This window comes from Streptomyces sp. NPDC093598, from assembly GCF_044764825.1.
GTDB lineage: Bacteria > Actinomycetota > Actinomycetes > Streptomycetales > Streptomycetaceae > Streptomyces.
This window is the reverse complement of the sequence record NZ_JBIWIV010000002.1, coordinates 561,691-1,012,791: the sequence shown is the minus strand read 5'-3', so window position 1 is coordinate 1,012,791 and position 451,101 is coordinate 561,691. Positions and strand designations below refer to the sequence as shown.

The window sequence follows — 451,101 nt, the reverse complement described above, 5'->3', positions numbered from 1 at the left end:
ACCGTGCCGCCACCCTTGCGATTCAGCGTGGGCCGGGCGGTACACGTGTCGGAGAACCGCCCGGCCACCGAGCGGTCTCAGGTGTTCGCCGTGACCTTCACGGGTTCATCGCTGACCGCACTGTGCCGCTCGGCCCAGTTCTCCAGGGCCGTGCGGCAGGCGTGGTCGAGGTGGTGCAGACCCGACAAGTCCAACTCGACCGGGCGGTCCTGGGGCAGCGTCTCCAGGCTGTCGAGGATCTTCGGCAGCCGCAGGAACGTCGCGTTGCCCGTCAGGTGGACCTGGATGGGACCCACGCCCTTGTCGACGATCTCCGTCCTGCTGTGCGAGGTCTCCCAGGCGGTCTTGACGACCGACAGGGCCAGACCGATGAGCACGCCCTCGAACATGTTCACCGCGACGATCGACACGGCCGTGACGACCAGGATCAGCGCCTCACCCTTGTGCGACCGCCACAGCACCACGACCTGACGGAACGGAATCAGCTTCCAGCCCGCGTGCACCAGGATGCCGGCCAGGGCGGGCAGCGGGATCAGCGCCAGGGCCCACGGCATCGCGGCGGCGAACAGCAGCAGCCACACGCCGTGCATCACCCGCGACGCCTTGGTCTTCGCACCCGCGTTGACGTTGGCGGAGCTGCGCACGATCACCGCGGTCATCGGCAGCGCGCCCAGCAGGCCGCACACGGTGTTGCCCGCGCCCTGGGCGATCATCTCCTTGTTGTACTGGGTGCGCGGACCGTCGTGCAGGCGGTCCACGGCCGCCGCGCTGAACAGGGACTCGGCGGAGGCGATCAGCGCGAACGCGATGATGGTGCCCCAGATGGCCGGGCCGGCCAGCTCGCCGAAGGCCTCGGACCCGGGTACCTGGATGACGCCGAGCAGACCCTCCACCTGGACGGTGGCGACGGGCAGGCTGAAGGCGAGCGTGGCGACCGTGGCCAGGACGACCGCAGCGAGGGCGCCGGGCACGGACTGCACGGCCTTCGGCAGTTTCTTCCACAGCACGATGACGGTGACGGTGCCCGCCCCGATGGCGAGGGAGGTCAGGGCCGTGGTGTTGCCGAGGGCGTCGGCGAACGCCCCGGGCAGGCCCGCGATCTTGCCGGTCCCGGACTCCGGTGCCTTCAGGCCCGCCGCCGCGTAGATCTGCCCGGCGATGATCACCAGGCCGATACCGCAGAGCATGCCCTCGACCACCGACACGGATATCGCCCGGAACCAGCGGCCTATCCTGAAGAAGCCCATGGCGAGCTGGAGCAGGCCGGCGAGCAGCACGATCACGCCGAGCGTGGCCACCCCGAACTGGCTGACGGCCTCGAAGACCAGCACGGTGAGGCCGGCGGCGGGTCCGGACACCTGCAGGCTGCTGCCGGGCATGAGCCCGGTGACGAGCCCGCCCACGATGCCGGTGATGAGGCCCAGCTCCGCGGGAACGCCGGAGGCGACCGCCACGCCGACGCACAGCGGCACGGCGACCAGGAAGACGACGATCGAGGCGAGGAAGTCCTGCCTCAGGTGAGGGAACTTGGACAGCATGGTCACCAGCCCCCTCGGAACATCTGGAACGTATCGGAGTAGCGGAGCATTCGAGGGCTGTCGATATGGGGTCGCATGAGTGTGGTGACTCCTCCTGACGCGCAGTGGGGGCGCGTCGGACCGGCATGACAGGGGTGGGGGGAACCGCTCTGCTCCTCAGCAGCGGAAGACCTGAAGCGCCGGTGGTTTGTGCGCGGTCGCGGATCTCGACGCACGGTGATGCGCGGTGGCGGGCGCGGACAGTGCCTGTGCGGCCGTCACGTGCTGCCGCGGCAAGAGCCGCCCTGATCCGCCGAGTGCGGCTGCGCTGCCGCGGAACCTGTCGCGAGCGCGCAGAGGACCGGTCGCATCTCCGGCATGGCCACCTTCGCGACAGGTGGCGACTTCGTTCGGGAGTACGTCGCGAAGTGCCTTGCCGGAGGGCTGGATCTCCAGCTGAGCCTTGGTCTCCGGGCGGCTGACGGCGTGTGCTGACGTGAAGAACGCCGTGAGTGCGAGGGCTTGGAAGCCCAGCAGGACGGCGACGAGGATCGCCGTCGCGGTCCGTGTCGTCCCACCGCGCAACTGACACCTCCTTCCGGCCATCGCCACGTCAAGTACGTACCTGTAATGGGCAAATGAATCGTCAAGGGCCGGCTAAGTGTGCATGGCTGTCTAAAGGGTTCGCTAAGCGCGGCAAGCTCCGGGGAGCCTCAAAACCGACGCGAGTTGACGCGAACCCGCTAGCCGGTCGAAACAACCGGCGGCCGGTCTCGTTTCGTTCCGATTCCGAGCAGGGGTGCCCGGTGGCGAAGTCGGACGGATCTCCCTCGGGCGCTTTGTGCTGACGTAACAGTCGGAGCTGTTGCCCGAACCGACCATCGCCGGCCGTGGCCGTTGATCGCGCCGATGAGGACGTCGAAGAGGATTCACAGCCGCACGGCCATGCCCACCGCCCGGCGGCCGAGGAGGTGTAGAGCGTCGCCTCACCGCCCCTGGAGGTGGGCAGGACGTACGCGCCGACGACCTCGCCCTCGCGGATCTGATCCTGCGCCTGGTCGAGCGAGGTGCTCGTGGTCAGTGGGAAGGCGGCCCCCGCGAAGTTCCACATCCGCTTGGACCGCACCGGGCCGCCGGACGTCGCGGGCCGGGGAGCATCGGGATCCTCGGCCCCGGCGCGTTGGAGATGGCGAGGCTGCCGGCCCGGTGAACGCTGTTATGTGACCGATGGGTTGGACCGCCCGGTGTGTCAGCTGCCTCAGGCGTCGGTGTCGTCGTGGCCGAGGTTGCCGCCCAGTTCGCGGGAGGCTTCGGCCTGGGCGAGGAGTTCCTTGGCCTTGGCCGTGGCGCCTTCGATGGCGTCGGCGCCGGCGAGGAAGCGCAGCGGCGGCTCGATCTGGTCGGCGATGGTCAGCAGGGCGTGGGCGAGCTTGGCGGGGTCGCCGGGCTGCTGACCGTTGATGCTCTTCCACGCCTCGACCGTCGTGGTGGTGCGCTCGGCGTAGTCGTCGATGGTCGGCTCGGGCCAGGTGGTGGAGGCGTCCACGAGCAGCTCGGTGCGGAAGAAGCCGGGCTCCACGATCGTGGTGCGGATGTTGTACGGGGCGATGTCCTGGTGCAGCGATTCCATCCAGCCCTCGACGCCGAACTTGGAGGCGGCGTAGGCGGCGTTGAACTCGGCGCCGACCAGGCCGGCGATCGAGGAGAGGGTGATGATGTGGCCGTCGCGCTGTGCGCGCATGACGGGCAGAACGGCGCGGGTGACGTTCATCGGCCCGTAGAGGTTGGTCTCGATCTGTCGGTGCATGTGCTCCGGGGAGATCTCCTCGAAGAAGCCGGCGTAGAAGTTCCCGGCGTTGTTGATCAGGACGTCGATGCGGCCGAACCGGCCGACAGCGGCCTGCGCGGCGGCCTGTGCGTCCTCGAGGCTGGTGACGTCCAGCTTGGTGGCGAGCAGGTTGTCCTGCGGGCCGCCCAGGGTCTTCTCGACCTCCTCGGGGCGACGGCCGGTGGCGACGACCTGGTGGCCGGCCGCGAGGGCCTGACGGGCGATGTCGGTACCCAGACCGCGTCCTGCACCGGTGACGAAAACGACCTTGCTCATGGGGGATTCCTTTCCGGGGCTGTATGCGGCCCGGGTGGATGGGGGACTTGATGCGTTGCCTTGGCCGGGGAGACCGGGCGTGGAGGTGCTCAGGCCTGCTCGGTGGGCATGATCCACAACTCGCCGACGGCGGCGTGGCGGGGACGGGTGACCATGTAGGCGACACCGTCGGCGATGTCCTCGGCGGCCAGGACCTCGGTCCCCTCGAAGAAGGGGTCGATCATCTCGCCGCGGACTTCGGGCTTGTTGTGCGTGCCCAGTTCGCTCTCCACGGCGCCCGGTTCAAGCACACCGACGCGCACGTGACGCTCGGTGACTTCCTGGCGCAAGGACTCGGTGAAGGCGTGCACGCCGAACTTGGTGGCGTTGTAGACGCCGAAGCCCTTGCTCGCCACGCGGCCGGCGTAGGAGCCGATATTGACGATGTCGGCGACCTGGCGCGGGCCCTGTTCGGCTGACTTCAGCAGGTGCGGCAGGGCGGCGCGGGTGGTGTAGAGCAGGCCCTGGACATTGACGGCGATCATGCGGTCCCACTCCTCGGCATCGGCGCCGAGGACGGGGCCCAGAAGCATCAGGCCGGCGTTGTTGACCAGGGTGTCCAGTCGTCCGAACCGCTCGATGACCTGCTGAAACGGCGTCCTCGGCCTGGACACGATCGGTGATGTCCGCTGCCACCACCAGCGCGGTGCCACCGGCCTGCTCGATCTCGGCCGCGAGAGCTTCCAGGCGGTCCTTGCGGCGGGCCACGAGCGCCACCGAGGCGCCCTGCTCGGCGAGCCGGCGGGCGGTGGCGGCACCGATACCGCTGCTCGCACCGGTGACGAGTGCGACCGTGCCGGTCAGGTTCAAAGCCATGGGGGTGTCCTCATCTCCAGACGTACGGTGTGAGGGCAGACTGCGGTCAGCGGCAACGACGATCTCCAACGTGCCGTTACGGCGCGTACCACTCGAACGATCAGTGCCGTGCAGCAGGCCCGCTGTCCAGGCAACCACCCGCCGGCCCCGCCCGGACCCCTGTACGGGGCACGGCTCTTCCGGGGGTCTGCCAGACCCCCTTCGCCGGCTCCGGCGAAGGGAGGCCCGCCGTACGGTGGACCTATGGACCGCAGCAGTGAGATCCGCGAGTTCCTGCGCACCCGACGGGCCCGGGTCACCCCCGAACAGGCGGGCCTCGCCCCCCATGGCGGCGCCCGCCGCGTGCCGGGGCTGCGCCGCGAGGAAGTCGCCCAGCTCGCCGGAGTCAGCGTCGACTACTACATCCGCCTGGAGCGGGGCCGCACCCAGGGCGTCTCCGAAAGCGTCCTGGAGGCCGTCGCCCGCGCCCTGCACCTGGACGACACCGAACGCGCCCACCTCTTCGACCTCGCCCAGCCCACCGCCACCCGGACACGCCGCAAGCGCCCCCTGGCCCCCCAAAGGGTTCACCCAGTCCTGTACCGAACCCTGGACTCACTCAGCGTCCCCGCGGTGGTCCAGGGGCGACGCACAGACGTCCTGGCGGCCAACCGGCTTGCCCACGCCCTCTACGCCGACTTCGAGGCCCGGCCCCGTCGCGAGCGCAACTTCGCCCGCTTCGTCTTCCTCGACGAGGCCGCCCGCAGCCTGTACGCCGACTGGAACCAGGTCGCCGGCGACTGCCTGGCCATGCTGCGCCTGTACGCCGGACGCCACCCTGACGACCCGCAGCTCACCGAGCTGATCGGCGAACTGTCCTTGCACAGCGACACCTTCCGCCGCATGTGGGCCGACCATGACGTCCAAGCCCACACCAGCGGCACCAAACGCCTCCACCACCCTCTCGTCGGCGATCTCACCCTCGACTACGTGGTCCTGGCCGTCGAAGGCGACCCCGAACAGACCCTGGTCATCTACACCCCGGAACCCGCGTCGCCCTCTGCCGAAGCCCTCAACATCCTCGACAGCTGGACCAGTACGTCCGCCGCCACGGAGCAGCCCGCCCCCGCACAGACACCCGATCCAGCCGACTGACGCCCGCGGACACCCGCAGCACGCACCATGGAATTCGCCAAGCAGCAGCCCACCGTCAAGGGGCCGACCGACTGGTGCACCGGTGACGTGCTTTGAGCCTTGCAGTGAAGGTGGGATTCCCCGGAAGGGAGCTGATGACGCGTCAGCAGAGTCGGCGAAGGGGCAGCAAGAGTACTGCGACACCTTTCCGCACGTCAGCGAACTCTTCCTCGTGGCTTCAGAGGGGTCACCGGCAGCTCGGGGGCCGGCAGCGGGGCACCGTCATACCCCTTCACCTCTCCGAACCGCGTCCCTTCCATCCAGTCCCGCCGCGCCTGCTCGATCTCCCCCTGCGACCGTCCGATCCAGTTCCAGAACATGATCAGCTCCTCCTCGAACGGTTCGCCGCCCAGAAGCATCAGGCCCGCGTCCGACTCCGCCCGCAGGGGCAGTTCGCTGCGGCCGCAGCCGAGGTAGAGCATGGAGCCGGGGAGCACCGGGACGCCGTCGACGTGGGCCTCGCCGGACATGGAGAGCACGGCGTACTCGAAGTCAGGCTCCAGGGGCAGGCGTACGTCCGCGCCTCGGGTCAGGGCCAGGTCGGCGCCGACGATCGGGGTGTACGCCGTGCCGGGTGAGGTCGCGCCGTCGAGGTCGCCGAGGAGCAGCGTGGCCGTGAGGCCGGGGGCCGTGACGACCGGCAGATCGGCGTGGTGTTCGAAGCGCGGGTCCGTGTGACGGTGGCTGTCGGGGAGGGCGACCCACAGTTGCGCGCCGTGCAGGAAGCGGGCGTGCGAGCGCGGGCTCTCCTCCGAGTGGCTGATCGCCCGGCCGGAGGTCATCAGGCCGAGTTCGCGCGGGCGGATCGTCTGGAGGCTGCCGGTGGAGTCGCGGTGCAGCACCTCGCCCTCGTGCAGCCAGCTCACCGTCTGCAGACCCATGTGGGGATGCGGCGGCACCTGCATGCCGGGCTCGTCGGCGATGTCGTCGGGACCGTAGTGGTCGACGAAGCACCAGGCCCCGACCATACGGCGGCCGAGGTTGGGCAGCAGCCGGCGGACCTCGCTGGACTCGCCCAGCTTGACCCGGCGCGGGCTGAGGAGTTCACGCACCGGCTCCGCCACCACGAAGCCACGGCCACCGCACGGGGAGGGGACCGCTTCGCGCTCAAGATTGCTCATGGCGCCCAACCTAGTCCGGCACGAGGCCTTGCGTCAGCGTCACGTTCGGGTCGCGCGGCAGGCGTCGCGAAAACAGTAGCCATGGACATAGTAGCCATGTACTGTATTTCCCATGAGCAACGGTTCCGAAGGCGCGACGCCCGGGTTCCTGGTGTGGCGGCTGTCGATGAAGTGGCGGGTCGCGGTCGACCGTGCGGTGGCCCCGCTGGGCCTCACCCACGCGCAGTACTCGCTGGTGGCCTCGCTGCACGGCATGCAGCGCTCCGGCGAGCGGCCCAGCCAGCGCCGCCTCGCCGACCGCACCGGACTCGAGCCGCTCTACGTGTCGAAGCTGGCCCGCGCGCTGGAGACCGCCGGTCTCCTGGAGCGCACCCGCGACCCGCGCGACCCACGCGCGGTGCAGCTCGCGCTCACCGAGCGGGGCCATGAGGTCACCCGGCGGGCGATCGAGGTCGTCCACGGCCTCCTTCAGCAGCTCCTCGACCCGCTCGGCGGCCTCGACAGCGCACGCACCCGGGAGTTCACGCGCGAGTTGACGACCCTGCTCGACGCGCCTCTTGAACCCTTCAGCGAGAACGAGACGGAGCAGTCATGACCACCACCCCCCTCGTCGACCCCCGGGTCATCGCCCTGGCCCACTACGCCGGCCGCGCTCTCCTCGAGCACGTGCTGGACCGGCACGGCATCACCTTCCAGCAGTCCGTCACCCTCCGCCTCGCCGCCCTGGCCGACGGCCCGGTCGGACGCGAGCAGCTCGTCGACGGCGTCACCGGCGCCCTGAAGATCGACGCGGCCGAGGTGCACGGCGTGCTCGACGAGCTGATCGCCGCGCGGTTGCTGACCCCGGACGGGGCGTCGAGCCTACGGATCACGGACGCCGGACGGAAGCTGTACGCCACGACCTCCGGCGAGACGACCCCCATCACCGCCCGGATCTACGACGGCATACCTGCGGAGGACCTGGCCGTCACGGGCCGGGTGCTGAGCCTGATCACCGACCGGGCCGGTGCCGAGCTGAGCGCCCTGAGCCGATAGTCCCGGGCCTCGTCCGGTCAGCGGAATATCCAACGGGCAGGCTCGGTTGTCGGCCTCGAAGGAGGCACCGAGTGAACACGACCCAGGACACGACGTACTACGCCCACGGAACCCCGGCCGAGCGCTGGGAGCGCGCGCAGCTGTTCTTCGACGCCAAGGACTACGCCGCCGCCGCGCGCGTCCTGGTCGGGCTGGTCGAGGAGGTGCCCGAGCAGACCGGGCCCCGGCTGCTCCTGGCGCGCTCCTACTACCACTCGGCCCAACTGCGTCGTGCCGAGGGCGAGTTGCGGACGATCGTCGAACGGGACCCGGTGGAGCAATACGCCCGGCTGATGCTCGGCCGCACCCTGCAACGGCAGAACCGGCACGAGGAGGCGGAGTCGCACCTGCGGATCGCCTCGGCGCTCGCCGGTGACTTCGAGCAGCGCTGACCCGCGCCGCACTTGAAGGTGCCCGGCTCCGTGTGGAGCCGGGCATCCGTGTGCCGGCGGGTCCGCTACGCGACCGGTGTGCCGTAGGACCGCCGCCCTCGCCGGTAGGCGATCTCCCCCAGCAGGACGTCGACGGCGAGGAAGGCCGCCAGCGGGATGCCGAACAGGGGCAGGAAGTACCCCAGTACGGCGACGCCCGCCAGCAGCGGTACGAGGATCTGGGGCGGGACCTGCTGCCAGGCGCCGCGCGGGACCGGACGGCCGAAGGCGGTGCCGCGGCCGCGCTGCCACCACATGCGGTACCCCCAGACGATCAGCAGGATCAGGGACAGCGCGAGCAGCATCAGGGCGATCTGGTTGGCCAGGCCGAACAGGATGCCGGTGTGCAGGTCGATGCCCCACCGGGTGAGCTTCGCGAGCACGGGATGGTCGGCGAAGCGCAGCACGTCCATGACCTTGCCGTCGGCCGGGTCGATCGCGGCGGCGTCCTGCTTCGAGGGCCAGCTGCGCTGCACCTGCTTGACGACGTACGCGGAGTTCGCGTCCGCGGGCGGCACGATCTCCACCGGGTCGCCGAGCCCCTCGGCCCGCGCCGCCGCCAGAACCTTGTCCAGGCCCACGCCGTGCGCGGCGTCGCCCGCCTGCCCGGCGGCGGAGCCGTGGCCGGAGTGTTCACCGCCGGCCGCCGCCGACACCGACGGGGTGGCCTGGCCCAGCGAGGTCCGCAGCTCGTCAATGGTGGCACCGGCGTAGGCCGACCAGGTCAGACCGGTCGCCGAGAGGAAGAAGAACCCGGCCGCCGCCCACACGCCGACCGTGCCGTGCAGGCCGAGCGTGCGCCGCCGCCCCTTCGTCCCCCGCACCTTGCGCAGGGCACGGCGGCGGGAGAACCACAGCACCAGCCCGCCCGCCGAGATCACCCACAGCCAGCTGGCCGCCAACTCGCTGTAGAGCCGCCCCGGCTCACCCAGGTGCAGGTCCCGGTGGAACTCGTCGATCCAGGTGCGCAGCGGCAGCGCGCCGGTCGAGCCGTACTGTTCGAGGGAGCCGCGCACCTCGGCGGTGTAAGGGTCGACGAACACGGCGAGCGCGTGGCCCTCGTCGACGCCCGGGACGCCGGTCAGCATCACCCTGGTCGTCGCGTCGGCCTCGGGTGAGGGGCGTACGGCCGAGATCGCGCCTTCGGGGTGGGCCTTGCGGGCGGCGGCCACCTGCTCGCTGATCGGCAGCTTCTCCTCGCCGACGGGAACGGTCAGTTCGTGGTCGTACACGAGCTTTTCGGCCTGGAACGAGCCGGCGTACAGCAGGCCCGTGACGGCAGCGACGAGGAGGAACGGCGCCACCAGCACCCCGGCGTAGAAGTGCAGGCGGAGGATCAGCGGGCGCAAGGGGGCCCAGCTGCTCTTCGACGGTGCCGGGGCGGCTGGCTGCGGGGCCTCGTCCGTGGTGGTCGAGGGAGCGGTGGTCATCGGCGGGCTTCTCCGGGGGACGTCTTCTGGGCCGTCGCGGTGTTGGCGGTGGCCGTGGCGGTCCAGTAGTCGGTGCGGCGGGGCGTTCAGTTCCCGGAGAACATGTGTGACGTGCGTCACGCGGTGGTGGGGGGTGCCGTGCCATCCTGACGCGATGGGAACACCGAGCGATCGCGCACCCCTGGCCGAGCGGGTCGAGCAACTCCTCGACCGTGGCTTGCCGTTGACCATCGTCGCGGCCGGCGACCCGGTGCTGCGGCACGGTACCGAGCCGTACGACGGTCAGCTGGAACCCGCCCTGCTGGCCCGGTTCGTCGAGGCGCTGCGGATCACCATGCGCGCGGCGCCCGGGGTCGGCCTGGCGGCTCCGCAGGTCGGGGTGCCGCTCAGGATCGCGGTGATCGAGGATCCGGCGCCGGTGCCGGAGGAGGTGCGGCTGGTGCGCGGGCGGGTGCCGCAGCCGTTCCGCGCGCTGGTCAATCCCGCCTACGAGCCCGTCGGCGACGCGCGGGCCGCGTTCTTCGAGGGCTGCCTGAGCGTGCCGGGCTGGCAGGCGGTGGTGGCGCGGCCCGCCGCGGTGCGGCTGATCGGGCAGGACGAGCAGGGGCGGGCGCTGGACGAGGTGTTCACGGGGTGGCCGGCACGGATCGTGCAGCACGAGACGGACCACCTCGACGGCGTCCTCTACCTGGACCGCGCCGAGTCGCGTTCCCTGTCGTCCAACCAGGCGATGGCGGAGCGCTGGACTCAGCCGACACCGCAGGAGGCAGCGCGGGCGCTCGGCTTCGAGCTGCCGTAGCGCGCGGAGCTCCGCCGAAAATCGCAGGCGCCGGGCAGGGGCGCCTCCGTTACGGTGACCGCATGTCCACGCCCCGAATTCCCTAGCCGAGGACCAAGCGGGTCGGCGTCCTGTCCGGCGGCGAGAAGACCCGGCTCGCCCTGGCGGGTCTGGTGCACTCGGGCGCGACCGCCATGGTCACGCACGACGAGGGCGCCGTCGACGCGCTGCCGCCGGACCTGGTGCTGCTGCTGCCGGAGGCGGAGGAGGTCGTGTGGGACGACGACCCCCGTGAGCCGGCCGTGCCCGCGCACACCTGGAGGGTGTCGCCCCTGCCTGACCCGGCCCGGACGGACCGCAGGTCACGCGTCGCGGTACGCCTCCAGCAGCCGCAGCCACACCTCGCTGATCGTCGGGTACGACGGGACGGCGTGCCACAGGCGGCTGATCGGGACCTGGCCGGCGACCGCGATGGTCGCGGAGTGGATGAGTTCGCCGACGCCGGGGCCGACGAGGGTGACGCCGCGCAGGGTCTCGTCATCGAGGTCGACGACCATGCGGGCGCGGCCCTGGTAGCCGTCGGCGTACAGGCCGGCCCCGGCGACGGAGGACAGATCCACGTCGACGGCCTTCACCCGGTGCCCCGCCTGTTCCGCCTCGGCCAGGGACAGGCCCACGGCCGCCGCCTCCGGGTCGGTGAAGACGACCTGGGGGACGGCGGCGTGGTCGGCCGTCGCGGCGTGGGCGCCCCAGGGCTCCGCCAGGAGGGTCTCGCCGGTGCCCCGCGCGGCGATGGCGGCACCCGCGATGCGGGCCTGGTACTTGCCCTGGTGGGTGAGGAGGGCGCGGTGGTTGACGTCGCCGACCGCGTACAGCCAGTCGTGGCCGGTCACGCGGAGGCTGTCGTCGACCGGCAGCCAGGAGCCGGGGTCGAGGCCGATCGTCTCCAGGCCGATGTCGTCGGTGCGCGGGGCGCGGCCGGTGGCGAAGAGGATCTCGTCGGCCTCGATGCGGTCGCCCGAGTCGGTGACGGCCACGACCGTCCCGTTCTCCCGGGTCACCGACTCCACCGACGTGCCGGTACGGACGTCGGCGCCGGCCTCCGTGAGCGCCTCGGCGATCAGTTCCCCGGCGAAGGGCTCCATCCGGGGGAGCAGGCCCTTGCCGCGGACCAGCAGCGTGACCTTCGAGCCGAGTGCCTGCCAGACGGTGGCCATCTCGGTGGCGACCACGCCGCCGCCGATCACGATCAGCCGGCCGGGCACGCTCTGCGAGCTGGTGGCCTCCCGGCTGGTCCACGGCTTGACCGCGTCGAGCCCGGGCAGGCCGGGCAGGGCGGCGCGGCTGCCGGTGCAGACGGCGACGGCCTGCCGGGCGGTCAGGACGCGCTCGCCGCCGTCCGGGCCGGTGACCGTCACGGTGCGGGGGCCGCTGAGGCGCCCGTGGCCGCGGTACAGGTCGGCGCCGATGGAGTCGAGCCACCCGACCTGACCGTCGTCCGTCCAGTTCGAGGTGTAGTAGTCCCGGTGGGCGAGGACCGCGGAGGCGTCGAGGGGGCCCTGCACCGACTGGCTCAGGCCCGGTACGCGGCGGGCGTCCGCGCGGGCGATGACCGGCCGCAGCAGGGCCTTGCTGGGCATGCACGCCCAGTAGGAGCACTCGCCGCCGACCAGTTCGCTCTCCACGACCGCGGTGGTGAGTCCAGCGGCGCGGGTGCGGTCGGCGACGTTCTCCCCCACGGGCCCGGCCCCGAGCACCACGACGTCGTACGCGTTGGTTTCCGTTTCCGTCATGGGGTCAGTCTGGTGGGTGGTGTGCGCCCTGGCCACATGGGTAGGGGCGCGGAATACGTGTCCGGTCGGCCGTGTTGTGCCGACGGCTTGACCCCACACCAGGAAGAGGGATTGACGCCATGAGCAGCACCGTGGAGCTCACCAAGGAGAACTTCGACCAGACGGTCACGGACAACGAGTTCGTCCTGATCGACTTCTGGGCGTCCTGGTGCGGGCCGTGCAAGCAGTTCGCCCCGGTCTACGAGAAGGCGGCGGAGGAGAACCCGGACCTGGTGTTCGGCAAGGTGGACACCGAGGCGCAGCCCGAGCTGGCCGCGGCCTTCGGCATCCAGTCCATTCCCACGCTGATGATCGTCCGGGATCAGGTCGCCGTGTTCGCCCAGCCGGGCGCCCTGCCCGAGGCCGCCCTGACGGACGTCATCGGGCAGGCCCGCAACCTCGACATGGAAGAGGTTCGCAAGGCGATCGCCGAGCAGCAGGCCCAGGAAGGCCGGCAGGCGGGCTAGAACGGATACGGAGCCACGTCTCCGCGTACCGTCGTCCAGCGCAGTTCGGTGAAGGCCTCCAGATTGGCTTCACCTCCGAAGCGGGCGCCGGTGCCGGAGGCGGCGACTCCGCCGAAGGGCGCCACGGCCTCGTCGTTGACCGTCTGGTCGTTGATGTGGACGATGCCGGTCGGTATGCGCTCGGCGAGGTCCAAGCCGCGGGCCGGGTCCCTGGTGATGATGCCCAGGGAGAGGCCGTACGGGCTCTGCGCGGCCAGCGCCGCCGCCTCGTCGGTGGTGGTGAAGGAGCGCACGGGCGCCACCGGGCCGAAGACCTCCTGCGCGTATGCGGGCGTGCGGTCGTCGACATGGGCGAGGACCGTCGGCCGGTAGAAGAGCCTGTCGTGGGTGCCGCCGGCGGCGAGCTTGGCACCCGCGCTCGTGCTGGCCTCGACCAGTCCGCTGATCTTGGTGAGCTGGCCCGAGTCGATGATGGGGCCCAGATGGACGTGGTCCCGATAGGGGTCGCCGACGGCGAGTGAGTCCGCCTTGGCGGCCAGCCGCTCGACGTACTCGTCGTACAGGGACGCGTGCACCAGATGGCGTCCGGTGGTCATGCAGATCTGGCCCTGGTGGAAGAACGAGCCCCAGGCGGCCGTGGAGATCACCGCGTCGAGGTCGGCGTCCTCCAGCACGATCATGGCGGAGTTGCCGCCCAGTTCCAGGTGGGCCCGCTTGAGGTGACGGCCGGCGGCCTCGCCCACGGCCCGCCCGGCGGCGGTGGAGCCGGTGAAGGAGATGACCGGCACCCGCGGGTCGGCGACCAGGGCCTGTCCGGCGTCCGGGCCGCCGGGCAGCACGTGCAGCAGGTCCTCCGGCAGCCCCGCGGCGGCGAAGACCGCGGCGAGTGACAGCCCTCCGCAGACGGCCGTGCGCGGGTCCGGCTTCAGCAGGACCGCGTTGCCCAGGGCCAGGGCCGGTGCGACGGAGCGGATGGACAGGATCAGCGGGGCGTTGAACGGGGAGATCACACCCACCACACCGGCCGGGACGCGGCGCGTGTACGACAGGCGCGGTGCCTCGCTGGGCAGGACCTGGCCGGCCGGGCGGGAGGCGAGGGCGGCGGCCTCGTAGCACTCCTGGGCGGCGACGTGCAGTTCGAAGTCGGCTTTGCCGGGGACGGAACCCGATTCGCGGACGAGCCATTCGCGCAGTTCGGCGGCGTGCTCGGTGAACAGGTCGCCCGCCTTGCGGAGGACGGCGGCGCGGGCGAAGTGCGGGGTGCGTGCCCACGCGTGCTGGGCGGTGGCCGCCCGCCCCGCGGCGGCACCGACGTCCTCGGGGCCGGCGAGGGCGATGGCGCCGAGGGCTTGGCCGGTGGCGGGCTCGGTGACGGTGTACCCGGGCCCGGTGAGGCTGCGGGGCTGCCAGCTCCTGGTGTCGAGCAACGGCATGACGGCTCTCCGATCGATCGGTCACCGGCGGACGGGATGGCGGAACTCCCGTGCGTGCGCGGCCGGTTCGGCGGTCACATGGCGGGACGCGCCGAGCGGGCGCAGCGGTGTGCCGCGGTCCGCGGGTGCACGCGCCCCCGTTTTGTTGAGCATGCAACATCCTAGCCGTGCCGCGGCACGAAAGCCGGGTCGCCGGCGCCTGTCGGCCACTCAAGTGCCCTTGCGTCAGGTCGATTCGCGCTGCAGCACCGTCGCGCCCAGCACCTTGTGCGTCTCGGGCTCGGTGGTGGGCTTGCGCACCGTGCGGTCGACCAGTTCGGCGAGTTCACGGCCGGAGGGCAGCTCCAGACGGACCGTGCTCAGCCGGGGCCGCAGCAGCCGCCCGAGCACCAGGTCGTCGGCGCCGATCACGGCCGTCTCCTCGGGGATGCGGATGCCCTCGTCCAGCAGGGCCCGCATCAGCAGCATCGCGTACTCGTCGTTGTAGGTGAACACGGCGTCCAGGCCGAGGCCGCGCCAGCGGGCGGCGAGGCGTGCCGCGGCCTGCTCGTCGTAGGCGAGGGGCAGTTCGGTCACCGTGGCGTCCGTGCCGCGCAGCGACTGGCGCACGCCGTCGAGGCGGGGTGCGGAGAACGCCTCGAGACCGGGTTCCTGCGGGACGACGACACCGATCCGGCGCCGGCCGCGGTCGTAGAGGTGGGCGCCCGCGCTGTGGCCGACGACGTCGTGGTCCATGAGCAGGGCGTGTGCGCCGTCGATGGTCTCGGGGCCGAGGGTGACCACGGCCCGCGCCCCCGAGCGCTTGAGCACCGCCACTCCGCGCGGGCCGAGCCCGGAGCCGGGCACGAGCACGGCCACGGGCCTCAACTCGGCCCAGGCGCGGGCGGCTTCGTCGCCGTGCGGGCCGCCGGTGCCGTACTGCACGACCGTGTAGTCCAGGCCGGCGAGCGAGTTCTGGAGATCGGTGAGGAACCGGCTGTAGAGCGGGCCGACGGGGAAGGTCGGTGCGGGGATCAGGACCATGCGGCTGTGCCCGGCGCGCAGGCTGCGGGCCGCCGCGTGCGGTACGTACCCGAGCTCCTTCGCCGCCTCGTGCACACGGCGGCGGGTGGGTTCGCTGATCCGTACGGCGCTGGTGTTGTTGAGGACGTAGGAGACGGTCGCGCGCGAGACGCCGGCCAGGCGGGCCACATCGGCGCTCGTGGGCACGGAGCGCGACGGTGCGGGGGACGGGGGCGCGGGCGTTTTCGGTATCTGCACCATGACGTACGGCATCTTGGCAGAAGCCTCAATGCGCCCTTCCGGCGGGGGAGTTGTGAGGGAGCCGTGAGCGGTCACGGGGATCCGCGAGCGGACCTCAGCGGGTCGGGGCCGTACCCGTCACCCGGTCGACCAGGTCGATCCACGCGTCCTCGAGGCGGGTCATGGGCAGCCCGCGCTGTTTGGTCAGGTGGTGGATCAGGGCCGGGTCGAGCTGACCCATCAGCGTGTGGGAGAGAAGCTCGCAGTCGGCGTCCGGGACCGCCTGCCGAAGCAGCATGACCACGTGGTGGCGCAGCACGCCGCGAGCCGGATTGGTGAAGCGGCGGGGCGCGCACGGCTCGGCGGCCAGCTGGAGCTCCAGGTCGTCGGCCGACCGGCGCAGCATCGCGCAACCGAAGGCCCGCAGCCGGTCCACGGGCGGCGCTCCGGGGCCGAGCGGCGGCGGGCCGCCGAGGAACGCGGCCTGGAACTTCTTCTCGGAGTGGTCGAGCAGCGCCGTCAGCAGACCGGTACGGTCGCCGAACCTGCGGAACACCGTGCCCTTGCCGACGCGGGCCTCGGCGGCCACCGCCTCCATCGTGACGGCCTCCGCGCCGCGCTCCGCCACCAGCCGTCCGGCGGCCTCCAGCAGCCGGGCGCGATTGCGCGCGGCATCGGCCCGCAGGCACGGTTCGGCGGCCTCGACGGCGGTGCCGAGCTGAAGCAGCTCGAGGTGGTCGACGGGCTCCTGGGGCGTCGGGAAGGGCGGCGGGGCGGTGGACATGAAGCCAGCGTAAAGCATCGGGAACAAAACTGGACCGCGGTCCGGTTAGGGTGCTAGAAACATAAACGGACCCCGGTCCGGATCGATACGCAGTACGTCAGAGCAGCGCCTCATACGTGGGAGTCAGCATGTCCGTTCGTATCCTCGCCCTCGTCGGCAGCCTTCGCGCCGGTTCGCACAACCGCCAGCTCGCCGAGGCGGCCGTCAAGCTCGCCCCCGAGGGTGCCGAGGTGGACCTGTTCGAGGGTCTGGCCGAGATCCCCTTCTACAACGAGGACATCGACGTGGAGGGCGGCGTCCCGGCCGCCGCCGCGCGACTGCGCGACGCCGCGAACGCCGCCGACGGCCTGATCCTCTTCACTCCCGAGTACAACGGCACCATCCCGGCCGTCCTGAAGAACGCCATCGACTGGCTGTCCCGCCCCTACGGCGCCGGTGCCCTCAGCGGCAAGCCGGTCGCCGTGGTCGGCACCGCCTTCGGCCAGTACGGCGGCGTCTGGGCGCACGACGAGACCCGCAAGTCCGTGGGCGTGGCCGGCGGCAAGGTCCTGGAGGACGTCAAGCTGTCCATCCCCGGCTCGATGACCCGCTTCGCCGAGACGCACCCGGCCGACGACGCCGAGGTCGCCGAGCAGCTGACCGAGGTCATCGCCCGCCTGCACGGTCACGCCTCGGAGCCCTCCGCGGCCTGATCGTCCGCACCTCGCGCCCACGGAGGGGCCGCGGCCCGCAACGGCCCCGGCCCCTGCGGCATGCCGCAGGGGCTGCGCCGGCCGGGCCGGCTGCGGGCTCGGGGCACGGCCGGGACGGACGGCCGCACCCCGGGCGAGCTCCGGACCGGCCCCGGGGCGAAGCACGCGGCCATTCGCCGGGCGGCCGGCCGACCCCGGGCATACGCGCGGCGCCTCGGCCCTCGCCCGACCGGTGGGGCTGCGGCAGCGGGCGGGCGGGGGCATTCACCGCCGGGTCATGACGACCCCGACCGGGCGCTGCGGGACGGTCGCGGCCATCAGGCGGGTCAGGGCCTCGGACCGCACAGGCCCCTCAGGCGATCGCCGTGGGTGCCAGGTCCCGCAGTTCCTCGAAGCGCCGCAGCCACCGCCGGTCGGGCGTGCCCCCCGTCCCGGGTGCAGGTCAGGAGCTTGCGGCTGGGGTTGCCGGTGCAGCGGACCCGGGTGATCGGCAGGTGCGGGGTCAGATGCCGTACGCGGGCAGCAGCCGCCGTACGCCCGGCCGTGAGCTCCGTCGCCTCGCGCCGTTACGCGCCGTGTCGCGCCGGTGAAAGTCGCACCCCATCGGCATCACCGCCCGCGAAACCACCCGTCGGCGTGATCCGGATCGCGTCGGCGGCCCGCCCCGACGTCCTCCCCCTGCGGCAGACTGTCCGAGCGCCCTCCGTACACGATTCGGGAGCTTGAGGCATGAGCGTGCAGCGGTATCCCCTGGCCGGGGTCACGGTGGTCAGTCTGGAGCAGGTCGTGGCCGCGCCCTACGCCACCCGGCAGCTCGCCGACCTCGGGGCCCGGGTGATCAAGGTGGAGCGACCGGGCGGGGGCGACTTCGCACGCCGGTACGACACGACCGTGCACGGCCACTCCAGCTATTTCGTCTGGCTCAACCGCTCCAAGGAGTCCCTCACGCTCGACCTGAAGGACCCGCGCGGCCACGAGATCCTGCACGACCTCCTCGACGGCGCCGACGTCTTCGTGCAGAATCTCGCCCCGGGCGCCGCCGCCCGGCTCGGCCTGGACACCGCCGGTGTCACCGGCCGTCGCCCCGGCCTGATCGCGTGCACGATATCCGGCTACGGCACGACCGGCCCCTGGGCCGACCGCAAGGCCTACGACCTGCTCGTGCAGTGCCAGACCGGGCTGGTGTCGCTGACCGGAACCCCTGAGGGAACCGCCCGGACCGGGATCTCGGTGGCCGACATCGCCGCCGGGATGTACGCCTACAGCGGCATCCTCACCGCCCTGTACACCCGTGCCACCACCGGCGAGGCGCACCCCGTGGAGGTGTCCCTGTTCGAGGCGCTCGCGGAGTGGATGGGTCAGCCCGCCTACTACACCCGGTACGGCGGCGCCCAGCCCCCGCGCCTGGGCACCCGGCACGCCACCATCGCGCCGTACGGGACGTACACCGCGGCCGACGGCAAGGAGGTGCTGTTCTCCATCCAGAACGAGCGGGAATGGGCGGCCCTGTGCGCCGAGTTCCTCGCCCGGCCGGAGCTGGTCGACGATCCGCGCTTCGCCACCGGATCCGACCGCGTCACCCACCGCGAGGAGCTCGACGCCGTCGTCGCCGAGCGTTTCGCCCGGTCCGGCTCCGACGAGATCCTCAAGGACCTGGAGCGCATCGGCATCGCCTGCGCCGGAGTCAACGACGTCGCCGCCTTCCTGGACCATCCCGTGCTGGCCGCCCGCGGCCGCTGGAGCGAGGTCGAGGTGCCGGGCGCCACCGTGGAGGCCCTGCTCCCGCCCGCCGACCTCGTCGGCGTGCCCGCGCGCATGGACCCGGTCCCGGCGGTGGGCGAGCACACCGAGGCCATCCTCACCGAACTGGGCCGCACGGCCGAGGAGGTGGCCGCCCTCCGGGCTGACGGAGTCGTCTGACGAGCCGGTCCTCCCCCGGTGCCTACCGGGACTCCGCGGCCGGCGGTGCCGCCGCCTCGGTCTGCTGCTTCTTCGACGCCCGCAGGCTCGTGAACGTCGTCACCGCCAGGACGAGCACGATGAAGCCGAGCGAGAAGGGGATGCTGATCTCGGGGACATGCACGCCCGACTCGTGCAGCGCGTGCAGCACCAGTTTGACGCCGATGAAGCCGAGGATGATCGACAGGCCGTAGGAGAGGTGGACCAGCTTCTTCAGCAGGCCGCCGATGAGGAAGTACAGCTGGCGCAGGCCCATGAGGGCGAAGGCGTTCGCGGTGAACACGATGTACGGGTCCTGCGTCAGGCCGTAGATGGCCGGGATGGAGTCGAGGGCGAACAGCACGTCGGTGGAGCCGATCGCGAGCATCACCACCAGCATCGGGGTCATGATCCGCTTGCCGTTCTCGGTGATGAACAGCTTGGTGCCGTGGTAGCGGTCGGCCACGCCGAAGCGCCGCTCCGCCATCTTCAGCAGCTTGTTCTCCTGGTACTCCTCCTCGTGGTCCTGCTTGCGCGCGTCCTGCACCAGCTTCCAGGCGGTCCAGATGAGGAAGGCGCCGAAGAGGTAGAAGACCCAGGAGAAGGTGGAGATGATCGCCGCGCCGGCGGCGATGAAGACGGCCCGCAGCACCAAGGCCATGATCACGCCGATCATCAGGACGCGCTGCTGGTACTGCGAGGGCACCGCGAACTTCGCCATGATCAGGACGAAGACGAAGAGGTTGTCGACGCTGAGCGACTTCTCGGTGATGTACCCGGCGAAGAACTCCCCCGTGGGCCCGCTCCCACCGAAGTACCACAGGCCGACACCGAACAGCACAGCCAGGACGACCCACACCACCGTCCATGTCCCGGCTTCTCTGAGGGACACGTCGTGCGGCTTGCGGCCGACGAAGAAGTCGACGGCGACGAGCACGCACAGGGCTGCCACGGTCAGCAGCCACACGGACAGCGAAACGTTCATCTGTTACTCCTGGTACAGGTGTGGGGAAGGCACATCCTTATCCGCAGTGGCTGATTTCCGCCACTCCTGCCAGGTGAACAATGGGTCAAAGCTGCACGTGAAGCGCCTCGAGGACGTCCTGGTCCGTCAGCTGGTCGAAGTTCTCGTACCAGAGGCCCACGGCCATGAACGCGGCCGGCCGGTGCAGGCAGATCACCTCGTCGGCCTCGGCGCGCATCAGGTCGGCCCCCTCGGGGGAGCACACGGGCGCGGCCAGCAGGACCCGTCCGGGCGCCTGACGGCGTACGAAGCGGAGTGCGGCACGGGCCGTGGAACCGGTCGCCAGGCCGTCGTCGACGACGATCACGGTCCGTCCGCGCAGGTCCGGGGCGGGTCGGCCCTGCCGGTACAGCCGCTCGCGGCGCCGCAGTTCGGCGCGTTCCCGCTCGATGACGGGAGCGAGGGCAGCCTCACGGATGCCGAGGTGACGCAGGGCGTCCTCGTCCAGGAGCGGCACCTCGTCCCCGGCCATGGCGCCGACGCCGAGCTCCTCCTGGTAGGGCGCCCCGATCTTGCGTACGACGAGCACGTCGAGCGGGGCGTCCAGCGCAGCGGCGACCTCGCGCGCCACGGCGACACCCCCGCGGGGCAGGGCGAGGACGAGGGGATCGGGCAGGGCGCCCTCGCGCTGCCGGGTGCGCAGTGTTTCGGCCAGTTCCTCACCGGCCTGCCGGCGATCACGGAACCGCATGACGGTCACCTCTGCTTCCCGCACGGACAGGGCCCTCCGCCGGTGCGGCTCCCGCGTACCCCGGGGCCCGCCGGACGATGCACGCCGGCCGGTCACCGGCCTGTGGCGGTCCGCAGCTGCTCGTCGCACCACTGCCGGGCCGTCTCGGTGACCTGGTCGAGTGCGCCCGGCTCCTCGAACAGATGGGTGGCGCCGGGCACCACATCGAGGGTGTGCGGACCGGGCAGCCGCCGGGCCGCCTCCTCGTTGAGCCGCAGCACGTGCGTGTCCCGGCCGCCCACGATCAGCAGCACCGGGGCCCGTACGGTGTCCAGGGCCTCGCCTGCCAGGTCGGGCCGTCCGCCGCGCGAGACGACCGCCCGCACCCGGTCGGGGCGTTGCGCGGCGGCGACCAGGGCCGCGCCCGCTCCGGTGCTGGCGCCGAACAGGATGACGGGCAGGTCCGAAATGCCCGGTTCCCGCGCCAGCCAGTCGAGGGCGGCGACCAGCCGGCGGCCCAGCAGGGGGATGTCGAAGCGCAGTTCGGCGGTGACGGCGTCCTGGCGTTCCTCCTCCTCGGTGAGCAGGTCGATGAGCAGGGTGCCGAGTCCGGCGGTGCGCAGACCGGCGGCGACCTCGCGGTTGCGGGGGCTGTGCCGGGAGCTGCCGCTGCCGTGCGCGAACAGCACGATCGCGCGGGCGTCCGGCGGCACGCTCAGATCGCCGGTGAGTCCGGCGCCGCCGACGGGCACGGTGACGGTCCGGGAGATCATCGTCAGCCTCCTCTCCCCCGGTTCCCGTGGTACCCACGCCGACGGGGACGTCCCATGGCGCGATCTGTGGGATGCGTGTCGTTGACGCCATGCGGCGGGCCGGTGGAACGTGAGGGGCGTGACCGATCGCCGTATCGTCTTCGTCGTCTTCGACGGCTTCCAGCCGCTCGACCTCACCGGGCCGCACGAGGTGTTCCACAGCGCGGGCGAGTACGCCTGCGAGGTCGTGGCGACCCGGGCGGGGCCGGTGCGGTCGGTCAGCGGGCTGGTCATCCATGCCGCCCACGGCGTGGCCGACCTCGACCCGGCCGGGACGGACACCCTCGTGGTGGTCGGCGGCCGGGGCGTCGACCGGGCCCGGGAGGACGAGGACCTGGTCGCGTGGGTCGCCGCCGCGGCGGCCGGTGCCCGGCGGGTGGCCTCGGTGTGCAGTGGGGTGTTCCTGCTGGCGGCCGCGGGGCTGCTGGAGGGGCGGCGGGTCACCACGCACTGGGCCCGCGAAGAGCAGTTGGTCCGGGAGCATCCCGAGGTACGCGTGGACTGCGACCCGATCTTCGTGCGGGACGGGCGGGTGTGGACGTCGGCCGGGGTGACCGCCGGGATGGATCTGGCGCTCGCCCTGGTGGAGGACGACCTCGGCCGGGACGTCGCGCACGAGGTGGCGCGCCGGCTGGTGCTGTTCCTGCGCCGCCCGGGCGGCCAGTCGCAGTTCAGCGTGGCGCTCTGGTCGCGGCAGCCGGCGACGGACCCGGTGCGGGCCGCCGTCGGCGCGATCCACGCCGATCCCGGTGCCCGGCACGACATCGCGGGTCTCGCCGCGCACGCCGGGCTGAGCCCGCGTCATCTTCAGCGCCGCTTCACCGCCGAACTCGGCGTGCCGCCGGCTGCCTACGTCGAGCGGGTGCGCGTCGAGGCGGCCCAGCGCGCGCTCACGGACGGGGACGAACCGGTCGAGGCCATCGCCCGTCGCTGCGGCTTCGCCACCGCCGAGACCCTGCGCCGCACGTTCCACCGACGGCTCGGTATCGCGCCGTCGGACTACCGCGCCAGGTTCCGCACCACCGCGGGACCCCTGGCAGATCCCGCAGAGGAAGGAAGAAGCGCGTGACGACCTACGGCCTGCTGGTCTTCGAGGACGCCGAGGAGCTCGACTTCGTGGGGCCCTGGGAGGTGTTCACCGTCTCGGCCCGGCTCCGGGACAGCGCCGACACCGCCGTGCTCATCGCCGAGCGCCCCGGGCCGGTGCGCTGCAACAAGGGCCTGCGCGTCCTGCCCGACCACACCTTCGACGACCATCCGCCGCTGGACGTGCTGCATGTGCCGGGCGGGCGGGGCGCGCGTGAGGACCAGCTGCGCAACCCGGTGGTCATCGACTGGATCGGGAAGACGGCGGAGCAGACCGCGTGGGTGCACGGCGTGTGCACCGGCACCTTCCTGCTGCATGCCGCCGGGCCCGCCCGGGGACGCCGGGTGGCCACGCACTGGAGCCAGGAGGACACGTTGGAGGCGCGGGGGGACGTGACCGTGGTCCGGGACGCCCGCTACGTCGTGGACGGCGACCTGGTCACCAGCCAGGGCGTCTCGGCCGGTATCGACAGTGCGTTGTGGCTGGTCGGGCGGCTGCACGGCCGTGAGCACGCACGGGCCGTACGGCGCTGCATCCAGTACGAGCCGGCGCCGCCGTACCTCGCGGACGAGCCCGTCTGATCGACATGCCGGTGCCGGGGCCGCATGGGTGGGCGTGCCTCGGGCAGGTGATGTTCATGGGCGGTGACACGGGCGACGGCGGGCAAGGGCGGCAGCCGGGCGAGTGCGGGCACCGGGCAGTGCCGCATGCAGGCGATATCCGGATCGAGGCGTGGGCGGCGTGCCGGGAGCATTGTCTGGCGGAGGCGGTCCTGGCGATGGTGGAGTCTTTCGCGGACGTATCCGGGGTGCGGCCCACGGCCGTGGACCGGGTGCGGCTGGCCGAGGCCAGCGACGACGACCTGCTCGCCTCGCTGCTGGACGAGATCATCTTCCGGCTGGAGGCGTACGGCCAGGTGCCCGTGGACGTGGAGGCGGACGAGGCCGACGGCGGCCTGGACGTACGGCTTGCGGTCACCGGTATCGCCGACGTGGAGATCACAGGGGCGGTTCCGACGGCGGTGGCGTGGAACGCGCTGCGGATCGGGCCGGATCCGTACGGGTGGTCGTGCGCGGTGACGGTCGACGCCTGACCCGGCGGGGTGAGCGTCAGCCCGCCCAGACCACCAGCCGTTCGCGGTTCTCCGGTTCCCGCAGCCGGGCGAGCGACTCCTTCTCGAGTTGGCGTACTCGCTCCCGCGTCAGGCCGACGCGCCGTGCGACCTCGTTCAGGGTGCGGGTGTGACCGTCGTGCAGCCCGTAGCGCAGGCTGAGGATCATGGCCTCGCGTGGCGCGAGCGTGCCGACGGCCTCGCGCAGTTCCTCGGCGAGTGCCCGGAACTCGGCCACCTCAGGGGCCTGGAGCACCTCGGTGTCGGCGATGAGGTCGCCGACGACGGTCTCGCCCTTCTCGTCCACCGGCGTGTCCAGGCTGACGGCGTCCCGTCCGACATGGCGCAGCCAGCCGATCCTGTCCTCGGCGAAGCCGCTCTCCCGGGCCACCTCCTCGACACTCGGCTCCCGCTCCAGGTCGAGGCGCAGCCGCCGCTCGACCTTGGCGATCTTCTGCAGCTGCTCCACGACGTGCATCGGCAGCCGCACCGAGCGCGCGTGTGCGGCCAGGCCCCGTTCGATGGCCTGGCGGATCCACCAGGTCGCGTAGGTGGAGAACTTGAAGCCCTTGGTGTGGTCGAACTTCTCCACGGCCCGGATCAACCCCAGGTTGCCCTCCTGGATGACGTCCAGCAGGGGCAGTCCGCGGTGGGCGTGCCGTTTGGCCATCGACACGACGAGCCGGAGGTTGGCCCGGACCATGTGGTCCTTGGCCGCCTGCCCGTCGCGGACGGCCTCCTCCAGTTCCCGGCGCCGCTGCGCCGTGAGGCCGTGTTCACCGGCGTCGGCGAGGTCCAGTTCCTCCAGCGCCCGTACACCGGTCTCCATCCGCCGGGCCAGCCGGACCTCGTCCTCCGCGGTGAGCAGCGGGGTCGCCGAGATCTGCGCGAGGTACTGGCCGAGGAGATCCGGCTCCTCGTCGGGCTCGGGGATGCGGCTGCGCAGCCGTGCGGTGCGGGCGGGGGCGCGCCGGTCCTCCCGGACGTCGTCCGCGGGGTCTTCTGCCAGGGGAGACATCGTCGGGTCCCTTCCTCCCCCGCCTCGTTCCGGCTCGCCCTGGCGGGTACCCGGGGGATTCCGTGCCGAACCGTGTGCCCCGGGATCCTCGGGGGTACCCCGGGGCACATGACCGGCATCGAACTCAGCAGCGACGCGTTCAACGACCACTCCTTCATCGCGCGCCGGTATTCGTACGAGGGACCGAACGTCTCTCCGCCGCTGACCTGGAGCGGTGTACCGGACGACGCGGCCGAACTGGTCCTGCTGTGCGAGGATCCCGACGCCCCGTCGGGGACCTTCGCGCACTGGGTCGTGGTCGGCATCGACCCGCACAGCGACGGCGTCGAGGCCGGGCAGAGCCCACCGGGCGGCACGGAACTCATCAACGGCTACGGGCAGCACGGCTGGGGCGGTCCGCATCCGCCGCCGGGTGACGACGCCCACCACTACTTCTTCCGGCTCTACGCCCTGTCCGAACCGTGTGTCCTGCCGGACGCCCCGCGCGCGGACCAGGTGCACGAGGAGGTCGAGAAGCGCCGTATCGCGGACGGGACGCTGGTGGGGCTGTACCAGCGCTGAGCCTCCGCCTCCTGCCGTGGCGTCACAACGGTCGGTTGTGGCGCGAGTGACGTGTGGTTGTTTGCCGACCTCCCCGCTTGTCGCTTGGATGACTCCCGGACAACACCGGGTTGTCCAGGAGAGCGGGGAGTGCGCCGTGGCGGGCAGACGGTCGCTGGGGCGGCGGTTCGGGTGGCTGTGGGGCGCGTACGCGGTCAGTACGGCCGGCACCTGGCTCGCGTTCGACGCGTTCGCCCTGATCGCGGTCCTGGCGCTGGACGCCGGGCCGGCACAGGTGGCGCTGCTGGCCGCCGTGGGACCGGCGGTCGGCGCGGCGGTGTCGGTACCGCTCGGGCCGTGGGTGGAGGTCCGCCGCAAACGGCCGGTGATGATCGCGACGGACCTGGTCCGGTGCGTGGTGCTGCTGAGCATCCCCGTGGCGTTCGCCCTCGGCCGGCTGAGCTTCGGCCAGTTGCTGCTGGTGTCGGTGGCCGTGGCGGCGGCCGACATCACCTTCAACGCGGCGGCCGGGGCATTCCTCAAGGACCTGCTGCCGCGGCAGGACCTGCTCGTGGCGAACGGACGGTTCGAGGCGACGACCTGGACCGCCAGCATGGTCGGCCCGCCGCTGGGCGGGGCAGCGATCGGCCTGTTCGGCCCGGTGACGACGGTGGTGGCCGACGCCGTGAGCTATCTGCTCTCGGCGATCGGCATCCGGGCCATCGGCGACGCCGAGAAGGACCCGGTACGGCCGCAACCCGCAATGACCCGGGCCGGTGACCTGCTCGACGGCTGGCGCCACATCCTGGCCGACCCGGCGCTGCGCCCGCTGTTCTTCAACACGCTCCTGGTGAACTCCCTGATCATGGCGGCGTCTCCACCGCTCCTGATCCTGATGGTCGACGACCTGCACTTCGCGCCGTGGCAGTACGCCCTGGCCTTCGCGGTGCCCTGCACCGGCGGCCTGCTCGGCTCCCGCCTGGCCCCGCGCCTCGTCGCGCGCCACGGCCGGCATCGCGTCCTGCTCACCGCGGGGATGCTCCGGGCCTGCTGGCCGATCGGCCTGGCCTGCACCGCCCCCGGGGCATCCGGCCTGGCCCTGGTCATGCTGGTCGAGTTCGGCCTGATCACCTGCTGCGGCGTGTTCAACCCGGTCCTCGCCACGCACCGCCTCGACCGCACCCCCAGGGACCGGGTCACCCGCACCCTCGCCGCCTGGTCGGCCACCGGCAAGGCCACCACCGCGGCGACGACCGCCCTGTGGGGTGTACTGGCCGCGTGGACCGGTCCCCGGACGGCCATCGCACTGGCCGGTGTACTGCTCCTCCCCACCCCGTTGCTGCTGCCCCGCCGGGAGCACGCCACGGGGGCCGGTCCTGAACCGGCCCCCGTGGCAGTGCAGTCGGACGGTGGCTGACCGGCCGGAGCCGGCTCAGACCGCCCCGGGCACGTCCTCCGTGACCCCGTTCAGCTCCGAGGCCGGGTCCGTTCCGTACGGGCGGGTGAGTATCTCCATGCCGTGGCCCGCCGGGTCGAGGAAGTAGACCCCCCGGCCGCCGTCGTTGCGGTTGATGCGGCGGGGATGGTTGCCGTGCGGGTCGGCCTGGATGGGGATCCGGGCCGCGACGAGGCGCGCCAATGCCTCGTCGAACTCTTCCTCGGAGACGAGGAACGCGTAGTGCTGCATCGGGATGTCGGCGTCGATGGTGAGGAAGTCCAGCGTGACACCGTTGGCGGTCGTCACCGGCAGGAACACCCCGGTGGGTGCCCCGACCTCCAGTCCCAGGATCTCCGCGAGGAAGTGAGCGGACTTCTCCCGGTCACGGGACAGGACAATGGTGTGGTTGAACTCGACTGACACGGTTGAATGCCTCCACGGGCATCTCCGCGGCGCCTCCATGCCTCACCCGGCCGGTGACCGGCACGCGATGCCGCGCGGTGGATCGTAGGCAGCGGCGGCAGCGGTCGTCGAGCGGTTTTCGGCCGTGTTCGCGTCACCGGCCGGGGGCTCCCCCGCCCCTGTTGTCGCGGCCGACGGCTGCGACCCGACCCTCACCGACGTCTGCATCTGGGCCACCGACGTCAACCTGCGCCAGCAGCCGACCACTGACTCCCCGCGGCTCGCGGTCCGCTCGCAGTGGTGGGCGGACGCCCTCTGCCAGAAGCAGGGCCAGACCGTGCACGACCCGGCCGTCGGCACCAACAACTGGTGGACCGCCGTGGTGGAGTTCTCGGGCAGTGACGTCGCCTGGGTGAACAACCTGTACATCCGGGGCGGCGAGAAGATCGCCGGAGTCCCGGACTGCTGACGCACCGTCCCCTGCACACGCCTGCGGCGGGCCACCGGGAGATCCGGTGGCCCGCCGCAGTCAGTTGCCGGTCAGCAGTAGCCCATCGGGCCCATGTCCGCCGCCGTTCCAGCAGGGCGCGGTGAACGTCTCGCGGTAGGTGCGGCTCAGTACCAGCCGGTCACGGCCAGATCGTGGCCGTCGCACGAGAGCAGGGCGCGCGAGACCCGGCCGTTGAGGTTGTTGCCCATCTGCGTGTAGGCGTAGTTGATGCCGGAGTCCACGGTCTCGGAGACCCAGCCGTCGTTCCGGCCCGAGCTGTTGTTGGAACGCTGCAGTACGGCAGCGCAGCCGGGCCGGGAGTTCTCGATCCGGGCGAACGAGCCGCACTTGTCGGAATAGAAGTACTTCAGGGCCATGCCCTCGGCGTACTGGGTGGGCCCGATCTGCCGGAACGTGCCCGTGCAGTACGAGGTGGTGGGGTACTGCCCCTCCATGCCGTAGAGGCCGTAGTTGCCGCCCGAGAACGCCTGGGCCTGGGCGGAGGTCGGAAGGAGCGCCATCACCGCGGCGGCGCCCCCCGCGGCCAGCAGTGTCGTGAGTGATCGGCGGCTCATGAGCCCTCTTTCGTTTCGTGTGGCGTGGGGTGGTCCGGTCATGCACGGCGACCGGCCCCCCGGGCCGGCCGTCGCTCGCTGGTCGTGACCGTACGGGGCGTCACCGCACCGCGACACCTGACACCTATCAGGGTCGAAGCCGCAGGCCGCCCGCTCTGCGGGAGCCCTGACATCCGTCAGGAGCGCCCGCCCCGCCAGGGCTCCTATCGTGGCGCCGCGGGCCGAGGTCCCGTCGGAAACCGGGCGATCCAGGAAGGGCAACCATGCGCATGCTCCTGCGCGGCGCCGCCGCGCTCGCGGCCGTCGTCACGGTCGCGTCAGTCACGAGCGGTGCTGCGGCGCATCCCCGGACGGAGAGGGCCGCCGGAACCGTCCAGACCTCCGCAGCCGCCCAGATCCCGCCCGGCGTCACCGCCGGCGTGGCCGTCTACGACCGCGAAGCCGGCATGTTCACCGAACAGGTCAACGAGAGCGCGCAGTTCCGGTCCGCCTCGGTCGTCAAGCTCCTGCTGGCCCTGGACTTCCTGTGGGACCGCGGGCCCGACTACACCATCCCCGCGGCCGACCGCGCCCGGCTGGAGCCGATGCTGCGCAGCAGCGACGACGACGCCGCGGACCACTACTGGTCGACGTACGGCGGCTCGGCGATCATCAAGCGGATGCTCGACCGGCCTTCGCTCGGTCTGCGTGACACGGCGCCACCGCCCGCCGAGTACGCGGGCTTCTGGGGCTACACCGCCCTTTCCGCGCGGGACACGGTGGCGATCTACCGGTACATCCTGGAGAAGGCGCCCGCGCCCGTGCGCACCTTCATCATGGACAACCTGCGCCGCTCCACGCGCTGCTCCTCCACCGACCACTTCGACCAGCACTTCGGCATCGCCGGAGCGTTCGACCGGCCCTGGGCGGTCAAGCAGGGCTGGTCCGGGAGGTACGGGGAGGGCACGTGCGGCACTCAGGCGGCGTCCTCGGGAACGCAGGCGGAAGCAGCCCCCGCACCCCGGGCCGCCGCAGCCGTGGACCTCACCCGCCCGGCACTGCACACCACCGGCACGGTGGGCGCGAACGACCGCACGATCGTGGCCGCGCTGACACTGCACCAGGTCGGCACGTCGTACGGCAAGGCGTACACCGACCTCGGCCGGCTGACCCGCTCGCTGAACGTGCCGGGCGGGGTACGTCCCGCCGGGAGCTGGTTCGGCACCTGGGGCGAGCTCGTGAGCGTCCGCAGGGGTCCGACCACGGGAGACGAGCGGATCACCCGGCTCCCCGCCGGGGTCGAGGTGCTGGTGAGCTGCCAGACCCGGGGCGAGGTGGTCGACGTGCCGCCCTACACCAACGATTGGTGGGCCTATCTGCCCCAGTACGGGGGCTACATGTCCAACATCTACATCAGCTCGCCGGACAACCGGCTGCCGAACGTCCCGGAGTGCGGCTCGCCGCGGCCGTGACGGGAACGGGGGACGAGCGGTGGGCGGGGCCGCGGCTCCGCCCACCGCTCGCGTTCGTGCGGTTCAGCGCTCGTACTCGGCGAGGTAGCGCATCACCTTGTCCACGTGCGGCTGTACCCGCTCCGGTACGCCGCGCTCCTCGATGACCGTGCGGTCACTGGTGCGGTAGCCGGCCGCGACCAGCGCGGGCAGGTCCTTCTTCGGCAGCCCGGCCTGCTTGAAGCGCTGGTCGAGCCAGCACACGTACAGGCTCATGGTGGAGATCGCGTCCGGCGGCGACATGTGGTCCTTGTCGCCGTCACCGTCCCCGTCCACCGCCCAGGCGCGGAACACCGACGGCGTCCACATGGCGATGCCGTACTCCTCGCTCTCCGGGCGGGAGGCCTTCGCGTCGAAGTTGCTCTCCGCTTTGAGCATCGCGGCGAGCAGGGCGGGCGTGATCTCCTCGTCGGTGCAGCGGTGGGCCGCGCGGGCGATGACGGGGCGCAGCGCCTCGGGTACGTCGGAGTCCTCGGGGATCTCACCGGCCGGCGGCGAGCCGGCCGTACCGGTGACGGCGGGGGTGTCACGGTCCTCGTCCTGGTTGCCGCCGCCCTCGCCTCCCCCGAGGAGGGCCGCCCCGGCGACCGCGGCGGCGGTCAGGACGACGAGCCCGGCCGCGGCAGCGGGCACCAGGCGTCTTCGGCGGCGGTGCGGGCCGCCCGTGACGGCCTCGACCCGGGCGGCGACGCCGGCGGCCGTGTGCGGGAGGCGGGCGGCGTGGTCCGGGGCCAGGCAGTCGGCGATCAGCCGGCGCATGTCCTCGTCGAGGCCGGCGTCGAGCCGCAGGGGCGCGGTGCCGCGGGCGTAGGTCTGGGCCGCGAGCGAGCGGGCCCGGGCCGTCGCTCCCGGGAAGGGATGGAGTCCGCCGGTGAGCACCTGGTGGGCGAGGACGCCGAAGGCCCAGATGTCGGCGGTGGGCCGGACGACGGCGCCCTGGGTGCCGGTGCGCTGGGACCACCACTCGGGCGGCAGATGGTCGAGGGTGCCGAGCGGGGGCAAGTGAGCGTGCGTGCCGTCGAGTTCGGTGGCGAGGCCGAAGTCCGCCAGCCACACCTCACCGCCGGGGCCCAGCAGGACGTTGGCGGGTTTGAGGTCGCCGTGCACCCAGCCGGCGTCGTGCATGTGGGCGAGTCCGGCGGCGACGCCGCGCAGGACACGGTCGGCGTCCGCGATCGGCCCGCCCGTCGCGGCGGCGTCCAGTACGTCCTTCAGGCTGGCCTCGGCCCGGTCCATGACCAGCGCGATCGCGCCGTCCAGGGCGGGCAGTTCCGGTGCCTCCACGGTGCACACGGCGTGGGTGCGGACGAGGTGGGGGTGGTCGGCCTCCGCGCTGAACCGGACCTCGCGGGCCACGAGTTCACCGAGGGCGGCGCGCTGCCCGGGGCCCAGGGCGCCGGTCGGCAGCACCTTCACCGCCGCGGGCGTGCCGTCGGCGACCGTACGGGCCTCGTACACGGTTCCCCAGCCGCCGGAGCCGATGACCGGGCCCACCTCCCAGCCGTCGATACGGAACCCCTCCGGGAGGCCGGGCGCGCGGGGCGCCTCCAGTTCGTCGTCCCGTTCCTCGGGCGTCGTCATGCGCCGGCCTCCTGCGGGTCGGTGAGGCGGCCGGCGCCGCGCGGCGGCAGCAGGCTGAGGTGTTCTTCGCGGACCAGGCCGAAGCGCAGGGCGACGGAGGCGAGCCGGGTGCGCTTGGCGCCGGTGCGGCCGCCGTCGGCCGCGGTCGTGGCCTCCTCGCCGAGGTCCAGGCGCAGTTTGGCGAAGGCGAGGTAGTCGATGTGGTAGTTGACCGCGGAGCGCGTGAGGTCCCGGCAGGACTCCAGCGGCCGCAGCCGCTCGACGATCTGCCCGACGCCGGGGAGTGCCGAGTCGGAGGGGTCGCGCAGCCGGGGTTCGCACAGGGCCACCAGGACGAGGAAGTACTTCGACGTCGGGTCCAGGGCGAAGGGGTGGACGGTCTGTTCACCGCCGCCCGGCATGGACTGCTCGCCGAGATAGGCGTGCTGGGGTGCGAACACCTTGAACGTGGCGGTGCCGGACAGGGCGGGCAGCACCACGCGGGAGAACTCGAAGGGCACGGGCGCCCCGAGCCGCCCGGGCGCGACGGTGAGGTACTCGCCGGCTCCCTCCAGGTTCTCCACCACGTACGACACGCTGCGGCTGAAGTTGGACAGCCGCCAGTAGTCCCCGGCCGCTTCCAGTTGCCCGGCCCGGCGGGAGATCCCGGGGTCGGTCAGGACGATGCGGACCCCTGCCCCGCCGCGTCCGAAGTCTGCGATGTCCCCCGGTCCCAGGTGGATCAGTTCGGGACTGCCCGTCTCCTCCGCACCCCACTGGGTGGTACCGGGCAACTGCACGATGATCGTTTCCACGCGGACTCCCCCGCTGATGTCGCCCCCGATTTGGTCGCGAGGATTGTACGGTCGGCTTCCGCTTGCCGCGGAGCCGGCGGGGCCGCCTCTGGGGGCGGTTTCCGGGCGTTGCGCGACGAGCTGGGAGACGGTCGTACGGGGCCTCGCGGTTCCGGTCCGGCAGGGCAACCGCGCGCGGCCACCGGTTGCCGGCGGCCGCGTGCCGTCAGCCGAGGCAGATGACGAGCAGGCAGAGCTCCTTGGGCTTGGAGTCGGAGGCAGACGTCTCGGGTGGGGTGGTCGCCGCGGGCGGGGGTGTGGAGGGGGAGGTCGGCTGCTGCGCGTCCGAGCCGCCATCGGCGGCCGGCGGTGTCGTCGGCTCGGTGGCCGTCGACCCGGACGAACCGGCGTTGCCGGTGACGGTGTCGACGGTGTTCTGGACCGTCTTGCGCTGCGGCGGGGTCGTCAGCGGCAGCTCGCGAGGCGCGGCGGCCGCGTCCGTCCGGGTGTCCGCCGGCGTGATGCGGGGGTCGGCGGCCCGGGACTGCTGGTGGCGCGACGCGCGGTCGGCGTGCGACGGAGCGGTGGGGGTGGGCGCGGAACGCGGGGTGTCGGCCTGGCTCGACGTCGGTTCGGTGTACGTGGGCGCTTCCCCCGCGGCGCCGCCCATGGTCGTGTCCTGCGGCGCCGTGGCCGCCTGCACACCGGGCTTGGCGTTCCCGTTCATCGCGGCGACGGTCAGACCGCCTCCGACGAGCGCGACCGCCGTCGCGACGACGGCCCGGCGCTGGTTCTTCTTCCAGCGGGCCATCTGACGACGCCGGGCCGCCCGTCCCTCCGGCCGGGCTTCGTAGTCCTCGGCCGTGTCGGCGTCAGGGGAGTCGTACGTGCCGTCGGGGGAGTCGTACCCGCCGGACGAGCCGGAGCCGGGGCCGTCCTGTGCAGGTACGGGGGTCTCGTCCCACACGGTGCCGTCGTGCCAGGTGCCGGTGGCGGCCGGGTGCTCCCAGGCCGCCGGTCCGACCGGGGCCATGACGGGGGCGGGGGCCGGGCCGGTACGGCCGTCGACGGCACGGGGGTCGATGTCCGGGGCGTAGGCGCCGCACCCCGGGCAGACCAAGGCGCCGTTGAGGTGCCGACGGCACGAGGAGCAGTAGTCCATGTGTGGTTTTCCCGATCTGGCTGTTCCGGCGGCTCGCCGGCCGCGACCTGTTCACGTTCGCACGTGGGATCGAGCCGTAACGCTAACGAGACTTTGGAGGGGCGGTGTGCAGTCTGTGTGATACCCCTGCACAGATCCTCTGGATCTCGCGTGTGCCACAGGCGACTCGCGAGTAAAAGGGACGAACTCTGGGAACGCTCGGGCACCCGCTGTCACGGCACGCGGCCTCCGCTCGCACTCACCCCCAACTCCCCTCGTTTTTCTGCGAACTGACGCACAACCCTTTGGACGGCCCGAGGGTCACACATGCAGGAGCAACCACCTCGAAGAGTTGCAAGGGGGAAATATGCGATTCACCCGTTCCGTCCTGGCCGCGTCCGCCGTGGCGGCACTGTCCGTGGGGACCATGACCGCCCTGGCGTCGCCGGCCTCGGCCGCGCCCAACACCACCCCGCAGAAGGTTTGCGGAAGTGGGTACAAGACGGTCAACTCGGCGAGCGTCGGCTCGCTGGGGACCGTCTACCTGACCTACAACGCCTCCAACGGCCGTAACTGCGTCGCGACCATCCGCAACAACCCGGGCACGGCCGTGAACATGTCCGCCTGGATCTACGTCCCGGACACCGAGGAGAGCCACTACGACGAGGGCGTGTTCACGTCGTACGCCGGACCGACGTACGTCTACGGCAAGGGCCACTGCGTGGACTGGGGCGGCAGCATCGCCAACACCTACGTGCAGGTGTACGGCTCCAACTGCGGTTCCCTGAAGGAGCACCGGGTCACCTTCACCCGCTGACCCCCTCCGGCCGGGCCCCACGGGCAACCGTGGTGGCCCGGCTTCTTCGTGCCGGTCCTACGTCCAGGCCGTCACCGGCACGAACGAACTGTCCTGCCGGAACAGGTCCGTTCCGTCGGAGCGCTCCACGCGCAGTTGGTAGGCGTAGTGGCGCAGGTAGTGGCCCGGGTAGTTGTACGACTCGAAGCGGACCGCACCCGAGGCCGTGCCGGTCCGGAGGATGAAGGTGGCGTCCTTGGCGAAGGTGCTCGTGCCGTCGTCGGGGTCGAAGCGGGCCCGGAAGTCCCAGTGGCGGAGGTAGTTGCCGGCCGCGTCCCGGAAGGAGCAGCCGCTGCTGTCGGCGAGGCCGGCGACGACCGTGAAGGTGGCGGCCCGCTTCTCGGCGGTGGTGCTGGAGGAGCTCACCACGGGCAGGTTGAGCAGTGAGGTCTGCTGCTGCCAGTAACGGGTGGAGTAGTTGGCCGAGCAGAAGGAACGCGTGACGTTCCGGGCCAGGGCCGGGCCGCCCGCGATCGTCTCCTTGACGACCGTGAAGTGCCGTGCCGTGCCGGAGATCGCGGGCAGCGCGGCCGGGGCCGACCAGGTGGCGAAGGTGTCGTAGCTGTCGCTGTAGTAGTAGTTCCCGTCGCCGTAGCCGTCGAAGAAGATTCGCCAGCCGCCGTTGTCGAGCCGCACCAGCGCCGGGCCCTCGCGGTAGCTGCCCCAGCCCGCCCAGTCGCCCGTCCGGCGGATCGTGTACGGGCCGGTGAGGTTCGAGGCGGTGGCGTACTCGATGTACTTCGTCGTCTCGTTCTTCGGGAAGGCGTGGTACGTCGAGCCGATCTTGACGATGAAGGTGTCGATGTGGTTGGCGCCGATACCCGAGAGGGCGACCGGCGAACTCCACGCCGTGAGCGCCGGGTTCGTGGCCCTCATGAGGTACGGCGTGAAGATCCACTCGTCGTCGGTGGTGGAGCAGGACACGACGATGTGCACGCTGCCGTCGCTGTCCACGAACCACTCGGGCGCCCAGGCGCGGGAGAGGCCCGCGATCGGGACGGTGTGGTCGTACAGGAACGTCCAGTTGACGCGGTCGGAGCTGCGGGCGAAGCCGATGGTCGTGCTGGGGTCCTGCCAGGTGTGGGTGGTGTAGGTGACGTAGTAGAAGCCGTCGGTGTGCCTGATGACACTGGCATCGCGGATCCGGTTCGCGGGCGGGGTGTACGCGGAGGAGCGCAACAGCCGGAAGTCGGTGGCGTCGTCCGACTGGTAGACGTTGACCGTGCCGTCGTCGCTGTTGAGGAACGGCACGATGGTGTAGCGGGTGGCCGAGCCGTTCGGGGGTGCGGCGGCCAGGGCGCTGCCGAGCAGCCCGGGGGTTGCGCCGAGCACGACCGCAGAGGCGGGCAGGGCGGCCAGGGCGCGCAGCAGGGTGCGGCGGGACGGTACGGCGGGGCGTGGAGTCACGGGCGGCTCTCCCTGGAACACCAGCGTTCGATATACCGAACAGAGTTCGGCAAATCGATCAGAAGTAGGGCTCAGAAGGTAAGGGCGAGGCAGAGGTGCGTCAATGGTTTGAACAGGTGCCGATGTGCCCAGTGAGGGAGATGTGGCCGATGGGTGAACTTCCACTCTCGTCGTCGGCATTCCCTCACCGGCCACCGGACGTTACCGTTCGGTAGACAAGCCGCTTCCGGAGGTGTCCGATGACGCTCGACCGTTCCGAAGGCCTGGCGGAGACCGCCCGTGCGCTGGCCGCCGGGGAGGTGACGTCGCGGGCGCTGGTCGAGCGGACGCTGGCGCGGATCGCGGCGACGCAGTCCGGCCTCAACGCCTTCCGGATCGTGCGGACCGAGGCCGCGCTCGCCGAGGCCGAGGCCGCCGACCGGGAGCTGGCCGCGGCCGCGGACCGGGGCCCGGCCTCGCACAGCGCCCACAAGCCGCTGCTCGGCGTCCCCGTCGCGGTGAAGGACGACATGGACGTGGCCGGGGAGCCGACCGCGTTCGGCTGCTGCGGGGAGTTCCCGCCGGTCCCCGAGGACGGCGAGGCGGTACGGCGGCTGCGCGCGGCCGGGGCCGTGATCATCGGCAAGACCAACACCTGCGAGTTCGGGCAGTGGCCCTTCACCGAAGGACCCGCCTTCGGCGCCACCCGCAATCCGTGGAGCGCCGAGCACACGCCCGGCGGTTCCTCGGGCGGCTCGGCCGCCGCGGTCGCCGCGGGCCTGGTGCCCGCCGCACTCGGCTCGGACGGTGCCGGTTCGGTGCGGATCCCGGCCGCCTGGACCCATCTGGTCGGGATCAAGCCGCAGCGCGGCCGTATCTCGACCTGGCCGCGGGGTGAGTCCTTCCAGGGCATCACCGTCAACGGCACCCTGGCCCGTACGGTCGCCGACGCGGCCCTGCTGCTGGACGCGGCGAGCGGCAACCACCCGCAGGACCCGCACAAGCCCCCGGCCCTCGACGTGTCCCGGGCCGTCGGCCGCGACCCCGGGCGGCTGCGCATCGCGCTCTCCCTCAAACCGCCCTTCACGGCCGTGCCCGCCCGGCTCCTGCCGGAGGTGCGGACCCGGGTGGTCGAACTGGCCGAGCGGCTCGCCGCGCTGGGGCACTTCGTCGAGGAGGCGGACCCGCCGTACGGGCAGATCGGGCTGACCTTCGTGCCGCGCGCCACGGCCGGGATCGCCGAGCGGGTGGGCGAGGCGCCCTTCCCGGCGCTGCTGGACCGGCGCACCCGGGACGCGGCCCGGCTGGGCCGGCTGCTCGGCGGTGCCCCGCTGCGGGCGGCCCGGCGTGCGGAGACCGTGCTGCACCGGCGTATCGGCTCCTTCTTCACCTCCTACGACGTCGTTCTCGCGCCGACGACCGCCGCTCCCCCGCCCCGGATCGGCGCCCTGCTCGAACTGAGCGGGTTCGCCACCGACCGGGCGATGATCGCCGCCTGCCCGTACGCCTGGCCGTGGAACGTGCTGGGCTGGCCCGGCGTCAACGTGCCCGCGGGTTTCACGCCGGACGGCCTGCCGGTCGGCGCGCAATTGCTGGGCCCGGCCCACAGCGAGCCGCTGCTCGTGCAGGTGGCCGCGCAGCTGGAGGCGGAGCTGCGCTGGGCCGAGAAATGGCCGTCGCCGCCGGTCACGGAACGTTCCGCCGCCGCCTGAGCGACCGTACGCTGTCCTCATGGCGGACGCGTCGATGGTCGGGCTCATGGGGCGGGTCACCGGAACGATCGGGCCCGGACTGGTCGGTGAGGTGATCGTCCGGGTGCGCGGCGGCGCCGAGCACTTCCTCGCCCACCCCGCCTCCGCGAGCGACCGCATCGAGACGGGCACGGTCGTGATGGTGGTCGAGTACCTGCCCCCGAGGACCGTCTACGTCACGGCGGCGTACGACAGTTGAGCCCGCTGCGACGCAGGTGAGAGCCGTACGCGTCAAGCTTCGGCCAAGGATGCGCCGGTGTCTGTACCCGGGCTCCGCGCAGGAGCACACTCCCCTTCGTTCGGTGCCGAGAGGGCACCATGCAAAGGGGGCGAATGCCGATGGTCGTCGGCGTCGTTGCGGGGGTGGCGGTTGCCGCCGTCCTCGTTCTGATCGGTCTGTTCAAGCTCATGTGGCGGGTCGCCGAACCCAACGAGGCACTGATCATCTCAGGGTCCAAACACCGCACGGAGGGCATCGAGGAGGGCCTGGGGTTCCGCATCGTCACCGGACGCGGCACGCTCGTGATGCCCGGGGTGCAGGCGGTTCGCAAGCTCTCGCTCGATCTCAACGAGACCGAACTCCAGGTGGACTGTGTGACCCACCAGGGCATCCCGTTGAAGGTGCGGGGCGTGGTCATCTTCAAGGTGGGCGACGACTTCGTGTCGATCGCGAACGCGGCCCGCCGGTTCCTCGACCAGCAGAAGCTGATGTCGGAGCGGGTGCACAACGTCTTCGCCGGTCATCTGCGCTCCATCGTGGGCGGGTTGACGGTCGAGGACATGATCCGGGACCGGGAGAAGCTCACCGGGCAGACCCGGGCCGCGTGCGGCACCGAGATGGAGAAGCTGGGCCTGATCGTGGACTCGCTCCAGATCCACGAGATCGAGGACCCGACCGGGTACATCCAGAACCTCGCCATGCCGCACGCGGCTGCCGTGCAGCGCGACGCGCGCATCGCGCAGGCCGAGGCGAACCGGCTGGCCACCGAGGCCGAGCAGCAGTCGTTCGCCCGGATGGCGGAGGCGACCCGGGACAGCGAGATCCTCCAGGCCGGCTACCAGGCCGAGCGCGACAAGGCGGCCGCCAAGGCCCGGCAGGCGGGGCCGCTCGCCGAGGCCGGCGCCCGGCAGGAGGTGGTCGTCCAGGAGACGCGGGTGGCGGAGCTGGAGGCGCACCGGCGCGAGCAGCAACTCCAGGCGGACGTGCGCAAACCCGCCGACGCGGCGGCCTACGAGACGCGCACCCTGGCCGAGGCCGACCGCGACGCGCGGATCTCGTCGGCCCAGGCGCAGGCGAAGGAGACGGAGCTGGCGGCGGCCGCCGAGGCGACCCGGGTCAAGACGGCCGCGGGCGCCGAGGCCGAGGCGACCAAGGCGCGGGGCGAGGCGGCCGCGCAGGCGACCCGGGCCACCGGTGAGGCCGAGGCGGCAGCGGCGCAGGCCAGGGGTCTCGCCGAGGCCGAGGCGGCCAAGGCCAAGGGCCTCGCGGAGGCGGAGGCCATCAAGGCCCGCGCCGCCGCCCTGGCCGAGAACCAGGAGGCCGTCGTCGCGCAGCAACTCGCCGAGAACTGGCCGGAGATCGTGAAGGCCGGCGCGTCCGCCTTCGGCAACGTCGACAACATGGTGCTGCTCAACGGCGCCGACGGCATGGCGGACATGTTCGCCAAGGCGCTCACCATGGGCGGCACGGGTCTGGGACTCGCCCGTCAGCTGCTGGCGTCGATGGACCGGAACGGGCAGGCACCGCAGGGCACCACGTCCCTCAACGGGCAGACTGGGAAGGTGCCGATGGACGACAAGTGACCCGGGCGGCGTGCTCACGGGGGCAGCCTCTAAGGTGCCCCCGTGAGCACGTCTGCCGACGAGAACGTCCCCGGCCGTCACGGCCCCTCCGCCACCGTCCAGGCCGACCCGCGCGCGGTGGGCCGGGTCCGCACGGAGTACTCGCCCGCCCACGACGGCGACCCGGACCCCGGGGAGATCGTCTGGACGTGGGTGCCCTACGAGGAGAACGACGGCCGCGGCAAGGACCGCCCGGTGCTGGTCGTCGCCCGCGAGCCGGGCGGGACGTTCCTCGCCGTGCGGTTGTCCAGCAAGCGGCATGACGGCGACCGGGAGTGGGTGCCGATCGGCAGCGGGCCCTGGGACCGGACGGGCCGGGACTCGTGGGTCGACGTGGACCGGGTGCTGCGCCTGCACGAGGACGGCATGCGCCGGGAGGCCTGCGCCCTCGACCGCATGCGCTTCAACCTGGTCAGGCGCCGCTTGCAGGAGCGCTACGGCTGGAGCTGAACGCCTGGTCGAAGGCGCCCAGCACCGCACGGTCCCGCGTCCGGTCCAGGATCCCGAACGCCACGTGCTCGAAGGCCTGCGCGAACCGGCCGCCGGGCTCCAGCAACGCCCGGAACGCCTCCGCCACCTGCGCTGGGTCGTTGCGGAACACCCCGCAGCCCCAGGCGCCCAGGACGACTCTGCGGTAGCCGTGGGCGACGGCCGTCTCCAGGACGCGTTCGGCGCGCACCGCCAGGGCCCGCGGCAGTTCGGCGGCCCGTTCGGGTGCCGTGCGCAGCACCACGCCCGCGTTGGGCGCGGGCGAGGTCAGGAAGCCGGCGGTGTACGGCTCGGCCAGCAGCCCGCCCCGGTCGTCACGGAAGACGGGCACGGCCGGTGAGTGGATGACGCGGTCCGTGTAGAACGGGTCGCGGTGGGCCCGGTGGTGGTCGTAGAACGGGCGGGCCTCGAGGAGGCAGGTGTACAGCGCGGAGGCGCGGCACAGGGCCTCCTCCTGGGCCTGGGCGCCGTTCAGGTAGCCGCCGCCGGGATTGCGTGCGGAGGCGAAGTTCAGCACGGCCACGTGCCCGCCGAGCCGGCGGGCGGCCTCCAGGCTGCTCTCGCCCGTGACCTCGATCAGCGTCTCCCGCGTCCCGGTCACCCGATCGGCGGGCACCGGAACCGGCTGCGGCCCGTACAGGCGGGTTCCCTCGCGCGCCGCCCGCAGCTCCGCCGCGATCGACACCTCGCGCCCGTCCGGCGCCCGGTAGGCCCCGGCCGCGACGATCTGCTCGGTCTGCTGGGCGATACCGCGCAGACGCGCGCTCACGGCGCCACCCCCGTACGCGCCGTGACCGCGCGCCGCGCGGCCCCTCTTGTCGTGCTCACGCAGGCATCGTGAGTGATGCCTGCTACCCGACGCAACGGAGTTTTCGCTGTCGGAGAACGCCGGGGAAATCGGCGGGAAACTCCGGGGCGGACCGTATGACCGCCCGGGAACGCCCCGCTTCGCCCCCTTGTGCCGAGCGACGTGAGCGTCTTGGGTGGACGGGTGATCCCGGCCCGGGCCACCGAAGAGCCCGGACCGGTGGCATGGTGGAATCTCAGGAGGATCCCGACATGTCCGATTCGGTAAGTGGCTGTACCCGGCCACGCACCTCACTGTCCGAAGCCGAGGTCGAGGCTCTCGTCCGCGGCATCTGTTTCAAGACCGGCCCGCCACGCCGCCTCGGTGTCGAGGTGGAATGGCTCGTCCACGAGCTGCGCGCACCGCAGCTCCCCGTCACACCCGAACGACTCGAAGCGGCCTACACCGCACTGCGGCCGCTGCCTCTGAGGTCGGCGCTCACCGTGGAGCCCGGCGGCCAGCTGGAGCTGAGCTCGCCCCCCGCCGCCTCGCTGACGGAAGTCATCGACACCGTCTCCGCCGACCTCGACGCCGTCCGCGCGGTTCTGCGCCAGGACGACCTCGTCCTTGTCGGCCTCGGTCAGGATCCCTGGCACGAGCCCCGCCGGTTCCTGCGCGAACCGCGCTACGACGCCATGGAGAAGTGCCTTGACCGCGCGGGCCCCGCCGGCCGCGCCATGATGTGCGCCTCCGCGTCCGTGCAGGTGTGCCTGGACGCCGGCCATGAGGAGCCCGGGCCGCAGGGCCTGGTGCGGCGCTGGTGGCTGGCCCACCATCTGGGCGCGGTCCTGGTGGCCGCGTTCGCCAACTCCCCGCTCGCCGGGCACCGGCCGACCGGCTGGCTGTCCTCCCGGCAGCTGACGTGGACCCGGATCGGCGCCGGCCGGGCGGGCGGACCGCGACTGGACACCGACCCGCGCGGCGCCTGGGCCCGGCACGTGCTGGACTCCCCCGTGATGTGCGTACGGCGGGACGGCGGGCCCTGGGACGTCCCCGAGGGGCTCACCTTCCGGGACTGGATCCGCACGGGCGCGCCCCGGCCACCCACCCGTCAGGACCTCGACTACCACGTCACGACGCTGTTCCCGCCGGTCAGACCGCGTGGCCATCTCGAACTCCGCATGATCGACGCGCAGCCCGGCGACGACGGCTGGATCGTGCCGCTCGCCGTGACGGCGGCGCTGTTCGACGACCCGGAGGCCACCGAGACCGCCTACCGGGCCGTGAAGCCGCTGGCCGAACGGACGCTGGGGCTGCCCGCGCCGCACAACCCGCTGTGGCTCGACGCGGCCCGCTGCGGCCTGGCCGACGCGGAACTGCGCGAGGTGGCCGTCACCTGCTTCACGACCGCGCTGGACGCCCTGCCCCGGCTCGGCGCCGCCCCCGAGGTCGTCGAGGCCGTCACGGCCTATCTGGACCGCTATGTCGTCCTGGGCCGCTGCCCCGCCGACGACCTGCTCGACCGACAGCGCGGCACGGACGGTCGCGCCCACGGGAAGGACTTCCGCCGATGACCGACACCGATCCCGCCGTCGACGCCGGGACCGTCGACCCCGAGGTGCTCCGCGAGCGGGCGGTCGCCTCACTGATCGTGGCCCGTGACCGCACCACCCTGCTGACGAGCTGCGTCGAGGATCCCGATCTGACCGCGCAGCACTCGCCACTGATGTCTCCGCTGGTGTGGGACCTCGCGCACATCGGCAACCAGGAGGAGCAGTGGCTGCTGCGGGCCGTCGCCGGGCACGAGGCGATACGCCCGGAGATCGACGGCCTCTACGACGCCTTCGAGCACCCGCGCGCCGAGCGGCCGAAGCTGCCGCTGCTGTCGCCGGCGGAGGCCCGCACCTACGCGGCCGACGTGCGCGGCCGGGCACTGGACGTGCTGGAGCGGCACACGTTCCACGGGACGCGGCTGACGGAGGCCGGGTTCGCCTTCGGGATGATCGCGCAGCATGAACAGCAGCACGACGAAACGATGCTGATCACCCATCAGCTCCGCACGGGGCCGCAGGCCCTGACGGCGCCCGACCCGGAGCCGGCACCGCTGTTCACCGGCCCGGCCGAAGTCCTGGTCCCGGGCGGCCCGTTCACGATGGGCACCTCCGATGAGCCGTGGGCGCTGGACAACGAACGCCCCGCGCACCGGCGCGAGGTGGCGCCCTTCCACATCGACACCACCCCGGTGACGAACGGCGCCTACCAGGCGTTCATCGAGGACGGCGGCTACGGCAACCCGCGCTGGTGGGCGGCCGACGGCTGGGCGCACATCCAGAAGCACGGCATCGACGCCCCGCTGTTCTGGCGGCGCGACGGGAAGCAGTTCCTCAGGCGCCGCTTCGGCGTCACCGAGGTCGTCCCGCCGGACGAGCCGGTGCTGCACGTGTGCTGGTACGAGGCCGACGCCTACGCCCGCTGGGCGGGACGCCGGCTGCCCACGGAGGCCGAGTGGGAGAAGGCCGCCCGGCACGACCCGGCCGGCGACCGCTCGATGCGCTACCCGTGGGGTGACGCCGACCCGGGGCCCGAGCACGCCAACCTCGGCCAGCGGCACCTGCGTCCGGCACCCGCCGGGAGCTACCCGGCCGGTGAGTCCCCGCTCGGCGTACGGCAGCTGATCGGTGACGTGTGGGAGTGGACGGCGAGCGACTTCCTGCCCTACCCGGGATTCAGGGCGTTCCCGTACAAGGAGTACTCGGAGGTCTTCTTCGGGCCCGAGTACAAGGTGCTGCGCGGCGGTTCGTTCGCGGTGGACGCGGTGGCCTGCCGGGGCACGTTCCGCAACTGGGACTACCCGATCCGGCGGCAGATCTTCTCCGGGTTCCGCACGGCCCGGTCGGAGGACGTCTGATGTGCCGTCATGTGGCGTACGTGGGACCGGAGGAGGCGCTGGGCCGGCTTCTCGTGGAGCCCCCGCACGGGCTCTACCGGCAGTCGTGGGCGCCCCGGCACCAGCGGTACGGGACGGTCAACGCCGACGGTTTCGGCGTGGGCTGGTACGCCGAGGGCGACCCGGTGCCGGCCCGCTACCGCCGGGCCGGGCCGATCTGGGCCGACCTGTCGTTCGCCGATCTCGCCCGGGTCGTACGGTCCACCGCGCTGCTCGCCGCGGTGCGGGACGCGACCCTCTCGGGCGCGGACGCGGAGGCCGCGGCGGCCCCCTTCGCCGCGGGAACCTGGCTGTTCAGCCACAACGGGGCGGTGAAGGGCTGGCCCGGCTCGCTCGCCCCGTTGTCCCGGAGCCTGCCGCCGGAGGACCTGCTGTCGCTGGAGGCCCGCAACGACTCGGCGCTGGTGTGGGCGCTGGTGCTGGCACGGCTGCGCGGCGGTGACGAGGAGGGCCAGGCGATGGCCGACACGGTCCTGGAGGTCGCCGCCGCGGCCCCCGGCTCCCGGCTCAACCTCCTGCTCACCAACGGCGACACCATCACCGCGACCGCCTGGGGCGACGCCCTCTGGTACCTCACCCGGCCCGGCGGCGGCACCGTCGTGGCCTCCGAGCCCTACGACGACGATCCGCACTGGCAGGAGGTCCCCGACCGCACCCTGCTCGCGGCGAGCCGCACCGACGTGCTGCTCACGCCGCTGAAGGAGCCGACCGACGCCTCCGTGCCCTCCCCATCGCCGAAGGAGCCCCGTACGTGAGCCCGTTCCACCTCACCCGCACCCTGCCCGAGGACGCCACGGACGCCGCGCTGCGCGCCGACGTCCACCGGGGTCTGACCGGCCGCCCCAAGACACTGCCGCCGAAGTGGTTCTACGACGCGCACGGCAGCGACCTGTTCGAGAAGATCACGGAACTGCCCGAGTACTACCCCACACGCGCCGAGCGGGAGATCCTCCTCGCGCACTCCGGCGACATCGCGGCGGCGACCGGGGCGCGCACCCTGGTCGAGCTCGGTTCCGGCTCCTCGGAGAAGACCCGGCATCTGCTCGACGCCCTCACCGGCCTGCACACCTACATCCCGGTCGACGTCAGCGGGAGCGCCCTCACCCAGGCCGGGCGGGCGCTCGCCGCCGAGCGGCCGGGGCTCGACGTGCACGCGCTGATCGCGGACTTCACCGCGGAAGTGACCCTGCCGGACACGCCGGGACCCCGGCTGGTGGCGTTCCTCGGCGGCACGATCGGCAACCTGCTGCCCGCCGAACGCGCCGCGTTCCTGGCGTCCGTACGCGCCCTGCTCGCCCCTGGCGACGCCCTGCTGCTGGGCACGGACCTGGTCAAGGACGAGGAGGTGCTGGTCCGGGCGTACGACGACGGGGCCGGGGTGACGGCCGCGTTCAACAAGAACGTCCTGACCGTGATCAACCGCGAGCTCGGCGCCGACTTCGAGCCCGCCGCGTTCGACCACGTGGCGCTGTGGGATGCCGAGCACGAGTGGATCGAGATGCGGCTGCGGTCCCGTACGGCGCAGACGGTCAAGGTCCCGGCGCTCGACCTCGCCGTCGACTTCGCGGCGGGCGAGGAGATGCGGACCGAGGTGTCGGCGAAGTTCCGGCAGGAGGGCGTGCGCGCGGAACTGTCCGCGGCGGGGCTGGACCTGGCCCACTGGTGGACGGATGGTGCGGGCCGGTTCGCGTTGTCGCTGAGCGTGGCGCGCTGACACCGGTAGGCCCCGGGGCGGCGGCGACGGCGGGAGACGACGTCTCGCGCTTCGCCGCCGCTTGGGGCACGGTGGAGTGACGCGTGACATACCCGTCACTGGAAGAGGAGCAGCGGCATGTCGAACCACACCTACCGGGTCACGGAGATCGTCGGCACCTCCCCCGACGGCGTCGACCAGGCCATTCGCAACGGCATCGGCCGGGCTTCGCAGACGCTGCGCCACCTGGACTGGTTCGAGGTGACACAGGTGCGCGGCCAGTTGGAGGAGGGGCGGATCGCGCACTGGCAGGTGGGCCTGAAGGTGGGCTTCCGGCTGGACGAGTCCGAGTAGACGGGGCGCGGCTCTCCCCGGCAGGCGCTCTCAGGTCCGGCCCTCGCGCTCCTGCGCCGCCTTCATCTCGGCGGACCGGGTCACCCAGTCGGCCCGCACGACGGCGAAGCCTGCCCGCCGGGCGTCCGCGCAGACCAGTTCGTCGTCGTCCACGAGGACGCGGACCTCGCGGGTGCGGGCGAGCCGCCGCAGGATCTCCAGCTTGGTGAACCGGGCGGGCCGGCGGTCGGCGTCCCGCCGCATGTACACACGGCCCTCGGGCAGCCCCTGGGCGGCGAGCCAGTCGAGCGTGTCGCGCCGGCAGCGCTCGGGCCGCCCGGTGAGGTAGACGATCTCGCACTCCCGCGCGCTCTCCTCGACCAGCGCGATGCCCTCCGGGACCGGCGGGTCCTGCGGGGCCGCCGAGAAGAATCCGTCCCAGTCCTTCGGCCTGCGTTCCAGGAACCTCTGCCGGTGCGTGGTGTCGGCGAGGGTGTTGTCCAGGTCGAACACGGCCAGCGGGGCCTTGCTGCGGTCGTCACTCACGCTGCCCAGCCTAAGCGCATTCAAGACAGCGCGAAGCCGGGAAACGGTCCGTACTATCCCCCCGATGGGCGTGAACGAGCCATGGGCACAGGCAGATTCACGTTCACAGTTGATGGCTCAAGCACAGCACTGACATACTCCGCTTTCAGCCTCGCCACCACCCGTGGCCGGGGCTGGTCGGGGACTCCACACAGAACCCCGAGGCCGTCCGCGTGAATCCGAACCATGGCTTTTTCGGATTCACGAAGCCCCCCACAGAGCCCGCACCCCACCGCGCGTCCGGCATCCCTTCACCCTGCCCGAAAACCGGACGCGTCCACCGACCCGACGGGGTCGAGTGCGGGGCACGATGCAGCGAAGAAGGTGCGCCTGTGCCCGAATTCCCACCGCGGCGGGATGACACTCCCGCATTCCCGCTTCCGCACATCGAACACACTCCGCCGTCTCGTATATCCGACCACCCCGAATTTCACTCTCTGCGTCGCGCGCAGCGCCGGTTCGGCATCCGGGCGACGATCCTGTCCGTCGGTGGATTCCTGCTGTATGTGCTGCTGTCGAGTTTTGCGCCCGCGGTGATGAACCAGCCACTGTTCGGCCGCCTCACGGTCGGACTCACCCTCGGCCTCGGGCAGTTCGTGATCATGGGCGTGACCGCGTGGTGCTACGTCCGGCACATGCGCACCCGGGTCGATCCGCTCGCCCGCGGCCTGAGGTCCCGGCTGCGCGAGACCGAGCACCGCCGCGCCCGTTCGGCGGCATCCCCGCAGGGGCCCGGGCAGCCGATCCAGCACGGAACGAGGGGGTTCCGCACGTGGTGACCGCCGCCGCCATCGACGACAGCAGCCTTCAGCTGACGTTCGTCCTGTTCCTGACCGTGGTCGTGATCACGCTGTTCACGGCTCTGCTGACGGCTCCTCAGCGCGACGAGATCAGTGAGTTCTACCTCGGCAACCGCGCCATGTCCCCGCTGCGCAACGGCCTCGCCATGTGCGGCGACTACCTGTCCGCCGCCACCCTGCTCGGCAGCACCGGTCTGGTGGCGCTCACCGGCTACGACGGGCTGATGTACCTCGGCGGCACCACCGTCGCCTGGATGATGGTGCTGCTGCTGATCGCCGAACCCCTGCACCGCACGGGCAAGTTCACGCTGGGCGACACCGTGGCGCTGCGCCTGCCGCGGCAGCAGCGGCCGGTGCGGGTCGCCCTGGCGGTCTGCATCCTGGCCATCGCCACTCTCTACCTGGTGGCCCAACTGGTCGGCAGCGTAGCCCTGCTGACCCAGTTCACCGGTGTGCCGAGCGGCACCACCCGCACCCTGTGCGTGGTCGTGATCGGCACCTTCGTGATCCTGTACGCCTCGCTCGGCGGCATGCCCGGCGCGACGGTCATCCAGATCATCAAGGCCGTGATGCTGGTGGTGGGCGTGCTGTTCACGGCGGGCTGGGTGCTGTACCACTTCGACTGGAACCCCGACGCGTTGCTGGCGCAGGCGTCCCAACGCAGCGGTTCGGGTCTGAGCTTCCTCGAACCCGGGCTGCGCTACGGCGGCACCGTCAGCAACAAGCTGGACTTCCTCAGCCTCGAACTGGCCATCGTCCTCGGCCTCGCGGCCCTTCCGCACGTGCTGATGCGGCTGCTCACCCCGCGCACCAGCGGCGTACTGCGTTCCTCCGTGCTGTGGGCCGTCGGGCTGGTCGGGGCGGTCTGCTTCGGCGCGGGCATCATGGGCCTGGGCGCCACGGCCCTGCTCGGCCGGGAGACCATCGAGAGCACGGACCGCACCGGCAACGCCTCCGTCCTGCTGCTCGCCCACGAACTGGGCGGCAGCGTCCTCACCGCGCTGCTGACCTGCCTGGCGTATCTGACGCTGCTCGCCGTGGCGGTCGGTCTCACCCTGGCCGCGGCCTCCTCCCTCGCGCACGACCTGTACAGCGAGGTGATCCGCAAGGGCCGGGCGAGCGAGACGGAGGAGCTGACCGTCGCCCGGCTGTCCGGGGCGGTCATCGGTGTCCTCGGCATCCTGCTGGCCCTCGTCGCCTGGGGGGCGAACACCGCGACGCTGGCCTTCCTGGCCTTCGCCATCGCGGCGTCCGCGATCCTGCCGACGATCATCTACACCCTCTTCTGGCGGCGCTTCTCGGCGAAGGGAGCCCTGCTCAGCCTCTACGGCGGACTGCTCTGCTCCGTCCTGCTGGCCGCCTTCTCCCCCGTCGTCTCCTCGGTCCCGGGCTCGTTCTACCCCGACGTCGACTTCGCCTGGTTCCCGCTGCAGAACCCCGGCATCGTGTCCATCCCCGTGGGCTTCCTCCTGGGCTGGCTCGGCACGGTGCTGGACCAGGGACCGGCGGAAGAGGCCGGCACTCACGAGGAGTTCGAGGTGCGGATGCTCGTGGGCGCCGACGACTGACGCACACCGCGGACGTCGGTCACCCGGCCCGAGGACGCGCATTGTTAATGGGATCCATTTTCATGTAGCGTCCTCGGTGCCTGCCCACCGAGGAGGAGTCACCATGGCTGTCCCCAAGCGGAAGATGTCCCGCAGCAACACCCGTCACCGTCGCGCCCAGTGGAAGGCGGCCACGCCGACGCTGGTCCCCGTCACCGTCGACGGCGTCCGGCACCTCGTACCGCAGAACCTGGTCAAGGCCTACGAGCGCGGCCTGCTACGCCCCGACGGCTGAGCAGGCCGCCTCCGAGTAGAAGTGCGCGCGGACCCGGCGCAGCCACGCCTCCACCGGCGCCTCGCCCGGCTCGTCCGGCAGTGCCGTGGGGCCCTCGTCGAAGGCGGCCTCGTAGCGTCTGAGCAGGGGCAGCGCGGCCGACGGGTCGGCGGCGACGCGCTCCCCGAAGGCGTGGTACTCCTCCGGGTCCTCCACGCGGATCGTCAACCGCCCGGTGGTGTACAGCTCCAGGCCCTGCGCGCACAGCCGCTTGAGGTGCCGGGCGTGCTTCGCGGTGCGCCCCCGGGTGTCCGCGGAGAACGAACCGTCGCCGCGTGCCTCGAGCCGCCGGAACTGCTGGGTGGCGTAGCCGAGGTAGGCGTCCCTGACGCGCCGGGCGCTCAGGAACTCGCCCCGGATGGCGATGAGTTCGTCGCCGAGCGGGGTGCGCACCTCGTACAGGTCGTCCGGGAGCCACACCAGCTCCATCGCGGTCGGGTTGCCGCCCAGGGCCAGCCGGCACCACTTGGCGGCCTCGTGCAGAGTGCGGTCCGGCGCCGTACTGACGTGCGACTCCTTCGGCCTGCGCAGACCGTGCAGTTCCTCGGTGGGCGCGGCGAAGAGGCCGAGGCGGTCGATGTCCGAGCCCGGGCGCGCGAGGCCGTAGGCGGTCGATCCGACGATGCCGGAGAGCAGGACGTTGGGCACGGTCACGGTCGGCCGCCTCTCGCTACTACGGGGTGCCGGACCATTGTCCTGACCTGCCCGGACGCGGTCACCCGGTTTTCCGGCGACGCTCCCGCCGCCGCGGCGGCGGAATACCGGCGGCCCCGCCCGGCGTAGAACCCGGTATGGAACCCGTGCGCCTGTCCGTCCTCGACCGCTCCCGCACTCGCGAGGGGCACACCCACCCCGAGGCGCTGCGTGACACCGTGCGGCTGGCGCGGGAGCTGGAGCAGCTCGGCTACCACCGGATCTGGGTCTCCGAGCACCACGGAGTGCCCGGGGTCGCCGGTTCCGCGCCGACCGTGCTGGCCGCCGCCGTCGCGGGCGCGACCCGGTCGATCCGGGTCGGCACCGGCGGGGTGATGCTGCCCAACCACCGTCCGCTGGTCGTGGCCGAGCAGTTCGGGGTGCTGGAGTCGCTGTTCCCCGGGCGGATCGACATGGGCCTCGGCCGGTCCGTCGGCTTCACGGACGGGGTGCGCAGGGCCCTGGGCCGTGACAAGGGCGACGCCGAGGACTTCGAGGCCCAGCTCGGGGAGCTGCTCGGCTGGTTCCGGGGCACCTCCCCCACCGGGGTGCACGCCCGGCCCGCCGAGGGCCTGAGTGTGCCGCCGTTCGTCCTGGCCATGGGCGAGGGCGCCGGTATCGCCGCGCGTGCGGGCCTGCCCATGGTCATCGGCGACCTCCGGAACCGGGACAGGATGCGGCGCGGCATCGACCACTACCGCGACCGGTTCCGCCCCTCCCCCTGGGCCGCGGAGCCCTACGTGGTCATCTCCGGCACGATCGCCGTGGCCGACACCCGCGACGAGGCCCGGCGGCTGCTGATCCCCGAGGCCTGGTCCATGGCGTACTCCCGCACTCACGGCACCTTCCCGCCCCTGCCGCCCGCCGAGCGCGTGGAGGCGCTCACGATGACCGGCAAGGAGCGCGGCTTCTACGAGTCCGGCCTGACCGGGCACATCGCCGGCACCGAGGAGCAGGTCGCGCACGAGCTGGCGACGGTGCTGAAGGAGACGGGCGCGCAGGAGGTACTCGTCACGACCAGCACGTACGACCGTGAGGCCCTGCTGGACTCCTACCGGCGGCTGGCCGCGATCACCTCCGGTTAGAGTCGTTTCCCATGCACGACCGCGACCCCCATGACCCGTTCGTCCGTGTCCGCGGCGCCCGCGAGCACAACCTCCGGGGCGTCGACGTCGACATCCCCCGGGACGTACTGGCCGTGTTCACCGGCGTGTCCGGCTCGGGGAAGTCGTCGCTGGCGTTCGGCACGGTCTACGCGGAGGCGCAGCGGCGCTACTTCGAGTCGGTCGCGCCGTACGCGCGCCGGCTGATCCACCAGGTCGGCGCCCCGAAGGTCGGGGAGATCACCGGTCTGCCCCCGGCCGTCTCGCTCCAGCAGCGCCGTGCGGCGCCCACCTCGCGTTCCTCCGTCGGCACGGTCACCAACCTGTCCAACTCGCTGCGGATGCTGTTCTCCCGGGCGGGCACCTACCCGCCCGGCGCCGAGCGGCTCGACTCCGACGCCTTCTCGCCGAACACGGCGGTGGGGGCCTGCCCGGAGTGCCACGGGCTCGGTCGGGTGCACCGTACGAGCGAGGAGCTGCTCGTTCCCGACCCGTCGCTGTCGATCCGCGACGGGGCGATCGCCGCGTGGCCGGGTGCCTGGCAGGGCAAGAACCTGCGGGACATCCTCGACGCGCTCGGCCACGACGTGGACCGGCCGTGGCGGGAGCTGCCGGCCGGCGAGCGGGAGTGGATCCTGTTCACCGACGAGCAGCCGGTGGTCACCGTGCACCCGGTGCGGGACGCCGACCGTATCCAGCGGCCGTACCAGGGCACCTACATGAGCGCCCACCGGTACGTGATGAAGACGTTCTCGGACTCCAAGAGCCCGGCCCTGCGGGCGAAGGCCGAGCGGTTCCTCACCAGTGCGCCCTGTCCTGCGTGCGGCGGCAGCCGGCTGCGCCCCGAGGCCCTGGCGGTCACCTTCGGCGGCCGGACCATCGCCGAGCTGGCGGCAGCGCCGCTGGTGGAACTGACCGCCGGTCTCGACGCGACCTCGGAGGCCGCCCGGGTCCTCACCGAGGACCTGAGGTCGCGTATCGCGCCGGTCGTCGAGCTGGGGCTCGGCTACCTCAGTCTCGACCGCCCCACTCCCACCCTCTCCGCGGGCGAACTGCAGCGCCTGCGCCTCGCCACCCAGCTGCGCTCCGGGCTGTTCGGTGTCGTCTACGTCCTCGACGAGCCGTCGGCCGGACTGCACCCGGCCGACACCGAGGCACTGCTCACGGTGCTGGAGCGACTGAAGGCGTCAGGGAACTCGGTGTTCGTGGTGGAGCACCACCTGGACGTGGTGCGCGGTGCCGACTGGCTGGTCGACGTGGGCCCGGACGCGGGCGAGCACGGCGGGCGCGTGCTGCACAGCGGCCCGGTGGCCGGGCTGGCCGGTGTCGAGGAGTCGGCGACGGCCCGCTACCTGTTCGGCCGCTCCCCCGTCCCGGCCCGGGACGTACGCGAGGCGACCGGATGGCTGAAGACCGGCCCGGTCACCCGGCACAACCTGCGTGGCGTGACCGCGGAGTTCCCGCTCGGCGTGTTCACCGCGGTCACCGGGGTGTCCGGCTCCGGCAAGTCCACGCTCATCGGCGAGATCTCGCAGGACACGGCCGGGGTGGGCCGGCTGGTCTCGGTCGACCAGAAGCCGATCGGCCGCACCCCGCGCTCCAACCTCGCCACCTACACGGGCCTCTTCGACGTCGTACGCAAGGTGTTCGCGGCCACCGACGGGGCCCGCGCACGCGGTTTCGGCGTCGGGCGGTTCTCCTTCAACGTGGCGGGCGGGCGCTGCGAGACCTGCCAGGGCGAGGGGTTCGTCAGCGTGGAGCTGCTGTTCCTGCCCAGCACGTACGCGCCCTGCCCGGACTGCGGCGGGGCCCGCTACAACCCAAAGACCCTGGAGGTGACGTACCGGGGGCGGAACATCGCGCAGGTGCTCGATCTGACGGTGGAGAGCGCGGCGGAGTTCTTCGCGGACACCCCGGCCGTCGCACGCAGCCTCGGCGCCCTGCTCGACGTGGGTCTGGGCTACCTCCGCCTCGGCCAGCCCGCGACCGAGCTCTCCGGCGGCGAGGCCCAGCGCATCAAACTGGCGAGCGAACTGCAGCGCGGCCGGCGCGGCCACACCCTCTATCTCCTCGACGAGCCCACGACCGGCCTCCACCCGGCCGACGTGGACGTCCTGATGCGCCAGTTGCACGGCCTCGTCGACGCCGGTCACACCGTGATCGTCGTCGAGCACGACATGTCCGTCGTCGCGCGCGCGGACTGGGTGATCGACCTCGGCCCGGGCGGCGGCGAGGCGGGCGGCCGGATCGTGGCCTCGGGACCGCCCGCGGACGTCGCGCGCTCGGCGGAGAGCCGGACGGCGCCGTATCTCGCGCGCACGCTGTCCGGCAGCCGTTGAAGCACGTCCGGTGTGGGCAGGGACGTCCCGCGTGGGCCCGGCCCCCGCGCGGGACGGGACGCCACCGCCCGGCCGGCGCACGTCCTACGCCACGAGCACCGTGTGCGTCCAGGACGGCGCCGTCGTCTCCGGTGACTGGGCGGCGCGGGCCAGAGCGCGGCGGTCGGGGCTGCCGCCCGGCGGGATGGGGGCCTGTACCTCGACCTCCGCGATCAGGCCGCGGGCCGTCGTCACCCGCCACAGGGAGGCCAGCAGCGTGTCCTCGCCGACGTACGCGGGGGCCGTGGTGGCCGTTCCGCCGCCGAGCCGGTAGCCGATGCGCACCGGCTGGACCGGAACCCCCGCGTCCAGGGCGGCCTGGAAGACGGCCCGGCGGAAGGTGCCCTGGGCGCGGCCGCACCAGGTGCTGCCCTCGGGGAAGGCCGCGACCGCGGCGCCCTCGCGCAGGGCCCCGGCGATCCGGGCGACCGTGACCGGGAGGGCCCGCAGCCGGTCCCGGTCGATGAACAGGGTCCCGCCGCGCGCGGCCAGCGCACCGGCGACGGGCCAGCGCCGTACCTCGGTCTTGGCCAGCATCCGCGCGGGGCGCACGGCGGCGAGCAGCGGGATGTCCAGCCAGGAGATGTGGTTGGCGACCAGCAGCAGTCCGCCCGTGGGGGCGGCGGCACCGGTGATGCGGACCCGGACCCCTGCGGCCCGCACGATCCACCGGCACCACCGCCGGACCAGCGACGCAGGTATCCGGGCGCCGAAGGGCGTCAGCGCGATCCCCGCGAGAAGGAGCAGGACGACCGCCGTGAGCCGCAGCACGGCACGCGGCACGGCCCGCACCCGCACGGCCGCCGACGCCTCGACACAGGCCTGCGGCGTGCAGGGCGCGGTGGGCAGCCAGGCGCTCATCAGGCCGGTACGAGGGAGAGGAAGTGCCGCAGGTAGCGCCCGTTGACGCGGCTCATCGGCAGCAGCACGTACAGGTCGGCGACGCCGAAGTCCGGGTCGTGGGCCGGTTCGCCGCACACCCAGGCACCCAGGCGCAGGTAGCCGCGCAGCAGGGCGGGCAGTTCGACGCGGGCGGCGGGGGCGGGGCCGGGCGTCCACGGCAGCAGCGGCCGCACCCGGAACTCCTCCGGCGAGAGGTGCTTGTCGCTGACCCGGTCCCAGGTGGCGGAGGCGAGGGTGCCGCCGTCGGCGAGGGGGATGGAGCAGCAGCCGGCGAGCCACTCGTGGCCTCGCTCGACCATGTAGCGGGCGATACCGGCCCAGATGAGGCTGATGACCGCGCCGTCCCGGTGGTCGGGGTGCACGCAGGAGCGGCCGACCTCGACGAGCTGCGGCCTGATCCCGTCGAGCGGGGTCAGATCGAACTCGCCCTCGGAGTACAGCCGCCCGGCGACCGACGCACGCTCCGGCGGCAGCAGCCGGTAGGTGCCGACGACCTGGCCGGTCGTCTCCTCCCGGACGAGCAGATGGTCGCAGTACGCGTCGAACGAGTCGACGTCGAGGCCCGGCTGGGGTCCGGTGAGCAGGGCTCCCATCTCCCCGGCGAAGACGTCGTGCCGCAGCCGCTGGGCGGCACGCACGTCCTCCTCGTCCCGGGCGAGGGCGACGGTGTAGCGGGTGGGGGCCGTGGGCTGCGCGGGACGGTCGACGGTCAGTACGCCGGTCATGGCTCTCTCCTGGTCACGGGCCGGAGGCGGCGAGCGGTGCCACCACTCACTGTTGTGCCCATGCCGACTGAAGCCCGCGTGACCGGTGCCAGGAGAGGGGATGTGCGGCTGTTGAACTACCGCTCGGCGGACTTCCGCGCAGCCCTCAGCCACTCCTTGTTCATGCTGGTGATGGACATGAGCGGGATGCCCTTGGGGCAGGCGGTGGCGCACTCCCCGGCGAGGGTGCAGCCACCGAACCCCTCCTCGTCCATCTGCTCCACCATGTCCAGCACCCGCGTCTCCCGCTCGGGCGCCCCCTGCGGCAGCACGTTCAGATGGTTGATCTTGGCGGAGGTGAACAGCATCGCCGCCCCGTTGGGGCAAGCCGCCACACACGCCCCGCACCCGATGCACTCGGCATGCTCGAAGGCGAGGTCGGCATCCGGCTTCGGCACCGGCGTGGCGTGCGCCTCGGGAGCCGCCCCCGTCGGCGCGGTGATGTACCCGCCGGCCTGGATGATCCGGTCGAACGCCGACCGGTCCACGACCAGGTCCTTGATCACCGGGAACGCCGAAGCCCGCCACGGCTCCACGTCGATCGTGTCGCCGTCCCGGAACGACCGCATGTGCAGCTGACAGGTCGTCGTCCGCTCGGGCCCGTGCGCGTCGCCGTTGATGACGAGCGAGCACGCCCCGCAGATGCCCTCGCGGCAGTCGTGGTCGAAGGCGACGGGGTCCTCGCCCTTGACGATGAGTTCCTCGTTGAGGGTGTCGAGCATCTCCAGGAAGGACATGTCGGGCGAGATCCCGTCCACCTCGTACGTGGACATCGTGCCGTCGGCGTCGGCGTTCCGCTGCCGCCAGACGCGCAGGGTGAGCTTCATGCGTAGCTCCGCTGGGTGGGGTGGACGTACTCGAAGACCAGGTCTTCCTTGTGCAGGACGGGAGCCTCGCCGGTGCCGGTGAACTCCCAGGCGGCCGCGTACCCGAACTCCTCGTCCTTGCGGGCGGCCTCGCCGTCGGGCGTCTGGGACTCCTCGCGGAAGTGGCCGCCGCAGGATTCCTCGCGGTGCAGCGCGTCGAGGCACATCAGCTCGGCGAGCTCCAGGTAGTCGACGACGCGGTTGGCCTTCTCCAGCGACTGGTTGAACTCCTCGCCGGTGCCGGGGACCTTGATCCGCCGCCAGAACTCCTCGCGGATCTGCGGGATGCGCTCCAGTGCCTTGCGCAGCCCCGCGTCGGTGCGGGCCATGCCGCAGAACTCCCACATGAGTTCGCCGACCTCGCGGTGGAAGGAGTCGGGGGTGCGGTCGCCGTCGACGGACAGCAGCAGGTTGAGCCGGTCCTGGGTGTCGGCCAGCACCTCCTGGACGACGGGGTGTTCGTCGGTCACCGCCTCGTGGTGGGGGTTGCGGGCCAGGTAGTCGTTGATGGTCGAGGGGAGGACGAAGTAGCCGTCCGCGAGTCCCTGCATCAGCGCGGAGGCGCCGAGCCGGTTGGCGCCGTGGTCGGAGAAGTTGGCCTCGCCGATCGCGAACAGTCCGGGGATCGTGGTCTGGAGGTCGTAGTCGACCCACAGGCCGCCCATCGTGTAGTGCACGGCGGGGTAGATCCGCATGGGCACCTGGTACGGATCCTCGTCGGTGATCCGCTGGTACATGTCGAAGAGGTTGCCGTACTTGGCCTCGACGGCCGCCCGGCCCATGCGTTCGATGGCGTCGGCGAAGTCGAGATAGACGCCCTGGCCGCCGGGCCCCACTCCCCTGCCCTCGTCGCAGACGTTCTTCGCGGCGCGGGAGGCGATGTCCCGGGGGACGAGGTTGCCGAAGGACGGGTAGATGCGCTCCAGGTAGTAGTCGCGCTCGTCCTCGGGGATGTCGTTCGGGGGCCGCTGGTCGCCCTTGGCCTTCGGCACCCAGATGCGCCCGTCGTTGCGCAGCGACTCGCTCATCAGCGTCAGTTTGGACTGGTGGTCGCCGGTGCGCGGGATGCAGGTGGGGTGGATCTGGGTGAAGCAGGGGTTGGCGAACCAGGCGCCGCGCCGGTGGGCCCGCCAGATCGCGGTGGCGTTGGAGTTCATGGCGTTCGTCGACAGGTAGAAGACGTTGCCGTAGCCCCCGGAGGCGAGCACGACGGCGTCCGCGAAGTACGTGTCGATGCGCCCGGTGACGAGATCCCGGGCCACGATGCCGCGCGCCCGCCCGTCGACCACGATCAGGTCGAGCATCTCGGTCCGCGGGTGCATCTCGATGTTCCCGGCGGCGATCTGCCGGCTGAGGGCCTGGTAGGCGCCGAGGAGCAGCTGCTGGCCCGTCTGGCCGCGGGCGTAGAACGTGCGCGAGACCTGCACACCGCCGAACGACCGGGTGTCGAGCAGCCCGCCGTACTCACGGGCGAAGGGCACGCCCTGGGCCACGCACTGGTCGATGATCTCGACGGAGATCTGTGCGAGCCGGTGCACGTTGGACTCGCGGGCCCGGAAGTCGCCGCCCTTGACGGTGTCGTAGAACAGGCGGTGGACGGAGTCACCGTCGTTGCGGTAGTTCTTCGCGGCGTTGATGCCTCCTTGCGCGGCGATGGAGTGAGCGCGGCGGGGCGAGTCCTGGTAGCAGAACTGGACGACGTGGTAGCCCTGTTCGGCGAGTGTGGCCCCGGCGGAGCCGCCGGCGAGGCCGGTGCCGACGACGATCACGGTGTGCTTGCGCCGGTTGGCGGGGTTGACCAGCCTGGCCTCGAAACGGCGCTTGTCCCAGCGCTCGTGGACCGGCCCGGACGGGGCCTTGGTGTCCGCGACCGGCTCACCGGTCGCGTAGCCCGTGTACTCGCTGTAGGAAGTCATCTTCAGCTCACCACTCCGGTCATGACGCCCACGGGTACGGCGATGAAGCCGGCCGTGAGCAGCAGCGCGAGGACGTCTGCGACGGTCTTCAGGGCGCGGTCGCGGGTGCGGCTGCCCACACCGAGGGTCTGGGCCGCGCTCCAGAAGCCGTGCCTGATGTGCAGGCCGAGCGCGAGCATCGCGACGATGTAGATGACGTTGCCGTACCAGGTGGAGAAGGTGTCCACGACGTTCTGGTAGGGGTGGCCCGCCTGGAAGCCACCGGAGTGCACGGTGCCGGTCGTCAGGTCGAGGATGTGCCAGACGATGAACAGCCCGAGGATGATGCCGCCCCACCGCATGGTGCGCGTCGCGTAGCTCGCCCGTGCCTTCTTGTGCACGTACTTGCTCGGCCTGGCCCTGATGTCGCGGCGGCTGAGCTGGTACGCCGAGGTGGCGTGCGCGACGACGGCGACGACCAGCACGATGCGGACGAGCCAGAGCGTCCACTCGTAGTGCATGAACGGCTCGCCGACGGTGCGCAGCCAGTGTGCGTAGTGGTTGAACTCGCCCGCCCCGAAAAAGATCTTCAGGTTCCCGATCATGTGGACGACCAGGTACAGCAGCATGATCAGACCGCTGACCGCCATCACGGTCTTCTTGCCGACGGTGGAGTCCCACACGGTGCGTGCGATGGACGGCCGCCGGTCCGTCCGCGTTGCCAGAGCCATGGAACAGCACGCTACGGACCTGCGGCCGATCGGTCCAAGACATGGTCCGGCTTGATTCCATAGGCAGGGGCTATCGTAGAGGGATGCAGTTCCAGCAGCTCCAGTACTTCGTGGCCGTCGCCGAGACCCGGCACTTCACCCGCGCCGCCGATCTGGTCCATGTCGCGCAGCCGTCTCTGTCGCAGCAGATCAAGGCGCTGGAGCGGGAGCTGGGGGCGGATCTGTTCCTGCGCGCCCGGGGCAACATCACGCTCACGGACGCCGGGGAGGCGCTGCTCCCGCTGGCCCGGCGCATCCTGGCCGACGCGGACACGGCCCGGCACGAGGTGCTGGAACTGGTCCAGCTGCGCAGCGGACGTGTGCGGCTGGGGGCGACGCCCAGTCTGTGCACGGGTCTGCTGCCGGATGTGCTGCGTGCCTTCCACGACCGCTACCCCGGCATCCGGCTGCTGATCGAGGAGGGCGGCTCGCACGATCTGGTGCGGGAGCTGGCGCGCGGGGCGCTGGATCTGGCGCTGGTGGTGCTGCCGCTGCCGACGCCCTCGCCGGCGCTGACCACGGTGGAGCTGCTGCGGGAGGATCTGGTCGTGGTCTCCTCACCGGATGCCCCGCGTCCCGGTCAGGGGCGCCGCACCGTGCGGGTCGCCGACCTGGAGGGTGAGCGGCTGGTGATGTTCCGGCACGGGTACGACCTGCGGGAGCTGACGGTGGCCGCGTGCCGTGCGGAGGGGTTCGAGCCGGACTTCGCGGTGGAGGGCGGGGAGATGGACGCGGTGCTGGGGTTCGTGCGAGCCGGGCTGGGGGTCGCTGTGGTGCCCCGGATGGTGGCGGCCAGGTCCGGGCGGGGACTGCGGGTGACTCCGCTGGCCCGGCCCGGACTGCATCGCGTGATCGCGCTGGCTCACCGTAGTGACGTGGCTCCGCCGCGGGCCGCTCGGGAGTTGCAGCGGATGCTGCTGGAGCGGTGACAGCCCGGCCTGATCGTGATGCCCCGTGGCAGGCGGCGGCTACGGCATCGAGAGGCCGTCGGCCGCGTGGCGGGAGGACGCCAGGTGCAGGAGTTCGTCCACCGGCCACTGGTCGTAGACGTGTTCGCCGTACTTGACGGCGAGGATCCGGCCGTCGGGTGCGATCAGGAAGTCGGCGGGCAGACCGAGCCGTCCGCCGGGCTGACGGGCCGCGGGAAGCCGCTCCCGGCCGCCCAGCACCTCCCTTGCCCCGCGCAGCACCGCCCGTACGACCGGCCCCCAGGCGTGCGGGCTGAGCAGCGCGCGGGGCGCCGACTCGACGCCGAACTCCACGTACAGCCGCTTGCCGGGATCCGCGACGACCGCGAACGGCAGGTCGGCGGTGTGGCGGCGCAGCTCCTCGGCGGACGAGTGGAACACCACGACCTCGCGGACGCCGGCGGCCTCGATCTCCGCATGCCTGCGGACCACCGACCGCAGATGCAGATGGCACACCGGGCACCCGGCGAACCGCCGGAACTGCAGATGCACCAGCCGCCCGGGATCGGGAACGGAGACCGGGCCCCCGGAGACGGTGGCGATCCGGCGTCGGGTGATGGTGGAACCGGGCTGTAACGGCCGTGCGGGCATGCGCATGAGCATGAGTGGACCCCTCGTAGGCGTACGGCGTACTCCTACGGATTGTAGGCGTATGCCGTACACCTAACAAGGTAGGTGTATGGCGTACGCTGAACCGGTCATGCCACGCCCCCGCTCACTCAGCCACGCCAAGCTGGCCTCGGCCGCCCTCGCCGTCATCGACCGCGACGGACTGGCCGGGCTGTCGATGCGCTCGGTCGCCGAGGAACTCGGCATGAGCACGATGGCGCTCTACCGGTACGTGAACGGCCGCGAGGAACTTGAAATGCTCGTCGTCGACCACGTCCTCGCCACCGTGGACACCGAGCCGCCCGGCCCCGAGGCGCCCTGGCAGGAGCGGATCGAGGTGCTGGTGAGGCGGTTGCGCGACGCCATGGGCGCCCATCCGGAGGTCGTGCGCCTGACCATCACCCACCGGCACCGTTCCCTCGCCGGGCTGCGCTGGTCGGAGTCCGTGCTCGGCGTGCTCGGCGAGGCGGGGTTCGAGGGCGAGCAGCGGGTGCTCGCCCTGCGGGGCCTGCTCGGCTACGTCATCGGCGCCATCCAGCTGGAGCACCTCGGGCCCTTGTCCGGCGAGGGCACGGTCGCCCTCACCGAACTGCCGTCCGACGCCTTCCCCCACATGACCGAGACCGCCCGGCACGCCCGATCGGTCAGTGTCGACCGGGAGTTCCTGGGCGGTCTCGCGCTGCTGCTGCGCGGGCTGGGCACCTGACCCGCGCTCCGCGCGGCGGTCCCCCGGCGCGTCAGCCCGTCGCGTCCACCAGGGCCAGTTCGTGCAGCCGCTCCGGCGGGCCCGGCCTCGCGTAGTACCAGCCCTGGGCCGTGTCGCAGCCGAGTATGCGCAGTTGTTCGGCCTGCGCCCCCGTCTCCACGCCCTCCACCGTCACCGCGAGATCCAGGCTGTGGGCCAGTGAGACGATCCCCTCGACGATCTTCAGGTCGACCGGGTCCGCCGGGAACTGCTGCATGCTCTGGGTGAAGGACCGGTCCAGCTTCAGGATGCTGACCGGCAGCCGGCGCAGGTTGGCGAGGTTGGAGTAGCCCGTACCGAAGTCGTCCAGGGCGATGTCGACACCCATCTCCGCCAGCCGCCGCAGCGGCTTCAGCAGATCGTCGTCGGCACCGATCAGCGCCGACTCCGTGACCTCCAGGCACAGGGCGTCCGGCTCGATGCCCGTGCGTTCCAGGACGTCGACCGTGTCCTGGACCAGCCCGGGGTGCGTCAACTGGCACGGCGACAGGTTCACGTTGATCCGCAGCGGTCCCACGGCCTCGACGCCGCCGTGCAGTTCCCGCCACTCGCGGGCCTGGCGCACCGACTGCTCCAGCACCCACCGCCCCAGCGGCACGATCAACCCGGTGTGCTCCGCGAGCGGGATGAACCGGTCCGGCCCGAGCACCCCGTGCTGCGGGTGCAGCCAGCGCACCAGGGCCTCGGCGCCCCGGACGCTGCCGTCCCCCAGATGCACCAGCGGCTGGTACTCGATGAAGAACTCGCCCCGCTCCAGCGCCGTCGGCAGCGCCGTGGTCAGTCCGTGCCGCGTGATGGCCCGGGCGTCCGCCTCCGGATCGGCGAGTTCGAAACGGTTGCCGCCCGCCGACTTGGCCCGGTACATCGTGATGTCCGCGCTGCGCAGCACCTCCGCCGGGCTGCGCTCCCCGGCCGGGCCCTCGACGATGCCGATGCTGCCGCGCACGGTCAGCTCCCGGCCGTCGACACTGATCGGGGCGAGCAACGCGTTCATGATGCGGGCGGCGAGTTCGTCCACCTCGCGCTGGGTGTCGGGTCCCGTGGTCAGCGCCACGAACTCGTCGCCGCCGAGCCGCGCGACCATCTCGCCGGGGGCGGTGGCGCAGGACTGGAGCCGGTCGGCGACCTCCACCAGCAGCCGGTCGCCGGCCGCGTGGCCGAGGCTGTCGTTGACGGTCTTGAAACCGTCGAGGTCCAGGTAGCACAGCCCGAACCGCTGGCCTTCCCCGGCGCCCAGTGCCTTCTCCAGCCGCTCGAAGAAGAACGTGCGGTTCGGCAGTCCGGTCAGCGCGTCGTGCGTGGCCTCGTAGCGCAGCCGGAGGTTGAGCAGTCGCCGCTCGGTGGTGTCCTCCATGAGGGCGAGCTGGTACTGCGGCTCACCGTCGGCGTCCCGCAGCAGGGAGACCGTCAGATTGGTCCACAGCACGGTCCCGTCCGGGCGGTAGAACGCCTTCTCCAGGTGGTAGTGCTCCCGCTCGCCCCGCACGAGTTCGTCGTAGAGCCGCCACGTCTGCGGAGCGTCGTCGGGGTGGGTCCACTCCCGGACGTTGCGACTGCGCAGCGCATGCTCGGAGACCCCGAACATGCGCAGCAGCGCGCCGTTGACCTGCAGTATGTTGCCCTCGAGGTCGGCCATGCCGATACCTATGGCCGCGCCCTCGAAGACCGCGCGGAAACGCGCCTCGCTCGCGTGCAGGGCCTGCGCCACCACGCCCTGAGCCTTGAGGGCGGCCTGTGCGATGGCCTCCTGCTCGGCCAGGGTCCGCTCGCGCAGGGCCCGGGCGAAACCGGCGGCCATCGCGTGCTGCAGCCGCGCGCACCGCGCCCGCAGGCCCTCCTGGTCGCCGTCGCCGCCGCAGTACAGGACCAGGTAGGCGTCGACGCAGTCCAGGGTGCGGCTGAGCGCCTCAGGGTCGGTGCAGTGCACGTCCACGAGAGCGGCACCGACCGCCCTGCCCGCGTCGGAGTCGAAGGTCCGGGCCAGCAGTGCCTCGCTCAGCCGCCGGGCCAGGGGCAGCAGTTGCGCCTCGAACTCGGGGCGGGTCGACGACGTCGAGGTCACCGGGAAGACGGCCCGGCTCCAGATCGTCGCGAACCGCCGCAGTCTGTCCTCCGGCCCGTCCGGTTCCGCGATCACGCCGTACGCCCCACGCCCGCGAACCCGGAGAACGCGTACGGATCCTCGTCCTCCGGTGCGGTGTCGGGCCGCCAGCGCGGCATCGCCACCAGTCCGGGTTCCACCATGTCGTACCCCTCGAAGAACCGCGCGATCTCCTCGCGCGAGCGCATGATCAGCGGGTTGCGGATGTCCTCGTACACGTCCACCGCACCCCCGGCCCGCTCGGGCGGCAGCGGGATCCCCTCGTAGGAGGCGTGGGTGAGCACGAGCAGGCTGCCGGGCGCGAGCGCCTCGCCCAGTTCGGCCACCGCCCCGTACGGGTCGTCCTCGTCTTCCACGAAGTGCAGTATGGCAACGAGGAGCAGCGCCACTGGCCGATTCAGGTCGATCAGCCGCTCCACCTCGGGGCTGCGCAGGATCTCCTGGGGCTTGCGCAGGTCGGCGGCGACGATGCCCGCGTGCTCGTTGCCCTCCAGGACCGCCTCGCTGTGCGCCACGGCCACCGGGTCGTGGTCGACGTACACCACGCGCGCTCCGGGCCGGGCGGCCTGTGCCACCTCGTGCACATTGCCGAAGGTGGGGATGCCGGATCCGACGTCGAGGAACTGGGAGATGCCCTGGTCGGCGGCGTAGCGCACGGCGCGGCGCATGAACGCGCGGTTCGCCTGCATGATCTTGGGGAGTCCCGGCATGAACTCCATGGCCCTGCGGGCCGCTTCCCGGTCGACCTCGAAGTTGTGCGATCCGCCCAGATAGTAGTCGTACATCCGGGAAACGCTGGGCACCGAGATGTCGATGCTCCGTGGGGCCCAGGCGGGACGCTCCATCTATCTCTCCAAGGCGTAGGCGATCCGGTGTTCGAGCAGAGGCTACTGATCGCCCGCCAATGGAGCGACCCGAAACGGAAATTGACCATCCGTTCCCGGTCACTGCCTGCGGCACGTGCCGAATTGATACCCCTCCGCATGCCCTTCGAACATATGACGAGTTCAGGTGAAGCACGGCAAAACGGTCCGCCCCTCCGTGGGGCACGGAGGGGCGGACCGGGTCTGCGCTTCGGGTGGACGAGATGATCAACCCTGGGGAGGTTTCTCTACTTCTCCGGCGCGCCGACCAGCTTTCCGTCGGGCCGCACGGCGTACCAGGTGCCGCCCACGCCCTGGCCGTTGGTGTCGCCGGGAGCCTTGTCGCCGGCGAAGGTGTAGATGGGCGAGCAGTTGATCGTCTGCTGCTTGCCCTTGCCGTCGGTCCGGTCGAAGATCATGTAGCCCTTCTTCTGGATGCCCTTGGTGTCGGCGAAGTCGACGGGCTCCACGAGCGGCCACTTCTCCAGGCACTCACCGCTGCAGTTGGAGACGGGCTTGGGCCAGGCCTCGTCCTTCTTGAACCGGTAGACGGTCATGCCGTTCTTGTCGACGACGATCTCGCCGAGCTCGGGGTCGTTGCGCGTGGACAGTCCGGCCTGGGCCACCTCGCCTCCGCCGCCGGCTCCGCCCCCCTGCGCCTTCTTGCCGTCGGGTGCCAGCGCGTACCACTTGCCGCCCACGCCCTGGCCCTTGACGTCACCCGCGTTGACGTCCTTGGCGTAGCGGTAGGCGGGCCAGCCGCCCACCGTGAGCTGCTTGGTGCCGTCGGCCCGGGTGACCGAGCCGAGCAGCGCCTTGTCGATGCCCTCGCCGGCCTCGGCGTCGTCGGCCGGGACCGGCGGCCAGGTCTTCGCGCAGTCGCCGTCGCAGTTCGACTTGGGCGGCTGCTCGGTGTCCTGGTCGAACCGGTACAGGGTGAGTCCGAGACTGTCGGTGACCACCTTGCCGACCTTCTCGGCGGTGGAGACGGACAGCTTGCCGGCGGGGTTGGACGGGCTGGAGGCGCTCGGTGCGGCCGGCTGGCCGGTCGGCGTGGCGCCGACTCCGCTCCCGGTGCCCGCGCCGATGCTTCCGTAGTCCCCGGGCGCGGCCGTGGCGCCCACGTTCTGGCTGGCCGCCGGTGGGCTGTCCTGACCGCACGCCGTCGTCAGCGCCAGGACCGCCGCGGCGCTCGCCACGAGTGAGGCGCTCCGCCAGGAGGTCTTCATCGTCAACTCCCCATAATCGCAAGGGTGTTGCAGCGCCCTGCTGCGCCGCCGCACGGCCATGAGTACGCATGGGGGCGGTGATTGTGTTCAACCGTCGGCCGAATTTCTTTCCGGAACTTGTGACGGGCGCCGCGCACCGCCGTACACACGTGCGCGTCGAGCACCCTGCGGGCTGCCGCCGATCAAACCGACGGCACCCGGGTTTCCCTCTTTCGGGGCAATCCCCTTGCACCCCGGCACGTCCTGGCGGCACAGGGCTCATGATCTTCGTCGTGCATGGACCCCTCTCGATTCAACCGGCCCTTGCCGCACGTGTCTTGGCGATGGCGACGCTGACCTGGGCGCTCGTCGGCGCACCGGCCGGCGTGGCGGTGGCCGACGCCTGCGCGTACGCCTCGACGGGGCCGGGCGGCACCGAGGCGGTGGCGTACGCCGGAAGCAGGAAGACCTGGCCGACCAAGCCGCCGTGCCCGCCTCCCGCGCCGACCCCCACGCCGACTCCGACCCCCACCCCGACTCCACCGCCGCCGAAGCCGACGCCCCCGCCGAAGCCGACACCGACACCGGATCCGCCGCCCTCATCGAAGCCCCCGCCCCCGCCGAAGCCGGCCCCCACGGCCAGGCCCGAGCCGCCGCCTCCACCGCCGCCGCCCGCGCCACGCCCAGCGCCGCCCCCGCCCCGGCAGGCCCCGAGGCCGGTGCCGCCACCGCCCGCTCCCCCGCCACCGCCCGCTCCCCCGGCACCGGCTCCGCCGGCCACACCCGCACCGCGTCCGTCCGCGACGCCCGTGCACTACCCGCGGTACCGCGCCGCGCCGCCGCGGCCACGGCCGGCGAACGGCACGATGTCGCCGCTCACCTTCGTCCTGCTCGTCACGGTGCCCGCGGTGGTGGCCGTCGCCGCGCTGCGCGCGCGCTGATTCCTGAAGCCCTGGAGGTACCTCTTGCCGGAATGGCTTGTTCTCACCCTCGCGATGCTGGCCGCCTGCGCCGTGGTGGTCGTCATCACCTTCGTACGCCACCGCACGGCGTCCGAGGACGAAGACCCCAGTGAGACCCCGGACGTCATCGAGTACATGACGATGTGGATCGGCGTGGTCTACGCCATCGTCCTGGGCCTGGCGATCGCCGGTGTCTGGGAGGGACGCAGCGCCGCCCAGGACCACGTGCAGGCCGAGGCCACCGCGCTGCACGAGATCTCGGAGCGGGTACGGGTCTACCCGGCCGGCGAGCGCGACCGCATCCGGGACGACATCCACGCCTATGTGAGCCACGTCGTCACCACCGAGTGGGACACCATGGCCGACAAGGGCGAGATGACCGAGCGCGGCACCGAGCGCTTCGAGCGGATCCGCCGGGACGTCACCGACTACGAGCCGGCGACGGACTTCGAGGCCCAGGCCTACCAGCCGCTGCTGGACCAGGTGACCGCGGCGAACCAGGCCCGGATCGCCCGGGCGGAGTCGACCGGGGAGACCATGCCGGGGGTGGTGTGGTTCGGACTGATCGCCGGGGCCGTCGTCACCATCGGGATGATCTTCGCGCTGCAGATCCGCAGAACGACACGGGAACTCGTCCTCGCCGGGCTCTTCTCGGCACTGATCGCCTTCCTGCTGTTCCTCATCTGGGACTTCGACTCGCCCTACAGCCGGGGCGTGACCGCGTCGGCGGACCCGTTCCTGAACCTCTTCCCGGGCGTCAAGGACTGACGGCGTCCCACAGCACGGATCCCGGCCGAGGGGCGCGCGACACACCGCCGCCGTCCCCCGGCCGCGCCGACGGCGTTCCCCCGGGCGGCCCACACGCGTGCCCCATTCGCGCTACTGCGATCGCGCCACCGCGCGCGTCTTTCTAGCGTTTCCGGCATCGAGGTGCATTTGTGACGTGAGCGGAACAGGTCCGCGATTGCTCCTCGGGGACCCGGAGGATTCACCATGCGCGCGATATGCGTCGCTTCGGCCGTACTGCTGGGCGCCGGCGCCCTCACCTCCTGTGTGCCCGCCGACGCGGCGATCCGTACCGACTTCGGCTTCAGCGTCGAGCCCTCGACCGTCGCGGCGGGGGGTGAGGTCACCCTGCGGGTGGAACGCAACCACGTGTGCCGGGGAAAGGCGGCGGTCAACTCACCGGTCTTCGACGTGGTCATCATTCCGCCGGGTGAGTCCTGGGCGACGGCCGTCGTCGACTGGGACGCCAGGCCCGGCGTGTACGACGTGTCGTTCGAGTGCGACAAGTCGAGCAGCACCGCCCGCCTGAAGATCACGGACGGGCGTCCGGCGCACCACCCCGCGCACCACGGCGCCCACCGCCCGACGCACCACCCCCAGAAGGGTGTGCACGCCGGTGAGGGCGGCACTCTCGCCGGCTTCGATCTCAAGGAGATCGGTCTGGGCGCGGCACTGATCGCCGGGTCGCTCGGCGTCGCCTACCACTTCTCGCGCCGCCCCGACGAGGACGCCGGCTGACGCGCCCCGCGGCCGCAGGCCTTCGCCCCGGCTCCCCTGGTGAGGGGAGCCGGGGCGAAGGCCGTTCACGTGCGAGGCTCGCAGAAGGATCGGGCCACGGGGCGTCAGATGCGCCGCTCGGCCCGGCGACGCATCCAGAACACACCGCCGCCGACGACCGCCGCGGCCACGAGACCGCCGCCGATGGCCATGTCCGTCGGAGTCGCACCGGTGGTGCTGCTGCCGCCGATGCCGCCGCGGACACCGCCGATGACGGTGAAGGCGTGCGGCTTGGTCATCCGCCGGCCGTTGCAGTCCACGGTGATGTCGTACGAGCCCGGTCGGGCGTTGTTGTGGATGGTGGCGGTGCCCCGCGCCGTCTCGTTGGCGCCGCGGACGGGCGAGAGTCTCGTCGGCGAGAACGCGTTGGACGTCGCCGTGCCGCCGTGGCGGCAGCCGTCGACCGTGATGGTCAGCTGGCCGCCACGGGCGATCACGCTGGGCAGGGCGACGATGTTGCGGGGCGAGTCCCACGCGGTGGCCGCGGGGGCGGAGAGGCCGAGGGCGGCGACCGCTGCGCCGGCGACCGCCAGGGCACGAGTGTTACGCATGTGAACCTCCGCGGAAGACGCCCCGGGACCCGTCCCCGGTCGATCGGCGAGAAAGCGCCTCCCAGAAAGACAGTCAGTTGCCCTGCCACGAGCCGCACTTCGGGGATGGTCCGTCCTGGTGAGAGAAGGCTGTGCGGGAAAACCGCACAATCGGATATCACCGCAGGTCACGGACTGTCAGAAATTTCCTCGCGGTGGCAACTCGGATGGCGCACCTCCTGTCCCCACTGCGCCCCTTCCGGCCCGCCGGGCCACCCGTTCGCCCCCGCCCCGTCGCCGGTTTCGTGCGTGCCGCTTAGCGTGCTGATATGCGCGATTGACACGGCGACGGCCGCGTCGAGAGGGGATGGCGAATGTCTGCGTCCGAGCTGGCCGAGGCGGAGGAGGAGGCGCGGCGGAAGAAGCGTGCCCCGTGGGGCGTGATAGCGCTTGTCCTGCTGACCGGCCTCGCGCTCATCCGGAATGGTTCGGGTGAGTTCGACGAGGGCCCGCCGCAGCCGGCGACGGCGGCCGCCGCGGACAGCAGGGTGCCCGGCGGCACCTCCGCCGCGACCGTGCCTCCCCTCCCCTACGCGCTCCCGGACCGGGTCAGGATCCCGGCGATCCAGGTCGACGCTCCGATCATCCCCGTGGGCCTGGACGCGGACGGCTGGGTCGGCGCGCCGCCGCCGGAGGATCCCAACCTGGCCGGCTGGTTCACCGGTGCCGTCACCCCCGGCGAGAAGGGCACCGCGGTCGTGGTCGGCCATGTCGACAACCAGCAGGGCCCCGCCGTGTTCTACGGACTCGGTGCCCTGAAGAAGGGACATCGCGTCGAGGTGGCCCGGCAGGACGGAAAGACCGCCGTGTTCGAGATCTATGGCATCGAGGTGTTCGAGAAGAACAACTTCCCCGGCGACCGTGTCTACGCTTCCAAGGGCGCGCCGGAACTGCGGGTCATCACCTGCGGGGGCGGATTCTCCGAGCAGGAGGGCTATGCGGGGAACGTCGTCGCCTTCGCCCGCTTGGTCGAGGTGCGCTGAGCGTTCCCGGCCGGGCGGGCGAAAGTCCCGACGGTCCTCCTTACGCGTAGTGCCGCCGGGGCACGGTGACGTGGTAGCCGGAATCGAGCAGTTCGGGCAGATAGCGCCGCAGGGCGCGCACGCTCTGCGAGCGGTCGCCCCCGGCGTCGTGGGCCAGCACCACGACGCCGGGGGCGGCGCCGTTCTCGACCCGCTCGACGATGGACCGGGTGCCGGGCGCGGTCCAGTCGAGGGTGTCGACCGTCCAGGCGAGCGGTTCCATGCCGAGTTCGGCGCCGAGCTGGAAGGCGGTGCGGTTCCAGGCGCCGTACGGGGCGCGGAACCACTCGGGGCGCTCCCCGTAGGCGTCCTCGATCACGTCGCAGGTGCGTTCCATCTCGCTGCGGATCTGCCGGCGGGTGAGACGGGTGAGCAACGGGTGGGACCAGGTGTGGTTCCCCACGACGTGGCCCTCGTCGGCCATCCGGGCCAGCAGGTTCTTGTTGCCGACGGCCATCTCGCCGCACACGAAGAACATCGCGCGCACGTCGTACTCGGCCAGGGTGTCCAGGATGTCCGGGGTGTAGCGGGGATCGGGGCCGTCGTCGAAGGTCAGCACCATGGTGCGGCCGCGGCCGGACACGCGCAGCAGCGGTTCGCGGCGTACCAGGGTCCGGCGGGGCGCGGCGTGCGGCGGGCCCCAGCCGGTCAAGGGCTGGAGGCGGTACGCGGAGGACGTGAGGGGGCGGCGGGCCTGGGAGCCCGCGGCCGGAGGGGAGGTGGCGGGTCCGTCCCCGGTGACCGCCGTGAGCACTCCGGCCGTCGCGGCCGCTCCCACGGCGCCGGCACCCGCGATCAACGCCCGGCGCCGGGTGAGCAGCCGGGAGAGCAACTGATCCTTCTTCATGACTCATCAGTCGCCCGGCGGACCGCCGACGCACCTGAGCAACACCGGTGCAGCGGCACGCATTCACCCGTTCGGCCCACGCAGGTGGGTCAACGGCGGCGCACCAGGGGGAAGGGCAGGGTCTCGCGGATGGTCAGTCCGGTGAGGAACATGACCAGCCGGTCGACGCCGATGCCGAGGCCACCGGTGGGCGGCATGGCGTATTCGAGGGCGTCGAGGAAGTCCTCGTCGAGTTCCATCGCCTCGGGGTCGCCACCGGCGGCGAGCAGTGACTGGGCGGTGAGACGGCGGCGCTGCTCCACGGGGTCGGTGAGCTCCGAGTAGGCGGTGCCGAGTTCGGTGCCGAAGGCGACGAGGTCCCAGCGTTCGGCGAGGCGCGGGTCGGTGCGGTGCTGCCGGGTGAGGGGGGAGACGTCGGTCGGGAAGTCCTTGTAGAAGGTGGGCAGCCGGGTCTTCTCCTCGACGAGCCGCTCGTACATCTCCAGGACGACGTCGCCGGGTCCGTCGTCGGCGGTGTACGGCACGCCGGCGCGGCCGCAGAGGCGGAGCAGCTCGGGCAGCTCCGTGCCGGGGTGGATCTCCTCCCCGAGGGCCTCGCTGATGGCGCCGTGGACGGTCTTGACGGGCCACCGGCCGGAGATGTCGTACTCCGTGCCGTCCTTGTGGGCGACGGGTCTGCCGAAGGCGGCGGTCGCGGCGCCCTGGACGAGTTCGCGGACGAGGTCGAGCATCACGTCGTAGTCGGCGAAGGCCTGGTAGGCCTCCAGCATCGTGAACTCGGGGTTGTGCTTGTAGGAGACGCCCTCGTTGCGGAAGGTACGGCCCAGTTCGAAGACCTTCTCCAGGCCGCCGACGCACAGCCGCTTCAGGTACAGCTCGGGGGCGATGCGCAGGTAGAGGTCGAGGTCGTAGGCGTTGATGTGGGTGGTGAAGGGGCGGGCGTTGGCGCCGCCGTGGATCTGCTGGAGCATCGGCGTCTCGACCTCGAGGTAGCCGCGTTCCAGCAGGCCCTGGCGCAGGGCCTGGACGGCGGTGGAGCGGGCGCGGATCACGTCGCGGGCGTCGGGGCTCGCGACCAGGTCGAGGTAGCGGCGACGGACCTTGGCCTCCGGGTCGGTGAGGCCCCGGCGCTTGTCGGGCAGGGGGCGCAGGCATTTGCCGGTGAGCTGCCAGGAGGTGACGAACACGGTCGGCTCGCCCTTGTCGCTGACGCCCGCACGGCCGGTGACGGTGATGTGGTCGCCGATGTCGGTGTCGGCGGTGAAGCGGTCCAGTGCGGGGCCGGAGCGGTCGCGGGTGAGGGCGAGTTGGTGGTCGCCGGACCAGTCGCGCAGGACGACGAAGACGATGCCGCCGAAGTCGCGGACCAGCATGATCCGGCCGGCGACGGTGACCTGCTCGCCCTGCCGGACCTCGGCGAGGGTGTGGGTGCGCGCCGGGATGCCCACCGGGTAGGGGTCGGTGCCGTCGGCGCGCAGCCGGTCGAGCTTGCGGTGCCGGAGCCGGACCTGGTCGGACAGGCCGGAGAGGGGGTCGGCGGGCTCGGCCCCGTCCCCTCCGGCGAGGCCGAGCGCCGCCAGCGACGGCAGCCCCTCCGTGGTGGCGGGCCGCCGTCCTCCCTTCGGGTGCCCCTTTCCCCACAACTTGCGCATCGACGGTACGGAGACGAAGCCCTCGGCGATGCCGGAGGCGAGGCCGACCCGGGCGAGGGAGGCGGCCTCCGCGTAACAGAGGAAGCGGGGGTACCACTCGGGGTGGTACTTGGCGTTGGAGCGGTACAGGGCCTCCAGCTGCCACCACTTGGAGAAGAACAGCAGCAGGCGGCGCCAGAGGCGGAGCACCGGTCCCGCGCCGATACGGGCGCCCTCCTCGAACACGGAGCGGAACACGGCGAAGTTCAGCGAGACCTTGCGCACGCCCAGTCCGGGAGCGGCGGCGCACAGTTCGGCGACCATGAACTCCATGACGCCGTTGGGGGCGGTGCGGTCACGGCGCATCAGGTCCAGGGAGACGCCGTCCCTGCCCCAGGGCACGAAGGACTGGACGGCGAGGAGCCGGCCGTCCCGGTCGAGGGCCTCGGCGAGGAGGCAGTCGCCGTCGGCCGGGTCGCCGAGGCGGTCCAGGGCCATGGAGAAGCCGCGCTCGGTCTCGGTGTCGCGCCAGGCGTCGGCCCGCTCGACGATCTGCCGCATCTCCTCCTCGGAGAGGGCGGCGTGGCGGCGGACCCGGCAGGTGACGCCGAGGCGGCGGACCCGGTTGACGGCCTGGCGGGTGACGCGCATGTCACGGCCGTCGAGGTCGAAGTCGAGGACGTGCAGGATCGCCTCGTCGCCGAGCTGGAGCGCGCCGAGCCCGGCGCGGACGAAGGCCCGGGCGCCCTCTTCGGAGGCGCCCATCACGGCCGGGACCCAGGCGTGGCGGCGGGCCACGTCCTGCCAGGCGGCGATCGCGTGCGGCCAGGCCTCCCGGTCGTCCACCGGGTCGCCGCCGGCCAGGCACACCCCGGCCTCGACGCGGTAGGTGACGGCGGCTTTGCCGCTGGGTGAGAAGACGGCGGCCTTGTCGCGGCGGGTGGCGAAGTAGCCGAGGGAGTCCTGGTCGCCGTAGCGGCCGAGGAGGGCGCGGATGCGGGCCTCCTCGTCGTCGTGCAGGGCGGCTTCGAGGCGCTGGGAGCGGAACAGGGTGGCGGCGGCGTTCAGCAGGGCGAGCGCGCCGAACAGGCCGAGCAGGAAGAACAGGGCGTGCGGCGGGCGCCCGTCGAAACTGCCCGCGGGCACGAGGCCACCGCAGACCCGGTTCGCGGCCCAGGCCAACCGCCGGCCGCTGGGCAGGGTCCCGGGGAAGGCCTCCACCAGGGCCCAGCCGACCAGGATCGCCACGACGAGGCCGGCGACCAGGACGGCGAGGGCCCGGCGTACGGCGGCGCGGCGGGAGGCGGCGTAGAACTCCCCGCGGGCGATGACCAGCAGGATCAGGGCCAGGCCGCACACCACGAAGGAGGGGACGGACCGGGCGAAGTCGCCGACGGCCATGCCGAGGATGTCGGTGAGGACCAGCAGGCCCAGGTAGACGACGACCAGCCACCAGGCGATCTTCTTGCGGGCGCCGGTCGCGGCGGCGAGCAGGAACAGGAAGACGGCGTAGGCGAGGTTGGCGCTGACCGGGACGAGCAGCAGGTCCAGGAAGCGGACGAGCGGGCGAAGGCCGGTGCGCAGCGGCGGGATGACGGCCAGCAGGGCGCAGAGCAGGCCCAGGGCGCCGAGGAAGACCGCGAAGCCCTCGGGTACCCGGCTGAGGAAGCCGTGCGCCCGGTGGGGCGGCCGTATCGGGCCTGCGGTGTCCTCGGCCGCCCCGGTGCCCGCGCTGACGCTCATGCTGTCGACTGTAGGAACCCGGGGGCCTCCCCGCCCGTCGAGCGCCCGGCGGGCCGGCGGGCCCATACGGTTCCGATAGCCTCGCGGCGTGAGCGAACAGCACTCCCATCGGTTCGAGCGCGGCACGGACGGGCCGAAGGTGATCGTGGCCGGGGTGGACGGCTCCGACTCCTCCCTGCGGGCCGCGGCCTACGCCGGTGGCCTGGCCCGGCGCCAGAACGCGCTGCTCGCCCTGGTGTACGTGCAGCCGGTGCTGGCGGCGGGCGCGGCGCTGGGTGCGCCGGTGGCCGAGACGACGGACGAGATCGCCGAGGACTTGGTGGCGCAGATCCGCGACGCGGCCGAGCGGCTGAAGGGGATATTCGAGGTCCGCTGGGAGTTCCACACGTTCCGCGGCGACCCGTACAACGGTCTGGTGAGGGCGGCCGACGAACTCAAGGCGGACGCGGTGGTCGTGGGCGCCTCGGAACAGGCGGGCCACCGCATCGTCGGCTCGGTGGCGGTCCGCCTGGTGAAGGCGGGCCGGTGGCCGGTCACGGTGGTGCCGTAGGGCGTCCCGGGGTTTCGTCCGATCCCTGCGAGCCGGTGTAGGCGCTACTCCCCCATCACCAGTCCGTCCTCGGCCGCGCCGCGGCTGAGCACGACGTCGCGGATGCGGTCGCGGACGGCCCGGACGTCGGCGCCCTGGGCGAGCGCCCGGTTGAGGTTGACGACCCGGCCCGCGTCGACGTCGAACAGCTGCGGGACGAACTCCGCCTTCGTCACCTCCCAGCGGTCGCCGGGCCGTGCGGGCGGGGCGAAGGTGAAGCGGCCGAGCGTGGACTGGTTGCCACGCGGGTCCTTGGCGCCCTCGTGGTTGGTCATCTCGCCGGCGATCTGGTCGCCCATGCCGTAGATCACCCAGGTGCCGTTGACCTTTTCGTAGGCCTGCGGGACGTGTGCGTGGGTGCCGAGGATCAGGTCGATGTCGGGGCGGCCCGCGGTGCGCGCGGCGGTGAGGTTCCGGGCCAGGGTCAGCTGCCGGTCGTCGGGGGCGTCCTGCCACTCGGTGCCCCAGTGCAGGGAGACCAGAACCACGTCGGCGCCCTCCCGGCGTGCGGCCCGGGCGTCCGCGAGGATCCTGGTCTCGTCGATGAGATTGACGGCCCAGGGCTGCCCGTCCGGGAGGGGGAGGCCGTTGGTGTCGTAGGTGTAGGCGAGGTGGGCGACCTTCGCCGGGCCCGCCCGGAGGACGGTCGCCGTGCGTGCCTCCTCCTCGGTGCGAGCCGAGCCGGAGTGCCGGACGCCCGCGCGGTCGAGGGCGTCGAGGGTGCGGCGGATGCCGTCGGCGCCGGCGTCCAGGGTGTGGTTGGAGGCGGTGGAGCAGCCGTCGTAGCCGGTGACGGCGAGGGCCTCGGCCACCTCGGGCGGGGAGGTGAAGGTGGGGTAGCCGGTGTAGACGCCGTCCGCGCCGTAGACGGTCTCCATGTGGCACAGGGACACGTCGGCGCGGGAGACGACGGAGCGGATCCCGGCGAGCATCGGCCGGAAGTCGTAGCCGGTGCCGCCGGCGTCGAAGCGGGCCCGGTCGATGATCGAGTCGTGCGGGAGGACGTCACCGGAGGCGACCAGCGTGAAGCCGCGGGGTTCGGCGGCGGCCGGTGCCGGGCGGCCGCGGTCGGGCTTCTCGTGGTCGCGGGCCTGGCAGGCGGCGCCTGCGGCGAGAACGACGGTCAGGGCCAGGGCGATCTGTCGACTGCGTGCGAGCATGCATTCACCCCACTGTGGGCGTTGTGGTCGTATTTACACGCAAATAGGAAAGAAGGCGCACGCCGCCCCATGCGGCTCCGACACGCTCATCAGCCCGTCCGGCACCCGCATGGCCGGGCACCTGACCGTTCGTCGAACCGTTCGTCGACGCGATCGACCGTCCGCCGCACAGCCGGGTACGTGCCCTGTCCCCCCGCCGTGCCCTGCGGTGGCATACGGCCATGACGGCCGGATCCACTCTCACGAACGGAACGACCGCCGAGCACGAGCTCGCCGCACTGCAGCGGGAGCACGGCCGGCCCCTCTTCGCGCTGCTGCTGCGGCTCTGCGACGGCGACCGGCAGCGCGCGGAGGACCTGGTCCAGGAGACGCTGGTGCGCGCCTGGCAGCATCCCGAGGCCCTGCGCGCCGACGACTTCGACTCCGTGCGGCCCTGGCTGATGACCGTCGGGCGGCGGCTCGCGATCGACGCCCGGCGGGCCCGCCAGGCCCGTCCGGCCGAGGTCGGCGACGCGGTGCTGGAGAACGCGCGGGTCATCTCCGACCACGCCGAACGGGCGGCGGCGATGCTGGATGTCCGCCAGGCTGTGAAGACACTCACTCCGGAGCACCGTGAAGTCCTGGTGCTCGTGTACTTCCAGGGGGCGAGTGTGGCGGAAGCAGCGGCGACCCTCGGGATCCCGCCCGGTACCGTGAAGTCCCGCGCGTACTACGCGCTGCGCGCCCTGCGCAGGGTGCTACCGGGATACGCCGCCGACCTGCGGTGAAACCAATGGATGGGTCAAGCCTCCGTAAAGCGCCTTGCCGATGACCCCGGTTGAGTAATCGGGTGTTCTCATCCGTGTTCCGCAGGGGGCCGTCAGCGTCCCCGGGGGCCCGGTGTCGGGCGACGCGCACGTACCGGAGGAAGGCAGGAAGGGATGCTGCACGAAGAGCAGGGGAGCACGGACGGTGCCGACGGCGAACTGACCGTTCCCATGGCGTGGTTGTACGCCGAGTACATCGCCGACGAGCTGCTGCGGACCGGCGATCTGATGCCGCCGACGTCCTTCGAGTTCCGCGCCGGACGCGATGCCCTGGCGCTGACCGTCTTCCTGTCCGACACCGACGGGGAGCTGTCCGGCATCCGGGTCGTCACGCAGCTGGAGACCTGGCTGTCGCTGACCGCCTACGACCAGCCGTGGCAGGAGTGGGTGCGCGAGCGGCTGGCCGAGCTCGCCACCGGCGCCGCGCGGTCGGGCCGGCCCGCGCCGGACCTGGACCTCGCGGAGGAGGCGTGGCGCTGGTTGCAGGAGACGGAGCTGCTCGCGCCCGATCTGAACGCGGTGCCGGGGGGCGCGCCGGTGGTCGGGGAGGACGACGGGCCGAAGGTCTGGACACCCGCGTGGCAGCTCGGACTGCCGTTGGGACACCTCGCGATCCATCTTTTTTAGATTTCCGCGGCCCTGGACCAATCCGGGGGCCGGAGGGCTCCGAATCCTTTGGTTGCGATTGTGTCACCGGCTTGAGTGATTCCGCTGCCTGGTCCGTACCGGTGGGAGCAAGGAGTAACCCCACCCGCACCCAACGGCACGAGGATTCGGCATGAGGTCCCTGGAGAGGCATCGCGACGTCGCGGCCTACGCGCTCGGCGTGCTGGACGAGGCGGAGGCCTTCCGCTTCGAGGACCACCTCATGGAGTGCCCTCGGTGCGCTGCAGAGGTGACGGAATTCGGCCCGACCACACGGCAGTTGATGCTGTACCGGCGGGCGACACCACGGTTCGTGCACCCGATGGCGCAGCCCGGGCCGCGCATGCTGGACGGGTTGCTGGCCGAGGTGGCGACCCGGCGCCGAACCGGACGCAGACGCCTGCTGTTCGCCCTCGCCGCCTCGGTGGTCTTCGCGGCGTCGGTGCCCGGCATCGCGATGATGGCCGAGGGCAGCGCGGAGGAGCCCCGGACGGTCGCGGCGACCGACGCGCGGACGGGCGTGTGGGCGCAGGTCACGACGGAGGACGAGGCCTCGGGCAGCCAGGTCGAGCTGAAAGTGAAGGACGCCTCGGGTCCGCGCGCCTGCCACCTGGTGATCGTCGGCCACGACGGCACCGAGGAGACCGCCACCAGCTGGCACGGGCCCGGCCACGGCGATGACCCCGACACCATGATGGCCAGCTCCTCCATGCATCCGGAGGACATCGCCCGCTACGAGATCCGCTCGGCGGCCGGCGAGCTCCTGTGGAGACTCCAGCCGAGCTGACCATCCGTCCGCCCCTGTCGCCGGGCGCTCCCCGCGCCCCGGTGTGAGACTGCTGGACGAGGCACCCGGACAGCGCGCGAGGGGAGACGAAGTGGCGACGGCGGAGACCGGCGACGGTCGTCTGGAGGAGTTCCTCGCCGACCCGCAGACCGCTGCGCTGGACCTGACCACCGCCGCGGCCCGCTGTACCAAGGCCCTCGGGATCCCCCACTCCGTGGTCTACCTGGCCGACATCCAGCAGCGCCGGCTCGTGCCGCTCACCGACGTCACCTCCTCGCTCCTCGTCGACGACTCGCTCGCGGGCTGGACCTACCGCACTCAGTCGCTGCGTGTGGCGGAGTCCGAGTCGGGCGGCATGACCGCCTGGCTGCCCCTGGTGGACGGCGCGGAACGCCTCGGCGTCCTCGCCGTGCACGTGCCCGCGCTGACGCCGGCCGTCCTGCGCAGCGCCCGGGCCCTCGCCACGCTGGTCGCCATGATGATCACCACCAGCCGGGCGTACGAGGACTCCTTCGTCCGGCGTACCCGCATGCACCGGATGCGCCTTCCCGCCGAGATGCTGCGGGCCTTCCTGCCGCCCCGCACGATCGGCACCGCGCACGTGGTGTCCACGGCCGTGCTGGAACCGGCCTACGAGCTCGGCGGCGACGCCTTCGACCACTCCCTCACCGAGACGACCCTGCACGCCACGGTCCTCGACGCCATGGGCCACGACCTGGCCAGCGGGCTCACCACGGCCGTTTCGCTGGCGGCGTGCCGCAACGCCCGGCGCTCCGGTGCGGACCTGCCGGAGCTGGTGGAGTGCGTCGACGACGCGCTGGCGCAGTGGCTTCCCGACCAGTTCTGCACGGGCGTCCTGGCCCAGCTGGACCTCGCCTCGGGAGTGCTGCAGTGGACCAACTGCGGTCATCCCACCCCGCTCGTGATCCGCGACCGGCGGCTGCTCGTCGACGCCATGCTGCGCGAGCCGGATCCGCCGATGGGCCTGCCGTCCCTGCTCGCCGGACGGAGGCGGCCGGTGCACGAGATCGCGCTGAAGCCCGGCGACCGGGTGCTGATGTACACCGACGGGGTCACCGAGGCGCGGTCGGAGGGCGGCGGGGAGTTCGGCCTGGAGCAGTTCGCCGACTACATCATCAGGGCGACGGCCGCCGGTGAGCTGGCGTCCGAGACCCTGCGGCGCCTCATCCACTCCATCCTCGACTCCTCCACCAGCCGGCTGCGGGACGACGCGACCATCCTGATGTTCGAGTGGACACCGCCGTCCCGGTGAGGCGGCCCCGGTCACTTCAGCAGGCGTGACATCCTGCGGTCCGCGAGCGGCTTGCCGCCCGTCTGGCAGGTCGGGCAGTACTGGAGCGAGGAATCGCTGAAGGACACCTCGCGGATGGTGTCGCCGCACACCGGGCAGGGCTCGCCGGTGCGGCCGTGGACGCGCAGCCCGCTCTTCTTCTCGGCCTTCAGCCGACCGGCCGCCACGCCCCGGGAGCGTTCGACCGCCTCGGTGAGCGTGTCGCGCAGAGCCGCGTACAGCCGCCGGGTCTCCTCCTCGCTCAGGGACGCCGCCAGTTTGAAGGGCGACATCTTCGCCGCGTGCAGGATCTCGTCGCTGTAGGCGTTGCCCACGCCCGCGATCAGGCTCTGGTCCCGCAACGCGCCCTTGAGCTGCCGCCGTTCACCGGCCAGGAGCTCCGCGAGGCGCCCCTCGTCGAAGTCGTCGGCGAGCGGATCCGGGCCGAGCCGGGCCACGCCAGGGACCTCCTGCGGATCGCCCACGACGTACACCGCGAGCCGCTTCTGGGTGCCGGCCTCGGTCAGATCGAATCCGGCGCCGGTCTCCAGGGCCACGCGCAGCGCGAGGGGCCCCTTGCCGGGGCGGGGCGGGCCGTCGGGGAGGCGGTCCTTCCAGTGCAGCCAGCCCGCACGGGCCAGGTGCGTCACGAAGTGGGGGCCGTCCGCGGTCTCCAGGTCGAGGAACTTGCCGTACCGGCGTACGGCGGTGACCTCGTGGCCCTCCAGCGCGGACAGGGGCGGTTCGTACGTCTTCAGGACGCTGATCGCGACGGGCAGCACCCGTACGATCTCGTGGCCGACGAGGTGCTCGGTCAGGAAGTCCTTGAGCGCCTCGACCTCGGGGAGTTCCGGCATAGGTCCAGAGTGCCACGTGGGGTCAGTCGTGGTCGGGCACCACGAACTCGCACCACACGGCCTTGCCGCCGCCCCGGGCCTCCACCCCCCACACGTCGGTGAGCAGCTCGACCAGGAGCAGGCCACGGCCGGAGACGCCCGACTCGCCCGCCTCGCGGCGGCGCGGCAGGGCGCTGGAGGAGTCCTCGACCTCGACGCGCAGCCGGCGCTCGGAGCCGGTGAAGGCCCGCAGGGTGACGACGGCGGAGCCCTCGGTGTGCATCAGGGCGTTGGTGATCAGCTCGTCGGCGACCAGTTCGATCTCGTCGGCGCGATCGCCCGCTCCCCAGGCGGCGACCGCGCTGCGGATCATGCGCCGGGCCTCGGTCAGGGCGGCCGGGTCGCCGGGGGCCACGTGGTGCTGGAGCCGGCGGCCGGACTGCGGGCTGTCGGGGCCGCGTCGGCGCAGCAGGAGCAGCGCCACGTCGTCGTCGCCGCCGCGCTCGGCTGCCACGTCGATGAGCCGCTCGGCGAGGTCCCGTACGTCGTCGGGGCCGGTGGCGACGAGCGCGCTCAGGGTGCGCATCCCGTCGTCGAGGTCGGCGCCGGGCTGCTCCACCAGGCCGTCGGTGCACAGCAGCAGGGTGTCGCCCGGGTCGAGCTCTATGGTGCCGACGGGGTACTCGAGGCGGCCGAACTCGGCGGACAGCCCGAGCGGCAGCCCGCCGGGGACGGTGACACGGAGGCAGGAGCCGTCGGTGTGGCGCACCAGCGGATCGATGTGGCCGGCCCGGACCATCTGGAGCACGCCCGTGGTCAGGTCGGCCTCGGCGTAGAGGCAGGTCGCCGAGCGGTCGGTGTCGAGTTCGTGCAGGAAGACGGAGGCCCGGGCCATGACGGTGGCCGGGGGGTGTCCCTCTGCGGCGTAGGCGCGCAGCACGATGCGCAACTGGCCCATGACGGCGGCCGCGTGGGTGTCGTGGCCCTGGACGTCGCCGATGACGGCGCCGACCCGGCCGCCGGGCAGCGGGATCAGGTCGTACCAGTCGCCGCCGATGTCCCGGCCGACGGAGCCGCCGATGGTGGCGGCGCGGTAGCGGACGGCGACGTCGGCGCCGGGCACGCTCGGGATGGTCCGGGGCAGCATGGCCTGCTGGAGGCCCTGCGCGAGGTCGCTCTCCTGCTCGAAGAACATGGCCCGCTGGAGGCTCTGCGCGATGCTGCTGCCGAGGGCGACGAGGATGTTGCGCTCCTCGGAGGTGAAGCCGTACCGGTCGCTGTAGAGCAGGCCCATCGCGCCGATCGGCCGGGCCTGGACGATGAGCGGCAGGTAGGCGGCCGAGGTGATGTTGAGGTCGGTGATGTGGGGCCACAGGATCGGGTAGCGCTCGGCGAACTCCTCCGGTGACTCGATGAAGCACGGGCCGAGGGTCCGTACGGCCTCGCTCATCGGGTAGGGCTCGTCGATCCGCGTGACGCGGGTGCCGGGCACGAAGCTGTCCGAGGGGCCCTCGGCGACCAGGCGGATACGGCCGGCCTCGACGAGGCCCATGACGAGGCTGGTGGCGCCCAGGTGGACGAGGCCGTGGGTGTCCTTGAGGACGTCGATGACGTCCTGGACGGTGCGGGCGTGGGCGAGGGCGGCCGTGGTCAGTTCGACCACGCTGGTCTGCTGCCGGCGCGCCTCGTCCTTGGCGGCCTGGTCGCGGCGGGCGTCGCTCTCGCCGAGCTCCTGGGTGGCGTCCCGGATGATGCCGATGATGCGGCGAGGGCGTCCGGTGTCGTCGCGTCGGATGTAGCCCTGGGTGTGGGTCCAGCGCAGGGTGCCGTCGCGACGGCGGATGCGGAAGTAGGCACCGTAGTTCTCGCTGCCGTTCTTCAGTGCCTGGGAGACCGCGGTGTCGAGGCGCCGGGATTCGTCGGGCGGGACGCGCTTGGCGAGGGTCTCGGGGTGGTCGTCGTACTCGTCGGGGCGCACGTCGAAGACCTCGTGGGCCTGGGCGTCCATCTGCATCAGCCCGGTGTCCAGATCCCAGTCGAAGCTGCCCATCCGGTTGAGCGCGAGGATCGGGTCCGGGTGGGCGGGCCAGTCGTCCGGGAGTGACAGAGCGCTCGCTCCCCGATCAGCCATGGGCCCACCTTGCCAGGATTCGTCCGATTCTTCGACCGGATGGATGTGCCGAGTGTACGAGCCGTTCCGCCGGATCGGCCCTCAGTTGGTGAAGACGCCTGTGGGGCTGCCGAGGATGCGGTCGACGGCCCGGTCGTCGGGAATCAGCCCGGCCCCGTCGGGCGGGTCGGGGTTGTCCGGCACTGCGTCGGGGCCGACCTCGTCGAGGCCGCCGGGGTCCTCCGGGGCGGCCGGCTGGTCGGGCGGCGGGGCGGTCTCACCGGCGGGTGGCACGGCAGTGCCCGGGCCCGTGTCCTGCTGACCCACGTCGGCCGGGGTGTCCCAGGGGGATGCGCTGCCCGGGCCCGGGTCCGCCTCCGGGTACGGGTCCGGCTCCGGCTCCGGCTCCGGCTCCGGGGGGACATGGGTCTGCTGCGGGGGTGGGAGCGGCTTTCCCGACGTCTCCGGGGGCGCCGTCGTCCAGACCGGTGGGGGCAGGACCCGGTCGTGGCGTACGTCGTGGCCGGTACGGCGTTCGATCCAGGTCCGCGTGGTGACGTCGATGATCGTGAAGCCGGTGACGAGCCGCGGGGCGGGCGTCACGACGATCACCTCGCCGGGGCCGTAGCCGGGCCAGGGGGTGCCCCTGGTGACCGGCGTGCGGGACTGCGCCGCCGGTGGGCGCAGCGGGTTGCCGCAGGCACAGCGGACACGCGGTACGCCACGGTCGTCGACCAGGACGGCGGTCCCGGCCTGGAGGACGGACTGGTGGCGGAGGACGCGTCCGGCCCGGAAGCCGTGACCGGTGACGCGGGTGTCGGCGCGCAGCACGACCGGGGTCAGCGCGCGCACGTAGTCGGGGACGGACGCCGGGGAGACGCCCGCCACCCCGGCGAAGGCACGGCCCCTGGCCCGGTCGCGGGTGAGGTGGCCGATCTGCCGGCCGATGTCACAGCTGCCGGTCCGCTCGATGCCGCCGTAGAGCCCGGGCGTTCCGCCGGAGAGGGAGCGCGGCCCGCTCCGGGCGGCGAGGGCCCGGCCGGTGCCGCCCGGCGTTCCGGGGGCGGGGGACGGGGTAGCCGCCCTGAGGGCCGTGGAGTCCGTGAAGGGGTCGGGCCCCGGGGCGGCGGCCGGCTGGAGGAGAAGTTCTTCCCGGGTGCCCGCGTCGTCGCCGTGGCCCCTGGTGCCGCAGCAGCCCGAGAGGAGGAGCGCCGCCGAGAGCACGCAGGCCAGGACGAAGGTCCCGGTGGGTGTCCGCACCTCGTCCTCCCGCTCACCTCGGCCCGTTTCAGGCGATTCATCACTATTGTTTGCTTCGCTCACTTGGGTTACGCAACCGGAGCGGCGGTACACGGAGGGTGACACCCGGGTCCGGCGCCGCACTGGGAGGAGGACCGCACGGCCGTGGACTGGTTCACCGCATCCGACTACTGGCTGACCCGGCTGGTCTTCCAGCGGGCACTGGCCGCCGTGTACCTGGTGGCGTTCCTGACGGCGGCGCTGCAGTTCCGCGCGCTGATCGGGCGGCGCGGCATGCTGCCGGTGCCGCGGTTCGTCGAGCGGGTGCCGTTCCGGCGGGCGCCGAGCCTGTTCCAGCTGCACTACTCGGACCGCTTCTTCGCGCTCTGCGCCTGGGCGGGCTGCGCTGTGTCGGCGGCGCTGCTGGCCGGGCTGGACTCGCTGCTGCCGCTGTGGGGCGGCATGCTGCTGTGGCTGGTGCCGTGGGTGCTGTACCTGTCGATCGTCAACGTCGGGCAGACCTGGTACTCGTTCGGCTGGGAGTCACTGCTGCTGGAGGTCGGCTTCCTCGCCGTGTTCCTCGGCAACGACGAGGTGGCGCCGCCGCTCGTGGCGCTGTTCCTGATGCGGTGGATCCTGTTCCGCGTGGAGTTCGGCGCGGGGCTGATCAAGATGCGCGGCGACGCGTGCTGGCGGAAGCTGACCTGTCTGGATTACCACCATGAGACGCAGCCGATGCCGGGCCCGCTGAGCTGGTTCTTCCACCATCTGCCCGCGCCCCTGCACCGCGTCGAGGTGGCCGCCAACCACGTCACGCAGCTCGTGGTGCCGTTCCTGCTGTTCACCCCGCAGCCCGTCGCCACGGCCGCCGCCTCGCTGATGATCGTCACCCAGCTGTGGCTGGTGCTGTCGGGCAACTTCTCCTGGCTGAACTGGATCACGATCGTGCTGGCGCTGTCGGCGGTGCGGTTCCCGGCCGATCCGCCGGACGTGCCCGCCGCCCCGCTCTGGTACGTCGTCGTGGTGCTCGCGGTGTCCGCGCTGCTGGTGGGTCTCAGCTACCGGCCGGTCCGCAACATGCTCTCCCGCCGCCAGGTCATGAACCGCTCCTTCGACCCGCTCCATCTCGTCAACACCTACGGGGCGTTCGGCAGCGTGAGCCGGGTGCGGTACGAGGTCGTCGTGGAGGGCACCGCCGACGACGTGCCGCGTGCGGACTCGGACTGGCGGGAGTACGAGTTCAGAGGCAAGCCCGGCGATCCGCGGCGCTGGCCGCGGCAGTTCGCGCCCTACCATCTGCGGCTCGACTGGCTGATGTGGTTCGCGGCCCTCTCCCCCGCCTACGCCGACTCCTGGTTCGGGACGCTGGTGGAGCGGCTGCTGGAGAACGACCGGGACACCCTGAAGCTGCTGCGCCGCTCGCCGTTCCCGCCGGACGAGCCCCCGCGGTACGTGCGCGCCCGTCTGTTCCGCTACCGCTACACGACGTGGCGCGAGCTGCGGGAGACGGGCGCGTGCTGGGAGCGGACGTACGTACGGGAGTTCCTGCCGCCGACGCGGCTGGCGGAGCCGGTTCAGAGGCCGTAGACGCGGGTGGCGGTGACTTCGAGGATCTGCGTGTGGTCGTGCGGGTCGGTCAGCCGGCGGGCGAGGTCCAGGGTGTCGCCGTACGGCACCGCCAGGGTGGACACCGGCCAGTCCGAGCCGTACATCAGCCGGCCGGGCCCGAAGGCCTCCAGGGCCACGTCGGCGTACGGGCGCAGGTCCTCGACGGTCCAGGAGGAGAGGTCGGTTTCGGTGACCAGTCCGGACAGTTTGGCGACCGTGTTCCGCAGGGCGGCGAGGGCGCGCAGGCCGGACGCCCAGGGTTCGAGGGAGCCGGAGGCGATGGGCGGTTTGCCGAGGTGGTCGAGGACGAAGGTGAGGCCGGGCAGGTCGTCGGCGGCCCTGACGCAGGCGGGCAGTTGGTGCGGGAGCACCACCAGGTCGTAGACGAGCCCGGCGTCGGCGACGGCGGCCAGTCCGCGGCGCACGTCAGGGCGCAGCAGCCACTCGGGGTCGGGTTCGCCCTGGACCTGGTGGCGGATGCCCTTGAGGTACCGGCCGCCGGGGAGGTCCCGCAGCCGGGCCAGTTCGTCGGCGACGTCGGGGCGTGTCAGGTCGGTCCAGCCGACGACGCCCGCGATCAGGTCGTGCTCGTCGGCCAGGGCCAGGAACTCGGGGGTCTCCTCGGGCACGGTGATCGTCTGAACGAGGACCGTGCGGCCCACTCCGGCGGTCCTCGCCTCGGGTTCCAGGTCCTTCATCGTGAAGTCGCGGCGGAGCGGGGCGAGTTCGGGGCCCGTGATCCAGTCCTGGTCCCGTACGGACAGGTCCCACACGTGGTGGTGGGCGTCGACGACGGTCATGCCGGCAGCTCCCAGACGACGGGCAGTCCGGCGTCCGCGCCCTCGCCGGAGTAGTCGTGCACGACGTCCAGGAGTTCCGCCATGCGGGCCTGCCAGGCGACGTTGACCGGCAGCTTCTCCAGTTCGGCGAGGAGACGGGCGTAGTCCTCGCACTCCAGGACGTGGAACAGGTCCGTGCCACTGCGATAGATCGTCCAGGAGGTGGCGCCGGCGGCGCGGATGGCGTCGGTGAGTTCCGCCGGGACCTCGCGGTGGGCCGCCTCGTACGGGGCGATGCGGTCGGCGCGGACCTTGGTGTGCAGGGCGACTCTCATGACGGCTCCTCGGGCGCCTCGCCGGGGACGGGTGCGTCGGCGGGCAGCAGGCCCTTGGCGCGCAGGTCCTGCCAGAACCCGGCGGGTACCCGGGCGGCGAACTGGTGGGCGCAGTCGCGCACTTCGTGCGCCGAGCGGGCCCCGACAAGGACGCTGGCGACGGCCGGGTGGGCGGCGCAGAAGGCCAGGGCGGCGGCGCGCAGGGTGGTGCCGTGGCGGTCGGCGACGGACTTCAGGCGCAGGGCACGGTCGACCAGCTCGGAGGGGGCGACCGTGTAGTTGTACGTCGCCCCGGGCTCGGGGTTGGCGAGCAGGCCGGAGTTGAAGGCGCCGCCGATGACGACGGACGTGCCGCGTTCGTGGGCAGCGGGCAGCAGGCGGCTGAGGGCGCTCTGGTCGAGCAGGGTGTAGCGGCCGGCGCACAGCACCACGTCGACGTCGGTGTCGCGGACGAAACGGGTGAGCATCTCCGACTGGTTCATCCCGGCGCCGATCGCACCGACCACGCCTTCGGAGCGGAGCTTCTCCAGCGCCGGGTAGCCCTCCCTGAAGGCCGCTTCGGCGTGTTCGTCGGGGTCGTGGAGGTAGACGACGTCGACCCGGTCGAGGCCGAGGCGTTCCAGGCTGGACTCCAGGGTGCGGCGGATGCCGTCGGCGGTGAAGTCCCAGACGCGGCGGTGGGTGGCGGGTACGGCGAAGCCGTTCGCGAGGTCGTCGCCGGTGCCGTCCGCGGGTTCCAGGCGGCGGCCCACCTTCGTGGAGATCGTGTACCGCTCGCGGGGGTGGTCGCGCAGGGCGGCGCCCAAGCGGCGTTCGGACAGGCCGAGGCCGTAGTGCGGGGCGGTGTCGAAGTAGCGGATGCCCCGCTGCCAGGCGGCCTCCACGGCCTCGTGCGCCTGCTGCCCGCCGACGTCGGTGTACAGGTTGCCGATGGCGGCGGCGCCGAAGGACAGGGCGCTGACCTCCACGCCGCTGCGGCCGAGCCGGTTCACCGGGTCACCGGGCGCAGCCGCAGGCCCTGCATGCCGCCGTCGACGGCGAGGGCGGTGCCGGTGGTGGCGCCCGACAAGGGGCTCGCCAGGTAGGCGATGGCGCCCGCGACCTCGGCCGGGGCGACCAGGCGGCCGGTGGGCTGGCGGGCCTCCAGGGCGGCGCGTTCGGCGGCCGGGTCGGGGGCGGCGTCGAGGAGACGGCCGACCCACGGGGTGTCGACGGTGCCGGGGTTGACGCAGTTGACGCGGATGCCCTCGCGGACGTGGTCGGCGGCCATGGCGAGGGTGAGGGAGTACACGGCGCCCTTGGTGGCGCTGTACAGGGCGCGTTGCGGCAGGCCGGCGGTGGCCGCGATGGAGCAGGTGTTGACGATCGCGGCGTGCGCGGAGGCGCGCAGGTGGGGCAGGCAGGCGCGGGTGGTGCGGACCATGCCGACGACGTTGACGTCGTAGACGCGGTGCCAGTCGTCGTCGGGGTTGTCCTCGACGGTGCCCTGCGCGCCGATACCGGCGTTGTTGATCAGCACGTCAAGACCGCCGAGGTCGGCGACCGCGACCCTCACGGCCTCGCGCACGGACGCGTCGTCGGTGACGTCCGCGCGGTGGCCGCGCAGCGGCTTGCCGACCGGCGACGGGTCCAGGTCGAGGACGGCGACCTGGGCACCGCGCTCGGCCAGGAGTTCGGCGGTGGCCCGGCCGATGCCGGAGGCGCCGCCGGTCACCAGGGCGCTCAGGCCCTCGAAGTCGCTCATTGAGCCTGCTCCTTCCGGAGGTCGGCGGCCCAGAACTCGCCGCCCGGGTAGGTGTACCGCGCCAGCGACTCGGGCCGCATGGCCGCCGAGAAGCCCGGCGCGGTGGGTGCCGTGTACCGACCTTCGCGGATCACCACCGGGTCGAGGAAGTGGTCGTGCAGATGGTCGACGTACTCGATGACACGGTTCTCGGTGGTGCCGGTGAGGGCCACGTAGTCGAACATCGACAGGTGCTGGACGAGTTCGCACAGGCCGACGCCACCGGCGTGCGGGCAGACCGGTACGCCGAACTTGCCGGCGAGCAGGAGGATCGCGAGGTTCTCGGGGACTCCGCCGACGCGGGCCGCGTCGATCTGGACGATGTCGAGCGCGCCGGCCTGGAGGAGCTGCTTGAAGACGATCCGGTTGTGCACGTGTTCGCCGGTGGCGACCTTCACGGGGGCGACGGCCCGGCGGATCGCCGCGTGGCCGAGGATGTCGTCGGGGCTGGTGGGCTCCTCGATCCAGTACGGGTCGAACTCGGCGAGGGCCTTGGTCCAGCGGATCGCCTCGTCGACGTCCCAGCGCTGGTTGGCGTCGACGGCCATGCGCACGTCCGGGCCGATGACCGAACGCGCCACGCGGCAGCGGCGGATGTCGTCGTCGAGGTCGGCGCCGACCTTGAGCTTGATCTGCCGGAACCCGTCGGCGACGGCCCGGGTCGCGAGCCGGGTGAGTTTCTCGTCGTCGTAGCCGAGCCAGCCGGGCGAGGTGGTGTAGGCGGGATAGCCGCGCTCCAGCAGGCGGGCTGTGCGCTCCTCGGCGCCTTGCCTGCCCCGGCGCAGGAGGGCCAGGGCCTCCTCGGGGGTCAGGGCGTCGGTGAGGTAGCGGAAGTCGACCTGGCGCACGATCCATTCGGGCTCGGCCTCGGCGAGCAGCCGCCACAGCGGCCGGCCGGCGCGCTTGGCGGCCAGGTCCCACACGGCGTTGACGACGGCGCCGATCGCCATGTGCATCACGCCCTTCTCGGGTCCGAGCCAGCGCAGCTGGCTGTCGCCGATCAGGTCGCGGTTCAGGGTGGAGGGGTCGGCGCACAGCTCGTCCACGTCGCGGCCGACCAGGTGTCCGCGCAGCGCCTCGATCGCGGCGACCTGGACCTCGTTGCCCCGCCCGATGGTGAAGGCGAATCCGTGCCCCTCGTGCCCGTCGGCCGCGTCGGTGCGCAGGACGACGTAGGCCGCCGAGTAGTCGGGGTCCGGGTTCATCGCGTCGGAGCCGTCGAGCTCGCGCGAGGTGGGGAAGCGGATGTCGTGGGTGTCGACCGCGGTGATGCGGGCGGGCGTCGGGGACACGGAGGTCCTTTCGGGTCGGGTGCAGGGGGCGGGGAGGTCAGTCCTGGGCGCGGCCGGTGGTGACCCGGGCGATCATGAGGGCGACCAGGATGATCCCGCCGTAGATGGCCTGGATCCAGAACGACGGCACCTGCGCGAGGGTGAGCAGGTTCTGCACGACACCCAGAAGGAGTACGCCGGTGAGGGCGCCGAACATGGTGCCCTTGCCGCCGTCGAGGGCGATGCCGCCGATCACCGCTGCCGCGAACACCGTGAAGATCATGTTCTGGCCCTGGTTGGCGCTGATCACCCCGACGTAGCCGGTCTGCATGATGCCGCCGACCGCGGCGAGGACGCCGGCGACGACGAACACGCCGAGCATGACGCGCTCCACGCGGATGCCCGCCGCCCGGGCCGCGTCCGCGTTGCCGCCGATGGCGTACAGGGCGCGTCCGACCCGGTGGTACCTCAGGACCAGCCCGGCGACCGCGAAGGCGATCGCCGCGAGCCACACCGACAGCGGGACGGTGAGGAAGGTGGTGGTGGCCAGGGAGTAGAAGCTGTCGGGCATGCCGAACAGCGTCTTGCCCTTGGTCGCGCCGACCAGCAGGCCGCGCAGCACGATCAGCATCGCCAGCGTCACGATGAACGCGTTGAGCTTGAACCTCACCACCAGGACGCCGTTGAAGGCGCCGACGGCCGCGCCCGCCACCAGGACCGCCGACAGGGCGACCGCGGCGGGGAACTCGGTGCCCCAGCCGGACTGGGCGGCGGGCAGCACGAGCAGCGCCCCGAGGGCGGGCGCGATACCGACGACCGATTCCAGGGACAGGTCGAACTTGCCGGTGATGAGGACGAGCGACTCGGCGAGCACGACCATCGCGAGTGCGGCGGAGGCGCCGAGGATCGAGATCAGATTGCGCTCGGTGAGGAACGAGTCGTCGACGATCGTGCCGAGCACCATGAGCAGCAGCAGGGCAGGCACGAGGGCGAGTTCGCGGGCCCGGCGCAACAGCACGGTCCGCGCCGACCCGGTGCCCGGCACGCTCACCGGCGTCACCGGCGCAGCCTTGGTGTCAGCCATGGTCCACTCCTTCGATGGAGGCGATGAGCTCGTGGTCGCGCCAGCCGGCCGGGTGCTCGGCGACGACACGGCCGTGGAAGAGAACGAGGACCCGGTCGCAGCGCCTGAGGTCGTCGAGTTCGTCGGAGACGACGAGCACGGCGGTGCCGTCCTCCCGGGCGCTGTCGACGCGGGCGAGCAGGGACTCCTTCGACTTCACGTCGACGCCCGCGGTCGGGTTGACGAGGACCAGGAGCCGGGGGTCGGAGGCGAGGGCCCGGGCCATGACGACCTTCTGCGCGTTGCCGCCGGACAGGTCCGAGACGGGCTGCTCGGGGCCCTCGGCGTGGATGTCGAGCCGTTCGATCAGCGCGGTGGCCACGCCGCGTTTGCGTTCGGTGCCGACGAAACCGAAGCGGCCGAGCCGGTCCAGGACGCTGAGGGTGGCGTTGTCGCCGATGGACATGCCGAAGACCAGGCCCTGCTCGTGCCGGTCGCGGGGCACGAAGCCGACTCCGGCTTCGAGGGTCCCCCGGACATCGCCGAAGGGCAGCGGCGCCCCGTCCAGCCGGGCCGAACCGCTGGTGGGCGTGTGCAGTCCGGTGAACGTCTCGGCCAGCTCGATCTTGCCACTGGCGCTGGACCCGGCGAGTCCGACGACCTCCCCGCGGCGGACGGTGAGGTCGACGTCCTCGTACGCCGTCGAGCCGAGGCCGCGGACGTCGAGGAGCACGGGGCCCGCGGCCTCGACTGCCCGCCGCCGCTCGGCCTGTTCGGCGATCGCCTCCCCCGCCATGGCCTCCACCAGTGCCTGGCGCGGGAGGTCGGCGACCGGTGCGGTGGTGATCCAGCGGGCGTCGCGCAGGACCGTGACGGTCTGGCAGACCTCGTACACCTCCTGGAGATGGTGGGAGATGAACAGGAAGGTGACGCCCGAGTCCTGGAGGGCCCGCATGCGGGTGAAGAGGCGCTCGATCTCCCGGTTGTCGAGCTGGGCGGTGGGTTCGTCGAGGACGATGAAGCGGGCGCCGAAGCTCAGCGCCCGGGCGATCTCCACCATCTGCCGGTCCTCGACCTTGAGGTCGGCGGTGCGGGCCTCGGGGTCGACGCGGACGTCCCAGGTGTCGAGGAGGGCGGCGGCCTCGGACTTCAGCCGGCGCCAGCTGATGAAACCCCGGTGCAGCGGCTGCCGGTTGATGAACAGGTTCTCGGCCACGGTCAGTTCGGGGACGACCGTGGGGTGCTGGTAGACGCAGGCGACCTTGCGGCGCCAGGCGTCCCGGTCGGTGAGCGGCGGCGCGGGCTCGCCGTCGAAGCGGACGGTGCCCTCGTCGGGGGCCTGGAGGCCGGTGAGGATGCGGACCAGGGTCGACTTGCCGGCCCCGTTGCGGCCGACGAGGGCGTGGGACTCGCCGGGCAGGACGGTGAGCCGTCCGTCGGCGAGGGCGGTGGTGGGGCCGTAGCGCTTGACGACGCCCTGTGCCTCGACAAGTGGGCTGCTCATTCGACCGTGTTGCCCCACAGCTCGGGGTCGTCGACGTTGTCCTTGGTGACCAGCGGCGCGGGCAGCTGGTCCTCCAGGATGCCGCTGGGCAGCTCGACGATGGTCGAGTCGTGGTCCGTCGGGCCGGGCTTGAACGTCTTCCCCTGCATCGCCGCCTTGATGTAGTACATGCCGTACTTGGCGTAGGCGTCGGCGGGCTGGGAGACGGTCGCGTCGATCTCGCCCTTGCGGATCGCGTCGAACTCCTGCGGGATGCCGTCGTTGGAGACGATGGCGATGTGGCCCTGCTGCCCGGCCTTCTTCAGCATGCCCTTGGACTTGAGGGTCTGGAGGGTCGGCGCGAGGTAGACACCGCCCGCCTGCAGGTAGATGCCCTTGATGTCGGGGTTGGCGTTGAGGAGGGTGTCCAGTTTGGAGGCCGCCGTGTCGGACTCCCACTTGGCCGGGATCTCCAGCACCTTCAGCTTCGGGAAGTTCTTCTTCACGCAGGCGCGGAACGCCTCGGAGCGGTCGCGGCCGTTGACCGAGGCGAGGTCGCCCATGATCTGCACGACCTTGCCGGAGGTGAGGTGCTCGCCGAGGTACCGGCAGGCCTTCTCGCCGTACGCCACGTTGTTCGCCCGGACCACCATGGCGACCTTGCCCTTGTCGGGCGCCACGTCCACGGCGACGACCGGCACGCCCTTGCGCTCGGCCTGGTCGAGTCCCGCCTCGATGGCGGCGCTGTCCAGCGGGGCGACCACGAGTCCCTCGACGCCCTGGTTGAGTTGGTTGTTGATGTCGGTGATCTGCTGCGAGGGATCGCTGTTGGAGTTGACGGTCTTCATCGCGTCCACGCCCTCGGACTTCGCCATCTTGGGCACGTAGTCGTTGTACGACTGCCAGAACGGCGAGGTCAGCAGGGGCAGCACCACCCCGACCTTGCCGGTGCCGTCACCGCCTCCGGACCCGGAGGCGCCGGTGTCCTTGGTGCTGCCGCAGGCGGCGAGCGCCAGGCAGGCTCCGGCGGCCACGGCCACCGCGCCGAGGATCCGTGATGTGTTCCGCTTCCGCACTGTGCTTCCGGGCATCTCAGGGGGCTCCCATCGACCGGTGGTCCAGCAGATGCCCGCATACTTATCAGACCACTCCCCCGCCGGAACACCCTTCGACCGCGAGTTTTCCCGCATCTGGCCCATAGTGGTCCGACCACCCTGCTGGTTAGACTGCGCCGGAACGCTTGATCGGAGGAGTGGCGTGGACGACGAGACAGCCCCGCAGAAGGGCACCGTGACGCAGCGCGCCATCGAGCGGATCAAGGCGATGATCGGCGAGGGGCGGCTGGAACCGGGCCAGCGGTTGCCGACCGAGCGTGATCTGGCCGCCCAGCTCGGCATGTCCCGCAGCTCGATGCGGGAGGCGATCCGCGCGCTCACGGTGCTGGGCGTGCTGGAGGCCCGGCACGGCTCGGGCATCTACGTCACCCGGCTGGAGGCCGGCGACCTGCTGGAGACCTTCGGTGTCGTGGCGGACCTGTCGCGCGGCCCGCAACTGGTGGAGCTGCTGGAGATCCGGCGGATCCTGGAGTCGACGGCGACGGCGCTGGCCGCCGCGCGGATCACCGCGGACCAGCTGGCCGAGGTGGAGAAGCACCTGACGGCGATGAACGCCACGGACGATCCGGAGGAGATCCTCGCCCACGACCTGGCCTTCCACCGGGAGATCGCGGCGGCCGCGGGCAACGAGACGATGGCGGCGATCCTGGAGGGCCTGTCGTCGCGGACGTTCCGCGCCCGCGTCTGGCGCGGATACCAGGAGGAGGGCGCCTTCGCCCGCACCCGCCGCGAGCACGCGGCGATCCACCGGGCCTTGGCGGCCCATGACCCGGAGGCGGCCCGCGCGGCGGCTGCCGCGCACGTCGGTGAGGTGGAGGAGTGGCTGCGAGCGCAGCTCGGGCCCTAGGGGGTGTCCCAGGGCCCGGTGCGTCGTGCTTACTTGAACTGGCCGGGCTGATAGTCGCCCGCCGGCTGCTCGAGGATCACGTTCAGCCGGTTCGCGGTGTTCATGAAGGCGATCAGGGTCACCAGCGCCATGAGCTGTTCCTCGTCGTAGTGCTTGGCGGCCCGCTCCCAGACCTCGTCGGGCACTCCGCCGGCGCCGTCCGCGATCCGGGTCCCCTGCTCGGCCAGCTCCAGCGCGGCGCGTTCGGCCTCGGTGAAGACCGTGGCCTCCCGCCACGCCGCGACCAGGTGGAGACGTACGGAGCTCTCACCCGCGGCGGTGGCCTCCTTGGTGTGCATGTCGATGCAGACCGCGCATCCGTTGATCTGGCTCACCCGCAGCGAGACCAGCTCCCGGGTGGCGGCCGGCAGCGGTGACTCCACCACCAGCCGCCCCACGGAGGTGAACTGCTTGATGAGCCTGCTCGCGCTCGGGGTGGCGAAGACGTCCAGTCGTGCGCTCATGATGAGCTCCTCTGCCGTTGTCGGTGCGTACACCCCTATGAGGCAGCGGCTCATCACGATGTGACATGGACGAATGTGACCTGCGTCTCCCGCCGCCGTCCAGGCGCGCCGGAGCCGGAGCGTCACCAGTTCGAACGGGCGCAGCCGCAGCGCGATCCCCCCGTCCCGGAGCCCCGGTGCCCCGCGTCGGCGAGCGGACGTTCCAGCAGGTCCGTCACGCATCGGCGGCCGACCCCCATCCGGCCGCGCCACCCACCTGTCCGGTCAGCACAGCTGGGCCGGACCTTCCGTCCCGTACCCGGCGGGGTCACACTGGACCGTATGCGGCTTCGGGGCACCGCCTGCGCGGCCGCCGGACTGCTGCTGGCCGTCGCGGTGGGCTGCACCGGCGGTGCGGAGGACGGCGCGCCCGGGACTTCCCCGGCGCCGACCCGCTCGACCGGCGAGAGCCCCCGCGCCACGCCCGCGCCCTCCCCGGCCGACCCCGTTTCCCTCGCGGCCCTGATGCGGCGCGAGCACACCGGCTCCGGACTGCGCCTCGGCGCGGTGCTCGACCGTACCTCCGCCTACACCCGCTACGCCGTCACGTACGAGGCGAACGGCCTGACGATCTCGGGGATCATGAACATCCCGGAGGGCGAGGGCCCCTTCCCGGCGCTGGTGCTGGCGCACGGCTACATCGACCCGGACGTCTACGTCAGCGGCCAGGGCATGCCCCGCGAGCAGGACCGCCTGGCCCGCGGCGGCTACGTCGTCCTGCACACCGACTACCGCAACCACGCCCGCTCCGACGAGGATCCGGACAACGACGTGAATCTGCGCCTCGGCTACACCGAGGACGTCATCGGCGCCGCCCTGGCCCTGCGCGACTCCGGGCGCCCCGAGATCGACGGCGACCGCATCGGGCTGTTCGGACGGTCCATGGGCGGCGGGGTCGTGTACAACACGCTGGTCGTGGCGCCCGGCCTGTTCGACGCGGCGGTGGCGTACGCCCCGGTCAGCGCACGGCCCGAGGAGAACATCGACCACTTCCAGCGGTCCGACGGCGACCCCGTCGTGTCCGAGATCGAGGAGAAGCACGGAACGCCCGAGGAGAACCCGGCCTTCTGGCGCGGGGTCACGCCCCTCAGCCACGTCGACCGGGCGCGTGAACCCCTGCTGATCCAGCACGGCACCGCGGACGACACCTGCCCCCTCGCCTGGTCACGGGAGGCCGCCGCCGCGTTCGAGGAGGCCGGCAAGGACGTCGAGCTGCGCACCGTCCCCGGCGAGGGGCACACGTTCGGGCCGAAGTGGGCGGCCTCGATGGACGTCACCGAGGCGTTCTTCGAGCGGCATCTGCGCTGAGCCCTCCGCCACAGGGACGCGAGGAAACGGTCGGTGACCTCGACGTGCGCCCCGGACCGGTGCACAGTTCTCCCTACGTACTCGTCAGTAAGTCCGCCCTCTCCCCTCCGAGGAGCCGCTGTGACCACGTGGGCCGGCCGCACCGCCGCCGAGATATCCGCCGCCGTACGCGAGAAGCGGGTGACGCCACGCGAGGTGGTCGCCGAGCACCTCGCCCGCATCGAGCGGCTCGACGGCCGGGTGGGGGCCTTCCGCGCGGTGCGCGCCGAGGCGGCCCTGGCCGAGGCCGACGAGGTGGCCGCGCGGGGCGACTTCGCCGAACTGCCGCTGGCGGGGGTGCCCGTGGCCGTCAAGGACAACCTGGCCGTGCGCGGCGAGTCCCGGCGTGTCGGCTCGGCCGCGACACCGGACACACCGGCCGCGCGGGACCATGTGACCGTGGCCCGGCTGCGGGCGGCGGGCGCGGTGGTCGTGGGGCTGACGAACGTGCCCGAGCTGTGCGTCTTCGGCACCACGGACGGTGTGCTGGGCATCGCCCGCAACCCCTGGGACCCGGCGCGCTCGGCGGGCGGTTCGTCGGGCGGCAGCGCGGCCGCCGTCGCCGCCGGGATGGTGCCGATCGCCCTCGGCAACGACGGCATGGGTTCCCTGCGCATACCGGCCGCCAACTGTGGCCTCGTCACCATCAAGCCGGGGCACGGCGTGGTCCCGACGGAGACCGGCGACAGCACCTGGTTCGGCATGGCGGAGAACGGGCCGCTCGCCACGACCGTCGAGGACGCCCGTCTGATGCTCTCGGTCCTCACCGGCGCCGAACAAGGCGCCGAACCCGGCCCCGTGTCCGCGCCCGGCGTCCTCAGGGTCGCAGTGTCGCTGCGCAGCCCCCTGGCCGGCGTCACCATCAGCCGCCCGTACGCGGCGGCCGCCCGGGACGCGGCCGGGCTGCTGATGCGGGCGGGCCACCAGGTCCGGCGCGCCGACCCGCCCTACCCGATGTCCCTCGCCGCGACCTCCCTGGCGCACTGGACGGCGGGCACCGCCGCGGACGCCCGGCCCCTCGACCCCCGGCTGCTGACCCGCCGCACCCGCGTCCACGCCAGACTCGGCCGGCCCTTCCTGCGCGCCGTGAGCTCCGGGGCGAGCCGGGAGCGGTTGCGCCGGCGGCTGGAGCCGTTCTTCGCCGAGCACGACGTGCTGCTCACGCCCGCGCTCGCCCGCCGCTCCCCGAAGGCCGGACCCTGGCACGAGCGGGGCTGGCTGAGCAATGTGCTGGCGAACACGAACTACTCGCCCCTGACGCCCTTGTGGAACCTGACCGGCTGGCCGGCCATGTCCGTCCCCTGCGGCACGCTCCCGTCCGGCGCCCCGTGCGCCGTGCAGCTGGTGGGCCGCCCCGGCACGGAGTCCCAACTCCTGGATCTGGCCGGGCAGCTGGAGGAGCGAAACCCGTGGCAGCGTACGGCGCCGATGAACTAGAGTCGGCCGGGTGACTGCCGGGTCGGCCGTAGGCCATGCACGAGTGAGGCGCCCGGCCTCGGCGTGAGCGCGGCGGGGGTGACCCCGCCCGGGCCGGTCCGAGAGCCGGAGAGGGCACGCGCCCCGCCTCTCGTCCTTGGTGTCTTCCATCCCTCGCGCCTCAGCGGCGCTTCACCACGGACCTCACGACCCGGAGACGAACCCACGCATGTCCCACACCCAGCACGCCCCCGAACTGCCGACCACGATCGCCCACCTGAACCACACCGCCGTCTACGCCTCCGACCGCCGCTTGTCCGCGGAGTTCCTGGCGGCCGTCCTGGGCCTGCGGGTGGGCGCCCCCTTCGGCCCGTTCCTCCCCGTCGACCTGGGCAACGGCGTGACCCTCGACTACTACGAGAAGACCGACGAGCCGATCCAGTCGCAGCACTACGCGTTCCTCGTGCCCGAGGAGCGGTTCGACGGCATGATCGACCGCCTGGAGGCGATCGGCGTCACGTACTACGCCGACCCGAACCACACCCGGCCCGGCCGGGTCAACGACCTCTTCGGCGGTCGCGGCGCCTACTTCGACGACCCGGACGGCCACAACATGGAGATCATGACCCGCCCGTACGCCCGGCCCTGACGGCCTCCCGAGCGACGTTCCGGGACACCACCCAGTGGCGCTTGCCGAGGCGCCGGATCCGCTCGAAGCCCTGACTCTCGAACAGCGTCATCGTGCCGCTGTAGAGGAACGACGCGGAGACCGACCGGTCGCCGGTGTCCTCCGGACAGCCCTCCACGGATCCGCCGCCGAGCCGCGCGATTTCGTAAAGGGCGCCTTCGAGGGCAGCGGCGGCCACGCCCCGGCGACGGTGGGCGCGATCGACGAAGAAGCAGGTGATCCGCCAGCAGCCGCCCCAGACGCCCTTGTGCCGCTCGACGAGTAAGGCGAAGTCCGGCCAGGTGGCCGCTTCCAGGGGCTTTGCCCGAAGACCGGCCATGGGATCCTCCTCGGCTCTACAGCGCCCGGTGCATGATGTGGAGCCCCACCCGGCCGTGCCGGGGGTGGTCGAACGCGTCGGGCACGGTGCCGAGGATCGTGAAGCCGAGGGAGGTCCACAGCCTCACGGCCGGGTTGGTCTCGACGACGGCGTTGAACACCATGCCCCGGTAACCCGCTGCCCTGGCCTCGGTCAGGAGGTGTTCGGCGAGGGCCCGTCCGTAGCCCCGGCCGCCCTGACCGGGGTCGACCATGAAGCCGGCGTTGGCGATGCGGGCGGCGGGGCCACCGTAGTTGGGGGTGAGGTAGGCGGAGGCGACGATGACGCCGCTGTCGTCCTCGACCACGTAGACGCGTTTCGCCGGGTTCATCCACAGGACCCGGGCCTCCTCCTCGGAGGTCCCCGGGTCCCATGCGTACGTCTCGCCCGCGGCGACGATGCGGTGCCAGAACGGCCAGATGCGAGGCCAGTCGTCAGCCGTCGCTTCCCTGATCAGCATGGTCATGAGTCTGGCACGTCCATGCGCTGCGATCGCGGTGGGGTCTGCCCGCTGTCAGTCGACGCTGGGCAGGATGTGGGGCTCCGCGAGGTCGTCCTCGTAGCCCGCGAGGCGGATCGGGGCCGAACGGGCCCACACGTCGAGGCTGCCGAGCTCGTCGGCCCGTCGGCCGGCGCGCTCGCTGCGTTCCTTGGGGCGCTGCTCGCGATTCGTCTTCTCCGGTGTCACCGCGCACTCCTTATGTGTCGGTCACCCTCGGGACGTACGCGCCGGTCTGCTGCGCCTGACGCCCGCTCGGGCCTCTATGCCAAATGCAGTTCGGACGCGGTGGCGCCGGTCGACTCACGGGAGAGCGGGCCGTGGTGAACCGGCTGGTCCCATGACGGACTGTGGGTGTGGGTAGGACCCCGTGTGGCTGTCCGTCCGCATCAGACTAACCAAATGAGCGGGGCCCCGCTCGATGGGGCTGAAAACAGCCGGTAACGATCGCGCGTCATCTGCCGTTCAACTCAAGTTTCTGTACCGATTTGTAGGCAAGAGGGCGTTGTCTGCATCACTCGAACGGCGTACGTCGACGACGGCGCTTTCCAGACGGTTGCGCAGTTCAAGTGCCGTTGGCTGAGTCGCAAGCTCGCCATGCTCTGCTGCCGTACGGCAACGGCTGTCTCGCAGGAGGACTGACGCATGGAGCTGCGCAGCGTCGAGGAGCTGATGGATCTGCTGTACGCCTGCCGGGGCACCTGGGACGCCCCGGACCGCGCCCGCCCGCCGGTCGACCTGCACGACCACGCGCTGCGCACCGCCGCACTGCTGCGCCGCGGCCGCCCGGCCGACAAGGAGCTGCAGGTCGCGGGTCTGGTGCAGCCCATCGGCGGGCTGCTGTGGCCGGGCGACTCCGCCGGGCGCGCGGACCACGCGGCTGACGCGGTGCGCACCCTGCTCGGTGAGCGGGTGGCGGGTCTCGTACGCCGCTGCCCCCGCCGGGCCGCACCGGCCGACGACGACCTCCTCACCCTGCGCCAGGCGTTGGAGGAGGGCCGCACGGCCGGTTTCGACGCCGGGGTCCTGGAGGACTGGCGCACGGTGCTGGAACTGCTGGCCGCACGCCATTCCCGCCTCGGAGCCGTCGACTGACGACCCGTCACGGAAGTCGGACGACTACCACTTCCCGGGCGCGTAGTCCTTCATGAAGACCCCGTACAGGTCCTCCCCCGCCTCACCCCGCACGATCGGGTCGTAGACCCGGGCCGCACCGTCGACCAGGTCGAGCGGCGCGTGGAACCCGGCCTCGGCCAGGCGCAGCTTGTCGTAGTGAGGCCGCTCGTCCGTGATCCAGCCCGTGTCGACCGAGGTCATCAAGATGCCGTCGGTCTGGAACATCTCCTGGGCGCTGGTGCGCGTGACCATGTTCATCGCGGCCTTCGCGGCGTTGGTGTTCGGATGCCCCGCACCCTTGTACCCGCGCCCGAAGACACCCTCCATGGCGGAGACGTTCACGACGTACGCGCGCCCGCTCGCCGCCTTCTTCGCGGCCTCGGCCATGGCCGGCCGCAGCTTGCTGATCAGGATGAACGGCGCCGTGTAGTTGCACAGCTGGGTCTCCAGCAGCTCCACGGGCGAGATCTGCTCGATCGTCTGCACCCAGGTGTTGGAGTCGACCACGTCGGGCACGAGCCCGCCCGCGTCGATCGCCGTGCCGTCGAGGTGCCGCTCGACGCTGGCGTTGCCCGCCACCAGGGCGAGGTCGGCGACCTGCTGGGCGTCGAGCCCGCTGGTCCCGAGGGGCAGCGCGGCGATGCCGTCGACCGCGCCGGAGTTGAAGGCGCCGATGACGTGATGGGCGGGCAGCTCACCGGCGGGAAGCGGGGCGCTCTCGCCGTCGACCAGGGCGGCGTAGGCGGAGGGCAGACGGCGCACGGTCTGCGTCGCGTTGTTGACGAGGATGTCGAGCGGGCCCGCCTCGGCGACCTGGTCGGCGAGCGCCACGGCCTGGGCCGGGTCGCGCAGGTCGATGCCGACGACCTCCAGGCGGTGCATCCAGTCCGCGGAGTCGTCCATGGCCTTGAAGCGGCGGATGGCGTCCTTCGGGAAGCGCGTGGTGATCGTGGTGTGCGCGCCGTCGCGCAGCAGCCTCAGCGCGATGTACATGCCGATCTTGGCGCGCCCCCCGGTGAGCAGGGCCCGCTTGCCGGTGAGGTCGGCCCGGACGTCGCGCTTCTCGCGGTTCACACGGGCGCAGTCGGGACAGAGCTGGTGGTAGAAGTAGTCGACTTCCACGTACCGGCTCTTGCAGGTGTAGCAGGAGCGCGGGCGCTGGAGTATCCCGGCGATCCTGCCCTCCTCGGTGTTCGACGACGGCAGCAGGCCCTCGGTCTCGTCGTCGATGCGCTGGGCGGAACCGGTCGCCGTGGCCTCCGTGACCGCCTTGTCGTGGGCGGTCTTGGCGGCCCGGCGCTCCTGGCGACGGCGCTGCTTGACCGTGCGGTAGACGCCGGCCGTGGCCCGGCGCACCGCGATGGCGTCCGGGTGGTCGACCTCCAGCTTGTCGAGTTCCTCGAGCACGCTGAGGCAGACGGCCAGCCGCTCCGGGTCGATGCCGGGTCCGTACGAGAGCCCGCTCGCCTCGTCCATGGCCTGCGGGCCGTCCTCTGTCACCGTCATCGCCGCTGTCGTTCCCTGCTCTGCCGTCGCGCGCGCCGGTCGCGCCCGCTTTCGAACGGCGAATTTTACGGAGCGCCGGGCCGCACCGCCAAACTCGCCTTGATCACGACCGGCAGGCCTTGATCAGCGTCGCCACCTCCTTCGAGACGGCGGTGGCGAACAGGTCGAGGTCAGGGACGGCCTCCCCGTCGGCGACGAGGCCGTAGTGGACGCTCCCCCGGTAGGTGGAGACCGCGACCGCCAGGGAGTGGCCGGGAGCCAGGGGGGCGAAGGGGAAGACGGCGGTGAGCGGGTGGCCGCCGAGCTTCAGGCCCAGGCTGGGCAGGGGCACGCTGGTCACCAGGATGTCGAACCAGAGCCGGGCCGCCTGGCCGACCAGGGGACCGCCGAGCCGGTGGGCCAGGGCGGGGACGTGGTCGGCGAGCAGGGCGACGGCGCCCGCGCCCCGGTTGGGGCCGGCGTCCTTGTTGCGGTCCATGGCGTCCCGGACCGAGGCGAGGCGGGCCAGCGGGTCCGGGTCGTGCACCGGAAGCCGTATCAGGTACCCGGAGAGCCGGTTGCCCTGTGGGTAGGCGGTGCGCGGGCGGCGCTTGGAGACGGGGATCAGGGCGCGGGGCGCGACGTGCTCGCTGCCGTCGCCGCGCTCGTCGAGCCAGCGGCGCAGGGCTCCCGCGACGACCGCGATGAGGACGTCGTTGACGGTGCCGCCGACGGTCTTGCGGACGCGGTGCACGTCGTCGAGGTCGAGCACCACTCCGGCGGTGCGGCGGGTGCCGCTCGGCTCGCAGGTGAGCGCGGGGGTGGAGCGCACGTCGAGCGAGGAGCGGGCCACGGAGGCGCCGATGTCCAGGGCACGGCTCACGTCGGACAGGGCGCCGCGCATCATCCCGGGCAGATCGCGCACGTCCGGCACGAGGCCGCGCGGGGGTTGGACGGGGCGGGGCCGCGGTGCGGGCATGTCCATCGGGTCCATGACGCCCGCGGCGAGAGTGAGCGCCCGCAGTCCGTCGGCGAGGGCGTGGTGGAACTTGAACAGCACCGCGAAGCAGACCCCGTCCTCGCCCGGCAGTACATGGGCCTCCCAGGGCGGCCGGCCGCGCTCCAGCGGACGTCCCATGAGCCGGCCGGCGACCGCCTGGAAGTCGGCGGTCGGGGCGTGCAGCCGCACGTGGTTCAAGGGGTCGAAGTCCGGGTCCGCCTCGCGGGCCGCGCCGCCGAAGGCGAGCGGCCGGCGAAGGGCGGAGGGCAGCGGCTGCCACACGTCGCGGATGCGCATCCGCAGTCCGGGGACACCGGCGGCCCGGGCCGCGAGCAGGTCCGCCGCGTGGGCGCCCGCGGCGGGCGAGTGAGCCGAGAAGATCCCGAGCGCACCGAGGTGCATCGGATGCTCGGCGGACTCGATGTTCCAGAACGCCAGGTCGAGAGGAGCGAGCAGGTCAGCAGTCAAGGGCTTGCCTCGCGTCGACGACGGGTGGGCCAGCAGTCAACCGCCCCCAGCCGATTACGGTCAAGTACGATCGAGCTACGCACAGTTAACAGCAGACTAAGTCCCGCCCCGGTGAAAGGGGCGGGACTTATGGTGCATGTGCGGCCAGTTCAGCACAGGTTGCGCCGCCGGGCACCCCGTGGGAGTCACCCGGGAGGCGTCATGGATCGACGCGGTGGTGGAAGATCACCCGCATGACGGCCGACGGGCCGGCGATGCGCTCGCCGATCCGCTTCATCTCGCGGGCATGTCAGGACAAACCGACCGGGCTGCCCCGTGTCAGGTGACCAACTGCCCCTTCCCGAGGGCGATGACCCCGCCCTTGGAGACCGTGTACAGCTCCGCGTCCCGCTCCGGGTTGACGCCGATGGTCGCGCCCGGCGGCACCTCGACGTTCTTGTCGAGAACGGCGCCGCGCACCACCGCGCCCCGGCCGATGTGCACGTTGTCGTGCAGCACCGAACCCTGCACCACGGCCCCCGGGTCGACCACCACACCCGGCGACAGCACGGACCGGGTGACCTGCCCGCGCACCAGGCAGCCGGCGCTGATGATCGACTCGCTGGCGATGCCGCCCGCGTTGAAGCGGGCCGGCGAGAGCTGGTACGAGTGCGTGTAGATGGGCCAGCTGCGGTTGTACAGGTTGAAGGCGGGGCGCTCGGCGATGAGGTCCATGTGGGCCTCGTAGTAGGCGTCCAGCGTCCCCACGTCCCGCCAGTAGCCCTGGTCGCGGGTGGTCTCACCGGGCACGTGGTTGGCGCTGAAGTCGTACAGCGCGGCCTCGCCCCGGTCGGTGAGCTGGGGCAGGATCGAGCCGCCCATGTCGTGCACGGAGGACTCGTCCTCCGCGTCCCGCTTGAGCGCCTCGATGAGGGCCTTGGTGGTGAAGATGTAGTTGCCCATCGAGGCGAAGACGCAGTCGGGGTCGTCCGCGAGACCCGGCGGGTCGGCCGGCTTCTCCAGGAAGCGCTCCACCGTCTGCCCGTCCGAGCCCGGCGTGATCACCCCGAAGGAGGAGGACTCGGTGCGCGGCACCCGGATCCCGGCGACCGTCACGCCGGCCCCGCTGTCGATGTGCTGGGCGAGCATCTGGCGCGGGTCCATGCGGTAGACGTGGTCGGCGCCGAAGACGGCGACGTACTCGGGGCGCTCGTCGTAGATCAGGTTCAGCGACTGCAGGATCGCGTCGGCGCTGCCCAGGTACCAGCGCGGGCCGAGGCGCTGCTGCGCGGGCACCGGTGTGACGTAGTTGCCCAGCAGGTTGGACATCCGCCAGGTCATGGTGATGTGCCGGTCCAGCGAGTGCGATTTGTACTGCGTCAGGACGCAGATGCGCAGGACGTCGGCGTTGACCAGGTTGGACAGGACGAAGTCGACAAGGCGGTAGGTGCCCCCGAAGGTCACCGCCGGTTTGGCACGGTCCGCGGTCAGGGGCATCAGCCGTTTGCCCTCGCCGCCCGCCAGTACGATCCCCAGGACCGAAGGACCACCACCACGCATGGCCGCTCCCCTCACGCCGATTTCCCGATGCCTGCCCCTGAGCAGCACGGACTAAGCCTGTTTGACGATCTCCTCGTAGAGCCGGACCGTGCGGCGGGCCACCGCGTCCCAGCCGAACTCCCCGACCGCGCGCTCCCGCCCGGCCTCGCCCATTCGCCCGGCGGCCTCCGGATCGCCCAGGACGGTGTCCATGGCCCGGGCGAGGCCCGCCTCGAAACCGTCGCCGGGCGCAACGAGCAGGCCGGTGGTGCCGTCGTCCACGACCTCCGGGATGCCGCCGACCGCCGAGGCCACCACGGGGGTGCCGCAGGCCATCGCCTCCAGGTTCACGATGCCGAGCGGCTCGTACACCGACGGGCAGACGAACAGGGCGGCATGCGTGAGCAGCTGGATCACCTCCGGACGCGGCAGCATCTTCGGGATCCAGAACACGCCGTCGCGGACCCCGCTCAGCTCCCCGAACAGCTCGCGGAACTCCTGGTCGATCTCCGGCGTGTCCGGGGCTCCCGCGCACAGCACGACCTGCGCGGCCGGGTCGATGTCCCGCACCGCGCGCAGCAGGTGGGGCACGCCCTTCTGGCGGGTGATCCGGCCGACGAACAGCACGTACGGGCGGGAGCGGTCGAGGCCGACGCGGTCCAGGGCGTCCGTGCCGTGGTCGGGCCGGTAGAGCGTGGTGTCGATGCCGTTGTGCACGACGTGGACCCGCTCGGGGTCCAGCGCCGGGTAACAGCCGAGGATGTCCTCGCGCATGGCGGCGGACACGGCGATCACCGCGTCGGCGGCCTCGATCGCGGTGCGTTCCGCCCAGCTGGACAGCTCGTAGCCCCCGCCGAGCTGCTCGGCCTTCCAGGGGCGCAGGGGCTCCAGGGAATGCGCGGTCATCACGTGGGGGATGCCGTACAGGAGCTTGGCGAGGTGGCCGCCGAGGTTGGCGTACCAGGTGTGGGAGTGGACCAGTTCGCGGCCTTCGAGGGCGGCGGCCATGGCGAGGTCGACGGAGAAGGTGCGCAGCGCGTCGTTGGCGCCGTCGAGCGCGGACCAGGGCCGGTGACGCAGCACGCCGTCGGCACGGCCCTCGCCCCAGCAGTGCACGTCCAGGTCGACGAGCGGTCTGAGCTCGCGGGCGAGGAACTCCACGTGGACGCCTGCACCGCCGTACACATCCGGCGGGTACTCCCGGGTCAGCAGTCCCACTCGCACCCGCAACTCCCTGCTCTCAGCGGCCTACCCCTTTCATGGTCACCCAGAAGGGGCGCGTGGGGAAGAGCGAGGCGGCCGTGTGAAGCAACAGTCGCCGCAGACGCCCCCGCCGGGCACCCGGTAGTACAGGCAGCAACTGCGGCGCCGGAAGGCGGTGCCGGCGAGGGTTCCGGTGCCGGCGAGCAGCGGGTGCGCGAGGAGTTCCGCGGCCAGGGAGCGGGCCCGGGAGGCGACGTCCTCGCGGCCGTGCCGGCGGGCCCAGCGGTCGAGTTCCCCGGCGGCGCCGGCCAGCGCGGAGGCGGCGTTGCCCCGCAGCAGGCCCGGCGCCAGGCGGTGGTCGGCGCGCAGGGCCGCGGCCAGCGGGACGAGGTGGCCGTGCAGGACGACGTCCGCGACGGTCGGCGCGTCCCCGGGAAGGGGCCGTACGTCCGTGAGCCACAGGTCGTCGGGGGCGCTGCCGTCGGCGTCCCATCGCAGCAGCCGGGCGTCGAGGTCGGGGACACCGCCGTACAGCGCGGCGCAGCCGAGAGCGACCGACCAGAGCCGGGCCGCGAGCCCCTGGTGAGTCACGGACGCGGCTACCCGCGCCTCGGGAGCGCGCAGGGCGGTCGCGACCTTCCGCACACGAAAAATCAGGGGATTTCCCGACACATCCGGTGACGCGGCGGCATAGGCCTGTGCGAGAGTGGGAAGGGCCCCGGCCGAAGCTCCTTCCGTGCGCAGCACGAAGAAGCCGCCGAGCGGGCGGAGCGCGGCAAGGCCGGGGTCGAGGTCCACGAAGAGCAGTAGTACCAAGGCCCCTAAGGGATGCGACCCGGTGACCCCCGACCGGAGCCGCCCACCCTGGGGATGACGGGGCTCCCCTCGTACTCCATCGGCAGTAGGACCCAATGAGTGCTCAGGGACGACGACGGGAAGACCTGGACACGGCAGGGTGTTGGTCATGAAAGCCCACCTTTCGCCGCGCCGGGCCGAGCGCCCCCGCCTGACGCAGAGGAGCAGCCGATGAGCGCCCTCGCGTTGTCCGTTCTGCTCTCCCTCGTCTCCGCGTTCGCCTACGCGGGCGGGGCGATCGTGCAGGAGCGGGTGGCGGAGTCCTCGCCGGGCGAGCAGTACGCGCCGCTGCGCCGGGCGGGCTGGTGGGCGGCGGTCGGGCTGAACGGCCTCGGTGGTCTGCTGCACGTGGTGGCGTTGGCCTACGGTCCGCTGAGCCTGGTGCAGCCGCTGGGCGCGCTGACCATCGTGGTGGCGCTGCCCATGGCGGCGCTGTTCGTCGGTCGCAAGGCCGGTGCCACGGCGTGGCGGGGCGCCATCATGGCGACGGTGGGGCTCGCCGGTCTGCTGTCCCTGGTCGCCGCGTCCGACGCGCGGTCGCTGGACACGACGCAGCGGGTGGCCGTCGCGGTCGTCACCGCGGGCGTCGTGGTGGCTCTCATGATCGCCGCCCGGGCTGCGCACCGGCACCCGGCGGTGCGCAGCATGCTGCTGGCGACCGCCTCCGGTATCGCGTTCGGCATGTCCTCGGTGTTCACCAAGACCGTCGCCGTCGACTGGGCCGGCGGTGTGTCGGCGGCGGACGCGCCGTCCCTCGCCGTGATCGGCGTCCTGGCCACGGCCGGCATGCTGCTGTCGCAGGCCGCCTACCGGGGTGCCGGCCTCGCGGCCCCGCTGGCCACGCTGACCGTCGTGAACCCGGTGGTGGCGGCAGCGGTCGGCATCACGATGTTCGGAGAAACCTTCCGCTACGGCACGACGGGCACGGCGCTCGCGCTGAGCTGTGGTGTGGTGGCGGCGGGCGGTCTGATCCTGCTGACGACGGAGCGGCTCGCGCACGGGGAGCCGGCGAGCGCGGAGGGCCTGCCGGCGGCGGGCCTTGCGTCAGAGGCCGTGGGCGGTGGTTCCGAGAAGGTGCCCGCACCGGTGGGCGGCGTCCCCGGGAGCCTGGGCGGCCGGCCCGAGCCGGTGGCCGCCGCAGCCGAGATCGTGCCCGCCGGTGGGCGACTGCCCGTGGCGAACCTGCTCGCAGCGGGGCAGGGGGCACCTACGGCGGTGCTCGTGCCGGGACCGAGGTCACCGGCGGCGGTGCTCGTACCGGGGTCGGAAACGCCAGGGCTCAAGGCCCGGCCGGAGGCACCGGCCGCGGTGCTTGTGCCCGGGCCGGACACGGCGGCCGCGGTGCCCGGGGCAGGGGCAGCCGTGGGGGATGCCTCGTACGAGAGCGGGGAGCCGGCGGTGGCGGTGGCCTCCGACGACGAACGCCCGCTCTCCTACGTGCCCTTCCACGGCATCCCGTACGTCCCGTTGCCCACGGTCGACCGGCACCGCATGCGTGTCAGATCCTGACGCCGCCGGCCCGGAGGTACGCCACCGGGTCGACGTCCGAGCCGAACCCGGGCCCCGTCCGCACCTCGAAGTGCAGATGCGGGCCCGAGCTGTTGCCGGTGGAGCCCGAGCGGCCGATGCGCTGGCCGGCGCTCACCGACTGCCCGTCCCGCACGGAGATCGCGGACAGGTGGGCGTACTGGCTGTAGCGGCCGTCGGCGTGCCGGACCACGACCTGGTAGCCGAACGAGCCGCCCCATCCCGCGCTGACGACACTGCCCGCCGCGACCGACTTGACCGACGTGCCCGTGGGCACGGGGAAGTCGATGCCGGTGTGGTAGCCCTTCGACCAGGAGGAGCCCGCCTTGCGGTAGGGCGTCCCGAGGGAGGCGCTGACGGGGGCGGAGAGGCCCTGCCGGGTGGCCGTGGACCGGTCGGCGCGCTCCTTGCTCTCGCCCTCGGACCGCTCCTTCGGCCGCTCCTTGGCGCGGTCCTGGGCCGGCTTCTTCGGCGAGGGCTTGGCCGACGGCGCCGGCCTGGGCGCGGGTCGCGTCTTCGTGGCGCCCTCGCCGCGCAGCGCGAGGCGCTGGCCGGGCACGATCAGATCGGGGTCGGACCCTATGGCCGAGCGGTTGGCCGCGTACAGGCCCCGCCAGCCGCCCCGGACGTCCTGGTCGTCCGCGATGCCGGAGAGCGTGTCGCCGCGCACCACGGTGTACATCTCGGCGTTGCCCGCCCGGGACTGCGGCGTGGACTGCGGCCGTACGTCCTCGATCGAGGTCTTCTTCGCGTCCTTCTGCTTCGTGCGCCCGGCGGCCGGCTTGATGTCGGGCTCGCCGCCACCCCGGGTCAGTCCGGCCCGTACCGAGCAGACCGGCCAGGCGCCCGGGCCCTGCCCGTCGAGCACCTTCTCCGCGACGGCGATCTGCTGGTCCTTGCTCGCCAGGTCCGCGCGGGCAGCGTAGGCCCGGCCACCGTAGGCCTCCCAGGTGGACTGGGTGAACTGCAGCCCGCCGTAGAAGCCGTTGCCGGTGTTGATGTTCCAGTTGTTGGTGGACTCGCAGGCGGCGACCTTGTTCCAGGTGTCGACGTCCGCCGCCTGGGCGGCGCCGGTGCCCATGAACGGCAGCGCCATACCCGCGCCGCCCGCCGTGACGGTGAGTGAGGCGCGGTTGATCCTGTTCGGCTGATACCGGCGGTGCCGGCCGCGTACGGCCATCGAAAGCCCCCCTAGACATGCGTCAGGAGGGGCAAAAGTAAGCGCTGCGAACCGGCCGGAACAAGACGGCTATCGGCCGCCCGGGAGCCCGAATGGCCGGTATGAGGCCCCTGTTGCGCGACGTGCGCCACGATGGTGCACCGTGGACGGCACTCGGTGCGCGGGTGCGACGTGCGCGGGGACGCGTACGTCGGCTGAGTGCGACGGGGGCTCTCGTGCGTATCAGCGTGCGCGACGTCGCACGACCCGCGCGTGCGGACGAAGTAGCGGCACGTCAGGATGGTCGCCGGGGGATGCCCGCGGGCACCGCCCACCGTCAGCACCGATACCGAGGTCTTCAGGAGCGAACCGAATGAGCAGTACAGCGCAGATCGGCGTCACGGGTCTCGCGGTCATGGGCCGCAACCTCGCCCGCAACTTCGCCCGCAACGGCTACACGGTCGCGGTGCACAACCGGACGCCCGCGCGCATGCACGCCTTGGTGGAGGAGTTCGGCGGCGAGGGGGAGTTCGTCGCATGCGAGAGCGCGAAGGACTTCGTGGCGGCGCTGGAGCGGCCGCGCCGTCTGGTCGTGATGGTGAAGGCCGGCGAGCCGACGGACGCGGTGATCCAGGAGTTCGCGCCGCTGCTGGAGCCCGGCGACATGATCATCGACGGTGGCAACGCGCACTTCGCCGACACCCGGCGCCGGGAGCGCGAGCTGCGTGAGCAGGGCATCCACTTCGTCGGCATGGGCGTCTCCGGCGGTGAGGAGGGCGCGCTGAACGGGCCGAGCATCATGCCGGGCGGCCCGAAGGAGTCCTACGACTCGCTGGGTCCGATGCTGGAGAAGATCTCGGCGAAGGCGGCCGACGGCTCGCCGTGCGTCTCCCATGTCGGTCCGGACGGTGCCGGGCACTTCGTGAAGATGGTGCACAACGGCATCGAGTACGCGGACATGCAGCTCATCGGCGAGGCGTACCAGCTGCTGCGGGACGTCGCCGGGTACTCCCCCGCCGAGATCGCGGAGATCTTCCGGACCTGGAACCAGGGCCGTCTCGACTCGTACCTGATCGAGATCACGGCCGAGGTGCTGTCGCACGTGGACGCGGAGACGGGCAAGCCGTTCGTGGACGTGGTGGTGGACCAGGCCGAGCAGAAGGGCACCGGCCGCTGGACCGTGCAGATCGCGCTGGACCTGGGTGTGCCGGTGTCCGGTATCGCCGAGGCGGTCTTCGCGCGCTCGCTGTCGGGCCACGCGGAGCTGCGGGAGGCCTCGCGGGGGCTGGCCGGCCCGAAGGCGCAGCCGCTGAGCGAGGCGGAGGCCCGAGCGTTCGCCGACCGGGTGGAGCAGGCGCTGTACGCGTCGAAGATCGTCTCGTACACGCAGGGCTTCCACGAGATCGACGCGGCCCGTGGTGAGTACGGCTGGGACATCGACCTGGGTGCGGTGTCCGCGCTGTGGCGGGGCGGCTGCATCATCCGCGCGGCGTTCCTGGACCGGATCCGCGCCGCGTACGACGCCCGGCCCGACCTGCCGAGCCTGCTGTCGGACGCGACGTTCGCGCAGGAGATCGCGGACGCCCAGGACGACTGGCGCGAGGTGCTGATCGCCGCGACCCGCCAGGGTGTGCCGACGCCCGGCTTCGCGGCTGCTCTCGCCTACTACGACGCCCTGCGCGCGGAGCGGCTGCCGGCGGCGCTGACGCAGGGACAGCGGGACTACTTCGGTGCGCACACGTACCGCAGGGTGGACCGTGACGGTTCGTTCCACACGCTGTGGGGCGGGGACCGGTCGGAGACCTCCGCGTAGGCGCTGCCGCTGAGGGACGTGCGCGGGGCGGTGGACGGCAGGATGTGCCGTCCACCGCCCCGTTCGCGTACGGGTCGAGATCGGGTCAGGACAGCGGCGGGCCGGGCTCCGGGTTGGGTACGGGATCCGGTCCCGGCGGGATCGGCGACGGGTCGGGGCCCGGCACGGGGTCGGGGCCCGGGGGCGCCGGCGGGGTCGGGCCCGGCGGCGGGGTGGGCGCGGGCGGCGGCGGGATCGGCTCCGGGCCCGGCGGCGGCTGCGGGTTCGGCACCGGGTCGGGGTGCGGGTCCGGGCGCTGGGGATCCGGGCCCGGTGTCGGCGCCGGCGGCACGGGGTCGGGAATCGGGTTCGTCATCAGGTCCTCCAGCCAGTGGGACGACTCCGGCTCTGGATCAATCCCCCGCCTACCCGGCACTCGCTTCCGCAGTCACTCCCCCGCAGGACGGGAGGGGACCAGGTGGGGGTAGGGGGTCGGGGCAGCGGGCGGAGGACGGGCCACGATGTGCCGGGGCAGCACGGGCTCCTGCCGGGCGCGCCCCGGCAGGAGGTGCACCGACACCTGTCGGCGATCGACCGGCGGGGGCCCGGCCACGGCCCGACAGCGCGCACCCGCCCGGACGGTGGGCACCGGACCGCAGCCCGCCCATGCCGCCCGTCGTCAGCAGCAGCCGCAGGGGGGCGCGGGGACGCGTCCCACCAGGAGGTGCGCCCCTCCTGCCGACGGCAGGCCGGCGCGATCGGCCCGGGCGGTGGGTCCGGGCCGCCGCCCGCTCCGCCGCCCGTCGTCAGAAGCGCCCGGGGTGGGCCCTCAGCCAGTCCTTCGCCGCCGCCAGCAGGTCCTGACCGGCGGGCGAGGCCTCGTCGGGGTGGCGTTCGGCCCACTTGGTGACGTAGGGGCAGAGCGAGGCGACCGCACGGTGCTCGCGGCCGGCGAGGGCGTACAGCTCGCGCGCGAGCGAACCGGCGATGCCCTTGCCCTCGTGAGCGGGCTCGACGACCGTGTGGACGGGCACGAGGGCGCGCTCGGGGCTCTCGAGCACGAAGTACTCGACGCGGCCGACGACTTCACCACCGGACACGGCCTCCAGCCGGCCCGCCGCCCGGTCGTCGCGGATCTCGGGGTCGCCGGTCTCCGGGTCGCTCATCGCCACGCTCCTCCTCTGCTTCGGTCAGGCCCCGACGGCCTGCGGGCTGCGCTGCTGGTCCGAGCCGGGCACCGGCTCGGACGGGTCGGCACCCAGGGCCACGATCCGGTTGTCGCCGTCGACGTGCACGACCCGGGGGGTGAGTGCCCGCGCCTCGGCGTCCGTCACCTGGGCGTAGCTGATGATGATCACGAGGTCGCCGGGGTGGACGAGATGGGCGGCGGCCCCGTTGATCCCGATCACGCCGGAACCGCGCTCGCCCTCGATGACGTACGTCTCCAGCCGGGCGCCGTTGGTGATGTCCACGATGTGCACGAGCTCGCCGGGCAGCAGATCGGCGGCGTCGAGCAGATCGGCGTCGATGGTCACGGATCCCACGTAGTGCAGGTCGGCCTGGGTGACGGTGGCTCGGTGGATCTTGGACTTGAACAGAGTACGCAGCACTTTGGACTCCTGGAAGACGGCTCCCTGCCAGCTTTCTGCAGGTCAAGGGCGGTCTTCACTTTACAACTGGCACGCACCCGACTCGAAGACTGTGAGGAACATCGCTTCACTCCGACAAGAAGCCTCCCGGCCTGCACTTTCACACGAACCAGGCTGTTGCAGGCCTCCGAACAGGCGCCTGATCACAGTTGCTCCTCAGATCCCCGGCTCGCACCTGACGTCAGTCGGACGCGGACGCGGGCTTCGCTCCGGGGCCCGGGACCGCCGAGACCTGGCCGTGGTCCGCGGGCCTTCCCGTCCCTGAAGGACCCCTCGTGGGAAAGCCGCTATCCGGGACGCACCACCATCGACATCGCGGGCCTGACCACCTGGTCGTTGTTCGAGCCGTACGCGGGAAGCGCGTGGATGCGCAGGGGCGCCGACTACGAGCGCCTCGAGGACAGGCTGACCGAGGAACTACTGGCCCAAGTATTCCGCTCCTGCCCCCAGTTGCAGGGCCGCATCGACCACACCGAACTGGCGACGCCGCTCAGCTTCAACCACTTCCTCGGCAGGGAGAGGGGCGACTTCATGTCTCTCGCCCACACCCCGCAGCGGTTCGCCCTGCGTGACCTCGGCGCCCACACCCACGTCCCCGGCCTCCTCCTCACCGGCCAGGACGTGGCGTCGGCCGGCGTCAGCGGCGCCGTCATGGGCGGCGTCGTCGCGGCCTCCGCCGCCATGGAACGCGACGCCCTGGAAGACCTCGCGACCGGATGAACGGCGGCGGTGAGGCAGCGCATGCGGCGCACGCGCGTGCCGGACCGGATCTCAACACCCGAGGACCGCTTCCGCGCCGCGCCTGACGGCAGGCACCACCACGCCCCTGAGGACACCGATTTCGCCACCCCGGTTCGCTGCCGCCGCCCTCCACGTACACCGGTGTAACGCACCCGGGCACTGCCCCGACGCTTTCACCGGCGCGCGGAGGTCCCGCCGGGTGGAGCAATGGCGGCGGACCTCCACCCGGCGCTATCGCACCCGTTGAAGTGATGTCGACCGTGTCCACCGCGTCGGAGCCGACCTTGCCGAACCTGGCCAACCTCGAGGAGATCTTCTCCGACGAGGGTGACGGCGCCTTCGGGCCCGTGCGGTCGCCCGGCTGGCACAGCAGCGTCTCGCCGCAGGGACTCGCGGTGACCTTGATCGCCGACTACACGTTCCCCGTCCGGGCGTGGTTGCCGTCGGCCGCGATCGTGGCATTGCTCGGTGAGTTCCAAGTGACCGCGGGCGCCGCCCGTACGACGATCAGCAGGCTGATGCGCCGAGGGGTGCTGGAGAGCAGCCGGCACGGGCGGTACAGCTCCTACCGGCTGACACCGGAGGCCGCCGTCGACCTGTGGAGCGGCGCCGGCTCGATCGCCACCTTCACCACTCAACCCGACTCATGGGACGGACAGTGGACACTGATCGCCTTCTCCGTCCCGGAACAGGAGAGCACCCGGCGGCGCGCGTTGCGCACCGCGCTGCGTTGGCGCGGATTCGCGCCACTGTACGACGCGCTCTGGGTGTCGCCGCACCCCCTGACCCCCAAGGGGCGGATCGAGGTGGCCGACCTGGCGCGGGGAGCGGTGACCGTGTTCCGCGCGCGGCAGGAGGATCTGGATACGGAGGCTGACCGCAACCCGGTCGAGGCGTGGGACCTGCCCGGCATCGCCGAGCACTACCGGGCTTTCATCAGCCGTTGGAGCGGCTTGCTTCCGCACATCAGCGCCGACGGCGTCACCGGTGCCGACGCGGTGCGCGCCCGGACCGAGGTCATGCACGCCTACCGGCACTTCCCCATCCTGGACCCGTTGCTCCCCATCGGGCTGCTGCCGCCCGGCTGGCCCCGGTCACGGGCACGGGAAGTCTGCGTCGCGGTGTACGACGGTCTCCTCCAGCCGGCCCAGGATCATGTCCGCGCTGTGGCGACCCGATTCGCGGAGGGACCGCACCTCGACATCAGGGCCCATACGATCGCCGGCATGAGCGCAGGTATCGGCCACGGCTGACGGCAGCGCCGCAACCGGCCGCTGGTCGTCGTGCACACGGAGGCGGACGGCCGCGAGCGTGATCGGGCGGTCCGCGGAGCGGCCACGCGACGCTCTCCCGCCCCGCGATCTGTCGAATGCGCGTCGAAGGCAACAGAGTTGGGCGTCAATGATTGACAGATCGGCACCCGATCGGGACTCTGACTGTTGCAAGACCATGTGGGAACGCTCCCAGAAGCGCAGCACGCGACGAGTGGGAAGGAGAGGCACTCCGCTGCGACGCTTCCGCCGAATTCCCACCTCCCCATCAGGGCGGGCAGGTGGGCGCGAAGGGCTTCTTCCCTGATCGAGTCACCGGTCGGCCGGTGTTGAGCGGCTCGCCGTGCCTGCTCGCAAGGCCCACACCGCACCGCTCACCACCACGGTCACCGCCCCACGGGCAGGACCGGAACGTCCTCCACCGTGCGCGATACGCCGACCTGACGACCCCCACGGCTGCCACCCCCACCACCTCGGTCAGCGTCACCGCCGCGGCATCGCCGATGCCTCTTCCCGGCACCTGACCGAGCAGCGCTCCGCACCCCCCACACCAGGAGTCCTCATGACCATGCAACGGCGTAGTTTCCTCACCCTGAGCGCAGCAGGAGCCGCGGGCGCAGGCATGTCCCTGCTCGGCACGGGACAAGCAGGTGCCACCGCGAGGGCCGGCGCTCCGACCCGGCGGTTCGCGGTCGGCGTGCGCCAGTACGCCTGGAGCCGCGGCAGCCGCCGGTGGACCACCTACGTCTACTACCCCGCCGCCGGCGCCCCCGGTGGTTCCCCGGTCGCCAACGCCCCCGTCGCCCAGGGCGTTTTCCCGGTCTGTGAGTTCATGCACGGCTTCAGCAGCAGCCCGCAGAAGTCCCTGGCGGTGATCCGCCCCCTGGCCGAGGCGGGGTTCATCGTCCCCGCCCCCCACTTCGCCAACCTCAGCGGCCAAGACGTCCGCGACGGCAACCAGTCCAAGGACGTCTCCGAGGTCATCACCCGGACCCTCGCCCTGAACACGGCCGGAGACCCGCTGGCCGGCCACATCAACACAGCGGTCGGAGTCGGCGTCTCCGGTCACTCGATGGGCGGCATGACCACCCACGGCCTGCTGACGGCCTGGCCGGACGCACGGATCACCGCCGCGGTCCCCATGTCCTGTGTGGACATGGGCAACCCGAGCCCGTCGGTCCGCGCCAAGGTCCTGTTCATGCACGGCGACCGGGACGGAACGTGCCCGATCTCCTCCGCGCGTCAGGCGTATCGGGAACTGCCCGCCGCCAAGGCGTTCCTCACCTTCCGCGGCGCCGGCCACAGCAACTACTTCGGCGACTCCCGCACCATCAACACGTTCGTGGACTGGATGCGGTGGAGTCTGTACGGCGACACCGCGGCCCGCGACCGCCTTCGCGCCGACGCCACCTCCAGCACCACCACCTGGGAATCCGTCCTCAGCTGAGGAGCGACCAGGCACTGCCCCGGGCGCGCGTCGGCCGTGTCGTGGCGCATCCGGGGCCGTGCGGGATGCGCGCCCCATCGACGCGCGACTGCGGGGCGCCCGGTCCCCGCCCCCAGCACGGGCGCGCCGCTGCTCCGGCCACTTCCCGGCCGCCCGCGAGGTCAGCCGCGCCCCTGGACTGTGTACGTTCTCAGAGAGAGAGGAAGCTCATGGTTTCACAAGCAGGGAAGATCAGAGCCGTTCTGCTTGCCGTCCTGCTGACGGTTGCCGCAACTGTGTACGGCGCGACGCATCAGGCATCGGCCGATACCGCTGCACGGTCGAGCGCTTCGCAGATCGTCGCCGACATGGGCGCGGGATGGAATCTGGGGAACCAACTCGAAGCCAACACCAACGGGTACCCCAGCGAAACGGCGTGGGGCCAGCCGACCGTCACGCAAGCCCTCATCGACAAAGTGCGGGCGTCAGGGTTCAGAACGATCCGGATCCCGGTCTCCTACCTGGGACACATAGGTCCCGGCCCGAATTACACGATCAATCCCTCCTGGCTGAACAGGGTCCAAGAAGTCGTCAACTACGCCTACAACAGGGGTATGCATGTCATGATCAACATGCATGGCGACGGCTACAAAACCATCAACGGCTCCTGGCTGATCTGCGATTCGCCCTCCCAAGCGACGATCAAGGCCAAGTATCAGAAGGCCTGGCAGCAGATCGCGAACAAGTTCAAGAACTACGACCAGCGCCTGATCCTGGAGTCCATGAACGAAGAGTTCGACGGACAGTACGGCCGCCCGACCCAACCGTGCTACTCGAACATCAACAGCTACAACCAGATCTTCGTGGACACCGTGCGCAAGACCGGCGGAAACAACAGCTCAAGGTGGCTCCTCGTTGCCGGCTGGAACACGAACATCGATTACACCGCGGGGAACTACGGCTTCACGCTTCCGTCCGACCAGTACCGGTCCCCCTCCATTCCCGCCAATGAGCGGCGGATCATGATCTCCGTTCACCACTACGCTCCTTGGGACTTCGCCGGGGAAGAGAACGGCACCATCACGCAATGGGGACGAGCGGCGACCAGTCCATCGAAAACGTCGACGTGGGGACAGGAAGACTATCTGGATGCGCAGCTGAAGCTGATGTACGACACATTCGCCACGAAGGGATATCCGGTGGTTGTCGGCGAATACGGTGCGATCGACAAGTCTGCTTTCGACGCGTCGAACAACCGGTATCGCGCGGACTTCGCACGGGCCGTCACGGCCACTGCCAAGAAGTACGGTGCAGCCACCATCTACTGGGACAACGGTGCGACCGATCGGTACGGGTTCGGGCTGTTCAACCGGCGCTCCCTCGCGGTGACCCAGCAGGGCATCATCAACGCCATCATGAGCGGCGTCAGCGGCGGTGTTGCCGTCAAGGGCCTTCCGTCCGGCGCATAGCAGGACCAGGGACGCGGCGACCGGCTACACACCTCGGGGGGCGCGCAGTTCAGTCGGGCTGCGCGCCGGCCAGCCGGAGAAGCTACGCTGCTTCGCATCTGCGATCACGTTTGACAAATGGAGGACAGTGATGTCTTCACATGTGGCGCCCGGTGACAAGGTGATAGCCGGACTTGACCGGCGCGCCGAGCTCAGGGAGTTCCTGCGTTCTCGCAGGGCCCGGCTCAAGCCCGAAGACATCGGTCTGCCCTCGTACGAGCGGCGGCGGGTACCCGGCTTGCGACGCGAGGAGCTGGCGCAGCTGGCGGGAGTGTCATACGCGTACTACGCGCGCCTGGAACAGGGGTACGGCGAAACCATGTCGGCCGAGGTGCTGGACGCCGTGGCCCACGTCCTGCGCATGACCGAGGAGGAACGGGACCATCTGATCCGGCTGGCCCAGCCCGACCGGAGCCGCACACCGCAGGCCGCGCCCCCGCCGCAGCGGCTACGGCCCACCGTCCAAAACCTCCTCGACACGCTCGGCGTACCCGCCTACGTCGTCAGCCGGCGCCTGGACATCCTCGGATGGAACCGGCTCGCCACCACCGTGTTCGGGGACTGGGCGCAACTGCCGCCCGAGGAGCGGAACGTGGCCCGGCTGATCTTCCTCTCGCCCGATGCGCGCGACCGGTTCGCCGAACCGGACCGCATGGCTGCGAGAGTCGCCGGCGTTCTGCGGAGAAACGCCGGCAAGAGTCCCGAGGACGCATATCTCTCGTCGCTGATCCGCGAGTTGACGCAGAGGAGCGAGCAGTTCCGGCGGCTGTGGGCACGGCACGAGGTGAGCTGTGGGAGTGTCGGCGAGGTCGTACGCATGCGGCACCCGCTGGCGGGAGAGTTCGACCTCGTCCATGAGCCCATGGCGCTGCCGGGGGGCGCCCCCATGCGGCTGAACACCTACCACGCGGAGCCGGGCTCACGGTCGGAGGAAGCCCTGCGCATGCTGGCCGGTTGGGACATGGAGCGGCAGGGCTGAGCCATGGGTCGGCCAGGTGACGGCGCTGCGCGCCGACCCGCTCGTCGTCGGTGAGCAGGCCGGGCCGGACCGTTCCTCGGTCTTCTCGATTCTCGTGGCTCGTCGCGAGCGGGCGGCGGCTCGGCGCGGGCCGTCATGCGGCCGGCACCGAGGCCGGTGCCATCGGGGCCACCGGGGCGGAACCGTGGACAGGGCCGGGGACGCGGGACAAGGGCAGACCGGTGCCGTTGTGGGTGTGGGCGATGATCTCGGCGGTGATGGAGATCGCTGTCTCCTCGGGGGTGTGGGCGCCGAGGTCGAGTCCGATCGGCGAGTGCAGGAATGACAGGTGTTCTTCGGGCACATCGGCCTCACGCAGACGCTCGAGGCGGTGCTCGTGGGTACGCCGGGAGCCCATCGCACCGATGTAGCCGACCGGGAGACCGAGGGCCAGGCGCAGCAGGGGGATGTCGAACTTGGCGTCGTGGGTGAGGACGCAGATCGCGGTACGGGCGTCGACTTCCGTGTGCTCCAGGTAGCGGTGGGGCCAGTCGACGACGACCTCGTCGGCGTGGGGGAAGCGCTCGGGTGTGGCGAAGGCGGGACGGGCGTCGCAGACGGTTACGTGGTAGCCGAGGAAGCGTCCCGCCTGACTGAGGGCGGCGGCGAAATCGACTGCGCCGAAGATCAGCATGCGGGGCCGGGGCGCTCGGGTGTGGACCAGAAGCGTCAGCTTCTCCGGACGGATGCCGGTGTCCCCGCCGATCTCGATGCGGGCGGTCCGGCCGGCTCGCAGCAGCGCGCGCACCTGCGTGGCCACCCTGCGGTCCTCCTTCCGGTCGCCCAGTGTCCCGTCGTAGGCGCTGCCGCCCCCGAGAACGGACAGGGTGCGGCCGAGAAGGCGCTGCGGACCGTCCACCACCTGGGCCACGGCGACGGGCATGCCTGCCAGCACGTCCTCCAGGGCGGTGGTGAGATGGGGCCGGCCGGCGGGATCGATCCGCTGAACCAGGACTTCCAGCTCGCCGCCGCAGGTGAGGCCCACGGCGATGGCGTCGTCGTCGGAGTAGCCGAAACGGCTGCGCACCGGGGGTTCGCCCGACTCCAGCACCTGTTGGCACAGTTCGTAGACGGCGCCTTCCACGCATCCTCCGGAGATGCTCCCGACTGCCGCGCCCGTGGTGTCCACGGCCAGTGCGGTGCCGGGTGGCAGGGGTGCGCTGCCGCTGACCTGGACGACGGTCGCGAGGGCGAAGGGGCGGTTCTCGCGGCACCAGCGGTACAACGTGTCCGCGATGTTCAGCATGAGTGGCTCTCCTGGAGGCGGTTGGAAGCCCGCCACCGTGCCGACCGGGGGATCAGGAGGCACGGTGGCGGGCCGATCAGCGGGACGGCGTTCAGGACCCGTCCACGTGGCGGGAGGGGGCCCCTGCCGCCCGGGTTCACAGCAGGGCTTCAGCGGTGATGGGCAGTTCGCGGACGCGGCGTCCGGTGGCGTGGAAGACCGCGTTGGCGATGGCGGGTGCCACACCGATCTGCACGAGTTCTCCGAGGCTCTTCACGCCGATGGGGGCGGCCTTGTAGTCCTCCCCGTCGAGGTAGACGGCCTTGAGGTCGGGGACGTCGGCGTTGACGGGCACGAGGTAGTCGGCGAGATTGGCGTTGACGATCCGGCCGTCGCGGTGGTCGGTGACCGTGTGCTCCAGCAGGGCCGAGCCGATGCCGCCCACCATGCCGCCGATGGCCTGGCTCTCGGCGAGTTTGGGGCTGATGACGCGCCCCGCGTCGTACACGCCGAGCATCCGCCGCACCCGGACCAGGCCGAGCCGGGCGTCGACGGCGACCTCGGCGAACATCGCGGCGTAGCCGTACATCGAGAACCGGCTTTCCGCTTCCGGGGTGTACGACCCACGCGCTTCCAAGTGGGTGCGGTTGTTGCGGGTGAGGAGCTGCCGGTAGGTCTCCCCGCGCGCGGCGTCGCCCTTGATGTGCAGCCGTCCGCCGCGGACCACGACGTCGTCGGCCTCGACCCCGTGCAGCGGTGAGCGCTCGTCCTCGACCGCGAGCCTGATGGCCTGCTGCCGCAGCTTGTCGCAGGTGTCCTGAACGGCGGATCCCACACTGAGCATGGTCTGTGAGGCGCCTTGGGCAGGGGCCGGCGGCATGGCGGAGTCGCCGAGCCGGAACTCGACGTTGTGTACGGCCAGGCCCAAGGCGTCGGCTGCGACCTGGGTCATGGAGGTGTATGTGCCCGTGCCGGTGTCGTGGGTCGCTGACTGGAGCACCGCGGTGCCGTCGGCGTCGAGCCTGACGTGGGCCTGGGCCTGGCCGCGGAAGACGTCGTAGCAGCCAGTGGCCACGCCCGTGCCGATGAGCCAGTCGCCGTCTTGTGTGGACCGTGGCCTGGGGTTGCGCCGGTGCCAGCCGAACTCACGGGCGCCGACACGGAAGCACTCACGCAGTCGCCGGGTGGAGAAGGGCTGCTGCGTGGACGGGTCTTCGCCGGGTTCGTTGCGCATCCGCAGCTCGATCGGATCGATGCCGAGCGTGTGGGCGAGTTCGTCCACCGCGGTCTCGATGACGAAGGCGGAGCCGCTGTAGCCGGGGCCGCGCATCCACTGTGGGGTGCTGACATCGAGCGGCACGATCTTGACCGTCTGGCTGACGTTGGGCACGGCGTAGAGCATCTGCCCGAGCGCCTGGTTGGCCTCCCAGAACTGCTCGTAGCGGGACGTCTCGTACTTCATCTCGTGCGTCATCGCGGTCAGCCGCCCGCGCCGGGTGCTGCCCAGCCGCAGCTTGTACTCGTACGCGGGCCGGTAGCCCACCGTGAAGTACATCTGCCTGCGGGTCAGCGCGAGTTTCACCGGGCGGTCGGTCTCGCGGGCGGCGAGGGCCGCGATGGTGACGTGCGGCCAGGCCCGCAGGGCGTTGCCGAAGGCACCGCCGATGAACGGCGAGAGGACGCGCACGTTCTCCTGCGGTATGCCGAACACGGCAGCCAGCTCGTTGCGCGTGCCGATCACGTGCTGGGTCTTGTCCCACAGTGTGAGCTTGTCACCGTCCCAGCGGGCGATGGTGGCCTGCGTCTCCATCGGATTGTGGTGGTTGCGCGAGAGCCGGTAGGTCATCTCCAGCCGGACGTCCGCGGCGCCCAGCGCATCCGTCGCGTTGCCCCGCGCGTAGGGCCGCGCGAAGGGCGCGGGCCCGTCCACGGCCGGGCTGCGGGTCAGGTCGGTCGACGGCTGCTCGACGTCATAGGAGACCTCGACCAGGCCGGCGGCGTGCTGCGCTGACTCAAGCGTGGTCGCCACCACGACCGCGACCGGCTGGCCGAAGAACCGGACGGCGTCGTCCTGGAAGACACGCAGCCGCCGGCCCGGAATGGGTCCCGGGTTGTCGCGGTAGGCCAGCGTGGGCTTGTCGAGGTGGCTGATCACGCCGATGACGCCGTGCTGGGCGTCGGCGGCGCGGGTGTCGATGCCGGTGATACGGCCGCGGCCGATGGTGCTGTCGATGATGACGGCGTGGACGACGCCGTCGATGTCGTGGTCGGCGGCGTACTTGGCCTGGCCGGTGACCTTCAGTCGTCCGTCGACCCGGGACAGCGGTGCTCCGACGGCTGCCTGCGGCTGCCGGCTCACCTGCCACCTCCCACGATGCGCAGCTGGCGCTCGACGGTTCGTTTGAGCAACTCGACTTTGAAGCGGTTGTGCTGGAGGGGCCGGGCCCCGTCGGCGGCCCGTGCGGCGGCCTGGGTCCACAGGGCGTCGGACGGCCGCTTCCCGATGAGCTGCCGCTCGACGGCGGTGAGTTTCCACGGCACGGTGCCCACGCCTCCGGCGGCCACCTTCGCTTCCTGGATGACTCCGCGGCGAATGTGCAGGGCGACGGCCGCCGAGGTGAGCGCGAACTCGTAGGACTGCCGGTCACGCACCTTCAGGTAGCCCGAGAGCAGCGGGCGAGGAAGGGGCGGAAGCTCGACTGCAGTAATCAACTCACCTTTGTGCAGCGCCTGTTCGTGGTGCGGTGTGCTGCCGGGCTTGAGCAGGAAGTCAGCGAAGGGCACGGTCCGCTCGCCGGCGGGCCCCTGCAGGTGCACGGTCGCCTCCAGGGCGGCGAAGGCCACCGCGACGTCGGACGGGTGGGTGGCCACGCAGTCGTCGGAGGTGCCGAGGATGGCGTGGGTGCGGTTGACGCCGTGCAGGGCGGCGCAGCCCGAGCCGGGTTCGCGCTTGTTGCAGGCGGCGCTCACGTCACGGAAGTACGTGCAGCGGGTGCGCTGCATGATGTTGCCGCCGATGGTCGCCATGTTGCGGAGCTGGGCGGACGCGCTCAGCTCCAGCGCCTGGGAGATCACCGGGTACAGGGCGCGCACCCCCCGGTGGGCGGCGGCCCCGGACATGCGTACCAGGGCGCCGATGCGCAGGCCCCCGCGCCGGGTGACCGTGATCTCGCGCAAGGGCAGGGCGCTGATGTCCACCAGTGCGCGAGGGCGTTCGACGGTCTCGCGCATCAGGTCGACCAGTGTGGTGCCGCCGGCGATGTAACGGCCCCCGGCGCGGCCCGCGTCGAGGGCTTGCCGCGTGCCGGCGGCCCTGGTGTAGGAGAAGGGATGCATGGGATCCGTGCCTCATTTCCGGCCGGCAGCGGTCTGCTCGACCGCGCGCACGATCTTCACGTAACAGCCGCAGCGGCAGATGTTGCCGCTCATGAACTCCCGGATCTCACTGGGTGAGCCGGTGTGTCCCTCGTCGATGCAGCCGACGCCGGACATGATCTGGCCGGAGGTGCAGTAGCCGCACTGGAAGGCGTCCTGGTCGATGAACGCCTGCTGCAGAGGGTGCAGTTGCTCTCCCTTGGCCAGGCCCTCGATGGTGGTGACCTCGGCGCCCTCCAGGCGGACCGCCAGGGTCAGGCAGGAGTTCACCCGGCGGCCGTCGACCAGGACGGTGCAGGCGCCGCAGGCACCGGCGTTGCAGCCCTTCTTCGAGCCGGTCAGGTTCAGGTGTTCGCGCAACAGGTCCAGCAGCGAGGTCCGGTTGTCGACCGTGACGGTGTGCCGCCCGCCGTTGACGGTCAGGGAGACGCGGCTGCCGGGTGGCGCCTCGGCGGCGTCCGCGGGCTCGGCGCCGAACACGGACGGCCCCGCTGCCAGACCGCCCGCGACGACAGCACCGCCGACGGCGGTGGACGCGATGAACGTACGCCGGGACGGCGCCGACGCGGATTCCCCGGGAGGCTGCTCGGGAGATCCCTCGGGTCGAGAAACAGGTGACTCGGGTGGCTCGGGGGACATGACCACTCCCTCGGTCGATGGAAGGCGGATGGCGGTACCGGCCATGTCTTCGCGCCCGCCGGTGCCTCGGTGCCCGTCCTGGTCGGGCCGCGTGGGGTGCGCCGTGCCGTGCCGCAGGTCGTCGACGTCGGGAAGCGGATGCTCCGGGAGTGAGGTCCACCGCTGCCCGCTGCAGGCGGGCAGCGGTGCCTGGCTGCCGAGGACCGGGTGAAGGCGGCGCGACAATGGGGGATCTCCCTGCTCGGTGCGTGGACGACTGCTGCGGGTGAGCAGTCCCGCCCGGCGTGGTGGTCTGCGTGTCCGGCAGTGCCGGTCGGGCCGACGCTGACCAGGACTTCGATGGGGCGCGACATCCACTGTGCGGCACCCGGCGCGATACAACGAGCCGACAGTTTTGAGACGTCTCCGCTATGTATCACTGCCGTTGGTACGACTGGCAGTAGCAGGCTGAGCGGTCCGGCGGCAATGGTTCTCATGACGCCGCAGCCGGCAGCCGTGCATGCCGAAACGGCGGCCGGCATGCACGATTTCGGTGCCGTCGTCGTAGCCGACCAGGCGAACGGCGCGCGGAGTTGAACTGTCGACTCCGGCCCCCGGCGGTGCGCGACCCGTCCAAGGCAGGCCGCATGACCCTCACCAGCTGTGGATGTCCACCCCCAGGACCCCTGCCTCGCCGGAACAGGACTCACTGAGCCGGACCGCGCCACCCGGCATGAGCGCGGCAGGACAGACGCCGTCGACGCGGACTGCGGGCCATCCGCGCGGTACTGTCCGGACCGCCAAGGCCTACTTCATTCCCGTGGTGGCGATTCCCTTGACGAGATAGCGCTGGCCGACGAGGAAGACGAGGAAGACCGGGATCAGCGTGATGACGGACATCGCGAACAGGGATCCCCATGACGCTCCGCTGGTGGCGTCGACGTAGTTGCGCAGGGCCACGGGCGCCGTCTGCAGTTCGGGTTTGGTCAGGTAGATCAACTGGCTCAGGAAGTCGTTCCACGTCCAGATGAAGGTGAAGATGGCGGTGGTGGCCAGAGCCGGCACCGAGATCGGCAGCAGGATGCGGAAGTAGATGCGCCAGTACCCCGCCCCGTCGATCTTGGCCGCCTCGTCCAGCTCGGTGGGAAGACCCCGGAAGAACTGGACCATCAGGAAGATGAAGAAGGCGTCCGTGGCCAGGAACTTGGGAACGATCAGCGGGAGGAACGTGTTGACCCACTCGATCTTCGAGAACATGACGTATTGCGGGATGATGAGCACGTAGACCGGCACCATGAGGGTCAGCATCATCATGCCGAAGAAGAAGGCCCGCCCGCGGAACTTCAGCCGGGCGAAGGCGTAGGCCGCCATGGAGCAGCTGACCAGGTTGCCGAGCAGCGCCCCCAGCACGACGATCGCCGAGTTCAGCAGGTACAGCCCGAACGGGTGCGAGAGGGCGTTCCAGCCGTCGGCGTAGTGGCTGAAGTCGGTCTTCGTGGGCAGCAGTGAGGGATCACGGAAGATCAGGGCGTCGGGTTTGATCGAGCTGGCGATCATCCACAGCAGCGGGTAGACCATCACGAGCCCGAAGGCGATCAGCACGACGTGCTTGAGCGTGGCGCGTATGCGGGCCGCCCGCCTGTATCGGTGCGCGGCGGGCGCGGGAGCGGGCGAAGGGGCGGCTTCGGCCTTCAGAGGTGTCATCTCACTTACCGTCACCGTAGAACACCCATCTCTTGCTGAAGTAGAAGTTGATCGCGGTCAGGACGCCGACGATCATCACGAGCAGCCATGCCATGGCGGAGGCGTAGCCCATGTGGAGCCGGCCGAAGCCCTCGTCGTACAGGTACAGCGAGTAGAAGAGGGTCGAGTCCGAGGGGCCTCCCGTCCCGCCGCTGACGACGAACGCCTGCGTGAAGGACTGGAAGGAGCTGATGACCTGCAGAACGAGGTTGAAGAAGATGATCGGGGTGAGCAGCGGCAGGGTGACGTGCCGGAACTGGTGCAGGCGGCCGGCGCCGTCGAGGGCGGCTGCTTCGTAGTACTGCTCGGGGATCTGCCGCAGTCCGGCCAGGAAGATCACCATGGAGGAGCCGAAGGTCCACACGTGCAGGACGACGAGGCTGTACAGCGCGGTGTCCGGGTTGGAGATCCAGCCGGGCCCGTGGACGCCGAACAGTCCGAGGAACTTGTTCACCAGGCCGTCGGTCCCGAAGACCTGTCGCCACAGGATGCCCACCGCCACCGAGGCGCCCAGGAGCGACGGCAGGTAGTAGACGGACCGGTAGAACGCCAGCCCCTTGATGCCCCGGTTGAGGACCATCGCCAGGGCGAGGGCGACCGCGAGCAGCAGCGGCACGCTGAGGGCGACGTAGATGAAGGTCACGCTGAGGGACTGGCGCAATCGTGGGTCGTCGAGCATCTTGCTGTAGTTCTCGAAGCCCACCCACTTCGGAGAGCTCAGCAGGTTGTAGTCCGTCATCGAGAAGTACAGCGAGGCGATCATCGGACCGAGCGTGACGCCGGCCATGCCGACGAACCAGGGCAGGAGGAACACCCATGCGGTCCGTTCTTCTTTTCTGGCCGCCCGGCTCAGGGGTCTGCGGAGCACAGTCATCGTCCTCGGGTTCTTGGAACGGGTGCGGGATTCAGGAGTCGCCCGACGGCGGCTCGGTGGGGGGCGACGAGGCCGCTGGGCTGCGCACGACGGCTACGTCCGCCGCGTCGAGGACGAGCGTTTCCCCGGCCTCGACGCGGCGCCCGGTGATCAGGTCGGTGCCGGAGCGGTCGAGCGTGACGTTCGCCTTGTCCTGCCGGTGGTTCAGCAGGAACAGGTACACGCTCGTCCGGGTCCGTCGCTCGGTGACCTCGACGCCCCGCGGTGCGGCGTGCACCGGTCGCACGCCGGCCAGGTCCAGCACGTGCCGCACCAGCGCCTCGAGGGCGTCGTCGTCCAGACGGGTGCCGATGTAGACGGCACGGCCCCGGCCGAGTTCGTGCTCGATCACCGCCGCCTTGCCGGCGAGATGGCCCTCGCGGTAGACGGCGAGCGGTCGGGCGGTTTCCGTTTCGAGGTCGTCCTGCCACACCGAGGCGGTCGCGAAGAATCCGCTGAGCCCGTCCTTCTCGGCCGCCGCCTGGACCGGTACCGCGGCCCCCACGGGCAGCGGGGAGAACTCCTGGACGTGCGCTCCGATGATCTCGCGCAGGGCGCCCGGATATCCGCCTTCGACGATCCGGTCGTCCTCGTCGACGATCCCGGAGAAGTACGAGACGACGAGATGGCCGCCGTCCTCCACGAACTTCCGCACAGCCGCGCTTTGTTCACGCGTCATCAGGTACTGGTTGGGGACGACCAGGACGCGGTAGGGCGACAGGTCGTCGTCGAGGGTGACGACGTCGACGGCGACCTGGCTGTTCCACAGGGCCCGGTGGTGCCGGGCCACGGTGTCGCGATAGTCGAAGGTGTTGTCGGGGTGGGCGCAGCCTTCCACGGCCCACCAGTTCTGCCAGTCCCACACGATCGCCACCCGGGCGCCGGTACGCGCCGTGGCGACCTCGTCCATGGCCCGCAGCTCGTTGCCGAGCGCCTTCACCTCCTGCCAGGTCCGGGTCTTCTCACCCCCGTGCGGGAGCATCGCCGAGTGGAACTTCTCCTGACCCTGGCGTGAGGCCCGCCACTGGAAGAACATCACCGCGTCGGAGCCGTGCGCGACGGCCTGGTAGGAGCCCAGGCGCATCCGGCCGGGCTGCTTGACCTGGTTGGTCTTCCACTGGCTCACCGCCCCGGCCGCCTGTTCCATCAGCATCCACGGCCGGCCGCCGCCCAGTGAGCGCATCAGGTCGTACTGGAAGGCGGCGACGGCCATCGAGTGGGGCTTTCCCGGGTCGGGGTAGCAGTCGAAGGCGATGACGTCGAGTTCCTTCGCCCACCGGTGGCTGTCGGTCAGCCGGCAGCCGAAGAAGTTCGTGGTCGCCGGCACATCGGGGGTGATCCCGTGCAGCAGGTCGCGTTCCTGTGTGACGAGTTCCAGCAAGTTGTCGGAGGTGAAGCGGGAGAAGTCCAGCTCACGGGAGGGGTTGCCCCAGCCGCGCACGGGCTGCGGCAGATGCACCTGTGACCAGTGGCTGTAGCGCTGGCTCCAGAACGCCGTACCCCACCGGTGGTTGAGCTCGTCCAGCGTGCCGTACCGCTGTCGCAGCCAGGTGCGGAAGCGGTCGTCGCACCGGTCGCAGAAGCAGTCGGAGTGGTACTCGTTGCCGATGTGCCACATGGCCAGAGCGGGATGCTTCCCGTACCGCTCGGCCAGCTTGGTGGCGATGCGGCGGCTGCGGTCCCGGTAGACCGGGGAGGACGGGCAGAAGTGCCCCCGGCTCCCGATGCCGTGCCGCACTCCTTGCCGGTCGACCGACAGGATCTCGGGGAATTCCGCGGCGAGCCACGGCGGCGGTGCGGCGTTCGGCGTCGCGAGGTTGACATGGATGCCGTTCGCCCACAGCAGGTCCATGATCTCGTCGAGCCACGAGAAGTCGAACCGGCCGTCGGCCGGCTCCAGCACGGCCCAGGAGAAGATGCCCAGGCTCACGAGCCGCACTCCTGCGGCCCGCATGAGCCGGACGTCCTCCTGCCACACCTCCCTCGGCCACTGCTCCGGGTTGTAGTCCCCGCCGTAGACGACTCCCGGCAGTCGACGGCGAAAGCTGGTCATGCGCGGATCGTTCCTGCGCGGATCGGACACGGCGGGGATTCCTTCCGGAAGCGGTACTACAAGTGGCTGCTCAGAGCTGGGACTTGATCTCGGAGATGAACTTCTCGGCTGCCGCCTTCGGCGACAGACGGTTGAACAGCACGTCCTCGTTGAGTCGCTGGAAGATCTCGGGGACAGCAGGGCCGGCCTCCGCGTTGGGGAGGTGCAGAGCGGTCGGCTTCAGGGCGTTGACACGGCCCAGGTAGTCGGCGATCCGCTTCTCCGTGGCTGACAGCTCGGGCATGATCGCCTTGAGCACGTCCGGGTTGTTGGGAACGCCGCGGTCGAACTTCTGGATCTTGGCCGCCTCGGGCGAGTTGACCAGGAAGTCGAGCAGCTCCGCGGCCTCCTTGGGGTGTTCGGTCCGCGCGGAGGCGCCGAAGAAGATGCCGGGCTTGCTGTAGGCGCCGACCTGGGAAGCCCCCTTCTCCCCGGGGAAGAGGAGCAGCTTGGCCTCGCGTCCGCTGGCGCCTTCGAGCGCACCGAGCTGCGTCACGGATATGTCGGTCATCGCCGCCTTGTGCTGGGCGACCAGGCTCTGCTCGACACCGGCTCCTGACGACAGCGCCTCGACCGCCGCGTCCGCGCTGGTCGTGCCGCCGCTGTCACGCAGCTTGACGACCCATTCCCAGTAGGCGGTCATGGTGCCCTCGGTGAAACCGATCTTGCTGCCGTCCTTGGTCCAGTAGTCCTCGCCGTGCTGCCGCAGCCACGGATACAGGTCGTTGGGGTAGAGCGGCATCACAGTGCCGACCAGGCCCTTGGTCTTGGAGATGGCCTTGGAGATCTTCACGTAGTCGTCCCACGACCACTTGGTGTCGTCCGGAAGGGGTACGCCGGCCTTCTTGAACGCCGCCGGGTCCGCGGCGATGCCGAAGGCGCTGTCGCCGGCAGGGACGCCGTACAGGCCGCCCTTCACGGTCGTCATCGCCATCGAGTTCGCGGGCAGCTTGTCGGTGTGCAGTACGTCCTCGACCTTCTTCAGGTCCATCAGCTGCCCGTTGTCGATGTAGGAGTACATGAACGGGTCGGTGATCTGCAGGACGTCGGGCATGTCACTGGCGGCCGCGCTGGTCGACAGCTTCTTCCAGTAGTCGTCCCAGTTGGAGTACTCGGGCTGGACGTCGATGTTCGGGTGCTCCTTCTCGAACACCGCGATCATCTGCTTGGTCATCTCGTGCCGGGAGTCCGATCCCCACCAGTTGAACCGGATGACGGTCTTGCCGCCTTCGCTCCCGGAGGAGTCTCCGGCGCAGCCCGCGGTCAGGACGAGGGCGAAGACCGAACAGGTCAGCCCGACCGCCCGAAGTCGGAAACGTCTGCTCGAACGGGACGAGTGGTTCATGGTGGAGCTCCTCTGCTGCCATCACTGGGCGATGCGCCCAGACGGGGGGAACGTCGTCTCAAGAAGCCGGCGTAAGACGCCGGCCGGCTCGCCGCGTGGCGGCGGACTGCACAACTCGTCTGCTTTGCGGACCGCGAAAGTTACTTGCGCTCCGGGTGCCGGCAGTCGGCCCGGCTCTTCGGGATCCCGGATGGGCTGCAGCGGCTCTGACAGGGGTTGTTGTGAACGTACGCTGGATCCTTGAGTCGGTGAGCCGAGCTGGTCCGCGGGGTTGGCCGCGAGCATCGCACCGAGTTGAGGGCTGTGTGCGTCAGCAATAGTGAACGTTCACGCGGCGAGCGTAGTAATCGACCACATCTCGGTCAAGGGTTCTGTACGTAACACTTCGGTGCTTGGTGAGACTTCACCGGTTCCGGGCCGGTACGGAACCGGCACGGACCGCGCGGGGACACGCCAGGTCAGCGCGTTGCGCCCAGTGCGGACGGGGCGTCGGGCGCTCGCGTCCGCCCGAATGCCCTATGCACGTCGGCTGGTTGGTGGGGCCGACGGACTAGAGGGTGTGGTTCGCCCTCGCCGGTCCGGACGACTCGCGCAGCACGAGGCGGCAGTCGAGGTCCAGATGCAGTTCCGGCTCGGTCTCCTCGCGGATGCGGGCGACGAGGGCCTGCATGGCCCGCCGGCCCATGGCCTCGCGGTCGAGATCCACGGTGGAGATGGAGGGGTTGAAGTACGCGGTGAACTCCTGGTTGTCCCAGCCGAAGACGCTCACGTCCTCCGGGACCCGCCACCCGCGGTCCTGGAAACCACGGATGACGCCCATGGCGACGTCGTCGTTGGCGGCGAGAACCGCCGTGACACCGGAGTCCGCCGACAGTCCCCGGGCCGCGTCGTATCCGGACCGCACGGACCAGTCACCGTCGATGACGGCGTAGTTCTCCAGGCCCCGCTCGGCGACCGTCCGCAGATAGACCTCGCGTCGCTTGCGTGCCGACATCCAGTCCGTACTGCCGGCGACATGGACGAAACGCCGGTGCCCCAGGGAGACGAGGTGATCGATGATCATGGCGGCAGGCTCGCCGTCAGCCGTGATGCCATGGGACCGCATCTGGTCGTCGTACTCACCTATGACGACGGTCGGAGTATGGTCCAGCCCCAGCTTCTCCAGGTCGCCGATGGGGGTGAAGGTCAGCACTCCGTCTGCCTGACCGGAGTCGAGCAGAGCGCGGACGCGGTCGCCCCTGACCCGTTCGTCGCCTTCCAGGCCGACGATGTCCAGCAGGTAGCCGGCCGCCTGCGCCTCGGCGGACGCTCCCCGCAGGATCTTCGAGGGCACGAAGGTCGTCATGGCCGGCAGGACCACGGTGACCCGGTTCGACTTGCGGGTGCGCATCGACCGCGCCACCAGGTTGGGCCGGTAGTCCAGGTCGGCCACGGCCTGCTCGATGCGGGCCACCGTCTGCGGCTTCATGCCTCCGTTGCCCCGCAGGAAGCGCGAGACGGTCTGATGCGACACTCCCGCGTGCGCCGCGACGTCGAGAATGGTGGGACGCTTTCCGGACGGCGGCTTCGGCCGTTTCACGTCCCGCTCCGAACTCTTCGGTCCCGGCTCCGCGTCCACCGTGCTGCCCCCCGCCGCATCTCCACGCCCCGCACGCTCATCGGTACTCTACTGTCGAGTACGCCATGGCGGGCCGGGCCCTTGACTCTTGCTGTCACGCCGGAGCCGACCGCATCGGCCGGTCGAGCCCGGCTGCCCTGCGGATCGTCCGGCCCGGCCGGCCGCATGGTCCCTGTCCGGGCCGTGCGGCGGGCCGCCGAGTCCGCCGTCACCGGGCGGCACGCGTTCCTCATGTCAGACCTGCAGAGTCCAGTGCTGGTTCGTGTGCTGCTCGTCGTTCCAGCAGGCGTACTGCAGCAGCCGGGCCCCGTCCGTCGTCAAGGCCCGGTCCACGTCGAGGCACTTGCCGGAGTGACGGGCGATGATCTCGACGTAGCCGGTGCCGGTGTCGCTCAGCCGCCACTGCTGGCTGGTGCGGCCGTCGCAGGTCTGCTGGACGATCGCGGCCTTGTCCGCCGTGGAGGAGCCGGTCACGTCCAGGCACAGTCCCGAGTGCCGGGAGAGGATCTGGTAGTAGCCCCCGCCGACTTCGTGCAGCTGCCACCGCTGGTCGTCGCCGCCCGAGCAGCCGGCCTGCTCAATTGCGGCCCCGGCCGCGGTCGAGGAGCCGACCGCCTCGGCGCACTTGCCCGAGTGCCGCGCCTTGAGCGTCGTCGTGTCGGCCAGCTGCGACAGTTCCGACGAGAGCACGGGGACGTAGAAGTCGGTGATCCCGGCGATGTTCGGATGGGTGCCGCTGCCGCCGCTGCCCGGGTAGCCGCCCACGAGTCCGTCGAAGGTGTACGCCACCCGCTGGGCGTCGACGCGCGTGTCGAGCGTCGCGTCTTCGAAGACGTCGGCCACCGTGACGCCCCACTTCTGGGCGGCCTGCAACTGCACTTGGCGCAGGGCGAGCTGGGTGTCCCAGTCGCGCGAGCCCATCTTGTGGGCGGCCACATACACCAGCTGGGCGGTCGGCCACTTCTGCCGCATCGTGTAGATGGTGGTTTCGAGCGCCCCGGCGTAGGTGCCGGGGTCGAGGGTGGCGGGGTCCTGGGAGCCGCTGACGGTGCCTACCTCGTAGGTGTGCGAGTCGTGGATCTCCATCGCGTCGTTCGTGCCGCCGTCGAAGACGACGAAGTCGGGCGCCTGCGAGCTCGCCGACTTCACCTGGTTCAGGATCTGTCCACCGCTGGCGGTGGGCGCCGGTCCCACGGTCGCGCCGTTGCGCGCGTACTTCGTCAGCGTCATGCCCTCGCGTTCGGCGACGAAGTTCACGAAGCTGCGCGCGTACTGGTGCCCGTAGACGATGCTGTCACCGAAGGCGTAGACGGACGAGCCGGCGAGGGATCCGTAGGCGGGGTTCGCGGGGCGGGTCAGGCGGAAGTCGTCGATCGACTGCACGCCGGTGCCGTAGTAGTTGCAGGCGACGAGCTTCGCCAGGTTCTGCCCCGTGATGCTCTGCGTGGCGGAGACCAGCACCTTCGGTGCGGATTCCTTGCTGGTGACCGTGTACTGGACCCTGCCGAGGGTGAAGTCCATGTGCAGATCGACCGTGTACCACTTGGCCCGGTCGAAGCTGATCTTGGTCCAGGTGGGGTTGAGCGAGTCCGGCGCCGAGGTGGAGTCCGAGTCGGGACCGGTCGCGGCGTAGCGGAACTCCGCGCTGGTCGCGGCGATGCCGAAGACAAGGCGTCCGGCGGTGTCGCGCAGTTCCAGACCGGTCTTCATCCCGGTGCTGGCGATGGCCGTCTTCCAGTCGAACCGCAGGTCGAGCGTCTTCTCCTGGACGATCGACGACGCGAACGGCCGCACGGACGTCGTGTAGTTGCCCATGCCCTTCGTGACATCCAGTACGCCGTTGCCGATGGCGGCCCCGACCGGGAAACCGAAGTTCGCGGGGGTCGTCTGAGCGTCGAACGTCTCGTTGATCATCGTCGCGGCCGGGGTTTCGGCGGCGGAGGCGGCCGGAGCCGTGAGGAAGGGCGCGAGGAGCAGGATGCCGGCGGCAAGGGAGCCGGCCCATCTTCGGGGCCGGCGGCCCGTTCTGCGTATGACCGTATACACGTGATCTCCCTTGATCTCTGGTGCTACCGACCGGTGCCGGCGGGGAGGGAAGGGGGCCCGGCCGTGGCTCAGCCCGAGGGCCGCACAGAAAAGCCACGAAGTACCGGGAAGGATGAGGTGTCCGACAACAGCAGGGGCAACGTAGTGATCGTTCACCCGGGCGGTCAAGAGGTCTGGGGGTGATCGTTCACTTCACGGTGGGCCCCGTCGGCACGGCCGGAGCCATTCGCCCTGAGCTGCGACGAAACTTCTCCCGTTCACGCCATTGACACACAAGCGTTTCAGCCAGTCTTATGTGCGCCATCGTTGGTTTCAGTCAACCTCTGATCGCCAGGGCCCCGCCATCGCCTGTCGGCTCGATCGCGCTGCGCGCCCGACGCCCCTGCTGCGAAGGTTCCTGACGGGTGCCATCGACCCTCAATCGTGATCGTTCACTATCCGGCAGAAGTTCACCTGACACGGAGGTAGTGCAATGCAGTCGAACACCGGCCATTGGTCACGCCGCAGATTTCTCGCCACGAGCGGGGCGGCAGCCCTCGGGGGCATGGCACTGAACCTCGTCGGCGGCCTCCCTCGGGCCGCCGCGGCCGGCACCGTGGTGTCCTACGTCGACACATCGAGGTCCACGTACGACAAGATCGTGCTGATGGCCGACGGGAAGCCCTTCTTCCACAGTGGTGTCCAGTTCCGGTACGAGAAGCACAAGTACACGTTCGGCTGGACGGACGCCCAGCTGAAGCCGGTGCTCGGGATGATCCGCGACGACGGGTTCAACGTGGTGAACATCCCGATCTGGTGGTCGAAGGTCGAGACCTCGAAGGATGTTTTCGACTGGACCGACATCGACCGGTACCTGGCCTGGTGCGGGGAGTACGGCCTCAAGCTGGAACTCCTGTGGTTCGGCCATGAATCGACCGGTTCGTCCATGGCGGCCCGGATGCCGGCCTACGTGATGAACGACTACCAGTGCGTGGTGAGGTCCGACGGCACCAAGCTGACCCTGAACGGCAACCCTCTCCTGGACAAGACCGATCCGAACCTGCTCGCCCGGGAGAAGTACGTACTCGGCCGGCTCATGGCCCACCTCGCGTCCGCCGACACCGCTCACACCGTCGTCGGCATCCAGGTGCTGAACGAACCGAACGTGGCCAAGCAGCAAGGCGGCTCGTCCATCGACCGGAGCTACAGCACCTACAGCACCAACAGGTGGAACAGTGGCGGGTACACCGACGCGTCGAAGTTCCGCAAGGACGTGCTGCTGGACTACCTGACCCAGCTGGGACAGGTGATCAAGCAGTCGGATTACTCGGTGTACACCCGGGTCAACATCGCCGGCAGCGGGGACACGGTGCCGGTCGCCGAGAACGAGGCCCTCAGGGCCCAAGGAACGTCGACCATCGACTTCTTCGGGAAGGACCCTTACACCACGGGCCTCGACACGCTCTACAACTACGGGAGGGACGCCGTCTGGGCCCAGGGGAAGAACTTCCCCATGATCATGGAGAACTTCGGAGGAACCGCGGCAGCGGACGTCGAGAAGTTCAACGGCATCGCCGGCAACACCGCCTTCAACCTGTACGCCGCCCTGGACCCGGACTCCAGCACGGGCAGCAGCAACTACGGCTTGTACGACTTCAACCCCACCACCAAGGTCGTCACCCGCAAGGCCGTCTCGGACAAGGTCGCCCGACTCAACCACGTGCTGAACAAGATCCAGCGGGACCTCGCCGGCAAGCTTCCGGTGGAACGCGGCGGAACCGACCTGCAGACGTTCAACCGGGGCGCGACCGCCGGCACCACCACCACCAAGCCCGTGGGCGGCGTCGACATCACGTTCACGACATCGAGCGGTGCGCAGGCATTCGGCGTCAGGCGCGGTGCGGCCGAGTTCGCTTTCGCCACCACGACCCAGGCCACGTTCACACTGCCGGGAACCATCGGCGTCGTACGGTCCGTCGAAACCGGCCAGTACGACGCGAACGACAACTGGGTGAAGTCCGGCACCAAGGCGTACGGCACAGGGTCCGGGGACACCGTCATCGCCCTGGCGGCCGGCGAATGCGTGCGGGTCACCTACCTCGTCAGCGGCGCGCGGTACAAGCTGAGGAACACCTCCTCGGGCAAGTACCTCGACACCGACGCCGAGGGTGCGGTCATCCTCTCGTCCGCGACCACGTACGACGACCAGGACTGGATCGTCGCCAAGGACTCATCCGGATCCTGGACCATCAAGAACGTGCGATCGGGACGCTTCTATCTGGAAGCCGGCGCCACCGACAACAACGTCGTCTGGAACACCGGCACCGTTTCGGACGCCTCGCTCTGGAACCTGGAAGGGGTCGCGGCCGGCGGGCTGCGCGTCAGGAACACCCACACGGGAAGGGCGTACCTGTACGGGAACTCCGCGGATGAGGCGAAGTGGAACACGGGAACGCAGGACGCGAACACGGTCTGGGAATTCCAGCCCAGGTAGCCGCCCTCCCGCCGCCCCTCCCCCGCGAGGCCGGAAAGCGGTACACGCGGGTGAAGACGGCGCAGGGTGCCTGTGTAATGATTGCTGAATGAGTCAGGCCGACGTGTTGCGGGCTCTGGACGCCAGGGCCGCCGGCCAATGGGGTCTGGTGACCACCGCCCAGGCGAAGCTGGACGGCGTGCAGGGGGTCCAGCTCCTGCGGCTGGAGCGGTCCGGGGCGCTGGAGAGCGTCGGCCACGGGGTGTACCGCCTGGCCGCCTCTCCCCCGCCGGAGCACCTCAGGATCAAGGTCGCGTGGTTGCGGCTGGATCCCGGGACCCCGGCGCGGGACCGCCGTACCGACGGGCCCGGGTCGGGCGTCGTCTCCCACACCTCCGCGTGTGCGGTGCACGGCCTGGGCGGCCGGCCCCACGACCCTGTGGAGCTGACGGTCTCGTCACGCCGTACCACGCGTGACGAGACCGTCGTGCTGCACCGCGCGCGCACGGACGCCGAGGACATCACCGTCGTCGACGGGCTGCCCGTCACGACCGTGCCGCGTACCGTCGTCGACCTGTTGGAAGACCGTGCCGACGCGGCCCGTACGGGCACGTTCGTCGCCGAGGCCGCCGCCCGTGGCCTGGTGCGCGTCGACGACCTCGCGCCGCGGGTCGCGGCCTTCGCCGGTGCCTACGGGCTGCCCGCGGAGGCATCCGGCGCGGAACTGCTGGAGTTTCTGTGCGAGCAGGCGGGGCGTCCTCTGCCGGTACGGAAGGCCGGTCGGCCCGCCGCGAAGGCCTCCGGCCCAGGGGCGGCCTCCACCCCGGAGAGGAAGCGGCCGACCATCTGGGAGGTCGCCGAGCGGGCCGGCGTGTCGCACCAGACCGTGTCCCGGTTCCTGAAGAACGACAGCGGCATGAAGCCGGCGACGCGGGCCAGGATCGAGCGGGCCGTCGCCGAACTGGGCTACCGGCCCAACCTCATGGCGCGGTCGATGCGCACGCAGCGGTCCCATCGGATCACCATCGTGCTGCCCGAGTTGAGTGGCTTTGTTCCGATCCCTCTCCTGAGGGGGGCCTCCGCTGCGGCGCACGAGGCCGGGTACATGACCGACGTCGTCGGGCTGGAGGGCGGCGAGTCGCGGCGCGCCCGCAGCGTGCTGTCCCTGCTGGAGACCCGGCAGGCGGACGGGGTGCTGTCGCTCGTGCCGCTGGGGGACCTCGCCGGCGGCCAGGGCGCCGGTCAGCGGCCCGTGGTGGTGCTGGGCGAGTACGACGACAACCTCCAGTCCCGGGGACGGCTGGCCGACGGACGGCCCGCCGAGGAGATCCTGCGTCACCTCGCCGACCAGGGACACCGCCGGTTCCTCCACGTCGCCGGCTCGCAGGACTGGGCTTCGGCACGCAACCGGCGGGCGGTCTACGTGGAGGCGATCGAGCGACTGGGCCTTGAGTCCTACGGTGTCGTCGACGGCGACTGGTCCGTGCGCTCCGGCTACGAGGCCGCGCGGGACCTGCCCGCCGATTCCGGCGTGACGGCCGTGCTGGCCGCCAACGACTATGTCGCCCTGGGAGTGCTCCGCGGCTTCCAGGACCGCGGTGTGCGAGTGCCCGAGGAGATGAGCGTCTTCGGCTGGGACGACGAGGAGTTCACCCGATACTTCTCTCCGAGCATCTCGACGGTGCACATCAACAAGGAAGAAGTCGGCCGCCAGTCGATGCTGTCGCTGCTCGCTCTTCTGCGCGGCGAGCCCGAGCCGGAGTCCGTGGTCACGGATCTGTTCCACCTCGTGCCGCGAGGGTCGAGCGGTCCGGTCTCCCCCCGCTGAATCCCGCCGTCCCCCGGTCTTCCCGGTAGGACGTCACGCAGAATGTGAACGATCACTGCGCAACTCTTGACCACAATGGTGATCGTTCACTACGTTCGGCCTGCCGCCTCGTTCATGTCGACGAGAGCCGTGTTCATCCGACAGTGCCGTTCCCCTCGACCGCACGGCCACGCGTGCACGCCTTGGGCAACAGCTCGAACCGACCTTCTTCGTCAGCGGTTTGCCGACCCCCAGTGCCGCGCCCAGGCACCGCCCGAGCTTCCACGAAAGAGCCAGATGACCGAGTACAGCCAGCCCGCGCGGGTGGTGATCGTCGGCGCCGGAAACATCGCCGACGGCTGCCACATGCCCGCCGTCCAGGCCCAGAGCGGCGAGGCGACCGTCATCGCCGTCGTCGACGTCGACCTGCGGCGCGCCGAGGCCTTCGCCGCCCGCTGGGGCATTCCAGCCTCCTACGACAGCCTCGACCGGATGCTCCAGGAGCAGCACCCGGACCTGGTCATCGTCTGCACGCCCCCGATCGCCCACGGCGAGGCCATCACAGCCTGTCTGGACGCCGGCGCGTCGGTGTGGTGCGAGAAGCCTCCGACCCTCTCGGTGGCCGAGTACGACGCCGTCGCCGCCCACGAGCGCGAGGGCGGCCCGTACGTCTCCTACGTCTTCCAGCACCGGTTCGGGTCCGCCGCCCGGGCCCTGCGGGAGCACATCCGCACCGGCCGCCTCGGCGCTCCCCTGGTCGGCGTCTGCCACACCCTGTGGTACCGCGACGACGCCTACTTCGAGGTCCCCTGGCGCGGCAGATGGGCGACCGAGGGCGGCGGGCCCACCATGGGCCATGGCATCCACCAGATGGACCTCATGCTGTCCCTGATGGGCGAATGGACCGAAGTCCGCGCCGCCATGGGCACGTTGGCCCGTGACGTGGAGACCGAGGACGTCTCCATGGCGATGGTCCGCTTCGCAAACGGCGCCATGGTGTCCATGGTCAACAGCCTCCTCTCCCCCCGCGAGACCAGCTACCTGCGCTTCGACTTCCCCGAGGCCACCGTCGAGCTGTCCCACCTCTACGGCTACGACAACTCCCACTGGACATGGACTCCCGCCCCGCACCGGGCCGGCGCGACCGCCGCCGAACTCGGGGCACCGCCCGACGACGAAGCCAGTTCCCACGCCGCGCAGTTGCGCGTACTGCTGGAGTCCCTGCGCGCCGGACAACGCCCCGAGGCCAGCGGCGACGACGGCCGCCGCGTCCTGGCCTTCATCGCGGCCCTGTACGAGTCGGCGCGGACCGGACGTCCCGTCACCCCGGACATGATCACCCCGGCAAGCCCCTACTACCACTCCATGAGCGGTCGCCCCAGCGCCGCCCGGGACAACGCCGCCAAGGAGAAGACCGGTGTCTGACACCCACTTCCGCATCGACCACGACGCCGCCGGAACCCAGTGCGTGGTCTCGGCCGCGGGCACGGACCTCGCCACGTACGTCTACCGGCCGGACAGTCCTGTCGAGGAATCCCCCAAGCCGTATCTCCACCCGCTGAAGACACTTTCCGGTGCGCCCGTGGGCGTCTACCGGCCCTGGGACCACCGCTGGCACAAGGGCCTGCAGATGACCTGGTCGCATCTGTCCGGCGACAACTTCTGGGGCGGCCCGACCTTCCAACGGGGCGCGCCCGGCCACGGCTACGTCTGGCGGGAGAACCACGGCCGGCAGGTCCACCGCGCCTTCGAGCCGCAGGACCTCGGCGGCAGCGAGGTGTCCCTCGTCCAGGGCCTGGACTGGATCTCCTCCCGGGACGAGGTGTGGATCGACGAGACGCGCACGCTCCGCTTCCACAGCGCAGACACCGGCGACGGCGTCTGGGCGCTTGATTTCACCACCGCCCTGATGAACGTGCACCACGAACCCCTGCAGATGGGCAGCCCCACCACACACGGCCGCCCCGATGCCGGCTACACAGGGCTCTTCTGGCGCGGGCCCCGGGCCTGGACCGGCGCGGACGTCATCGCCGACGGGGGCCACGAGGGCGACACCGTCATGGGCACCCGGGGCGCCTGGGCTGCCATCACCGGTGAGCACGACGAGCTCGACGGCGGCGCCACGGTCCTCGCGTATGCCGGCACCACCAGCGCCTCCACCCCGCTGACGTGGTTCGCCCGCACCAGCGCCTTCGCCTGCCTCAATCCCTCGCCCGCCTTCGACACGGAGATCAAGCTGGAACCCGGCGAGACGCTGCGCCTGAACCACCGCTTCGTGTTCCTCGACCGCATGGTGGACCGCCACGAACTCGAAGCGATCGCACAGGAGTTCGCGCTGTGACCTCACTCCCCGACTTCCCCGGAGCCGTGGGGCTCAGCCAGCTCGAGGTGTACCCCTGGCCGACAGCGGACGACGAACACGGCGGCTCGCCGCACATGCACCTCACCTGCGCGGAGTGCTACGTCGTCGTCAGCGGCCGCGGCCGACTGGAGACCCTCAACTACAAGGGCCATACGACGACCGAGCTGCATCCCGGAGACGTCGTCTGGTTCACCCCCGGCACGATTCACCGAGCCATCAACGACGGGGACCTGCGCGTGATCGTCGTCATGCAGAACAGCGGTCTCCCCGAGGCAGGCGACGCGGTCATGACGTTCCCGCCCGAGTACCTGTCGCCCGAGACCTACCCGGACGCGGCCTCACTCCTCGACGCCGACGGCAGCCCCGGCCACGAGCGCGCGCAAGCTCGCAGGGATCTGGCCATCGCGGGCTTCACCGAACTGAAGCGGCAGTGGCAGCGAGGAAACCGCTCGGCGTACGAGGACTTCTGCGCGTCGGCGGTGCGTCTCGTCCAACCCCGCCTGGACACCTGGGAGAAGACGGTCAGCGACGGGGCGCTGGCCGCCGCGCACACGGCATTGCGGCAGATCGACGCACTGCGGCAGCGCCGCTTCGACCACTTGTTCAGCGCGGAGATCTCGCGTATCGCCCAGCCTTCCCGACAGACGCTGGGCATGTGCGGTTTCCTCCGCGCCTACGACCCGGCCCGCCGGGCCGGCACATCGGCCGAGCAGCGGTGAGGCCCCACCAGGAGGACTCCGGCGTGGCGTCCCTGTTCTGCTCCGGGCGCCCAGCGACTCAGGCAGCCGCCAGCTTGCGGATGCGCGGGGGGTTCTCCAGTGCCCACCGCACGGTTCTGGGCGGGCGCCCGAGCAGGGTTTCCAGCTCGTCGGTGACGCCGCCGTATCCTCCACGGCCGATGATCCGGGTCAGGGTCTTCAGGTCCCGTGCATGTCCTTCAGCTCCGGGCCGGTGAGCGCGTAGGACTTGGAGATGTGCGGCGCCGGGTCGGCCAGGGTCTTCGCGCACAGTCCCGCGACGTCGTAACCGGCGATGGGTGCGAGCCGGTGGTCGCCGAAGGGCAGGCGCAGTTCACCGTCGGCCAGTGAGCTCGCCGAGTCACGCGCGCCGCTCCTCCTCCGGCGCGGTCATCTTGTCGAAGGTCATGAACGACTGCTCGTACTCGGAGATGTCGACGAACACCTGGATGTCGCCCTGAGCCCGCGCCGCCGCGGCCATCAGGCTGACGGCGTCGGTGCAGTACGGCGACAGGCTCATGCTCTGGGCGGCCACCGCCGTAGCCGTCTCCGGGTGAGTCTGTGCGTCAGCCGGCCAGGCGGTTGATCTTGCGGATCTGCTGGTCGAAGACCCGGGCGGGAACGAGCCGGCGCAGTGTGCTCACGCGTCCGGCCGTGGGGCCGGCCGTGTAGCGCAGCTTCGGCCTGGCGTCGGTTGCCGCCGCGACGATCGCCTCGGCGACGACGGCGGGCGCGTCGCCGTCCCTGATCGCCTGCGCCATGACGCGGTCGACGATCTGCCGCTGCTTCGCGTAGGCGTGCAGGGGTGTGTCCGGCTTCGCGCTGTTGGCCTCGAATCCGGTCCTGGTGTAGGCGGGTTGCACGAGAAGCGACCGGACGCCGTGCTCACGGACCTCGTGGTCCAGGGATTCGGAGTAGCCCTCGATCGCGTGCTTGGAGGCGGCGTACACGGCCATGTACGGCTGGGGCATGAATCCGAGTACGGACGAGATGTTGATGATGCGCCCGCGTTTCCGGGCGCGCATGTACGGCAGGACTCCCGTCACCATGCGCATGACCCCGAAGACGTTGGTATCGAAGACGGCCTGGGCCTGCTCGACGGAGGTTTCCTCCGCGGCACCCATCGAGCCGACGCCGGCGTTGTTGACCAGGACGTCGATCCGCCCGAACCGCTCGCTCACCTCTTGGACCGCGGCGGCGACCGAGGCGTCGTCGGCCACGTCGAGGTCGAGGAGCGTCACACCGTCGAGCGGGGTGACTCGGGCGGTGTCGCGACTTGTGCCGACCACGTCGAAACCCGCTGCGACCAGTGCGAGCGCGGATTCTTTCCCGATGCCGGATGACGCACCCGTCACGAGTGCCACCGGCCGTTCTGTCGTCATCATGCACTCCACATCGCTTGAAAAAACCGATCGGTTTCCGGCACTGTAAACCGATCGGTTTCCGGCATGCAAGCTCAGGCGGGGATAACGACGGCATGGGCAGGGTCAGTGCGCAGGAGAGGCGCGAGAGCGTCATACGCGCGGCGATCGCCAGGCGGGTCGGAGCATGGAGGACACTCGCCTGGCTTTCGAGGCAGCGGCCGACGGGGCGGAGGACGGCGAGCGGGCCCTCCAGTCCATGATGAACGCTTACATGCAGCTGATCTCGAGGCGTCCCGAAACGCTCCTGACGCCGATGCGCGGATACGTCACCGTGGCGGCCGCCGAGGCGAAGGGCGACCGCCTGATCGGCGAGGTCGTCCGGGCCGGTGGATGAGGATCTGGAAGACCGTGCACCCGCCGCTGGGTGCCGATGCCGACCGGACCGCGAGCTTCTTCGCCTGCTGCATGCCCGGCAACGCTCTTGCGGCTATGGGGCTTTCCCCGAACGACGGGCGGTGGGGAGGCGTTCCGGGGGCGATGCGTCAGCGCATGCCCGCCGCGTCGAGCAGGGTGATCACCGTGGGCGCGATGAGGCCCGTCAGTTTGTCCGCCCCGATGCCCGCGCGGGCGCTGGCGCCGTCGAAGACCAGGCTGAGCTGCCGGGCCAGCAGACCGGGATCGCTCGCTCCGCCCTGCTCGGCCTCGGCGCGGAAGAAGGCGGTCAGGTTCTCCTTGACGCCGTGGGCGACCCGGCTCGCGGGGTGGTTCTGGTCCTTGAGCTCGATCTGCGCGGCCAGGAAGGGGCAGCCGTAGAACTCGGGCGCGCCCGACAGCGATTCCACCTGCTCGAAGACGTGCAGGATCCGCTCCCGGGGTGAACGGTCGTCGTCCGCCGCGGGCAGGAGTGCCGACACGTAGGCGGACGTGCGCCGCTCCAGACTCGCCGCGAGCAGTTCGTCCTTGCTCTCGAACAGCTGGTACATGGAGCGCTTCGACACTCCCGCCGCCTTGCACAGCGCCTCGACGCCGATACCGACGCCGCCTCTGTAGGTGAGCGTGGCCGCCGCCTCCAGCAGCCGCTCCCTCGGGCTTGGCTTCACTTCTGTGGTCATGCTGCGAGATTAACTCGATCCCGGCACAATGAAAACTGATCGGTTTCCACGGTGGATCCCGGCTGATGGTGGGCAGCTGGATTCATCTCGCCGGAAAGGGCGGGCGCCGTCCGCTGGCCCTGCTGAACACTCCGGTCCAGTGGGGCGATGCCCCGCAGATGATCGACGTCGAACGGACCATCAACCGGCTCAAGAACTCCCGGGCTGTCGCGACCCGTCACAACAAGCGCGCCTACGTCGTCCACGGCACCAGAATCGGCACCCCGGCAGGGGGCGGAAACGCTCAGCGCGCGTCGAATACCGCCTGCAACGCCTCCGCCGTGGGAGCGATGACAACCGCGTCCCCCTGAAGCTCCGGAGAAAGATGCCGGCGCTCCTCCTCGTGAAAGATCATTGCGCCACCGCTCTGGGGGACGATCGAGGCTCCGAGCGCTGCCCCCAGCCGGGCAAGCACGCCGAGCATCGCGCCACGGGCAAAGTGCGTAGCCGTCACACACGACATCCCACGGTCGCCGTGGGCCTCGTGGTAGACATCCGCTTCACCCCCGTCCTCCGCGCGGAGCTGGGAGAAGCCCTCCTCAGGACCGCCCGCCACGACGTACGGCTCCGTCATCCGCCGGAACCGTTCGGCGTCCAACGCGACGACCTCACCGTCGACGAAGCGAAGCAGGAAGATGCTGTAACTCACGGACACACGCTGCCATGGTCATGATCTGCCGGACAGGGCGGGTCAGCATTGGCTCGCTCGGTGGAGGCGGGACGCTTCGCCGGGGGCTGCCAGCCGCCGGTGACTTCCTTGACGGGCTTGTGGGGGAAACGGCGCTGGGCGTACTCCTGCGCCTGCGAGCCCGGCAGGACGTACAGGGTTTCCTTCTTGTCCTGGAGCGGTCGCAGCACGGTGTCCATGAACGTCTTGCGGTCGTCCAGGTACGGGCCCAGGACGTCCTCGCCGCCGGGGCAGACGGCAAGGCAGTAGCCGGACTTGTAGCCGGGGGGCGAGCTCAGGCTCTGCCACATGGAGGCGCTCTCGGAATCGGTGACCCGGGAGCGGTAGTCGGCGGCGTCCTCGCTGTCGGCCACGGTCTGCGCCCAGTCGGTGAACCCGCTCATGAATTCGCGGTAGTTGTGCGTGGTGCAGGCCAGCGCGTCGAAGGCGCCGTCCTTGGCGATGGCGCCGACCGGGCAGGCGGCGACGCACAACTTGCAGTCGATACAGGGGTTGTAGTCCAGCGCCTGCCCGTACTCGCTCACCTCCGCGTCCACCAGGACGGTGACCAGCAGGATGAAGCTGCCGAACTTCGGGTGGATGACGTTGCGGTGCAGGCCCATCACGCCGAGCCCGGCGGCCACCGCGACCGTCTTGTGTGCCAGGACCCAGATGCGCTCACTGGGGAAGTGGTCCATCTCCTGGGGGAAGCCGACGGATGGATTGAGTGCGCGGTAGCCGGCGTCCTGGAGCGCCCGGGTGACACTGCGCGCGGCATGGTTGGCCTGTTCGTCGGTCTGGTGGAACTCCTGGTTGGCCACGCTGCGGGCCGGGGAGCGGCAGTTGTCACGGTTCATCCGGACCGCCATCGCGATCAGGGTGCGGGTGCCGGGCAGCGCGGACTGCGCATGCTCGCGCTCGCCGGCCAGGTCGGGGTGGTCCAGGCTCACCGCGGCCGCGTCGTCCGCACCGGCCGCCAGGCACAGCTCGCGCAGCCACGCCGCGTCGATCACCGCGGGCGGGCGCGCCGGGTCACCGGCCCCGCGCCGGGCGAGTACGGCCTGTACCGACGGGTGGGCGGCCAGCTTCGCCGGGAGCCGGGGACTCGACGGCTGCCCCTCGGCGTCGCGCGCGGAAGTCATCCGTGCTCCTAGTGGTTCGGGGTCGGGATTCGCCCGCCTCCATGACGAGAAACCGATCAGTTTCACCACTGTAAACCGATCGGTTTCCGCACGCAAGCCCGAGCTAGGGGCCTCCCGGTTCCACCCGTCATTGAGGCGTGGCGGCAGCCGGTACGCAGAGCAGGCCGAACTTGCGCCTGAAAACCGATCGGTTTACTGTCGTGGAAACCGATCGGTTTCCGACTTTTCGTGGAGGCAGTCATGACCGCTTTGAAAGGCGCGAACGTCTTCGTCACCGGCGGCAGCCGGGGCATCGGCAAGGCGCTGGTGGAAGAGCTGTACGCGCGTGGAGCCGCCAAGGTCTACGCCACGGCCCGCGACCCGCGCAGCGTGACGCACCCCGACGCGGTCCCGGTGGCGCTGGAGGTCACCGACCCGGCCTCCGTGGCGGCGGCCGCCGCACAGGCGCGGGACGTCACCGTGCTGATCAACAACGCCGGTGCCGCGGTCGGCGCTTCCTTCCTCGATTCCCCGGTCGACGACGTACGCCGGGAGTTCGAGACCAACTTCTACGGCCCGCTGCTTCTCTCCCGGGCCTTCGTGCCGGTCATCGAGCGCAACGGCGGCGGCCACATCCTCAACGTGCACTCAGTACTCTCCTGGCTGGCCCTCGGCGGCTCCTACAGTGCCTCCAAGGCCGCCCTGTGGTCGCAGACCAACTCCCTGCGCCTGGAGTTGCAGCCGCGCGGCATCGCCGTCACGGGACTGCACGTCGGATACGTCGACACGGACCTGGCGGCGGACGTCGACGCACCCAAGTCGGACCCTCGTGACGTCGCCGCACTCGCCCTCGACGGGGTCGAGTCGGGTGCGTACGAGGTGCTCGCCGACGACATCTCGCGGCAGGTCAAGGCGGGCCTGGCCGGCGACCTGGCAGGGCTGTACGCCCAGCTGGCCGAGTAAGACAGGACCAGGAGACAGCGAGATGCCCGGCCAGGAGTCACGTCCCACGATTCACATCCCGGGGACCACCAGCCACACCCTCGCGCCGCGCGCAGGACGACACAGCCGCGAGGGAACGCTGCGTTACCTCAGCAGGACCGGAGATGCCGGGCTGCTGGTCCCGCGAGCCGGCGGGCCGGTCTCCCGGCCCGGCCCGCCGGCGCCTCGGAACAGCCGGACGTCAGATCGCTACAGGTCGCGGCATTGCGCCGCCTTCGGCCCACTCACCGTGTTGGTCGATCCGTTGTTCACCGGTGGCTGAGCGTTTTCCCTGCACGTCAGCGGGCCGTTGATCGTGTTCCCGGCGATCACGTTCCACCAATGCGTCCGCGTCACCGTCACCGGGCCGGTGATCCTGTTCGAGGCACATCCCAGCACCGGGTTGCCGATCGTCACCGACGAGGTCCCGGACAACGTCACCGGGCCGGAAACCCGGCTGTCGCAGATCACCACCTTTGCCGCGCCGTCGGCCCGCACCGGGCCTGCGATCGTCGCACCGTCCACCTGGAGCGAGCCACCGGCACGCACCGACACCGGGCCCGACACCGTCGCTCCGTCCAGGCAGGTCACGCCCTCGGTCACCGTCAACGGCCCGGCATGCCGACCGGTGATCACCCGGTCACAGTCGAGGCCGGCATACGATGCGACCACGTCGATCAGCGCCGTCACCGGACCGTGCTCGGTCGAGCCGTGGACCGTGAGCCGGCCGGCCTTGTCGGTGGCGCCGTCCGGTACCGGGTCCCATTTCACCGGTACCGACTCGGTCGAACCATCGGCCATGGTCAGCACCCGCACTGAACCCGGCAGCACCACCTCGTCGCTGACCAGTGCGGACGTGTACACGGTGTCCTCCACTGCGTGGGACGCCCGGCTCTCGGTGAAGATGTCGATCGACGCGTTCGGCTCCCAGGTGCGCGGCATGCCCGGTACGGCGGTGAACAAGGACTGCCATCTCGCCGGCTCCCACGCCAGCACGCCCAAGCCCTGGTTGTTCGGGATGTCGTTGGCGATCCGGAACACGCGCTGGAGGGCGTCCGCCTGACCCTGAACGGTCCGCGGGTAGGTCGAGTCGGGCATCGGGGCCCCGCCGCCGCCCGACGCCGGGTACGAGGTCTCGGCGATCTCGATCTTGTACCCCGGGTGTGCCGCCGCCACCGCATTGATGTTGCGCTCGTAGTGGTCGGGCGACCCGTGGTACTGCGGGTAGTACGAGTGGGCGAGAACGTCCGGGGCGGCGCCTTTGGCCTTCACCCGGGTCAGGTACTGGTCCCAGAACTCGAGCGTCTTGGCGCCCCTGTCCTTGCCGATGATGATGTGCGTCTCGACGTCGATGTCCTCGCCCTGGTCGGCCGAGACGTCGCGGACCGCGCGGATCCCCGCAGCGGACAGCGTCGTGAACCGGTCCCACGCCTCCTCGTAGAGCCGCTGCTCCTCCGGGTCGTCGGAGCCCCAGTAGTTCCACAACAGGCCACCGCCGGGCTGTGACTGGTAGATCTCCGGCTTGTTCCGGAAGTACGCCGGATCAGTGGTGCCGATCAACGCCGCCTCACTGCCGTACATGAAGCCATTGACGATCTCGTTGCCGATCGCGACCTTGTCCGGCGTCGTGCCCTGCTCGATCAACCGTGCGACGTAGTCGTAGGTGTAGTCGTACACCGCCTGGGTCAGGTCGTCGAACTTCAGCTGGGCCCAGGCCCGCGGCTTCGGCTGCTTGGCCGGGTCGGCCCACGAGTCCGCGTAGTGCAAGTCGATCCCCAGGCCCAAGTCCCGTTCGGCCTTGACCCACTTGGAGACCTTGAGTGAACGCTCCGGGCCTTGGTACGGGACGTCCAGTACGTCGCCTGAGGACTCGCTGCGAGGCTCGTTGAAGACCCGCAGCCGGAGGTACTCGACTCCACGGTCCTGGAGCACGTCGAGCAGGTGAGGACCCGCGCCTGGGTCCTCCTCGGTCGGACTCACCCAGTATCTGCGTCCTTCGGCGACGTCGTTGTCCACCCAGGAGGCATCGGCGCCGAGGATCAGGTCGTCGCGCAGATAGTTGTAGACGCTGAGTTCGCTGATGCCCAAGGCTGCGCCGGGTGAGGCTCCCGTGAACGTCACCCGCACGAATCTCGTCCCCGGCCGGGTGAAGAGGTCGACCGAGCCGCGGGCGGGCCGGTGGTTGTCCGAGTGGTCGGCGATGACGTTCCAACTGTCGCCGTCCGCGGACGACTCGACCAAGTACTGGTAGGCAGCCCCCGTGCCCGGGAAGACGACCTCGACCTTCCTGACGTTGTCGTAGGCGCCGCCCAGATCGAGCGTCAGCCACTGGTTCGCGGACGTGCCATCCGCCAACCACGCGGTCTTGTCGTCCTGGTCGATCGCCAGGTCAGCGGTGGACGCCCCACTGCTGACATCGACGCTCGCCCAGGATTTCGCGCTGATGTCGCTCTCGATCGGCGAGATCTCGGCCTCGCCGAAGTATGCGGAGGCCGGGGCAACCGGTCCGAACGCTGCTGCGCCGCAAGCCAGAATGACCGCGGTCGTGATGCTGAGTGCCGTGCGGAAAGGGTGTCTTCGCATCCTTGCTCACTCCTCATCTACCGAACAGGTCGGTGACTTGGACACACGCCGTCAGAGGTGGATTCGGCGAGTCACGAGACCGGCACACGTCCCGACCGGGCGTGACAGGTGCCGGCGCGATGTCGTGCGGCTCGTCGCGACGCCAGAGCGGTCGTTGAGATTCTTCCGGTTCTGTTGACAATTGAGGACGGTACTCAGGCACCCGTCATACGGCAAGGCGTCAGCCCGCCAGGTTCCCATTCTCACCACAGGGCAGGAATGGGCCTGATCAGAGACTGCCTGTCCCCTCATTCCAGGTGGAGAACAGTCGGCACGCTGGCGTGAATCGGTCGCATGCCGGGATGACCAAGCGTGCCCCTGCGAGGAGAAATCCACTTGATCAAACAGATTGCCACACCTCGCCCGCCACTCCACTAAGGTTAGGCTAAGCTAACTCGAGCTCACCCCTGGCCCAGGCGTGCCCGGCCCCCGCCACGAAACGGAGTGACCGCGTGACCGTGACTGCCGCCCGTGACGGGGGTCCGCTCGACGGGACACTTCCCTGGCCCGAGGAGTTGCGGGGCAGTGTGGTCGTCGTCAAGCTCGGCGGCAACGCCATGGTGGACGCGAAGCTCCAACTCACCTTCGCCCAGGACGTCGTGGAGCTGTGGCACGCCGGCCTGCGCCCGGTCGTCGTGCACGGCGGCGGGCCGCAGATCAGCGCGATGCTCGACCGGCTCGGCCTGGAGACCCGCTTCGAGGCGGGGCTGCGGGTGACCACACCCGAGACCATGGACGTGGTGCGCATGGTGCTGACGGGGCGCGTCCAGCGGGACCTGGTCGGTCACATCAACGCCCATGGGCCCTTCGCGGTGGGCCTGACCGGGGAGGACGCGCACACCATGACGGCCGTGCGGCGGCCGGCCCGGGTGGACGGCCGGGCGGTGGACATCGGTCTTGTCGGCGACGTCGTGGACGTCAACCCGGTAATGGTGCGCGCGCTGCTGGAGCAGGACCACATCCCCGTCGTCTCCCCCGTGGCACGCGGCGCGGACGGGCAGGTCTACAACGTGAACGCCGATCTCGCGGCGGCGGCCCTCGCCGTCGCCCTCGACGCCGAGCGGCTGGTGATGCTCACCGATGTCGAGGGGCTGTACGCCGACTGGCCGCACAGCACCGAGGTGATCGGGCGTCTGACGGCCCGTGCGCTGGACGAACTGCTGCCAGGGCTGGCGAGCGGGATGCTGCCGAAGATGGAGGGGTGCCTGCGGGCCGTCCGCGGCGGGGTGCGCAAGGCACACGTGGTGGACGGGCGCGTGCCGCACGCGGTGCTGCGCAGTGTGCTCGCCGGGACCAGCCCCGGCACCACCGTGGTTCCCGACGTTGTCACCAGGTCCTGACCAGGACTTGCGCGTCGCGCCGCGGGTCCAGGGACTGAGCCCAGGGCCGCGGCGCGCGGTGCGCGGTCGTGGGTGTGAAGCCGTAGCGGAGGAACAGTCCGCCGCTCCCGGTGGTGGCCGTGAACAGGGCGTCGAGCGCCTGGGCGCGTGCCGTGGCGAGCACGGCGCGTAACAGTCCGGCTCCCGCTCCGCTCCCCTGCCGGTGCGCGGCCACGCAGAAGTTGTAGACCACGCCCGCGCGTTCGCAGCCCTCCCGCGTGTCCGCGGGGTACGCGCGCAGGCCCACGCAGCCGTCGAGAGTTCCGTCAGGGGCCTCCAGCACCAGGAAGTCGGCCGCGTGGGCGGCGTAAAGGGAGACGGGGCGTTCGCGCAGCGCGCCCGAGCGCACGAAGGGCCGGGACAGGGCGGCGAGGGCGTCGGCCTCGTCCGGGCGGGCGGTGCGCGCGGGGGGGCGCCGGTGCGACAAGTGCGCGCGGCAGCGACGCAGGGCGCGGCGTGGCCGTGGTCAAGGGGTTCCTTCCTCGGTTCCGGACCGGGGATCAGGCGCGCGGACGGCTCGGGCGGCCGTCGACGTACGTCTCCACGACCTCGATGTCGCCGATGCGCCAGGTGTCGACGCGCCGGGGGTCGTCGCCGAGGACGGCCAGGTCGGCGTGTTTGCCCGGGGTGAGGCTGCCCAGGCGGTCCTCCCAGTGGCAGGCGCGGGCGCCGGCGACGGTGTAGGCGTGCAGGGCCTGGTCGACGGTGACGGCCTCGTCCGGGCCGATGAGCTGCCCGGAGGTGGAGGCGCGCTCGGTCATGAACTGGACGGCGCGCAGGGGTGATCCGTCGGCGACCGGCCGGTCGGAGCTGCCCACCAGGGGAATGCCGTGGTCCAGGAAGGCCCGGCCCCGGTACATCCAGGGTGCCCGTTCCTCGCCCATGATCGAGGCGTAGTCGTCGCCGAAGCAGCGCAGGAAACTGGGCTGGACGACGGCGGTGACGCCGAGTCGAGCGAAGCGCGGGAGCTGGTCGGGCCGGATCAGACCGGCGTGTTCGATGCGGTGGCGGGCCTCCGGGCGGGGGCGCAGGCGCTGGGCGCGTTCGAGGGCGTCCAGGGCCACGTCGGCCGCGCGGTCGCCGATCGCGTGCACGGCGAGCTGCCAGCCGGCCAGGTGGCCGTCCACGATGAGGTCGGTGAGCACGTCCGGGTCGTCCTGCAACTGCCCGGCGTGGTCGAGCCCTTCGTACGGGCTGGTCAGTGCGGCCGTACGGGCCATCATGCCGCCGTCGGTGTAGATCTTCAGCGCGCCCACGGAGAGCCGGTCGTCGCCGAACCCGGTGCGCAGGCCGAGGTCGAGGGCGCGCGGGATGCCGTCGCTCTCGTGCGCGGTGACCGGGCGCAGCCGGTCCGCGGACACCATGAGCTGTACGCGCAGCGGCAGCAGGCCCTTGTCCCGGGCGAGTTGGTAGGCGCCGAGTTCGACGGGGCTGTGGCCGAAGAGGGTGCCGCCGATGCCCGCTTCGGCACAGGCGGTGACGCCCTCGGCCAGGCAGGTGCGGGCGGCGCGGCCGATCGCGTCGGCCAAGTCCTCCTGGGAGTGCGGCAGGCGCAGGGCGCGGGCGGCGCCCATGGCCTGCTCGGCGAGGAAGCCGTTCTCGTGCGGGATGTCGGCGGGGAGTTGGTCCAGGACGGCGGTGTTGACCACGCAGCCGTGCCCGGAGTCGTGCAGCAGGTAGAGCCTGCGTCCGTCGCTGACCCGGTCGAGGTCGGCGGCGGTCAGGTGGCGGCCCAGGGCCCGCTGGTCGTAGCCGGCGATGCTCACCCAGTCGCCTGGTGCGCGGGTGCGGGCGACGGCCTCGGCCACCACCGTGAGCACGTCGTCGATGCGGGTACGGCCCGCGATGCTCGGGGTGTTCTGCTTGAACCCGGTCCAGGCGAGGTGGACATGGGAGTCGATGAATCCCGGCAGCACCGTGGCGCCCTGCAGGTCGACGACCTCCCGGGCGGGCAGGGAGGTCACGGCCTCGTCGAGGCCCGCGATCCGGCCCTGCCAGATGCCCAGGTCATGAGCGACCGGACGGTCCGGATCCATGGTGAGGAAGCGGGCGTTGGTCAGCCTGGTGCACAGCATCGGCGGGATCAGGCGTCCTGGGACGCGGCGAGGGACCGGGGGCGCAGGTCCGTCCAGTGGGTCTCGACGTACTCCAGGCATGCCTCTCGGGTGTTCTCGGCGAAGGCGATCGTCCATCCCCCGGGCACCTCGGCGAAGGAGGGCCAGAGGGAGTGCTGGCCCTCGTCGTTCACCAGGACCAGGAAACGGCCTTCGTTGTCGTCGAAGGGGTTGGTGCTCATGTGCGGTGCCTCCTCGGAGGGCCAAGATTAGGTTAGGCTCGCCTAATTGACGGAGCTTAGCCTTTGGCCCTTCCCTCTCACAAGGAGACGTTCATGCGCGTGGCCGCGGCCGACAGTCAGGACGCGTTCGCCGGGTTCGGGCTGCCGGGCGAGCCCGGCAGTGACGCGTTCTGGGCCGTTGTGGGGGCGCCCTCATCGGTGCCCGCCGAGGGCGGCGGTTGGGTGACCCTGTTCCTGTGGCGCGGGTCGTCGCCGGTGACCATCGAGTTCGAGAGCTGGTCGGAGCCGGTTGCCCTGCGGCGCTGGAAGGACACGGACTGCTGGTACGCCGAGGTGCGCATGCCCGCGCGGCTGCGGGTGACGTATCGGTTCGTGGCGGGGGACGTCTCCCATGCCGACCCCTTCAACCCGGCAGGGGCGGGCGGCGAACGCTCCATCGCCGCGACGCCGGACGCCCCGGAGCAGCCGCACTGGCCCCTCCTCCGGGCCGATGCGGTGCTGCCCGTGCCGCGGGCGCGGATTCGTTGGGCCAGTGAGCGGCTGGGCGGCCGGCGCACGGTGCGGGTCCATCCGGCGGGGGGCGGCGGGCCGGTGGTGCTGCTGCTCGACGGGGATGACTGGCTGTATCTGCATCCGGCCGTGACCGCGTTCGACGCGGCCGTGGCCGCTGGTGACATGCCGCCGGTCACGCTGATCTTCCTGCCCGCCAAGGACCGGGCGGCGGAGTTCACGTGCCGGCCGGAGTTGTGGGAGGCGGTGCGCGACGAACTGATGCCGCTGGTGGCGGAGTCGGGCGTCACCGCCGACCTGGAGCGGCTGGTGGTCGCCGGGCAGAGTCTCGGGGGGCTGAGTGCGGTGTACGCGGCGCTGGAGTTCCCCGAGCTGGTGTCGCGGGTCGCCTGTCAGTCGGGGTCGTTCTGGTGGGCACCGGATGCCCAGGGGTCGGCCGATCCGCTGGGCGGGCCGGTCGGTGGCGCGGTTGCCGAGCGGCTGCGGGAGGGGGCCGATCTGTCGGGGCTATGGGTCGCGTTCGATGTCGGGGAGCACGAGGACCGGATGCTGCCTCACTGTGAGGTGACCGAGGGCTTGGTAAAGCGGGCCGGGGCGACCGTGCGGGTGTCCCGGTCCGCGTCGGGGCACGACCGGGCCGGGTGGCGTCATGCGCTGCTCAGGGATGTCGGTTGGGCGCTTCGCGGGTAGCGCCGTTGTCGGGTGCGGGGGCGTGCGGGCTGGTCGCGCAGTTCCCCGCGCCCCTGAGGGCATGTCCCCCTGGCCCCCCTAAGAGTTACCGTGCGACCGCCTGACAGTAGGCCTCGTCGTTCGCCAGCAAGTTGCGGTGGGTGTCCTCCACGGCGATGGCTCCGTCGTCCAGGATGAGGACCCGGTCCGCCGCGTCCAGGAACGCCGGGCTGCTGGTGATGACGATCGTCGTGCGGCCACGGCGCAGTTTCGCCACGTTGCGCGCGATGAGCTGCTCGGTGAGCGCGTCCACCGCCGTCGTCGGGTCGTGCAGGACGAGGACGTCGGTGTCGGCGGCCAGGGCGCGGGCCAGTGAGAGACGTTGGCGCTGGCCCCCGGAGAGGTTGGCGCCCCGGTCGCGGACCCCGTAGTCGAGGCCCTCGCGGTGCAGGGCCACGACGTCGGTCAGCAGGGAGGCCTCGACCGCGTCGGGGACCGTCCGGCTGGTACCCGACGGGTCGATGTTCGTGCGGAGGGTGCCGGCGAAGATCTCCCCGTCGTACGGGTTGACCAGCATGTGCTCGCGGACCGCCTCGACGGAGAGGTCCGCCAGTTCCTGGCCGCCGATCCGGACCGTTCCCTCGTACGCGGCGGGCGGGACGTGCACGGCCAGGACGGCGGCGAGGTCGGCCGCCGCACGGGGCTGGTAGGGGGCGATGGCGACGAACTCCCCTGCCTTCACCTGGAACTTCAGGTTGGTCAGGGTTCCGTGGCGGACGCAGTCGATCTCCAGGCCGCCGCCCGCGCAGGGGCGTTCGGAGCCCGGGGTCATCACCGGCGGGGCCGACAGCACTAGCGCCATCCGCTCGGCCGAGGCGCGCGCGATCATCACGTACTTGGGCATCTCCGAGAACAGTTTGAGCGGCTCCATGATGAACTGCGCCAGGCCCACGGCCATGACCAGTTCCCCGATGTTGATCCGGCCCTCGAACGCCAGCCAGCCCGCCGTCAGGGTCACGGCCCCGGCGAGGACCGCGTTGAGGGCCAGCGCGGTACCCGCGTAGGCGCCGTTCACCTTGGCGACGGTGATCGACTGGTGTTTCGCCTCGGTGCTGACCTTCCGGTAGGATCGGAACGCCGCGTGGTTGCCGCCGAAGCCGTGCAGCGGGCGCAGGCCGGTGATCAGATCGGCGACCTTCGCACCCGCCCGCGCCACCCGGGCCTGCTGCTCCTGGGTGCTGCTGCCGATCCGTTTGGACATCACACTGAGGATCGACAGGATCGCGACGGTGCCCGCGATGACCAGAAGTCCGAGCCGGATGTCGGCCAGGCCCAGTGCGACCGCCGCGACCAGCACCGCGACGAGCGAGCTGATCAGCAGCGGCACCACCTCGATGATGTCGGCGGTCTGGTCGGCGTCCTCGGTGGCGATGGTCAGCACCTCGCCGGACTTGAGGTCGACGTCCCTGGCCACGGGTTGCAGGCCGCAGGCGGCGACCTTCACCCGCCAGCGGTGCGCCTCGGTCGTATTGGCCTTCTGCAGGATCCGCATGCCGAACCGCCACGACAGCGACACCGTCGTGATGATCACGGCGAGCGCGCCGATCGACAGGGCGAGTGCCTCGAGGCTGCGGCCGTCCCGCATCGTGTGCTCGACGATCAGGCCGAGCGCGATGGGGAAGGCCGTCTCGCCGGCCTGGTAGAGGCCCATGAGGAGGGTGCCCCAGGCCATGGCGCCGATGTTGCGGCGCAGGGCGGTGCGGAGGATGGCGGCCCCTTCACGGGGCCGCTGCGTGTCAGTTGTCATCGAGGTGGCGGGCAATCGCTTCCGGGGTTCGCAGGGTGAACAGATCGCGGATCGTGATCACGGGACCGTACTCGCGGCGGAGCAGCCCGACGAGCCGTACCGCCAGCATGGAGTGTCCTCCGAGGGACACGAAGTCGCTCACCGCGCTCACCTCGTCGTCGTCAAGATCCAGTGCCTCGGCGAAGTACTCGCACACCACGGTCTCGGTCTCGGTCTGTGGGCCCCGCTCCCCCGCCGTGGTCAGCGCGCCCAGCGGCTTGGCCTCGGGCAGCGCCTTGGTGTCAGCCTTCCCGTTCACCGTCAGCGGGATGCTGTCGACCTGTGCGTAGTGCGTGGGCCGCAGGAAGTCCGGCAGCCCGGCGCCCACCTCGGCGGCGACGGCCGCCAGCTCCGCACCGTCCAGCACCAGGTAGGCGGCCAGCCGGTGGGCGCCGTCGACCTGCGGGTCGGGCTGGGCGACCGCGGCGGCGAACCGCACCGCCGGGTGGGCCGCGAACACGGCTTCCACCTCTCCGAGTTCGACCCGGTGACCGCGGATCTTGACCTGCTGGTCGGTGCGGCCCAGGTACATCAGGTTGCCGTCCGGCCGGCGGACCACCAGGTCCCCGGTGCGGTACATGCGCGTGCCGGGCCCGCCGAACGGGCAGGCGACGAAGCGGTGCGCGCTCTGGGCGGGCTGCCCGAGGTAGCCGCGCGCGATGCCGATGCCCGACACGTACAGCTCACCGGGAACGCCGTCCGGCAGGGGTCGCAGCCAGGGGTCCAGGACGTACACGTCCGTGTTGTCGATGGCAACGCCCACCACCGGGTCCTGGCACTCGAAGGTGCCGACGCCGAGGGTGTTGATGGTGTACTCGGTGGGTCCGTACAGGTTGTATCCGACCGTGCCCTCGGTGTCGGCGAGCCGCTGCCACAGCGTCGGCGTGACGGCCTCACCGCCGAGCAGCACCAGCGCGGGCCGTCGTGCCGGGTTGTCGAGCAGGCCTTCGGCCACCAGTTGCTGTGCGTAGGTCGGCGTCACGTTGATGACGTCGATGCCGTGCTCCAGGCAGTACGCGACCAGCCGGGGTGCGTCCCGGCGCAACTCCTCGTCACAGATGTGCACTTCGTGGCCGTCGGCGAGCCACAGCAGCTCCTCCCACGACATGTCGAACGCGAACGACACGGTGTGCGCGATCCGGAAGACCCGGTGGCCGTGCTCCGCCAGCACCGGCTCGAAGATCCGGCGCTGATGGTTGATCAGCATGTTGGTGAGCCCGGCGTACTCGGTCACCACGCCCTTGGGCTTCCCGGTCGAGCCGGAGGTGTAGATCGTGTACGCGGGGTGGCGCAGCCGGTCCGGGTCGTCCGGCGTGAACGTCCGATACGGCTCGGCCTCGGGAAGCGGCCGGTCGAGTTCGATCAGCTCGCCGGTCAGCCGGGGCGACACGGTGCTCACGGTGAGGATCACGTCCGGCCGGGCGTCCTCGACGATGGCGGCGATCCGCTCGTCGGGGTGGTCCAGCTCCAGCGGCACGTACGCGGCGCCGACCCGCAGGACGGCGAACAGGGCCGCGATCCAGTCGAGGGAGCGCGGGATCGCCAGGCCCACCGTCGTCTCCGGCCCGATGCCGCGCGCGGCGAGCACACCCGCCACGGCCCGGCTGCGGTCCCGGAGTTCGGCGAACGTCATCGTCGCGCCGTGGGCGACGAGTGCCACCCGCTGCGGGTCGCGGTCCGCCGCCTGGTCGAACCGGTCGACGACGGTGTCCGTGCCCACTTCGGTGCGTGCGGCCGGCTCGGGCACCGGGCCCAGTCCCCGCAGCGCGCCGACCGGCCCGGTCGCCCGGGCCAGGTCCTCCAGCACGCTCAGGTAGTCGTCGAGGAGACGGCGGGCGTTCCCGGTGTCGCCGTCGCGGTACTCCAGCTTGACCGTGAGCCGGTCGCCGGGGGTGACGACCCAGGTGAAGGGGTAGTGGGTGGAGTCGTCGGCCCTGACCGAGGTGATGCCGTGCCGGGCGTTCATCTCGGCGAAGGCGTCCATGTCCAGGAAGTTCTGGAGCACGAACAGGTTGTCGAACAGGGTGTCGTGCCCGCTGGCGCGCTGGATCTCGCCGAGCCCGAGGTGCTCGTGCTCCATCGCCTCGACCCGGGCCGCCTGGACGGCCGACAGGTAGTCGCGGACGGTGTCGTCCGGGCGGGCCCGGGTCCACATCGGCACGGTGTTGAGCAGCACGCCGACGATGTCGGACAGCGACTCGCCGTCGCGGCCGGAGACGGTCACGCCGAACACCGCGTCGCTGCGGCCGGTGTGCGCGCCGAGCAGCAGGCCGAACGCGCCGGTCAGCACCGAGTTCAGGGTGACGCCGTGCACCCGGGCCGCTTCCCGCACCAAGTCGGACTGCTCGGCGGTCAAGGTGTGCACGAGGGCCTTCGGCAGGTCGTCCGAGAAAGACGGCGCCGGTCCGGCGAGCAGCGTCGGGCCGGGCAGAGCGGTCAGGTGGTCCGCCCAGAAGCGCTCGGACACCGCCGGGTCCTTGGCGGCGAGCGCCCGGGCGTGCTCCTCGAAGCTCGGCGTGGCCGGCGTCGGATCGAGGGACTCGCCCGCGAGGACGGCACGGTAGGCGTCGAACAGGTCCCGCAGCACGATCTCGCGGGACCAGCCGTCCCACAGCAGCAGGTGGTAGCTGAGCAGCAGGCCGTCCCGGTCGCCGGGCAGATGCACGACGGTCAGGCGGATCAGCGGCGGCTCGCCCGGGTCGAAGCCCGTGTCACGGTCCCGGGCGCGCAGGGCGTCGACCTCCGCGTCCGTCGCCAGAGCGACCGTACGGACGTCGACCCGCCGGCCGGCCTTGAGGACCTGCACCGGGTTGCCGTCGTCGTCGGTGCTGAACCCGGCGCCGGCGACCGGGTGCCGCGCGATCACGTGGGCCATCGCCTCGGCCAGCGCGTCGGTGTCCAAGCGCCGGTCGAAGGTGAACCAGTTCTGCGCGACGTAGTGTCCCGCCGAGCCCGCCATCTGGGCCTGGAAGAACAGGCCGCGCTGGAGGGGGGTGACCGGTGCGGTGCGTTCGGCCGTCGTGGCGGCATCGGCGATGTGCCGGAGGGCGGCGCGCCAGTGCTCGGTGAGCTCGTCGGGTACGCCCTCGGCCAGGATGAACTCGGCGAACAGGCTGCCGGTGGCCTCGTCGGTCCACGCGTTGACCTCGACGGCGTACGGGCTGCCCTGGTCGCCGCCGGTGAGATGCAGCGCCTGGGACTCGCTGCCCCGGCCGAGGTAGTTGAACAGCACCTGCGGGCGGGCGGTCAGCAGCGGGGCCGTCTGCGGGTTGAGGTACCTGAGCCGGCCGTAGGCGACGTGTCCGTCCTCGTCGGGCTGGCGCTCGGCGACCTCGCGCGCGGCCGCGACGGGGTCGGTGTGCGGGGTGAGCCGTACGGGCGCGATGGAGGTGAACCAGCCGACCGTACGGGTGTAGTCGTGCTGTGCGCGGGCCGGGACCCGGCCGTGCCGCTCCAGGTCGATCGCGAGGTCGGTGGGTGACGGCTGGATCCGGGTCAGCGCGGTGCGCAGGGCGCCGCACAGCAGCTCGGTGAGGCCGACGCCGAGTGCGGCGGGCGCGGTGCGGGTGAGACTCTCGCTCACGTCGGGGGCGAGGACGACGGTGGTCTCGCGCAGAGCCCCGGGCGCGGGCAGCAGTTCGGGCGCCTGGAGTGTGGTGACCCAGCGGCCGAGGTCGCCGACGGACCACGCCGACTGGAGAGTGAGTGCTTCCGCGTACTCGGCGTAGGGCGTGGTCGGCGGGGCCAGGGGCTCCCCGCGCAGGGCCGTGGCCAGGTCGTCCAGCAGGATCAGCCAGGACACCGAGTCGACGGCGAGGTGGTGGACGGTGACGACGAGGGTCCTGCTCGACTCCAGCCACGCGAACGCGATGACGTCCCCGGACTCGGGGGCGAGCCGTCCGGCGGCTTCGTTCGCGACGGTTGTCGCGTCGGTGGTGTCCGGGCGTACGACGGTGATCTCGCGGGCGGGTTCGGTGCGCAGGGTCCACACGCCGTGCTCGGTGTGCAGCCGCAGTCGGAGGGCGGGGTGTGCGGCGACCACGGCGTTCGCGGCGCGTACGGCGTCGGCGTAACCGGTGCCTTCAGGAGCCTGGAGAGTCCTGGCCTGGGCGAAGCGGGCGAGGGAGCCGCCGAGTTCGCGTTGGCGGAGGATGATCGGGGTCGGGGGCAGCGGGCCGTCTTCGCGGTGGACGGTGTCCGGAACGGCCGGGGGTGTGTTGGTCGCCAGGTGTTGGGCGAGTGCGCGGGGGGTCTTGAGGAGGAAGACGTCCCGGGGTGAGATCGGCAGGCCCAGCGTCCGTGCCCTGTTCACCACCGTGATGGCGATGATGCTGTCGCCTCCGGCGCGGAAGAAGTCGGTGTCTGCGGTCACGGTGGTGCCGGGCAGTGTGTGAGTGAAGATCTCGACCAGTGTGGCAAGTGTTGTGTGTTCACCGGCGGGTGCGTTGTGGCTTGTCGCGCAGTTCCCCGCGCCCCTAAGGGCGCGCTCCACCAGGGCCTTTCGGTCCAACTTGCCGTTCACCGTGAGCGGCAGGGCATCGGTCGTCAGGACCCTGCCTGGGACCATGTGGACAGGCAGCTTCTCCGACAGCCTGCCCTCGAGATCGCCCGGCACGCTGCCCACCACGTGCGCGACCAGGTGGTCTCCGGTGTCCGCCACCGTCACGGCCACGTCGGTCACACCGTCGAGAGCCCTGATCGCGGACTCCACCTCGCCCAACTCGATTCGGAAGCCCTTGAGTTGGACCTGGTCGTCGGCGCGGCCGGTGAACTGCAGTTCGCCGTCGAGGGTGCGGATGGCGAGGTCGCCCGTGTGGTACATGCGGGAGCCGTCGCTCCTGAACGGGTTCGCCACGAAGCGGCCCGCGGTGAGCCCGGGCCTGCCCAGGTAGCCGAGCGACACCTGGTCGCCTGCGACGTAGATGGCGCCCTCCCGGCCCGGCGGCACCGGGCGGAGCCGGTCGTCGAGCAGGTAGGTGACCAGGCCGGGGATCGGGCCGCCGATGGGGCTGACGTCGTCGCCTGGGCCGAAGTCGGCCTCGGTCAGCACCCGGTGGGTGACGTGGACGGTGGTCTCGGTGATGCCGTACATGTTGACCAGCTCGGGGGCGGCCGTACCGTGCCGCTCGACCCAGCCGCGCAGCCGCCCGAGGTCCAGCGCCTCGCCGCCGAAGACGATCCGGCGCAGGGCGGGCAGCGGCTCGCCGGCGAGCCGGTCGGCCTCGATGAACTGGTAGAAGGCCGACGGGGTCTGGTTGAGAACGGTGACGCCGCGCTCGCGGACCAGCCGGTGGAAGTCGACCGGGGAGCGCGTCAGCCCGTACTCGGGCACCAGCAGCTCACCGCCGTGTGCCAGCGCGCCCCACAGCTCCCAGACGGCGAAGTCGAAGGAGAAGGAGTGGAACTGGACCCACACGTCGTCCGGGCCGAAATCCATGTCGGGCCGGGTGTGGGCGAGGAGCGACACCACGCTGGAGTGCGGGACGACGACGCCCTTGGGGCGGCCCGTGGATCCGGAGGTGTAGATCACGTAGGCGGGGGTGTGCCAGTCGGGTTCGGGAGCGGGGTCCGTGAGGGCGGCCGGGGGTTCTTCGCCCTGCACCAGCACACGCGCGGGCACGCCCGCCCGGGCCAGGAGTTCCGTGAAACGGTCGCGCTGGTCACGGTCCACGAGGACGACCTGCGGGGCCGCGTCGGCGAGGATGTACTCCAGGCGTTCGTCCGGGTACGCCAGGTCCAGCGGGACGTAGGCGCCGCCCGCACCGACGATCGCGACCAGGGCGACGACCTGCTCCAGGGAGCGCGGGACGGCCACGGCGACCCGCTTGCCCGGGCGGACTCCGGCGGCGCGCAGGGCGGAGGCCAGGTCGTTCTTCGCCTCGGACAGTTCGCCGTAGGTGAGGGACCGTGTGGAGCCGTCGAGGCCGCACTGGGTGACGGCGGTGGCCGCCGGGTCGCGCCGGGCGGCGGCGTCGAAGAGTCCGCCCAGGGTGGTCGGCGTGATCGGTGCGGGACGCCTCTCGCTCTCGGGCGTCAGGCCGTCGACCAGGGTGTCCGGGTGTGTGAGCAGGCAGGTCAGGGTTCGGGCGAAGGTGCGCAGGATCGCCTGGGCGGTCGGCTCGCGCAGGAGTTCGCCGTCGTAGATGAGGTTGAAGCGCGGGCGGCCGTCGGGTGCGCGCTCGACCACCAGCGTCAGCGGGTAGTGCGGGGCGCCCTCGTTGACGAGGTCCGTGATGGTCAGCGTGTCGCCGGGCCGTCGGAGCGACGTGACGTCGGTGGCCACGTCGAACACCACGAGGGTGTCGAAGAGGGCGCCGGCTCCGGTCTGGCGGCCGATGCGCGCCAGGGAGACGTGCTGGTGCGGCAGGACCGCGCTCTGGTGGTCGCGCACCGAGGTGAGCAGGCCGCCCGCCGTGGTGCCGGGGGCCCAACGGGCGCGCACCGGGATGGTGTTGATGAACAGGCCCACCATGTCCCCGATGCCGGGCACCTCGGCGTCGCGGCCGGAGACGGTGGAGCCGAACACCACGTCCCGGACCTGGAGGATGCCGCCCAGGGTGAGGGCCCAGGCGCTGTGCACGGCGACGCTCAGCGGCACGCCGGCCTCGCGGACGGCGGCGTCGATGTCGTTCTCGGGTTCCAGGGCGGTGTCGGCGAAGCGGTCGGAGGGGGTGTGTCCCTCGGCGACGAGCGAGGGGCCGGGCAGTTCGGCGAGTTCCTCGCGCCAGACGCGGTCGCTCTCGTCGGCGTCGCGTCCGGCGAGCCAGTGCACGTAGTCGGCGAAGCCGCCGGTCGGGTGGACGGTGCCCGGGGCGTGGTACTCGGTGAGCAGCGCGCGGAGCATGGGCGGTACGGACCAGCCGTCGGCGATGATGTGGTGCACGGTCTGCACCAGGATGCTCCGGGCGATGCCGGTGCGGATGAGCGTGTACCGCATGAGGGGGCCGGTGGCCAGGTCGAAGCCGGTGCGGCGGTCCCGCTCAACCAGGTCGCGTATCTCCTCGTCGGTGATGCCGGGGCGGTCCAGCGTGGTGAAGGGGGCCTCGGCGCCGTTCTCCAGCACGGAGACCACACGGCCGTCGGCAAGGGCCGTGAAGCGCGCGGCCAGGTTCGGGAAGAGGGTGAGCAGCCGGGTGGCGGCCGCCGCGAGCCGGTCGGCGTCCACTTCGCCGTGCAGCGTGAGCAGTTGCTGCTCGACGTAGGCGCCCGCGGAGTCGTCGTCGAAGACCGAGTGGAAGTAGAGGCCTTCCTGGAGCGGGGTCAGCGGCAGGATGTCCCGCAGCGACGGGCCGTCCAGGGCGTCGATGTCGCTCTGGGTGAGCGGTACCAGGGGGAAGTCGCTGGGCGAGTGGCCGCCCTGGTCGAGCGCGGCGATTCCGGCCAGGGCGGTGCGGAAGTAGTCGCCGAGTGTCGCGATGTCGGCGTCGGTGAACATGCCGTCGGGCCAGGAGATGGTCGTGACCAGCTCGTACGCGCCGGTGGCGGCGGGTTCGGCGATCGCGTTGAACTCCAGGGCGCGCGGCAGGCGCATCCGCGGGTCGCGCTTCTCACCCAGCTGGCCGGTGGTGCCCGCGAAGCGCCAGTCGCCGGGGGCGCCGGCGGCGAAGCGGCCGAGGTAGTTGAAGAGCACCTGGGGTGCGGGCGCGTCGAACTCGCTGTGGGTGAGGTAGCGCAGGGCGCCGTAGGAGACGCCGTTGTCCGGGACCCGGGCGAGGTCTTCCTTGACCGCCTTGAGGGCGGCGGTCAGATACGCGGGGGTGGTGAAGTCGGCTGCCGTGCCGGGGTCCACGGTCACCGGGAAGAGGGTGGTGAACCAGCCCACGGTCCTGGACAGTTCCGGTTCGAAGCCGGCCGAACCGGCGACGAACTGCCCCTCGCGGCCGTGGCCTTCGAGTTCGATGTGGGCGAAGGTCTGGTCCTGGCCGAGGTCGCGGCGCCGGCGGGCGAGGGCGACGGCGAGCGCGGTGAGCAGGACGTCGTTGACGCCGGCGTGGAACTTCGCGGGGATGTCGTTCAGCAGGGCGGCCGTGACCTCCGGGCCGACGGAGACGGTGCGCAGGCGCTCGCTCGCGACGGTGTCAGTCGCGGACAGGGCACGGCGGGCCAGCGGCTGGTCCTCGCCGGGCAGGGGACGCCGGTAGGAGGAGCTGTCGGCGTCGAACGCGGCGCGTTCCAGCAGCTGGGTCCAGCGCCGGAACGAAGTGCCCACCGGGGGCAGTTCGATGGGCTCGCCTGCGGAGAACTGCCGCCAGGCGGTGGCCAGGTCCTCCATCAGGACGCGCCAGGAGACGCCGTCTATGACCACGTGGTGGGCGACGAGGACGAGTTGGTGTGCCTCGGGGCGCCAGACGGCCCGGAGCATCACGCCGTCGGCGGGGTCCAGAGCGTCGGTGGCGAGGGCGATGCACTCATCGAGCGGACGGTCGCTGCGCTGCCAGGCGGGCTCGGCCCGGTCCGCCTCGGGGATGTCGAAGCTCCAGCGGCTGCCGCGCACCAGCCTGGCGCGGAGCATGTCGTGCCGGGCGACGAGGGCGGTGAGGATCGCGTCGAGGGCGTCGGCGGTCAGGTCCGCGGGGGTGTTGAGGACGACCGACTGGACGAAACCGTCGATGGCGTCCGTGGTCTCGCCGAGCCACTGCACGATGGGCGAGCCCACGACGGTGCCGGTGGCGACATCGGCGTGGTCGACGGTGGAGACGTCCTCGCGGCCGGCGACCGCCGCCAGCGCGCCCACGGTGCTGTGGGTGAAGATCTGCCGTGCCGTGACGTGCAGGCCCTGCTCGCGCAGTGCGCTCAGCAGGGAGATCGCCAGGATGCTGTCGCCGCCGAGCTGGAAGAAGTCCTGGTCGACACCGACCTCTTCGAGGCGCAGCACCTCCGCGACGGCGGCGCACACCGCGCGTTCGTCGTCGGTGGTGGGGCGGACGAGCGAGCCGGTCTCGACCGCGGGCTCGGGCAGCGCGTTGCGGTCGAGCTTGCCGTTGGCGGTGAGGGGGAACTCCTCCAGCACGACGATGTGGGCGGGCACCATGTACTCGACCATGTGCGCGCCGGCCCACGCCTTGACCTCGTCGGCCCGCAGGTCCTCGCTGCCGGCGGCGGGTATGACGTAGCCGACGAGGTAGGTGCCACCGGCGGCGTTCTTCCTGGCGACGACGCAGGTGTGCCGTACGCGGGGGTGTTCGGCGAGGCCGACCTCGACGTCCTCGATCTCCAGTCGCATGCCGCGGATCTTGATCTGGTTGTCGGCGCGGCCGAGGAAGTCCAGCGATCCGTCGGGGGCGAAGCGGGCGAGGTCGCCGGTGCGGTAGAGGCGGGAGCCGTCGTTCGCGAAGGGGTTGGCGACGAAGCGGGAGGCGGTCAGACCGGGTGCGCCCACGTAGCCGCGGCCCAGGAGGAAGCCGCCCACGTACAGTTCACCGCCGACGCCGACCGGGACCGGGCGCAGTTCGTCGTCCAGGACGTAGAGCTGGGTGTCGGGGTTGGCCTTGCCGATGGACGTCGACAGGCGTTCGGCGGCGCCCCGGTAGATGACGTGGGAGACGCCGATGGTCGTCTCGGCGGGGCCGTAGCCGTGGTACATGGGGACGCCGTCGAGCTTGGTGCGGAACCGCTCGTACAGCTCGGGGGTGAGAACCTCCCCGCCGCACCACACGTGCCGCAGGCTGTCCAGGCGGCCGGAGTCGCCGGCCATCTCCAGCAGCACGTCCAGCATGGACGACACCAGATACGTGAAGGTGACGCGCTGTTCGGCGATGACGCTCAACAGGTGGTGCGGGTCGCGTTCGCCGCCGGGCCTCAGGACGACGAGCCGGCCGCCGGAGACCAGCGGCAGGAAGATCTCGTTGATGGAGATGTCGAAGGACAGCGGTGCCTTGAACAGCGAGGCGTCGTCGTGGCCGAAGCCGAGGATCTCGTTCACCTGCCACAGCAGGCGCTCGCTGATCGCCTCGTGCCGGATCATCGCGCCCTTTGGGCGCCCGGTGGAACCGGACGTGAAGATCACGTAGGCCAGCGCGTCGCCGAGGACCGCGACGCCGGGCCCTTCCGCCGGGTACGAGCCGTACTGCCAGTCGCCGAGGTCGACGGCCACGGCGTCCGGTTCGGCCGGGTCGTGCTCGCCCGAGGCGTTGAGCTGGACGACTACCCGGGCGTCCTCGATGACGACGGCCCGGCGCGCGGCGGGCCACTGCGGATCGAGCGGTACGAAGGCGCACCCGGCCTGGAGCACCGCGAGCAGCCCGATGACCATGTCGGCGGAGCGGGTCAGGGAGATCCCCACGACCTGTTCGGAGCCGAGTCCGCGCGCGAGCAGGTGGTGGGCCAACTGCCCTGCGCGTTCGGCCGTTTCGCGGTAGGTCAGCGTCCGGTGCTCGTCGACGACGGCCACGGCGTCCGGTCTGGCGTCCGCCTGCTCGAGGAACATCTCCACGATGGTGGGGCGGACCCGGTCGGCCCGGTTGTCGTTCCACCCGGCCAGGGTCCGGAGCCTGGCCGCGACGCTGGACGGGCCGATGGTGCCGAGCGGCCGGTCCGGGAAGTCGGCCAGGTCGTCCAATGCGAGCTGCGCGTCTTCGGGTGTGACGCCGTCGGGGACGATGATGCCGTAGCCGTCCCGGGCGACCTCCCAACCACCGGGGGCGGTACCGCCGTTGTCGACCCAGCCGAGGACGTCCGCGAAGAGCGTGCCGGGGGTGAGGTCGATGCCCTCGGGGCTGCGGCCCGTCGCCCAGTACGACAGGCCGATGGCGCAGGCCTCGGTGATGGTCCGGTCCGGGTAGTCGCCGGTCCGCCGGCGCACATCGGCCAGGCGCCTGGGGGTAAGCAGTGCGAGACGAGCGCGCGGTTGCATCATCGAAGACTCAGCGTCCCTTCCAGAATGTGGAGTTAGGCTAACCTAAATAAGGGTTGCCTAACTACCCTCTCGCCAGGCCCGCCACAGTCGCGCGTACCGGCCGCCCAGAGCGACCAGTTCCTCGTGCGTCCCCTGCTCCACGACGCGTCCCGCGTCGAGCACGGCGATGCGGTCAGCGGCCATGGCCTGGGTCAGCCGGTGCGCCACGAACAGCGTGGTCCTGCCCGCACAGGCGGCCAGTACGGCCCGCTCCAGCTCGGCGGCGCCCTCGCTGCCGGCTTCCGCGGTCGACTCGTCGAGCACCACGACCGGCGCCCGGCCCAGCACCAGCCGCGCCAGGGCGATCTGCGCCACCTTGGTGACGTCCAGGCGCTCGCCGCCCTCGCCGACCGGGGTGTTCAGCCCGTCGGGCAGCGCGCGGACCCAGCCTTCCGCACCGACCGTGCGCAGCGCTTCCGTCAGCTCGGCGTCGGTCGCCCCCGGCGCGGACAGCCGCAGGTCGTCGGCGAGCGGGCCGGAGAACACGTGTGTCTCCTGCGTCAGGATGCTCACCAACGCCCGTGCCCCGGCCTCGTCCAGGTCGGAGAGGTCCGTCGTCCCGATGCGCACCGACCCGGCATCCGGGGTGCCGATACCGGCGATCAGCGCGGCCAGGGTCGTCTTGCCCGCGCCCGTGGCGCCCACCAGGGCGAGTGACCCGCCCGCCGGGATCGTCAGATCGACGTCCCGCAGCACCGGCTCCTCGGAGCCTGGGTAACGGAACGTCAGCCGCTCGACCGTCACCGGGTAGGCCCCGGCTGCCGCGACCGCGACGGATTCGTCGCCGACCAGCCGCTCCTCGGCGGACTCCCCGAGCACCCCGACCAGGCGGGTCAGGCTCGCGCCCGACTTCTGCGCCTCGTCGAAGGTGAACATGATGGCGCCCAGCGGGGTGAACAGCCGGTGGAACAGCAGCGGGGCCGCCGACACCTCGCCCAGGCTGGCCGCGTCGGCCTCCAGCAGGGCGTATCCCACCACGAGGATCAGGACCAGACCGATGAACTCGGCACGGTTCTCCCGGCCGACGAACCGGCCGAAGAAGCGGAACACCTCGATACCGAGCTCGCGCACCCGCCACGACTCGGTGGTGACCTTCTCGCGGAAGGCGCCCTCCAGACGGTAGGCGCGGACCGTGTCGATGCCGTTCAGGCCGCTGATGAACGCCTGGGCCCGGTCGGCCTGGGCCACGCGCTGCTTGCGGTAGAGCGGTGCGGACCGGGGCAGGTACCAGCGCAGCGCCAGGGCGTACGCGGGCAACGCGCCTGCGCCGGCCAGGCCCAGCCGCCAGTCCAGCCCGAACATGCCGAGGGTCGCGATGACGACCAGCACGCCCGCGGAGAACACGGTGGGTACGGCCGTGCGGATGCCCTTGGAGATGACGGCCACGTCGTCACCGACCCGGGAGAGCACATCCCCCCGGCCGACCTGCTCGATCCGCGCGCTCGGCATGCCGAGCACCGCCCGGACGGCGCCTTCGCGCAGCCGCGCGAGCAGATCCGCGCCCAGCCGTCCGATCAGGTAGGTGGACACCGCGGTGGCCGCCGCGCCGAGCAGCGCGGCGGCCCCGATCAGCACCCCGATCGTGACCAGGACCGAGCGGTCCTCGCCCCCGACGACCCCGTCGACCACCCGGCCGAGCAGGAGCACCGGGAGCACCTGGAGCGCCGCCCCCGCGACCGTGGTGAACACGGTGGCGACCGTGAGCCCGGGCATGGCACGGCAGTGTGCCGCGACCCAGCGGGCGGCCTCGCGTCCGGTCGTCGTGCGCAGGGTCGCCGGGGCGACGCGCGTGTCGGTGGTGCCCACTCCCTACTCGACCGACTTGACGAGCTCGTCGATCGCGTACGGCATGGACAGCAGAGTGCCCTGGGAGATGGCCGCGCCGACCGCCGGTCCCTCGCTGTCGAGCAGGTAGGACACGTTGCCCTTCTTCACGGCGTCCAGGTTGGCGAAGAGCTTGAACTTCTTGAGCGCTTCGGTGTCGGCCTTGTCGTTGATGACGAAGATGTGGTCGACGTCGACGAGGTCGATGCGCTCGGGCGAGAGCGTGGTGTAGAAGTTGCCGCCCGCGACCTTGTCGATCTCGGTCTGGTACTTGTAGCCGATGCCGGTGACGAGCCGGCCGCGTACGTCGGTGGAGGTGAAGGGTGCCACCGAGTCCTTGTACCAGGACAGCGCGACAGCGGTCTCCTTGCCGAGCTCCGGGTGCTCCTTCTTGGCCGTGTCCAGCTGACCCTGGATGTCGTCGACCATCTTCTGGCCCTCGTCGGCCTTGCCGAGGGCCTTGGCGATGTGCAGGGCGTTGTCCTGCCAGGGAGCGCTGAAGGGCTCCTTCTCGCCCTTGGTGCGGGCCACCGTCGGGGCGATCTTGGAGAGCTTGTCGTAGGCGGCCTGGTCGATCTCGGAGTAGACCGCGACGATCAGGTCGGGGCGAAGGGCCGCGATCTTCTCGTAGTTGGGGCCGGTGTCGCCGTTCTTCATGACGACCTCGGGCTTGGTGTCGCCCCACTTGTCCTTGACCCAGGGCCACTGGGTGTTGATGTCGGGGCTCTTGCCCGGCGGGTTCGGGTACTGGTCGACCATGCCGACGGGCTTGATGCCGAACGCCAGGATGGTCTGGTCGTCGGTGTAGCCGACGGAGACGACCCGCTGGGGTGCCTTCTCGACCTTCGTGGATCCGAACGCATGCTCCACGGTGACCGGGAACGCGCCGTCGGCCTCGGCCTGAGTGCCCTCGCTCTTCTTGTCCGCCGTGTCCGAGCCGGAACCGCATCCCGCGAGGAGACCGACGCCGAGGGTGACCGCGGACAGTGCCGCCGCCAGCCGCCGCCGTGGCTTCCCGGCCGTCGTTCGATGGAGGAGCATCCAAAACCCCTTGCTTTCGCGCTAGTTCGCTGCACCCTCGCCTAAGGGCAGGCAAACCTTATCGCGAGCTATGAGGTTAGCCTAGCCTTACTTGCGTTCGTTCATCGGGATGTGTCCCGGCCGCACATGCGTCCGCCCGATCGGCACGATCAGCGGCCGGTCCCCGACCGGGTCGTCGATCACATGGGCGCGCAGACCGAAGGCCTGGTGCAGCAGCTCGGCGGTGACGACGTCCCGCGGATGCCCCTGCGCCAGGATCGAACCCTCCTTCATCACCACGAGGTTGTCGCTGTAGCGCGTGGCGAGGTTGAGGTCGTGCAGGACCATGACGACGGTGCAGCCGGACTCGTGCAGGTCGTCGACGAGGTCGAGGACGTCGAGGGCGTGTGCCAGGTCCAGATAGGTCGTCGGCTCGTCCAGCAGCAGCAGATCGGTGCCCTGAGCCAGCGTCATGGAAATCCAGACGCGTTGCCGCTGCCCGCCGGACAGCGCGTCGACCGGGCGGTCGGCGAGGTCGGACACCCCGGTCATGGCGAGTGCGCGTTCCACCACGTCGGCGTCGTCGGACGACCACTGGCGCAGCCAACTCTGGTGCGGGTGACGGCCCCTGGCGACCAGGTCGGCCACGGTCAGCCCCTCCGGTGCGACCGGCGCCTGCGGGAGGAGGCCGAGTTTCTTCGCCACGTCCCGGGTCCTGAGCCTGCCGATGTCCTCGCCGTCCAGGACGACCGTCCCCCTGGCCGGCTTGAGCAGCCGCGACAGCGTCCGCAACAGGGTCGACTTCCCGCAGCCGTTGGGACCGATGATCGTGGTGATCACGCCGGGCGGTATCGCCACGTCGAGGTCGTCGATGACGGCCCGGGCGCCGTAGCCGACCGTGACGCCTCGGGCTGCCAGCCGCGAGGCGCCGCCGACCGCGGCCTCGGTGACGGACTGTGCGACCACGGGTCCCCCCTTGCTTAGGTTCACCTGACTCTTGTACATCTACCGGAGGTTCGCGCGCACCAGCAGGTACACGAGGAAGGGGCCGCCGATCGCGGCGGTGACCACGCCGACCGGGAGCGAGACCGGCAGCGCCGTACGCGCGATGAGGTCCGAGCCGATCAGCAGCAGCGCGCCCACCAGTCCCGAAGCCGTCATCGGCGGTGTGGGGCAGCGCGCCAGGCGCATCGCCACCTGCGGCGCCACCAGCGCGACGAACGGGACCGGGCCCGCCGCGCTCACCGCCACACCGGCCAGCAGCACCGCGCACAGCAGCAGGACCGCCCGCACCCTCCCGTACCGGACGCCCAGGCCCGCGGCGACCTCGTCACCGAAGTGCATCGGCTTGAACTGGAAGGCCACACCCGTCACGACGACCAGGAGGGCGAGCGCGCCCCAGAGCGCCACCCGGACCTCGCCCCACGACCGGTTGTCCAGGGAACCGACCAGCCACGTCTGGGCCTGGGCCACGTCCCTGATGTCGGCCGTGACCAGCAGCCAGGTCGTGAGGGCCTGCATCACGGCGCTCACCGAGATGCCGATGAGGATGAGCCGGAAGCCGTCGATGCCGCGCCGCCAGGCCAGGAAGTACACCAGCAGACCCGTGCCGAGGCCGCCCGCGAGCGCCGCGGCCGAGAGCCCGACGGAGTCGACGATCGCCGCGGCGGTCCCGCCCGACACCGTCACCAGGAACACCGCGACCGTGCCGGCGCCCGACGTGATGCCCAGAACGTCCGGGCTGGCCAGTGGATTCCGGGCGATGGACTGGGTGATCGCCCCGGACACCCCGAGCGCGACGCCCACGACGATCCCGGCCAGGGCACGCGGCATCCGCAGGTCCATGATGACGAACTGGTCGACCTGTTCGCCCCGCCCGAAGATCGTGGCGATCACCTGCGGGAGGCCGATCGGGAAGTCCCCGACGCCGATGGACACGCAGAACACCAGGAAGGTCGCCGCCGCGAGCAGCAGCGTGACGCCCACGATCCAGGGCCGCCAGACGAACGACACCCGGCCGAGCCGCACACCCGGCGGCAGCGACGGCTTCACATCGGTCACGTTCATGCTTTCCTGAACTTTCCGCGCCACACGAGAACCGCGAAGAAGGGGGCGCCGAGGAGCGCCACGAGAACGCCGGCGTCCAACTCGCCCGGGCGCACCACCAGTCGGCCGACGATGTCGCAGAGCAGCAGGACCACGGCTCCGAGCAGACCCGCGAACGGCACCAGCCAGCGGTAGTCCGGCCCGGTCAGGTAGCGGGCCACGTGGGCCACCATGAGCCCGAGGAAGGCGATGGGCCCGCACGCGGCCGTCGCCGCGCCGGCCAGCAGGGTGATGGCGGTGATGCCGACGGTCCGGCTCAGCGCGATGTTCACGCCCAGTCCGCGGGCCACGTCGTCACCCAGGTTGAGCAGATTGAGGGACGGCAGTGTGGTCAGGGCCAGCACCAGCCCGGCGCCGATGAACGCGGTCACCGGCCAGATGACGTCGAATCCGGTACCGGCGAGGGATCCCGCGTTCCAGAACCGCAGGGCGTTCAGCGCCGCCTGGTCCGACAGTGCGACGGCGGTGGTCATCGCCGCGAGGAACACCGTGACGCCCTGGCCCGCCAGGGCGAGGGTCAGCGGATTGCCCGCCCCTCGCCCGATGCTCGCAAGACCGAACACCACGAGACCGGCGACGGCCGCCCCGGCGAAGGCGAACCAGACGTACTGGAAGGGGTTGCCGAGGCCGAACACGGAGATCGCCACCACGACCGCGAAGGAGGCGCCGGAGTTCACGCCCAGCAGGCCCGTGTCGGCGATCGGGTTGCGCGTGAACCCCTGGATCAGCGCCCCGCCGACGCCGAGGGCGATGCCCGCGACGATCCCGAGGACCGTGCGGGGCACCCGCACGGTCTCGACGATGAGCCTGATCTCGGTGAGCCGCTGGCCGGAATCCGGGGCGCCGAACAGCCCGTGCCACACCTCGGCGGGGCTCAGGGCGCGTGCGCCGACGGCCAGCGACAGGACCGCGGCGGCCACGAGGACCGCCAGGAGGGTGCCCAAACCCATGACCCGTCGCCGGCGGGTCCGTGTCGAGACCCGGGGTGCGGGGCGCTCCACTGCAGCAGTCGTGCCCATGTCGTCGTACGTTATCCCTTGCGCGGTCGGCGACTTGACCGGACGGTGCCTCGGATGCCCGAAGGGCGCGGGAAATTGCGCGGCCGGCCACGACGGCGCCGCCGGTCGACGACCTCCGCCCCCCGCCGGAGCGTCTAGCGGGCCGTGCTGCCCGTGCCGTCGGCGAGCGTCCGCGTCCGGTCCGCGGCGGGCTCGGCCCCGCGGCCCAGGAGCGAGTCCAGGATCTCGCCCACCCTGATGGCGGTGTTGGAGAGCAGGGACGAGGTGATGCCGTGCGTGTGCTCCGTGCCGCCTTGCAGGTAGATGCCGCAGCGCAGGGCCGGGTCGGTCGTGATGCGCCAGTCGCGCTCGACACGGACGCGGCCCTCGTCGTCGCGCAGGCAGCGGTCGGCGACCTCACCGAGCAGGCTGGTGGGGTCGGCGGGACTGTAGCCGGTGGCGAAGACCACGACGTCCGCGTCGAGGTCGGTCTCCTCGCCGGTGACGAGGGAGGTCACGGTCGCCCGGACGCCGGACGGGGCCTCCTTGACGCCGGTGAGGCGGGAGACGTTGAGGAACCGCAGGCGCTCGGTGCCGAGGACCTTCTCCTGGTACGACTGCCGGTAGAGGTCGTCGATCAGGTCGATGTCCACCACGGAGTAGTTGGTGTTGCCGTGGTAGCCCATCAGCCGGCGCTTGACGTCCTCGGGCGCCGCGAAGTACTCGTCGACCGCCTGGGGGTCGAAGATCCGGTTGGCGAAGCTGCTGTCGTCGGCGGGGCTGTAGCCGTAGCGGGAGAAGACCGCGCAGACCTCGGCCCCGGGGAAGCGGCGGTGCAGGTAGGCGACGTTCTCGGCGGCGCTCTGGCCGGCTCCCACGACGACGAACCGGGAGGGCGAGGTGCCCTCCAACTCGTCGACTTTTGCGAGCAGTTCGGAGGTGTGCCAGACGCGTTCGCCGCGCTCCACACCCTCGGGCATGAGGGGGCGCAGGCCGGTGCCGATGACGAGGTTGCGGGCCCGGTGGACCTCGAGGCCGCCGCCGGAGCGGACGGTCACCTCCAGGTACTCCACGACGCCGTCCCGGGTCACGGGCGCGACGCCGACGACCTCGTGGCCGTAGGAGACCATGTCGTCGACCTGGGCCGCGGCCCACTCGAAGTAGTCGTGGAACTCCACGCGCAGCGGGAACAGGTTCTTGTGGTTGATGAAGTCGATCAGCCGGCCCTTGCTCTGCAGGTAGCACAGGAAGCTGTACTCGCTGGCAGGGTTTCGCAGCGTCACGAGGTCCTTGAGGAAGGAGACCTGCATGGTGGCGTCGTCGATGAGCATGCCGCGGTGCCAGCCGAAGCGGGGCTGCTGCTCGAAGAAGTGAGCGGTGACCGCCTCCTGCCTGCCGACGCGGGTGTTGTGCTCGCGGAGCGCGATCGCCATGGCCACATTCGACGGCCCGAAGCCGATACCGATCAGGTCGTGGACCGGTGGTGTGTCACCGGGAAGAGCCTGCGACATGTCACTCCCATCGTGCGGGGCAGCCGCGTGTCAGGTGTGGAGGGAACGAAAGACGGGCATGCCAACGGAGCGGCACCCCAAGGAACTTAGGTGAGCCTAAGCTAAACCCGTGGAGGTGTCGACAGGGCAAAACGGACACACCTTGGAGCTGCTCCCGTCAACTGGCGCATGGCGCGCGCCCGTTGCCAACTAAGGTAAGCCTTGCTTTACTGACGTCGGTCAACACCTTGCTCTGAGGAGGAACCCCATGCGGGTCGTCATGTTCGGTTACCAGACCTGGGGGCACCGCACCCTGCAAGCCCTCCTGGAGTCCGAGCACGACGTGGTGATGGTCGTCACCCACCCCAAGAGCGAGCACGCCTACGAGAAGATCTGGAGCGACTCCGTCGCCGACCTCGCCGAGGAACACGGCGTCCCGGTGCTGATCCGCAACCGCCCCGACGACGAGGAGCTGTTCGAGCGCCTCAAGGAGGCCGACCCGGACATCATCGTGGCCAACAACTGGCGCACGTGGATCCCCCCGCGCATCTTCGGCCTGCCCCGGCACGGCACCCTGAACGTGCACGACTCCCTGCTGCCCAAGTACGCCGGCTTCTCCCCGCTGATCTGGGCGCTCATCAATGGTGAGCCCGAAGTGGGCGTCACGGCGCACATGATGAACGACGAGCTCGACGCCGGCGACATCGTCCGGCAGGAGGCGGTGCCGGTCGGCCCGGCGGACACCGCGACCGACCTCTTCCACAAGACCGTCGACCTCATCGCCCCCGTCACCATCGGCGCGCTCGGCCTGATCGCCTCCGGGCAGACGGAGTTCACCGAGCAGGACCGCTCCCAGGCGTCCTTCTTCCACAAGCGGGCCGACGAGGACAGCCGCATCGACTGGAGCTGGCCGGCCGAGGACCTGGAGCGCCTGGTGCGCGCCCAGTCCGAGCCGTACCCCAGCGCCTACACCTTCCACAAGGGCAAGCGGCTCGACGTCCTGGCCTCGTTCGTGTCCGAGGGCCGCTACGGCGGCACGCCGGGCCGCATCTTCTACCGCGAGGGCGAGGGCGTGGTGATCGTCGCCGGTGCCGACGCCCGCACCGGACGTAACCACGGCCTGGCCATCACCCGCGTACGGACCGAGGACGGCCGGGAGTTGCCCGCGGCCGAGTACTTCACCTCCATGGGCGGCTACCTCACCAACCGCCCCTGACGCGGCGCCGGCGGCCCCGAGTGGTCGGCTCGCAACCGGCGTTCACAGTGAGGGAACAGCCGGGCCAACGTTCACGCATGACGCCGCCCAGCGTGCTGAACCTCAGCGCGTCCCTGATGTACGCGACGGGAAAGGCCGCCCGCCGCACCCTGTCGGAGAAGCTCAGCGCCAGGGGGCTGCGGTTGTGGCACCTGACCGTGCTGACCCTCGTAGCCGACCTCGGTCCGCAGCCCAAGGGCGTGCTGGCCGCGCGGCTGGACATGAACGCCAGTGACCTCGCGAAGATCGTGAAGGACCTGGCCGACGCGGGGCAGGTCGAGTGCGTCCGCAGCCTCACCGACCGCCGCCGCGTCGACGTCCGCATCACCCCGGAGGGCAGGAGGGCCCTCGACCATCTCAGCGCCGACATCGCGTCGGCGGACGACGACCTCCTGACGCCGCTGAGCGAGGCCGAACGGGAGCAACTCACCTCCCTGCTGCGGCGCGTGCAGACTCACCACGAGGGCACGGGTTCCTCGGCCGGGTTCCGGGTGGCGGCTCATGCCCGCCAGCCGTAACGGCGTTCGGGCCGCCCCGCGGCGCCGTAGCGCAGGGACACCTCCGCGCTGCCCGTGCCGTGGAAGTACTCCAGGTAGCGGCGTGCGCTGACCCGGGACACGCCGGTCAGGGCCGCGCACTCGGTGGCGGACAGGGTGCCCTCCGCCTCGCGCAGGGCCCGCTCGACGAGGTCGGCGGTCTCCACGCTCATGCCCTTGGGCAGGGTGGCCGCCGGCGCGGGCACGAACGCGCCGGCCAGGACGCGGTCCACGTCCGCCTGACCCCGGACCACCGTCGTGAGCAGCCGGCCCCGCTGTGCGGCGTAGCGCTCCAGGCGCAGCCGCAGATCGTCGAACTCGAAGGGCTTGAGGAGGTAGTCGACCACGCCGCGACGGACCGCGCCGCGCACGGTCTCGGCCTCCGTCGCCGCACTGATGACCATGACGTCGCAGTCGTGCCCGGCGGTGCGCAGCCGGGGGATGACGTCCAGTCCGAAGAGGTCGGGGAGGTACAGGTCGAGCAGGATGAGGTCGGGGCGCAGTTCGTCGACCGCCTCGATGGCACCTCCGCCGGTGTGGGCCGTACCGACGACGCGGAACGGCTCGACGCGTTCGACGAACGCCCGGTGGACCCTGGCCACCATGAAGTCGTCGTCGACCACGAGGACGTCGATCGTGCCCGCCTTGTCGCTCGCCGCGGTCATGGGGCCGCTCCTTCCGCCACCGTGCCGGTGAGGTGGCTGACGGTCATGCGTGCGGTGAACACGGCCCCTTCGGGGGTGTTGGCCACCGAGATCTCTCCCCCGTGCCGTTCGCAGACCAGCTTGGTCAGGGCCAGTCCGATGCCGCGCTCACCCTCGCGCGCGGCCTTGGTGGTGAAACCGTGGGAGAAGACCTCACGGGCCAGTTCGGGAGCCACGCCCGGCCCGGAGTCGCGGACCGCGATCTCCACGCTGGAGGCGTCCTGCCGCAGCGCGACCTCCACCCAGGCGTCGTCCTGTGCGCACGCGGCGTCGACGGCGTTGTCCACCAGGTTGCCCACCACGGTCGCCACGTCGGCCGCGTCCTCCGGGGCCAGCCGCTCCAGCGCGGTGTCGTCCGAGATCCGCAGGCTGACCTTCCGTTCGGCCGCGAGGGACGCCTTGGCCATCAGCAGCGCGGCCACCGCGGTGTCCCGGACGCGGCGGCTGAGGGTGACGTCCAGGGACTGGCGGTGCCGGCTCAACGCGCGGATGTAGCTGACGACTTCGTCCTGCTCGCCGATCTGGATCAGCCCGGAGATGGTGTGCAGCTGGTTGGCGAACTCGTGCGCCTGAGCGCGCAGCAGCTCCGAGGAGCTGCGGAAGGAGCCGATCTCCCGCTCCAGCCGGGCCAGTTCGGTGCGGTCGCGCAGGGTGGTGACCGAGCCGAGAGGCCGGCCGTCCTTGGTGACGGTCATCCGGTTCATCACCAGGACCCGGCCTCGGCGCACGACGACCTCGTCGCGCTCGCCGGCGGCGGTGCCGGACAGCACGTCGCGCAGCCGCCCGTCGATGCCGAGCCCCTCCAGGCTCTGGCCGACGCAGTCCTCGGGCAGGTCGAGCAGGCGGCGGCCCATGTCGTTGACGAGGGTGAGCCGGTGCTGCGGGTCCAGGGCGATCACGCCCTCGGCGATCCCGTACAGCATCGCCTCCCGGTGCTCGGCGAGCCCGGCGATCTCGCCCGGCTCCAGCCCGAGGGTCTGCCGTTTCACCCGCCGGGCCAGCAGCCAGGAGCCGGCCACGCCGAGTCCGCTGGCGATGCCCAGGTAGGCGAGCAGGTAGGAGGAGGCACCGTTGAGCCGCTGCCACACCGTCGGATCGGCCTCGCCGATCATCACCGTGCCGAGGATCCGGCCCAGGTTCTCCTCGGTGGCTCCGAGGACGGGGACCTGGGCGGCCAGCTCGCGGTTGCCGTCCAGGGTGAACTGCCCGGACCAGCCCCGCCCCCGGTCGGTGCCCGGCCCGAGCCGCATCCGCTCGCCGATCACCGTCGGGTTCGTGGAGCTGACGATCCGCCCGGCCCCGTCGGCCACCGTCACCGACGTCACCCCCGACTGCGCCTGCGTGGCGAGCACCAGCGGGGCGAGCGCCTCCCCCGGCGCGGGACGCACCAGTTGGCTGCGCACCAGCGGGTTGGCGGCCAGCTGCTCGGCGAGCGCGCTCACCCGGCGCCCCTCGACGCGGGCGAAGGTGGCCTGCGACTGGGCGAGGGAGACCGCGGCGACAGCCAGCAGCACCACCACGACGATGGCGAGCTGGAGCACCAGCATCTCGCCCGCGAGCGAGTGGCGACGAAAGGTGGCGACCACGACGAACTCAATCTCCGAGGCCGCCGCGAGGGGGCGGCTCATCTGCCGAGTCGCACCATCATGACGTCCACCAGCGGAAATCGAAAGGGAGATGCCGGGGGAAGGTCCGGACCGCGGTGACGTCAGGAGGCGTTCGCGCGCGGGCCGACGCCCGTCAGCTTCCGGACGGTGCCGCCGAGTTTCACCCGGAGCGGCTCCAGCATCCCGGGCTTGGCGCTGACCACCCAGCGCATGCCGACCAGGTACGTGCCCCCGTACACGCGGGCCGATTCCAGCCAGGTCTCCTTGAGCCTCTCCTCCGGGAAGGTGGTGATGAGGTAGTCGCCCTTCCGGGTGTGGCACACGCCCTCGCGCAGCTCGTCCGCCTCGGTGCGGATCTTCGCCTTGCAGCCGGTCAGACCGGCGATGACCTCCACCTTCGCCGGCGCGACCACCCCGGCGGCGGGAGCCGCGGACACGCTCGGCGTCGCCGCTGTCCCGCCGTCGTCACCGCCGCCGCAGGCTGTGAGAAGCGCAAGCACGGCCAGGACCCCGGCCGTGGCGGCGGCGCGACGCCGGGCACGGCACGGGGTCAAGCGGGTGGATCGTACGTGCGGTCGCTGCTGGAACACTTCACCTCTCCGGGTACGGCTGTCGGCAGGAGTACTCGGCAGGAGTACGGACAGGTCCCGGCAGGTGTTCACCGTTCTAGGCGGCCTCCTCCACCGCGGCCACCCGCGTCCCGCCGAACTGGGTGCGGTACAGCTCCGCGTACCGCTGCCCCGCCGCCAGCAGTTCCTCGTGCGTGCCCCGTTCCACGATCCGGCCGGCCTCCACCACCAGGATCTGGTCCGCCGCGCGGACGGTGGAGAGGCGGTGGGCGATCACGACGGCCGTGCGGCCTTCGAGAGCTTCGGTGAGAGCTTCCTGGACGGCGGCCTCGGAGGTGTTGTCGAGGTGGGCGGTGGCCTCGTCGAGGATGACGACGCGCTGGCGGGCGAGCAGCAGCCGGGCGATGGTCATGCGCTGGCGTTCGCCGCCGGAGAGGCGGTAGCCGCGTTCGCCGACGACGGTGTCGAGGCCGTCGGGCAGGGACCGTACGAGGTCGTCGAGGCGGGCCCGGCGCAGCGCGTCCCACAGCTCGTCCTCCGTGGCCCCGGGGCGGGCGAGCCGGAGGTTGGCGCGGACGGTGTCGTGGAAGAGGTGGCCGTCCTGGGTGACCATGCCCAGGGTCTCCCGCAGCGACTGCGCCGTGAGGTCGCGGACATCGACGCCGCCGATGCGTACGGCCCCCTCGTCGGTGTCGTACAGGCGCGGCATCAGCTGCGCGATGGTCGACTTGCCCGCGCCGGAGGAGCCGACGAGCGCCACCGTCTGGCCGGGTTCGGCGCGGAAGGACAGGCCGTGCAGGACCTCGTCGCCGCCTCGCTTGTCCAGGGACGCGACCTCCTCGAGGGAGGCCAGGGAGACCTTGTCGGCGGCGGGGTAGCCGAAACGGACCCGGTCGAACTCGACCGCCACGGGCCCGTCGGGCACCGGGCGCGCGTCCGGCTTCTCCTCGATGAGGGGCCTGAGGTCGAGCACCTCGAAGACCCGCTCGAAGCTGACCAGCGCGCTCATCACCTCGACGCGCGCCCCCGCGAGCACCGTCAGCGGCGCGTAGAGCCGGGTCAGGAGCAGCGCGAGCGACACGACAGCGCCCGGTTCCAGGGCACCGCGCAGGGCGAACCAGCCGCCGAGGCCGTAGACCAGGGCCAGGGCGAGGGCCGAGACCAGGGTCAGGGCCGTGATGAAGGCCGCCTGGGCGGTCGCCGTCCGGATCCCGATCTCCGCGACCCGGCGGGCCCGCTCGGCGAACTCCTCCGACTCCTCCTCCGGCCGCCCGAAGAGCTTGACCAGCGTGGCACCGGGAGCGGAGAACCGCTCGGTCATGCGGGTGCCCATCGCCGCGTTCAGCGTCGCCGCCTCCCGCTGCATCCGGGCCATCCGGCTGCCCATGCGCCGGGCCGGGATCACGAACACCGGCAGCAGCACCAGCGCGAGCAGCGTGATCTGCCAGGACAGCGTGAGCATCACCACGAGGGTGAGCAGCAGGGTGACCAGGTTGCTGACCACTCCGGACAGGGTGTTGCTGAACGCGCGCTGGGCGCCGATCACGTCGTTGTTGAGCCGGGAGACGAGGGCGCCCGTACGAGTGCGTGTGAAGAACGCGACCGGCATGCGCTGCACATGGTCGAAGACGGCGGTCCGCAGATCGAGGATGAGGTGTTCGCCCAGCGTCGCCGACAGCCTCCGGCCGAGGATGCCCAGCGCCGCCTCCGCCACCGCGATCAGCGCGATGAGCAGCGCGAGCCGTACGACCCTGCCCTCGTCGCCGCCCGACACGATCGTGTCCACGACCCATCCGGCCAGGACGGGGGTCGCCACGGCGAGCAGGGCGGTGCCCACGCCCAGCAGGACGAAGAGGGCGATGCGGCGCCGGTGGGGGCGGGCGAACGCGCCGATGCGGCGCAGGGTCGCCAGGGCGAAGGGGCGGCGCTCGCGTTCGGCGTTCATGACGCTGTGCAGCTGTGTCCACGCTGTGGTCTCCATACTCATGGGAACGACGGTAGAACCTCAAGCAATCTTGAGGTCAAGAAGCTCGCGCATCGCCCCGACATCCCGCACAATCAGCCCGATCCCCCTCTTCCCCGTCCCTTCGCGCAAAGGCCCCGATGACGCTCCCCACACAGCCGCTTCCCGCGCGCAATCCCCAGTCCCCGCTCCCGCAACCCGCAGTTGGCACGGCCTGGACAGCCTCAGGAGACGTGACAGCGGTACAACTCCCCGAACTCCGACCGGGACGACTCCCCCGTCGCGTCCCGGTCCGCCGACTGCGGCAGATCCTGTGTCTGCTCCCGCTCCTGCTCGTCACCGTGGTCGCGGTGCAGCACCGGTCGGTGCTGGCCGCGGGTTTCGCGCATCTGGGCACCGCCGAGTGGCCCTGGCTGCTGGCCGCGGCCGGGACGACCTGTCTGACCTGGGTCGCCGCTGCCTGCACCCGGCAGGGCGCGGTCGTCGAGCGGCTGCCCCGACGGCGGCTGCTGGCCACGCAGTTCGCGGCGGGCGCGGCCAACCACCTGCTGCCGACCGGGCTGGGCGCGAGCGCGGTCAACCTGCGGTTCATGACGGTGTGCGGGCTGCCGCTCGCCCGCTCCTCGGCCGCCCTCGGCCTGTACCTGCTGGCCGAGAGCGTCGGCCGGGTGGTGCTGCTGGGTGCCCTGCTCATCGCGTTCCCCGACGCGCTGCGGCTCGGCACGCTGGTGCCGGAGACGGCGTTCGGCCCGCTGCTGGCCGGCGTCGCAGTGGTGCTCATGATCGGGGCGGCCGTGCTCGCCCTCGTACAGCGGCTGCGCTCGGCCCTGGTGTCGTTCCTGCGGACGGCACTCGGCGAGGCGCGCTCGGTGCACACCCGCCCGGCGCGGGCCCTGGCGCTGTGGGGTGGCTCCTTCACCTTCCCGGCGCTCCAGGCGTCCGTCCTGGTGCTGGTGGGGCGGGCGCTGGGACTGGACATCCCGGCCGCGCACATGGCGGTGGCCTACCTGGCGGCGACGGTCGCCGTCGCGCTGGTGCCCACGCCGGGTGGGATCGGCTCGGTGGAGGCGGCGCTGGTCATGGCGCTGGTGGCGGCGGGAGGCCCGGCCGATGTGGCCACCGCCGTGGTCCTGGCCTTCCGGGTCATCACCGTCTGGCTGCCGCTGGTGCCGGGCGCGCTGACGCTGGGGGCGCTGGTACGGCTGAAGGTGATCTGACCCGGTGGCGCGCCGGCTCGGTCACGCGGCAGGGGCGCGCGTGACCGTGCGTCATGTGCACTAACTCACCCTCCCCCGACCCCCGTCCGCGGTTCGGAACCCCGTGCGGGATGCGGCAGGATGAACGATCGTGCCGACCGCAGGTCAGGGTGGTCGGGCACCTTCGAGCATCCCGGAGAACGAGCAGGTGACGACGTGACGAGAATGCACATCCGGCCGTTGACGACGGCGTTGGCCGTGGTTCCCCGCCCCGGAGGTGACCGGTGAACCGGGCACTCACCGTGGACGACCTGCTGTTCGCCGGCATCGCCCTCGGCTCGGGCCTGCTGGCGGCGTTCGCGCTGCGCATCCTGCTGCGCTGGCTGGGAAGGCACGCCGACCGCACCCGCTGGAGCGGGGACGACGTCATCGTGCACGCGCTGCGGGCCGTGGTGCCCTGGGCCGCGGTCGTGGGCGGCGTGGCGGGCGCGGCGGCGGTGCTGCCGCTGACCCGGGCGGTGCAGCACACCACCAACCAGGTGCTCACCGTGCTGCTCATCTTCGTCGCGACGGTGTCGGCGGCCCGGGTGGTGACCGGGCTGGTCCGTACGGTCACGCAGTCCCGCTCCGGGGTCGCCGGATCGGCCACGATCTTCGTCAACATCACCCGGATCCTGGTCCTGGCGATCGGCTTCCTGGTGGTGCTCCAGACCCTGGGCATCTCGATAGCGCCGATGCTCACCGCCCTGGGTGTGGGCGGTCTGGCGGTCGCGCTGGCGTTGCAGGACACCCTCGCCAACCTCTTCGCGGGCATCCACATCCTCGCCTCCAAGACCGTCCAGCCCGGTGACTACATCCGGCTCAGCAGCGGCGAGGAGGGCTACGTCGAGGACATCAACTGGCGGCAGACGACGATCCGCAACCTGTCCAACAACCTCATCGTGCTCCCCAACGGCCAGCTCGCGCAGGCGAACATGACCAACTTCATGCGCCCAGAGGAGCAGCTGACCATCCTGGTCCAGGTCGGGGTGGCCTACGACAGCGACCTGGACCACGTGGAGCGGGTGACCAACGAGGTCATCGCCGAGACGATGACCGAGGTCGAGGGCGCCGTGCCCGACCACGAGCCGATCATCCGGTTCCACACCTTCGGCGACTCCCGCATCGGCTTCACCGTCATCCTGGGCGTCGGCGAGTTCAGCGACCAGTACCGGATCAAGCACGAGTTCATCAAGCGCCTGCACAAGCGCTACCGCGCGGAGGGCATCCGCATACCCGCCCCGGCCCGGACGGTGGCGCTGCAGCAGGGCGCGGTCGTCATCCCCCAGCAGCGCACCGGCGCGATCGAGCCGGGCGAAGTGGCCTCCGTCCGGCTCGACTAGCGGCTCACGGCGTCACAGCGTCGCGGAGTTGTCGTGGTGCCCGCTGTCCCTCCGGTTGCGCGGCGCCGAGAGGGACGGCGCGACCGGCGTCACGGTCCAGTCGGGGTGGCCCGGCATCCGCGGCGTCTTCGTGCCGTACAGCCACTCCCGCAGGAATCCGGAGAGGTCCTGGCCGGAGATTTCCGAGGCGACCGCGATGTAGTCCTCGGTGGAGGCCGAGGAGTCGCGGTAGCGCTCCAGGAAGGCACGCTCGACGGCGCTGAAGGCCGCCTCGCCGATCTGCTGCCGCAGCGCGTAGAGGACGAGGACGCCACCCAGGTAGCGCTGGCTGTCGAACAGATTCGCCGCGTTGGGCGCGGCGACCGGCCCCGAGGTGCGGCGCCACTGGTCGCCCATGGCGTAGGTGTCCTTCATCCGGGCTTCCATGGTGGTCATGCCCTTGGAGTCGGGCCAGCCGCGCTCGTAGCGGTACAGCAGCCCGTAGAAGTCGGCGTGCCCCTCGTTCAGCCACAGGTCGGCCCAGGTGGCGGGGCTGACGCTGTTGCCGAAGTAGGAGTGGACCAGCTCGTGCATCATGTGCGAGCCGATCTTGCTCTCCTCCTGGAGGAGGTAGTTCGGCTTGTAGATCGTGAGGGTCTGGGTCTCCAGGCCCGTGAAGTCGAAGGCGTCCGGGGCGTCGTTGTTGCAGGGCAGCAGGCCGTACGTCTCGAAGGGGTAGGCGCCGAGCCGCTGCTCGACCCACGACACCAGGGCCGGGGTGAGCGCCAGGGCCGGTTCCAGGGCGGCGGCCCGGGCGACGGGGACGACGTCCCGCAGCGGCAGGCCGTGCGGGCCCTGCCGGTCCTTGATCACGTAGTCGCCGACGGTGATCTGCACCACCTCGGTGGCGATCGGCGAGCGGGAGCGGTACGTGTACGCGGTCCGATCGCCGGGAAGCTGTTCGGTGCGCTCGAGGCTGCCGCTCGCGACGCCCCGCAGTCCGGCGGGAACGGTGAGGCGGAAGGTGAAGTCGGCCTTGTCGGAGGGGTGGTCGTTGCAGGGGAAGACGGTGTGCGCCAGGTCCGGCTGACAGCACACCGCGAATCCGTCCGGGGTGGCCACCCAGCCGCCGGCGGGCGGCGGGGTACGGCGCGGGTCGGCGCCGTAGGCCACGCACACGGTGACCCGGGCCTTCGCCGCGAGCTTCCGTGCGGGGGTGATCCGCAGCTTCTCGGCCACCTGCTCGAAGGTGGCGGTGCGGCCGTCGATCCGGACGGAGCGTATGTCCAGGCCGCGCGCGTCCAGGGAGAAGCGGCTCAGGGCCTGGGTGGTGCGGATGGTCAGGGTCGCGGTGGCCTCGACGAGCCTGGTCGTGGCGTCGTACGCGAAGTCGAGGTGGTAGGCCGAGACGCGGTATCCGTCGTTGCCGAGGGCGGGGAAGACGGGGTCGCCGAGGGTCTCGGGGCCCGGGGCGGCGCCGGTCCTGCCGGCCGCCTGGGCCGGGATCCCCGTGGTCAGAGCCGCCGCCGTGCCGATGAGGGCGACCGCGGGGGCCGTCACTCTGGTGCGATATCTCATGGTCCGCTTTCGCTCGGACGGCCGGGTGGTCAAGTCCGGCCGTGGCTTGGAGTGAGTGATCTCTCTCCAGGACACGGGAACGGGCCGATCGGTTGCACGAAACTGGGCGCCGACCCCTGTCGAGACGAGGTCGATCACGAGATATCTTGATGTCGAGCAATGTTGCAGACGTGGAGCGGAGCACCCGGTGACTGACTCGACCATCATCTATACGCACACTGACGAGGCCCCCGCCCTGGCGACGTATTCCTTCCTGCCGGTGGTCCGGGCGTACGCGTCACAGGCGGGTGTCCCCGTGGAGACCCGCGACATCTCGCTGGCCGGACGCATCATCGCCCTGTTCCCGGAGTACCTGACCGAGGACCAGCGCATCCCGGACGCCCTCGCGGAGCTCGGTGAGCTGGCCAAGACGCCCGCCGCCAACATCATCAAGCTGCCGAACATCTCGGCGTCCATCCCGCAGCTCAAGGCCGCCGTGGCCGAGCTGCAGGGCCAGGGCTACGCGCTGCCGGACTACCCGGACGACCCGAAGACCGACGAGGAGCGCGAGATCCGCGCCCGCTACGACAAGGTCAAGGGCTCCGCCGTGAACCCTGTCCTGCGTGAGGGCAACTCCGACCGGCGCGCCCCCGCCTCGGTCAAGAACTACGCCAAGTCCCACCCGCACCGCATGGGCGCCTGGACCGCCGAGTCCAAGACGAACGTGGCGACCATGGGGCAGAACGACTTCCGCTCCACCGAGAAGTCCGTCGTGATCGCCGAGGACGGCGCGCTGCGCATCGAGCTGGTCGGCGACGACGGCACCACCACGGTGCTGCGCGAGTCCGTACCGGTGCTCGCCGGCGAGGTCGTCGACGCCTCCGTGATGCGCGTCGCCGCGCTGCGCGAGTTCCTGACCGCGCAGGTCGCCAAGGCCAAGTCCGAGGGCGTGCTGTTCTCGGTGCACCTGAAGGCGACGATGATGAAGGTCTCCGACCCGATCGTCTTCGGCCACGTGGTGCGCGCCTTCTTCCCGAAGACGTTCGCGCAGTACGGCGACAAGCTCGCCGCGGCCGGCCTCACCCCGAACGACGGTCTGGGCGGCATCTACAAGGGCCTGGAGTCCCTGCCGGAGGGCGCCGAGATCAAGGCCTCCTTCGACGCCGAGCTCGCCGAGGGCCCGGAGCTGGCGATGGTCGACTCCGACAAGGGCATCACCAACCTGCACGTCCCCTCGGACGTCATCGTCGACGCCTCCATGCCGGCCATGATCCGCACCTCCGGCCACATGTGGGGCCGGGACGGCCAGGAGCACGACACCCTCGCGGTGCTGCCGGACTCCTCCTACGCGGGCGTCTACCAGGCCGTGATCGACGACTGCCGGGCCAACGGCGCCTACGACCCCTCCACCATGGGTTCGGTGCCGAACGTCGGTCTGATGGCGCAGAAGGCCGAGGAGTACGGCAGCCACGACAAGACCTTCGAGATCGCCACCACGGGCACGGTCCGCCTGGTCGACCAGAACGGCACCGCCCTCATCGAGCAGAGCGTCTCGGCCGGCGACATCTTCCGCGCCTGCCAGACCAAGGACGCGCCGATCAAGGACTGGGTGAAGCTGGCCGTCACCCGCGCCCGCGCCACCGGCGACCCGGCGGTGTTCTGGCTGGACGAGACCCGCGCGCACGACGCCAACCTCATCGCCAAGGTCAACACGTACCTCGCGGAGCACGACACCGAGGGCCTGGACATCCGGATCCTCAACCCGGTCGAGGCGACGAAGCTGTCGGTGGAGCGCATCCGCCGCGGCGAGAACACGATCTCGGTCACCGGCAACGTCCTGCGTGACTACCTGACCGACCTGTTCCCGATCCTGGAGCTGGGCACCAGCGCCAAGATGCTGTCGGTCGTCCCGCTGATGGCGGGCGGCGGCCTGTTCGAGACGGGTGCGGGCGGCTCGGCGCCGAAGCACGTGCAGCAGCTGGTCAAGGAGAACTACCTGCGCTGGGACTCCCTGGGTGAGTTCTTCGCCCTGGTTCCGTCCTTCGAGCAGTTCGCGAAGGTGACGGGCAACGCCCGTGCCCAGGTCCTGGCCGACACCCTGGACCGCGCCACGGCGACCTTCCTCAACGAGGACAAGTCCCCGACCCGTCGCGTCGGCGGCATCGACAACCGCGGCAGCCACTTCTACCTGTCCCTGTACTGGGCGCAGGAGCTGGCCGGGCAGACCGACGACGCGGACCTGGCGAAGGCCTTCGCCCCGCTCGCCGAGACGCTCGCCGCGAACGAGCAGAAGATCGTCGAGGAGCTGATCGGCGCCCAGGGCAAGCCGGTGGAGATCGGCGGCTACTACCAGCCCGACCCGGCGAAGGCCGCGGCGGCCATGCGCCCGTCCACCACGTGGAACGAGGCCCTGGCGTCCCTGAGCTGACGCCCCGGCTCCGCCCCGGCCGGCACAGCGCCCGGCCGGGGCGGAGCCATGTGCGCTCCCGGCCCTCACCACTCCCGCGTGGCGATCAGCTCCTCCACGTCCGCGTCCGGGAAGCCGTACGCACGCGCGACAAAGCCGAAGTCCTCGGCTGTCTCCTCGCGGGCCACCGTCTCGATCACACTGCCCGCCGCCTCGAACGCGGGTTGCTGATCGGCATGGCGTCCTCGGCCTCGATGGTCGGGCGATGTGGCACCTTGATCCTGCCGGACACCACTGACAACGCCTGGGAGCCGCCCCGTGACCGACGCCCCGCCGCCCTTCGAACTGCTGCCGGGGACCACGGACTCCCCGGTGATCCTCCATGTGCCGCACGCCGCGCGGGAGATACCGGACGCCGTGCGGGCGGGGATCGGGCTCGGCGACGAGGAGCTGGCGCGCGAGCTGGACCTCATCACGGACGCGCACACGGACCGGATCGCCGAGGTGGCGGCCGGGCTGTCGGGCGTCACACCGTGGCGGTTCGTCAATCGGCTGTCGCGGCTGGTCGTCGATCCGGAACGGTTTCCGGACGAGCGGGAGGAGATGCTCGCCGTGGGGATGGGCGCGGTGTACACGCGGACCACGCACGGCGACGCGCTGCGGTCCGAGGGCGTCGATGCCGGGCCGCTCGTCGAACGGTACTTCCTGCCCTACGCACGGGCGATGACCGAGGCCGTGGCGGACCGCCTGGACTCCACCGGGCGGGCCGTGATCATCGACGTGCACTCGTACCCGAGCCTCAGGCTCCCGTACGAGCTGCACGGGGAGGGCCCCCGCCCGGCGGTCTGCCTCGGTACCGACTCCTTCCACACGCCTCCGACGCTGCTGGACGCCGCCCGGGAGGCGTTCGGGGAGACGGAGCTCGACACCCCGTTCAGCGGGACCTACGTCCCCCTGGAGTTCTACGGAACACGGCGCGAGGTGAGCGCGCTCATGGTGGAGATCCGCCGGGACACGTACATGACCGAGCCGGGCGGTCCCGCCGGACCCGGCGTGGAGCGGCTCGCCGCCGCGCTGGCCGGCCTGGTCGAGGCCGTGTCCCGCGGAACAGGCTCACGACCGGGCGTCTAGGCCCGCAGCCACTCCGTCACCACCACGTCCCCGCCGGTCCGCAACCGCAGGGCGAACGGGCCGGACAGCGGCACGTCGCCCGTGAAGCGGCCCAGGTCGTCGGCGGTGAGCGGGGAACCGGGCCGTGGCCCGCCGAGGACCTCGATCAGGGCCGGCTGCGGCGGCAGCACCTGCCCCATCAGCCCCTGCGCGGTCACCTCGACGTCGACGGTCACCTCACCCGCCCGGAAGGTCAGCATCCGGGGCACGTCGGTGACGCCCCGGACCGGGAGCGCGTCGACCAGCGAGTCGAAGGTCAGCTCGGCCACGCGCGCGTCGAGGTCGTGCAGCGCGTAGGCGTCGACGGCGATCTGCTGGAGCTCCGCCGGCACCGGGTCGAGGACGGCGGCGGCCTGGCGCAGCTCCTCCTCCAGCAAACCCGCGTCGAACTCCTCGTCGTCGAAGTCCTCTTCGCCGGACAGGTCGTCGTCCATGCCGCTGTTCATGTCGCTCACATCGCTCCCCGTGCCTCGAGCCGGGCCCGCAGACGCCGCAGACAGCGCTGGCGCAGCGGCCCGATGCTGCCCACCGCGATCCCCAGCGCGGCGGACACGTCCTGGTAGCTGGGCGGCGGCGTGGCCATCAGCACCCGCAGCAACTGCCTGCACCGCTCGCCCAGTTCCTCGAACTCCTGCCACAGCCGCCGGACACGTTCGCTCTGCGCGGCGGCCTCCTCGGAGTCGAGCAGCGACTGTTCCGGCGTGCCGTCCTCACTGACCCGGTCCAGCAGCTGCGGATCGTCCGTGAGGGTCAGCCGCTGGGAGTTCCTGATGACCTTGAGGCACTCGTGGCGGGCGGTGCTCGCCAGCCACGCGCCCGCCTTGCCGGGCTCGCGGATCCGCCCGAGGTGCTGGGCGAAGCGGAACCAGGCCGTCTGGTAGACCTCGTGGGCGTCGGCGTCGGAGAGCCGGTGGGCCCGGACGACGGACCACACCAGGGGGCTCAGCCCTTCCACGAGCGTCTTCCAGGCCGCCGCGTCACCGTCGGCGGCTGCCTGGACGAGCGCGCCGGCATCAGTACGGTCCACGGCAGCCCCACCCCTCGAGTACGGCACGTCATCGTACGCGGTGGCGGGGGCGGCTTCGGCCCTCACCGCCCGGGGCCGAGGCGCACGACCGGGACCGGGCGCCAGGTGGGCGGACGCAGCGCCGGGACGTGCGCGCCGCGCACTTCCGCGAACTCCGCGTCGGCGGCGAGGAGTTGCCGCCGGGCCGCGCGCGGGTCGGTCTCCTTGTGCGCCGTCATGTGGGCGGCGACCAGGCCCGCCGTCACGGGGGTGGCGAAGGAGGTGCCGCTCCACTGCGCGTACCCCTCGAACATCACCTGGTCCGGCTTGGCGGCGTTGCCCTCGTCGCTCAGCACGCCGCTGTGGCTGGGGTGCTGACAGGTGCAGCCGTACGAAGAGCCGTAGCGGCAGGCGTCGTACGTGGAGTGCTGGTACACGTACGGGACGGGCGAGTCGAAGCCGGTGAGGGCGCTGGTGAGGCGCTCGCCGGGGGCGTAGACCTTCACCCAGGGGCCGTGGTTGGTGAAGCAGGCGCCGTGTTCGCCGTCGCTGCGCAGGGCGCCGACCGACAGCACGGAGTCCTCCCAGCCGGGCAGATCGGCGTAGGCGGCGGGCCAGAACGGCGCGGCACCGGCGTTGTTGCCGGCGGCGGCGACCAGCAGGGTGCGCTGCTCGCGCAGTTCCCGCATGAAGTTCTCGACGCCGAGCAGGCCGTCGGTGCGGCCGTTGGAGGTGCCGGCGGAGAGGCTGAGGACGTCGGGCCAGCCGCCGGCGTCGACGGCCTCGAAGAGCTTCTCGCCGAACTCGGACTCGAGGATGGCGCCGGCGTCGTTGAGGGTGCCGCGCACGGTGATGTCGGTGTTGGGCGCGACGGCGGCGACGAGCCCGGCGATGAACGTGCCGTGTCCGACGTACTGCTGGAGGATCCCCTGGTCGTCGCACTCCTGGACCTGGGCGTCGCCGTCGGTGTGGGCCAGCAGGCCGCAGGAGCGGTAGTCGTGCATGAGGCCGGTGTCGACGACGAGGACGCCGACGGCGGTGTCCGGGTCGTGGGGAGTGTCGGCGGCAGCCGGGTTGGGCGGCTCGCTGAGCGGGGCGGGGACGGGCTCGTCGCCGGGGCAGGCGTTGACCGCGATGTGCACCACGTGGTTGCGGGCGACCATCCGGCGTCCGGCCCGGGACTCGTGCTCCCGTACCGAGCGCAGGGCGTGGGCGACGGCGCGGTCGGTGTCCCGGCGGCCCTCGCCGGGGTCGCCGACGCGGATCCGGGTGATGCCGCTGCGGTTGCTCTGCGGTCCCGCGCGGCGGACCTGCTCCTGGTCGAGGTCGGGTGCGGCCGTGAAGTGCGCCCGTACCGTGTCCTCGACGACCCGGGCCTCCTCGCCGTCGCGGACGAGGACCACGCCCTTCTCGTACATGAACTCCGCCGAGTCGTCCGGGCCCATCGCCAGGGGGACGTCCGGCATCGAGCGCTGGATCTGGTCGAACTGCTCGTGGAATCGCTGAGGTGCCATGGCGGGTCCTCCCGTTGGTGCGACGGCGTCGGCCGGTTCCGCTGAGCGGTCGTCAACAAGAGCCGTCTCGCCGTCTCTTGATACAGCTCGACACCTGTGTGGTGCGCTCCGGGGCCACTACCATCCGAGGAGTGACAGCGGGAAGCGACTCGGTTACGGAACTGCTGCCGATGGTGTTCGCCGACCCGGGCGAGGCTCTCGCGAGGGCCCGGGCGCTGCTCGACGCCGATCCGTCCCCGCTGGACGCCTCCGTCGCCCACCAGGTGATCGGCATCTGGCAGCGGGACTTCGGCGATCTGCGGCTCGCGCTGCGCCATCTGCGGCGGGCCCGGGAGTGCGCGGCGCGCGCGGACTCGGCCGACCGGGAGGCGGACGTGCTGGCCACGCTGGGCGTGGCGCTGGTGCACGCGGGCCGTACCCGGGAGGGCCTGGCGGCGTTCGAGCGGGGTGTGGCGCGGGGCGCGGGGCACACCAGGGCGCGGGTGCTGTACCGGCGGGCGTACGTGTGGTGGGTGCTCGGTCACCACCGCGAGGCGCTGGAGGACGTGCGCCGTGCGGTGCCCGTGCTGCGGCAGGCTGAGGACGTGATCTGGACGGCGCGGGCGCTGACCCTGCGCGCCACCGTGCATCTGGCGCTGGGGGCGGTGGATCGGGCCGAGGCGGACTTCACCGCGGCCGAGGCGCTGTGGGAGACCACCGGCCAGGAGCACGACAAGGCCGACGCGGTGGAGAGCCGGGGCCTGGCCGCGTTCCGGTCCGGGGACGTGCCGGCGGCGCTGCGGCTGCTGGACGAGGCGGAGGAGCGGTACGCCCGGCTCGGCACGCCGACGTTCATGCTGAACATCCGGCGCTGCGAGGTGCTGATGGCGGCCGGTCTCGCACCGGAGGCGCTGGCCGAGGCGGACGCGGCCATCGGGAAGCTGGACGGGATCGGCGGGCAGTCCACCCGCAAGGCGGAGCTGCTGCTGGCCGCCGCGCGGGCCGCCCGGCTGGCGGGCGATCCGCACACGGCGATCGCCCGCGCGGCGCTCGCGGTCCGGCTGTTCGCCGGGCAGCGGCGCACCTGGTGGGAGACGCACGCCCGGCTGGTGCTGATCGAGGCGCGGCACGCGGCCGGGCGCGGCTCGGGGCGGCTGGTCGCCGATGCCGCCTCGGTGGCCGGGAAGCTGGCGTCCTTCGGCGCCCCGGCCGCGCCGGAGGCGTCGCTGCTGGCGGGCCGGATCGCGCTGGGCCTGGGCTGGACGGCGGACGCGGAGCGGCACCTGGCCGTGGCCGCGCGCAGCCGGCGCAGCGGTCCCCCGCTGGCGCGGATGACGGGCTGGGCGGCGCAGGCGCTGCGGGCGCAGGCCGCCGGGTCGGCCCGCGGGGTGCTGGAGGCCTGCCGGCGCGGCCTGGACGTGCTGGACGACCACCGGATGACGCTGGGCGCCTCGGAGCTGAGGGCCCGCGCCACCGAACAGGGAGCGGAGCTGGCGGCGTTGGCGCAGCGGGCCAGCCTGGTCTCCGGCGGCCCCCGGCGGCTGCTGGTGTGGAGCGAGCGCTGGCGGGCCACCGTGCTGTCCACCCCGCCGACCCGGCCGCCCGCCGACCCGGAACTGCTCAGCGGCATGACCGCCTTCCGCGAGATCGCCTCCCGTGCGGAGGCCGCCCGGATGGAGGGCCGGCCGGTCCCGGCGCTGGAGCGCGAACAGCGGCGCCTGGAGCGGGAGATCCGCTCCCGCACCCTGCACATGCGGGGTGAGGCGCCCGGGGGCGGGGACCGGTTCGACGTCGGCCGGCTGCTGGAGCACCTGGGTGACGAGGTCCTGCTGGTGGAACTCGCCGTGCTCGACGGGCGGGTGCACGTGCTGTTGTGCGGGCGGGGGCGGGTGCGCCGGTTCGAGGCCGGGCTGCTGGCCGAGGCGGAGACCGAAGCCGAGCATGTGCAGGCCGGGCTGCGGCGGCTGGCCCACCCCGGGGCGGAGGCCCGGCTTCCCGTGGTGGAGGCGGCGGGGCGGCGGCTGGAGGAACTCCTCCTCGGACCGGCCGCGGCGCACCTGGGGGGCGGGCCGGTGGTGATCGTGCCGCCGGGGCGGCTGCACCGGGTGCCGTGGGCGCTGCTGCCCTCGCTGCGGGAGCGGGTGCTCAGCGTGTCGCCGTCGGCGGGCAGCTGGCTGCGGGCCCGGGAGACCGCGCCGCCACCGGACGGCTGCCATGTCCTGGTGCGCGGCCCGGGCCTGGCGACCGGTGGCGCCGAGGTGCCCGAGCTCGCCGCCCGGTACGGCTGCGCCACGGTCCTGGAGGACGGCGAGGCACGGGTGCCGCGTGTGCTGGAGGAGCTGGACGGGACGGCGCTGGCGCACATCGCCGCGCACGGCACGTTCCGCGCGGACAGCCCGCTGTTCTCGTCCCTGCGGATGGCCGACGGGCCGATCGTCGTGCACGACTTCGAGCGGCTGGACCGCAGCCCTTACCGGATCATCCTGTCCTGCTGCGACACCGCCCGGCTCGCGTCCGTCGGAGCCGACGAACTTCTCGGCCTGGTCACGGCGTTGCTGCCGCTCGGCACGGCCGGGGTGGTGGCGTGCAGCGCCCCCGTCAACGACGCCGCGGTGGTGCCTTTGATGCTCGCGCTGCACAAGGGCCTCGACGCCGGCCTGTCCTTGGCGGAGGCGCTGCGCGATGCCCGGGCCGCCCTGCCGGGCGACGCGCTGCACCAGGCCACGGGCTGGGCGTTCTCGGCGTTCGGGGCGGCCTGACCCGTCCCCTGTTCGGGTCAGGCCGCCGGTCCTGGTGCCGGCTCAGGCCGGTTGGGCCTCCGGCGTCCGGTCCAGCCACGGCAGGGCGCCGCGGTCGCTCGCGCCGAGCCGGGCGTAGGCGCTGTACAGGTGGTTGCCGACGGTGCGGATCGACAGGGTGAGACGTTCGGCGATCTGCCGGTTGGTCAGGCCGGCCGCGGCGAGGGTGACGATCTGCCGCTGCCGGGCGGTGAGTTGGCCGAGGGCCAGCCCGGACAGGGCGGGGGTGCGGGCTCCCTGGCAGCGCCGGGCCAGGGCGACGGCCCGGGTGCGGGAGTGCCGGGCGGCGCGCGGATCGCGGTGAGCGCCCACGGCCTGGGCGTACGCCTCGGCGGCGAACAGCAGGAAGCCCCGCCGCTCCAGTTCCCCGGCCACCTCGTCCAGGTCCGGTCCGTCGGCACGGGTGAGGGCGTCGGCGTGCCGGGCGAAGACGCCGCCCAGCCGGTCGACGACCTTCTCGGGGGCGCCGAGGCGGACGGCGTCGTAGGGGTCGGTGAGGGCCTCCGGGTCCAGGTCGCCCCGGCTGTCCACGGCCGCCGCCGCGCGGGCGAATTCCGCCCGGCACGACGCGTCCCCGGGGTCGCCCCGCAGGCCTTCCCGCGCCCAGGCCGCTGCCTGCCTCACCTCCCCGCGCAGCCGCGCGAACCGGGCGCGCACCGCGGCGTACCCGCCCGGCAGCGGTCCGCCCTCGGCGACCATCCACTCCCCCACCGGTGTGGGCATCGCCCGTACGTCGTGCTGGTCGATCCGGTGGGCCAGAGCGGCCGACTCGGCGTCGAGGGCGGCGGCACACTGGTCCGGCGTCCGGGCCAGTCGCCGCGCCCGCAGCCGGCCCGCCGCGGCCCTGAGCACCGGTCCGTACAGGGGGTGGGCGAGACGGACGGCACCTCGGTCGTCGACCTCGATCAGGCCGTCGGACTCCAGGACTTCCAGGGCGCCGACGTCCAGGGCGTCCAGGTCCGACGGCAGGGGTTCGGCGAAGGCGAGGCGGTCGAGGGTCTCACGTTCGAGTGGGCAGTCCCGGCCGAGGACGGGCGCGGTGCGCTCCCGCACGGCCGGGGTCAGCGGCACGGGACCCCGCCACGCGCGTTCGCCGGTGTCCGGAACGGGAGTCAGCAGCCCGCGCACCGCCCCCAGCAGGTCGCGCAGCAGCCGCAGGTCGCCCCGGCTCAGGCGGCGCAGCCGGTCGGCGGTGAGCGCGTCGAGAGGGCCTGCGCCGGCCGTGAGCAGCTGGGCGGTCTCCTCGTCGGGCAGTGGCTCCAGCGTGAGGCGCGGCAGGAGTTCACCGGTCCAGAGCCGGGCGACCGCGCCGGGCACCGGGCTGCCGTCCGTGGCGACGACCAGCAGCCGGGTGCGCCCGTGCACGGCGAGCTGATGGACCAGGGCTGCGGAGGCGTCGTCGAGAAGGTGCGCGTCGTCCACCAGCAGCGTACGGATGCCGGACAGCAGCTGGACCGCGCGGTGCAGTGTGACCGACTCGGGCAGCAGATGGGCGAACGCCGCGAAGGGGATGGCCCGGCTCTCGGGCGTACCGGCCGCCCGGGCGCAGTCGGTGCCGCGGATCGCCTCGGTGGCGAGGCGGGTCTTGCCGCAGCCGGCCGGGCCCGTCACCACGATGCCGCGCCGCACACCGGCCAAAGACCGGCGGACCAGCTCCCGTTCGTCCTCCCGCCCGGCGAACGGCCAGGGCAGTTCCAGCGTCGTCGCGTCCCTCTCGTAGGTCATCACACAGATATGAGCGCGGCTACTCACTCCTGATACAGGGTGACTTGAGTAGCCGCCGACTCAGGCGCCCGGGACGGGCCGCAGGGCAGGCTGTGGCCCATGACCGCACGCTACTGCTCGCTGGCACAGGCGCCGGCGCCCGCCTTCGCACCGGGGCTGGCGGCCGAGCGGCTGAACGTGCTCGCGAGCGGACGGCGGATGTGGGTCAACGGCACCGTCGTGCACTACTGGTTCTTCGACGGTGACACCGACGCGTCCGTCATCCCCGTGCCGGGGAGGGGGATGACGCGACGGGTGTCGTGGGCCGGCGCCGAGGAACAGCGGGACGTGGTGCGCGCGTGCTTCCGGGAGTGGCAGGACCTCGGCATCGGGATCACCTTCGCCGAGGTCGACGACCGCTCGGAGGCCGAACTGCGCATCGGATTCCAGGCCGGCGACGGCTCCTGGTCCGCGGTGGGCCGGGCGGCACTGCCGGCCGGCCGGCACGAACGCACCATGAACTTCGGCTGGGACCTGACCGCGCCCGGGGGACGCGCGACGGCCCTGCACCAGATCGGGCACGCACTCGGCCTGCTGCACGAGCACCAGAGCCCGTTCGCCGGGATCCACTGGGACGACGAGGCCGTGTACGCCGAGCTGGCGGGCCCGCCCCACCACTGGAGCCGGGAGCGGACGCACTACAACATCCTGCGCAAGCTCGGCTCCGACGAGGTCGGCGGCTCCGTCTGGGACCCGCAGTCGATCATGGAGTTCCCGTTCCCGCCGGGGCTGATCCTGGAGCCGGAGGAGTACCGGGGTGGCTTGAACCCGCCCGGCACCCTGTCCGCCGCCGACAAGGAGGCGGTGCTGCGCTGGTATCCGCCGGCGCATCCGCAGGGTGCGCCCGCGCTGGTGCCGTTCCGTTCGGCGCCGCTCGGGCTCGGCCCGGGCGAACAGGCGGACTTCGTGATCGACCCGCCCGAGACCCGCACGTACACGCTGGGCACCTTCGGCGACTGCGACGCCGTCGTCGTGCTCTTCGAGGAGCGGGGCGGAGAACCCCGCTACCTCGCCGGACAGGACGACGGGGGAACTCCGCACAACGCCACGATCGGCGCCCGGCTCGTCAAGGGCCGCCGCTACGCCGTCCGGGTACGCCTGTACTCCGCCTGGGGTTCCGGCGAGACGGCGGTGATGTGCTGGTGACGGCACGGATCCGCCGCGCGGACACCTGAGCCGCAGTCCGGCACCGGGGGAGCGGTCGAGGACGTCGCCCATGGGGGTGGGTGACGTCCTCGACCACGCCACACGGGCTCGCGTGCCCGAACCCGGGGCATGGCCACGCGGCCGGATTCACGCCCGGGGCTCGCTGCACACCCTGAGTTCCTCGATGTCCTCGTTCTGGTCCGTCACCTCCTGGACTTTTTTGACGCCGCCCAGGATGTCGTCGAGGTCCTCGTCGGACAGTCCGCCTCCGGCAACGGCGGCGACGGTCCGCAGCACCGCCTCGTGGAACGCGTCCCGCACGGCGGGCCGCATGACATCGGAGGCGTCGAGGCAGCGCGGCACCGCGGTCTGCCGGAACCGTCCGTAGATCGCGCGGGCGGTGGAGTCCACATCGCCGTGGTCGGCGATCTCCGTCATGACCGGGAGCATCGCCGAGTACATGGTGCCCTGCCCCGCCCACCTCTCCTGCCCGTCCTCGGAGAAGAGGGCGCGCAGCGCCTTGCGGGCAGGTTCCCGGTCGTTGAAGAGGGCGGCGAAATCGCCGGACACCTCGTAGGCCCGTGTCCGGTAGGGCCCGCCCGGGAGCAGTGGTGCGGCGTCCGTGAGGCGGGCGCCGTCGTCACCCTGCGCGAAGGAGCCCTGGTGTTCGAGGGCGCACCGGGGGGTGGTCTCGCGGAAGGCGGTGTTGCGCCGTTTCAGAGCGGCGGGGCCACGCCAGTCGGTGGTCAGTGCCTGCTCTGCCCGGCCGCGGTCCGTGGCGAGGAAGCGGGCCCACTGCCGCCATGCCTCCCGGACCGGTCCCTTCGTCCACACCGTGGAGGCGTTCTTGCCGCTGCCGCGGGCCCAGTCCGCGTAGACGCCCGGTCCGGCCCGCTGCAACACGATGTCCTCGATCCAGTCGGTGCCGGGCCAGCCGGCGGCGCCGTCCTCACCCATGCCGAGGCACCAGGAGGACAGGTTGCCGGGGTGGCCGACGGCGTCGCGGGACTGCCACACGATGCTCTTGAGGTTGGCGTTGACCGGCCACCAGTAGGTTTGCCCCTTGCCGTCCGGGCGCCAGGGGCCCGCGTATCGCAGCTCCTCGACCAGGTCGTCGAGCGGCTTCAGGTGCTTCTCGGCGCGGTACTCGGCCAGTTCCCCGATGCCGGGCATGATCGCGATGTCGGGCGGGTCACCGGCCTGGACCCGCGAGAGCAGCACCTCGCGCTGGGCGGGGGTGCCTTGATAGCTGACACGGATGCCGGCGGCTTCCATCAGGCCGCGGAAGCGCTGTTCCTCCTTGCCCGTCCACGGGCCGAGTACGGTGACGACGGGGTTGCGCTCCAGGAGTTGCGGGGTGGCGATCGCCGCCAGGACAGCCAACGCGGCCGCCGCGGCGATCCAGCGGCGCCCCCTCGTGCGGGTCGCCCGGTTCCACGAGCCGCGCGCCCACGACCAGTCGACCGGGCGCTCCGGGTAGTCGGTGGTGAGCCGGGCGACGAGGCCGGCGACGGCGGCGCAGATGCCGGCCAGACCCACGACGACGTAGACACCGTTCCACCAGCCGAAGGCGGACAGGTCGGGCAGGCCGGTGGCGGCGACCTGCTGCTGTGCGGCGGTCAGGGCCCGGGCGTTTCCCTGCAGCGAGTCCGTCAGGGCGATGTGCAGGATGTCCCTGAGATGGTCGCGTGCGGTGTTCAGGCCCTGGGCGGTACGCCACGCCAGGAAGGCCGGCACCGTGGCCAGGGCCATGGGAGCGGCGGCGCCGGCCAGGATCCAGGGGGCCAGCAGCCGACCACAGCGCCGGCTGATGACACGGCACGCGAGGCCCGCCACGGTGGCGGCGGCGGCCAGCGAGGCGGCTGCCACCACCCAGGCGGCCGTCAACAGCACGCCCGGCTCGGACAGTTCGCCGGCCCGGTGTCGTTCGGCGTTGGCGACCTTGTCGAGGCGGTCGAGCAGACCGGTGTCCGGGCGGTTCAGCAGGGCGTCGGCTTCGGCGAGTTTCTCGCTCCGCATCTCGCCGTCCGCCTGGTATTTGACCGTGGCGAGCGTGATGGCGTTGCTGTAGGCCTCCAGCAGGCCGTTGACTGCGGAGATGTCCTGGTCCATGCCGCTGCCGACGTGGTCCGCGAGCTGGGTCAGGCCCTGGTCCGCGGCGGCGAGCTGGCTCTGGGCCGTCTCGCCCGCCCCGACCGTACCGGCGACCTCCCGCTCGATCGAGTGCCGGGCCGCCTCGTCGGCACGCAGCACGGCGAGCCTGACGGCTGCCGAGCCACGTACGGACGGCGCGACATCGTCGCGCAACTCCCGCACGCGCGCATCCAGTTGTGGCACGGCCACGGCGGTGAGCAGACTGACGCCGACGGCGGCGCAGCCGAGGAAGGCCCACAGGTGACGCAGCAGCAGCCGTCGTGTGCTCACGCCGCGCCGGGCCGCGCCGGGCCGCTGCTCGCGCCCTCCCCTCACGACAGTTCCTTTCCGCAGCGCACGCAGTAGAAGGCCCCGGGGGCGGCCGGCTCCCGGCAGTCCGGGCGGGGGCAGGCGGTGCGCTGTCGGCCTGCCGTGCGGCCCGTGCTCCCGTTCGCCGACCGGGCGCCGAGGCGCAGCAGCGTGACACTGACCCGGTGGGCGTCGGCGGGCAGGCTCACGCTCACGGATCCGGCGGCGGCGTCGTGGATGTCGCCCCAGGCCTCGATCTCGTCGAGGACCCAGCGCACCCGCAGCCGGTGGGCCACCGCGGCGGCCTGACCCAGGTGCCGTTCCGCGTCCGCTCTTCGACCGGCTCCCAAGGAGGTGAGGCCCTTCTTGAGATGGGCGATCATCCGGTTCTGCGAGTCGAGGAAGCGGCTGCTGTCACCGGTCGTCTCGTCGCTCGCGTTCGAGGCGGTTCGTGCGGGTGGGAGGCCGGGATCACGCCAGCAGGCGGTGACGGCTTCGTGCCGGGGTCCCAGCGAGACCATGGCGAACTGGAGTACTTCGCCGAGCGGATCACCGGAGCCGTCGACGCGCAGGTCGAGCAGGAACTCGCTGCCGCTGCCCGCCGGGTCCCACGGCAGGGCATGGAACACGTGACGGTGCGGTCCCGACGACGGCTCGGCGGCGAGTTCCAGGTGCTGGGGCTTGAACTGGACGAACGACTCGACGCGCACGCCGGGGCGCACGGTGACCTCCAGCGGCAGCGCGGGGACGGCCCGGCGGCAGGCCCGGCGGACCGCCGCGGCGAGTTCGGCGGCGAAGTCCGGTCCCGCGGCGTCGGCCGTCCCCCGCAGACGGCTGACGATCCGCTCCAGCGGCTGGTAGTCCCAGTCCGCGCCGACGGCCACGACGTCGCAGGTGAACGCGGTGCCGCACGCCGTCAGTTCCTCGGTGAGCGAGGCGTTCTCGTATCCGGTGCTCCCGTCGGTGACGAGCAGCAGTCTGCACAGCGGCCGGTCGCACCCGGCGAACGTCCGCCGGGCCACGGCCAGCCATCCTTCGTAGCCGGAGGATGCCGGTGCGCCGTCGGCGGCCAGCGGGGCCGCGCCCATCGCGAAGGCCGCGTTGACCCGGTGCTTCCGGTCGGCCGACGCCCATGCACCGGGCTCCGCCGGGTAGTAGCGCACGGGCCCGCCTCCGCGCCCGTCGGCCGCCGTGAGCACGGCGAACGACACACCTGAGGGCATGGCGGCGAGCGCTGCCCGCATCGCCGTCACCATGCGCTCCCTGCGGTGTTCGGCGAGGTCGAGCGCGATGAGCAGGGCGAGCTGCCCGGGGTCCGCGTGGTCTCCCTCTGCCCGGTCGAGGACGGTCACCTTCACCTGCGCGAGCAGCCTGACCGACTCTCCCGGTATCCGCGGCACGAGCTCGGGCTCGTCGACGTCGACGACGAGGGTGGTGGCGTACGGCACCGCGGTCCCGCCGCCGCCCGAGGGGGGCGCCGTCGGGGCCTGCTCGGCCGGAGATCTCATCAGTGCCTCCTGACAGGTGCTGCGGTACGGCGGCAGGGCACCGGCGGCGTCTCATGTCAACGTCGTCGGGCGGACGGCGTGGGCGCGCTCCACCAGGGCCTCGCTGAGGTCCGGATCGGCGGCGGCGAGGTCCAGGTAGTCGCGCTCCAGTAGGACGCGGACCTCCACCGCCCGGCGTTCCTCGGGGGTCGGTTCGTGCGCGGGGCGCCACCAGCTGCGCAGGCGGTGCAGGCGGCGGCGCAAGGTGGCCTCGCCCGCGTCGGTGATGCCGTGCTTCAGGTGCAGCGCGGCGAGCTGCCACTCGTTGACCTCGATGCGCAGCCGGAGTTCGTCGAGCGGTGCGAGGACCAGCTCCCGTTCCTGTGAAGGGCGGTTCCGGTCCGCGACGTGTGCGGCGAGCACCGCCTCGGCGGCTTCCGGCGAGGGCAGATCCTCGGGGCCGTGACCCAGGCAGGCGGCCCGGATCCGGGTGGCGGCCCGCTGGGCGAGGGTGCGGCCACGGGTGCCACGCGGTACCCGTTCGAGGGCGGCCAGCGCCTTGTCACGGTCGTGCTCGTCGAGAGCGAGGCGGGCCAGGCCCAGGGCGGCGCCGCAGTGCGCCGGGTTGCGCAGATGCACCGCGTGGAACAGATCGCGGGCCCGGGCCCGTGCCGCGGCGGCGTCCGGTGCCCGTGCTTCCGCGTGGGCGGCGCACTCGTAGGCGTAGGCGAGGGCCAATTTCGGTGCGTACTCGCCCGGCAGGTCGGCGCGGACCAGCTCGAAGCTCCGGCACGCCTCGGCCAGGTCCGCCGCCCGGCCCGCGGGACGCCCCGACGCACCCGTGCCGAACCGGGCGAGCGCGATCAGCCCCCGGTGCCACTCCAGGCGCCAGCGCCGCACTTCCTCGGGCCCCGGGATGCCCTCGGCCAGGGCCAGTTCCGCTTCCGCCGCGTCCACGTCGGGCGGTGCGGGATCGGTGGCGAGGGCGACGCGGATGTTGTGCAGGCAGATCTCGGCGGAGGGCTCGTCGTCGGGGATCTGCTGGAGCCGCACCGTGCGGGCGTAGCCCCCGCTCACGCCGAACTCCGGGGTCCTCGGGTCCTTCGAGAACGGCTTGGGGACCGGGAGCCGTCGGGCGATCTCGACGGGCGTGGGCCGACCGTGGTCCAGGATCCGCAGGACGGGCGGGGCTCCGCGACGCGGGGGGTCCTCGTCAGGACGCGCGAGGTCGGACGTCGCCGGTACGTCGCCGAGCCGCTCACCCAGCCAGTCCGGCGACGGGTCGAAGTAGCCGGACGGCTCGGGTGAGCCACCCTTGCCGCGCAGCGCCCTGATCTCGCGCAGAGCGCCCCGGAGTTGGTCGGCCATCTCTTCCGCGTCCTTGAACCGCGGCCCTTCCTCCACCGTGCGTGTGGCACGGTCGATGACGGCGTCGAGCGAACCCGTGCCGAGGCCGGGCACGTCGTCGCGGACGGCGGGGGCGGCGAGGCAGCGCAGGGTCACGCCGACGGTGTGCAGGTCGTTGGCGAGGGTGAGTTCGCCGGCCAGCTCCGGCGCGTGGAAGCCGGGTGTCACATGGGGCGGCGGCTCGGTCTGGTGCAGCTTGCGCACACTGCCCATGTCGATGACCTTGACGTGGTCATCGACATGGACGACGTTCGACGGCTTCATGTCGCCATACAGAAGATCCTGCTGGTGCAGGTGGGAGAGCGCCGTCAGGATCTGGATGCCGTACGTGGCGACGTGCTCGATGTCGAGCGTCTCGTGTCCCCGGCGGACCTCGTCGATGATCGACTGAAGGGTGTGGTCACCGACGTCCTCCATGACGATGTGACCGCCCCGGACGCGGAGCTCGGGGTTCGGGACACTGTCCTCGCCCGATGTGGGGGCTCCGTAGGGGAGGAAGTCGCGGATCCGCACGATGTACGGGTGCCGGCTGGCCACGAGGGTGCGCCGCTCGAGGTCGGCGAGGGCGGCGCCGTGCGCGCCGTAGCGGTCCCTCAGGGTCTTCACGGCGACGAGGTCGTCGAGGTGGGTGTCCTCGGCGAGGTACACCCAGCCCTGACCGCCACGGGCGACAGGGCCCTTGATGTGGTACTGGCCGCTGAGCGTGGCGCCCCGTACGAAGTCGGGCCGCATGGCGTGCGGCTTGCCGCAGCGCGGGCAGTACTGCCGGTCGGGGCTGTCGGCGAGGACGGGGATCGTGGCGCCGCAGTCCGGTGTGCGGCAGCGCTGTGCCTGGTCCGCGATGTGCGCGCCGCCGTCGAGCCGCTCCTCGGGCGAGCGCGGCGTGCGGGCCGGCAGTGTCAGCAACTGCCGGGGGCCCCGTGGTCCGTCACCCGGCTCCGGCAGCGGCCGCGCGTCCCGTCGTCGGCCGCACCGATCGCAGTACCCGGTCGGCAGGATCTCCCCGCCGCAGGGCCCTCCACTGAGCCGTCGCTGACGGCACGGCTCCGTGCTCACGCGCATGGTCCTCCCCCGTCCTGCCCCACGGCCGTCGGCATCGCTGCCACGACGGCGGGCCGCGCCGTTCCCTCTGCGATGCATGCACGCCCGCGGCTCACCCGCCGGACTTCCCGAAACCCGGCGGTTCGCCCGTCCGGCGCACCGCCGACCCCGCACCCACTCACGTGCCCCCCGGATACGCCGCCCGCAGCCCGTCCACGAACTCCCGTAAGGCGCGCAGCCGTTCCGCCGGATCGGTCATGGCCGCGATCGCCTCTCTGCGCCTCATCAGGTCCGCGGTGGCAGCGGTGGCGTGGCGCAGGGACTCCGCGTCGACCATCCCGGCCTCGCGCGCGCGGCGGGCCTCCCACTCCTTCCCACGGGCCAGCAGGTCATCGGCGCAGGCGAGGAGGCCGGGCTCGAGCACCATGTCGCGCACCTCCCGCCATCCCGGGCCGCCGCTGTCGCGGAACACCAGCAGCAGCCGCACGCCGCACGTGACGAGCCGGGCGAGCAGCCCGGCGAGGCGGGCGGGGCTGCGGGCCTCGTCCACGCCGTCGACGAGGACGGTGATGCCGGGCTCGGCGGCGTACGGGGTGGTGCCGGCCGGGCGCACGCCCCGGCCCAGCAGCCACTCCCGGCACGCGGGGTAGCCGCCGGGGGCGAAGGTGAGTGCCCGGCCCAGGAGCCGGTCGACCAGCTCGGCCCGGGAAGCGTCGGCCGGCCGGTGCACGCAGGCGGCGAGGTGTTCCAGGTGGCGCAGGGTCCGCTCCCGGCCGCCCCCGCGCTCGACCACGCTGACCTTGACCGGGGGGCCGGACGGGTCGGCCAGCCAGCGCCGCGCCCGCTTGTCGAAGCCCCGGTCCCAGGCATCGGGACGCGCCAGCTCACGGACGACGGGGGAGAGTTCGGCCATGCGCGCGACAGGGATGAGGTACGAGTACGCCAGCACGTTGTCCTGCGGCAGCGGCTCGTCCAGGTCGCCCCGCCAGCTGACCACGATTCCCACCACGACCGGTTCTCCGTCCGCGGACACGGCCCATGCCCCGGCCCCGCTGAACCCGCGGCGCACCACTTCCCTGCGGTGCCGCGCATCGAACTGCACCCGGTGTCCCCTCAGGCCACGCACGGTCCCGGTGAGCACCATGCCGTCGTCGAAGCGCTCCGCGTACCCGGTGACGGTGACCTCGAGACCCGCGGTGAGCTCCGTCGACAGACTGGCCGGGAGGGCCTGCGGACGGGGGCTGTCCAGGCGCAGCACCGCGAGGTCCTCACCGTTCCCGTCCGGCAGGTCCGGCAGCCAGCCGCCGTCGGCGACGCGCGCGGCCACCGGCTCGACGCGCGCGTTCTCCACGAACTCGACCCACATCACCGCGTCCCGGTCCCGGACCACATGCGCGCACGTGAGGACGGTCCGCGCATCGATGAGGATGCCGGCGCCCCGTACCTCGCCCGCCGCTCCCCCCCACCGCAGGCGCACCCGCCAGTCCGCAGCCAGTTCCCCCATCCTCATCACGCTACGCATCAGGACCCGCCGGGACTAGACTCGTGCTCTTGCCGGATCAGCCAAAAGCCGTTCGGGGGAACAGACATGACGGGAAATCAGTCCGAACCGATCGGACTCGCGCAGGCGATCGACTCGATCCGCAAGGAACTGGCGCAGGCGGAGCGGGACGGCGCCGGCAGTGACTGGCGGTTCACCGTCGAACAGGTGAGCGTGGAGTTCTCGGTGCAGTTCCACCGGGCCGGTGAGGGCGGTGCGGGGCTGCGCCTGGGCGTCGTGGAGGCGCGCCTGGGCGGCGCGGTGAGCCACGACTCGGTGCACCGGGTGCAGGTGGACCTCAAGCCGGCGCCGACACCGAGTGGTGTCGAGCGGGTGGTGGGCCGGTAACCCGGCCGCGCCGTGACCGGCCCGGTTCGGCCCCCGTTCGGCCTCGAAAAGACCGCAAGGCCATTTCGGAGTGATCCGAAATGGCCTTGCGATCCGTACTTCACCCGTCGGGACGACAGGATTTGAACCTGCGACCCCTTGACCCCCAGTCAAGTGCGCTACCAAGCTGCGCCACGTCCCGATGCGTCTCGCGCGGTGAACCGCATGATCACGCAGGTCAACCCTACCGCATGTGGGGGGCGGGGCTCAGCCCCGCGACCCCTGGGGCGGCAGGGGCTCGGAGTGCGGGGCGCGGAGCGGGCAGGTGCCGAACATCTGCTCGCCGGGTTCCGTGGAGTCGCCCCGGGGCCGTCGCCCGCGACCGAGGTGGGCGTTGGTCCAGCCGGCGAGGCCCGCTGTCGAGACGGCGACGGCCAGGACCGCCCACCAGGGGAGCCCCGCCGTGGTGGCATGACCCGCGAAGGCCGCGACGGCCAGGAGCGCCGTGACGGCACCTCCGGTCGGTCCGGCTCGCCGGACGGGTCGGTGCCGCGTCTCGTCCACGTGCTGTCCCCCTTCGCCTGCGCATGCGCATGCCCGACGCATCTCAACAGGCGGGCATATGCCGCAAACAATACGCCAGTCGGCGGAAACTCCCGACCAGAGCAAAGGGGTTGAGACGGGTACCAGGACACCGGGAGCCGGTCAGGGTGCGCCTGTCAGCACCCTGCCCGTGCTGTCCCCTCCCACCCGCCGCGACCCTCGTACGGCGGCCAGGCCGATGAACACCATGTTGCCGGTGGGCAGCAACTTCCCCTCCCGGGGCGAATTCGACTGTCGCCGGGCGGCGGTGCCGGGCACGCCGGCGATCTCGGTGTCTCCGGCGAGGACGACCACCGGCACATTGAGCGCAGACGGACGCCGTCGCCGACGACAGGACGACGGAGTGTCCGCCCGCGCCCACCGGCACCCCACACTCTGTCGGGACCACTCCCCCGCTCACCGGGGCTAGGGTCGCCGCATGACGCACAGCTTCGTACTCCACATCCCCGACGCCGAGCTCGAACCCGAGCCCCTCGCGCCCGAGCAGATCGTCTCCGGGACGCCCGAGGTGACCGGGAAAGTGGTCTGGGAGTCGGAGGACGGCCGCCAGGTGCGGGGCGTCTGGCAGATCACCCCCGGCGTGGTCACCGACACCGAGGCCGACGAACTGTTCGTCGTGATCAGCGGGTCGGCGACGATCGAGGTCGAGGGCGGGCCGACGCTCGCCGTCGGGCCCGGCGACCTCGCCGTACTGCGCGAGGGCGACCGTACGACGTGGACGGTGCACGAGACCTTGCGAAAGGCCTACGCGATCAACCTCTGAACCTGGTGCGCGATCAGGGCGCCGGCGCCGTCGATCCCCGGATCTCCAGGGTGGGCGTGGCGAGTCGGACGCGGCCCTCGCCGCCGGCGCCTTCGAAGCGCTCCAGGAGGCAGCGGGCCGCGCGGCGGCCGACCTCGTGGCTCGTGTTGTCGACCGTCGTGAGCCACACGTGCCGCAGCCGGGCGATGCTCGTGTTGTCGTAGCCGACGACGGACAGGTCGCGCGGGACGCGCAGCCCCAGTTCCTCGGCCGCCGAGAGCACGCCGATGGCGGCGATGTCGTTGACGGCGAAGACGGCCGTGGGCCGGTCAGGACGGCTGAGCAGCCGGACGGTCGTGCGGTAGCCGCCCTCCTCGGTCATGTCGCTCGGCTCGGTCACCACCTGGTCCGCGAGGCCGTGCCCGCGCATCGTCGCCTCGAAGCTGCGGCGCCGCAGCTCGCCCACCGCGCCGTAGCCGGCGATGTGCGCGATACGGCGGTGGCCGAGGCCGATCAGGTGCTCGGTGGCCAGGCGGGCGCCCCGCTCGTCGTCGCCCGCCACGACGTCGACGCCCGGCGGTGCCGGTTCACGCGAGCCTGCCAGGACGACGGGGATGCGCTCGGCCACTGCCCCGAGGGCCGCCGGGTCGGGCAGCGTGCCGACCACGACCAGGCCGTCGACGCGCAGCTCCAGCAACGGGTCGGCCGGGTCCTGGCCGGTGCGGCGGTTGAGACGGGCGTCGGCGAGCAGCATCCGCAGGCCGTTGGCGTGCAGCAGGGAGTTCAGGCCGTCGAGGAGATCGACGAACCAGGGGTTGCGCAGGTCGTTGAGGAGGACGCCGACGGTGCGGGTGCGCTGCTCGCTGAGACTGCGGGCGGCGGCGTTGGGCCGGTAGCCGAGCTCCTGGGCGGCCCGGAGCACGGCGTCCCGCTTCTCGGGGCGCACCTGGTCGGAGCCGCGCAGCACCAGGGAGACGAGCGACTTGGAGACGCCGGCCCGGTCGGCCACGTCTCGGATCGTCGGCGGTCTCATGCGATGGACCGTTCCATGAGGCGCCACGGCTTGTCAAAAGGTTGACAGGGTCGGTGAACCCCGCTCAGGGTGGCCTGGACAGGTTCTGGAACGGTCCAAAGAGGGGCTCTCATGGTGGACACGCTCGGCGTCGCCGTCATCGGATTCGGCTGGATGGGGCGGGTGCACACCCAGGCGTACGCCCGCGTGCGGCACCACTATCCGCACCTCCCCCTCGTTCCGGAGCCGGTCACGGTCGCGGAGGAGGTGCCGGGCCGGGCGGAGGAGGCCGCCGCGCAGTTCGGGTTCGCCTCGACGACCCGGGACTGGCGCGAGGTGGCCGCCGACCCACGCGTGCAGGCGGTCAGCATCACCGCACCGAACTTCCTGCACCGCGAGATCGGTGTCGCCATGGCCGAGGCGGGCAAGCACATCTGGATCGAGAAGCCGGTGGGTCTGACCGCGGAGGACGCCGGCGCGGTCGCGGACGCGGTGGCCACAGCGGGCGTGCAGGGCACGGTCGGCTTCAACTACCGCAACGCGCCCGCCGTGGAGGAGGCCCGCGAGCTGATCGCCTCCGGGGAGATCGGCACGGTCACGCATGTCCGCATCCGGCTGTTCAGCGACTACGCGGCCCACCCCGAGGGGGCGCTGACGTGGCGGTACGAGCGGGAGCGGGGCGGCAGCGGCGTGCTGGGCGACCTGGCCTCGCACGGCGTGGACCTGGCCCGTCATCTGCTCGGCGACATCACGTCCCTGACCGCCGACACCGCGATCTTCCTCCCGGAGCGGGCCCGCCCGACCGGTGCCACGGCGGGGCACAGCCGCGCCGCCGGGGGTGACCTCGGCCCGGTCGAGAACGAGGACTATGTCAGCTGCCTGCTGCGCTTCGCCTCCGGGGCGCGCGGTGTGCTGGAGGCCTGCCGGGTCTCGGTCGGCGAGCAGAACAACTACGGCTTCGAGGTGCACGGCACGAAGGGTGCGGTGTTCTGGGACTTCCGCCGCATGAACGAGCTGGGGGTCAGCCGCGGCACGACGTACCAGGACCAGTCCGTCACCACGGTCCACGTCGGCCCGGGGCACGGCGAGTTCGCCGCGTTCCAGCCGGGCGCGGCCAACGCGATGGGGTACGACGACCTGAAGGTCATCGAGGCGTACCGCTTCCTGAAGTCGGTCGCCGAGGGCAGGCCGCACGGAGCGACGCTCACGGATGCCGTGCGCAGTGCGGCCGCGCTGGACGCGATGGCGCGGTCGGCGCGGAGCGGTACGTGGGCGGAGGTGGCAGGGCCGGTGTGATGCGGCTCCTCAGCCCGGGGTCTGGAGCCGCCGGCCCAGGTAGATCTTCGTCGGTACGAGGACGAGCCACAGCCACATGATCTCCGGTCCGGTGACGAAGACGAGCGGGACGGTGGCGAGGAAGACCACCACGATCGTGGCGCTGTCGAGGAGGTAGAGCGTGGTCGTCGCCTCGGTGGGCGTGCCGTGGCGCAGCCAGGGGCGCCTCGCCAGGACGGCGGCCACCGCCAGGTGGCAGGCGCCGAGCGCGGCGACGGCCCCCGCGTAGACGGCGACCGACACGGGCTGGTCGCCGTACTCGGCGAGCAGCCGGGTCGGGAAGGGCACGAGGGCCGCGACGCCGAAGCCGACGACGGACAGGCTGATCACCTGTCCGTCGACCTCGCGCACCCCGCGGAAGATCCTGCGGTGGTCGCGCCAGAAGCTGCCGAGCACGGCGACGCTGAGCGCGTAGGCCCCGAGGTCGGGGAGCACCCGGCGCAGGGCCTGCCGGTACTGGTCGGGCTCCAGGCCCCGTGGCACGTAGAGATCCAGGACGAGCAGTGTGATGGCGATGGCGAAGACGCCGTCGGCGAGTGTCAGCAACCGGTCCGGCCCACCGTCCGGGCGCGATGTCCACATGGGCCCGACGGTAGGGGCAGCGCAGGCTCCGCTTCCGGATCCACGCCCGGTCGTGCCGCCCGGATCACACGGCCGCCTGCGGCGGCATGTTGTACGGCGTCACCACCTGGATCGCCGAGGGCAGGGTCGGCCCCGCCGGCGGCAGCGCGCCGTGCGCGCGCATGACGGTGTGGCAGGCCTCGCGCACGTCCTGGCGAAGGTCGTGGTGGAGCACGGCGGACAGGCGGTGGTCGCGCAGCAGTCGGGTGTTGTCCTGGTCGAGGTCGTGCGCGACGAACACGGCGCATGCGCGGCCGAGGTCGTCGAAGGCCCGCAGCGTGGCGATGTTGCCGCCGCCGATGGAGTACACCGCGCGGATGTCCGGGTCGCGTTCCAGCGCGGCCCGGACGAGGTCGTACTGGGTGGCGTCAAGACCCTGCCCCTCGGCGATCTCGACCAGCGTGCGCTCCGGGTGGCGGGCGCGCATGGCGCTGCGGAAGCCCATCTCGCGCTCCTCCTCGTTGCGGAAGAAGCCGCTGCTGAGGCTGGTGAGGATGTTGCCCGGGCGGTCCCCCAGCCACTGGCCCATCAGATACGCGGCCGTCGCGCCCGCCGCCCGGTCGTCTATGCCGACGTAGGCGAGCCGGGCGCTGGCGGGCAGGTCGGTCACCAGCGTCACGACCGGGACGCCGGCGGCTTCGAGGCGGCCTACGGCGGCGGTGACCTCGGGCACGTCCGGGGCCTTGAGGATCACGCCCTGCGAGCCGCGCCGGGCGATGCGGTCCAGGATCCGCACCAGCTCCCCGGCGGGGCCGGTCTCGCGGAAGTGGAAGCGGGAGCGGAGCACCGCCGGATGCAGGGACGGCAGCTCGGCTTCCAGGGCGGCCCTGATCGCCGTGGTGAACCGCTCGGGTGCCTGCATCACGATGTCGACCATGAACGTCCGGCCGACGAGCCGGACCTGCGTGCGCTGCCGGTCGAGATCGGCGACGGCCTGGCGGACCTCCCGCGCGGTGCTCTCGCGCACCCCTCCCCTTCCGTTCAGCACCCGGTCGACGGTCGCCTCGCTCAGGCCCGCCTGACGTGCGATCTCCCGGATCGGGAACGGGTGGCCCATACGTCGGCTCCTTGAGGGGTTTTTGATGGCTCACTGCTGGTTGTTCGAGGGGTTTGTACTGACAAGAATGACAGGGCTGCGTCGCTCCAGTGACCCCCGAAGGGACGACGATGTCCATCACTTCCGTACGCCACCGTGCCTGGCTGTCCGAACAGGACTGCGACCTCGACGTGTTCCGCGCGCTGGTCGAGCAGGCGACCGACCCCGCCGACTATCCGCACGCCTCCGCCGTGGAGCGGAACGTGCCGGTCTACGACTGCGGGCTGCTGGAAGGCGACCGGGTGGTTCAAGCCGAACTCGTGCGGGCGCTCGCCGACGGGCCCGGCATCGTGGTCTTCCGCGGCGCCTTTCCCGACCTTCAGGTCGTGGACCGGGCCACCGACGTGTTCGAGGCGCTGATCGCCGAACAGCGCGCCTCGGGCGTGACGGCCGGTGACCACTTCGCCAGGCCGGGCGCCAACGACCGGGTGTGGAACGCGCTGGAGAAGGCGGCCCTGTACGACGCGGAGACATTCGCCGACTACTACGCCAACGAGATCCTCGCCCTGGTGTCCGCGGCCTGGCTGGGCCCCGGCTACCAGGTCACCTCCCAGCTCAACGTGGTCAACCCGGGCGGCGCCGCCCAGACCGCGCACCGCGACTACCACCTGGGCTTCCTGTCGAACGAGGTCGCCGCCGCCTATCCGGCGCACGTGCACCGCCTCTCCCCCGTGCTGACGCTCCAGGGCGCGGTCGCGCACTGCGACATGCCGGTGGAGTCCGGGCCGACGATGTACCTGCCGCACTCGCAGAAGTACGAGCCGGGCTATCTCGCCTGGCGGCTTCCCGAGTTCCGGGCGTACTTCGAGGCGCACCAGGTGCAACTGCCGCTCGCCAAGGGCGACGCGGTCTTCTTCAACCCGGCCCTCTTCCACGCGGCCGGCACCAACCGCTCGGCGGACATCCGGCGCATGGCCAACCTGCTCCAGGTGTCGTCCGCGTTCGGCCGCGCGATGGAGACGGTGGACCGAGTGGCCCTCGCGGGTGCGGTGTACCCGGTTCTCCTCAAGCGCAAGGCCGAGGGTGCCGACCAGGCGTGGCTGGACAACGTGGTCGCGGCGAGCGCCGAGGGCTACCCCTTCCCGACCAACCTCGACAGCGACCCTCCGGTCGACGGCCTCGCCCCGTCCTCGCAGGCGGATCTGATGCGGCGCGCACTGCGCGAGGAGTGGACGCCGGAGGCGTTCCGGGCGGAGCTGCGGGCCGGTGCCGGACGGCGAGAGAGCTGAGGAACTCGATGGAACATCTCGGACGTAGCGGACTTCTCGACGACAAGGTCGTTCTGGTCAACGGCGGCAGCCAGGGGGTCGGCGCGGCCATCGCGCGGGCCGCCGTGCGCGAGGGGGCGGTCGTGGCCGTCACCGGGCGGCGCGCGCAGCCCGGTGAGGCTCTGGTGGCCGAGCTGGCCGCGGGCGGGGGCAAGGCGCTGTTCGTACGGGCCGATCTCGCGGACGCGGAGCAGGCCAAGGGAGCCGTCGCGGAGGTCGTCGCCGCGTACGGGCGGATCGACTGCCTGGTCAACTCGGCGGGGCTGACGTCCCGGGGCACGCTGCTGGACACCACGCCCGAGCTGTTCGACCAGCACATCGCGATCAATCTGAAGGCGCCGTTCTTCGCGATGCAGGCGACTGTCGCGGACATGGTGGGGCGCGGGGCGCCCGGCACGATCGTCAACATCATCACGTCGTCGGCGCACGGCGGGCAGCCGTTCCTCGCGCCGTACGTCGCCGCCAAGGCGGGGCTGATCGGCCTGACGCGCAACGCCGCGCACGCGCACCGGTTCGACCGGGTCCGGATCAACGGCCTGAACATCGGCTGGACGGCGACCGAGGGCGAGGACGCCACGCAGAAGACCTTCCACGGGGCCGGTGACGACTGGCGCGAGGAGGCCGCCGCGAAGCTGCCCATGGGCAAGCTCGGCCAGCCGGACGAGATCGCCGACTTCGTGGTCTTCCTGCTGTCGGACCGGTCCGGGGTGGTCACCGGGTCGGTGATCGACTGGGACCAGAACGTCCTCGGCGGACTCGACTGAGCACTTCCCCCGCAAGAAACCCGCACTTCCTCCAGGAGCACACCCCCATGCGTATCGGAATCCTCGGCCTCGGCCGCATCGGCGCCTTCCACGCCGAGACCCTCTCCGGACTCGACGCCGTCGACTCCCTCGTCCTGACCGACCCGTTCGCGGACGCCGCCAAGGCCGCCGCCGAGCGGTTCGGGGCCGATGTCGTGGATTCGCCGGAGGCGCTGCTCGCCGCCGGCGTGGACGGCATCGTCGTCGCGGCCGCCACCGACGCCCACCCGGCGCTGATCCTGGCCGGTGTCGAGGCCGGTGTCCCCGTCTTCTGCGAGAAGCCCGTCGCCCGGACCATGGCCGAGGGCGTCGAGGTGCTCAAGGCCGTCCGCGGCCGGGACGTGCCGATCCAGATCGGCTACAACCGCCGTTTCGACGCCGGGTTCGTCAACGCCCGCGCCGCCGTGCGCAGCGGTGAGCTCGGCAAGCTGCACACGGTCCGCTCGACCACGCTGGACCCGGCGCCCCCGCCCGCCGCGTACATCGCCGCCTCCGGCGGCATCTTCCGCGACTGCTCGGTGCACGACTTCGACATCATCCGCTGGGTGACCGGCCGCGAGGTGACCGAGGTGTACGCCGTGGGCGGCAACCGGGGCGCCGAGTACATCAAGGCGGCGGGCGACGCCGACACCACCGGCGCGATCCTCACCCTCGACGACGGCACCATCGCGGTGGTCTCCAACTCCCGCCACAACGCCCGGGGTTACGACGTCCGCATGGAGATCCACGGCTTCCAGGACTCCATCGCCGTGGGCCTGGAGGACAAGCTGCCGCTGCGCTCGGTCGAGCCGGGCGCGACCTTCCCGGCGGGCACCCCGCACGACTTCTTCATGGACCGCTTCACCGCCGCCTACCGCGCCGAACTGACCGCGTTCACCGAGGTCGTCGCCGGCACCCGCCCCTCCCCCTGCACGATCGAGGACGCCCTGGAGGCGGGCTGGATCGCCGACGCGTGCACCCTGTCGCTGCGCGAGCACCGGCCGGTGACGATCGAGGAGGTACGGGCGGTCTGACGTGCCGCGGCGGGGCGGGGCCCGGCTCCCGCCCCGCCATCACCCCGACGGGCCACGGACGAGGGCGATCAGCCGGTGCGGCGCGGTCACCGCCCGCGGGGCGCGCAGGGCCGCACTCTCGGGACTCACGGGCCCGCGGGAGCGCGGGAGCGCGACGGTTCACGCGCCGCGCCAGACGTTGGCGAACGCCGCGTCCTCGACGGCCCGTCGCCGGCGCACGGCGTCCAGCTCCGTCACGGCGCCGACCACCGCGGCGAACACGGTCTGGGCGACGCCGGGGGGCACGGCGAGGTCCTCGGGCACGTCGTCGCGCGCTCCGACGGCGGCCGCGAGGGTGGTGAGCACCGGCTCGTCGGTCGCCCGGCGGTGCCTGGCGCGCTGCCGGGCAGGAGAGTCGACCGGCGTCGGCCCGGCGGCGCCGCGGAAGGGGATCCAGGAGGCGCGCGGCCGCGCGACCAGTCCCTCCTCGGCCAGGACGGTCAGGTACCGCTCGGCCAGTCCGCGGCCCCTGCGCCACAGCCAGTCCTCGACCGTCTCGTACGGCTTGTCACGCACGAGCCCGGCCGCGGCCTGTTCGAGCAGAGGGTCGTCGAGGGGCGGAGTGCGGCGGGGCACGATGCGGTCGTCGTCCAGCGTCACCGCTTCGACGCCGAGGAGGTCGAACACCTCCGCCCCGGCCAGTCCGAGCGACAGGTCACCCTGCGTCACCGGTCGGCTCGTCGCCCCGTCCATCGCCACGATCATCAGGTCGCGTGCCGTGCCCATCACCGCTCCCCTCTACGACACTGTTCACGCTACATGCGGCAAGGGGCCGGGGCAGCGGCCCGAACCCCTTGTCACACGTACAGCGCCGGCTTCTCCGCCAGTTCGATCTCCACCCGGCCACCGTCCTCCAGGGCCCGGACCCCGGCCTCGCACACCGCCGCCGCCGCGTAGCCGTCCCAGACGCTCGGGCCGGTGACCTCGCCGCGGCGGGTGGCGTCGATCCAGGCCTGGATCTCGTGGTCGTAGGCCGTCTCGAAGCGTTCGGTCCAGTCCTGGGCGATGGTGCCGCCCCAGCGGCCGGCCATGTGGGTGACCAGGGCGTGGCCGTCGCCGATGCGGGCGGTGCCGCGTTCGCAGACGACCTCGGCCTGGACCTGGTAGCCGAAGCCGCAGTTGACGAAGATCTCGACGTCGGAGAGAGCACCGCCGTCGGTCTCGAAGACGACGAACTGGGGATCCTGCAGTGCGTCCGGGGCACTGGCCGACGGGGTGGGGCGCAGCACCGTGACGGCGGTGATCTCGTGGCCCAGCAGCCAGCGGGTCGCGTCGGCCTCGTGGGCGACGGAGTCGCTGATGAGCATGGAGCTGGTGAAGAAGGGCGGGCTGGCGACGTTGCGGTGCCGGTTGTGCAGCATGAGCGGGCGGCCCAGCTGGCCCGTCGCCAGCAGGGCCTTCAGCTTCGCGTACTCGGGGTCGTAGCGGCGCATGAAGCCGACCTGGACCCGGCGGTGGCCGAGGCGCAGTTCGGCTTCGAGGACGCGCAGGGCGGAGGCCGCGTCGGGGGTGAGCGGCTTCTCGCACAGGACGGGCAGGTCCCGCTCGAAGGCGGCGAGCAGTGTGGCCTCGTGGGCCGGGCCCGGGGAGGCGATCAGGACGGCGTCGACGTCGGCCGCCGCCATCGCGGCTGACGGGTCGGTGTGGGCCGTGCAGCCGCCGACGCGGGCGGCGACGGCCTTCGCGCGCTCGGCGTCGACGTCGGCGACGGCGACCACCCGTGCTCCGCTGGTGACTTCGTGGATGCGGCGCACATGGTCGGCGCCCATCCTTCCGGTACCGATGACCGCTACACCCAGGACTGTGCGGGGGGCGCGCTCCGTCATGGCCGTCCTTTCGGGTCGTCAGGCGCCGCAGGACCTCAGGAACTTGCGGGTGCGCACCGCGATCGGCAGCGGCTTGTCCGGCTCACAGGGGTACATGTCCTGCTCGACGATGGCGAACAGGTCCACGCCCAGCTTCTGGGCGGCCGTGAGGACGGGACCCAACTCCGGGACACCGGCGGGCGGTTCGCACATCACACCGCGCGCGACGGCCGGGCCGAACGGGACCTCGTTCTTGACGACGTCGGCGAGGATCTCCGGGTCGACCTGCTTGAGGTGCAGATAGCCGATGCGCTCGCCGTACGTCTCGATCAGCTTGACGCTGTCGCCGCCGCAGTAGGCGTAGTGCCCGGTGTCCAGGCAGAGGTTGACGGCGTCGGAGTCGGTGGAGTCGAGGAACTGCTCGACGTGCTCCTCGGTGTCGATGTGGGTGTCGGCGTGCGGGTGGACGACGATGTCCAGGCCGTACCGGTCCTTCACCTCGCGGCCGAGGCGCTCCATGCCCGTGGTGAGGTTGCGCCACTGCTCGGTGGTCAGCTCCGGGGGCTCGAGGATCTCGGCGGTCTTGTCGTCGCGCCAGAAGGACGGGATGACGACCAGGTGCCCCGCGTCCATGGCCTGGGTGAGGGCGGCGACCCGGCTGACCTGCTCCCAGGTGGAGTCCCACTCGGAGGGGCCGCGGTGCAGCCCGCAGAAGATCGTGCCCGCGGAGACCTTGAGGTTCCGCTTGGTCACCTCGTCGGTGAGCCGGGCAGGGTCGGTCGGCAGGTAACCGTACGGGCCGAGTTCTATCCAGGAGTAGCCGGCCTCGGCGACCTCGTCGAGGAAGCGTTCCCAGGGCACCTGCCGGGGGTCGTCGGGGAACCAGACGCCCCAGGAGTCGGGGGCGGAGCCGACCCGGATGCGGTCGAGCGCGAAGGCCATGTCAGGACTTTCCTTCCGAAGACGTGGCTACGGGAGCGGTGAGGTCCCCCTCCTCGGGGAGCTCCTCGACGTCGACGCCGCGAACCTGTGCCAACTCGTGCTTGAGGGAGGCCAGTTCGGCACCGCCGGCCATGTGGTTCGTCAGCTCTTCGAGGCTGACGTCGCTGCGGGAGGCGGACAGCTCCATGGTGCCGAGGCGCAGCACGCTGAAGTGGTCGCCGACCATGTAGGCGTGGTGCGGGTTGTGGGTGATGAAGATGACGCCCAGGCCCTTCTCGCGGGCGGCGGCGATGTACTTCAGCACCACACCGGACTGCTTGACGCCGAGGGCGGCGGTCGGCTCGTCCAGGATGAGGACGCGGGCGCCGAAATAGACGGCGCGGGCGATGGCGACGCACTGGCGCTGGCCGCCGGAGAGCGTGCCGATGGGCTGCTCCAGGTCGTCCAGGACGATGCCCATGTTGCGCAGTTCCTCGTCCGCGGTCTTCTTCATCCGCTCGATGTCGAGACGGCGCACGGGCCAGGGTCCCTTGGTCATCTCGGAACCGAGGAAGAAGTTGCGCCACACCGGCATCAGCGGGACGACCGCGAGGTCCTGGTAGACCGTGGCGATGCCCTTGTCGAGGGCCTCGCGCGGGGTGGAGAAGCGCACCGGTTCACCGTCGACGAGGAACTCGCCCTCGGTGTGCTGGTGCAGACCCGAGATGATCTTGATGAGGGTGGACTTGCCGGCGCCGTTGTCGCCGAGGACGCAGGTCACCTTGCCGGGGTGGACGGTGAGGTCGACGCCGTGCAGGGCGCGGATGTTGCCGTAGGACTTGCCGGCACCGCGGAGTTCGACGAGGGGGCGGTCTCCGGCGGGCGGCTCGTCCTCGAGGACGGCGCCGTGGGTGCCGGTTGTGTTGCTGGTCATTGCGGTCACCTCCGGGTCACCGTGCGCTGGACCCACAGATTGATGAGGACGGCGCCGAGGAGCATCACGCCGAGGAAGGCCTTGAACCAGTCCGGGTTCCAGCCGGCGTAGACGATGCCCTGCTGCACCATGCCGAACATGAAGGCGCCGAAGACCGGGCCGATCGCGGAGCCGTAGCCACCGGTGAGCAGACAACCGCCGATGACGGCCGCGGCGATGTAGATGAGCTCCTGGCCCACGCCCTCGCCGGACTGCACGGTGTTGAAGGAGAACAGCTGGTGCATGCCGACGAACCAGGCGCCGAAGCCGACCAGCATGAACAGGGAGATCTTGGTGAAGGTCACGGGCACACCGACGGCCCGCGCGGAGTCCTTGTTGCCGCCGACGGCGAAGATCCAGTTGCCGTACTTGGTGCGCAGCAGCACCCAGGTCGCCAGGGCCGCGAAGACGAGCCACCACACGACGGTGATCTTGACGTTGACCCCGCCGACGGTGAAGGTCGAGGCGAAGAGCTTCTGCGCCTGGGTGAAGCCCTCCATGTCGCTGATGTCGTCGGTGGCGACATTGCCCGTGACCAGCTTGGTGATCGCGAGGTTCACGCCCTGGAGGATCAGGAACGTGCCCAGGGTGACCAGGAAGCTCGGCAGGCCGGTCTTGACCAGCAGCCAGCCGTTGAAGGCGCCGATCGCGAGCGACACCAGCAGGGCGACGATCACACCGACCCAGACGTTCATGGTCAGCTGGTAGCTGAGCATCGACGCGGTCAGCGCCGAGGTGACCACCGCGACACCGGCGGACAGGTCGAACTCGCCGCCGATCATCAGCAGGGCCACGGGCAGCGCCATGATCCCGATGGTCGACGACTGGTACAGGATGTTGGCCATCGAGCTGCCGTCGCGCACCGGCGGCGCGGCGAACAGGAAGAACACGAGCACGGCGACGGCGCCGAGGAAGACACCGACCTCGGGCCGGGCGAGCAGCCGCAGCGCCGGCGGGCGCTGCCGAGTCCGGCCGTCGGACTGCTTCGGGCCGGGGGCCGGCGGTGTTCCCACCGCCGGCGTGGCCTGCTGGGTCATGCTCATCACCGGGTGCCCTTCGCGGCGAACTCCCCGATCTTGTCGACGTTGGACTTGTCGACGAAGGCCGGGCCGGTCAGCACGGGCTGCTCGCCGCCGCCGCTGTAGTTGCCGTTGTTCTTGTAGAGCCACAGGCCGTCGACGGCCAGGTAGCCCTGGAGGTAGGGCTGCTGGTCGACGGCGAACTGGATGTCGCCGGCCTTGATGGACTTGATGAGGTCCTTGTTGAGGTCGAAGGTGGCGATCTTCGCCTTGCTGCCGGCGTCGCCGACCGACTGCACGGCGGTCAGCGCGAAGGGCGCGCCGAGCGTGACGACGTAGTCGATGGACGGGTCCTGCTTCAGCTTGGCGGTGATCGTCGACTTCACGGACGGCATGTCGGTGCCGTTGACGTTCTGCGGGTCGACCTTGCCGTCGAAGGTCTTGGCGACGCCGTCGCAGCGCTGGGTCAGGCCGACGTTGCCCTGCTCCTGCATGACGCACAGGACGTGCTTGGCGCCGACCTCGTTGAGCTTCTTGCCGAAGGCCTCGCCCGCGACGGACTCGTCCTGGCCGAAGAACTCCAGCAGGTTGAGCTTCTTCCAGTCGCTCAGGCCGGAGTTGAGGCCGACGACCGGTATGCCGGCGCTCTCGGCCTTGCCTATGACGCCCTTGAGGGCGTCCGGCTTGGCGAGGGTGACGGCGATGCCGTCGACCTTCTGGTCGATCGCGTTCTGGACCAGGTTGGCCTGGTTGCCCGCGTTGGGGTCGGCCGAGTAGACGAGCTTGATGTTGTCCTTGGCGGCCGCGGCCTCGGCGCCCTTGCGGACGGTGTCCCAGAAGGTGTCGCCGGGCGCCTGGTGGGTGACGAGGGCGACGGTCATGCGGGGCGTGTTCGCCTTGCCGGCGGAGGCGTTCGCGCCGCCTTCCTCGGACTTCTTGCCCCCGGAACTGCTGGAGCAGCCGGCGAGGGTCAGGGCCGCTGCCGCGGCCACGGCGACGACGGGCGCGAACCTGCGAGAGCGGGGGTGAGAAGAGCGGTCCATCTTTCCTGGCACCTCACTGTGCTACTGCGGGGGAAAGGAAGGGATCACGAAGGGATCCGTGGTCCCGGAGCCTTACGGAGTCCGGATCATGATGCCGCAAACCGACTGTTGCGATGGCACGGGATACAAGTCCCTGCCGCGCCCGCTGTCAATACTTTGTTAAGACATCATTTCACAAGCAGGTCCGAATGTAAGTACAAACTATTGACAGTGCCGCCCTCCGAGACCTACACCTGGGAGGCGGCAGGTCCCGTCCCTCCACGCCCCCACCGTGTCAGGGCGCCTCGGGACCCGCATCCCCAGCTTCCCGAGGAGGTCGCGCATGGCCGAGCCAGCCCAGTATTTCGATGTGATCACGATGGGCCGCATCGGGGTCGACCTGTATCCCCTCCAGACCGGCGTCCCCCTGGCCCAGGTGGAGACGTTCGGGAAATTCCTGGGAGGTTCGGCGGCCAATGTGGCGGTCGCGGCGGCCCGCCTCGGACGCCGCACTGCGGTGATCACGCGCACCGGCGACGACCCCTTCGGCACCTATCTGCACGAGGAGCTCAAGGGCTTCGGCGTCGACGACCGCTGGGTCACCCCGGTCGCCGCGTATCCGACGCCGATCACGTTCTGCGAGATCTTCCCTCCGGACGACTTCCCGCTGTACTTCTACCGCCGCCCCAAGGCACCGGACCTGGAGATCCACACCGACGAGCTGGACTTCTTCGCCATCCGCGGAGCCCGTATCTTCTGGATCACCGGCACCGGCCTGAGCGAGGAGCCCAGCCGCTCCGCCACGCTCGCCGCCCTCAAGGCCCGCGACAAGTCGGGCACGACCGTCTTCGACCTCGACTGGCGGCCGATGTTCTGGCGCGACCCCGAGGAGGCCCGGCCGTACTACCGCGAGGCCCTGCGGCACGCCACGGTCGCGGTCGGCAACCTCGACGAGTGCGAGATCGCCACCGGCGTGCGCGAGCCGCAGGCCTGCGCGGACGCGCTGCTGGAGGCCGGAGTGGAACTGGCCGTCGTCAAGCAGGGCCCCAAGGGCGTCCTGGCCGTGCACCGCGACGGCACCCGGGCCGAGGTGCCGCCGGTGCCGGTCGAGGTGGTCAACGGCCTCGGCGCGGGCGACGCCTTCGGCGGCTCGCTCTGCCACGGTCTGCTCGCCGGCTGGGACCTGGAGCGGACCATGCGCCACGCCAACGCCGCCGGCGCCCTCGTCGCCTCGCGCCTCGCCTGCTCCTCCGCGATGCCCACCGAGTCCGAGGTCGAGGACCTCCTCGCCGGGGTGCCGTCGCCGAGCACGAGTCATTGAAACGGAGCCTTCCTTGAACATCGGCCTTCCCGACCTCACCACGATCAGGGCCCGGAACCCCGAGGCCGTCGCCGAGGCGGCGGCCCGCCGGACGCGGCGCCCGCTGCTCGGCGACAGCGGTCGCCTGATGATCGTGGCCGCCGACCACCCGGCGCGCGGCGCCCTCGGGGTCGGCGACCGGCGCCTGGCCATGGCCAACCGCGCGGACCTGCTTCAGCGGCTGTGCACCGCGCTGTCGCGGCCCGGCGTCGACGGGGTGCTCGCCACCGCCGACATCCTGGAGGACCTGCTCCTGCTCGGGGTGCTGGAGAACAAGGTGGTCATGGGCTCGATGAACCGCGGGGGCCTCGCCGGCGCCGCCTTCGAGATGGACGACCGCTTCACCGGCCACCGCGCCGAGGACATCGCCCGGCTCCGCTTCGACGCCGGCAAGCTCCTGGTCCGCATCGACCACGACGACCGGGGCTCGCTGACCACCCTGGAGTCCACCGCGCGGGCGATCGACGCCATGGCCGCCCACCAACTGCCCCTGTTCGTCGAACCGTTCCTCTCCCGGCGCATCGACGGCAAGGTCCACAACGACCTGTCCGCGGAAGCCGTCACCCGGTCCATCGCCATCGCGTCGGGCCTGGGCGGCACCTCCGCCTACACCTGGCTGAAGCTGCCCGTCACCGACGACCCGGACGACATGGCCGAAGTCCTGGAGACCTCCACCCTGCCGGTCGTCCTGCTCGGCGGCGAGGTCGGCGAGGACCAGGAGGGCGCCTACGAACGCTGGCGCAAGGCCCTGCGGCTGCCCACCGTCCAGGGCATGGTCGTCGGAAGGTCGCTGCTCTACCCGGCCGGGGGCAGCGTGGAAGAGGCCGTGGACACGGCCGTCGGTCTGCTGTGATCCGGAGGATGCCATGACGTACCACCTTCCCGCCGGCAAGGCCCTCGGCGGCCCCTACACCGTCGACATCACGCCCGAGAAGGCCGGCTGGGGCCACTCCAGCCTGCGGGTCCTGGAGCTGCCGCCGGGCGGCGCGCACTCCTTCGACACCGGCGACAGCGAGTGGATCGTCGTCCCGCTGAGCGGCGGCTGCACGGTGACCGCGGCGGACGACTTCGGCCAGGACAGCTTCGAACTCCAGGGCCGTGCCGACGTGTTCAGCGGCGTCAGCGACTTCGCGTACGCGCCGCGCGACGCCCGCGTCACCGTGACGTCCGCCGGCGGCGGCCGGTTCGCGCTGACCGGCGCGCGCTGCACCCGCCGGCTGCCCGCCCGCTACGGCCCGGCCTCCGAGGTGCCCGTGGAGCTGCGGGGCACCGGGAACTGCTCCCGGCAGGTCAACAACTTCGGCGCGGCCGGGGTCTTCGAGTGCGACAAGCTCATCGCGGTCGAGGTGATCACCCCGGGCGGCAACTGGTCGTCGTTCCCGCCGCACAAGCACGACGAGCACCGGCCGGGTGAGGAGTCGGTGCTGGAGGAGATCTACTACTTCGAGTTCGCCGGCCACGACGGCGTCCCCGGACTCGGCTACCAGCGCGTCTCCCCCTCCGGCCCCGGCCGGGACACCGACGTCCTCGCCGAGGTACGCGACGGCGACGTCGTCCTGATCCCGGACGGCTGGCACGGACCGTCCATGGCCACGCCCGGCCACCACATGTACTACCTCAACGTCATGGCGGGCCCGGAGGCCGAGCGCGCCTGGCTGATCTGCGACCACCCCGACCACGCCTGGGTCCGCGACACCTGGCCGGACCAGCCGGTCGACCCCCGGCTCCCCCTCTACACCGCCCCGGAGACCTCCGCATGAGCGCCCCCACCCGCCGACTGACGACCGCCCAGGCCCTGGTGCGGTTCCTGTCCGCCCAGTACACCGAGCGGGACGGCGAGCGCCGCCGGCTGATCGCCGGGACCTGGGGCATCTTCGGCCATGGCAACGTCGCCGGGGTCGGCCAGGCGCTGATGGAGGCAGGCATCGGGCCAGGCGCCGTCATGCCGTTCCACCAGGGCCGCAACGAGCAGTCCATGGTGCACGCGGCCGTCGGCTACGCCCGCCAGCTCAACCGCCTCTCCGCCCAGGCGGTGACGACCTCCATCGGCCCGGGCGCCACCAACCTGGTCACCGGCGCGGCCCTGGCGACGATCAACCGGCTGCCGGTGCTGCTCCTGCCCGGCGACTACTTCGCCTCGCACGCCCCCGACCCGCTGCTCCAGCAGCTGGAACACCCCGTCGAGGCCGATGTGTCGGTCAACGACAGCCTGCGCCCGGTGTCGCGCTACTTCGACCGGATCACCCGGCCCGAGGCGCTGATCCCCTCGGCACTCCAGGCGATGCGGGTGCTGGCCGACCCGGCCGAGACCGGCGCCGTCACCCTGGCCCTGCCGCAGGACGTGCAGGCGGAGGCGTACGACTGGCCGGAGGAATTCTTCGCCGAGCGCGTCTGGTACGTACGGCGTCCCGCGCCGGACCCGGTGGAACTGACCGCCGCGGTCGAGGCGATCCGGGCGGCGGAACGCCCGCTGATCGTGGCGGGCGGCGGCGTCCACCACAGCGAGGCCGAGGAGGCCCTCAGGGCCTTCGTGGAGGCCACCGGCATCCCGGTCGCCTCCACCCAGGCCGGCAAGGGCTCACTGCGCCACGACCACCCCGCCGACCTCGGCGGCATCGGCCACACCGGCACGGCCGTCAGCGACGAACTCGCCCGCACCGCCGACCTGGTGATCGGTGTCGGCACCCGCTACACGGACTTCACCACCGCCTCCGGCACGCTCTTCCAGAACCCGGACGTGCGGTTCCTCAACCTCAACATCACCGGCTTCGACGCGCACAAGCTGGCCGCGCGGACGCTGGTGTGCGACGCGCGGTCCGGTCTGGAGAAGCTGGCCGAGGGGCTGGCCGGGCACCGCGTGGCGGAGGCGTACGAGGCCGAGTACCGCGCCGGCACGGAGCGCTGGGACGAGGTCGTCGAGGCCGCCTACCGGGCCGACGACGAGAACGCGGTCCCGACCCAGACCCAGGTGCTCGGCGCGCTGGACGCGGCCGTCGGTGACGACGACGTGGTCATCAACGCGGCCGGCTCGCTCCCCGGCGACCTGCACAAGCTGTGGCGCTCGCGCAGCCCGCGCCAGTACCACCTGGAGTACGGCTACTCCTGCATGGGCTACGAGATCCCGGCCGGCATCGGCGTCCAGCAGGCCGCCCCGGGCACCCCGGTGTGGGCGCTGGTCGGCGACGGCACCTACCTGATGATGCCGACGGAGATCGTCACCGCCGTCCAGGAGGGCCTGCCGGTCAACATCGTCCTCCTCCAGAACCACGGCTACGCCTCCATCGGCGGACTGTCCGAGGAGACCGGCGGTGAACGGTTCGGCACCGCCTACCGCTTCCGGGCCGCCGACGGCACCTTCACCGGCGCCCCGCTCCCCGTCGACCTCGCCGCCAACGCGGCCAGCCTCGGCATGGACGTGCTGCGCGCCAAGACCGTGCGCGAGCTGCGCGATGCCCTGGCCGCGGCCCGCGCCTCCGACCGGCCGACGTGCGTCTACGTCGAGACCGACCCGGCCCCGACCGCTCCACCGGCCGAGGCCTGGTGGGACGTGCCGGTGGCCGAGACCGCCTCCCGTGAGGCGGCCGTCGAGGCCCGCGAGCGCTACGACCGCCAGGTGGCCGGACGCCGCCGCCACCTCTGACCCTCCCGCTGCTCTCGAACCCAGGCTCCACGAAAGGCCCTTGCGCACCATGAAGACCATCACCCACTGGATCGACGGCAAGCCCGTCGAGGGCACCTCCGGCCGGTTCGGCCCCGTCTACGACCCGGCGACCGGCGCCCAGGAGAAGCAGGTCGCGTTCGCGACGGTCGACGAGGTGGACGCCGCGGTCGCCTCCGCGAGGACCGCCTTCGAGAGCTGGGGCCAGTCCTCCCTGGCCAAGCGCACGGCGATCCTGTTCAAGTACCGCGAGCTGCTGGACGCCCATCGTGACGAGATCGCCGAGCTGATCACCGCCGAGCACGGCAAGGTGCACTCCGACGCCCTCGGCGAGGTCGCGCGCGGTATGGAGATCGCGGAGCTCGCCTGCGGGATCTCCGTCCAGCTCAAGGGCGAACTGTCCACCCAGGTGTCCAACCGGGTCGACGTCGCCTCGATCCGCCAGCCGCTGGGCGTGGTCGCGGGCATCACGCCGTTCAACTTCCCGGCGATGGTGCCGATGTGGATGTTCCCGCTGGCCATCGCCTGCGGCAACACGTTCGTGCTGAAGCCCAGCGAGAAGGACCCGTCGGCGTCCCTCAAGCTCGCCGAACTGGCCACCGAGGCCGGTCTGCCGGAGGGCGTCCTGAACATCGTGCAGGGCGACAAGACGGCCGTGGACCGCCTCCTGGAGCACCCGGACGTCGAGGCGGTGTCCTTCGTCGGCTCGACGCCGATCGCCAAGTACATCCAGCTGAAGGCCGTCGAGCACGGCAAGCGGGTGCAGGCCCTGGGCGGCGCCAAGAACCACATGCTGGTGCTGCCCGACGCCGACCTGGAGCTCGCCGCCGACCAGGCGATCAACGCCGCGTACGGCTCGGCGGGCGAGCGCTGCATGGCCGTGTCGGTGGTCGTGGCCGTCGGTGACATCGGTGACGAACTGGTCGGCAAGATCGCCGAGCGTGCGAAGAACCTGCGGATCGGGCCCGGCAACGACCCGACGTCCGAGATGGGCCCGCTGATCACCCGCGAGCACCGCGACAAGGTGGCGTCGTACGTGGCGTCGGCCGCCGAGCAGGGCGCAGAGGTCGTCGTGGACGGCACGGGCTTCTCGGTGGACGGCCACGAGAACGGCTTCTTCCTCGGCGTCTCCCTGCTGGACCGGGTGCCGCTGACGGCGGACGCCTACCGGGACGAGATCTTCGGCCCGGTGCTGGCGGTCGTACGGGCGCAGACGTACGAGGAGGCCATCCAGCTGATCAACTCCTCCCGCTGGGGCAACGGCACCGCGATCTTCACCCGGGACGGCGGCGCCGCCCGCCGCTTCCAGCTGGAGGTCAAGGCGGGCATGGTCGGCGTCAACGTGCCGATCCCGGTCCCCGTCGGCTACCACTCCTTCGGCGGCTGGAAGGACTCCCTCTTCGGCGACCTGCACATCTACGGCAACGACGGCATCGCCTTCTACACCCAGGGCAAGGTCGTCACCACCCGCTGGCCGGACCCGTCCGACGGGGGCATCAACCTCGGTTTCCCGAGCAACTCCTGACACGCGGAGGGGGGTTCATCCATGGCCAAGACCGGTGACCGGGCCCGCACCACGGCCGCTTCGGCGCTCGGCTCGCTGGACTTCGCCCTGGACCGGGGCAGTCCCGTGCCGCTCTACCACCAGCTCGCGCAGCAGCTTGAGGCGGCGATCGGGCACGGGCTCCTCGCCCCGGGGAACCTCCTGGGCAACGAGGTCGACCTGTCCGTGCGCCTCGGCCTGTCCCGCCCCACCGTCCGCCAGGCCATCCAGTCCCTCGTCGACAAGGGCCTGCTGGTACGGCGGCGCGGGGTGGGCACGCAGGTGGTGCACAGCCAGGTCAGGCGCCCCCTGGAACTGAGCAGCCTCTACGACGACCTGGAGGCGGCCGGGCAGGCTCCGGCCACCGAGGTCGTACGCAACGAGGTCGTCCCGGCCTCCTGCGAGGTGGCAGCTGCCCTCGGTGTCGCCGAGGGCAGCGAGATCATCGCCCTGGAACGGCTGCGCCGCACGCACGGCCAACCGGTCGCCCTGCTGTGCAACTACCTGCCGGCGTCGCTGCTGGACCTCGACGACGCCCGCCTGGAGTCCACGGGCCTGTACCGGATGATGCGGTCGGCGGGCATCACCCTGCACAGCGCCCGGCAGAGCGTCGGCGCCCGCTCGGCCACCGCGGAGGAGGCCGTCCGGCTGGACGAGGAGGCGGGCGCGGCGGTTCTCACCATGCGGCGCACGGCCTACGACGACACCGGGCGCCCGGTCGAGTACGGCAGCCACATCTACCGGGCCTCGCGCTACACCTTCGACTTCCAGTTGCTGGTCAGGCCGTGAGGAGGCCGGTCACCTCCTGCGCAGCATCCGGCTGAACGGCGTGTCCGGGCGTTCCAGGCGCTCGCCGTCCAGCGTGATGTCCACGACCTCGTTGAAGAAGGCGACCCGCCCCCGGATCGCCGTCACGGCGGGCAGCGGCTCGGGGTAGCTCCAGAGGACGTTGGGCGGTACATCGCCCTCGCCACGCCAGGACCAGTACGCGGCGGTGCCCTTGTAGGGGCATCCGGTGTGGTGGTCGGTGGCGTCGAACAGGTCGAGGCGGACGTCCTCCCGGGGGAGGTAGTACCGCGTGGGCAGGGAGGTCTCGAAGAGCAGGACGGGGGCGTGGCTGTCCGCGACGAGCTGCCCGTCGATCTGGACCTGCACGTGGCGGCTGCTCGGCAGCGCGTCGACGCGTTTGTGCGGGTCACGGGGGTGGATGAAGATCTCCTCGTCCTCCTCGTACCAGTGGTCGAGGCCCGTGTCGGCGCGCAGGAACCACTCGAAGGCGATGTGGCCGGCCAAGTCGTCGGCGGGGAACGTCCAGGCGGCGTTCTCGCGCACCTCGCCGTCGGCGTCGAGATCGTAGAAGGTGCGGGAGCCGGTGTGGGCGCCGGTGGGCGGGCTCTTCGCCGGGCGGAGGAGGTCGGTGCGGACGTCCTCCCGCGGGAAGGCGTACTGCGGCACGGGCAGGCGGGGCTCCCAGACGAGCACCGGGTGCCGGCTGTCGACGACGGTGACGTCGCCCTTGCGGCCGCGCACCCAGCGCTCGCTGGGTTCCCACAGGAGTCCTTCCGGGGTGGTTCTGATCGAGCGGGCGCCGGGGTGGGCCGGGTGGGTGGTCATGGCCGGTGCTCCCTCCGGAGGTCCGGATGCCGATTCCCCTCCACGGTCGCACGGTTTCAGTGCGCCGTGTCCAGGCGGGCGCGCTGCTCCGGGGTCAGTTCCAGGTCCACCGCCGCCAGGTTCTCCTCCAGCTGGGCCACCGAGGAGACCCCGGCCAGCGGCAGGACGGGCAGTTCGCCGCCGATCTGCCAGGCGAGCACGACCTGGTTGACGGTCGCGCCGGTCTCCCGGGCCACGCCCCGCAGTGCCGCCAGCCTGGCCGGGGTGCCGGGGTGGTCGAAGTCGGCGGGCAGCCGCTCCGGGCGGGTGTAGGCGCCCTTCAGCAGCGGGGAGTACGCGACCAGGGTCAGGCCGGGCTCGGCCCTCAGGTAGCCGAGCAGGTCGGGGCCGGCGTGGCCGAGGCTGCCGTCCCGGAACAGGGCGTCGGGGACGTCGGTGCGGGGGCGCAGATGGGTGTGCGCGTACTGGAGGACCTCGTAGCCGGGCAGTCCGGCAGCGGCGGCGAGGGCCCGGGCCCGCTCGACCCGCCAGACGGCGTGGTTGCTCACGCCGAGCAGTCCGACGGTGCCCTCGGCCACCAGGGCGGCGAAGGCCTCGACAGTCTCCTGGACCGGGACGGTGTGGTCCTCGATGTGCGCGTACAGCAGATCCAGTTTCGCCAGGCCGAGCCGTTCCCGGCTGCGTTCGGCGGACTCGCGGACCACCTTCGCGGACAGGCCCTCGGGGTTGTCGACGTAGCTGGTGCCGGGGGCCAGGGGGCGGGCGCCGAGCTTGGTCGCGATGACGACCTCGTCGCCGATGCCGCGGCTGCGCCGCCAGCGGCCGAGGAGCTCCTCGCTCTGGCCGCCCTGGCCGCCGTCGGCCCAGAAGGCGTAGTTGTCGGAGGTGTCGATGAAGTTCCCGCCGGCTTCGACGTAGCGGTCGAGCAGGGCGAAGGACGTCGCCTCGTCCGTCACCGAGCCGAACAGCATCGCGCCGAGCGCGAGGACGCTCACCTCGCGGCGGGTCGTGGGGTCCGTGCCGATCGTACGGTACTTCATGCCTGTCGCTCCCTCCGGCGGCCCCCGGGGTTCGGGGTACGTCGGGGAGTCTTCAGCTTGGAGTGCTCTCGAGGTCAAGGGCGTACACGCAACGAAAAGGGTCCCGCAGGCTTCGGCCTGCGGGACCCTTCGCACCGTCGGGACGACAGGATTTGAACCTGCGACCCCTTGACCCCCAGTCAAGTGCGCTACCAAGCTGCGCCACGTCCCGGTGCGCGCCACCCGCGGTGAGCCGCGTGATCGCGCGAACAGCACTTTACCCCACACCCCTGGCCGCGCCGAAAGCGGGCCGGGCGGGACAATCGGCGTATGGGCAGCACTGGAGAGACTCAGCCGGGCCGGGCGGTCGGCGCACGGGACCGCGACAGTGAGGGGCGGGCGCGCAGCGCCCGGCCCCGGGACGGTCTCGGACGGCCCCTGCCGTACGGCACCGACGGCGTGGCCCGGCAGCCCGAGGGCGTCGTCCGCACCCCGGAGGAGACCGTCACCGAGGCACAGCGGCTGCTGGACGAGGGGAAACCGTTCCACGCGCACGAGGTCTTCGAGGACGCGTGGAAGTCGGGGCCCGACGAGGAGCGCGAGCTGTGGCGCGGCCTCGCCCAGCTCGCCGTGGGGCTCACGCACGCCGCCCGCGGCAATCCGACCGGCGGGGCCCGGCTCCTGCGTCGGGGGGCGGGCGCGGCCGAGGCCTGGCTGGCCGGCTCCGGGCAGGCGCTGCCGCACGGGGTCGACGTCGAGAGCGTGACGGCGTGGGCGCGGGAGCTGGCCGCAGACGTGGAGCAGAACGGCCGGGCCGTGGACGCGGCGGCGCGGGCGCCTCGGCTGCGGGGCGCGGCAGCCGGGCGCTGAGCTGCGGCAACGGGAGATTCCCGGTCACGCTCCGGGCACCGGCGATCCGACCTCGGTGTACCCGCCCCGACCCCGGTGCGGCACACTCGGGGCGTGCGAAAGATTCATGTCATCGGTATCGGCGCGGGCGACCCCGACCAGCTCACCCTCCAGGCGGTCAAGGCGCTGCGGGGCACGGACGTGTTCTTCATCCTGGAGAAGGGCGAGGTGAAGGCGGACCTCACCGGGCTGCGCCGGGACATGCTCGACGCGCACGTGCCGCGGGGGACGTACCGCGTCGTCGAGGCCCGCGACCCGGAGCGGGACCGGAGGGCCGGCGGCGCGGCCTACTCCCCGGCCGTCGGGGACTGGCGCAGCGCCCGTGCCGACATCTACGAGCGGCTGATCGCCGAGGAGCTCGGCGAGGAGCAGACCGGCGCGTTCCTGGTGTGGGGCGACCCGTCGCTGTACGACAGCACGCTGGGGATCCTGGAGGAGGTGCTCGAGCGGGGCGCCGTCGCGTTCGAGTACGACGTCGTGCCCGGCATCAGCAGCGTCTCGGCGCTCGTCGCCCGGCACCGCACGGGCCTCAACCGCGTCGCCCGGCCCGTGCAGATCACCACCGGCCGGCGGCTGGCGGAGGGCTTCCCGGAGGGCGTGGACGACGTGGTGGTGATGCTCGACGCCCACCAGACCTTCCGGCGGTACGCGCAGGAGGACGTCGACATCTACTGGGGCGCCTACATCGGCACCCCGGACGAGATCCTCGTCTCCGGCCCGATCGCCGAGGCCGCCCCCCGCATCGAGCGGCTGCGGTCCGAGGCCCGCGAGCGCAAGGGCTGGATCATGGACACGTATCTGCTGCGCCGGCACCCGCGCGACTGACGTGGCCGACGGGCACATCACCGGGCACCCGTACGGACGTTCTGGCATGCGCACCCGGGCCTGGGCCGCCTGGCTGGAGGAGCGGCTGGGGCAGGACATCGGCCGCCCCCAGGACAGCGACCTGCGCGTCGCGGTCGACGCGATCGCGAAACGGCTGCTGGTGGAGGACCTGGGCCATGGACCGCCGCGCAGTCAGGGCAAGTCCCTCACGGCCGCCTCGGTGTGAGCGCCCTACCCGATTACCAGCCGTTCCAGCACGCCCTTCACATCGGGTACGGCCGTCACACCGTCCGGCAGCGGTGGCCGCTGTACGACCACGACCGGCAGCCCGAGGTCCCGGGCCGCTGTCAGCTTGGCCACCGTCGCCGCTCCCCCGCTGTCCTTGGTCACCAGGACGTCGACGCGGTGCTCACGCAGCAGGGCCGTCTCGCCGGGGACGGTGAACGGGCCGCGCGCGAGCAGCACATGAGTGTCGGGCGGCATCGGCGGCTCGGGGGGATCCACCGACCGTACGACGAAGTGGATCCCCGTCAGACGGGCGAACGAGGCCAGGCCGAGGCGGCCGGTGGTGAGGAACACCCGGCGGCCGAGACGCGGAAGCAGCTCGGCGGCCGCGTCCAGTGAGGTGACCGGGTGCCAGTGGTCCCCCGGGCCGGGCCGCCACCCGGGGCGGCGGAGCACCACCGCGGGCACGCCGGTCTCGATCGCGGCGCGGGCCGCGTTGGCCGTGATCGACTCGGCGAAGGGATGCGTGGCGTCGACCAGCGCGTCCACGCCCTCCTCCCGCAGCCACCCGGCCAGTCCCCCGGCCCCGCCGAAGCCCCCGACGCGCACCTCCCCGTCGAGCGCCCCCGGCTCGGCCACCCGCCCCGCGAGGGAGGTCGTGACGCGGATGCCGGGGCGTGCGGCCAGCGCGGTGGCCAGGGCGCGGGCCTCGGACGTGCCGCCGAGGATCAGGACGTGAGAGGACACGGCGTCGAGCGTACGAGGTCCGGTCCGGCCGGTGACGGGACGGGTGCCGACCGGCGGACGCGGCTCCGGGTGGCTATCGTCCTGGCATGGAGTCCGTGCGTGCCGTGCTCGTGGACATCGACGGGGTGCTCACCGTGTCGTGGCGGCCGTTGCCCGGGGCCGTCGAGGCGTTGCGGGAGGTCCGGGAGGCCGGGCTCGCCGTCCTGCTGGTCACCAACACGACGTCCCGCACCCGGGCGTCGATCGCGGGGACGCTGGCGGACGCGGGGTTCCCGGTGTCCGCCGGGGACATTCTGACCGCGCCCGCCGCCACCGCCGCGTACCTCGCCGAGCACTGTCCCGGCGCCCGGTGCGCGCTGCTGAACAGCGGCGACATCGCGGAGGACCTCGACGGTGTCACCGTCGTCGGGGCGGGCGACACCGGGACCCTGCCGGATGTCGTCCTCATCGGCGGGGCCGGTCCCGAGTTCGGCTACGCGGCGCTCGACCGGGCCTTCGGGCATCTGCAGCGCGGGGCCCGGCTGGTGGCGATGCACCGCAACCTGTACTGGCGCACGGCCGAGGGACTGCGGCTGGACTCCGGGGCGTTCCTTGCCGGGCTGGAGCGGGCCGCGCGGGTGGAGGCCGAGATCACCGGCAAACCGGCGCGGGCGTTCTTCGAGTCGGCGCTCGCCCGGCTGGGCGTCGGCGCGCAGGAGGCGGTGATGGTCGGGGACGACGTCGAGTCCGATGTGCTGGCGGCGCAGCGCGCCGGGGTCACCGGGGTGCTCGTGCGGACCGGGAAGTTCCAGCCGGAGACGCTGCGGGCCGCCGACGGCACGCCGGACCACGTGATCGACTCCTTCGCGGACCTTCCGGCGCTGCTGCGGGAGTCAGCGCAGCAGTAGTTGCAGACCGCCCACGACGGTCGCCGCGATGACGAGCTGCTCGAACAGCCGCTGGTTGATCCTGTGCACGGCCCACTTGCCGAAGAGAGCGCCGGGCACGACGAACACCACGAGCGCCAGGTCGAGGAGCAGCGAGCGGCCGTCGATCAGGCCGAGGCCGGCGCTGAAGGGCAGCTTGGAGACGTTGACGATGAGGAAGAAGAAGGCCGAGGTGCCGAGGAAGCCGAGCTTGCGGAAGCCCGCGGACAGCAGGTACATCGACATCACGGGGCCGCCCGCGTTGGCGACCATGGTGGTGAAGCCGCCGAGGACGCCGTAGGAGCGGGCCTTGAGACGGCCCGACGGGGTGGTGACCGACTCCGGATCCTCCTCCGTGTCGGCCGTACGCCGGCGCCACACCGTCACGCCCGCCATCAGCAGCAGGATCGCGCCGATCGAGGTCCGTACGATCGCGTCGTCCGCCCAGATCAGGAACACCGTCCCGACGACGACACCCGCGGCGACCGCCGGGAACAGCCGCCACAGCGTGGGCCAGTGGGCGTGCCGCCGGTAGGTGGCGACGGCCAGGAGGTCTCCGGCGATCAGGATCGGCAGCAGCACCCCGGTGGAGGCGCGGGCGGGCAGCACCGCCGCGAAGACGGCGAGGCTGACCGTGTTGGCCCCGCTCACGGCGGTCTTCGAGAAGCCGACGAGCAGGGCCGCGAAGGCGAGGGCGGCGAACTCCCAGCCGGTGATGTGCCAGAGCGTCATGGTGTTCATGCGAACACTGATGCTAAGTGCAACGAACAGTGCTCGTCAGCGCTGTCTCGCCTGATGGGCCCCGGAACGGGTGCCGCTAGGGGGTGTCCGCAAAGTCGCGTCGTTCGCCCGGAGGGCGGGCCCCGCGGCGTTCGGTGCGTGCTCTCGGCGTGCCGGGCGGGCACCCGCGTACTGGTTGTACTTGGGTGTTCGCCCGGTGCGGCGAGAGTGCGTGCCGGGCGTCGAGGGGCAGGCGGGACTTTGCGGACACCCCCTAGGCCCGTTCCACGAGGACCGCGCTCCCCTGTCCCACCCCGACGCACATCGTGGCGAGCCCCCGCCCCGCTCCCGTGCGCCGCATCCGGTGAAGCAGCGTCGTCAGGATGCGGGCGCCGGAGCAGCCGAGGGGGTGGCCCAGCGCGATGGCGCCGCCGCTGGGGTTGACAAGGTCGGGGTCGATGCCGAGCTGGTCCACGCAGGCCAGTGCCTGGGCGGCGAAGGCCTCGTTGAACTCGGCCTCCTCCAGGTCGCCGACGCTCCAGCCGGCGCGGGTCAGCACCTTGCGGGTGGCGGGGACGGGGCCGATGCCCATGACGTCGGGGTGGACACCGGCGGAGGCGCCGGCGACGTAGCGGCCCAGGGACTCCAGGCCCAGGTCGTTCAGGGCCTCCTCGCTGACGAGGAGGAGGCCGGCGGCGCCGTCGTTCATCGGCGAGGCGTTGCCCGCGGTGACCGTGCCGCCGTCGCGGAAGACCGGCTTCAGCCGGGACAGCTTCTCGAACGAGGTGTCCTCGCGGACGCATTCGTCGCTGTCGACGACCACACCGTCGGGGCGCTCCACGGGCAGCAGTTCGTCGTCGAAGTGGCCGTTCTTGCGGGCCAGGGCGGCGCGTCGGTGGCTGCGCAGGGCGAAGTCGTCCTGCCGTTCGCGCGGGATGCCGTACCGCTCGGCGACCTCCTCGGCCGTCTCGCCCATGGCCAGCAGGCCGTGCAGTTCGCGCATGGCCGGGTTGACCAGGCGCCAGCCGAGGCGGGTGTCGGCGGTCTCCATGCGGTGCGGCAGTGCCTCGTCGGGGCGGGGCAGGACGAAGGGGGCGCGGCTCATCGACTCGGAGCCGCCCGCGATCAGGATGTCGGCCTCACCGGCGGCGATGGTGCGGGCGGCGGTCGTCACGGCCTCCAGGCCCGAGGCGCAGAGGCGGTTGACGGTGGCGCCGGGCACGGAGTCGGGGAGGCCGGCGAGCAGCGCGGCCATGCGGGCGACGTTGCGGTTGTCCTCGCCGGCCTGGTTGGCGGCGCCCCAGTAGACGTCGTCGATCCGGGCCGGGTCCAGCGCGGGCACGCCGGTGACCAGGGCGCGGACGACGGTCGCGGCGAGGTCGTCCGGCCGAATCGAGGAGAGCGCTCCCCGCAGCTTGCCGATGGGGGTGCGGCGGGCGGCCGCGAAGTGGACGGGACGCACGAGAGGCTCCTCACACCGCGCATTAATTAGCACTGCTAGTTTCGGACTATAGACCCTTGCCCCGCCGTCTGTGAAGATTCTGCGCCTCCGGGGTTCCCCACAGGTCGGATCGCAGGCCGAACGGCCCCATGGGTCGCGTTTGCACCAGTGCGCCCGGGGCACCCGCGCGTTCATGGAGTGGTTGCGGAGTGCCGCCTGCGTGGACGAGGACCCCGAGTTGTTCTTTCCCGTCGGCACCGCCGGCCCCGCCCTGCGTGATGTGAGCGCCGCGAAGCGGATCTGCGCGCGCTGCCCGGTGACCGATCAGTGCCTGAGCTTCGCGCTGGGCAGCGGTCAGGCCACGGGCGTGTGGGGCGGCACCGGCGAGGAGGAGCGCGACGCACTGCTCCGGACGACCAGGAACGACGCGAGAAGGAGAAGTGCCCTATGACGGCTGTGAGGAGCACACTGCCCGACGACGCCCGCAAGGTCTCCTGCGAGGCACTCCAGGACACCCTGGTGGATCTGCTCGGGCTCTCGCTGGTCGGGAAGCAGGCGCACTGGAACGTCGTCGGTCCGCGGTTCCGGTCCATCCACCTCCAGCTCGACGAGGTGGTCACGGCGGTGCGGGACTTCGCCGACACCGTGGCGGAGCGGTCCGCGGCGCTGGGTGTCCCGCCGGACGGCCGGCCGGAGACCGTCGCCAAGGCCTTCACGCTGCCCGCCCCGGAAGAAGGCTGGGTGCGCGACTCGGACGCCGTGCAGGTGATGGTGGACGCGCTGCAGGAAGCGGTGGCCCGGCTGCGCGAGCGCATCGACGCGACCGAGAAGGCGGACCCGGTCACCCAGGACCTGCTGATCGGCATCACCGCGGAGCTGGAGAAGCAGCGGTGGATGTTCGACGCCGAGAACTTCCCGCGCTGATACCGGGGGACGGCACAGAGCATCCGACGTACGGACGGAAGGGGCAGACGATGACCGACGCCCTCGAACTCGACGCGCTGTGGGAGGACTTCCACCGCGTGGTGAACATGACCTCGCAGGAACTCGCGGCCTGGCTGCGGGTCCGCGACGCCGACGAGGCCAGCGAGCCGCTGCCGGACCAGGCGGGTTCCGCCACCGGGCAGCACGTCCTGGCCATCCTCCAGAAGCGGCGCACCGACCTGACCGAGGACGACCTGCGCGTGATGCGGAAGGTCGTGGACACGGTCACCGGCCAGGTGGACCTGGAGAACGAGCCCGAGCCGGAGGTGACGGCCGAGGACACCCGTCGCCGGCACCGGCTGATGACGGTCGGGCACGACCCGCTGAAGGGATAGGCCGTGGGCCGCCAGGAGCGCGTCGTACGGGAACTCATCGGCGCGCACGGCCGGACGTACGCCGAGGAGGCGGGCATCGGACTGAAGGGCACCCCGCAACCGCTGTACCGGCTGCTGGTGCTGTCCCATCTGCTCAGTGCCCGCATCCGCGGCTCGATCGCGCTGGCCACCGCCCGCGCCCTGCACGAGGCGGGGCTGCGCGATCCGCGCCGCATGGCGGAGGCCACCTGGCAGCAGCGGGTCGACGCCCTGGGCCGGGGCGGCTACCGGCGCTACGACGAACGCACGGCCACCCAGCTCGGCGACGGGGCCGAGCTGCTGACGGAGCGGTGGGGCGGGGATCTGCGGCGGCTGCGCCAGGAGGCGGACGGCAAGGTCTCCGAACTGCACCGCCTCCTCCAGGAGTTTCCCGGGATGGGGCCTGCCGGAGCCGGCATCTTCCTGCGCGAGGCGCAGGGCGTCTGGCCGGAGGCGGCCCCCTACCTGGACGCCAAGGCCCTCCAGGGCGCCGAGCGGCTGAACCTGCCGCAGGACCCCGAGCGCCTCACCGAACTGGCCGGGGACACCGACCCGGCCGTCCTCGCCGCCGCTCTGGTGCGGGCGGCGGTGGGCAAAGAGGTCGTGGAGGACACGCTGCGGCGTGCCGGATGAGCGGCGGGCTTCCGGCGGCCTCCGTTCGGCGGGCCGCTCGCTCACCCGAGCAACCAGCCTCCGTCCACCGTCAGTTCGACCGCGTTGACCGACCGGTTGCGCAGCAGGAAGTCCACCGCGTCGACCACGTCCGCCATCACGGCGAGCCGTCCCGTGGGGGTCTCGGCGCGCAACGCGGCGAGCACCTTCTCCGGTTTGGCCTGCCAGTACGGACTGTCGCCCACGACACCGGGGTGCACGGCGTTGACCCGGACGGGGGCGAGTTCGACGGCGAGGGAGTTCATCAGGCCCCGCACCCCCGCGTTGACCGTCGCCACCGTCGTCGCGCCCGGGTAGGGGCGTTCCTTGGCCTGGCCGCCGAACAGCACGATGGCGCTGTCGTCGTGCAGCCTGCCGCGCAGCGTGTGCACGACCTCGGTGTAGCCGACGAGCTTGAGGGTGACCAGGTGCAGGGCGGCGCCGATGTCGTACTCGGTCACCTTGTTGTCGTCCCGGGTGATACCCGCGATCACCAGATGGTCGACGCGCCCCATGCCGGCCAGGGCCGCCGCGATCTCCAGCGGCCGGGCCAGATCGAGGGCGAGTCCGCGGGCGCCGACCTCCTTCGCGACCGCTTCGGCCCGCTGGGTGTCGCGGCTGGTGAGGACGACGTCGTCTCCTTGTCCGGTCCGCGACCGGGCGAACTCGAGCCCGATCCCGGACGTGCCGCCGACGACGAGCACAGTGCTCATGACTTCTCCTCCAGTGCCGCGCGCAGGTAGTCCCAGTCCCGCGTGAACCGGTACGAGTGCCGTGACGGCGGTTGCGGCGCCTGTGTCTCCAGCCAGCGCAGCGGCCCCTGCCCCGCGTTGACGAAACCGTGCACACATCCGGTGCCCGCCCAGGCCAGATCGCCGCGCTCCAGCCGGTACCGCTCGCCGTCGAGGGTGGCCTCGGCCACGCCCTCCAGGATCAGGTAGGTCTCCTCGAAGGGGTGGTCGTGGGTGCCGATGACCCCGTCGGACGCGTACTGCACCATGAACATCGTCGAGGCGACCGCGCCCAGGTCGCGGTCGATCATCATCTTCACCGTGATCCCGCTGTAGACCAGCAGCGCGGTCCGCATGCTCGCCGTGACGGCCAGCAGATCCTGCGACTGCTTGCCGGGATCCATCTGGCCGGGCTCGAAGTGGCCGAAGGAACGGGTGCGCGGGTCGCGGACGTCCAACCGGGCCGGCTCGCGCGCGGGCAGGTCCGGTACGGCCTGGGTGTCGTGGCCGTAGCGGGCGCGCGGCACCGGGGCCAGCATGTCGGCCCAGCGTCCGCCGGTGCCCCCGGCCCCACGCCAGGCGTGCGGAACGCCGGTCGGCAGCAGGCCGTAGTCGCCCTCCTCCAGCAGGTACGAACCGTCGGGCGCGTCGAGGACCACGGCTCCGTCGAGGACGTGGAAGGTCTCCTCGTACGAGTGCACATGGGCGGGCACCCGGCCGTCCGGGAGCAGTTCGCACAGGCCGAAGCCGGTGTGGACGCTGCCGTCCTCCTCGCCGACCAGCGCCCGGCGCCGGTGACCGTGGCCGTCGTAGGGCGGCTCGGGCAGGTCGTCGGCGTGGCGCACCAGGTGATTCGTCATGCCGGTGCCTTCGCTCCCCTGGCCTCCTTCGCCGCGAGGAGCCGGTCACGGGACTCGCCGACGAGCCGCAGGGCGCGTGCGGTGTCGCCGAGCAGCGCGCCGTCGCGCTTGCGGAGCACGCCGTCGACGAGGACGGTGTCCACGTTGGAGACGTCGGCGCACAGCGTCACCGCGGCCGCCGCGTCGTGCACGGGGGCGACGTTCGGTGCGGTGGCGTCGACCGCGACGATGTCGGCGCGCTTGCCGGGGGTGAGGGAGCCGGTCCGGTCCTCCAGCCCGGCGACGTGGGCGCCGTTGAGCGTGGCGATCTCCAGCATCTGACGTGCTGTCAGCATGGTGTCGGGCACCGGCACGTCGGCCTGCCAGCAGTCGGCGTTGACGCGGGCGCGTTCGGCACCGAAGGCCGCGCGGATCTGGGTGAACATGTCGCCGGGCACCGTGGTGACGACGTCGATGCTGAGCGACGGCCGCAGACCGTGCTCGATCGCCTGCATCACGGGCGGCCAGCCGTGCCCCATCTGAAGCTCCACCTGCGGCGCGATCGACACCGTGCCGCCGCTGTCGGCGACCATCCGCCACTCCTCTTCGCTGAGGTAGCAGCTGTGGACATAGGTGGTGTCCGGGCCGAGGAGCCCCAGGTCGTGAAGCTGCTTGACCATGCCGAAGCGGCCGGCCAGCCGCCCCATGGCCACGTGCACGGTGATGGGCAGGCCCAGCTCACGGGCCATGGCCCACTCGGCGGTGACGACCTCGTTCAGGCAGAAGCCGGGGCCGCGGGTGGCGAGGCCCATGGTCAGCAGACCGTCGTCGGACGCGAAGTGCGCCGACCGGATCCGCCGTACGTCGTCCGCCGGAATGGCGATCTTGCTCTCGAACCAGTAGTCCGCGAGGGAGGTGTTGGCGCTTCCGTACGCGTACTGCGCCCGGATGCCGGACTCCGCCAGACCCTGGATCGCCGCGTCCGGATGCTCCGGGGTGTTGTTGATGTGCGACCAGTCGACGAGCGTGGTGATGCCGGCGTTGAGGCACTCCAGCGCGCCCGCGAGGTTGCCTGCGTAGACGTCCTCGGGGGTGTACAGGGGCGCGAAGGTGTCGAGGATGTCGACGAAGTAGTCGTCGAGGGTGGCGTCGGGGGCGACGCCCCGGATGGGTGCCTCCCAGGTGTGGCGGTGGGTGTCGACGAAGCCGGGGATCACGATGTGGCCGGTCATGTCGAGGACCTCGGCGTCGGCGCTGATCTCGGGCTCGACGGCCGCGATCCTGCCGTCCTCGACGAGGACGTCCCCCTGGGGCAGGTCCCCGATGTTCGGGTCCATCGAGATCACGTGACCGGAGCGCAGCAGTGTCCTTGTGGTCATCGCGCTTCCTCCCATGGGGTGTTCGATGGCGGGTGTGCGGCTCAGTACGCGGCGAGCCTGCGGACCTCCGTGACGAGCTTGTCGACGGTGGGGATGACCTGCTCCTCCAGCGCGTCGGCGAACGGCAGCGGGACGCACTCCCCCGCCACCCGCCGCACGGGCGCGTCCAGCAGGCCGAATCCCTCGTCGGCGACGACCGAGACGACGGTGGCGCCCCAGCCGCCCTGGTACGGGTTCTCCTCGACGGTGACGAGCCGCGAGGTCCTGCGCAGTGAGCCGAGGACGGTCGCGGCGTCCAGCGGGACCAGACAGCGCAGGTCGACCACCTCCGCCTCGATCCCCTCCGCGGCCAGCACGTCGGCGGCCCGCAGAGCCAGGGGAACCATGGAGGCGAGCGCGACGAGCGTGACGTCGCCGCCCTCGCGGACGACCGCGGCCCGGCCCAGCTCGACGACGTGACCGGGCGGGGGCGGTGGGCCCTTGGTCGCGAGCAGCCCCTTGTGCTCGAAGAAGACCACCGGGTCGTCGCTGCGGATCGACGCCGCGAGCATGCCGATGACGTCGGCGGGTGTCGCCGGCGCCGCGATCTTCAGTCCGGGTACGGTCAGTGCCCAGTTCTCGGTGGCCTGGGAGTGCTGCGCGCCGAAGCCGAGGCCGCCACCGTTGGCGGTGCGTACGACGAGGGGCACGGTCACCTGGCCGCCGGTCATGTAGCGGACCTTGGGGATCTCGTTGGCGAGGTAGTCCCAGCAGCAGGCCAGGAAGTCGGAGAACATGATCTCCGCGACGGGCCGCATCCCGGTCATGGCGGCGCCCATCGCCGCGCCCGCGATGGCCTGTTCGGAGATGGGCGTGTCCCAAACCCGCTCGGGCCCGAACTCCTCTCGCAGCCCCGTGGTGGTCTTGAACACCCCGCCGGCCGCGGCGATGTCCTCCCCGAGGCACACCACCGACGCGTCCCGGCGCATCTCACGCGCGATGCCCTCGGCGACCGCGTCCCGGTAGGTGATCACGTCCGCCATGCGGCACCTCCGTCCGCCCACACGTCGGTCAGCGCCTCCCGCGGATCGGGCGGCGGCGCGGCCTTCGCCGCCTCGACGGCCCGCTCCACGACGGCCCGGGCCCGCTCGTCGGCCTCGGCGACCGTCTCCTCGCCCACGCCCAGTTCGGCCAGACGCCCCCGCGCGAGATCCAACGGATCGGCCTTCAGCCACCGTTCGACCTCCTCGGCCGGGCGGTAGGCCGCCGGGTCGGCACGGCTGTGCCCGAAGTGACGGTAGGTCTCGGCCTCCAGCACGGCGGGCCCGTCTCCGGCCCGGGCCCGCCGCGCGAGCCGCCCTACCGCCTCCTCGACCGCCACGACGTCGTTGCCGTCGACGACCTCGCCCGGGATGCCGTGGGCGGGGGCCCGGTCGGCGGCGGGGCGTGGCACGGCCGTGACGTCGGCGATCGGCGTGTACTCCATGTACAGGTTGTTCTCGCACACGAACAGCACCGGCAGTTTCCACACGGCGGCCAGGTTGAGGGACTCGTGGAAAGCGCCGATGTTGGTCGCGCCGTCACCGAAGAAGGCGACCGCGAGCTGCTCGGTGCCGCGCAGCCGGGCCGACCAGGCCGCGCCCACCGCCATCGGGAGATGCGAGCCGACGATGGCGTACGAGCCGAGCATGCCGGTGGCCGCCTTGGTCAGGTGCATGGAGCCGCCCTTGGCCTTGCACAGCCCGGTCGCCCGGCTCATCAGCTCGGCGAGGCACTCCTCGGGGGTGGCGCCCCGGGCGAGGGCATGGTGGTGGCCTCTATAGGTGGCGAACACATAGTCGTCCGGGCGCAGGGCGGCGCTCGCGCCCACGGCGATCGCCTCCTGCCCGGCGGCGAGATGCGTGGTGCCCTTCACGAGCCCCCGCAGGAACAGGTCGTGGGCGGCCTTCTCGGTCCGGCGGATGACGTTCATCCGCTCGTACCGGTCGAGGAGTGCGGTGGCGTCCATCAGCGGTCCCCGGTGTTGAGGTGGGACTGCGCCTCGCGACGGGTGTTCAGCGCGCCGCCCACCGTCCAGTACTTGCGCCCGGCCACCAGCAGTTCCTCGGCGGGGAACTTGGTGATGACCTCGCAGCCGTCGGCGGTGACGACCAGTTCCTCCTCGATCCGGGCGGCGGACCAGCCGTCGGCGGCCGGCCAGTAGGTCTCCAGGGCGAACACCATGCCCTCCTCGAGGACTTCGGGGTGGTCGAGGGAGACCAGGCGGCTGAAGATCGGCTTCTCCCAGATCGACAGGCCGACGCCGTGGCCGTACTGCAGGGCGAAGGCGGCCGTCTCGTCGGTGAAGCCGAACTCCTCGGCACGCGGCCAGACCCGCACGATGTCGGCGGTGGTGGCGCCCGGCCGGACCAGGGCGATGGCCTCGTCCATGTACGCACGGCAGCGCACATAGGCGTCCCGTTGCGCACCGGAGGCGCTGCCGACGGCGAACGTGCGGTAGTAGCAGGTGCGGTAGCCGAGGTGGCTGTGCAGGATGTCGAAGAAGGCGGGGTCGCCGGGGCGGATCAGACGGTCGCTGTAGACGTGCGGATGCGGTGAACAGCGCTCGCCCGAGATGGCGTTGACGCCCTCGACGTACTCGCTGCCGAGGTCGTAGAGCACCTTGCTGACCACGCCGACGCACTCGTTCTCTCGTACGCCCGGGCGCAGATACCCGTACAGCTCCTCGTAGGCCGCGTCGACCATGGCGCAGGCCTGGGTGAGCAGGGCGATCTCGTCGCCGGTCTTGATGCGGCGGGCCTCCAGGAAGACCTGCTGCCCGTCGACGACGTCGATGCCCTCGGCGCGCAGGGCGGCGAGGACCGGCATCTCGGCGACGTCGACGCCGAGCGGTTCGCCCGCGAGGCCGTGGTCGCGCAGCTCGGAGGCGATCTTGGCGGCCACGTCCTCGGCGATCCCGGCGTCCGGGTGGAAGGCACCGCGCAGGGTGGAGATGCCGGCGCGGGCACCGGTGGGCGGGCCGCCCTTGCCGTCGCTGTAGTCGAGCCACGGGTTGTACAGCTGGTGGTGGCGGGCGGCGGAGCCGAAGTCCCAGACGACCGGTTCCCCGTCGCGCACCAGCAGGGCGAAGCGGATCAGCTTGTCCATCGCCCAGGTGCCGATGTGGGTGGCCGTCATGTAGCGGATGTTGGCGAAGTCGAAGCTGAGCACCGCGCCGAGCTCGGAGCGGTTCAGGGACTCGTGCAGCCGGGCCAGCCGCTGTCCGCGCAGCCGGTCCAGGTCGATGCGCTCTTCCCAGTCGACGGCGTTGGGGCCATATGTGCGGATCGCCATGGCGACCACCCCCACTTCGGAGTGAACGCCCGTGTGCGGTGGGTGTCAAGTGTCACTGAACATCGCCGGACACGAACCAGACGCCCACAGCCGGTACCTCTCCATCGTTGCGGTAGCGGTGGGGTGTCGTCGACTCGAAGCAGACGGAATCGCCCGGCCGCACCGTGTACTCCTCGAAACCGAGGGTGAGGATCAGCTCGCCGGAGGTCAGGTACCCGTACTCGGTGCCGGGGTGCCGCATCAGCGCGCCGGAGCCGGAGGACGAGCCACCGGGCCGGTACGTCACCAGCAGGAAGTCGGCCTCCGCGCCCGGCACCCGCCCGAGACGCTCCCACACGACGCCCGAGTCCAGCTCCAGGGTCTCGCGCCCGCCCGCGCCGACCAGCGGTCCGATCCGCCGCCCCGGATCGGCGGCGAAGGCGGCGAGGGCGTGCGGCACGGTGGCGGGGGACGCGGCGGGCGGACCCGCTCCGGCGCCCGCCCGGACCGGCTCCCGGACCGGCTCCCGGAGACCCTCCCGGGCACCCTCCCGGGCATCGAAGAGGGACTCCACGGAGATCCCCAGCGCCGTGGTGATCGCGTACAGCGTGCTGACGGACGGCTGGCTCTTGCCGGTCTCGATCTGCGAAACGAGACTCGCCGACACACCGACCTCCCGCGCCAGCGCGCGCAGACTCGTACCGCGCTCCAGGCGCGCCTGCCGGATACGCGCGCCGACGGGCGGCACGACGGCGGATGACACGGGCGGCTCCTCTGCTCGGGCAGCGTGTGCAGCTTCATTGAACAGCGCGCGCGAGCTCTCACGCCAGGAGTCGGGCAGTTCCCTGTCCTGCGGAGTGCCTTGCGGACCTCACCCGAACGGTCCGACGCCGGTGGTGGGCCGTCGGCGGCGGTGGTGCGCTGGGGGCACGCGCCACGTTCCCAGGAGGCACTCCCGATGACCCGTCGTCCGTCCCGGCTCGTCCGCGTCCTCTCCCCCGCCCTGGCGGCAGGCACGCTGCTCTCCATCGCCGCCTGCTCGGACGACGGCGGCACGGACGGTGCGCGCGTCCCTGGCGTCACCGCGTCACAGGTCGCCGGGAAGCGGCAGACCCCCTCGCCCACCGCCACCCTCTCCACGGACGGCGCCCGGACCGCGCTGATCACCGAGGCGGACATCGAGGACGACTGGACCCAGGTGAAGGACACGGAGGCGAGGAACTGGCACGACAGCCTGCTCATCGGCACGGTCGACGTCTCGGACTTCCTCACCGCCGAGGCCCAGGCGTCCGACTGCCGGCGGCTCCTCGACTCCCTGTTCGACGACGATCTGCTGGGCAGGCCGTCGGGCGCGTCCGAGCTGCGCGGTTTCCAGCAGGGCGACTCCCGCCTGCTGTACCAGGTCGCCTCCTACGACCGGACCGACCCGCAGGATTCGCTGGACTGGATGGCGACCCTGCCGGAGAAGTGCGACCAGTTCACCGTGACCGACGGCGGCGAGCGGCGCACCGTCCAGGTCATCGCGATCTCGCTGCCCGCGGTGGGGGACGCCCGGCAGGGCCTGCGCGTGACGGTGCAGGGCTCGACCGGCGGCAACGAGGCCACGCTGACCCTGGACGTCGCCGCCGTACGGGTCGGCGCAGACGCGATCACCGTCACGGCGGGCGGGCTCGACGGGGACGAGAACGACTCCGCGAAGCAGGCGGTGCAGCAGGGCACCCAGCGCCTCGAGGACGTCCTCGCCGGGAAGTCGCCCGCCGCGAGCCCCGGCTAGACCGGCCGCACGGCAGGCAGCTTCTCCCGCACGCCGGCCCCGTCCCAACGCCCGTGCCCGCTCAGCCGATTCCCGGGACAGCGTGATCACCGGAGCGGCACAATGGCGGCGATGACCGGTTTCGGTCGTTCGTGCGAGTGCGAGGAGAGGACGAGTCGTGAGCGATGGCCACACCCCTTCGGGCGGGTCGGCGAGGCTGAACACCGGTGTGGCGCACAACGCGCGCGTGTGGAACTACTGGATCGGCGGCAAGGACAACTACGAGGTCGACCAGCAGGTCGGCGAGCAGGTCGCCGGCATGTTCCCGATCATCCGGGACATCGCCCGGGCCGACCGGGACTTCCTCGGCCGGGCCGTGTCGTTCCTCGCCGGTGAGCGCGGCGTGCGGCAGTTCCTCGACATCGGCACGGGACTGCCGACGGCGGACAACACCCACGAGATCGCCCAGCGCCTCGCGCCCGACTCGCGCATCGTCTACGTCGACAACGACCCGATCGTGCTGGTGCACGCCCGCACACTGCTGACCGGCACCCACGAGGGCGTCACCTCCTACATCGACGCCGATGTGCACGACCCGGACGCCATCCTCGAACGGGCGGCGCAGACCCTCGACTTCACCCGGCCCATCGCCGTGATGATGCTGGGCATCCTCAACTTCGTCCTGGACGCCGAGAAGGCCCGGGACATCGTGCGCCGGGTGATGGCCGCGGTGCCTTCGGGCAGCTTCCTGGTCCTCACCCACCCGACCTTCGACGACGAACTGGGCGGCGCGGGCCAGATCCCGGCCATGAAGTTCTGGAACGAGAACGCCACTCCCCCGATCACCGCCCGCGCCGGCGCGGACATCGCCGCGTTCTTCGAGGGGCTGGAGCTGTTGGAGCCGGGCATGGTGTCGTGCGGTCAGTGGCGTGCCGAGCCCGGCTCGGCCGTGCTGGTGCCGCAGTACGGGGCGGTGGCCGTGAAGCCCTGACGGGCCGCCTTCGTCGCAGAAGACCGGAGGAACCGCGGAGTACGCGTGTCGAGCAGGTGTACCCCGACGTCGGCCTGACCGTCCACTACGTCGGCCCCGCCCGGGCCGGTGCGGTCCTCGCGGAGGCCCCGGAGATCACGCCGACCGGGCGGGACAACGCCCTCAGGGTCTGACGGGCTGCCGGACGATGCGCAGGAGGACGATTGAACGGGCGTGTGGCCGGTCACAGTTCTCCTGAAGCGGCTACCCAGGAAGTCCGAACGGCTGAAAGTATGATCAAGCAATGTCTGACATGACCGAAACCACGCCCGGCTGGCTGTCCTCCGACGAACTGGAGATGACACGCGCTCGCATGCCGATCCTGTACGTCGAGGCCGTCCCGGTCCGCGTCGACGACAGCGGCGAAGTCACCAGTGTCGGCCTGCTGCTGCGCATCGGCCCCGACGGCACGGTCAGCCGGACGCTCGTCTCCGGCCGTGTACTGCACCACGAACGCGTCCGCGACGCGCTGCTGCGTCACCTGGAGAAGGACCTCGGCCCGGTCGCGCTCCCCCGCGTCCCGGCGTCGCTCCAGCCGTTCACGGTCGCGGAGTACTTCCCGACGCAGGGCATCACGCCGTACCACGATCCCCGCCAGCACGCGGTGTCCCTCGCGTACATCGTGCCGGTGACGGGCGACTGCCGGCCCCGGCAGGACGCGCTCGACCTGGTGTGGTTCAGCCCGCAGGACGCCGTCTCGGAGGCGGTGCAGAGCGAGATGCCGGGCGGGCACGGGGTGCTGCTGAAGCAGGCGCTGGCGCATGCGGGCTGCGTGATCTGACCCACCCGGGCGGTCAGGAAAGGACCACCGCCGATGCAGCTTCCCGGCATGCCGCTGCACGACCCGTTCGTCGTCGCCGACGACCGGACCCGCACCTACCACCTCTACACCTCCAACGTCCCGTCCGTGTCGGGCGTGGACGGCATCGGCACGATGGTCTACCGCAGCCACGACCTGCGCGACTGGACGCCGCCCGTGGTGGTCTTCCTGACCGCCGGGCAGGAGGGCATCTGGGCCACGGACGGGGCGTGGGCGCCGGAGGTGCACGCCTGGGACGGCAGGTACTACCTGTTCACGACGCTGCACAACGCGGACCGGCCCCTTCCGGTCCCGCCGGCGAATCAGTGGGGGGTGCCCTTCCGGACCCCGACCCACATGCGCGGCACGATCACGGCGGTCTCCGACTCCCTGCTCGGTCCCTTCACGGTGCTCGACCCGTCCCGCCCCGTCCCGCCCGAGCACCTCATGACCCTGGACGGCACGCTGTACGTCGACCCGTCCGGTCAGCCCTGGATGGTGTACGCGCACGAGTGGCTCCAGACCATCGACGGAACGATGGAGGCGGTCCGTCTGAGCCCGGACCTGTCCCGGACGGCCGGCGACCCGGTGTTCCTCTTCAAGGCCTCGGACGCGCCCTGGACCGGCGAGCAGATCCCCGCCGGCGTCCCGCACCAGCTGCCGCCCTACATCACCGACGGCCCCCAGCTGTACCGCACCCCCGACGGGTCCCTGCTCATGCTGTGGTCGACCTACGAGAAGAACGTGGCCGGCCAGGACGGCACCGTCAGCGGCGGCTATGTGCAGACGTACGCCGTATCGAGATCCGGGGACCTCACGGGGCCGTGGGAGCAGCGCCGTCCGCTGGTCCGCGAGGACAGCGGTCACGGCATGCTCTTCCACACCTTCGACGGCCGGCTGATGATGATCCTCCACCGGCCCTTCGAGAACGCCCGCGGCAAGCTGTACGAGATGCGGCTGGGCGGCCACGAGCTGGAGGTTGCGCGCCGGCGCGACGACTTGGACGGCGGCGGCTGAGCCCGCCCGGCGAATCCCCCGGAACGCAATCAGCGGGTCTGCCGATATCGGCAGACCCGCTGGTCGACTCTGTCGGGACGACAGGATTTGAACCTGCGACCCCTTGACCCCCAGTCAAGTGCGCTACCAAGCTGCGCCACGTCCCGTTGCCCGTCTGACCTGGGGATTCCCCCGGCCGAACGCGCAGGGAAACAATACCGCACTCACACCGGTGATCGCGCATCCGTTTCCGGGACGGCGCCGCTTGACCTCAAGCATGGTCGAGGTTGCACGCTCGTCGTCATGACCGACGCGACGCGGATGAAGACCTACATGTATGCCGACCTGCCGGGGCTGATGGGCCTGATGACCGGCGACGAGAAGCACGGCCCGGCCGCGACGTCCACGCTGGACGTGCTGTGGGTGCTCTACGACCGGGTGCTGCGGGTGAGCCCCGAGGGCAGGACCGATCCGGAGCGGGACCGGTTCCTGCTGTCGAAGGGGCACGGGCCGATGGCGTACTACGCCGTGCTGGCCGCCAAGGGGTTCGTGCCGGTGGAGTGGCTGCCGGGCTTCGGCTCGTACGACTCCCCGCTCGGCCACCACCCCGACCGGACGCTCGTGCCGGGGGCCGAGATCGGCAGCGGATCGCTGGGGCACGGGCTGCCGATCGCCGTCGGTACGGCGCTGGGGCTGCGTGCCCAGGGGCTGGACGAGCCGCGGGTGTGGGCGCTGATCGGGGACGCCGAGCTGGACGAGGGCAGCAACCACGAGGCGATCGCCTTCGCCGGGCCCGCGGGGCTCGACCGGCTGCACACCGTCGTCGTCGACAACTCCTCCGCGACGTACGCGCGGCCCGGCGGGATCGCCGCCCGTTTCGAGGCGGCGGGCTGGTCCGCGCTGACCGTCGACGGCCGTGACCACGAGGCGTTGTACGCCGCCTTCACCGCGCCGCACCCGGGCCGCCCGCACGTGGTCGTGGCCCGGGTCGAACCGAAGTCCGCCTGAGCCCCCCCCGCACCGAGAGGAACCTCAACTCCATGGACACCATGCGTGACCGTCTCGCCCCTGTCGTCTCCAGGCTGCTCGACGAGGACCCCCGGGTCGCCGTGGTCCTCGCCGCGATCGGCACGGACGGCTTCGCCGGGGCCGCCCGCCGCCATCCCGGCCGGGTCATCGACGTCGGCATCCGCGAGCAGCTCCTGGTCGGGGCGGCGGCGGGACTGGCGCTGACCGGGCTGCGGCCCGTCGTGCACACCTTCGCCAGCTTCCTCGTGGAGCGGCCCTTCGAACAGATCAAGCTGGACCTCGGGCACCAGGACGCGGGCGCGGTGCTGGTGAGCGCCGCCGCCTCCTTCGACTGGCCCGCGGGCGGCTACACCCACATGGCGCCGGGCGATGTGGCGCTGCTCGACACCCTGGACGGCTGGACCGTCCATGTGCCGGGGCACCCGGACGAGGCCGAGACGCTGCTCCGGCACGCGGTCGCGGCGGGCGACGACAAGGTGTACGTACGGCTGTCCCTGCAGGCCAACGGGCGGGCCCTGCCGGTCGACGGGGAGCGGTTCCGCACCGTCCGGGAGGGGCGCTCCGGTGTCGTGGTCGCCGTAGGGCCGATGCTCGACGCGGTGCTCGCGGCCACCGAGGACATGGACGTCACCGTCCTGTACGCCACCACCGTCCGCCCCTTCGACGGAGCCGCTCTGCGCCGGGCCACCGAGGCGGCCGGGACGGACGTCGTCCTCGTCGAGCCCTACCTGGCGGGCACGTCGACAGCCGCCGCGAACGACGCGCTGTCGGATCTGCCGCACCGGGTCCTCGGGCTGGGCGTGGGCCGTCGCGAACTGCGGCGGTACGGGCAGCCGGCGGAGCATGTCGCCGCCCACGGTCTCGACGCCCGGTCGCTGCGGGAGCGCATCGGGAGCTTCGTCGGGGCGGCGGTCCGGGTGTGAGACGGGGAGGACGTCACTCCGCCGGCAGGCCGAGCCGGGGGTGTGCCTCCAGGAGCCGGGTCGGGGCGGCCTGGCGCCAGGAGTCGGCGAGGATGTCGCGCAGTTCGGCCTCGTCCTCGATGGCGTCGAGCCGGGCCCGCACCCAGGCGAACTGGGACTCGTGGTCGGCGATCCAGAACTTCCCCGGCTCGGCGAGCACCAGTTCGTTCCGCTCTTCCTTGGGGCAGCGCACGGCGAGGGAGGTCTCGTCCTCCGGCAGGGTGGCGAACATCTTCCCCGCGACCCGGAACGTGGGCATGCTCCAGGCGATCTTCTCCGTCGTGTCCGGCAGGGACAGGGCGATCCGTCGTACGTCTTCGGCATCCGGCATGGCACGCACCGTATCGGCTCCCACTGACAATCACCTGGTGGGAGCGGTTGCCGGTACGCGCTTGTAGTAGATCGTCGTCGGCCGCAGCACTCCGCCGGGGTCCGCCGCGTAGTCGGGGATCGCGCCGATCGGGGTCCAGCCGGTGGACCGGTACAGACGCTCGGCGGGGCTGCCGGTCTCGGTGTCCAGGTGCAGGAGCGTGACTCCGGCCGCCGCGGCCGCGTCCTCCGCCGTGGCCAGGAGCCCGCGGGCGAGGCCGCGGCCCCGGGCGTCCGGGTGCACCATCAGCTTCACGAGCTCGGCGCGATGCCGGCTGTTGGCCTTGCCCGGGAACGCCAGGCTCACGGTGCCGAGCACGCGGTCCCGGTCGTACGCCGCCCACACGGCGAGCCGGCCCGCGGCGACATCGGCCGCCCGGCCCTCCCACCAGGCCAGGGCCTCCGCATGGCTGAGCGGGGCGAGGAAGCCGACCGAGGCGCCCCCGTTCACGGTGGCGGCCAGCAGATCCGCCAACTCGGATGCGCAGGCGAGCAGTCGGGTCTCGTCCAGGCGGATCACGGCCGCACCACCGCCAGCAGATAGCGGACGCCCTCGGGAGCCGTGCACCGGAACCGGGTCGGCCCCCACACCCGCATCCGCAGGCAGTCACCGGCGTCCAGGCGGTGTTCGGTGTCCTGCGCGGTCACCTCCAGGGCACCCTCCAGGACCCAGATGTGCTGCTCCAGACCGGCCACGGGCGGACGGTCGTAGGCGAGGTCGGCACCGGGCGGGAGGCGGGCCTCGACCAGTTCGCCGCGCAGGGCGGGGTGCGGCGGCGACACGGATCGCCGTACGAAGCCGGAGGCCCGGTCCTGCCAGACGAGCTGGCCGGTGGAGCGGACGACGGCCTCCGGTTCGGCCTCGACCTCGCTGAGGAGCTGGGACATGGTGCGGCCGTAGACGGCGCACAGGCGGTTCAGGAGTGCGGCCGTGGGGCTGATCTCCGCCCGTTCGGCCCGGGACAGGGTGGACCGGCTCACCCCGCTGCGGTCGGCCAACTCGCCCAGGGACCAGCCGTGTTGGGCCCGCAGCTCGGCCAGGCGCGCACCCAGCCGGGCGTCGACGGGGCCCATCTCGTCGGTTCTCATATCCGGGACGCTATCCCGGATATGAGACGGCTGGGTTACGAACCGCTCACACCCGGGCCGCCGTGCCGAGCGCGTCGAGCACCGGGCGGATGAGGGGGTGTTCCTCGGCTCCCCGGCGTACGGCGGCGAAGACCCGGCGGGTGGGGGCCGTCCCGTCGACCGGGCGGACGACCACCCCGGTGAGGTCCATGCCGCGCAGCGCCGAGCGCGGTACCAGGGCGACGCCCGCATCGGCCGAGGCGAGGGCGACGACCGCGCGGAAGTCGTCCGAGGAGTGCTCCATGCGGGGCTCGAAACCGGCGTTCTCGCAGGCCAGTATCACCACGTCGTGGCAGGGGTTGCCGGGGTACTGGCCGATCCACGGGTCCTTGGCCAGTTCGGCGAGCGGCACCTCGGCCGCGTCGGCCAGGCGGTGGGTGACCGGGACGACCGCGTCGAAGGGCTCGGCGTACAGCGGCACGTGGGCCAGTCGCGGATCGTCGGCGGGCGGGGCCCCGCGGTACTCGACGGCGACGGCGACATCGACCTGCCGGTCCAGCACCATCGGAAGGCTGGCGTCGCCCTCGGCGTCCTGGACGCGGATGCGGATCCCGGGCGCCGACCGGGCGAGACCGGCCACGGCGGGCGCGACGACCAGGGCGATGCCGGTCGCGAAGGAGGCGACCGTGACGGTGCCGGCCGCTCCCGAGCTGTATGCGGCCAGCTCGGCCTCGGCCCGCTCCAGCTGGGCGAGGACCGCGTTGGTGTGGTTGAGCAGGATCTCGCCGGCGGGGGTGAGCCGCACGCCCTTGGCGCCGCGCTCGACGAGCCGGTGGCCGGTCTCCTGCTCCAGGGCGGCAAGCTGCTGGGAGACGGCCGACGGGGTGAGATACAGCGCGGCGGCAGCCGCCGTCACCGTACGGTGGTCGGCCACCGCCCGGAGGATGTGGAGCCGCCGCGCTTCGATCATGCATCGATTGTCTCAAATGCACCCCGTGCCGCCGGTCAGCCCTCCAGCTCGGCCCGTGCCGCCACGAACGCGTCCACCGCGCGGTTGACGTCGTCCGTGGAGTGCGCGGCCGACAGCTGGACGCGGATCCGGGCCTGGCCCTGCGGCACCACCGGGTACGAGAAACCGATGACGTAGACGCCGCGCTCCAGCAGCAGCTCCGCCATGCGCCCGGCGACCGCCGCGTCCCCGATCATCACCGGGGCGATGGCGTGGTCGCCGGGGAGGACGTCGAAGCCCTCCTCGGTCATCCGGCCGCGGAAGAGGGCCGTGTTCTCGGCCAGCCGGACGCGCAGGTCGTCCGCCGACTCCAGCAGGTCCAGCACCTTCAGGGAGGCGGCCGCGATCACCGGGGCGAGCGTGTTGGAGAACAGGTACGGCCGGGAGCGCTGGCGCAGCAGGGCGACGATCTCGGCGCGGGCCGAGACGTAGCCGCCGGACGCGCCGCCGAGGGCTTTGCCGAGGGTGCCGGTGATGATGTCGACGCGGTCCATCACGCCGTGCAGCTCGGGCGTGCCGCGGCCGCCGGGTCCGACGAAGCCGACCGCGTGGGAGTCGTCGACCATGACCATCGCGTCGTAGCGGTCGGCGAGGTCGCAGATCTCGCGCAGCGGGGCAACGTAGCCGTCCATGGAGAACACGCCGTCGGTGACGATCAGACGGCGGCGCGCGTCGGAGGCCTCCTTGAGGCGGGCCTCCAGTTCGCCCAGGTCACGGTTGGCGTAGCGCAGGCGGCGGGCCTTGGACAGGCGGATGCCGTCGATGATGGAGGCGTGGTTGAGCGCGTCGGAGATGACCGCGTCCTCCGGGCCGAGCAGGGTCTCGAACACGCCGCCGTTGGCGTCGAAGCAGGAGGAGTAGAGGATCGTGTCCTCCTGGCCGAGGAACGCCGAGAGCCTGGCCTCCAGTTCCTTGTGCACCTCCTGGGTGCCGCAGATGAAGCGGACGGAGGCCATGCCGTAGCCCCAGCGGTCCAGGGCTTCGTGGGCGGCGGCGACGACCTCGGGGTGGTCGGCGAGGCCGAGGTAGTTGTTGGCGCAGAAGTTGAGGACCTCGCCGGGACGGCCGCCCCCGGTGACGTTCACGGTGGCGGACTGCGGGGTGCCGATGACGCGCTCGGGCTTGTGCAGGCCGGCGGCGCGGATCTCGTCGAGGGTGGCGCGCAGGTCGTCGCGCACGGAGTCGAACATGGGGAAGCTCTCCTAAGGTGCTTGCGGAAAGGGGGGTTACGCGGTCCAGTCGAGGATGACCTTGCCGCCGCGGCCGCTCGCCGCGTCCTCGAACGCCGCCTCGTGGTCGCGGTGGTCGTAGCGGCCGGTGATGACGGGCGCGAGGTCCAGGCCGGCCTCCAGCAGGACCGACATGGCGTACCAGGTCTCGAACATCTCACGGCCGTAGATGCCCTTGATGGTGATCATCGAGGTGACGATGCGGGACCAGTCGACGGGGTACTCCTGCGCGGGCAGGCCGAGCATCGCGATCCGGCCACCGTGCGTCATGTTGGCGATCATGTCGCGCATGGCCTCGGGGCGGCCGGACATCTCCAGGCCGATGTCGAAGCCCTCACGCAGTCCGAGCGTGCGCTGGCCGTCGGCGATGGTGGCTGAGGAGACGTTCAGCGCGAGGCTGACGCCGATCTTGCGGGCGAGTTCCAGCCGCTCCTCGCTGACGTCGGTGATCACGACGTTGCGGGCACCTGCGTGCTTGGCCACGGCGGCTGCCATCAGACCGATCGGACCCGCGCCGGTGACCAGGACGTCCTCGCCGACGAGCGGGAACGACAGCGCGGTGTGCACGGCGTTGCCGAACGGGTCGAAGATCGCGGCCACGTCGAGGTCGACGGGGACCCGGTGCACCCACACGTTGGCGGCGGGCAGCGCGACGTACTCGGCGAACGCCCCGTCCCGGCCGACGCCGAGTCCCACGGTGGCCCGGCAGAGGTGACGGCGGCCGGCCAGGCAGTTGCGGCACTTGCCGCAGACCAGATGGCCCTCACCGCTGACCCGGTCGCCGATGCCGATGTCGGTGACGTCGCGCCCGGTCTCGACGACCTCGCCGACGAACTCGTGCCCGACCACGAGCGGGGTGCTGATCGCCTGCTGGGCCCAGCCGTCCCAGGCCCGGATGTGCAGATCGGTGCCGCAGATACCGGTGCGCAGCACCTTGATGAGGACGTCGCCGGGCCCGACGGTGGGCTCGGGGACGTCCGCGAGCCACAGCCCGGGTTCCGCCTTCTGCTTGACCAGCGCCTTCACCGCTACGGCTCCTGTGGGTGAGTCCCGGCCCCGGGCACGCCGAAGGAACCCCTGGACCGGGAGAGGAGTGGGATCGCACCGCAATCTGCCGTACGCAGCCGCGCCGGTCCATCGAGGATTTCTTAAGCGCCGCCTCAGCTTTCCTTCACGCCCTCAGGTGTCCTGTGCGAACCCGGGGTTTCAGTAGGGCGGCAGGCCGTCCCGGGACTCCAGCTCCATGACGAGCTGCGCGGCGTGTTCCTTGATCGCCGTCAGGCCCGGCTTCCCCCACGGCCGCGGCTCGACGTCCGCGATACTGACCGTGCCCAGCACCAGACCCGTGCCGTCGATGAGCGGGGCTCCCAGATAGGACCGGAAGCCGAACTCGTCGACCACCGGATTGCCCGCGAACCGCGGATAATCACCGACGTCCTCCAGGGCGAGGGCCTTGCGGCGCGCCACCACATGGGGGCAGAACCCGTGGTCGCGGGGCAGGGTGCGGCCGAGGCGCGGACTGGTGCCGTCGCTGCGCACGACCGGTGCGACAGGCGGTACATACAGGCCAGCGTAGAACTGCCCCTGTTCGTCGGGGAGGTTGACCATGGCGTACGGCACCCCGGTGAGCTCGGCGAGGCAGTGGGCGAAGGCGTCGAGTGCGGGTTCGGGGCGCTCCCCCAGGCCCAGTCGGCGCAGTCGGCGGGTGCGGGCGGGGGCCTCCTTGTCCTCGGGTGTGAGCAGCAGACGACCGGCCGGGCGCGGCGGGTCGTAGGTCATGGGCATGCTCCTGGGCTGTGGACTTTCGTCATATACGGGCTCCCTGGGGGGTATGAGGGGGTCACATGTGGGCGCCATACTCCGTCGCGGGAGCCGGCGTGTGGGCGATGAGATGGCGCACCAGGGTCAGCAGGGTCTGGACCCCGGAGCTGGAGATCCGCGCGTCGCAGCACACGACGGGGACGTCCTCGGACAGGTCGAGGGCACCCCGCACCTCCTCGGGGTCGTAGCGGTAGGCGCCGTCGAACTCGTTGACGGCGACGATGAAGCCGAGGTCGCGCTGTTCGAAGAAGTCGACGGCCGCGAAACACTCCTGGAGCCTGCGGGTGTCGGCGAGGATGACCGCGCCGAGCGCGCCCTCGCACAACTCGTCCCACATGAACCAGAACCGCTCCTGTCCGGGCGTGCCGAACAGGTACAGCACGTGTTCCGGGTCGAGGGTGATGCGGCCGAAGTCCATGGCCACGGTCGTCTCGACCTTGTTCTCGATGCCGTCGAGGTTGTCGGTCGCGGCACTGACGGTGGTGAGCAGCTCCTCCGTGCTGAGCGGCGCGATCTCGCTGACCGCGCCGACGAAGGTCGTCTTGCCCACGCCGAACCCGCCCGCCACCAGAATCTTCAGCGCGGTGGGGAACGGGTCGGCGCCGTGGCCCGGCCCGTCGGTGTAGTCAGAGCTGTCGTCGTAGTCCATCGAGCACTGCCTCCAGAAGGGCCCGGTCCGTCGGGTTGTGGTGGAACGCGGGGGGCTTGGTGGTCAGCGCCCCGCAGTCGACGAGGTCCGCCAGCAGCACCTTGGTGACGGCCACCGGCAGTTTGAGATGGGCGGAGACCTCGGCGACGGCGACGGGCACCCGGCACCGTTCGATCGCCTGCGCGTGCTCGGGGCCGAGATAGCCGAGGGGGGTCGCCCCGGTGGCCATCACCTGCGACACGAGGTCGAGCGCGACGGTGGGACGGGTGCGGCCGTTGCTGACCGTGAACGGCCGCACCAGCCGCCCGGCCGCGTCGTCGAGCCAGGGCCCGTCACCGGCCGCCGTCACGCTCAAGGCCTCATCGCCGGGGATTCGACGGACTGCCGGGGAGCGGTCACCAGGTAGGGGCGGACGCTCTTGACCAGCATCGCCATCTCATAGCCCAGCACGGCCGCGTCGGCCTCGCGGCCGGCCAGGACGGCCAGGCAGGTGCCGGAGCCGGCGGTGGTGACGAACAGCAAGGTGGAGGCCAGTTCGACGACGACCTGCCGCACGTCGCCGCCGTCGCCGAAGCGGACACCGGCGCTGCGGCCGAGGGAGTACAGGCCGGAGGCCAGGGCGGCCATGTGGTCGGCGCTGTCCGGGTCGAGGCCGTGCACGGACTTCACGAGCCCGTCGCAGGACAGGAGCACCGCGGCGGTCGTGTGCGGTACGCGCTGCACGAGGCCGCTCATCAGCCAGTCGAGATCGGAAACATGGGCGGTCGGCGCATCGCTCGCCATGGTGGATCGACTCCTTGGGGTACGAAGGTCTGCGGGAGCGCTGGAGGTGGGGGTGGAAAGGGGGGTGGTCATCCGGCAGGTGCGCTCCCGTCCTGCCGGGTGGTCGTGCGGTGGTCGGAACGGGAGGCGGGCGTCGGCCCGCTCGAGGGGGACAACTCCGAGGGGAGCGCCTCGAGGTGAACCGGCCGGACGGGCATCGGGTCCCTGTGGGCGGACGCCCTGGGTGTCGGCTCCGTGTGGGCGGAGTCCATGTGCGTGGAGTCCATGTGCGCGGAGTCCATGTGCGCGGACTCCGTGGGGGCCGTCTCCATGTCGCCCCACTCCGTGTTCCCGGCCTCGATGCTCTGCTGGGCCTCCGCCAGGCTGATGCCGCGCTGGAAGGCCGCCATCAGTCCGGGGTCGTGGCCCACGAGGTGCTCGGGGTCCTGGCGCGGCGCCGGGCCGTCGCGCAGCTGCGGTGCGATGTGCTCCTGGGCGCGGCGTCGTGGCAGTTGGGGCTTGCCCATGGTGCCGCGCACGGCGCCGTTGCGGGGGGTGGGAGGCGCGGTGACGTTCTCGGCGAGGACGCGCCGGTCCTCGGGACTGATACCGGGCCGTGCCTCGGCCGGGGTGGGACGCTCCCGGCGGGCCCCGCGCAAGGGCAGCGGCGCGGGCCGGCCGCCCTGCGCGCTCCCGCCCGGGCCGGGTTCGGCTTCCTGCTCGTGCCCCGGGGATGCCGCGGGTGCGGAGAGCGGGGCCGACGGCCCTGATCCGGACGAGGGCAGCGGCACGGACGAGACCCCGAAGTCGGCCTCCCCGCCCGGGAATTGCCCTCTGGAGGCGCCCCCGACAAAGGACCCGGCACCGGCACCGACCGCAGCCTGCCCGTTGTGCCCCTGCCCTCCGGTCTGCCCGTCCGGCTGCCCCGCTCCCCCTGGCGTCCCCGCCCCGGCCTCCGCTCCCAGCAACGCCTGCGGCACGACGAGCACCGCCTGCACTCCGCCGTAGATGTTGGTCTGGAGGCGGACGGTGATGCCGTGCCGACGGGCGAGCTGGGAGACGACGAACAAGCCGATGCGGCCGTCCGCGAGGAGGCGGGCGACGTTCACCTGGTCGGGGTCGGCGAGCAGCGCGTTCATCCGCGTCTGCTCCTCCAGGGGCATGCCGAGTCCGCGGTCCTCGACCTCGACGGCGAGCCCGGAGGTCACGAGGTTGGCACGCAGCAGCACCTGGGTGTGCGGGGCGGAGAAGACAGTGGCGTTCTCGACGAGTTCGGCCAGGAGGTGGATGACGTCGGCGACGGCGTGGCCGCGCAGCTGCCCGTCGATCGGCGGCACGAGCTTGACCCGCGAGTACTGCTCGACCTCGGCGATGGCCGAGCGCAGCACCTCGGTCATGGAGACCGGGTTGCTCCACTGGCGGCGGGAGACGGCCCCGCCGAGCACGGCGAGGTTCTCGGCGTGGCGGCGGATGCGGGTGGCGAGATGGTCGACGTGGAAGAGCCCCTTGAGCAGGTCGGGGTCCTCCATCTCGTTCTCCAGCTCGTCGAGGATGGAGATCTCGCGGTGCACCAGGGACTGAAGGCGCCGGGCGAGGTTGACGAACACCTCGAGCTTCTGTTCGCTCCCGGTCTGACTGGAGAGCTGGGAGGCCTGCACGACGGCGGTGACGGCGCCGTCGTGCGCGCGGGACAGGTCGGCGGTGAGGAGGTCGAAGTCGTCGGCGTCCCCTGCGGCACCGTCGGGCCGGCTCTGTGGTGCGAGCTGCGGCGGGCCGTCGCCGCGGCGCAGTGTCTCGACGAGGGTGCGCAGCTCGGCCTCGCGCCGCGCGGTGCTGCGGCGCAGCACGCCGATGCGGTCGTGCACGGACCGTGCGGCCCGGTTGGCGGCGACCGCGGCCACGGCGATGCCGACGAAGGCCACGAAGACCGCGCCGCCGAGCACGGCCCACAGGGTGGGGCCCGGCCGCACTCCGGTGGACCGGACGGTGAAGAGGACGGCGGCGCAGCCGCTGAGGGCGACGGCGACGGGCGGCAGCACCGCGAGGCGCAGCAGCTGGGGCCGTATATGGGTCTCGGGCAACGCGGGTGCGGTGCGGACGGCAGGCCGCCCGTGCCGCCCGCCCTCACGGCGGTCTGCGCGTGCGGCCGGGGCGCGGAGGTGAGACATCGGTGTCCTCGTACTGGTCCGTCGGGCCTGGGTGCCAGGGGCGCTTGCGGGGGTGCGGCCGGGTTCGCGTGGCCGCTTGCGCGCGCCCCGGGTCGCACGCCCGGGCTCACTCCGCTTCCGCACGGCCCCGACGCCACCGGGGCCCGCGTGCCGGCCCGGGCCCAGGGCTCCGGCGACGCCCGCACCGGCGCCGGCAGCACCCGTGCCACCGACGGCGGCAACCGCGTCAGCGGCCCCGGCGCCCGCCTCGGCGCCCGCACCCGTGCCGGCGTCGGTGGCGCGCGGGCAGCGGGCATCCCCGTCGCGTCGACTCCCTCGTCCGCCCTGCGCCTGCACGTGCCTGCCCCCGCTCCTGATCCGCCCTGTTTCCCGACGGCCACTGACAGTAGTCGCCAGCGCATCATGTGCGGTGGGCAGTTGACAAACTCATACGCTGAGCGTCCCGCTCTGGTATGAGGTCTCGTACGGCAGACCGATAACGCCTTCAGGCATCCGACCATGAACGAAAACACTTCGATCCGACCTGGTCAGAAGCGGTCACACGGAGACGGCGAGGGCCGGGGAGCCTCTCGCTCCCCGGCCCTCGCCGTCCGTCTGCCGTACGCCCCGGGTCAGCCCGCCGGGAGGGACTCGGGGTCCTCGGTGCCCTGGCCGGCCCGACGGTCGTCGTCACTCACCGTGTCGGCCTGGGCCACGGCTGCCGCGTCCGACGCGGCCTTGATGCCGGCTCCGGTGAGGGCCTCCGCAGCTGGACGGCCCCCCTTCGGGGCGAGCGCCACCCCACGCCACCACGGCTCGGACGGGACGGTCTGAGCCGTGGGCTCGAAGGGCTCGCCGGGGCGGGGCAGGGCGACACGGGCGCCCACCGCGCGGGCTGCCGCGAGCGTCCCCTCGCCGGGGTCCGCCCACGGGTGCGTCGCCAGGTTGAAGGTGGCCCAGTGGATCGGCAGCATCGGGCCGTGCTCCGGTCCGCCCTGGAGGTCGAGATGGGCGCGCATGCCCTCCTCGGGAGTCATGTGGATGTCGGGCCAGAAGTCGGAGTACGCGCCGATCTGGATCATCGTGGCATCGAACGGCCCGTGCTCGGCGCCGATCTCCTTGAAGCCGTCGAAGTAGCCGGTGTCGCCGCTGTGGTAGATCCGGTGCTCCTCACCGGCGACGACCCAGGAGGCCCACAGGGTGTGCTGGGTGTTGCGCAGCCCACGGCCGCAGAAGTGCCGGGCGGGGGTGGCGGTCAGGGTGAGGCCGCCGATCCCGGTGGACTCGTGCCAGTCCAGCTCGCGCAGCCGGCCGGCGGACACGCCCCAGTGCTCCAGGTGCGCGCCGACGCCGAGAGGCACGGCGAAGAGCGTGTCCGTGCCGGCGAGCGCCTTGATGGTGGGCATGTCCAGATGGTCGTAGTGGTCGTGCGAGATGACCACGACGTCGACCGGACCGAGCGCGGCCAGCGGCACGGGCACGGGGTGCAGCCGCTTGGGCCCGGCGAAGGGGAAGGGGGAGCAGCGCTCGCCCCACACCGGGTCGAACAGGACGCGCCGTCCGTCCACCTCCGCGAGCACGCTGGAGTGCCCCATCCAGGTCAGCCGCAGCCCGGTGGCCGGGGGCCGGGCGATGTCGGCGAGGGTGGTGGAGTGCACCGGAACGGTGCCCCTCGGGGTGCGGCGGGGCCGGGTGTCCTTGTCGAAGAAGACCTTCGCGAAGTCCACGGTCGAGCCCGAGGGCCGGGTCCGCGCGGGGCCGCCGGGGTTCTGGAAGACCCCGTCCTTGAAGTGGGGCGATCTGCGGATGCGCGCCATGCGCTCACCGCTGGGATCCGCGCCGAACGCCCCGGGCTGCAGCGCACGGAGCCCGGAGCTCAGGGTACGGAAACCGGCCACGGTACCTCCAGGTGGAGTCGGTCAGGCTTTCCATTATGGTCGGCCCCTCCGACACCACCGGGCCACAGGGATCCCACCGAAGGAGATACTGACCGATGATTCAGTAACCCGACGGCGAAGGAGCCCGTATGGCCACCCCCCTGCTGTCTCTGACCTGGACCGATCACCTCACGGGACGGCAGGGCTTCCTGGTCGTCGACCGGCTGGTGCGCGGGGTCGCCAGCGGCGGTCTGCGGATGCGCGCGGGCTGCACGCTGGACGAGGTCACCGGCCTGGCCCGCGGCATGACCGTGAAGGAGGCCCTGCACTACGACCCCGCGAGCCGCTACGTCCCGCTCGGCGGCGCCAAGGGCGGCATCGACTGCGACCCCCGGGACCCGGAGGCGTACCCGCTGCTGGTGCGCTACCTGCGCGCGATGCGGCCGTACATGGAGAGCTGCTGGACGACGGGCGAGGACCTGGGGCTCACCCAGGACCTGGTGGACCGGGCCGCCGCCGAGGCGGGGCTGGTCTCCTCGATCCAGGCCGTGTACCCGCTGCTGGACGACGAGGCCGGGGCCCGGCGGCGGCTGCGGGACGCCTTCGCGGTCGAGGTCGACGGCATCGGGCTGGACGAGCTGGTCGGCGGCTGCGGTGTGGCCGAAGCGGCCCTGGCCGCCCTGGACCGGGCCGGCGTGCCGTACGCGGGAACGCGGGTCTCCCTCCAGGGGCTGGGCACCATGGGCGGGGCCACCGCGCGCTTCCTCACACGGGCGGGATGCACGGTCGTGGCCGTGGCCGACCTCAAGGGCACCATCGCCAACCGGGCGGGCCTCGACGTCGAGGCGTTGCTGGCCGCGCGCGACGCCCACGGCACGGTGGACCGCTCGGCGCTGCGGCCCGGCGACCTCGAACTGCCGGGCGACGCCTGGCTGTCGGCCGACGCGGACGTGCTGGTGCCGGCAGCGGTGTCGTACGCGATCGACGCCGGCAACCAGGAGCGGATCACCGCCCGCTGGGTGGTGGAGGCGGCCAACATGCCCGTGCGGCCGGAAGCGGAGCTGCCGCTGGCCGCGCGCGGGGTGACCGTGCTGCCGGACGTCGTGGTCAACTCCGGGACGAACGCCTGGTGGTGGTGGACGCTGTTCGGGGACATCGGCGCCGACGCCGAGGAGGCGCTCGCGTACACGCGCCGCTCGGTGCGGGCCCTGGTCGAGCGGATGCTGGCCCGCGCGCAGGCCGACGGGACGACACCGCGGGCCGCCGCCCACGCGATCGCGGCGGACCGGCTGCCGCTGATCGCGGAGCGGTTCGGCTGGTACCGGTGAGACGCCCCGTCGTCTCCTCCGCGGCTGCCGTCGCGGGCCTGGACCGCGCAGGCCGAAATGCCCGTCGAGGCGTCGCGGACGCGTGGGTAGGGTGACGGCGTGACGAGAGTCCGGTTGAGCGTGGCGGAGCGGCGCGGGGATCTGCTGCGGGCGGCCATCGAGCAGATCGAGGCACGGGGTGTGGCGGCGGTCCGGATCGCCGACGTGGCCTCGGCCCTCGGCGTGAGCAACGCGCTGGTCCTCTATCACTTCTCGACGAAGGAGCAGTTGGTCGCCGCCGCGTTCCGGCACGCGGCGGAGGGCGACCTCGCGCATCTGCGCAAGCTGCTCGGCCGCCGCTCGCCGGCGCTGCGCAGGCTGCGGTCGGCCGTACGGTGGTACGCCCCGACCGGGCAGGCCAAGGGCTGGCGGCTGTGGATCGAGGGCTGGGCGGCGGCGCTGCGCGACCCCGTGCTGCGGGAGGTCGCCCAGGACCTCGACCGGCGGTGGAAGGCGGCCCTGGCCGAGGTCATCGCGGAGGGCGTGGCGGCCGGTGAGTTCCACTGCCCGGACCCGCGGGGCACGGCCCTCCGTCTCACCGCCCTCCTCGACGGCCTCGCCGTCCAGCTGACGTCCTACGCCGGCGCGGTGCCGCGAGCGCGGGCCCAGGAGTGGGTGGAGGAGGCTCTGGCTCGCGAGTTGGGCCTGGTGGAGGAGGGGCGGCCGACGCCCTAGAAGCCACGGCTGCGACGCCTGCGGGCCGCGCCGGTGTTCCCGCCGGCACGGCCCGCACGCGCAGGAGCCGCTCTCACGCCACCGGTGCGATCCGCATCCTGATGTCGTCCGGCGACAGCGCCCCCTTGGCCGTCACATGGTCGCCCGACGACTCCCCGCGCAGCCGGCGTCCGATCCACGGCACCAGGAACTCGCGCGCCCAGGCGACGTTGTCCCGCCGCACGTCGGGAACGCCGCGCGGGGGCAGCGGAGGCCACGCCTGCTCCGGGTCGGCCGGCACGTCGAGGCCGAGCACCTGGCCCGCGCGCAGCGCCACCCGCGTGTGCCCCTCGGGCGACAGGTGCAGCCGGTCGGCGTCCCAGGCCCTGCGGTCCTGCACACTGCGCAGGGACCACAGGTCGAGCACCGGGCAGCCGTGCCGGTCGGCGATGGCCCGGACATGTCCGTTGTAGGTGGCGATCTTGCCGCGCAGGTGCTTGAGCACGGGCACGCCACGGGTGTCGAACCCGGTCGTCACCATGACCGTGCCGGACACGGCGGTGAGCTGGGCCAGGGCCCGCTCGAAGCGCTCGGCCACTTCGTCCGGGTCGGTGCCGGGCCGGATGATGTCGTTGCCCCCGGCGCAGAACGAGACGAGGTCCGGGGCCATCTCGACGGCCCGCGGAACCTGGTCCGCCACGATCTGGTCGAGAAGCTTTCCGCGTACGGCGAGATTGGTGTACCGGAAGTCGCCCTCGGGCCTGCGGTCGGCGAGCAGGACGGCGAACCGGTCGGCCCAGCCGACGAACGCCCCGTCGGGGCCGGGATCACCGACGCCCTCGGTGAAGCTGTCCCCCACCGCCACGTACGACCCGATCACTGCTCTGCTGTCACTCTTCGAATCGTCTGCCACAGCAGCTCATGATTCACCTTCGAATGTGACCTACGCGACCGTAGGAGCGGGTTGACGGGCGGTGAGATAAGCCACTCCTCAAGTGTTCGCCAACTGTGGAATACACCGCTCGTCAGGGATGTTTCGGGATGAGCCGCCAGACCCGGAACTCACGGATCCGGAAATGGCTCCAGACGGTCCGGAAGGCGAAGTGCCCGCTCGTGTAGGGCTGCGGGTCGGTGTGGTCGAAGACGAGCCGCCCGTTGTTCCACCACTGCACCGTGGAGCCGTCGGAGACGATCCGGACCCGGTTCGGCTGGTTCGCGACCAGCAGCGGCTCGGTGTAGTCGAGGACCAGGGGCCGGACGCCGGGCTCGCCGACGTAACGGCGCAGCCGGGTCGTGGTGTTGTAGTTGGCGCCGTAGCCCGCGTAGTACGTCGTGAGGTGGTCGTACTCGTCGAGGGCGCCGCCGCGCGGGGTCGCGAAGAGGTCGTCCGGGGAGCGGACGTCGGTCGCGTTCCAGAAGTTGTTGAGGTCGGAGACCCGGTCGTTGACCCCGCCCTCGGAGACCGGGGTCGCGGTGTATTCGAGCACATAAGGCCCTTCGAGCCGCTGCCTGAACCACACGGTCGCGCCGCTCGGCACATCGATCTCCAGGGTGCCGCGGGAGGCGGTGACGGTGCCGCCGTCCTGGAGCTCGGTCGCCCACTGCCCGAGGCCGTGGCAGAAGTCGTCGCGGGCGACGAGGCGGCGGTGGCGGGGCACGGCGTGCGCGATGGCCGTCGGGGCGAGGGCCGCCAGGGCGGCTCCTGCGGTCAGGGCTCCGAACGCTCTGCGGGTGGTCGGCACGGGACACAGCTCCTCGGGATCCGCCGGGAAGGCTCTGGAAAGCGCTTGCACTCCGGACGGGATCACTGTGTCCCAACTGCCGTCGGCTGTCGATCCCTTGACGCCCCCTCGGGGTGATCAGCAGCGCACACACCGAAGGCCGGACCCGGGGATCGGGGTCCGGCCTTCGGTCGCGTGTCAGGCAGGTGGTCGTGCGGTCGGTCAGCCGACGGAGACGCCGTGCGAGCGCAGGAAGGCGACCGGGTCCACGTCCGAGCCGTAGTCCGGCGTGGTGCGGATCTCGAAGTGCAGGTGCGGTCCGGTCACGTTGCCGGTCGCGCCCGACAAGCCGACCTGCTGCCCGGCGGTCACGGTCTGGCCGGCCGAGACGGAGAGCTGGGACAGGTGGGCGTACTGGGCGTAGTAGCCGTCGGCGAGCTTGATGACGACCTGGTTGCCGTAGGCGCCGCCCCAGCCGGCGGAGACGACCGTGCCCGCGCCGACGGCCTTGAGGGAGGTGCCGGTCGGGACGACGAAGTCGACACCGGTGTGGTAGCCGCTGGACCACATGCTGCCGGACATGTGGTACGGGGTGCCGACGGTGGCACCGGCCACCGGGAGGGTGTAGCCACTGGAGTTGCTCTCGGCGGCGGGCTCGGCGGCGGCCGGCTTCGCGGCGGTCTCCGCCTTCGGGGCCGACTCGGCGGCGGACGGCTTCGAGGCCGAGGACTTCGGGGCGGAGGACTTCGGCGCCGACGGGGCCGAGGACTTCGGAGCGCTCGCCGCCTTCTTGCCGATCGACAGCTTCAGGCCCGGGTGGATCAACGACGGGTCGGAGCCGACGGCGTCGCGGTTGTCCGCGTAGAGCTTCTTCCAGCCGCCGCTGACATTCTGGTCGTCGGCTATCTTCGCGAGGTAGTCGCCGGCCTTCACGGTGTACGTGCGGGCGCCGGTGGCGTTTTCCGGAGCCTTCTTCTCGGCGGCCGGAGCGGACTGGACGGCCTTTTCCGGAGCCGACTGCGGGGTGGCGGCGTGGGCGCCGGCCGCACCCATGAGCGGCAGGGCGAGGGCGGCCCCGCCGGTTCCGGCGACGGCGATGGAGCGGGTGAAACGCTGGGTCTTGGGGCGGCGGTGCTTACCCTTCGCGGGCATGGCGAATTCCTCTCCGTCGCCTGCGAGGTGAGCTGTCGGGTGCGGGCTGGAGATGCCCGGTCGCGCCGAGGCGCGGCTTAACCCCAAGCCGTTCCGGGAACCGGAACAGGCGTCTTACCTGTGGGTCCCCCGCTCCTGCCGTACGTCGGGTCAGTGTGTGCGGACTCCGGGCGGCGGCAGGATTAGGCGTCCGTCCGGATTGGTGTGGAACGTAAGCGACCAAGACGCAACGGGACAAGCTTGCGGTTGCCCGTGACGGTGTTTTTCTTGACGCGTCGGCACATTCGCCGTCACCGAGCGTGGATTACCGATCTCTCTCATTCCTCAATGGCCCTGAATTACGCCCGAATTACGTGAACATGGCGACAACACATCGTCACGAATATGACGATGGTCACGCACCCCGACCTCATTTCCTTTACGATCGGGGCACGTTACCTCTTACCGACCGAAGCGCCTTATTCGGACAGAAAGGACTACTTCCGCTTAAGGCGGACGACGACGGCGTCCAGATCCCCGCGCAGACCGACCCGCAGTCCGTGATGGAGCAGTACGGCACCTCGGTGCACTTCGCCCGTTTCGAGGCATTCGTACGCCGCTGTCGGATCGAGGCCGCGCAGTCGGAGCGCCGGCACGGGCTCGCCGTAGCGCTGCGCCTGGAGCCAGGCGAGGACGACGGTCTCGTCGCCGAGGACGTACTGCACGGCGCTCAGTCCACCCTCCGGGGGCCGTAGCCGGTACAGGTCGCCCCGCTGCACCACGGGCCGGATCTCCTTGTAGAGCCCGACCCACTCCGCCGCCTCGGCGAGCTCCTCCGCCGTCCACCGTGTGAGGTCACCGCCGACTCCGAGCACCCCGGCCATGGCGCTGAGGAACCGGAACCGCAGCGAACTGGCCCGGTGGTTGAGCATGGCGTTCGGGCTGTCGGTGACCCAGGCGGCCATGACCCGGGCCGGATGGATCTGGCTGAAGCCGTGCTGGATGGCGAGCCGGTCGAGGGGGTCGGTGTTGTCGGAGGTCCACACCTGGTCCGTGCGGCTCAGCACGCCGAGGTCGATCCGGCCGCCGCCACCCGAGCAGGACTCGAAGGCCACGCCCGGATGGGCGGCCCGCAGCCGGTCCAGCAGGGCGTACAGGCCGCGCACGTGGTCGACCCACAGCCGCTGCGGATAGGGGTCGTCCGGCCAGCCGGCGTCGGTGAAGCAGCGGTTGAAGTCCCACTTGACGTAGTCGATCGGCGCACTGGAGAGGAGCCCGTCGAGCTGCTCCCACAGGTACTCCCGGACGTCCGCGCGGGCCAGGTTGAGTACGAGCTGATTGCGGAACTCCGTTCGCTTTCGTCCCGTTTGGTACTGCACCCAGTCCGGGTGCGCGCGGTACAGATCGCTGTCCGGGTTGACCATCTCCGGCTCGACCCAGATCCCGAACCGCATGCCGAGGCCGTGCACGTGGTCGGCGAGCGGCTTCAGCCCGCCCGGGAAGCGGTCGGGGTTGGGGGTCCAGTCGCCGAGCCCGGCCCGGTCGCTGGTGCGCGCCCCGAACCAGCCGTCGTCGACCACGAACAGCTCGACGCCCATGGCCGCGGCCCGTTCGGCGAGCGCCCGCTGCTGCTCCTCGGAGATGTCGAACTCGGTGGCCTCCCAGGAGTTGAACAGCACCGGCCGGTCCTGGCCGGCGTCCGGGATCACGTACGTCCGCTGGTAGGCGTGCCAGGCGCGGCTCGCCCCGCCGAAGCCGCCGTCGCTCCAGAGTCCGGCGAAGACGGGGGTCGTGTACGACTCCCCCGTGCCCAGCGTCAGCAGGCCCGAGTCGTCGTAGCCGGCGCCGCCGGTGATCTGCACGCGTGCGTCCGGGAGCTGGGCCACGGCGATGCGCCAGGACCCGGACCAGCCGAGGGCGCAGCCGTAGACCTCGCCGCGCTCCTCGGTGGCGTCGGTGTCGAGGGCGACCCACGGCAGGTGCTGGTGGGAGGTGTGGCCGCGGCGGCTGCCGATCACCTTCTCGCCGTGAGTGAGATCGGAGCGCGTCAGCCGGGACTCGGCGCCCCAGCGGCCGTGCAGCTGGGACAGCCGCCAGGCGTCGCGGTCGGGCAGGGTCCAGGTCGCGGAGTCGGCGCGCAGCAGCTCGACGGCCGGCCCTCGGTTGTGCAAGGTCACCCAGCGCTCGACGACGTCCGTCGAGGAGAGCATCCGGTAGTGCAGCGTGACGGCCAGGTCGCCGTCACGGAACCGCAGCCGCAGCTCGTCGCCGTCGGTGTCGTGCCCCTCGTGGACCCACTCGGTGCCGCGCCGCTCGGCCGTGCGCACGGACAGGGCGGGACGGACGAAACGGGGGCCGCCCTCGACCGGGTACTCCTCGCGTCCGTCGAGCGGGGACTCGAAGGGCCAGTAGTCCGGCAGCGGCCGGACCGCCAGGGCCTCCGCGTCGGCGAGGGCGATCCTGGGGCCCCAGTGCAGATGCAGCAGCTCGTCCCGGTCGGTGACATGGACGGCGTAACTGCTGGCCGGCCCGGAGAGCACCCACGTACGACCGTCTTCGGAGATGTCCAGCATCATGCCCTCACAGATTCGAACAAGCCCGACCAGGTGCGACCAGGCGGCAACATCATCAGGTGCCGTGGGGGCTCCGGGCAACGCCTGTGGACAACTCATTGCCCCAGGCAGGCATGTCGTATCGTCGAGTGACGCCCGCCGACGAGCCGCGCCGGCGGCGCCGAAGGGGAGGAGCCCTCGTGACACAGCAGGTCCCGTCGACCGAGCCCGAGCTGGCCGGAGTGCGCAACTTCCGTGATGTGGGCGGACTTCCGACCGTGGACGGCCGGCGGGTGCGGCAGGGCGTGCTGTTCCGCAGCGGCCACCTCGCCCATGCGACCGCGGAGGACGCCGCCTTCCTGACCACGCTCGGCCTGCACACGATCTTCGACTTCCGCAACGCTGCCGACCAGAAGCTCGAGGGGCCGGACGTCGAGCTGCCCGGCGTGCGCAATGTGAACCTGCCGCTGAGCGACCCCGCCGACGGCGCCGAGTTCTGGAAGATGGTCCGCGACGGCGACCTGGACCAGCTGCGCGAGATCCTCTCGGACGGCAAGGGCGCGGGCCGCATGATCGCCTCCTACCGCACGATCATCAAGCACCGCACCGACGAGCACTCCCGGGTGCTGCACGCGCTCGCGCAGGACAGCGTCCCCGCGCTGATGCATTGCGCGGCGGGCAAGGACCGCGCGGGTCTGTCCGTCGCGGTGACGCTGCTCGCGGTGGGCGTGGAGCGCGAGGCGATCGTCGACGACTATCTGAAGTCGAACGCCAAGCACCGCCGTTACAAGGTGCACCGCAGCAGCTCCGCCGCCTCGGCCTACTCGCCCGAGGTCATGGAGCTGCTCAGCCCCCTCTTCGACGCCCGCGCCGAGTATCTGACCGCGGCCTTCGACACCATCGAGGAGACCTGGGGCGGCGTCGACGCCTACCTGGAGAAGGGGCTGAGGCTCACTCCGGAGACCCGGGAGCGGCTGCGCGAGCGGCTGCTCGACTGAGGCACCGCCCCGGCGGGGGCTACTACGCCCCGACCTCGAACAGCAGGTACACGAACGCGGCGAAGACGTGGCCGGCGATGAGGTAGACGAACAGCCTCACCCACAGGGCGCGGGGGAACTTCTCCTCCATGTTGCTCATGACACGTCTCCAGGGGTGGGGCCCAGGCACAGGGCGGCCGTGGGGCTCTGCAGCAGGGTGTGGACGAAGAGCAGCTCGACGCCGTCGTGGTCCTCGGCGGCGATCCGGTGCGGGGTGAGCGAGTCGAAGTGGGCGCTGTCGCCGGCCGCCAGCCGGTGCGTGGTGTCCCCGAGGCGCAGCCGCAGCCGGCCGCGCAGCACGTGCAGCCACTCCTCGCCGGGGTGGACGCGCACGATGTCGCCCTGGGAGCCGTAGGGGACGTGGACACGCAGGGCCTGCATCCCGCGGCCGGGGGCACCGGCCTGCCAGTACGTCCAGCCCCCCGCCGCGGTGGGTTCCATGTCGGCCGCGCGGATGACGGAGTCCCGCTCGGCAACCGTCTCGCCGAGCAGTTCGGAGACCGTCGTACCGTAGACACGGGCGAGCGCGAGCAGCATCGGCAGCGAGGGCTGGCGCTGCCCGGTCTCCAGACGCGAGAGGTGGGCGGGCGACAGCCCGGCGGCCCGGGCCGCGGCCTCCAGCGTCAAGGAGGCCTGGCGCCGCAGCGCCCGCAGCTGTGGCGCGACGACGGCGGGCAGCGCACCGGCCGGCTGTTCGGCCGGCGAGCCGGCCCCGGAGGGCCGCTCGGTCTCGGAGGAGCTCATGCCTCCATTCAGCCCCGGTCTTGCCTCAGCGGCAAATTTTTTGCCCGCGAGGCAAAAATCCGCCCGGGCGGAGCCTCAACGGTGGGCGACCGCCTGCTTGACGAGCGTCTTGCCGAAGTCCCATACGAGCCCGCCGTTGTGCGCGTCGTCCATCACGGCCGTGAAGGCGTCGACGAACCGGTCCACCTCCCGCTCGCCGATGATCAGCGGCGGGATCAGCTTGATCACCTCCATGTGGTCGCCGGAGACCTGGGTGAGGATCCGGTGCCGCTGCAGCAGGGGCACGACGACCATCTGCGCGAAGAGCCCCTTGCGCGCGGCCTGGAGCATGGCCCAGCGGCTGCGCAGCTTCAGCGACCTGGGCCGGCCGAACTCGATGCCGATCATCAGACCCCGGCCGCGGACCTCGGCCAGCATCTCGTACGTGTCCGTCAGCGCCGCGAGCCGGGATCTGAGCTGCTCCCCGGTGGCCCGGACGTTCGCGACGATCTGCTCGTTCTCCATCACCGACAGCACCGCGAGGCCCGCCGCCATGGCCTGCGCGTTGGATCCGAAGCTCGCCGAGTGGACGAGCACCCGGTCCATGGACGAGTAGACCTTCTTGAAGATCCAGTCCTTGCCGATCGTGGCGCCGACCGGCACATAGCCGCCGGAGAGTGCCTTGGCCACGCACACCAGGTCGGGTTCCACGCCGTCCTCGTGCTGGTAGCCGTAGAAGTCGCCGGTCCGGCCGAGGCCGGTCTGCACCTCGTCGGCGATGAGCAGGGCCTTGTGCCGGTGGAGCAGCTCCTGGGCGGCCCGCAGCCAGCCGGGCGGGCCCTCCAGGACGCCCTTGCCCTGGATCGGCTCGACGATCAGCGCGGCGACGTCGCCCTTCTTCAGCTCCTTCTCCAGGGCGTCGAGATCGCCGAGCGGTACGGCCGTGTCGGGCAGCAGCGGGGTGAAGCCGTCGCGGAAGGCGGACTCGCCGTTGACCGAGAGGGAGCCGGTGGTCAGGCCGTGGAAGGCGTGCGCGCAGTACAGGACCCTGGGCCTGCCGGTGACGAACCGGGCGAACTTCAGGGCCCCTTCGACTGCCTCGGTGCCGCTGTTGCCGAAGAACACCCGGTCCAGGTGCGGGCTGTGCGCGAGCAGCTTCTCGGCCAGCAGGCCGGGCAGCGGCTGACAGTCGAACCGGGTGAGGTCGGCGAGCCCGGCGTCCAGGACGTCGTGCAGCGCCTTGCGGACCACCGGGTGGTGGCGGCCGAGGCCCATCACCCCGAACCCGGCGAGCATGTCGAGGTAGTCGTTGCCGTCCGCGTCGTGGAAGTAGGCGCCCTCGGCGCGCTCGTAGACCTTGTCGAAGCCGATGGTGTGCAGCATGCGCGGGAGCTGGTGGTTGAGGTAGCGGGTGTGCAGCTCGTAGCGCTCGGCTCCGCGCTCGGCCAGCAGTGTGCCGAGGTCGAACTCCCCGGCCTGCGACGACTCCGACGCGGACTCGGCGGTTGTCATTCCTGTGGCTCCTTACGGCTCCTTGGACAGCTCTTCCTTGACGGTCAGGCTCGCGCTGATCCGTCCGGCGACCTCGACGGGTGTCAGGCCGATGTCGGCGAGCACCTCGCCGCGCTTGGCGTGCGCGAGGAACTGCTCGGGGACGCCGAACCGCCGTACCGGCACGTCGACCTCGGCGTCGCCCAGGGCCAGCGCCACGGCCGAACCGACCCCGGCCGCACGGCTGTTGTCCTCGACGACGGCGACCAGACGGTGCTCGGCGGCGAGGCCCGGCAGCGCCGGGTCGACGGGCTTGACCCAGCGCGGGTCGACGACGGTGCAGCCGATGCCGCGCGCTTCGAGCAACTCGGCGGCCCGGAGGCAGACGGGCGCCATCACGCCGACGGCCACCAGCAGGACCTGCGGGTCGGGAGCGCGGTGCAGCACGTCCAGTCCTCCCACCCGGTCGATCGCGGGAATCTGCGGTCCCACCGACTCCTTCGGGAAACGGACCAGGGTCGGCGCGTCGTCCACGGCGACGGCCTCCCGCAGCTGGGCGCGCAGCTGGTCGGCGTCGCGTGGCGCGGCGATCCTGAGCCCGGGCACGACCTGGAGGACGGACATGTCCCACATGCCGTTGTGGGAGGCCCCGTCGACTCCCGTGACACCGGCCCGGTCCAGCACGAAGGTCACCCCGCAGCGGTGCAGGGCGACGTCCATCAGCAACTGGTCGAAGGCGCGGTTGAGGAAGGTGGCGTAGACGGCGACGACCGGGTGCAGTCCGCCCGTCGCCAGGCCCGCCGCGGACACGGCCGCATGCTGCTCGGCGATGCCGACGTCCCACACCCGGTCCGGGAACCGGTCGGCGAAGGCGCCGAGACCGACCGGATGCAGCATGGCGGCGGTGATCGCCACCACGTCCTGGCGTTCCTCGCCGATCCTGACGATCTCCTCCCCGAACACCGAGGTCCACGAGGGGCCGCCCGACGGGGAGAGCGGCGCGCAGGTCAGGGGGTCCATGACGCCGACGGTGTGGAAGTGGTCCTCCTCGTGAGCGAGGGCGGGCTCATAGCCGCGGCCCTTCTCCGTGAGGCAGTGGACGAGCACCGGCCCGTGGAAGCGTTTCGCGCGCCGCAGCGCGGACTCCACGGCCCCGATGTCGTGCCCGTCGATCGGCCCCACGTACTTCAGGCCCAGGTCCTCGAAGAGGCCCTGCGGGGCGAACGCGTCCTTGAAGCCCTTCTTCGCGCCGTGCAGAGCCTCGTAGAGGGTGTTGCCGACCAGGGGCGTGCCCTGGAGCACGTCCTTGCCCCAGGCCAGGAACCGCTCGTAGCCGTCGGTGGTGCGCAGCGTCGCGAGGTGGTTGGCGAGGCCGCCGATGGTGGGGGCGTAGGAGCGTTCGTTGTCGTTGACGACGATGATCAGCGGCCGGTCCTTGGCGGCCGCGATGTTGTTCAGCGCCTCCCAGGCCATGCCGCCGGTGAGGGCCCCGTCGCCGATGACCGCGACGACATGCCCCCTCTCCCCCTGCACCTGGCGGGCCTTGGCGAGCCCGTCGGCCCAGCCGAGCGCCGTGGAGGCGTGGCTGTTCTCGATGACGTCGTGCTCGGACTCCTCACGCGAGGGGTAGCCGGACAGGCCGCCCTTGCCGCGGAGCTTGGAGAAGTCCTGGCGTCCGGTCAGCAGTTTGTGGACGTAGCTCTGGTGGCCGGTGTCCCACAGGATGCGGTCGACCGGGGACTCGAAGACCCGGTGCAGGGCGACGGTCAGCTCCACCACGCCCAGGTTGGGCCCCAGATGGCCTCCGGTCCTGGCGACCGCGTGCACCAGGAACTCCCTGATCTCTTCGGACAGTTCCCCCAGTTGTGCCTCGGACAGCGCCTTCAGGTCGCGTGGTCCCCGGATGCTCTCCAGAATCGTCACGCTCGGGCCCCCTTCGCATTTCCGTGCTGCTCAGCTCACGGTGACGGCCGGCTCCCCCGACCCCACGCCGTCCTTCTCCATCTGCTCGGCGATCTTCATCGCCTCTTCGATCAGCGTCTCGACGATCTTCGACTCGGGGACGGTCTTGATGACCTCGCCCTTGACGAAGATCTGCCCCTTGCCGTTGCCGGAGGCGACGCCGAGATCGGCCTCCCGCGCCTCGCCGGGCCCGTTGACCACACACCCCATGACGGCGACGCGCAGCGGCACCTCCATGCCCTCGAGCCCTGCCGTGACCTCCTCGGCCAGTTTGTAGACGTCGACCTGGGCACGGCCGCAGGACGGGCACGACACGATCTCCAGCCGGCGCTCCCTGAGCCCCAGTGACTGGAGGATCTGGATGCCGACCTTGACCTCCTCGGCCGGCGGCGCGGACAGCGACACCCGGATCGTGTCGCCGATGCCCCGGGACAGCAGCGCGCCGAACGCCACGGCCGACTTGATCGTGCCCTGGAACGCCGGTCCCGCCTCCGTCACGCCCAGGTGCAGCGGGTAGTCGCACCGTTCGGCCAGCTGCCGGTACGCCTCGATCATCACGACCGGGTCGTTGTGCTTGACGGAGATCTTGATGTCCCGGAAGCCGTGCTCCTCGAACAAGGACGCCTCCCACAGCGCGCTCTCCACGAGCGCCTCCGGGGTCGCCTTGCCGTGCTTCTGGAGCAGCCGCCGGTCCAGCGACCCGGCGTTGACGCCGATCCGGATCGGCGTGCCGTGGTCCTTCGCCGCCTGGGCGATCTCCTTGACCCGGTCGTCGAACTGCTTGATGTTGCCGGGATTGACCCGGACTGCCGCGCAGCCCGCCTCGATGGCCGCGAACACGTACTTGGGCTGGAAGTGGATGTCCGCGATCACCGGGATCTGCGACTTGCGCGCGATGGTCGCCAGCGCGTCCGCGTCGTCCTGCGTGGGGCAGGCGACCCGGACGATCTGGCAGCCGGACGCGGTGAGCTCCGCGATCTGCTGCAAGGTGGCGCCGATGTCCGACGTACGGGTCGTCGTCATCGACTGCACCGACACCGGGGCCCCGCCCCCGACCGCCACCGGACCGACCTGGATCCGGCGCGAGGCGCGCCGCTCCGCGACCGGCTGGACCGGCACCTCGGGGACACCCAGCGACATGGCTGTCATGACATCACTCCCGGTTGCCGGAGACCGTCTCGCGCAGGGCGCGCAGGGACTCCTTCAGCGATCCCATGGTGGCGAGGACGGCGGTGGGCTCGTAGCCGCAGTGCGCCATGCAGTTGGCGCAGCGCGGGTCCTTGCCGCGTCCGTACTTGTCCCAGTCGGTGTCCTCGACCAGCTCCCGGTACGTGGGCACGTATCCGTCGCTCATCAGGTAGCAGGGGCGCTGCCAGCCGAAGAGCGAGTAGTTCGGGATCGCCCACGCGGTGCACGGGAAGTCGACCTTGCCCTCCAGGAAGTCCAGGAAGAGCGGCGAGTGGTTGAGCCGCCAGCGCCGCCGGTTGCCGCCCGAGAAGGCCTTCTTGAACAGCTCGCGGGTCTGCTCCACGCCCAGGAAGTGCTCCTGGTCGGGGGCCTTCTCGTAGGCGTAGGCGGGCGAGATCATCATCTCGTCGACCTGGAGGTCGTCGTTGAGGAAGTTGAGCACCTCGATGATGGTCTGGGGAGTGTCGGTGTTGAAGAAGGTCGAGTTGGTGGTGACCCGGAAGCCGCGCCGCTTGGCCTCCTTGATCGCCTCCACTGCCTCGTCGAACACGCCCTCCTTGGCCACCGACTCGTCGTGCCGTTCGCGCAGCCCGTCGATGTGCACCGCGAAGGCGAAGTAGGGCGACGGCGTGAACGTGTCCATCTTCTTGCGCAGCAGCATCGCGTTGGTGCAGAGGAAAACGTACTTCCGCTTGGCCACCAGCTGACGCACGATCTCGTCGATCTGCGGGTGCATCAGCGGCTCGCCACCGGCGATGGACACCATCGGGGCACCGGACTCCATGACCGCTCCCACGGCCTGGGCGACGGGCATCCGCTGTTTCAGCACCCCGGCCGGATGCTGGATCTTGCCGCACCCCTCGCACTTGAGGTTGCAGGCGAACAGCGGCTCCAGCTCCACGATCAGCGGAAACTTGTCCCGTCGGCGGAGCTTCTGTTCAGCCAAGTATGTAGCGACCTTGATGGACTGTCGGAGCGGCATGGCCATCTGGCTCACCTCCTGGGGAGCAGCAAGGAACGGTGCCATTCAAAGAAAGCGGGAAGAACGGAACGAAGGACACGGAAAGCTGATATTCCACCGCGCACCGTGCCGATCCGGACGAGTTCATGTTCAGGAGCGTCCACGACCACCCGGACGGCCGCAACCGGGCGATCGCCCGCGCGCACGGCGCTCAGAAGCGTGACGGCGGACTCCATGTCGACCGCGATCGCGCCGGTGGCGCGCAGGGCGGACCGTTCGGGGCCGCGCACGACGTGGTCGGAACCGGTGAGCGGCCCGGTGTGCACGGTCCGCCCGGGCAGCGCCCGGGACAGCTCCTTGACCAGCAGGTCCGTCCCCACGCAGGGGGTCGTACCGCGCGGGTCACGGGTCTCCTCGGCGACGACCGGATCGCCGGGGTGCATGCCCGGCGCGAGCCCGGCGCAGAAGCCGGTCGCCAGCACGGCGGCGTCGCGCAGGGCCGGGTCGGCCAGCAGGCGGGTGACGGCCCGTTCGGCGGCCACCGGCCCCATGCCCGTCCTCAGCACCGTGACCGGCCCGTCGGCCCCGCCTCGGCCGCCCGCGCGCAGGGCGAACTGCTCGATGCCGAGCGCGCAGGCGATCAGCAGCGGGACGGGGGCGGCCTGCGGGCTCATCAGCTCCCCTCGGCCTCGGCGAGCGGCATCCCGGCCCCGCTCCCCGGGAGCTTGTCGGCGAAGGGCTCCCCGTGCAGATACCTGCCGAGGGCGGTGAGCGGGAAGACCTGCCGGTAGAGGTGGTAGTTGATCGAGAAGTCCCACGGGAAGCCCGTCCCCGTGAAGTACGGCTCGTCCCAGGAGCCGTCCTCCCGCTGGGTGGCGGCGAGCCACTCGACGCCGCGTTCGACGGCTTTGGAGTCCCGCTCCCCCGCCGCGAGCAGGGCCATCAGCGCCCACGCCGTCTGCGAGGCGGTCGAGGCGCCCTTGCCGCTCCACTCCCTGACGTCCTGGTAGGAGCGCAGGTCCTCGCCCCAGCCACCGTCGTCGTTCTGGACCGACTCCAGCCAGGCCACGGCCCGCCGGATCGCCGGGTGCGCGGCGGGGATGCCGGCGGCGGTCAGGGCGGGCACCACGGACCCGGTGCCGTAGACGTAGTTGACGCCCCAGCGCCCGAACCACGAGCCGTCCGGTTCCTGCTCGGCGAGCAGCCACTCGATGCCGCGCCGGGTGCGCGGGTCGTGGGCGAGGCCCTCCACCGCGAGCATCTCGACGACGTGCGCGGTGACGTCGGCGGAGGGCGGGTCGACGACCTCGCCGAAGTCGCAGAACGGCAGCCGGTTCGGGAAGGGGCTGGTGTTGTCGACGTCGAAGGCGGCCCAGGCGCCGTTCTTCGACTGCATGCCGAGCGTCCAGCGCATGCCGCGCCCGATGGCCCGCTCGACCCGCTCCGGGTCGTGGTGGGTGATCCGGCGCAGCGCGAGGATCACCTCGGCGGTGTCGTCGATGTCGGGGTAGTTGTCGTTGTGGAACTCGAACGCCCAGCCCCCGGGTGGCAGTCCGGGCCGCTTCACCGACCAGTCACCCGGCCGGACGATCTCCTCGCCCAGCATCCAGTCGGCCGCCTTCACCAACTGCGGGTGATCGGCGGGCAGTCCGGCGTCGACGAGGGCGATGGCCGCCAGGCAGGTGTCCCACACCGGCGACTGGCAGGCCTCGATCATCCGGGCCCCGTCCTCGCGCCACACCGCGAACCGGTCCAGGGACGCGAGGCCCTCGCGCATCACGGGGTGTTCGAGGTCGTAGCCGAGCAGATGCAGGGCGATGATCGAGTACACGGCGGGGGGCTGGATGCCGCCCCAGCAGCCGTCGTTCTCCTGCCGCTCGATGATCCAGCGGGCGGCGCTGTTCATGGCGGCCCTGCGCAGCCGGCGCGGGGCGACCTTCCGCAGGGCGTGCAGGCCCTTGTCCATCCGCTGGAACGCCCCGTCCCAACTGAGTGGCGAGGCAAGGGGCTTGGCCGGGTTCGGGTGGGCCGGGTCCGTGTGCAGCTCGTCGAGCGGGAAGGGCGCGGGGCGGACCGGCCGTTTCGCGGAGACGACCGTCAGCGGGACGATGGTCTGCCGGGCCCAGCAGCCGAAGTCGTAGATGTTGAGCGGCACCCACTTGGGGAAGAAGATGAGCTCCGGCGGGAGTTCGGGCAGGTCCTCCCACTTCCACCAGCCGAACAGGGCCAGCCAGATGCGGGTGAAGACCCGGGCGGCGGCGATGCCGCCCCGCTCGCGGATCCAGGCGGAGGCCTTCGCCATGTGCGGGGCGTCGGGCGCGTCACCGGCCAGACGGAGCGCGACGTACGCCTCGATGGTGGCGGACAGTTCGCCGGGCCCGCCGTAGAAGGTGGCCCAGGTACCGTCCTCGCGCTGCTCGCCACGGATGAAGAGAGCGGCGGCCTGTGTGGTCTTGACGTCGCGGATGCCGAGGAACTGACGGAGCAGCAGGTCCTCGGCATCCATCGTGACGTTGGTCTCGAGGTGGCCCTTCCACCAGCCCTGGGCGTCCTGGCGGGAGAGCAGGAAGTCGGTGGCACGCCGGGCGGCGCGTGCGGCGGCTTCCGGTACCCCGGCCGCCCCGGGGATGTCTGTGTCGGTGTCGCTGGCCGCGGCGGCGCGGGGCGGCAGGGCCCCGGTGCTTCCGTCGGTCGTCGCTGTCATGGCTTCCCCTTCGTGCAGTGGTGCAAGGTGTGCAGCTGCTGTGGGTCCGCCGTCGGCCGGTGCTTTGTGATGACTCGCGGCACCGGCCGGCGACTACGCGAGGGCTATTCGGCCGATAGTGATCATCTCTTTCGTACGACGACGAAGTCGGCGAGCGCCGTGAACTGTGCCCGCACCCGGTCGGGCATGTCGACGGCGTCGAGGGCTTCGATGGCGATGGTGTGCTGACGGCGTGCCTCGTCGGCGGTCCACTCGCGACCGCCGGCCTCCTCGATGAGGGCGGCGCGGGCCGCGAACTCCTCCTCGGAGAAGTTCTCGAAGTCGCTGGCCTTGGCGTCGGCGGCGAGGATCTCGCCGAGCCGCTCGGAGGCGGAGCCGCCCGCCGCGAGGGCCGCCACGACCGGCAGGGACTTCTTGCGCTGGCGCAGGTCGCTCCAGGTCTGCTTGCCGGTGGAGACCGGGTCGCCCCAGATGCCGAGCAGGTCGTCGACGGCCTGGAAGGCGAGACCCAGGTGGTAGCCGTACTTCTCCAGGGTGTCGGCGGTGCGGTCGTCGGCGCCGCCGAGGACCGCACCGATGGAGGAGGCGCAGGCGAGCAGGGCGCCGGTCTTGTTGCCCTCCATCTCCAGGCACTCCTCGACGCTGACACGGTCGCGGTGCTCGTAGGAGATGTCCTGGGCCTGGCCGTCGATCAGGGCGCGGGAGGCGGTGGTCAGACGGCGGGTGGCGCGGCCGGCCTCGACGGTGCCGAGTTCGAGGAGCACCTCGTTGGCGAGGGCGAACAGGGCGTCGCCGACCAGGATGGCCTGGGCGGGGCCGTGCACCTTCCAGACCGTGTCGCGGTGACGGCGCTGCTCGTCGCCGTCCATGAGGTCGTCGTGGAGGAGGGAGAAGTTGTGGACGAGTTCCACGGCGACGGCGCCGGGGATGCCGGTCTCGGGGGCGGCCGACATGACCTCGGCGGACAGCACCGCGAGGGCGGGGCGCACGGCCTTGCCGCCGTCCCCCTCCGCGGGCCTGCCCTGGGCGTCGATCCAGCCGAAGTGGTAGGCGGCAACAGTGTCCATGGGAGGTGCCAGGCGGTCGACGGCCGCCCGCAGTACCGGTGTGGCCAGGGTTCGGCCGCGCTCCAGCAGCGCGGTCACGTCCACCGCCTCGGCAGTCTTCGAGGCCGGGGGCACAGTGGGCACAGTCTCTCCTCTTGTTGCGGTACCGGGGGTGCGGGGGCCGCCTGCCGCTCCGGCCTGAGCCGGCATCATGCCGCCTCCTCGAGCGCGAAGAGGTGCTGCGGGCGGGGCCGGCCCAGGGCGCCCAGCACGGCGTCCGCCGCGCTCACACCACTGCGGACCGCACTCTCCATGGTCGCGGGCCACCCGGTGGCGGTCCACGCTCCGGCCAGGTAGAGGCCGGATGCCTTGGTGCGGGCGCCGGGCCTGAGTCGCCCGACGCCGGGGGCGGGAGCGAACGTCGCGGTGCGCTCCCGGGTGACGAAGAAGTCCTTCACGTCGGCGCCGCGGGTCAGCGGCAGCAGTCGCTCCAGCTCGGGCAGGTACCGCTCGCGCAGCACGGCCACGGGCTCGTCGATCTCGTCCTGGGCGGCCGACTGCGACAGGGCGAGGTACTGGCCCTCGCGCAGCCCGGACGCCTCGGTCCGGTCGAAGACCCACTGCACGGGGCTGCCGAGGGCGGTGAAGAACGGCCGGCCGAGGACCTTACGGTCGTACACCACATGGACGTTGAGGATCGGCGCGGTGCCGATCTCCAGGAGCCGTCCGGGCGCGTCGAGGGCGCCCGCCGGCAGCAGGTCGTGCGCCTCGCGCTGCGGTACGGCGAGGACCACCGCGTCGGCCTCCAGCGTCTCGCCGGGGACCTGAACGCTCCACTGCCCGGCCCCGTTCGAGGAGACGGAGGTGACGCGGGCACGGACCTCGGTGCGCACGCCCGCGCAGTCGAGCGCCTTGCGGGCCAGCCGGTCGTGCAGGTCGCCCAGCGGGACCCGCGCCCAGCCGATGTCGGCCGCGCCCGGGTCCGACAGCAGACCGGTCTTGAACACCATCGCGGCGAGCCCGAGGGAGGCGTCGGAGGCGACCGCGTTGAGGGTGGCGACCCCGACCAGGTCCCACAGCGCCTCGACGGCGCGCGCCGACTGGCCGTGCGCGGCCAGCCAGCTGCCGAAGTCCTGGGTGTCCAGCGCCGGGTCGGTGGGGTCGAGTCCCTTGAGGGCGAGCGCGGCCCGGCCGACCTTGGCGCGGTCGGCGAGCGACAGGTGCGGATAGGCGGCGAGGCTGCGCCCCAGGTGCAGGGGCACGGGCAGGGCGTCCCGTCGCAGCCGGCCGAGCCGCCGCCCCTCGGGCCGGGCGAGGTCCAGGACGGGTACGTCGAGACGGTCCTGGAGCGGGGCCAGGGCCGCGCCCTCGATGCGGTCGAGGAACCAGCGGTAGGCCGTGCAGCAGCGCAGGTAGACGTGCTGGCCGTTGTCGACGGTGAGGTCACCGCGCTGGAAGGAGAAGGCCAGACCGCCGAGCCGCGGCCTGCCCTCCAGCAGGGTGACGCGCACTCCGGCATCGGCGAGCGCGAGCGCGGTGGTGACACCGGCGAGCCCGCCGCCCACCACGACGGCGTGCCGCCCCTGTGCGGCCGGTCCCCGGGACCCTGTGCCGTAGGTCATCGCGCACCCTCCCCTGCGGCCCGGGCGTGCTGCTCGAACGGTGCACGACCGGCCGTCTCCGTCAGGGACGCCGCCCCGGGCCGGAGGGTTGCCCGCCGGTTGTCTCCGACGGTGTGGCCGGGAGGGGCGTCGTGGCGGCGCCCGGCCGCCGAGGTCACGAGGGCGTGGCCGCCCGGCCGTCCGCCGACGACCGCGACCCGCCCCCGTCGGCGGACGGGGGAATGGGAATGCACCGGCTCGGTGTCACGGCAGGCCTGCGGGACGCGCGGCGCCGCAGCCCGCACCGCACTCCGTCCGTCGACCGGTTCGGCCGTCACGCACGCCTCCTGACGGTCCGCCGGGTCACATGCCGGGCGTCGAGTCCGGACAGGCCGCGCACGGCGACGTAGGCCTTCTCCCGGCCGGGCAGCGAGACGCGGCCGCGCAGCACGGCCTCCGGGTCGCGCTCGATGCGGTCGAGGAGGCGGCGGTAGATGCCGGCCATGGCGGCGACACAGGCTCCGCTGCGCCGGTCGAGCATGGGGAGCAGCCGGTACCCCTCGGCGAACAGAGCGCGGGCCCGTCGCACTTCGAAGTGCACGAGGCCCGCGAAGTCGGAGCCCTGCGGTGGCCGCGGCCCGCTGAAGCCGGCCGAGCAGCCGAACTTGGCGAGATCGTCGGCGGGCAGATAGGTCCGCCCGTCCACGGCGTCCTCGCGGACGTCTCTGAGGATGTTGGTGAGCTGAAGCGCGAGCCCGAGCGTGTCGGCATACTCCGGCGCGCGGTCCACGCCGCGAGCCCCGGGTTCCGTGCCGAAGACGCCGAGCGAGAGACGCCCGATCGCGCCCGCCACGCAGCGGCAGTAGACCTTCAGGTCGTCCCAGGTCTCGTAGGTCTCGCCGCGGACGTCCATCAGGACGCCGTCGATGAGCTCGTCCAGGCCGCCGAGCGGGATCGGGAAGTGCCCGGCGGCGTGCGAGAGGGCGACGGCGACCGGATCGGTGTCGTCCTCGTCGACCCCGTCCTCGCGGATCCTGGTGAGCAGCGTCCGGGTCTCCTCCAGCCTGGCCACCTTGACGTCGTCGGCGAGAGCGCCGTCGCCGATGTCGTCGACCCGCCGCGAGAACGCGTACAGCGCGGACATCGCACGGCGCTGGGGCGTCGGCAGCAGCCGGATGCCATAGGCGAAGTTGCGGGCCTGCCGCCCGGTGACGGCCTCGCAGTAGCTGTAGGCGGCGAGTACCGGTGGGGACGCGTGTGGTTCCGACTCCACGGTCCGGATCACCCCTCTCCTCGCAGAGTCACGCCCACCTCACGCAGCAACCGGACCTTGCCGGGCTTGGGCGGGCCGGGAAGTACGTCGAACTCGGCGGCGGCGATGGCACGGACGGCCGCCCTTCCCCCCGCCACGAACCCCGCGAGCAGCAGCTTCAGCCTGCCGTGGACGCTACCCACCAGGGGGGCGCCTTCATTCAGCAGATCCCGGGCCCTTTGCGCTTCGTACGCAATCAGCGCACGGACCGACGCTCCGGCGGATCTCGTGGCGAGATCCGCTTCCTGGACGTGGAAGCGTTTCATGTCGGCTGCGGGCAGGTAGATGCGGTCGCGGCCGAGGTCCTCGGCCACGTCCTGGAGGTGCTCGACGATCTGGAGGGCCGTGCAGATCATGTCGGAGCGGCGGATCCGCTCGGGTGTCGAGGTGCCGGTGACGGCGAGGACGAGACGGCCGACGGGGTTGGCGGACAGCTCGCAGTAGGCGAGCAGGTCGTCGTAGGTCTCGTAGCGGCCGACCAGCTGGTCCTGTCGGTTGGCGGCGATCAGGCCGAGGAACGGCTCGGGGGTGAGCGAGTGGCGGCGCACGGTCGGCTGGAGGCGGCGCAGCAGGGGGTGGCGCGGAGTCGAGTCGAAGACCCGGCGCAGGTCGGCCTCGAAGGCGTCCAGCATCACGAGCCGGTCCTCGGCCTCCTGCGGGGACACCCCGAGCAGGCGGGCGTCGGCACCGCCGGGGGCCAGGTCGCCGTCGCCGATGTCGTCGACCAGGCGGGCGAAGCCGTAGACGGCCATGAGGTCGGTGCGCCAGGCCCGGGGCAGGAAGAAGGGGGCCACCGGGAAGTTCTCACCGGCGGCCTTGTCGAGCGTGCCGCGCTCCGGATCGAGGGCGCGTGCCGTGCCGGTTCCCGTCACCGCCGACTGCCCGGCGCGGGGACGGCACGTGCTGCGTGGAGCTGGGGAGTTTCCGTAGCCATCGCCGTCACATCTCCCGTTCTACACTGCCGACCCAATACGCACTATTTCGGACACGCCGCCCAGCCGTCCGCACGGTGGTCCGACGGGCGGTGTCGCGCATTATTGCCCTGATTGCCGTGTTTCGGGACCGGTACAGCTTACGTTGTACAACGCGACACGGTTCGTCAGGGTGTCCTGCGCATCACGAGAACACACCGATTGGCCCCAAGATTCCTGAGATGGGCCGGAGTTGACGTTTCCTTTGCAGAGGCGGGGCCCCGCCGGAGCAGTTCCGTCGGGGCCCTGGCCGAATCAGGGCTACTTGCCCGTGAACTTCTCGTACTCCTTGAGCACCTCGTCCGTGGGGCCGTCCATGCGCAGCTCGCCACGCTCCAGCCACAGGACGCGGTTGCAGGTGTCGCGGATGGACTTGTTGTTGTGGCTGACCAGAAACACCGTGCCGGCTTCCTTGCGCAGCTCCCGGATGCGGTCCTCGGAGCGCTTCTGGAACTTCCGGTCGCCGGTCGCCAGGGCCTCGTCGATCATCAGGACGTCGTGGTCCTTGGCCGCGGCGATGGAGAAGCGGAGCCGGGCCGCCATGCCGGAGGAGTAGGTGCGCATGGGCAGGGTGATGAAGTCGCCCTTCTCGTTGATGCCGGAGAAGTCGACGATCTCCTGGTAGCGGTCCTTGATCTCCTCGCGGGACATGCCCATGGCGAGCCCGCCCAATATGACGTTCCGTTCGCCGGTGAGGTCGTTCATCAGGGCCGCGTTGACGCCGAGCAGCGAGGGCTGGCCGTCGGTGTAGACCTTGCCCTGCTCGGCCGGGAGCAGTCCGGCGATGGCCCGCAGCAGGGTCGACTTGCCGGAGCCGTTGGAGCCGATCAGGCCGATGGCCTCACCGCGGTACGCCACGAAGGAGACGCCGCGCACGGCGTGCACCTTGCGCACGCCCCGCTCCTCACCGCGCTTGACGATGCGGCTGAGGGCGGCGGTGGCGCTGCCCTTGCCGGTCTTGGCGCCGTTGACGCGGTAGACGATGTGCAGGTCGTCCGCGATGACGGTGGGAATCCGTGCGTCCTGCTTCTGCTCAGCCACGGCCGTACCTCTCCTCCGCCTTCCAGAAGTACACGAAGCCACCGAGGGCGAACAGCACGGCCCAGCCGCCCGCGGCCGCCCACACGTGGTCGGGCAGGTACTGGGAGCCGTAGTCGTCGATCAGGGCGAAGCGCATCAGGTCCATGTAGATCGCGGCCGGGTTCCACTGCAGGACGTTGGCGATCCAGGCCGGCTTGTCCGCGAGGAAGATCGGGATGGAGAACATCACGCCGGAGGCGTACATCCACGTCCGCATCACGAACGGCATCAGCTGCGCGAGGTCGGGCGTCTTGGCGCCCGCCCGGGCCATGATCAGCGCGAGGCCGGTGTTGAAGCAGAACTGCAGCACGAGCACCGGCACGATCAGCAGCCAGGACAGATCCGGGTAGTGGCCGAAGCCGACCGCGATGGCGAACAGCACGATCATCGAGAACAGCAGCTGCTGGAGCTGCTGGAGCGCGAAGGAGACCGGCAGCGAGGCCCGCGGGAAGTGCAGGGCGCGGACCAGGCCGAGGTTGCCGGAGATCGCGCGCACCCCCGCCATCACCGAGCTCTGCGTGAAGGTGAACACGAACACGCCCGTGACCAGGAACGGGATGTACACCTCACGGGACATGCCCCGGTCGGCCTCCAGGAGCAGGCCGAAGATGAAGAAGTACACGGCCGCGTTCAGCAGCGGCGTGGCCACCTGCCACAGCTGGCCGAGCTTGGCCTGGCTGTACTGGGCCGTCAGCTTCGCCCGGGAGAAGGCGAGGATGAAGTGCCGCCGGTCCCAGAGCTGACGGACGTACTCGATGAGGGACGGCCGGGCGCCGCTCACGGTCAGCCCGTGCTTGGCGGCGAGTTCCCTCGCCGTGAGGCCCTCGTCGGGCGCCGCGGGCGCGCTCACCGCGACCGTGGCGTCGTGCGTTGTCTCACTCACTAGTGGAAACTTTCGTCTTCGAGATGCTCGGCCTGTGCCGGCCTGGCACGAGCCGGGGCCGGGGTACGGCCCGGGGGGCTCCCGGGTGCTCCCGGATACGAGCTTGTCAGATGACGGGGGGCCGGCCCAGCCGGGTCAGCCGCCACACCGTACGCCACTTCATCGGCCGGCGGGGCCCGCACGAGGTGGTCCAGCCCTCGCGGAATCCGCCGAACCAGGCCCGCAGCGCACTGCGGGAGGGGCGGCGCAGGAGAGTGAGCAGCAGCCACACGCCGAGGTAGACGGGGACGAGCGGCGCGGGGAGGTTGCGGCGGGCGAGCCAGACGCGGTTGCGGGCGACCATGCGGTGGTAGACCGCGTGCCGGGAGGGGGCGGTCGTCGGGTGGTACAGCACCATGTCGGACCGGTAGTCGATCATCCAGCCCGCGTCGAGGGCCCGCCACGCCAGGTCGGTTTCCTCGTGGGCGTAGAAGAACTCGTCCGGGAGTCCGCCGACGTCGGCGAAGACCCGGGTGCGGACGGCGTTGGCACCGCCGAGGAAAGTGGTCACGCGCGAGGATCGCATCGGGTCGGAGGCGCGCAGCCGGGGGACGTGCCGGCGCTGCGTGAGGCCGTTCTCCGGGTCGGCTATGCGGAAACTCACGATGCCGAGCTTCGGGTCGGCCTCGAAGGCCTCGCGGCACAGCTCGGCGGTGTCGTGGCCCGCGAGGAGCCCGTCGTCGTCGAGGAACAGCAGGATGTCGACGTCCCGGCCGGCGGGGCCGAAGGCCTCGATGCCGACGTTGCGGCCGCCGGGGATGCCGAGGTTCTCGGGCAGTTCGATCGTGCGGACACCCTCGGGGACGTCCGGGACGGGCGAGCCGTTGCCGACGACGACCACCTCGACCGGGTCACCGTCCTGCTTGGCGACGGAGTCGAGCAGGGCGCGCAGCTCCTCTGGCCGGTTGCCCATGGTGATGATGACGGCGCCGACCTTCATCGCGCTCACTTCAGCCTGCTCGAGGCGAGGATGGACACGAGGTGCAGCAGGGTCTGCACCAGCGCGATGCCGGCCAGCACCGCCACGCCGAGCCGGGAGAAGAACAGGTCCCCGCGGGCCTGGTCGACGATCGCCAGGACCAGGATCAGCAGGGACGCCTCGATGCCGAGGATGAGGCGGTGGAACTTGAGGGCGGCGGCGGCCTTGCGGGCCAGCGCCATGCCGGAGGAGCGCATCTCGGCGGCGGCTTCCTTGACCGGCGGCTTTCCGGCCTGGTGCCGGGCGACGCCGACGAGGTCGGTCTCCGCCTTGATCAGGATGGCGCCGAGGGCGGCCAGGGTGCCGAGGAACGCCCACAGCCAGTCGATACGGCCGCTGCCCCACGGGTCGGCGGCGCGCAGGCCGAAGCCGACGAGCACCGCGGCGTCGGTGAGGTAGGCGCCGACCCGGTCCAGGTAGACACCGTTGAGGGAGTACTGCTTCTTCCAGCGCGCGATCTCGCCGTCGACGCAGTCCAGCAGCAGGTACATCTGGACGCACACCACGCCGAGCACGGCGCCCGCGATCCCCGGCACGAGCAGTGCCGGGGCCGCGAGCACACCGAAGACGGTCATCAGGTAGGTGAGCTGGTTGGGCGTGACCCTGGTGTTGACCAGGTAACGGTCGACCCGCAGGGACACCTCACGCATGTAGAGGCGTCCCATCCAGTGCTCACCGCTGCGCCGGTCCTTCACCCCCGCGGGGTGAACGACGGGGCGGAGTTCAGCTACCGATGGCCTTGACATAGTCGGCGTAGGTGTCCTTGATCTGTTCGGTGTTCAGGTCGAGGTGTTCGAGGATGGTGTAGCGGCCTGGCCTGGTCTCCGGGGCGAACTCGACTGCCTTGACGAACTCGTCCGTCGTGAAGCCGATCTCGTCCGGCAGCACGGGCAGCCCGTGCCGGCGCAGCACCTCGGCCATGTACGCCGATTCCTCGTGCGCCCCGCGCAGCCACATCGCGAAGGCCGCGCCGAGACCGCACTGCTCGCCGTGGGCGGCGGCGCGCTTCGGGTAGAGCAGGTCGAAGGCGTGGTTGATCTCGTGGCACGCCCCGGAGGACGGCCGCGAGTCACCCGAGACCGACATGGCGATGCCGCTGAGGACCAGCGCCTCGGCGAGCACCTGGAGGAAGTCGTTGTCCCCGATGCCGCCGGGGTGCCGCAGCACGGCCTCGCCGGCCTGGCGGGCCATCGCGGCGGCGAGGCCGTCGATCCGCTCGCCCTTGACACGGCCCGCCAGCTCCCAGTCCGCGATCGCGGAGATGTTGGAGACGGCGTCGCCGATGCCGGCGCGGACGAAACGGACCGGGGCCTCACGGATGACGTCCAGGTCGATGACGACCGCGATCGGGTTCGGCACACCGTAGGAGCCGCGGCCCGCGTCGTTGTCGAGGGTGGCGACGGGCGAGCACAGTCCGTCGTGCGCGAGGTTCGTCGGCACGGCGACCAGGGGCAGCCCGACGCGCGCCGCGGCGAACTTGGCGCAGTCGATGATCTTGCCGCCGCCGAGGCCGACGACCGCGTCGAAGTGGCCGGCCTTTATGTCGCTCGCCAGCCGGACCGCGTCGTCGAGGGTGCCGCCGCCGACCTCGTACCAGGTGGCGCCGGGCATGCTCGGCGAGATCCGCTCGCGCAGCCTGGCGCCGGAGCCGCCGCTGACGGCGACGGCGAGGCGGCCGGAGTGCGAGATGCGCTCGTCGGCGAGGACGCATGCCAGGTCGTCGAGGGCACCCGGGCGGATGTCGACGACGAGCGGGGAGGGGATGAGCCGGGTCAGTACTGGCATGCGATCTCCCGTCCGCGGGCGAGATCGTCGTGGTTGTCGATCTCCACCCACTTGACGTCGCCGATCGGCGCCACGTCGATACGGAAGCCGCGGTTCACGAGCTCCTGGTAGCCGTGCTCGTAGAACTGCTGCGGGTCGGTCTCCCACACGGCCTTGAGCGCGTCGGCCAGCTCGGGGGCGGCGTCGCCCTCGATCAGCGTGACGCCGATGTACTCGCCGGTGGCCTCGGCGGGGTCCATCAGCTTGGTGATCTTCGTCATGCCCTTGGCGGGGTCGACGACGACCTTCATCTCCTCGTCCGCGAGCTGCTTGACCGTGTCGAGGGCGAGGATGATCTTCTTGCCGTCGCCGCGGGCGGCGAGCAGCGTCTTCTCGACGGAGACCGGGTGGACGGTGTCGCCGTTGGCGAGGATCACCCCGTCCTTGAGGGCGTCACGCCCGCACCAGAGGGAGTAGGCGTTGTTCCACTCCTCGGCCTTGTCGTTGTGGATGAGGGTGAGCTTGAGGCCGTACTTCTGCTCAAGGGCTTCCTTGCGCGCGTACACGGCCTCCTTGCGGTAGCCGACGATGATCGCGACCTCGGTGAGACCGATCTCGGCGAAGTTGCCGAGGGTCAGGTCGAGAACCGTGGGTTCGCCTTCTATGCCCTCGGGGCCCACCGGCACCAGCGCCTTGGGAAGGCTGTCGGTGTAGGGGCGCAGACGCCGTCCGGCGCCGGCCGCGAGCACGAGGCCGATCATGCGGTTTCTCCTTCATCGTGTACAGCGGGTGCGCCGCCCTGGTGGGCGGCGACCCAGAAGCGGATGCTCTCGACGAGCACCACCAGGGCCACGGCCACGGCGAGGACCGTGAGCGCGACCGTGAACTGCGAGGCGGTGAGCAGCGCTGCGAGGACGGTGACGAGCAGGGTCCGTCCCTCGTGCCCCCCGATGGAGCGCACCAGCCAGGCCGGGGGCGCTCCGGCGTCGCCGCGGATGCGGTAGACCGTGTCGTAGTGATGGTAGGCGACCGCGGCCACCAGCCCGAAAGCCGCAGGAAGGGCTCCGTTCACGTCCGCTTTCGCTGCCAGGACCAGGACGGTGGCGTATTCGGCGGCGCGCAGGAACGGCGGGACCAGCCAGTCCAGGGCGCCCTTGAGGGGGCGGGCGACGGCGAGGCCGGAGGTGAGGGCGTAGGCGAGGGCCGCGACGATCGGCCAGGGGCCGCCGAAGTCCGTCAGCGCCGCGGTGAGGACGACGGCGAGACCGCCGAGCAGGGCGACGACGGGGGCGGTGAAGCCCGGCAGCCTGCGGACGGGCTTCTTGAACGCCTCCACGAAGCCTTGCGCGAGCGGGCCGCTGTCGGCGAGGTCGGCCAGGGCGCCGGCCGCCCGGTCGGTCCGCCGGGCCTTGCGCGTCAGCGACCGCAGCACCCGGCCCGCCGTGGTGTACGTCGCCGCGAAGGCGCATCCGATGAGCAGGGCGTAGAAGGTGATGCGGGGAGTCGTGGCCGCCGTCAGCACCGCGATCATCGCCCAGCGCTCGCCGATCGGCAGGACGATCATCCGCCGTACCCAGACCGTCCAGCCGACGCTGTCGAGCTTGTCGGAGAGGGCGGCGGTGGGGCTGGTGTTGGCGGTGGCGTCGTGGTTGGCCTCGTTGAAGGAGAAGTCCACGACGTGCCGGCAGGTCTGCAGGACCATGGCGCCCAGGGCCAGGGCCCAGACGTCGTCGCCGCCGCGGGCGGCGCCGAGGGCGAGGCCGGCGTAGTAGGCGTACTCCTTGGCCCGGTCGAAGGTGGCGTCCAGCCAGGCGCCGAGGGTGGAGTACTGCAGCGAGTAGCGGGCGAGCTGGCCGTCGGTGCAGTCCAGGACGAAGGACGCGATCAGCAGGACGCCGGCCGCGACGAAGCCGCCGCGGGTGCCGGTGGCCGCGCAGGCCGCCGCTATGAGGGCGGTGAGCAGCGAGGCGGTGGTGACCTGGTTCGGGGTGAGACCCCGGCGGGCGCACCAGCGGGCGATGTAGCGGGAGTAGGGGCTGATGCAGTAGGTGGTGAAGAAGCCGTCACGGGACTTCACGGCCGACTTCAGGCGTACGGCCTCGTCGTCGACGTCCGCCACCGCCTGCCGTGCCTCGTTGCGGGCCTGCGGGTCGGCGGGTACGGCGGCGACGAGGCTGCCCAGTTCGGGGCGGTGCACGTCGGTGCCGTCGGCGTCGAGGGCGGTGAGGATGCGGTCGGCGAGGCTGTCGACCAGGGTGGCGCCGCCGCCCGCGGAGTTCTCGCGGGCCATCGCCCGGGTCAGTGCCTGACGGCCGGCGGGCTGAGCGGTGACGGCGCCGGGGATCGCGGCGAGCGGGAAGCGGGGGTCGGTGAGGCCGAGGCGCAGCGCGTGCACGTGCCCCACGAAGCGGGCGTCGACCAGGGCGACCCGTTCGTCGCCCGGCACCTCGGCGAGGAGGGTCTCGGCCTCGGCGGCGTCGGTGGCGATCCGGAGGTCGAACCCGAGGGAGCGCAGGTCGGCCTCGATCGACGATCCGGGGACCGGCTGGCCGGTGAGGATGGCGGTCGACAACCGAATTCACTCCCTGGGTACCGACGCGTCCGCGCCGGTGATGTACGTGGGGGCGCCCTCTCCGGTGGCTCCCGGGCGGCATGTCGGCAGAGGCTATCGGATGCCGGGAAGGCCACGTTCACCGCCCGTTCGGCGGGTGGATCGACGTGGTTCGCACAAGCTCCTGCCGCGATCATCATCATGGATCCGGGGCCCGCCCCACAAACCGCGCCCCTCCAGAGCGGACATCGGGGACATTGCGCAGGGCCCGGCCGGGGCCGCATAGGGTGGGCGACCATGACTTGGCTGATCACCGGCGGTGCCGGCTATATCGGAGCACATGTGGCCAGGGCCATGACCGAGGCCGGGGAGCGCGTCCTCGCCCTGGACGACCTCTCGGCCGGGGTGCCCGCCCGGCTCCCGGCCGAGGTCCCGCTCGTGCGGGGCTCGTCGCTGGACGGGGAGCTGCTGAAGCGGGTCTTCGCCGAGCACGATGTGACGGGTGTGGTGCATCTGGCGGCGCGCAAGCAGGTCGCCGAGTCCGTCGCGCGGCCCACGCGCTACTACCGGGAGAACGTCGGCGGCCTGGTGACCCTCCTGGACGCGGTGGCCGGGGCCGGGATCGAGCGCTTCGTGTTCTCCTCGTCGGCTGCCGTCTACGGCGACCCGGGTGTGGACCTCATCACGGAGGACACCCCGTGCGCGCCGGTGAATCCGTACGGCGAGACCAAGCTCGCCGGGGAGTGGCTGGTGCGGGCGGCGGGAGCGGCGCACGGGATCTCCACCGTATGTCTGCGCTATTTCAACGTGGCGGGGGCGGCCGCACCGGAGCTGGCGGACACGGGCGTCTTCAACATCGTCCCGATGGTCTTCGACCGGCTGACGCGCGACGAGGCGCCCAGGATCTTCGGCGACGACTACCCGACACCGGACGGGACCTGCGTCCGTGACTACATTCACGTCGCCGATCTGGCCGAGGCCCACCTGGCGGCGGCCCGGCGGCTGGCCGAGGGCGGCATCACCGGTGACCTGACGGTCAACATCGGCCGCGGCGAGGGCGTCTCGGTCCGCGAACTCATCACGGTCATCGGCGAGGTCACCGGCGACCGCCGGCCTCCGCTCGTCGAGGACCGCCGCCCCGGAGACGCCCCGCGGGCGGTGGCCTCGGCCGCCCGGGCCGCCGCGGAGCTCGGCTGGACCGCCCGGCGCGGGGTGCGCGAGATGACCGAGTCGGCCTGGCGGGGCTGGCTGCTGCACCACGGCTCCTGACCCACCGGAGCGCCCTGACCTGCACATCGTTTCCGCAGGTCAGGGCAGATGACAACGGTGTTCAGTGCCGCGTTGCGCATACCCCCTCCCCGTAGTTCACTGGGGTGCCCGAGCACGATCACGCGGACACAGGAGGCTGACTTCTCATGGGGGCTGGGCACGATCACGGGCACGCGCACGGCGCGGCGGCCGGCGGTACGGCGACCTCGGCGTACCGCGGCAGGCTGCGGATCGCGCTGGCGATCACGCTCGGCATCGTGGTCGTGCAGATCGTCGGTGGCGCCCTCGCCGACTCGCTCGCGCTCGTCGCGGACTCGGCGCACATGGCGACGGACGCCCTGGGCCTCGGCATGGCGCTGCTCGCGATCCACTTCGCGAACCGCCCGCCCAGCGAGCGGGCCACCTTCGGCTACGCCCGGGCCGAGATCCTCGCCGCCCTGGCCAACTGCCTGCTGCTGCTCGGGGCCGGCGGGTACGTCGTGTACGAGTCGGTCCAGCGCTTCATGACGCCGGCGGACACCGAGGGCCGGCTGGCGCTGCTGTTCGGTGTGATCGGCCTGGCCGCGAATCTGGTGTCGCTGTCGCTGCTGATGCGGGGGCAGAAGGAGAGCCTGAACGTGCGCGGAGCGTTCCTGGAGGTGGCGGCGGACGCCCTGGGTTCGGTCACGGTGATCGTGTCGTCCGTGGTGATCATGCTCACGGGCTGGCAGGCCGCCGACCCGATCGCCTCGCTCGTCATCGCGCTGATGATCGCGCCCCGGACGTGGAAGCTGCTGAGCGAGACGCTCTCCGTGCTGCTGGAGGTCGCTCCCAAGGGCGTCGACATGGCGGAGGTGCGGTCGCACATCCTCGCCACGGACGGTGTGGAGGACGTCCACGACCTGCACGCCTGGACGATCACCTCCGGTATGCCGGTGCTGTCGGCGCACGTGGTCGTCAGCTCGGAGGCCCTGAACGCGATAGGGCACGAGAAGATGCTCCACCAGCTCCAGGACTGCCTCGGCGACCATTTCGACGTGGAGCACTGCACCTTCCAGCTGGAGCCGAGCGGTCACGCGGAGCACGAGGCGCGGCTCTGTCACTGACGGGGCGCACTCCACTGTGAGTGCGCCGGGGAACGCAACCCTCCGCCGCGCGCCCGCGTCCTGAGCCCCACAGCTGTGGCAGGGACGATTTTCCGCCGCCCTGGCCGGGCACGATCATCTACCGGGTCCCTTTCCCGACGTCCGACCGGTGCCGGCCGCGGTCCGCGCCGCTGGCGCGGGACATGCGGGCGTGCCGCGAAGTGCCGGGAGTGCCGGATTCGTACGGCAGACTTGGGGCGCGAAGACCGATGTGAAGGATGGGTATGCCGATCACACCTGCCACCGCGACGCACAACCCGTCGAACGGCACCGCAGACGCGATTTTGCTGGAACTGGTCGACGAGGACGGCGTGACGATCGGCACCGCGGAGAAGCTCGCCGCCCACCAGCCGCCCGGGCAGCTGCACCGCGCGTTCTCCGTGTTCCTCTTCGACGAGTACGGGCGGCTGCTGCTCCAGCAGCGCGCGCTGGGCAAGTACCACTCGCCCGGTGTGTGGTCCAACACCTGTTGCGGCCACCCCTACCCCGGGGAGGCTCCCTTCGCGGCGGCGGCGCGGCGCACGTTCGAGGAGCTCGGCGCCTCCCCGTCCCTGCTGGCCGAGGCGGGCACGGTCCGCTACAACCACCCGGACCCGGAGTCCGGTCTGGTGGAGCAGGAGTACAACCACCTCTTCGTCGGCATGGTGCAGGCGGTGGTGCGGCCGGACCCGGAGGAGGTGGCGTCGACGGCCTTCGTGACCCCGCCGGAGCTGGCGGAGCGGCACGCCAAGGACACCTTCTCGTCCTGGTTCATGACCGTCCTGGACGCGGCCCGGCCGGCCATCAGGGAGCTGACGGGCCCCTCGGCCGGCTGGTGAGCCCGGCCCTGACGACAGGGTTCAGGAGAAGCGCGCGGGTTTGAGCGGCAGGGCGGCCCAGATCACCTTGCCGCCGCTCGCCGTGTAGTCCACCTCGCACACCCCGCCCGCCTCCCGGGTGATCTCGCGCACCAGGAGCAGACCGCGCCCCCCGGTCCGGCCGTGGTCGGTCTCCAGGGCGGTGGGCCGGTACGGGTGGTTGTCCTCCACGGACACCCGGAGCCACTCGGCACCGACGGCCAGCTCGACGGCGACGGTCGGCGACAGCACCGCCGCGTGCTTCACGGCGTTCGTCACCAGCTCCGAGACGATCAGCAGCAGCCCCTGGGCCAGGTCGTCCGAGACCGGTACCCCCTGACGCAGCAGCAGGTCCCGTACGGCGTGCCGTGCCTGGGGGACCGAGGCGTCGACCGCCGGCGCGGTGAACCTCCAGACCCCTTCGTACGTCAGGGGATCCGCGGGCCCGGGGCCGAGGGGCGCCGCGCCGCCCTCTGGGCGCGGGCCGAACCCACGCCCGTCGTCGTCCATCGTCCGGTCGCCACCCTCGCGCTCGATTGTCGCCACACCTCGAGTGTTGGTAACGATGCGCCTCCCACCCCGGGACTGAACAGAAGTCAGCAACTATCGAGCGCTTCTGACCGTTGGCGTATGACACGGTCAGTTGTGGGACTGGTCCTGTCCCTGTTGTGCCGTCTCGGCGAACTATTCGGGTTGTACGGGTTTGGCATGCGGATAGCATCCGGCGCATGGAGCCGCAGCTGGAGTACCACGCGACCGACTCGGTCGCGACGGTCGTCATACGTCATCCCGAGAAGCGCAACGCCATGACGGCCGCGATGTGGCGCTCCCTTCCCGCGCTGCTGGAGGAGCTCGCGGGGGATCCCGCCGTACGGGCGCTGGTGCTGACCGGTGAGGGCGGGACGTTCTGCGCCGGGGCCGACATCTCGACGCTGCGGGGCTCGCCCGAGGAGGCGCAGGGGCTGGCCGTGCGGGCCGAGGAGGCGCTGGCCGCGTTCCCGAAGCCGACGCTGGCCGCGATCCGGGGGCATTGCGTGGGCGGCGGGGCGCAGCTGGCGGCGGCCTGTGATCTGCGGTTCGCCGAGGAGGGGGCGCTGTTCGGTGTGACGCCCGCGAAGCTCGGCATCGTGTACCCGGCGTCCTCGACCCGGCGGCTGGTGTCGCTGGTCGGGCCGGCCACCGCCAAGTACCTGCTGTTCTCCGGTGAGCTGATCGACGCGCCGCGGGCGCTGCGCACCGGGCTGGTGGACGAGGTGCTGCCCGAGGGTGAACTCGGCAAGCGGGTCGCCGAGTTCACCCGGGTCATGGCGTCCCGTTCGCAGCTGACGCAGGCGGCGGCCAAGGAGTTCGCGGACGGCCGTACGGACCGGGACGCGCACTGGGCCGGGCAGGCGCGCGGGAGCGGCGACACCGCGGAGGGTGTCGCCGCGTTCCTGGAGCGCCGGCAGCCGCGGTTCGGCTGGAGTGTGCCTACGTCAGGGTGACGTCGGCGTGGGACCGGAGCAGTTCGACGAGGTGCGCGGGCGCCTTCTCGGGCGATCCGGCGTCGTAGGGCGGCTGCGGGTCGTACTCGGTGGCGAGCTGGACGAGCTGCGCGTGGTCGTCGCCCGCGATCCGGCCGAGCAGGGTCAGTCCCATGTCGATGCCGGAGGAGACGCCGGCCGCGGTGACGTACTTGCCGTCGGTGACGACCCGCTCCCCCGTCGGCTCGGCGCCATGGCGCTTCAGCTCCTCAAGGGCCAGCCAGTGGGACGTCGCCCGGCGGCCTTCGAGGAGTCCGGCGGCGGCGAGCAGCAGGGAGCCGGTGCACACGGACGTCGTCCAGGTGCTGGTCTCGTCGGCGGTGCGCAGCCAGGTGAGCAGGGGCCCGTCCGGCGCCAGCGGGAGCGGGCCCGGGCCGCCGGGGACCACGATGATGTCGGGGTGCGGTACGTCGGCCAGGGTCCGGTCGGCGATGAGCGCGAGGTTCCCCGAGTCGTTCCGCACGGGGCCGGCCTCCTCGGCGACGAAGACGGTCTCCGCGTCCGGGAGCCGGCCGATGGTCTCGTAGGGGCCGATGGCGTCGAGGGCGGTGAAGCGGTCGTAGAGGACGATGGCGATCTGCATGGGGTCCCTTCGGTCGGGGATGTCGGTGGGGTTTCAGGGTGTGGTCGCGGGGCGGAAGCGGCGGCGGTACTCGGCCGGGGGCGTTCCCAGGGTCCTGACGAAGGCCCGGCGCATGCCCTCGGGTGTGCCGTAGCCGCTGGTGCGGGCGATCTCCTCGATGCCGTCGGCGGTGTCCTCCAGGAGGCGCCGGGCGTGTTCGAGGCGGACGCGGTCCACGTAGCGGCCCGGTGTCATGCCGGTCTCGGCGCGGAAGGCGCGGGCGAAGTGGCGGGGCGAGAGACGGGCGCGGGCGGCGAGGGTGTCGACGCAGAGGTCCGCGTCCGGGTGGTCGGTGATCCACCGCTGGACGTCCCGCAGCGGCTCGCGGTGTGCGGTCTGGGCCGCGAGCTGGGCGCTGAACTGGGCCTGGTTCCCGGGCCGGCGCAGGAACACCACCAGGTGACGGGCGATCGTCAGGGCGGCGTCCCGGCCCAGGTCCTCCTCGACCAGGGCGAGGGCGAGGTCGATGCCGGCGGTGACACCGGCCGAGGTGGCGATGTTCCCGTCGCGTACGTAGACGGGGTCGGGGTCGATCTCGACGGCCGGGTGTTCGCGGGCCAGCCGGTCACAGTACGCCCAGTGGGTCGTGGCGCGGCGGCCGTCGAGGAGACCGGCCTCGGCGAGCACGGCGGCGCCGGTGCACACGGAGACCAGGCGTGCGGCGAGCGGACCTCGCTCGCGCACCCAGGCCACCAGACGCGGGTCGGGCCGCAGGCTGCCCGTTCCGCCGGGGACCAGGAGGATGTCCGGGTCGGGCGCGGTGGCCAGGGACTCGTCGGGGACGAGGGTCAGGCCGCTGGTGGTCCGCACGGGCGTGCCGTCCAGGGACGCCGTGCGGATCCGGTACGCGTCCGGGGAGAGCAGCTCCGCGCCCGCGAAGACCTCCACGGGCCCGGTGACGTCGAGACTCTGGAGGCCGTCGAAGAGGACGACGAGAACCGTGCGCTGGGCCATGCCGTCGATTGTTCGCGGCACCGGAGCATGGCCGCAATGACGAGTGCCCCACCTTTCCTGCCATGGGGGTGCAGGACCGTGGAGGGCATACCAAGCGGTTGGTAACCTGCCGGGCATGACGACTGCCGCCCTGGAGCCGCGCGCCGGCCGACGCTGCCACAACATGCTCAACTCCCTGCACGCGACGCACTACTTCTCCCCCGACCTCGGGCGGGAGCTGGGCGCCCTCGGGGTCACCGACCCGCGTGCCGTGAACTTCGCCGTGCGGGCCGCCGCCTTCGGTCCGGTCGGCGCCGGCCCGGTGGCGGCGGCCTTCTACAACTACAAGTACGAGCTCGTGGCGCGGCACGTGCCGGCGGTGTGGGAGACCGCAACACCCGGACAGGTCCTCGCGGCACGCGCGCGTGCGGTCGACGCGACCCTGCGCCGTCTGCTCGGCGAAGAGGCCCTGGCATCGGCGGAGATGGCCGAGGCCGCGCGGCTCGCCCTGCGTGCCGCCGAGGCCTGCTCGCGCGAGGCACGGCCGCTGTACGCCGCCCACGCCGATCTGCCCGTCCCCGAGGAGCCGCACCTCGCCTACTGGCACGCGGCGACCCTGCTGCGCGAGCACCGGGGCGACGGGCACCTGGCCGCCCTGATGTCCGCGGGTCTCGACGGCCTGGAGGCGATGGTGACCCACACGGCGACGGGCAAGGGCATGACCCCGAAGTGGGTGTGCGCCACCCGGGGCTGGAGCCGGGAGGACTGGGACGCGGCGACGGACCGGCTGCGGGAGCGCGGGCTGCTGGACGCGTCCGGCGACCTCACGGAGCGGGGCGTCGCCCTGCGCCGGGAGATCGAGGACGAGACGGACCGCCTGGACCGTGCCCCGTACGAGCACCTGGGCCCGGACGGGGTGGCCCGGCTGACCGAGCTGGGCGGGGTGTTCGCGCACGCCGCGCTCGTAGGCGGGGCGTTCCCGGCGGATCTGATCGGCAAGGGTGACGCATGGTGACGCGTCTGTGAGGTACCCGCTCTCCACCGGCCGGCGCGGCCGGGAGTGAGAAAGGGGATTTCCGTGTTCCGTGCTATCGCAGACGTGCTGCGCCAGATCGGCGGGGCCATCGCCACCGTCGTGACGCTGCCCTTCCGGGCACTTGCCCGGCTCTTCGGCGGGGCCTCGTCCTCCACCCGCAGCCGCAGGGCCTGACCGGAATCCCGACCTGCCGGGAGCCGTCCTGATCCCGAGTGTCCGTGTCACCTGCCACAATTGCCGCGCAACCTCAGTGGAGAAGGCGGTACGGGATCGTGACGACACCCGGGTCCAACGGGTCCATCAGCGCAGTGTCCATCGAAGGCAGGATCGCCGAGGAGCTCGGCGTACGGGAGCGGCAGGTCAGGGCCGCCGTGGAACTGCTCGACGGCGGTTCTACGGTGCCCTTCATCGCCCGCTACCGCAAGGAAGCGACCGAGATGCTCGACGACGCGCAACTGCGCACCGTCGAGGAGCGGCTGCGCTATCTGCGGGAGCTCGAGGAGCGGCGGACGGCGATCCTGGAGTCGGTGCGCGAGCAGGGCAAGCTCACCGAGGAGCTGGAGGCGAGCATCCGGGGCGCCGAGACGAAGGCGCGCCTGGAGGACATCTACCTCCCGTACAAGCCCAAGCGGCGCACCAAGGCGCAGATCGCCCGCGAGGCCGGACTCGAGCCGCTTGCGGAGGGGCTGCTCGGCGATCCGTCCGTCGAGCCCCTCGCCGCGGCCGCCGCGTTCGTCGACGCCGACAAGGGCGTGGCCGATCCGCAGGCCGCTCTGGACGGCGCCCGGGCCATCCTCACCGAGCGGTTCTCGGAGGACGCCGACCTGATCGGCGAGCTGCGCGAGCGCATGTGGGTGCGCGGGCGGCTCGCCGCCAAGGTGCGGGAGGGCAAGGAGGAGGCGGGCGCGAAGTTCGCCGACTACTTCGACTTCGCCGAGCCGTTCACGGAGCTGCCCTCGCACCGCGTCCTCGCGATGCTGCGCGGCGAGAAGGAGGAGGTTCTCGACCTCGTCCTGGAGCCCGAGGAGCAGACGGACGGCCCCTCCTCGTACGAGGGGATCGTCGCGCACAAGTTCGGGATCGCCGACCGGGGCCGCCCCGGCGACAAGTGGCTGAAGGACACGGTCCGCTGGGCGTGGCGCACCCGCATCCTCGTCCATCTCGGCATCGACCTGAGGCTGCGGCTGCGCACGGCCGCCGAGGACGAGGCGGTACGGGTCTTCGCGGCCAACCTGCGCGACCTGCTGCTCGCCGCCCCGGCGGGCACCCGCGCGACGCTCGGCCTCGACCCTGGTTTCCGTACCGGTGTGAAGGTCGCCGTGGTCGACGCGACCGGCAAGGTCGTCGCCACGGACGTCATCCACCCCCACGTCCCGGCCAACCGGTGGGACGAGGCCATCGCCAAGCTGGCCCGGCTCGCGAAGGAGCACGCGGTCGAGCTGGTCGCCATCGGCAACGGCACGGCGTCGCGCGAGACCGACAAGCTCGCCGGGGAGCTGATCACCAAGCATCCGGAGCTGAAGCTCACCAAGGTGATGGTGTCCGAGGCCGGCGCGTCCGTGTACTCGGCGTCCGCCTTCGCCTCGCAGGAACTGCCCGACATGGACGTGTCGCTGCGCGGCGCCGTGTCGATCGCCCGCCGGCTCCAGGACCCGCTGGCCGAACTCGTGAAGATCGACCCGAAGTCGATCGGCGTCGGCCAGTACCAGCACGACCTGTCCGAGGTGAAGCTGTCGCGTTCGCTGGACGCGGTGGTGGAGGACTGTGTGAACGGCGTGGGTGTGGACGTCAACACGGCGTCGGCACCGCTGCTCGCCCGGGTCTCCGGCATCACCTCCGGGCTCGCCGAGAACATCGTGGCGCACCGCGACCAGAACGGGCCGTTCAAGGCCCGCGGTGAACTGAAGAAGGTGGCACGGCTCGGCCCGAAGGCGTACGAGCAGTGCGCGGGCTTCCTGCGGATCCGCGGCGGTGACGACCCGCTGGACGCGTCGAGCGTGCACCCGGAGGCGTATCCGGTGGTCCGGCGCATGGTGAAGACCGCCGGGCAGGAGGTCGCCTCGCTCATCGGCAACACCGGTGTGCTGCGCTCGCTGAAGCCGCAGGACTTCGTGGACGAGACGTTCGGTCTGCCGACGGTCACCGACATCCTGAAGGAGCTGGAGAAGCCCGGCCGCGACCCGCGCCCGGCCTTCAAGACGGCCGCCTTCAAGGACGGCGTGGAGAAGATCTCCGACCTGTCGTCCGGGATGATCTTGGAGGGCGTCGTGACGAACGTCGCCGCGTTCGGGGCGTTCGTGGACATCGGCGTCCACCAGGACGGCCTGGTGCACGTCTCCGCGATGTCGAAGACGTTCGTGAAGGACCCGCGGGACGTGGTGAAGCCCGGCGACATCGTGAAGGTGAAGGTCCTCGACGTCGACATCCCGCGCAAGCGGATCTCGCTGACGCTGCGCCTGGACGACGAGGCCGCCCAGCAGGGGCAGCAGGGCGGCGGCTCGGGTGAGCGCCGGCAGCGTGGCGGGCGTCCGCCGCAGCAGCGGCAGGGCGGTGGCCGGGGCCAGGGCGGCGGTCGCGGCGGTCAGCAGCGTCAGGCTCCGCCGCCGGCCAACGGTGCGATGGCCGACGCGCTGCGTCGGGCGGGGCTGGTGGATCCCAAGGGCGGTCGTCGCTGACGGCCCGTGTCGTGGGGAGCTGCGGGTCCGTTGTGGCTGGTCGCGCAGTTCCCCGCGCCCCTGAAGGCGCAGCTTCGCTCCCCTTCAGACCTGGAGTGAGGGCATGCCTGCCATCACCTGGGAAGTGTTCGCGAGCCGAGGGTTCGAGACCGTCTGGTTCGAGCTCGGGGAAGGCGCGTTGCGGGCGCGCGGGCGGGCCGTCGGGACCGATCCCGAGCCCTACTGGATCACCTACGAACTCGACACGGCCGACGGGTTCGTGACCCCTAGGCTGCGAGTGACGGCCGAGACCGCGGGCGACGTGCGCACGCTCGACCTGCGGCACGACGGTCACGGCAGGTGGACCGCTGACGGCGAGCCGCTGCCCGACGTCGACGGGGCGCTCGACTGCGACCTCGGGCTGTGCCCGCTCACCAACACCATGCCGGTGCTCCGGCACGGGCTCCATCGGGCGCCCGGCGAGCGGGAGTTCCTGATGGCCTGGGTGTCCGTGCCGGACCTGACGGTGCGGCCGTCGCGGCAGACGTACACGCATCTCGGGACCGGGCGGGTCCGCTACGCCTCCGGCGACTTCCGCAGCGACCTGGAGTTCGACGAGGAGGGGTTCGTCGTCGACTACCCCCGGCCGGCCGTCCGTCTGACGGCCCGTCAGCGCTCGGTCACCTTGCCGTCCGCCACCTCCAGGCGGCGGGTGACGTGGACGGCGTCCAGCATGCGGCGGTCGTGGGTGACCAGCAGGAGGGTGCCCTCGTAGGCGTCGAGAGCCGACTCCAGTTGCTCGATGGCGGGCAGGTCGAGGTGGTTGGTCGGCTCGTCGAGGACCAGGAGGTTGACGCCCCGCCCCTGGAGCAGCGCCAGGGCGGCCCGGGTGCGCTCGCCCGGGGAGAGGCTCGCCGCGGGGCGCGTGACGTGGTCCGTCTTCAGACCGAACTTGGCCAGGAGGGTGCGGATCTCGACCGGTTCGGTGTCGGGGACGGCCGTACGGAAGGCGTCGAGCAGGGACTCCTCGCCGTGGAACAGCTTGCGGGCCTGGTCGACCTCGCCGAGCAGGACGCCCGAGCCGAGCGCGGCGTGCCCGCAGTCCAGCGGGACACGGCCGAGCAGGGCTGCGAGCAGCGTGGACTTGCCGGCGCCGTTCGCGCCCGTGACCGCCACCCGGTCCGCCCAGTCGATCTGGAGGGAGACCGGGCCGAGGACGAAGCCGCCACGGCGCACCTCGGCGTCCCGGAGGGTCGCGACGACGGCACCCGAGCGTGGCGCCGACGCGATCTCCATGCGCAGTTCCCACTCCTTGCGGGGCTCCTCGACGACCTCCAGGCGCTCGATCATGCGCTGGGTCTGGCGGGCCTTCGCGGCCTGCTTCTCGCTGGCCTCGCTGCGGAACTTGCGGCCGATCTTGTCGTTGTCGTTGCCCGCCTTGCGGCGCGCGTTCTTCACACCCTTGTCCATCCAGGAGCGCTGCGTCTGCGCGCGGTCCTGCAGGGCGGCCTTCTTGTCGGCGTACTCGTCGTACTCGCCGCGGGCGTGCCGGCGGGCGACGTCCCGCTCCTCCAGATACGCCTCGTAGCCGCCGCCGTAGAGGTTGATCTGCCGCTGGACGAGGTCGAGTTCGAGGACCTTGGTGACCGTGCGGGTGAGGAATTCGCGGTCGTGGCTGACCACCACCGTGCCGGCGCGCAGGCCGCCCACGAAGCGTTCGAGGCGTTCCAGGCCGTCCAGGTCGAGGTCGTTGGTCGGTTCGTCGAGGAGGAAGACGTCGTAGCGGGACAGCAGCAGGGAGGCGAGTCCGGCGCGGGCCGCCTGGCCGCCGGACAGGGAGGTCATGGGCTGGTCCAGGTCCACGGCGAGACCGAGGGAGCCGGTGACCTCCTCGGCGCGTTCGTCGAGGTCGGCGCCGCCGAGGCCGAGCCAGCGCTCCAGGCTGGTGGCGTAGGCGTCGTCGGCGCCGGGTGCCCCGTCGACCAGGGCCTGGGTCGCCTCGTCCATGGTCCGCTGGGCCTCGGCGACGCCGGTGCGGCGGGCCAGGAACGCCCGGACCGTCTCGCCCGGCCGGCGGTCCGGCTCCTGCGGGAGGTGTCCGACGGTGGCGGCCGGCGGGGACAGGCGCAGTTCGCCCTGCTCGGGTGCGGTGAGTCCGGCGAGCATCCTGAGCAGGGTGGACTTGCCCGCGCCGTTGGCCCCGACCAGGCCGATCACGTCGCCGGGCGCGACGACGAGGTCGAGGCCGGTGAACAGGGAGCGGTCGCCGTGGCCGGCGGCGAGGTTCTTGGCGACGAGGGTGGCAGTCATCAGAGCGCCGATCCTAACGGCCGGGCCGCTCAGTGGTTCACGGCCGTCACCAGGACACTTCCGGAGGTGCGCGCCACGAGGAACGACTGTCCCCTGACCGCTTTCGCGTCGAGGGCGACGCGGTGACGGCCCGCTGCGAGGACGCCGTCGAAGATCTCGTGGGCGTGGGTGCGGGAGAGCCGGTCGAGGCGGTAGGCGGTGAGGGTGACGCGGCAGGCGGAAGTGACCTCGACGTCCGCCCCGCTGCCGGTGGCGGTGAGGCCGGTGAGGCGGCGCTGTTCGACGGGGCTGCGGTCCAGGGCGTGTTCGATCTGGGCGACGAGGAGCGGGACGATCGGGGCGAGTCCGTCGACGTAGGCGACCGGGACCCCGGCGTGTTCGAAGGCGCGGCGGACGGCGGCACGTTCCTGCTCGCCGGCCGCGTGGCCGAAGGCGACGGCGCCGTAACCGCGGAGTTCGTCGGGGGGTACACCGTGGGCGTCACGGGCGATGTCGGCGCCGATGCCGATGGTGCGCAAGGCCGCGGCGAGCTTGGCGATGGCGGCGACACGGGCGCCGATCAGCAGGACGCGGCGCCTGGGGTCGGGCGCGGAGCCGTTCAGCAGGGCGCCGAGCGCCGTCCGGTACTCGGCGCCGCGGAAGCGGAACGGGCCGATGCCGTGGTAGCCGTTGAGCTCCAGGTCGGCGTGTTCGTCGGTCTGCCAGGCGAAGTCCCGCCAGATGAAGTCCTCGCCGTCGCTCCGGATGACCGCGGTGACGGCGCCGCAGGCCAGGTCCTCGCACTCGGGGCAGCCGTAGACGACGTACCGGCCGCCCGGCAGTGGGGCCGCGCTCTCCAGGAGCAGGCTGCGCACCTGTGCGGTGAAGATCGCGGGTGGGACGTCGGAGGCGAGCGGGGACACCGCGTCGAGGTCGGAGAGCTGGAACAGCAGGGGGCGTCCGTCGACGATGAAGTCCACGAAGTCCCGGTGAACCTGGTAACCACCGTCGTTGAGGACTCCCCCGGCCCGCATCGCGGGTGCCAGGCCGAAGGTCGCGTACTCGGCACACATGCTGTGAGTATCCCCACACTGCGCGTGATGTGAGCACGGCATGACACATTCCGCTACGGTCCGGGCATGACGAGCGAGTGGCGCGGCGAAATCGTGGTGGTCGGCGGCGGGGTGGTGGGGCTGACGACCGCCCTGGTTCTCGCGGAGCAGGGGCGGCGGGTGCGGGTGTGGACGCGGGACGCGGTCGAGGCGACCACCTCGGCCGTCGCCGGCGCGCTGTGGTGGCCGTACCGGATCGAGCCGGTCGCGAGGGCGCGCGTGTGGGCGCTGCGGTCGCTGGAGGTGTACGAGGAGCTGGCGGCGCGAGCCGAACAGACCGGCGTACGCATGGTCGAAGGGGTACTGGGTGAGACCCGCCTCGACGAGGCCGAGGGGTGGCTGACGGGCCGGGTGCCGGGGCTGCGGGTGGCCACGGCGCGGGAGTACGCGGGGACGGGCGTCCGGGCACGGCTGCCGCTCATCGACATGCCGGCTCATCTGCCGTGGCTGCTGGAGCGGTTCGTGGCGGCGGGCGGGGTGGTCGAGACGCGTACGGTGTCCGCCTTCGCGGAGGTGGACGCGCCGGTCGTGGTCAACTGCACGGGCCTGGCCGCGCGGGAGCTCGTGCCGGATCCCTCCGTGCGGCCCGTGCGCGGGCAGCTGGTCGTCGTGGCGAACCCGGGGATCGACACCTGGCTGGTCACCACCGACGCCGCCGGGGAGCACGCCTACCTGTTCCCGCAGCCGGGCGGGCTCGTCCTCGGCGGTACCTCCGAGGAGGACGCCTGGTCGCTGGAGCCCGACCCCGCGACGGCCGAGGCGATCATCCGCCGCTGCGCGGCCCTGCGGCCGGAGATCGCGAAAGCCCGGGTGCTGGAGCACCGGGTCGGGCTGCGGCCCACCCGGCCGGCGGTCCGGCTGGAGCGCGACGCACTGCCGGACGGGCGGCTCCTGGTGCACAACTACGGCCACGGCGGCGCGGGCGTCACCGTGGCCTGGGGGTGTGCGCAGGAGGCGGCCCGGCTGGTCTCCGGCTGACGGCGCGCGACACCGTCCGCACGGCAACGGGCGGACCGGTCCGCGAACCCGGTCCGCCCGCCGCCGTTCGGATCAGTGCTTGCCGATCGGGTCTCCCTCCACGTCCGGGCCGCGGCCGGGGCCGACGCGGAACTCGAACTCACCGTCGTACTTGGTGTGGCCCTCGATGACGGCCTGTTCGACGGCCTCGGAGCCCATCTGCTCACGCACGATCACCGGGTCGCGGCGAAGGTCGCGCATCAGGGCGACGCACATGAAGATCATCACGATGACGAACGGCGCCGCCGCGAGGATCGTGAGGTTCTGCAGACCTGTCAGCGCGTCGCCCTGCCCGCTGCCGACCAGGAGCATGATCGCCGCCACCGCGCCGGTGACCACGCCCCAGAACACCACCACGAAGCGGCCGGGTTCGAGCGCGCCCTTCTGCGACAGGGTGCCCATGACGATCGAGGCCGCGTCGGCGCCCGAGACGAAGAAGATGCCGACGAGGATCATCACGAGCAGGCTCGTGGCGGTCGCGATGGGGAACTGCTGGAGCACGCCGAAGAGCTGGCCCTCCGGGGTCGCCTCCTTGCCGAGCTGCCCCTGCTCCTGCATCTTCATCGCCGAGCCGCCGAAGACCGCGAACCAGACCAGGCTGACCGTGCTGGGCACGAGGATGACACCGCCGACGAACTGGCGGATGGTGCGGCCCCGGCTGATGCGGGCGATGAACATGCCGACGAAGGGCGTCCAGGAGATCCACCACGCCCAGTAGAAGACCGTCCAGCTGCCCAGCCAGTCGGCGACGCCCTCGCCGCCGCTCGCCTCGGTCCGTCCGGCCAGCTGGGGCAGGTCGCCGAGGTAGGCGAAGACGGACGTGGGCAGCAGGTCCAGGACGATGATGGTCGGGCCCGCCACGAACACGAACAGGGCGAGCACCAGCGCCAGCACCATGTTGGTGTTGGACAGCCACTGGATGCCCTTCTCCACACCGGAGATCGCGGACGCCACGAAGGCCAGGGTCAGTACCGCGATGATCGTGACGAGGAGCCCGGTGCTCACCTTGTCCATCCAGCCCAGCTCCTGCACACCGGAGCCGATCTGGAGCGCGCCGAGCCCGAGGGAGGCGGCTGAGCCGAAGACGGTCGCGATGATCGCGAGGACGTCGATGGCCCGGCCGGCGGCGCCGTTGGCGTTCTTCTTGCCGATCAGGGGGGTGAAGACGGCGCTGATGGTCTGCCGACGCCGCCTGCGGAAGGTGCTGTAGGCGATGGCGAGGCCCACCACGGCGTAGATCGCCCAGGGGTGGAGCGTCCAGTGGAACAGGGTGGTGGCCATGGCCGTCTCCATGCGTTCGCCGGAGTCGGCCGGGTCGGAGCCCGGCGGGGGCGTGCCGTAGTGCGACAGCGGCTCGCTCACGCCGTAGAACATCAGGCCGATGCCCATGCCCGCGCTGAACATCATCGCGACCCAGGACACCGTGCGGAACTCGGGCTCCTCACCCTCGGCACCCAGGTGGATACGGCCGTAGCGGCTGATCGCGAGCCAGAGGGCGAAGACGACGAAGCCGGAGGCGGCGAGCATGAACGCCCAGCCGCCGTTGTGGATCAGCCCCCCGAGCATGCTGGTGGAGGCGTCTTCGAGCGAGTCGGTCGCCGCCGCGCCCCAGACCACGAAGGCGAGGGTGAGCACCGCCGTGACACCGAAGACGATCCGGTCGGTCTGCGGCCGGTCCTGGCCGGGCAGGCCCGCTTCCGACCCCGGTAGCGCGGCTCCCTCATGGGGACCCTTGTCGCTTGGTCGTTCTTGCGTCACAGGCGGCACCTTTCATCGGGACAGCAGGGGAGGATGGGGGTCCTCCGTAACGCTGCTACCACGTGTGGCGGAATTTCACCCCTCTCAGCATGCGGTTTCGGATGAACCTCCTGTCAGGTGGTACTCGGCCCGGTCGTCGAGCAGCAGCGGCACGAGCGCCCGCAGTGGCTGGCGCAGGGGGACGAGCACGCCCTCGGCGTCGTGGCGCACGCGCACACCGTGCAGTGCGAGCTCGTCACCGACCTCGGCGTACTGGGCGGCGGTGAGCCGATAGCCACAGGGCGGGTTCTGGATGATGTCGGACGGTTCGGGCGGGTCGTTGTCGGCGCCGCCTGCGTAGACCGGGCCGGTGGCGGCGTAACCCGCGAGCCGGGCCCTCGCCGTCGCCGTCTCGATCCGGCCGCGGCGCTGGTCGGTGTAGCCGAACAGGCCCGTGAGGGCGTCGAGTTGGGAGGCGACCCGGCGACGGTTGTTCAGGGCCTCGTCCGCCTTCTCCGCGTCGGTGAGCGGGTCCACGCGGCTCTCGATGAGCAGCCCGACGGAGTGCTTCACACCGGACATGTTGCGCAAAATGCGCTCCTGTCCGTCTCCGGCGACCTGCTTGACCGGCTCACCGGTCTCGGGGTCGGTCCAGATGCCGTAGGTGCCCGTGGTGTGGCCGGCCTGCTGGGCGGCGGGGCGGACGTACGCCTCGGAGAGGGTCCGCGCCTCGTCGTGGACCGCCTCGTGGGTGTTGAGGTTGCGCGGCCACAGGTCGAAGAGGTCCTTGTCGTAGAACCGGGGCGTGGCGCCGTACTCGTGCAGGTCATAGACGATGTCGGGGCGCTGGTCGCGGATGAGGGCGGCCAGGGCGCGGCCCTCGGCGGTCTTCAGGGCGAGGTGGTCGCGGTTGATGTCGACGCCGTCGCTGTTGCCGCGCGTGTTCGCGGCCCGGCCGTCGGGGTTGGCGGTGGGCACGACCAGGACCGTGGTGCGGTCCAGGAAGCGCCGGGTGCGGCTGTCGCGGGCGTACGCGAGGTCGCGGACGGTGGTCAGGCAGGCCTCGCGGCCGGAGGGCTCGTCACCGTGCTGGCTGCAGACGAGCAGCACTTTGCTGGGGCTCGGGCGGTTGCCGATCCGCACCAGCTGGAGCGGGCGGTCCTGCTTCGTGGTGCCGATGCGGGTCATGGAGACGTGGGCGCCGGACCGGTCGACGGCCTCGAGGAAGTCCTGCTCCTCGGGCTGGGTGGTCCAGCGGGCGCCGTTCGACCGCTCGAAGCCGGTGCGCGGCGGGGTGTCGGTGGCCGCCTGGGCCGGTGCGGCGATCAAGGAAGCCGTGAGGGCCGCGGTGGTCAGGATCAGGGCGCGGACGCGGGTGGTGTCTCGGGTCACTGGCTCGCCCCCGGGACGCGGTGCGTGGTGCGCGGCTCCCGTACGCCGTCCAGGAAGGCGGCGCCGGGGGTGGCGAACGCGGTCCCCGCGGTGGCGCGGGCGAAGGCGGTGGTTCCGCCGACGAACGGGACGCGCGCCGAGGTGCGGGACAGGTCGAGCGTGAGCTTCGGCTTGTCGGCGGGAGGGTCGATGAGGCCCTGGTCGGTGCCCGCGACGATCAGCGCCAGGCGATGGCCCTCGGGCACGACGTGGTCGGTCGCCGCCAGGTCGACGGTGATCGTGTACCGCTTGCCCGGGGTGAGCGGGGCGCCCTTGAGGTCCGAGGCGTGATTGCCGAGGTCGGCCCAGCCGCGGCTGACGACCGTGTAGTCGACGTCGGCGGTCTTCGCCTCGGTCTCCTTGAAGCAGGAGCTGTCGCCGGTGGTGCTCGCGCCCCAGCAGGTGCGGTCCGTACGGGTGGTGATGCCTTCGCCGGCGTCGGCGTAGTCGCGGACGCGGGCGGGGCCGATGTCCACGAGGACGGCGGAGAGGTGGGCCGTCGGGGTGGAGGGCGTCGCGGTGACGGTGACCTCGGAGGAGCCGGACAGGCGCAGGTCGCGGGTGAGCGGCCCGGTGACGAAACCGGCCTTCTCCGGTGTCGGCTTGTCGATGCTCGCGGCCCAGTCGGTCTCGCTCAGCTTCGGGTCGTCGGTGAAGCTCTCGGTGCCGTGACCGCGGTGCAGGCCGAGGGTGCCGACGCCGGCCCGGGTGCCCCGGTCGGGGCGCAGGGTGGCGGCCCGGGTGCCGCTCGGCGGCCAGACCCTCGAGGTGTCCCACTGGTCGGGAGCGCGTTCGATGTCGGCCATGGGCTCGCGGTCGATGCCGTTGTCGTAGCCCATGAGTTCGTGGTCGAACCAGCGGTGCAGCGTCTCGACCCACTGCGCGCGCCGGAAGTCGAAGGGGTCGACATGGCCGGTCTGCGACAGCCAGATCTTGCGCTCGACGCCGTTCTTCGCGAGGGCGTCCCACCACGGGCCGACGTGCTTCATCCGGACGTTGAGGTCCTGCATGCCGTGGACGAGGAAGACGCTGGCTTCGACCTTGCGCGCGGCCTTCACGTAGTCGCGCTCGGTCCACAGTGGGGTCCAGTCGCCGGTGCGCGGGGCCCCGTCGACGAGCTTCTGCTGGACGGCTTCGCACTTGGCGCGTGCGTCGGGGCTGTTGACGTAGTCCGACAGCCACTCGGGGCCGGAGTCGTAGAGCGGGGCGCCCTGCTGGAAGTAGTAGTCGTACCAGGAGGAGATGGCGCTGATCGGGACGATGGTCTTCAGGCCCTTGACGCCGGTGGCGGCGACGCCGTTGGCGATGGTGCCGTCCCAGCTCTTGCCGATCATGCCGGTACGGCCGTTGGTCCAGCCGGCCTGGGCGCGGGTGGAGCCGGTGCGGCTCGTGTAGGCCTTGGCGCGGCCGTTCAGCCAGTCGACGACGGCCTTCGCGGACTGGATGTCGGAGCGGCCGCCGACATCGACGCAGCCGTCGGACCGATTGGTTCCGGCCAGGTCCACGCCGACGAAGGCGTAGCCGCGCGGGACGAAGTAGTTGTCGTAGTACAGCGGCATCTGTGCGACACGGCCCTGCGGGTCGTAGGTCTTCTTCTGGCTCTCGTTGCCGCGCCCGCAGCAGGAGTAGTACGGGCTGGCGTCCATGATGACGGGGATCTTGCGGCCCGTCCGGGCGGTTTCGCGGGGGCGGACGATGTCGACGGCGACCCGGTCGGCCTTTCCGTCGCGGTCGCCGTCCAGTCCGGTGTCCACCCAGACGGCCTCGCGGATGGCGTTGTCGTAGGAGTAGACGGGTTCGCTCGTGCGCGGGGCGGCCGGTGCGGCCTGTGCGGCCGCCGGGGTGAGCAGGGTGGCCAAGAGGGCGGCGGTGGCCGCCGTCGCGAGCGGTCTCCAGGTCGTGAAGCGCGTGCGTTTCGGCATGCGCCGGACGCTACATCGGTGAACTCCTGTTCAGAAGAGGGCAACTGACGGACCGGCGTGTCCGGGATGCCCCTTCGGGGCGGGTGACTCATGTCGGCCGAATGGCGATCGTGTGACAGAGGAGGCCATGGACATGATCAGGGCACAGGGAGTCAATAGGCTCCCGACAGACTCCGGAACACATCGGGACCCTACGACTTGGAGCCTTGCGTGCACCGCAGAATCATCGCGCCGGGAGCCCTGGCAGCGGCCGTTCTCCTGCTGGCGATCCCGGCATCGGCCGCCCCCCACTCCCCCGGCGCGCCGGGTATCGGCGACCCCTACTACCCGGCCTACGGCAACGGCGGATACGACGTCTCCCACTACGACCTGCGGCTGAAGTACCAGCCGGCCACGGACGAACTGGAGGGCACGGCGACCCTCCTGGCCCGCACCACGCAGGACCTTTCGAGCTTCGACCTGGACTTCCTGCTGGACGTCGACGAGGTGCGCGTCAACGGCGCGAAGGCGTCGTTCCGGACCTCGGGCGAGCACGAGCTGGTGATCACGCCGAAGAGCCCGCTGGCCAAGGGCACGTCCGTCACGGTGGTCGTGCGCTACCGCGGGGTGCCGTCGTCCAAGCAGGCCTACGGTTTCACCAGCTGGCACCGCACCCCGGACGGGGGCGTCGCGGCGAACGAGCCCGAGGCGGCGGCGTGGTGGTTCCCGGGCAACGACCATCCGCTCGACAAGGCGACCTACGACGTGTCCGTGCTGGTCCCGGACGGCACGCAGGCCATCTCCAACGGCACGCTCCAGTCGACGAGTTTACGCCTCGGCTGGACCCGGTGGAACTGGCGCTCCGACAAGCCTCAGACGACGTACCTCGCCACGCTCGCGGTCGGGAAGTTCGACATCACGACCGGCACGACGGAGAGCGGCATCCCGGTCCTCAACGCCTACAGCAAGGATCTCGGCGCCCATGCCGGGGCCGCGCGGGCGAGCATCGAACGGACCGGGGAGATCGCGGACTGGCTGGCCGGGTACTTCGGGCCGTACCCGTACAACGCGCTCGGCGGGTACGTGCCGAACACGAACACCGGGTACGCGCTGGAGACCCAGACCCGGCCGTTCTACAGCCCGCGGCAGTTCGCGAACGGGTCGAACGTGTCCCTCGTCGTCCATGAGCTGGCCCACCAGTGGTACGGCGACGAGGTGTCGCTCAAGGGCTGGAAGGACATCTGGATCAACGAGGGCTTCGCGCGGTACGCGCAGTGGCTGTGGTCCGAGCACGAGGGCGAGGGCACGGCGCAGGAACTCGCCGACTACGTCTACGCCTCGCATCCCGCCGACGACCCGTTCTGGACGGTGAAGCCCGGGGATCCGGGCCCCGACAACCAGTTCCACACCGCGGTCTACGACCGGGGCGCACTGGCCGTCCAGGCTCTGCGCAACGAGATCGGCGACGAGTCGTTCTTCGCGATTCTGAAGGGCTGGCCCTCGAAGCACGCCCACGGCAACGCGTCGGTCGCGGACTTCCAGCGGTACGCGGAGGAGGTGTCGGGCAAGCCCCTGGCCGCGCTCTTCGACACGTGGCTGTTCCAGCCGTCGAAGCCGGGGGTGCCGGCGGCTCGGGCCGCGGCGGTCGCCAAGGCGGCGAAGGGCGTTTCCCAGCCCAGGTCGTGGAAGAGGATCGCGGCGACGAACGGGGCGCACGGGCACGGGGGGCACGAGCAGCGGCACTGACCGACCTGGTCCTTCGTGGGCTCCGGGCGCCGGGGGAGTAACGGGCGGCACCGGTTCTGCCCGGTCACCGGGGGTGGGATCGGTCCCGCTCGACACCGGGCGGAGTTGGTTCCGCTTGCCCCCGGCGGGCTCGGTCACGGCTGGCTGGCTCCTGGCGGCTCGGCCACGCTTGCCGCCAGGGTCCGCCCCGCTTGGTCCACGGACCCGGCCCCGCTCGCGTCCCGCGGCTCGGTCCCCTCTGGCCGGGCACGGTGCGGACCGCTCGGCTTCGCGTGGCCTCGAGCCGCCGAGCCCCGCAGCCCGGACCGCCGGCCTCCCGCAACCCGGCCCCGCTCGGCTGCGAGCGGTCCGGACCGCTCGGCCGCGGGACGTGAGGACCGCTCGGCTGCCGACGCCCCGGCCCACTGCCTCCGGGCGGCCCGGGCCGCTCGGCTGCGGACGAGCCGTTGCGGCGCACGCGTGGGCGTAGCGGCATCCGCTGCACCTGGTCGCACAACGCCCCGGCCCGGGCACCAGGCCCGCCATTCCCCGGGGCACCTGTCCACCTGGTCGAACGCCCGCACCGGCGCGCTTCCTCCCGCCCCGCGGACTACGGTGGGTCCGTGCGCCGGGCGTATCCGTCCGGCGGCGTTGCCGGGCTGCCCGAGGAGCCGGACGTGCGGAACGTGGCGATCGTCGAGGCACCGTCCGTGCTGGGGCTACGTCCCACCGGTGTCGAGGACCTGCCGGCGGCGCTCCTCGGGGCCGGGCTGGCCGAGGGGCTCGGGGCGGTGCGCGCGGGCCGGGTGGTGCCACCCCCGTACGACCCCGAGCGGGACCCGGAGACCGGGGTTCTGAACCCGGGCGGCATCGCGGCGTACTCCGTGGCGCTGGCCGACGCCGTGGGTGATGTCCTCGACCGGGGCCGGTTCCCCGTCGTGCTCGGCGGCGACTGCAGCGTGCTGCTCGGCAGCCTGCTCGCACTGCGCCGCCGCGACCGGCACGGTCTGCTCTTCCTCGACGGGCACAGCGACTTCTACCAGCCGTCGGCGGAGCCGGCCGGTGAAGTGGCCTCCATGGAACTCGCCCTGGCCACCGGGCGCGGCCCACGCGTGCTGGCGGACCTGGAGGGCCGGGGCCCGCTGGTGCGGGACGAGGACGTCGTCGCGCTGGGTTTCCGGGACGCGGAGGAGTCCGCGGCGTACGGCGTGCAGCCGTTGCCGTCCGCGCTGCACGCGATGGAGCTGGACACCGTGCGCGCCCTGGGGGCGGCCGAGGCGGCCCGGCGCGCCGTCCGGCTGCTGGCCGGTGACGGCGCGGGCGCCGGGTACTGGGTCCATCTCGACGTCGATGTGCTGGACGACGCGGCCATGCCCGCCGTCGACTACCGGCAGCCGGACGGTCTGACCTGGCAGGAACTGGAAATCGTGCTGCGCACGGCCCTGTCCGGCGGCGGTGCCGTCGGCCTCACCGTCGCGATCTTCAACCCACGGCTGGACCCCGACGGCACCATCGCGCGGGAGCTCGCCGACTGCCTGGTGCGGGCCTTCGACAGCCAGGGCTGAGCCGACCGGTCCGAGCGGGGGTCACTCCCCGAGGTCGTACACCGCCACGCGTATCCCCCGCCGCACCAGCCGCTCCTCGATCAGCGGCTCGACACGGGACCACGTGCCGCCGGCCAGACCGCAGCCGATGCGGGGCATGTGCACGGAGGCACCCAGTTCACCGGCCTTCTCGGCCAGGGCGTCCAGCGCGGTGTCGATCGCCTCGTAGCGGACGGGGACGCCTTTGCTGCCGGTCCTGGTGCCGCGCTGGCCGATCATGTTGGCTACCCACACATACCGCTCGACCTGCACGAACTGCACCGCGCCCAGCCCGAAGTCGTTCGCCGCGCGGTTCCGGTGCCAGGCCCGGTAGGCCGCCTCCGGCTCGGGCCAGCGGCGCGACAGCGCCAGGACGAAGCCCTTGCCCCAGCCTCCGATGTCGTTGCAGACATGGGCGATGACCTTGACGCCCTTCACCGACGGAACGGTGGCGTCACCCCGGACATACATGATCCCCGACATGACGCCACCGTAGACGCGGCCACTGACAATGGCCCCCTGCCTGCTACTTCGTCAGCTGCGACAGTTCCTGGTCCGCCGTTCGGGACACCCGGCGGCGGATGCCGAACCAGCCCGCGACCAGCATGACCGCGATCAGCGGGATGAGCAGGAGTGTCTTGCGGCCGACCTCGGGGTCGTTCCACATCATGCCGAGGCAGGCCAGCAGGAAGACGATCGTGGTGATCTCCGTGACCGGGCTGGCGGGGAGGCGGAAGGAGGGGCGGGTGACCTGGCCGGCCTTGGCGCGGCGGACGAAGACCAGGTGGCAGATCATGATGATCACCCAGGTGCTGATGATGCCGAGGGAGGCCACGTTCAGCACGATCTCGAAGGCCTGGGCCGGCACGAGGAAGTTCAGGCCGACGCCGAGCACGCACACCGCGCAGGTCAGCAGGATGCCGCCGTAGGGGACCTGGCTGCGGTTCATGCGGGCGGTGAACTTCGGGGCGGAGCCCGCCATGGCCATGGAGCGCAGGATGCGGCCGGTGGAGTACAGGCCGGAGTTGAGGGAGGACATGGCGGCCGTGAGGACCACCAGGTTCATCACGTCACCCGCGGCCGGGACGCCGATCTTCGACAGCACCGTGACGAAGGGGCTCTGGTCGGCCGAGTAGACCGAACCGGGCAGGAGCAGGGCCAGCAGGACGACCGAGCCCACGTAGAAGAGGCCGACGCGCCACATGATCGAGTTCACCGCGCGCGGGACGACCTTCTCCGGCTCCGCGGTCTCGCCGGCGGCGACACCGACCAGTTCCAGCGCGGCGTAGGCGAAGATCACGCCCTGCATGACCAGGACGACCGGCATCATGCCGTGCGGGAAGACGCCGCCGTTGTCGGTGATGACGCTCAGGCCCGGGGTCTGGCCGCCCACCTCGTGCTGCGTGGCGAGCAGGAAGATGCCGACCAACATGAAGCCGATCAGCGTCGCGACCTTGATGATCGCGAACCAGAACTCCATCTCGCCGAAGTACTTCACCGAGATCAGGTTCACGGCCAGCACCACCGCGAGGGCGACCAGCGCGAGCAGCCACTGCGGGATGTCGGTGAACAGGCTCCAGTAGTGCGTGTAGAGCGCGATCGCGGTGATGTCGGCGATGCCGGTGGTCGACCAGTTCAGGAAGTACATCCAGCCGGCGACGTACGCCCCCTTCTCGCCGAGGAACTCGCGCGCGTACGACACGAAGGAGCCCGAGGAGGGGCGGTAGAGGACGAGCTCACCGAGGGCCCGGACCACGAAGAAGGCGAAGATGCCGCAGACCAGGTAGGCGATCGCCAGCGCCGGACCCGCGTTGTGGAGGCGTCCGCCCGCACCCAGGAAGAGTCCGGTGCCGATCGCGCCTCCGATGGCGATCATGTTGACGTGGCGGGCCTTGAGGTCCTTGCTGTAGCCGGCGTCGCCCGCGTCCGCGGGCACTGCGGCCGCATCGGTACGCGGCGTGGCCGCAGCCGTGTTCACGGCGTCCTTGCTCACGGTGGATCCACTCTCTGGTGCGCCCGAGCGGGTCGCGCTCGGCTTTCCGGACGTACATAAGGTCCGCGCCCTCGATAAAGGCACAGACCAAGGGGCCACCTTCCCCCGCCCTGCGCGGCTCACGCGATGGCACACGTCACAGAGCGCGCCTTCTCACACGGCCTTCACGTTCGGCGCCGGAGGTTTCACAGCACTGGTGAGACAGCGATACTGCTGCACATGACGACCGACACCGAGGAGCCGACCCTCACGATCGACGAGCTGGCCGCCCGGGCCGGTGTCACGGTGCGCACGGTCCGCTTCTACGGCACGAAGGGGCTGCTGCCCCCGCCGGTGCTCGGCCCCCGGCGCGTGGGGCACTACGGACGCGAGCATCTGGCCCGGCTGGCACTGATAGAGGAGTTGCAGCAGCAGGGCATGACGCTGGCGGGCATCGAACGCTACCTGCGGCAGCTCCCGCCGGACCTGAGCGCGCACGACCTCGCCATCCACCGGGCCGTCGTGGCCTCCTGGGCGCCGGACTCCGTCGAGAAGGTCACGCGGGCGGAGCTGGAGCGGCGGGCCGGACGGCCGCTGGGCGACGAGGACGTCGAGCGGCTCGTCGCGATGGGCGTGGTCCGGCCCGCGGACGGCGCGTACGAGGCCGACCTCGGGCTGCTCCGGCTCGGCGCCGGGCTGCTGGACGTGCCGCTCTCCCAGGAGGCGATCTCCGCGGCGCGCAAGGTTCTCATCGAACACGCGCGCGACGCGGCCCGGGAGCTGTCCCAGCTCTTCCGCGGTGAGGTGGCGGAGCGTGACGCGCGGGACGTGCGGTCCCTGTCGGCGCACATGCACCCGTTGGTGGTGCAGGCGCTCCTCACCGCTTTCCAGCGGTCGCTGAAGGAAGAGCTGGGCGGCTGGCTCACCGGGCCTTCGGGGTCCGGCGGGTCAGACGCGGGCTGAGTCGCTGAAGCGCTCCCCCTTCTCCGCCTTCTCCACCAGCAGCGCGGGCGGCGCGAAGCGCTCTCCGTACTGCTCGGCGAGTTCCCGCGCGCGTGCCACGAAGCCGGGAAGCCCTCCCTCGTAGCCGTTGATGTACTGGAGCACACCGCCGGTCCAGCCCGGGAAGCCGATGCCGAAGATGGAGCCGATGTTGGCGTCCGCGACCGAGGTCAGCACGCCCTCCTCCAGCAGCCGGACGGTGTCCAGCGCCTCGGAGAACAGCATGCGCTCCTGCATGTCCCGGAACGGGATCCGGTGGCCGGGCTTGGTGAAGTGCTCGCGCAGTCCGGGCCAGATGCCGGCGCGCTTGCCGTCGTCGCCGTAGTCGTAGAACCCGGCGCCGCCGCTGCGGCCCGTGCGGCCGAACTCGTCGACCATGCGGTCGATGACGGCCTCGGCCGGGTGGGCCGTCCAGGTGCCGCCCGCCTCCTCGACCGCCCGCTTCGACTCGGCCCGGATCTTGCGGGGCAGGGTGAGCGTCAGTTCGTCCATCAGGGCCAGCACCTTGGCCGGGTAGCCGGCCTGGGCGGCGGCCTGTTCGACCGAGGCGGGCTCGATGCCCTCGCCGACCATGGCGACGCCCTCGTTGATGAAGTGGCCGATGACGCGCGAGGTGAAGAAGCCGCGCGAGTCGTTGACGACGATCGGCGTCTTGTTGATCTGCCGGACCAGGTCGAAGGCGCGGGCCAGAGCCTCCTCGCCGGTGCGCTCGCCCTTGATGATCTCGACCAGCGGCATCTTGTCGACGGGCGAGAAGAAGTGCAGGCCGATGAAGTCGCCCTGGCGCTCCACCCCCTCGGCGAGCGCGGTGATGGGCAGGGTGGAGGTGTTGGAGCACAGCAGCGCGTCGGGCTGGACGACGTGCTGGATCTCCTGGAACACCTTGTGCTTGAGGGACGTGTCCTCGAAGACGGCCTCGATGACGGCGTCGCAGCCGGCCAGGTCCTGGACCTCGGCGGTGGGCGTGATGCGGGCGAGCAGGGCGTCGGCCTTCTCCTGGGTCGTACGGCCCTTGGCCACGGCCTTGGCGCACAGCTTCTCGGAGTAGCTCTTGCCCTTGAGGGCCGCCTCCAGGGAGACGTCCTTCAGGACGACGTCGATGCCGGCTCGGGCGCAGGAGTACGCGATGCCCGCGCCCATCATGCCGGCGCCGAGGACGGCGACCTTGCCGACCTTGCGGGGCTCGATGCCCTTGGGGCGGTTGGCGCCGGAGTTGACGGCCTGGAGGTCGAAGAAGAACGCCTGGATCATGTTCTTCGACGTCTGGCCGGCCGCGAGGTCCACGAAGTAGCGCGCCTCGATGACCTGCGCCGTCTCGAAGTCGACCTGGGAGCCCTCGACGGCGGCGGCGAGGATGTTGCGCGGCGCCGGATAGGGGGCGCCGTTCGTCTGCTTGCGCAGGCTGGCCGGGAAGGCGGGCAGGTTCGCGGCGAACTTGGGGTTGGCGGGCGTGCCGCCCGGGATGCGGTAACCCGGCTTGTCCCAGGGCTGCTGGGACTCGGGGTTGGCGTCGATGAAGGCGCGGGCCTTGGCGAGCAGTTCCTCCCGGGTGGCGGCCACGTCGTCGACGAGGCCGTTCTCCAGGGCGCGGCGCGGGCTGTACTGGGTGCCCTGGAGGAGGACCTTCAGCAGGGCGTCGGCGATGCCGAGCAGGCGGACCGTGCGGACGACGCCGCCGCCTCCGGGCAGCAGGCCGAGGGTGACCTCGGGGCAGCCGATCTTCGAGCCGGGGGCGTCGAGGGCGATGCGGTGGTGGCAGGCCAGGGCGATCTCGTAACCGCCGCCGAGGGCCGCGCCGTTGAGGGCGGCGACGACGGGCTTGCCGAGGGTCTCGATGCGGCGCAGATCGCGCTTGATCGCCATGCCGCCGTCGAACAGCTCCTGGGCCGTCTCGGGCGTGACGCGGATCAGGTCGCGCAGGTCGCCGCCGGCGAAGAAGGTCTTCTTCGCGGAGGTGATGATGACGCCCCGGATGGAGTCCTTCTCGGCCTCCAGGCGGTCGGTTACGGCGGCGAGGGAGTCGCGGAACGCCTGGTTCATGGTGTTCGCGGACTGGTTCGGGTCGTCGATGACGAGGGTGACGAGGCCGGTGCGGTCCTGTTCCCAGCGGATGGTGGTGGACTCAGTGCTCATGTGGAGGTGCTCCGTGTGATCCGTCGGGAGGGGGTCAGATGCGCTCGACGATCGTGGCGACGCCCATGCCGCCTCCGACGCACAGCGTGGCGAGGCCGTAGCGCTTGTCCTGGCGCTCCAGTTCGTCGACGAGGGTGCCGAGGATCATCGCGCCGGTGGCGCCGAGGGGGTGGCCGAGCGCGATGGCGCCGCCGTTGACGTTGACCTTGTCCAGGGACAGGCCCATGTCCCTCACGAAGCGCAGCACGACCGCCGCGAACGCCTCGTTGATCTCGACGAGGTCGATGTCGTCGATGGACAGTCCGGCCTTGGCGAGGGCCTTGCGGGTCGCGGGGGCCGGGCCGGTGAGCATGATGGTGGGCTCGGAGCCGGAGACGGCGGCGGAGACGATCCGCGCGCGGGGCGTGAGGCCGTAGCGCTCGCCGACCCCCTTGGAGCCGATCGCGACGAGCGAGGCGCCGTCCACGATGCCCGAGGAGTTGCCCGCGTGGTGGACGTGGTCGATCTTCTCCACCCAGTGGTACTGCTGCAGTGCCACCGCGTCGAAGCCGCCGAGCTCGCCGATGTCCGCGAAGGACGGCTTGAGCTTGGCGAGGGAGTCGGCGGTGGTGCCGGGGCGCGGGAACTCGTCGTGGTCGAGGACGACGAGGCCGCTGCGGTCCTTCACCGGGACGACGGACTTGTCGAAGCGGCCGTCCTTCATCGCGGTGGCGGCCCGCTCCTGGGAGAGCGCCGCGTACTCGTCGACGTCGCGCCGGGAGAAGCCCTCGATGGTGGCGATGAGGTCGGCGCCGATGCCCTGCGGCACGAAGTTGACCTGCAGGTTGGTCATCGGGTCGTTGAACCAGGCGCCGCCGTCGGAGGCCATCGGCACCCGGGACATCGACTCGACACCGCCCGCGAGGACGAGGTCCTCCCAGCCGGAACGCACCTTGGCGGCGGCCAGGTTGACGGCCTCCAGGCCCGAGGCACAGAAGCGGTTCTCCTGCACGCCGGCGACCGTGTCGGGCAGGCCCGCGGCGATGGCGGCGATCCGGGCGATGTCGGAACCCTGGTCGCCGACCGGGCCGACGACACCGAGGACGATGTCGTCCACGGCGGCCGGGTCGAGGTCCGGGAAGCGGGCGCGGATCTCGTGGATGAGCCCGACGACCAGGTCGATGGGCTTCGTGCCGTGCAGGGCGCCATTGGCCTTGCCGCGGCCGCGCGGGGTGCGGATCGCGTCGTACACATACGCTTCGGTGCTCACGAGGGGGGCCTTTCACTGAGGGGTGCGGAGCGCGGAGAGGAGCCCGGGGACGTCCCAGTCCCGGGCGACGTCCGCGGTGTCGGCGCCCGGCCGCGCCGGGCCGGTGCGGACGGAGGTCGGGGTCGCGGAGAAGCGGGGGGCCGGGGCGGGCTGGGTGATGCCGCCGTGGTCGGTGAAAGTGCCGCGGGCGGCCAGGTGCGGGTGGTGCGGCGCCTCGCGCAGCGACAGAACGGGCGCCACGCATGCGTCGGTGCCGTCGAAGACGGCCGTCCACTCGTCTCTGGTACGGCTCTTGAAGCGGGCGGCGACCTCTTCGCGCAGTTCGTCCCAGCAGGCGACGTCCTTGCGGGCCCCGGCCCTGTCGTCGATGCCGAGCAGGGCGAGGAACTCCGCGTAGAACTGCGGCTCCAGGGCGCCGACGGCCATGTACCGGCCGTCGGCCGTCTCGTACGTGGCGTAGTAGGGGCAGCCGCCGTCCAGGAGGTTGGCGCCGCGGCGGTCCTGCCAGCCGCCGGCGGCGAGCATGCCGTGGATCATCGCGGCGAGATGGGCGGTGCCGTCGACGATCGCGGCGTCCACGATTTGGCCGGTGCCGGTCGCGCGCGCGTGGTGGAGGGCGGCGAGGACGCCGACGACGAGGTAGAGGGAGCCGCCCGCGTAGTCGCCGAGCAGGTTGGCCGGCACGGCCGGCGGTTCGTCCGGGCGGCCGATCATGCCGAGGGTGCCGGTGGGGGCGATGTACGCGATGTCGTGCCCGGCGCGCTGCGCGAGGGGGCCGTCCTGGCCCCAGCCGGTCATCCGGCCGTAGACGAGGCGCGGGTTGCGGGCGTGGCATGCCTCCGGTCCGACCCCGAGGCGTTCGGCGACGCCGGGGCGGTTGCCCTCGACGAGGATGTCGGCGCGGGCGGCGAGGTCGAGCACCTGGTCCGGGCCGTCCGGGGCCTTGAGGTCGACGACCACCGAGCGCTTGTTGCGGTTGGTGACGTCGTACGCCGGGTCGATCGCGAGTCCGGGGCCGCCCGGGCGGTCCACGCGCACGACGTCGGCCCCGAGGTCGGCCAGGAGCATGGCGGCGAACGGACCGGGCCCGATACCCGCCAGCTCGACCACGCGCACGCCGGTGAGCGGGCCGTGTCCTGGCGTCCTTGCCGTGGTCATCCAGCCCCCAGTGCTGTGACACATCTGATGTAACACCAGTGATGCTAAGAACGTGTTCCACTCGGCACAAGCCCTGAACGAGCAAGCGCTCAGCAATCTGCCGGACGGGATCAGCCCGCGTCCAGCTCGACTATCAGCCGCTTCGGGGCGATCACCCGGTAGCTCTCCTCCACCCAGTCGCAGAGCACCTCCGCGGCCGGGGCGCCCTGCTGCTCCAACGGGATGCTCACCCATCCGGCCTTGCCCAGGCCGTATCCGGCGGGCTCGGCGCCGGGGCAGGCCAGCGCGTGCGCGTGCGCCGTCTCGTCCTTGAGCTTCACCGTCACCCCCAGGGGGTAACTGCCGTCCTGGACGCCGAGGAAGACGAACACCTTCTTGTTGACCTTCGCGACGGACTCGCCCCACGGGAACTCCTCGACGGCATCCGGCAGCCCCAGTGCGAACGCGCGCACTTTCTCCCACTTCTTCAGGGCATTCCTGGGCACGGCCATCGTGGTCCTCCGGGCTCGTCGTCGGGCTCCGCACTCCTCACGCTAGCCTCGGCCACCGACAGCGGCACGGGCTGAACGACCGAGGGGTGTCATGAGCAGGCAAAGCAGGACGGACCGTCCGTACGACATCGTGCTCTTCGGAGCCACCAGTTTCGCCGGGGCGCTCACCGCGGAGTACCTGGCCGCGCACGCGCCCGAGGGGCTGCGCTGGGCGATCGCGGGCCGCAACGCCGAGAAGCTGGAGCGGCTGCGGGAGCGGCTGCCCGCCGACGCGGAGGTGGGGGTGGAGCGGGCAGACGTCTCGGACCCCGCCTCGCTGCGCGCCCTCGCGGAGCACGCGCGCGTGGTGGCCACGACGGTCGGCCCGTACGTGAGGTACGGCGAGGAAGTCGTCGCCGCCTGCGCGGACGCCGGAACCGACTACCTCGACCTGTGCGGCGAGCCGGAGTTCGTGGACCTGATGTACGTCCGGCACGACGCACGCGCGCGGGAGACCGGGGCGCGGCTGGTGCACGCCGCCGGGTTCGACTCGATCCCGCACGACCTGGGCGTGTACTTCACCGTGCAGCAGCTGCCGGAGGACGTGCCGCTGACCGTGGAGGGCTTCGTCACCGCGGACGCGGCGTTCTCGGGCGGGACCTTCGCCTCCGCGCTCGGACAGTTCGCACGGCAGCGGGAGATGGCGGCGGCCGCTCGGGACCGGCGTCGGCACGAGCCGCGGCTGGTGGACCGGCGGGCGTCGGCACCGTTGGGCGGCCCGCGGTTCGCCAAGGAGGTCGGCGCGTGGGCACTGCCGATGCCGACCATCGATCCGCAGATCGTGCGGCGCTCGGCGTCGGCCCTCGACCGGTACGGGCCCGACTTCCGCTACCGGCAGTACGCGGCCGTCCGTCACCTGCCCGTCGCGGTGGGCGGGGTCGCGGCCGTCGGCGCCCTGGTCGCTGCGGCCCAGGTGCCGCCCGCGCGGCGCTGGTTGTCGGACCGGCTCAAGCCCGGGGACGGGCCGAGCCCCGAGAAGCGGGCGAAGAGCTGGTTCTGCCTGCGCTTCGTCGGCGAAGGCGGCGGCAAACGGGTGTACACGGAGGTCTCGGGCGGCGACCCCGGCTACGACGAGACGGCCAAGATGCTCGCCGAGTCGGCGCTGTGCCTGGCCTTCGACGATCTCCCGAAGACGGCGGGCCAGGTCACCACGGCCACGGCGATGGGCGACGCGCTGATCGACCGGCTGCGCGCGGCGGGCATCCGCTTCCGCGTCGCGTCGACCCGCTGAAAGCCGACCCGCTGAAGGCCCTACAGCGGCCACTCGGCGATGGTGTAGATCATCCCGGCGATCCAGCCGAGCCCCGCCAGCACGGCGAGGATCAGCCCTAGGGTGACGGCCCGCTCGACGGTCTGGGTCGGGCCGGCAACAGGCTTGGGCGCGCGGTGCGTTGTCATGCGCCCCAGCCTGCCGAGGGGGCGCCGGCGGGGCATCCGTACAGGTACTCAGAGCCGGTACTCAGATCCGGCCGACCGCCCCGCCCGCCCCCCTTCCCCCGGCTTGAGACTTTCGGCGTTCCACCCCCGGTGACCACTCGAAAAGTGCCAACAAGGAGTTCAATGAAACCCTTGAAGGCATGAGATTCCTCCTGGAAGTTTCCCTGGACGACACGGCGTTGGCGAAGGACCCGGCGGGCGAGCTGGGCCGGATCCTCAGGTACTGGGCCGGCAATCTGCGCCACTACGCGCTCGCCCCCGGGGACGAATCGGCGATCTACGACTCGGAGTACCGCGAGGTGGGCCGCTGGCGGGTGGACGGTCAGGTCGAGTAGGTCCGGCGGAGCGCCTCGCGGCACAGCGCGTCCGCCCTGCGCGTGGTCTCCGGGAGGCGGTAGGCGGGGGTCAGCGCGAGGGTGTGCGCGCAGGCGTTGTCCAGCGTCACCCGGTGGCCGACGGAGACGAAGACCGGCTTGACGGCGTCCCGCGTGCGCAGGGCGCGGCCGACCTCCTCGGAGCCGGCGAGCAACGGAGAGCTGCTGCCGCGCGGGATGTCCGGGTCGTCGTAGGTGAAGGTGAACGGGTTCTTGGCCACGCCGATCGTGGGCAGGCCGGTCAGGACGCCGAGGTGGCCGGCGAGGCCGAAGCGGCGGGGGTGGGCCAGGCCGTAGCCGTCGCAGACGACCAGGCCGGGCGGGCAGGGCAGGGCGTCGAGGGCGGCGAGGACCGTGGGGATCTCGCGGAAGGCGAGCAGTCCGGGCACATAGGGGAAGGAGACCCGGCCCACGGCCGTGGCCTCGGCGACGACTTCGAGACTCGACGCGTCCAGCACGACCGCTGCCGCCGCGACGACGTCCCGTTCGTCGTCGTACGCGACGTCGACCCCTGTCACCCGGCCGGTACCGGGCGGCGGTCCGGGTTCGCCGAGGATCACGTGCTCGCGCAGTTCGTCCTGGACGGCGCGGGCCTGTTCCTCGGTGGCGGGCCAGTCCTCGGGGATGCGTACGGTCGTCATGGTGCACCGAGCCTACGGGCTCCCCGGCGGCCGCACGGGTGCCCGGGGGTAGGCTCCCGATCATGTTCGTGCTGGAGCTGACGTACACCGCCCCGCTGGAAGCCGTCGACGCCGTGCTGGAGGAGCATGTGGTCTGGCTCGACGAGCAGTACCGGCAGGGGGTCTTCCTCGCGTCCGGGCGCAAGAACCCCCGCGACGGCGGGGTGATCATCGCCGTCGCGGGGGATCGCGCGCGGATCGAGGAGATCACCGCAAAGGACCCGTTCGTCACCGCGGGCGTGTGCGCGTACCGCGTCACCGAGTTCACGGCGACGAAGACGGCACCCGCCCTGGAGGGCTACCGGGAGACCCTCTGAGGCAGCCGCCTCACTTGCCCAGTGCGCGCTGCAGCTGACTCTTGTTCATGCTGGAACGGCCCTCGACGCCCTTGCGCTTGGCCTCCTGGTACAGCTGGTCGTAGGTGGGCCCCTGGGAGCCCCGTCCCGACCGCTGACCGCCCCGCTTGCCGGAGGAGATGTCCTTGGTGGAGGTGCGGCTGGCCGTCTTGGACTCGCCGGAGCGGGCGCGTTCCTTGTTCACCGTCCGGGCGGCGATCTCCTTGGCGCGGCCGGTGCTTTCACCCCGGTCCTTCGCGCTTTCCTTGATGTGTTCGTACTGGCGCTCCCGCTTGGAGCTCGAACCGCGTGGCATTCTCGCTCACTTCCTTTCACGATCAGTGAACGAGTACCCACCTTGCCAACGATCAGGGCATGCCGCATGCTCACTGCTCCAGGCGGGCAACCCGGCCCTTCTCGCCGGCGGCCCAGCACCCGTGGTCCGGGGTGCAGTCGACGGTGTCGTAGGAGCCCGTGTCGACGGTCCGCCAGGTCCGGCCGGCGTCCGTGGTGAGGTCGGTGCCGGTGGGGCCGACGGCCAGGGCGGCGGTGCGGCTGTGGGGGAGCCAGGCGACTCCGGAGCGGTAGGCGGGCGGGGGTGTGGCGGCCGGGCGCCAGGTGCGGCCGCCGTCGGAGGTGCGTGCGGCGGCGCGTGGTGAGGGCTGGTCGGGGCGGTAGTCGCCGCCGACGGCGAGACCGCGGGCGCGGTCGCGGAAGGCCAGCGCGAAGACGCCGCGGGCCGGGTCGCCCGCCGGGACGGGCGTGTCGGTGGCCGTCCAGGTGAGTCCCCGGTCGGCGGAGTGCAGCACTCGCGCGCGTGCCGCCCCGCCGGTGGCGAGCCAGACGTCCTTCGGCCCGGACGTCACCAGGCACTGGCCGCTCGCCGCGAATCCGGCCTCGCCCTCCTGTGCGGCAGGCATGCCCCGGTCCGGCAGCACCTTCCAGGTCCGGCCGCCGTCGCCGGTGGACAGGATGCGGAACTTCCCGTCCACCGGGTCGCTCATGGCGAGGCCGTGGCGGTGGTCGAAGAAGGCGAGGCAGTCGTAGAAGGCCTTCGGGTCGGTGTTGCGGAAGGACTCCGTCCAGGTCGCTCCGCCGTCGTCGGTGCGGTAGACGCGGGACGCCTCGCCCTCGCCGATGGCCAGGACCACGGCCCGGCGCGCGTCGAACGCCTCGACGTCCCGGAACTGCAACTCCCCCGCGCCCGGCGGCGAGACGTTCCGCCAGGTCGCTCCGCCGTCGGTGGTGCGCAGGACCGTGCCGCCGGTCCCGGCGACCCAGGCGGTGCTCCGGCTGACGGCCGCGAGGCCCCGGAAACGCGCCTCGGAGGCGCCGGTGTCCTTGAGTTCCCAGTGCGGTGCCCGATGCTCCGGCTCGTGCGCCTGCGCCGGTACGGCGGTCAGGGCTGCCAGTGCCGCGCAGGCCGCCATCGCGGTCGCCCTGCCCCGTGTTCGTCCCGTCGGTCGCGTGCTCCCCATGCGCCTCATGGCGGGGGAAGCTAGCCCACCGCCCGGGTGCCGTCCAGATGGCCTCGCGGCAGCTTGGAACGGTTCGGCGGACGCCACACGTGCCCACGGGGGCACACAAGGAGAGCCACGTCACTCTGGTGCATGAACACGGTGACAGAGGTCACTCGCACTTCGTGTGCACGGATTGGCTGATTCCGTCGTCTCTTCCCATGCCCGGCCTCATCCGCCCGGAAGTGTCCGTCCAGCCGTCACAAGGGAGCAAGGCGTTGTCCATCGTCATCGAGCAGCCCGTGGAGGCCCGCCTCGTCGCCGCCGCGCCGCGTATGCCGAGCATTCCCGCGACGCTGCACTACGACCGGCGTGATCCTTTCGCCGTACGCATGACCTTCCCCGCTCCGGCCACGCTGGAGGGCGTCGAGGTCTGCTGGACCTTCTCCCGCGAGCTGCTCGCCGCGGGCCAGAAGAACGCCGAGGGGCACGGCGACGTGCGCGTGCGGCCCTACGGCTACGACCGCACCGTCCTGGAGTTCCACGCCCCCGAGGGCACCGCCGTGGTCCACGTCCGCTCGAGCGAGATCCGTCGGTTCCTCGAGGCCACGAGCGAACTCGTGCCGGTCGGCTTGGAGCACCTCCAGCTGGACCTGGACCACGGTCTCGCCGAGCTGATGCGCGACGCGTGCTGAGCTAACGGGCCTTTTCGAGAAGGGCGTTGACCTCACCGTATGCGAGCGCGTCGGTCAGAGACCCGTATGTCCCCCGGTTGAGCAGCTCCCGCGCGGCCCGGCGGACCAGGGCGTGGGCGGCCTGGGCGACACCCGAGCCGACGCTGATACGGGCGACGCCCAGGGCGGCCAGTTCGGCGACCGGGGACGCGCCGGGACCGGCCATGACGTTCAACGGCCCGTCGACGCCGTCCACGAGTTCCTTCACAGTCCCCGGGTCGACGGCCCCGGGGACGAAGATCCCGTCGGCGCCTGCGGCGCGGAAGGCGGCCGCCCGCTCCAGGGTGAGGTCCACTCCCCCGGCACCGCTGAGGTAGGTGTCGATCCGGGCGTTGACGAACAGCGGCACACCCGCCGCGTCGGCCGCCTCGCGGGCGGCGGTGATCCGCTCGGCCTGCTCGGCGACGTCCCGCAGCGCTCCGCCGGCCCTGGTGCCGTACAGCGCGTCCTCGATGTTCACGCCCACCGCTCCCGCGTCGACGACCGCCCGGACCGTGTCGGCGACGCCCTCCGCGTCCTCGGCGTAGCCGCTCTCGATGTCAGCGGTCACGGGGACGGTCACGGCATCGGCAATCCTGGCGACGGCGGCCAGAGCCGCGTCCCGGCCCACCCGTTCGCCGTCCGGCGCGCCGAGCGCCCAGACGAGCCCGGCGCTGGTCGTCGCCACGGCGGCGGCACCCGCGTCCTCGACGATCCGGGCGCTCACGGCGTCCCAGGCGTTGGGCAGGACCAGCGGGGTCCCGGGAATGTGAAGGGCGTGGAAGGCCGAGGCGAGGTCGCTCTGCTTGGTCATGCGGTCAACTGAACCAGCGGGCGGGCGGCGGGTCCGGCAGGAATCCGACATGGTCGTGGGGTGCGTGCCGGGCTGTGGGTTCGACGGGGGTGGGGCGGTTGCCCGGCCATGGCTCGATATGACTGTGGGGTGCGTGCCGGGCTGTGGGTTCGACCCGAGCGTAGGGCGGGTGTCCGGCCACAGCTCGACCCGGACATGAAGCAGATACCGCCCACCCGCCCGATGATCGCGGAGTCGGCCCCGGGCCACGGGCCCGGCGTGGGCGTGGCGTGGAGGTCGGGTCGTGGGTCAGCCGCCCGGCGTCGGCGCCGGTGCTCTGGTCGCCGGAGCCACCGCCGTGCTCACCTCGCGCACCGCCCATCCCGGCCCGGGCCCCGCCGCCCCGGCGCGTGCGAGCAGGTCCTCGACCCGCCGCTCGTGGACGCGCACCTCCTGGTCCGGCAGCAGCAGCCCCGCGGCGGCGGCCAGCGCGGCGACCGCGGCGTCGCGCTCGGAGACCTCGGCGACCCGGCCCCGGAGGATCTCACGGGTCTCCTCCCGCAGCGCCTCGACGACGGCGAGCCGCTCCAGCGCGTACTCCACGGACGGGAACACCCCGAGCACCCGGCGCTTCTCCGCCCGCAGATACCCCTCGGCCACCAGTTGCTCCCGCACGGCGTCGAAGGTCACCCGTGCCCGCAGCGTCACCCACGTCCGCCAGGGGTGCGGGCACGACTCGCGGACGAGCTCCAGCAGCCCGTCGAGGACCGCGTCACCCGCGCTCGCGTCCAGGTCGACCGGCGTGGCGATGCCGTCCTCGTCGGTCAGCAGACCGTGCTGGGCCAGCTCGACGAGGGCGCCGGCCCGCACGAGGTCCGGCCGGTGGGCGGTGCCGCGGGCCGCCGGCCCTGCGGCGTCCCAGGCCAGCAGGCAGAGCCGGGCCGGCAGCGTGAGCGGGCCGTTGGGCACGGTGGCCTCCTATGGGCAGGAAGATCAAGTCGCACGTTAATGCGTTGACAGGCTCAGAGCGCCCTCCTACGGTGTGGAGCGTCCCTGTTGCCGCCGATTGGAGAAGGACGTTGCTCGTCTGAGGTCCTGAGACACCGCCTCACACCCGACTGGTGTGTGCGCTGCGTGCGACCTCGGCGTTCGAGCCGTCCTCCGGTGCAGGGCATTTTCATGTCCGTGATGTGCCATGGAGCCTCCCCCTGGTCGCAGGTGTCTCGACACGCGTTTGCCCCTGACCGCTTCGAGCAACCGCGAGTGAGGCCCCCATGTCCGCATCCATCACTGTCACGTCCCTCTCGTTCACCTGGCCCGACGGCAGCCCCGTCTTCGAGGGCCTGGACGTCGCGTTCGGCCCGGGCCGGACCGGCCTGGTCGGCGTCAACGGGTCGGGGAAATCCACCCTGTTGAAGCTGATCGCCGACGAGCTCGTACCGGCCGACGGCACCGTCCGCGTGGCCGGCGAGGTCGGATACCTCCCGCAGAACGTCACGCTCGACACCACCCTGCGCGTCGACGAGGCCCTCGGCATCGCCGGCCGGCGCGCCGCCCTGCACGCCATCGAGTCGGGCGACGTCTCCGAGGCGCACTTCGAGACCGTCGGCGACGACTGGGACGTGGAGGAGCGCGCCCTGGCCACGCTCGGTGAACTCGGTCTCGGTCACGTCGAGTTGGACCGCACCATCGGTGAGGTGTCCGGCGGCGAGTCCGTCCTGCTGCGGCTGGCCGCACTACTGCTGCGCCGCCCCGACGTGCTGTTGCTGGACGAGCCGACCAACAACCTCGACCTGTACGCCCGCAGGCGGCTGTACACGGCCGTCCAGTCCTGGCCGGGCGTGATGGTCGTCGTCAGCCACGACCGCGAACTGCTCGACCTCGTCGATCAGATCGCCGATCTGCGCTCCGGCGAGATCACCTGGTACGGCGGCAACTACTCCGACTACGAGGAGGCCCTCGAGATCGAACAGGAGGCGGCCGAGCGCATGGTGCGCGTCGCCGAGTCCGACTTCCGCAAGCAGAAGCGCGAACTGGCCGACGCCCAGGTCAAGCTGGCCCGCCGCAAGCGGTACGGGCAGAAGATGTGGGACAGCAAGCGCGAGCCGAAGATCGTCATGGGGGCACGCAAGCGCGCGGCACAGGAGTCCGCGGGCAAGCACCGGATCATGCACGAGGAGAAGCTCGCCGAGGCCAGGGAGCGGCTCGACGAGGCGGTGGAGGCCGTACGGGACGACGACGAGATCCGCGTCGACCTGCCGTACACGGCCGTGCCGCCGGGGCGTACCGTCCTCACCCTCCAGGACCTGGGGCTCCGGTACGGCGCCCGGGTGGCGGGCGGCTTCGACCTGCGTGGGCCGGAGCGGGTCGCGCTGATCGGGCGCAACGGCGCGGGCAAGACGACGCTGCTGCGCACGATCACCGGCGAGCTCGCCCCGGAGTCGGGCGAGGTGCGGGCGCACGTCCCGCTGCGGTTCCTGCCGCAGCGGCTCGACGTCCTCGACGGGGAGCGGACCGTCGCCGAGAACGTGGCCCGGTTCGCGCCGGGCGCCACCAACAACCGGATCCGGGCGCGGCTGGCGCGCTTCCTGTTCCGGGGCGCCCGGGCCGACCAGAAGGCGGCGACGCTGTCCGGCGGCGAACGTTTCCGGGCCGCGCTGGCGGCGCTGATGCTGGCGGAGCCCGCCCCGCAGTTGCTCATGCTGGACGAGCCGACCAACAACCTCGACATGGCGAGCGTCCGGCAGCTCACGACGGCCCTGGAGTCGTACGAGGGAGCGCTGATCGTGGCCAGCCACGACCTGCCGTTCCTGGAGTCGGTCGGCATCACGCGCTGGCTGCTGCTGGAGGACGGAGAACTGCGGGAAATCACGCCAGAGGCTGTCGGGTTTTCCTCCTAGCGTCGGTGGCATGACCGACGTCACGCACCATGCCATCACCCTGACCGGAGCACGCGAGAACAACCTCAAGGACGTCACCCTGCGCATCCCGAAAGGCCGGCTGACCGTGTTCACCGGCGTTTCGGGGTCGGGGAAGTCGTCCGTGGTCTTCGACACGATCGCGGTGGAGTCGCAGCGCCAGCTGAACGAGACGTATCCCTGGTTCGTCCGCAACCGGCTGCCCAAGTTCGAGCGGCCGCACGCGGACGGCCTGGAGCACCTCACCCCCGCGATCGTCGTCGACCAGCGACAGGTCGCGGGCCACTCCCGGTCGACCGTCGGCACCATGACGGACGTCTACTCGGTGATCCGGGTGCTGTTCTCCCGGCACGGCAGCCCGAGCGCCGGGCCCGCGACGGCGTACTCGTTCAACGACCCGTCGGGCATGTGCCCCGAGTGCGACGGCCTCGGCCGGACGGTACGGCCCGACTGGGACCGCATCCTGGACCCGGACCGCTCCCTCGCGGACGGGGCGGTCCGCTTCCCGCCGTTCGCCGCCGGGACCTGGCAGGGGCAGGCGTACACGAACAGCGCCGACCTCGACCCGCACAAGCCGGTGGGGCGGTTCACCGCCGACGAGCGGGACTTCCTGATGCGGGGACGGCCCGGCAGCAAGGTCACCGTCAACGGCAGCGGCGGCACCTGGACCACCGAGTACGAGGGGCTGGCCGTCCGCTTCGAGCGGCTGTACCTGAAGCGGGACCTGTCGGCCATGAGCCAGAAGACCCGGGACCTGGTTCGCGCCTTCCTGGTGGAGGGCACCTGCCCGGTCTGCCGTGGAGCACGTCTGAACGCGACGGCGCTCGCGACCCGGATCGACGGCCGGTCGATCGCCGACTGCACCCGCATGCAGGTGACGGACCTGATCGCCGTACTGAGGGAGATCGACGACCCGGTGGCCGCGCCGATCGCCTCGGCCGCCGTCGCCGCGCTGGAGCGCATCGAGGCGATCGGCCTCGGCTATCTCAGCCTCGACCGGGAGACGGCCACGCTCAGCGGCGGCGAGGGACAGCGGCTGAAGACGGTGCGGCACCTCGGCTCCAGCCTGACCGGCATGACGTACATCTTCGACGAGCCGAGCGTCGGCCTGCACCCGCGTGACGTGGGCCGGCTCGGCGACCTGCTGCTGCGGCTGCGCGACAAGGGCAACACCGTGCTGGTCGTCGAGCACGACCCGGACGTGATCGCGCTGGCCGATCACGTCGTCGACATGGGGCCCGGGGCCGGTGCCTCGGGCGGCACGGTGGTGTTCGAGGGAACGCCGCGGGAGCTGGCGGCGTCCGGCACGCTCACCGGGCGCTGCCTGCGCACCCGTACGGCGGTCAAGGACGAGGTGCGGCAGCCGACCGGTGCGCTGTGGGTCAAGGGCGCCGCCCGGCACAACCTGCGGGACGTGACCGTACGGTTCCCGGCCGGTGTGCTCACGGCGGTGACCGGGGTCGCCGGGTCCGGCAAGAGCACCCTGGTCGGGGAGTTCACCGCCGCGCACGACGCGGCCGTGGTCGTCGACCAGTCGTCGATCGGCATCTCGGGCCGCTCCACCCCGGCCACCTACCTGGGGCTCATGGACACGGTACGGAAGATCTTCGCCCGCCAGACGGGAGCCGAGGCGGGCCTCTTCAGCTTCAACTCCCGTGGTGCCTGCGGCACCTGCGAGGGCCGGGGCATCATCTACACCGACCTCGCCTTCATGGACCCGGTGACGACGACCTGCCACGACTGCGAGGGGCGGCGCTTCAAAGAGGAGGTGCTGCGGCTGACCGTGCGGGGCAGCTCCATCGCCGACGTCCTGGAGATGACGGCCGAGCAGGCGCTCGGCTTCTTCGACGACACGGGCGTACGGCGCCGGCTGCGCGCCCTGCGGGACGTCGGCCTCACCTATCTGACGCTCGGCCAGCCCCTCTCCACGCTCTCCGGGGGCGAGCGGCAGCGCATCAAACTGGCCACGCGGCTGCATCGCACGGGCGCGGTCTACGTGCTCGACGAGCCGACGACCGGCCTGCACATGGCGGACGTGGAGGGTCTCGTCGCCCTGCTGGACCGGCTGGTCGACTCGGGCAACACGGTCGTCGTCGTCGAGCACAACCTCGATGTGATCGCCCGGGCCGACTGGGTGATCGACCTCGGCCCGGACGGCGGCCGGGACGGGGGCGAGATCGTCTTCGAAGGGACACCGCGCCAACTCCTGGCTGCGCAGGGGTCGTTCACGGGGGAGCATCTGCGGCGGGCGGTCCGCTCGGACGTCAACGTGCCGGGGTGAGCTCCCCGGTGAGCGGTACGCCCGGGTGAGCGCTGTTGCTGACGACGGCGAGGCGGGGGCCTCGTGGTCCGGGATGCCACTGCCCGCCGACCAGGGGAAGGAGGGCGATGTTGGGCGTAGGCCCCCGGGTCCAGTCGAGACGACCGGCGATGGTGTCGAGGCGGGTGCCGGCGAGGGCCTGGGCGACGGACGCCCGGTCGGTGGGGTCGTCCGCGACGGAGAGGGCGTGGTGGGCCGTCTCCAGGAGGGCGTGGGCCAGACCCAGCGGCTGGAGCCAGGCGGCACCGGTGTCCTGCCGGTAGGCGCGGGCGAGCTCGGCACACGTGGTGCCGTCCAGTCCGGAGCGGTAGGGGTGGCCGGGGCTCCAGTAGACCAGGGTGGCCACGCGGGCGTCGGCCAGTTCGCCGTGGACGCCGGGGGCGGGGGTGGTGTGGGTGTGCGGGTAGGTCAGCCAGCGCGAGCAGGTGATCAGCCGCGGACGCAGCCCGGCCTCGCGGGCCTGGCGGTGGAAGAGGGCGAGGTCGGTGGCGGTGGCGGCGCTGGTGACCAGGTCGGCGCCGTGCTCCCGCATCCGGCCGACCTGCGCCCGGAAGCCGTCGGCCGGTTCGCCGTAGGCGCCGAGATCGACCAGGGTGTGCCCGCGCGGGGACGTCACCGGGGCGAAGCCGTAGCGGTGGTGACGCAGCAGACCGCCTTGCAGGTCGTCGTTCCAAAGGCATCCGACGGCGCCCCGGCCGCCGGCCAGCTCCCACAGGTCGGCGAAGACGGCGGCGATGTCGTCCAGCCCCCATGCGAAGTGGTAGGTCCAGCGGAAGCGGTGCCCGGGCCCGGCGCCGCGTGTGTGGACGTACGCCTGCCAGGGGAACGTGGTCGACACGCAGGGGACCCGGATCTCCTCGCAGGCCGCGGTGACGGCGGGCAGGACCCGGGTGCCGGCCATGGTGAGCACGAGCTGCGCGCCGTCGGCTCCGGCCAGGTCGCGCACGGCCCGGCGGGCCGCTTCGGGGTCCGAGCGGCTGTCGCGCACGACGACGGTCACGTCGTGGCGGCGCGTGCCGTTGCGGACGTGCGCGAGGCGGGGCGCGAGCTTGCGCAGCACGTACGACAGCGGTGACCCGAGAGGGGCCAGTCGACCCGTCAGAGGCGCTACGACGCCCACACACAGGGAAGATGACGACATGACGGCCCCTCTCCGGGCTGTACCGGTGTGGCGGCTCAGCGGCCGGAACGGTCCACGGTGAGGCAGGTGGTCTTGCTGAACACGGCCACCGTCTCGTTGCCGCAGTTGTTGCTGTGGCCGGAGGCGTTCCGGGCGAAGAGCAGGTTGGACAGGACGCCGCCGCTGGGGCCCGCCTGGTCGCCGCCGCCCCTGCCGTCGTCCTCGGTTACGCAGGTGCGCTCCTTGAAGAGCGCCACCTTGCCCGTCCCGCAGAGGTTGGCGTGGCCGGAGGAGTTCCTGCCGGAGAGGTTGGACACCACCCCGCCCGCCCCCGCGTCGCCGTCTCCGGCATGGGCCGTGGCCATGCCGGCCGGAACAGCCATGAGCATCCCCGCGATCGAGGCCACTACCGCGATACGCCGCGCGCCGTACATGTCGTTCGGTTTCCTTCCGTCGGGTGGGTCCCGGCCGTTCCTGCCGGGAGCACTAGGCCTAACGACCTGACGGAAGATCGACACGGGCCTGGTGCGGTGAATCATCTGCAAGACGGTTGATCAGGTACTCCGACGGGATGCCGGGCGCACGGGCGTTGACACGTCAAGGAGCAGACCGCGCTGTGCACCATTGGGGTGGTTTGGCCGCCCGCAGGCCGGTCATGCGGGCGGGTCCGCGAACACTGGAGGAGGGGGTGGCGCGGGCCACCGGGGAGGAGGAACGGCATGGCCGAGGGCACGGTGCTGCTGGCGGTGGCGGAGCGTCCGGAGGACGGGGGTGCCGCCGCGGGGCAGTTGACGCGCATCGCCGAGGGGATCCGGGCGCGCGGCTTACAGGTGCGATGGGTGGTGAGCGTCGCCGACGCCGAGGCGGTGCTCAGGACAGAGGCCGGCCTGGCCGCCGCGGTGGTCGCCTGGGACCTTCCGTCCCCGGCCGGGGACGGACCGGGTGGTGCGACGGTGCTGCACCGGATCGGGCGCCGGTTCCAGAACCTGCCGGTGTTCCTGGCCATGGCGGACGAGGGGCTGCGTGAGCTGCCGCTGTGGGTTTCGCAGTCGGTGGTGGGCTATGTGTGGCCCCTGGAGGACACGCCGGCGTTCCTCGCCGGGCGGATCACCACCGCCGCGCGCGCCTACCAGGACGCGCTGCTCCCGCCGTTCTTCAAGGCACTGCGGCGCTTCGACGACGCGCACGAGTACTCGTGGCACACCCCGGCGCACTCCGGGGGTGTCGCCTTCCTCAAATCTCCCGTGGGCCGGGCGTTCCACGACTACTTCGGGGAGCGGCTGCTGCGCAGCGACCTGTCGATCTCGGTGGAGGAGCTCGGCTCGCTGTTCGAGCACACCGGGCCGATCGGCGAGGCGGAGCGCAACGCCGCTCGGGTCTTCGGCTCCGCGCGCACGTACTTCGTCCTGCACGGTGACTCCACCTGCAACCGCCTGGTCGGCCACTTCAGCGTGACCCGGGACGAGATCGCCCTGGTGGACCGCAACTGCCACAAGTCCGTCCTGCACGGCCTGGTCGTCTCCGGCGCGCGACCGGTGTACCTGGTCCCGACCCGTAACGGCTACGGCCTGGCCGGGCCCCTGCCGCCGGCCGAGATCGCGGCAGGCTCGGTGGCGGCGCGGATCGCCGCGAACCCGCTGACGGCGGACGCCGTCTCCTCGCGTGCCCAGTACGCGGTGTTCACCAACTCCACGTACGACGGGCTGTGTTACGACGCGGTGGCGGCGGCCCGCGCGTTCGCCGACGGCACGTCCCGGCTGCACTTCGACGAGGCGTGGTTCGCGTACGCCCGCTTCCATCCGCTCTACGCCGGTCGCTACGGCATGTCGGTGGACGAGGAGGCCTTCCCCAGCCCCGACCGGCCGACGGTCTTCGCGACCCAGTCCACCCACAAGCTGCTGGCGGCACTCTCGCAGGGCGCCATGGTGCATGTCCGGCCCGCGCCGCGGGCGCCGGTGGAGCACGACCGGTTCAACGAGGCGCTGATGATGCACGGCACGACGTCGCCGCTGTACCCGATGATCGCCTCACTGGACGTGGCCACGGCGATGATGGACGGTCCGCAGGGACAGTGGCTGGTCGACGAGGCGGTGACCGAGGCGGTCCGGTTCCGCCAGGAGATGGTGCGCATCGGGCGCCGGATCGAGGCCGCCGGTGACCGGCCGCCCTGGTTCTTCGGGGTGTGGCAGCCGACCGAGGTGACCGACCCCGCGAACGGGGAACTCGTGCCCTTCGACGAGGCCCCGGCCGACCTGCTGCGGACCGATCCCTCCTGCTGGCACCTCGCGCCCGACGCGGACTGGCACGGCTTCCCCGGACTGACCGACGGCTACTGCATGCTCGACCCGATCAAGGTCACCCTGACCTGCCCGGGGCTCGACGCGACCGGGGTGATGTCCGACCGGGGGATCCCGGCCCGGGTGCTCACCGCCTATCTGACCACGCGCGGAATCGTCGTCGAGAAGACCGACAGCTACACGACTCTGGTGCTGTTCTCCATGGGCATCACCAAGGGCAAGTGGGGCACCCTGCTGGACGCCCTGATGGACTTCAAGGACCTCTACGACGGCGACACGCCGCTCGACCGTGTGCTGCCCGCGCTGGTAGCGGAGCACCCACGGCGCTACGCCGGGCTGACGTTGCGCGAGCTGTGCCAGGAGATGCACGACCACCTGCGCGAGGCCCGGCTGGTCGAACTCCTCGACACCGCCTTCCAGCAGCTCCCGGAGCCCGTCGCCCCGCCCCAGACGTGCTACCAGCGCCTGATCCGCGGCGGCACGGAACGGATCCGGCTGGCGGACGCGCCGGGCCGGGTCGCGGCCGCGATGGTCACGATGACACCGCCCGGCATCCCGGTCCTCATGCCGGGTGAGAGCGTCGGCGAGCCGGACGGCCCCCTCCTGCGCTACCTCGGCGCCCTGGAGTCCTTCGACCGCCGCTTCCCCGGCTTCGGCAGCGAGACCCACGGGGTGACCCGGGACCCCGACACCGGCGACTACCGGATCGAGTGCCTGCGCCCGGACGTACCCGAGGGCATCCCGGCTGCGACGACGCCGGCGCAGCGGCAGGGGCTGGAGGGGGCTGGGTCACCGGGGTGAATCCGAGGAGGACGCGCTCCTCACGCGGGGCCTTCGGCTGGGGCAGCCGAAGTCGAGACGGTCGGCCCGGTGCAGCAGCCCCCGGCCGTCCGTCGCCGCCTTTGCAACGGGCAACCGGCGGGGCGAGAATCCAGCCCGTCACAGGGGGCCGCCGTCCCTGACGGTGCCACGGGCGGTCCCGTCCCCCCTCCGCCTCTCCCCCAGGACTGTCCTCTCCTCGATTCGCCCTGCATGATGGTCGGCCGACGCCCGATGGGTTCCGGTCGACCCCGGAAGCTCCCGTCGGTGCGGTCCAGACACGTCCCATCCGATACGGAGTCACGCTCGTGCCCAGCAAGAAGGCCCTCGTCCGCCGCCCCAGCCCGCGTCTCGCCGAAGGGCTGGTGACGCACATCGAGCGGGACAAGGTCGACGCCGACCTCGCCGTCGAGCAGTGGGAGGCGTACACGGAGGCCCTGCGCACGCACGGCTGGGAGACCATCGAGGTGGACCCGGCCGACGACTGCCCGGACTCGGTGTTCGTCGAGGACACGGTCGTGATGTACCGGAACGTGGCGCTGATCGCCCGCCCGGGCGCCGACTCCCGGCGTGCGGAGACCGCCGGGGTCGAGGAGGCCGTGGCGGGTCTCGGCTGCTCGGTGAACTGGATCTGGGAGCCGGGCACGCTGGACGGCGGAGACGTCCTGAAGATCGGCGACACGGTCTACGTGGGCCGGGGCGGCCGCACCAACGCCGCCGGCGTGCAGCAGGTGCGGGCGGCGTTCGAGCCACTCGGCGCGCGGGTCGTCGCCGTACCGGTGAGCAAGGTGCTGCACCTCAAGTCGGCGGTCACGGCGCTGCCGGACGGTACGGTCATCGGGCACATCCCGAAGATGGACACGCCGTCGCTGTTCGCGCGCTTCCTGCCGGTCCCGGAGGAGGCCGGGGCGCATGTCGTCCTGCTCGGCGGCGCCAAGCTGCTGATGGCGGCGAGCGCGCCGAAGACCGCGGAGCTGTTCGCCGACCTCGGGTACGAACCGGTCGTCGTGGACATCAGTGAGTTCGAGAAGCTCGAGGGATGTGTGACGTGTCTCTCGGTGCGGCTGCGGGAGCTGTACGCCTGACCGAGCACGCCCCGTCCCGTCCGGTCTCGACCTGCGGGTCCGGGAAGCCGACACGCGCACGAGGACCCCGCTGATCAGCGACCTTTACAGCATCCTTAACCTACGGCATCGTAACCTACGGAAACGTAGCCTACGATTGCGTAGGTTCACTGTTGCTCACCGCTCATACGCTTGTCCCCCTGGAGAGTCCATGACGATCACCACTCCCCACCTCGGCAGCCCGGCCGGCGCCTGGACCGACGCTCAGCTGCTGTACGCCCTGGAGGAAGTGGTCGAGAAGGAGCTCAACCGGCATCTGCAGGTCGCCAAGGACTGGATGCCGCACGAGTACGTGCCCTGGAGCGACGGACGCAACTTCCCCGGTCTCTTCGAGGACGGCGAGGCCTGGGAGAAGGAGCAGTCCAAGGTCACCGAGATCGGGCGCATCGCGCTCGTGGTCAACCTCCTGACCGAGGACAACCTGCCCAGCTACCACCACGAGATCGCCTCACTGTTCGGCCGCGACGGCGCCTGGGGCACCTGGGTGCACCGCTGGACCGCGGAGGAGGGCCGGCACGGCATCGTGATGCGCGACTACCTGCTCACCTCCCGCGCGGTGGACCCGGACAAACTGGAGGAGTTCCGGATGTCCCACATGAGCGAGGGCTTCGAGTCGGACAACCGCCACTCGATGCTGCACTCGGTCGCCTACGTGGCCTTCCAGGAGCTCGCGACCCGCGTCTCGCACCGCAACACCGGCCACCAGTCCGGGGACCCGGTCTGTGACCGCATGCTGGCGCGCATCGCGACCGACGAGAACCTGCACATGGTCTTCTACCGGAACCTGCTGAAGGCGGCCTTCGAGCTGGCGCCCGACCTCACCATGCAGGCCGTGCGCGACGTCATCGTGAACTTCCGGATGCCCGGCCACGGCATGCCCGGCTTCGAGCGGGCCGCCGCGCAGATGGCGATCGGCGAGATCTACAACATGCGCATCCACCACGACGACGTGCTCCAGCCCGTCCTGCGCTTCCTGAAGATCATGGAGATCGACGGACTGGGCCCCGAGGGCCGCAAGGCGCAGGAGGAGCTCGGCCTGTTCATGGGCGGTCTGGACTCCGAGGCGTCGAAGTTCGACGAGAAGCTGGCTGCCCGCAAGGCGCGCATGGCGGCCCGCGCCGGCGCCTGACGCCGACCCGCACCTGCCACCACAGGGCCCCGACCGCCACGAGCGACCGGGGCCCTGTGCGACAGCTCCCTGCGACAGCCCTGTGCGATAGCCGGACGGCCTTCGGCGCGGTGCGAACTCCGGCCGGGCCAGGCCGATTCCGGCTGCCGGGTGACTACCGGGACATCCGCCGCAGTTCCAGCCGCTCCTTCTCCGACAGGCCGCCCCAGACGCCGAAGCGCTCGTCGTTGTCCAGTGCGTACTCGAGGCAGGCCGTGCGGATCGGGCACATACCGCAGATCCGCTTCGCCTCCCGCACCGAACTGCCCGGCTCGGGGAAGAAGAAGTCCGCTCCCGTCTGCGCGCACAACGCCTCCTGCTGCCAGGTGAGTTCGGGCGAGGTGATCGTGTCGATGTGCATGACCGGAAGCGTCGCGGGTGGCGAAAAACGTCCGATCAACGCGGGATCAACACCGCGTTCACAGGCCTCCGGCCGCTTCGATGGTCGCCTGCCGGAGGGACCCGCGCACGGCGGCGCGCGGAAACACCGGGATCCTCGCCGCGGCGGCGCTCCGGCGGCGGTTGTCACCGGGCGGTGCAAGACTCGGCAGTGCAGAGAACGAGAACGGGACCCTGTGCGAGGAGTGGACGATGCTCACCACCCGTTATGTCACCGGCGCTCCGAACTGGATCGACCTCGGCACCCCCGACATCGACGGCGCCGCCGCCTTCTACGGCGGGCTGTTCGACTGGCGGTTCCAGCCGGGCGGTCCGGAGGTCGGGGGGTACGGCCTGTTCCAGCTGGGCGGCAGGACGGCCGCCGGGGGCATGCAGACCACCCCGGAGCAGGGCCCGCCCTCCTGGACGGTGTACTTCCAGGCGCCGGACGCCGACGCCACGGCCCGGGCGGCCGAGCAGGCGCGCGGCTCGGTGACGGTGCAGCCGATGGACGTCCAGGACCTGGGCCGGATGGCGATTCTCGCCGACCAGGCGGGGGTGCCCTTCGGCCTGTGGCAGCCGGGCCGCAACAAGGGCCTGGAGGTCGTCCGGGAGCCCGGCTCGCTGTGCTGGGTCGAGCTGTACACGGCGGACGTCCCGGCGGCGGCGGCCTTCTACCACTCCGTGCTCGGTCTGGAGACCTTCGGCGCCGACTTCGCCGGCGCCACGTACACCACGTTCAACCCCGCCGGTCAGAGTGAGGACGCCATGTTCGGCGGTGTCGTGCCCCTGGCCGACGACCCGGGCGAGGAGGAGGCGTACTGGCTGCCGTACTTCGAGGTCGCCGACCCGGACGCCACCGTCGCCAGGGCCCGTGAACTGGGCGGCACGGTCCGCCTGCCCGCCACGGACGTCCCGTCCGTCGGCCGTCTGGCCAAGCTCACCGACCCGTACGGCGCCCGCTTCGCGGTGATCCGCAGCGAGCCGCAGCAGGGCTGAGGCCGGCCGGGGCCTGTCGCGCGAACGGCATCTGCCGCGCGGTGCCGGACGGGCCCGCTCGCCGCACCGTCCGCAGGCACCCCGGCACGAGGGCTTCCTGGTGGCAGGCCGAGGGTCCGTCTGCCGGACGCCGCAGGGCCCGCCCTCCGGGCGGACGGCGCGACTGTGCGGACGCCCCCTAGGCGGAGCCCCGCCGCACCAGCGTCGTCGGCAGCACCACGCTCGACGGTGCCGCCCCGACGCCCTCCCGCGGGGCGTCGCGGTCGAGACCGCGCAGCAGCAGGCGGGCCATCAGACGGCCCATCTCCTCGATGTCCTGACGGACCGTCGTGAGCGGCGGGTCGGTCTGTTCCGCGACGGGCCGCATGTCGTCGAAGCCGATCACGGCCACGTCGTCGGGGACCCGGCGGCCGGACTCGCGCAGGACGCGCAGGGCCCCGGAGGCCATGAGGTCGTTGGCGGCGAACACCGCGTCGACGCCGGGGCAGCGGCCGAGGAGCTCGCGCATCGCCCGTTCGCCGCCGGCCGGGGTGAAGTCGGCCTCGGCGATCAGCCGCGGGTCGGCGTCCACCATGACGTCCCGGTAGCCGTCGAGGCGGTCCGCGGCGGAGGTCTGGTCGAGGGCGCCGGTGATGTGCGCGATCCGGGTGCGGCCGAGGCCGGCCAGGTGGCGGACGGCGTCGCGGGCGCCGCCGCGGTTGTCGCTGTCGACGTAGACCACTGCGCGCCGGTCGCCGCTCCAGCCGGGCCGCCCGCCGAAGACAGTGGGGATTCCGGCCCGCTGGATCAGCTCCGGCAGGGGGTCGTCCAGGTGCAGGGAGAAGACGAGGGCCCCGTCGACATGCCCGCCGGCGAGATACCGGCCGACCCGGGCGTGGTCGTCCCGGCCCTCCGTGAGCAGCAGCACGAGCTGGTTGTCGTGGGCGGTGAGCTCCTTGCTGATGCCGCGCAGCTGGAGCGCGAAGAACGGGTCGGCGAACACCCGGGTCTCCGGTTCGGCGACGACGACCGCGATCGCGTCGTGCCGCCGGGTCACCAGGGAGCGGGCGGCCTGGTTGGGCACGTACCCGAGCTCGTCCACCGCCTTGCGGACCCGCTCCACGAGGATGTCCCGCACCCCGTCCCCGCCGTTGACCACACGGGACACGGTGGCCCGCGAGACACCGGCCCGGGCGGCCACGGCCTCCAGGGTGGGACGCGGCGCTGTGTCGGTCATCGGGGCTCCTCACCTGCGGCTGCGGATCAGGATAGCCCCGGGACGCACCGTGGTGAGAGCGCTCTCGCACGCGGCGGGTCGCAGCCGCCCGTCAGTGCTCGTGTCCGCCTCCCGGCGGCTCCTGCCCGTGCTCGTGCGGCTCGTACCCCGGAATCGTCCCGTCCGGCTTCTTCACGAGGAACAGCCCCACCATCCCCATGTCGGAGTGGCTCTGGACGTGACAGTGGTACATCCACGCGCCGGCGCCGACCCCCTCCCCCGCGATCACCTGGAAACCGAACGAGTCGGCCGGGCCCGTGATCTTGTTGTCGATGACCTGGCTGGGGTCCTCGGGGCCGGTCAGCATGCCGGTGCGGTTGTCCGCCCACCGGTGACCGTGCATGTGGAAGGTGTGGTAGAACTCGCCGTGCGTGATCACGATGAACTCGACGCGATCACCCACCGTGGCCTCGAAGTTCGGCCCGGAGTGCGGCGGCTTGTTGTTGATGCGCATGTCGTTGAAGACGACCGTGTGCGTCCGGTCCGGCAGGACGTCGCCCTTGCGGCGGACGATGACCGGGCCGAACAGGCCCTTCTGCAGTCCCACGGTGCCGTGTTCCGTGCCGACGACGTGGTCGTGGTAGTGCCAGTAGCCCGCGCTGCCCGAGCGCCAGGTGCCGTCCTTGCGGCGGCCGGGGGCGTGGGTGCGCCAGGTGTAGGTGCGGGTTCCGCCGGGCTCGACATGACTGCGGTTCAGTTTCGTGCCGTCGCTGGTGATCTCGTAGTCCAGGCCGTGGACGTGCAGGCTCACCGCCACGTCCATGGTGTTCTCGAACTCGACGTGCAGCGTGTCGCCTTCGTTGAGTTCGATCAGCGGGCCCGGGATGCTCGCCTTGCCCTTCTCCAGGCCGTAGCCCATCTGGCCGTCGGCCAGCTTCTCGGCATACAGCTTGATGCGCTTCACCTCGCCGCCGGCGGGCGCCGTCCTCGCCGGTCCGGCGGCGCTCACGGCCTCCGGCGCCACGGACAACGATGTCGCGACGGCCGCGCCGCCCAGCAGGACCCGCCGGTTGAAGCTGCGTCTGTCCATGCGGAACTCCCCACCCTGGTAAGGCTTTGACGGAGGCGTACCTGTGATGAACCTGTGAGACGGTACCGGTCGTGCTCCCGTTTATCCACACTCAAGACAAAGTTGGTGCCATCCCGGTCATAGGTATTGGCGAGACGTGCAAAGGGGTTTAGCTTCCTTGGCGGTGTTGCTGTGACCGAGGAGGTGCCCATGCACTTACGAGGGTTGAGCACGAGGAGACGCGTCTGGGCGGCGTCCGTTGCCGCCGGAGTCGTGACGGCCGGGGTGCTGTCGGGCCCCGCCGCGACCGCGCGCCCTTATCCGGAACCCACGCTGACAACGATGTCGATCAAGTCGCCGCCGGGCGGCGCGAATGTACGGGTGCTGATCTTCCACGGTTCCGCGGCGGCCGGGGAGGAGTCGCCGGTCGTGAACGCCGGGATCGAGGCCATCGAGGACATCGGTCTGTCCGGGCCGGCGAACCGCCGCTTCAAGGTCCAGGCCACCGACGACGCCTCGGTGTTCACCGACGAGACGAGGCTCGGCCGCTTCAACGCGATCGTGTTCCTGACCGGCGGGGGCGACGTCCTCGACGCGGAGCAGGAGGCGGGCCTGGAGGCGTACATGGAGGCCGGCGGCGGGTTCGTCGGCATTCATGACGCGGCGCGCGCGGAGCCGTACTCGGACTGGTTCACCGGTCTGGTGGGTGCCCGCCCGGCCGCGTCGAGCCCCACGGCCGTGCAGCGCGCGACCGTCGAGGTGGGCGACCGCGGGCACCCGGCCACCAAGGACCTGCCGGTGCAGTGGAAACGCCCGGACCAGTGGCTGAACTGGGTGAAGAACCCGTCGGGCGACGTGCACACGGTGGCCCGGGTCCGCGAGTCGACGTACCAGCCGGGCCCGGGCTCCAACGGCTGGGACCACCCGGTCAGCTGGTGCCGGGACTACGACGGCGGCCGTTCCTTCTACACGGGCATGGGCGGAACGGTGTCGTCGTACGACGAGACCGACTTCCGCGACCATCTGCGCGGTGCGCTGATGTGGACGACCCGCCTGGAGCAGGCCGACTGCAAGGCGACCATCAACGCCAACTACGCGGCGGAGCGGCTGACCAAGCCCAACCAGCCCGGGCAGAACGACCAGATCGGCGAGCCGCACGGGATGGTCACCGCGCCCGACGGCCGGGTGTTCTACATCGGCCGGGGCGGCGCCGACTCCTCGCAGCCCGTGATCACGGACTGGAACAATCCCGACATCGGCAAGGGCAAGGGCGAGATCCACGTCTACGACCCGAAGACCAAGCAGGTCACCCTGGCCGGCGCGCTCACCGTCTTCGGCAACAAGGGCGGCGGCGACGAGCTGGTCAAGGTCGAGGAGGGACTGCTCGGCATCGAGCTGGACCCGGGGTTCGCGCAGAACGGCTGGGTGTACCTGCACTACACGCCGCACGAGCGGATCGACCGCGAGACGCGGACGGCGGAGCGGAGGGTCTCCCGGTTCACGCTCGACCGGGCCACGGACAAGCTGGATCTGTCGAGTGAGAAGGTCCTGCTGAAGTGGCCGGTGCAGATCCACAGCTGCTGCCACGCGGGCGGCGGGATGGCCTGGGACTCCAAGGGCAACCTGTACATCGCCACGGGTGACAACAACTCCAGCGGCTTCAGCGGCGGTTACTCGGGCAACAACCCGCAGCCGAACTACAAGGGCGTCTCCTTCGCGGACGCGCGTCGCACCGCGGGCAACACCAACAACCTCAACGGCAAGATCCTGCGCATCCATCCGGAGCCGGACGGGACGTACACCCTTCCCGAGGGCAATCTGTTCACCGGGAAGGAGACCGCCGAGGGCGGCGGCAAGACGCGCGGCGAGATCTACGTGATGGGCGTGCGCAACCCGGCGCGCATCTCCGTCGACAAGTCGACCGACGTGCTCTACGCGGGCTGGGTCGGACCGGACGCGAGTGCGCCCTCGACGACCTGGGGTCCGGCCAAGTACGACACGTTCGCCGCCATCACCGAGGCGGGAAACCGGGGCTGGCCGTACTGCATGGGCAACAAGCAGCCCTACCGGGACCGCAATCTGCCGGACCCGACCAAGCCGCTGGGCTGGTACGACTGCGACCACCCGAAGAACGAGTCGCCCAACAACGACGGCCTGGTCAATCTGCCGCCGGTGACCGGCAACAACATCTGGTACTCGCCCTCGGGCGGCGCCCCGGACTATCCGCGGGACGCCGGCGGTGTCCCGTCGTACAAGCCGGCGGAGGCCACGTACCGGCTGCCCTGGCTGAAGGGCGGCGGGCAGGCCGCGATGAACGGGCCGGTCTACCGGTACGGCACGGCCGCGGCCGACAGCACCGTCAAGTGGCCGGCCTACTGGGACGGCAAGTGGTTCGTCGGTGACTTCTACGACGCCGACCAGCCGCGCAACGCGGTGCTCATGGACCCGAAGACGCAAGGGGACGGCGGTCTGCCCGTGCACTCGGAGTCGCTGAAGAAGATCGTGCCGATCGGCAACGACGGCATCAAGAACCTCATGGACTGGAAGTTCGGTCCGGACGGCGCGCTGTACGTCCTCGACTACGGGCGCGGCTTCTTCACCTCGGACTCCAAGTCGGCTCTGTGGCGGGTCACCTACAAGGGCGGCGGACCGACCCCGGTCGCCGGTCAGCTGGCGAGGGGGAGCGAGTGATCCGGCAACGAAGAATCTGGGCCGCCGTGCTGGCCGCCCTGCTGATGATGCTCGGCGTGCAGGCGCTGCCCGCGGCCGGGCAGCCCGAGAGGGGGGCCGCCGACCAGGTGCTCACCTGGACGGCCGGCAACGACATCGACAAGTACCTCTCGGCGCCGAAGACGGCGGTGGCCGGTTCCGCCACGATCGTCTTCGAGAACAGCGTGGCCACCGGCAACACCACGGGCATGCCGCACACGCTGACGTTCGTGACCAGCGATCCCGAGTTCAACAGTGATGTGCAGCTCAACATCCTGGCCAACCCGAACGACGCCCAGGGCGGCAAGCACACCGCCCAGGTGACGCTCACGCCCGGCCGGTACTTCTACCACTGCACGATCCCCGGCCACGGGCAGATGCAGGGCATCCTCACGGTGACCGAGGGCACCGGCGAGGACACCACCGCGCCCGAGGCGTCGGCGCACGTGAGCGGCACGCAGAACACGCAGGGCGAGTACGTGGGCTCTGCGAGCGTGGCCCTGCACGCGACCGACGGCGGCTCCGGTGTCGAGAGGATCGAGTACGCGATCGGCGACGCGGGTGCCTGGCAGCCGTACACCGCGCCGGTCGTCGTCGACCAGGTCGGCAGCCACAAGGTCCGCTATCGCGCGTTCGACAAGGCGGGGAACGTCTCCCCCGAGAAGAGCGCCGAGTTCACGGTCGTGGCGCCGCAGTCGGACGACACCACCGCGCCGGAGACCTCGGCGACGGTGAGCGGTGAGCGCGACGCCGCCGGGGCGTACATCGACATGGCGACGGTCACCGTATCGGCCTCCGACACGGGGACCGGGGTCAACACGATCGAGTACGCGGTCGGTTCCGGTGCCTGGCAGCCGTACACCGGGCCCGTGATGGTGCACCAGGTGGGTGAGCACACCGTCCGCTACCGGGCCACCGACAAGGCGGGCAACGTGGCCGCGGAGAAGAGCGTGCGGTTCACGGTCGTCGCGGCGCCGCCGCAGGACACCACCCCACCGGTGACGGGCGTGAGTGTCGAGGGCACGAAGAACTCCGCCGGGGCGTACGTCAACAGCGCCCGGGTGACGGTCACGGCGACCGACGAGCACGGCTCGGGCGTCGAGAAGATCGAGTACTCGCTCGACGGCGGCCCGTACCTGGCGTACTCGGCGCCGGTGGTGGTCGACCGGGCGGGCGCGCACACCGTGGCGTACCGGGCGACCGACAAGGCCGGGAACACCGCGGCCGCCCGCACGGTGACCTTCACGGTCGTCTCCGGGCAGGTGCCGGCGCCGGACTGCCCCGAGTACGACGAGCGGTTGACGGTGATCGTCGGCACGGTCGACTCGGGCGTACGCAACCGGGTCACCGACAACCGGTGCCGGATCGGCGAGCTGATCGAGGACGAGAAGGAGTGGACGTCCCAGGCGCTGTTCCTCAAGCACGTGAACTCCGTCCTGGACGCGCTGTTGAAGGAGGGCGTGATCGACCAGCGGGAGTCCAAGGCGATCCGGAAGGCCGCCCGCCAGTCGGGTATCGGCAAGCCGGGGCAGACCGAGGGCTACCGTGCGCTCTTCGACGGCACCGCGGAGTCCCTCGCCGAATGGCAGCAGGTGGGAGGCGGTTCGTTCGGGCTGAACCCGGACGGGACGATCACCTCCAGCACCACGACGCCCGGCATGGGCATGCTGTGGTTCCCGCAGCGCAAGTACGGTGACTTCTCGCTGAAGCTCCAGTGGCGTGACGACGCCCCCGGCACCGGCAACGCCAACTCCGGTGTGTTCGTGCGCTTCCCGTGGGTCCACGACCACCCCGAGGAATCCCGGCCGGAGTGGGTCGCCATCAAGTACGGCCACGAGGTGCAGGTGCTCGACCGGCCCGACGGCGACATGTACAAGACGGGGTCGATCTACGGCTTCGACCGCGTGGGCCTGGCCGGCGCGGGCGTGACGCAGAAGGGCACCTGGAACGACTACGAGATCCGTGTGGAAGGCCAGCACTACTCGGTGTTCCGCAACGGTGTGCTGATCAACGAGTTCGACAACACCGGCGGCCAGGAGTTCAGCCCGCCGCGCTCGGACGACCCGGGCACGGACGGGCGGCGGTTCGCCTCCGGCTACATCGGGCTCCAGGTGCACGGCACGACGGATGTGGTCTCGTACCGGGACATCCGGATCAAGGAGCTGTAGGAGGCTGCTTCTCCTTGCGGGCCCTGCTCGGCTGTACCCGTCTGGGCTCCCCCGGCATCTTCGGATACTCGGGCGGGTACGGCAGGTCGCCCAGCCCGTGGTCGTGCTCGTCGCGGCGGGCGAGGTCGAGCAGGGCCTCCAGGGAGTAGCGGTGGTCGTCCATGTCCGCGTGCACGTCGCCGAGTTCGGCGAAGCGCGCGGGCATGGTCGCGAGATCGAAGTCCTGGGGGTGCGCGACCCCGACCTCGTCCCAGCGCAGCGGCGCGGAGACGGGGGCGTGCGGGCGGGGGCGTACGGAGTAGGCGGAGGCGATCGTGCGATCGCGTGCCGTCTGGTTGTAGTCCAGGAAGATGCGCTCGCCCCGCTCCTCCTTCCACCACTTGATGGTCACGTGCTCGGGCATCCGCCGTTCCATCTCCCGGCCGACGGCGATGGCGGCGCGCCGGACCTGGGTGAAGGTCCAGCGCGGTTCGATGGGCACGAAGACGTGCAGGCCCCGGCCGCCGGACGTCTTGGGGAAGCCCTTCAGGCCGCCGAACTCGTCGAGGACGGCCCGCAGTTCGTGGGCGGCTCGGGCGGCGTCGTCGTAGTCAGTGCCGGGCTGCGGGTCGAGGTCGATGCGGAGTTCGTCCGGGTGGTCGACGTCGTCGCGGCGTACCGGCCAGGGGTGGAAGGTGAGGGTGCCGAACTGGGCGGCCCACACCACCGCTCCCACCTCGGTGGGGCACATCTCGTCGGCGCTGCGACCGCTGGGGAAGGTGATGTGCGCGGTCGGGATCCAGCCGGGCATGTTCTTCGGCGCCCGCTTCTGGAAGAAGTTCTCGCCGTTCATCCCCTCGGGATAGCGCTCCAGGGTGGTCGGCCGGTCGCGCAGGGCGCGCAGGATGCCGGGGCCGACGGCGATGTAGTAGCGGGCGAGGTCCAGCTTGGTGAAGCCGCGCTCCGGGAAGAACATCTTGTCGGGACTGGACAGCCGTACGGTCCGGCCGCCCACCTCCAGTTCCACCGCGTCACCCATGCCGCCACGGTAGGCGGAGCCCACACGCCTCGCACATCGGGCACACGGCGGCATATCGGCGCAGAATCGAGCCATGGATCTGCCCGTGATGCCCCCTGTCCTGCCGATGCTCGCCAAGTCGGTGGCGGCGATCCCCGTGGGCATGCAGTACGAGGCGAAGTGGGACGGGTTCCGGGCCATCGTGTTTCGCGACGGGGCCGAGGTCGAGCTGGGCAGCCGCACCGGGAAGCCTCTGACCAGGTACTTTCCCGAGCTCGTGACGGCTGTGCGGGAGCGGTTGCCGGAGCGGTGTGTGGTGGACGGGGAGATCGTGATCGCGCGGGAGGGGCATCTGGACTTCGACGCGCTGACGGAGCGGATCCATCCGGCGGACTCGCGGGTGCGGATGCTGGCCGAGCGGACACCGGCGTCGCTCGTCGTGTTCGACGTGCTGGCGCTGGGCGACGAGTCGCTGATGGACGTCCCGCTGGCCGAGCGGCGGGAGCGGCTGCTCGGGGAGCTGTCCGGGGTACGGGCGCCGGTGCACCTGGCGCCGGCGACCACCGACATCGCGGTGGCGCGGCAGTGGTTCGAGGAGTACGAGGGGGCCGGTCTCGACGGGGTCATCGCCAAGCCGCTGACGGTGCGCTACCGGCCGGACGAACGCGCCATGTTCAAGATCAAGCACGAGCGGACGGCGGATGTCGTGGTCGCCGGGTACCGCCTGCACAAGAGCGGCCCCGTGGTGGGTTCGCTGCTGCTCGGCCTGTACGACGACCGGGGCACCCTCCAGCACGTGGGGGTCTCCGCCGCCTTCACGATGAAGCGGCGCGCCGAGCTGGTGGCGGAGCTGGAGCCGCTGCGCCTGGACGACGTGACGGGGCATCCGTGGGCGGCCTGGTCCGAGGAGGCCGCGCACGAGAAGGCCCGGTTGCCGGGGGCGCCGAGCCGCTGGTCGGGCCGCAAGGACCTGTCGTGGGTGCCGCTGCGGCCGGACCGGGTGGCCGAGGTGGCGTACGACCACATGGAGAACGGGCAGCGCTTCCGGCACACTGCCCGTTTCCGCCGCTGGCGGCCGGACCGGGCCCCCGAGAGCTGCACGTACGCCCAGCTGGAGGAGCCGGTCCGCTACGACCTGGCGGAGATCCTCGGCGCCTAGAACCCGATTCAGGGCTGCATCAGGACCTTGACCGCGCCGTCCTGCTTGCGCTGGAACATCTCGTAGGCGTGCGGGGCCTCCGACAGCGGCACCCGGTGGGTGGCGAAGTCGTCCACGCCGAGGGGGTCCTCATCGGTCAGGTACGGGAGGATGTCGTCGGTCCAGCGGCGGACGTTGGCCTGGCCCATACGCATCTGGATCTGCTTGTCGAACAGGGTGAGCAGCGGCAGCGGGTCCGCCATGCCGCCGTAGACACCGGACAGTGAGATGGTGCCGCCGCGGCGCACCAGGTCGATGGCGGTGTAGAGCGCGGCGAGGCGGTCGACGCTGAAGCGCTCGGCGATGGGGCCGCCCAGCTTGCGGGGCAGGATCGCCGCGGCGTTCTGCACCAAGCGCGCGGCCGCACTGCCGTGGGCCTCGGTGCCGACGGCGTCGATCACGGCGTCGGGGCCACGCCCGTCGGTCTGGTCGCGGATCGCTTCGACCAGTTCCTTCTCGTCGTCGAAGGACCTCAGGTCGAAGGTCTCCACGCCGCGTGCCTTCGCCCGGCGCAGCCGGTCCGGGACCAGGTCCACGCCGAAGACCCGGCCGGCGCCCTGTACCTGGGCGACGCGGCAGGCCATGTCGCCGATGGGGCCGAGACCGAGCACGGCGACGCTGCCGCCCTGCGGGACGCCGGCGTAGGCGACCGCCTGCCAGGCGGTGGGCAGGACGTCGGAGAGGTAGACGAAACGGTCGTCGGCCGGGCCCTCGGGGACCTTGATCGGGCCGAACTGGGCCTGGGGCACGCGCAGGTACTCGGCCTGGGCGCCGGGCACCGCGCCGTACAGGCGGGTGTAGCCGAACAGGGCGGCGCCCATGCCCTCGCCCTGCACCTGGGTGGTCTCGCACTGGGTGGGCAGGCCGGTGAGGCACATCCAGCAGTTGCCGCAGGCGATCTGGAACGGCACCACGACCCGGTCCCCCACCTGGAGGTCCGGCACGCCGGCCCCGACCTCTTCGACGATGCCCATCGGCTCGTGGCCGAGGATGTCGCCCGGGGTCATGAACGGGGTGAGCACTTCGTACAGGTGCAGGTCGGACCCGCACAGCCCGGTGGAGGTGATGCGGATGACCGCGTCCGTCGGCTCCTGGATCGCCGGATCCGGCACGTTCTCCACCCGCACGTCCCGCTTGCCCTGCCAGGTCACTGCCCTCATCGCCTCGCGCTCCCTCCGTCAGCGTGCGCGTCGGTCGTACGGCGAGGCCCGGGTACCCGGACGCCCCGCACTGAACCGCAGCCGGCCCTTGAGCCGATCGACGGACGCGGCGAAGACACTTCCCAACCAGGAACGATCGACTATGGCCATCGATGTTCAGATAAGCGCACAATCAAGACACATCGATGAACATGAGGCGCGGTGGCGACGGTGGGCATGGGACGAGGGACGCGCGGACAGCGCACCACGACGACGGTGGCGCTGCTGGCCGCCGCGGTGACGGCCGCCCTGGCCGCGGGCTGCACGAGCGGGGGCGGAACGGGCGACGACGGACGGGCGCCGACGCAGTCGAAGCAGGGAGTGTCCCCCTCGGCGACCGGCCCCTCGGCCCTCGTCGTCAAGATCGACAACGCCGCCGCGGCCCGTCCGCACACGGGCGTCGACGCCGCGGACGTGGTGTACGCCGAACAGGTCGAGGGCGGGCTGAGCCGGCTGATGGCGGTGTACGCGACCCGGCTGCCGGAGAGCGTCGGACCGGTGCGCAGCGCACGCGAGTCGGATCTGGAGCTGCTGCGCCAGTTCGACCGGCCCACGCTCGCCTTCTCCGGCGCGCAGCGGAAGCTCCTGCCCCTGATCGACAAGGCGCCGCTGCGGGCGGAGACACCGGGCAGCGCCGCCGACGCCTACTTCCGCGGCTCCGGCAGGCCCGCCCCGCACAACCTCTACCTGCGGCCCGAGCGAATCGTGCCCGAGACCCCGGGGGAGGCCGCACTGACCACCGGCTTCCGCTACGGCTCGGCACCCGCGGGCGGTACGGCGACGGACTCCGAGACGGTGCGTTACCCAGCGGCCCGTTTCACCTTCACCTGGTCGGACTCCCGCGACCGCTGGCTGGTCGGCATGGACGGCACGCCCGCGACGACGGCCGACGGCGAGCGGATGGCGGCCGCGACGGTCGTGGTGCAGTACGTCAAGGTGCGCGAGTCCGCGTACCGGGACTTCCTCGGCAACAACACGCCGTACACCGAGACGGTCGGCTCCGGAAAGGCGACGGTGCTGCGCGACGGGCGGGCCTGGGACGTGAACTGGGAGCGGGAGAAGGCCGCGGACGGCACCTCTTTCACCACCGGCGACGGCGCACCGGTGAACTTCGCGGAGGGCCAGGTGTGGGTGGTGTTCGCCGAGGCCCCCTGACCGGCCCGCCCGGGGGCGGCGGCGCTACGCCGCGTCCGTCAGCGGGGCGCCACCAGGGGCTCCTCGGGATGGCGGAGCCCCTCGGCCGCGTCCGCGACCCGCCGGATGAGGTCGAAGAACACCGTCCGCTCGTCGGCGGTCAGCGGCGCGAGGAACACCTGGTTCATCCGCGCGGTGCGCACGGTCAGCCTGCGATGCGTGCGCGTCCCCTCGTCCGTGAGACGCAGCAGGGAGCGGCGGCCGTCCTGCGGGTCGCGGACCTTGTCGAGCAGGCCCCGCCTGCTGAGCCGGCTGATCACCTCGGCGATGGTGGACCGGTCGAGCCCCACCCGCTCCCCCACCGTGCGCTGGTCCAGGCCGGGCTCGGCGACGAGGGTGTTGAGGACGGCGAACTGGGGCGAGGTGATCTCCTCGGAGACCATCGTGTTCCACAGCAGGTAGTGCGCCTGCTGGAGTCGCCGGGCCAGGTGCCCGGGGTGGGTGGTGAGGTCCGCGGCCGCCATGTGCACCCCTCGCTAGTTTTCGTCGGTGCACTGAACAATACTCAAGCGGCTGAGTGTTGTCTGCGCCCGGTACAGAGGTCGATAGGCCTGCATGCCGAGGTCTTGACGCCTCTCGGTCCTGATGGCAGCGTGAGGGACAGCTCGCAGAAATACTCAGTGCCCTGATTAATCTGGTCGGGTCGCTCGGAAGAGATGGGGCTTCTCGGATGGACAAGGTGGTCGCCACGGCCCTGGAGGCGGTGGCCGACGTGCCGGACGGCGCGTCGCTCGCGGTGGGCGGTTTCGGGCTGAGCGGTGTGCCGAACGTGCTGATCGAGGCGCTGTACGAGCGCGGCGTGGCCGGGCTGTCGGTGGTCTCCAACAACTGCGGGGCGATGGAGTCGGGCCTGGCGGTCCTGCTCGCCGCCGGCCGGATCGCCCGGGTCACGGGCTCCTACATCGGTGCCAACAAGGAGTTCGCCCGGCAGTACCTGGCCGGGGAGCTGGAGGTCGAGCTGATCCCGCAGGGCACGCTGGCCGAGCGGCTGCGGGCCGGCGGCGCCGGGATCCCCGCCTTCTTCACCCCGGCCGGCGTGGGCACGCAGGTCGCCGACGGCGGGCTGCCCTGGCGCTACGACGGCGAGGGCGGGGTCGCACTCGCCTCACCGCCGAAGGAGGTCCGGGAGTTCGACGGCACCGAGTACGTGCTGGAGCGGGGCATCCGCACCGACTTCGCGCTGGTCCGGGCCGCGCGCGGCGACCGGCACGGCAACCTGGTCTTCAACAAGTCCTCCCGCAACTTCAATCCGCTGGCCGCCATGGCCGGGCGGGTCACGATCGCCGAGGTGGAGGAGCTGGTGGAGCCCGGCGAGATCGACCCGGACGCGGTGCACCTGCCGGGCATCTTCGTGCAACGCGTGCTCGCCCTCACCCCGGAGCAGGCGGCCGACAAGAAGATCGAGCAGCGGACGGTGAGGTCCTGATGGCCTGGACGCGCGAGGAGATGGCCGCACGGGCGGCCAGGGAGCTGAGGGACGGGCAGTACGTCAATCTCGGCATCGGCCTGCCCACGCTCATCCCGAACCACCTCCCCGAGGGCGTCGAGGTCGTCCTCGAGTCGGAGAACGGCATCCTGGGCACCGGCCCCTACCCCACCGAGGACGCCGTCGACCCGGATCTGATCAACGCCGGGAAGGAGACGGTGACGGTCCTGCCGGGCGCCTCCTTCTTCGACTCGGCGCTGTCCTTCTCGATGATCCGGGGCGGGCACATCGACGTGGCCGTGCTCGGTGCCATGCAGGTGTCCGAGCGGGGCGACCTGGCCAACTGGGCCGTCCCCGGCAAGCTGATCACCGGCATCGGTGGGGCGATGGACCTGGTGCACGGCGCCCGTACGGTCGTGGTCGTCATGACGCACACCGCCAAGGACGGCTCACCGAAGATCCTCACCGAGTGCGCCCTGCCGCTGACCGGCAAGGGGTGTGTGAACCGGATCATCACCGACCTCGGCGTCCTCGACGTCACCGAGGACGGGCTCGCCCTGGTCGAGACGGCGCCGGGTGTGACCGCCGGGGAGATCGTCGCCAGGACCGGCGCCGAACTGACCGTGCCGGAGGGCCTGAAGTGAAGGACGTCTACATCGTCGACGCGGTCCGCACACCGATCGGCCGCTACAACGGAGGGCTGGCGAGCGTGCGCCCGGACGACCTCGCCGCGCATGCCGTGCGCGAACTACTCGCCCGCACACCGGAGTTGGACCCGGCGCGGATCGAGGACGTGTACCTCGGCAACGCGAACGGGGCCGGCGAGGAGAACCGCAACGTGGGCCGGATGGCCGCGCTGCTCGCGGGTCTGCCCACTTCCGTGCCGGGCGTGACGGTCAACCGGCTGTGCGCGTCCGGCCTGGAGGCCGTGATCCAGGCGGCCCGGGCCATCGCGCTCGGCGACGCGTCCATCGCGCTGGCCGGTGGTGTGGAGTCCATGACCCGGGCGCCCTACGTGCTGCCGAAGAGCGACAAGCCCTTCCCGGCCGGGCACACCGAGCTGTACTCGACGACACTCGGCTGGCGGATGGTCAACCCGCGCATGGAACCGCAGTGGACGATCCCGCTGGGCGAGTCCGCCGAACTCATCGCGGACCAGCACAAGATCGGCCGGGAGCAGCAGGACGAGTTCGCCCTGCGCAGCCACGAGAAGGCTGCGCGGGCCCGGGCCGAGGGCCTGTTCGACGGTGAGCTGGCGTCCGTGGCGATTCCGCAGCGCAGGGGCGAGCCGGTGCTCTTCGCCGCCGACGAGTGCGTCCGGCCGGATGCCTCCCTCGCGGCGATGGCCAAGCTGAAACCGTCGTTCCGCGCGGAGGGGGGCACGGTGACGGCGGGCAACGCGTCCCCGTTGAACGACGGTGCGGCGGCGCTGCTGCTCGTCGACGACGAGGGGTTGAGGGCGACGGGCCGCGAGCCGCTCGCCCGCGTCCGTGCCACGGGTGTCTCCGCAACCGACCCGCACTACTTCGGGCTCGCCCCGGTCGAGGCGGTGAACCGGGCGCTGGCCAAGGCGGGCAGGGACTTCGGCGACCTGTCCGTGCTGGAGCTGAACGAGGCGTTCGCCGCGCAGGTGCTGGGGTGTGTGGCCGAGTGGCCGGAGTTCGACCCCGCGATCCTCAATCCGCAGGGCGGCGCGATCGCCCTGGGCCATCCGCTGGGTGCGTCCGGGGCCCGGCTGGCCGGGACGGTGGCCCATCAACTGGCCCGGCGCGGCGGTGGCGTCGGGGTCGCGACGCTCTGTATCGGGGTGGGCCAGGGCCTCGCCCTTGTCCTCGAACGTTGACGAGACGCAGGATCATCATGACTCTCACTCAGCACGACATCGACCAGGAGATCGCGGCCAAGCGCGCCGCGTACGAGAAGCGGCTCGCCGACGGCGGCCCCGTCGAGCACCAGCCGCGACGTGACTACGCGCCGTACCGGTCCTCGGTGCTCCGGCACCCCAAGCAGCCGCCGGTCACCATCGACGTCAGCAAGGACCCGGAGCTGGTGGAGCTGTCCTCCCCCGCCTTCGGGGAGCGGGACATCACCGAGATCGACAACGACCTCACCCGGCAGCACGACGGCGAACCCATCGGTGAGCGCATCACCGTCTCCGGACGGCTCCTGGACCGCGACGGCCGCCCGGTGCGCGGCCAGCTCGTGGAGATCTGGCAGGCCAACTCGGCGGGCCGCTACGCGCACCAGCGCGAGCAGCACGACGCCCCGCTGGACCCCAACTTCACCGGTGTGGGCCGCACGCTCACCGACGACGACGGCCACTACCGCTTCACCACCGTCCAGCCGGGCCCGTACCCGTGGCGCCAGCACGTCAACGCCTGGCGGCCGGCGCACATCCACTTCTCACTCTTCGGCACGGCGTTCACCCAGCGGCTCGTGACACAGATGTACTTCCCGAGCGACCCGTTGTTCCCCTACGACCCGATCATCCAGTCCGTGACGGACGACGCGGCCCGGCAGCGGCTGATCGCGACGTACGACCACAGTCTGTCGGTGCCGGAGTTCTCGATGGGCTACCACTGGGACATCGTGCTGGACGGCCCGCAGGCCACCTGGATCGAAGAAGGGCGCTGACCAGCCATGACGAAGATCGACCCCAGTCGGCCGGACAGTGTGCTGCCCACCCCGTCGCACACCGTCGGCCCGTTCTACGGCCACGCCCTGCCGTTCCGCGGCGGCGAGGACATCGCGCCCCTCGGGCACCCGGACACGGTCACCGTGCACGGCCACGTGACCGACGGCGAGGGCAAGCCGCTGCCGGACGCCCTGATCGAGTTGTGGGGCCCGGACCCCGCCGGCAACCTGCCGGCGGCCGACGGCTCGATGCGGCGCGACCCGGCCTCGGGCGGCTTCCTCGGACGCAACGGCGTGGAGTTCACCGGCTGGGGACGCATCCAGACCGACGCGAACGGCCACTGGTACGCAAGGACGCTGCGGCCCGGCGCCCGGGGGCGGAACGCCCCGTACATCAGCGTGTGCGTCTTCGCGCGCGGGCTGCTCGTGCACCTGTACACCAGGATCTACCTGCCCGGCGACGGGGCGGTGCTCGCCGCCGATCCGCTGCTGTCCGGGCTCGAGGACGCCCGCCGCGACACGCTGATCGCCGCGGAGGAGGGGGACGGCACGTACCGTTTCGACATCCGCCTTCAGGGCGAAGGCGAAACGGTCTTCCTGGAGTTCCAGTGACAGCTCACCCCGGCGACACCGGTCTGCTCGCCCCCGGGTGGGCCGGCTCGGCGGCCGCGGCCGCCACCAGTGACGAGGCATATCTGCGGGCGCTGCTCGACGCGGAGGCCGCGCTGACCCGCGCCCAGGCCGCGACGGGGCTCGCCCCGGCCGGGGCGGCGACGGCGGTGACCGAGGCGGCCGGCGCCGGTGCCTTCGACGTACGGTCCCTCGCCGACCGCGCCCGCGCGGGCGGCAACCCCGTCATCCCCCTGGTCGCGGATCTGACGAAGGCCGTCGGCGAGGCGTACGGCCCCTACGTCCACCGGGGCGCGACCAGCCAGGACATCATGGACACGGCGACGATGCTGGTCGCCTCGCGGACCCTCGACCCGGTCCTCGCCGACCTCGGCCGTACCGAGCAGGCCCTGTCCCGGCTGGCCACCGCGCACCGTGACACCGCGATGCCGGGGCGGACCCTCACCCAGCACGCCGTGCCGACCACGTTCGGGCTGAAGGCGGCCGGGTGGCGGTGGCTGGTGCTGGACGCGCGCGACCGGGTGCAGGCGGTACGGGAGTCGCTGCCCGCCCAACTCGGCGGTGCGGCGGGGACGCTGGCGGCGTTCGGGGCGTACGGCGCGAGCGATCCGGCCGGGCTGCCGGAGGCGTACGCCCGGGAACTCGGCCTCCGTGCGCCCGACCTGCCCTGGCACACCCTGCGCACGCCCGTCGCCGATCTCGCCGGGTGTCTGGCCTTCACGGCGGGCGCGCTCGGCAAGCTCGCCGCGGACGTCCTCACCCTGTCGCGCACCGAGATCGCCGAGGTCGTGGAGGGCGGTGGCGGGGGTTCGTCCGCCATGCCGCACAAGTCCAACCCCGTACGGTCCACCCTGATCGCCTCCGCCGCGCGGCGGGCCCCCCAGCTCGCGGCCACGCTGTACGGGGCGATGGCCGCACAGGACGAACGTCCGGCCGGGGCCTGGCACGCCGAGTGGGAGCCGCTGCGGGATCTGCTGCGGCTGGTCGGCGGGGCCGCCCGGGACGCCGCCGAACTGGCGGAGGGAGTGCGGGTCAGGCCCGAGGCCATGCGCGAACACCTCGATCTCACGCACGGGTTGATCGTCTCCGAGCGGCTGTCCGCCGAGCTGGCCCCGGTGCTGGGCCGTGCCCGTGCCAAGGAACTCCTCACCCGGCTGGCCGCCGAGGGGCAACCGCTCGCCGAAGCACCGGAGCTGGCGGACGCCGACCTCGATCCCACCCACTACACGGGGTCCGCCGGGACCCTCACCGACCGTGCTCTGGAGCGACGTTGACACTCCTGAACCACCACGCCGAAGGGCCCGTTTCCGCTCCCCCGCTGCTGCTCGGCCCCTCACTGGGCACGTCGTACGCCCTGTGGGACGAGGTGGCGCCCGAGCTGTCCCTCACCCATCGGGTGGTGCGCTGGGACCTGCCGGGGCACGGCGGCTCGGCGGCCGGTCTCATCGACGAGGGCGCGACCGTCGGTGACCTGGCCGTGTTGGTGCTGGCGCTCGCCGACTCGCTCGGCATCGACCGGTTCGCGTACGCGGGTGTGTCGCTGGGCGGGGCCGTGGGACTGCATCTCGCGGTGCACCACCCGGAGCGGCTGTCGTCCCTCGCCGTGATCTGCTCGTCGGCTCACTTCAACGGTTCCAAGCCGTGGGAGGAGCGGGCCGCGCTGGTCCGCGGGGAGGGGCTGGCCGGGCTGGCGGACAGCGCCGACGCGCGCTGGTTCGCCGGCGGCTTCAGCGTGCCGCGCCTGGTCCAGGACCACCGGGACGCCGACCCGGACGCGTACGCCGCCTGCTGCGACGCGCTCGCCGCGTTCGATCTGCGGGACCGGCTGGACGGCGTCACCGTGCCGACCCTGCTGGTCGCCGGCCGCGAGGACCCCGCGACCCCGCCCCCGCATCTGCGGGAGATCGCCGACGCCGTGCCGGGCGCGACGCTCGTGGAGCTGCCGGGCGCCTCGCACCTGGCGCCCGCGCAATGCCCGGAGGCGGTGCTGACCGCCCTGCGCGCTCACTTCGGCCAGGGAGCCCCCCGGGGCATGGCGGTACGGCGCGAGGTGCTCGGCGACACGCACGTCGACCGGGCGCAGCTCCGGCAGACCCCCTTCACCGCCCGCTTCCAGGACTTCATCTCGCGCTACGCCTGGGGCGAGATCTGGACCGACCCGACCCTGTCGCGCCGCGAGCGCAGCATGATCACCCTCACCGCGCTGGTCGCGCACGGCCACTACGACGAGCTGGCCATGCACGTCCGCGCCGCCCGCCGCAACGGGCTCACCCCGGAGGAGATCGGCGCGGTACTGCTCCAGACGGCGGTGTACTGCGGGGTGCCGGCGGCGAACTCCGCGTTCGCGACGGCCCAGCGGGTGCTGGCGGAAGAGGACGGCACCCCATGACAGCCGGAGGGTGACCCTGCCGGTCGTAGGCCCGGCCAGGTCTCGCACCCGCCTTCCCGGCGTGCCTACGGTGGACGCATGTCCACGATCCTGCTCACCGGCGCCACGTCGGGGCTCGGCCGCCACGTCGCCTTCGAGCTGGTCCGCGCCGGGCACACCGTCCTCGCCCACGGCCGGGACGAGGACCGGACGCGGGCGCTCGCCGAGGAGCTGCTGGCCGAGGGTGACGCCGAGGGGTTCGTCGCCGATCTCGCCTCGCTGGCACAGGTGCGGCAGCTGGCGGCGCACGTCGGTGACGCGCATCCCGAGCTGGACGTGCTGATCAACAACGCGGGCGTGGGCGCGGGGCCGCCCGGCTCCGGGCGTGAGCTGAGCGCCGACGGACACGAGCTGCGGCTGGCGGTCAACTACCTGGCGCCGGTCGCGCTGACCCGCGCCCTGCTGCCGGTGCTGCGCGCCAACGCGCCGGCCCGGATCGTCAACGTCGGCTCGGCCGGACAGGAACCGCTCGACTTCGCCGACCCGGAGCTCACCCGCCGCTACAGCGGCCTGTCCGCGTACTGCCGCAGCAAGTTCGCGCTGGCCGCCCACACCTTCACCCTCGCCGAGGAACTCCACGGCAGCGGCGTCGCGGTGAACGTGCTGCACCCCGCGACCCACATGGACACGGCGATGGTCCGTGAGGGCGGGTTCACGCCCCGGCACACGGTCGCCGACGGCGCACCGGGCGTGATCGCGCCGGCCACCCGGGACCTGGGCACGGGCCGCTACTTCGACGGCCTCCGTCCCGCGCGGGCGGACGAGGCGGCGTACGACCCCGAGGTGCGCAGACGCCTCGCGGCGGTGACCGACCAGTTGCTCCGCGCCTGAGCTACGCCGGCCCGACACCGCTCGTGAGCGCTGCCCGCGCCCGTTGCGTCAGTCCGTCGGCCCCGCACGAGACCGCCAGGTCCAGACCGCGGTGCAGGTCGGCCGCCGAGCGGGCGGCGATGCCGTACTCGATGCGGGCCGCCGCGTGCTCGTACTGGCAGGGCGAGGCCTCCAGGTACGTGACGGCCTGGGCGAGTAGCCGGACCGCGCGCTGGCCGGTCTCCAGGCCGGCGGCGCAGCGCAGGGCTTCTCCTATCGCCGTGTCCGTGCCGAAGCGCTCGGCCCGGCGGCGGACGTCGACGGCGAGCCGGGCGGCCCGGTCCGGGTCCTCGGTGCTGAGGGCGCGGGCGAGGTCGGCCGCCCAGGGGACGAGCACGGGATTGTGGTGGCCGCGCGCTGCCGCCGCCTTCTCGGCGGCCTCCAGTTCGTTGATCCCGTCCTTGGTGCGGCCGACGGCCAGCAGCAGCCGGCCGCGCACCGAGCGCGGATCGGGCAGGACGATGGTGGACGGGTAGGGCGGGGCGAAGCCGTGGCGCTCGGCGACGTCCCAGGCCTGCTCGACTCGGCCGCGGGCGAGCAGGGTGTCGACGAGACTGCAGGTCGCGGACCAGTACAGGGGCAGGCCGCGGCCGACGCGCTCGGCGAGGCGCAGCGACTCGCGCAGGGACGCCTCCGCCTCCTTCAGCCGGCCCCGCCTGCGGTGGCCGATCCCCACGTAGGCGTGGGCCAGGGCGAGGTGGCCGCCGCTCCAGCCGGCCGTCTCGTAGGCGCGCAGCGCTTCGTTGTAGAGGGTCTCGGCCCGGTCTAGGCGGTCGGTGAAGGCGTACGCGTTGGCCAGCATCAGCAGCAGTTCGATGCCCCACTCGGTGTCGGTCCAGCCGAGTCCGGGGGCCAGGCGGCCGTTGACGAGGGCGCGGTCGCACAGCTCGGCGACCTCCTCGGCGTTCTCGCCGTGCATCAGGGCGTCGAAGCCGCGCAGGATGAGCAGGGCGCGTTCGGAGTTGTCCCGGCCGGTGCAGGTGCTCGCGAGGTCGGCGAGCCGCTGGGAGCGGCCTGGTGAGGTGGCCTCGCCGGCATGCAGGCCCTCCCACATGAAGTGCACGGCCTGCAACCGCATCCGGGCCGGGCCCGGCTCGAGCCGGGCGGCCTCCGCCTCGACGGTGCGGACGGCCTCCTCCAGCTGGTCGTTGTGGAGCAGCGCCTGGGAGAGCCGGAAGACGGCGTCGACCCGCTGGTCGCCGTCGAGACCGGGCATGGCGAGCGCGGCCCGCAGATGGCCGATGGTGCGGGCGGGCGCGGTCAGGAAGGTCGCCCCGGCCAGTTCGTAGAGCACATGCGGATGCGACTCGGGCCGGGGCGGCTCCTCGAGGGCCCGCTCCAGACAGCGGCGGGCCGCGTCGGGGGCGCCGACGGCGAGGTGTTCGCGGGCGGCCTCGCGCAGCTGCCCGACGAGTTCCTCGTCGTCGTCGGGGTGGACTTCGAGGAGGTGGCGGGCGGCGGCTGCGGCGCCGTGCCCCTCGTCGGTGACGATCCGGGCGGCGATGCCGTGCATGGCGGTGCGCAGGGCGTCGGGTATGGAGTTGTAGACGGCGGTGGCGATCAGCGGGTGGACGAACTCCAGGTCGCCGTCGGCGCTGCGGCCGGTCGCGGGGTCGGGCGCGGTGAGGATGCGGGCGGCGCCCAGCAGTTCGGCGCAGCGGCGGGCGTCGTCGGGCCGCAGGGTGGCGAGCTTGGCGACCAGACCGGTGGAGATGCCGGTGCCGAGGATGGCGGCGGCCCAGGCGAACCTGGTGGCGTCGATGCCGAGTTCCTCCAGCCGGGCGACGAGGCCGCCGCCGCGGGCCGAGCGGTTCAGTTCGCGCAGTTCGCCGGCCCGGGCCTCGACCGGTTCGAGCTCGCTGTCCCGCACCTTGGCGAGGAGTTCGACGGTCTCGTAGGGGTTGCCGGCGGTGACGGCCCAGACCTCGCGGCAGAACGCGGCGTCGGCGTGCCGGCCCAGGGTGGCGCGGGTGAGCCCGGCCGTCGCGTCCGGGGTGAGGGCGCTCAGGGTGGTGACGGGGCCGTCCGCGGCGGCGGCGACGGTGTCGAGGTGGCGGGCGCTCGCGCCGGAGACCTCCTCCTGGCGGTGGGTGACGACGACCAGGACGGACATCTCGTCGAGGCGTTCGGCGAGCCCCGCGAGCCAGTGCAGGGTCTCCTGATCCGCCCAGTGGGCGTCGTCGATCAGCAGCACCAGCGGCCAGTCCCGCCGGGCGAGCCGGCGCACGGCCGCGACCAGGCCGTCGCACACGCCCTGCGGGTCGGCCTGCCGGTCCCCGGGGTCCGCTATGCCGAGGGCGGGGCCGGCGATGTCGTACCAGTCGCCGAGGTACTCGCGGGCCTCCTCCGGCAGCATCGACACGAGCGCCGGTTGCAGCAACTGCCGTACCACGTTGAAGGGGACCGACCTGAGGGTCTCGCCGCCGCGTGCCGACCAGACCGTGCAGCCGCGGGCCTCGGCGATGCGGCGGGTTTCGGCCAGCAGCGCGGTCTTGCCGAGTCCGGCCTCGCCGCGGAAGACCAGCAGCCCGCCGGACGAGGAGCGGTCCGCGCACAGGCTGTCGACCGCCCGCGTGACGGCGGTGACCTCCTCGTCGCGCTCCCACAGGGAAGCCGAGGCGGCGGCCGTGGGCCGTACCTCCGTCATCCCGCTACCTCCCCAAGTCGCCCGAACGACGTACAGACGTCGAGCGTAGCCGTCCGATCGCCTGAGTGCAGGGCGGTCGGGGCACCTCTTGCCGTGACGGGTGACACCGGGTGCGGCCGGGCGACGCACCGGGCCCGTCACCAGCCGTCTTCGGGTCAACAGCGGTCAGGGCCACGGGAGGTGACGCTCATTCAGCGGGCGCGAACACACGACGCTGTCGCCGGGCGCCGGTCGCGGGGCCGGTGGGCACGGGGGCCCGGCATCTCAGTGTGCTGGGGCCGGTGCCTCCGGGCCGGGACGGGCGGCGGCTTCCGCCACGGGCGGCTCGGCAGCCGACGCGGCTGCTCCTGGAACAGCCGGTTCCGACTCCTCTCATGCCTCTTTCACCGACGCCTCATACGGTGGGGGCATGACGCAGGAGACTCCTTCCGGGTGGTACGCCGACCCCGGACAGACAAGTGACGGGCCCGCCACCGAGCGCTGGTGGGACGGCAAGGCCTGGACGGACCGCATCCGCCCGGCGCAGCCGCCCGCGACCTGGGGTCCCCCGACAGGTCCGGCGTCCGCCGGGCCCGCCCCGGCGGATCAGACGCCCCCCGGGGCTGGACCGACTGACGTCGGGGCACCGACTGCCGCCGAGGCACAGGGAACCGGGCAGCCCGCCGACGCCAGCGGCCCGGGAGCCGCCGGACAGCCGAGCGGTGCCGGGCAGCCCGCCGACGCCAGGGACCCGGGAGCCGCCGGGCAGCCCGCGGGCGCCTGGGGCTTCGGAGCCGTCGGGTATGCGGGTGCTGCCGGGCAGCCGGGAGTCGGCGGGCAGCCGAGCGGCGGTGCGTATCCGGGGGCTGCCGGGTATGCCGCCTACCCCGCCTATCCCGCCGCGCCTCCGGACGGCCGGGGGCGGCGGTTGCGGATAGGTGCCGCCGTCGCCGCGGCCGTGGTCGTCCTGACCTGCATCGGCGTGGGCGTGTACGCGCTGACGGACAACGGCGGCGGGGGCGGTTCGCCCACCTCGCAGGGGCCCGGCGGGCCGGGCGCCCCCGGGGGCCAGGGTGGGCCGTTCGGCGGCCCGGGCGGGTCAGGAGGGTCGGGCGGATCCGGGGACTCCGGCGGGTCGGGCGGCGACGGCGGCTCCGGTGGGCAGAGTCCGCGGCCCGAGCAGTCCGAGCCGCCGAAGATCAGGAGCGGCTCGGTGACCGACGCGGTCAACGGGATCAGTCTGCCGATTCCGAAGGGCTGGTACGGCCGGCAGGCCGACGTCGGCGCGCAGGTGACGTCCGACGACTCCTACAAGTGCCCCGGCGACACCTCCTCGACCTGCACGAAGGGCGGCGCCTACTCGGCACCGGCCCTGGCCCTCGGCACCAAGGGCGACACGGCCGAGGAGATCGCGAAGGCGGACATCGCGGCGAACGCCGAGGAGTCCTACGGCGGCAAGTCCTACGGCGGGATCACCTCCCACGACGTGCTGGACTCCAAGGCCGTGACCGTGGCCGGGCAGAAGGGCTACCTGGTCCGCTGGAAGGCCGTCACGAGCAAGGGCGCCGACGGCATCGTGGAGTCGCTCGCGTTCCCCTCGCCCGCGAACGCGAAGCAGATGGTCGTCGTACGGTTCGGCGTGGACGCGGACCAGAAGGAGACCGTGCTCGACGAGCTCACCCAGGGCATCAAGGTGTCGACGGGCAGCGGCAACGGCCAGGACGTCTGACGCCCGGCACCCCCGACCCCGGTCGGCCGGGTGGGGCGCCCCTGCCGCTCACAGGGGAACCCCACCCGGCCGGGGGGTGCGCGCCGCCCCCGTCCCCACGGGTCGGCGCGGTCGGGTCACCGCCCGGTCATCCGGCGGACGGCGGCCCGGGTCTCAGGTCAGGCCCAGTGCCGGCAGCACGGCGGCCTCCACGAATCGGACCAGGTAGTCGGGGTCGGCCCATTCGCCCTCCAGGACGGGCCGCACCCGCAGGACGCCGAGCAGCTGCGCCGGGACGTACTCCAGCGCCGGATGATCGGCGGGCACCTCTCCACGTTCGACCCCACGCCGGATGATCTCCTTCAGCGCGGCGATCTCCGGCTCGACCAGCGCCTCGCGCAACGCGCGCTGCAACTCCGGGTCCTGGCCGGCGGCGTGGGCGAGCGCCTGGAGCAGCTTGGTGTCGCGGCCCGACAACTCGCCGGCGGCCCGGGCCGCCTCCCGCAGGTCCTCGGCGAGCGAGCCGGTGTCGATGCAGCGCGTCCGCCGGTGGGAGCGCAGCGCCGCCGCCACCAGCTGGGGCTTGGTCTTCCACTGGCGGTAGAGCGTGGACTTGCTGCACCGGGTGCTGGCGGCGACGCCCTCCATGGTGACGGAGTCGTAGCCGCACTCGCCCAGTTGCTCCAGCACGGCGTCGTAGAACTCCTGCTCACGCTCGGGCGTGATCTTGGAGCGGCGCGTGACACCGACCGGCTCGGGCCGGTCCGCGGCCTGCGACGTCATGGGCGGTGCTCCTGGCTTTCCTCGGGCGGCCGGAAAATCTCCCGGTCGGCGGTGTGTCGTACGTCTATCGATACGCCAGTGTACCGGTACGCGAGCGTATCGGTACACTGGCGTATCGGTACGCTCTCGTACCGATAACAGCGCCACCGTCACCGAAGGGGCCGGGGGATGAATGCCCGCACCGAGCCTGCGCCGGCGGGGTCCGACGCGATAGCGCGACCGCCGCTCGTCCGGGAGCTCCTGCTCGTCGCAGGGCTCTTCCTCGTCTACAAGTTCGGCCGGCAGCTGGCGGGCCACACCGGCGAGGCCTTCCACAACGCGCACCGCGTGTGGGACTTCGAGCGAGCGGTCCATCTGCCCGGCGAGGGGGCGGTGCAGTCCCTGCTGCTGCACGGCGACGGCGTGGTGAACGTCGCGAACACCTACTACGCGAGCGTTCACTTCCCGGCCACCGCCGCCTTCCTGGTCTGGCTCTGTCTGCGCCACCCGGCCCACTACGTCTGGGCCCGCCGGGTCCTGGCCGCGGTCACCGCCGCCGCGCTGGTGCTGCATCTGCTGTTCCCGCTGGCCCCGCCGCGCATGCTGGCGGCGACCGGTCTGGTGGACACGGCTCGGGTGTACGGGCCGTCGGTGTACGGCGATCCCGCGACCGACTCCCTGTCGAACCAGTTCGCGGCGATGCCCTCGCTGCATTTCGGCTGGGCGCTGATGGTGGCCATCGGCCTGATCGGCGCGACCCGCTCGCGATGGCGTTGGCTCTGGCTCGCGCATCCGCTGCTGACACTGCTGGTGATCGTCGGCACCGCGAACCACTACTGGCTCGACGCGATCGTGGCGGCGGCCCTGCTGGGCCCCGCGCTGACGATCATCCATCCGCCCCACCGCACGACGACCACCGCCGGCCGGGCCCAGGGCAGCCTCGTACCGGCTCAGCGGGACGAGCAGGCACTCGTGGGAGCGGGCCGATGAGCGCCGTCCTGATCGCCGTCGCCCTGTCCCTCGTCTCCGCCGTCGCCTACGCGGCAGCGGCGGTCGCACAGGAACGGCTCGCCGCCCGCTCCCCCGGTGCGGGCACACTGCGGCTGCTCGGCAGCGGCGCCTGGTGGGGGTCGGTCGGCCTGAACGCGTCGGCCGCGCTGCTGCACGTCGTCGCCCTCCGGTACGGTCCGCTGACCGTCGTCCAGCCGCTCGGCGCGCTCACCCTGGTCGCGGCGGTGCCGATGGGGGCGCGGATGGCGGGACGACGGGTGAGCGGGACCGAGTGGAAGGGCACCGCGCTGACCCTGCTGGGGCTGGGCGCGATCCTGGTCACTGCGTCCGGTCCGGCGCCGGACGATGTACTGAGTGTCCCTGAGGCGCTGGCGGTGGCGGGCGCCACCGCGGCTCTCATCGGAGTGCTGTCCCGGCCGGGCGCCCGTCCCGGGCTGCGGCACGCGACCGCGTCAGGTCTCGCTTCCGGGGTCGCCTCCGCCCTCACACAGACCGTCACCGTGTCCGCGACGGACCGGACCGGACCGGTGCTGAGTGTCCAGGTGGTCGGGGTGGCACTGCTCGTGGCGGCCTTCGCGGCCGGCGGGCTGCTGCTGTCGCAGACGGCGTACCGGGGCGGTCTGGGCGGTCCCCTGGCAATGGTGACCCTGGCCAACCCGCTGGCCGCCGCGGTGATCGGCCTGTCGCTGCTGGGCGAACGCCTCCAGGGCGGCCCGGCGGGCGTGCTGCTCGCGCTCGCCGGGGCGGGCCTCGCGTCCTGGGGCGTGGTGCTGCTCAGCCGGGCGGCACCGGCGGCCGCACCCGTGGACGACGACCACCCGGTGGCCGCCGTCCTGGCGCTGGAACCCGGTTCGGCCGCGGCCGAACCGGCGCTGATGCCCCGGCCCTGGCCGCACGATCCGGGGCACCTCACTCCGGCTACGCGGTGATGATCGCCGGGTCGCTCACCCCCGGCCGCCCGTTCTCGACGTGCCCCGCGAACCGCCTCAGGAACGCCTTGTCGCCCTCGGCGGTGACGGTCAGGTCGTACCAGCGGCGGCCGGCAGCGAGGTCCACGGTCCGGCACACCGTCGCGCCCGGGCGGACGGTGACGGTCGAGGACCGGCCGCCGTAGCCGCTCGCGAGCTTCAGACGGGCCGTGCCGGAGCCGTTGTTGGTGAAGGTCAGCTCGATGTCGTCACCGGTGTGGCGTGCGGTGACCTCGCAGCCGGCCGCCCTGTTCGAGCCCTTGAAGACGCGCACGAAGCCGTTCGGGCCGTGCACGGTCAGGTCGTAGGCGCCCCCGGAGTACGCCGCGTTCCAGGTGTCGGAGAGCGTCTTGCCGGCCTCGGTGGTGTACATCCAGGGGCCGTCGGTGCGGTTGCCGGAGGTGACGTGGAAGGCTCCGCCCGCCTTCGCGCCGGTGGCGAAGGTGAGGGTGAGCTTCCCGGCAGCGGCGTCGACGGAGGCGTCCACGTGCGGGGCGTACTTCAGCGGCCGGGTGCGGCGCAGACCGCGTTCCTGGCGGGGCATGCGCGGGTCGGCGGGCGGGGTGGGCTTGTAGTCGGGGTGCCGCTCGCGGTCCTGCGGCTCGTAATCGTCGGTGCCGGGCAGCGGGACCGGGCGCGTGTCCTTGCGGGAGAAGTCGAACGCGGCCGTCAGATCACCGCAGACGGCACGGCGCCAGGGCGAGATGTTGGTCTCGCGCACGCCGAAGCGGCGTTCCATGAACCGCAGGATCGAGGTGTGGTCGAGGGTCTCGGAGCAGACGTAGCCGCCCTTGCTCCACGGCGAGACGACCAGCATCGGCACCCGGGGGCCGAGTCCGTACGGGCCGGCCGTCTTCTTGCCGTCGCCCGGGAAGAGGTCCAGGGAGACGTCGACGGTGGACAGGCCGCGGGAGGCGTCCTTCGGCGGCAGCGGCGGCACCACGTGGTCGAAGAAGCCGTCGTTCTCGTCGTAGGTGATGAACAGGGCGGTCTTCGACCAGACCTCCGGGTTGGCGGTGAGGGCGTCCAGGACCTGCGCGATGTACCAGGCGCCGTAGTTCGACGGCCAGTTGGAGTGCTCGGAGAAGGCCTCGGGGGCGGCGATCCAGGAGATCTGCGGCAGCTTGCCGGACTTGACGTCGGCACGCAGCAGGTCGAAGTAGCCCTCTCCGGCCTTGGCGTTCGTACCGGTACGGGCCTTGTCGTACCAGGGGTCGCCCGGCTCGGCGCCCCGGTACTTGTCGAAGTAGAGCAGTGAGTTGTCGCCGTAGTTGCCGCGGTAGGCGTCCTCGATCCAGCCCCAGGAGCCCTGGGCGTCGAGGCCGTCGCCGATGTCCTGGTAGATCTTCCAGGAGATGCCGGCCTGCTCCAGGCGCTCGGGGTAGGTCGTCCAGCCGTAGCCGAGCTCGGCGTTGTCCAGGACCGGGCCGCCGCCGCTGCCGTCGTTGCCGGTGTACCCCGACCACATGTAGTAGCGGTTGGGGTCGGTGGAACCGATGAACGAGCAGTGGTAGGCGTCGCAGACGGTGAAGGAGTCGGCGAGGGCGTAGTGGAACGGGATGTCCTCGCGGGTCAGGTACGCCATGGTCGTGGTGCCCTTGGCGGGCACCCACCGGTCGTACTTGCCGCCGTTGTAGGCCTGCTGGCCGTCGGGCCAGGAGTGCGGCAGGCCCTCGAGGAACTGCATGCCGAGGTCGTCGGCGTCGGGATGGAACGGCAGGATCTCCTTGCCGTCCTTCTCCTGGTGCCAGATCGGCTTGCCGTTGTCGAGGGCGACCGGACGCGGGTCGCCGAAGCCGCGGACGCCTCTCAGGGTGCCGAAGTAGTGGTCGAAGGAACGGTTCTCCTGCATGAGGACGACGATGTGCTCGACGTCCTCGATCGACCCGGTGCGGTGGTTCGCCGGAAGGGCGGCGGCGCGCTGGATACTGGCCGACAGCGCGCTGAAGGCCGTGGTGGCACCCGCCAGTTGGAGAAAGCGGCGCCGGTTGACTTCGGACATGAAGGACAGACCTCTCATCCTGAGGTGCGGGATGGCCGGAACATGACGGAATCTGCGCGGAAGGAGTGTTTCAGGGACACCAAACGACAAGGAAGGGGCCGGTGACACTCGTGTGAAAGTCGCCGGTACGCCAGGTGTGCCGGGGCGTTCTCAGGGGAGGGTGAGGGTCGTGACAGCGACCCAGACGGTTTCCCCGCCGACGAAACGGCCCGTCCGCCAGCTCCTCGCCGCTTCCGTGGGCAACGCGGTGGAGTGGTACGACTGGTACGCCTACACGTTTCTGGCCACCTACATCGCCGCCCAGGTCTTCCCGAAGAGCGCGGACAACTCCCTCGTGCCGCTGCTGTCCACGTTCGCGGTGTTCGCGGTGGGCTTCTTCATGCGGCCGGTCGGCGGGCTGCTGATGGGCGCGGTCGCGGACCGGCACGGGAGGCGGGCCGCGCTGACGGTCACCATCCTGCTGATGGGCGCCAGCAGCCTGCTGGTCGGGCTGACCCCGACGTACGCCACGGTGGGCGTCCTCGCGCCGGTGATCCTGGTGCTCGCCCGGCTGCTCCAAGGCCTGTCCGTGGGGGGCGAGTTCGCGGCCTCGACGACCTTCCTGGTCGAGTCGGCGGGCCCCGGCCGGCGCGGGCTGTTCTCCAGCTTCCAGTACGTGTCGACGACGGTGGGGCAGCTCGTCGCCTCCGGCATCGCCACACTGCTGGTGGACACGCTGAACGACGGGCAGATGAACGGCTGGGGCTGGCGGGTGCCGTTCGTGTTCGGGGCCGTGCTCAGCCTGGTCGGTTTCTGGATCCGGCAAGGCGCGCAGGAGACCCGCAGCGCCGAGCAGCAGCGGGCTCCGCGCCCGGGTCTGTTCGAGGCGCTGCGCCGGCACCCGCGCGAGTCGCTCCTCATCGGCGGCATCACGGCGGGCGGCACCATCGCCTACTACACGTGGACGTCGTACCTGCCGACGTACGCCGAGCTCAACGCAGGGGTGGAGAAGTCGGACGCGCTGCTCGCGGGCACGATCTCACTGGCCTTCTTCGCTCTCCTGCAACCGCTCGGCGGCCTGCTCTCCGACCGCTTCGGCCGCCGCCCCCTGCTGCTCTTCTTCGGCCTCGGCTTCGCCCTGCTCGCCGTGCCCCTGCTGCACACCCTGCGCGACTCGTTCGCCGTGCTGCTGCTCGTGCAGTGCGCCGGCATGGTGCTGCTGACCGGCTTCACCTCGATCAGCGCGGCCGTGAACGCGGAGATCTTCCCGCCCCGGGTCCGCGCGGCCGGCATCGGCTTCCCCTACTCCCTGACGGTGGCCCTCTTCGGCGGCACGGCCCCCTACGTGGGCACGCTGTTCAAGGAGCAGGGGTATTCGGGGCTGTTCCCGTGGTACGTCGCGGTGATCTGCCTGGTGTCGTCGCTGGTGTATCTGCGGCTGCCGGAGACGGCTCACGCACCGCTGCGGCGGTGAGCGGGCACGCCGTGACGGCGACCACGCCGGGCTCGACGACGGCTTCCGTGGGGCGGAAGGACCGTTGCGGCGCCGGGAGCCCCGCGCCGACGATGACGGCACGACAAGAGACGGGAGCCTGCGCCCATGCCTCACATGACCGCCTTCGCCAGGAACCAGTGGTACGTCGCCGCCTACAGCCATGAGGTCGGGCGGGAGTTGCTCGGCCGGACCATCCTCGGTGAGACGCTCGTGCTGTACCGGACCGAGGGGGACGGCACGCCGGTCGTCCTGCACGACCGGTGCGTGCACCGCCGTTATCCGCTGTCGCAGGCGCCGACGCGGCTGGACGGGGACCGGATCGTGTGCGGGTACCACGGGTTCACGTACGACACGTCCGGTACCTGCGTGTACGTGCCGGGGCAGAAACGGGTGCCGCGCACCGCCCGGGTCGCCTCCTACCCGGTCGTCGAGCAGGACTCGCTGATCTGGGTGTGGATCGGCGACCCGGCGCTCGCCGACCCGCAGGCCGTCCCCCGGGCCCGGCACCTCGACTCCCCCGGCTGGGTCACCGTGCGCGGGATGGAGCCCATCGACTGCGACTACGGCCTGCTCGTCGACAACCTCCTCGACCTCTCCCACGAGACGTATCTGCACGGCGGTTACATCGGCACCCCCGAGGTCGCCGAGACGCCGATCACCACCGAGGTCGACGAGGGTGCCGGGATCGTCCGGGTGAGCCGGCACATGGACGACGCCGAGTGCCCGCCGTTCTACGCGAAGTCCACCGGCATCGAGGGCCGGATCACCCGCTGGCAGGACATCGAGTACCACGCCCCCTGTCTGTATCTGCTGCACAGCCGTATCGCCCCGGTCGGTGTGCTGCCCGAGGCGGACGGCAGCGACCCGAACGGCTTCCACACCGAGATCACGTATGCGATCACCCCGTCCGGCGACGGCACGGTGTACGACTTCTGGGCGGTCTCCCGGGACTGGGCCACGGACGACGCCGAGGTCACCGAGTTCCTGCGCGGCAACAACCACACCGTCGTGATGCAGGACGTCACCGCGCTCAACCTGCTGCAGAGGACGCTCGGCACCGAACGCACCGGCTACCAGGAGCTGAGCATCAACATCGACACCGGTGGTCTGGCCGCCCGCCGTATCCTCGCCCGGCTGGTGGAGCAGGGCGAGAAGCCCGTGGAGAAGGTCCGGTGACCGCTTCGACCGGCGAGGTCTACCGCATCGCCTGGCTGCCCGGCACCGACACCCTGCACGGCACGTGCCACTGCGGCCGTGAACACACCGCGCAGGACCCGGTCGAGATGTGGGAGTGGATGCTCGCCCATCCGCGGGGGCACAGCGTCGACGAGCCTCGAGGAAACAGCTCATGAATGTGTACGAAGCCGAACTGGTCGTCGGACGGAGGGAGTTCGCGGCCGACGGCGTGCTCGCCCTCACCCTGCGCCATCCGCTGGGCGAGCCGCTTCCGGCGTGGGAGCCGGGCGCCCACGTCGACGTCCTGCTGGAGCCGGGTCTGGAGCGGCAGTACTCGCTGTGCGGCGACCCGGCGGACCGGTCGGCCTGGCGGATCGCGGTGCTGCGTGAGAGCGCCGGGCGGGGTGGCTCGGCCCATGTGCACGAGCAGCTGGGCGAGGGCGCCGAGGTGCGGGTGCGCGGGCCCCGGAACAACTTCGGCCTGGAGCCCGCTCCCCGGTACCGCTTCGTCGCGGGCGGCATCGGCATCACCCCGATCCTGCCGATGCTGGCCGCGGCCGAGGCGGCGGGCGCCGAGTGGACCCTGCTCTACGGCGGGCGCACCCGCCGGTCCATGGCGTTCGCCGGGGAACTGGGCCGCTACGGGGACCGGGTGACGATCGCGCCCGAGGACGAGACGGGCCTGCTGGACCTGCCCTCCGTGCTGGACGACCTGGCCGAGGGCACGCTCGTCTACTGCTGCGGCCCGGGGCCGCTGCTGGACGCGGTGGAGGCCCGGTGCCCGTCCGGGGCCCTGCGGGTCGAGCGTTTCCGGCCGAAGGAGCAGGAGACCGGGGGCGACACCGAGTTCGAGGTGGAGCTGGCGCGGAGCGGCAGAACACTCACCGTCGCGCCGGACGTGTCCGTGCTCGACGCCGTGCGCGGCGCGGGGGTCGAGGTGCTGTACTCCTGCACCGAGGGGACCTGCGGCACGTGCGAGACCGATGTCCTCGACGGGGAGCCGGACCACCGGGACTCCGTCCTGACGGAGGACGAACGCGCGGCGGGCGAGACCATGCTCATCTGCGTGTCCCGCTGCAACGGGAAGCGGCTCGTGCTGGACCTGTGACCCGAAAGTGCTCGTTTCAACGAGCCTTCACCGCACGTGCATTGACCATGGCTCCCGGCGGGCTCTAGGTTCCCGCTGAGCACGTCCGTACTGCCTGCGCACAGCCTGTCGGAGCACGTCAGCCGGTCCCACAGGGGGAGCCATGCGTCGCCTGCTCGTCGGCCTCGTGGCCTGGTCCGTCCTGGCCACCGTCACCGCCTGCGGCTCGTCCGGCCCCGGCGGGGAGGGCGAGGCCGGCCCGTCCGGCCCCACCACCGTCAAGGTCGGTGTCGTCCCCGTGCTGGACGTCGCCCCCCTCTACCTGGGCGAGAAGCAGGGCTTCTACGCCGATCGCGGCCTCGAGCTGGAGCTGTCACCGGCCCAGGGCGGGGCCGCGATCGTGCCCGGAGTCGTGTCCGGGCAGTTCCAGTTCGGCTTCAGCAACACCACGTCGCTGCTGGTCGCCCGGTCCAAGAACATGCCCGTCAAGGCCGTGGCGAACGGGGCCGCGTCCACGGGCAAGGGCGGTGCCGACTTCGCGGCCATCACCGTACGGAAGGGCTCCCCCCTCACCTCCGCCAAGCAGCTGGAGGGCAAGAAGGCGGCGGTCAACACCCTCAGCAACATCTGCGACACCTCGATCAAGGAGTCCGTCCGCAAGGACGGGGGCGACCCCTCGAAGGTCGAGTTCGTCGAGATGCCCTTCGACCAGATGCCGGCCGCGCTGGACGGCGGGCAGGTCGACGCGGCGTGCACCCCGGAGCCCGCCCTGGCCACCGTCAAGGCCGCGGGCGGGAAAGAGATCGCGTCGAACTTCTACGACGTGTCACCGGACCTCACCGTGGCCATGTACTTCACCTCCCAGCGGTTCGCCGACAAGAACCCGGAACTGGTGAAGAAGTTCCAGGAGGCGACCGCCGAGTCGCTGAAGTACGCCGACAGCCACCCGGACGAGGTGCGGCAGATCCTCACCACCTACACGAAGATCCCCACCACCCTGCTGGAGAAGCTGACCCTGCCCCGCTATCCGGCCGAGCCGGACCGGCCGTCGATCGAGCGGCTGGCCGAACTCGGGGAGCGGGACGGCCTGTTCGAGAAGGCGCCGGACCTGGACGAGCTGCTGCCGTGAGGGGCGCCGACGCGGCCCTCGGTGCGGCCGGGCCGGCGGTGTTCCTCCTCCTGTGGGAGGCGGTGCCGCGGCTCGGCCTGGTCGACGAGGACTACGTCCCGCCGGCCGGCCGCATCGCCGACGCGCTCGGCCGTGAACTCTCCGACACCGCCTTCTGGTCGGCGCTCGGCGACACCCTGACCGGCTGGGCGCTGGGCCTGGCGATCGCGGTGAGCGCGGGTGTCGTCGCGGGGGTGGTAATCTCCGTGGTGCCGTATCTGCGCGAGGTGACGGCCTCGGCCATCGAGTTCCTGCGGCCCATCCCGTCGGTGGCACTGATCCCGCTGGCGGTGCTGCTGTACGGCACGGAACTGCGCTCGGTGCTGCTGCTGGTCGTCTACGCCTCGTTCTGGCAGGTGCTGATCCAGGTCCTGTACGGCGTGCGGGACGTCGACCCGGTCGCGGAGGAGACGGCCCGCTCGTACGGCCTGGGCGCCTGGGCGCGGATCAGGCACGTGCTGTGGCCGACGGCGCTGCCGTACGTCATGACCGGGGTGCGGCTGGCCGCGGCCGTGGCGCTGATCCTCGCCGTCACCGCCGAACTGGTCATCGGCGCCCCGGGTCTGGGTGCCCGGATCGCGGTGGCACAGACCTCGCAGGCGGTGCCGGAGATGTACGCGCTGATCGTGGTGACCGGGATGCTCGGGCTGCTGATCAACGTGGGGGCGAGGGCGGTGGAGCGGCGGGCGCTGGCCTGGCACCAGTCGGTGCGCGGGGAGGTGGCGGTGTGATGGGGGTCCCCCCTGGTCGAGCGGCGTCGAGAGCTTGGGGGAGGGCCCTGCTGCGGCTGGTGTTCGCGGTCGCTCTGCCCGCGGTGCTGGTGGCCGTCTGGTGGGCGGCATCGGCCGGCAGTACGAACGTCTACTGGCCACCGCTGCGGACGATCTTCGGCGCCTTCCCGGACGTCTGGACGGGCGAGCGGCTGCGCGGGGACGTGGTGCCCAGCGTGCTGCGGCTCGCGGCGGGTTACACCGCGGCGGCCGTCGCGGGGGTGGCGCTCGGCACGGTCATCGGCTCCTACCGGTGGGTGCGGGCGCTGTGCGAGCCGGTGCTGGAGTTCCTGCGGGCGGTGCCGCCGCCGGTGCTGGTGCCGGTCATCATGCTGTTCGCCGGCATCGGCGACACGATGAAGATCGCCGTGATCGCGAGCGGCTGTGTCTGGCCGGTGCTGCTCAACACGGTCGAGGGTGTCCGGGCGGTCGACCCGGTCCTGGCCGAGACGGCCCGCTCCTACGGCATCACGGGCGCGGCCGGGCTGCGGGACGTGGTGCTGCGCTCGGCGAGCCCGCAGATCTTCGCGGGTCTGCGCCAGGCGCTGTCGATCGGGATCATCCTCATGGTGATCAGCGAGATGTTCGCGGCCGACAACGGCCTCGGCTTCACCATCGTGCAGTTCCAGCGCGGTTTCGCCATCCCCGACATGTGGACCGGGATCCTGCTCCTCGGTCTGCTCGGCTTCCTCCTCTCGGTCCTCTTCCGGCTGGCCGAGCGGCGGGTGCTCGGCTGGTACCACGGCCTGCGCGAGGCCGGCCGGCGGTCCCCGTGAACCTCGCGAAAGGGCGGTCCATGCTCGACGTACAGGGCCTGCACAAGGTCTACGAGGGTTCCGGGCGGCGGACCGAGGCGGTGCGCGACCTGACCTTCAGCGTGGCGGCTGGGGAACTGGTGTGTCTCGTCGGCCCGTCGGGCTGCGGCAAGACGACCCTGCTGAAGTGCGTCGGCGGACTGCTCGCCCCGACCGCGGGTGAGGTGCGGCTCGCGGGCCGCCCGGTGGACGGGCCGCCGCCCGGCATGGCGTTCGTGTTCCAGGAGTACGGCCGCAGCCTGTTTCCGTGGATGCGGGTCGGGCAGAACGTCGAACTGCCCCTGAAGCAGAAGAGGCTGAGCAGGGAGCGGCGCCGCGCGCTGGTCGCGGACGCGCTGGAGTCGGTGGGACTCGCGGAGGCCTCCGGGGCGTATCCGTGGCAGTTGTCGGGCGGGATGCAGCAGCGGGTGGCCATCGCCCGAGCGCTGGCGTACGAACCCGAGGTGCTGCTGATGGACGAGCCGTTCGCGGCGGTGGACGCCCAGACCCGGGCCGAACTCGAGGACCTGGTACGACGGCTGTGGCGGGAGCGCGGGATCACGATCCTGTTCGTCACCCATGACATCGACGAGGCCGTGTACCTCGGCGAGCGGGTGATCGTGCTGTCCGCCTCCCCCACCGTCGTCCAGGAGCAGCTGAAAGTCGATCTGCCGGCCGAGCGGGACCAGATGCACACGCGCGTGGCACCGCGCTTCGCCGAGCTGCGGACCCGGGTGTACGAGGAGATCCAGGCGGCGAAGCACGGCCACTGAGCAGATGACGTCCGGCTGTTCAGGGTGCTGCCCAGAGGCCCCGGACATGCCCCAGGTGCCGGATCATCACCTCCCGTACGGCCCCCTCGTCGCGGGCGAGCAGCGCGTCCAGGATCTCCAGGTGCTCCTCGGCCGACGCCTCCAGCCGCCCCTGCTCCACCAGCGCCGTCAGCCCGTACAGCCGGGAGCGGCGTCTGAGGTCCCGTACGACGTCGACGAGATGGCCGTTGCCCGCGAGGGCCAGCAGGCCGAGGTGGAAGCGCAGGTCGGCCTCGACGTAGGCGATGAGGTCGCCCGCCGCGGCGGAGGTGACGATCTCCCGGGCGACCGGGCGGAGCGCCTCCAGGGCCACCGGATCGGCCGTCACCGCGAGGCCGACCGTCGTGGGGATCTCGATCAGTGCCCGGATGTGGGTGTACTCGTCGAGCTGCTGCTCGGAGACGGCGGTGACGCGGAAGCCCTTGTTGGGCACGGTGTCGACCAGGCCCTCCTTGGCCAGGTCGAGCATGGCCTCGCGCACGGGTGTGGCGGAGACGCCGAACCGGGCGGCGAGGCCGGGGGCCGAGTAGACCTCGCCGGGCCGCAGTTCACCGGTGATCAGGGCGGCCCGCAGCGCGTCCGCGACCCGCTCCCGGTGGCTGGGCTTCCTGCTGCCCAGCACGGGCAGGGCGGGGGTGTGCTGCGGGGCCATGACGGTCGGGGTTCCTCTCTTCTCCGCGAACAGGGGTGCTACAGGACGAATCCCGTCGGGAACGGGTCCTCGGGGTCCAGCAGGTACTGGGCGGTGCCGGTGATCCAGGCGCGTCCGGTGAAGCTGGGCAGCACGGCCGGGCGGCCGGCGACCTCGGTGGTGCCGAGCAGTCTGCCGGTGAAGCGGGTGCCGATGAAGGACTCGTTCACGAACTCGGTGTGCAGGGGCAGTTCGCCGCGGGCGTGCAGCTGCGCCATGCGGGCGCTGGTGCCCGTGCCGCAGGGCGAGCGGTCGAACCAGCCGGGGTGGATGGCCATCGCGTGCCGGGAGTGGCGGGCGGTCGAGCCGGGGGCGGCCAGGTAGACGTGGTGGAGGCCGTGGATGGACGGGTCCTCCGGGTGGGCGGGCGGTGCCTCGGCGTTGACGGCGGCCATGAGGGACAGGCCCGCGGCGAGGATCTCGTCCTTGCGGGACCGGTCGAAGGGCAGGCCGAACTGCTCCAGCGGCAGGACGGCGTAGAAGTTGCCGCCGAACGCGAGGTCGTACGTCACCGTCCGGCCGTCGGCGAGGGTGATCCTGCGGTCGAGGCCGACGGCGAAGGAGGGCACGTTCTGGAGGGTGACCGCCTTGGCGGCCCCGTCCTCGACGGCCACCTCGGCGACGACCGGGCCCGCCGGGGTGTCGAGCCGGATGGTGGTGACCGGCTCGACGACCTCGACCATGCCGGTCTCGACCAGCACGGTCGCCACGCCGATGGTGCCGTGCCCGCACATCGGCAGATAGCCGGAGACCTCGATGTAGACGACGCCCCAGTCGCAGTCGGGCCGGGTCGGCGGCTGGAGGATCGCGCCGCTCATGGCGGAGTGGCCGCGCGGCTCGTTCATCAGCAACTGCTTGACGTCGTCGCGGTGTTCGCGGAACCACAGCCGCCGCTCGTTCATGGTGGCGCCGGGGATGGTGCCGATGCCGCCGGTGATCACGCGGGTCGGCATGCCCTCGGTGTGCGAGTCGACGGCGTGCAGGACGAGTCTGCTGCGCATGGTCGCTCCCTAGGCCAGTCCGGCCGCGACGGCCTTCTCCGTGGCGGCACGAACCGCCGCCTCCTGCTCGGGCAGCAGCGTCGCGCGGGGCGGGCGGCAGGGTCCGCCGTGGCGGCCGACGATGTCCATCGACAACTTGATGGCCTGGACGAACTCCACGCGTGAGTCCCAGCGCAGCAGCGGGTGCAGCTGCCGGTACAGGGGCAGCGCGGTGCCGAGGTCGCCCTCGACCGCCGCGCGGTACAGCTCCACCGACGCCCGGGGCAGCGCGTTCGGGTAGCCCGCCACCCAGCCCTTGGCGCCCGCGACGGCCAGCTCCAGCAGGACGTCGTCCGCGCCGATCAGCAGGTCCAGCTCGGGGGCGAGTTCGGCGATCCGGTAGGCCCTGCGGACGTCTCCGGAGAACTCCTTCACGCCCTGGATGTGCCCTTCGCCGTGCAGCCGGGCGAGCAGCTCGGGCACGAGGTCGACCTTGGTGTCGATCGGGTTGTTGTACGCGACGACCGGCAGGCCCGACCTGGCGACCTCGGCGTAGTGGGCGAGGACGGAGCGCTCGTCGGCGCGGTAGGCGTTCGGCGGCAGCAGCATCACCGCGCGGCAGCCGGCCTCACCGGCCTGCTCGGCCCAGTGCCGGGACTCGGCGGACCCGTACGCCGCGACGCCGGGCATCACGCGCTCCCCGCCGATCGCGGCGACGGCCGTCTCGACGACCCGGGCCCGCTCCTCGGGCGTGAGCACCTGGTACTCGCCGAGGGAGCCGTTCGGTACGACGCCGTCGCAGCCGTTCTCGACCAGCCAGGCGCAGTGCTCGGCGTACCGGTCGTGGTCGACGGAGAGGTCGTCGTTCAGCGGGAGCGCGGTGGCGACGAGGACTCCGCGCCAGGGGCGGTGATCGGTCATGACAGTCCCTCCTGGGGGTGTTGCCGGGCGAGGACGCCGAGCGGCACGGGGCGGGCGAACGGGCGCTTGGCCGGCGTGGGCGCGCAGCCGGCGAGACCGGACACCGCGGTGCCGCACATCCGGCCCTGGCACCAGCCCATCCCGGCCCGGGTGAGCAGCTTCACGGTGCGTTCGTCGCCCGCTCCGAGATTCAGGGCCTCGCGCACGGCCCCGGCGGTGACCTCCTCGCAGCGGCAGACCACGGTGTCGTCGGTGATCCGCTCGGGCCAGTGCGCGGGAGGCGCGTAGGCGGTGTCGAGGGCGGCGGCGGACCTCCTGAGCCGGGTACGGGACGTGAGGGCGGCGGGAGCGGGATCGGGGGCGGTGCCCTGAAGGCGCGCGGCGGCGGAGCGGCCGGCGATGTGCCCCTCGGCGAGGGCGAGGGCGGCGCCGCCGATGCCGGTGGCCTCCCCGGCCGCCCACACGCCGGGCACGTCCGTGCGCTGCTCGGTGTCGACGGCCACGGCGAGCCCGTCGAGGCGGCAGCCGAGGCTCTCGGCGAGGTCGGTGTGCGGGAGCATGCCGTGCCCGGCGGCGAGGGTGTCGCAGGGCAGGTGCCGCTCGGTGCCGGGTCGGACGCGCCCGTCGGTGTCGAGGGCTGCGACGGTGACGCCGGTCAGCCGTTCGTCGCCGTGGGCGCGGACGACGGTGTGCCGGACGAGGACCGGGACGCGGTGGCGCAGCAGCCGGGCGGCGTACCCGGCGCCCTCGGGGATTTTGCCGGCCAGGGCCCGCCCGTGGCGGGCGAGGCGCCTGGGGCCGGCCGACTCGACGAGCGCGGCGACCTCGACGCCGGCTGCCGCGAGCCCGGTCGCCACGGGCAGCAGCAGCGGCCCGGTCCCGGCCACGACCGCCCGGCGCCCCGCCGCCACGAGCCCGCCCTTGAGCATGGCCTGGGCTCCCCCGGCCGTGACGACGCCGGGGAGGGTCCAGCCGGGGAAGGGCAGCACCTGCTCGTAGCCGCCGGTGGCCAGGAGCACGGCGCGGGCGTGCACCTCGACGGACTCCTCCTGCTCCGGTCCGAGCAGGGCGTGCACGGCGAAGCCGTCCGCGGTGTGCTCCACGCTCCAGACGTGGTGATCCGTCAGCACGCGCACGGCACTGGCGGCGAGCCCGTCCCGCAACCGCTCCCAGGTCCGCCACCGGTGGTGCAGTGCCTCGGGCCGCCCTGCGCCGAGTCCGGCGGCGGGCTGCCGGTAGAACTGTCCGCCGGTCTGTGTCGCGGCGTCGACGAGTGTGACCCGGACGCCGCGCGCGGAGGCCGCAAGGGCGGCGGCGAGCCCGGCCGGTCCGGCGCCGATCACGGCGAGGTCAGTCCGCATGACACACCTCCCGGTGGCCCGTCCCGTCCTGCGTGGCGATCACGTCTCCCGGCCGTGCCGGCACCAGGCAGGCCCGTTGGTTGGGGCGGCCGTTGACGGTCACCAGGCAGTCGAAGCAGACGCCGATCCCGCAGAACACCCCGCGTGGACGGCCCTCGCCTCTGGTGGAGCGCCAGGCGGTGACGCCCGCGGCCCACAGCGCGGCGGCGACCGTCTGCCCGGGCAGCGCCTCGACGGGCCGCCCGTCGAAGGTGACCGTGAAGGCGGGGCCGGGCCTGGCCTCCGCGAGGTCCAGCGGGTTCACTCGGCCTCCTCGGTGAAGCGGTCGGGCCGGAACGGGGCGAGGTCCAGGTCGGGTGTCCGCCCGGTCAGCACTTGCGCGATGAGGTGCCCGGTGCCGGTGGCGAGACCGATGCCGGCGCCCTCGTGTCCGCAGGCGTGGAAGAGCCCGGGCGCCCTCGGGTCGGCGCCGATCGCGGGCAGGTGGTCCGGCAGATACGGCCGGAAGCCGGCGTACGACCGCACGGCCCGGACTCCGGCGAGGAACGGGAAGAGGCCCGTGGCGCCCGCCGCCAGCGCGCGCAGCGCCGGGAGCGACAGCGACCGGTCGAAGCCGACCCGTTCACGGCTGGCGCCGATGAGGACCGGCCCGGCCGGGGTGCCTTCCACCACCGGGGAGGTCTGGAGTGCCGCCGAGTCGCTGGCGACGTCGGCCACGTAGTCGGCGGCGTACACCTTGTGCCGGATACGGGGCGGCAGCGGTTCGGTGACCAGGACGAAGCCCCGCCGGGGCAGCACCGGCAGCCACACTCCGGCGTGGGCCGCCACCTCGCCGCCCCAGGTGCCGGCCGCGTTGACGACCGCGGGTGCGTGGAGGTCGCCCCGGTCGGTCCGCACGCCGCGCACCGCACCGCCCGGGCCGCGCAGGACCCCGGTCACCTCCCGGCCGGTGAGCACCCGGGCCTTCGAGGCGCGCAGCAGGTGTGCCGCGGCGAGGGCGGGCATCACCTGGGCGTCCTGCGGGTAGTGCATGCCGCCCGCGAGGCCGGGGGTCAGATACGGCTCCAGGTCGGTGAGCCGGCCGGACGGCACCGGGACCGCCTCGATCCCGGCCGCGCGCTGCTCGGCGGCGAGCTGCTCCAGCCCGGCCAGGGCCCGGTCCGTGGCGGCGACGACGACACCGCCCTTGGCCTCGTACTCGACGGCCTCGCCCAGCCCCTCCCGGGCCAGGTCCGCCCACAGCCGGGCGGAGAGCAGGGCCAGTTCGAGCTCCGGTCCGGGCTCCTTGTCGGAGACGAGGAGGTTCCCCTCCCCCGCTCCGGTCGTCCCGCCGGCCACCGGGCCCCGGTCCACCACGACGGCGTCCAGGCCCGCGCGGGCCGCGTACAGTGCGGCGGCGGCGCCGACCACACCGGCCCCGACCACCACGACATCGCAGGTCAGCGACTCGCTCACAGCAGTACTATGTCACACACCACAGGGCCTCGGAAGGGTGCCGACCGGGGTGGCGCAGAACGCGTGGGGACGGTCAGTCGGCCGTGGGGACGACCGTCAGGTGGGAGGCGGTACGGCGGGTGCGGCGCTCCCGGGCCGGAGCGCGGCGGGCCTCGCGCAGGACGAACGTGACCCGGGCGCAGCCCAGTTCCTCGAGCGTCCTGGACGTCTCGACGACGACCCGGCACTCGGTGGCGCCCCTTCGCGGATCGGGGTGCAGCAGCGGCCGTACGGCACCGTCCTGCTCGACGGCGTCCTCGCCGACCGCGCGGATCCAGTGCGGCAGGCCGTGCCGGTAGGCGGCCTCCATGATCGGGTCCTGCGCGATGTCACGGCGGATGGACTGCAGGCCGTGGTCGGGGCCGTGCGTCTCCACGGTCCGCGCGAAGTGGGCGAGCATCGGAAGGCACCAGCTCGCCTCGTGCTCGCCGAGCACCGTGGGGGCGTCGGGGTGGAACAGCACGAACCTGAGGAAGTTGTCGTCCGGCATGGCCGTCGGGTGGGGGCCGACGTCACGGAAAAGTGACCGGAAGGCGCCGTTGGTCAGCACCACGTCCCAGCAGTGGTCGACGACGAGCGAGGGGAAGGAGACACCCTCCAGAAGCCCGGCGTAGTCCTCCAGGTAGGCCTGGGCCTCGGGAGTCTCGGGGACGGGCCGCGGTGCCGGCCGCTGCCCTCCTGCCTGATATGCCATCGGGAGGTCACCCCTCTTGCCTCTGCGGCCTTGACGCGGCGCCCCGATCCTGCTGCCCCGAGCTGAGGCGTGTCAACTATCGTGGCATTCCATGCCTGTTGACGGCTGAAATTGGCCACAGTTGTGGCGAGACCTGGATGTGAGTTCGAAGCACCGGCTACGCTCCGGGAAGTTCACGCCGGGGGTAGGTCACGGCATCCACTTGTGAGAAGCCTGTGAGACACGTAGGAGATCTGTCGGTGACGGGTGGCTTCGTCGAGGGACCGGGCGCCACGCCGACGGCCGTGCTACCGGCCGTCGTCTCCCGTGTCGGCGCGCTCGCCGACCGGCTCGGCGTGCCGCACGCCGAGGTCTTCGACATCGGCCGGCTGTCCGTCGCCTCCGGGGTCCCGGACCCCGTGGTCAAGGCCCTGCTCAGTGGCCGGCCGGCGGGCGAGCCCGATGTGCAGGCGCGGTTCCTGCAGCGCCTGGACCTGCTGCGCCGGACCCGGCTCAAGCCCAACGGCCGCAAGTACACCCAGCAGGAGATCGCCGACGGCGCGGGCATGTCCCGCCAGCAGGCCGGCGCCCTCATCAACGGCGACCGGCGGCCGACCATGGAGCACTGCGACGCCCTCCAGCGGTTCTTCCGGGTGCACGCCGGTTTCCTGACGGCCGAGGACCCCGAGGCGCTCGTGAGCGCCCTCCAGCACACCGAGCAGGAGCTGCTGCAGAAGCTCGCCGACCGCGAGCGGGAGGCGGCCGCTGCGGCGGACGACCCGCTGGAGCGGCTGTTGCAGGACCACGGCGTGCGCGGCATCGCCTGGCGGGCCGCGCAACTGCCCACCGACCAGCACCGCGACAAAGTCGCGGAGTGGCTGGACATGCTCCTGGAGAGCGTCAAGCGGCCCGAGTCGTGACCGTGGGGAGAACTGTGGGCATCGGTAAGGAAATGCGCCGCCTGTGCGGCGAGCTGGTCGCGGAGCTGACCCTCCCCGCCCCGGCACGGCCCGATGAGCTGTACGCGGCCCTGTGCGACGGCATGAGCAGACGCCGCGGCCGCCCCGTCCGCTTCCGTACGGCCGCCTTCCCGCCCGGCACCGCCAGCGGGCTCTGGCTGGACATGGCCGAGCAGGACCTCGTCGTGATCGAGGAACGCACCGCTCCCGATCACCAGTTGGTGATCCTGGGCCACGAGCTGTGGCACATGAAGGCCGGGCACTGCTCCCACCACGTCGAGGGCGCCGCCGTCGCGGCCCGGCTGCTGGACGACGGCGCCGACCTCCAGGCGACCGTGCTGAAGGTCGCCGCACGCACCCGCTTCGACCTCGACGACGAGAAGGAGGCCGAGAGCTTCGGCCTGCTGCTCGCCAGCAAGTGCCGGGCGTGGCTGGCCGGTTCGTCGCGGGGGCCGGTGCAGCGGGACCATCTGGCGGGGCGGATCGAGGCGTCGCTGGGGTATCGCGGACCGCAGGGCTGACAGTCCGTTCGCCGCCGAGCGGGCGAACCGGAGGGCGGCGGGGCCGGATTGTCAGTGGTGGACGGCAAGCTGGGGGTGCGCCACCGCTGCGCGAGGGCGCTTGACCGACGACGCCGACACGGGGAGAGCCGACCGATGCCCACCGCCGTCCTGACCGATCGTGAACGCACCGCCGTCCAGGCCTATCTGCGGCTGCTGCACACCGTCCGGGCCGCCTTCGACCTGGAGGGCGGTCCGCCGCTCGTGCCGCCCACGGTGCTCGCCGAGGCGGAGCAGGCCCTGGAGCGCGCCGGCCTGACCGGCAACGAGGAGGCGTTCTTCCGCCTCCTGGAGAACTGGTGCCCCGAGCCGGGCCCCTGACCTGGTCCTCCGGGAAGGGGGTCCCGAGCCTGCCGGATGACCCCGGCCGTGTGCCGGGAACGGGACGTGGAGCCTGACGGACGACCCGGGCCGCGGGCCGGGAGCAGGCCCCGGCCCCGGCCGGAAGCGGGTGCCGCAGCCCAGCCGCCGGCCCCGGCCGTCCGCCCGGGTTTCCGGGGGCCGAGGGGCAGCCTCGGCCTCGGTTCCGAGGGGGAGGTCCGGGGAGCGGGGTCAGGCGTGGGGGACCGTGACCGCCGTCGCGATCATGCCCCGCCCCGTCGTCCAGCGGCCGTCGAAGTGGGCGACACGGCGGTCACCCACGCGCGGTCCGGGGACGAGCAGCGTCGCCCGGAAGGTGCCGTCGGCGGTGAGCTCGATGTCGGCCTCCATGAAGTCCAGCCACTGTCCGGTGAGGGGGAACCACGCCTTGTAGACGGACTCCTTCGCGCTGAACAGCAGCCGGTCCCAGTGGATGTCGGGGCGCTCGGCCGCCAGCCGCCGCAGCCGGTCGGCCTCGGCCGGCAGGGACACGGACGGCAGGACGCCCTCGGGCAGCGGGCCGTGGATCTCGGCGTCGATGCCGAGGGACGCCAGGTCGGCGACGCGGACCAGGGCGGCGGCACAGAAGCCGTCGCAGTGGGTCATGCTGCCCGCCAGCCCGGCCGGCCAGCCGGGGGCGCCGCGTTCCCCGGGCAGGATCGCCTGCGGCGGCACGCCGAGCTTCTCCATGGCGCTGCGGGCGCAGGAGCGCACGACGGCGAATTCCCTGCGCCGCTTGGCGACCGCCCGTGTCACGAGCGCCGCCTCCTCGGGGTAGAGCGGGGTGGCCGCGTCCTCGTCCCCGTACGCCTCCACGGTGACCACGGTCTCCGGCAGCAGTTCCTCGATCACCGCTCCTCGCCCTCCCTCGGCAGGATGCGCCGCAGCCGCCCCGGCGGCCGGGACCGCTTGCGCCACTCGCGCGGGTAGCCCACCGACACCTCCTCGAAGCGCACGCCCTCGTGCCAGGTGGTGCGGGGGATGTGCAGATGGCCGTAGACCATCGTGTGGACGCGGAACCTGCGGTGCCAGTCGGCGGTCAGGCCGGTGCCGCACCACATGGCGAACTCGGGGTGCCACAGGACGTCCATCGGGTGCCGGTGCAGCGGGTAGTGGTTGACGGGGATCACCGGCAGGTCGCCGGGCAGTTCGGCGAGTCTGCGTTCGGTCTCGGCGACCCGGGCCCGGCACCAGGCCTCCCGGCTCGGGTAGGGGTCGGGGTGCAGCAGGTGCTCGTCGGTGCAGACGATCCCGGTGCCCCGCGCGTACTCCAGGCCCTGCTCCTTGGTCGTGCAGTCGGCCGGCAGGAACGAGTAGTCGTACAGCAGGAACAGCGGGGCGACGGCCACCGGGCCGCCGGGGCCGTCCCAGACGGGGTAGGGGTCCTCGGGTGTCGTGACGCCGAGTTCGCGGCACAGCTCGACCAGATGCTCGTACCGGGCGACACCGCGCAGGGTGACGGAATCGCTCGGATGGGTCCACAACTCGTGGTTGCCGGGCACCCAGACGACCTTGCGGAAGCGGCCCGCGAGCTGCTCGAGGGCCCAGCGGATGTCCGCCACGGTCTCCGCGACGTCCCCGGCCACGAGCAGCCAGTCGTCGTCCGTCCCCGGCCGCATGCCCTCGACCAGGGCGCGGTTCTCCGGGTAACCGATGTGCAGATCGCTGATGGCCAGCAGTTGTGCGGCGCCACCGGCCGTCGACGTCACCTCTCGCCCCCTCCGCGCACCCGGACGCCCCCAAGAGATCACATCCGTGCGACCGGGACAAGAGCGACCCGACGGCCGTGGCGGGAGAATCCTTCACACGCGCGTTGCACGACGAGGCCCGCCGAAGCCGTATGATCTGGCCCAACACCACCGCTGGGAACTTCCCTTTCACAGGGGCGGTTTGGTGTCCCTCCCTTCTTCTGCCCGGGCACGGGCTGCTCAGCCCTGCCCGCGAACCGTGAAAGGCGGCCTGCATGGTCTCTCGCGTACGCGTCTGGCTCAACCGCACGTACGCGGAGAACGTGTTCTTCATGGATCAGCTGCGGAGAAATCCCAGCGACCGGGCCGTCGAGATCCATGCCACCCACGGTGACCCCGACTCGCCCGTGCTGGCCGCCGCCGACACCGCCGAGCTGGAGCCCGAGAACCTGTCCCCCGCCGGGTACGTCGAGTACGCGCTGGACCAGTGCGCGCGGCGCGGGATCGACGTGTTCGTGCCCCGGCTGCACCAGTCGGCGATCGTGGCGCACCGCGCCGAGTTCGAGGCGGCCGGTACGGCGGTGCTGGCGCCGCCGCCCGAGGCCGTGGCCGTCTTCCACGACAAGGTGATCGCCTACGAGGCGGTCCAGGCGATCGGTGTGCCGGTGCCGCCGTGGTACCGGGTCCGCTCGGAGGACGAACTCGTCGCCGCGGTGGAGGAGTTGGAGGCCGGCGGGCACGAGGCGTGCTTCAAGCCGGCGTCCGGGGCCGGCGGGGTGGGCTTCCGCGTGATCACGCGTACGCCCTTCGCGCTGGCGCAGCTGAGCGGGTTCCCGAGCCCGTACGTGCCGCTCGATCTGGTGCTGGAGGCGCTGCGGGGTGCCGGGGAGCCGGTGGACTGGCTGGTGATGCCGCGTCTGGAGCAGCCCGAGGTGTCGGTGGACTGCCTGACCGGCCCGGACAACCGGGTCCGGTTGGCGGTGGGCCGCACCAAGAACGGCCGCCGCCGGGGCTTCACCCTGCACGAGCAGTGGCTGGACCCGGCCCGGCGGATCGCGGAGGGCTTCGGTCTGCACTACCTGTCCAACATCCAGTTCCGGATGTTCGGCGACCGGCCGGTGCTCATGGACGTCAACACCCGCCCGGCCGGCGGACTGCACCAGCTGTCCCTGTGCGGCGTCAACGCCCCCTGGGCGGCGGTGCAGCTGGCCCTGGGCGAGGACCCGGGCGAGATGGCTCCGCCGTTCCTGGGCCAGGACTACACGGTGGTGTCGGGGCCGCGTCCGCTGCGGCCGGTGTCCTTGCCGCAGCAGCGGGCCGAGGCGACCGCGGAGCCGCTTCCCGTGGTGCCCGTCGACTCCGTCGGGGCGCCGGCCCCGCAGGCCACGGTCGAGGCCCTGCCTCTCTAGTGCTCTGACCGGGACATCCGCCGGGGCGGGCGCCCACTGCACGGCACAGGCCAGCGCCTGACCGGCCGTAATTCGCTTGCCCCGGCCACGCGTCAACGCTGCACTGTGGCCGGACACCACGATCGTGGTGCCGGTTTCCGAGGAGGCAGCGGCAGCGATGGAAATTCGTTCCACCACCGATGAGGACCTCGACGTCTTCGTCGACACGGTCCATGCCGCGTTCGGGCACTTCCCGGAGACCCCGACCGAGGGCGGCGGGCTCTGGTGGTCGGCGCTCGAAACGGACCGCTGCCTGCTCGCCCTGACGGTGGACGGGCGGCCGGTCGGCACCGCGGCCACGCACTCCTTCGAGCTGACTCTGCCCGGTGAGACCTTCGTCCCGGCCGCCGGGGTGACCGCCGTCGGCGTCCTGCCCTCGCACCGGCGCCAGGGCGTGCTCCGCGCGATGATGCGGCATCAGCTCACCGAGTTGCGGGCCCGCGGGGAGTTCCTCTCCGTGCTGCTGGCCTCCGAGGCCACGATCTACGGCAGGTTCGGCTACGGACCGGCGACCAGCACGGCGCGGCTGACGGTGCCGCGCCACAGGGCCGCCCTGGCCGTTCCCCGGGCGCGCGCAGTGGCCGACGCACCGGCGACCGGCCCGGACGACGGTTCGGTCGAGGTGCTGCGTCGTGCCGAGTGCGGCGAGATCCTGGAAGAGGTCTACGACCGGTATCGCCGCGCCCAGCCCGGTGCGCTGTCCCGGCCGCACCGCTGGTGGGCCCTGCGCGCGGGGCAGCCCCCGATCTCCCCGGCGCCGCGCTACGTCGCCGTTCACCGTGACACCGACGGCGTCCCGGACGGGTACGCCAGCTACGCGATCGAGTCCGGCACTCTCACGGTCGACGAGACCATCGCCGCCGACGACGCCGTCTTCACGGCCCTGGCCCGGTTCGCGCTCGGACACGACCTGGTCTCCCAGGTCGTCTTCCAGCACATCCCGCCCGATCACCCGCTGCGCCGGCAGCTCGCGGACTTCCGCGCCGGCGAGGTGAGCGGCGACATGGACTGGCTCTGGGTGCGGCTGCTGGACGTCCCGCGTGCGCTGACCGCGCGCGGCTGGTTCACGGACGGTGAGCTCGTCCTTCACGTCGAGGACCCGTTCCTCGGTGAGCACGGCCGCTACCTGCTGACCGTCCGGGACGGCGAAGCCGACTGCGTTCCGACGGACCGGGAGCCCGACCTGTCCCTGGACGTGTGCGACCTGGGCTCCGTCTACCTCGGCGGCACCGCCCCGAGCACGCTGGTGCGTGCCGGACACATCCGGGCCCACCACCCGGGCGCGGCCACCCTGGCTGACGCCCTCTTCCGCGCCGACCGCTCCCCGCACTGCCTGCACTGGTTCTGACCGCGCGCTCGCCCCCCGGCACAGGCTCCGGGTCGCTACACCTGGACGCCGTACCCCCACGCCCGGGCGAGTTCCGTCAGGCGTGGGGGCAGCTCCATGTCCGGGTCGGCGGTGCGGGCCGTCTGGATGCGGCCGGACTTGATGGTGCTGGACCAGTCGCCCAGCTGAGGGCGGAAGGTGCCGTGGTCCCTGCTGCCGTAGTCGAGCATGCTGGGCTCCCAGGGCAGCCCGAGGTGGTCGCAGATGCCGCGGGTGACCCGCTCCGGGCCCGCCGTCAGCTCCTCGTAGGTGATCACATGGGGGTCGAGGCTTCGGCGGGCCTCCTCCAGCTTCTCGCTGTAATGGAGGACCTCGGCGCGGACGGCTTCGGGATCGGGGTCGGCGCGCCGTTCGGTGAGGGAGGCGACGACGGCGCCGGGGTGGCGGAGCAGCAGGATGTAGCGGGCCTGGGGCCAACATCGGCGCAGCCGGGGCCAGATGAGGGTGTTCGGCGGGGTCTTGTCGACGATGACGTCCTTGCCGCTGCGGGTGAGTTCGAGGTGCAGCACCCGGTCCCACAGCACGTGCTCCAGCTCGTCCTTGTCGAGGTGGAGTGCCCGCATGGCGTCCGCGGTGAACTCGCGGGACAGGTTGACGTGCACGGTGCGCAGGTGCATCTCGTGCGGGGCGCGGATGCGGCTGTGACTGTTGAGCAGGACCCGCAGCAGGGTCGATCCGGAGCGCACCGACGACAGGACGAAGACCGGCGAGTCCACCAGCCGGGGGGCGGGTGGGGCGGTGTAGGTCTCGGCGGCCGGGCGGGGGCCCGGGATGGCGTCGAGGTCCCGGCGCGGGGGACTGACCGCCTGCATCACCAGCCTTCCGCGACGCTTCAGTCCCTTGCCGATCGCAGACATACGCGGGTCTCCCACCGTGACACCTTTCCTTTCGCCGGGCATTCCGCATCCCAGGGGGAAGGGGCGAACTCAAGATGTCCAGGAGGCGAACCGGCGTGCTCACGGGCGTCCACATACCGTCCGTGAGCAGGTTACTTTCCCGCTTCTTAAACTTTCGTCAGAATCGGCCGGCTCCGCGGTACAGCTCCAGTTCTCCTTCCAGTTCGACGGCCAGCACCGTGGCGTGCGGGTCGAGGTCCGCCGCCGCGGGGGGTTCGATCCAGAGGATGCCGGGTGTCTCGTGGAGGCCGCCGGTGACGTGATGGGACAGTTCGGTGCCGCTGCCCACGACCGAGACCCTGCGGACTCCGCTGAGCAGGCCGCGGACGTTGATCTCGGCGCGCGGCGCGTCGAAGAGGGTCAGGTAGAGCGTGCGACGGTCCTTGGAGAGGGTGCTCGGGCCGTAGTGATGGCCCGACGGGAGTCCTCGTACGGTTCCGTACACGGCTTCGGCGTGCCCGGCGATCCAGTCGCCGAGCCCTTCCAGCCGCTGAGCCTGCTCGTCCGTGATCGTGCCGTCCTCCCGCGGGCCGACGCTGAGGAGCAGGTTCCCGCCGCCGCCGATGGTCTCGGTGAAGTAGCGGATCAGCTGGTCGACGGACTTGTGGTGGTGGTCGTGGTGCTGGTGGCCCCAGGAGTCGTTGATCGTGAGGCACAGCTCCCAGGGGCCCTGCGGGGGTATGACGGGGGCGCCCTGCTCGGGGGTGGCGTAGTCGCCCTCGCTGAGCATGCGAGCGTTGAAGACGACGTCGGGCACCTCGGAGCGGATGAGGGCGGCGAGTGCGGGGATGCGCCACTGCTCCTCGCTGCGGTCCCACTCGCCGTCGAACCACATCAGGTCGGGCCGGTAGCGGCTGGTGAGTTCGCGGATCTGGCCGTCGCGGTAGGCGAGGAACCTCTCCCAGGCGTCCAGATCCTCGAACTCGGCGGCGACCTCGGAGTAGCGGTTGTCCTGGAGTTCCGGCGGGCGGCCGGGCTTGCGGGTGGAGGCGTAGTCGGGGTGGTTCCAGTCGGAGTGCGAGTAGTAGAGGCCGACCTTGAGGCCCTGCTCGCGCAGGGCCTCGGCGTAGCCGCCGATCAGGTCACGGCCCACGTTCAGGTCGCCGTACGCGGTGTCCCACAGCGCGACCCCGTCATGGTGACGGCTGGTCAGGACGGCGTACTTGGCGCCTGCCCGCGCGAAGAGCCTCGCCCAGTCGCGCGGGTCGTAGCGGGCGGCCGTGAACCGGTCGAGCTGGGACATGTACCGGTCGTGCGGGACGATGTCGTCGTAGAACGACCAGGACTCCTGGACGCCGTCGACGGCGTAGATGCCCCAGTGGACGAAGATGCCGAGCTTGGCGTCCTCGAACCACGGCTGCATGGCCATGGGGTCAGCCCCTCCGGAGGCGCAGGGTCAGGATCTGGAAGGGCCGCAGGGCGAGGGCGACGGCACCGTCGGTGATCTCCGCGTCCTGAAGCGGGCGCTCCAGCAGGTCGGTGATCTGGGCCCCGGCGAGCGGGAACCCGGTGCGCAGGGTGCCGGTGGCGCGGCCGCCGCGGGACTCGTAGAGGCGTACGACGACATCGCCGGAGGCGTCGTCGGCGAGCTTGACCGCCTCCACGGTCACACCCTCGCCCTCGGCGGAGACGACCGGTTCGGGTGCGCCTGCCGCGTCGGCCACCCGGAGCGGCAGGTTGAGGGCGTAGCCCTCGGCGACGGCGTCCTCGATGGTCGCGCCGGGCAGCAGGGCGTAGGTGAAGCGGTGGCGGCCCTGGTCGGCCTCGGGGTCCGGGATGCGCGGGGCGCGGACCAGGCTGAGGCGGACGGTGGTCGTGGTGCCTCCGTCCTCGCGGACCGTGCGGGAGACGTCGTGGCCGTAGGTGGAGTCGTTGATGACGGCGACGCCGTAGCCGGGTTCGCCGAGGTGCACCCAGCGGTGGCCGGAGACCTCGAAGCGGGCCGACTCCCAGCTGGTGTTGGTGTGGGTGGGGCGCTGGATGTGGCCGAACTGGATCTCGGCGGAGGAGTGCGGGGCGCGGATGTCGACCGGGAAGGCCGCCTTGAGAATCTTCTCGGTCTCGTGCCAGTCGATGTCCGTCTCGATGTCGATGCGAGGGCTGCCGGCGCGGACGGTGATGGTCTGGGTGATCGTGGAGCCCTTGCCGAAAACCCGCTCGACACGGATCGCGCCGATCAGCGGGTCCTGCTCGACGACCGTGACGGACGAGGCGTCCAGGAGGTCGGTGTAGCGGTTCTTGTAGTGCTTGTCGATGTCCCAGGCGTCCCAGTAGTTGGGCAGGTCGGTGTGCAGACGGAGCAGGTTGCCCGGCTCGGCCAGGACCTCGCGGCCGGCGCGCAGGTCGCGGACGGAGGCCAGGGTGCCGTCCTCGGCCACCTCGACACGGACCATCCCGTTGTCGAGGACCCGGCCGGCCACCGTCACGGGCTGCGGAGGCGCGGTGTCGGCGAGGGGCGCGGAGCCGCTCGCGGGCACCTGAACGTACACCGGTGCGCCGTCGGCGGTGCGGACCACTTCGGCGCGGTCGTAGGGGCCGGCGTTGAAGACGCGGGGCCCGCCGGCACCCAGTGCGGCCACCGCCTCGGCGGTCAGCGCGTGGAGTTCCTGCGCGACGCGGGCGTACTCAGCCTCGGCCTCGCGGTGCACCCAGGCGATGGAGGAGCCGGGCAGGATGTCGTGGAACTGGTGCAGCAGCACCGTCTTCCAGAGCCGGTCCAGCTTTTCGTGCGGGTAGGTGTAGCCCGGTGCGTGCAGGGCGGCCGTGGTCGCCCAGAGTTCGGCCTCGCGCAGGAGGTGCTCGGAGCGGCGGTTGCCCTGCTTCGTGCGGGCCTGGGAGGTGTAGGTGGCGCGGTGCAGCTCCAGGTAGAGCTCGCCGACCCAGACGGGCGCGTCCGGGTACTCCTCGCGGGCCTTGGCGAAGAACTCGTCGGGGTGTTCGACGACGACCTTCGCTGAGCCCTCCAGGTCGGCCAGCCGGCGGGCGCGTTCCATGATCTCGCGGGTGGGGCCGCCACCGCCGTCGCCCCAGCCGAAGGGGGCCAGGGAGCGGGAGGCGCCGCCCTTCTCCTGGTAGTTGCGGACCGCGCGGGACATCTCCTCGCCGCTGAAGCGGGCGTTGTAGGTGTCGACCGGCGGGAAGTGGGTGAAGATGCGGGTGCCGTCGATGCCCTCCCACCAGAAGGTGTGGTGGGGGAACCGGTTGGTCTGGTTCCAGGAGATCTTCTGGGTGAGGAACCACTCGTTGCCGGCGAGCTTGGCCAGCTGCGGGTAGGCGGCGTTGTAGCCGAAGGAGTCCGGCAGCCACACGCCCTTGGTCTCGATGCCGAAGTGCTCGATGAAGAACCGCTTGCCGTGGATGAACTGGCGGGCGACGGCCTCGCCGCCGGGCAGGTTGCCGTCGGCCTCGACCCACATGCCGCCGACCGGCGCCCACTGACCCTTCTTGACCGACTCCTTGATGCGGGCCCAGACCTTGGGGTGGTTGTCGCGCACCCACTCGTACTGCTGGGCCTGGGAGCAGGCGAAGATGAAGTCGTCGTACTCGTCGGCGAGCGAGGTGACGTTGGAGAAGGTGCGGGACGTCTTGCGCTTGGTCTCGCGGATCGGCCAGAGCCAGGCGGAGTCGATGTGGGCGTGGCCGACGCCGGAGATCGTGTGCGCGCTGGCGTGCGCGGGCTTGGACAGCGCCGGCTTCAGTGCCTCGCGCACCGCGGCGGCCGAGCCGGAGACGTCGTCCAGGTCGAGCAGGTCCATCGCCCGGTCGAGGGCGTGCGCGATCTCGTGCCGGCGCGGGTCGTGCTCGCCGAGCTCCAGCATCAGCTCGCGCAGCACCTGCACATCGAGGTCGAGGTGCCAGACCTCCTCGTCGAGGATGGCGATGTCGGCGGCGCGGAAGGTGTAGAGCGGTCGGTCGCCCGCGGTGAGCTTGTCGCCGAGGGGCGTGGTTTTCGCGAAGTTGTCCGCGAGGATGTCCGGGTTGGAGGCGGCCTCGACCAGGTAGTCGACCGTCTCGCCGCCGCGGGCGGGGTTGGCGATCGCCACGTACTGGTTGAGCGGGTTGACGGCCTTCAGCGGGGTGCCGTCCGTGAGGTGGACGAGGGCCTCGGCCTGGTTGCCGGGCCAGTCGCCGACGAAGCCGAGGTCGATGACGGCCTCGACGCGGCGGCCCGCCCACTCCTCCGGCACCTGCCCGCGCATGCGGAACCAGGTGGTACCCCAGGGCGGACCCCACGGGGTGCCCATGGCGAACGGCTCGTAGGAGGCGGCGGCGGCCTCCTCGAACGGGACCGGCTCCCCGGGGGCCTGCCAGGCCTCCACCTCGAAGGGGACGGTGGCCGCGTAGACGGCGGTCTTGATGCGCTGGTCGTGAAGGCGCTGCACGCGCTCCTCGATGCGGCGGCTCTCGTCGTGCATGGGATGTCTCCAGGAAGCGGGGCGAGCGGGGAAAGCGCTTACCGAACGGGGTTCACCTAAGGTACGCCAGCCCGGGATGGACCTCGGTATAGCCCTCGACCAGCCTGCGGGCCACATTGACGGAGTCGACGAGGGGGTGCAGGGCGAAGGCCTTCACGGCCGTCGCGCGGGAGCCGGAGCCGGCGGCGGCCAGCACCTCGCGCTCGACCGCCTTGACCGCGCAGACCAGGCCGGTGGCGTGGTCGGGAAGCGGGTCGACGGTGACGGGGTGGGCGCCGTTGGCGTCGACGAGGCAGGGGACCTCGATCACGGCGTCGGCGTCCAGGACCGAGAGCGTGCGCTGGTTACGGACGTTGAGGATCAAGGTGGTGCGCTCGTCCCGGGCGATCGCCCGCATCAGCGCGAGGGCCACCTTCTCGTAGCCGCCGGACAGGTCGTCCTCGTCGCGTTCGCCGGCGCCGGCGGTCTCACGGTTCTCGGCCATGTACGTGGCCTCCCGTTCGGCGCGGGTGCGGTCCCAGACGGTGAGGGCGGGGGCGTCCGGGTTCCTCATCTCGGCGTAGAAGCGGGCCTGCTGCTCGTGGAGGAACGCGCCGCGGGTCTTCTCGGCCTGCTGGTAGGCGCGTACGGCCTCGCGGTTGAAGTAGTAGTAGTGCAGGTACTCGTTGGGGATCGCGCCCAGCGACCGCAGCCAGTCGGCGCCGAAGAGCTTGCCCTCCTCGAACGAGCCGAGCAGATCGGGGTCGGCGAGCAGGCGCGGCAGTTCGTCACGGCCGGCGACGCGCAGGCCGCGCACCCAGCCGAGGTGGTTGAGGCCCACGTAGTCGATCCACGCCTCCCCCGGGTTCTTCACGCCGAGCACCCGGGCGATGCGGCGGCCGAGGCCGACCGGGGAGTCGCAGATGCCGATGACCCGGTCGCCGAGGTGGCGGGACATGGCCTCGGTGACCAGGCCGGCCGGGTTGGTGAAGTTGATGACCCAGGCGTCGGGGGCGAGCCGGGCCACCCGCTGCGCGATGTCGACGGCGACCGGGACCGTGCGCAGACCGTAGGCGATGCCGCCCGCGCCGACCGTCTCCTGGCCCAGCACGCCTTCGGCCAGGGCCACGCGTTCGTCGTTCGCGCGTCCCTCCAGGCCGCCGACGCGGATCGCGGAGAACACGAAGTCGGCGCCGCGCAGGGCCTCGTCGAGGTCGGTGGTGGCGCTCACCTCGGGTGCGTCGGGGACGCCTGCCGCCTGCTCGGCGAGGACGCGTGTCACCGCCGACAGCCGTCCGGCGTCCAGATCGTGCAGGACGACGTGCGTCACCCGGCCCTCGGCGTGGTCCTGAAGGAGCGCTCCGTACACCAGCGGCACGCGGAATCCTCCGCCGCCCAGAATCGTCAGCTTCACGCTTGCACCTTTCCCGCCACGACCACCTCGACGCCCGCCTCCTGGAAGGAGGCCCGCGTCACCGGGTCGACCGGATCGTTCGTCACCACCGCGTCCAGGTCCTCGGGACCGCAGACCTTCGCCATCCCGTGCCCGGGGAACTTCGCCGCGTCGGCCAGGAGGACCACCTTCTCGCCCGCCCTGATCATGGCGCGCTTGACCGGCACCTCCACGACCGTCGTGTCCATGACCTGCCCACCGGGCCGCACCCCGCTGGTGCCGAGGAAGAGCCAGTCGGCGTGCAGCTGGCGCAGGTTGTCCTCGGTGAGGAAACCGACCAGGGAGCGGTACTCCCGGCGGACCATGCCGCCGAGCAGGACCAGCTCGATGCCCTCGTCGTCGGCGAGTTCCTCGTAGACCACCAGGTTGCTGGTGATCACGGTGAGCCGGCGGCCGTGCAGCTGCCGGGCCAGCCGGTAGGCCGTCGTCCCGATGTCCAGCAGCACCGACTGGCCGTCCTTGATCATCGCGGCGGCGCGTTCGGCTATGGCGTCCTTCTCGGTGACGCGCACCTCGGCGACCTCGGCGAAGGGCTGGTCACCCTCCTCCACGACGGCGCCGCCGTGCACGCGCGTGAGCAGTCCGTCTTCTTCCAGTTTGACCAGGTCACGCCTGATTGTGGCGGGACTCACCCCCAGCTGCTCTGAGAGGTCGGTCACGGCCGCGGGCCCGCCGGCGCGCAGGGCCCGCAGGATGAGTTGGTGTCGTCGTTCTGCCAGCACGGCGGGAACACTACTCGTCATCTTTAATCATTTCCATGCTCAGTTCTGCTCGGGTATTGACCAATCTCTCTGAGCAGCGCACGATTCCGGTCACCGAAATGAAGAGTTTTGACGATCTCCGTCGAAGCCGTGAGCGAGAGGACACATCCGTGGACGATGACCGGCCCGATGTGCTGCTGACCGGGCTGCTCTTCTACGACCTCGTCCTCACGGGGCTCGGCAAGCCGCCGACGCCGGGCGAGGAGATCTGGACCCGGGGCATGGGCTGCGGCCCGGGCGGCATCGCGAACCTCGCGGTGGCCGCCTCCCGCTTCGGCCTGAAGACCTCCCTGGCCACGGTGTTCGGCGACGACCTCTACGGCGCGTACTGCCGGGAAATCCTGCGCGACCAGGAAGGCGTCGACCTCTCGCTCTCCCGTACGGCGGACGGCTGGCCGACCCCGGTCACCGTCTCCGTCGCCTACGGCCACGACCGGGCCCTGCTCACCCACGGCCAGGAGCCGCCGTACTCGCAGGACGTGCTGATGGGCGACCCGCCCGACGCGCGTACCGCCCTGGTGCACATCGAGGCCCGGCCGCGCGAGTGGCTCGCCAAGGCCGCCGCGAACGGCACGCACATCTACGCCGACGTCGGCTGGGATCCCACCCAGGAGTGGTCGACGGCCCTCCTGGACCAGCTGGCCCTGTGCCACGCCTTCCTCCCGAACGAGACCGAGGCGATGGCCTACACCCGCACCGACAGCGCGCTGGCAGCGCTGGGCACCCTCTCCGAGCTGGTGCCGGTCGCCGTGGTGACCCGGGGCGGGGGCGGCGCCATCGCCGTCGACCAGATCACCGGCGAGTACGCCGAGGTGCCGGCCCTGGACACCGACGTCCTGGACGCGACGGGCGCCGGGGACGTCTTCGGTGCGAGCTTCGTCGCGGCCTCCCTGGGCGGCTGGCCGCTGGCGCAGCGGCTGCGGTTCGCGGTGCTCGCGGCCGGGCTGTCCGTCCGGTATCACGGCGGCGCCCTCGCGGCCCCCGGCTGGTACGGCGTCGCACGCTGGTGGCGTTCCCAGACCGACCCGGAACTGCGCCGCGCCTACGGCTTCCTGGCCGACCGCATCCCGGCCGACCCCGGCCCGCCCGTGCGCCACGCCCCCGTCACCCCGCCGAGCCCTCACACCCCCGTCGGTCCGCGCGCCTCCTGAAGGGCGGCACTGACTCTCCCACCCCTCTGCACGTCGAACAGGAACAACAGGAGTGACCCGTGGACCTTTCTCGTAGAGGCTTCCTCCAGGCCGCCGCCCTGACCGCGGCCGCCTCCGGTCTGACCGTCGCATGCGGCGGCGGCTCAGGATCGGCCGGCAGCAAGAACGGCAAGAACCTCACCTTGTGGTACTGGGGAGGCGCGCTCAGCGACAAGGTGGTCGCCGAGGCGAAGACGCACTTCAGCGGCCAGGTGAAGCTGACCGCCGCCTCCATCGGCGGCGACTTCAAGCAGAAGCTGACCACGACCCTCGCGGCGGGCGCCTCCGTGCCCGACATCACCGGCATCAAGGGCGAGGACATGGCGTCCTTCCTGCCCAACGCGAACCGCTTCCTCGATCTGAACGACCTCGGCTTCAAGAAGATCGCGTCCCAGTACCTGGACTGGAAGACCAAGCTCGCCCGGACCGAGGACGGCAAGCAGATCGGTTTCCCGATCGACATCGGTCCCACCGCGCTCTTCTACCGCGCGGACCTGTTCGACAAGGCCGGTCTGCCCACCGACCCCGACAAGGTCGCCGCCCGGGCCGGGACCTGGGAGGAGTACTTCGCGCTCGGCACCGAGCTGCGCAAGAAGGTGCCCGGCACCTACCTCGTCAACAACATCAGCTCGGTGTTCAACATCGCGGTCGGCCAGGGCACCGAGCGGTTCATCGACAAGGACAACCACTTCATCGGCGACCAGGACCACATCCGCACCGCGTGGGACACGGCGATCCGGCCCTACACCCTCGGCATCGACGCAAAGATCAACGACAACACCTGGAACGCCGCCATCGGCAGGACCCTGACCACCGAACTCGGCGCGGCCTGGCACGCCCTGGACATCGAGCAGGCGGCCCCGAAGACCAAGGGCAAGTGGCGGGTCTGCGCGACGCCCGGCGGACCGGCCAACCAGGGCGGCTCCTACCTGGCCCTGCCCAAGCAGTGCCGGAACCCCGAAGAGGCGTTCAAGATCGTCAGCTGGATACTCAGCCCGGAGAACGACGCCCGCGGCTTCACCGACGCCGCCATCTTCCCCGCCGCACCGGCGGCGTACGCCATGCCGGCCATGACCGGCGGTGACCCCTTCTTCGGCGGGCAGAAGGTCATCGAGGTGTTCGGCCCGGCCGCCAAGGCCATCCCGTCCAGCTACGAGGCACCGGCCGACGCCGCCGTCATGGCTCCCTACTTCACCGAGCTGACCAGCATCGAGTCCAAGGGCAAGAAGCCCGAGGACGCCTGGAAGGACGCGGTCGCCCAGGCCAGGCAGATCGCCCGGCGACAGGGGGTGAACTGAGGTGTCCTCACCTCCGGTCACCGGTTCCGCCGCGGTGCCCCGGCACCACGGCGGGCCGGGCCCGGCCCGCTTCCGCCCGCGGCGCACGCCGCCCGCGGGCACCGTGCGGCCAGGGCGTCGCGGTGTGCTGTCCCACTGGCGGCAGTACCTCGCGATCTCGCCCTTCTTCCTGATCTTCGGCGTCTTCTCGTTCTTCCCGGTCTTCTACTCCCTGTACCTCGCCTTCCAGCGCTGGGACGGCATGGGCACGGTGCAGTTCGTGGGATTCCAGCAGTTCCGGTTCCTGTGGGATGACCCGGTCTTCTGGCTGTCGATCCGCAACACCCTGGTGATCTGGGTGCTGTCCACCGTGCCCACCCTGTTCGGCGCCCTGGTGCTGGCGACGCTGCTGCATTCGGTGCGCCGCTTCAAGGGCTTCTACCGCATCGCCCTCTACATACCGAACGTCACCTCGATCGTCGCCGTGTCGATCTTCTTCGGCGCGGTGTTCAGCAACAACTTCGGGCTGGTCAACGCGATCCTGGGCACGGTCGGCATCGGACCCGTCCCGTGGCTGAGCAATCCGTGGCTGATCAAACTGGTCATCGCGCTGCTGATGACCTGGATGTGGACCGGCTACAACATGATCATCTACCTGGCCGGCCTCCAGGCCATCCCGACCCAGATCTACGAGGCGGCCAGGCTGGACGGCGCCGGGCCGATCCGTACGTTCTTCCAGATCACCATGCCGATCATGCGGCCCATCATCCTGTTCACCGTCATCATCTCGACCATCAACGGCCTGCAGAGCTTCAGCGAACCCCAGGTCCTGTTCGGCAGCAACGCCGCCAACCCGAACCTCGGCGGGCCCGGCCAGGCGGGCCTGACCACGCTGCTGTACTTCTACCAGTCGGCCTTCGTCAACAACGACTACGGCTACGGCGCGGCCATCGTGTGGGCCTTCTTCGTACTGATCATGGTGCTGGTCGTCGTCAACTGGCGCGTCGTCCAGCGCGGGAGGAAGTCATGACCGCAGTGGTCCCCAGGCGGTCACGGCGCCCCAAGGGCCTGACCGCGCACATCGTCCTCGCTCTGGCCGTCCTGGTCTCCGTCTTCCCGTTCGTGTGGACGATCGTCATGGCGACGAACACCACCGAGGACATCTACAAGAGCCCGCCGAAGCTCACCTTCGGTTCCCACCTGCTGGAGAACGTCCGGCACGTGCTGGACACCATCGACTTCTTCGGGTCGATGCTGAACACGCTCGTCGTCGCGTCCGTCACCACCGTCCTGGTGCTGTTCGTCGACTCCCTGGCGGCGTTCACCTTCGCCAAGTTCGACTTCCCCGGCCGCAAGGTGCTGTTCGCCATGCTGGTGGGGTTCATGATGCTGCCGCTCCAGCTGGCCGTCCTCCCGCAGTTCATCCTCATGTCCGACATCGGCTGGGTCGGCACGCTCAAGGCACTGGTCCTGCCCGCCCTCGCCAACGCCTTCGGCATCTTCTGGCTGCGCCAGTACATCGAGAACGGCGTGCCGGACGAACTGCTCGACGCCGCGCGCATCGACGGGGCGGGGTTCTTCCGCCAGTACTGGAACATCGTGCTGCCGATGATCAAGCCCGCGCTGTCGTTCCTCGCCATCTACGCCTTCGTCGGCGCGTGGAACGACTACATCTGGCCGCTGATCGTGCTCAACGACCCCGGCCACCTCACCCTCCAGGTGGCGCTGGCCCAGCTCCACGTCGGCCACACCACCGACTACAGCATGGTCATGGCCGGTGTGCTCATGGCGTCCGTGCCGCTGGTCGTGGTCTTCACGCTCTTCGCGCGCGGGTTCATCGCGGGCGCCACGGAGGGTGCGGTGCAGGGGAGCTGACGCGCCCCGAAGGGGCGCGGGGAACTGCGCGACCAGCCACAACGGACAGGCGGCCGACAACCGGCAGGCGGTCCCGAGCGACGAGGGAGGCAAGCGGTGACGGACGTCGACGCCGGGAGCAGCGCACGCGCCAAGGTACTCGTCGTCGGCATGGACGGCCTGCGCTACGACCGGCTGACCCACTCGCCGGCCAACGCCCCGGTGCTGCACGCCCTGATGGCCGCGGGCGCCGTCGGCACGAGCCTGCTGCCCTACGGCCGAGCCGACGACGAGCCCTCGGACGGCAGGGCCTACACCGACTCCGGCCCTGGCTGGTCGAGCGTGCTGACCGGGGTGTGGCCCGACCGGCACGGGGTCACCGGCAACGACTTCAAGGGCGCCGACTACGCCCGCTACCCCGACGTCCTGACCCGCGCCGCCGCCGCCCGGCCGGGTCTGCGCACGGCGGCCGCGGTGTCCTGGCCTGCCCTGGTCCGCCGCGGCACCCTCGGCCGGGCCATCGGCCGGCGTGTGCGCTACAACGGCGAACTCAGGGGCTACGCAACCGCGGACCGCCGCGTCGCCCGCACCGCCCTGCGCTGGCTCACCAGGTCCGACCCGGACGTCCTGTTCGTGTACTTCGGCGCCACCGACGAGGCCGGCCACGCCACGGGCCCCCTCTCCCCCGCCTACGACCGGGCCCTCCTCGCCCAGGACACCCACCTCGGGCGGCTGCTGGAGGCGATCGACGCCCGGCGCGCCGACCCGGGGCGCGTCGAGGAGCGGTGGACCGTGCTGGTCACGACGGACCACGGTCACCTCGACTCCGGTGGCCACGGCGGCGACTCGCGTGCCGAGCGGGAGGTCTTCGTCGTCCTCGCCGAGCCCGGCATGCCCGCGGGCACCCGGCTCGACACACCCCGTCTCATCGACATCGCCCCCACCGTCCTGGACCGCCTCGGCATCCCCGTCGACCCCGCCTGGGGCCTGCAAGGGCGCGTCCTGGTGCGGCCCACCCCACGAACCCCGGAACGGTCATGACCGACGCACCCCCCGATCCCCTGCTCGCCCTGCGCCCCTGGGAGGCACCCGAAGTGACCTCCTGGGGCCGGCTGCCGATGAACGCGGTCGACCGGCGCTCCGGAGCCGTCCTGCTCGACGGCGACTGGCGCTTCCAGCTCCTGCCCTCGCCGGACGCCCCGCTCGGGGAGGTCTGGTCGTCGTCGTACGTCCCCGGCGCGTGGACCGTGCAGGGCACGGACGACCTCCCGCAGTACCTGAACATCCGCATGCCGTTCGCCGAGTTCCCTCCGGACGTGCCCGCCGCCAACCCGACCGGGGTGTACGAGCGGACGGTGGACGTGCCGGCCGAGTGGACCGGGCGGCGGATCGTGCTCCAGGTGGGGGCCGCCGAGAGCGTGCTGCTGGTGCATGTGGACGGGCGGCCCGTCGGGATCTCCAAGGACTCGCACCTGGCGGCCGAGTTCGACCTGACGGGCCTGGTGCGCCCCGGGGAGCGGGCCACCGTGCGTCTGACCGTGGTGAAGTGGTCGGACGCCTCGCACATCGAGGACCAGGACCAGTGGTGGCACGGCGGGATCACCCGCTCGGTGCTGCTGTACGCCGTCGACCCGCTGCATCTCGCGGACGTGACCGTGCGGGCCCGGCGGGACGGTGACCTGCTGGTGGAGTGCCGGGTGCGGGACGCGGCCGGGGCGCTGCCCGAGGGCTGGTACGTCAGCGGGGAGCTGGACGGGCACCTGCTCACGCAGGACGCCGCGTTCGACCGGGCCAACGCCGACGACGAGCGCGTCTCCGGCTTCCTCGGTGAGGCCCGGCTGCGCACCGCCGTGCCGGACGTCCGTACCTGGAACGCCGAGACGCCGGAGCTGTACGGCCTGACCGTCCGCCTCCACCGCGCCGACGGCACGGTCGCCGACACCTCCCGGCACCGCGTCGGCTTCCGCGACGTCGAGATCGACGGCCGGGACCTGCTGGTCAACGGCGAGCGCGTGTTCATCCGGGGCGTCAACCGGCACGACTTCCATCCGCTGACCGGCCGGACGGTGACGTACGAGGACATGCGCGCCGACCTCGTCCTGCTGAAGCGCTTCGGCTTCAACGCCATCCGTACCGCGCACTATCCGAACGACCCGGCCCTGTACGACCTGGCCGACGAGCTCGGTTTCTACGTCGTCGACGAGGCCGACCTCGAGTCCCACGACCACGCGCACGAGATCGCCGACGATCCGCGCTACCTGGGCGCCTTCGTGGACCGGGTCGCACGGATGGTGCTGCGCGACAAGAACCACCCGTCCGTCATCGTCTGGTCGCTGGGCAACGAGTCCGACTACGGCGCGAACCACGACGCGGCCGCGGGCTGGGTGCGCCGGCACGACCCGACCCGTCCGGTCCAGTACGAGGGCGCGGCCAAACGCGGCTGGGCGGATCCGGACCTGGCCTCCGACATCGCCTGCCCGATGTACGCGCCGCTGGAGGAGTGCCTCGCGCACGCCCTGTCCGGCACCCAGACGAAGCCGCTCATCCAGTGCGAGTACTCGCACGCCATGGGCAACAGCAACGGCACGCTGGCGGACCATTGGGCGGCCATCGAGGCCACCCCGGGTCTTCAGGGCGGGTTCATCTGGGAGTTCTGGGACCACGGCATCCTCCAGCGTGTGAACGACGGCAGACCGGCCGGGCGTGGGGGCGCCGGGCTCTACGGCAACGGTGTCGCCGCGCCCGGGCATCGCTGGGCGTACGGCGGCGACTTCGGCGAGAGGGACCACGACGGCGCCTTCATCGCCGACGGGGTCGTCTTCCCCGACCGCACCCCCAAGCCCGTGATGTTCGAGCACCGGGAGATCGCCGCGCCGGTGCGGATCGACAGCTTCCGGCACGAGGGCGTCGTCCTGAGCAACCACCAGCACTTCCGGGGCCTGGACTGGCTGTCCGGCGAGTGGGAGCTGTCCCTCGCCGACGGCGGCACCCTGACGGCTCCCGCCGAACTGCCCGCTCTGCGGCCGGGCGAGACGGCCGCGGTGCCGCTGCCGTTCGCCCTGCCGGAGGACGGCGGCGAAGCGTGGCTGACCCTGCGGGTCACGACGGCCGGGGACGAGCCGTGGGCGCCGCGCGGCACGGTGGTCTGCCTGCCGCAGGTGCGGCTGCGGGCGGCACCTCCGCCAAGGCACAGCCGGGTCCCGGACGGCCCGGTCGAGGTCGACGAGGACGGGCTGCTGGTCCATCCCCTGCTGACGTCCGCGCCCAGGCTGTCCCTGTGGCGGGCGCCGACCGACAACGACGAACTGGGCGGCATGGCGGCCCGCTGGGGGGAGTGGGGGCTGGACGCGCCCCTCCGCACAGTCGTTTCCGTGCGGCGTGCCCCGGGCCGGGTGGCCGTGGTGTCGGACCACCTCTGCGAGGGCGGGACCGTCCGGCACGAGCAGGTGCTGACGGCCGTGGAGGGCGGACTGCTCGTCGACGAGTGCGCCGAGCTGCCCGAGGCGCTGCACGATGTGGCCCGGGTGGGGACCGTGTTCGAGACGGTCGCCGGGCTGAACCTGCTCGAGTGGTTCGGGCAGGGCCCCTGGGAGTCGTATCCGGACCGGGCCGCGGGCGCGCCCGTCGGCCACCACTGCCTCGCGGTGGACGAGCTGTTCACGCCGTATCTGCGGCCGCAGGAGAGCGGAGGGCGGCACGGCGTACGGCGGTTCACGCTGTCGGCGCCGGACGCCACCGGCCTGGCGGTGCGGCTGGACCGGCCCCGACAGGTCTCCGTGACCCGGCATCGCGCGGCCGACCTCGCCGCCGTCGCGCATCACGACGAACTGGTGCCGCGGGCCGGGTGCGTGGTGCACATCGACGCTGCGCACCGCGGGCTGGGCACGGCTTCGTGCGGGCCCGACACCTTCGCCTCCTATCTCGTCGCGGCAGGCGTCCATCGCTGGAGCTGGACGCTGCGCGTTCTCTGAGTTCTCCTCCCTCTCCGTCACCCCCCCGTCACCCCTCTCAGTCACCTCATGGAGCACCCGTGTGCACTTCGCATGACCACGACCCGGGCGAGGCGCCCCAGGCCGGTGCCGGAAGACGCGGCTTCCTCCGCGCGACGGCGCTGCTCGGCGCGGGTGCGGCGGCGGTGACCGCGTTGCCGGCCGTCACCGCCGAGGCGGCGACCCCGACGTGGCGCCCCGACCCGAACAGCCGCCGGTTCACGCTCGCGGTGATGCCGGACACGCAGTACCTCTTCGACGGGCCGAGCATCGACAAGGCGCCGGTCGAGGCCTCGCTGCGCTATCTGCTGGAGCACGGCAGGGAGGAGAACATCGTCTTCCTCTCGCACCTCGGTGACCTCACGCAGAACGGTGCGAAGGAGGAGTTCGCGGCGATCGGCGAGGCGTTCCGGCTGCTGGACCGGCGCGGCGTCGGCTACAGCGTCCTGGCCGGCAACCACGACGTGAAGTCGTCCACGACCGACCAGCGCGGCGCCACCCCGTACCTGGACGCCTTCGGGCCGCAGCGGTTCGAAAGGCAGCGGACGTTCGGCGGGGCCTCCCCGGACGGCTACAACTCCTTCCACCTGTTCACCGCGGGCGGCCGGGAGTGGCTCGTCCTCGCGCTGGACTGGCGGCTGTCACCGCAGGGCTACGCGTGGGCCAAGGACGTGCTGGCGAAGCACCCGAAGACGCCGGTGATCCTCACGACCCACGAACTGGTCGTCGAGGACGACACGTTGTCGGACTACGGGCAGCAGCTGTGGGACCAGCTGATCGAGGACCACGACCAGATCTTCCTCACCCTGGGCGGCCACTACTGGCCGGCCGCCCGCGCGACGCGGAAGAACGCGGCCGGGCACGACGTCCATCTGCATCTGACGAACTACCAGAACCGCTACTTCGGCGGCGCGGCGATGATCCGCCTCTACCGCTTCGACCTGGACCGCGACGTCATCGACGTGGAGACGGTCTCCCCCTGGATCCTCGGCCGGGCCAGGAAGGGGATCAACGAGCTGGAGCGGCAGGAGATGGAACTGAGCGGCGACGCCGACCGGTTCTCCGTCGAGATCGACTTCGAGAAGCGCTTCGCCGGTTTCGCGCCCGTGCCCGCCCGCCCGGCCCGGCCCGCCTCGAAACTGCTCGTCCCGGGCACGGTGGCGTACTGGCGCTTCGAGAAGCCCGTCGACGGCACGGCCGGAACGGTCCGTGACCTGTCCGGGCGGGGCAACGACCTCTCCCTGGTCACGGTCGGCGGCGGCGCGCTGGGCTGGTCGGCCGACCACCACCCCGACCAGCCGGGCCACGGCAGCCTGGAGTTCCAGGGCGACAAGCCGCCGCTGAAGGGCGCCTACCTGCGCACGGTCGACAGCGCCCCGCTCAACCGGGCCACCTTCGAGGACGGCTACACCATCGAGGCGTTCTACCGCCTGCCCGCCGACTGGGACCCGGACCACAACGCCTGGTCGGGCCTGGTCTCCCGCACGGGCACGGGCGGCGCCGCCGGAAAGACCGCGGACGACCCGGACGAGCCGCTGGCCACGCTGTCGCTGTCCAACGACCGTGAGCCTCAGTGGGCGATGCGCCCGCTCGACCAGCAGGGCATCGCCACCAACTGGGGCCAGGAGACCCCGCTGGAGACCTGGTGGCACCTCGCGGTCGTCAACGACGGCAGGCACACCACGCTGTACGTGGAGGGGTGCCCGGTGCTCCGCAACCCCAAGGCGTCCGCGGTCGGCATCACCTCCGTCGGACTCCCGTGGCTGCTCGGCGGTTACGAGTACGGCGGGAAGATCGACCAGATCCTGCACGGCCGGCTCGGCGACGTCCGGATCGTCGCCCGGGCGCTGCCCGTCACGTCCTTCATGAACCACTGACTTCTCGAGGACCCGTCATGACCGAGCAGCGGCTGCCCGACTGGGCCGATCCGTCCGTCTCCCCCACCGCCCTCGATCCGCAGGGCGTCTCCCGCCGCGGACTCCTGCGCCGCGCGGGCCTGTTCGGCGCCGCGTTCGCCCTGGGCTCCGCGGCCACCCCGGCCCTGGCCGCCGGTGACCGACGGCCGGGCGGCGAGGACCCCCGCCTCGCCTACCTCGTCGGCGACCACCACGTCCACTCCGTCTACAGCCACGACGCCAAGTACACCTTCTCCCAGCTGGCCGCGGCGGGCGCGAAGTACGGCCTGGACTGGATGGTGTTCACCGAGCACTCCACCTTCGGGCACGCCGACTTCGGCGCCGCTCTGGAGCACAAGGAGATCCTCCGGGCACGGGCGGAGAACCCGCGTCAGCTGATCTTCCAGGGCCTGGAGTGGTACATCCCGGCCGCCGAGCACTGCACGGTCTTCACCACGCCCGGCCGGCACGAGGTCGACCTGCTGACCCGCTTCGAACGCGCCTACGACGGCAAGCTCCTCGCCTACGACAGGGGCGGTCCGGGCGACGCCGACACCGCCCGCAACGAGGCCCACGCCGTCAAGGCCATCAAGTGGCTGGCACAGCAGCGCCGTTCGGGTTACGTCGACGACGTGCTGGTCCTCGCCAACCACCCCATGCGGCTGGGCATCGACTCCCCGCACGAGATGCGCAACTGGCGGGACGCGGCGCCGGAGATCATGATCGGCATGGAGGGCGCGCCCGGCGCCCAGGGCGCTGCCATCCCCGGCTGGCGCGGGGCCACCTCCGTGCGCGGCGAGTACGAGAACAAGCCGTCCGCGCAGTCCTGGCCCGGCTACCCGGCGGACGCCTACCTCACCTACGGGGGTTTCGACTGGGCGACCGCGACTGTCGGGGGCCTGTGGGACTCGATGCTGGCCGAGGGCCGGCTGTTCACGATCACCACCAACTCCGACGCCCACCGGATCGTCTTCGACACCTGGAAGAACGGCGACTGGCAGCCCGGGCAGACCTTCGACAGCACCGGGAAGCTACCCGACCCGGTGAACACGGACACCCCGCAGCCGGGCAGCGACTTCTGGCCCGGTCAGTTCAGCCGTACGCACGTCGGGGTCACGCGCTACGGCTATCGCGCGGTCATGGCGGGGATGCGCGCGGGCCGGGTCTGGGTGGACCACGGGCATCTGCTCGACGGGCTCGACGTCCGGCTGACACGGGACTGCGACCGGGGCCGCGGCGTGACGCTCGGCGGCCGGCTGCACGTGCGCAAGGGCGAGAAGCTCACCCTGAACGTCACGGTGACGACCGCCTCCCGGCCCAACCCGCAGGGCATCCTGCCCTGGTTGGCGCACGTGGACGTCATCCGCGGCGCGGTGCGCGGGCCCGTCACCGACCGCGACACCTGGAAGGCCCCCGACACCCGGGTCGTCCGGACGGAGGACGTCTCCGGCCGCAAGGGCACCTACACCCTGCGCATCCCGCTGACCGCGGACGAGGAGTCGTTCTACGTCCGGCTGCGCGGCAGCGACGGCAACCGCAACGGCCCGGGCCGCCTCGGCGCCTCGCTCGACCCGCACGGGCCCGTCCCGCACGCGCCCGGGAACGGTGACCCGTGGGCGGACACCTGGTTCTACTCGAACCCCGTGTTCGTCGACGTCGAGGGTTCCTGAGCCGGTGTACCAGCAGGTCACGGACTGATCGGGCGGAGGTACGGTGGGCCGCGTGACCGGTGAAGAGCCGCTGCGGCCCCAGTCCCTGATGCTGACGTTCCTGGGCGACCAGGTGCTCGGCCGTGACGTGTGCGTGTACTCGGGCAGTGTCATCGACGTGTTCGCCCGTGCCGGGATCGGCGAGCAGGCCACCCGCTCCACGCTGAGCCGCATGGTGGGCCGTGACCTGCTGCGCCGCCAGCGCGAGGGCCGCCGCATGTACTTCGGGCTGACCGAACGGTCGGAGGCGGTGCTGCGCGACGGCGAGCGGCGCATCTGGCAGACGGGTGCCGTCAACCGGCACTGGGACGGAACCTGGACCCTGCTGGGCTTCTCCCTGCCGGAGTCCTGGCAGCGCCAGCGCCACGACCTGCGTTCCCAGCTGACCTGGAGCGGCTTCGGCCCGCTGTTCAACGGCCTGTGGATCGCCCCCGGCGAGGTCGATGTGTCGGCCCTGGTGGAGGAGCTCGGCCTGGCCGCCCACGTGAAGGTGTTCCGGGCGCACGCGGACACCGGCACGGACATCGGCCAGATGATCGAGGAGACCTGGGAGCTGTCCGACCTGGCCGGGCGCTACGAGGGGTTCGTACGGCGCTGGCAGCCCTGGGAGGACGGCCTGCCGGACGCCGACGACGCGCTCGCGCTGCGGCTCCGGCTCCAGACGGAGTGGCTGCGGATCGTCCGGCGCGACCCACGGCTGCCCGTGGAGCACCTGCCGGACGACTGGCCGGCCGAACAGGCCGAGAAGACGTTCCGGGCCGTGCACGAACGGCTCTCACCGCTCGCCCGCGACGTCTCGGAACGCCTTCTGGACCTGGTGCCCGCGCGGCTTCAGGCGTAGAACCGCGACAGGCTCCGCAGCACCGCGGCCGGCTTGGTGCCGCCCTCGATCTCGATGGCGCCCTCGACGGTGATCTGCACACCGCCCGGCACGTCCTCGACCTCGGCCAGTTTCGCCGCCAGCCGTATGCGGGAGCCGGCCTTCACCGGGGCGGGGAAACGCACCTTGTCGAGACCGTAGTTGACCTTCGTCGTCACGCCCTGGACGTCCAGCAGCTCGGTGAACAGGGGGATGAAGAGGGAGAGCGTGAGGTAGCCGTGCGCGATGGGGGCGCCGAAGGGGCCCTCCTTGGCGCGCTCGGGATCCACGTGGATCCACTGGTGGTCGCCCGTGGCGTCGGCGAAGGTGTCGATGCGCTCCTGCGTGACCTCGATCCACTCGCTGGTGCCGAGGTCGCCGCCGGCGAGCTTCTTGAGTTCGTCGAGGCCGTTGACGGTGAGGCTCATGCGGTTCCTTACTGCTTGCCGTAGCGCGTACGGACACGGGACTTGAGGAGCTTTCCGGAGGCGGTGCGCGGGAGTTCCTCCGCGACGACCACCGACTTCGGGATCTTGTACTTGGCGAGGCGGCCCGCGAGCGAGGCGAGCACCTCGTCGGGGTCGAGGGCGGCGCCCTCGCGGGGCACGACGACCGCGCGCGGCACCTCGCCCCACTTGTCGTCCGGCACCCCGATCACCGCGCACTCGACGATGTCCGGGTGGGCCAGGAGCCGGTCCTCGATCTCGGCGGGGTAGATGTTCTCGCCGCCGGAGATGATCATGTCTTTGATGCGGTCGACGATGTGGACGTAGCCGTCCTCGTCGACCTGGGCGGCGTCCCCGCTGCGGAACCAGCCGTCCGCGAAGGAGGCGGCCGTCTCCTCGGGCAGCCCCCAGTAGCCGGGCATGACGTGCGGGCCGCGCACCACGACCTCGCCCACCTCGCCGACGTCGACGGGCGCCAGGTCGGGCCGGACGACGCGGACGTCGCTGAAGAAGTGCGGCACGCCCGCCGATCCGGCCTTGGTCACGGCGTGTTCGGCGTCGAGGAAGAGCGTGCCGGGAGCCGCCTCGGTCATGCCGTAGCCCTGGAGGAAGGTCAGACCGCGTTCCTGGTACGCGGCGATCAGCGGGGTGGGGACCGGGGAGCCGCCGCAGGTGAGGATGCGGAGCGACGACAGATCCGCGTCCGGCCAGCGCGGGTGGCGGGCCACCTGGTCGAACATCGTGGGCACGCCGAACATGAAGGTGATCCGGTGGCGTTCGATCAGGTCGAAGGTCGCGTCCGGGTCGAAGGCGTCGACCAGGACACAGGTGCCGCCCTTCAGCAGGACCGGAAGCGTCAGCATGTTCAGCCCTGCCGTGTGGAACAGCGGGGCGGAGACCAAGGCGCGTTCGTCGGCGATCAGGTCGGTGTCGACGAGGACGTTGACGGCGTTCCAGGTGAGGTTGCCGTGGGTGAGCATGGCGCCCTTGGGGCGGCCGGTCGTGCCCGAGGTGTACATGATGATGCAGGTGTCGTCGGCACCGACGGGTTCGTCGATCGGCTCTCCGGGCGCCTCGGCGACGGCCGCCTCGTACTCGCCGCCGACCTCCAGATAGACGCGTACGTCCGTGCTGCCGGGCAGGCCCGCGACCAGACCGGCGTAGGACGGGCCGTAGACGAGGGCCCGCGCGCCGGAGTCGGCGAGCTGGTAGGCGATCTCCGGCCCGGCGAGGCGGATGTTGAGCGGGACGAAGACCGCGCCGAGCGTGCCGGACGCGAACAGGGTCTCCAGATAGGAGGGGTGGTTGGGGCCCAGGTAGGCGATGCGGTCGCCGCGGCGCACGCCCCGGGCACGCAGGGCGTGGGCCAGGCGGGTGGTGCGGGAGTGGAGCGTGCCGTAGTCGGTGGCGGTCCCGCCGTGGATCAGGGCGGTGCGGTGCGGGGTCTTGCGGGCCCGGCGTGCGGGCCATGACCCCAGTCCCTCGTTGCGCATGTCACGCCCCTTACGGTTTCGTCAGCCCGAGCAGGCGGGCCGCGTTCTCCTTGAGGATCTTCGGCCGGACCTCGTCCTTGATCGTCAGCTTCTCGAAGTCGGCGAGCCAGCGGTCGGGGGTGAGGACGGGGAAGTCGGAGCCGAAGAGGACCTTGTCCTTCAGCAGGGTGTTCGCGTACTGCACGAGCTGCGGCGGGAAGTACTTCGGCGACCAGCCTGACAGGTCGATGTGCACGCCCGGCTTGTGCGTGGCGACGGCCAGGGCCTCGTCCTGCCAGGGGAAGGACGGGTGCGCCAGAATGATCTTCAGGTGCGGGAAGTCGGCGGCCACGTCGTCCACATGGAGCGGGTTGGAGTACTTCAGCCTGATCCCGCCCCCGCCGGGGACGCCGGCGCCGATGCCCGTCTGCCCGGTGTGGAAGAGGGCGATCGCGCCCGTCTCCTCGATCACCTCGTACAGGTCGTACGCCACGGAGCGTTCGTTGGGGAAGAACCCCTGGATGCTGGGGTGGAACTTGAAGCCCTTCACCCCGTACTCCTCGACCAGCCGCCGGGCCTGCTTGACGCCCGCCTTCCCCCGGAAGGGGTCGATGGAGGCGAACGGGATGAGGACGTCGGCGTTGGCGGCGGCCGCCTCGGCGACCTCCTCGTTCGGGACGGGCGCTGTGCCGGTGGCGGACTCGGCGTCGACCGTGAAGATCACGGCGGCCATGTTCCGCTCGCGGTAGTAGGCGGCGGTCTCCTCCAGGGTCGGCTTCCGCTTGCCCTCGACCTTGAAGTAGGCCGAGGAGGCGTCGTGCAGGTCGTCGTCCAGGGAGGAGTGGCCCTGGGAGGACACCTCGGCGTGCGTGTGGACGTCGATCGCGACCAGGTGCTCGACGTTCATAGAGGGGTCCATCACGCCTCCGGGAACTTCGGCGCCGGGATGCCCACCGACTGGAGCTCGGCACCGACCGAGGTGGGCCAGGCGTCGGCCAGCGTGTCCGGAGTCCAGCCGCCGTCGGCGTAGGCCGCCCTGATCTCCTGCGGATGCGACCAGAGTGCCACCTTGTCGCCGCCGATGCCGACGCACTGGCCGGTGACGCCCCGGGCGGCTTCCGAGGCCAGGAAGGGAACCAGGGCCGCGCAGTCCTCGGGGGTGCCGAAGCCCTCGCCCTTGCGCAGGAAGTCCGGCAGCGGCTCGCCGCCCCGCATGGCCTCGATGTAGGGGGCGAACGCCGGGATGGTCTCGGTCATCGCGGTGGCGGCGACCGGCACGATCGCGTTGACCGTGATGTTCGCGCGGCCCAGCTCCATCGACCAGGTGCGGGCCATGGCGGCGATGCCGGCCTTGGCGGCGGCGTAGTTCGTCTGGCCGAAGTTGCCGCGCTGGCCGGCCGGGGAGCCGACCAGGATCAGCGAGCCGCCCTCGCCCTGCTCGCGCATCCGGACGGCCGCGGCCCGGGCGCAGGTGAAGGTGCCCTTGAGGTGGGTGGTGAGCACCGCGTCGAAGTCCTCGTCGGTCATCTTCCACAGGACCTTGTCGCGCAGGATGCCCGCGTTGGTGACGAGCACGTCGAGCCGGCCGAACTCCTCGACCGCGCGGTTCACCAGCCGCTCGGCGGCCTCGGTGGTGCCGACCGGGACGACCTCGGCGACGGCCCGGCCGCCCGCTTCCGCGATGGACTTCACGGCCGCCTCGGCCACCGCCTCGTCGACGTCGTTGACGACCACGGACGCGCCGTGGGCGGCCAGGGCATGGGCGTAGGCGAGGCCGAGGCCGCGGCCGCTGCCGGTGACGACGGCGGCCTTGCCGGAGAGATCGATGCTGGGCACGAGCGGGTCCCTTCACACAGGGTTCGACTGCGAGTCACAGGGGTTCGACTGCGCATCACACGGGTTCGACTGCGAGATTGAAGCTAAGAGCAATAATTGTTGTCGTCAATAGTTGTTGGTGACCTTTGGGTGCGAGATGCTGGAATCACCAGGAAGCAGCACCGAGCACAGGGAGCCCGCCATCTCACGCCAGAACGTCTCCGCGAAGCCCATCGACGCCCACGAACCGTGGATGCGCGGACTGCACGCCGACACGGGCTATCTGCTGTACCGCCTGGGCCTGCGCTCGGGGCAGCTCTTCAACGCCTGCCTCCAGGAGTCGGGCCTGCGGCTGCGCCACTACGCGGTGCTGCGCTTCCTCGCCACCACCGACGGCGCCCTCCAGCGCGAACTGAGCGCGCGGCTCGGCTACGACCCGAGCGCGATCGTCGGCCTGGTGGACGACCTGGAGAAGCTGGGCTTCGCCGAGCGCCGCCCCTCCCCCGACGACCGCCGCAGCCGGATCGTCGTCCTGACCGGGAGCGGCCGCGACTTCCTCCGCGACACCGACGAGGCCGGCCTGCGGGTGACCGGCGAACTTCTGGGCCCGCTGGAACCCGCCGAGCGGGAGACCCTGCACGCGCTGCTGTTGCGGATCGCGGAGGACGGCCTGAACTGATGTTGTGCAAATGATTGACGGCTGCACGATGGATGCATAACTTCACGGACCAACCGCGCCCCGTCCCCAGGGAGCCCACCGTGCAGCCATCCTCGTCAGTCGCCCAACCCTCCCCCGATCCACGGCAGTTGCGCCGCGTCGCCGTGTCCGGCCTGCTCGGCACCACCGTCGAGTTCTACGACTTCCTCGTCTACGGCACCGTCGCCGCGCTCGTCTTCGGCGAACTGTTCTTCCCACGGGCCGACCCGGCGGTCGGCACCGTCGCGGCGTTCGGCACCTTCGCCGCGGGCTATCTCGCCCGGCCGTTCGGCGGCATCCTCTTCGGACACTTCGGCGACCGGCTCGGCCGCAAGTCGATGATGCTGCTGACCATGGTCCTGATGGGGTCGGGCAGCTTCCTCATCGGCCTGCTGCCGACGTACGACGCGATCGGCGTCTGGGCCCCGGTGCTGCTGGTCGCCCTGCGCGTGGTGCAGGGCATCGCGATCGGCGGCGAATGGGGCGGCGCGATGCTGATGGTCGTCGAGCACGCCGAGCACGCGCAGGGGTCCCGGCGTGGCCTGTGGTCCAGCTTCACCCAGCTCGGGGCGCCGCTCGGTTCCGTGCTGTCGGCCGGTGTGGTCACCCTCGTCGCCGCGCTGCCGGACGAGCAGTTCCGCTCCTGGGGCTGGCGGGTGCCGTTCCTGCTGAGCATCGTGCTGCTCGGCGTCGGCCTGTTCGTGCGGCTGAAGGTCGCCGAGAGCCCCCTGTTCACGCGGGTCAAGCGCGAGCCGGTGGACAAGCCGCCGATCGTGGAGGTGCTGCGCCGCCCGAAGCCCGTGCTGCTGGCCGCCGGCGTCGGCATCGGCGCCTTCACCGCCCAGTCGCTGCTGACCAGTTTCATGATCTCCTACGCCGTCGACGAGGGATACACCCGCCCGCAGGTGCTGACCGCGGTCACCGTCGCCTCCTGCGTGGCCCTCATCGTCCTGCCCGCCGCGTCCGCGCTGTCGGACCGGGTCGGGCGCCGGCCCGTCGTCCTCGCCGGTGCCGTCGCCTCGGCGGCGCTCGCCTTCCCGGTGCTGGCCCTGGTCGACTCCGGCTCCCCCGGACTGCTGATCCTCGCCCTGGCGCTCGGCCACGGCGTCGCCCAGTCCACGATGTACGGGCCGCTCGGCGCCCTGCTCACCGAGATGTTCGGCACCCGCGTCCGCTACACCGGCGCCTCCCTCGGCTATCAGGGGGCGACCCTGATCGGCGCCGGGTTCTCCCCGCTGATCGCGGGCAGTCTCCTGGCCTCCTTCGGCGGCGGCAGCACCCCGGTGTCCCTGCTGCTGTGCGCGGGCGCGGCGATCACCGCGGTCACCGTGTGGCGGCTGCGCGAGACCCACACGGACGCCCTGGACTCCCCCACCGCCGCCCCCGCCCTGGAAGGAACTTCGCGTTGAGGATCCGCCTCGCCCTAGTGACCGCCTGCCTGTCCGTGGCGGCGACGGCCCTGCCCGCGCAGGCCGCCGACACCGGCACCCACCTGGAGGGCCGGCTCTCCTCCGGCGCCGCGTACGTGATGGACGTACCGGCGCCCTGGAACGGCACGGTCCTGCTCTACAGCCACGGCTACACCCCGGCCGGGGCCCCCAACCCGGCCCAGAACACGCCCGGTCCGGCCGCCCGCGACAAACTGCTGGCCGAGGGCTACGCCCTGATCGGCTCCTCGTACGCGACGAACGGCTGGGCGGTCACCGAGGCGGTGCCCGACCAGCTCGCCACGCTGGACCTGTTCACGGAGAAGTTCGGGGCGGCCCGGCGGACGCTGGCCTGGGGCACCTCGTACGGCGGCTTCGTCACCAGCATGCTCGCCGAGCGGCACCCCGACCGGTTCGACGGATCGCTGTCGATGTGCGGGCTGGTGCAGGGCGGTGTCGCCAACTGGAACAGCACCCTGGACCCGGTGTTCGCGCTGCGCACCCTGCTCGCCCCGGACTCCGGTGTCCGGCTCGCGGGGTTCGCGGACCGGGCGGAGGCGGTCGCCGCCGCGAAGACACTCACCTCGAAGGTCGACGCCGCCCAGCAGACTCCCGGGGGCCGGGCCCGGATCGCCCTGGCCGCCGCCCTGCACAACATCCCCGGCCACAACGACCCCTCGCAGGCCGAGCCGGGCCCCGGCGACTGGAAGACCGCGCAGTCCAACCAGTACACGGCCGTCCGGGGCCTGCTCCAACTGCCCGCGTTCGGCTGGCGGCAGGAGGCCGAGAGCCGGGCCGGCGGCAACCCGTCCTGGAACACGGGCGTCGACTACCGCTCGATGCTCGTACGGTCCCCGCTGTACAAAGAGGTGACGGAGCTCTACAAGGAGGCGGGACTGTCCTTGCGCACCGACCTCTCGGCCCTGGGCCGGGCACCCCGGATCTCCGCCGACCCGTCGGCGGTGCGGTGGATGCGCGACACCAGCGTGCTCTCGGGCCGGCTCACCGACCCCCAGCTGAACATCCACACCACCGGTGACGCCCTGATCCCGGTGCAGTCGGAGAGCGCCTACCGGCGGGCCGCGACCGCGGCGGGCTCCGCCGGGCTCCTCCGCCAGGCGTACGTCGACGCCCCGGGCCACTGCACCTTCACCACGGGCGAGACACTGGCCGCCCTGCACACTGTGGAGATGCGCCTGGACACCGGCCGCTGGGACGCCTCGCCCGGCGCCCTCAACTCCCGCGCGAAGGCGGCGGAGCCGACGGCGGAGCCCCGCTACCTTCCGTACCGCCCGGCCGCCTACCCCCGCCCCTACGACCCCGCCCACCCGGGAGTCACCCGGCCATGACCGCCCCCACCGCGCCCGACCGGCTGCTGTCCGTACTCGCGGCCTTCGACCACGAGCATCCGGCGCTGTGCCTGACGGACATCAGCCGGCGGGCCGGGCTGAGCCTGACCACCGCGCACCGCCTGGTGGGCGCGCTCACCGAGTGGGGCGCCCTGGAACGGGACGAGTCCGGCGTCTACCACGTCGGGCTGCGGCTGTGGGAGCTCGCCGCACTGGCCCCGCGCGGCCTCGCCCTGCGGCAGATCGCGCTGCCGTACCTGGAGGACCTGTACGAGGCGACGCACGAGAACGTGCAGCTGGCCGTGCGGGACGGCCGGGACGTCGTCTACATCGAGTGGCTGTCGGGACGGTCGGCGGTCGGTGTGCACATCCGCGTCGGCGCCCGCTGGCCGCTGCACGCCACCGGGGTCGGACTCGCCCTGCTGGCCCACGGCGACCCGGTGTTCCAGAAGGAGTACTGCGCGGGCGAACTGGCGTCCTTCACCCCGTACACGATCACCGAACCGGAGCGGCTGCGGCGGGCGCTGGCCGAGGTACGCAGGTCGGGGGTCGCGGTGAGCGACCGTCAGGTCACCGAGGACGCCCTGTCGGTGGCCGCGCCGGTACGCGGCGCGGACGGCACGGTGACCGCCGCCGTGTCGATCGTGGTACCTCACGCGGACGCCCAGGTCCCGGTCCTGGGCCCGGCGGTGCGGATGGCGGCGCGTGGCATCTCGCGGGCGCTGGGGTGGCAGCCCTGAGCGATGCCGGGATGCGACGCGCCCCCCATGTTCGCGGGTTCAGGCCTCCCGGGTCGGGGTCATCGCCCAGCGGATGGTCCGGGTCAGGGCGCGGCCGGTGGGGCGTACGGCGAGGTCCTCGACGACCGGCACCCTGGGCAGCCACAGCATCCCGCGCGCCCAGGGCGGGAGCAGGGTGACGGCGTTCGCGGCCAGCCCGCCGTAGAAGGGCCGGACGGCCAGGGGCAGGGGCGGCTGGAACAGCAGGAAGCGGGCGGCTGCCCGGGCCTCGGGCGTGGCCCGCAGCTCGGGCCGGTAGGCGGTCAGGCGCTCGGCCAGTTCGCGGCGGTCCCGCGGCGGGTCGTCCACGCCCAGCGCCTCGGCCACGCGCGCGGTGTCGGCGACGTAGGCGTCGTAGCCGGCGGCGTCCAGCCGGAGGGCCCCGTAGCGTTCGTGGGCGCGCAGGAAGCTGTCCGTCTCGGCGGCGTGCACCCAGCCGAGCAGATGGGGATCGGCCGCGTGATACGGCACGCCCTCGGCCGTCGTGCCGCGGATCCGTCGGTGGATGCCGCGGACATGGTCGACCGCCTGCTGGGCGTCCGCTGCGGTGCCGTACGTCGTCACGGCCAGGAAGGTGCTGGTGCGCTGCAGCCGGCCCCACGGGTCGCCGCGGAAGCCGGAGTGTCCGGCGACCGCCGCCATCGCGAGCGGATGCAGCGATTGCAGGAGGAGGGCGGTCAGCCCGCCGATGAACATCGAGGCGTCACCGTGGACCGTGCGGATCGGCCGGTCCGGCCCGAACCAGCGCGGGCCGGGGGTGTGGTGGATACGGGCACGGGTCGCGGGCCCGCCGGGGCCTGCGACGCGGCGGAACAGGGCCTGGCCCAGCTGTTCACGGACTCCGGTCAGCACGGTCGGCCTCCCTTCTCCTGCTGACCAGTGTCCGGCATGACCGTGGCCGTCCGGGCCTGCCGGTCCGCACGTGTCAGGTCCTCGGGCCGGCCGCCGCGCGGTCGGCCAGGCCGCCGGCGCCGAGCGGCCCGGTGTAGCGGACCGGGCCCGAGGCTTCCAGGCGGGGCAGTTCGCGGCGCGCGACCCGCAGGACCACAGGGGGCATGACCGGGCGTATCGGCTGGGCCAGCCGCAGCCACGCCGGTGCGTACACGGCCGTACGGCGGCGCTCCATGCCCCTGACCAGGCGGGCGGCGACCGTTTCCACCGGGTACACGCGGCGGGCCGGCGGGGGCATGTGCCGGCGCAGCTCCCGCAGGACGGCGTACCGGTCGGCGTCGCGGATCATGTCCGTGTCCGTCCAGTTGAGGTAGGCGATGCCCACCCCGACCCCGCGGTGCGCCACCTCCGCCCGCAGGGAGTGCGCGAAGGCCTCGACCCCCGCCTTGGAGGCGCAGTAGGCGCTCATCAGGGGGGCGGCGCCGAGCGAGGCCAGGGAGGCGACTTGGAGGAAGTAGCCCGCCGTGTCGAGCAGGTCCGGCAGGAACGCCCGGGCGGTCTGGGCGCTGCCGGTGAGGTTGACGTCGATCACGCGGCGCCAGGCGGCCGGGTCCGAGGCGAGCAACGCGCCGCCCTCGGCGATGCCCGCGTTCGCCACCACCGCCGACGGACGGCCGAGGCGGGCCCGCACGGTGTCCGCCGCGGCTTCCAGCGCGGAGAGGTCGGTGACGTCGGCCTCCAAGGCGAGGGCCGGACCCGGCAGGGAGGCGGCCACCGCGTCCATCGCGGTCTTCTCGTGGCCGACGAGCGCCACCCGGGCTTCCCGCCGTGCCGCTTCGCGGGCCAGTGCCGCGCCCACACCGCGGGCGGCTCCGGTGATGACGATGGTGCGCTCGGCGAGCGGGCTGCTGCTCATGGGCTGCCCTTCCTTACGGTGCCTGACCCGCCCCCGGGGGCCGGGTCAGCGTCTGGCTCCGGTGCGATCGCGGTGGGCGAGGAGCCGCTGGGCGCGGGCCAGACCGGGGGGCCGGTTGCGGCGCAGGGCGGCCCGCGCGGCGTTGGATCCCGGCGCTCCGTGCACCCCGCCGCCGGGATGGGCTCCGGAGGAGGCGAGGTACAGGCCCGGCACCGGGGTTTCCGGTCGGCCGGTGCCCGGCATGGGGCGGAAGACGAGCTGCTGGTGGATCGCGGTGGTGCCGCCGTTGATGGCCCCGCCCGCGAGATTGCCGTCGAGTGCCTCCAGGGTCGGGGGTGCGAGGATGCGGCGGCCGCGGATCAGGGAGCGGAATCCGGGCGCGAAGCGCTCCACCTGGCGTTCGACGCGGTCGGCCATGAGCTCCTGGTCCTTGGTGGACCATTCGCCGGTGATTCCCTCGTCGCCCGCGTCGGCGCGGATCTCGTGGGGGATGTGGGTGTAGGCCCACGCCGATTCGGTGCCCTGCGGCGAGCGGGAGGCGTCGGAGGTGGTCATCTGGCCGAAGATCAGGAACGGGCGGTCCGGGACCTGCCGCATGGCGATCTGGGCGGCGAAGCGGGTCAGCTCGTCCATGCCGTCGGCGAGGTGCACGGTACCGGCCCGGGACGCCTGCTCGGCCTGCCAGGGCACCGGGCCGTCGAGCGCCCAGTCGACCTTGAAGGTGGCGAAGTCCCACTGGAAGCGCCGCAGGTCGTCGAGGATCTGCGCGGGCAGGTGCGCGGGATCGACCAGTTCGCCGTACAGGGCGGGCACCGACACGTCCGCCAGCACCGCCCGGCGGGCCGGCACCGCGTCACCGGTCGCCGTCCGCACTCCGACGGCCCGCCCGCCGCGGACGACGACCTGCTCGACGCGCTGTCCGCAGCGCACCCGTCCGCCCAGGGTCTCCAGACGCCGGACCAGAGCCGAGGTCAGCGCGCCGGAGCCGCCGGCCGGGACCGGGAAGCCGTAGGTCTGGCCCAGCATGGCCATCAGCCAGCCGAAGCCGCCGCTGCCGGCCGCCTCGGGGGCGAGGTCGGCGTGCAGGGCGTTGCCGGCCAGCAGCAGGCGCCCGCCCGGGCCGCGGAACTCCTCCTCCCCCAGGCGCCGCACCGGCAGCACCAGGGAACGGGCCATGCGCAGTCCGCCCGCCGCCCGCAGCCGCAGCGCCAGCCGTGCGGTCGCGCGGACGGGCGGGAACGGGGTGAACAGGGCGCTCAGGAGATCGGGGCCCAGGCTCTGCCACACCTCGTGCAGCCGCTGCCACGCGGCTCCGTCGCCCGGCTCGAAGGTGTCCAGGGACGCGGCGGTGGTGTCGACATCGCGGTCCAGGACGGCGCAGCTGCCGTCGGTGAGGGGGTGGGCCAGCACGCTGGGCGCGTGGCTCCAGCGCAGTCCGTACTCCTCGGGGTGCAGCGCGGCCAGGACGGGCGAGGCGGCCGCGAGGGGGTAGAAGGAGCTGAACAGGTCGTTGACGAAGGCGGCGTCGACGCCCCTGTCATGGCGTACGGCGCCGCCCGGTTCGGGCTGCTCCTCCAGTACCTCGACGCTCCACCCGGCGTCCGCGAGGACGTTGGCGGCGACCAGCCCGTTGGGGCCCGCGCCGATGACCACGGCGTCAGGCATGGCCCGCTCCGTCCGCCTCGGATCCCATGGTCACCTGGCCCAGGGCGCGGCGGGTACTCTGCCCTGCCTCGGCCTCGCACAGTCTGGCCAGCCGGGCGAGCATGGCGCGGTGGCGCAGCTGGATCAGCGCTTCGAAGCCGACGTTGTGCAGCCGGCCGCCCGCGCCCCGCAAGGGATGTTCGTCCACGATCACCAGGCAGTGCTCGCCCCAGGGCCGCAGCTCGATCGCGATGCGTGCCGTGCCCAGGGCGCCGGCCTTGGCCTCCAGTTCCAGCCGGGTGCCTTCCTCGCAGGAGCGGACGACCGTCTCGTTGTCGAGCCGCACCGGGCCGAGCCGGACCTCGTAGCGGATGGCCGAGCCCGTGCGCGGCCACTGTCCGCGGACCGGGTGGGACTCGGAAGTTCCCACCACCCACTCGGCGTAGCGGTGACCGTCGGCGAGGACGTCCCACACGGCGCCCGGTCCGACTCGGATCAGGTGATGGCGAACGGCCACGGATGCCTCCTGCTGCCTCGACCGGTGGTCTGCGTGCACCCCGAGTGCCCCGGAAGCCCTGGTTCAACAGCGCGGCGCGTCGGAGGACGGGCCGGGACAACCGTCCCGGCCCGCCGGAAGTCGAACCCTTGCGAGGTGCTGACGGGGGGAGGCCGGGGATGGCGCAGTCGGGCAGGGCGCGGCGGTGGGCACGGTGGCTGGCGGGGCACCGCTGGTGGCAGCACGGGCTGCGGTGGCTGCTGATGGCCACCGTGGTGATGGTCATCGTCTCCATCGTCCACTTCGCGGGGCTTCCCGAGTGGACGATGGGGGTCGGCGTCGTTCTCATTCTGGCCATGGACGACGCGGTGGCCTGGTACGTGAAGCGGTGGTCCGCCGAACCGGAGCAGCCAGGCGGTGAAGAGGCCTCCGGCTGACCCGGTCCGCTCGTTCAGGCTCTGCAGCCGGCCACAGCCGCTCAACTTTCTTGGCTTCATCCCTTGACGGCACGGGTGCGGTGGAGCACATTGGCGGCACTTTGAGAGCGCTCTCACCCCTTCCGAGAGGCCCCCGCATGAGCGAAACCTCAAGCACCCTCCGCAGACCCCGCCCCTTCCGGCGGGCGTTCGTCGCCGTCGTCAGCACGCTCGGCCTGGCGGCGGCCGCCGCCGCGGTCGCCACCCCGACGGCCAACGCCTCGGCCCCACCACCCCCGTCGGGCTGGACGCAGGTGTTCGTGGACGACTTCAACGGCGCCGCCGGCTCCGGCGTCAACACCTCCCACTGGCAGTACGCGACCGGCAAGGGCTACCCGGGCGGTCCCGCGGGCTGGGGCACCGGCGAGATCGAGACGATGACGAGCAGCACGGACAACGTCTCGCTCGACGGCAACGGCAACCTGCGCATCACGCCCCGGCGGGACGCCGCCGGCAACTGGACCTCCGGCCGGATCGAGACCAACCGCACCGACTTCCAGCCCCCGGCCGGCGGCAAGCTGCGCGTCGAGTCGCGCATCCAGGTCCCGAACGTCACCGGTGCCGCCGCCAAGGGCTACTGGCCGGCGTTCTGGATGCTGGGCGGCCCCTACCGCGGCAACTACTGGAACTGGCCCGCGGTCGGCGAGCTGGACATCATGGAGAACACCCAGGGCATGAACACGGTGTTCGCCACGATGCACTGCGGCACCTCACCGGGCGGCCCCTGCAACGAGACCAGCGGCATCGGCGGTTCGACCACCTGCCAGGGCACCTCCTGCCAGGCCGGCTTCCACACGTACCGGATGGAGTGGGACCGCTCGACGAGTGTCGAGGAGATCCGCTTCTACCTGGACGGCGTCAACTTCCACACGGTGCGCGCCCACCAGGTCGACGCGACGACCTGGAAGAACGCCACCGACCACGGCTTCTTCATCATCCTGAACGTCGCGATGGGCGGCGGTTTCCCCGACGCGTTCGGCGGCGGCCCGGACGCCGGGACGCAGCCGGGCCACGCGATGGTCGTCGACTACGTACAGGTGCTGTCGTCCGGCGGCGGCACCACGCCTCCCCCGACCGGCGGCCGCGACGCCTACGGGACCATCCAGGCCGAGTCCTACGACGGCCAGTCCGGCGTGATCACCGAGACGACGTCCGACTCCGGCGGCGGCCGGAACGTCGGCGCGCTCGCCAACGGCGACTGGCTGCACTTCAAGGGCGTCGACTTCGGCTCCTCGGCGGCCCGGCAGTTCAGCGCCCGGGTCGCGAGCGGCGCGGCGGGCGGCGTCAGCGGGCTCGTCGAGGTGCGGCTGGACAGCCGGAGCAGCGCGCCCATCGGAAGTTTCGCGGTGGGCAACACCGGCGGCTGGCAGTCGTGGCGGACCGTCCCGGCGAACATCGGCGACGTGACGGGGACACACGACGTGTATCTGACCTTCACCAGCGGTCAGCCGGCCGACTTCGTGAACGTCAACTGGTTCACCTTCGGGCACTGACCGTCCCCGACAGGGGCTCCACGCGCGCGTGGAGCCCCTTTTCGTTGCGCTGAGCCGCCGTCAGCGCAGTTCCGCCCGGAACGCCGCCGGGGTCTGGTCCGTGTGCTGGTGGAAGAACTTGGAGAAGTTCGCGGCGTCCGGGAAGCCGACCGCCACACCGACCCGGCCGATCGGCAGGTCGGTGTGGGCGAGGAGCCGTTTGGCCTCCAGGACCACGCGCTTGTCGATGAAGGCCTTGGGGGTCTCGCCGGTGGCCGAGCGCACCGCCCGGACCAGGGTGCGGCGGGAGTAGCCGAGCGCGTCGGCGTAGGCGCTGACGCTGTGGTTGGTGGCGAAGTCCCGCTCCACGGCGTCCCGGAAGAGGGTGAAGGTGGAGTCGGCCCGCTGCCGCAGGGCCTGAGCCGAACTCGCCGCGAGGTGGGCGAGCCGCAGCAGGAACGCCGTCAGCGAGTGGCGCAGGACGGCGGTGTGCAGGCTCAGCGGGAGTGTCGCCGTGTCCTCGTACTCGCGCCGCAGGTGCGCGAGCGCGGCCTGGAGACCGGCGAGTTGGGCGGCGTCGGGGCGCAGCAGCGGCGGCAGGTCGTAGCGGTAGAGGCCGGTGGCCTCCACGGTCGAGCGGGGCAGGAAGCCGGGTTGCATGGTCAGTACGGTTCCGCGGTACTCGCTGGTGCGCGAGAAGCGGTGGACCTGCCCCGGGCGGATCCACAGCAGGTCCCCGGCCGTGGCCTCGTACTCGGTGAAGTCGACCATGTGCCGGACCGGGCCCGCGCCGAACAGCAGGACGATGTGGAAGTCGATGCGGTGCACGCGCTCCAGCGGCGCGTCGGCGTGCCAGGTACGGCCGGTGCCCATCGGGCCGACCTGCATGCCGACGCCGCCGACGCTGAGCTCGACCGGGAAGGGGAACGTATCGATCCCGTCGCCGCCTTGGATGCTTCTGTCCGCCATGTCCGCCTCGTACCGCCCCGCTCGCGTGACCTGCTGCCGGTGGGGTGTCCCACTTTCACCACAGGCTGGCACACGACAACCTTCCCTCGAAAAAGTCAGACTTTTAATTTTGAAGACGTCAGACCAGCAACTTCGCTTCCATCGAGGACTTCTTGAAGATGAGCACGCAGACAGCGGACAGCTTCGAATGGACCGAACTCGACCGGCGTGCCGTCGACACCGCCCGCCTTCTGGCCGCGGACGCCGTCCAGCGGGTCGGCAACGGCCATCCCGGTACCGCGATGAGCCTGGCACCGGCCGCCTACACGATCTTTCAGAAGGTGATGCGGCACGATCCCGCCGATCCCGAGTGGACCGGCCGTGACCGCTTCGTCCTGTCCCCCGGCCACACCTCGCTGACCCTGTACACGCAGCTCTACCTCGCGGGCTACGAGCTGGAGCTGGACGACCTGAAGGCGTTCCGCACGCACGGCTCCAAGACGCCCGGCCACCCCGAGTACGGGCACACCGCCGGCGTGGAGACCACCACCGGCCCGCTCGGCCAGGGCGTCGCGAACGCCGTCGGCATGGCGATGGCCGCCCGCTACGAGCGCGGTCTGTTCGACCCGGACGCCCCCGAGGGCGACTCCCCCTTCGACCACACGATCTGGGCGATCGTCTCCGACGGCGACCTCCAGGAGGGCGTCTCCGCCGAGGCCTCCTCGCTCGCCGGCCACCAGAAGCTCGGCAACCTGGTCTTCCTCTACGACGACAACCACATCTCCATCGAGGGCGACACCGCCACCGCGTTCTCCGAGGACGTGCTGAAGCGCTACGAGGCCTACGGCTGGCACGTGCAGCGGATCACGCCCGCCGAGGACGGCGACATCGACGTGCACGCGCTGCACGCGGCGCTGCGGGCGGCTCAGGCCGAGACCGAGCGGCCCTCGATCATCGCGATGCGCACCATCATCGCCTGGCCCGCCCCGAACGCCCGGAACACCGAGGCCTCGCACGGCTCGGCGCTCGGCGAGGACGAGGTCGCCGCCACCAAGCGACTCCTCGGCTTCGACCCCGAGCGGTCCTTCGAGGTCGCCGACGAGGTACTGGCCCACACCCGCCGGGCCCTGGACCGGGGCGCCGAGGCGCACACCGCCTGGGACAAGCGGATCGCCGCATGGCGGAGCGAGAACCCGGAGCGGGCCGCCACGTTCGACCGCGTCAGCAAGGGCGAGCTTCCCGAGGGCTGGGAGGACGCCCTGCCGGTGTTCGAGCCGGGCAAGGCGGTCGCCACCCGTGCCGCCTCCGGCAAGGTCCTCCAGGCGCTCGGCCCGGTCGTCCCGGAGCTGTGGGGCGGTTCGGCCGACCTGGCCGGCTCCAACAACACCACCATCGACAAGACCAGCTCCTTCCTCCCGGAGGGCAACCCGCTGCCGGAGGCCGACCCGTACGGGCGCACCGTCCACTTCGGCATCCGCGAGTTCTCCATGGCCGCGGAGATGAACGGCATCGCCCTGCACGGCAACACGCGCATCTACGGCGGTACCTTCCTGGTGTTCTCCGACTACATGCGCAACGCGGTGCGGATGTCGGCCCTGATGCAGCTGCCGGTGACGTACGTATGGACGCACGACTCCATCGGCCTGGGCGAGGACGGCCCGACCCACCAGCCGGTCGAGCACCTCGCCTCCCTGCGGGCCGTCCCCGGCCTGAACGTCGTGCGCCCCGCCGACGCCAACGAGACCGCGATCGTCTGGGCCGAGATCCTGAAGCGGCACTCCACCGCCCCGGCCCCGCACGGCCTCGCGCTCACCCGCCAGGGCGTGCCCACGTACGAGCCGAACCCGGAGGCGGTTCGCGGCGGTTACGTGCGCTTCGAGGCGGAGGGCGGCGAGCCGCAGGTGATCCTGATCGCCACCGGATCCGAGGTGCACGTCGCCGCCGGGGCGCGCGAGCAGCTCCAGGCCGCCGGCGTGCCCACCCGCGTCGTGTCGATGCCGTCCGTGGAGTGGTTCGAGGAGCAGCCGCGCTCGTACCGCGACAGCGTGCTTCCGCCGTCCGTGAAGGCCCGGGTCGCCGTCGAGGCCGGTATCGGCCTGACCTGGTACCGGTTCGTCGGGGACGCGGGACGCATCGTCTCCCTGGAGCACTTCGGTGCCTCCGCCGATGCCACGACCCTGTTCGCCGAGTACGGCTTCACCCCCGAGAACGTCGTCGCCGCCGCGCGCGAATCCCTGTCTGCGGCTCGTGGCTGATCCGACCGCCCGAAAGAAGATGATCACTGTGACCGAAGCGACCGCGAGCGCGGGAGCACTCGAGCGCCTGTCCGACGAGGGCGTGTCGATCTGGCTGGACGACCTGTCGCGCCGGCGGATCGAGTCCGGCAACCTGGCCGAGCTCGTCGCCACGAGGAACGTCGTCGGCGTCACCACCAACCCGTCCATCTTCCAGGCCGCCATCGGCTCCGGCGCGGGTTACGAGGAGCAGCTCGCCGACCTGGCGGTGCGCGGTGTCAGCGTCGACGAGGCCGTCCGGATGATGACGACCGCCGACGTCCGGTCCGCCGCCGACGTCCTGCGGCCGGTGTACGAGGCCACCGGCGGCCGGGACGGATGGGTCTCCATCGAAGTCGACCCCCGGCTGGCCCACGACACGGCGGCGACCGTCGCCGAGGCCCGGCAGCTGGCCTGGCTGGTGGACCGCCCCAACGTCATGATCAAGATCCCGGCGACGAAGGCGGGCCTGCCGGCGATCACCGAGGTGATCGGCGCGGGTATCAGTGTGAACGTGACGCTGATCTTCTCCCTGGAGCGCTACCGCGAGGTGATGGACGCCTACCTCGCCGGCCTGGAGCGGGCGCGGGCGGCCGGGCTCGACCTGTCGGGCATTCACTCGGTCGCGTCGTTCTTCGTCTCCCGCGTCGACGCCGAGATCGACAAGCGGCTGACGCTGCTGGGCACGGACGAGGCCCTCGCCCTGAAGGGCAGGGCGGCCCTGGCCAACGCGCGGCTCGCCTACGAGGCGTACGAGCAGGTCTTCGCCGGGGAGCGCCTGCAGTCCCTGGAAGGCGCCGGAGCCAACCGGCAGCGCCCCCTTTGGGCCTCCACCGGTGTGAAGGACCCCGCGTACAAGGACACCCTGTACGTGGACGAGCTGGTCGCCTCCGGCACGGTCAACACCATGCCGGAGGCCACGCTGAACGCCGTCGCCGACCACGGCGACGTCCGGGGCGACACCGTCACCGGCGGCTACGACCGGGCCCGAGAGGATTTGGTGGCAGTCGAACGGCTCGGCATTGCATACGACGAGGTGGTGCGGCAACTGGAGGACGAGGGCGTGGCCAAGTTCGAGGTGGCCTGGCAGGACCTGCTGGACGCGGTCACCAAGTCCTTGAACAGCATAGGAGTTGACGCGGAATGAGCGAGGGCATCGAGGGCATCCCCCAGACGGCCGAGCAGGAGACCAAGGGGACCAAGGAGGACAAGGAGGCCCGGGCGGCCCAGGAGGCGGCCGGGGTCGAGCAGACCGGGGTGAGCGGCACGGCGGAGGCCGCCCCGTCCGCGGACCGCGCCGACACCGACACCGACACCGACACCGACACCGACTTCATCAACCCGCTGCGCGACGCGCAGGACCGCCGTCTGCCCAGGATCGCGGGCCCGTCCGGGCTCGTCATCTTCGGCGTCACCGGTGACCTGTCCCGCAAGAAGCTGATGCCGGCGGTGTACGACCTGGCCAACCGCGGCCTGCTGCCGCCGGGCTTCTCCCTGGTGGGCTTCGCCCGCCGGGACTGGGAGGACCAGGACTTCGCGCAGGTGGTGCACGACGCGGTCCGCGAACATGCCCGCACCCCGTTCCGCGAAGAGGTCTGGCAGCAGCTCGCCGAGGGCATGCGGTTCATCCCGGGCGACTTCGACGACGACACGGCGTTCAAGCAGCTGCGCTCCGCCGTGGAGGAGCTGGACGCCTCCCGGGGCACCAGCGGCAACTACGCGTTCTACCTCTCGGTGCCGCCGAAGTTCTTCCCCAAGGTCGTCCAGCAGCTGAAGAAGCACAAGCTGGCCGACGCCCCCGAGGGCTCCTGGCGCCGCGCGGTCATCGAGAAGCCGTTCGGGCACGATCTGGAGTCGGCCGAGGAGCTCAACCGGATCGTGCACGAGGTGTTCGACCCGGAGCAGGTCTTCCGCATCGACCACTACCTGGGCAAGGAGACGGTCCAGAACCTCCTGGCGCTGCGCTTCGCCAACCAGATGTTCGAACCGATCTGGAACCGGTCGTACGTCGACCACGTGCAGATCACCATGGCCGAGGACATCGGCATCGGCGGCCGCGCCGGCTACTACGACGGCATCGGCGCCGCCCGTGACGTCATCCAGAACCACCTGCTCCAGCTCATGGCGCTCACCGCGATGGAGGAGCCGGCCGCCTTCGACGCCCCCTCGCTGCTCACCGAGAAGCTGAAGGTCTTCAAGGCCGTGCGGCTGCCGCAGGACCTGGGGCAGGGCACCGTGCGCGGCCAGTACGCGGCGGCCTGGCAGGGCGGCGCGAAGGTGCGCGGCTATCTGGAGGAGGAGGGCATCGACCCGTCCTCCACGACCGACACGTACGCCGCGGTCAGGCTCCAGGTGGACAACCGCCGCTGGGCCGGCGTCCCGTTCTACCTGCGCACCGGCAAGCGGCTGGGCCGCCGGGTGACGGAGATCGCGGTGGTGTTCCAGCGGGCCCCGCACTCCCCCTTCGACTCCACCGCGACCGAGGAGCTCGGCTCCAACGCGATCGTCATCCGCGTTCAGCCGGACGAAGGCATGACGGTCCGCTTCGGCTCCAAGGTTCCGGGTACGTCGATGGAGATCCGGGACGTGACGATGGACTTCGCGTACGGCGAGTCGTTCACCGAATCGAGCCCCGAGGCGTACGAACGGCTCATCCTCGACGTCCTCCTGGGCGACGCCAACCTGTTCCCCCGTCACCAGGAAGTGGAAGAGTCCTGGAAGATCCTCGACCCGATCGAGCAGTACTGGGCCACGCACGGCCGGCCCGCTCAGTACGCCTCGGGCAGCTGGGGACCCGAGGAAGCCGACGAGATGCTCGCACGAGACGGACGGAGCTGGCGCAGGCCATGAAGATCGACCTGACCGACACCACGGCAAGCAAGATCAACAAGGCGCTGGTGCAGGGGCGCCGCGCCATCGGCACGCCTGCCGTGGGCATGGTCCTGACGATGGTGATCGTCACGGACGAGGAGAACGCCTACGACGCGATCAAGGCGGCCGAGGAGGCCTCGCACGAGCACCCCTCGCGCACCCTGGTCGTCATCAAGCGGCACGCCCGCACCCCGCGCGACCGCCAGTCCTCCCGCCTGGACGCCGAGGTCCGGGTGGGCGCCGACGCGGGCACCGGCGAGACGGTGATCCTGCGGACCTACGGCGAGGTGTCCGACCACGCCGACTCGGTGGTGCTGCCGCTGCTGCTCCCGGACGCCCCGGTGGTGGTGTGGTGGCCGGTGGACGCCCCCGAGGTCCCCTCGAAGGACCCGCTCGGCGCACTGGCCCAGCGGCGGATCACCGACCTGTACGCCGTCGAGAACCCCCTGGAGACGCTGCGGGCCCGGGTCCGCTCCTACGCGCCCGGCGACACCGACCTCGCCTGGACCCGGCTGACGCCCTGGCGTTCGATGCTGGCGGCGGCGCTGGACCAGGCCCGGGCCCGGATCACCTCGGCGGCGGTGGAGGCCGAGGCCGAGAACCCGGCCGCCGAGCTGCTGGCCCGCTGGCTGGAGGCGCGGCTGCACGTCCGGGTCGACCGCGTGGTCACCGCCGGTCCCGTCGTCACGGCCGTGCGCCTGGGCACGGAGAACGGCGAGATCGTCATCGACCGCCCCGAGGGGCCGCTGGCCACGCTGACCCTGCCGGGCCAGCCGTCGCGCACCCTCGCACTGAAGGTCCGTGCCACCTCCGAACTCATCGCCGAGGAGCTGCGGCGCCTCGACGCGGACGAGATGTACGCCATCGCCCTGAACGGCGAGGCAACCGAGGAGACCCCTGCTCATGTCTGACTCCCCCTCCGGTTCCCCGAGGCTCACCCGGCGCCCCGAGTGGGCCGCCCTGGAGGACCACCGCACGGACGCCCTGCCACAGCCGGATCTGCGTGAGCTGTTCGCGGCGGACCCGGGGCGCGCCGAGCGCTACGTCGTGCACGTCGGCGACCTGCGCATCGACTACTCCAAGCACCTGGTCACCGACGAGACGCTGGCCCTGCTCCAGGAGCTGGCCGCCGCGACCGACGTGTCCGGGCTGCGCGACGCCATGTTCCGCGGTGAGAGGATCAACGTCACCGAGAACCGGGCCGTGCTGCACACCGCGCTGCGCGCCCCGCGGGACGCGGTGATCGAGGTCGACGGCGAGAACGTCGTCCCGGGCGTGCACGCCGTGCTCGACAAGATGGCCGCCTTCGCGGACCGGGTGCGCTCCGGTGAGTGGACCGGCCACACCGGCAAGCGCATCCGCAACGTCGTCAACATCGGTATCGGCGGCTCGGACCTCGGCCCGGCGATGGCCTACGAGGCCCTGCGGCCGTTCACCGCGCGGGAGCTGACGTTCCGCTTCGTGTCGAACGTGGACGGCTCCGACCTGCACGAAGCGGTGCGCGACCTGGACCCGGCGGAGACGCTCTTCATCGTCGCGTCCAAGACCTTCACCACGATCGAGACGATCACGAACGCCACGTCTGCCCGCTCCTGGCTGCTCAAGGGCCTGGGCGGCGAGGAGAAGGCGGTGGCCAGGCACTTCGTCGCGCTGTCGACCAACGCGGAGAAGGTCGCCGGCTTCGGCATCGACACGGCCAACATGTTCGAGTTCTGGGACTGGGTCGGCGGCCGCTACTCGTACGACTCCGCGATCGGCCTGTCCCTGATGATCGCCATCGGCCCGGACCGCTTCCGGGAGATGCTCGACGGCTTCCGCATCGTCGACGAGCACTTCCGCAATGCCCCGGCGGAGGCCAACGCCCCGCTCATCATGGGCCTGCTGGGCATCTGGTACGGCAACTTCCACGACGCCCAGTCGCACGCGGTGCTGCCCTACAGCCACTACCTGTCGAAGTTCACCGCCTACCTCCAGCAGCTCGACATGGAGTCCAACGGCAAGTCGGTGGACCGCGAGGGCCGTCCCGTGGAGTGGCAGACGGGTCCGGTGGTGTGGGGCACGCCGGGCACCAACGGGCAGCACGCCTACTACCAGTTGATCCACCAGGGCACGAAGCTCATCCCGGCCGACCTCATCGGCTTCGCCCGGCCGGTCGGCGAGCTGAGCGACGAACTGAAGGCGCAGCACGACCTGTTGATGGCCAACTTGTTCGCGCAGGGGCAGGCACTCGCCTTCGGCAAGACCGCCGAGGAGGTGCGCGCGGAGGGCGTGCCCGAGGAGCAGGTGCCGCACCGCACCTTCCGGGGCAACCACCCCACCACCACGATCCTGGCCACCGAACTGACCCCGTCGGTCCTCGGCCAGCTGGTCGCCCTCTACGAGCACAAGGTGTTCGTGCAGGGCGCCGTCTGGAACATCGACTCCTTCGACCAGTGGGGCGTCGAACTCGGCAAGGTGCTCGCCAAGCGCGTCGAGCCCGCCCTGACCGAGGGCGCTGACGTCCCCGGTCTCGACCCGTCCACGGCCGCGCTGGTGGCCACCTACCGCACTCTCCGGGAAGTGAACTGACATGCAGATCGGTCTTGTGGGTCTCGGCAAGATGGGCGGCAACATGCGCGAGCGCCTGCGCAACGCCGGCCACACCGTCATCGGATACGACACCAACCCCGAGAAGTCCGACGCCAGCAGTCTGGCCGACCTCGTCAACCAGCTGGAAGCACCCCGCACGGTCTGGGTCATGGTCCCGGCCGGCGAGCCCACCCAGCATGTCATCGACCAGCTCGCGGGCCTCCTGAAGCCGTACGACACGGTGGTCGACGGCGGCAACTCCCGCTGGACGGACGACGAGAAGCACGCCGAGGAGCTGAGCAAGCGCGGTATCGGCTTCGTCGACGCCGGTGTCTCCGGCGGCGTGTGGGGCCTGAAGAACGGCTACGCCCTGATGGTCGGCGGCGAGAAGGAGTACGTCGACCGGCTGCTGCCGATCTTCGAGGCGCTCAAGCCGGAGGGTCCGTACGGCTACGTCCACGCGGGCAGGGTGGGCGCCGGGCACTTCGCCAAGATGGTCCACAACGGCATCGAGTACGCGATGATGCAGGCCTACGCCGAGGGCTGGGAGCTGCTGGAGGCCGTGGACTCGGTGGACAACGTCCGCGAGGTGTTCCGCTCCTGGCAGCAGGGCACCGTCATCCGCTCCTGGCTGCTCGACCTGGCGGTGGACGCCCTCGACGAGGACGAGCACCTGGAGGAGCTCCGGGGCTACGCCCAGGACTCCGGCGAGGGGCGCTGGACCGTGGAGGCGGCGATCGACAACTCCGTGCCGCTGCCCGCGATCACCGCCTCCCTCTACTCCCGGTTCGCCTCCCGGCAGGACGACTCGCCGCAGATGAAGATGATCGCGGCGCTGCGCAACCAGTTCGGCGGCCACGCCGTCGAATCCGCGAAGAAGAAGGCGTAGGACGTGGGCGATCTGCTGCTGGTCCGCCACGGCGAGACGGAGTGGAGCCGGAGCGGACAGCACACCAGCTTCACCGACCTGCCCCTCACCCCGAACGGTGAGAAGCAGGCCACGTCGCTCGCCCCGCTCCTCGCGGGCCGCTCCTTCGCACTGGTCCTCACCAGCCCGCTCGGCCGCGCGGTGCGCACGGCCGAACTCGCGGGCCTCACGGGGGCCGTGCGGGATGCGGACCTGCACGAGTGGTACTACGGCGCCTACGAGGGCGTCACCACCGAGGAGATACACCGCACCCGCCCCGACTGGGACCTGTGGACCGACGGCGGCCCGCCCGGCCCCGACGGTGAGCCGGGCGAGTCCCCCGAGGAGGTCGGCGAGCGGGCCGACCGGGTGCTCGCCCGGGCGGCGAAGGCACTGCCCGAGGGCGATGTGATGCTGGTGGCGCACGGCCACTTCCTCCGCGTCCTGACGGCCCGCCGGCTGGGTCTGTCCCCGGCGGAGGGGCGGCTGTTCCGGCTGGAGACCGGCACGGTCAGCCGGCTGTCGACCGAGCACGGCCGGCCCGTGATCGTGGAGTGGAACATCAGGGCGTAACCGGCCCCGGCCGGAGGTGAGTTGACAGCCTCCGGCCGGGCGCGTCAGAGTCCCCGCTGATGGAGATCGACAACATGACACCCGCCGAGGAGCGGGTGTGGCGCGCCTTCCCCCGCGGTCAGGACGTGGACTTGCGGGGGCCGGCGGACGAGGACCCGGCGCGGGGCGCGGACTGGGGCCCCGAACGGACCGTGCGGGCGGCCGTGGTGCGGGCCCTGCTGCTGAGCGCCCCGCAGGAGGACGGGGAGACGGCCGCCCTCCGACTGGCGGGCGCGCGGATCACCGGCGTGCTGAACCTCCAGTACGGCGGCATCGACCACGCCGTGCGCCTCAGCGACTGCTTCTTCGAGGACGTGCCCGTCCTGTACGCGGCGCGGCTGCGCCAGCTGAACCTGCGCGGCTCGGTTCTGCCCGGCTTGGACGCCGCCACCCTGCGCGTGGACGGCGTCCTGCGCATGTCGGACTGCCTGTTCGAAGGGCCCGTGCGGCTCGGCGGGGCGCAGATCTCCGGTGCGCTGTTCATGGACGGGGCCGACATCGAGGAGCCGCCCGCCGGTGAGCCGGCGCTCCAGCTCAACCACGTGACGGTCGGGGACGGCCTGTCGGCGCCCGGTCTGCGGACGCGCGGCGAGGTGCGGCTGACGGGCACGTCGGTCGCCGGCTCCATCGACCTCAACAGGGCGCGGCTCGAGGCCGGCGCCGGCGAGGTCGCCGTGGACGCGGAGACGCTCACGGTCGAGGGCGACGCCCTGCTGCGCGAGGCGGACGTGCTGGGCTGGATCGGGCTGCGCGGCGCCCGGATCGCGGGCCGGCTCGACCTGTCGCACGCGCGGCTGGTGAACCCGGGTGACGCGGCGCTGCGGGCCAGCAGTTGCACCATCGGGGAACTCTGGCTGCGCAAGGGCCCTCGTCTGGAGGGCACCCTCAATCTGCGCCGCGCCCAGGTGGACGTGCTGTTCCTGGAGCCGGAGGTGGTCCCCGAGGAGGTTCTGCTCAACAGCCTCGTCTACACCTCACTCACCCCGCACGAGCCCGCCGAGCGGCGCCTGGCGATGCTGGAGCGGGACGGCGAGGGTTATGTCCCGCACGCCTACGAGCAGTTGACCGCCGCCTACCGCAGGATCGGCGACGACGACGCCGCCCGCCTCGTCCAGCTCGCCAAACAGCGCCGCCGGCGCGGCACCCTGCCCTGGTACGGCCGGCTGTGGGGCCATGTGCAGGACGCCACCGTCGGCTACGGCTTCCGCCCCCTGCGGGCCGCGGGCTGGCTGGTGTCGCTGCTGGTGATCGGCTCCCTCGCCTACGCCCTGCACCACCCCCAGCCGCTCAAGGCGGACGAGGCACCGCGGTTCAACCCGGTCTTCTACACGCTCGACCTGCTGCTGCCGGTGATCTCCTTCGGGCAGGAGGCCGCGTTCGCCCCCACCGGCGGGTACCAGTGGCTCTCCTACGCCCTCGTGCTCACCGGCTGGATCCTCGCCACCACCGTCGTCACCGGCATCACCCGGACCGTCAGCCGCCAGTGAGCGCCCGCACCGCGTGCTGTGCGGCCAGCCGCACCGGGGCGTTGGCGGCGCCGTAGCCCCGGTAGCCGCCGTCGCGCTGGACCAGTTCGAGGAAGACCCGGCCGACGGTGCGGGTGTAGCAGTGGCGGAAGACGCCGTGGGCGTCGCGGTCGTAGAGGATGCCGAGGTCGCGGTAGGTCTCCAGCTCGCCGTCGGCGAACTCGAAGCGGGCGGCCAGGTCGTCGTGGTAGTTCGCCGGAACCGGCAGCAGGCTGCCGCCCGCCTCCCGGAAGCGGCGGGCGGCGGTGACCACGTCGTCGGTGGCCAGGGCTATGTGCTGGGCGTGGACGGTGTCGTCCGCGGGCGCGGCGCCGACGGTGAGGGCGATCCGGACGCTGCCGTCGGGCGTGGTGACGGCGCGGCTGCGCATCAGCCCGTAAGGGTCGGCGACGTCCACGCTCTCCTGGGCGTGCAGCCCGAGCACGCCGCGGTGGAAGAGGGCCGCCTCGTCGAAGTGGTGCCAGGGCTGAGTCAGGGCGACGTGGTCGATGCCCCGGATGCCCGCCTGTGCCCGGGCCGGGCCGGTGTCCTCGAAGTCGGCGCGCCAGTCGGGCAGTTCGGGGCGGCCGGTGGCGCAGAAGAACAGCTCCGTGCCGTCGGGCGCGGCGACCGCGTCCAGCGGGGCGTCCTGCGGTGCCCGGCGGCGCGGCAGCACGGGCGCGAGCAGTGCCTCGGCGCGCCGGGCCGCTCCGGCCGGGTCCGGCGACTCCAGCCCGATCGCGGCGAGCTGGGCGCCCTCGCGGCGGACGGCCGGCCCGGTGTTGACGAGGATCCGGGCCTCACCCTGCTCCCACAGGGCGACGGGCTTGCCCCGGTGGCGTGCCGTGCGGGTGAAGCCGAGGGCGCCGAGCAGGGCGCTCAGGGGTTCGGCGTCGGGCGTGACCAGCTCGGCGAAGGCTACGCCGGTGGGGACCACCGGGTCCGGCAGAGGCGCCTTGCCCACCGCCTCCTCGAGGAGCAGCAGGGAACGCCGGGCGTCGACGGCGGTCGGGCCTGCCTCGGCCTGCCGGAACACGTCGTTGAAGACCTCAAGGGACAGCGGTCCGTCGTAGCCGGTGGCCAGCACGTGCCGCAGCAGACCCGCGACGTCGAAGCCGCCCTGGCCGGGGAAGCAGCGGTAGTGCCGGCTCCACCGGAGAACGTCCATGGCGAGCAGCGGGGCGTCGGCGAGCTGGAGGAAGAAGATCTTCTCGCCGGGGATGGCCGCGATGCCTTCGAGGTCCTCGGGCGCGGAGCCGCGCGAGAGGATGTGGAAGCTGTCCAGGCAGGTGCCGAGCGCCGGGTGCCCGGCGGCCTCGACGATGCGCCAGGCGTGGTCGTAGGTGCTGACGTGCCGCCCCCAGGCGAGCGCCTCGTAGGCCACCCGGACGCCGGACTCCCGCGCCAGGTCGGCGAGCCGGCTGAGCTGCTCGGCGGCGAGGGCGTCGTCGTCCACCGCCCGTGGGCAGACGCTGGAGCAGACGAGGACCGTTCCGGCGCCGAGCCTGCGCATCAGCTCGAACTTGTGCCGGGCCCGCCGCAGGTTGCGGGCGAACTCGGCCTCGGGGACGGCCTCGATGTCCCGCATCGGCTGGTAGAGGTCGACGGTGAGGCCGAGGTCGGCGCAGCGGGTGCGGATCTCCTCGGGGGTGAGAGGGCTGGCCAGCAGGTCGTTCTCGAAGATCTCCACGCCGTCGAAGCCGGCCCGGGCCGCGGCGTCGAGCTTCTCGGTGAGGGATCCGCTGAGGGAGACGGTGGCGATGGACGTCCGCACGTGGGTACCTCTCTCTAGTTCGAAGCCCCGACGGCCCCGGCCAGCGCGGTCAGGTCCGACAGCATCCGCGCGGCGTCGGGTTCCCGGCCGGTGAACAGGCGGAACGCGTCGGCTGCCTGGAAGGCGGCCATGCCTCCGCCGTCGAGGGTGGCGCAGCCGAGGGCGCGGGCGGTGCGCAGCAGCTCGGTATCCAGCGGGCGGTAGACCACCTCGGCCACCCACAGCCCGGGGTGGAGCAGCCCGGCGGGCAGGGGCAGGCCGGGGTGGGCGGCCATGCCGGTGGGCGTGGCGTGGACGATGCCGTCGGCGTGCGTGAGGAGTTCCGCCTGCCGGTCCGGCGCGGCTGCGTCCGCACGGCCCGCCCCGAAGGTCCGGTTCAGGGCTTCCGCCAGGGCGGCGGCGCGCTCGGGCAGGGCGTCGACGACGGTGATCCGCTCGGCGCCGAGGGTGAGCGTGGCATGGGCGACGGCCGCGCCCGCACCGCCGGCGCCCAGCTGCACGACCCGCTCCAGTGGCGCGTCGGGCAGCCCGCGCGCGAAGGACGCGGCGAAACCGGTGACGTCCGTGTTGTGGCCGACGGCCCGGCCGTCCTCGAAGACGACGGTGTTGACCGCGCCCAGCGCCGCGGCCTGCGGGGCGAGCGCGTCCAGGTGCTCGATGACGAGCTGCTTGCAGGGGTGGGTGATGTTGAGCCCGTCGAAGCCCAGGTCGCGGGCGGCCCGCAGCAGATCGCCCACCGCCTCGGGCGGCACCCCGAGGGCGTCGATGTCGATCAGCCGGTACACCAGGCGCAGACCCTGCCGGTCGGCCTCCCGCTCGTGCAGCGCCGGGCTGAGCGACGGTCCGATGCCGGAACCGATCAGTCCGACGAGATAGGACTCCTTGGGCACGCGCGCCTCCCGAGCGGCTCACTCATGTACGAACCAGTACGTTAGCTATAGCAGTCGAGCACGGGCTCGGGAAGACCCACCGGCCGGACGGGTCCCTGCTTCTAGAATCACCGGCACCGGCCCCTCCGCCCGAAGGAACCTGATGACCAGCGTCGAAGAACCGGCACGACCTGGCGAGCGCATCCGTGACGCCGCCCGCACCCAGGCCGAGATCCTCGACGTCGCCACCCAGGAGTTCGCGCGGGCCGGCTACGACGGGGCCCGGGTGGACGAGATCGCCGCCCGCACCCGCACCACGAAGCGGATGATCTACTACTACTTCGGCGGCAAGGAACAGCTGTTCACGGCCGTGCTGGAGCGGGCGTACGGCGTGATCCGGGAGGCCGAGCAGCAGCTCGACGTCGACCATCTCGACCCGGTGGCGGCCATCCGGCGGCTGGCCGAGGTGACCTTCGACCACCACGAGCAGCACCCCGACTTCATCCGCCTGGTCAGCATCGAGAACATCCACGAGGCGCAGCACATCGCCGGCTCCGAGGAGCTCGGGAAGATCGGCTCCCCCGCCCTGGACGTGATCCGCCGGATCCTGGCGTCGGGCCAGGAGTCGGGCCTGTTCACCGCCGACGTCGACGCCGTCGACCTGCACGCGATGATCTCCTCCTTCTGCTTCTTCCGGGTCTCCAACCGGCACACCTTCGGCGCGCTGTTCGGCCGCGACCTGCTCGACCGGACGCAGCGCGCGCACTACCGCGCCATGCTGGGCGACATGGTGATCGCGTACCTGACGGCGGAGCGCGCCTCGGACTGAGACGTCCGCGCACGACCCCTTGACACCCACGGCACACGGGCGCAGCATCACTGGCCATCCGCTACTAACTATCCAGTGGGTTAATTAGCCGCGATCCGGCACGTCCCCCTCTGCTCGCCCTTCTTTCTGCTCCGCCTGTGGTGGAGCCCGCCCAAGGAGCCGCCGTGTCCGTCCCCGCCCTGCCCGAAGGGGCCGCCGCCCTGCCCGGACAGCCCAGGAAAGCCGCGACCGCCGCCTGGATCGGCAGCGCGCTGGAGTACTACGACTTCTTCATCTACGGCAGCGCCGCCGCGCTGATCTTCCCCGAGGTGTTCTTCGACGAGTCCGACCCGGCCACGGCGACCCTGCTGTCGCTCGCCACGTTCGGTGTCGCGTACGCCGCCCGCCCGGTCGGCGCGCTGGTGCTCGGGCACGTCGGCGACCGGGCGGGCCGCAAGAAGATCATGGTCTTCACGCTGATGCTGATGGGCCTGTCCACGTTCCTCATCGGCTGTCTGCCGACCCGGGACCAGGTCGGCAATCTCGCCCCGGCCCTGCTCGTGCTGTGCCGGGTGCTGCAAGGCATCTCGGCGGCGGGTGAACAGGCCAGCGCCAACTCCATGACGCTGGAACACGCGCCACCGGGCCGGCGCGGCTTCTTCACGAGCTTCACCCTCAGCGGCACCCAGGGCGGCCAGCTGCTGGCCACGCTGGTCTTCATCCCGGTCGCCGCGCTGCCCGAGGACCAGTTGCTGTCGTGGGGCTGGCGGCTGCCGTTCTGGCTGAGCGTCGCGGTCGCCGTCGTCGGTTACGTCATCCGCCGCAAGCTGGACGAGACGCCGGCCTTCGCCCAGCAGGCCGCCGAGGAGGGCGTGGCCGAGCTGCCGCTCGTGATCCTGCTCCGCGAGCACTGGGCGGACGTGCTGCGGGTGATCGCGGGTGCGCTGGTCGCCTCGGTCAGCACGATCTTCACGGTGTGGGCGCTGGCGTACGCCACCAGCGACGCGGTCGGCATGTCGCGTACGGCCATGTTGTGGGTGGGTGCGCTGGCGAACGTCGTCGCGCTCGCCGCGATCCCGCTGTGGGCGACGCTGTCCGACCGGATCGGACGCCGCCCGGTGTTCCTGATCGGCGCGGCCGGCAGCGCGGTGACGATGTTCCTGTACCTGTGGGCGGTCTCCACGGGCTCCTACCCGCTGACGTTCCTGACGGGCGTCGTCTGCTTCGGCGTGGTCTACAGCGCCGCGAACGGTGTGTGGCCCGCCTTCTACGGCGAGATGTTCGCGACCCGGGTCCGGCTGTCCGGCGTGGCCATCGGCACCCAGATCGGCTTCGCGGTGGCCGGGTTCGCGGTGACGTTCGCCGCGCAGATCGCGGGGCCGGGCGGTGACGACTGGTCGGCGGTCGCGCTGTTCACGGCGGCGTTGTGCGTGCCGCCGGTGATCGCGGCGGTGTCGGCGCGGGAGACCCACCGGGTTCCCACGGAGGTGCTCGGTGAGCGTCCGGCTCGGGCGACCGCGGAACCGGAGAAGGTGACGGCCTGAGGCCACCGTGTGCGAGTGCGTGGGGCTGGTCGCGCAGTTCCCCGCGCCCCTGAGGGGCCCTCCCCGGGCCTCGATGCGTTCCGGCCCTCGCTCTCCTGTTCCTGCGCGATCATGGACCGTTTCTGCACCACGCTGGGGTCTGAGGCGGTCCGGGCGGGGTATGCCGGAACTCACCTCGACGAGCGCGACGGGAGAAGAGCCATGGCACAGCTGCGACAAGAGGTCGATCCGGGTGAGGCCGGGCTGGATCCGCAGGTGCTGGGCCGCCTGGACCGGCACTTCGCCCGGCTGGTCGACGAGGGACGTCTGCCGGGCTTCCTCGTCTCCGTCGCCCGCGGCGGGCGCGTCGCCCACCTCACGACGCACGGCCTGCGCGACATCGCGGCCGGGCTCCCGGTCGAGACCGACACGCTGTGGCGGGTCTACTCCATGACGAAACCGGTCATCGCGGTCGCCGCGCTGCTGCTGGTGGAGGAGGGCCGACTGGCGCTGGACGACCCGGTCGCCGACCATCTGCCCGCCTTCGCCGGCCCGCGGGTCTACGTCGGCGGCTCCGGGGCCGACGTGGAGACCCGCCCGGCCGAAGGTCCGATACTCGTGCGGCATCTGCTGACCCACACCTCGGGTCTGACCTTCGGCTTCTACCACACCCATCCCGTCGACGCCCTGTACCGCGAGGCCAACCTGGAGTCGTCGGTGCCACCGGGCGCGGACCTCGCGGAGACCATCGAGGTGTACGCGAGTCTGCCGCTGCAGTTCGAGCCGGGCACCGAGTGGAACTACTCGGTGGCCAGCAATGTCCTGGGCCGGATCATCGAGGTCGTGTCCGGACGGCCGCTCGACGCGTTCTGCGCCGAGCGGATCTTCGCACCGCTCGGCATGACGGACGCGGGCTTCCACGTCACGGACGCGCAGGCGCCCCGGCTGTCCGAGATGTACGGCGAGAAGGAGGGCGGCGGCATCGAGCCGATCCCGGGGCTCCCGCTGCGCGGCCGGCCGCGGTTCCTGTCGGGCAGCGGCGGCATGGTGTGCTCGGCCCACGACTACCACCGCTTCATAGAGTTGCTGCGCCGCCGGGGCGAACTCGACGGCGTGCGGCTGCTCGCCCCGCGGACCGTGGACCTGATGACCCGCAACCACCTGCCCGGCAATGCCGACCTGCGGGCCTTCGGCAGCCGCCCCGCCCACGACGAACCCGGCAACGAGGGGCTCGGCTTCGGCCTCAACTGCTCCGTGGTGATCGACCCGTCCCGCACCCTGGCGCCGTCCGGGCTCGGCGCCTTCGGCTGGAGCGGCGTGGCCACGACGACGTTCTGGGTGGATCCGGGCCGCGACCTGACGGTGCAGTTCATGACGCAGGTGCGGCCCAGGACCTCCCACACGGTCTTCAGGGACCTCAAGCGGCTGGTGCACGAGGCCCTGTCGGACTGATGCCCGCTACTGGTCGACGCGGAGCGTGAACCCGACCCCGTCCCGGGCGAGTTCCCGCAGCCACTGCTCGGACCGGGCGGCCGTCTCGGCGGCGCGGTTCAGGCCGGGCGGCAGGGAACCGTCCAGGATGTGACGGACGCCCAGCGCGAGGGTCCGCGAGACGCAGCGGGCCATCGCGCTCTCCTCGGCGTCGCCCACCAGGTCGAGGAGGTAACCGCCCTTCCACGACCGCCCCGACTCGGCGCGCACGTCCAGCGACACGGCGAGGACGACCCGGTCGCGGTCGTCGTCCGTGGTGGGGTAGGTGGCGGCCAGCTCCCGGGCCAGGGCGGCGATCCGGGCGTCGTCGCCGGTCTTGAGCTCCTCGAAGACACCGTCCCAGGCGCGCAGCCAGCCCTCCAGGCGCAGGGTCCCGCGTACGAACGTCCGCGGTGTCCAGGCGTCCGGCAGCCCGTACTGCGCGACGAAGGGGACGCTGTCGCGGTTGGGGTAGACCTCGAAGGTCTCGCCTTCCACGACGTGCCGCCGGGTCGCCTCCCAGGGCCGCTCGGCGACCGTCTCCGCACCGCCCTCGAGGTAGCGGGCCGGAGAGCGCAGGGCGCCCAGGACGCCCGCGGGTGCCCAGCTGAAGCGGTACGTGAAGTCGTTCGGGACGGCGGGGACACCGCCGCAGTACGACGTGAGGGTGTACGAGGCGGGCGTCCCGTCACCGATCGCCTCCCGGGCCCGGGCGACCAGGGCGTGGGCGAAGAGGTGGTCGATGCCCGGGTCGAGCCCGGCCTCGGTGAGGACGACGAGCCCGGCCTTCCCTGCGGCGGGCACCTGCTCCAGCACCGCCTCCGACACATAGCTGGAGCACGCGAAGTGCGCCCCCTGCCGTACGCACTCGGCGAGCAGCGGGGCGTGCTCCGGGGCGGGCAGCATCGACACGACGACGTCGCCCGGGGCGAGTTCGGCGGCGAGAGCGGACAGTGTGTACGCGCGGGGCTCGGCCCGGCCGGTGAGGCCCAGCCGGCCGAGGGCGCCGGCGGCGCGGCTCTCGGTGCGGTGCCAGAGCCGGACACGCTCGGCGGTGTCGCACAGCGCGGCGAGACCGCTGCCCGTGGACAGGCCGGCGCCGATCCAGTGGACGGTGCCGCTCGCCGCCGCCGGTTCAGTGGTCAACGGATTCCCCTTTGTCGAGGCCGTGGGCACGGGACTCCGCACGGAACCGGTCCAGGCAGCGCCCCCAGGGCCCGGAGACGCCGAAGTCGAGCAGGTGGGGCAGCAGGGCGGCCGAGAAGTCGGCGCTGGACTCCAGGGGCAGCAGGGAGGGCAGGTTGTCGATGGCGATCAGGTCGAGCGGGGGTTCCTCGCGCAGCCGGCGGACCGGCTCGTCCCAGTCGGTGGTCTCGTCGTACACCGGCAGGACGTTGAGCGGGGAGCCGACGTCGCACGTCACGTCGCACAGGGTGCGCAGCCGGCGGTCGGCGGTGTCGAGGTCCTGCTCGCGCAGGAAGGGCGGGACGGGGGTGGTGGCGAGCACCGCGTTGACCATCACGTCGTGGCCCAGCAGGGCGGGGCGGTCCAGGTCCCGGGTCTCGGGGAGGTCCCAGCAGGTCGGGTCGACGCCGGCGGTGGCGAAGGCCGCGCGGGCACCGCGGCCGCTGCGGCCCAGGGCGCCGATGACGAGGCCGGTGAACTCGGTGTCACCGGCGGCGGGCCTCAGCGTCTCGTCCAGGTCTTCCTTGGTGGTCGGCGTCAGTGGTGCCCGCAGCCGGCCCCGGGGCCGGAGCACGGCCAGCGCCGCACCCAGATATCCGGCCCAGAAACCGAAGGCGGCCAGACGCCGTCCGGTGTCGTCGACCAGGTACTCCAGGTCGAACAGCGCCCCGCCCCCGGCGGCGAACCGGCCCAGCAGGTCCGCCGCTCCCGGCTGGCCCTTGTAGGCATGGCCGAAGAAGATGTGCCGGTGCGTCAGTGCGGCCGGCTCGTCGGGCAGTTCCTTCAGGCCGAGCACGACGGCGTCCCGCGGCGCCGTCACCCAGGAGCCCGCGGGGGCGACTCGGCAGCCTGCCGCCTCGTACTCCTCGATCGGGAAGACCCGCTGCGGGGACTCCTCGACGGTCAGTCGCACTCCGTGCCCGACGAGCCGCCGGGCGTCGTCGGGCACGATCGGAGTGCGTCGCTCGGTCGTGCGGGCCTCGTGGCGCAGCCACAGATGGAGCTCGGTCATCGCAGATGGGCCTCCGGCGTGAGGCGTCGGCCACTGAGGACCGACGCTCAAGGGGCGGACGTCCACGAAGCGTACGCGTCAGGAGGAGCTGACCACCGCGTCCAGGTGGGGCAGGTGGTGGTCGAGGCGTTCCCGCTTGGTGCGCAGATAGGTGATGTTGTTCTCGCACGGCGGGATCAGCAGCGGAACCTGCTCGGCGACCGTGATGCCGTGGTCCACCAGTGCCTCGCGCTTGCGCGGGTTGTTGGACATCAGGCGCACCGACCGCACGCCCAGGTCGTCCAGGATGCGGGCGGCGACGCCGTAGTCGCGGGCGTCGACGGGCAGGCCGAGGGCGAGGTTGGCCTCGACGGTGTCCAGGCCCTCCGCCTGGAGGGCCATCGCGCGCAGCTTGGCGAGCAGGCCGATGCCGCGGCCTTCATGCCCTCTGAGGTAGACGACTATGCCGGCGCCCTCGGCGACGACCGCGCGCAGGGCGGCGTCGAGCTGGTCACCGCACTCGCAGTGCTGGGAGCCGAAGGCGTCGCCGGTCAGGCACTCCGAGTGCAGCCGGATGAGGACGTCGTCCGTGCCGATCTCTCCGTAGACGAGCGCCACTTGTTCGTCACCGCGGTCGTGGTCCAGGTAGCCGACCGCCTGGAATTTCCCGTACACGGTGGGCAAGGGCGCATTCACAACGCGTTCCACGCCGGTCCGCTGCGCCGACTTCTTGCCGAGTACGCCAATTTTTTCTGTCATGATTCTCGAGTTCCTAAGCAGAGACGAAAGGCCGTGACGTTATGAGTGATCTGGTGCCGGCGGACACCACGGAAGACGTACGGACGCGGGGCGCCGGTGTCTCACGGCAGGTCGCGGTGCTTCCCGTGGGGAGCTTCGAGCAGCACGGTCCGTACCTCCCGCTGGCGACCGACACGCTCGTCGCCTGTGCCGTCGCGCGGGAGATAGCCGGCGCGTACCCGGTGCACCTCCTTCCTCCGGTGACGATCTCGTGCTCGCACGAGCACGCGGCCTGGCCGGGGACCGTCAGCATCTCCTCGGTGACCCTTCATGCGGTGGTACGGGACATAGCGGCTTCGCTCCGCCGGTCCGGGGTCGACGCCCTGGTGGTGGTCAACGGGCACGGCGGGAACTACGTGCTGGGCAACGTGGTTCAGGAGTCCTCCGCCCGCGGCGAGACGATGGCGCTCTTCCCGGCTCCTGAGGACTGGGAGGCGGCGCGCGAGCGGGCGGGTGTGGTCACCTCGCTGCTCACCGACATGCACGCGGGGGAAATAGAAACCTCCATCCTTCTGCACGCTCATCCCGAAATGCTCCGACCCGGTTATGAGACCTCCGATTTCGTCGCTGACGACCGGCGTCATCTGCTCACCCTCGGCATGTCCGGCTATACCGATTCCGGTGTCATCGGGCGTCCTTCGCTGGGTTCGGCGGAAAAGGGGAAGGAACTCCTGGCGAGCCTCGCGGATTCCTTCGGTGCGTATTTCTCGATGCTGGCCTCCGACGCGTAGTCAGCAGCGGCCGCGGGGCCGGGTCCCGGGTCGGGTACGACGGACCGGGCCCCGGCCCGCGGGCCCGCGTACCAGCGGGCGACGAGCACGATCAGGCCGGGCAGGCTCGCCACGAGGCTGAGCACGCCGTAGACGACCGCGACGGCGAGTCCCCGGCCGGCGCCCAGGCCGGCGGCGCCGAACGCCCAGGCGGTGACGCCCTCCCTCGGCCCCCAGCCGCCGACGTTCAGCGGCAGGCCCATCGCCAGCAGGGCGAGGACCGCGAGGGGCAGCAGGACGGCCACGGAGGCGGCGGTCCCGGTGACACGGGCGGCGAGTACGAACATCGCGACGTAACCTGCCAGCACCACCACGGAGGAGACAACCACTCCGGGCCCGTTCCGCCGGGACAACAGCCCTTCGCGGGCCTCGGCGAGCGCCGCGCGCAGCTTACGGCCGCGACGGGAGGGCGCCGCGCGGTTCATGCGCAGGGCGAGGACGACGGCGAGTGCGCCCAGGGCGGCCAGGGCCGCGAGCGGGGCGAGGTGCCGGGCCTCGGCGAGCACCGGGGACGGCATGGTCAGCAGGACGACGGCACCCACGGCGAACAACGCGATCTGCCCGGCGGCCCGTTCGAGGACGACGGCCTTCACGCCCCGCCGCACATCCCCCTCGCTCTGCCCGTGCCGCACGGCCCGGTGCACATCGCCGAGGACGCCGCCGGGCAGGGCCGCGTTCAGGAACAGCGCGCGGTAGTAGTCGGCGACGGCCGGACCGAACGGCAGCCGGATCCTGAGTCCCCGGGCCACGATCGCCCACCGCCAGGCGCTGAAAACGGTGGTGACGAGCCCGATTCCGAGCGCGAGCAGCAGCGACACGCCGTCGATGCGCCGCAGCCCGTCCAGGAAGACACCGGTACCGAGGCGCCAGAACAGCACGCCCAGGATGGCGATTCCGGCGACGGTGCCGAGGTGCGTACGGACCTTGGGAGAGCCGAGGCGGGCCAGGGCCGAACGGATCGGGCCGGGCGACGACGTGCCGGTGCCGTCCGGGCCCTTGCCGTCCGGGCCGGTGCCCGGCGACGGGGCTTCGGCCGTCCGGCCGGGGCCGGCCGGGGCCGAGGCGGCGGGCTCGCTCCTGTCGCCCACGGCCGGGCGCGGCACGGCCGCCTCCGCCCGGGCCGTGTCCGCCGCACCGGATACCGCCGCGGGCACACAGGCGCCGCTGCCGGTCGCGGACGACCGGGGGTTCTCGGTGAGCGTGGTGCGCGGACGCGTTCCCGTCGCCTGAGGGCTCATGACGCTCCGCCCGCCGGGCGGGACAGGGCCAGGAGGTCGATGTGGTGGACCGTGACCTGCAACTCGCCCGCGGCGCAGGCCGCCAGCCGGTCGTTCAGGTAGACGTCGGCCTCGGCCCGCAGCTCGGGACGCTCCTCGACGGCGGCGCCGACCCAGCCGCGCAGCCACTGCTCGGTGAGCGCGGCCTGCTCGGGGCCGAGCCGCCACGGGCTCGGGTGCAGCCGCACGGTCGCGCCGTGCTCGGTGAACGCCTCGGCCGCCGCCGTGACCGCGTCGGGTCCGAGCAGGCCGTCGCGGCGCTGGTGGTCATTGAACGCCTGGGCGATCTGCGCGTCCAGCGGGTGGGACGGGGTCAGTTCCACCCGCCCGGCGACGGACAGGGTCAGCAGGGCGGGGCAGCCGGCTCCGGCGCACGCGGCGGCGAAGGTGTCGATCTCCTCGCGGGTGAGGACGTCCAGCAGGGCGGACGCGGTGACCAGGGACGCGCCCTGCAGGGCGTCCGGGGTGAGACGGGCGATGTCGCCGCGCCGCGTCTCCACGGAGACCCGGCTGCCGTCGGCGGCCGAGCGCGGAGAGGCGACGGCGGCGAAGTGCAGCAGGTAGGGGTCACGGTCGTGCAGGACCCAGTGCTGGGCGCCGTCCAGCCGGGGCGCGAGCCAGCGGCCCATCGAGCCGGTGCCGCAGCCCAGGTCGTGGATGACGACGCCGCCCGACTTGCCCGGCAGGTTGGCGAGCCGGATGCGCAGGGGGTCGAGCAGGTCGTGTGCCCGCGCGGCGGCATCGGCCGGCTCGCGCAACTCCAGCCACTCGGGCGCGTACCGGGGCGGATCGTCGGGGCTGGCCTCCCGCAGCTTCACGGTCGGCCGCGAGCCGGGCTTGCCGCTGGGTCCGGCGCCGGGGATGACGGCACCGGGGACCTGCCCGGGACCGAACGCGACGCTGGAGCCCAGCCCCGGGATCACGGCGTCACCGGCCTGCCCCGGCCCGGACTGCCCGCCCGGCCCGGCGTCCGGGGTCACGCCGTCCGTCACCGTGACCTCCCTCGGGCCGGGCTGGGCCGGGATCGTGCCGCTCTGCTGAGTCGTCGCCGGGTTCGTCATGCGACCCTCCGGGGATCGGTCGGGAGCCGGCGCAGTACCGCCGCCAGGCTCTGTGCGGTCGTCGCCCAGCCGTCGAGGGCGGCGCGGCGGCTGCGGGCGGCGGCCTTCAGCCGGCGTCGGACGTCCGCCTCGCCGAACCAGCCGCGCAGTTCGGCGGCGATGGCCGCGGGGTTCTCCGGCGGGACGAGGATGCCGGGCACTCCGCCGTCGGGTGCGCGGCCGACCGCCTCCGGCAGCCCGCCGACGTCCGTGGCCAGCACCGGGATGCCCCGTGCCAGGGCCTCGGTCACCGCCATGCCGTACGTCTCGGCGTAGGAGGTGAGGACCATCAGGTCGGCGGTGGCGTAGCCGGCGTCGAGCTCCGCGCCGGACTTCGGCCCGGCCAGCTCCAGCCGGTCCTGAAGCCCGTGCTCGGCGATGAGGGACCGCAGATGGGCGACGTACTCCGGGTCCTGGGTCAGACTGCCGACGCACACGCAGCTCCACGGCAGGTCGGTCACCGTGGCCAGCGCCTCGACGAGCCGGTGCTGGCCCTTGCGCGGGGTGACGGCGGCCACGCACAGCAGGCGCGAGACACCGTCGGTGCCGGGCGCGAGGGGCGCGATGTCGGCGCCGGGGGCGGCGACGTGGACCCGCTCGGGGGGAAGGCCGTGGTGGGAGACGAGGCGGCGGACCGCCCAGTCGCTGGTGGCGATCACCGCCGGCACCGCCCGCAGTACGGTCCGCTCCCTGGCGTCCAGTTCGGCGGCCACGGCGGCGTCGAGCCCGGTCTCGTCGCCGAGCGGGAGGTGGACGAGGACGGCGATGCGCAACCGTTCCGTCTCGGGCACGACGACCTCCGGCACGCCGCAGGCCACCAGCCCGTCGAGCAGGACGACTGCCCCGTCGGGCAGTGCGCTCAGGGTGCGGGCGAGTTCGGCACGGGCGCCGGCCTCGGGCCGGGGCCAGTCACCGGCCACGGCGTGCTTGGTGACCTGCCAGCCGAAGCCGGGCAGGTCCAGGCACACGCGCCGGTCGTAGGCGTTGCCGCCGCTGGGTGCCGTCGGGTCGTCGACGCCGCCCGGCAGCACGAAGTGCACGGTGCGCAGGGACATGGGGATGATCTCGGCGTTCTTCAGGGAGGCGTGCTGCACGGGAACATAATTCAGCCGCGCCGGTGCCGGACCCATGTGCTCGGGCCGTTCGACCGTCGTGTCGGTCACAGCGCACGCTCGTAACTCGCCCAGGCGATGTGCGACTCGTGCAGCGTGACCGTGAGGCCCGCGATGCCCTTGGCGCCCTCGCCGAGCGCGCCCTTGTGGATGCGCTCGGCCAGCCGGTCGGCGATGACCTTGGCGAGGAACTCCGTGGAGGTGTTGACTCCGGCGAAGTCGGGCTCGTTGTCGAGGTTGCGGTAGTTCAGCTCGCTGACGACCGCGCCGAGTTCCTGGGTGGCCAGCCCGATGTCGACGACGATGTTGTCCTCGTCCAGCTGTTCGCGCCGGAACGTGGCGTCCACGAGGAACGTGGCTCCGTGCAGGCGCTGGGCCGGTCCGAAGACGTCGCCACGGAAGCTGTGGGCGATCATGATGTGATCGCGGACGGTGATGCTGAACAACGGACGACCCTCCAGGTGCGGCGCGTCTGCTCCCCGCTCTCGGTGCCGGGGATGCCGAGTAGTACGGCTCGTTGCCTTCCCCTGTTCAGCCTTCGGTACGTCTTTTCTCAGGTCAGGCGCTCTTGTCGCGGCGAAACTCGTACCGGATGGAACGAATCGTCAGCCGATGCGTCGATCGCTCTCGTCGTAACGGACGCGGTGGCACAGCGCGGGGACCTCGCCGGAGACCAGCTTGGGCAGCACGTCCGGCAGGTCCTCGAAGGCGGATTCGCCGGTGATCAGGGCGTCGAGCGCGGGGTCGGCGAGCAGGTCCAGGGCGACTGCGAGCCGGTCGGCGTAGGTGCGGTTCGCGCGGGCCGGGGAGACGGTGCCGACCTGGCTGCTGCGGATGACGAGCCGCCGGGAGTGGAAGGCCTCACCGAGCGGGAGGCTGACCCGCCGGTCGCCGTACCAGCTGAGTTCGAGGACGGTTCCCTCGGCGGTGAGGAGTTCCAGGGACCTGGCGAGACCCTGTTCCGTGGCGCTGGCGTGCACGACCAGGTCGCGGTCCCCGTCGGCGTCCTGCGGCGTGGCGAAGCCGACACCGAGCGCCTCGGCGATCTTCGCGCGGGACGGGTCGGCGTCGACCAACTGGACGCGGACGCCGGGGAACCGGGCGAGGAGGGCGGCCACCGAGCAGCCGACCATGCCGCCGCCGACCACGGCGATCCGGTCGCCGACCAGGGGCGCGGCGTCCCACAGGGCGTTGACGGCGGTCTCCACGGTCCCGGCGAGCACGGCCCGTTCGGCGGGCACGGTGTCCGGGACGGGGGTGACCGCGGTGGCCGGGACGACGTAGCGCGTCTGGTGCGGGTAGAGGCAGAACACCGTGCGGCCGGTGAGCTCCTCGGGCCCTTCCTCCACCACGCCGACGTTGAGGTAGCCGTACTTCACCGGGCCCGGGAAGTCGCCCTCCTGGAACGGCGCGCGCATGGCCGTGTGCTGGCTGGCGGGCACGCCGCCGCGGAAGACGAGCGTCTCGGTGCCTCGGCTCACGCCGGAGAACAACGTGCGGACCAGCACCTCACCCTCGCCGGGTGCCGGCAGGGTGACGTCCCGGATCCCGCCTCGCCCGGGCGAGTCGATCCAGAACGCACGTCCCGTGTGCTTCATCGAAGTCCTCCTGAACGATCGGGAAGCTGCTTGCGTACCGAGGGGTGCACAGGCCGCGCACAACGTAGCGGCGTTGATCGACTCTGTCACACGGCCGGAGGGTGTTCGGTGGCCCTGAACAACACGTACGACGCGAGGCTCGTCCAGCAGGAGACCGCCCTGGGGGCGGGCGTGCAGGTCCTGCTGCTGGCCCTGATCGGCACGGCGATCGGGATGGGGCCGGCGGGCTGGCTGACCGGCCTCGCGTTCGCGATCGCCACCTGGGCGGTGCTCTCCCGGGCCCTGCACCGCTCCCGGCTGCGCTCGTTCGGCGCCGCCAACCGGGTCACCCTCGGCCGGGCCACCCTCGTCGGCGGGGTCACCGCACTGGTCGCCGACTCCTTCCAGAGCTCACCGCCCGTGTCGCTGTTCGTCGGCCTGACGGCGGTGGCGCTGATCCTCGACGGCGTCGACGGCAAGGTCGCCCGCCGCACCGGCACCTCGACCCCGCTGGGCGCGCGCTTCGACATGGAGGTCGACGCGTTCCTGATCCTCGTGCTGAGCGTGTACGTGTCGATGCAACTCGGCCCGTGGGTGCTGCTGATCGGCGGCATGCGGTACGTCTTCGTCGCTGCCGCCCGGGTGTGGCCCTGGCTGACCGCCGCGCTCCCGCCGAGCACCGCCCGCAAGACGGTCGCCGCCCTCCAGGGCGTGCTCCTGCTGGTCGCGGGCGCCGGTCTGCTGCCGTACGCGGGCAACTTCGGCGTCGCGGCCCTGGCCCTGGGCCTGTTGGTCTGGTCGTTCGGGCGTGACGTGCTGTGGCTGTACCGCACCTCCCGGGTGGTGGAGCCGGTGGCGCCCCGCCAGGTGCGGGAACTGGTCGCCGGCTGACCCCAGGCAGGGCGGGGCGGTCAGTCGTCGAACCGCCCGCGCGCCGCCTCGATGTGACCGAGGTACCGGTGGGTCCAGCCGCAGATCGCGTCGACCGTGGCGCGCAGGGCCCGGCCCGGCTCGGTCAGGGTGTACTCGACCCTGGGCGGCACGGTGGGGTAGACCGTCCGGTCGACCAGGCCGTTGCGCTCCAGCATCCGCAGGTTCTGGGTCAGCATCTTGTGGCTGACGCCCTCGACCTCGTCGCGCAACTCGCTGAAGCGCAGGGTGCGTTCGCCGAGGGCCTCGATGATCAGAAGCGCCCATTTGTTGGCCACGTCGGAGAAGATCTCCCGGGCCAGGGAGTCCGCCCGCCGCAGGTCCGCGTTCTCGGGCAGGTCCCTCAACTGCTTGGTCACCATGTGGTGCCCCCGTTACGGAAAAGTGCGTTCTTCCAGGTCGGCGTTCACTCTCTTACGGTTTCCCAGTAACCGCAAGAGAGCGCGAACAGGCGCTCGACGGAAGGACACCGACTGTGACCACCACCGACGTCTACGACCACGGCATCCCGGCCGAGAACCACTTCGGCTACGCCCAGGCGATCAGGTCCGGCGATCTGATCCACGTCTCCGGGCAGCTCGCGTTCGACGAGGCGGGCGGCTTCCACCCCGAGGACGACCTCACCGCCCAGCTGGAGCGGACCTACATCAACCTCGACAGGGTCCTTGCCCATTACGGCGTGACGCGCAACCAGATCGTCTCCCAGACGCTGTACGCGGTGGACCTGGTGCGGAGCGCCGAGGTCGTGGCGAAGGCCAACCGGGCGTACTTCGGCGCCCACCGCCCGGTCAGCACGGCCCTGGGCGTCACCGAACTGACGTTTCCCGGGCAGCTCGTCGAGATCAGCTGCGTGATCGACACGAAGCTGCCCGCCTGAACGGGCCGGTCAGCGACGCGTGCCGGTACCGACCAGGGTCCGCTCGTACGGGTCGAGCAGCACGCCCCGCACCTTGGTCGAGACGCCGGCGATGATCCGCTGGTGGGCCAGCGGCACGACCGCGTCCGTGCCGAGGATCGCCGCCTCGGCGGCCATGGCGGCGTCCTGCCGCTCTCCGGTGCCGTCGGTGTCGACGGCCTCGGCGACGGCCCGGTCGAACTTCTTGTCGCACAAGCGGGCCAGGTTGTAGGCGCCGTCGCAGGTGAAGTCGCTGCCGAGGATGCCGACAGGGTCGCCGGTGTCCAGGAGGCTGTCGCGGGCGCCGATGAACGCGTCGAACTTTCCGGCGAGCGCGTCGCTCTCCAGCCGTGAGTACTCGCGCACCTCCGGTTCCACCGTGAAGCCCGCCTTCTGGAGTGGTTGTTGCAGGACCTGGGCGACCTCGGGGAGCTCGGGCCGGTTGTCGTAGGTGGCGAGGGTGATCGGCGTACCGTCGGGCCGGGCCGCCTTCGCCCGCCCGGCCGGCCGGCTGAACCCGCTTGCTGTCGGCCCAGGTGACGGCAGGGCCGAAAAGGCCGGCGCCCGGGTCGGCGTACCCCTCGAAGACGCCCTTGCCGAGGGCGGAGGAGTCGATCGCCGTGCGGGCGGCGGCGTGCAGCCCCGCGTGCTTGAAGGGGCCGGTCCTGGTGTTGAGGTGAAGGCTGGTGGTCCGGGTGGTGCCGGCTTCCCTGAGGGTGGCCTTGTCGAGGGTGGCGGCCTGGGCGACGGGGATCGCCTCGGCGATGTCGACGTCGCCGGTGCGGACGGCGTTGGCGCGTGCGGTGCCGTCCTTGACGAAGCGCGCGTCGATGCCGGCGGCGTGGGCGAGGCCGCCCCAGTAGTCGTCGAAACGGTCGAGAGTGGCGGAGCCGCTGCCGACCTCGGTGATCTCGAAGGGCCCGGTGGCGGTGCCGACCGGAGTGGGACTGCCCTTCTTCTCGTACCCCTTCGGGGAGAGGATCGTCAGGTTCGGCCCGGCCAGGCGCATGGGCAGGACGGGGTCGGGCGCGGTGGTGGTGATGCGGATGCCGCTGTCGCCGTCGGCCTTCGCACTGAGCCGCACACCGGCGAGTGCGGCGGGTGCGGGCTCGGCCTTCGCGGCCCGGGTGAGCGCGGCGGCCACGGGCCGCGGGGGTGACGTCCGTGCCGTCCTGGAAGGTGCCCTCGCGCAGGGTGAACCGCCAGGTGCGGTCGTTCCCCCGGCGCCAGGACCGGGCGAGTGCGGGGGCGGCGGCGCCGTTGGCGTCCAGGGCGGTCAGCCCTTCGGTGACGCCGAGCCGGCTGAGCAGGGTGGCGTCGGCCCCGTACGGCGAGAAGTTCTCGGCGGGCGGGAAGGCGAGGGCGACGCGCAGCCGGGCCCCCGACGGCCCGCCCTTCGACGACGACTCCCCACCGGGCGAGACGAAGCAGCCTGCCAGACACGGCACGAGGGAACACGCCGGCCAACCGGGTGACTCACGCCCGGGAACGCACCGACTCCCATACGGAGTAGGCAATTTGACACCGACAGGCATCACTCCCTAAACCTGATCACATGACATCCATTTTCAACAAGGTGGGGCGGTCGTGAGGATCGCGTTCGTCGGCAAGGGCGGCAGCGGAAAGACGACGCTGTCCGCACTCTTCTCCCGTCACCTGGCGCGCTCCGGCGCCCCGGTCCTCGCCATCGACGGCGACATCAACCAGCACCTGGCCGAGGCGCTGGGCGGCGAGGAGAAGTCCGCCGCTCCCCTGGGCGCGCACCTGCCCGAGATCAAGAACTTCCTACGGGGCGACAACCCCCGCATCCCCTCCCCCGAGGCGATGATCAAGACGACCCCGCCCGGACGCGGCTCCCGCCTGCTCCGCCCGCTCGGCGAGGACGAACTGCACGCCCGGCACGTCGGCCGGGCAGGCGGAGTGCCCCTCATGGCGACGGGTGAATTCGACGAGTCCGACCTGGGCGTGGCGTGCTACCACTCCAAGCTCGGCGCGGTGGAGCTGTACCTCGGGCACCTGGTGGACGGCCCCGGCGAGTACGTCGTCGTCGACATGACAGCGGGCGCGGACGCCTTCGCCTCGGGCCTGTTCACCCGCTTCGACATCACCTTCCTGGTGGCGGAACCCACCCGCAAGGGCGTCTCGGTCTACCGCCA

The 451,101-nt window shown here is 71.8% G+C and carries 404 protein-coding genes, 3 tRNA genes, 8 pseudogenes and 1 riboswitch (1 of these 416 only partly in view); of the genes and pseudogenes, 183 read left to right on the top strand and 232 right to left on the bottom strand.

The genetic code is table 11. The features are described 5' to 3' along the window. Positions 1 to 77: 77 nt before the first annotated feature. The 4 genes and pseudogenes from ACIRDU_RS10610 to ACIRDU_RS10595 form a co-directional block, all read right to left on the bottom strand. Positions 78 to 1,538: a SulP family inorganic anion transporter gene (locus ACIRDU_RS10610; RefSeq protein WP_403576841.1), complete on the bottom strand. Its 1,461-nt coding sequence runs from the start codon at positions 1,536 to 1,538 to the stop codon at positions 78 to 80. A gap of 1,237 nt (positions 1,539 to 2,775) precedes the next feature. Beyond that, the gene (locus ACIRDU_RS10605) at positions 2,776 to 3,621 is read right to left on the bottom strand and encodes an SDR family oxidoreductase (RefSeq protein ID WP_403576840.1); all 846 of its coding nucleotides are present in this window, start codon (positions 3,619 to 3,621) and stop codon (positions 2,776 to 2,778) included. An 89-nt stretch (positions 3,622 to 3,710) separates the two neighbouring features. Beyond that, entirely contained in the window at positions 3,711 to 4,274 is a 564-nt protein-coding gene (locus tag ACIRDU_RS10600; protein WP_403576838.1) for an SDR family NAD(P)-dependent oxidoreductase, read from the bottom strand. Between the two features lie 28 nt (positions 4,275 to 4,302). Then, positions 4,303 to 4,476 (bottom strand): annotated as a pseudogene (locus tag ACIRDU_RS10595) (SDR family NAD(P)-dependent oxidoreductase); the annotation flags it as partial. A gap of 243 nt (positions 4,477 to 4,719) precedes the next feature. On the opposite strand from ACIRDU_RS10595, the gene ACIRDU_RS10590 reads away from it, so the two are divergent. Beyond that, a complete protein-coding gene (locus ACIRDU_RS10590; protein ID WP_403576836.1) occupies positions 4,720 to 5,610 on the top strand; it encodes a helix-turn-helix transcriptional regulator in 891 nt (296 codons plus the stop codon). Between the two features lie 194 nt (positions 5,611 to 5,804). On the opposite strand, the gene ACIRDU_RS10585 is transcribed toward ACIRDU_RS10590, so the two are convergent. Next, entirely contained in the window at positions 5,805 to 6,770 is a 966-nt protein-coding gene (locus ACIRDU_RS10585; RefSeq protein WP_403576834.1) for a pirin family protein, read from the bottom strand. Positions 6,771 to 6,882: 112 nt separating this feature from the next. Between ACIRDU_RS10585 and ACIRDU_RS10580 the strand changes: the two genes are divergently transcribed. The 3 genes from ACIRDU_RS10580 to ACIRDU_RS10570 all read left to right on the top strand — a co-directional run bounded on the left by ACIRDU_RS10580 (position 6,883) and on the right by ACIRDU_RS10570 (position 8,236). After that, positions 6,883 to 7,365 (top strand): MarR family winged helix-turn-helix transcriptional regulator, encoded by a 483-nt coding sequence (locus ACIRDU_RS10580; protein WP_403576832.1) that lies wholly within the window; start codon positions 6,883 to 6,885, stop codon positions 7,363 to 7,365. Next, complete coding sequence (locus tag ACIRDU_RS10575; RefSeq protein WP_403576830.1) at positions 7,362 to 7,805, top strand: MarR family transcriptional regulator; 444 nt, start codon at positions 7,362 to 7,364, stop codon at positions 7,803 to 7,805. The genes ACIRDU_RS10580 and ACIRDU_RS10575 overlap by 4 nt, the downstream gene beginning before the upstream one ends. A 71-nt stretch (positions 7,806 to 7,876) precedes the next feature. Next, complete coding sequence (locus ACIRDU_RS10570; protein ID WP_403576828.1) at positions 7,877 to 8,236, top strand: tetratricopeptide repeat protein; 360 nt, start codon at positions 7,877 to 7,879, stop codon at positions 8,234 to 8,236. 65 nt (positions 8,237 to 8,301) lie between these two features. On the opposite strand, the gene ACIRDU_RS10565 is transcribed toward ACIRDU_RS10570, so the two are convergent. Then, positions 8,302 to 9,705, bottom strand: a complete 1,404-nt coding sequence (locus tag ACIRDU_RS10565; RefSeq protein ID WP_403576826.1) for a PepSY-associated TM helix domain-containing protein — start codon at positions 9,703 to 9,705, stop codon at positions 8,302 to 8,304. Positions 9,706 to 9,859: 154 nt separating this feature from the next. Between ACIRDU_RS10565 and ACIRDU_RS10560 the strand changes: the two genes are divergently transcribed. Both ACIRDU_RS10560 and ACIRDU_RS10555 read left to right on the top strand, forming a co-directional pair. After that, complete coding sequence (locus tag ACIRDU_RS10560) at positions 9,860 to 10,504, top strand: peptide deformylase (RefSeq protein ID WP_403576824.1); 645 nt, start codon at positions 9,860 to 9,862, stop codon at positions 10,502 to 10,504. Positions 10,505 to 10,599: 95 nt separating this feature from the next. After that, a pseudogene (locus ACIRDU_RS10555) lies at positions 10,600 to 10,767 on the top strand (ABC transporter ATP-binding protein); the annotation flags it as partial. 78 nt (positions 10,768 to 10,845) lie between these two features. Here the strand turns inward: ACIRDU_RS10555 and ACIRDU_RS10550 are convergent. After that, positions 10,846 to 12,276, bottom strand: coding sequence for a dihydrolipoyl dehydrogenase family protein (locus tag ACIRDU_RS10550; protein ID WP_403576822.1), 1,431 nt, complete (start codon positions 12,274 to 12,276; stop codon positions 10,846 to 10,848). Positions 12,277 to 12,395: 119 nt separating this feature from the next. On the opposite strand from ACIRDU_RS10550, the gene trxA reads away from it, so the two are divergent. Further along, positions 12,396 to 12,782: a thioredoxin gene (trxA, locus tag ACIRDU_RS10545; RefSeq protein ID WP_403576820.1), complete on the top strand. Its 387-nt coding sequence runs from the start codon at positions 12,396 to 12,398 to the stop codon at positions 12,780 to 12,782. On the opposite strand, the gene ACIRDU_RS10540 is transcribed toward trxA, so the two are convergent. The 4 genes from ACIRDU_RS10540 to ACIRDU_RS10525 form a co-directional block, all read right to left on the bottom strand. Further along, positions 12,779 to 14,215, bottom strand: coding sequence for a benzaldehyde dehydrogenase (locus tag ACIRDU_RS10540; protein WP_403576818.1), 1,437 nt, complete (start codon positions 14,213 to 14,215; stop codon positions 12,779 to 12,781). The two genes, trxA and ACIRDU_RS10540, sit on opposite strands and share 4 nt — an antisense overlap. A gap of 21 nt (positions 14,216 to 14,236) precedes the next feature. Next, the gene (locus ACIRDU_RS10535) at positions 14,237 to 14,368 is read right to left on the bottom strand and encodes a hypothetical protein (RefSeq protein WP_403576816.1); all 132 of its coding nucleotides are present in this window, start codon (positions 14,366 to 14,368) and stop codon (positions 14,237 to 14,239) included. A 72-nt stretch (positions 14,369 to 14,440) separates the two neighbouring features. Beyond that, a complete protein-coding gene (locus tag ACIRDU_RS10530; RefSeq protein ID WP_403576814.1) occupies positions 14,441 to 15,490 on the bottom strand; it encodes a LacI family DNA-binding transcriptional regulator in 1,050 nt (349 codons plus the stop codon). 82 nt (positions 15,491 to 15,572) lie between these two features. Then, positions 15,573 to 16,241 carry a TetR/AcrR family transcriptional regulator gene (locus ACIRDU_RS10525; RefSeq protein WP_403576812.1) on the bottom strand — a complete coding sequence of 223 codons (669 nt, stop codon included), beginning with the start codon at positions 16,239 to 16,241 and terminating at the stop codon, positions 15,573 to 15,575. 128 nt (positions 16,242 to 16,369) lie between these two features. Between ACIRDU_RS10525 and ACIRDU_RS10520 the strand changes: the two genes are divergently transcribed. Continuing rightward, positions 16,370 to 16,933, top strand: a complete 564-nt coding sequence (locus tag ACIRDU_RS10520; protein WP_403576810.1) for an NAD(P)H-dependent oxidoreductase — start codon at positions 16,370 to 16,372, stop codon at positions 16,931 to 16,933. Positions 16,934 to 17,285: 352 nt separating this feature from the next. Here ACIRDU_RS10520 and ACIRDU_RS10515 read toward each other — a convergent pair. Continuing rightward, positions 17,286 to 17,445, bottom strand: a pseudogene (locus ACIRDU_RS10515) (LysR family transcriptional regulator); the annotation flags it as partial. Positions 17,446 to 17,662: 217 nt separating this feature from the next. On the opposite strand from ACIRDU_RS10515, the gene ACIRDU_RS10510 reads away from it, so the two are divergent. After that, positions 17,663 to 18,853 (top strand): CaiB/BaiF CoA transferase family protein, encoded by a 1,191-nt coding sequence (locus tag ACIRDU_RS10510; RefSeq protein WP_403576808.1) that lies wholly within the window; start codon positions 17,663 to 17,665, stop codon positions 18,851 to 18,853. A gap of 22 nt (positions 18,854 to 18,875) precedes the next feature. Here ACIRDU_RS10510 and ACIRDU_RS10505 read toward each other — a convergent pair whose 3' ends face one another. The 3 genes from ACIRDU_RS10505 to ACIRDU_RS10495 all read right to left on the bottom strand — a co-directional run bounded on the left by ACIRDU_RS10505 (position 18,876) and on the right by ACIRDU_RS10495 (position 21,338). Beyond that, on the bottom strand, positions 18,876 to 19,856 hold the full coding sequence (locus ACIRDU_RS10505) for a TerC family protein (RefSeq protein WP_403576806.1): 981 nt from the start codon (positions 19,854 to 19,856) through the stop codon (positions 18,876 to 18,878). An 85-nt stretch (positions 19,857 to 19,941) separates the two neighbouring features. Beyond that, the gene (locus tag ACIRDU_RS10500; RefSeq protein WP_403576804.1) at positions 19,942 to 20,586 is read right to left on the bottom strand and encodes a phosphoribosyltransferase; all 645 of its coding nucleotides are present in this window, start codon (positions 20,584 to 20,586) and stop codon (positions 19,942 to 19,944) included. Positions 20,587 to 20,678: 92 nt separating this feature from the next. Further along, entirely contained in the window at positions 20,679 to 21,338 is a 660-nt protein-coding gene (locus tag ACIRDU_RS10495; RefSeq protein ID WP_403576802.1) for a dienelactone hydrolase family protein, read from the bottom strand. Positions 21,339 to 21,456: 118 nt separating this feature from the next. Between ACIRDU_RS10495 and ACIRDU_RS10490 the strand changes: the two genes are divergently transcribed. From ACIRDU_RS10490 to ACIRDU_RS10480, 3 genes are read left to right on the top strand one after another with little or no spacing between them, the layout of a single operon-like run. After that, positions 21,457 to 22,446: a GlxA family transcriptional regulator gene (locus ACIRDU_RS10490; RefSeq protein ID WP_403576800.1), complete on the top strand. Its 990-nt coding sequence runs from the start codon at positions 21,457 to 21,459 to the stop codon at positions 22,444 to 22,446. Next, positions 22,443 to 23,045 (top strand): DJ-1/PfpI family protein, encoded by a 603-nt coding sequence (locus ACIRDU_RS10485; RefSeq protein ID WP_403576798.1) that lies wholly within the window; start codon positions 22,443 to 22,445, stop codon positions 23,043 to 23,045. Before ACIRDU_RS10490 ends, ACIRDU_RS10485 begins: the two co-directional genes overlap by 4 nt. A gap of 56 nt (positions 23,046 to 23,101) precedes the next feature. Then, positions 23,102 to 23,557: an archease gene (locus ACIRDU_RS10480; RefSeq protein ID WP_403576796.1), complete on the top strand. Its 456-nt coding sequence runs from the start codon at positions 23,102 to 23,104 to the stop codon at positions 23,555 to 23,557. A gap of 16 nt (positions 23,558 to 23,573) precedes the next feature. Here ACIRDU_RS10480 and ACIRDU_RS10475 read toward each other — a convergent pair whose 3' ends face one another. Beyond that, complete coding sequence (locus ACIRDU_RS10475) at positions 23,574 to 24,593, bottom strand: sigma-70 family RNA polymerase sigma factor (protein ID WP_403576794.1); 1,020 nt, start codon at positions 24,591 to 24,593, stop codon at positions 23,574 to 23,576. 108 nt (positions 24,594 to 24,701) lie between these two features. Between ACIRDU_RS10475 and ACIRDU_RS10470 the strand changes: the two genes are divergently transcribed. Both ACIRDU_RS10470 and ACIRDU_RS10465 read left to right on the top strand, forming a co-directional pair. Next, entirely contained in the window at positions 24,702 to 25,154 is a 453-nt protein-coding gene (locus tag ACIRDU_RS10470) for a YbhB/YbcL family Raf kinase inhibitor-like protein (RefSeq protein ID WP_403576792.1), read from the top strand. A gap of 136 nt (positions 25,155 to 25,290) precedes the next feature. After that, positions 25,291 to 26,550, top strand: a complete 1,260-nt coding sequence (locus ACIRDU_RS10465; protein WP_403576790.1) for an MFS transporter — start codon at positions 25,291 to 25,293, stop codon at positions 26,548 to 26,550. A gap of 15 nt (positions 26,551 to 26,565) precedes the next feature. Here ACIRDU_RS10465 and ACIRDU_RS10460 read toward each other — a convergent pair whose 3' ends face one another. After that, positions 26,566 to 26,994, bottom strand: coding sequence for a VOC family protein (locus ACIRDU_RS10460; RefSeq protein WP_403576788.1), 429 nt, complete (start codon positions 26,992 to 26,994; stop codon positions 26,566 to 26,568). 124 nt (positions 26,995 to 27,118) lie between these two features. On the opposite strand from ACIRDU_RS10460, the gene ACIRDU_RS10455 reads away from it, so the two are divergent. Continuing rightward, positions 27,119 to 27,442 carry a peptidase M23 gene (locus tag ACIRDU_RS10455; protein ID WP_403576786.1) on the top strand — a complete coding sequence of 108 codons (324 nt, stop codon included), beginning with the start codon at positions 27,119 to 27,121 and terminating at the stop codon, positions 27,440 to 27,442. Positions 27,443 to 27,588: 146 nt separating this feature from the next. On the opposite strand, the gene ACIRDU_RS10450 is transcribed toward ACIRDU_RS10455, so the two are convergent. After that, a complete protein-coding gene (locus ACIRDU_RS10450; RefSeq protein WP_403576784.1) occupies positions 27,589 to 28,038 on the bottom strand; it encodes a hypothetical protein in 450 nt (149 codons plus the stop codon). 263 nt (positions 28,039 to 28,301) lie between these two features. Here ACIRDU_RS10450 and ACIRDU_RS10445 point away from each other — a divergent pair, with 263 nt between their 5' ends. Further along, on the top strand, positions 28,302 to 29,489 hold the full coding sequence (locus ACIRDU_RS10445; protein WP_403576782.1) for a hypothetical protein: 1,188 nt from the start codon (positions 28,302 to 28,304) through the stop codon (positions 29,487 to 29,489). 63 nt (positions 29,490 to 29,552) lie between these two features. Here ACIRDU_RS10445 and ACIRDU_RS10440 read toward each other — a convergent pair whose 3' ends face one another. From ACIRDU_RS10440 to ACIRDU_RS10430, 3 genes are all read right to left on the bottom strand, one after another. Then, complete coding sequence (locus ACIRDU_RS10440; RefSeq protein ID WP_403576780.1) at positions 29,553 to 31,109, bottom strand: protein kinase; 1,557 nt, start codon at positions 31,107 to 31,109, stop codon at positions 29,553 to 29,555. After that, the gene (locus ACIRDU_RS10435) at positions 31,106 to 31,903 is read right to left on the bottom strand and encodes a serine/threonine protein kinase (protein WP_403576778.1); all 798 of its coding nucleotides are present in this window, start codon (positions 31,901 to 31,903) and stop codon (positions 31,106 to 31,108) included. Before ACIRDU_RS10435 ends, ACIRDU_RS10440 begins: the two co-directional genes overlap by 4 nt. A gap of 205 nt (positions 31,904 to 32,108) precedes the next feature. After that, positions 32,109 to 33,044: a hypothetical protein gene (locus ACIRDU_RS10430; protein ID WP_403576776.1), complete on the bottom strand. Its 936-nt coding sequence runs from the start codon at positions 33,042 to 33,044 to the stop codon at positions 32,109 to 32,111. A gap of 346 nt (positions 33,045 to 33,390) precedes the next feature. Between ACIRDU_RS10430 and ACIRDU_RS10425 the strand changes: the two genes are divergently transcribed. Further along, positions 33,391 to 33,840 carry a spore-associated protein gene (locus tag ACIRDU_RS10425; protein ID WP_403576774.1) on the top strand — a complete coding sequence of 150 codons (450 nt, stop codon included), beginning with the start codon at positions 33,391 to 33,393 and terminating at the stop codon, positions 33,838 to 33,840. 57 nt (positions 33,841 to 33,897) lie between these two features. Here ACIRDU_RS10425 and ACIRDU_RS10420 read toward each other — a convergent pair whose 3' ends face one another. Continuing rightward, a complete protein-coding gene (locus tag ACIRDU_RS10420) occupies positions 33,898 to 35,286 on the bottom strand; it encodes a glycoside hydrolase family 43 protein (RefSeq protein WP_403576772.1) in 1,389 nt (462 codons plus the stop codon). Between the two features lie 239 nt (positions 35,287 to 35,525). On the opposite strand from ACIRDU_RS10420, the gene ACIRDU_RS10415 reads away from it, so the two are divergent. The 4 genes from ACIRDU_RS10415 to ACIRDU_RS10400 all read left to right on the top strand — a co-directional run bounded on the left by ACIRDU_RS10415 (position 35,526) and on the right by ACIRDU_RS10400 (position 39,308). Then, positions 35,526 to 36,977, top strand: a complete 1,452-nt coding sequence (locus ACIRDU_RS10415) for an amidase (protein WP_403576770.1) — start codon at positions 35,526 to 35,528, stop codon at positions 36,975 to 36,977. A 19-nt stretch (positions 36,978 to 36,996) separates the two neighbouring features. Beyond that, positions 36,997 to 37,215 carry a hypothetical protein gene (locus tag ACIRDU_RS10410; protein WP_403576768.1) on the top strand — a complete coding sequence of 73 codons (219 nt, stop codon included), beginning with the start codon at positions 36,997 to 36,999 and terminating at the stop codon, positions 37,213 to 37,215. A gap of 134 nt (positions 37,216 to 37,349) precedes the next feature. Then, positions 37,350 to 38,819 (top strand): SPFH domain-containing protein, encoded by a 1,470-nt coding sequence (locus tag ACIRDU_RS10405; protein WP_403576766.1) that lies wholly within the window; start codon positions 37,350 to 37,352, stop codon positions 38,817 to 38,819. A 42-nt stretch (positions 38,820 to 38,861) separates the two neighbouring features. Beyond that, the gene (locus ACIRDU_RS10400) at positions 38,862 to 39,308 is read left to right on the top strand and encodes a type II toxin-antitoxin system PemK/MazF family toxin (protein WP_403576764.1); all 447 of its coding nucleotides are present in this window, start codon (positions 38,862 to 38,864) and stop codon (positions 39,306 to 39,308) included. Here the strand turns inward: ACIRDU_RS10400 and ACIRDU_RS10395 are convergent. Then, complete coding sequence (locus tag ACIRDU_RS10395) at positions 39,271 to 40,116, bottom strand: TIGR02452 family protein (RefSeq protein ID WP_403576762.1); 846 nt, start codon at positions 40,114 to 40,116, stop codon at positions 39,271 to 39,273. The genes ACIRDU_RS10400 and ACIRDU_RS10395 overlap by 38 nt on opposite strands. A gap of 290 nt (positions 40,117 to 40,406) precedes the next feature. Here ACIRDU_RS10395 and egtA point away from each other — a divergent pair, with 290 nt between their 5' ends. From egtA to ACIRDU_RS10370, 5 genes are all read left to right on the top strand, one after another. Beyond that, positions 40,407 to 41,708, top strand: coding sequence for an ergothioneine biosynthesis glutamate--cysteine ligase EgtA (gene egtA / locus ACIRDU_RS10390; protein ID WP_403576760.1), 1,302 nt, complete (start codon positions 40,407 to 40,409; stop codon positions 41,706 to 41,708). Next, the gene (gene egtB / locus ACIRDU_RS10385) at positions 41,705 to 43,042 is read left to right on the top strand and encodes an ergothioneine biosynthesis protein EgtB (protein ID WP_403576758.1); all 1,338 of its coding nucleotides are present in this window, start codon (positions 41,705 to 41,707) and stop codon (positions 43,040 to 43,042) included. The genes egtA and egtB overlap by 4 nt, the downstream gene beginning before the upstream one ends. Further along, a complete protein-coding gene (egtC, locus tag ACIRDU_RS10380) occupies positions 43,042 to 43,836 on the top strand; it encodes an ergothioneine biosynthesis protein EgtC (protein WP_403576756.1) in 795 nt (264 codons plus the stop codon). Before egtB ends, egtC begins: the two co-directional genes overlap by 1 nt. Then, positions 43,833 to 44,795, top strand: a complete 963-nt coding sequence (gene egtD, locus ACIRDU_RS10375; RefSeq protein ID WP_403576754.1) for an L-histidine N(alpha)-methyltransferase — start codon at positions 43,833 to 43,835, stop codon at positions 44,793 to 44,795. Before egtC ends, egtD begins: the two co-directional genes overlap by 4 nt. A 117-nt stretch (positions 44,796 to 44,912) precedes the next feature. Further along, a complete protein-coding gene (locus ACIRDU_RS10370) occupies positions 44,913 to 45,128 on the top strand; it encodes a dodecin (RefSeq protein ID WP_403576752.1) in 216 nt (71 codons plus the stop codon). Between the two features lie 30 nt (positions 45,129 to 45,158). On the opposite strand, the gene ACIRDU_RS10365 is transcribed toward ACIRDU_RS10370, so the two are convergent. After that, a complete protein-coding gene (locus ACIRDU_RS10365; RefSeq protein WP_403576750.1) occupies positions 45,159 to 45,653 on the bottom strand; it encodes a hypothetical protein in 495 nt (164 codons plus the stop codon). A gap of 212 nt (positions 45,654 to 45,865) precedes the next feature. On the opposite strand from ACIRDU_RS10365, the gene ACIRDU_RS10360 reads away from it, so the two are divergent. From ACIRDU_RS10360 to rpmF, 3 genes are all read left to right on the top strand, one after another. Further along, on the top strand, positions 45,866 to 46,471 hold the full coding sequence (locus ACIRDU_RS10360; RefSeq protein ID WP_403576748.1) for a DUF485 domain-containing protein: 606 nt from the start codon (positions 45,866 to 45,868) through the stop codon (positions 46,469 to 46,471). After that, entirely contained in the window at positions 46,465 to 48,060 is a 1,596-nt protein-coding gene (locus ACIRDU_RS10355) for a cation acetate symporter (RefSeq protein WP_403576746.1), read from the top strand. The genes ACIRDU_RS10360 and ACIRDU_RS10355 overlap by 7 nt, the downstream gene beginning before the upstream one ends. A 103-nt stretch (positions 48,061 to 48,163) precedes the next feature. Continuing rightward, entirely contained in the window at positions 48,164 to 48,334 is a 171-nt protein-coding gene (gene rpmF, locus ACIRDU_RS10350; protein WP_053673734.1) for a 50S ribosomal protein L32, read from the top strand. Here rpmF and ACIRDU_RS10345 read toward each other — a convergent pair. Continuing rightward, positions 48,317 to 49,027, bottom strand: coding sequence for a DNA polymerase beta superfamily protein (locus tag ACIRDU_RS10345; RefSeq protein WP_403576744.1), 711 nt, complete (start codon positions 49,025 to 49,027; stop codon positions 48,317 to 48,319). The two genes, rpmF and ACIRDU_RS10345, sit on opposite strands and share 18 nt — an antisense overlap. Positions 49,028 to 49,164: 137 nt before the next feature. On the opposite strand from ACIRDU_RS10345, the gene ACIRDU_RS10340 reads away from it, so the two are divergent. Both ACIRDU_RS10340 and ACIRDU_RS10335 read left to right on the top strand, forming a co-directional pair. Continuing rightward, complete coding sequence (locus ACIRDU_RS10340) at positions 49,165 to 50,151, top strand: LLM class flavin-dependent oxidoreductase (RefSeq protein ID WP_403576742.1); 987 nt, start codon at positions 49,165 to 49,167, stop codon at positions 50,149 to 50,151. Positions 50,152 to 50,162: 11 nt separating this feature from the next. Next, positions 50,163 to 52,508: an ATP-binding cassette domain-containing protein gene (locus ACIRDU_RS10335; protein WP_403576740.1), complete on the top strand. Its 2,346-nt coding sequence runs from the start codon at positions 50,163 to 50,165 to the stop codon at positions 52,506 to 52,508. A gap of 84 nt (positions 52,509 to 52,592) precedes the next feature. Here ACIRDU_RS10335 and ACIRDU_RS10330 read toward each other — a convergent pair whose 3' ends face one another. The 5 genes from ACIRDU_RS10330 to ACIRDU_RS10310 form a co-directional block, all read right to left on the bottom strand. Next, positions 52,593 to 53,408, bottom strand: a complete 816-nt coding sequence (locus tag ACIRDU_RS10330; protein ID WP_403576738.1) for a lysophospholipid acyltransferase family protein — start codon at positions 53,406 to 53,408, stop codon at positions 52,593 to 52,595. Beyond that, on the bottom strand, positions 53,408 to 54,175 hold the full coding sequence (locus ACIRDU_RS10325; protein WP_403576736.1) for a GNAT family N-acetyltransferase: 768 nt from the start codon (positions 54,173 to 54,175) through the stop codon (positions 53,408 to 53,410). Before ACIRDU_RS10325 ends, ACIRDU_RS10330 begins: the two co-directional genes overlap by 1 nt. Before the next feature lie 116 nt (positions 54,176 to 54,291). After that, a complete protein-coding gene (locus tag ACIRDU_RS10320) occupies positions 54,292 to 55,041 on the bottom strand; it encodes a succinate dehydrogenase/fumarate reductase iron-sulfur subunit (RefSeq protein ID WP_403576734.1) in 750 nt (249 codons plus the stop codon). Next, on the bottom strand, positions 55,038 to 56,996 hold the full coding sequence (locus tag ACIRDU_RS10315; RefSeq protein ID WP_403576732.1) for a fumarate reductase/succinate dehydrogenase flavoprotein subunit: 1,959 nt from the start codon (positions 56,994 to 56,996) through the stop codon (positions 55,038 to 55,040). Before ACIRDU_RS10315 ends, ACIRDU_RS10320 begins: the two co-directional genes overlap by 4 nt. A gap of 2 nt (positions 56,997 to 56,998) precedes the next feature. Continuing rightward, positions 56,999 to 57,670: a succinate dehydrogenase gene (locus ACIRDU_RS10310; protein ID WP_403577374.1), complete on the bottom strand. Its 672-nt coding sequence runs from the start codon at positions 57,668 to 57,670 to the stop codon at positions 56,999 to 57,001. Between the two features lie 119 nt (positions 57,671 to 57,789). Here ACIRDU_RS10310 and ACIRDU_RS10305 point away from each other — a divergent pair, with 119 nt between their 5' ends. Further along, positions 57,790 to 58,674, top strand: coding sequence for a LysR family transcriptional regulator (locus tag ACIRDU_RS10305; RefSeq protein WP_403576730.1), 885 nt, complete (start codon positions 57,790 to 57,792; stop codon positions 58,672 to 58,674). A 39-nt stretch (positions 58,675 to 58,713) separates the two neighbouring features. On the opposite strand, the gene ACIRDU_RS10300 is transcribed toward ACIRDU_RS10305, so the two are convergent. Next, the gene (locus ACIRDU_RS10300; protein WP_403576728.1) at positions 58,714 to 59,304 is read right to left on the bottom strand and encodes a peroxiredoxin-like family protein; all 591 of its coding nucleotides are present in this window, start codon (positions 59,302 to 59,304) and stop codon (positions 58,714 to 58,716) included. Between the two features lie 109 nt (positions 59,305 to 59,413). On the opposite strand from ACIRDU_RS10300, the gene ACIRDU_RS10295 reads away from it, so the two are divergent. Further along, positions 59,414 to 60,028: a TetR/AcrR family transcriptional regulator gene (locus tag ACIRDU_RS10295; protein WP_403577372.1), complete on the top strand. Its 615-nt coding sequence runs from the start codon at positions 59,414 to 59,416 to the stop codon at positions 60,026 to 60,028. Positions 60,029 to 60,059: 31 nt separating this feature from the next. On the opposite strand, the gene ACIRDU_RS10290 is transcribed toward ACIRDU_RS10295, so the two are convergent. The 4 genes from ACIRDU_RS10290 to ACIRDU_RS10275 form a co-directional block, all read right to left on the bottom strand. Continuing rightward, a complete protein-coding gene (locus ACIRDU_RS10290) occupies positions 60,060 to 62,204 on the bottom strand; it encodes a putative bifunctional diguanylate cyclase/phosphodiesterase (RefSeq protein WP_403576726.1) in 2,145 nt (714 codons plus the stop codon). After that, a complete protein-coding gene (locus ACIRDU_RS10285) occupies positions 62,201 to 63,013 on the bottom strand; it encodes an SAM-dependent methyltransferase (RefSeq protein ID WP_403576724.1) in 813 nt (270 codons plus the stop codon). Before ACIRDU_RS10285 ends, ACIRDU_RS10290 begins: the two co-directional genes overlap by 4 nt. Positions 63,014 to 63,279: 266 nt before the next feature. Next, a complete protein-coding gene (locus ACIRDU_RS10280) occupies positions 63,280 to 64,260 on the bottom strand; it encodes an SCO0930 family lipoprotein (RefSeq protein WP_403576722.1) in 981 nt (326 codons plus the stop codon). Positions 64,261 to 64,552: 292 nt separating this feature from the next. Then, positions 64,553 to 65,020 (bottom strand): hypothetical protein, encoded by a 468-nt coding sequence (locus tag ACIRDU_RS10275; RefSeq protein WP_403576720.1) that lies wholly within the window; start codon positions 65,018 to 65,020, stop codon positions 64,553 to 64,555. Between the two features lie 28 nt (positions 65,021 to 65,048). On the opposite strand from ACIRDU_RS10275, the gene ACIRDU_RS10270 reads away from it, so the two are divergent. The 3 genes from ACIRDU_RS10270 to ACIRDU_RS10260 all read left to right on the top strand — a co-directional run bounded on the left by ACIRDU_RS10270 (position 65,049) and on the right by ACIRDU_RS10260 (position 66,725). Then, on the top strand, positions 65,049 to 65,180 hold the full coding sequence (locus tag ACIRDU_RS10270) for a hypothetical protein (RefSeq protein ID WP_403576718.1): 132 nt from the start codon (positions 65,049 to 65,051) through the stop codon (positions 65,178 to 65,180). A 24-nt stretch (positions 65,181 to 65,204) separates the two neighbouring features. Continuing rightward, on the top strand, positions 65,205 to 65,969 hold the full coding sequence (locus ACIRDU_RS10265; RefSeq protein ID WP_403576716.1) for a DUF4239 domain-containing protein: 765 nt from the start codon (positions 65,205 to 65,207) through the stop codon (positions 65,967 to 65,969). 225 nt (positions 65,970 to 66,194) lie between these two features. Beyond that, positions 66,195 to 66,725 (top strand): hypothetical protein, encoded by a 531-nt coding sequence (locus ACIRDU_RS10260; protein WP_403576714.1) that lies wholly within the window; start codon positions 66,195 to 66,197, stop codon positions 66,723 to 66,725. Between the two features lie 104 nt (positions 66,726 to 66,829). Here ACIRDU_RS10260 and ACIRDU_RS10255 read toward each other — a convergent pair whose 3' ends face one another. Further along, on the bottom strand, positions 66,830 to 67,315 hold the full coding sequence (locus ACIRDU_RS10255) for a hypothetical protein (RefSeq protein WP_403576712.1): 486 nt from the start codon (positions 67,313 to 67,315) through the stop codon (positions 66,830 to 66,832). Positions 67,316 to 67,668: 353 nt separating this feature from the next. Here ACIRDU_RS10255 and ACIRDU_RS10250 point away from each other — a divergent pair, with 353 nt between their 5' ends. Then, entirely contained in the window at positions 67,669 to 68,337 is a 669-nt protein-coding gene (locus ACIRDU_RS10250; protein ID WP_403576710.1) for a class F sortase, read from the top strand. A gap of 40 nt (positions 68,338 to 68,377) precedes the next feature. On the opposite strand, the gene ACIRDU_RS10245 is transcribed toward ACIRDU_RS10250, so the two are convergent. Both ACIRDU_RS10245 and lysX read right to left on the bottom strand, forming a co-directional pair. After that, positions 68,378 to 69,223, bottom strand: coding sequence for a polysaccharide deacetylase family protein (locus ACIRDU_RS10245; RefSeq protein ID WP_403576708.1), 846 nt, complete (start codon positions 69,221 to 69,223; stop codon positions 68,378 to 68,380). 89 nt (positions 69,224 to 69,312) lie between these two features. After that, complete coding sequence (lysX, locus tag ACIRDU_RS10240) at positions 69,313 to 72,597, bottom strand: bifunctional lysylphosphatidylglycerol synthetase/lysine--tRNA ligase LysX (RefSeq protein ID WP_403576706.1); 3,285 nt, start codon at positions 72,595 to 72,597, stop codon at positions 69,313 to 69,315. 88 nt (positions 72,598 to 72,685) lie between these two features. Between lysX and ACIRDU_RS10235 the strand changes: the two genes are divergently transcribed. Continuing rightward, entirely contained in the window at positions 72,686 to 73,147 is a 462-nt protein-coding gene (locus tag ACIRDU_RS10235) for a universal stress protein (RefSeq protein ID WP_403576704.1), read from the top strand. Positions 73,148 to 73,191: 44 nt separating this feature from the next. Here ACIRDU_RS10235 and ACIRDU_RS10230 read toward each other — a convergent pair whose 3' ends face one another. Next, entirely contained in the window at positions 73,192 to 74,346 is a 1,155-nt protein-coding gene (locus ACIRDU_RS10230; RefSeq protein ID WP_403576702.1) for a CapA family protein, read from the bottom strand. Positions 74,347 to 74,567: 221 nt separating this feature from the next. On the opposite strand from ACIRDU_RS10230, the gene ACIRDU_RS10225 reads away from it, so the two are divergent. The 4 genes from ACIRDU_RS10225 to ACIRDU_RS10210 all read left to right on the top strand — a co-directional run bounded on the left by ACIRDU_RS10225 (position 74,568) and on the right by ACIRDU_RS10210 (position 77,857). Continuing rightward, complete coding sequence (locus ACIRDU_RS10225; protein ID WP_306960889.1) at positions 74,568 to 75,113, top strand: sigma-70 family RNA polymerase sigma factor; 546 nt, start codon at positions 74,568 to 74,570, stop codon at positions 75,111 to 75,113. Between the two features lie 153 nt (positions 75,114 to 75,266). After that, positions 75,267 to 75,779, top strand: a complete 513-nt coding sequence (locus tag ACIRDU_RS10220; RefSeq protein WP_403576700.1) for a hypothetical protein — start codon at positions 75,267 to 75,269, stop codon at positions 75,777 to 75,779. Between the two features lie 151 nt (positions 75,780 to 75,930). Next, the gene (locus tag ACIRDU_RS10215) at positions 75,931 to 76,584 is read left to right on the top strand and encodes a zf-HC2 domain-containing protein (RefSeq protein WP_403576698.1); all 654 of its coding nucleotides are present in this window, start codon (positions 75,931 to 75,933) and stop codon (positions 76,582 to 76,584) included. Between the two features lie 91 nt (positions 76,585 to 76,675). Next, entirely contained in the window at positions 76,676 to 77,857 is a 1,182-nt protein-coding gene (locus tag ACIRDU_RS10210; protein WP_403576696.1) for a PP2C family protein-serine/threonine phosphatase, read from the top strand. An 11-nt stretch (positions 77,858 to 77,868) separates the two neighbouring features. Here the strand turns inward: ACIRDU_RS10210 and ACIRDU_RS10205 are convergent, their stop codons facing one another. From ACIRDU_RS10205 to ACIRDU_RS10195, 3 genes are all read right to left on the bottom strand, one after another. After that, positions 77,869 to 78,732: an Fpg/Nei family DNA glycosylase gene (locus ACIRDU_RS10205; protein WP_403576694.1), complete on the bottom strand. Its 864-nt coding sequence runs from the start codon at positions 78,730 to 78,732 to the stop codon at positions 77,869 to 77,871. A gap of 22 nt (positions 78,733 to 78,754) precedes the next feature. Further along, positions 78,755 to 80,842 (bottom strand): SpoIIE family protein phosphatase, encoded by a 2,088-nt coding sequence (locus tag ACIRDU_RS10200; RefSeq protein WP_403576692.1) that lies wholly within the window; start codon positions 80,840 to 80,842, stop codon positions 78,755 to 78,757. An 81-nt stretch (positions 80,843 to 80,923) separates the two neighbouring features. After that, complete coding sequence (locus ACIRDU_RS10195) at positions 80,924 to 82,081, bottom strand: DUF6777 domain-containing protein (RefSeq protein ID WP_403576690.1); 1,158 nt, start codon at positions 82,079 to 82,081, stop codon at positions 80,924 to 80,926. Between the two features lie 144 nt (positions 82,082 to 82,225). Between ACIRDU_RS10195 and ACIRDU_RS10190 the strand changes: the two genes are divergently transcribed. Further along, positions 82,226 to 83,647 carry a lipase maturation factor family protein gene (locus ACIRDU_RS10190; RefSeq protein ID WP_403576688.1) on the top strand — a complete coding sequence of 474 codons (1,422 nt, stop codon included), beginning with the start codon at positions 82,226 to 82,228 and terminating at the stop codon, positions 83,645 to 83,647. On the opposite strand, the gene ACIRDU_RS10185 is transcribed toward ACIRDU_RS10190, so the two are convergent. The 8 genes from ACIRDU_RS10185 to ACIRDU_RS10150 are packed head-to-tail and all read right to left on the bottom strand — an operon-like array spanning position 83,635 to position 91,473. Continuing rightward, a complete protein-coding gene (locus tag ACIRDU_RS10185; RefSeq protein WP_403576686.1) occupies positions 83,635 to 84,468 on the bottom strand; it encodes an amidohydrolase family protein in 834 nt (277 codons plus the stop codon). The genes ACIRDU_RS10190 and ACIRDU_RS10185 overlap by 13 nt on opposite strands. Next, positions 84,465 to 84,782, bottom strand: coding sequence for an L-rhamnose mutarotase (locus ACIRDU_RS10180; protein WP_403576684.1), 318 nt, complete (start codon positions 84,780 to 84,782; stop codon positions 84,465 to 84,467). The genes ACIRDU_RS10185 and ACIRDU_RS10180 overlap by 4 nt, the downstream gene beginning before the upstream one ends. Next, positions 84,779 to 85,774, bottom strand: coding sequence for an aldo/keto reductase (locus tag ACIRDU_RS10175; protein WP_403576682.1), 996 nt, complete (start codon positions 85,772 to 85,774; stop codon positions 84,779 to 84,781). The genes ACIRDU_RS10180 and ACIRDU_RS10175 overlap by 4 nt, the downstream gene beginning before the upstream one ends. Further along, on the bottom strand, positions 85,771 to 86,526 hold the full coding sequence (locus ACIRDU_RS10170) for an SDR family NAD(P)-dependent oxidoreductase (protein WP_403576680.1): 756 nt from the start codon (positions 86,524 to 86,526) through the stop codon (positions 85,771 to 85,773). Before ACIRDU_RS10170 ends, ACIRDU_RS10175 begins: the two co-directional genes overlap by 4 nt. Beyond that, entirely contained in the window at positions 86,523 to 87,857 is a 1,335-nt protein-coding gene (locus ACIRDU_RS10165; protein WP_403576678.1) for an L-fuconate dehydratase, read from the bottom strand. The genes ACIRDU_RS10170 and ACIRDU_RS10165 overlap by 4 nt, the downstream gene beginning before the upstream one ends. A gap of 37 nt (positions 87,858 to 87,894) precedes the next feature. Next, positions 87,895 to 88,920, bottom strand: a complete 1,026-nt coding sequence (locus ACIRDU_RS10160) for an ABC transporter permease (protein WP_403576676.1) — start codon at positions 88,918 to 88,920, stop codon at positions 87,895 to 87,897. Next, entirely contained in the window at positions 88,913 to 90,403 is a 1,491-nt protein-coding gene (locus tag ACIRDU_RS10155) for a sugar ABC transporter ATP-binding protein (RefSeq protein ID WP_403576674.1), read from the bottom strand. The genes ACIRDU_RS10160 and ACIRDU_RS10155 overlap by 8 nt, the downstream gene beginning before the upstream one ends. Then, a complete protein-coding gene (locus tag ACIRDU_RS10150) occupies positions 90,400 to 91,473 on the bottom strand; it encodes a sugar ABC transporter substrate-binding protein (RefSeq protein WP_403576672.1) in 1,074 nt (357 codons plus the stop codon). The genes ACIRDU_RS10155 and ACIRDU_RS10150 overlap by 4 nt, the downstream gene beginning before the upstream one ends. Positions 91,474 to 91,639: 166 nt before the next feature. Between ACIRDU_RS10150 and ACIRDU_RS10145 the strand changes: the two genes are divergently transcribed. After that, positions 91,640 to 92,344, top strand: coding sequence for a FadR/GntR family transcriptional regulator (locus ACIRDU_RS10145; protein WP_403576670.1), 705 nt, complete (start codon positions 91,640 to 91,642; stop codon positions 92,342 to 92,344). Positions 92,345 to 92,373: 29 nt separating this feature from the next. Here ACIRDU_RS10145 and ACIRDU_RS10140 read toward each other — a convergent pair whose 3' ends face one another. After that, positions 92,374 to 92,847: a carboxymuconolactone decarboxylase family protein gene (locus tag ACIRDU_RS10140; RefSeq protein WP_403576668.1), complete on the bottom strand. Its 474-nt coding sequence runs from the start codon at positions 92,845 to 92,847 to the stop codon at positions 92,374 to 92,376. A 321-nt stretch (positions 92,848 to 93,168) separates the two neighbouring features. Between ACIRDU_RS10140 and ACIRDU_RS10135 the strand changes: the two genes are divergently transcribed. The 3 genes from ACIRDU_RS10135 to ACIRDU_RS10125 all read left to right on the top strand — a co-directional run bounded on the left by ACIRDU_RS10135 (position 93,169) and on the right by ACIRDU_RS10125 (position 96,298). After that, the gene (locus ACIRDU_RS10135) at positions 93,169 to 94,194 is read left to right on the top strand and encodes an alpha/beta hydrolase family protein (RefSeq protein ID WP_403576666.1); all 1,026 of its coding nucleotides are present in this window, start codon (positions 93,169 to 93,171) and stop codon (positions 94,192 to 94,194) included. Positions 94,195 to 94,314: 120 nt separating this feature from the next. Then, entirely contained in the window at positions 94,315 to 95,670 is a 1,356-nt protein-coding gene (locus ACIRDU_RS10130) for an amidase (protein ID WP_403576664.1), read from the top strand. Positions 95,671 to 95,878: 208 nt separating this feature from the next. Next, positions 95,879 to 96,298, top strand: a complete 420-nt coding sequence (locus tag ACIRDU_RS10125; RefSeq protein ID WP_403576662.1) for a VOC family protein — start codon at positions 95,879 to 95,881, stop codon at positions 96,296 to 96,298. Here ACIRDU_RS10125 and ACIRDU_RS10120 read toward each other — a convergent pair. From ACIRDU_RS10120 to ACIRDU_RS10110, 3 genes are read right to left on the bottom strand one after another with little or no spacing between them, the layout of a single operon-like run. Then, entirely contained in the window at positions 96,270 to 96,656 is a 387-nt protein-coding gene (locus tag ACIRDU_RS10120) for a hypothetical protein (protein WP_403576660.1), read from the bottom strand. The two genes, ACIRDU_RS10125 and ACIRDU_RS10120, sit on opposite strands and share 29 nt — an antisense overlap. Positions 96,657 to 96,672: 16 nt before the next feature. Then, complete coding sequence (locus tag ACIRDU_RS10115; RefSeq protein ID WP_403576658.1) at positions 96,673 to 97,155, bottom strand: GNAT family N-acetyltransferase; 483 nt, start codon at positions 97,153 to 97,155, stop codon at positions 96,673 to 96,675. 54 nt (positions 97,156 to 97,209) lie between these two features. After that, positions 97,210 to 97,383: a hypothetical protein gene (locus tag ACIRDU_RS10110; RefSeq protein WP_403576656.1), complete on the bottom strand. Its 174-nt coding sequence runs from the start codon at positions 97,381 to 97,383 to the stop codon at positions 97,210 to 97,212. Between the two features lie 456 nt (positions 97,384 to 97,839). Between ACIRDU_RS10110 and ACIRDU_RS10105 the strand changes: the two genes are divergently transcribed. Continuing rightward, positions 97,840 to 98,289, top strand: a complete 450-nt coding sequence (locus ACIRDU_RS10105; RefSeq protein ID WP_403576654.1) for a hypothetical protein — start codon at positions 97,840 to 97,842, stop codon at positions 98,287 to 98,289. 24 nt (positions 98,290 to 98,313) lie between these two features. On the opposite strand, the gene ACIRDU_RS10100 is transcribed toward ACIRDU_RS10105, so the two are convergent. The 5 genes from ACIRDU_RS10100 to ACIRDU_RS10080 form a co-directional block, all read right to left on the bottom strand. Beyond that, positions 98,314 to 99,816 (bottom strand): SDR family NAD(P)-dependent oxidoreductase, encoded by a 1,503-nt coding sequence (locus ACIRDU_RS10100; protein WP_403576652.1) that lies wholly within the window; start codon positions 99,814 to 99,816, stop codon positions 98,314 to 98,316. Between the two features lie 103 nt (positions 99,817 to 99,919). Beyond that, a complete protein-coding gene (locus ACIRDU_RS10095; RefSeq protein ID WP_403576650.1) occupies positions 99,920 to 101,263 on the bottom strand; it encodes a wax ester/triacylglycerol synthase family O-acyltransferase in 1,344 nt (447 codons plus the stop codon). A 318-nt stretch (positions 101,264 to 101,581) separates the two neighbouring features. After that, the gene (gene glgC / locus ACIRDU_RS10090; RefSeq protein WP_403576648.1) at positions 101,582 to 102,802 is read right to left on the bottom strand and encodes a glucose-1-phosphate adenylyltransferase; all 1,221 of its coding nucleotides are present in this window, start codon (positions 102,800 to 102,802) and stop codon (positions 101,582 to 101,584) included. Between the two features lie 51 nt (positions 102,803 to 102,853). After that, positions 102,854 to 104,005, bottom strand: a complete 1,152-nt coding sequence (gene glgA, locus ACIRDU_RS10085) for a glycogen synthase (RefSeq protein ID WP_403576646.1) — start codon at positions 104,003 to 104,005, stop codon at positions 102,854 to 102,856. Between the two features lie 39 nt (positions 104,006 to 104,044). Continuing rightward, positions 104,045 to 104,782, bottom strand: coding sequence for a (2Fe-2S)-binding protein (locus ACIRDU_RS10080; RefSeq protein ID WP_403576644.1), 738 nt, complete (start codon positions 104,780 to 104,782; stop codon positions 104,045 to 104,047). Between the two features lie 228 nt (positions 104,783 to 105,010). On the opposite strand from ACIRDU_RS10080, the gene ACIRDU_RS10075 reads away from it, so the two are divergent. After that, the gene (locus tag ACIRDU_RS10075; RefSeq protein ID WP_403576642.1) at positions 105,011 to 106,348 is read left to right on the top strand and encodes a DMT family transporter; all 1,338 of its coding nucleotides are present in this window, start codon (positions 105,011 to 105,013) and stop codon (positions 106,346 to 106,348) included. On the opposite strand, the gene ACIRDU_RS10070 is transcribed toward ACIRDU_RS10075, so the two are convergent. Continuing rightward, positions 106,338 to 107,546, bottom strand: coding sequence for a transglycosylase family protein (locus ACIRDU_RS10070; protein ID WP_403576640.1), 1,209 nt, complete (start codon positions 107,544 to 107,546; stop codon positions 106,338 to 106,340). The two genes, ACIRDU_RS10075 and ACIRDU_RS10070, sit on opposite strands and share 11 nt — an antisense overlap. 352 nt (positions 107,547 to 107,898) lie before the next feature. Here ACIRDU_RS10070 and gndA point away from each other — a divergent pair, with 352 nt between their 5' ends. Then, positions 107,899 to 109,338: an NADP-dependent phosphogluconate dehydrogenase gene (gndA, locus tag ACIRDU_RS10065; RefSeq protein ID WP_403576638.1), complete on the top strand. Its 1,440-nt coding sequence runs from the start codon at positions 107,899 to 107,901 to the stop codon at positions 109,336 to 109,338. A gap of 85 nt (positions 109,339 to 109,423) precedes the next feature. Here the strand turns inward: gndA and ACIRDU_RS10060 are convergent, their stop codons facing one another. The 3 genes from ACIRDU_RS10060 to panD all read right to left on the bottom strand — a co-directional run bounded on the left by ACIRDU_RS10060 (position 109,424) and on the right by panD (position 110,927). Continuing rightward, positions 109,424 to 109,693, bottom strand: coding sequence for a hypothetical protein (locus tag ACIRDU_RS10060; RefSeq protein ID WP_403576636.1), 270 nt, complete (start codon positions 109,691 to 109,693; stop codon positions 109,424 to 109,426). Between the two features lie 430 nt (positions 109,694 to 110,123). Beyond that, positions 110,124 to 110,483 carry a GNAT family N-acetyltransferase gene (locus ACIRDU_RS10055; RefSeq protein WP_403576634.1) on the bottom strand — a complete coding sequence of 120 codons (360 nt, stop codon included), beginning with the start codon at positions 110,481 to 110,483 and terminating at the stop codon, positions 110,124 to 110,126. A 24-nt stretch (positions 110,484 to 110,507) separates the two neighbouring features. Beyond that, positions 110,508 to 110,927, bottom strand: coding sequence for an aspartate 1-decarboxylase (panD, locus tag ACIRDU_RS10050; RefSeq protein WP_097222217.1), 420 nt, complete (start codon positions 110,925 to 110,927; stop codon positions 110,508 to 110,510). A 405-nt stretch (positions 110,928 to 111,332) separates the two neighbouring features. Between panD and ACIRDU_RS10045 the strand changes: the two genes are divergently transcribed. From ACIRDU_RS10045 to ACIRDU_RS10025, 5 genes are all read left to right on the top strand, one after another. Next, complete coding sequence (locus ACIRDU_RS10045) at positions 111,333 to 111,686, top strand: hypothetical protein (protein ID WP_403576632.1); 354 nt, start codon at positions 111,333 to 111,335, stop codon at positions 111,684 to 111,686. A 272-nt stretch (positions 111,687 to 111,958) separates the two neighbouring features. Further along, the gene (locus ACIRDU_RS10040) at positions 111,959 to 112,960 is read left to right on the top strand and encodes a PaaX family transcriptional regulator C-terminal domain-containing protein (protein WP_403576630.1); all 1,002 of its coding nucleotides are present in this window, start codon (positions 111,959 to 111,961) and stop codon (positions 112,958 to 112,960) included. 580 nt (positions 112,961 to 113,540) lie between these two features. Continuing rightward, positions 113,541 to 114,425: an alpha/beta hydrolase family protein gene (locus tag ACIRDU_RS10035; RefSeq protein ID WP_403576628.1), complete on the top strand. Its 885-nt coding sequence runs from the start codon at positions 113,541 to 113,543 to the stop codon at positions 114,423 to 114,425. A gap of 209 nt (positions 114,426 to 114,634) precedes the next feature. Beyond that, positions 114,635 to 115,873, top strand: a complete 1,239-nt coding sequence (locus ACIRDU_RS10030; protein WP_403576626.1) for a glycoside hydrolase family 5 protein — start codon at positions 114,635 to 114,637, stop codon at positions 115,871 to 115,873. Positions 115,874 to 116,003: 130 nt separating this feature from the next. Continuing rightward, the gene (locus tag ACIRDU_RS10025) at positions 116,004 to 116,891 is read left to right on the top strand and encodes a helix-turn-helix domain-containing protein (protein WP_403576624.1); all 888 of its coding nucleotides are present in this window, start codon (positions 116,004 to 116,006) and stop codon (positions 116,889 to 116,891) included. Positions 116,892 to 117,024: 133 nt separating this feature from the next. Here the strand turns inward: ACIRDU_RS10025 and ACIRDU_RS10020 are convergent, their stop codons facing one another. The 10 genes from ACIRDU_RS10020 to ACIRDU_RS09975 form a co-directional block, all read right to left on the bottom strand. Continuing rightward, on the bottom strand, positions 117,025 to 118,176 hold the full coding sequence (locus ACIRDU_RS10020) for an XdhC family protein (protein ID WP_403576622.1): 1,152 nt from the start codon (positions 118,174 to 118,176) through the stop codon (positions 117,025 to 117,027). 136 nt (positions 118,177 to 118,312) lie between these two features. Further along, positions 118,313 to 120,514 carry a xanthine dehydrogenase family protein molybdopterin-binding subunit gene (locus ACIRDU_RS10015; RefSeq protein WP_403576620.1) on the bottom strand — a complete coding sequence of 734 codons (2,202 nt, stop codon included), beginning with the start codon at positions 120,512 to 120,514 and terminating at the stop codon, positions 118,313 to 118,315. After that, positions 120,511 to 121,491 (bottom strand): FAD binding domain-containing protein, encoded by a 981-nt coding sequence (locus ACIRDU_RS10010; RefSeq protein WP_403576618.1) that lies wholly within the window; start codon positions 121,489 to 121,491, stop codon positions 120,511 to 120,513. Before ACIRDU_RS10010 ends, ACIRDU_RS10015 begins: the two co-directional genes overlap by 4 nt. Before the next feature lie 12 nt (positions 121,492 to 121,503). Further along, positions 121,504 to 122,169 (bottom strand): (2Fe-2S)-binding protein, encoded by a 666-nt coding sequence (locus ACIRDU_RS10005; protein WP_403577370.1) that lies wholly within the window; start codon positions 122,167 to 122,169, stop codon positions 121,504 to 121,506. A gap of 786 nt (positions 122,170 to 122,955) precedes the next feature. Then, complete coding sequence (locus ACIRDU_RS10000) at positions 122,956 to 123,852, bottom strand: carbohydrate ABC transporter permease (RefSeq protein WP_403576616.1); 897 nt, start codon at positions 123,850 to 123,852, stop codon at positions 122,956 to 122,958. A gap of 1 nt (position 123,853) precedes the next feature. Beyond that, entirely contained in the window at positions 123,854 to 124,765 is a 912-nt protein-coding gene (locus ACIRDU_RS09995; protein WP_403576614.1) for a carbohydrate ABC transporter permease, read from the bottom strand. Positions 124,766 to 124,796: 31 nt separating this feature from the next. After that, complete coding sequence (locus ACIRDU_RS09990) at positions 124,797 to 126,857, bottom strand: beta-galactosidase (RefSeq protein WP_403576612.1); 2,061 nt, start codon at positions 126,855 to 126,857, stop codon at positions 124,797 to 124,799. Positions 126,858 to 126,927: 70 nt separating this feature from the next. After that, positions 126,928 to 128,241: an ABC transporter substrate-binding protein gene (locus ACIRDU_RS09985; RefSeq protein WP_403576610.1), complete on the bottom strand. Its 1,314-nt coding sequence runs from the start codon at positions 128,239 to 128,241 to the stop codon at positions 126,928 to 126,930. A gap of 550 nt (positions 128,242 to 128,791) precedes the next feature. Then, complete coding sequence (locus tag ACIRDU_RS09980) at positions 128,792 to 129,820, bottom strand: LacI family DNA-binding transcriptional regulator (protein WP_403576608.1); 1,029 nt, start codon at positions 129,818 to 129,820, stop codon at positions 128,792 to 128,794. Positions 129,821 to 130,093: 273 nt separating this feature from the next. Further along, positions 130,094 to 131,905 (bottom strand): RICIN domain-containing protein, encoded by a 1,812-nt coding sequence (locus ACIRDU_RS09975; RefSeq protein WP_403576606.1) that lies wholly within the window; start codon positions 131,903 to 131,905, stop codon positions 130,094 to 130,096. A 544-nt stretch (positions 131,906 to 132,449) separates the two neighbouring features. Here ACIRDU_RS09975 and ACIRDU_RS09970 point away from each other — a divergent pair. The 5 genes from ACIRDU_RS09970 to ACIRDU_RS09950 all read left to right on the top strand — a co-directional run bounded on the left by ACIRDU_RS09970 (position 132,450) and on the right by ACIRDU_RS09950 (position 139,245). Next, a complete protein-coding gene (locus ACIRDU_RS09970) occupies positions 132,450 to 134,378 on the top strand; it encodes a DUF4978 domain-containing protein (protein WP_403576604.1) in 1,929 nt (642 codons plus the stop codon). Between the two features lie 88 nt (positions 134,379 to 134,466). Continuing rightward, on the top strand, positions 134,467 to 136,185 hold the full coding sequence (locus ACIRDU_RS09965; RefSeq protein ID WP_403576602.1) for a substrate-binding domain-containing protein: 1,719 nt from the start codon (positions 134,467 to 134,469) through the stop codon (positions 136,183 to 136,185). Positions 136,186 to 136,461: 276 nt separating this feature from the next. Next, positions 136,462 to 137,589: a Gfo/Idh/MocA family protein gene (locus tag ACIRDU_RS09960; protein ID WP_403576600.1), complete on the top strand. Its 1,128-nt coding sequence runs from the start codon at positions 136,462 to 136,464 to the stop codon at positions 137,587 to 137,589. Then, complete coding sequence (locus tag ACIRDU_RS09955) at positions 137,582 to 138,505, top strand: PmoA family protein (protein WP_403576598.1); 924 nt, start codon at positions 137,582 to 137,584, stop codon at positions 138,503 to 138,505. The genes ACIRDU_RS09960 and ACIRDU_RS09955 overlap by 8 nt, the downstream gene beginning before the upstream one ends. Next, positions 138,502 to 139,245, top strand: a complete 744-nt coding sequence (locus tag ACIRDU_RS09950) for a cupin domain-containing protein (protein WP_403576596.1) — start codon at positions 138,502 to 138,504, stop codon at positions 139,243 to 139,245. Before ACIRDU_RS09955 ends, ACIRDU_RS09950 begins: the two co-directional genes overlap by 4 nt. Before the next feature lie 379 nt (positions 139,246 to 139,624). Here ACIRDU_RS09950 and ACIRDU_RS09945 read toward each other — a convergent pair whose 3' ends face one another. Together ACIRDU_RS09945 and ACIRDU_RS09940 are read right to left on the bottom strand one after the other, a co-directional pair. Continuing rightward, the gene (locus ACIRDU_RS09945) at positions 139,625 to 139,798 is read right to left on the bottom strand and encodes a hypothetical protein (RefSeq protein ID WP_403576594.1); all 174 of its coding nucleotides are present in this window, start codon (positions 139,796 to 139,798) and stop codon (positions 139,625 to 139,627) included. A 31-nt stretch (positions 139,799 to 139,829) separates the two neighbouring features. Then, positions 139,830 to 140,645 carry an oxidoreductase gene (locus tag ACIRDU_RS09940; RefSeq protein ID WP_403577367.1) on the bottom strand — a complete coding sequence of 272 codons (816 nt, stop codon included), beginning with the start codon at positions 140,643 to 140,645 and terminating at the stop codon, positions 139,830 to 139,832. A 166-nt stretch (positions 140,646 to 140,811) separates the two neighbouring features. On the opposite strand from ACIRDU_RS09940, the gene ACIRDU_RS09935 reads away from it, so the two are divergent. Beyond that, a complete protein-coding gene (locus ACIRDU_RS09935; protein ID WP_403576592.1) occupies positions 140,812 to 141,021 on the top strand; it encodes a hypothetical protein in 210 nt (69 codons plus the stop codon). Between the two features lie 148 nt (positions 141,022 to 141,169). Here the strand turns inward: ACIRDU_RS09935 and ACIRDU_RS09930 are convergent, their stop codons facing one another. Next, complete coding sequence (locus ACIRDU_RS09930) at positions 141,170 to 141,739, bottom strand: TetR/AcrR family transcriptional regulator (RefSeq protein WP_403576590.1); 570 nt, start codon at positions 141,737 to 141,739, stop codon at positions 141,170 to 141,172. A gap of 50 nt (positions 141,740 to 141,789) precedes the next feature. Here ACIRDU_RS09930 and ACIRDU_RS09925 point away from each other — a divergent pair. Then, a pseudogene (locus tag ACIRDU_RS09925) lies at positions 141,790 to 141,990 on the top strand (hypothetical protein); the annotation flags it as partial. Between the two features lie 32 nt (positions 141,991 to 142,022). On the opposite strand, the gene ACIRDU_RS09920 reads toward ACIRDU_RS09925, so the two are convergent. Both ACIRDU_RS09920 and ACIRDU_RS09915 read right to left on the bottom strand, forming a co-directional pair. Then, entirely contained in the window at positions 142,023 to 142,427 is a 405-nt protein-coding gene (locus ACIRDU_RS09920; RefSeq protein ID WP_403576588.1) for a hypothetical protein, read from the bottom strand. Further along, positions 142,424 to 143,587 (bottom strand): 4Fe-4S binding protein, encoded by a 1,164-nt coding sequence (locus ACIRDU_RS09915; protein WP_403576586.1) that lies wholly within the window; start codon positions 143,585 to 143,587, stop codon positions 142,424 to 142,426. The genes ACIRDU_RS09920 and ACIRDU_RS09915 overlap by 4 nt, the downstream gene beginning before the upstream one ends. 240 nt (positions 143,588 to 143,827) lie before the next feature. Here ACIRDU_RS09915 and ACIRDU_RS09910 point away from each other — a divergent pair, with 240 nt between their 5' ends. Together ACIRDU_RS09910 and ACIRDU_RS09905 are read left to right on the top strand one after the other, a co-directional pair. Further along, positions 143,828 to 144,529: an SDR family oxidoreductase gene (locus ACIRDU_RS09910; RefSeq protein ID WP_403576584.1), complete on the top strand. Its 702-nt coding sequence runs from the start codon at positions 143,828 to 143,830 to the stop codon at positions 144,527 to 144,529. 22 nt (positions 144,530 to 144,551) lie between these two features. Next, positions 144,552 to 144,689 (top strand): annotated as a pseudogene (locus tag ACIRDU_RS09905) (alpha/beta hydrolase); the annotation flags it as partial. Positions 144,690 to 144,757: 68 nt separating this feature from the next. On the opposite strand, the gene ACIRDU_RS09900 reads toward ACIRDU_RS09905, so the two are convergent. Beyond that, the gene (locus tag ACIRDU_RS09900; RefSeq protein ID WP_403576582.1) at positions 144,758 to 147,130 is read right to left on the bottom strand and encodes a glycosyl hydrolase 53 family protein; all 2,373 of its coding nucleotides are present in this window, start codon (positions 147,128 to 147,130) and stop codon (positions 144,758 to 144,760) included. Positions 147,131 to 147,627: 497 nt separating this feature from the next. Between ACIRDU_RS09900 and argB the strand changes: the two genes are divergently transcribed. Beyond that, positions 147,628 to 148,509, top strand: a complete 882-nt coding sequence (argB, locus tag ACIRDU_RS09895) for an acetylglutamate kinase (protein WP_403577365.1) — start codon at positions 147,628 to 147,630, stop codon at positions 148,507 to 148,509. Here the strand turns inward: argB and ACIRDU_RS09890 are convergent. The 3 genes from ACIRDU_RS09890 to ACIRDU_RS09880 all read right to left on the bottom strand — a co-directional run bounded on the left by ACIRDU_RS09890 (position 148,496) and on the right by ACIRDU_RS09880 (position 150,844). Beyond that, positions 148,496 to 148,975, bottom strand: a complete 480-nt coding sequence (locus ACIRDU_RS09890) for a GNAT family N-acetyltransferase (protein ID WP_403576580.1) — start codon at positions 148,973 to 148,975, stop codon at positions 148,496 to 148,498. The genes argB and ACIRDU_RS09890 overlap by 14 nt on opposite strands. 73 nt (positions 148,976 to 149,048) lie before the next feature. Further along, positions 149,049 to 150,623 carry an amidohydrolase gene (locus tag ACIRDU_RS09885; RefSeq protein ID WP_403576578.1) on the bottom strand — a complete coding sequence of 525 codons (1,575 nt, stop codon included), beginning with the start codon at positions 150,621 to 150,623 and terminating at the stop codon, positions 149,049 to 149,051. Positions 150,624 to 150,631: 8 nt separating this feature from the next. Beyond that, entirely contained in the window at positions 150,632 to 150,844 is a 213-nt protein-coding gene (locus ACIRDU_RS09880) for an MbtH family protein (RefSeq protein WP_031107701.1), read from the bottom strand. A gap of 93 nt (positions 150,845 to 150,937) precedes the next feature. Between ACIRDU_RS09880 and ACIRDU_RS09875 the strand changes: the two genes are divergently transcribed. After that, positions 150,938 to 152,044, top strand: coding sequence for an alpha/beta hydrolase-fold protein (locus ACIRDU_RS09875; RefSeq protein WP_403576576.1), 1,107 nt, complete (start codon positions 150,938 to 150,940; stop codon positions 152,042 to 152,044). An 85-nt stretch (positions 152,045 to 152,129) separates the two neighbouring features. Here the strand turns inward: ACIRDU_RS09875 and ACIRDU_RS09870 are convergent, their stop codons facing one another. The 8 genes from ACIRDU_RS09870 to ACIRDU_RS09835 all read right to left on the bottom strand — a co-directional run bounded on the left by ACIRDU_RS09870 (position 152,130) and on the right by ACIRDU_RS09835 (position 172,222). Further along, on the bottom strand, positions 152,130 to 153,830 hold the full coding sequence (locus ACIRDU_RS09870; RefSeq protein ID WP_403576574.1) for an ABC transporter ATP-binding protein: 1,701 nt from the start codon (positions 153,828 to 153,830) through the stop codon (positions 152,130 to 152,132). Then, positions 153,820 to 164,724: an amino acid adenylation domain-containing protein gene (locus ACIRDU_RS09865; protein ID WP_403576572.1), complete on the bottom strand. Its 10,905-nt coding sequence runs from the start codon at positions 164,722 to 164,724 to the stop codon at positions 153,820 to 153,822. The genes ACIRDU_RS09870 and ACIRDU_RS09865 overlap by 11 nt, the downstream gene beginning before the upstream one ends. A 57-nt stretch (positions 164,725 to 164,781) precedes the next feature. Continuing rightward, positions 164,782 to 166,569, bottom strand: coding sequence for an ABC transporter ATP-binding protein (locus ACIRDU_RS09860; protein WP_403576570.1), 1,788 nt, complete (start codon positions 166,567 to 166,569; stop codon positions 164,782 to 164,784). A 3-nt stretch (positions 166,570 to 166,572) separates the two neighbouring features. Next, positions 166,573 to 167,628 (bottom strand): iron-siderophore ABC transporter substrate-binding protein, encoded by a 1,056-nt coding sequence (locus tag ACIRDU_RS09855; RefSeq protein ID WP_403576568.1) that lies wholly within the window; start codon positions 167,626 to 167,628, stop codon positions 166,573 to 166,575. Between the two features lie 87 nt (positions 167,629 to 167,715). Next, complete coding sequence (locus ACIRDU_RS09850; protein WP_403576566.1) at positions 167,716 to 168,573, bottom strand: ABC transporter ATP-binding protein; 858 nt, start codon at positions 168,571 to 168,573, stop codon at positions 167,716 to 167,718. Between the two features lie 39 nt (positions 168,574 to 168,612). Continuing rightward, complete coding sequence (locus ACIRDU_RS09845; RefSeq protein ID WP_403576564.1) at positions 168,613 to 169,674, bottom strand: FecCD family ABC transporter permease; 1,062 nt, start codon at positions 169,672 to 169,674, stop codon at positions 168,613 to 168,615. Then, positions 169,671 to 170,732: a FecCD family ABC transporter permease gene (locus ACIRDU_RS09840; RefSeq protein WP_403576562.1), complete on the bottom strand. Its 1,062-nt coding sequence runs from the start codon at positions 170,730 to 170,732 to the stop codon at positions 169,671 to 169,673. Before ACIRDU_RS09840 ends, ACIRDU_RS09845 begins: the two co-directional genes overlap by 4 nt. Before the next feature lie 134 nt (positions 170,733 to 170,866). Then, positions 170,867 to 172,222 carry a lysine N(6)-hydroxylase/L-ornithine N(5)-oxygenase family protein gene (locus ACIRDU_RS09835; protein ID WP_403576560.1) on the bottom strand — a complete coding sequence of 452 codons (1,356 nt, stop codon included), beginning with the start codon at positions 172,220 to 172,222 and terminating at the stop codon, positions 170,867 to 170,869. A gap of 247 nt (positions 172,223 to 172,469) precedes the next feature. Between ACIRDU_RS09835 and ACIRDU_RS09830 the strand changes: the two genes are divergently transcribed. Both ACIRDU_RS09830 and ACIRDU_RS09825 read left to right on the top strand, forming a co-directional pair. Next, positions 172,470 to 173,417 carry a methionyl-tRNA formyltransferase gene (locus tag ACIRDU_RS09830; protein ID WP_403576558.1) on the top strand — a complete coding sequence of 316 codons (948 nt, stop codon included), beginning with the start codon at positions 172,470 to 172,472 and terminating at the stop codon, positions 173,415 to 173,417. Positions 173,418 to 173,494: 77 nt separating this feature from the next. Next, positions 173,495 to 173,974 carry a MarR family winged helix-turn-helix transcriptional regulator gene (locus ACIRDU_RS09825; RefSeq protein ID WP_403576556.1) on the top strand — a complete coding sequence of 160 codons (480 nt, stop codon included), beginning with the start codon at positions 173,495 to 173,497 and terminating at the stop codon, positions 173,972 to 173,974. Here ACIRDU_RS09825 and ACIRDU_RS09820 read toward each other — a convergent pair. The 4 genes from ACIRDU_RS09820 to ACIRDU_RS09805 form a co-directional block, all read right to left on the bottom strand. Further along, the gene (locus tag ACIRDU_RS09820) at positions 173,956 to 174,657 is read right to left on the bottom strand and encodes a response regulator (RefSeq protein WP_403576554.1); all 702 of its coding nucleotides are present in this window, start codon (positions 174,655 to 174,657) and stop codon (positions 173,956 to 173,958) included. The genes ACIRDU_RS09825 and ACIRDU_RS09820 overlap by 19 nt on opposite strands. Further along, a complete protein-coding gene (locus ACIRDU_RS09815; RefSeq protein WP_403577363.1) occupies positions 174,654 to 176,282 on the bottom strand; it encodes an ATP-binding protein in 1,629 nt (542 codons plus the stop codon). Before ACIRDU_RS09815 ends, ACIRDU_RS09820 begins: the two co-directional genes overlap by 4 nt. A 122-nt stretch (positions 176,283 to 176,404) precedes the next feature. Beyond that, positions 176,405 to 176,893, bottom strand: coding sequence for a hypothetical protein (locus ACIRDU_RS09810; protein WP_403576552.1), 489 nt, complete (start codon positions 176,891 to 176,893; stop codon positions 176,405 to 176,407). Between the two features lie 76 nt (positions 176,894 to 176,969). Continuing rightward, positions 176,970 to 178,853 carry an ABC transporter ATP-binding protein gene (locus tag ACIRDU_RS09805; RefSeq protein WP_403577360.1) on the bottom strand — a complete coding sequence of 628 codons (1,884 nt, stop codon included), beginning with the start codon at positions 178,851 to 178,853 and terminating at the stop codon, positions 176,970 to 176,972. Positions 178,854 to 179,068: 215 nt separating this feature from the next. Between ACIRDU_RS09805 and ACIRDU_RS09800 the strand changes: the two genes are divergently transcribed. Next, positions 179,069 to 180,052: a YbhN family protein gene (locus tag ACIRDU_RS09800; RefSeq protein WP_403576550.1), complete on the top strand. Its 984-nt coding sequence runs from the start codon at positions 179,069 to 179,071 to the stop codon at positions 180,050 to 180,052. A 263-nt stretch (positions 180,053 to 180,315) separates the two neighbouring features. Beyond that, positions 180,316 to 181,413: a mechanosensitive ion channel family protein gene (locus tag ACIRDU_RS09795; RefSeq protein WP_403576548.1), complete on the top strand. Its 1,098-nt coding sequence runs from the start codon at positions 180,316 to 180,318 to the stop codon at positions 181,411 to 181,413. Positions 181,414 to 181,425: 12 nt separating this feature from the next. On the opposite strand, the gene ACIRDU_RS09790 is transcribed toward ACIRDU_RS09795, so the two are convergent. After that, positions 181,426 to 182,970, bottom strand: coding sequence for a M1 family metallopeptidase (locus tag ACIRDU_RS09790; RefSeq protein WP_403576546.1), 1,545 nt, complete (start codon positions 182,968 to 182,970; stop codon positions 181,426 to 181,428). 187 nt (positions 182,971 to 183,157) lie between these two features. Between ACIRDU_RS09790 and ACIRDU_RS09785 the strand changes: the two genes are divergently transcribed. Next, positions 183,158 to 185,377, top strand: coding sequence for an NADP-dependent isocitrate dehydrogenase (locus ACIRDU_RS09785; protein ID WP_403576544.1), 2,220 nt, complete (start codon positions 183,158 to 183,160; stop codon positions 185,375 to 185,377). Positions 185,378 to 185,442: 65 nt separating this feature from the next. Here ACIRDU_RS09785 and ACIRDU_RS09780 read toward each other — a convergent pair. Further along, a pseudogene (locus ACIRDU_RS09780) lies at positions 185,443 to 185,574 on the bottom strand (DUF5713 family protein); the annotation flags it as partial. Between the two features lie 100 nt (positions 185,575 to 185,674). Here ACIRDU_RS09780 and ACIRDU_RS09775 point away from each other — a divergent pair. Beyond that, on the top strand, positions 185,675 to 186,487 hold the full coding sequence (locus ACIRDU_RS09775) for an N-formylglutamate amidohydrolase (protein WP_403576542.1): 813 nt from the start codon (positions 185,675 to 185,677) through the stop codon (positions 186,485 to 186,487). Here the strand turns inward: ACIRDU_RS09775 and ACIRDU_RS09770 are convergent. From ACIRDU_RS09770 to ACIRDU_RS09760, 3 genes are all read right to left on the bottom strand, one after another. Then, a complete protein-coding gene (locus tag ACIRDU_RS09770; protein ID WP_403577357.1) occupies positions 186,484 to 186,972 on the bottom strand; it encodes a hypothetical protein in 489 nt (162 codons plus the stop codon). The genes ACIRDU_RS09775 and ACIRDU_RS09770 overlap by 4 nt on opposite strands. A 5-nt stretch (positions 186,973 to 186,977) precedes the next feature. Beyond that, positions 186,978 to 187,553, bottom strand: coding sequence for an RNA polymerase sigma factor (locus tag ACIRDU_RS09765; RefSeq protein WP_403576540.1), 576 nt, complete (start codon positions 187,551 to 187,553; stop codon positions 186,978 to 186,980). Between the two features lie 62 nt (positions 187,554 to 187,615). Further along, positions 187,616 to 189,046, bottom strand: coding sequence for a S8/S53 family peptidase (locus ACIRDU_RS09760; RefSeq protein WP_403576538.1), 1,431 nt, complete (start codon positions 189,044 to 189,046; stop codon positions 187,616 to 187,618). A 131-nt stretch (positions 189,047 to 189,177) separates the two neighbouring features. Between ACIRDU_RS09760 and ACIRDU_RS09755 the strand changes: the two genes are divergently transcribed. Beyond that, a complete protein-coding gene (locus tag ACIRDU_RS09755) occupies positions 189,178 to 191,784 on the top strand; it encodes a CHAT domain-containing protein (RefSeq protein ID WP_403576536.1) in 2,607 nt (868 codons plus the stop codon). A gap of 42 nt (positions 191,785 to 191,826) precedes the next feature. On the opposite strand, the gene ACIRDU_RS09750 is transcribed toward ACIRDU_RS09755, so the two are convergent. Next, complete coding sequence (locus ACIRDU_RS09750; RefSeq protein ID WP_403576534.1) at positions 191,827 to 193,548, bottom strand: LuxR C-terminal-related transcriptional regulator; 1,722 nt, start codon at positions 193,546 to 193,548, stop codon at positions 191,827 to 191,829. A gap of 99 nt (positions 193,549 to 193,647) precedes the next feature. Here ACIRDU_RS09750 and ACIRDU_RS09745 point away from each other — a divergent pair, with 99 nt between their 5' ends. Next, positions 193,648 to 194,733 carry a M12 family metallopeptidase gene (locus ACIRDU_RS09745; RefSeq protein ID WP_403576532.1) on the top strand — a complete coding sequence of 362 codons (1,086 nt, stop codon included), beginning with the start codon at positions 193,648 to 193,650 and terminating at the stop codon, positions 194,731 to 194,733. A 147-nt stretch (positions 194,734 to 194,880) separates the two neighbouring features. Here ACIRDU_RS09745 and ACIRDU_RS09740 read toward each other — a convergent pair whose 3' ends face one another. The 4 genes from ACIRDU_RS09740 to ACIRDU_RS09725 all read right to left on the bottom strand — a co-directional run bounded on the left by ACIRDU_RS09740 (position 194,881) and on the right by ACIRDU_RS09725 (position 202,614). Then, positions 194,881 to 197,202, bottom strand: coding sequence for an extracellular solute-binding protein (locus tag ACIRDU_RS09740; protein WP_403576530.1), 2,322 nt, complete (start codon positions 197,200 to 197,202; stop codon positions 194,881 to 194,883). Beyond that, entirely contained in the window at positions 197,199 to 198,683 is a 1,485-nt protein-coding gene (locus ACIRDU_RS09735) for a hypothetical protein (protein ID WP_403576528.1), read from the bottom strand. Before ACIRDU_RS09735 ends, ACIRDU_RS09740 begins: the two co-directional genes overlap by 4 nt. A gap of 51 nt (positions 198,684 to 198,734) precedes the next feature. After that, positions 198,735 to 200,975: a tetratricopeptide repeat protein gene (locus ACIRDU_RS09730; protein WP_403576526.1), complete on the bottom strand. Its 2,241-nt coding sequence runs from the start codon at positions 200,973 to 200,975 to the stop codon at positions 198,735 to 198,737. 313 nt (positions 200,976 to 201,288) lie between these two features. Next, positions 201,289 to 202,614 (bottom strand): trypsin-like peptidase domain-containing protein, encoded by a 1,326-nt coding sequence (locus ACIRDU_RS09725; protein WP_403576524.1) that lies wholly within the window; start codon positions 202,612 to 202,614, stop codon positions 201,289 to 201,291. A gap of 84 nt (positions 202,615 to 202,698) precedes the next feature. On the opposite strand from ACIRDU_RS09725, the gene ACIRDU_RS09720 reads away from it, so the two are divergent. Next, positions 202,699 to 202,998: a trypco2 family protein gene (locus ACIRDU_RS09720; RefSeq protein WP_403576522.1), complete on the top strand. Its 300-nt coding sequence runs from the start codon at positions 202,699 to 202,701 to the stop codon at positions 202,996 to 202,998. A gap of 107 nt (positions 202,999 to 203,105) precedes the next feature. Here the strand turns inward: ACIRDU_RS09720 and ACIRDU_RS09715 are convergent. From ACIRDU_RS09715 to ACIRDU_RS09705, 3 genes are all read right to left on the bottom strand, one after another. Beyond that, positions 203,106 to 203,179 (bottom strand) — tRNA-Pro (locus tag ACIRDU_RS09715). A 65-nt stretch (positions 203,180 to 203,244) separates the two neighbouring features. Beyond that, complete coding sequence (locus ACIRDU_RS09710; RefSeq protein ID WP_403576520.1) at positions 203,245 to 203,541, bottom strand: hypothetical protein; 297 nt, start codon at positions 203,539 to 203,541, stop codon at positions 203,245 to 203,247. Between the two features lie 141 nt (positions 203,542 to 203,682). Further along, entirely contained in the window at positions 203,683 to 203,874 is a 192-nt protein-coding gene (locus ACIRDU_RS09705) for a hypothetical protein (protein ID WP_403576518.1), read from the bottom strand. Between the two features lie 124 nt (positions 203,875 to 203,998). On the opposite strand from ACIRDU_RS09705, the gene ACIRDU_RS09700 reads away from it, so the two are divergent. Beyond that, entirely contained in the window at positions 203,999 to 204,343 is a 345-nt protein-coding gene (locus tag ACIRDU_RS09700; RefSeq protein WP_403576516.1) for a cupin domain-containing protein, read from the top strand. Positions 204,344 to 204,356: 13 nt separating this feature from the next. On the opposite strand, the gene ACIRDU_RS09695 is transcribed toward ACIRDU_RS09700, so the two are convergent. Then, positions 204,357 to 205,355 (bottom strand): LacI family DNA-binding transcriptional regulator, encoded by a 999-nt coding sequence (locus tag ACIRDU_RS09695; RefSeq protein ID WP_403576514.1) that lies wholly within the window; start codon positions 205,353 to 205,355, stop codon positions 204,357 to 204,359. Between the two features lie 111 nt (positions 205,356 to 205,466). Here ACIRDU_RS09695 and ACIRDU_RS09690 point away from each other — a divergent pair, with 111 nt between their 5' ends. Continuing rightward, positions 205,467 to 206,630, top strand: coding sequence for a Gfo/Idh/MocA family protein (locus ACIRDU_RS09690; RefSeq protein WP_403576512.1), 1,164 nt, complete (start codon positions 205,467 to 205,469; stop codon positions 206,628 to 206,630). Positions 206,631 to 206,639: 9 nt separating this feature from the next. On the opposite strand, the gene ACIRDU_RS09685 is transcribed toward ACIRDU_RS09690, so the two are convergent. Further along, complete coding sequence (locus tag ACIRDU_RS09685; protein ID WP_403576510.1) at positions 206,640 to 207,251, bottom strand: TMEM175 family protein; 612 nt, start codon at positions 207,249 to 207,251, stop codon at positions 206,640 to 206,642. A 64-nt stretch (positions 207,252 to 207,315) separates the two neighbouring features. Continuing rightward, positions 207,316 to 208,347 (bottom strand): LacI family DNA-binding transcriptional regulator, encoded by a 1,032-nt coding sequence (locus ACIRDU_RS09680; RefSeq protein WP_403576508.1) that lies wholly within the window; start codon positions 208,345 to 208,347, stop codon positions 207,316 to 207,318. 110 nt (positions 208,348 to 208,457) lie between these two features. Here ACIRDU_RS09680 and ACIRDU_RS09675 point away from each other — a divergent pair, with 110 nt between their 5' ends. The 3 genes from ACIRDU_RS09675 to ACIRDU_RS09665 are packed head-to-tail and all read left to right on the top strand — an operon-like array spanning position 208,458 to position 211,470. After that, positions 208,458 to 209,615 carry a phytanoyl-CoA dioxygenase family protein gene (locus ACIRDU_RS09675; RefSeq protein ID WP_403576506.1) on the top strand — a complete coding sequence of 386 codons (1,158 nt, stop codon included), beginning with the start codon at positions 208,458 to 208,460 and terminating at the stop codon, positions 209,613 to 209,615. Positions 209,616 to 209,623: 8 nt separating this feature from the next. After that, positions 209,624 to 210,418: an SDR family oxidoreductase gene (locus ACIRDU_RS09670; protein WP_403576504.1), complete on the top strand. Its 795-nt coding sequence runs from the start codon at positions 209,624 to 209,626 to the stop codon at positions 210,416 to 210,418. A gap of 47 nt (positions 210,419 to 210,465) precedes the next feature. Then, positions 210,466 to 211,470 (top strand): Gfo/Idh/MocA family oxidoreductase, encoded by a 1,005-nt coding sequence (locus ACIRDU_RS09665; RefSeq protein ID WP_403576502.1) that lies wholly within the window; start codon positions 210,466 to 210,468, stop codon positions 211,468 to 211,470. A gap of 159 nt (positions 211,471 to 211,629) precedes the next feature. Here ACIRDU_RS09665 and ACIRDU_RS09660 read toward each other — a convergent pair whose 3' ends face one another. The 6 genes from ACIRDU_RS09660 to ACIRDU_RS09635 form a co-directional block, all read right to left on the bottom strand. After that, the gene (locus ACIRDU_RS09660) at positions 211,630 to 212,235 is read right to left on the bottom strand and encodes a GPP34 family phosphoprotein (protein ID WP_403576500.1); all 606 of its coding nucleotides are present in this window, start codon (positions 212,233 to 212,235) and stop codon (positions 211,630 to 211,632) included. Positions 212,236 to 212,306: 71 nt separating this feature from the next. Next, positions 212,307 to 213,335 (bottom strand): Gfo/Idh/MocA family protein, encoded by a 1,029-nt coding sequence (locus tag ACIRDU_RS09655; protein ID WP_403576499.1) that lies wholly within the window; start codon positions 213,333 to 213,335, stop codon positions 212,307 to 212,309. A gap of 18 nt (positions 213,336 to 213,353) precedes the next feature. Next, positions 213,354 to 214,256 carry a sugar phosphate isomerase/epimerase family protein gene (locus ACIRDU_RS09650; protein WP_403576497.1) on the bottom strand — a complete coding sequence of 301 codons (903 nt, stop codon included), beginning with the start codon at positions 214,254 to 214,256 and terminating at the stop codon, positions 213,354 to 213,356. A 1-nt stretch (position 214,257) separates the two neighbouring features. Continuing rightward, positions 214,258 to 215,169, bottom strand: a complete 912-nt coding sequence (locus ACIRDU_RS09645; RefSeq protein WP_403576495.1) for an ATP-binding cassette domain-containing protein — start codon at positions 215,167 to 215,169, stop codon at positions 214,258 to 214,260. 5 nt (positions 215,170 to 215,174) lie between these two features. Continuing rightward, complete coding sequence (locus ACIRDU_RS09640) at positions 215,175 to 216,251, bottom strand: ABC transporter permease (RefSeq protein WP_403576493.1); 1,077 nt, start codon at positions 216,249 to 216,251, stop codon at positions 215,175 to 215,177. Continuing rightward, positions 216,251 to 217,270, bottom strand: a complete 1,020-nt coding sequence (locus ACIRDU_RS09635; protein ID WP_403576491.1) for a sugar ABC transporter substrate-binding protein — start codon at positions 217,268 to 217,270, stop codon at positions 216,251 to 216,253. The genes ACIRDU_RS09640 and ACIRDU_RS09635 overlap by 1 nt, the downstream gene beginning before the upstream one ends. A gap of 322 nt (positions 217,271 to 217,592) precedes the next feature. Here ACIRDU_RS09635 and iolC point away from each other — a divergent pair, with 322 nt between their 5' ends. From iolC to ACIRDU_RS09605, 6 genes are read left to right on the top strand one after another with little or no spacing between them, the layout of a single operon-like run. Next, complete coding sequence (gene iolC / locus ACIRDU_RS09630) at positions 217,593 to 218,570, top strand: 5-dehydro-2-deoxygluconokinase (protein ID WP_403576489.1); 978 nt, start codon at positions 217,593 to 217,595, stop codon at positions 218,568 to 218,570. A 13-nt stretch (positions 218,571 to 218,583) separates the two neighbouring features. Continuing rightward, entirely contained in the window at positions 218,584 to 219,462 is an 879-nt protein-coding gene (locus ACIRDU_RS09625; protein WP_403576487.1) for a deoxyribose-phosphate aldolase, read from the top strand. A 13-nt stretch (positions 219,463 to 219,475) separates the two neighbouring features. Then, on the top strand, positions 219,476 to 220,369 hold the full coding sequence (gene iolB, locus ACIRDU_RS09620; protein WP_403576485.1) for a 5-deoxy-glucuronate isomerase: 894 nt from the start codon (positions 219,476 to 219,478) through the stop codon (positions 220,367 to 220,369). Continuing rightward, entirely contained in the window at positions 220,366 to 222,249 is a 1,884-nt protein-coding gene (gene iolD, locus ACIRDU_RS09615) for a 3D-(3,5/4)-trihydroxycyclohexane-1,2-dione acylhydrolase (decyclizing) (protein ID WP_403576483.1), read from the top strand. Before iolB ends, iolD begins: the two co-directional genes overlap by 4 nt. A 49-nt stretch (positions 222,250 to 222,298) precedes the next feature. Then, on the top strand, positions 222,299 to 223,792 hold the full coding sequence (locus tag ACIRDU_RS09610; RefSeq protein WP_403577354.1) for a CoA-acylating methylmalonate-semialdehyde dehydrogenase: 1,494 nt from the start codon (positions 222,299 to 222,301) through the stop codon (positions 223,790 to 223,792). A gap of 21 nt (positions 223,793 to 223,813) precedes the next feature. Further along, positions 223,814 to 224,599, top strand: coding sequence for a GntR family transcriptional regulator (locus ACIRDU_RS09605; RefSeq protein WP_403576481.1), 786 nt, complete (start codon positions 223,814 to 223,816; stop codon positions 224,597 to 224,599). Between the two features lie 9 nt (positions 224,600 to 224,608). Here ACIRDU_RS09605 and ACIRDU_RS09600 read toward each other — a convergent pair whose 3' ends face one another. From ACIRDU_RS09600 to ACIRDU_RS09590, 3 genes are all read right to left on the bottom strand, one after another. Further along, positions 224,609 to 225,424, bottom strand: coding sequence for a DUF427 domain-containing protein (locus tag ACIRDU_RS09600; RefSeq protein ID WP_403576479.1), 816 nt, complete (start codon positions 225,422 to 225,424; stop codon positions 224,609 to 224,611). A gap of 56 nt (positions 225,425 to 225,480) precedes the next feature. Continuing rightward, positions 225,481 to 226,464, bottom strand: a complete 984-nt coding sequence (locus ACIRDU_RS09595; protein ID WP_403576477.1) for an aldo/keto reductase — start codon at positions 226,462 to 226,464, stop codon at positions 225,481 to 225,483. 137 nt (positions 226,465 to 226,601) lie between these two features. Further along, a tRNA-Pro gene (locus ACIRDU_RS09590) sits at positions 226,602 to 226,675 on the bottom strand. A 98-nt stretch (positions 226,676 to 226,773) separates the two neighbouring features. On the opposite strand from ACIRDU_RS09590, the gene ACIRDU_RS09585 reads away from it, so the two are divergent. The 3 genes from ACIRDU_RS09585 (at position 226,774) to ACIRDU_RS09575 (ending at position 228,403) form a co-directional block, all read left to right on the top strand. Continuing rightward, positions 226,774 to 227,313: a DUF309 domain-containing protein gene (locus tag ACIRDU_RS09585; RefSeq protein ID WP_403576475.1), complete on the top strand. Its 540-nt coding sequence runs from the start codon at positions 226,774 to 226,776 to the stop codon at positions 227,311 to 227,313. A gap of 93 nt (positions 227,314 to 227,406) precedes the next feature. Beyond that, positions 227,407 to 228,177: a precorrin-6A synthase (deacetylating) gene (gene cobF, locus ACIRDU_RS09580; RefSeq protein ID WP_403576473.1), complete on the top strand. Its 771-nt coding sequence runs from the start codon at positions 227,407 to 227,409 to the stop codon at positions 228,175 to 228,177. 46 nt (positions 228,178 to 228,223) lie between these two features. Beyond that, positions 228,224 to 228,403, top strand: coding sequence for a hypothetical protein (locus tag ACIRDU_RS09575; RefSeq protein ID WP_403576471.1), 180 nt, complete (start codon positions 228,224 to 228,226; stop codon positions 228,401 to 228,403). Between the two features lie 5 nt (positions 228,404 to 228,408). Here ACIRDU_RS09575 and ACIRDU_RS09570 read toward each other — a convergent pair whose 3' ends face one another. After that, positions 228,409 to 229,149: a cobalt-precorrin-6A reductase gene (locus ACIRDU_RS09570; RefSeq protein WP_403576469.1), complete on the bottom strand. Its 741-nt coding sequence runs from the start codon at positions 229,147 to 229,149 to the stop codon at positions 228,409 to 228,411. An 86-nt stretch (positions 229,150 to 229,235) separates the two neighbouring features. Here ACIRDU_RS09570 and ACIRDU_RS09565 point away from each other — a divergent pair, with 86 nt between their 5' ends. Then, positions 229,236 to 230,036: an HAD-IIA family hydrolase gene (locus ACIRDU_RS09565; RefSeq protein ID WP_403576467.1), complete on the top strand. Its 801-nt coding sequence runs from the start codon at positions 229,236 to 229,238 to the stop codon at positions 230,034 to 230,036. Here the strand turns inward: ACIRDU_RS09565 and ACIRDU_RS09560 are convergent. After that, the gene (locus tag ACIRDU_RS09560; RefSeq protein ID WP_403576465.1) at positions 230,022 to 230,795 is read right to left on the bottom strand and encodes a sulfite exporter TauE/SafE family protein; all 774 of its coding nucleotides are present in this window, start codon (positions 230,793 to 230,795) and stop codon (positions 230,022 to 230,024) included. The genes ACIRDU_RS09565 and ACIRDU_RS09560 overlap by 15 nt on opposite strands. Before the next feature lie 253 nt (positions 230,796 to 231,048). Further along, positions 231,049 to 232,236: a thiolase family protein gene (locus ACIRDU_RS09555; RefSeq protein ID WP_403576463.1), complete on the bottom strand. Its 1,188-nt coding sequence runs from the start codon at positions 232,234 to 232,236 to the stop codon at positions 231,049 to 231,051. Between the two features lie 172 nt (positions 232,237 to 232,408). Between ACIRDU_RS09555 and ACIRDU_RS09550 the strand changes: the two genes are divergently transcribed. The 4 genes from ACIRDU_RS09550 to ACIRDU_RS09535 are packed head-to-tail and all read left to right on the top strand — an operon-like array spanning position 232,409 to position 234,185. Continuing rightward, positions 232,409 to 232,666 (top strand): WhiB family transcriptional regulator, encoded by a 258-nt coding sequence (locus ACIRDU_RS09550; protein WP_403576461.1) that lies wholly within the window; start codon positions 232,409 to 232,411, stop codon positions 232,664 to 232,666. Beyond that, positions 232,663 to 233,139 (top strand): Dps family protein, encoded by a 477-nt coding sequence (locus ACIRDU_RS09545; RefSeq protein WP_403576459.1) that lies wholly within the window; start codon positions 232,663 to 232,665, stop codon positions 233,137 to 233,139. The genes ACIRDU_RS09550 and ACIRDU_RS09545 overlap by 4 nt, the downstream gene beginning before the upstream one ends. A gap of 50 nt (positions 233,140 to 233,189) precedes the next feature. Beyond that, positions 233,190 to 233,534, top strand: a complete 345-nt coding sequence (locus tag ACIRDU_RS09540; protein WP_403576457.1) for a DUF3140 domain-containing protein — start codon at positions 233,190 to 233,192, stop codon at positions 233,532 to 233,534. A gap of 3 nt (positions 233,535 to 233,537) precedes the next feature. After that, the gene (locus ACIRDU_RS09535) at positions 233,538 to 234,185 is read left to right on the top strand and encodes an endonuclease (RefSeq protein ID WP_403576455.1); all 648 of its coding nucleotides are present in this window, start codon (positions 233,538 to 233,540) and stop codon (positions 234,183 to 234,185) included. A gap of 41 nt (positions 234,186 to 234,226) precedes the next feature. Here ACIRDU_RS09535 and ACIRDU_RS09530 read toward each other — a convergent pair whose 3' ends face one another. Genes ACIRDU_RS09530 through ACIRDU_RS09500 form a run of 7 tightly spaced genes read right to left on the bottom strand, consistent with a single transcriptional unit; the run spans position 234,227 to position 241,206 of the window. Next, positions 234,227 to 234,916, bottom strand: coding sequence for an SDR family oxidoreductase (locus ACIRDU_RS09530; RefSeq protein ID WP_403576453.1), 690 nt, complete (start codon positions 234,914 to 234,916; stop codon positions 234,227 to 234,229). Beyond that, positions 234,913 to 235,794 carry a cupin domain-containing protein gene (locus ACIRDU_RS09525; RefSeq protein ID WP_403576451.1) on the bottom strand — a complete coding sequence of 294 codons (882 nt, stop codon included), beginning with the start codon at positions 235,792 to 235,794 and terminating at the stop codon, positions 234,913 to 234,915. Before ACIRDU_RS09525 ends, ACIRDU_RS09530 begins: the two co-directional genes overlap by 4 nt. Then, the gene (locus ACIRDU_RS09520; protein ID WP_403576449.1) at positions 235,791 to 237,152 is read right to left on the bottom strand and encodes an amidohydrolase family protein; all 1,362 of its coding nucleotides are present in this window, start codon (positions 237,150 to 237,152) and stop codon (positions 235,791 to 235,793) included. Before ACIRDU_RS09520 ends, ACIRDU_RS09525 begins: the two co-directional genes overlap by 4 nt. Before the next feature lie 41 nt (positions 237,153 to 237,193). Next, positions 237,194 to 238,174, bottom strand: coding sequence for an alpha-ketoacid dehydrogenase subunit beta (locus ACIRDU_RS09515; protein ID WP_403576447.1), 981 nt, complete (start codon positions 238,172 to 238,174; stop codon positions 237,194 to 237,196). Beyond that, positions 238,162 to 239,139, bottom strand: a complete 978-nt coding sequence (locus tag ACIRDU_RS09510) for a thiamine pyrophosphate-dependent dehydrogenase E1 component subunit alpha (RefSeq protein ID WP_403576445.1) — start codon at positions 239,137 to 239,139, stop codon at positions 238,162 to 238,164. The genes ACIRDU_RS09515 and ACIRDU_RS09510 overlap by 13 nt, the downstream gene beginning before the upstream one ends. Further along, positions 239,139 to 240,464 (bottom strand): M24 family metallopeptidase, encoded by a 1,326-nt coding sequence (locus ACIRDU_RS09505; protein WP_403576443.1) that lies wholly within the window; start codon positions 240,462 to 240,464, stop codon positions 239,139 to 239,141. Before ACIRDU_RS09505 ends, ACIRDU_RS09510 begins: the two co-directional genes overlap by 1 nt. 52 nt (positions 240,465 to 240,516) lie before the next feature. Next, positions 240,517 to 241,206: a helix-turn-helix domain-containing protein gene (locus tag ACIRDU_RS09500; RefSeq protein WP_403576441.1), complete on the bottom strand. Its 690-nt coding sequence runs from the start codon at positions 241,204 to 241,206 to the stop codon at positions 240,517 to 240,519. Positions 241,207 to 241,401: 195 nt separating this feature from the next. Here ACIRDU_RS09500 and ACIRDU_RS09495 point away from each other — a divergent pair, with 195 nt between their 5' ends. From ACIRDU_RS09495 to ACIRDU_RS09480, 4 genes are all read left to right on the top strand, one after another. Further along, positions 241,402 to 242,217: a hypothetical protein gene (locus ACIRDU_RS09495; RefSeq protein ID WP_403576439.1), complete on the top strand. Its 816-nt coding sequence runs from the start codon at positions 241,402 to 241,404 to the stop codon at positions 242,215 to 242,217. 157 nt (positions 242,218 to 242,374) lie between these two features. Continuing rightward, the gene (locus ACIRDU_RS09490; RefSeq protein WP_403576437.1) at positions 242,375 to 243,187 is read left to right on the top strand and encodes an SAM-dependent methyltransferase; all 813 of its coding nucleotides are present in this window, start codon (positions 242,375 to 242,377) and stop codon (positions 243,185 to 243,187) included. 292 nt (positions 243,188 to 243,479) lie between these two features. Then, on the top strand, positions 243,480 to 244,007 hold the full coding sequence (locus tag ACIRDU_RS09485) for an NUDIX hydrolase family protein (protein WP_356915934.1): 528 nt from the start codon (positions 243,480 to 243,482) through the stop codon (positions 244,005 to 244,007). 33 nt (positions 244,008 to 244,040) lie between these two features. Continuing rightward, a complete protein-coding gene (locus ACIRDU_RS09480; RefSeq protein ID WP_403576435.1) occupies positions 244,041 to 245,042 on the top strand; it encodes a glycoside hydrolase family 43 protein in 1,002 nt (333 codons plus the stop codon). A 72-nt stretch (positions 245,043 to 245,114) separates the two neighbouring features. On the opposite strand, the gene ACIRDU_RS09475 is transcribed toward ACIRDU_RS09480, so the two are convergent. Next, positions 245,115 to 245,188, bottom strand: a tRNA-Pro gene (locus ACIRDU_RS09475). A gap of 136 nt (positions 245,189 to 245,324) precedes the next feature. Here ACIRDU_RS09475 and ACIRDU_RS09470 point away from each other — a divergent pair. Both ACIRDU_RS09470 and ACIRDU_RS09465 read left to right on the top strand, forming a co-directional pair. Next, positions 245,325 to 246,029, top strand: coding sequence for a transketolase (locus ACIRDU_RS09470; protein WP_403576433.1), 705 nt, complete (start codon positions 245,325 to 245,327; stop codon positions 246,027 to 246,029). 32 nt (positions 246,030 to 246,061) lie between these two features. Continuing rightward, the gene (locus ACIRDU_RS09465; RefSeq protein WP_403576431.1) at positions 246,062 to 246,973 is read left to right on the top strand and encodes a transketolase family protein; all 912 of its coding nucleotides are present in this window, start codon (positions 246,062 to 246,064) and stop codon (positions 246,971 to 246,973) included. 13 nt (positions 246,974 to 246,986) lie between these two features. Here the strand turns inward: ACIRDU_RS09465 and ACIRDU_RS09460 are convergent, their stop codons facing one another. The 12 genes from ACIRDU_RS09460 to ACIRDU_RS09405 form a co-directional block, all read right to left on the bottom strand. Then, positions 246,987 to 247,343, bottom strand: a complete 357-nt coding sequence (locus tag ACIRDU_RS09460; protein WP_403576429.1) for an MmcQ/YjbR family DNA-binding protein — start codon at positions 247,341 to 247,343, stop codon at positions 246,987 to 246,989. 30 nt (positions 247,344 to 247,373) lie between these two features. Next, the gene (locus tag ACIRDU_RS09455) at positions 247,374 to 247,901 is read right to left on the bottom strand and encodes a GNAT family N-acetyltransferase (protein WP_403576427.1); all 528 of its coding nucleotides are present in this window, start codon (positions 247,899 to 247,901) and stop codon (positions 247,374 to 247,376) included. After that, positions 247,898 to 248,470, bottom strand: a complete 573-nt coding sequence (locus ACIRDU_RS09450) for a helix-turn-helix domain-containing protein (protein ID WP_403576425.1) — start codon at positions 248,468 to 248,470, stop codon at positions 247,898 to 247,900. Before ACIRDU_RS09450 ends, ACIRDU_RS09455 begins: the two co-directional genes overlap by 4 nt. A 46-nt stretch (positions 248,471 to 248,516) precedes the next feature. Next, the gene (locus ACIRDU_RS09445; protein ID WP_403576423.1) at positions 248,517 to 249,419 is read right to left on the bottom strand and encodes a LysR family transcriptional regulator; all 903 of its coding nucleotides are present in this window, start codon (positions 249,417 to 249,419) and stop codon (positions 248,517 to 248,519) included. Positions 249,420 to 249,454: 35 nt separating this feature from the next. Then, a complete protein-coding gene (locus ACIRDU_RS09440) occupies positions 249,455 to 250,648 on the bottom strand; it encodes a glycine C-acetyltransferase (protein ID WP_403576421.1) in 1,194 nt (397 codons plus the stop codon). 36 nt (positions 250,649 to 250,684) lie between these two features. After that, positions 250,685 to 251,713 (bottom strand): L-threonine 3-dehydrogenase, encoded by a 1,029-nt coding sequence (tdh, locus tag ACIRDU_RS09435; RefSeq protein ID WP_403576419.1) that lies wholly within the window; start codon positions 251,711 to 251,713, stop codon positions 250,685 to 250,687. Positions 251,714 to 251,893: 180 nt separating this feature from the next. Then, positions 251,894 to 252,466: a GAF domain-containing protein gene (locus tag ACIRDU_RS09430; RefSeq protein WP_403576417.1), complete on the bottom strand. Its 573-nt coding sequence runs from the start codon at positions 252,464 to 252,466 to the stop codon at positions 251,894 to 251,896. A 61-nt stretch (positions 252,467 to 252,527) separates the two neighbouring features. Further along, complete coding sequence (locus ACIRDU_RS09425) at positions 252,528 to 253,157, bottom strand: GTP-binding protein (RefSeq protein WP_403576415.1); 630 nt, start codon at positions 253,155 to 253,157, stop codon at positions 252,528 to 252,530. Then, positions 253,135 to 253,506 (bottom strand): DUF742 domain-containing protein, encoded by a 372-nt coding sequence (locus tag ACIRDU_RS09420; RefSeq protein WP_403577351.1) that lies wholly within the window; start codon positions 253,504 to 253,506, stop codon positions 253,135 to 253,137. Before ACIRDU_RS09420 ends, ACIRDU_RS09425 begins: the two co-directional genes overlap by 23 nt. Positions 253,507 to 253,508: 2 nt before the next feature. Next, positions 253,509 to 253,940 carry a roadblock/LC7 domain-containing protein gene (locus ACIRDU_RS09415; RefSeq protein WP_030840841.1) on the bottom strand — a complete coding sequence of 144 codons (432 nt, stop codon included), beginning with the start codon at positions 253,938 to 253,940 and terminating at the stop codon, positions 253,509 to 253,511. Positions 253,941 to 254,008: 68 nt separating this feature from the next. Continuing rightward, on the bottom strand, positions 254,009 to 256,087 hold the full coding sequence (locus ACIRDU_RS09410) for an ATP-binding protein (RefSeq protein ID WP_403576412.1): 2,079 nt from the start codon (positions 256,085 to 256,087) through the stop codon (positions 254,009 to 254,011). Between the two features lie 611 nt (positions 256,088 to 256,698). Next, on the bottom strand, positions 256,699 to 257,964 hold the full coding sequence (locus tag ACIRDU_RS09405) for an MBL fold metallo-hydrolase (RefSeq protein ID WP_403576410.1): 1,266 nt from the start codon (positions 257,962 to 257,964) through the stop codon (positions 256,699 to 256,701). 128 nt (positions 257,965 to 258,092) lie between these two features. Here ACIRDU_RS09405 and ACIRDU_RS09400 point away from each other — a divergent pair, with 128 nt between their 5' ends. Then, the gene (locus ACIRDU_RS09400; protein ID WP_403576408.1) at positions 258,093 to 259,271 is read left to right on the top strand and encodes a Glu/Leu/Phe/Val dehydrogenase dimerization domain-containing protein; all 1,179 of its coding nucleotides are present in this window, start codon (positions 258,093 to 258,095) and stop codon (positions 259,269 to 259,271) included. A gap of 99 nt (positions 259,272 to 259,370) precedes the next feature. Then, a complete protein-coding gene (locus ACIRDU_RS09395; RefSeq protein WP_403576406.1) occupies positions 259,371 to 259,985 on the top strand; it encodes a TetR/AcrR family transcriptional regulator in 615 nt (204 codons plus the stop codon). A 73-nt stretch (positions 259,986 to 260,058) separates the two neighbouring features. On the opposite strand, the gene ACIRDU_RS09390 is transcribed toward ACIRDU_RS09395, so the two are convergent. The 4 genes from ACIRDU_RS09390 to ACIRDU_RS09375 all read right to left on the bottom strand — a co-directional run bounded on the left by ACIRDU_RS09390 (position 260,059) and on the right by ACIRDU_RS09375 (position 265,389). Next, positions 260,059 to 260,844, bottom strand: a complete 786-nt coding sequence (locus tag ACIRDU_RS09390) for an SGNH/GDSL hydrolase family protein (protein WP_403577348.1) — start codon at positions 260,842 to 260,844, stop codon at positions 260,059 to 260,061. A 145-nt stretch (positions 260,845 to 260,989) separates the two neighbouring features. Beyond that, positions 260,990 to 261,706: a DUF6250 domain-containing protein gene (locus ACIRDU_RS09385; RefSeq protein ID WP_403576404.1), complete on the bottom strand. Its 717-nt coding sequence runs from the start codon at positions 261,704 to 261,706 to the stop codon at positions 260,990 to 260,992. Between the two features lie 201 nt (positions 261,707 to 261,907). Then, positions 261,908 to 262,837: a peptidoglycan DD-metalloendopeptidase family protein gene (locus ACIRDU_RS09380; protein WP_403576402.1), complete on the bottom strand. Its 930-nt coding sequence runs from the start codon at positions 262,835 to 262,837 to the stop codon at positions 261,908 to 261,910. 4 nt (positions 262,838 to 262,841) lie between these two features. Next, positions 262,842 to 263,003: riboswitch (cyclic di-AMP (ydaO/yuaA leader) on the bottom strand. 310 nt (positions 263,004 to 263,313) lie between these two features. Further along, on the bottom strand, positions 263,314 to 265,389 hold the full coding sequence (locus ACIRDU_RS09375) for an alpha-galactosidase (RefSeq protein WP_403577345.1): 2,076 nt from the start codon (positions 265,387 to 265,389) through the stop codon (positions 263,314 to 263,316). Positions 265,390 to 265,568: 179 nt separating this feature from the next. Here ACIRDU_RS09375 and ACIRDU_RS09370 point away from each other — a divergent pair, with 179 nt between their 5' ends. Next, positions 265,569 to 266,366, top strand: a complete 798-nt coding sequence (locus ACIRDU_RS09370) for a tyrosine-protein phosphatase (RefSeq protein WP_403576401.1) — start codon at positions 265,569 to 265,571, stop codon at positions 266,364 to 266,366. Positions 266,367 to 266,388: 22 nt separating this feature from the next. Here ACIRDU_RS09370 and ACIRDU_RS09365 read toward each other — a convergent pair whose 3' ends face one another. The 20 genes from ACIRDU_RS09365 to ACIRDU_RS09270 all read right to left on the bottom strand — a co-directional run bounded on the left by ACIRDU_RS09365 (position 266,389) and on the right by ACIRDU_RS09270 (position 287,681). Further along, positions 266,389 to 266,505, bottom strand: a complete 117-nt coding sequence (locus ACIRDU_RS09365) for a DUF6126 family protein (protein ID WP_403576399.1) — start codon at positions 266,503 to 266,505, stop codon at positions 266,389 to 266,391. After that, positions 266,502 to 267,149 carry a helix-turn-helix domain-containing protein gene (locus tag ACIRDU_RS09360; RefSeq protein WP_403576397.1) on the bottom strand — a complete coding sequence of 216 codons (648 nt, stop codon included), beginning with the start codon at positions 267,147 to 267,149 and terminating at the stop codon, positions 266,502 to 266,504. The genes ACIRDU_RS09365 and ACIRDU_RS09360 overlap by 4 nt, the downstream gene beginning before the upstream one ends. A gap of 75 nt (positions 267,150 to 267,224) precedes the next feature. Beyond that, positions 267,225 to 268,640: an aspartate aminotransferase family protein gene (locus ACIRDU_RS09355; RefSeq protein ID WP_403576395.1), complete on the bottom strand. Its 1,416-nt coding sequence runs from the start codon at positions 268,638 to 268,640 to the stop codon at positions 267,225 to 267,227. 12 nt (positions 268,641 to 268,652) lie between these two features. Beyond that, on the bottom strand, positions 268,653 to 270,542 hold the full coding sequence (gene dxs / locus ACIRDU_RS09350) for a 1-deoxy-D-xylulose-5-phosphate synthase (protein WP_403576393.1): 1,890 nt from the start codon (positions 270,540 to 270,542) through the stop codon (positions 268,653 to 268,655). Between the two features lie 30 nt (positions 270,543 to 270,572). Beyond that, entirely contained in the window at positions 270,573 to 271,730 is a 1,158-nt protein-coding gene (ispG, locus tag ACIRDU_RS09345; RefSeq protein WP_403576391.1) for a flavodoxin-dependent (E)-4-hydroxy-3-methylbut-2-enyl-diphosphate synthase, read from the bottom strand. 4 nt (positions 271,731 to 271,734) lie between these two features. Then, positions 271,735 to 272,757 carry an adenosyl-hopene transferase HpnH gene (hpnH, locus tag ACIRDU_RS09340; protein WP_107454007.1) on the bottom strand — a complete coding sequence of 341 codons (1,023 nt, stop codon included), beginning with the start codon at positions 272,755 to 272,757 and terminating at the stop codon, positions 271,735 to 271,737. Between the two features lie 5 nt (positions 272,758 to 272,762). Further along, entirely contained in the window at positions 272,763 to 273,404 is a 642-nt protein-coding gene (locus ACIRDU_RS09335) for a 1-hydroxy-2-methyl-2-butenyl 4-diphosphate reductase (RefSeq protein WP_403576389.1), read from the bottom strand. After that, a complete protein-coding gene (shc, locus tag ACIRDU_RS09330; protein ID WP_403576387.1) occupies positions 273,404 to 275,434 on the bottom strand; it encodes a squalene--hopene cyclase in 2,031 nt (676 codons plus the stop codon). The genes ACIRDU_RS09335 and shc overlap by 1 nt, the downstream gene beginning before the upstream one ends. A gap of 122 nt (positions 275,435 to 275,556) precedes the next feature. After that, positions 275,557 to 276,624 carry a polyprenyl synthetase family protein gene (locus ACIRDU_RS09325; protein ID WP_403576385.1) on the bottom strand — a complete coding sequence of 356 codons (1,068 nt, stop codon included), beginning with the start codon at positions 276,622 to 276,624 and terminating at the stop codon, positions 275,557 to 275,559. Positions 276,625 to 276,689: 65 nt separating this feature from the next. Next, on the bottom strand, positions 276,690 to 278,102 hold the full coding sequence (gene hpnE / locus ACIRDU_RS09320; RefSeq protein WP_403576383.1) for a hydroxysqualene dehydroxylase HpnE: 1,413 nt from the start codon (positions 278,100 to 278,102) through the stop codon (positions 276,690 to 276,692). Continuing rightward, the gene (locus tag ACIRDU_RS09315; RefSeq protein ID WP_403577343.1) at positions 278,099 to 278,260 is read right to left on the bottom strand and encodes a DUF6380 family protein; all 162 of its coding nucleotides are present in this window, start codon (positions 278,258 to 278,260) and stop codon (positions 278,099 to 278,101) included. Before ACIRDU_RS09315 ends, hpnE begins: the two co-directional genes overlap by 4 nt. A gap of 155 nt (positions 278,261 to 278,415) precedes the next feature. Continuing rightward, on the bottom strand, positions 278,416 to 279,366 hold the full coding sequence (hpnD, locus tag ACIRDU_RS09310; RefSeq protein ID WP_403576381.1) for a presqualene diphosphate synthase HpnD: 951 nt from the start codon (positions 279,364 to 279,366) through the stop codon (positions 278,416 to 278,418). Then, positions 279,363 to 280,265 (bottom strand): squalene synthase HpnC, encoded by a 903-nt coding sequence (gene hpnC / locus ACIRDU_RS09305; RefSeq protein ID WP_403576379.1) that lies wholly within the window; start codon positions 280,263 to 280,265, stop codon positions 279,363 to 279,365. Before hpnC ends, hpnD begins: the two co-directional genes overlap by 4 nt. A 360-nt stretch (positions 280,266 to 280,625) precedes the next feature. Beyond that, positions 280,626 to 281,405: an ABC transporter ATP-binding protein gene (locus ACIRDU_RS09300; RefSeq protein WP_403576377.1), complete on the bottom strand. Its 780-nt coding sequence runs from the start codon at positions 281,403 to 281,405 to the stop codon at positions 280,626 to 280,628. Then, the gene (locus ACIRDU_RS09295; RefSeq protein WP_403576375.1) at positions 281,398 to 282,327 is read right to left on the bottom strand and encodes an ABC transporter permease; all 930 of its coding nucleotides are present in this window, start codon (positions 282,325 to 282,327) and stop codon (positions 281,398 to 281,400) included. Before ACIRDU_RS09295 ends, ACIRDU_RS09300 begins: the two co-directional genes overlap by 8 nt. Before the next feature lie 106 nt (positions 282,328 to 282,433). Next, positions 282,434 to 283,306: a glycosyltransferase family 2 protein gene (locus ACIRDU_RS09290; RefSeq protein ID WP_403577340.1), complete on the bottom strand. Its 873-nt coding sequence runs from the start codon at positions 283,304 to 283,306 to the stop codon at positions 282,434 to 282,436. A 5-nt stretch (positions 283,307 to 283,311) separates the two neighbouring features. Next, the gene (locus ACIRDU_RS09285) at positions 283,312 to 284,091 is read right to left on the bottom strand and encodes a CDP-alcohol phosphatidyltransferase family protein (protein WP_403576373.1); all 780 of its coding nucleotides are present in this window, start codon (positions 284,089 to 284,091) and stop codon (positions 283,312 to 283,314) included. Then, on the bottom strand, positions 284,069 to 285,130 hold the full coding sequence (locus ACIRDU_RS09280; RefSeq protein ID WP_403576371.1) for an iron-containing alcohol dehydrogenase family protein: 1,062 nt from the start codon (positions 285,128 to 285,130) through the stop codon (positions 284,069 to 284,071). The genes ACIRDU_RS09285 and ACIRDU_RS09280 overlap by 23 nt, the downstream gene beginning before the upstream one ends. Next, positions 285,118 to 285,870 carry a sugar phosphate nucleotidyltransferase gene (locus ACIRDU_RS09275; RefSeq protein ID WP_403576369.1) on the bottom strand — a complete coding sequence of 251 codons (753 nt, stop codon included), beginning with the start codon at positions 285,868 to 285,870 and terminating at the stop codon, positions 285,118 to 285,120. Before ACIRDU_RS09275 ends, ACIRDU_RS09280 begins: the two co-directional genes overlap by 13 nt. Next, positions 285,867 to 287,681: a DUF5941 domain-containing protein gene (locus ACIRDU_RS09270; protein ID WP_403576367.1), complete on the bottom strand. Its 1,815-nt coding sequence runs from the start codon at positions 287,679 to 287,681 to the stop codon at positions 285,867 to 285,869. The genes ACIRDU_RS09275 and ACIRDU_RS09270 overlap by 4 nt, the downstream gene beginning before the upstream one ends. A 276-nt stretch (positions 287,682 to 287,957) precedes the next feature. Between ACIRDU_RS09270 and galE the strand changes: the two genes are divergently transcribed. The 3 genes from galE (at position 287,958) to idi (ending at position 290,871) form a co-directional block, all read left to right on the top strand. Then, a complete protein-coding gene (galE, locus tag ACIRDU_RS09265) occupies positions 287,958 to 288,929 on the top strand; it encodes a UDP-glucose 4-epimerase GalE (protein ID WP_403576365.1) in 972 nt (323 codons plus the stop codon). Positions 288,930 to 289,075: 146 nt separating this feature from the next. After that, on the top strand, positions 289,076 to 290,014 hold the full coding sequence (locus ACIRDU_RS09260; protein ID WP_403576363.1) for a cation diffusion facilitator family transporter: 939 nt from the start codon (positions 289,076 to 289,078) through the stop codon (positions 290,012 to 290,014). Positions 290,015 to 290,277: 263 nt separating this feature from the next. Further along, the gene (gene idi, locus ACIRDU_RS09255; protein ID WP_403576361.1) at positions 290,278 to 290,871 is read left to right on the top strand and encodes an isopentenyl-diphosphate Delta-isomerase; all 594 of its coding nucleotides are present in this window, start codon (positions 290,278 to 290,280) and stop codon (positions 290,869 to 290,871) included. A gap of 21 nt (positions 290,872 to 290,892) precedes the next feature. Here the strand turns inward: idi and ACIRDU_RS09250 are convergent, their stop codons facing one another. Beyond that, complete coding sequence (locus tag ACIRDU_RS09250) at positions 290,893 to 291,399, bottom strand: ATP-binding protein (protein ID WP_403577338.1); 507 nt, start codon at positions 291,397 to 291,399, stop codon at positions 290,893 to 290,895. 218 nt (positions 291,400 to 291,617) lie between these two features. Here ACIRDU_RS09250 and ACIRDU_RS09245 point away from each other — a divergent pair, with 218 nt between their 5' ends. Beyond that, positions 291,618 to 292,373 (top strand): enoyl-CoA hydratase/isomerase family protein, encoded by a 756-nt coding sequence (locus ACIRDU_RS09245; RefSeq protein WP_403576359.1) that lies wholly within the window; start codon positions 291,618 to 291,620, stop codon positions 292,371 to 292,373. Here ACIRDU_RS09245 and ACIRDU_RS09240 read toward each other — a convergent pair. Then, positions 292,360 to 292,995 (bottom strand): DJ-1/PfpI family protein, encoded by a 636-nt coding sequence (locus ACIRDU_RS09240; RefSeq protein ID WP_403576357.1) that lies wholly within the window; start codon positions 292,993 to 292,995, stop codon positions 292,360 to 292,362. The genes ACIRDU_RS09245 and ACIRDU_RS09240 overlap by 14 nt on opposite strands. Positions 292,996 to 293,028: 33 nt before the next feature. Beyond that, positions 293,029 to 293,988, bottom strand: a complete 960-nt coding sequence (locus tag ACIRDU_RS09235; protein WP_403576355.1) for a GlxA family transcriptional regulator — start codon at positions 293,986 to 293,988, stop codon at positions 293,029 to 293,031. Between the two features lie 115 nt (positions 293,989 to 294,103). On the opposite strand from ACIRDU_RS09235, the gene ACIRDU_RS09230 reads away from it, so the two are divergent. The 4 genes from ACIRDU_RS09230 (at position 294,104) to ACIRDU_RS09215 (ending at position 298,432) form a co-directional block, all read left to right on the top strand. Further along, positions 294,104 to 294,982 (top strand): hypothetical protein, encoded by an 879-nt coding sequence (locus ACIRDU_RS09230; RefSeq protein WP_403576353.1) that lies wholly within the window; start codon positions 294,104 to 294,106, stop codon positions 294,980 to 294,982. Positions 294,983 to 295,045: 63 nt separating this feature from the next. After that, complete coding sequence (locus ACIRDU_RS09225; protein ID WP_252100478.1) at positions 295,046 to 295,177, top strand: LPFR motif small protein; 132 nt, start codon at positions 295,046 to 295,048, stop codon at positions 295,175 to 295,177. 98 nt (positions 295,178 to 295,275) lie between these two features. Further along, positions 295,276 to 297,678 (top strand): Tex family protein, encoded by a 2,403-nt coding sequence (locus ACIRDU_RS09220; RefSeq protein ID WP_403576351.1) that lies wholly within the window; start codon positions 295,276 to 295,278, stop codon positions 297,676 to 297,678. A 103-nt stretch (positions 297,679 to 297,781) separates the two neighbouring features. After that, entirely contained in the window at positions 297,782 to 298,432 is a 651-nt protein-coding gene (locus tag ACIRDU_RS09215; protein ID WP_403576349.1) for a putative glycolipid-binding domain-containing protein, read from the top strand. Here ACIRDU_RS09215 and ACIRDU_RS09210 read toward each other — a convergent pair. Continuing rightward, a complete protein-coding gene (locus tag ACIRDU_RS09210; protein ID WP_403576347.1) occupies positions 298,327 to 299,967 on the bottom strand; it encodes an ABC-F family ATP-binding cassette domain-containing protein in 1,641 nt (546 codons plus the stop codon). The genes ACIRDU_RS09215 and ACIRDU_RS09210 overlap by 106 nt on opposite strands. A 29-nt stretch (positions 299,968 to 299,996) precedes the next feature. After that, positions 299,997 to 301,019 (bottom strand): oxidoreductase, encoded by a 1,023-nt coding sequence (locus ACIRDU_RS09205; protein WP_403576345.1) that lies wholly within the window; start codon positions 301,017 to 301,019, stop codon positions 299,997 to 299,999. 66 nt (positions 301,020 to 301,085) lie between these two features. Here ACIRDU_RS09205 and ACIRDU_RS09200 point away from each other — a divergent pair, with 66 nt between their 5' ends. After that, positions 301,086 to 302,036 (top strand): NAD(P)/FAD-dependent oxidoreductase, encoded by a 951-nt coding sequence (locus ACIRDU_RS09200; protein ID WP_403576343.1) that lies wholly within the window; start codon positions 301,086 to 301,088, stop codon positions 302,034 to 302,036. A gap of 72 nt (positions 302,037 to 302,108) precedes the next feature. On the opposite strand, the gene ACIRDU_RS09195 is transcribed toward ACIRDU_RS09200, so the two are convergent. The 3 genes from ACIRDU_RS09195 to ACIRDU_RS09185 form a co-directional block, all read right to left on the bottom strand. Next, positions 302,109 to 303,833 (bottom strand): BCCT family transporter, encoded by a 1,725-nt coding sequence (locus ACIRDU_RS09195; RefSeq protein WP_403576341.1) that lies wholly within the window; start codon positions 303,831 to 303,833, stop codon positions 302,109 to 302,111. Between the two features lie 84 nt (positions 303,834 to 303,917). After that, entirely contained in the window at positions 303,918 to 305,204 is a 1,287-nt protein-coding gene (locus ACIRDU_RS09190) for a M14 family metallocarboxypeptidase (protein WP_403576339.1), read from the bottom strand. Continuing rightward, complete coding sequence (locus ACIRDU_RS09185; protein ID WP_403576337.1) at positions 305,201 to 307,165, bottom strand: Xaa-Pro dipeptidyl-peptidase; 1,965 nt, start codon at positions 307,163 to 307,165, stop codon at positions 305,201 to 305,203. The genes ACIRDU_RS09190 and ACIRDU_RS09185 overlap by 4 nt, the downstream gene beginning before the upstream one ends. Before the next feature lie 210 nt (positions 307,166 to 307,375). Between ACIRDU_RS09185 and ACIRDU_RS09180 the strand changes: the two genes are divergently transcribed. Together ACIRDU_RS09180 and ACIRDU_RS09175 are read left to right on the top strand one after the other, a co-directional pair. Further along, entirely contained in the window at positions 307,376 to 308,890 is a 1,515-nt protein-coding gene (locus ACIRDU_RS09180) for a M1 family metallopeptidase (protein ID WP_403576335.1), read from the top strand. Between the two features lie 602 nt (positions 308,891 to 309,492). Next, the gene (locus ACIRDU_RS09175; RefSeq protein ID WP_403576333.1) at positions 309,493 to 310,434 is read left to right on the top strand and encodes an arginase family protein; all 942 of its coding nucleotides are present in this window, start codon (positions 309,493 to 309,495) and stop codon (positions 310,432 to 310,434) included. Between the two features lie 21 nt (positions 310,435 to 310,455). Here ACIRDU_RS09175 and ACIRDU_RS09170 read toward each other — a convergent pair whose 3' ends face one another. Next, the gene (locus ACIRDU_RS09170) at positions 310,456 to 310,935 is read right to left on the bottom strand and encodes a macro domain-containing protein (protein WP_403576331.1); all 480 of its coding nucleotides are present in this window, start codon (positions 310,933 to 310,935) and stop codon (positions 310,456 to 310,458) included. Positions 310,936 to 310,978: 43 nt separating this feature from the next. Continuing rightward, complete coding sequence (locus ACIRDU_RS09165; protein WP_403576330.1) at positions 310,979 to 312,445, bottom strand: amino acid permease; 1,467 nt, start codon at positions 312,443 to 312,445, stop codon at positions 310,979 to 310,981. 219 nt (positions 312,446 to 312,664) lie between these two features. Between ACIRDU_RS09165 and ACIRDU_RS09160 the strand changes: the two genes are divergently transcribed. Further along, a complete protein-coding gene (locus tag ACIRDU_RS09160; protein ID WP_403576328.1) occupies positions 312,665 to 313,387 on the top strand; it encodes a MerR family transcriptional regulator in 723 nt (240 codons plus the stop codon). Here ACIRDU_RS09160 and ACIRDU_RS09155 read toward each other — a convergent pair. From ACIRDU_RS09155 to ACIRDU_RS09140, 4 genes are all read right to left on the bottom strand, one after another. After that, on the bottom strand, positions 313,373 to 315,559 hold the full coding sequence (locus ACIRDU_RS09155) for a 3-hydroxyacyl-CoA dehydrogenase NAD-binding domain-containing protein (RefSeq protein WP_403576326.1): 2,187 nt from the start codon (positions 315,557 to 315,559) through the stop codon (positions 313,373 to 313,375). The two genes, ACIRDU_RS09160 and ACIRDU_RS09155, sit on opposite strands and share 15 nt — an antisense overlap. 34 nt (positions 315,560 to 315,593) lie before the next feature. Continuing rightward, positions 315,594 to 316,808, bottom strand: coding sequence for an acetyl-CoA C-acetyltransferase (locus tag ACIRDU_RS09150; protein WP_403576324.1), 1,215 nt, complete (start codon positions 316,806 to 316,808; stop codon positions 315,594 to 315,596). 12 nt (positions 316,809 to 316,820) lie between these two features. Beyond that, positions 316,821 to 317,966: a CaiB/BaiF CoA transferase family protein gene (locus ACIRDU_RS09145; protein WP_403576322.1), complete on the bottom strand. Its 1,146-nt coding sequence runs from the start codon at positions 317,964 to 317,966 to the stop codon at positions 316,821 to 316,823. 110 nt (positions 317,967 to 318,076) lie between these two features. Beyond that, positions 318,077 to 318,457 carry an MmcQ/YjbR family DNA-binding protein gene (locus ACIRDU_RS09140; RefSeq protein WP_403576320.1) on the bottom strand — a complete coding sequence of 127 codons (381 nt, stop codon included), beginning with the start codon at positions 318,455 to 318,457 and terminating at the stop codon, positions 318,077 to 318,079. 91 nt (positions 318,458 to 318,548) lie between these two features. Here ACIRDU_RS09140 and ACIRDU_RS09135 point away from each other — a divergent pair, with 91 nt between their 5' ends. Continuing rightward, complete coding sequence (locus tag ACIRDU_RS09135) at positions 318,549 to 319,727, top strand: saccharopine dehydrogenase family protein (RefSeq protein WP_403576318.1); 1,179 nt, start codon at positions 318,549 to 318,551, stop codon at positions 319,725 to 319,727. A 20-nt stretch (positions 319,728 to 319,747) separates the two neighbouring features. Here ACIRDU_RS09135 and mmpA read toward each other — a convergent pair whose 3' ends face one another. Then, positions 319,748 to 319,894 (bottom strand): morphogenic membrane protein MmpA, encoded by a 147-nt coding sequence (gene mmpA / locus ACIRDU_RS09130; RefSeq protein ID WP_167345880.1) that lies wholly within the window; start codon positions 319,892 to 319,894, stop codon positions 319,748 to 319,750. 179 nt (positions 319,895 to 320,073) lie between these two features. Here mmpA and ACIRDU_RS09125 point away from each other — a divergent pair, with 179 nt between their 5' ends. Next, positions 320,074 to 320,268, top strand: a complete 195-nt coding sequence (locus ACIRDU_RS09125; RefSeq protein ID WP_403576316.1) for a hypothetical protein — start codon at positions 320,074 to 320,076, stop codon at positions 320,266 to 320,268. On the opposite strand, the gene ACIRDU_RS09120 is transcribed toward ACIRDU_RS09125, so the two are convergent. Continuing rightward, positions 320,256 to 320,948: an endonuclease V gene (locus ACIRDU_RS09120; RefSeq protein WP_403576314.1), complete on the bottom strand. Its 693-nt coding sequence runs from the start codon at positions 320,946 to 320,948 to the stop codon at positions 320,256 to 320,258. The genes ACIRDU_RS09125 and ACIRDU_RS09120 overlap by 13 nt on opposite strands. A gap of 62 nt (positions 320,949 to 321,010) precedes the next feature. On the opposite strand from ACIRDU_RS09120, the gene ACIRDU_RS09115 reads away from it, so the two are divergent. Beyond that, the gene (locus tag ACIRDU_RS09115) at positions 321,011 to 321,304 is read left to right on the top strand and encodes a YciI family protein (RefSeq protein ID WP_403576312.1); all 294 of its coding nucleotides are present in this window, start codon (positions 321,011 to 321,013) and stop codon (positions 321,302 to 321,304) included. Between the two features lie 10 nt (positions 321,305 to 321,314). Here the strand turns inward: ACIRDU_RS09115 and ACIRDU_RS09110 are convergent, their stop codons facing one another. Together ACIRDU_RS09110 and ACIRDU_RS09105 are read right to left on the bottom strand one after the other, a co-directional pair. Next, positions 321,315 to 321,638 carry a plasmid stabilization protein gene (locus ACIRDU_RS09110; protein WP_403576310.1) on the bottom strand — a complete coding sequence of 108 codons (324 nt, stop codon included), beginning with the start codon at positions 321,636 to 321,638 and terminating at the stop codon, positions 321,315 to 321,317. Positions 321,639 to 321,708: 70 nt separating this feature from the next. After that, on the bottom strand, positions 321,709 to 322,800 hold the full coding sequence (locus tag ACIRDU_RS09105; protein ID WP_403576308.1) for a WD40/YVTN/BNR-like repeat-containing protein: 1,092 nt from the start codon (positions 322,798 to 322,800) through the stop codon (positions 321,709 to 321,711). 257 nt (positions 322,801 to 323,057) lie between these two features. On the opposite strand from ACIRDU_RS09105, the gene ACIRDU_RS09100 reads away from it, so the two are divergent. Beyond that, complete coding sequence (locus tag ACIRDU_RS09100) at positions 323,058 to 323,474, top strand: SsgA family sporulation/cell division regulator (RefSeq protein WP_031135075.1); 417 nt, start codon at positions 323,058 to 323,060, stop codon at positions 323,472 to 323,474. Between the two features lies 1 nt (position 323,475). Here ACIRDU_RS09100 and ACIRDU_RS09095 read toward each other — a convergent pair whose 3' ends face one another. After that, positions 323,476 to 324,306 (bottom strand): isocitrate lyase/phosphoenolpyruvate mutase family protein, encoded by an 831-nt coding sequence (locus ACIRDU_RS09095; RefSeq protein ID WP_403576306.1) that lies wholly within the window; start codon positions 324,304 to 324,306, stop codon positions 323,476 to 323,478. 288 nt (positions 324,307 to 324,594) lie between these two features. After that, positions 324,595 to 325,254: a GPP34 family phosphoprotein gene (locus ACIRDU_RS09090; protein WP_403576304.1), complete on the bottom strand. Its 660-nt coding sequence runs from the start codon at positions 325,252 to 325,254 to the stop codon at positions 324,595 to 324,597. Positions 325,255 to 325,559: 305 nt separating this feature from the next. On the opposite strand from ACIRDU_RS09090, the gene ACIRDU_RS09085 reads away from it, so the two are divergent. Both ACIRDU_RS09085 and ACIRDU_RS09080 read left to right on the top strand, forming a co-directional pair. After that, positions 325,560 to 327,185, top strand: a complete 1,626-nt coding sequence (locus ACIRDU_RS09085) for an ABC-F family ATP-binding cassette domain-containing protein (protein ID WP_403576302.1) — start codon at positions 325,560 to 325,562, stop codon at positions 327,183 to 327,185. Between the two features lie 10 nt (positions 327,186 to 327,195). Beyond that, the gene (locus ACIRDU_RS09080) at positions 327,196 to 329,484 is read left to right on the top strand and encodes an ATP-binding cassette domain-containing protein (protein WP_403576300.1); all 2,289 of its coding nucleotides are present in this window, start codon (positions 327,196 to 327,198) and stop codon (positions 329,482 to 329,484) included. Here ACIRDU_RS09080 and ACIRDU_RS09075 read toward each other — a convergent pair. Both ACIRDU_RS09075 and ACIRDU_RS09070 read right to left on the bottom strand, forming a co-directional pair. Continuing rightward, on the bottom strand, positions 329,468 to 330,664 hold the full coding sequence (locus tag ACIRDU_RS09075) for an ABC transporter substrate-binding protein (RefSeq protein WP_403576298.1): 1,197 nt from the start codon (positions 330,662 to 330,664) through the stop codon (positions 329,468 to 329,470). The genes ACIRDU_RS09080 and ACIRDU_RS09075 overlap by 17 nt on opposite strands. A gap of 35 nt (positions 330,665 to 330,699) precedes the next feature. Next, entirely contained in the window at positions 330,700 to 331,077 is a 378-nt protein-coding gene (locus ACIRDU_RS09070) for a hypothetical protein (RefSeq protein ID WP_403576296.1), read from the bottom strand. 285 nt (positions 331,078 to 331,362) lie between these two features. Here ACIRDU_RS09070 and ACIRDU_RS09065 point away from each other — a divergent pair, with 285 nt between their 5' ends. The 3 genes from ACIRDU_RS09065 (at position 331,363) to ACIRDU_RS09055 (ending at position 336,012) form a co-directional block, all read left to right on the top strand. After that, positions 331,363 to 333,741 carry an Orn/Lys/Arg decarboxylase N-terminal domain-containing protein gene (locus tag ACIRDU_RS09065; RefSeq protein ID WP_403576294.1) on the top strand — a complete coding sequence of 793 codons (2,379 nt, stop codon included), beginning with the start codon at positions 331,363 to 331,365 and terminating at the stop codon, positions 333,739 to 333,741. A gap of 326 nt (positions 333,742 to 334,067) precedes the next feature. Continuing rightward, positions 334,068 to 334,844 carry a dimethylargininase gene (ddaH, locus tag ACIRDU_RS09060; protein ID WP_403576292.1) on the top strand — a complete coding sequence of 259 codons (777 nt, stop codon included), beginning with the start codon at positions 334,068 to 334,070 and terminating at the stop codon, positions 334,842 to 334,844. A gap of 190 nt (positions 334,845 to 335,034) precedes the next feature. Beyond that, entirely contained in the window at positions 335,035 to 336,012 is a 978-nt protein-coding gene (locus ACIRDU_RS09055) for an acyl-ACP desaturase (RefSeq protein ID WP_403576290.1), read from the top strand. 154 nt (positions 336,013 to 336,166) lie between these two features. On the opposite strand, the gene ACIRDU_RS09050 is transcribed toward ACIRDU_RS09055, so the two are convergent. Further along, on the bottom strand, positions 336,167 to 336,412 hold the full coding sequence (locus ACIRDU_RS09050; protein WP_402610756.1) for a WhiB family transcriptional regulator: 246 nt from the start codon (positions 336,410 to 336,412) through the stop codon (positions 336,167 to 336,169). Positions 336,413 to 336,642: 230 nt separating this feature from the next. Between ACIRDU_RS09050 and ACIRDU_RS09045 the strand changes: the two genes are divergently transcribed. Continuing rightward, positions 336,643 to 337,428, top strand: a complete 786-nt coding sequence (locus ACIRDU_RS09045) for a VOC family protein (protein ID WP_403576288.1) — start codon at positions 336,643 to 336,645, stop codon at positions 337,426 to 337,428. Positions 337,429 to 337,606: 178 nt separating this feature from the next. Here the strand turns inward: ACIRDU_RS09045 and ACIRDU_RS09040 are convergent, their stop codons facing one another. Next, on the bottom strand, positions 337,607 to 338,644 hold the full coding sequence (locus ACIRDU_RS09040; RefSeq protein ID WP_403576286.1) for a LacI family DNA-binding transcriptional regulator: 1,038 nt from the start codon (positions 338,642 to 338,644) through the stop codon (positions 337,607 to 337,609). 91 nt (positions 338,645 to 338,735) lie between these two features. Continuing rightward, positions 338,736 to 339,713 carry a multicopper oxidase domain-containing protein gene (locus ACIRDU_RS09035; protein WP_403576284.1) on the bottom strand — a complete coding sequence of 326 codons (978 nt, stop codon included), beginning with the start codon at positions 339,711 to 339,713 and terminating at the stop codon, positions 338,736 to 338,738. Between the two features lie 189 nt (positions 339,714 to 339,902). Between ACIRDU_RS09035 and ACIRDU_RS09030 the strand changes: the two genes are divergently transcribed. Continuing rightward, positions 339,903 to 342,383 (top strand): ThuA domain-containing protein, encoded by a 2,481-nt coding sequence (locus ACIRDU_RS09030; protein WP_403576282.1) that lies wholly within the window; start codon positions 339,903 to 339,905, stop codon positions 342,381 to 342,383. Positions 342,384 to 342,427: 44 nt separating this feature from the next. Further along, positions 342,428 to 344,569 (top strand): OmpL47-type beta-barrel domain-containing protein, encoded by a 2,142-nt coding sequence (locus ACIRDU_RS09025; RefSeq protein ID WP_403577335.1) that lies wholly within the window; start codon positions 342,428 to 342,430, stop codon positions 344,567 to 344,569. On the opposite strand, the gene ligD is transcribed toward ACIRDU_RS09025, so the two are convergent. Continuing rightward, complete coding sequence (ligD, locus tag ACIRDU_RS09020) at positions 344,556 to 345,587, bottom strand: non-homologous end-joining DNA ligase (protein ID WP_403576280.1); 1,032 nt, start codon at positions 345,585 to 345,587, stop codon at positions 344,556 to 344,558. The genes ACIRDU_RS09025 and ligD overlap by 14 nt on opposite strands. Before the next feature lie 73 nt (positions 345,588 to 345,660). Here ligD and ACIRDU_RS09015 point away from each other — a divergent pair, with 73 nt between their 5' ends. Continuing rightward, entirely contained in the window at positions 345,661 to 346,725 is a 1,065-nt protein-coding gene (locus tag ACIRDU_RS09015; RefSeq protein ID WP_403576278.1) for an ATP-dependent DNA ligase, read from the top strand. Between the two features lie 8 nt (positions 346,726 to 346,733). Here the strand turns inward: ACIRDU_RS09015 and ACIRDU_RS09010 are convergent, their stop codons facing one another. Continuing rightward, positions 346,734 to 347,924: a zinc-dependent alcohol dehydrogenase gene (locus tag ACIRDU_RS09010; protein ID WP_403576276.1), complete on the bottom strand. Its 1,191-nt coding sequence runs from the start codon at positions 347,922 to 347,924 to the stop codon at positions 346,734 to 346,736. Between the two features lie 216 nt (positions 347,925 to 348,140). On the opposite strand from ACIRDU_RS09010, the gene ACIRDU_RS09005 reads away from it, so the two are divergent. Continuing rightward, positions 348,141 to 349,118, top strand: coding sequence for a DUF3048 domain-containing protein (locus tag ACIRDU_RS09005; RefSeq protein ID WP_403576274.1), 978 nt, complete (start codon positions 348,141 to 348,143; stop codon positions 349,116 to 349,118). A 38-nt stretch (positions 349,119 to 349,156) separates the two neighbouring features. On the opposite strand, the gene ACIRDU_RS09000 is transcribed toward ACIRDU_RS09005, so the two are convergent. Continuing rightward, entirely contained in the window at positions 349,157 to 349,621 is a 465-nt protein-coding gene (locus ACIRDU_RS09000; RefSeq protein ID WP_403576272.1) for a MarR family winged helix-turn-helix transcriptional regulator, read from the bottom strand. A gap of 206 nt (positions 349,622 to 349,827) precedes the next feature. Here ACIRDU_RS09000 and ACIRDU_RS08995 point away from each other — a divergent pair, with 206 nt between their 5' ends. From ACIRDU_RS08995 to ACIRDU_RS08960, 8 genes are all read left to right on the top strand, one after another. Further along, complete coding sequence (locus ACIRDU_RS08995; RefSeq protein WP_403576270.1) at positions 349,828 to 350,583, top strand: CoA transferase subunit A; 756 nt, start codon at positions 349,828 to 349,830, stop codon at positions 350,581 to 350,583. Next, positions 350,583 to 351,227 carry a CoA transferase subunit B gene (locus ACIRDU_RS08990; protein ID WP_403576268.1) on the top strand — a complete coding sequence of 215 codons (645 nt, stop codon included), beginning with the start codon at positions 350,583 to 350,585 and terminating at the stop codon, positions 351,225 to 351,227. Before ACIRDU_RS08995 ends, ACIRDU_RS08990 begins: the two co-directional genes overlap by 1 nt. Then, positions 351,224 to 352,426: a thiolase family protein gene (locus ACIRDU_RS08985; RefSeq protein ID WP_403576266.1), complete on the top strand. Its 1,203-nt coding sequence runs from the start codon at positions 351,224 to 351,226 to the stop codon at positions 352,424 to 352,426. The genes ACIRDU_RS08990 and ACIRDU_RS08985 overlap by 4 nt, the downstream gene beginning before the upstream one ends. Positions 352,427 to 352,443: 17 nt before the next feature. After that, positions 352,444 to 353,217, top strand: a complete 774-nt coding sequence (gene pcaH, locus ACIRDU_RS08980; protein WP_403576264.1) for a protocatechuate 3,4-dioxygenase subunit beta — start codon at positions 352,444 to 352,446, stop codon at positions 353,215 to 353,217. A gap of 6 nt (positions 353,218 to 353,223) precedes the next feature. Beyond that, positions 353,224 to 353,829 carry a protocatechuate 3,4-dioxygenase subunit alpha gene (pcaG, locus tag ACIRDU_RS08975; RefSeq protein WP_403576262.1) on the top strand — a complete coding sequence of 202 codons (606 nt, stop codon included), beginning with the start codon at positions 353,224 to 353,226 and terminating at the stop codon, positions 353,827 to 353,829. Continuing rightward, positions 353,826 to 355,121: a 3-carboxy-cis,cis-muconate cycloisomerase gene (pcaB, locus tag ACIRDU_RS08970; RefSeq protein ID WP_403576260.1), complete on the top strand. Its 1,296-nt coding sequence runs from the start codon at positions 353,826 to 353,828 to the stop codon at positions 355,119 to 355,121. Before pcaG ends, pcaB begins: the two co-directional genes overlap by 4 nt. Next, complete coding sequence (gene pcaD, locus ACIRDU_RS08965; protein WP_403576258.1) at positions 355,118 to 356,236, top strand: 3-oxoadipate enol-lactonase; 1,119 nt, start codon at positions 355,118 to 355,120, stop codon at positions 356,234 to 356,236. The genes pcaB and pcaD overlap by 4 nt, the downstream gene beginning before the upstream one ends. A 78-nt stretch (positions 356,237 to 356,314) precedes the next feature. Beyond that, positions 356,315 to 357,106, top strand: coding sequence for an SDR family NAD(P)-dependent oxidoreductase (locus tag ACIRDU_RS08960; RefSeq protein WP_403576256.1), 792 nt, complete (start codon positions 356,315 to 356,317; stop codon positions 357,104 to 357,106). A gap of 1 nt (position 357,107) precedes the next feature. On the opposite strand, the gene ACIRDU_RS08955 is transcribed toward ACIRDU_RS08960, so the two are convergent. Continuing rightward, entirely contained in the window at positions 357,108 to 359,792 is a 2,685-nt protein-coding gene (locus tag ACIRDU_RS08955; RefSeq protein WP_403576254.1) for an ATP-binding protein, read from the bottom strand. A 409-nt stretch (positions 359,793 to 360,201) separates the two neighbouring features. Between ACIRDU_RS08955 and ACIRDU_RS08950 the strand changes: the two genes are divergently transcribed. After that, the gene (locus ACIRDU_RS08950) at positions 360,202 to 361,500 is read left to right on the top strand and encodes a DUF2510 domain-containing protein (protein WP_403576252.1); all 1,299 of its coding nucleotides are present in this window, start codon (positions 360,202 to 360,204) and stop codon (positions 361,498 to 361,500) included. Positions 361,501 to 361,653: 153 nt separating this feature from the next. Here ACIRDU_RS08950 and ACIRDU_RS08945 read toward each other — a convergent pair whose 3' ends face one another. After that, positions 361,654 to 362,262 carry a TetR/AcrR family transcriptional regulator gene (locus tag ACIRDU_RS08945; protein WP_403576250.1) on the bottom strand — a complete coding sequence of 203 codons (609 nt, stop codon included), beginning with the start codon at positions 362,260 to 362,262 and terminating at the stop codon, positions 361,654 to 361,656. A gap of 168 nt (positions 362,263 to 362,430) precedes the next feature. Here ACIRDU_RS08945 and ACIRDU_RS08940 point away from each other — a divergent pair, with 168 nt between their 5' ends. Next, positions 362,431 to 363,231, top strand: coding sequence for a phosphatase PAP2 family protein (locus ACIRDU_RS08940; RefSeq protein ID WP_403576248.1), 801 nt, complete (start codon positions 362,431 to 362,433; stop codon positions 363,229 to 363,231). Then, positions 363,228 to 364,181 carry a hypothetical protein gene (locus ACIRDU_RS08935; protein ID WP_403576246.1) on the top strand — a complete coding sequence of 318 codons (954 nt, stop codon included), beginning with the start codon at positions 363,228 to 363,230 and terminating at the stop codon, positions 364,179 to 364,181. Before ACIRDU_RS08940 ends, ACIRDU_RS08935 begins: the two co-directional genes overlap by 4 nt. On the opposite strand, the gene ACIRDU_RS08930 is transcribed toward ACIRDU_RS08935, so the two are convergent. Beyond that, the gene (locus tag ACIRDU_RS08930) at positions 364,171 to 366,222 is read right to left on the bottom strand and encodes a phosphocholine-specific phospholipase C (protein ID WP_403576244.1); all 2,052 of its coding nucleotides are present in this window, start codon (positions 366,220 to 366,222) and stop codon (positions 364,171 to 364,173) included. The two genes, ACIRDU_RS08935 and ACIRDU_RS08930, sit on opposite strands and share 11 nt — an antisense overlap. Before the next feature lie 169 nt (positions 366,223 to 366,391). Here ACIRDU_RS08930 and ACIRDU_RS08925 point away from each other — a divergent pair, with 169 nt between their 5' ends. The 8 genes from ACIRDU_RS08925 (at position 366,392) to ACIRDU_RS08890 (ending at position 373,464) form a co-directional block, all read left to right on the top strand. Further along, positions 366,392 to 367,675, top strand: a complete 1,284-nt coding sequence (locus tag ACIRDU_RS08925) for an MFS transporter (RefSeq protein ID WP_403576242.1) — start codon at positions 366,392 to 366,394, stop codon at positions 367,673 to 367,675. Positions 367,676 to 367,801: 126 nt separating this feature from the next. Continuing rightward, positions 367,802 to 368,872, top strand: coding sequence for a Rieske 2Fe-2S domain-containing protein (locus tag ACIRDU_RS08920; RefSeq protein WP_403576240.1), 1,071 nt, complete (start codon positions 367,802 to 367,804; stop codon positions 368,870 to 368,872). Next, positions 368,869 to 369,048, top strand: a complete 180-nt coding sequence (locus tag ACIRDU_RS08915) for a hypothetical protein (protein WP_403576238.1) — start codon at positions 368,869 to 368,871, stop codon at positions 369,046 to 369,048. Before ACIRDU_RS08920 ends, ACIRDU_RS08915 begins: the two co-directional genes overlap by 4 nt. After that, a complete protein-coding gene (locus tag ACIRDU_RS08910) occupies positions 369,045 to 369,980 on the top strand; it encodes a PDR/VanB family oxidoreductase (protein ID WP_403576236.1) in 936 nt (311 codons plus the stop codon). The genes ACIRDU_RS08915 and ACIRDU_RS08910 overlap by 4 nt, the downstream gene beginning before the upstream one ends. A 142-nt stretch (positions 369,981 to 370,122) precedes the next feature. Beyond that, a complete protein-coding gene (locus tag ACIRDU_RS08905) occupies positions 370,123 to 371,088 on the top strand; it encodes an ABC transporter substrate-binding protein (protein ID WP_403576234.1) in 966 nt (321 codons plus the stop codon). Continuing rightward, a complete protein-coding gene (locus ACIRDU_RS08900; RefSeq protein WP_403576232.1) occupies positions 371,085 to 371,858 on the top strand; it encodes an ABC transporter permease in 774 nt (257 codons plus the stop codon). The genes ACIRDU_RS08905 and ACIRDU_RS08900 overlap by 4 nt, the downstream gene beginning before the upstream one ends. Then, entirely contained in the window at positions 371,858 to 372,673 is an 816-nt protein-coding gene (locus tag ACIRDU_RS08895; RefSeq protein ID WP_403576230.1) for an ABC transporter permease, read from the top strand. Before ACIRDU_RS08900 ends, ACIRDU_RS08895 begins: the two co-directional genes overlap by 1 nt. 20 nt (positions 372,674 to 372,693) lie before the next feature. Continuing rightward, positions 372,694 to 373,464 (top strand): ABC transporter ATP-binding protein, encoded by a 771-nt coding sequence (locus ACIRDU_RS08890; RefSeq protein ID WP_403576228.1) that lies wholly within the window; start codon positions 372,694 to 372,696, stop codon positions 373,462 to 373,464. Between the two features lie 19 nt (positions 373,465 to 373,483). On the opposite strand, the gene ACIRDU_RS08885 is transcribed toward ACIRDU_RS08890, so the two are convergent. The 7 genes from ACIRDU_RS08885 to ACIRDU_RS08855 all read right to left on the bottom strand — a co-directional run bounded on the left by ACIRDU_RS08885 (position 373,484) and on the right by ACIRDU_RS08855 (position 379,644). After that, positions 373,484 to 374,155 carry a GntR family transcriptional regulator gene (locus tag ACIRDU_RS08885; protein WP_403576226.1) on the bottom strand — a complete coding sequence of 224 codons (672 nt, stop codon included), beginning with the start codon at positions 374,153 to 374,155 and terminating at the stop codon, positions 373,484 to 373,486. A gap of 38 nt (positions 374,156 to 374,193) precedes the next feature. Then, positions 374,194 to 375,195: a proline racemase family protein gene (locus ACIRDU_RS08880; RefSeq protein WP_403576224.1), complete on the bottom strand. Its 1,002-nt coding sequence runs from the start codon at positions 375,193 to 375,195 to the stop codon at positions 374,194 to 374,196. A gap of 9 nt (positions 375,196 to 375,204) precedes the next feature. Then, the gene (locus ACIRDU_RS08875; RefSeq protein WP_403576222.1) at positions 375,205 to 376,095 is read right to left on the bottom strand and encodes a dihydrodipicolinate synthase family protein; all 891 of its coding nucleotides are present in this window, start codon (positions 376,093 to 376,095) and stop codon (positions 375,205 to 375,207) included. Further along, positions 376,092 to 377,456 carry an NAD(P)/FAD-dependent oxidoreductase gene (locus ACIRDU_RS08870; RefSeq protein WP_403576220.1) on the bottom strand — a complete coding sequence of 455 codons (1,365 nt, stop codon included), beginning with the start codon at positions 377,454 to 377,456 and terminating at the stop codon, positions 376,092 to 376,094. Before ACIRDU_RS08870 ends, ACIRDU_RS08875 begins: the two co-directional genes overlap by 4 nt. After that, positions 377,446 to 377,760 (bottom strand): (2Fe-2S)-binding protein, encoded by a 315-nt coding sequence (locus ACIRDU_RS08865; protein ID WP_403576218.1) that lies wholly within the window; start codon positions 377,758 to 377,760, stop codon positions 377,446 to 377,448. The genes ACIRDU_RS08870 and ACIRDU_RS08865 overlap by 11 nt, the downstream gene beginning before the upstream one ends. Continuing rightward, the gene (locus ACIRDU_RS08860; RefSeq protein WP_403576216.1) at positions 377,757 to 378,911 is read right to left on the bottom strand and encodes an NAD(P)/FAD-dependent oxidoreductase; all 1,155 of its coding nucleotides are present in this window, start codon (positions 378,909 to 378,911) and stop codon (positions 377,757 to 377,759) included. Before ACIRDU_RS08860 ends, ACIRDU_RS08865 begins: the two co-directional genes overlap by 4 nt. A gap of 73 nt (positions 378,912 to 378,984) precedes the next feature. After that, on the bottom strand, positions 378,985 to 379,644 hold the full coding sequence (locus ACIRDU_RS08855; RefSeq protein WP_403576214.1) for a hypothetical protein: 660 nt from the start codon (positions 379,642 to 379,644) through the stop codon (positions 378,985 to 378,987). Between the two features lie 239 nt (positions 379,645 to 379,883). Between ACIRDU_RS08855 and ACIRDU_RS08850 the strand changes: the two genes are divergently transcribed. The 3 genes from ACIRDU_RS08850 (at position 379,884) to ACIRDU_RS08840 (ending at position 381,463) form a co-directional block, all read left to right on the top strand. Continuing rightward, positions 379,884 to 380,543, top strand: coding sequence for a helix-turn-helix transcriptional regulator (locus ACIRDU_RS08850; protein WP_361300244.1), 660 nt, complete (start codon positions 379,884 to 379,886; stop codon positions 380,541 to 380,543). Between the two features lie 32 nt (positions 380,544 to 380,575). Next, positions 380,576 to 381,103 carry a toxin-antitoxin system, toxin component gene (locus ACIRDU_RS08845; protein ID WP_403577333.1) on the top strand — a complete coding sequence of 176 codons (528 nt, stop codon included), beginning with the start codon at positions 380,576 to 380,578 and terminating at the stop codon, positions 381,101 to 381,103. A 135-nt stretch (positions 381,104 to 381,238) separates the two neighbouring features. Beyond that, entirely contained in the window at positions 381,239 to 381,463 is a 225-nt protein-coding gene (locus ACIRDU_RS08840; protein ID WP_390978699.1) for a hypothetical protein, read from the top strand. A 231-nt stretch (positions 381,464 to 381,694) separates the two neighbouring features. Here ACIRDU_RS08840 and ACIRDU_RS08835 read toward each other — a convergent pair whose 3' ends face one another. Beyond that, positions 381,695 to 382,354: a 4'-phosphopantetheinyl transferase gene (locus ACIRDU_RS08835; RefSeq protein ID WP_403576211.1), complete on the bottom strand. Its 660-nt coding sequence runs from the start codon at positions 382,352 to 382,354 to the stop codon at positions 381,695 to 381,697. Beyond that, positions 382,351 to 383,211 (bottom strand): metallophosphoesterase family protein, encoded by an 861-nt coding sequence (locus ACIRDU_RS08830; RefSeq protein WP_403576209.1) that lies wholly within the window; start codon positions 383,209 to 383,211, stop codon positions 382,351 to 382,353. Before ACIRDU_RS08830 ends, ACIRDU_RS08835 begins: the two co-directional genes overlap by 4 nt. Before the next feature lie 254 nt (positions 383,212 to 383,465). Here ACIRDU_RS08830 and ACIRDU_RS08825 point away from each other — a divergent pair, with 254 nt between their 5' ends. Further along, positions 383,466 to 384,599: an ATP-grasp domain-containing protein gene (locus ACIRDU_RS08825; protein WP_403576207.1), complete on the top strand. Its 1,134-nt coding sequence runs from the start codon at positions 383,466 to 383,468 to the stop codon at positions 384,597 to 384,599. A 157-nt stretch (positions 384,600 to 384,756) separates the two neighbouring features. Next, positions 384,757 to 385,986, top strand: coding sequence for a GNAT family N-acetyltransferase (locus tag ACIRDU_RS08820; RefSeq protein ID WP_403576205.1), 1,230 nt, complete (start codon positions 384,757 to 384,759; stop codon positions 385,984 to 385,986). Positions 385,987 to 386,021: 35 nt separating this feature from the next. Here ACIRDU_RS08820 and ACIRDU_RS08815 read toward each other — a convergent pair whose 3' ends face one another. From ACIRDU_RS08815 to ACIRDU_RS08795, 5 genes are all read right to left on the bottom strand, one after another. Continuing rightward, on the bottom strand, positions 386,022 to 386,882 hold the full coding sequence (locus tag ACIRDU_RS08815) for a sulfotransferase family protein (RefSeq protein WP_403576203.1): 861 nt from the start codon (positions 386,880 to 386,882) through the stop codon (positions 386,022 to 386,024). A 157-nt stretch (positions 386,883 to 387,039) separates the two neighbouring features. Beyond that, positions 387,040 to 388,290: an alpha-L-fucosidase gene (locus tag ACIRDU_RS08810; protein ID WP_403576201.1), complete on the bottom strand. Its 1,251-nt coding sequence runs from the start codon at positions 388,288 to 388,290 to the stop codon at positions 387,040 to 387,042. A gap of 4 nt (positions 388,291 to 388,294) precedes the next feature. After that, positions 388,295 to 391,336: an alpha-mannosidase gene (locus tag ACIRDU_RS08805; RefSeq protein WP_403576199.1), complete on the bottom strand. Its 3,042-nt coding sequence runs from the start codon at positions 391,334 to 391,336 to the stop codon at positions 388,295 to 388,297. 52 nt (positions 391,337 to 391,388) lie between these two features. Continuing rightward, entirely contained in the window at positions 391,389 to 392,729 is a 1,341-nt protein-coding gene (locus ACIRDU_RS08800) for a 6-phospho-beta-glucosidase (RefSeq protein WP_403576197.1), read from the bottom strand. Continuing rightward, complete coding sequence (locus tag ACIRDU_RS08795; protein ID WP_403577331.1) at positions 392,726 to 393,490, bottom strand: DeoR/GlpR family DNA-binding transcription regulator; 765 nt, start codon at positions 393,488 to 393,490, stop codon at positions 392,726 to 392,728. Before ACIRDU_RS08795 ends, ACIRDU_RS08800 begins: the two co-directional genes overlap by 4 nt. A gap of 149 nt (positions 393,491 to 393,639) precedes the next feature. Here ACIRDU_RS08795 and ACIRDU_RS08790 point away from each other — a divergent pair, with 149 nt between their 5' ends. From ACIRDU_RS08790 to ACIRDU_RS08750, 9 genes are all read left to right on the top strand, one after another. Beyond that, the gene (locus ACIRDU_RS08790; RefSeq protein ID WP_403576195.1) at positions 393,640 to 394,680 is read left to right on the top strand and encodes a carbohydrate kinase family protein; all 1,041 of its coding nucleotides are present in this window, start codon (positions 393,640 to 393,642) and stop codon (positions 394,678 to 394,680) included. 59 nt (positions 394,681 to 394,739) lie between these two features. Beyond that, positions 394,740 to 396,017 carry an extracellular solute-binding protein gene (locus ACIRDU_RS08785; RefSeq protein WP_403576193.1) on the top strand — a complete coding sequence of 426 codons (1,278 nt, stop codon included), beginning with the start codon at positions 394,740 to 394,742 and terminating at the stop codon, positions 396,015 to 396,017. 124 nt (positions 396,018 to 396,141) lie between these two features. Next, positions 396,142 to 397,026 (top strand): carbohydrate ABC transporter permease, encoded by an 885-nt coding sequence (locus ACIRDU_RS08780; RefSeq protein WP_403577328.1) that lies wholly within the window; start codon positions 396,142 to 396,144, stop codon positions 397,024 to 397,026. After that, the gene (locus ACIRDU_RS08775; protein WP_403576191.1) at positions 397,023 to 397,871 is read left to right on the top strand and encodes a carbohydrate ABC transporter permease; all 849 of its coding nucleotides are present in this window, start codon (positions 397,023 to 397,025) and stop codon (positions 397,869 to 397,871) included. Before ACIRDU_RS08780 ends, ACIRDU_RS08775 begins: the two co-directional genes overlap by 4 nt. A 96-nt stretch (positions 397,872 to 397,967) precedes the next feature. After that, positions 397,968 to 398,891: an alkaline phosphatase family protein gene (locus ACIRDU_RS08770; RefSeq protein WP_403576189.1), complete on the top strand. Its 924-nt coding sequence runs from the start codon at positions 397,968 to 397,970 to the stop codon at positions 398,889 to 398,891. Next, a complete protein-coding gene (locus ACIRDU_RS08765) occupies positions 398,888 to 401,821 on the top strand; it encodes a glycoside hydrolase family 2 TIM barrel-domain containing protein (RefSeq protein ID WP_403576187.1) in 2,934 nt (977 codons plus the stop codon). Before ACIRDU_RS08770 ends, ACIRDU_RS08765 begins: the two co-directional genes overlap by 4 nt. Positions 401,822 to 401,880: 59 nt before the next feature. After that, positions 401,881 to 403,716, top strand: a complete 1,836-nt coding sequence (locus tag ACIRDU_RS08760) for a LamG-like jellyroll fold domain-containing protein (RefSeq protein WP_403576185.1) — start codon at positions 401,881 to 401,883, stop codon at positions 403,714 to 403,716. Between the two features lie 17 nt (positions 403,717 to 403,733). Next, entirely contained in the window at positions 403,734 to 405,404 is a 1,671-nt protein-coding gene (locus ACIRDU_RS08755) for a PHP domain-containing protein (RefSeq protein ID WP_403576183.1), read from the top strand. A 52-nt stretch (positions 405,405 to 405,456) separates the two neighbouring features. Then, entirely contained in the window at positions 405,457 to 406,284 is an 828-nt protein-coding gene (locus tag ACIRDU_RS08750) for a PaaX family transcriptional regulator C-terminal domain-containing protein (protein WP_403576181.1), read from the top strand. Here ACIRDU_RS08750 and ACIRDU_RS08745 read toward each other — a convergent pair. From ACIRDU_RS08745 to ACIRDU_RS08730, 4 genes are read right to left on the bottom strand one after another with little or no spacing between them, the layout of a single operon-like run. Beyond that, positions 406,275 to 406,730 carry a MaoC family dehydratase gene (locus tag ACIRDU_RS08745; protein WP_403576180.1) on the bottom strand — a complete coding sequence of 152 codons (456 nt, stop codon included), beginning with the start codon at positions 406,728 to 406,730 and terminating at the stop codon, positions 406,275 to 406,277. The two genes, ACIRDU_RS08750 and ACIRDU_RS08745, sit on opposite strands and share 10 nt — an antisense overlap. Before the next feature lie 8 nt (positions 406,731 to 406,738). Beyond that, positions 406,739 to 408,241 (bottom strand): long-chain fatty acid--CoA ligase, encoded by a 1,503-nt coding sequence (locus tag ACIRDU_RS08740; RefSeq protein WP_403576178.1) that lies wholly within the window; start codon positions 408,239 to 408,241, stop codon positions 406,739 to 406,741. 10 nt (positions 408,242 to 408,251) lie between these two features. Continuing rightward, positions 408,252 to 409,127 (bottom strand): amidohydrolase family protein, encoded by an 876-nt coding sequence (locus ACIRDU_RS08735; RefSeq protein WP_403576176.1) that lies wholly within the window; start codon positions 409,125 to 409,127, stop codon positions 408,252 to 408,254. Positions 409,128 to 409,138: 11 nt separating this feature from the next. Continuing rightward, a complete protein-coding gene (locus tag ACIRDU_RS08730) occupies positions 409,139 to 410,056 on the bottom strand; it encodes an SDR family NAD(P)-dependent oxidoreductase (protein WP_403576174.1) in 918 nt (305 codons plus the stop codon). Between the two features lie 232 nt (positions 410,057 to 410,288). Here ACIRDU_RS08730 and ACIRDU_RS08725 point away from each other — a divergent pair, with 232 nt between their 5' ends. The 4 genes from ACIRDU_RS08725 to ACIRDU_RS08710 all read left to right on the top strand — a co-directional run bounded on the left by ACIRDU_RS08725 (position 410,289) and on the right by ACIRDU_RS08710 (position 414,248). Next, entirely contained in the window at positions 410,289 to 410,714 is a 426-nt protein-coding gene (locus tag ACIRDU_RS08725; protein WP_403577325.1) for a MarR family winged helix-turn-helix transcriptional regulator, read from the top strand. A gap of 80 nt (positions 410,715 to 410,794) precedes the next feature. After that, positions 410,795 to 412,141 carry an MFS transporter gene (locus tag ACIRDU_RS08720; protein ID WP_403576172.1) on the top strand — a complete coding sequence of 449 codons (1,347 nt, stop codon included), beginning with the start codon at positions 410,795 to 410,797 and terminating at the stop codon, positions 412,139 to 412,141. Next, positions 412,138 to 413,508, top strand: coding sequence for an alpha/beta hydrolase family protein (locus tag ACIRDU_RS08715; protein ID WP_403576170.1), 1,371 nt, complete (start codon positions 412,138 to 412,140; stop codon positions 413,506 to 413,508). The genes ACIRDU_RS08720 and ACIRDU_RS08715 overlap by 4 nt, the downstream gene beginning before the upstream one ends. Continuing rightward, positions 413,505 to 414,248, top strand: coding sequence for an IclR family transcriptional regulator (locus ACIRDU_RS08710; RefSeq protein ID WP_403576168.1), 744 nt, complete (start codon positions 413,505 to 413,507; stop codon positions 414,246 to 414,248). Before ACIRDU_RS08715 ends, ACIRDU_RS08710 begins: the two co-directional genes overlap by 4 nt. Before the next feature lie 39 nt (positions 414,249 to 414,287). Here ACIRDU_RS08710 and ACIRDU_RS08705 read toward each other — a convergent pair whose 3' ends face one another. The 4 genes from ACIRDU_RS08705 to ACIRDU_RS08690 all read right to left on the bottom strand — a co-directional run bounded on the left by ACIRDU_RS08705 (position 414,288) and on the right by ACIRDU_RS08690 (position 418,255). Beyond that, positions 414,288 to 415,139 carry an oxygenase MpaB family protein gene (locus tag ACIRDU_RS08705; protein ID WP_403576166.1) on the bottom strand — a complete coding sequence of 284 codons (852 nt, stop codon included), beginning with the start codon at positions 415,137 to 415,139 and terminating at the stop codon, positions 414,288 to 414,290. A gap of 73 nt (positions 415,140 to 415,212) precedes the next feature. Continuing rightward, positions 415,213 to 416,094 carry an SDR family oxidoreductase gene (locus tag ACIRDU_RS08700; RefSeq protein WP_403576164.1) on the bottom strand — a complete coding sequence of 294 codons (882 nt, stop codon included), beginning with the start codon at positions 416,092 to 416,094 and terminating at the stop codon, positions 415,213 to 415,215. 45 nt (positions 416,095 to 416,139) lie between these two features. Then, positions 416,140 to 417,759 (bottom strand): phytoene desaturase family protein, encoded by a 1,620-nt coding sequence (locus ACIRDU_RS08695; protein WP_403576162.1) that lies wholly within the window; start codon positions 417,757 to 417,759, stop codon positions 416,140 to 416,142. Next, on the bottom strand, positions 417,752 to 418,255 hold the full coding sequence (locus tag ACIRDU_RS08690) for an SRPBCC family protein (RefSeq protein ID WP_403576160.1): 504 nt from the start codon (positions 418,253 to 418,255) through the stop codon (positions 417,752 to 417,754). The genes ACIRDU_RS08695 and ACIRDU_RS08690 overlap by 8 nt, the downstream gene beginning before the upstream one ends. A gap of 158 nt (positions 418,256 to 418,413) precedes the next feature. Here ACIRDU_RS08690 and ACIRDU_RS08685 point away from each other — a divergent pair, with 158 nt between their 5' ends. Together ACIRDU_RS08685 and ACIRDU_RS08680 are read left to right on the top strand one after the other, a co-directional pair. Beyond that, entirely contained in the window at positions 418,414 to 418,671 is a 258-nt protein-coding gene (locus ACIRDU_RS08685; protein ID WP_403576158.1) for a hypothetical protein, read from the top strand. 137 nt (positions 418,672 to 418,808) lie between these two features. Then, positions 418,809 to 420,203 (top strand): glycoside hydrolase family 16 protein, encoded by a 1,395-nt coding sequence (locus tag ACIRDU_RS08680; RefSeq protein WP_403576156.1) that lies wholly within the window; start codon positions 418,809 to 418,811, stop codon positions 420,201 to 420,203. Positions 420,204 to 420,263: 60 nt separating this feature from the next. On the opposite strand, the gene ACIRDU_RS08675 is transcribed toward ACIRDU_RS08680, so the two are convergent. Beyond that, positions 420,264 to 421,151 carry a helix-turn-helix domain-containing protein gene (locus ACIRDU_RS08675; protein ID WP_403576154.1) on the bottom strand — a complete coding sequence of 296 codons (888 nt, stop codon included), beginning with the start codon at positions 421,149 to 421,151 and terminating at the stop codon, positions 420,264 to 420,266. 158 nt (positions 421,152 to 421,309) lie between these two features. On the opposite strand from ACIRDU_RS08675, the gene tkt reads away from it, so the two are divergent. The 8 genes from tkt to ACIRDU_RS08635 are packed head-to-tail and all read left to right on the top strand — an operon-like array spanning position 421,310 to position 431,848. After that, positions 421,310 to 423,385, top strand: coding sequence for a transketolase (gene tkt, locus ACIRDU_RS08670; protein WP_403576152.1), 2,076 nt, complete (start codon positions 421,310 to 421,312; stop codon positions 423,383 to 423,385). 19 nt (positions 423,386 to 423,404) lie between these two features. Continuing rightward, positions 423,405 to 424,550, top strand: a complete 1,146-nt coding sequence (gene tal / locus ACIRDU_RS08665) for a transaldolase (protein ID WP_403576150.1) — start codon at positions 423,405 to 423,407, stop codon at positions 424,548 to 424,550. Continuing rightward, the gene (gene zwf, locus ACIRDU_RS08660) at positions 424,547 to 426,253 is read left to right on the top strand and encodes a glucose-6-phosphate dehydrogenase (protein WP_403576148.1); all 1,707 of its coding nucleotides are present in this window, start codon (positions 424,547 to 424,549) and stop codon (positions 426,251 to 426,253) included. Before tal ends, zwf begins: the two co-directional genes overlap by 4 nt. Beyond that, positions 426,250 to 427,185: a glucose-6-phosphate dehydrogenase assembly protein OpcA gene (gene opcA, locus ACIRDU_RS08655; protein WP_403576146.1), complete on the top strand. Its 936-nt coding sequence runs from the start codon at positions 426,250 to 426,252 to the stop codon at positions 427,183 to 427,185. Before zwf ends, opcA begins: the two co-directional genes overlap by 4 nt. Beyond that, complete coding sequence (pgi, locus tag ACIRDU_RS08650; RefSeq protein ID WP_403576144.1) at positions 427,178 to 428,842, top strand: glucose-6-phosphate isomerase; 1,665 nt, start codon at positions 427,178 to 427,180, stop codon at positions 428,840 to 428,842. The genes opcA and pgi overlap by 8 nt, the downstream gene beginning before the upstream one ends. Position 428,843: 1 nt before the next feature. After that, positions 428,844 to 429,731, top strand: coding sequence for a phosphogluconate dehydrogenase (NAD(+)-dependent, decarboxylating) (gene gnd, locus ACIRDU_RS08645; protein ID WP_403576142.1), 888 nt, complete (start codon positions 428,844 to 428,846; stop codon positions 429,729 to 429,731). A 3-nt stretch (positions 429,732 to 429,734) separates the two neighbouring features. After that, on the top strand, positions 429,735 to 430,322 hold the full coding sequence (locus ACIRDU_RS08640; protein ID WP_403576140.1) for a histidine phosphatase family protein: 588 nt from the start codon (positions 429,735 to 429,737) through the stop codon (positions 430,320 to 430,322). A 59-nt stretch (positions 430,323 to 430,381) separates the two neighbouring features. Then, positions 430,382 to 431,848, top strand: coding sequence for a membrane-associated oxidoreductase (locus ACIRDU_RS08635; protein ID WP_403576138.1), 1,467 nt, complete (start codon positions 430,382 to 430,384; stop codon positions 431,846 to 431,848). On the opposite strand, the gene ACIRDU_RS08630 is transcribed toward ACIRDU_RS08635, so the two are convergent. Together ACIRDU_RS08630 and ACIRDU_RS08625 are read right to left on the bottom strand one after the other, a co-directional pair. Beyond that, positions 431,835 to 433,640 carry a bifunctional sugar phosphate isomerase/epimerase/4-hydroxyphenylpyruvate dioxygenase family protein gene (locus ACIRDU_RS08630; protein WP_403576136.1) on the bottom strand — a complete coding sequence of 602 codons (1,806 nt, stop codon included), beginning with the start codon at positions 433,638 to 433,640 and terminating at the stop codon, positions 431,835 to 431,837. The genes ACIRDU_RS08635 and ACIRDU_RS08630 overlap by 14 nt on opposite strands. A gap of 14 nt (positions 433,641 to 433,654) precedes the next feature. Then, positions 433,655 to 434,530: a shikimate dehydrogenase gene (locus tag ACIRDU_RS08625; protein WP_403576134.1), complete on the bottom strand. Its 876-nt coding sequence runs from the start codon at positions 434,528 to 434,530 to the stop codon at positions 433,655 to 433,657. A gap of 142 nt (positions 434,531 to 434,672) precedes the next feature. On the opposite strand from ACIRDU_RS08625, the gene ACIRDU_RS08620 reads away from it, so the two are divergent. The 3 genes from ACIRDU_RS08620 (at position 434,673) to ACIRDU_RS08610 (ending at position 438,292) form a co-directional block, all read left to right on the top strand. Further along, the gene (locus tag ACIRDU_RS08620) at positions 434,673 to 435,338 is read left to right on the top strand and encodes a TetR/AcrR family transcriptional regulator (RefSeq protein WP_403576132.1); all 666 of its coding nucleotides are present in this window, start codon (positions 434,673 to 434,675) and stop codon (positions 435,336 to 435,338) included. Positions 435,339 to 435,502: 164 nt separating this feature from the next. Then, complete coding sequence (locus ACIRDU_RS08615; protein ID WP_403576130.1) at positions 435,503 to 436,861, top strand: MFS transporter; 1,359 nt, start codon at positions 435,503 to 435,505, stop codon at positions 436,859 to 436,861. A gap of 201 nt (positions 436,862 to 437,062) precedes the next feature. Continuing rightward, complete coding sequence (locus ACIRDU_RS08610) at positions 437,063 to 438,292, top strand: serine hydrolase domain-containing protein (RefSeq protein WP_403576128.1); 1,230 nt, start codon at positions 437,063 to 437,065, stop codon at positions 438,290 to 438,292. Positions 438,293 to 438,298: 6 nt separating this feature from the next. Here ACIRDU_RS08610 and ACIRDU_RS08605 read toward each other — a convergent pair whose 3' ends face one another. From ACIRDU_RS08605 to ribA, 3 genes are all read right to left on the bottom strand, one after another. After that, entirely contained in the window at positions 438,299 to 439,456 is a 1,158-nt protein-coding gene (locus tag ACIRDU_RS08605; protein ID WP_403576126.1) for a saccharopine dehydrogenase family protein, read from the bottom strand. Next, positions 439,446 to 440,507 carry a saccharopine dehydrogenase gene (locus ACIRDU_RS08600; RefSeq protein ID WP_403576124.1) on the bottom strand — a complete coding sequence of 354 codons (1,062 nt, stop codon included), beginning with the start codon at positions 440,505 to 440,507 and terminating at the stop codon, positions 439,446 to 439,448. The genes ACIRDU_RS08605 and ACIRDU_RS08600 overlap by 11 nt, the downstream gene beginning before the upstream one ends. 78 nt (positions 440,508 to 440,585) lie before the next feature. Further along, entirely contained in the window at positions 440,586 to 441,245 is a 660-nt protein-coding gene (gene ribA, locus ACIRDU_RS08595) for a GTP cyclohydrolase II (RefSeq protein ID WP_403576122.1), read from the bottom strand. 41 nt (positions 441,246 to 441,286) lie between these two features. Between ribA and ACIRDU_RS08590 the strand changes: the two genes are divergently transcribed. Then, positions 441,287 to 442,015, top strand: coding sequence for a creatininase family protein (locus ACIRDU_RS08590; protein WP_403576120.1), 729 nt, complete (start codon positions 441,287 to 441,289; stop codon positions 442,013 to 442,015). A gap of 107 nt (positions 442,016 to 442,122) precedes the next feature. On the opposite strand, the pseudogene ACIRDU_RS08585 reads toward ACIRDU_RS08590, so the two are convergent. The 5 genes and pseudogenes from ACIRDU_RS08585 to ACIRDU_RS08565 all read right to left on the bottom strand — a co-directional run. Further along, positions 442,123 to 443,292 (bottom strand): annotated as a pseudogene (locus tag ACIRDU_RS08585) (lysylphosphatidylglycerol synthase transmembrane domain-containing protein); the annotation flags it as partial. Next, on the bottom strand, positions 443,289 to 444,392 hold the full coding sequence (locus ACIRDU_RS08580) for a methyltransferase domain-containing protein (protein ID WP_403576118.1): 1,104 nt from the start codon (positions 444,390 to 444,392) through the stop codon (positions 443,289 to 443,291). The gene ACIRDU_RS08580 and the pseudogene ACIRDU_RS08585, both read right to left, overlap by 4 nt. Beyond that, entirely contained in the window at positions 444,389 to 445,594 is a 1,206-nt protein-coding gene (locus tag ACIRDU_RS08575) for a glycosyltransferase family 4 protein (RefSeq protein WP_403576116.1), read from the bottom strand. Before ACIRDU_RS08575 ends, ACIRDU_RS08580 begins: the two co-directional genes overlap by 4 nt. Next, positions 445,591 to 445,989: a 6-carboxytetrahydropterin synthase gene (locus ACIRDU_RS08570; protein WP_030843501.1), complete on the bottom strand. Its 399-nt coding sequence runs from the start codon at positions 445,987 to 445,989 to the stop codon at positions 445,591 to 445,593. The genes ACIRDU_RS08575 and ACIRDU_RS08570 overlap by 4 nt, the downstream gene beginning before the upstream one ends. Before the next feature lie 159 nt (positions 445,990 to 446,148). Continuing rightward, positions 446,149 to 447,141, bottom strand: coding sequence for a zinc-binding alcohol dehydrogenase (locus ACIRDU_RS08565; protein ID WP_403576114.1), 993 nt, complete (start codon positions 447,139 to 447,141; stop codon positions 446,149 to 446,151). Positions 447,142 to 447,249: 108 nt separating this feature from the next. Here ACIRDU_RS08565 and ACIRDU_RS08560 point away from each other — a divergent pair, with 108 nt between their 5' ends. Then, the gene (locus ACIRDU_RS08560) at positions 447,250 to 448,011 is read left to right on the top strand and encodes a CDP-alcohol phosphatidyltransferase family protein (RefSeq protein WP_403576112.1); all 762 of its coding nucleotides are present in this window, start codon (positions 447,250 to 447,252) and stop codon (positions 448,009 to 448,011) included. A gap of 20 nt (positions 448,012 to 448,031) precedes the next feature. On the opposite strand, the gene ACIRDU_RS08555 is transcribed toward ACIRDU_RS08560, so the two are convergent. Next, positions 448,032 to 448,412, bottom strand: a complete 381-nt coding sequence (locus tag ACIRDU_RS08555; RefSeq protein WP_062930210.1) for a helix-turn-helix domain-containing protein — start codon at positions 448,410 to 448,412, stop codon at positions 448,032 to 448,034. A 113-nt stretch (positions 448,413 to 448,525) separates the two neighbouring features. Here ACIRDU_RS08555 and ACIRDU_RS08550 point away from each other — a divergent pair, with 113 nt between their 5' ends. Next, positions 448,526 to 448,927 (top strand): RidA family protein, encoded by a 402-nt coding sequence (locus ACIRDU_RS08550; RefSeq protein WP_403576110.1) that lies wholly within the window; start codon positions 448,526 to 448,528, stop codon positions 448,925 to 448,927. A gap of 9 nt (positions 448,928 to 448,936) precedes the next feature. Here ACIRDU_RS08550 and ACIRDU_RS08545 read toward each other — a convergent pair. Continuing rightward, positions 448,937 to 450,480, bottom strand: a pseudogene (locus ACIRDU_RS08545) (ABC transporter substrate-binding protein). Positions 450,481 to 450,532: 52 nt separating this feature from the next. Here ACIRDU_RS08545 and ACIRDU_RS08540 point away from each other — a divergent pair. Next, positions 450,533 to 451,101 carry the 5' portion of an ATP-binding protein gene (locus ACIRDU_RS08540; protein ID WP_403576108.1) on the top strand. 391 nt of this gene lie beyond the right edge of the window, so the window shows 569 of its 960 coding nt (coding positions 1–569); the start codon lies at positions 450,533 to 450,535; its stop codon lies off the right edge, out of view.

Bases quoted from the DNA above. Each gene is read 5' to 3' on its own strand.
- ACIRDU_RS09000 (WP_403576272.1), bottom strand. From the start codon at position 349,621: ATGGCGGCCGCGGACCTCACCACCCACCCCGGGCACCTGGCCCGGCGA.
- ACIRDU_RS09135 (WP_403576318.1), top strand. From the start codon at position 318,549: ATGAGCAGGCAAAGCAGGACGGACCGTCCGTACGACATCGTGCTCTTC.
- ACIRDU_RS09145 (WP_403576322.1), bottom strand. From the start codon at position 317,966: ATGACCACGGCAAGGACGCCAGGACACGGCCCGCTCACCGGCGTGCGC.
- ACIRDU_RS08960 (WP_403576256.1), top strand. From the start codon at position 356,315: ATGTCCACGATCCTGCTCACCGGCGCCACGTCGGGGCTCGGCCGCCAC.
- iolC (WP_403576489.1), top strand. From the start codon at position 217,593: ATGGCCGAGCCAGCCCAGTATTTCGATGTGATCACGATGGGCCGCATC.
- ACIRDU_RS09915 (WP_403576586.1), bottom strand. From the start codon at position 143,587: ATGACTTCCGCGCGCGACGCCGAGGGGCAGCCGTCGAGTCCCCGGCTC.
- ACIRDU_RS08610 (WP_403576128.1), top strand. From the start codon at position 437,063: ATGGCACAGCTGCGACAAGAGGTCGATCCGGGTGAGGCCGGGCTGGAT.
- ACIRDU_RS10215 (WP_403576698.1), top strand. From the start codon at position 75,931: ATGAGGTCCCTGGAGAGGCATCGCGACGTCGCGGCCTACGCGCTCGGC.
- ACIRDU_RS10160 (WP_403576676.1), bottom strand. From the start codon at position 88,920: ATGGCTGACACCAAGGCTGCGCCGGTGACGCCGGTGAGCGTGCCGGGC.
- ACIRDU_RS09070 (WP_403576296.1), bottom strand. From the start codon at position 331,077: ATGTACGGCGCGCGGCGTATCGCGGTAGTGGCCTCGATCGCGGGGATG.
- ACIRDU_RS09970 (WP_403576604.1), top strand. From the start codon at position 132,450: ATGGCACTGAACCTCGTCGGCGGCCTCCCTCGGGCCGCCGCGGCCGGC.
- galE (WP_403576365.1), top strand. From the start codon at position 287,958: ATGACTTGGCTGATCACCGGCGGTGCCGGCTATATCGGAGCACATGTG.
- ACIRDU_RS08940 (WP_403576248.1), top strand. From the start codon at position 362,431: ATGAATGCCCGCACCGAGCCTGCGCCGGCGGGGTCCGACGCGATAGCG.
- shc (WP_403576387.1), bottom strand. From the start codon at position 275,434: ATGACAGCGACGACCGACGGAAGCACCGGGGCCCTGCCGCCCCGCGCC.
- ACIRDU_RS09760 (WP_403576538.1), bottom strand. From the start codon at position 189,046: ATGGCACCTCAGCGATTCCACGAGCAGTTCGACCAGATCCAGCGCTCG.
- ACIRDU_RS10105 (WP_403576654.1), top strand. From the start codon at position 97,840: ATGGAGCTGCGCAGCGTCGAGGAGCTGATGGATCTGCTGTACGCCTGC.
- pgi (WP_403576144.1), top strand. From the start codon at position 427,178: ATGTCTGACTCCCCCTCCGGTTCCCCGAGGCTCACCCGGCGCCCCGAG.
- ACIRDU_RS09520 (WP_403576449.1), bottom strand. From the start codon at position 237,152: ATGACCACAAGGACACTGCTGCGCTCCGGTCACGTGATCTCGATGGAC.
- ACIRDU_RS09430 (WP_403576417.1), bottom strand. From the start codon at position 252,466: ATGACCTACGACCCGCCGCGCCCGGCCGGTCGTCTGCTGCTCACACCC.
- ACIRDU_RS08935 (WP_403576246.1), top strand. From the start codon at position 363,228: ATGAGCGCCGTCCTGATCGCCGTCGCCCTGTCCCTCGTCTCCGCCGTC.
- ACIRDU_RS09745 (WP_403576532.1), top strand. From the start codon at position 193,648: ATGACCGCACGCTACTGCTCGCTGGCACAGGCGCCGGCGCCCGCCTTC.
- ACIRDU_RS09550 (WP_403576461.1), top strand. From the start codon at position 232,409: ATGGAGTGGTTGCGGAGTGCCGCCTGCGTGGACGAGGACCCCGAGTTG.
- ACIRDU_RS10340 (WP_403576742.1), top strand. From the start codon at position 49,165: ATGGAACCCGTGCGCCTGTCCGTCCTCGACCGCTCCCGCACTCGCGAG.
- ACIRDU_RS09605 (WP_403576481.1), top strand. From the start codon at position 223,814: ATGGCCAAGACCGGTGACCGGGCCCGCACCACGGCCGCTTCGGCGCTC.
- ACIRDU_RS08950 (WP_403576252.1), top strand. From the start codon at position 360,202: ATGACGCAGGAGACTCCTTCCGGGTGGTACGCCGACCCCGGACAGACA.
- ACIRDU_RS08845 (WP_403577333.1), top strand. From the start codon at position 380,576: ATGCGCCGCCTGTGCGGCGAGCTGGTCGCGGAGCTGACCCTCCCCGCC.
- ACIRDU_RS09160 (WP_403576328.1), top strand. From the start codon at position 312,665: ATGACGACCGACACCGAGGAGCCGACCCTCACGATCGACGAGCTGGCC.
- ACIRDU_RS09155 (WP_403576326.1), bottom strand. From the start codon at position 315,559: ATGAGCACTGAGTCCACCACCATCCGCTGGGAACAGGACCGCACCGGC.
- ACIRDU_RS10590 (WP_403576836.1), top strand. From the start codon at position 4,720: ATGGACCGCAGCAGTGAGATCCGCGAGTTCCTGCGCACCCGACGGGCC.
- ACIRDU_RS10140 (WP_403576668.1), bottom strand. From the start codon at position 92,847: ATGAGCGCACGACTGGACGTCTTCGCCACCCCGAGCGCGAGCAGGCTC.
- ACIRDU_RS09275 (WP_403576369.1), bottom strand. From the start codon at position 285,870: ATGATCGGCCTCGTGCTCGCGGCCGGCGCCGGACGGCGTCTGCGCCCC.
- ACIRDU_RS08685 (WP_403576158.1), top strand. From the start codon at position 418,414: ATGGCGCAGTCGGGCAGGGCGCGGCGGTGGGCACGGTGGCTGGCGGGG.
- ACIRDU_RS10115 (WP_403576658.1), bottom strand. From the start codon at position 97,155: ATGCTGATCAGGGAAGCGACGGCTGACGACTGGCCTCGCATCTGGCCG.
- trxA (WP_403576820.1), top strand. From the start codon at position 12,396: ATGAGCAGCACCGTGGAGCTCACCAAGGAGAACTTCGACCAGACGGTC.
- ACIRDU_RS09230 (WP_403576353.1), top strand. From the start codon at position 294,104: ATGACGACTGCCGCCCTGGAGCCGCGCGCCGGCCGACGCTGCCACAAC.
- zwf (WP_403576148.1), top strand. From the start codon at position 424,547: ATGAGCGAGGGCATCGAGGGCATCCCCCAGACGGCCGAGCAGGAGACC.
- ACIRDU_RS08775 (WP_403576191.1), top strand. From the start codon at position 397,023: ATGACCGCAGTGGTCCCCAGGCGGTCACGGCGCCCCAAGGGCCTGACC.
- ACIRDU_RS09095 (WP_403576306.1), bottom strand. From the start codon at position 324,306: ATGACCAAGCAGAGCGACCTCGCCTCGGCCTTCCACGCCCTTCACATT.
- ACIRDU_RS08815 (WP_403576203.1), bottom strand. From the start codon at position 386,882: ATGTCTGCGATCGGCAAGGGACTGAAGCGTCGCGGAAGGCTGGTGATG.
- ACIRDU_RS09045 (WP_403576288.1), top strand. From the start codon at position 336,643: ATGCTCACCACCCGTTATGTCACCGGCGCTCCGAACTGGATCGACCTC.
- opcA (WP_403576146.1), top strand. From the start codon at position 426,250: ATGAAGATCGACCTGACCGACACCACGGCAAGCAAGATCAACAAGGCG.
- ACIRDU_RS09125 (WP_403576316.1), top strand. From the start codon at position 320,074: ATGAGATTCCTCCTGGAAGTTTCCCTGGACGACACGGCGTTGGCGAAG.
- ACIRDU_RS08710 (WP_403576168.1), top strand. From the start codon at position 413,505: ATGACCGCCCCCACCGCGCCCGACCGGCTGCTGTCCGTACTCGCGGCC.
- ACIRDU_RS08620 (WP_403576132.1), top strand. From the start codon at position 434,673: ATGACCAGCGTCGAAGAACCGGCACGACCTGGCGAGCGCATCCGTGAC.
- ACIRDU_RS09880 (WP_031107701.1), bottom strand. From the start codon at position 150,844: ATGAGCACCAACCCCTTCGACGACAACGAAGGCCGTTTCCTGGTCCTG.
- ACIRDU_RS10020 (WP_403576622.1), bottom strand. From the start codon at position 118,176: ATGCTGAACATCGCGGACACGTTGTACCGCTGGTGCCGCGAGAACCGC.
- ACIRDU_RS09025 (WP_403577335.1), top strand. From the start codon at position 342,428: ATGATGCTCGGCGTGCAGGCGCTGCCCGCGGCCGGGCAGCCCGAGAGG.
- ACIRDU_RS09485 (WP_356915934.1), top strand. From the start codon at position 243,480: ATGACCGAAACCACGCCCGGCTGGCTGTCCTCCGACGAACTGGAGATG.
- ACIRDU_RS09470 (WP_403576433.1), top strand. From the start codon at position 245,325: ATGACCGACGCGACGCGGATGAAGACCTACATGTATGCCGACCTGCCG.
- ACIRDU_RS08930 (WP_403576244.1), bottom strand. From the start codon at position 366,222: ATGTCCGAAGTCAACCGGCGCCGCTTTCTCCAACTGGCGGGTGCCACC.
- ACIRDU_RS09050 (WP_402610756.1), bottom strand. From the start codon at position 336,412: ATGCACATCGACACGATCACCTCGCCCGAACTCACCTGGCAGCAGGAG.
- hpnH (WP_107454007.1), bottom strand. From the start codon at position 272,757: ATGGCCATGCCGCTCCGACAGTCCATCAAGGTCGCTACATACTTGGCT.
- ACIRDU_RS08735 (WP_403576176.1), bottom strand. From the start codon at position 409,127: ATGAACGTCGAGCACCTGGTCGCGATCGACGTCCACACGCACGCCGAG.
- ACIRDU_RS09480 (WP_403576435.1), top strand. From the start codon at position 244,041: ATGCAGCTTCCCGGCATGCCGCTGCACGACCCGTTCGTCGTCGCCGAC.
- ACIRDU_RS08580 (WP_403576118.1), bottom strand. From the start codon at position 444,392: ATGACGAACCCGGCGACGACTCAGCAGAGCGGCACGATCCCGGCCCAG.
- ACIRDU_RS09335 (WP_403576389.1), bottom strand. From the start codon at position 273,404: ATGAGCCCGCAGGCCGCCCCCGTCCCGCTGCTGATCGCCTGCGCGCTC.
- ACIRDU_RS09885 (WP_403576578.1), bottom strand. From the start codon at position 150,623: ATGCTGTGCACCAGGCTGACCAACGCCCGCTTCCTCACCATGGATCCG.
- ACIRDU_RS10410 (WP_403576768.1), top strand. From the start codon at position 36,997: ATGGCGGACGCGTCGATGGTCGGGCTCATGGGGCGGGTCACCGGAACG.
- pcaH (WP_403576264.1), top strand. From the start codon at position 352,444: ATGACTCTCACTCAGCACGACATCGACCAGGAGATCGCGGCCAAGCGC.
- ACIRDU_RS10010 (WP_403576618.1), bottom strand. From the start codon at position 121,491: ATGCATCCCTTCTCCTACACCAGGGCCGCCGGCACGCGGCAAGCCCTC.
- ACIRDU_RS08725 (WP_403577325.1), top strand. From the start codon at position 410,289: ATGCGCGGACTGCACGCCGACACGGGCTATCTGCTGTACCGCCTGGGC.
- ACIRDU_RS10220 (WP_403576700.1), top strand. From the start codon at position 75,267: ATGCTGCACGAAGAGCAGGGGAGCACGGACGGTGCCGACGGCGAACTG.
- ACIRDU_RS08740 (WP_403576178.1), bottom strand. From the start codon at position 408,241: ATGCGCAACGAGGGACTGGGGTCATGGCCCGCACGCCGGGCCCGCAAG.
- ACIRDU_RS09990 (WP_403576612.1), bottom strand. From the start codon at position 126,857: ATGACCAGCTTTCGCCGTCGACTGCCGGGAGTCGTCTACGGCGGGGAC.
- ACIRDU_RS09685 (WP_403576510.1), bottom strand. From the start codon at position 207,251: ATGTGGACATCGCGCCCGGACGGTGGGCCGGACCGGTTGCTGACACTC.
- ACIRDU_RS09585 (WP_403576475.1), top strand. From the start codon at position 226,774: ATGGGCAGCACTGGAGAGACTCAGCCGGGCCGGGCGGTCGGCGCACGG.
- ACIRDU_RS10525 (WP_403576812.1), bottom strand. From the start codon at position 16,241: ATGTCCACCGCCCCGCCGCCCTTCCCGACGCCCCAGGAGCCCGTCGAC.
- idi (WP_403576361.1), top strand. From the start codon at position 290,278: ATGCCGATCACACCTGCCACCGCGACGCACAACCCGTCGAACGGCACC.
- ACIRDU_RS10135 (WP_403576666.1), top strand. From the start codon at position 93,169: ATGCGGCTTCGGGGCACCGCCTGCGCGGCCGCCGGACTGCTGCTGGCC.
- ACIRDU_RS08920 (WP_403576240.1), top strand. From the start codon at position 367,802: ATGCCTCACATGACCGCCTTCGCCAGGAACCAGTGGTACGTCGCCGCC.
- ACIRDU_RS09285 (WP_403576373.1), bottom strand. From the start codon at position 284,091: ATGTCAAGGCCATCGGTAGCTGAACTCCGCCCCGTCGTTCACCCCGCG.
- ACIRDU_RS09465 (WP_403576431.1), top strand. From the start codon at position 246,062: ATGGACACCATGCGTGACCGTCTCGCCCCTGTCGTCTCCAGGCTGCTC.
- ACIRDU_RS10055 (WP_403576634.1), bottom strand. From the start codon at position 110,483: ATGAGCGACCCGGAGACCGGCGACCCCGAGATCCGCGACGACCGGGCG.
- ACIRDU_RS09505 (WP_403576443.1), bottom strand. From the start codon at position 240,464: ATGGCGATCCGCACATATGGCCCCAACGCCGTCGACTGGGAAGAGCGC.
- ispG (WP_403576391.1), bottom strand. From the start codon at position 271,730: ATGACAGCCATGTCGCTGGGTGTCCCCGAGGTGCCGGTCCAGCCGGTC.
- ACIRDU_RS10425 (WP_403576774.1), top strand. From the start codon at position 33,391: ATGCGATTCACCCGTTCCGTCCTGGCCGCGTCCGCCGTGGCGGCACTG.
- ACIRDU_RS09770 (WP_403577357.1), bottom strand. From the start codon at position 186,972: ATGAACAGCGGCATGGACGACGACCTGTCCGGCGAAGAGGACTTCGAC.
- ACIRDU_RS10045 (WP_403576632.1), top strand. From the start codon at position 111,333: ATGCGCAGGGGCGCCGACTACGAGCGCCTCGAGGACAGGCTGACCGAG.
- ACIRDU_RS08700 (WP_403576164.1), bottom strand. From the start codon at position 416,094: ATGAGCAGCAGCCCGCTCGCCGAGCGCACCATCGTCATCACCGGAGCC.
- iolD (WP_403576483.1), top strand. From the start codon at position 220,366: ATGAGCGCCCCCACCCGCCGACTGACGACCGCCCAGGCCCTGGTGCGG.
- ACIRDU_RS09840 (WP_403576562.1), bottom strand. From the start codon at position 170,732: ATGGGCACGACTGCTGCAGTGGAGCGCCCCGCACCCCGGGTCTCGACA.
- ACIRDU_RS09215 (WP_403576349.1), top strand. From the start codon at position 297,782: ATGCCTGCCATCACCTGGGAAGTGTTCGCGAGCCGAGGGTTCGAGACC.
- rpmF (WP_053673734.1), top strand. From the start codon at position 48,164: ATGGCTGTCCCCAAGCGGAAGATGTCCCGCAGCAACACCCGTCACCGT.
- ACIRDU_RS09040 (WP_403576286.1), bottom strand. From the start codon at position 338,644: ATGACCGACACAGCGCCGCGTCCCACCCTGGAGGCCGTGGCCGCCCGG.
- ACIRDU_RS09930 (WP_403576590.1), bottom strand. From the start codon at position 141,739: ATGACCACAGAAGTGAAGCCAAGCCCGAGGGAGCGGCTGCTGGAGGCG.
- ACIRDU_RS09560 (WP_403576465.1), bottom strand. From the start codon at position 230,795: ATGAACACCATGACGCTCTGGCACATCACCGGCTGGGAGTTCGCCGCC.
- ACIRDU_RS09875 (WP_403576576.1), top strand. From the start codon at position 150,938: ATGCGCGTGGCCGCGGCCGACAGTCAGGACGCGTTCGCCGGGTTCGGG.
- ACIRDU_RS10325 (WP_403576736.1), bottom strand. From the start codon at position 54,175: ATGACCGGCGTACTGACCGTCGACCGTCCCGCGCAGCCCACGGCCCCC.
- ACIRDU_RS08890 (WP_403576228.1), top strand. From the start codon at position 372,694: ATGCTCGACGTACAGGGCCTGCACAAGGTCTACGAGGGTTCCGGGCGG.
- ACIRDU_RS10250 (WP_403576710.1), top strand. From the start codon at position 67,669: ATGTCTGCGTCCGAGCTGGCCGAGGCGGAGGAGGAGGCGCGGCGGAAG.
- ACIRDU_RS09645 (WP_403576495.1), bottom strand. From the start codon at position 215,169: ATGACCAGCAACACAACCGGCACCCACGGCGCCGTCCTCGAGGACGAG.
- ACIRDU_RS09010 (WP_403576276.1), bottom strand. From the start codon at position 347,924: ATGAGGGCAGTGACCTGGCAGGGCAAGCGGGACGTGCGGGTGGAGAAC.
- ACIRDU_RS09575 (WP_403576471.1), top strand. From the start codon at position 228,224: ATGCGCACCCGGGCCTGGGCCGCCTGGCTGGAGGAGCGGCTGGGGCAG.
- ACIRDU_RS09290 (WP_403577340.1), bottom strand. From the start codon at position 283,306: ATGAAGGTCGGCGCCGTCATCATCACCATGGGCAACCGGCCAGAGGAG.
- ACIRDU_RS10155 (WP_403576674.1), bottom strand. From the start codon at position 90,403: ATGAGCAGCCCACTTGTCGAGGCACAGGGCGTCGTCAAGCGCTACGGC.
- ACIRDU_RS08565 (WP_403576114.1), bottom strand. From the start codon at position 447,141: ATGAAGCACACGGGACGTGCGTTCTGGATCGACTCGCCCGGGCGAGGC.
- ACIRDU_RS08905 (WP_403576234.1), top strand. From the start codon at position 370,123: ATGCGTCGCCTGCTCGTCGGCCTCGTGGCCTGGTCCGTCCTGGCCACC.
- ACIRDU_RS09200 (WP_403576343.1), top strand. From the start codon at position 301,086: ATGACGAGCGAGTGGCGCGGCGAAATCGTGGTGGTCGGCGGCGGGGTG.
- ACIRDU_RS09245 (WP_403576359.1), top strand. From the start codon at position 291,618: ATGGAGCCGCAGCTGGAGTACCACGCGACCGACTCGGTCGCGACGGTC.
- ACIRDU_RS09280 (WP_403576371.1), bottom strand. From the start codon at position 285,130: ATGCCAGTACTGACCCGGCTCATCCCCTCCCCGCTCGTCGTCGACATC.
- ACIRDU_RS09380 (WP_403576402.1), bottom strand. From the start codon at position 262,837: ATGCCCGCGAAGGGTAAGCACCGCCGCCCCAAGACCCAGCGTTTCACC.
- lysX (WP_403576706.1), bottom strand. From the start codon at position 72,597: ATGAGCGTCAGCGCGGGCACCGGGGCGGCCGAGGACACCGCAGGCCCG.
- ACIRDU_RS09525 (WP_403576451.1), bottom strand. From the start codon at position 235,794: ATGACGAATCACCTGGTGCGCCACGCCGACGACCTGCCCGAGCCGCCC.
- ACIRDU_RS09660 (WP_403576500.1), bottom strand. From the start codon at position 212,235: ATGGGCACGGCACGCGACCTGATGATCGTGGCGATGGACGGGGCGACG.
- ACIRDU_RS09940 (WP_403577367.1), bottom strand. From the start codon at position 140,645: ATGACGACAGAACGGCCGGTGGCACTCGTGACGGGTGCGTCATCCGGC.
- ACIRDU_RS09640 (WP_403576493.1), bottom strand. From the start codon at position 216,251: ATGAGCATGACCCAGCAGGCCACGCCGGCGGTGGGAACACCGCCGGCC.
- egtA (WP_403576760.1), top strand. From the start codon at position 40,407: ATGTCCGATTCGGTAAGTGGCTGTACCCGGCCACGCACCTCACTGTCC.
- ACIRDU_RS09260 (WP_403576363.1), top strand. From the start codon at position 289,076: ATGGGGGCTGGGCACGATCACGGGCACGCGCACGGCGCGGCGGCCGGC.
- ACIRDU_RS09495 (WP_403576439.1), top strand. From the start codon at position 241,402: ATGACCCGTCGTCCGTCCCGGCTCGTCCGCGTCCTCTCCCCCGCCCTG.
- ACIRDU_RS09015 (WP_403576278.1), top strand. From the start codon at position 345,661: ATGGATCTGCCCGTGATGCCCCCTGTCCTGCCGATGCTCGCCAAGTCG.
- ACIRDU_RS09675 (WP_403576506.1), top strand. From the start codon at position 208,458: ATGTCCATCACTTCCGTACGCCACCGTGCCTGGCTGTCCGAACAGGAC.
- ACIRDU_RS08880 (WP_403576224.1), bottom strand. From the start codon at position 375,195: ATGCGCAGCAGACTCGTCCTGCACGCCGTCGACTCGCACACCGAGGGC.
- ACIRDU_RS09600 (WP_403576479.1), bottom strand. From the start codon at position 225,424: ATGACCACCCACCCGGCCCACCCCGGCGCCCGCTCGATCAGAACCACC.
- ACIRDU_RS10125 (WP_403576662.1), top strand. From the start codon at position 95,879: ATGTCCCACACCCAGCACGCCCCCGAACTGCCGACCACGATCGCCCAC.
- ACIRDU_RS09375 (WP_403577345.1), bottom strand. From the start codon at position 265,389: ATGCTGGACATCTCCGAAGACGGTCGTACGTGGGTGCTCTCCGGGCCG.
- ACIRDU_RS10280 (WP_403576722.1), bottom strand. From the start codon at position 64,260: ATGAAGACCTCCTGGCGGAGCGCCTCACTCGTGGCGAGCGCCGCGGCG.
- ACIRDU_RS08675 (WP_403576154.1), bottom strand. From the start codon at position 421,151: ATGGCGGACAGAAGCATCCAAGGCGGCGACGGGATCGATACGTTCCCC.
- ACIRDU_RS10205 (WP_403576694.1), bottom strand. From the start codon at position 78,732: ATGCCGGAACTCCCCGAGGTCGAGGCGCTCAAGGACTTCCTGACCGAG.
- ligD (WP_403576280.1), bottom strand. From the start codon at position 345,587: ATGGGTGACGCGGTGGAACTGGAGGTGGGCGGCCGGACCGTACGGCTG.
- ACIRDU_RS10000 (WP_403576616.1), bottom strand. From the start codon at position 123,852: ATGACACCTCTGAAGGCCGAAGCCGCCCCTTCGCCCGCTCCCGCGCCC.
- ACIRDU_RS10445 (WP_403576782.1), top strand. From the start codon at position 28,302: ATGCGCATGCTCCTGCGCGGCGCCGCCGCGCTCGCGGCCGTCGTCACG.
- ACIRDU_RS10230 (WP_403576702.1), bottom strand. From the start codon at position 74,346: ATGCTCGCACGCAGTCGACAGATCGCCCTGGCCCTGACCGTCGTTCTC.
- ACIRDU_RS08820 (WP_403576205.1), top strand. From the start codon at position 384,757: ATGGAAATTCGTTCCACCACCGATGAGGACCTCGACGTCTTCGTCGAC.
- ACIRDU_RS09445 (WP_403576423.1), bottom strand. From the start codon at position 249,419: ATGATCGAAGCGCGGCGGCTCCACATCCTCCGGGCGGTGGCCGACCAC.
- ACIRDU_RS08695 (WP_403576162.1), bottom strand. From the start codon at position 417,759: ATGCCTGACGCCGTGGTCATCGGCGCGGGCCCCAACGGGCTGGTCGCC.
- ACIRDU_RS09250 (WP_403577338.1), bottom strand. From the start codon at position 291,399: ATGGACGACGACGGGCGTGGGTTCGGCCCGCGCCCAGAGGGCGGCGCG.
- ACIRDU_RS08590 (WP_403576120.1), top strand. From the start codon at position 441,287: ATGAGTGATCTGGTGCCGGCGGACACCACGGAAGACGTACGGACGCGG.
- ACIRDU_RS10475 (WP_403576794.1), bottom strand. From the start codon at position 24,593: ATGTCTCCCCTGGCAGAAGACCCCGCGGACGACGTCCGGGAGGACCGG.
- ACIRDU_RS10330 (WP_403576738.1), bottom strand. From the start codon at position 53,408: ATGAGCGCCTGGCTGCCCACCGCGCCCTGCACGCCGCAGGCCTGTGTC.
- ACIRDU_RS09530 (WP_403576453.1), bottom strand. From the start codon at position 234,916: ATGAGCACTGTGCTCGTCGTCGGCGGCACGTCCGGGATCGGGCTCGAG.
- ACIRDU_RS09540 (WP_403576457.1), top strand. From the start codon at position 233,190: ATGACCGACGCCCTCGAACTCGACGCGCTGTGGGAGGACTTCCACCGC.
- ACIRDU_RS09355 (WP_403576395.1), bottom strand. From the start codon at position 268,640: ATGACAACCGCCGAGTCCGCGTCGGAGTCGTCGCAGGCCGGGGAGTTC.
- ACIRDU_RS08870 (WP_403576220.1), bottom strand. From the start codon at position 377,456: ATGCGGACTGACCTCGCCGTGATCGGCGCCGGACCGGCCGGGCTCGCC.
- glgC (WP_403576648.1), bottom strand. From the start codon at position 102,802: ATGCGTGGTGGTGGTCCTTCGGTCCTGGGGATCGTACTGGCGGGCGGC.
- ACIRDU_RS09790 (WP_403576546.1), bottom strand. From the start codon at position 182,970: ATGAGATATCGCACCAGAGTGACGGCCCCCGCGGTCGCCCTCATCGGC.
- ACIRDU_RS10530 (WP_403576814.1), bottom strand. From the start codon at position 15,490: ATGCCGTACGTCATGGTGCAGATACCGAAAACGCCCGCGCCCCCGTCC.
- egtC (WP_403576756.1), top strand. From the start codon at position 43,042: ATGTGCCGTCATGTGGCGTACGTGGGACCGGAGGAGGCGCTGGGCCGG.
- ACIRDU_RS09235 (WP_403576355.1), bottom strand. From the start codon at position 293,988: ATGGCCCAGCGCACGGTTCTCGTCGTCCTCTTCGACGGCCTCCAGAGT.
- ACIRDU_RS09075 (WP_403576298.1), bottom strand. From the start codon at position 330,664: ATGTCGTCATCTTCCCTGTGTGTGGGCGTCGTAGCGCCTCTGACGGGT.
- ACIRDU_RS09825 (WP_403576556.1), top strand. From the start codon at position 173,495: ATGACGCCGCCCAGCGTGCTGAACCTCAGCGCGTCCCTGATGTACGCG.
- ACIRDU_RS10610 (WP_403576841.1), bottom strand. From the start codon at position 1,538: ATGCTGTCCAAGTTCCCTCACCTGAGGCAGGACTTCCTCGCCTCGATC.
- ACIRDU_RS09565 (WP_403576467.1), top strand. From the start codon at position 229,236: ATGGAGTCCGTGCGTGCCGTGCTCGTGGACATCGACGGGGTGCTCACC.
- ACIRDU_RS10315 (WP_403576732.1), bottom strand. From the start codon at position 56,996: ATGACTTCCTACAGCGAGTACACGGGCTACGCGACCGGTGAGCCGGTC.
- ACIRDU_RS09995 (WP_403576614.1), bottom strand. From the start codon at position 124,765: ATGACTGTGCTCCGCAGACCCCTGAGCCGGGCGGCCAGAAAAGAAGAA.
- ACIRDU_RS09845 (WP_403576564.1), bottom strand. From the start codon at position 169,674: ATGAACGTGACCGATGTGAAGCCGTCGCTGCCGCCGGGTGTGCGGCTC.
- ACIRDU_RS10575 (WP_403576830.1), top strand. From the start codon at position 7,362: ATGACCACCACCCCCCTCGTCGACCCCCGGGTCATCGCCCTGGCCCAC.
- ACIRDU_RS09665 (WP_403576502.1), top strand. From the start codon at position 210,466: ATGCGTATCGGAATCCTCGGCCTCGGCCGCATCGGCGCCTTCCACGCC.
- ACIRDU_RS08635 (WP_403576138.1), top strand. From the start codon at position 430,382: ATGGAGATCGACAACATGACACCCGCCGAGGAGCGGGTGTGGCGCGCC.
- ACIRDU_RS09085 (WP_403576302.1), top strand. From the start codon at position 325,560: ATGTCCGCATCCATCACTGTCACGTCCCTCTCGTTCACCTGGCCCGAC.
- ACIRDU_RS09960 (WP_403576600.1), top strand. From the start codon at position 136,462: ATGACCGAGTACAGCCAGCCCGCGCGGGTGGTGATCGTCGGCGCCGGA.
- ACIRDU_RS10245 (WP_403576708.1), bottom strand. From the start codon at position 69,223: ATGAAGAAGGATCAGTTGCTCTCCCGGCTGCTCACCCGGCGCCGGGCG.
- ACIRDU_RS09030 (WP_403576282.1), top strand. From the start codon at position 339,903: ATGCACTTACGAGGGTTGAGCACGAGGAGACGCGTCTGGGCGGCGTCC.
- ACIRDU_RS10070 (WP_403576640.1), bottom strand. From the start codon at position 107,546: ATGGCCGTACGCGGCCGGCACCGCCGGTATCAGCCGAACAGGATCAAC.
- ACIRDU_RS09115 (WP_403576312.1), top strand. From the start codon at position 321,011: ATGTTCGTGCTGGAGCTGACGTACACCGCCCCGCTGGAAGCCGTCGAC.
- ACIRDU_RS10035 (WP_403576628.1), top strand. From the start codon at position 113,541: ATGACCATGCAACGGCGTAGTTTCCTCACCCTGAGCGCAGCAGGAGCC.
- ACIRDU_RS09965 (WP_403576602.1), top strand. From the start codon at position 134,467: ATGAGTCAGGCCGACGTGTTGCGGGCTCTGGACGCCAGGGCCGCCGGC.
- ACIRDU_RS10585 (WP_403576834.1), bottom strand. From the start codon at position 6,770: ATGAGCAATCTTGAGCGCGAAGCGGTCCCCTCCCCGTGCGGTGGCCGT.
- ACIRDU_RS08990 (WP_403576268.1), top strand. From the start codon at position 350,583: ATGGCCTGGACGCGCGAGGAGATGGCCGCACGGGCGGCCAGGGAGCTG.
- ACIRDU_RS10200 (WP_403576692.1), bottom strand. From the start codon at position 80,842: ATGGCTGATCGGGGAGCGAGCGCTCTGTCACTCCCGGACGACTGGCCC.
- ACIRDU_RS08910 (WP_403576236.1), top strand. From the start codon at position 369,045: ATGAATGTGTACGAAGCCGAACTGGTCGTCGGACGGAGGGAGTTCGCG.
- ACIRDU_RS09635 (WP_403576491.1), bottom strand. From the start codon at position 217,270: ATGGACCGCTCTTCTCACCCCCGCTCTCGCAGGTTCGCGCCCGTCGTC.
- ACIRDU_RS10565 (WP_403576826.1), bottom strand. From the start codon at position 9,705: ATGACCACCGCTCCCTCGACCACCACGGACGAGGCCCCGCAGCCAGCC.
- ACIRDU_RS09440 (WP_403576421.1), bottom strand. From the start codon at position 250,648: ATGTTCGACTCCGTGCGCGACGACCTGCGCGCCACCCTCGACGAGATC.
- ACIRDU_RS09670 (WP_403576504.1), top strand. From the start codon at position 209,624: ATGGAACATCTCGGACGTAGCGGACTTCTCGACGACAAGGTCGTTCTG.
- ACIRDU_RS09865 (WP_403576572.1), bottom strand. From the start codon at position 164,724: ATGATGCAACCGCGCGCTCGTCTCGCACTGCTTACCCCCAGGCGCCTG.
- tkt (WP_403576152.1), top strand. From the start codon at position 421,310: ATGAGCACGCAGACAGCGGACAGCTTCGAATGGACCGAACTCGACCGG.
- ACIRDU_RS09205 (WP_403576345.1), bottom strand. From the start codon at position 301,019: ATGTGTGCCGAGTACGCGACCTTCGGCCTGGCACCCGCGATGCGGGCC.
- ACIRDU_RS08755 (WP_403576183.1), top strand. From the start codon at position 403,734: ATGACCGAGCAGCGGCTGCCCGACTGGGCCGATCCGTCCGTCTCCCCC.
- ACIRDU_RS08825 (WP_403576207.1), top strand. From the start codon at position 383,466: ATGGTCTCTCGCGTACGCGTCTGGCTCAACCGCACGTACGCGGAGAAC.
- ACIRDU_RS10415 (WP_403576770.1), top strand. From the start codon at position 35,526: ATGACGCTCGACCGTTCCGAAGGCCTGGCGGAGACCGCCCGTGCGCTG.
- ACIRDU_RS10185 (WP_403576686.1), bottom strand. From the start codon at position 84,468: ATGACCGTCGTCGACGCCCACCACCACGTGTGGGACCTGTCCGTACGG.
- ACIRDU_RS08875 (WP_403576222.1), bottom strand. From the start codon at position 376,095: ATGACCGATCACCGCCCCTGGCGCGGAGTCCTCGTCGCCACCGCGCTC.
- ACIRDU_RS10540 (WP_403576818.1), bottom strand. From the start codon at position 14,215: ATGCCGTTGCTCGACACCAGGAGCTGGCAGCCCCGCAGCCTCACCGGG.
- ACIRDU_RS09170 (WP_403576331.1), bottom strand. From the start codon at position 310,935: ATGTCGGGGATCATGTATGTCCGGGGTGACGCCACCGTTCCGTCGGTG.
- ACIRDU_RS09055 (WP_403576290.1), top strand. From the start codon at position 335,035: ATGACGATCACCACTCCCCACCTCGGCAGCCCGGCCGGCGCCTGGACC.
- ACIRDU_RS09680 (WP_403576508.1), bottom strand. From the start codon at position 208,347: ATGGGCCACCCGTTCCCGATCCGGGAGATCGCACGTCAGGCGGGCCTG.
- ACIRDU_RS10370 (WP_403576752.1), top strand. From the start codon at position 44,913: ATGTCGAACCACACCTACCGGGTCACGGAGATCGTCGGCACCTCCCCC.
- ACIRDU_RS10025 (WP_403576624.1), top strand. From the start codon at position 116,004: ATGTCTTCACATGTGGCGCCCGGTGACAAGGTGATAGCCGGACTTGAC.
- ACIRDU_RS09735 (WP_403576528.1), bottom strand. From the start codon at position 198,683: ATGAGATCTCCGGCCGAGCAGGCCCCGACGGCGCCCCCCTCGGGCGGC.
- ACIRDU_RS09835 (WP_403576560.1), bottom strand. From the start codon at position 172,222: ATGTCGCAGGCTCTTCCCGGTGACACACCACCGGTCCACGACCTGATC.
- ACIRDU_RS10150 (WP_403576672.1), bottom strand. From the start codon at position 91,473: ATGCCCGGAAGCACAGTGCGGAAGCGGAACACATCACGGATCCTCGGC.
- ACIRDU_RS09120 (WP_403576314.1), bottom strand. From the start codon at position 320,948: ATGACGACCGTACGCATCCCCGAGGACTGGCCCGCCACCGAGGAACAG.
- ACIRDU_RS10495 (WP_403576802.1), bottom strand. From the start codon at position 21,338: ATGATCTCCCGGACCGTCACCGTGCCCGTCGGCGGCGCCGGACTCACC.
- ACIRDU_RS10285 (WP_403576724.1), bottom strand. From the start codon at position 63,013: ATGGAGCGTCCCGCCTGGGCCCCACGGAGCATCGACATCTCGGTGCCC.
- ACIRDU_RS09985 (WP_403576610.1), bottom strand. From the start codon at position 128,241: ATGAACCACTCGTCCCGTTCGAGCAGACGTTTCCGACTTCGGGCGGTC.
- ACIRDU_RS10030 (WP_403576626.1), top strand. From the start codon at position 114,635: ATGGTTTCACAAGCAGGGAAGATCAGAGCCGTTCTGCTTGCCGTCCTG.
- ACIRDU_RS08945 (WP_403576250.1), bottom strand. From the start codon at position 362,262: ATGACGTCGCAGGCCGCGGACCGGCCCGAGCCGGTCGGTGTCACGCGC.
- hpnE (WP_403576383.1), bottom strand. From the start codon at position 278,102: ATGACCTACGGCACAGGGTCCCGGGGACCGGCCGCACAGGGGCGGCAC.
- ACIRDU_RS09610 (WP_403577354.1), top strand. From the start codon at position 222,299: ATGAAGACCATCACCCACTGGATCGACGGCAAGCCCGTCGAGGGCACC.
- ACIRDU_RS09460 (WP_403576429.1), bottom strand. From the start codon at position 247,343: ATGCCGGATGCCGAAGACGTACGACGGATCGCCCTGTCCCTGCCGGAC.
- egtB (WP_403576758.1), top strand. From the start codon at position 41,705: ATGACCGACACCGATCCCGCCGTCGACGCCGGGACCGTCGACCCCGAG.
- ACIRDU_RS09035 (WP_403576284.1), bottom strand. From the start codon at position 339,713: ATGGACAGACGCAGCTTCAACCGGCGGGTCCTGCTGGGCGGCGCGGCC.
- ACIRDU_RS10535 (WP_403576816.1), bottom strand. From the start codon at position 14,368: ATGCTCAACAAAACGGGGGCGCGTGCACCCGCGGACCGCGGCACACCG.
- ACIRDU_RS08745 (WP_403576180.1), bottom strand. From the start codon at position 406,730: ATGAGCCTCACCGTCAACGGCCTCGACGAACTCAAGAAGCTCGCCGGC.
- ACIRDU_RS10100 (WP_403576652.1), bottom strand. From the start codon at position 99,816: ATGACGGTGACAGAGGACGGCCCGCAGGCCATGGACGAGGCGAGCGGG.
- ACIRDU_RS10520 (WP_403576810.1), top strand. From the start codon at position 16,370: ATGTCCGTTCGTATCCTCGCCCTCGTCGGCAGCCTTCGCGCCGGTTCG.
- ACIRDU_RS08805 (WP_403576199.1), bottom strand. From the start codon at position 391,336: ATGCACGACGAGAGCCGCCGCATCGAGGAGCGCGTGCAGCGCCTTCAC.
- ACIRDU_RS09365 (WP_403576399.1), bottom strand. From the start codon at position 266,505: ATGAGCAACATGGAGGAGAAGTTCCCCCGCGCCCTGTGGGTGAGGCTG.
- ACIRDU_RS09690 (WP_403576512.1), top strand. From the start codon at position 205,467: ATGGTGGACACGCTCGGCGTCGCCGTCATCGGATTCGGCTGGATGGGG.
- ACIRDU_RS08895 (WP_403576230.1), top strand. From the start codon at position 371,858: ATGGGGGTCCCCCCTGGTCGAGCGGCGTCGAGAGCTTGGGGGAGGGCC.
- ACIRDU_RS09900 (WP_403576582.1), bottom strand. From the start codon at position 147,130: ATGCGAAGACACCCTTTCCGCACGGCACTCAGCATCACGACCGCGGTC.
- ACIRDU_RS09725 (WP_403576524.1), bottom strand. From the start codon at position 202,614: ATGGGGGAACTGGCTGCGGACTGGCGGGTGCGCCTGCGGTGGGGGGGA.
- ACIRDU_RS08680 (WP_403576156.1), top strand. From the start codon at position 418,809: ATGAGCGAAACCTCAAGCACCCTCCGCAGACCCCGCCCCTTCCGGCGG.
- ACIRDU_RS10320 (WP_403576734.1), bottom strand. From the start codon at position 55,041: ATGAAGCTCACCCTGCGCGTCTGGCGGCAGCGGAACGCCGACGCCGAC.
- ACIRDU_RS10550 (WP_403576822.1), bottom strand. From the start codon at position 12,276: ATGACGGAAACGGAAACCAACGCGTACGACGTCGTGGTGCTCGGGGCC.
- ACIRDU_RS08840 (WP_390978699.1), top strand. From the start codon at position 381,239: ATGCCCACCGCCGTCCTGACCGATCGTGAACGCACCGCCGTCCAGGCC.
- ACIRDU_RS09935 (WP_403576592.1), top strand. From the start codon at position 140,812: ATGGAGGACACTCGCCTGGCTTTCGAGGCAGCGGCCGACGGGGCGGAG.
- ACIRDU_RS09185 (WP_403576337.1), bottom strand. From the start codon at position 307,165: ATGCCGAAACGCACGCGCTTCACGACCTGGAGACCGCTCGCGACGGCG.
- ACIRDU_RS10430 (WP_403576776.1), bottom strand. From the start codon at position 33,044: ATGGACTACTGCTCCTCGTGCCGTCGGCACCTCAACGGCGCCTTGGTC.
- iolB (WP_403576485.1), top strand. From the start codon at position 219,476: ATGACGTACCACCTTCCCGCCGGCAAGGCCCTCGGCGGCCCCTACACC.
- ACIRDU_RS10405 (WP_403576766.1), top strand. From the start codon at position 37,350: ATGCCGATGGTCGTCGGCGTCGTTGCGGGGGTGGCGGTTGCCGCCGTC.
- ACIRDU_RS10295 (WP_403577372.1), top strand. From the start codon at position 59,414: ATGCCACGCCCCCGCTCACTCAGCCACGCCAAGCTGGCCTCGGCCGCC.
- ACIRDU_RS09005 (WP_403576274.1), top strand. From the start codon at position 348,141: ATGGGACGAGGGACGCGCGGACAGCGCACCACGACGACGGTGGCGCTG.
- ACIRDU_RS10180 (WP_403576684.1), bottom strand. From the start codon at position 84,782: ATGAGAGTCGCCCTGCACACCAAGGTCCGCGCCGACCGCATCGCCCCG.
- gnd (WP_403576142.1), top strand. From the start codon at position 428,844: ATGCAGATCGGTCTTGTGGGTCTCGGCAAGATGGGCGGCAACATGCGC.
- ACIRDU_RS09695 (WP_403576514.1), bottom strand. From the start codon at position 205,355: ATGAGACCGCCGACGATCCGAGACGTGGCCGACCGGGCCGGCGTCTCC.
- ACIRDU_RS09545 (WP_403576459.1), top strand. From the start codon at position 232,663: ATGACGGCTGTGAGGAGCACACTGCCCGACGACGCCCGCAAGGTCTCC.
- ACIRDU_RS09655 (WP_403576499.1), bottom strand. From the start codon at position 213,335: ATGACGGAGCGCGCCCCCCGCACAGTCCTGGGTGTAGCGGTCATCGGT.
- ACIRDU_RS09410 (WP_403576412.1), bottom strand. From the start codon at position 256,087: ATGTCTCACCTCCGCGCCCCGGCCGCACGCGCAGACCGCCGTGAGGGC.
- ACIRDU_RS10305 (WP_403576730.1), top strand. From the start codon at position 57,790: ATGCAGTTCCAGCAGCTCCAGTACTTCGTGGCCGTCGCCGAGACCCGG.
- ACIRDU_RS09855 (WP_403576568.1), bottom strand. From the start codon at position 167,628: ATGCTCCTCCATCGAACGACGGCCGGGAAGCCACGGCGGCGGCTGGCG.
- ACIRDU_RS09805 (WP_403577360.1), bottom strand. From the start codon at position 178,853: ATGGAGACCACAGCGTGGACACAGCTGCACAGCGTCATGAACGCCGAA.
- ACIRDU_RS10260 (WP_403576714.1), top strand. From the start codon at position 66,195: ATGCGCGCGATATGCGTCGCTTCGGCCGTACTGCTGGGCGCCGGCGCC.
- ACIRDU_RS09400 (WP_403576408.1), top strand. From the start codon at position 258,093: ATGGCCACCCCCCTGCTGTCTCTGACCTGGACCGATCACCTCACGGGA.
- ACIRDU_RS10605 (WP_403576840.1), bottom strand. From the start codon at position 3,621: ATGAGCAAGGTCGTTTTCGTCACCGGTGCAGGACGCGGTCTGGGTACC.
- ACIRDU_RS08810 (WP_403576201.1), bottom strand. From the start codon at position 388,290: ATGGCCATGCAGCCGTGGTTCGAGGACGCCAAGCTCGGCATCTTCGTC.
- mmpA (WP_167345880.1), bottom strand. From the start codon at position 319,894: ATGACAACGCACCGCGCGCCCAAGCCTGTTGCCGGCCCGACCCAGACC.
- ACIRDU_RS09065 (WP_403576294.1), top strand. From the start codon at position 331,363: ATGGCCGAGGGCACGGTGCTGCTGGCGGTGGCGGAGCGTCCGGAGGAC.
- tal (WP_403576150.1), top strand. From the start codon at position 423,405: ATGATCACTGTGACCGAAGCGACCGCGAGCGCGGGAGCACTCGAGCGC.
- ACIRDU_RS10170 (WP_403576680.1), bottom strand. From the start codon at position 86,526: ATGAGCGACTTCGAGGGCCTGAGCGCCCTGGTGACCGGCGGCGCCTCC.
- ACIRDU_RS09720 (WP_403576522.1), top strand. From the start codon at position 202,699: ATGACGGGAAATCAGTCCGAACCGATCGGACTCGCGCAGGCGATCGAC.
- ACIRDU_RS09415 (WP_030840841.1), bottom strand. From the start codon at position 253,940: ATGGCGAGCGATGCGCCGACCGCCCATGTTTCCGATCTCGACTGGCTG.
- ACIRDU_RS09750 (WP_403576534.1), bottom strand. From the start codon at position 193,548: ATGACCTACGAGAGGGACGCGACGACGCTGGAACTGCCCTGGCCGTTC.
- ACIRDU_RS10440 (WP_403576780.1), bottom strand. From the start codon at position 31,109: ATGACGACGCCCGAGGAACGGGACGACGAACTGGAGGCGCCCCGCGCG.
- ACIRDU_RS08885 (WP_403576226.1), bottom strand. From the start codon at position 374,155: ATGGCCCCGCAGCACACCCCCGCCCTGCCCGTGCTGGGCAGCAGGAAG.
- ACIRDU_RS08995 (WP_403576270.1), top strand. From the start codon at position 349,828: ATGGACAAGGTGGTCGCCACGGCCCTGGAGGCGGTGGCCGACGTGCCG.
- ACIRDU_RS09700 (WP_403576516.1), top strand. From the start codon at position 203,999: ATGACGCACAGCTTCGTACTCCACATCCCCGACGCCGAGCTCGAACCC.
- ACIRDU_RS09650 (WP_403576497.1), bottom strand. From the start codon at position 214,256: ATGGCCTTCGCGCTCGACCGCATCCGGGTCGGCTCCGCCCCCGACTCC.
- ACIRDU_RS09450 (WP_403576425.1), bottom strand. From the start codon at position 248,470: ATGAGAACCGACGAGATGGGCCCCGTCGACGCCCGGCTGGGTGCGCGC.
- ACIRDU_RS10510 (WP_403576808.1), top strand. From the start codon at position 17,663: ATGAGCGTGCAGCGGTATCCCCTGGCCGGGGTCACGGTGGTCAGTCTG.
- ACIRDU_RS10505 (WP_403576806.1), bottom strand. From the start codon at position 19,856: ATGAACGTTTCGCTGTCCGTGTGGCTGCTGACCGTGGCAGCCCTGTGC.
- ACIRDU_RS10560 (WP_403576824.1), top strand. From the start codon at position 9,860: ATGGGAACACCGAGCGATCGCGCACCCCTGGCCGAGCGGGTCGAGCAA.
- ACIRDU_RS10225 (WP_306960889.1), top strand. From the start codon at position 74,568: ATGACGGCCGGATCCACTCTCACGAACGGAACGACCGCCGAGCACGAG.
- ACIRDU_RS08600 (WP_403576124.1), bottom strand. From the start codon at position 440,507: ATGACCGAGCTCCATCTGTGGCTGCGCCACGAGGCCCGCACGACCGAG.
- ACIRDU_RS10500 (WP_403576804.1), bottom strand. From the start codon at position 20,586: ATGCGGTTCCGTGATCGCCGGCAGGCCGGTGAGGAACTGGCCGAAACA.
- ACIRDU_RS10480 (WP_403576796.1), top strand. From the start codon at position 23,102: ATGGGCGGTGACACGGGCGACGGCGGGCAAGGGCGGCAGCCGGGCGAG.
- ACIRDU_RS10580 (WP_403576832.1), top strand. From the start codon at position 6,883: ATGAGCAACGGTTCCGAAGGCGCGACGCCCGGGTTCCTGGTGTGGCGG.
- ACIRDU_RS08955 (WP_403576254.1), bottom strand. From the start codon at position 359,792: ATGACGGAGGTACGGCCCACGGCCGCCGCCTCGGCTTCCCTGTGGGAG.
- ACIRDU_RS10005 (WP_403577370.1), bottom strand. From the start codon at position 122,169: ATGTCCCCCGAGCCACCCGAGTCACCTGTTTCTCGACCCGAGGGATCT.
- ACIRDU_RS08555 (WP_062930210.1), bottom strand. From the start codon at position 448,412: ATGGTGACCAAGCAGTTGAGGGACCTGCCCGAGAACGCGGACCTGCGG.
- ribA (WP_403576122.1), bottom strand. From the start codon at position 441,245: ATGACAGAAAAAATTGGCGTACTCGGCAAGAAGTCGGCGCAGCGGACC.
- pcaG (WP_403576262.1), top strand. From the start codon at position 353,224: ATGACGAAGATCGACCCCAGTCGGCCGGACAGTGTGCTGCCCACCCCG.
- ACIRDU_RS08765 (WP_403576187.1), top strand. From the start codon at position 398,888: ATGACCGACGCACCCCCCGATCCCCTGCTCGCCCTGCGCCCCTGGGAG.
- ACIRDU_RS09820 (WP_403576554.1), bottom strand. From the start codon at position 174,657: ATGACCGCGGCGAGCGACAAGGCGGGCACGATCGACGTCCTCGTGGTC.
- ACIRDU_RS09360 (WP_403576397.1), bottom strand. From the start codon at position 267,149: ATGAGCTCCTCCGAGACCGAGCGGCCCTCCGGGGCCGGCTCGCCGGCC.
- ACIRDU_RS09910 (WP_403576584.1), top strand. From the start codon at position 143,828: ATGACCGCTTTGAAAGGCGCGAACGTCTTCGTCACCGGCGGCAGCCGG.
- ACIRDU_RS09110 (WP_403576310.1), bottom strand. From the start codon at position 321,638: ATGCCACGCGGTTCGAGCTCCAAGCGGGAGCGCCAGTACGAACACATC.
- ACIRDU_RS10470 (WP_403576792.1), top strand. From the start codon at position 24,702: ATGACCGGCATCGAACTCAGCAGCGACGCGTTCAACGACCACTCCTTC.
- ACIRDU_RS09425 (WP_403576415.1), bottom strand. From the start codon at position 253,157: ATGGACTACGACGACAGCTCTGACTACACCGACGGGCCGGGCCACGGC.
- ACIRDU_RS09210 (WP_403576347.1), bottom strand. From the start codon at position 299,967: ATGACTGCCACCCTCGTCGCCAAGAACCTCGCCGCCGGCCACGGCGAC.
- ACIRDU_RS09870 (WP_403576574.1), bottom strand. From the start codon at position 153,830: ATGACAACTGACACGCAGCGGCCCCGTGAAGGGGCCGCCATCCTCCGC.
- ACIRDU_RS10335 (WP_403576740.1), top strand. From the start codon at position 50,163: ATGCACGACCGCGACCCCCATGACCCGTTCGTCCGTGTCCGCGGCGCC.
- ACIRDU_RS08855 (WP_403576214.1), bottom strand. From the start codon at position 379,644: ATGGCATATCAGGCAGGAGGGCAGCGGCCGGCACCGCGGCCCGTCCCC.
- ACIRDU_RS09080 (WP_403576300.1), top strand. From the start codon at position 327,196: ATGACCGACGTCACGCACCATGCCATCACCCTGACCGGAGCACGCGAG.
- ACIRDU_RS10060 (WP_403576636.1), bottom strand. From the start codon at position 109,693: ATGACGAACCCGATTCCCGACCCCGTGCCGCCGGCGCCGACACCGGGC.
- gndA (WP_403576638.1), top strand. From the start codon at position 107,899: ATGAGCAGTACAGCGCAGATCGGCGTCACGGGTCTCGCGGTCATGGGC.
- ACIRDU_RS10450 (WP_403576784.1), bottom strand. From the start codon at position 28,038: ATGAGCCGCCGATCACTCACGACACTGCTGGCCGCGGGGGGCGCCGCC.
- ACIRDU_RS10120 (WP_403576660.1), bottom strand. From the start codon at position 96,656: ATGGCCGGTCTTCGGGCAAAGCCCCTGGAAGCGGCCACCTGGCCGGAC.
- ACIRDU_RS09240 (WP_403576357.1), bottom strand. From the start codon at position 292,995: ATGCAGATCGCCATCGTCCTCTACGACCGCTTCACCGCCCTCGACGCC.
- ACIRDU_RS10300 (WP_403576728.1), bottom strand. From the start codon at position 59,304: ATGCCCGCACGGCCGTTACAGCCCGGTTCCACCATCACCCGACGCCGG.
- ACIRDU_RS09515 (WP_403576447.1), bottom strand. From the start codon at position 238,174: ATGGCGGACGTGATCACCTACCGGGACGCGGTCGCCGAGGGCATCGCG.
- ACIRDU_RS09140 (WP_403576320.1), bottom strand. From the start codon at position 318,457: ATGGCCGTGCCCAGGAATGCCCTGAAGAAGTGGGAGAAAGTGCGCGCG.
- ACIRDU_RS09510 (WP_403576445.1), bottom strand. From the start codon at position 239,139: ATGGACGCCACCGCACTCCTCGACCGGTACGAGCGGATGAACGTCATC.
- ACIRDU_RS10040 (WP_403576630.1), top strand. From the start codon at position 111,959: ATGTCGACCGTGTCCACCGCGTCGGAGCCGACCTTGCCGAACCTGGCC.
- ACIRDU_RS10075 (WP_403576642.1), top strand. From the start codon at position 105,011: ATGAGCGCCCTCGCGTTGTCCGTTCTGCTCTCCCTCGTCTCCGCGTTC.
- ACIRDU_RS09595 (WP_403576477.1), bottom strand. From the start codon at position 226,464: ATGAAGTACCGTACGATCGGCACGGACCCCACGACCCGCCGCGAGGTG.
- ACIRDU_RS09105 (WP_403576308.1), bottom strand. From the start codon at position 322,800: ATGGGGAGCACGCGACCGACGGGACGAACACGGGGCAGGGCGACCGCG.
- ACIRDU_RS10255 (WP_403576712.1), bottom strand. From the start codon at position 67,315: ATGCGTAACACTCGTGCCCTGGCGGTCGCCGGCGCAGCGGTCGCCGCC.
- ACIRDU_RS09830 (WP_403576558.1), top strand. From the start codon at position 172,470: ATGCGGGTCGTCATGTTCGGTTACCAGACCTGGGGGCACCGCACCCTG.